The sequence below is a fragment of the Enterobacter ludwigii genome, assembly GCA_023023105.1.
Lineage (GTDB): Bacteria > Pseudomonadota > Gammaproteobacteria > Enterobacterales > Enterobacteriaceae > Enterobacter > Enterobacter adelaidei.
The window spans coordinates 3,337,987-3,799,359 of the sequence record CP083824.1 but is presented as its reverse complement, the minus strand read 5'-3'; the positions used below and the strand labels follow the sequence as shown (position 1 = coordinate 3,799,359).

At 53.4% G+C, this 461,373-nt stretch carries 402 protein-coding genes, 9 tRNA genes, 3 rRNA genes, 1 other RNA gene, 6 pseudogenes and 1 other annotated feature (2 of these 422 cut by a window edge); of the genes and pseudogenes, 249 read left to right on the top strand and 172 right to left on the bottom strand.

The genetic code is table 11. The features are described from left to right. A protein-coding gene (locus tag LCD46_18310; protein UOY72998.1) for a multidrug/biocide efflux PACE transporter crosses the window boundary here: on the bottom strand, positions 1 to 325 show its 5' portion. It extends 137 nt beyond the left edge of the window; 325 of the gene's 462 nt are visible here — the first part of the coding sequence; its start codon is at positions 323 to 325; its stop codon lies beyond the left edge, outside the window. A 105-nt stretch (positions 326 to 430) separates the two neighbouring features. On the opposite strand from LCD46_18310, the gene LCD46_18305 reads away from it, so the two are divergent. The 7 genes from LCD46_18305 (at position 431) to LCD46_18275 (ending at position 8,314) form a co-directional block, all read left to right on the top strand. Then, positions 431 to 1,297, top strand: coding sequence for a LysR family transcriptional regulator (locus LCD46_18305; GenBank protein UOY69988.1), 867 nt, complete (start codon positions 431 to 433; stop codon positions 1,295 to 1,297). A 93-nt stretch (positions 1,298 to 1,390) separates the two neighbouring features. Then, a complete protein-coding gene (locus LCD46_18300; protein ID UOY69987.1) occupies positions 1,391 to 2,569 on the top strand; it encodes an acetyl-CoA C-acetyltransferase in 1,179 nt (392 codons plus the stop codon). Positions 2,570 to 2,805: 236 nt separating this feature from the next. Further along, the gene (gene kduI / locus LCD46_18295; GenBank protein ID UOY69986.1) at positions 2,806 to 3,642 is read left to right on the top strand and encodes a 5-dehydro-4-deoxy-D-glucuronate isomerase; all 837 of its coding nucleotides are present in this window, start codon (positions 2,806 to 2,808) and stop codon (positions 3,640 to 3,642) included. 63 nt (positions 3,643 to 3,705) lie between these two features. Continuing rightward, a complete protein-coding gene (gene kduD / locus LCD46_18290) occupies positions 3,706 to 4,467 on the top strand; it encodes a 2-dehydro-3-deoxy-D-gluconate 5-dehydrogenase KduD (GenBank protein ID UOY69985.1) in 762 nt (253 codons plus the stop codon). 312 nt (positions 4,468 to 4,779) lie between these two features. Beyond that, positions 4,780 to 6,195, top strand: a complete 1,416-nt coding sequence (locus LCD46_18285) for a sugar porter family MFS transporter (protein ID UOY69984.1) — start codon at positions 4,780 to 4,782, stop codon at positions 6,193 to 6,195. A gap of 212 nt (positions 6,196 to 6,407) precedes the next feature. Continuing rightward, on the top strand, positions 6,408 to 7,532 hold the full coding sequence (gene fepE / locus LCD46_18280; GenBank protein UOY69983.1) for an LPS O-antigen length regulator: 1,125 nt from the start codon (positions 6,408 to 6,410) through the stop codon (positions 7,530 to 7,532). Positions 7,533 to 7,621: 89 nt separating this feature from the next. Continuing rightward, positions 7,622 to 8,314 carry an aspartate/glutamate racemase gene (locus LCD46_18275; protein ID UOY69982.1) on the top strand — a complete coding sequence of 231 codons (693 nt, stop codon included), beginning with the start codon at positions 7,622 to 7,624 and terminating at the stop codon, positions 8,312 to 8,314. A gap of 27 nt (positions 8,315 to 8,341) precedes the next feature. Here LCD46_18275 and LCD46_18270 read toward each other — a convergent pair whose 3' ends face one another. Continuing rightward, positions 8,342 to 8,740 (bottom strand): helix-turn-helix transcriptional regulator, encoded by a 399-nt coding sequence (locus LCD46_18270; GenBank protein ID UOY69981.1) that lies wholly within the window; start codon positions 8,738 to 8,740, stop codon positions 8,342 to 8,344. 186 nt (positions 8,741 to 8,926) lie between these two features. Between LCD46_18270 and LCD46_18265 the strand changes: the two genes are divergently transcribed. Then, complete coding sequence (locus tag LCD46_18265) at positions 8,927 to 9,478, top strand: flavodoxin family protein (GenBank protein ID UOY72997.1); 552 nt, start codon at positions 8,927 to 8,929, stop codon at positions 9,476 to 9,478. Between the two features lie 20 nt (positions 9,479 to 9,498). Here LCD46_18265 and LCD46_18260 read toward each other — a convergent pair whose 3' ends face one another. Then, complete coding sequence (locus LCD46_18260) at positions 9,499 to 10,431, bottom strand: LysR family transcriptional regulator (protein UOY69980.1); 933 nt, start codon at positions 10,429 to 10,431, stop codon at positions 9,499 to 9,501. Between the two features lie 123 nt (positions 10,432 to 10,554). Between LCD46_18260 and lysA the strand changes: the two genes are divergently transcribed. After that, a complete protein-coding gene (gene lysA, locus LCD46_18255; protein UOY69979.1) occupies positions 10,555 to 11,817 on the top strand; it encodes a diaminopimelate decarboxylase in 1,263 nt (420 codons plus the stop codon). On the opposite strand, the gene LCD46_18250 is transcribed toward lysA, so the two are convergent. Then, positions 11,787 to 12,824, bottom strand: coding sequence for a LacI family DNA-binding transcriptional regulator (locus LCD46_18250; GenBank protein ID UOY69978.1), 1,038 nt, complete (start codon positions 12,822 to 12,824; stop codon positions 11,787 to 11,789). The genes lysA and LCD46_18250 overlap by 31 nt on opposite strands. Positions 12,825 to 13,056: 232 nt before the next feature. Between LCD46_18250 and LCD46_18245 the strand changes: the two genes are divergently transcribed. After that, a complete protein-coding gene (locus LCD46_18245) occupies positions 13,057 to 13,542 on the top strand; it encodes a GNAT family N-acetyltransferase (GenBank protein UOY69977.1) in 486 nt (161 codons plus the stop codon). Here the strand turns inward: LCD46_18245 and galR are convergent. Beyond that, the gene (gene galR / locus LCD46_18240; GenBank protein ID UOY69976.1) at positions 13,503 to 14,519 is read right to left on the bottom strand and encodes an HTH-type transcriptional regulator GalR; all 1,017 of its coding nucleotides are present in this window, start codon (positions 14,517 to 14,519) and stop codon (positions 13,503 to 13,505) included. The genes LCD46_18245 and galR overlap by 40 nt on opposite strands. A gap of 425 nt (positions 14,520 to 14,944) precedes the next feature. Here galR and aas point away from each other — a divergent pair, with 425 nt between their 5' ends. Beyond that, positions 14,945 to 17,104 carry a bifunctional acyl-ACP--phospholipid O-acyltransferase/long-chain-fatty-acid--ACP ligase gene (gene aas, locus LCD46_18235; GenBank protein UOY69975.1) on the top strand — a complete coding sequence of 720 codons (2,160 nt, stop codon included), beginning with the start codon at positions 14,945 to 14,947 and terminating at the stop codon, positions 17,102 to 17,104. Beyond that, the gene (lplT, locus tag LCD46_18230) at positions 17,097 to 18,290 is read left to right on the top strand and encodes a lysophospholipid transporter LplT (GenBank protein ID UOY69974.1); all 1,194 of its coding nucleotides are present in this window, start codon (positions 17,097 to 17,099) and stop codon (positions 18,288 to 18,290) included. The genes aas and lplT overlap by 8 nt, the downstream gene beginning before the upstream one ends. A gap of 47 nt (positions 18,291 to 18,337) precedes the next feature. On the opposite strand, the gene LCD46_18225 is transcribed toward lplT, so the two are convergent. The 3 genes from LCD46_18225 to mutH all read right to left on the bottom strand — a co-directional run bounded on the left by LCD46_18225 (position 18,338) and on the right by mutH (position 20,550). After that, complete coding sequence (locus tag LCD46_18225) at positions 18,338 to 19,378, bottom strand: NADP(H)-dependent aldo-keto reductase (protein UOY69973.1); 1,041 nt, start codon at positions 19,376 to 19,378, stop codon at positions 18,338 to 18,340. A gap of 132 nt (positions 19,379 to 19,510) precedes the next feature. Continuing rightward, positions 19,511 to 19,729 (bottom strand): YgdI/YgdR family lipoprotein, encoded by a 219-nt coding sequence (locus LCD46_18220; GenBank protein ID UOY69972.1) that lies wholly within the window; start codon positions 19,727 to 19,729, stop codon positions 19,511 to 19,513. A 128-nt stretch (positions 19,730 to 19,857) separates the two neighbouring features. Then, entirely contained in the window at positions 19,858 to 20,550 is a 693-nt protein-coding gene (gene mutH, locus LCD46_18215; protein UOY69971.1) for a DNA mismatch repair endonuclease MutH, read from the bottom strand. Between the two features lie 683 nt (positions 20,551 to 21,233). Between mutH and rppH the strand changes: the two genes are divergently transcribed. The 12 genes from rppH to recD all read left to right on the top strand — a co-directional run bounded on the left by rppH (position 21,234) and on the right by recD (position 39,564). After that, on the top strand, positions 21,234 to 21,764 hold the full coding sequence (rppH, locus tag LCD46_18210; protein ID UOY69970.1) for an RNA pyrophosphohydrolase: 531 nt from the start codon (positions 21,234 to 21,236) through the stop codon (positions 21,762 to 21,764). Between the two features lie 12 nt (positions 21,765 to 21,776). Then, positions 21,777 to 24,023, top strand: a complete 2,247-nt coding sequence (gene ptsP, locus LCD46_18205; GenBank protein ID UOY69969.1) for a phosphoenolpyruvate--protein phosphotransferase — start codon at positions 21,777 to 21,779, stop codon at positions 24,021 to 24,023. A 193-nt stretch (positions 24,024 to 24,216) separates the two neighbouring features. Then, on the top strand, positions 24,217 to 25,092 hold the full coding sequence (gene lgt, locus LCD46_18200; GenBank protein UOY69968.1) for a prolipoprotein diacylglyceryl transferase: 876 nt from the start codon (positions 24,217 to 24,219) through the stop codon (positions 25,090 to 25,092). 6 nt (positions 25,093 to 25,098) lie between these two features. After that, positions 25,099 to 25,893, top strand: coding sequence for a thymidylate synthase (gene thyA / locus LCD46_18195; GenBank protein UOY69967.1), 795 nt, complete (start codon positions 25,099 to 25,101; stop codon positions 25,891 to 25,893). A gap of 184 nt (positions 25,894 to 26,077) precedes the next feature. Continuing rightward, the gene (locus tag LCD46_18190) at positions 26,078 to 26,542 is read left to right on the top strand and encodes a prepilin peptidase-dependent protein (protein ID UOY69966.1); all 465 of its coding nucleotides are present in this window, start codon (positions 26,078 to 26,080) and stop codon (positions 26,540 to 26,542) included. Beyond that, the gene (locus LCD46_18185) at positions 26,533 to 27,093 is read left to right on the top strand and encodes a prepilin peptidase-dependent protein (protein UOY69965.1); all 561 of its coding nucleotides are present in this window, start codon (positions 26,533 to 26,535) and stop codon (positions 27,091 to 27,093) included. Before LCD46_18190 ends, LCD46_18185 begins: the two co-directional genes overlap by 10 nt. After that, on the top strand, positions 27,090 to 27,491 hold the full coding sequence (locus tag LCD46_18180) for a DUF2509 family protein (GenBank protein UOY69964.1): 402 nt from the start codon (positions 27,090 to 27,092) through the stop codon (positions 27,489 to 27,491). The genes LCD46_18185 and LCD46_18180 overlap by 4 nt, the downstream gene beginning before the upstream one ends. Beyond that, the gene (locus tag LCD46_18175; protein ID UOY69963.1) at positions 27,476 to 27,799 is read left to right on the top strand and encodes a prepilin-type N-terminal cleavage/methylation domain-containing protein; all 324 of its coding nucleotides are present in this window, start codon (positions 27,476 to 27,478) and stop codon (positions 27,797 to 27,799) included. Before LCD46_18180 ends, LCD46_18175 begins: the two co-directional genes overlap by 16 nt. A 12-nt stretch (positions 27,800 to 27,811) precedes the next feature. Continuing rightward, positions 27,812 to 31,186: an exodeoxyribonuclease V subunit gamma gene (gene recC, locus LCD46_18170; GenBank protein UOY69962.1), complete on the top strand. Its 3,375-nt coding sequence runs from the start codon at positions 27,812 to 27,814 to the stop codon at positions 31,184 to 31,186. Between the two features lie 139 nt (positions 31,187 to 31,325). Continuing rightward, complete coding sequence (gene ptrA, locus LCD46_18165; protein UOY69961.1) at positions 31,326 to 34,208, top strand: pitrilysin; 2,883 nt, start codon at positions 31,326 to 31,328, stop codon at positions 34,206 to 34,208. Next, a complete protein-coding gene (recB, locus tag LCD46_18160) occupies positions 34,205 to 37,747 on the top strand; it encodes an exodeoxyribonuclease V subunit beta (protein UOY69960.1) in 3,543 nt (1,180 codons plus the stop codon). The genes ptrA and recB overlap by 4 nt, the downstream gene beginning before the upstream one ends. Further along, the gene (gene recD / locus LCD46_18155; GenBank protein UOY69959.1) at positions 37,744 to 39,564 is read left to right on the top strand and encodes an exodeoxyribonuclease V subunit alpha; all 1,821 of its coding nucleotides are present in this window, start codon (positions 37,744 to 37,746) and stop codon (positions 39,562 to 39,564) included. Before recB ends, recD begins: the two co-directional genes overlap by 4 nt. Positions 39,565 to 39,598: 34 nt before the next feature. Here recD and argA read toward each other — a convergent pair whose 3' ends face one another. Beyond that, positions 39,599 to 40,930: an amino-acid N-acetyltransferase gene (argA, locus tag LCD46_18150; GenBank protein UOY69958.1), complete on the bottom strand. Its 1,332-nt coding sequence runs from the start codon at positions 40,928 to 40,930 to the stop codon at positions 39,599 to 39,601. A 227-nt stretch (positions 40,931 to 41,157) separates the two neighbouring features. Between argA and amiC the strand changes: the two genes are divergently transcribed. Continuing rightward, positions 41,158 to 42,411 (top strand): N-acetylmuramoyl-L-alanine amidase AmiC, encoded by a 1,254-nt coding sequence (gene amiC / locus LCD46_18145; protein UOY69957.1) that lies wholly within the window; start codon positions 41,158 to 41,160, stop codon positions 42,409 to 42,411. A gap of 89 nt (positions 42,412 to 42,500) precedes the next feature. Here amiC and LCD46_18140 read toward each other — a convergent pair. The 3 genes from LCD46_18140 to LCD46_18130 form a co-directional block, all read right to left on the bottom strand. Then, positions 42,501 to 42,577: transfer RNA gene (locus tag LCD46_18140), tRNA-Met, on the bottom strand. 44 nt (positions 42,578 to 42,621) lie between these two features. Continuing rightward, positions 42,622 to 42,698, bottom strand: a tRNA-Met gene (locus LCD46_18135). Positions 42,699 to 42,742: 44 nt separating this feature from the next. After that, positions 42,743 to 42,819 (bottom strand) — tRNA-Met (locus LCD46_18130). A gap of 208 nt (positions 42,820 to 43,027) precedes the next feature. Here LCD46_18130 and mltA point away from each other — a divergent pair. Further along, a complete protein-coding gene (gene mltA, locus LCD46_18125; protein ID UOY69956.1) occupies positions 43,028 to 44,125 on the top strand; it encodes a murein transglycosylase A in 1,098 nt (365 codons plus the stop codon). A 76-nt stretch (positions 44,126 to 44,201) separates the two neighbouring features. Then, positions 44,202 to 45,008, top strand: a complete 807-nt coding sequence (tcdA, locus tag LCD46_18120; protein UOY69955.1) for a tRNA cyclic N6-threonylcarbamoyladenosine(37) synthase TcdA — start codon at positions 44,202 to 44,204, stop codon at positions 45,006 to 45,008. Here tcdA and csdE read toward each other — a convergent pair. Both csdE and csdA read right to left on the bottom strand, forming a co-directional pair. Continuing rightward, entirely contained in the window at positions 44,999 to 45,445 is a 447-nt protein-coding gene (csdE, locus tag LCD46_18115; GenBank protein UOY69954.1) for a cysteine desulfurase sulfur acceptor subunit CsdE, read from the bottom strand. The genes tcdA and csdE overlap by 10 nt on opposite strands. Beyond that, entirely contained in the window at positions 45,445 to 46,650 is a 1,206-nt protein-coding gene (csdA, locus tag LCD46_18110; protein ID UOY69953.1) for a cysteine desulfurase CsdA, read from the bottom strand. Before csdA ends, csdE begins: the two co-directional genes overlap by 1 nt. 192 nt (positions 46,651 to 46,842) lie before the next feature. On the opposite strand from csdA, the gene LCD46_18105 reads away from it, so the two are divergent. The 4 genes from LCD46_18105 (at position 46,843) to rlmM (ending at position 49,863) form a co-directional block, all read left to right on the top strand. Continuing rightward, positions 46,843 to 47,070 (top strand): YgdI/YgdR family lipoprotein, encoded by a 228-nt coding sequence (locus LCD46_18105; protein UOY69952.1) that lies wholly within the window; start codon positions 46,843 to 46,845, stop codon positions 47,068 to 47,070. Positions 47,071 to 47,417: 347 nt separating this feature from the next. After that, on the top strand, positions 47,418 to 48,335 hold the full coding sequence (gene gcvA / locus LCD46_18100; protein UOY69951.1) for a glycine cleavage system transcriptional regulator GcvA: 918 nt from the start codon (positions 47,418 to 47,420) through the stop codon (positions 48,333 to 48,335). A 39-nt stretch (positions 48,336 to 48,374) separates the two neighbouring features. After that, positions 48,375 to 48,770: a DUF423 domain-containing protein gene (locus LCD46_18095; GenBank protein ID UOY69950.1), complete on the top strand. Its 396-nt coding sequence runs from the start codon at positions 48,375 to 48,377 to the stop codon at positions 48,768 to 48,770. Further along, the gene (gene rlmM, locus LCD46_18090) at positions 48,763 to 49,863 is read left to right on the top strand and encodes a 23S rRNA (cytidine(2498)-2'-O)-methyltransferase RlmM (protein UOY69949.1); all 1,101 of its coding nucleotides are present in this window, start codon (positions 48,763 to 48,765) and stop codon (positions 49,861 to 49,863) included. The genes LCD46_18095 and rlmM overlap by 8 nt, the downstream gene beginning before the upstream one ends. Positions 49,864 to 49,923: 60 nt before the next feature. Here the strand turns inward: rlmM and xni are convergent, their stop codons facing one another. The 5 genes from xni to queF all read right to left on the bottom strand — a co-directional run bounded on the left by xni (position 49,924) and on the right by queF (position 56,350). After that, the gene (gene xni, locus LCD46_18085; GenBank protein UOY69948.1) at positions 49,924 to 50,679 is read right to left on the bottom strand and encodes a flap endonuclease Xni; all 756 of its coding nucleotides are present in this window, start codon (positions 50,677 to 50,679) and stop codon (positions 49,924 to 49,926) included. 112 nt (positions 50,680 to 50,791) lie between these two features. After that, positions 50,792 to 52,159 carry an L-serine ammonia-lyase gene (locus LCD46_18080; protein ID UOY69947.1) on the bottom strand — a complete coding sequence of 456 codons (1,368 nt, stop codon included), beginning with the start codon at positions 52,157 to 52,159 and terminating at the stop codon, positions 50,792 to 50,794. A gap of 63 nt (positions 52,160 to 52,222) precedes the next feature. Then, positions 52,223 to 53,512: an HAAAP family serine/threonine permease gene (locus LCD46_18075; GenBank protein UOY69946.1), complete on the bottom strand. Its 1,290-nt coding sequence runs from the start codon at positions 53,510 to 53,512 to the stop codon at positions 52,223 to 52,225. Positions 53,513 to 54,026: 514 nt separating this feature from the next. Next, a complete protein-coding gene (gene ppnN / locus LCD46_18070; GenBank protein UOY69945.1) occupies positions 54,027 to 55,391 on the bottom strand; it encodes a nucleotide 5'-monophosphate nucleosidase PpnN in 1,365 nt (454 codons plus the stop codon). A 116-nt stretch (positions 55,392 to 55,507) separates the two neighbouring features. Beyond that, the gene (gene queF, locus LCD46_18065; GenBank protein UOY69944.1) at positions 55,508 to 56,350 is read right to left on the bottom strand and encodes an NADPH-dependent 7-cyano-7-deazaguanine reductase QueF; all 843 of its coding nucleotides are present in this window, start codon (positions 56,348 to 56,350) and stop codon (positions 55,508 to 55,510) included. A 69-nt stretch (positions 56,351 to 56,419) separates the two neighbouring features. On the opposite strand from queF, the gene syd reads away from it, so the two are divergent. The 8 genes from syd (at position 56,420) to LCD46_18025 (ending at position 64,733) form a co-directional block, all read left to right on the top strand. Continuing rightward, positions 56,420 to 56,965, top strand: coding sequence for a SecY-interacting protein (syd, locus tag LCD46_18060; GenBank protein ID UOY69943.1), 546 nt, complete (start codon positions 56,420 to 56,422; stop codon positions 56,963 to 56,965). A 630-nt stretch (positions 56,966 to 57,595) separates the two neighbouring features. Beyond that, positions 57,596 to 57,925, top strand: a complete 330-nt coding sequence (locus LCD46_18055; GenBank protein UOY69942.1) for a YqcC family protein — start codon at positions 57,596 to 57,598, stop codon at positions 57,923 to 57,925. Further along, a complete protein-coding gene (truC, locus tag LCD46_18050) occupies positions 57,922 to 58,698 on the top strand; it encodes a tRNA pseudouridine(65) synthase TruC (GenBank protein ID UOY69941.1) in 777 nt (258 codons plus the stop codon). Before LCD46_18055 ends, truC begins: the two co-directional genes overlap by 4 nt. A gap of 24 nt (positions 58,699 to 58,722) precedes the next feature. Continuing rightward, positions 58,723 to 59,172 carry a flavodoxin gene (locus LCD46_18045; protein ID UOY69940.1) on the top strand — a complete coding sequence of 150 codons (450 nt, stop codon included), beginning with the start codon at positions 58,723 to 58,725 and terminating at the stop codon, positions 59,170 to 59,172. A gap of 295 nt (positions 59,173 to 59,467) precedes the next feature. Beyond that, complete coding sequence (gene gudP / locus LCD46_18040; GenBank protein UOY69939.1) at positions 59,468 to 60,823, top strand: galactarate/glucarate/glycerate transporter GudP; 1,356 nt, start codon at positions 59,468 to 59,470, stop codon at positions 60,821 to 60,823. Next, entirely contained in the window at positions 60,823 to 62,163 is a 1,341-nt protein-coding gene (locus LCD46_18035) for a glucarate dehydratase family protein (GenBank protein ID UOY72996.1), read from the top strand. The genes gudP and LCD46_18035 overlap by 1 nt, the downstream gene beginning before the upstream one ends. 15 nt (positions 62,164 to 62,178) lie before the next feature. Continuing rightward, a complete protein-coding gene (gudD, locus tag LCD46_18030; GenBank protein UOY69938.1) occupies positions 62,179 to 63,516 on the top strand; it encodes a glucarate dehydratase in 1,338 nt (445 codons plus the stop codon). A 77-nt stretch (positions 63,517 to 63,593) separates the two neighbouring features. Continuing rightward, on the top strand, positions 63,594 to 64,733 hold the full coding sequence (locus LCD46_18025) for a glycerate kinase (protein UOY69937.1): 1,140 nt from the start codon (positions 63,594 to 63,596) through the stop codon (positions 64,731 to 64,733). A 43-nt stretch (positions 64,734 to 64,776) separates the two neighbouring features. Here LCD46_18025 and barA read toward each other — a convergent pair whose 3' ends face one another. Beyond that, on the bottom strand, positions 64,777 to 67,536 hold the full coding sequence (gene barA, locus LCD46_18020; protein UOY69936.1) for a two-component sensor histidine kinase BarA: 2,760 nt from the start codon (positions 67,534 to 67,536) through the stop codon (positions 64,777 to 64,779). Between the two features lie 57 nt (positions 67,537 to 67,593). On the opposite strand from barA, the gene rlmD reads away from it, so the two are divergent. The 5 genes from rlmD (at position 67,594) to eno (ending at position 75,273) form a co-directional block, all read left to right on the top strand. Next, the gene (gene rlmD, locus LCD46_18015) at positions 67,594 to 68,892 is read left to right on the top strand and encodes a 23S rRNA (uracil(1939)-C(5))-methyltransferase RlmD (GenBank protein UOY69935.1); all 1,299 of its coding nucleotides are present in this window, start codon (positions 67,594 to 67,596) and stop codon (positions 68,890 to 68,892) included. A gap of 51 nt (positions 68,893 to 68,943) precedes the next feature. Next, the gene (gene relA, locus LCD46_18010) at positions 68,944 to 71,175 is read left to right on the top strand and encodes a GTP diphosphokinase (protein UOY69934.1); all 2,232 of its coding nucleotides are present in this window, start codon (positions 68,944 to 68,946) and stop codon (positions 71,173 to 71,175) included. A 67-nt stretch (positions 71,176 to 71,242) separates the two neighbouring features. After that, entirely contained in the window at positions 71,243 to 72,034 is a 792-nt protein-coding gene (mazG, locus tag LCD46_18005; GenBank protein UOY69933.1) for a nucleoside triphosphate pyrophosphohydrolase, read from the top strand. 223 nt (positions 72,035 to 72,257) lie between these two features. Beyond that, positions 72,258 to 73,895: a CTP synthase (glutamine hydrolyzing) gene (pyrG, locus tag LCD46_18000; protein UOY69932.1), complete on the top strand. Its 1,638-nt coding sequence runs from the start codon at positions 72,258 to 72,260 to the stop codon at positions 73,893 to 73,895. A gap of 82 nt (positions 73,896 to 73,977) precedes the next feature. Then, the gene (gene eno, locus LCD46_17995; protein ID UOY69931.1) at positions 73,978 to 75,273 is read left to right on the top strand and encodes a phosphopyruvate hydratase; all 1,296 of its coding nucleotides are present in this window, start codon (positions 73,978 to 73,980) and stop codon (positions 75,271 to 75,273) included. Positions 75,274 to 75,328: 55 nt separating this feature from the next. Here eno and LCD46_17990 read toward each other — a convergent pair whose 3' ends face one another. Beyond that, the gene (locus LCD46_17990) at positions 75,329 to 76,438 is read right to left on the bottom strand and encodes an SDR family oxidoreductase (protein UOY69930.1); all 1,110 of its coding nucleotides are present in this window, start codon (positions 76,436 to 76,438) and stop codon (positions 75,329 to 75,331) included. A 346-nt stretch (positions 76,439 to 76,784) separates the two neighbouring features. Then, positions 76,785 to 77,609: a MurR/RpiR family transcriptional regulator gene (locus LCD46_17985; protein ID UOY69929.1), complete on the bottom strand. Its 825-nt coding sequence runs from the start codon at positions 77,607 to 77,609 to the stop codon at positions 76,785 to 76,787. A 165-nt stretch (positions 77,610 to 77,774) separates the two neighbouring features. Here LCD46_17985 and LCD46_17980 point away from each other — a divergent pair, with 165 nt between their 5' ends. Genes LCD46_17980 through queE form a run of 3 tightly spaced genes read left to right on the top strand, consistent with a single transcriptional unit; the run spans position 77,775 to position 80,767 of the window. Next, positions 77,775 to 79,334 carry a maltose/glucose-specific PTS transporter subunit IIC gene (locus tag LCD46_17980; GenBank protein UOY69928.1) on the top strand — a complete coding sequence of 520 codons (1,560 nt, stop codon included), beginning with the start codon at positions 77,775 to 77,777 and terminating at the stop codon, positions 79,332 to 79,334. Then, positions 79,334 to 80,041, top strand: coding sequence for an N-acetylmannosamine-6-phosphate 2-epimerase (locus tag LCD46_17975; GenBank protein ID UOY69927.1), 708 nt, complete (start codon positions 79,334 to 79,336; stop codon positions 80,039 to 80,041). Before LCD46_17980 ends, LCD46_17975 begins: the two co-directional genes overlap by 1 nt. 54 nt (positions 80,042 to 80,095) lie before the next feature. After that, positions 80,096 to 80,767: a 7-carboxy-7-deazaguanine synthase QueE gene (queE, locus tag LCD46_17970; GenBank protein UOY69926.1), complete on the top strand. Its 672-nt coding sequence runs from the start codon at positions 80,096 to 80,098 to the stop codon at positions 80,765 to 80,767. A 28-nt stretch (positions 80,768 to 80,795) separates the two neighbouring features. Here the strand turns inward: queE and queD are convergent, their stop codons facing one another. Continuing rightward, complete coding sequence (gene queD, locus LCD46_17965) at positions 80,796 to 81,158, bottom strand: 6-carboxytetrahydropterin synthase QueD (protein ID UOY69925.1); 363 nt, start codon at positions 81,156 to 81,158, stop codon at positions 80,796 to 80,798. Positions 81,159 to 81,464: 306 nt separating this feature from the next. Here queD and cysJ point away from each other — a divergent pair, with 306 nt between their 5' ends. Genes cysJ through cysH form a run of 3 tightly spaced genes read left to right on the top strand, consistent with a single transcriptional unit; the run spans position 81,465 to position 85,732 of the window. Continuing rightward, entirely contained in the window at positions 81,465 to 83,270 is a 1,806-nt protein-coding gene (cysJ, locus tag LCD46_17960; GenBank protein ID UOY69924.1) for an NADPH-dependent assimilatory sulfite reductase flavoprotein subunit, read from the top strand. Beyond that, the gene (gene cysI / locus LCD46_17955; protein UOY69923.1) at positions 83,270 to 84,982 is read left to right on the top strand and encodes an assimilatory sulfite reductase (NADPH) hemoprotein subunit; all 1,713 of its coding nucleotides are present in this window, start codon (positions 83,270 to 83,272) and stop codon (positions 84,980 to 84,982) included. The genes cysJ and cysI overlap by 1 nt, the downstream gene beginning before the upstream one ends. Positions 84,983 to 84,997: 15 nt before the next feature. Next, complete coding sequence (cysH, locus tag LCD46_17950) at positions 84,998 to 85,732, top strand: phosphoadenosine phosphosulfate reductase (GenBank protein ID UOY69922.1); 735 nt, start codon at positions 84,998 to 85,000, stop codon at positions 85,730 to 85,732. A 56-nt stretch (positions 85,733 to 85,788) separates the two neighbouring features. Here the strand turns inward: cysH and LCD46_17945 are convergent, their stop codons facing one another. Continuing rightward, the gene (locus LCD46_17945) at positions 85,789 to 86,832 is read right to left on the bottom strand and encodes an aminopeptidase (protein ID UOY69921.1); all 1,044 of its coding nucleotides are present in this window, start codon (positions 86,830 to 86,832) and stop codon (positions 85,789 to 85,791) included. Positions 86,833 to 87,078: 246 nt separating this feature from the next. Between LCD46_17945 and cysG the strand changes: the two genes are divergently transcribed. The 13 genes from cysG to rpoS all read left to right on the top strand — a co-directional run bounded on the left by cysG (position 87,079) and on the right by rpoS (position 98,157). Beyond that, positions 87,079 to 88,428, top strand: a complete 1,350-nt coding sequence (gene cysG / locus LCD46_17940) for a siroheme synthase CysG (protein ID UOY72995.1) — start codon at positions 87,079 to 87,081, stop codon at positions 88,426 to 88,428. 9 nt (positions 88,429 to 88,437) lie between these two features. Then, entirely contained in the window at positions 88,438 to 89,346 is a 909-nt protein-coding gene (cysD, locus tag LCD46_17935) for a sulfate adenylyltransferase subunit CysD (GenBank protein ID UOY69920.1), read from the top strand. A 9-nt stretch (positions 89,347 to 89,355) separates the two neighbouring features. After that, positions 89,356 to 90,780 carry a sulfate adenylyltransferase subunit CysN gene (gene cysN / locus LCD46_17930; GenBank protein ID UOY69919.1) on the top strand — a complete coding sequence of 475 codons (1,425 nt, stop codon included), beginning with the start codon at positions 89,356 to 89,358 and terminating at the stop codon, positions 90,778 to 90,780. Beyond that, positions 90,780 to 91,385, top strand: coding sequence for an adenylyl-sulfate kinase (cysC, locus tag LCD46_17925; protein ID UOY69918.1), 606 nt, complete (start codon positions 90,780 to 90,782; stop codon positions 91,383 to 91,385). Before cysN ends, cysC begins: the two co-directional genes overlap by 1 nt. A 58-nt stretch (positions 91,386 to 91,443) precedes the next feature. Continuing rightward, positions 91,444 to 91,770, top strand: a complete 327-nt coding sequence (locus LCD46_17920) for a DUF3561 family protein (GenBank protein UOY69917.1) — start codon at positions 91,444 to 91,446, stop codon at positions 91,768 to 91,770. 165 nt (positions 91,771 to 91,935) lie between these two features. Further along, positions 91,936 to 92,247 carry a cell division protein FtsB gene (gene ftsB / locus LCD46_17915; GenBank protein UOY69916.1) on the top strand — a complete coding sequence of 104 codons (312 nt, stop codon included), beginning with the start codon at positions 91,936 to 91,938 and terminating at the stop codon, positions 92,245 to 92,247. A 19-nt stretch (positions 92,248 to 92,266) separates the two neighbouring features. Continuing rightward, complete coding sequence (gene ispD / locus LCD46_17910; GenBank protein ID UOY69915.1) at positions 92,267 to 92,977, top strand: 2-C-methyl-D-erythritol 4-phosphate cytidylyltransferase; 711 nt, start codon at positions 92,267 to 92,269, stop codon at positions 92,975 to 92,977. Next, positions 92,977 to 93,456: a 2-C-methyl-D-erythritol 2,4-cyclodiphosphate synthase gene (gene ispF, locus LCD46_17905; GenBank protein ID UOY69914.1), complete on the top strand. Its 480-nt coding sequence runs from the start codon at positions 92,977 to 92,979 to the stop codon at positions 93,454 to 93,456. Before ispD ends, ispF begins: the two co-directional genes overlap by 1 nt. Then, positions 93,453 to 94,502, top strand: a complete 1,050-nt coding sequence (truD, locus tag LCD46_17900; GenBank protein UOY69913.1) for a tRNA pseudouridine(13) synthase TruD — start codon at positions 93,453 to 93,455, stop codon at positions 94,500 to 94,502. Before ispF ends, truD begins: the two co-directional genes overlap by 4 nt. Further along, complete coding sequence (gene surE, locus LCD46_17895) at positions 94,483 to 95,244, top strand: 5'/3'-nucleotidase SurE (GenBank protein UOY69912.1); 762 nt, start codon at positions 94,483 to 94,485, stop codon at positions 95,242 to 95,244. Before truD ends, surE begins: the two co-directional genes overlap by 20 nt. Then, a complete protein-coding gene (locus LCD46_17890; protein UOY69911.1) occupies positions 95,238 to 95,864 on the top strand; it encodes a protein-L-isoaspartate(D-aspartate) O-methyltransferase in 627 nt (208 codons plus the stop codon). Before surE ends, LCD46_17890 begins: the two co-directional genes overlap by 7 nt. A 116-nt stretch (positions 95,865 to 95,980) precedes the next feature. Beyond that, entirely contained in the window at positions 95,981 to 97,105 is a 1,125-nt protein-coding gene (gene nlpD, locus LCD46_17885) for a murein hydrolase activator NlpD (GenBank protein UOY69910.1), read from the top strand. 59 nt (positions 97,106 to 97,164) lie between these two features. Next, positions 97,165 to 98,157, top strand: a complete 993-nt coding sequence (rpoS, locus tag LCD46_17880; GenBank protein UOY69909.1) for an RNA polymerase sigma factor RpoS — start codon at positions 97,165 to 97,167, stop codon at positions 98,155 to 98,157. Between the two features lie 53 nt (positions 98,158 to 98,210). Here the strand turns inward: rpoS and LCD46_17875 are convergent, their stop codons facing one another. Together LCD46_17875 and LCD46_17870 are read right to left on the bottom strand one after the other, a co-directional pair. Next, positions 98,211 to 98,588, bottom strand: coding sequence for a DUF4440 domain-containing protein (locus LCD46_17875; protein UOY69908.1), 378 nt, complete (start codon positions 98,586 to 98,588; stop codon positions 98,211 to 98,213). Further along, on the bottom strand, positions 98,585 to 99,793 hold the full coding sequence (locus tag LCD46_17870) for an MFS transporter (protein ID UOY69907.1): 1,209 nt from the start codon (positions 99,791 to 99,793) through the stop codon (positions 98,585 to 98,587). The genes LCD46_17875 and LCD46_17870 overlap by 4 nt, the downstream gene beginning before the upstream one ends. Before the next feature lie 108 nt (positions 99,794 to 99,901). On the opposite strand from LCD46_17870, the gene LCD46_17865 reads away from it, so the two are divergent. Next, positions 99,902 to 100,789: a LysR family transcriptional regulator gene (locus tag LCD46_17865; protein ID UOY69906.1), complete on the top strand. Its 888-nt coding sequence runs from the start codon at positions 99,902 to 99,904 to the stop codon at positions 100,787 to 100,789. On the opposite strand, the gene LCD46_17860 is transcribed toward LCD46_17865, so the two are convergent. After that, positions 100,786 to 101,193 carry a MarR family transcriptional regulator gene (locus LCD46_17860; protein ID UOY69905.1) on the bottom strand — a complete coding sequence of 136 codons (408 nt, stop codon included), beginning with the start codon at positions 101,191 to 101,193 and terminating at the stop codon, positions 100,786 to 100,788. The two genes, LCD46_17865 and LCD46_17860, sit on opposite strands and share 4 nt — an antisense overlap. Before the next feature lie 172 nt (positions 101,194 to 101,365). Here LCD46_17860 and LCD46_17855 point away from each other — a divergent pair, with 172 nt between their 5' ends. Genes LCD46_17855 through LCD46_17845 form a run of 3 tightly spaced genes read left to right on the top strand, consistent with a single transcriptional unit; the run spans position 101,366 to position 103,617 of the window. Continuing rightward, positions 101,366 to 101,968 carry a UbiX family flavin prenyltransferase gene (locus LCD46_17855; GenBank protein ID UOY69904.1) on the top strand — a complete coding sequence of 201 codons (603 nt, stop codon included), beginning with the start codon at positions 101,366 to 101,368 and terminating at the stop codon, positions 101,966 to 101,968. Next, positions 101,958 to 103,385, top strand: coding sequence for a UbiD family decarboxylase (locus LCD46_17850; protein UOY69903.1), 1,428 nt, complete (start codon positions 101,958 to 101,960; stop codon positions 103,383 to 103,385). Before LCD46_17855 ends, LCD46_17850 begins: the two co-directional genes overlap by 11 nt. Before the next feature lie 10 nt (positions 103,386 to 103,395). Beyond that, positions 103,396 to 103,617, top strand: a complete 222-nt coding sequence (locus LCD46_17845; protein UOY69902.1) for a hypothetical protein — start codon at positions 103,396 to 103,398, stop codon at positions 103,615 to 103,617. An 81-nt stretch (positions 103,618 to 103,698) separates the two neighbouring features. Here LCD46_17845 and mutS read toward each other — a convergent pair whose 3' ends face one another. Beyond that, entirely contained in the window at positions 103,699 to 106,260 is a 2,562-nt protein-coding gene (gene mutS, locus LCD46_17840) for a DNA mismatch repair protein MutS (protein UOY69901.1), read from the bottom strand. Positions 106,261 to 106,372: 112 nt separating this feature from the next. Further along, entirely contained in the window at positions 106,373 to 106,603 is a 231-nt protein-coding gene (locus tag LCD46_17835; GenBank protein ID UOY69900.1) for a type I toxin-antitoxin system SymE family toxin, read from the bottom strand. 175 nt (positions 106,604 to 106,778) lie between these two features. On the opposite strand from LCD46_17835, the pseudogene LCD46_17830 reads away from it, so the two are divergent. After that, positions 106,779 to 107,122, top strand: a pseudogene (locus LCD46_17830) (nitrous oxide-stimulated promoter family protein). 5 nt (positions 107,123 to 107,127) lie between these two features. Here LCD46_17830 and LCD46_17825 read toward each other — a convergent pair. The 10 genes from LCD46_17825 to hypA form a co-directional block, all read right to left on the bottom strand. Continuing rightward, the gene (locus LCD46_17825; GenBank protein UOY69899.1) at positions 107,128 to 108,348 is read right to left on the bottom strand and encodes an MFS transporter; all 1,221 of its coding nucleotides are present in this window, start codon (positions 108,346 to 108,348) and stop codon (positions 107,128 to 107,130) included. A gap of 16 nt (positions 108,349 to 108,364) precedes the next feature. Beyond that, positions 108,365 to 109,126: an ABC transporter ATP-binding protein gene (locus LCD46_17820; protein ID UOY69898.1), complete on the bottom strand. Its 762-nt coding sequence runs from the start codon at positions 109,124 to 109,126 to the stop codon at positions 108,365 to 108,367. After that, positions 109,126 to 110,163 carry an iron ABC transporter permease gene (locus tag LCD46_17815; GenBank protein UOY69897.1) on the bottom strand — a complete coding sequence of 346 codons (1,038 nt, stop codon included), beginning with the start codon at positions 110,161 to 110,163 and terminating at the stop codon, positions 109,126 to 109,128. Before LCD46_17815 ends, LCD46_17820 begins: the two co-directional genes overlap by 1 nt. Beyond that, positions 110,163 to 111,161, bottom strand: a complete 999-nt coding sequence (locus tag LCD46_17810; protein UOY69896.1) for an ABC transporter substrate-binding protein — start codon at positions 111,159 to 111,161, stop codon at positions 110,163 to 110,165. Before LCD46_17810 ends, LCD46_17815 begins: the two co-directional genes overlap by 1 nt. Positions 111,162 to 111,314: 153 nt before the next feature. Then, positions 111,315 to 113,387 carry a formate hydrogenlyase transcriptional activator FlhA gene (flhA, locus tag LCD46_17805; protein UOY69895.1) on the bottom strand — a complete coding sequence of 691 codons (2,073 nt, stop codon included), beginning with the start codon at positions 113,385 to 113,387 and terminating at the stop codon, positions 111,315 to 111,317. A gap of 55 nt (positions 113,388 to 113,442) precedes the next feature. Then, a complete protein-coding gene (hypE, locus tag LCD46_17800) occupies positions 113,443 to 114,453 on the bottom strand; it encodes a hydrogenase expression/formation protein HypE (GenBank protein UOY69894.1) in 1,011 nt (336 codons plus the stop codon). Beyond that, on the bottom strand, positions 114,450 to 115,571 hold the full coding sequence (hypD, locus tag LCD46_17795; protein UOY69893.1) for a hydrogenase formation protein HypD: 1,122 nt from the start codon (positions 115,569 to 115,571) through the stop codon (positions 114,450 to 114,452). The genes hypE and hypD overlap by 4 nt, the downstream gene beginning before the upstream one ends. A 3-nt stretch (positions 115,572 to 115,574) precedes the next feature. Beyond that, positions 115,575 to 115,847 carry a HypC/HybG/HupF family hydrogenase formation chaperone gene (locus LCD46_17790; protein UOY69892.1) on the bottom strand — a complete coding sequence of 91 codons (273 nt, stop codon included), beginning with the start codon at positions 115,845 to 115,847 and terminating at the stop codon, positions 115,575 to 115,577. Beyond that, entirely contained in the window at positions 115,838 to 116,701 is an 864-nt protein-coding gene (gene hypB / locus LCD46_17785) for a hydrogenase nickel incorporation protein HypB (protein UOY69891.1), read from the bottom strand. The genes LCD46_17790 and hypB overlap by 10 nt, the downstream gene beginning before the upstream one ends. Before the next feature lie 3 nt (positions 116,702 to 116,704). Beyond that, the gene (hypA, locus tag LCD46_17780; protein UOY69890.1) at positions 116,705 to 117,055 is read right to left on the bottom strand and encodes a hydrogenase maturation nickel metallochaperone HypA; all 351 of its coding nucleotides are present in this window, start codon (positions 117,053 to 117,055) and stop codon (positions 116,705 to 116,707) included. Positions 117,056 to 117,265: 210 nt separating this feature from the next. Here hypA and hycA point away from each other — a divergent pair, with 210 nt between their 5' ends. The 9 genes from hycA to hycI all read left to right on the top strand — a co-directional run bounded on the left by hycA (position 117,266) and on the right by hycI (position 125,044). Then, the gene (gene hycA / locus LCD46_17775) at positions 117,266 to 117,730 is read left to right on the top strand and encodes a formate hydrogenlyase regulator HycA (protein ID UOY69889.1); all 465 of its coding nucleotides are present in this window, start codon (positions 117,266 to 117,268) and stop codon (positions 117,728 to 117,730) included. A 70-nt stretch (positions 117,731 to 117,800) separates the two neighbouring features. Then, positions 117,801 to 118,409: a 4Fe-4S dicluster domain-containing protein gene (locus LCD46_17770; GenBank protein UOY69888.1), complete on the top strand. Its 609-nt coding sequence runs from the start codon at positions 117,801 to 117,803 to the stop codon at positions 118,407 to 118,409. Then, on the top strand, positions 118,406 to 120,220 hold the full coding sequence (gene hycC, locus LCD46_17765) for a formate hydrogenlyase subunit 3 (GenBank protein UOY69887.1): 1,815 nt from the start codon (positions 118,406 to 118,408) through the stop codon (positions 120,218 to 120,220). Before LCD46_17770 ends, hycC begins: the two co-directional genes overlap by 4 nt. A 1-nt stretch (position 120,221) precedes the next feature. Further along, complete coding sequence (locus tag LCD46_17760) at positions 120,222 to 121,145, top strand: respiratory chain complex I subunit 1 family protein (protein UOY69886.1); 924 nt, start codon at positions 120,222 to 120,224, stop codon at positions 121,143 to 121,145. A gap of 15 nt (positions 121,146 to 121,160) precedes the next feature. Then, positions 121,161 to 122,870: a formate hydrogenlyase subunit HycE gene (gene hycE / locus LCD46_17755; GenBank protein ID UOY69885.1), complete on the top strand. Its 1,710-nt coding sequence runs from the start codon at positions 121,161 to 121,163 to the stop codon at positions 122,868 to 122,870. 9 nt (positions 122,871 to 122,879) lie between these two features. Continuing rightward, positions 122,880 to 123,422, top strand: coding sequence for a formate hydrogenlyase complex iron-sulfur subunit (locus LCD46_17750; protein ID UOY69884.1), 543 nt, complete (start codon positions 122,880 to 122,882; stop codon positions 123,420 to 123,422). Further along, on the top strand, positions 123,422 to 124,189 hold the full coding sequence (locus LCD46_17745; protein UOY69883.1) for an NADH-quinone oxidoreductase subunit B family protein: 768 nt from the start codon (positions 123,422 to 123,424) through the stop codon (positions 124,187 to 124,189). Before LCD46_17750 ends, LCD46_17745 begins: the two co-directional genes overlap by 1 nt. After that, positions 124,186 to 124,596 (top strand): formate hydrogenlyase maturation HycH family protein, encoded by a 411-nt coding sequence (locus LCD46_17740; GenBank protein UOY69882.1) that lies wholly within the window; start codon positions 124,186 to 124,188, stop codon positions 124,594 to 124,596. The genes LCD46_17745 and LCD46_17740 overlap by 4 nt, the downstream gene beginning before the upstream one ends. After that, a complete protein-coding gene (hycI, locus tag LCD46_17735) occupies positions 124,589 to 125,044 on the top strand; it encodes a hydrogenase maturation peptidase HycI (GenBank protein UOY69881.1) in 456 nt (151 codons plus the stop codon). Before LCD46_17740 ends, hycI begins: the two co-directional genes overlap by 8 nt. A gap of 58 nt (positions 125,045 to 125,102) precedes the next feature. Here the strand turns inward: hycI and LCD46_17730 are convergent, their stop codons facing one another. Both LCD46_17730 and ascF read right to left on the bottom strand, forming a co-directional pair. Then, a complete protein-coding gene (locus LCD46_17730) occupies positions 125,103 to 126,527 on the bottom strand; it encodes a 6-phospho-beta-glucosidase (GenBank protein UOY69880.1) in 1,425 nt (474 codons plus the stop codon). Between the two features lie 18 nt (positions 126,528 to 126,545). Then, positions 126,546 to 127,997 (bottom strand): PTS cellobiose/arbutin/salicin transporter subunit IIBC, encoded by a 1,452-nt coding sequence (gene ascF, locus LCD46_17725; GenBank protein ID UOY69879.1) that lies wholly within the window; start codon positions 127,995 to 127,997, stop codon positions 126,546 to 126,548. Between the two features lie 214 nt (positions 127,998 to 128,211). Here ascF and LCD46_17720 point away from each other — a divergent pair, with 214 nt between their 5' ends. The 4 genes from LCD46_17720 to LCD46_17705 all read left to right on the top strand — a co-directional run bounded on the left by LCD46_17720 (position 128,212) and on the right by LCD46_17705 (position 133,152). After that, positions 128,212 to 129,225, top strand: a complete 1,014-nt coding sequence (locus tag LCD46_17720) for a LacI family DNA-binding transcriptional regulator (GenBank protein UOY69878.1) — start codon at positions 128,212 to 128,214, stop codon at positions 129,223 to 129,225. A 134-nt stretch (positions 129,226 to 129,359) separates the two neighbouring features. Beyond that, entirely contained in the window at positions 129,360 to 129,905 is a 546-nt protein-coding gene (gene hydN, locus LCD46_17715; GenBank protein ID UOY69877.1) for an electron transport protein HydN, read from the top strand. Between the two features lie 6 nt (positions 129,906 to 129,911). Next, on the top strand, positions 129,912 to 132,128 hold the full coding sequence (hypF, locus tag LCD46_17710; GenBank protein ID UOY69876.1) for a carbamoyltransferase HypF: 2,217 nt from the start codon (positions 129,912 to 129,914) through the stop codon (positions 132,126 to 132,128). A 1-nt stretch (position 132,129) separates the two neighbouring features. Then, positions 132,130 to 133,152 carry a HoxN/HupN/NixA family nickel/cobalt transporter gene (locus tag LCD46_17705; GenBank protein ID UOY69875.1) on the top strand — a complete coding sequence of 341 codons (1,023 nt, stop codon included), beginning with the start codon at positions 132,130 to 132,132 and terminating at the stop codon, positions 133,150 to 133,152. Here the strand turns inward: LCD46_17705 and LCD46_17700 are convergent. The 10 genes from LCD46_17700 to srlA form a co-directional block, all read right to left on the bottom strand. Continuing rightward, positions 133,125 to 134,789 carry an SgrR family transcriptional regulator gene (locus LCD46_17700; protein UOY69874.1) on the bottom strand — a complete coding sequence of 555 codons (1,665 nt, stop codon included), beginning with the start codon at positions 134,787 to 134,789 and terminating at the stop codon, positions 133,125 to 133,127. The two genes, LCD46_17705 and LCD46_17700, sit on opposite strands and share 28 nt — an antisense overlap. Positions 134,790 to 134,920: 131 nt before the next feature. Next, on the bottom strand, positions 134,921 to 136,411 hold the full coding sequence (gene nagE, locus LCD46_17695; protein ID UOY69873.1) for an N-acetylglucosamine-specific PTS transporter subunit IIBC: 1,491 nt from the start codon (positions 136,409 to 136,411) through the stop codon (positions 134,921 to 134,923). Positions 136,412 to 136,632: 221 nt separating this feature from the next. Next, on the bottom strand, positions 136,633 to 136,791 hold the full coding sequence (locus LCD46_17690) for a hypothetical protein (GenBank protein ID UOY69872.1): 159 nt from the start codon (positions 136,789 to 136,791) through the stop codon (positions 136,633 to 136,635). Positions 136,792 to 137,029: 238 nt separating this feature from the next. Next, entirely contained in the window at positions 137,030 to 137,995 is a 966-nt protein-coding gene (gene gutQ / locus LCD46_17685) for an arabinose-5-phosphate isomerase GutQ (protein UOY69871.1), read from the bottom strand. Continuing rightward, positions 137,988 to 138,761 carry a DNA-binding transcriptional repressor gene (locus LCD46_17680; protein UOY69870.1) on the bottom strand — a complete coding sequence of 258 codons (774 nt, stop codon included), beginning with the start codon at positions 138,759 to 138,761 and terminating at the stop codon, positions 137,988 to 137,990. Before LCD46_17680 ends, gutQ begins: the two co-directional genes overlap by 8 nt. Before the next feature lie 63 nt (positions 138,762 to 138,824). Beyond that, the gene (gutM, locus tag LCD46_17675; GenBank protein ID UOY69869.1) at positions 138,825 to 139,184 is read right to left on the bottom strand and encodes a transcriptional regulator GutM; all 360 of its coding nucleotides are present in this window, start codon (positions 139,182 to 139,184) and stop codon (positions 138,825 to 138,827) included. Positions 139,185 to 139,251: 67 nt separating this feature from the next. Continuing rightward, a complete protein-coding gene (gene srlD, locus LCD46_17670) occupies positions 139,252 to 140,031 on the bottom strand; it encodes a sorbitol-6-phosphate dehydrogenase (protein UOY69868.1) in 780 nt (259 codons plus the stop codon). 14 nt (positions 140,032 to 140,045) lie between these two features. Beyond that, complete coding sequence (srlB, locus tag LCD46_17665) at positions 140,046 to 140,408, bottom strand: PTS glucitol/sorbitol transporter subunit IIA (GenBank protein ID UOY69867.1); 363 nt, start codon at positions 140,406 to 140,408, stop codon at positions 140,046 to 140,048. 12 nt (positions 140,409 to 140,420) lie between these two features. After that, entirely contained in the window at positions 140,421 to 141,380 is a 960-nt protein-coding gene (locus LCD46_17660) for a PTS glucitol/sorbitol transporter subunit IIB (protein UOY69866.1), read from the bottom strand. Beyond that, a complete protein-coding gene (gene srlA / locus LCD46_17655) occupies positions 141,377 to 141,940 on the bottom strand; it encodes a PTS glucitol/sorbitol transporter subunit IIC (protein UOY69865.1) in 564 nt (187 codons plus the stop codon). Before srlA ends, LCD46_17660 begins: the two co-directional genes overlap by 4 nt. A 252-nt stretch (positions 141,941 to 142,192) precedes the next feature. Here srlA and mltB point away from each other — a divergent pair, with 252 nt between their 5' ends. The 19 genes from mltB (at position 142,193) to LCD46_17560 (ending at position 156,713) form a co-directional block, all read left to right on the top strand. Next, positions 142,193 to 143,293: a lytic murein transglycosylase B gene (gene mltB / locus LCD46_17650; protein ID UOY69864.1), complete on the top strand. Its 1,101-nt coding sequence runs from the start codon at positions 142,193 to 142,195 to the stop codon at positions 143,291 to 143,293. 259 nt (positions 143,294 to 143,552) lie between these two features. Next, the gene (locus LCD46_17645; protein UOY69863.1) at positions 143,553 to 144,206 is read left to right on the top strand and encodes an ATP-binding cassette domain-containing protein; all 654 of its coding nucleotides are present in this window, start codon (positions 143,553 to 143,555) and stop codon (positions 144,204 to 144,206) included. After that, complete coding sequence (locus LCD46_17640) at positions 144,203 to 145,063, top strand: metal ABC transporter permease (protein ID UOY69862.1); 861 nt, start codon at positions 144,203 to 144,205, stop codon at positions 145,061 to 145,063. The genes LCD46_17645 and LCD46_17640 overlap by 4 nt, the downstream gene beginning before the upstream one ends. Before the next feature lie 14 nt (positions 145,064 to 145,077). Further along, positions 145,078 to 145,956 carry a metal ABC transporter substrate-binding protein gene (locus tag LCD46_17635; GenBank protein UOY69861.1) on the top strand — a complete coding sequence of 293 codons (879 nt, stop codon included), beginning with the start codon at positions 145,078 to 145,080 and terminating at the stop codon, positions 145,954 to 145,956. A 131-nt stretch (positions 145,957 to 146,087) separates the two neighbouring features. Next, positions 146,088 to 146,585: a nicotinamide-nucleotide amidase gene (gene pncC / locus LCD46_17630; GenBank protein ID UOY69860.1), complete on the top strand. Its 498-nt coding sequence runs from the start codon at positions 146,088 to 146,090 to the stop codon at positions 146,583 to 146,585. A gap of 89 nt (positions 146,586 to 146,674) precedes the next feature. Next, positions 146,675 to 147,733: a recombinase RecA gene (gene recA / locus LCD46_17625; protein UOY69859.1), complete on the top strand. Its 1,059-nt coding sequence runs from the start codon at positions 146,675 to 146,677 to the stop codon at positions 147,731 to 147,733. Positions 147,734 to 147,799: 66 nt separating this feature from the next. Continuing rightward, positions 147,800 to 148,300 carry a recombination regulator RecX gene (recX, locus tag LCD46_17620; GenBank protein ID UOY69858.1) on the top strand — a complete coding sequence of 167 codons (501 nt, stop codon included), beginning with the start codon at positions 147,800 to 147,802 and terminating at the stop codon, positions 148,298 to 148,300. A 131-nt stretch (positions 148,301 to 148,431) separates the two neighbouring features. Then, the gene (gene alaS, locus LCD46_17615) at positions 148,432 to 151,059 is read left to right on the top strand and encodes an alanine--tRNA ligase (GenBank protein ID UOY69857.1); all 2,628 of its coding nucleotides are present in this window, start codon (positions 148,432 to 148,434) and stop codon (positions 151,057 to 151,059) included. Positions 151,060 to 151,300: 241 nt separating this feature from the next. Further along, the gene (gene csrA, locus LCD46_17610; protein ID UOY69856.1) at positions 151,301 to 151,486 is read left to right on the top strand and encodes a carbon storage regulator CsrA; all 186 of its coding nucleotides are present in this window, start codon (positions 151,301 to 151,303) and stop codon (positions 151,484 to 151,486) included. A gap of 342 nt (positions 151,487 to 151,828) precedes the next feature. After that, positions 151,829 to 151,921 (top strand) — tRNA-Ser (locus tag LCD46_17605). A gap of 4 nt (positions 151,922 to 151,925) precedes the next feature. After that, positions 151,926 to 152,002: transfer RNA gene (locus tag LCD46_17600), tRNA-Arg, on the top strand. A gap of 64 nt (positions 152,003 to 152,066) precedes the next feature. Next, positions 152,067 to 152,143 (top strand) — tRNA-Arg (locus LCD46_17595). A gap of 29 nt (positions 152,144 to 152,172) precedes the next feature. Beyond that, positions 152,173 to 152,249: transfer RNA gene (locus tag LCD46_17590), tRNA-Arg, on the top strand. Between the two features lie 29 nt (positions 152,250 to 152,278). Continuing rightward, positions 152,279 to 152,355: transfer RNA gene (locus LCD46_17585), tRNA-Arg, on the top strand. A gap of 249 nt (positions 152,356 to 152,604) precedes the next feature. After that, positions 152,605 to 153,171 carry a fructose-1-phosphate/6-phosphogluconate phosphatase gene (yqaB, locus tag LCD46_17580; protein UOY69855.1) on the top strand — a complete coding sequence of 189 codons (567 nt, stop codon included), beginning with the start codon at positions 152,605 to 152,607 and terminating at the stop codon, positions 153,169 to 153,171. Then, positions 153,168 to 153,596, top strand: a complete 429-nt coding sequence (locus LCD46_17575; protein UOY69854.1) for a DedA family protein — start codon at positions 153,168 to 153,170, stop codon at positions 153,594 to 153,596. The genes yqaB and LCD46_17575 overlap by 4 nt, the downstream gene beginning before the upstream one ends. Before the next feature lie 83 nt (positions 153,597 to 153,679). Then, positions 153,680 to 155,224, top strand: coding sequence for a glutamate--cysteine ligase (gene gshA / locus LCD46_17570; GenBank protein ID UOY69853.1), 1,545 nt, complete (start codon positions 153,680 to 153,682; stop codon positions 155,222 to 155,224). A gap of 153 nt (positions 155,225 to 155,377) precedes the next feature. Further along, positions 155,378 to 155,893, top strand: a complete 516-nt coding sequence (gene luxS / locus LCD46_17565) for an S-ribosylhomocysteine lyase (GenBank protein ID UOY69852.1) — start codon at positions 155,378 to 155,380, stop codon at positions 155,891 to 155,893. A 55-nt stretch (positions 155,894 to 155,948) separates the two neighbouring features. Then, the gene (locus LCD46_17560; GenBank protein ID UOY69851.1) at positions 155,949 to 156,713 is read left to right on the top strand and encodes a helix-turn-helix transcriptional regulator; all 765 of its coding nucleotides are present in this window, start codon (positions 155,949 to 155,951) and stop codon (positions 156,711 to 156,713) included. Here LCD46_17560 and leuA read toward each other — a convergent pair. The 13 genes from leuA to LCD46_17495 form a co-directional block, all read right to left on the bottom strand. Further along, positions 156,700 to 158,355 carry a 2-isopropylmalate synthase gene (gene leuA / locus LCD46_17555; protein UOY69850.1) on the bottom strand — a complete coding sequence of 552 codons (1,656 nt, stop codon included), beginning with the start codon at positions 158,353 to 158,355 and terminating at the stop codon, positions 156,700 to 156,702. The genes LCD46_17560 and leuA overlap by 14 nt on opposite strands. 96 nt (positions 158,356 to 158,451) lie before the next feature. Next, positions 158,452 to 159,999: a multidrug efflux MFS transporter permease subunit EmrB gene (emrB, locus tag LCD46_17550; GenBank protein UOY69849.1), complete on the bottom strand. Its 1,548-nt coding sequence runs from the start codon at positions 159,997 to 159,999 to the stop codon at positions 158,452 to 158,454. Positions 160,000 to 160,015: 16 nt separating this feature from the next. Further along, complete coding sequence (emrA, locus tag LCD46_17545; GenBank protein ID UOY69848.1) at positions 160,016 to 161,188, bottom strand: multidrug efflux MFS transporter periplasmic adaptor subunit EmrA; 1,173 nt, start codon at positions 161,186 to 161,188, stop codon at positions 160,016 to 160,018. A gap of 128 nt (positions 161,189 to 161,316) precedes the next feature. Continuing rightward, a complete protein-coding gene (gene mprA, locus LCD46_17540; GenBank protein ID UOY69847.1) occupies positions 161,317 to 161,847 on the bottom strand; it encodes a transcriptional repressor MprA in 531 nt (176 codons plus the stop codon). Positions 161,848 to 162,161: 314 nt separating this feature from the next. Then, positions 162,162 to 163,346 carry an MFS transporter gene (locus tag LCD46_17535; protein ID UOY69846.1) on the bottom strand — a complete coding sequence of 395 codons (1,185 nt, stop codon included), beginning with the start codon at positions 163,344 to 163,346 and terminating at the stop codon, positions 162,162 to 162,164. 137 nt (positions 163,347 to 163,483) lie between these two features. Next, positions 163,484 to 164,479: a glycine betaine/L-proline ABC transporter substrate-binding protein ProX gene (gene proX / locus LCD46_17530; GenBank protein UOY69845.1), complete on the bottom strand. Its 996-nt coding sequence runs from the start codon at positions 164,477 to 164,479 to the stop codon at positions 163,484 to 163,486. Between the two features lie 9 nt (positions 164,480 to 164,488). Next, complete coding sequence (gene proW / locus LCD46_17525) at positions 164,489 to 165,553, bottom strand: glycine betaine/L-proline ABC transporter permease ProW (GenBank protein UOY69844.1); 1,065 nt, start codon at positions 165,551 to 165,553, stop codon at positions 164,489 to 164,491. Next, a complete protein-coding gene (gene proV / locus LCD46_17520; GenBank protein UOY69843.1) occupies positions 165,546 to 166,748 on the bottom strand; it encodes a glycine betaine/L-proline ABC transporter ATP-binding protein ProV in 1,203 nt (400 codons plus the stop codon). Before proV ends, proW begins: the two co-directional genes overlap by 8 nt. A 330-nt stretch (positions 166,749 to 167,078) precedes the next feature. Further along, positions 167,079 to 168,038, bottom strand: a complete 960-nt coding sequence (nrdF, locus tag LCD46_17515; protein ID UOY69842.1) for a class 1b ribonucleoside-diphosphate reductase subunit beta — start codon at positions 168,036 to 168,038, stop codon at positions 167,079 to 167,081. Between the two features lie 9 nt (positions 168,039 to 168,047). Continuing rightward, positions 168,048 to 170,192, bottom strand: a complete 2,145-nt coding sequence (nrdE, locus tag LCD46_17510; protein UOY69841.1) for a class 1b ribonucleoside-diphosphate reductase subunit alpha — start codon at positions 170,190 to 170,192, stop codon at positions 168,048 to 168,050. Beyond that, positions 170,165 to 170,575, bottom strand: coding sequence for a class Ib ribonucleoside-diphosphate reductase assembly flavoprotein NrdI (gene nrdI / locus LCD46_17505; protein UOY69840.1), 411 nt, complete (start codon positions 170,573 to 170,575; stop codon positions 170,165 to 170,167). The genes nrdE and nrdI overlap by 28 nt, the downstream gene beginning before the upstream one ends. After that, on the bottom strand, positions 170,572 to 170,811 hold the full coding sequence (gene nrdH / locus LCD46_17500) for a glutaredoxin-like protein NrdH (GenBank protein UOY69839.1): 240 nt from the start codon (positions 170,809 to 170,811) through the stop codon (positions 170,572 to 170,574). The genes nrdI and nrdH overlap by 4 nt, the downstream gene beginning before the upstream one ends. Positions 170,812 to 171,001: 190 nt before the next feature. Next, positions 171,002 to 171,328 (bottom strand): DUF883 domain-containing protein, encoded by a 327-nt coding sequence (locus LCD46_17495; protein ID UOY69838.1) that lies wholly within the window; start codon positions 171,326 to 171,328, stop codon positions 171,002 to 171,004. A 160-nt stretch (positions 171,329 to 171,488) separates the two neighbouring features. Between LCD46_17495 and LCD46_17490 the strand changes: the two genes are divergently transcribed. Further along, the gene (locus tag LCD46_17490) at positions 171,489 to 171,833 is read left to right on the top strand and encodes a DUF2002 family protein (GenBank protein ID UOY69837.1); all 345 of its coding nucleotides are present in this window, start codon (positions 171,489 to 171,491) and stop codon (positions 171,831 to 171,833) included. Between the two features lie 32 nt (positions 171,834 to 171,865). Here the strand turns inward: LCD46_17490 and alaE are convergent, their stop codons facing one another. Next, positions 171,866 to 172,315 (bottom strand): L-alanine exporter AlaE, encoded by a 450-nt coding sequence (gene alaE / locus LCD46_17485; protein ID UOY69836.1) that lies wholly within the window; start codon positions 172,313 to 172,315, stop codon positions 171,866 to 171,868. 471 nt (positions 172,316 to 172,786) lie between these two features. Here alaE and stpA point away from each other — a divergent pair, with 471 nt between their 5' ends. Then, a complete protein-coding gene (gene stpA, locus LCD46_17480) occupies positions 172,787 to 173,191 on the top strand; it encodes a DNA-binding protein StpA (protein ID UOY69835.1) in 405 nt (134 codons plus the stop codon). A gap of 38 nt (positions 173,192 to 173,229) precedes the next feature. On the opposite strand, the gene LCD46_17475 is transcribed toward stpA, so the two are convergent. The 4 genes from LCD46_17475 to LCD46_17460 all read right to left on the bottom strand — a co-directional run bounded on the left by LCD46_17475 (position 173,230) and on the right by LCD46_17460 (position 175,295). After that, entirely contained in the window at positions 173,230 to 173,409 is a 180-nt protein-coding gene (locus LCD46_17475) for a hypothetical protein (protein UOY69834.1), read from the bottom strand. A 79-nt stretch (positions 173,410 to 173,488) separates the two neighbouring features. Beyond that, on the bottom strand, positions 173,489 to 174,010 hold the full coding sequence (locus LCD46_17470) for a rhodanese family protein (GenBank protein ID UOY69833.1): 522 nt from the start codon (positions 174,008 to 174,010) through the stop codon (positions 173,489 to 173,491). A 9-nt stretch (positions 174,011 to 174,019) separates the two neighbouring features. Continuing rightward, positions 174,020 to 174,319 (bottom strand): metalloregulator ArsR/SmtB family transcription factor, encoded by a 300-nt coding sequence (locus LCD46_17465; GenBank protein UOY69832.1) that lies wholly within the window; start codon positions 174,317 to 174,319, stop codon positions 174,020 to 174,022. Between the two features lie 37 nt (positions 174,320 to 174,356). Further along, a complete protein-coding gene (locus LCD46_17460) occupies positions 174,357 to 175,295 on the bottom strand; it encodes a LysR family transcriptional regulator (GenBank protein ID UOY69831.1) in 939 nt (312 codons plus the stop codon). Positions 175,296 to 175,616: 321 nt separating this feature from the next. Between LCD46_17460 and LCD46_17455 the strand changes: the two genes are divergently transcribed. The 7 genes from LCD46_17455 to LCD46_17425 all read left to right on the top strand — a co-directional run bounded on the left by LCD46_17455 (position 175,617) and on the right by LCD46_17425 (position 184,018). Then, on the top strand, positions 175,617 to 176,222 hold the full coding sequence (locus LCD46_17455) for an ankyrin repeat domain-containing protein (GenBank protein UOY69830.1): 606 nt from the start codon (positions 175,617 to 175,619) through the stop codon (positions 176,220 to 176,222). A 106-nt stretch (positions 176,223 to 176,328) separates the two neighbouring features. Continuing rightward, entirely contained in the window at positions 176,329 to 177,870 is a 1,542-nt protein-coding gene (gene fdrA, locus LCD46_17450; protein ID UOY69829.1) for an acyl-CoA synthetase FdrA, read from the top strand. After that, entirely contained in the window at positions 177,870 to 179,285 is a 1,416-nt protein-coding gene (locus LCD46_17445; protein UOY69828.1) for a DUF1116 domain-containing protein, read from the top strand. The genes fdrA and LCD46_17445 overlap by 1 nt, the downstream gene beginning before the upstream one ends. 11 nt (positions 179,286 to 179,296) lie before the next feature. After that, a complete protein-coding gene (locus LCD46_17440) occupies positions 179,297 to 180,847 on the top strand; it encodes a xanthine permease (GenBank protein UOY69827.1) in 1,551 nt (516 codons plus the stop codon). Beyond that, the gene (locus tag LCD46_17435; GenBank protein UOY69826.1) at positions 180,844 to 181,800 is read left to right on the top strand and encodes a carbamate kinase family protein; all 957 of its coding nucleotides are present in this window, start codon (positions 180,844 to 180,846) and stop codon (positions 181,798 to 181,800) included. Before LCD46_17440 ends, LCD46_17435 begins: the two co-directional genes overlap by 4 nt. 1 nt (position 181,801) lies before the next feature. Further along, entirely contained in the window at positions 181,802 to 183,181 is a 1,380-nt protein-coding gene (locus tag LCD46_17430; protein ID UOY69825.1) for an amidohydrolase family protein, read from the top strand. Positions 183,182 to 183,283: 102 nt separating this feature from the next. Further along, positions 183,284 to 184,018: a class I SAM-dependent methyltransferase gene (locus tag LCD46_17425; GenBank protein UOY69824.1), complete on the top strand. Its 735-nt coding sequence runs from the start codon at positions 183,284 to 183,286 to the stop codon at positions 184,016 to 184,018. On the opposite strand, the gene LCD46_17420 is transcribed toward LCD46_17425, so the two are convergent. After that, the gene (locus tag LCD46_17420; GenBank protein UOY69823.1) at positions 184,012 to 184,614 is read right to left on the bottom strand and encodes a short chain dehydrogenase; all 603 of its coding nucleotides are present in this window, start codon (positions 184,612 to 184,614) and stop codon (positions 184,012 to 184,014) included. The genes LCD46_17425 and LCD46_17420 overlap by 7 nt on opposite strands. Before the next feature lie 98 nt (positions 184,615 to 184,712). Here LCD46_17420 and LCD46_17415 point away from each other — a divergent pair, with 98 nt between their 5' ends. From LCD46_17415 to LCD46_17405, 3 genes are all read left to right on the top strand, one after another. Further along, positions 184,713 to 185,600: a LysR family transcriptional regulator gene (locus LCD46_17415; GenBank protein UOY69822.1), complete on the top strand. Its 888-nt coding sequence runs from the start codon at positions 184,713 to 184,715 to the stop codon at positions 185,598 to 185,600. A gap of 20 nt (positions 185,601 to 185,620) precedes the next feature. Continuing rightward, on the top strand, positions 185,621 to 186,802 hold the full coding sequence (locus tag LCD46_17410) for a PLP-dependent aminotransferase family protein (protein ID UOY69821.1): 1,182 nt from the start codon (positions 185,621 to 185,623) through the stop codon (positions 186,800 to 186,802). An 85-nt stretch (positions 186,803 to 186,887) separates the two neighbouring features. Further along, positions 186,888 to 187,397 (top strand): hypothetical protein, encoded by a 510-nt coding sequence (locus tag LCD46_17405; protein UOY69820.1) that lies wholly within the window; start codon positions 186,888 to 186,890, stop codon positions 187,395 to 187,397. Between the two features lie 2 nt (positions 187,398 to 187,399). Here the strand turns inward: LCD46_17405 and nudI are convergent, their stop codons facing one another. The 7 genes from nudI to LCD46_17370 form a co-directional block, all read right to left on the bottom strand. Beyond that, entirely contained in the window at positions 187,400 to 187,825 is a 426-nt protein-coding gene (gene nudI / locus LCD46_17400; GenBank protein ID UOY69819.1) for a nucleoside triphosphatase NudI, read from the bottom strand. A 45-nt stretch (positions 187,826 to 187,870) separates the two neighbouring features. Continuing rightward, entirely contained in the window at positions 187,871 to 188,218 is a 348-nt protein-coding gene (locus LCD46_17395; GenBank protein UOY69818.1) for a HigA family addiction module antidote protein, read from the bottom strand. 10 nt (positions 188,219 to 188,228) lie between these two features. Further along, positions 188,229 to 188,528 (bottom strand): type II toxin-antitoxin system RelE/ParE family toxin, encoded by a 300-nt coding sequence (locus LCD46_17390; protein ID UOY69817.1) that lies wholly within the window; start codon positions 188,526 to 188,528, stop codon positions 188,229 to 188,231. Between the two features lie 194 nt (positions 188,529 to 188,722). After that, positions 188,723 to 189,892, bottom strand: coding sequence for an HlyD family efflux transporter periplasmic adaptor subunit (locus LCD46_17385; GenBank protein UOY72994.1), 1,170 nt, complete (start codon positions 189,890 to 189,892; stop codon positions 188,723 to 188,725). Between the two features lie 10 nt (positions 189,893 to 189,902). After that, a complete protein-coding gene (locus LCD46_17380; GenBank protein UOY69816.1) occupies positions 189,903 to 192,095 on the bottom strand; it encodes a type I secretion system permease/ATPase in 2,193 nt (730 codons plus the stop codon). Continuing rightward, positions 192,092 to 193,495 (bottom strand): TolC family outer membrane protein, encoded by a 1,404-nt coding sequence (locus LCD46_17375; protein UOY69815.1) that lies wholly within the window; start codon positions 193,493 to 193,495, stop codon positions 192,092 to 192,094. Before LCD46_17375 ends, LCD46_17380 begins: the two co-directional genes overlap by 4 nt. An 80-nt stretch (positions 193,496 to 193,575) precedes the next feature. After that, the gene (locus tag LCD46_17370; GenBank protein ID UOY69814.1) at positions 193,576 to 203,697 is read right to left on the bottom strand and encodes an Ig-like domain-containing protein; all 10,122 of its coding nucleotides are present in this window, start codon (positions 203,695 to 203,697) and stop codon (positions 193,576 to 193,578) included. Positions 203,698 to 204,454: 757 nt separating this feature from the next. On the opposite strand from LCD46_17370, the gene LCD46_17365 reads away from it, so the two are divergent. From LCD46_17365 to LCD46_17355, 3 genes are read left to right on the top strand one after another with little or no spacing between them, the layout of a single operon-like run. Further along, positions 204,455 to 204,982 (top strand): tetratricopeptide repeat protein, encoded by a 528-nt coding sequence (locus tag LCD46_17365; protein ID UOY69813.1) that lies wholly within the window; start codon positions 204,455 to 204,457, stop codon positions 204,980 to 204,982. A gap of 7 nt (positions 204,983 to 204,989) precedes the next feature. Then, positions 204,990 to 205,520, top strand: a complete 531-nt coding sequence (locus tag LCD46_17360) for a sigma-70 family RNA polymerase sigma factor (protein ID UOY69812.1) — start codon at positions 204,990 to 204,992, stop codon at positions 205,518 to 205,520. After that, the gene (locus tag LCD46_17355; protein UOY69811.1) at positions 205,517 to 206,308 is read left to right on the top strand and encodes a hypothetical protein; all 792 of its coding nucleotides are present in this window, start codon (positions 205,517 to 205,519) and stop codon (positions 206,306 to 206,308) included. The genes LCD46_17360 and LCD46_17355 overlap by 4 nt, the downstream gene beginning before the upstream one ends. Here LCD46_17355 and LCD46_17350 read toward each other — a convergent pair. The 9 genes and pseudogenes from LCD46_17350 to LCD46_17310 form a co-directional block, all read right to left on the bottom strand. Further along, positions 206,300 to 206,857 (bottom strand): YceI family protein, encoded by a 558-nt coding sequence (locus tag LCD46_17350; protein ID UOY69810.1) that lies wholly within the window; start codon positions 206,855 to 206,857, stop codon positions 206,300 to 206,302. The genes LCD46_17355 and LCD46_17350 overlap by 9 nt on opposite strands. A gap of 60 nt (positions 206,858 to 206,917) precedes the next feature. After that, positions 206,918 to 207,268 (bottom strand): cupin, encoded by a 351-nt coding sequence (locus LCD46_17345; protein UOY69809.1) that lies wholly within the window; start codon positions 207,266 to 207,268, stop codon positions 206,918 to 206,920. Between the two features lie 87 nt (positions 207,269 to 207,355). Continuing rightward, a complete protein-coding gene (locus LCD46_17340) occupies positions 207,356 to 207,712 on the bottom strand; it encodes a hypothetical protein (GenBank protein UOY69808.1) in 357 nt (118 codons plus the stop codon). Positions 207,713 to 208,027: 315 nt separating this feature from the next. Continuing rightward, on the bottom strand, positions 208,028 to 208,486 hold the full coding sequence (locus LCD46_17335) for a hypothetical protein (protein ID UOY69807.1): 459 nt from the start codon (positions 208,484 to 208,486) through the stop codon (positions 208,028 to 208,030). Positions 208,487 to 208,831: 345 nt separating this feature from the next. Next, a complete protein-coding gene (locus LCD46_17330) occupies positions 208,832 to 209,095 on the bottom strand; it encodes a hypothetical protein (protein UOY69806.1) in 264 nt (87 codons plus the stop codon). Between the two features lie 440 nt (positions 209,096 to 209,535). Then, the gene (locus tag LCD46_17325; GenBank protein UOY69805.1) at positions 209,536 to 211,689 is read right to left on the bottom strand and encodes an AAA family ATPase; all 2,154 of its coding nucleotides are present in this window, start codon (positions 211,687 to 211,689) and stop codon (positions 209,536 to 209,538) included. A gap of 459 nt (positions 211,690 to 212,148) precedes the next feature. Next, a pseudogene (locus LCD46_17320) lies at positions 212,149 to 213,373 on the bottom strand (integrase arm-type DNA-binding domain-containing protein). 320 nt (positions 213,374 to 213,693) lie between these two features. After that, on the bottom strand, positions 213,694 to 214,710 hold the full coding sequence (locus LCD46_17315) for a tyrosine-type recombinase/integrase (GenBank protein ID UOY69804.1): 1,017 nt from the start codon (positions 214,708 to 214,710) through the stop codon (positions 213,694 to 213,696). Next, on the bottom strand, positions 214,710 to 215,285 hold the full coding sequence (locus LCD46_17310; GenBank protein ID UOY69803.1) for a helix-turn-helix domain-containing protein: 576 nt from the start codon (positions 215,283 to 215,285) through the stop codon (positions 214,710 to 214,712). The genes LCD46_17315 and LCD46_17310 overlap by 1 nt, the downstream gene beginning before the upstream one ends. Before the next feature lie 396 nt (positions 215,286 to 215,681). Here LCD46_17310 and LCD46_17305 point away from each other — a divergent pair. The 7 genes and pseudogenes from LCD46_17305 (at position 215,682) to LCD46_17275 (ending at position 220,734) form a co-directional block, all read left to right on the top strand. Continuing rightward, positions 215,682 to 215,858: pseudogene (locus LCD46_17305) on the top strand (phage regulatory CII family protein). A gap of 26 nt (positions 215,859 to 215,884) precedes the next feature. After that, the gene (locus tag LCD46_17300; protein ID UOY69802.1) at positions 215,885 to 216,316 is read left to right on the top strand and encodes a tail fiber assembly protein; all 432 of its coding nucleotides are present in this window, start codon (positions 215,885 to 215,887) and stop codon (positions 216,314 to 216,316) included. Further along, positions 216,306 to 217,031: a hypothetical protein gene (locus LCD46_17295; protein UOY69801.1), complete on the top strand. Its 726-nt coding sequence runs from the start codon at positions 216,306 to 216,308 to the stop codon at positions 217,029 to 217,031. The genes LCD46_17300 and LCD46_17295 overlap by 11 nt, the downstream gene beginning before the upstream one ends. Continuing rightward, positions 217,003 to 217,551 carry a hypothetical protein gene (locus tag LCD46_17290; protein UOY69800.1) on the top strand — a complete coding sequence of 183 codons (549 nt, stop codon included), beginning with the start codon at positions 217,003 to 217,005 and terminating at the stop codon, positions 217,549 to 217,551. The genes LCD46_17295 and LCD46_17290 overlap by 29 nt, the downstream gene beginning before the upstream one ends. Before the next feature lie 2 nt (positions 217,552 to 217,553). Then, positions 217,554 to 219,230, top strand: coding sequence for a phage baseplate assembly protein V (locus LCD46_17285; protein ID UOY69799.1), 1,677 nt, complete (start codon positions 217,554 to 217,556; stop codon positions 219,228 to 219,230). Between the two features lie 634 nt (positions 219,231 to 219,864). Next, entirely contained in the window at positions 219,865 to 220,401 is a 537-nt protein-coding gene (locus tag LCD46_17280) for a serine acetyltransferase (GenBank protein UOY69798.1), read from the top strand. 72 nt (positions 220,402 to 220,473) lie between these two features. Next, positions 220,474 to 220,734 (top strand): hypothetical protein, encoded by a 261-nt coding sequence (locus LCD46_17275; protein ID UOY69797.1) that lies wholly within the window; start codon positions 220,474 to 220,476, stop codon positions 220,732 to 220,734. Positions 220,735 to 221,352: 618 nt separating this feature from the next. Here LCD46_17275 and LCD46_17270 read toward each other — a convergent pair. Together LCD46_17270 and LCD46_17265 are read right to left on the bottom strand one after the other, a co-directional pair. Beyond that, positions 221,353 to 222,705 (bottom strand): SIR2 family protein, encoded by a 1,353-nt coding sequence (locus LCD46_17270; GenBank protein UOY69796.1) that lies wholly within the window; start codon positions 222,703 to 222,705, stop codon positions 221,353 to 221,355. 888 nt (positions 222,706 to 223,593) lie between these two features. After that, entirely contained in the window at positions 223,594 to 224,586 is a 993-nt protein-coding gene (locus tag LCD46_17265; protein ID UOY69795.1) for an ankyrin repeat domain-containing protein, read from the bottom strand. A gap of 153 nt (positions 224,587 to 224,739) precedes the next feature. On the opposite strand from LCD46_17265, the pseudogene LCD46_17260 reads away from it, so the two are divergent. Continuing rightward, positions 224,740 to 224,908, top strand: a pseudogene (locus tag LCD46_17260) (ATP-binding protein). Positions 224,909 to 224,974: 66 nt separating this feature from the next. On the opposite strand, the pseudogene LCD46_17255 reads toward LCD46_17260, so the two are convergent. Then, positions 224,975 to 225,103, bottom strand: a pseudogene (locus tag LCD46_17255) (IS3 family transposase). A gap of 259 nt (positions 225,104 to 225,362) precedes the next feature. Further along, positions 225,363 to 226,483, bottom strand: a protein-coding gene (locus LCD46_17250; GenBank protein ID UOY69794.1) for an IS3-like element ISSen4 family transposase whose coding sequence is annotated in 2 segments (ribosomal slippage) — positions 225,363 to 226,225 and positions 226,225 to 226,483 — 1,122 coding nt in all. Because the reading frame shifts where the segments join, the coding sequence is not laid out codon by codon here. A gap of 85 nt (positions 226,484 to 226,568) precedes the next feature. On the opposite strand from LCD46_17250, the gene LCD46_17245 reads away from it, so the two are divergent. The 3 genes from LCD46_17245 (at position 226,569) to LCD46_17235 (ending at position 228,232) form a co-directional block, all read left to right on the top strand. Beyond that, positions 226,569 to 227,423, top strand: a complete 855-nt coding sequence (locus LCD46_17245) for a DUF6387 family protein (protein ID UOY69793.1) — start codon at positions 226,569 to 226,571, stop codon at positions 227,421 to 227,423. Between the two features lie 122 nt (positions 227,424 to 227,545). After that, positions 227,546 to 227,752, top strand: a complete 207-nt coding sequence (locus tag LCD46_17240; GenBank protein UOY69792.1) for an AlpA family transcriptional regulator — start codon at positions 227,546 to 227,548, stop codon at positions 227,750 to 227,752. A gap of 204 nt (positions 227,753 to 227,956) precedes the next feature. Next, on the top strand, positions 227,957 to 228,232 hold the full coding sequence (locus tag LCD46_17235; protein ID UOY69791.1) for a hypothetical protein: 276 nt from the start codon (positions 227,957 to 227,959) through the stop codon (positions 228,230 to 228,232). Positions 228,233 to 228,405: 173 nt separating this feature from the next. Here LCD46_17235 and LCD46_17230 read toward each other — a convergent pair whose 3' ends face one another. Next, positions 228,406 to 228,711 carry a hypothetical protein gene (locus LCD46_17230; protein UOY69790.1) on the bottom strand — a complete coding sequence of 102 codons (306 nt, stop codon included), beginning with the start codon at positions 228,709 to 228,711 and terminating at the stop codon, positions 228,406 to 228,408. 69 nt (positions 228,712 to 228,780) lie between these two features. Next, the gene (locus LCD46_17225) at positions 228,781 to 229,344 is read right to left on the bottom strand and encodes a MarR family transcriptional regulator (protein ID UOY69789.1); all 564 of its coding nucleotides are present in this window, start codon (positions 229,342 to 229,344) and stop codon (positions 228,781 to 228,783) included. Between the two features lie 994 nt (positions 229,345 to 230,338). Between LCD46_17225 and LCD46_17220 the strand changes: the two genes are divergently transcribed. Further along, positions 230,339 to 230,764: a hypothetical protein gene (locus LCD46_17220; GenBank protein UOY69788.1), complete on the top strand. Its 426-nt coding sequence runs from the start codon at positions 230,339 to 230,341 to the stop codon at positions 230,762 to 230,764. 136 nt (positions 230,765 to 230,900) lie between these two features. On the opposite strand, the gene LCD46_17215 is transcribed toward LCD46_17220, so the two are convergent. From LCD46_17215 to LCD46_17185, 7 genes are all read right to left on the bottom strand, one after another. Beyond that, positions 230,901 to 231,221, bottom strand: coding sequence for a cell wall-binding protein (locus tag LCD46_17215; protein ID UOY69787.1), 321 nt, complete (start codon positions 231,219 to 231,221; stop codon positions 230,901 to 230,903). 26 nt (positions 231,222 to 231,247) lie between these two features. Beyond that, positions 231,248 to 231,634 (bottom strand): hypothetical protein, encoded by a 387-nt coding sequence (locus tag LCD46_17210; protein UOY69786.1) that lies wholly within the window; start codon positions 231,632 to 231,634, stop codon positions 231,248 to 231,250. 49 nt (positions 231,635 to 231,683) lie between these two features. Further along, a complete protein-coding gene (locus LCD46_17205) occupies positions 231,684 to 231,956 on the bottom strand; it encodes a hypothetical protein (protein ID UOY72993.1) in 273 nt (90 codons plus the stop codon). A gap of 188 nt (positions 231,957 to 232,144) precedes the next feature. Then, positions 232,145 to 233,281, bottom strand: coding sequence for a relaxase/mobilization nuclease domain-containing protein (locus LCD46_17200; protein ID UOY69785.1), 1,137 nt, complete (start codon positions 233,279 to 233,281; stop codon positions 232,145 to 232,147). Positions 233,282 to 233,364: 83 nt separating this feature from the next. Further along, a complete protein-coding gene (locus LCD46_17195) occupies positions 233,365 to 234,333 on the bottom strand; it encodes an IS5 family transposase (GenBank protein UOY69784.1) in 969 nt (322 codons plus the stop codon). A 94-nt stretch (positions 234,334 to 234,427) separates the two neighbouring features. After that, the gene (locus tag LCD46_17190) at positions 234,428 to 235,420 is read right to left on the bottom strand and encodes a DUF4928 family protein (protein ID UOY69783.1); all 993 of its coding nucleotides are present in this window, start codon (positions 235,418 to 235,420) and stop codon (positions 234,428 to 234,430) included. Then, positions 235,413 to 236,552 (bottom strand): DNA cytosine methyltransferase, encoded by a 1,140-nt coding sequence (locus LCD46_17185; GenBank protein UOY69782.1) that lies wholly within the window; start codon positions 236,550 to 236,552, stop codon positions 235,413 to 235,415. The genes LCD46_17190 and LCD46_17185 overlap by 8 nt, the downstream gene beginning before the upstream one ends. 903 nt (positions 236,553 to 237,455) lie before the next feature. Between LCD46_17185 and LCD46_17180 the strand changes: the two genes are divergently transcribed. Genes LCD46_17180 through LCD46_17170 form a run of 3 tightly spaced genes read left to right on the top strand, consistent with a single transcriptional unit; the run spans position 237,456 to position 241,774 of the window. Continuing rightward, positions 237,456 to 238,580: a ThiF family adenylyltransferase gene (locus LCD46_17180; GenBank protein UOY69781.1), complete on the top strand. Its 1,125-nt coding sequence runs from the start codon at positions 237,456 to 237,458 to the stop codon at positions 238,578 to 238,580. Continuing rightward, positions 238,555 to 239,655 carry a ThiF family adenylyltransferase gene (locus tag LCD46_17175; protein UOY69780.1) on the top strand — a complete coding sequence of 367 codons (1,101 nt, stop codon included), beginning with the start codon at positions 238,555 to 238,557 and terminating at the stop codon, positions 239,653 to 239,655. Before LCD46_17180 ends, LCD46_17175 begins: the two co-directional genes overlap by 26 nt. Then, the gene (locus tag LCD46_17170; GenBank protein ID UOY69779.1) at positions 239,648 to 241,774 is read left to right on the top strand and encodes an ATP-binding cassette domain-containing protein; all 2,127 of its coding nucleotides are present in this window, start codon (positions 239,648 to 239,650) and stop codon (positions 241,772 to 241,774) included. The genes LCD46_17175 and LCD46_17170 overlap by 8 nt, the downstream gene beginning before the upstream one ends. A 1,735-nt stretch (positions 241,775 to 243,509) precedes the next feature. On the opposite strand, the gene LCD46_17165 is transcribed toward LCD46_17170, so the two are convergent. The 6 genes from LCD46_17165 to smpB all read right to left on the bottom strand — a co-directional run bounded on the left by LCD46_17165 (position 243,510) and on the right by smpB (position 249,459). Further along, positions 243,510 to 244,406 (bottom strand): ParB N-terminal domain-containing protein, encoded by an 897-nt coding sequence (locus tag LCD46_17165; protein ID UOY69778.1) that lies wholly within the window; start codon positions 244,404 to 244,406, stop codon positions 243,510 to 243,512. Beyond that, the gene (locus LCD46_17160) at positions 244,403 to 245,299 is read right to left on the bottom strand and encodes a ParB/RepB/Spo0J family partition protein (protein UOY69777.1); all 897 of its coding nucleotides are present in this window, start codon (positions 245,297 to 245,299) and stop codon (positions 244,403 to 244,405) included. Before LCD46_17160 ends, LCD46_17165 begins: the two co-directional genes overlap by 4 nt. Next, complete coding sequence (locus LCD46_17155; GenBank protein UOY69776.1) at positions 245,289 to 246,845, bottom strand: recombinase family protein; 1,557 nt, start codon at positions 246,843 to 246,845, stop codon at positions 245,289 to 245,291. Before LCD46_17155 ends, LCD46_17160 begins: the two co-directional genes overlap by 11 nt. A 282-nt stretch (positions 246,846 to 247,127) precedes the next feature. Beyond that, on the bottom strand, positions 247,128 to 248,357 hold the full coding sequence (locus LCD46_17150; GenBank protein ID UOY69775.1) for a tyrosine-type recombinase/integrase: 1,230 nt from the start codon (positions 248,355 to 248,357) through the stop codon (positions 247,128 to 247,130). A gap of 166 nt (positions 248,358 to 248,523) precedes the next feature. Continuing rightward, positions 248,524 to 248,887: a transfer-messenger RNA gene (ssrA, locus tag LCD46_17145) on the bottom strand. 89 nt (positions 248,888 to 248,976) lie between these two features. Then, positions 248,977 to 249,459, bottom strand: coding sequence for an SsrA-binding protein SmpB (smpB, locus tag LCD46_17140; protein UOY69774.1), 483 nt, complete (start codon positions 249,457 to 249,459; stop codon positions 248,977 to 248,979). Between the two features lie 156 nt (positions 249,460 to 249,615). Here smpB and LCD46_17135 point away from each other — a divergent pair, with 156 nt between their 5' ends. Both LCD46_17135 and LCD46_17130 read left to right on the top strand, forming a co-directional pair. Beyond that, positions 249,616 to 250,053, top strand: coding sequence for a type II toxin-antitoxin system RatA family toxin (locus LCD46_17135; protein ID UOY69773.1), 438 nt, complete (start codon positions 249,616 to 249,618; stop codon positions 250,051 to 250,053). Beyond that, positions 250,043 to 250,330: an RnfH family protein gene (locus tag LCD46_17130; protein ID UOY69772.1), complete on the top strand. Its 288-nt coding sequence runs from the start codon at positions 250,043 to 250,045 to the stop codon at positions 250,328 to 250,330. The genes LCD46_17135 and LCD46_17130 overlap by 11 nt, the downstream gene beginning before the upstream one ends. A gap of 111 nt (positions 250,331 to 250,441) precedes the next feature. Here LCD46_17130 and bamE read toward each other — a convergent pair whose 3' ends face one another. The 3 genes from bamE to nadK form a co-directional block, all read right to left on the bottom strand. Beyond that, positions 250,442 to 250,780 (bottom strand): outer membrane protein assembly factor BamE, encoded by a 339-nt coding sequence (gene bamE, locus LCD46_17125; GenBank protein UOY69771.1) that lies wholly within the window; start codon positions 250,778 to 250,780, stop codon positions 250,442 to 250,444. Positions 250,781 to 250,918: 138 nt separating this feature from the next. Further along, a complete protein-coding gene (gene recN / locus LCD46_17120; protein UOY69770.1) occupies positions 250,919 to 252,580 on the bottom strand; it encodes a DNA repair protein RecN in 1,662 nt (553 codons plus the stop codon). Between the two features lie 85 nt (positions 252,581 to 252,665). Then, positions 252,666 to 253,544, bottom strand: coding sequence for an NAD(+) kinase (gene nadK / locus LCD46_17115; GenBank protein ID UOY69769.1), 879 nt, complete (start codon positions 253,542 to 253,544; stop codon positions 252,666 to 252,668). Positions 253,545 to 253,666: 122 nt separating this feature from the next. Between nadK and grpE the strand changes: the two genes are divergently transcribed. Continuing rightward, positions 253,667 to 254,260, top strand: a complete 594-nt coding sequence (gene grpE, locus LCD46_17110) for a nucleotide exchange factor GrpE (protein ID UOY69768.1) — start codon at positions 253,667 to 253,669, stop codon at positions 254,258 to 254,260. A gap of 53 nt (positions 254,261 to 254,313) precedes the next feature. Here the strand turns inward: grpE and LCD46_17105 are convergent, their stop codons facing one another. Together LCD46_17105 and LCD46_17100 are read right to left on the bottom strand one after the other, a co-directional pair. Further along, on the bottom strand, positions 254,314 to 255,600 hold the full coding sequence (locus tag LCD46_17105) for an HlyC/CorC family transporter (protein UOY72992.1): 1,287 nt from the start codon (positions 255,598 to 255,600) through the stop codon (positions 254,314 to 254,316). 18 nt (positions 255,601 to 255,618) lie between these two features. After that, positions 255,619 to 256,410 carry an inner membrane protein YpjD gene (locus tag LCD46_17100; protein UOY69767.1) on the bottom strand — a complete coding sequence of 264 codons (792 nt, stop codon included), beginning with the start codon at positions 256,408 to 256,410 and terminating at the stop codon, positions 255,619 to 255,621. A gap of 166 nt (positions 256,411 to 256,576) precedes the next feature. On the opposite strand from LCD46_17100, the gene ffh reads away from it, so the two are divergent. From ffh to LCD46_17065, 7 genes are all read left to right on the top strand, one after another. Continuing rightward, positions 256,577 to 257,938: a signal recognition particle protein gene (ffh, locus tag LCD46_17095; GenBank protein UOY69766.1), complete on the top strand. Its 1,362-nt coding sequence runs from the start codon at positions 256,577 to 256,579 to the stop codon at positions 257,936 to 257,938. Between the two features lie 116 nt (positions 257,939 to 258,054). Continuing rightward, a complete protein-coding gene (gene rpsP, locus LCD46_17090) occupies positions 258,055 to 258,303 on the top strand; it encodes a 30S ribosomal protein S16 (GenBank protein ID UOY69765.1) in 249 nt (82 codons plus the stop codon). 15 nt (positions 258,304 to 258,318) lie between these two features. After that, positions 258,319 to 258,858 (top strand): ribosome maturation factor RimM, encoded by a 540-nt coding sequence (gene rimM, locus LCD46_17085; protein ID UOY69764.1) that lies wholly within the window; start codon positions 258,319 to 258,321, stop codon positions 258,856 to 258,858. A gap of 31 nt (positions 258,859 to 258,889) precedes the next feature. Then, complete coding sequence (gene trmD / locus LCD46_17080; GenBank protein ID UOY69763.1) at positions 258,890 to 259,657, top strand: tRNA (guanosine(37)-N1)-methyltransferase TrmD; 768 nt, start codon at positions 258,890 to 258,892, stop codon at positions 259,655 to 259,657. Between the two features lie 43 nt (positions 259,658 to 259,700). Continuing rightward, a complete protein-coding gene (gene rplS / locus LCD46_17075; protein ID UOY69762.1) occupies positions 259,701 to 260,048 on the top strand; it encodes a 50S ribosomal protein L19 in 348 nt (115 codons plus the stop codon). A gap of 132 nt (positions 260,049 to 260,180) precedes the next feature. After that, complete coding sequence (locus tag LCD46_17070) at positions 260,181 to 260,585, top strand: DUF2946 domain-containing protein (GenBank protein ID UOY69761.1); 405 nt, start codon at positions 260,181 to 260,183, stop codon at positions 260,583 to 260,585. Between the two features lie 38 nt (positions 260,586 to 260,623). Then, positions 260,624 to 261,994, top strand: coding sequence for a PepSY domain-containing protein (locus tag LCD46_17065; protein ID UOY69760.1), 1,371 nt, complete (start codon positions 260,624 to 260,626; stop codon positions 261,992 to 261,994). 2 nt (positions 261,995 to 261,996) lie between these two features. On the opposite strand, the gene LCD46_17060 is transcribed toward LCD46_17065, so the two are convergent. The 5 genes from LCD46_17060 to LCD46_17040 all read right to left on the bottom strand — a co-directional run bounded on the left by LCD46_17060 (position 261,997) and on the right by LCD46_17040 (position 265,551). Next, positions 261,997 to 262,482, bottom strand: a complete 486-nt coding sequence (locus LCD46_17060; protein ID UOY69759.1) for an OmpA family protein — start codon at positions 262,480 to 262,482, stop codon at positions 261,997 to 261,999. 12 nt (positions 262,483 to 262,494) lie between these two features. Beyond that, entirely contained in the window at positions 262,495 to 263,715 is a 1,221-nt protein-coding gene (gene dgcN, locus LCD46_17055) for a diguanylate cyclase DgcN (GenBank protein ID UOY69758.1), read from the bottom strand. After that, positions 263,708 to 264,199: a YfiR family protein gene (locus LCD46_17050; protein UOY69757.1), complete on the bottom strand. Its 492-nt coding sequence runs from the start codon at positions 264,197 to 264,199 to the stop codon at positions 263,708 to 263,710. Before LCD46_17050 ends, dgcN begins: the two co-directional genes overlap by 8 nt. Before the next feature lie 49 nt (positions 264,200 to 264,248). Continuing rightward, a protein-coding gene (locus tag LCD46_17045) for an IS1 family transposase (protein UOY69756.1) occupies positions 264,249 to 264,946 on the bottom strand; the annotation gives its coding sequence in 2 pieces (ribosomal slippage) (positions 264,249 to 264,697 and positions 264,697 to 264,946; 699 coding nt in all). Positions 264,947 to 265,176: 230 nt separating this feature from the next. Then, positions 265,177 to 265,551, bottom strand: coding sequence for a DUF2799 domain-containing protein (locus LCD46_17040; GenBank protein ID UOY69755.1), 375 nt, complete (start codon positions 265,549 to 265,551; stop codon positions 265,177 to 265,179). A 214-nt stretch (positions 265,552 to 265,765) separates the two neighbouring features. Here LCD46_17040 and aroF point away from each other — a divergent pair, with 214 nt between their 5' ends. From aroF to LCD46_17025, 3 genes are read left to right on the top strand one after another with little or no spacing between them, the layout of a single operon-like run. Then, entirely contained in the window at positions 265,766 to 266,836 is a 1,071-nt protein-coding gene (aroF, locus tag LCD46_17035; protein UOY69754.1) for a 3-deoxy-7-phosphoheptulonate synthase AroF, read from the top strand. 10 nt (positions 266,837 to 266,846) lie between these two features. Continuing rightward, a complete protein-coding gene (gene tyrA, locus LCD46_17030) occupies positions 266,847 to 267,968 on the top strand; it encodes a bifunctional chorismate mutase/prephenate dehydrogenase (protein ID UOY69753.1) in 1,122 nt (373 codons plus the stop codon). A gap of 60 nt (positions 267,969 to 268,028) precedes the next feature. Then, positions 268,029 to 268,901 carry an SMP-30/gluconolactonase/LRE family protein gene (locus tag LCD46_17025; protein ID UOY69752.1) on the top strand — a complete coding sequence of 291 codons (873 nt, stop codon included), beginning with the start codon at positions 268,029 to 268,031 and terminating at the stop codon, positions 268,899 to 268,901. Here LCD46_17025 and pheA read toward each other — a convergent pair. The 4 genes from pheA to bamD all read right to left on the bottom strand — a co-directional run bounded on the left by pheA (position 268,898) and on the right by bamD (position 271,665). After that, positions 268,898 to 270,058, bottom strand: coding sequence for a bifunctional chorismate mutase/prephenate dehydratase (gene pheA, locus LCD46_17020; protein ID UOY69751.1), 1,161 nt, complete (start codon positions 270,056 to 270,058; stop codon positions 268,898 to 268,900). The two genes, LCD46_17025 and pheA, sit on opposite strands and share 4 nt — an antisense overlap. A gap of 30 nt (positions 270,059 to 270,088) precedes the next feature. Further along, positions 270,089 to 270,214: a sequence feature (Phe leader region), on the bottom strand. Next, positions 270,166 to 270,213 (bottom strand): pheA operon leader peptide PheL, encoded by a 48-nt coding sequence (pheL, locus tag LCD46_17015; GenBank protein UOY72991.1) that lies wholly within the window; start codon positions 270,211 to 270,213, stop codon positions 270,166 to 270,168. Its footprint overlaps the feature before it by 48 nt. A 103-nt stretch (positions 270,215 to 270,317) precedes the next feature. Next, a complete protein-coding gene (raiA, locus tag LCD46_17010) occupies positions 270,318 to 270,659 on the bottom strand; it encodes a ribosome-associated translation inhibitor RaiA (GenBank protein UOY69750.1) in 342 nt (113 codons plus the stop codon). 268 nt (positions 270,660 to 270,927) lie between these two features. Beyond that, positions 270,928 to 271,665, bottom strand: a complete 738-nt coding sequence (gene bamD, locus LCD46_17005) for an outer membrane protein assembly factor BamD (GenBank protein UOY69749.1) — start codon at positions 271,663 to 271,665, stop codon at positions 270,928 to 270,930. A 131-nt stretch (positions 271,666 to 271,796) separates the two neighbouring features. On the opposite strand from bamD, the gene rluD reads away from it, so the two are divergent. The 8 genes from rluD to LCD46_16965 all read left to right on the top strand — a co-directional run bounded on the left by rluD (position 271,797) and on the right by LCD46_16965 (position 283,130). Next, a complete protein-coding gene (gene rluD, locus LCD46_17000) occupies positions 271,797 to 272,777 on the top strand; it encodes a 23S rRNA pseudouridine(1911/1915/1917) synthase RluD (GenBank protein UOY69748.1) in 981 nt (326 codons plus the stop codon). Then, on the top strand, positions 272,774 to 273,505 hold the full coding sequence (gene pgeF, locus LCD46_16995) for a polyphenol oxidase (protein ID UOY69747.1): 732 nt from the start codon (positions 272,774 to 272,776) through the stop codon (positions 273,503 to 273,505). The genes rluD and pgeF overlap by 4 nt, the downstream gene beginning before the upstream one ends. Positions 273,506 to 273,634: 129 nt before the next feature. Continuing rightward, complete coding sequence (gene clpB / locus LCD46_16990) at positions 273,635 to 276,208, top strand: ATP-dependent chaperone ClpB (protein UOY69746.1); 2,574 nt, start codon at positions 273,635 to 273,637, stop codon at positions 276,206 to 276,208. A 429-nt stretch (positions 276,209 to 276,637) separates the two neighbouring features. Next, positions 276,638 to 278,177 (top strand): 16S ribosomal RNA (locus LCD46_16985). 85 nt (positions 278,178 to 278,262) lie between these two features. Further along, positions 278,263 to 278,338, top strand: a tRNA-Glu gene (locus tag LCD46_16980). Positions 278,339 to 278,530: 192 nt separating this feature from the next. Next, positions 278,531 to 281,436: ribosomal RNA gene (locus tag LCD46_16975) — 23S ribosomal RNA — on the top strand. 72 nt (positions 281,437 to 281,508) lie between these two features. Then, positions 281,509 to 281,624, top strand: a 5S ribosomal RNA gene (gene rrf / locus LCD46_16970). Together the 16S, 23S and 5S rRNA genes with 1 tRNA gene alongside form the textbook arrangement of a ribosomal RNA operon. Positions 281,625 to 281,834: 210 nt before the next feature. Continuing rightward, a complete protein-coding gene (locus tag LCD46_16965) occupies positions 281,835 to 283,130 on the top strand; it encodes an MFS transporter (GenBank protein ID UOY69745.1) in 1,296 nt (431 codons plus the stop codon). Here LCD46_16965 and LCD46_16960 read toward each other — a convergent pair. The 6 genes from LCD46_16960 to trxC all read right to left on the bottom strand — a co-directional run bounded on the left by LCD46_16960 (position 283,127) and on the right by trxC (position 288,847). Then, complete coding sequence (locus LCD46_16960; protein ID UOY69744.1) at positions 283,127 to 283,450, bottom strand: YfiM family lipoprotein; 324 nt, start codon at positions 283,448 to 283,450, stop codon at positions 283,127 to 283,129. The genes LCD46_16965 and LCD46_16960 overlap by 4 nt on opposite strands. A 44-nt stretch (positions 283,451 to 283,494) precedes the next feature. Further along, a complete protein-coding gene (pssA, locus tag LCD46_16955; protein ID UOY72990.1) occupies positions 283,495 to 284,850 on the bottom strand; it encodes a CDP-diacylglycerol--serine O-phosphatidyltransferase in 1,356 nt (451 codons plus the stop codon). Then, positions 284,834 to 284,875: a hypothetical protein gene (locus LCD46_16950; protein ID UOY72989.1), complete on the bottom strand. Its 42-nt coding sequence runs from the start codon at positions 284,873 to 284,875 to the stop codon at positions 284,834 to 284,836. The genes pssA and LCD46_16950 overlap by 17 nt, the downstream gene beginning before the upstream one ends. Positions 284,876 to 284,960: 85 nt before the next feature. After that, a complete protein-coding gene (pat, locus tag LCD46_16945; GenBank protein ID UOY69743.1) occupies positions 284,961 to 287,624 on the bottom strand; it encodes a protein lysine acetyltransferase in 2,664 nt (887 codons plus the stop codon). Between the two features lie 35 nt (positions 287,625 to 287,659). Further along, the gene (tapT, locus tag LCD46_16940; GenBank protein ID UOY69742.1) at positions 287,660 to 288,358 is read right to left on the bottom strand and encodes a tRNA-uridine aminocarboxypropyltransferase; all 699 of its coding nucleotides are present in this window, start codon (positions 288,356 to 288,358) and stop codon (positions 287,660 to 287,662) included. A gap of 69 nt (positions 288,359 to 288,427) precedes the next feature. Then, entirely contained in the window at positions 288,428 to 288,847 is a 420-nt protein-coding gene (gene trxC, locus LCD46_16935; protein ID UOY69741.1) for a thioredoxin TrxC, read from the bottom strand. A gap of 203 nt (positions 288,848 to 289,050) precedes the next feature. Here trxC and LCD46_16930 point away from each other — a divergent pair, with 203 nt between their 5' ends. Next, a complete protein-coding gene (locus LCD46_16930; protein ID UOY69740.1) occupies positions 289,051 to 290,166 on the top strand; it encodes a tRNA/rRNA methyltransferase in 1,116 nt (371 codons plus the stop codon). 39 nt (positions 290,167 to 290,205) lie between these two features. Here the strand turns inward: LCD46_16930 and ung are convergent, their stop codons facing one another. Continuing rightward, a complete protein-coding gene (gene ung, locus LCD46_16925) occupies positions 290,206 to 290,895 on the bottom strand; it encodes a uracil-DNA glycosylase (GenBank protein ID UOY69739.1) in 690 nt (229 codons plus the stop codon). A 314-nt stretch (positions 290,896 to 291,209) separates the two neighbouring features. On the opposite strand from ung, the gene grcA reads away from it, so the two are divergent. Then, positions 291,210 to 291,593 (top strand): autonomous glycyl radical cofactor GrcA, encoded by a 384-nt coding sequence (gene grcA, locus LCD46_16920; GenBank protein ID UOY69738.1) that lies wholly within the window; start codon positions 291,210 to 291,212, stop codon positions 291,591 to 291,593. 56 nt (positions 291,594 to 291,649) lie between these two features. On the opposite strand, the gene srmB is transcribed toward grcA, so the two are convergent. Continuing rightward, positions 291,650 to 292,978 (bottom strand): ATP-dependent RNA helicase SrmB, encoded by a 1,329-nt coding sequence (srmB, locus tag LCD46_16915; GenBank protein ID UOY69737.1) that lies wholly within the window; start codon positions 292,976 to 292,978, stop codon positions 291,650 to 291,652. 132 nt (positions 292,979 to 293,110) lie between these two features. Between srmB and LCD46_16910 the strand changes: the two genes are divergently transcribed. Next, positions 293,111 to 293,848: a tRNA1(Val) (adenine(37)-N6)-methyltransferase gene (locus tag LCD46_16910; protein UOY69736.1), complete on the top strand. Its 738-nt coding sequence runs from the start codon at positions 293,111 to 293,113 to the stop codon at positions 293,846 to 293,848. Here LCD46_16910 and nadB read toward each other — a convergent pair. Then, positions 293,833 to 295,452: an L-aspartate oxidase gene (nadB, locus tag LCD46_16905; GenBank protein ID UOY69735.1), complete on the bottom strand. Its 1,620-nt coding sequence runs from the start codon at positions 295,450 to 295,452 to the stop codon at positions 293,833 to 293,835. The genes LCD46_16910 and nadB overlap by 16 nt on opposite strands. A gap of 362 nt (positions 295,453 to 295,814) precedes the next feature. Here nadB and rseD point away from each other — a divergent pair, with 362 nt between their 5' ends. The 12 genes from rseD to acpS all read left to right on the top strand — a co-directional run bounded on the left by rseD (position 295,815) and on the right by acpS (position 305,206). Further along, positions 295,815 to 295,877, top strand: a complete 63-nt coding sequence (gene rseD / locus LCD46_16900) for a rpoE leader peptide RseD (GenBank protein UOY72988.1) — start codon at positions 295,815 to 295,817, stop codon at positions 295,875 to 295,877. Next, positions 295,874 to 296,449, top strand: a complete 576-nt coding sequence (gene rpoE, locus LCD46_16895; GenBank protein UOY69734.1) for an RNA polymerase sigma factor RpoE — start codon at positions 295,874 to 295,876, stop codon at positions 296,447 to 296,449. Before rseD ends, rpoE begins: the two co-directional genes overlap by 4 nt. A gap of 31 nt (positions 296,450 to 296,480) precedes the next feature. Beyond that, positions 296,481 to 297,131 (top strand): anti-sigma-E factor RseA, encoded by a 651-nt coding sequence (gene rseA, locus LCD46_16890; protein ID UOY69733.1) that lies wholly within the window; start codon positions 296,481 to 296,483, stop codon positions 297,129 to 297,131. Next, complete coding sequence (rseB, locus tag LCD46_16885) at positions 297,131 to 298,084, top strand: sigma-E factor regulatory protein RseB (protein ID UOY69732.1); 954 nt, start codon at positions 297,131 to 297,133, stop codon at positions 298,082 to 298,084. Before rseA ends, rseB begins: the two co-directional genes overlap by 1 nt. Continuing rightward, on the top strand, positions 298,081 to 298,557 hold the full coding sequence (rseC, locus tag LCD46_16880) for a SoxR-reducing system protein RseC (GenBank protein UOY69731.1): 477 nt from the start codon (positions 298,081 to 298,083) through the stop codon (positions 298,555 to 298,557). Before rseB ends, rseC begins: the two co-directional genes overlap by 4 nt. 185 nt (positions 298,558 to 298,742) lie before the next feature. Then, a complete protein-coding gene (gene lepA, locus LCD46_16875; protein ID UOY69730.1) occupies positions 298,743 to 300,542 on the top strand; it encodes a translation elongation factor 4 in 1,800 nt (599 codons plus the stop codon). A 15-nt stretch (positions 300,543 to 300,557) separates the two neighbouring features. Continuing rightward, complete coding sequence (gene lepB, locus LCD46_16870; protein ID UOY69729.1) at positions 300,558 to 301,532, top strand: signal peptidase I; 975 nt, start codon at positions 300,558 to 300,560, stop codon at positions 301,530 to 301,532. Positions 301,533 to 301,754: 222 nt separating this feature from the next. Beyond that, positions 301,755 to 302,435: a ribonuclease III gene (gene rnc, locus LCD46_16865; protein ID UOY69728.1), complete on the top strand. Its 681-nt coding sequence runs from the start codon at positions 301,755 to 301,757 to the stop codon at positions 302,433 to 302,435. Continuing rightward, positions 302,432 to 303,337 carry a GTPase Era gene (gene era, locus LCD46_16860; protein ID UOY69727.1) on the top strand — a complete coding sequence of 302 codons (906 nt, stop codon included), beginning with the start codon at positions 302,432 to 302,434 and terminating at the stop codon, positions 303,335 to 303,337. The genes rnc and era overlap by 4 nt, the downstream gene beginning before the upstream one ends. 18 nt (positions 303,338 to 303,355) lie before the next feature. Then, positions 303,356 to 304,063 carry a DNA repair protein RecO gene (gene recO / locus LCD46_16855; GenBank protein ID UOY72987.1) on the top strand — a complete coding sequence of 236 codons (708 nt, stop codon included), beginning with the start codon at positions 303,356 to 303,358 and terminating at the stop codon, positions 304,061 to 304,063. A 31-nt stretch (positions 304,064 to 304,094) separates the two neighbouring features. After that, the gene (pdxJ, locus tag LCD46_16850; GenBank protein UOY69726.1) at positions 304,095 to 304,826 is read left to right on the top strand and encodes a pyridoxine 5'-phosphate synthase; all 732 of its coding nucleotides are present in this window, start codon (positions 304,095 to 304,097) and stop codon (positions 304,824 to 304,826) included. Next, complete coding sequence (acpS, locus tag LCD46_16845; protein ID UOY69725.1) at positions 304,826 to 305,206, top strand: holo-ACP synthase; 381 nt, start codon at positions 304,826 to 304,828, stop codon at positions 305,204 to 305,206. The genes pdxJ and acpS overlap by 1 nt, the downstream gene beginning before the upstream one ends. On the opposite strand, the gene LCD46_16840 is transcribed toward acpS, so the two are convergent. Next, the gene (locus tag LCD46_16840) at positions 305,203 to 305,463 is read right to left on the bottom strand and encodes a YfhL family 4Fe-4S dicluster ferredoxin (GenBank protein ID UOY69724.1); all 261 of its coding nucleotides are present in this window, start codon (positions 305,461 to 305,463) and stop codon (positions 305,203 to 305,205) included. The genes acpS and LCD46_16840 overlap by 4 nt on opposite strands. A gap of 46 nt (positions 305,464 to 305,509) precedes the next feature. Further along, positions 305,510 to 306,358, bottom strand: coding sequence for a MurR/RpiR family transcriptional regulator (locus LCD46_16835; GenBank protein UOY69723.1), 849 nt, complete (start codon positions 306,356 to 306,358; stop codon positions 305,510 to 305,512). 118 nt (positions 306,359 to 306,476) lie between these two features. Between LCD46_16835 and murQ the strand changes: the two genes are divergently transcribed. The 4 genes from murQ to tadA are packed head-to-tail and all read left to right on the top strand — an operon-like array spanning position 306,477 to position 309,946. After that, positions 306,477 to 307,370 carry an N-acetylmuramic acid 6-phosphate etherase gene (gene murQ / locus LCD46_16830; GenBank protein UOY69722.1) on the top strand — a complete coding sequence of 298 codons (894 nt, stop codon included), beginning with the start codon at positions 306,477 to 306,479 and terminating at the stop codon, positions 307,368 to 307,370. Between the two features lie 11 nt (positions 307,371 to 307,381). Continuing rightward, positions 307,382 to 308,743, top strand: coding sequence for a PTS transporter subunit EIIC (locus LCD46_16825; protein ID UOY69721.1), 1,362 nt, complete (start codon positions 307,382 to 307,384; stop codon positions 308,741 to 308,743). Between the two features lie 3 nt (positions 308,744 to 308,746). After that, positions 308,747 to 309,382, top strand: a complete 636-nt coding sequence (gene yfhb, locus LCD46_16820) for a phosphatidylglycerophosphatase C (GenBank protein UOY69720.1) — start codon at positions 308,747 to 308,749, stop codon at positions 309,380 to 309,382. A gap of 24 nt (positions 309,383 to 309,406) precedes the next feature. After that, positions 309,407 to 309,946 (top strand): tRNA adenosine(34) deaminase TadA, encoded by a 540-nt coding sequence (gene tadA / locus LCD46_16815; GenBank protein ID UOY69719.1) that lies wholly within the window; start codon positions 309,407 to 309,409, stop codon positions 309,944 to 309,946. Here the strand turns inward: tadA and mltF are convergent. Beyond that, complete coding sequence (gene mltF / locus LCD46_16810; GenBank protein ID UOY69718.1) at positions 309,834 to 311,384, bottom strand: membrane-bound lytic murein transglycosylase MltF; 1,551 nt, start codon at positions 311,382 to 311,384, stop codon at positions 309,834 to 309,836. The genes tadA and mltF overlap by 113 nt on opposite strands. 267 nt (positions 311,385 to 311,651) lie before the next feature. Between mltF and purL the strand changes: the two genes are divergently transcribed. The 5 genes from purL (at position 311,652) to glnB (ending at position 319,979) form a co-directional block, all read left to right on the top strand. Then, positions 311,652 to 315,539, top strand: a complete 3,888-nt coding sequence (gene purL / locus LCD46_16805; protein UOY69717.1) for a phosphoribosylformylglycinamidine synthase — start codon at positions 311,652 to 311,654, stop codon at positions 315,537 to 315,539. Positions 315,540 to 316,068: 529 nt separating this feature from the next. Next, a complete protein-coding gene (gene qseE / locus LCD46_16800) occupies positions 316,069 to 317,496 on the top strand; it encodes a two component system sensor histidine kinase QseE/GlrK (protein ID UOY69716.1) in 1,428 nt (475 codons plus the stop codon). A 1-nt stretch (position 317,497) separates the two neighbouring features. Continuing rightward, positions 317,498 to 318,226 carry a two-component system QseEF-associated lipoprotein QseG gene (qseG, locus tag LCD46_16795; protein ID UOY69715.1) on the top strand — a complete coding sequence of 243 codons (729 nt, stop codon included), beginning with the start codon at positions 317,498 to 317,500 and terminating at the stop codon, positions 318,224 to 318,226. Further along, a complete protein-coding gene (glrR, locus tag LCD46_16790) occupies positions 318,223 to 319,560 on the top strand; it encodes a two-component system response regulator GlrR (GenBank protein ID UOY69714.1) in 1,338 nt (445 codons plus the stop codon). The genes qseG and glrR overlap by 4 nt, the downstream gene beginning before the upstream one ends. Before the next feature lie 80 nt (positions 319,561 to 319,640). Next, positions 319,641 to 319,979 carry a nitrogen regulatory protein P-II gene (gene glnB / locus LCD46_16785; protein UOY69713.1) on the top strand — a complete coding sequence of 113 codons (339 nt, stop codon included), beginning with the start codon at positions 319,641 to 319,643 and terminating at the stop codon, positions 319,977 to 319,979. 41 nt (positions 319,980 to 320,020) lie between these two features. On the opposite strand, the gene LCD46_16780 is transcribed toward glnB, so the two are convergent. From LCD46_16780 to hmpA, 5 genes are all read right to left on the bottom strand, one after another. Continuing rightward, positions 320,021 to 321,487 carry an oligopeptide:H+ symporter gene (locus tag LCD46_16780; protein UOY69712.1) on the bottom strand — a complete coding sequence of 489 codons (1,467 nt, stop codon included), beginning with the start codon at positions 321,485 to 321,487 and terminating at the stop codon, positions 320,021 to 320,023. Positions 321,488 to 321,541: 54 nt separating this feature from the next. Further along, positions 321,542 to 323,683, bottom strand: a complete 2,142-nt coding sequence (gene cadA, locus LCD46_16775) for a lysine decarboxylase CadA (protein UOY69711.1) — start codon at positions 323,681 to 323,683, stop codon at positions 321,542 to 321,544. Between the two features lie 76 nt (positions 323,684 to 323,759). Beyond that, a complete protein-coding gene (cadB, locus tag LCD46_16770; protein ID UOY69710.1) occupies positions 323,760 to 325,094 on the bottom strand; it encodes a cadaverine/lysine antiporter in 1,335 nt (444 codons plus the stop codon). A gap of 340 nt (positions 325,095 to 325,434) precedes the next feature. Beyond that, positions 325,435 to 326,976: a lysine decarboxylation/transport transcriptional activator CadC gene (gene cadC, locus LCD46_16765; GenBank protein UOY69709.1), complete on the bottom strand. Its 1,542-nt coding sequence runs from the start codon at positions 326,974 to 326,976 to the stop codon at positions 325,435 to 325,437. 147 nt (positions 326,977 to 327,123) lie between these two features. Continuing rightward, on the bottom strand, positions 327,124 to 328,314 hold the full coding sequence (gene hmpA / locus LCD46_16760) for an NO-inducible flavohemoprotein (protein ID UOY69708.1): 1,191 nt from the start codon (positions 328,312 to 328,314) through the stop codon (positions 327,124 to 327,126). Between the two features lie 304 nt (positions 328,315 to 328,618). Between hmpA and LCD46_16755 the strand changes: the two genes are divergently transcribed. Further along, positions 328,619 to 329,872: a serine hydroxymethyltransferase gene (locus tag LCD46_16755; protein UOY69707.1), complete on the top strand. Its 1,254-nt coding sequence runs from the start codon at positions 328,619 to 328,621 to the stop codon at positions 329,870 to 329,872. Between the two features lie 54 nt (positions 329,873 to 329,926). Here LCD46_16755 and LCD46_16750 read toward each other — a convergent pair whose 3' ends face one another. Then, positions 329,927 to 330,349 (bottom strand): DoxX family protein, encoded by a 423-nt coding sequence (locus tag LCD46_16750; GenBank protein UOY69706.1) that lies wholly within the window; start codon positions 330,347 to 330,349, stop codon positions 329,927 to 329,929. Between the two features lie 172 nt (positions 330,350 to 330,521). On the opposite strand from LCD46_16750, the gene LCD46_16745 reads away from it, so the two are divergent. Continuing rightward, a complete protein-coding gene (locus LCD46_16745) occupies positions 330,522 to 331,661 on the top strand; it encodes a 3-phenylpropionate MFS transporter (GenBank protein UOY69705.1) in 1,140 nt (379 codons plus the stop codon). On the opposite strand, the gene csiE is transcribed toward LCD46_16745, so the two are convergent. Further along, a complete protein-coding gene (csiE, locus tag LCD46_16740; protein ID UOY69704.1) occupies positions 331,662 to 332,939 on the bottom strand; it encodes a stationary phase inducible protein CsiE in 1,278 nt (425 codons plus the stop codon). It abuts the gene before it with no gap. Between the two features lie 125 nt (positions 332,940 to 333,064). On the opposite strand from csiE, the gene LCD46_16735 reads away from it, so the two are divergent. Together LCD46_16735 and LCD46_16730 are read left to right on the top strand one after the other, a co-directional pair. Continuing rightward, a complete protein-coding gene (locus LCD46_16735; GenBank protein ID UOY69703.1) occupies positions 333,065 to 333,703 on the top strand; it encodes a DUF1007 family protein in 639 nt (212 codons plus the stop codon). Continuing rightward, complete coding sequence (locus LCD46_16730) at positions 333,694 to 334,674, top strand: nickel/cobalt transporter (GenBank protein ID UOY69702.1); 981 nt, start codon at positions 333,694 to 333,696, stop codon at positions 334,672 to 334,674. Before LCD46_16735 ends, LCD46_16730 begins: the two co-directional genes overlap by 10 nt. Before the next feature lie 40 nt (positions 334,675 to 334,714). Here LCD46_16730 and suhB read toward each other — a convergent pair whose 3' ends face one another. Further along, a complete protein-coding gene (gene suhB / locus LCD46_16725) occupies positions 334,715 to 335,518 on the bottom strand; it encodes an inositol-1-monophosphatase (GenBank protein ID UOY69701.1) in 804 nt (267 codons plus the stop codon). A gap of 131 nt (positions 335,519 to 335,649) precedes the next feature. Here suhB and trmJ point away from each other — a divergent pair, with 131 nt between their 5' ends. The 11 genes from trmJ (at position 335,650) to sseB (ending at position 344,289) form a co-directional block, all read left to right on the top strand. Continuing rightward, the gene (gene trmJ, locus LCD46_16720) at positions 335,650 to 336,378 is read left to right on the top strand and encodes a tRNA (cytosine(32)/uridine(32)-2'-O)-methyltransferase TrmJ (GenBank protein ID UOY69700.1); all 729 of its coding nucleotides are present in this window, start codon (positions 335,650 to 335,652) and stop codon (positions 336,376 to 336,378) included. 215 nt (positions 336,379 to 336,593) lie between these two features. After that, entirely contained in the window at positions 336,594 to 337,085 is a 492-nt protein-coding gene (iscR, locus tag LCD46_16715) for a Fe-S cluster assembly transcriptional regulator IscR (protein UOY69699.1), read from the top strand. A 119-nt stretch (positions 337,086 to 337,204) separates the two neighbouring features. After that, positions 337,205 to 338,419: a cysteine desulfurase gene (gene iscS, locus LCD46_16710; GenBank protein ID UOY69698.1), complete on the top strand. Its 1,215-nt coding sequence runs from the start codon at positions 337,205 to 337,207 to the stop codon at positions 338,417 to 338,419. Positions 338,420 to 338,443: 24 nt separating this feature from the next. After that, entirely contained in the window at positions 338,444 to 338,830 is a 387-nt protein-coding gene (gene iscU, locus LCD46_16705; GenBank protein UOY69697.1) for a Fe-S cluster assembly scaffold IscU, read from the top strand. A gap of 13 nt (positions 338,831 to 338,843) precedes the next feature. Then, positions 338,844 to 339,167, top strand: a complete 324-nt coding sequence (gene iscA / locus LCD46_16700) for an iron-sulfur cluster assembly protein IscA (GenBank protein ID UOY69696.1) — start codon at positions 338,844 to 338,846, stop codon at positions 339,165 to 339,167. An 80-nt stretch (positions 339,168 to 339,247) separates the two neighbouring features. Then, complete coding sequence (gene hscB, locus LCD46_16695; GenBank protein UOY69695.1) at positions 339,248 to 339,763, top strand: co-chaperone HscB; 516 nt, start codon at positions 339,248 to 339,250, stop codon at positions 339,761 to 339,763. Between the two features lie 14 nt (positions 339,764 to 339,777). Beyond that, positions 339,778 to 341,628 (top strand): Fe-S protein assembly chaperone HscA, encoded by a 1,851-nt coding sequence (gene hscA, locus LCD46_16690; protein ID UOY69694.1) that lies wholly within the window; start codon positions 339,778 to 339,780, stop codon positions 341,626 to 341,628. Between the two features lies 1 nt (position 341,629). Further along, positions 341,630 to 341,965, top strand: coding sequence for an ISC system 2Fe-2S type ferredoxin (fdx, locus tag LCD46_16685; GenBank protein UOY69693.1), 336 nt, complete (start codon positions 341,630 to 341,632; stop codon positions 341,963 to 341,965). Position 341,966: 1 nt separating this feature from the next. After that, positions 341,967 to 342,167, top strand: a complete 201-nt coding sequence (gene iscX / locus LCD46_16680) for a Fe-S cluster assembly protein IscX (GenBank protein UOY69692.1) — start codon at positions 341,967 to 341,969, stop codon at positions 342,165 to 342,167. 53 nt (positions 342,168 to 342,220) lie between these two features. Beyond that, the gene (gene pepB / locus LCD46_16675; GenBank protein UOY69691.1) at positions 342,221 to 343,507 is read left to right on the top strand and encodes an aminopeptidase PepB; all 1,287 of its coding nucleotides are present in this window, start codon (positions 342,221 to 342,223) and stop codon (positions 343,505 to 343,507) included. 5 nt (positions 343,508 to 343,512) lie between these two features. Continuing rightward, positions 343,513 to 344,289 carry an enhanced serine sensitivity protein SseB gene (gene sseB / locus LCD46_16670; protein UOY69690.1) on the top strand — a complete coding sequence of 259 codons (777 nt, stop codon included), beginning with the start codon at positions 343,513 to 343,515 and terminating at the stop codon, positions 344,287 to 344,289. A gap of 31 nt (positions 344,290 to 344,320) precedes the next feature. Here the strand turns inward: sseB and sseA are convergent, their stop codons facing one another. Further along, complete coding sequence (sseA, locus tag LCD46_16665; GenBank protein UOY69689.1) at positions 344,321 to 345,169, bottom strand: 3-mercaptopyruvate sulfurtransferase; 849 nt, start codon at positions 345,167 to 345,169, stop codon at positions 344,321 to 344,323. A gap of 193 nt (positions 345,170 to 345,362) precedes the next feature. Between sseA and LCD46_16660 the strand changes: the two genes are divergently transcribed. The 13 genes from LCD46_16660 (at position 345,363) to LCD46_16600 (ending at position 364,997) form a co-directional block, all read left to right on the top strand. Next, positions 345,363 to 350,315: an alpha-2-macroglobulin family protein gene (locus LCD46_16660; GenBank protein ID UOY69688.1), complete on the top strand. Its 4,953-nt coding sequence runs from the start codon at positions 345,363 to 345,365 to the stop codon at positions 350,313 to 350,315. Between the two features lies 1 nt (position 350,316). Next, positions 350,317 to 352,641, top strand: coding sequence for a peptidoglycan glycosyltransferase PbpC (gene pbpC, locus LCD46_16655; GenBank protein UOY69687.1), 2,325 nt, complete (start codon positions 350,317 to 350,319; stop codon positions 352,639 to 352,641). A gap of 156 nt (positions 352,642 to 352,797) precedes the next feature. Next, positions 352,798 to 353,229, top strand: coding sequence for a nucleoside-diphosphate kinase (ndk, locus tag LCD46_16650; protein UOY69686.1), 432 nt, complete (start codon positions 352,798 to 352,800; stop codon positions 353,227 to 353,229). A gap of 169 nt (positions 353,230 to 353,398) precedes the next feature. Further along, positions 353,399 to 354,565 carry a bifunctional tRNA (adenosine(37)-C2)-methyltransferase TrmG/ribosomal RNA large subunit methyltransferase RlmN gene (locus LCD46_16645; protein ID UOY69685.1) on the top strand — a complete coding sequence of 389 codons (1,167 nt, stop codon included), beginning with the start codon at positions 353,399 to 353,401 and terminating at the stop codon, positions 354,563 to 354,565. A 293-nt stretch (positions 354,566 to 354,858) separates the two neighbouring features. After that, positions 354,859 to 355,875 carry a cytoskeleton protein RodZ gene (rodZ, locus tag LCD46_16640; protein UOY69684.1) on the top strand — a complete coding sequence of 339 codons (1,017 nt, stop codon included), beginning with the start codon at positions 354,859 to 354,861 and terminating at the stop codon, positions 355,873 to 355,875. A gap of 26 nt (positions 355,876 to 355,901) precedes the next feature. Continuing rightward, complete coding sequence (gene ispG / locus LCD46_16635; GenBank protein ID UOY69683.1) at positions 355,902 to 357,020, top strand: flavodoxin-dependent (E)-4-hydroxy-3-methylbut-2-enyl-diphosphate synthase; 1,119 nt, start codon at positions 355,902 to 355,904, stop codon at positions 357,018 to 357,020. An 80-nt stretch (positions 357,021 to 357,100) separates the two neighbouring features. Continuing rightward, positions 357,101 to 358,375, top strand: coding sequence for a histidine--tRNA ligase (gene hisS / locus LCD46_16630; GenBank protein ID UOY69682.1), 1,275 nt, complete (start codon positions 357,101 to 357,103; stop codon positions 358,373 to 358,375). 13 nt (positions 358,376 to 358,388) lie between these two features. Further along, the gene (locus tag LCD46_16625; GenBank protein UOY69681.1) at positions 358,389 to 359,009 is read left to right on the top strand and encodes a YfgM family protein; all 621 of its coding nucleotides are present in this window, start codon (positions 358,389 to 358,391) and stop codon (positions 359,007 to 359,009) included. 10 nt (positions 359,010 to 359,019) lie between these two features. Continuing rightward, positions 359,020 to 360,198 carry an outer membrane protein assembly factor BamB gene (gene bamB, locus LCD46_16620; GenBank protein ID UOY69680.1) on the top strand — a complete coding sequence of 393 codons (1,179 nt, stop codon included), beginning with the start codon at positions 359,020 to 359,022 and terminating at the stop codon, positions 360,196 to 360,198. Positions 360,199 to 360,310: 112 nt separating this feature from the next. Then, complete coding sequence (gene der, locus LCD46_16615) at positions 360,311 to 361,786, top strand: ribosome biogenesis GTPase Der (protein UOY69679.1); 1,476 nt, start codon at positions 360,311 to 360,313, stop codon at positions 361,784 to 361,786. Positions 361,787 to 362,087: 301 nt separating this feature from the next. Then, a complete protein-coding gene (locus LCD46_16610; protein UOY69678.1) occupies positions 362,088 to 363,629 on the top strand; it encodes a peptide MFS transporter in 1,542 nt (513 codons plus the stop codon). A gap of 61 nt (positions 363,630 to 363,690) precedes the next feature. Continuing rightward, positions 363,691 to 364,725 carry an oxidoreductase gene (locus LCD46_16605; protein ID UOY69677.1) on the top strand — a complete coding sequence of 345 codons (1,035 nt, stop codon included), beginning with the start codon at positions 363,691 to 363,693 and terminating at the stop codon, positions 364,723 to 364,725. 50 nt (positions 364,726 to 364,775) lie between these two features. Next, positions 364,776 to 364,997: a zinc ribbon domain-containing protein gene (locus tag LCD46_16600; protein UOY69676.1), complete on the top strand. Its 222-nt coding sequence runs from the start codon at positions 364,776 to 364,778 to the stop codon at positions 364,995 to 364,997. Here the strand turns inward: LCD46_16600 and LCD46_16595 are convergent. Genes LCD46_16595 through xseA form a run of 3 tightly spaced genes read right to left on the bottom strand, consistent with a single transcriptional unit; the run spans position 364,994 to position 367,796 of the window. Further along, positions 364,994 to 365,344 carry a hypothetical protein gene (locus tag LCD46_16595; GenBank protein UOY69675.1) on the bottom strand — a complete coding sequence of 117 codons (351 nt, stop codon included), beginning with the start codon at positions 365,342 to 365,344 and terminating at the stop codon, positions 364,994 to 364,996. The two genes, LCD46_16600 and LCD46_16595, sit on opposite strands and share 4 nt — an antisense overlap. After that, on the bottom strand, positions 365,345 to 366,364 hold the full coding sequence (locus LCD46_16590; protein UOY69674.1) for a M4 family metallopeptidase: 1,020 nt from the start codon (positions 366,362 to 366,364) through the stop codon (positions 365,345 to 365,347). A 58-nt stretch (positions 366,365 to 366,422) separates the two neighbouring features. After that, positions 366,423 to 367,796, bottom strand: coding sequence for an exodeoxyribonuclease VII large subunit (gene xseA, locus LCD46_16585; GenBank protein ID UOY69673.1), 1,374 nt, complete (start codon positions 367,794 to 367,796; stop codon positions 366,423 to 366,425). A gap of 159 nt (positions 367,797 to 367,955) precedes the next feature. On the opposite strand from xseA, the gene guaB reads away from it, so the two are divergent. The 13 genes and pseudogenes from guaB to LCD46_16520 all read left to right on the top strand — a co-directional run bounded on the left by guaB (position 367,956) and on the right by LCD46_16520 (position 388,991). Beyond that, positions 367,956 to 369,422 carry an IMP dehydrogenase gene (guaB, locus tag LCD46_16580; protein UOY69672.1) on the top strand — a complete coding sequence of 489 codons (1,467 nt, stop codon included), beginning with the start codon at positions 367,956 to 367,958 and terminating at the stop codon, positions 369,420 to 369,422. A gap of 67 nt (positions 369,423 to 369,489) precedes the next feature. Continuing rightward, a complete protein-coding gene (guaA, locus tag LCD46_16575; protein ID UOY69671.1) occupies positions 369,490 to 371,067 on the top strand; it encodes a glutamine-hydrolyzing GMP synthase in 1,578 nt (525 codons plus the stop codon). A 306-nt stretch (positions 371,068 to 371,373) separates the two neighbouring features. Further along, on the top strand, positions 371,374 to 372,564 hold the full coding sequence (locus LCD46_16570; protein ID UOY69670.1) for a tyrosine-type recombinase/integrase: 1,191 nt from the start codon (positions 371,374 to 371,376) through the stop codon (positions 372,562 to 372,564). Positions 372,565 to 373,834: 1,270 nt separating this feature from the next. Then, complete coding sequence (locus LCD46_16565) at positions 373,835 to 374,803, top strand: IS5-like element IS903B family transposase (GenBank protein UOY69669.1); 969 nt, start codon at positions 373,835 to 373,837, stop codon at positions 374,801 to 374,803. Positions 374,804 to 374,915: 112 nt separating this feature from the next. After that, a pseudogene (locus tag LCD46_16560) lies at positions 374,916 to 375,020 on the top strand (bacteriocin microcin). A gap of 358 nt (positions 375,021 to 375,378) precedes the next feature. Next, positions 375,379 to 375,798 carry a HigA family addiction module antidote protein gene (locus LCD46_16555; protein ID UOY69668.1) on the top strand — a complete coding sequence of 140 codons (420 nt, stop codon included), beginning with the start codon at positions 375,379 to 375,381 and terminating at the stop codon, positions 375,796 to 375,798. A 283-nt stretch (positions 375,799 to 376,081) separates the two neighbouring features. After that, positions 376,082 to 378,847 carry a class I SAM-dependent DNA methyltransferase gene (locus tag LCD46_16550; protein ID UOY69667.1) on the top strand — a complete coding sequence of 922 codons (2,766 nt, stop codon included), beginning with the start codon at positions 376,082 to 376,084 and terminating at the stop codon, positions 378,845 to 378,847. Positions 378,848 to 378,936: 89 nt separating this feature from the next. Continuing rightward, positions 378,937 to 380,889, top strand: coding sequence for a DEAD/DEAH box helicase (locus LCD46_16545; protein ID UOY69666.1), 1,953 nt, complete (start codon positions 378,937 to 378,939; stop codon positions 380,887 to 380,889). Beyond that, on the top strand, positions 380,882 to 382,060 hold the full coding sequence (locus LCD46_16540) for a GIY-YIG nuclease family protein (protein UOY69665.1): 1,179 nt from the start codon (positions 380,882 to 380,884) through the stop codon (positions 382,058 to 382,060). The genes LCD46_16545 and LCD46_16540 overlap by 8 nt, the downstream gene beginning before the upstream one ends. Positions 382,061 to 382,357: 297 nt before the next feature. Further along, a complete protein-coding gene (locus tag LCD46_16535; GenBank protein UOY69664.1) occupies positions 382,358 to 383,920 on the top strand; it encodes an AAA family ATPase in 1,563 nt (520 codons plus the stop codon). Further along, the gene (locus LCD46_16530) at positions 383,905 to 384,936 is read left to right on the top strand and encodes a DNA helicase UvrD (GenBank protein UOY69663.1); all 1,032 of its coding nucleotides are present in this window, start codon (positions 383,905 to 383,907) and stop codon (positions 384,934 to 384,936) included. Before LCD46_16535 ends, LCD46_16530 begins: the two co-directional genes overlap by 16 nt. Positions 384,937 to 385,761: 825 nt before the next feature. Then, positions 385,762 to 387,042, top strand: coding sequence for a DUF262 domain-containing protein (locus tag LCD46_16525; protein UOY69662.1), 1,281 nt, complete (start codon positions 385,762 to 385,764; stop codon positions 387,040 to 387,042). After that, entirely contained in the window at positions 387,039 to 388,991 is a 1,953-nt protein-coding gene (locus LCD46_16520) for a DUF262 domain-containing HNH endonuclease family protein (GenBank protein ID UOY69661.1), read from the top strand. The genes LCD46_16525 and LCD46_16520 overlap by 4 nt, the downstream gene beginning before the upstream one ends. 351 nt (positions 388,992 to 389,342) lie before the next feature. Here the strand turns inward: LCD46_16520 and LCD46_16515 are convergent, their stop codons facing one another. Beyond that, on the bottom strand, positions 389,343 to 389,561 hold the full coding sequence (locus LCD46_16515; protein UOY69660.1) for a hypothetical protein: 219 nt from the start codon (positions 389,559 to 389,561) through the stop codon (positions 389,343 to 389,345). Positions 389,562 to 389,797: 236 nt separating this feature from the next. On the opposite strand from LCD46_16515, the gene LCD46_16510 reads away from it, so the two are divergent. From LCD46_16510 to LCD46_16495, 4 genes are all read left to right on the top strand, one after another. Beyond that, positions 389,798 to 390,283 carry a GNAT family N-acetyltransferase gene (locus tag LCD46_16510; GenBank protein UOY69659.1) on the top strand — a complete coding sequence of 162 codons (486 nt, stop codon included), beginning with the start codon at positions 389,798 to 389,800 and terminating at the stop codon, positions 390,281 to 390,283. A 311-nt stretch (positions 390,284 to 390,594) separates the two neighbouring features. Beyond that, entirely contained in the window at positions 390,595 to 390,903 is a 309-nt protein-coding gene (locus LCD46_16505; GenBank protein ID UOY72986.1) for a YcgJ family protein, read from the top strand. 218 nt (positions 390,904 to 391,121) lie between these two features. Beyond that, complete coding sequence (locus LCD46_16500) at positions 391,122 to 392,318, top strand: NAD(P)/FAD-dependent oxidoreductase (GenBank protein UOY69658.1); 1,197 nt, start codon at positions 391,122 to 391,124, stop codon at positions 392,316 to 392,318. Continuing rightward, positions 392,318 to 392,695, top strand: coding sequence for a DUF1641 domain-containing protein (locus LCD46_16495; GenBank protein ID UOY69657.1), 378 nt, complete (start codon positions 392,318 to 392,320; stop codon positions 392,693 to 392,695). The genes LCD46_16500 and LCD46_16495 overlap by 1 nt, the downstream gene beginning before the upstream one ends. 55 nt (positions 392,696 to 392,750) lie before the next feature. On the opposite strand, the gene LCD46_16490 is transcribed toward LCD46_16495, so the two are convergent. Next, on the bottom strand, positions 392,751 to 393,584 hold the full coding sequence (locus LCD46_16490; protein ID UOY69656.1) for a MurR/RpiR family transcriptional regulator: 834 nt from the start codon (positions 393,582 to 393,584) through the stop codon (positions 392,751 to 392,753). A 292-nt stretch (positions 393,585 to 393,876) separates the two neighbouring features. On the opposite strand from LCD46_16490, the gene LCD46_16485 reads away from it, so the two are divergent. The 10 genes from LCD46_16485 to iolB all read left to right on the top strand — a co-directional run bounded on the left by LCD46_16485 (position 393,877) and on the right by iolB (position 406,897). Beyond that, positions 393,877 to 395,382, top strand: a complete 1,506-nt coding sequence (locus tag LCD46_16485) for a CoA-acylating methylmalonate-semialdehyde dehydrogenase (protein ID UOY69655.1) — start codon at positions 393,877 to 393,879, stop codon at positions 395,380 to 395,382. Positions 395,383 to 395,393: 11 nt separating this feature from the next. Beyond that, positions 395,394 to 397,319 (top strand): 3D-(3,5/4)-trihydroxycyclohexane-1,2-dione acylhydrolase (decyclizing), encoded by a 1,926-nt coding sequence (gene iolD / locus LCD46_16480; protein UOY69654.1) that lies wholly within the window; start codon positions 395,394 to 395,396, stop codon positions 397,317 to 397,319. A gap of 289 nt (positions 397,320 to 397,608) precedes the next feature. Continuing rightward, positions 397,609 to 398,595: an inositol 2-dehydrogenase gene (gene iolG / locus LCD46_16475; protein UOY69653.1), complete on the top strand. Its 987-nt coding sequence runs from the start codon at positions 397,609 to 397,611 to the stop codon at positions 398,593 to 398,595. 31 nt (positions 398,596 to 398,626) lie between these two features. Next, positions 398,627 to 399,556, top strand: coding sequence for a sugar ABC transporter substrate-binding protein (locus LCD46_16470; protein UOY69652.1), 930 nt, complete (start codon positions 398,627 to 398,629; stop codon positions 399,554 to 399,556). A gap of 51 nt (positions 399,557 to 399,607) precedes the next feature. Continuing rightward, complete coding sequence (locus LCD46_16465) at positions 399,608 to 401,155, top strand: sugar ABC transporter ATP-binding protein (GenBank protein ID UOY69651.1); 1,548 nt, start codon at positions 399,608 to 399,610, stop codon at positions 401,153 to 401,155. Positions 401,156 to 401,166: 11 nt separating this feature from the next. Next, positions 401,167 to 402,102, top strand: a complete 936-nt coding sequence (locus LCD46_16460; GenBank protein UOY69650.1) for an ABC transporter permease — start codon at positions 401,167 to 401,169, stop codon at positions 402,100 to 402,102. Positions 402,103 to 402,110: 8 nt separating this feature from the next. After that, positions 402,111 to 403,244: a Gfo/Idh/MocA family oxidoreductase gene (locus LCD46_16455; protein UOY69649.1), complete on the top strand. Its 1,134-nt coding sequence runs from the start codon at positions 402,111 to 402,113 to the stop codon at positions 403,242 to 403,244. A 12-nt stretch (positions 403,245 to 403,256) separates the two neighbouring features. Then, complete coding sequence (gene iolC / locus LCD46_16450; protein UOY69648.1) at positions 403,257 to 405,161, top strand: 5-dehydro-2-deoxygluconokinase; 1,905 nt, start codon at positions 403,257 to 403,259, stop codon at positions 405,159 to 405,161. Between the two features lie 11 nt (positions 405,162 to 405,172). Further along, positions 405,173 to 406,063 (top strand): myo-inosose-2 dehydratase, encoded by an 891-nt coding sequence (gene iolE, locus LCD46_16445; GenBank protein ID UOY69647.1) that lies wholly within the window; start codon positions 405,173 to 405,175, stop codon positions 406,061 to 406,063. A 9-nt stretch (positions 406,064 to 406,072) separates the two neighbouring features. Continuing rightward, positions 406,073 to 406,897 carry a 5-deoxy-glucuronate isomerase gene (gene iolB, locus LCD46_16440; GenBank protein UOY69646.1) on the top strand — a complete coding sequence of 275 codons (825 nt, stop codon included), beginning with the start codon at positions 406,073 to 406,075 and terminating at the stop codon, positions 406,895 to 406,897. 89 nt (positions 406,898 to 406,986) lie between these two features. Here the strand turns inward: iolB and LCD46_16435 are convergent, their stop codons facing one another. The 3 genes from LCD46_16435 to LCD46_16425 all read right to left on the bottom strand — a co-directional run bounded on the left by LCD46_16435 (position 406,987) and on the right by LCD46_16425 (position 408,390). Next, positions 406,987 to 407,730: an alpha/beta hydrolase gene (locus LCD46_16435; protein ID UOY69645.1), complete on the bottom strand. Its 744-nt coding sequence runs from the start codon at positions 407,728 to 407,730 to the stop codon at positions 406,987 to 406,989. Positions 407,731 to 407,741: 11 nt separating this feature from the next. Next, positions 407,742 to 407,993, bottom strand: coding sequence for a DUF6130 family protein (locus LCD46_16430; protein ID UOY69644.1), 252 nt, complete (start codon positions 407,991 to 407,993; stop codon positions 407,742 to 407,744). Positions 407,994 to 408,201: 208 nt separating this feature from the next. Beyond that, positions 408,202 to 408,390, bottom strand: a complete 189-nt coding sequence (locus tag LCD46_16425; protein UOY69643.1) for a YfgG family protein — start codon at positions 408,388 to 408,390, stop codon at positions 408,202 to 408,204. Positions 408,391 to 408,743: 353 nt separating this feature from the next. Here LCD46_16425 and LCD46_16420 point away from each other — a divergent pair, with 353 nt between their 5' ends. Then, positions 408,744 to 410,984 carry a sensor domain-containing phosphodiesterase gene (locus LCD46_16420; protein UOY69642.1) on the top strand — a complete coding sequence of 747 codons (2,241 nt, stop codon included), beginning with the start codon at positions 408,744 to 408,746 and terminating at the stop codon, positions 410,982 to 410,984. A gap of 4 nt (positions 410,985 to 410,988) precedes the next feature. Here the strand turns inward: LCD46_16420 and ppx are convergent, their stop codons facing one another. The 4 genes from ppx to purM all read right to left on the bottom strand — a co-directional run bounded on the left by ppx (position 410,989) and on the right by purM (position 416,471). After that, positions 410,989 to 412,527: an exopolyphosphatase gene (gene ppx / locus LCD46_16415; GenBank protein ID UOY69641.1), complete on the bottom strand. Its 1,539-nt coding sequence runs from the start codon at positions 412,525 to 412,527 to the stop codon at positions 410,989 to 410,991. 3 nt (positions 412,528 to 412,530) lie between these two features. Further along, a complete protein-coding gene (gene ppk1 / locus LCD46_16410; protein UOY69640.1) occupies positions 412,531 to 414,591 on the bottom strand; it encodes a polyphosphate kinase 1 in 2,061 nt (686 codons plus the stop codon). A 204-nt stretch (positions 414,592 to 414,795) separates the two neighbouring features. Then, positions 414,796 to 415,437 carry a phosphoribosylglycinamide formyltransferase gene (gene purN, locus LCD46_16405; GenBank protein ID UOY69639.1) on the bottom strand — a complete coding sequence of 214 codons (642 nt, stop codon included), beginning with the start codon at positions 415,435 to 415,437 and terminating at the stop codon, positions 414,796 to 414,798. Then, positions 415,434 to 416,471, bottom strand: coding sequence for a phosphoribosylformylglycinamidine cyclo-ligase (gene purM, locus LCD46_16400; GenBank protein ID UOY69638.1), 1,038 nt, complete (start codon positions 416,469 to 416,471; stop codon positions 415,434 to 415,436). Before purM ends, purN begins: the two co-directional genes overlap by 4 nt. A gap of 266 nt (positions 416,472 to 416,737) precedes the next feature. Here purM and LCD46_16395 point away from each other — a divergent pair, with 266 nt between their 5' ends. The 4 genes from LCD46_16395 (at position 416,738) to LCD46_16380 (ending at position 421,182) form a co-directional block, all read left to right on the top strand. Next, the gene (locus LCD46_16395) at positions 416,738 to 418,168 is read left to right on the top strand and encodes a 6-phospho-beta-glucosidase (GenBank protein UOY69637.1); all 1,431 of its coding nucleotides are present in this window, start codon (positions 416,738 to 416,740) and stop codon (positions 418,166 to 418,168) included. 217 nt (positions 418,169 to 418,385) lie between these two features. After that, on the top strand, positions 418,386 to 419,012 hold the full coding sequence (gene upp, locus LCD46_16390; GenBank protein ID UOY69636.1) for a uracil phosphoribosyltransferase: 627 nt from the start codon (positions 418,386 to 418,388) through the stop codon (positions 419,010 to 419,012). Positions 419,013 to 419,095: 83 nt separating this feature from the next. Continuing rightward, positions 419,096 to 420,385 carry a uracil permease gene (gene uraA, locus LCD46_16385; protein UOY69635.1) on the top strand — a complete coding sequence of 430 codons (1,290 nt, stop codon included), beginning with the start codon at positions 419,096 to 419,098 and terminating at the stop codon, positions 420,383 to 420,385. A gap of 95 nt (positions 420,386 to 420,480) precedes the next feature. Continuing rightward, positions 420,481 to 421,182 (top strand): DnaA inactivator Hda, encoded by a 702-nt coding sequence (locus tag LCD46_16380; GenBank protein ID UOY72985.1) that lies wholly within the window; start codon positions 420,481 to 420,483, stop codon positions 421,180 to 421,182. A 42-nt stretch (positions 421,183 to 421,224) separates the two neighbouring features. On the opposite strand, the gene LCD46_16375 is transcribed toward LCD46_16380, so the two are convergent. Genes LCD46_16375 through celB form a run of 3 tightly spaced genes read right to left on the bottom strand, consistent with a single transcriptional unit; the run spans position 421,225 to position 424,928 of the window. Continuing rightward, a complete protein-coding gene (locus LCD46_16375; protein ID UOY72984.1) occupies positions 421,225 to 422,649 on the bottom strand; it encodes a leucyl aminopeptidase family protein in 1,425 nt (474 codons plus the stop codon). Then, positions 422,649 to 423,605: a N(4)-(beta-N-acetylglucosaminyl)-L-asparaginase gene (locus LCD46_16370; GenBank protein UOY69634.1), complete on the bottom strand. Its 957-nt coding sequence runs from the start codon at positions 423,603 to 423,605 to the stop codon at positions 422,649 to 422,651. Before LCD46_16370 ends, LCD46_16375 begins: the two co-directional genes overlap by 1 nt. A gap of 3 nt (positions 423,606 to 423,608) precedes the next feature. Beyond that, positions 423,609 to 424,928 (bottom strand): PTS cellobiose transporter subunit IIC, encoded by a 1,320-nt coding sequence (gene celB, locus LCD46_16365; protein ID UOY69633.1) that lies wholly within the window; start codon positions 424,926 to 424,928, stop codon positions 423,609 to 423,611. 147 nt (positions 424,929 to 425,075) lie between these two features. Here celB and LCD46_16360 point away from each other — a divergent pair, with 147 nt between their 5' ends. Continuing rightward, entirely contained in the window at positions 425,076 to 425,900 is an 825-nt protein-coding gene (locus LCD46_16360; GenBank protein ID UOY69632.1) for an XRE family transcriptional regulator, read from the top strand. Here LCD46_16360 and arsC read toward each other — a convergent pair. Together arsC and bepA are read right to left on the bottom strand one after the other, a co-directional pair. Beyond that, positions 425,897 to 426,253 carry an arsenate reductase (glutaredoxin) gene (gene arsC / locus LCD46_16355; GenBank protein UOY69631.1) on the bottom strand — a complete coding sequence of 119 codons (357 nt, stop codon included), beginning with the start codon at positions 426,251 to 426,253 and terminating at the stop codon, positions 425,897 to 425,899. The genes LCD46_16360 and arsC overlap by 4 nt on opposite strands. Positions 426,254 to 426,271: 18 nt before the next feature. Then, positions 426,272 to 427,735 (bottom strand): beta-barrel assembly-enhancing protease, encoded by a 1,464-nt coding sequence (gene bepA / locus LCD46_16350; GenBank protein ID UOY69630.1) that lies wholly within the window; start codon positions 427,733 to 427,735, stop codon positions 426,272 to 426,274. 221 nt (positions 427,736 to 427,956) lie between these two features. Between bepA and LCD46_16345 the strand changes: the two genes are divergently transcribed. Beyond that, entirely contained in the window at positions 427,957 to 429,021 is a 1,065-nt protein-coding gene (locus LCD46_16345; protein ID UOY69629.1) for an AI-2E family transporter, read from the top strand. Between the two features lie 95 nt (positions 429,022 to 429,116). Here LCD46_16345 and bcp read toward each other — a convergent pair whose 3' ends face one another. Beyond that, entirely contained in the window at positions 429,117 to 429,587 is a 471-nt protein-coding gene (bcp, locus tag LCD46_16340) for a thioredoxin-dependent thiol peroxidase (protein ID UOY69628.1), read from the bottom strand. After that, on the bottom strand, positions 429,587 to 430,156 hold the full coding sequence (locus tag LCD46_16335; GenBank protein ID UOY69627.1) for a glycine cleavage system transcriptional repressor: 570 nt from the start codon (positions 430,154 to 430,156) through the stop codon (positions 429,587 to 429,589). Before LCD46_16335 ends, bcp begins: the two co-directional genes overlap by 1 nt. 145 nt (positions 430,157 to 430,301) lie before the next feature. On the opposite strand from LCD46_16335, the gene dapA reads away from it, so the two are divergent. From dapA to ypfH, 6 genes are all read left to right on the top strand, one after another. Next, positions 430,302 to 431,180 (top strand): 4-hydroxy-tetrahydrodipicolinate synthase, encoded by an 879-nt coding sequence (gene dapA, locus LCD46_16330; GenBank protein ID UOY69626.1) that lies wholly within the window; start codon positions 430,302 to 430,304, stop codon positions 431,178 to 431,180. A gap of 16 nt (positions 431,181 to 431,196) precedes the next feature. After that, positions 431,197 to 432,231 (top strand): outer membrane protein assembly factor BamC, encoded by a 1,035-nt coding sequence (bamC, locus tag LCD46_16325; GenBank protein UOY69625.1) that lies wholly within the window; start codon positions 431,197 to 431,199, stop codon positions 432,229 to 432,231. 109 nt (positions 432,232 to 432,340) lie between these two features. Then, a complete protein-coding gene (locus LCD46_16320; protein ID UOY69624.1) occupies positions 432,341 to 433,054 on the top strand; it encodes a phosphoribosylaminoimidazolesuccinocarboxamide synthase in 714 nt (237 codons plus the stop codon). A 120-nt stretch (positions 433,055 to 433,174) separates the two neighbouring features. Then, positions 433,175 to 434,044 (top strand): neutral zinc metallopeptidase, encoded by an 870-nt coding sequence (locus LCD46_16315; protein UOY69623.1) that lies wholly within the window; start codon positions 433,175 to 433,177, stop codon positions 434,042 to 434,044. Then, positions 434,044 to 435,990: a GNAT family N-acetyltransferase gene (locus LCD46_16310; GenBank protein ID UOY69622.1), complete on the top strand. Its 1,947-nt coding sequence runs from the start codon at positions 434,044 to 434,046 to the stop codon at positions 435,988 to 435,990. The genes LCD46_16315 and LCD46_16310 overlap by 1 nt, the downstream gene beginning before the upstream one ends. A 73-nt stretch (positions 435,991 to 436,063) precedes the next feature. After that, positions 436,064 to 436,759, top strand: a complete 696-nt coding sequence (gene ypfH, locus LCD46_16305) for an esterase (protein ID UOY69621.1) — start codon at positions 436,064 to 436,066, stop codon at positions 436,757 to 436,759. Positions 436,760 to 436,797: 38 nt separating this feature from the next. Here the strand turns inward: ypfH and LCD46_16300 are convergent, their stop codons facing one another. From LCD46_16300 to LCD46_16290, 3 genes are read right to left on the bottom strand one after another with little or no spacing between them, the layout of a single operon-like run. After that, a complete protein-coding gene (locus LCD46_16300) occupies positions 436,798 to 436,995 on the bottom strand; it encodes a YpfN family protein (protein ID UOY69620.1) in 198 nt (65 codons plus the stop codon). 24 nt (positions 436,996 to 437,019) lie between these two features. Next, complete coding sequence (gene dapE, locus LCD46_16295) at positions 437,020 to 438,147, bottom strand: succinyl-diaminopimelate desuccinylase (protein UOY69619.1); 1,128 nt, start codon at positions 438,145 to 438,147, stop codon at positions 437,020 to 437,022. Between the two features lie 10 nt (positions 438,148 to 438,157). Further along, positions 438,158 to 438,508 carry an ArsC family reductase gene (locus LCD46_16290; GenBank protein ID UOY69618.1) on the bottom strand — a complete coding sequence of 117 codons (351 nt, stop codon included), beginning with the start codon at positions 438,506 to 438,508 and terminating at the stop codon, positions 438,158 to 438,160. A 387-nt stretch (positions 438,509 to 438,895) separates the two neighbouring features. On the opposite strand from LCD46_16290, the gene ypfM reads away from it, so the two are divergent. Then, positions 438,896 to 438,955, top strand: coding sequence for a protein YpfM (gene ypfM, locus LCD46_16285; GenBank protein UOY72983.1), 60 nt, complete (start codon positions 438,896 to 438,898; stop codon positions 438,953 to 438,955). Positions 438,956 to 439,064: 109 nt separating this feature from the next. Here ypfM and acrD read toward each other — a convergent pair whose 3' ends face one another. Both acrD and narQ read right to left on the bottom strand, forming a co-directional pair. Then, positions 439,065 to 442,178, bottom strand: a complete 3,114-nt coding sequence (gene acrD / locus LCD46_16280; GenBank protein ID UOY69617.1) for a multidrug efflux RND transporter permease AcrD — start codon at positions 442,176 to 442,178, stop codon at positions 439,065 to 439,067. A 142-nt stretch (positions 442,179 to 442,320) separates the two neighbouring features. Further along, on the bottom strand, positions 442,321 to 444,015 hold the full coding sequence (gene narQ, locus LCD46_16275) for a nitrate/nitrite two-component system sensor histidine kinase NarQ (protein ID UOY69616.1): 1,695 nt from the start codon (positions 444,013 to 444,015) through the stop codon (positions 442,321 to 442,323). Positions 444,016 to 444,167: 152 nt separating this feature from the next. Here narQ and aegA point away from each other — a divergent pair, with 152 nt between their 5' ends. From aegA to LCD46_16260, 3 genes are all read left to right on the top strand, one after another. Next, entirely contained in the window at positions 444,168 to 446,144 is a 1,977-nt protein-coding gene (aegA, locus tag LCD46_16270; protein ID UOY69615.1) for a formate-dependent uric acid utilization protein AegA, read from the top strand. Between the two features lie 65 nt (positions 446,145 to 446,209). Continuing rightward, positions 446,210 to 446,803 (top strand): GDP-mannose pyrophosphatase NudK, encoded by a 594-nt coding sequence (nudK, locus tag LCD46_16265; GenBank protein UOY69614.1) that lies wholly within the window; start codon positions 446,210 to 446,212, stop codon positions 446,801 to 446,803. A gap of 101 nt (positions 446,804 to 446,904) precedes the next feature. Next, the gene (locus LCD46_16260) at positions 446,905 to 447,948 is read left to right on the top strand and encodes a DUF1176 domain-containing protein (protein ID UOY69613.1); all 1,044 of its coding nucleotides are present in this window, start codon (positions 446,905 to 446,907) and stop codon (positions 447,946 to 447,948) included. On the opposite strand, the gene ygjK is transcribed toward LCD46_16260, so the two are convergent. The 6 genes from ygjK to ebgR form a co-directional block, all read right to left on the bottom strand. After that, the gene (gene ygjK, locus LCD46_16255) at positions 447,945 to 450,290 is read right to left on the bottom strand and encodes an alpha-glucosidase (protein ID UOY69612.1); all 2,346 of its coding nucleotides are present in this window, start codon (positions 450,288 to 450,290) and stop codon (positions 447,945 to 447,947) included. The genes LCD46_16260 and ygjK overlap by 4 nt on opposite strands. A 13-nt stretch (positions 450,291 to 450,303) precedes the next feature. Next, positions 450,304 to 451,362 (bottom strand): hypothetical protein, encoded by a 1,059-nt coding sequence (locus tag LCD46_16250; GenBank protein ID UOY69611.1) that lies wholly within the window; start codon positions 451,360 to 451,362, stop codon positions 450,304 to 450,306. A gap of 38 nt (positions 451,363 to 451,400) precedes the next feature. Further along, positions 451,401 to 452,837, bottom strand: coding sequence for an amino acid permease (locus LCD46_16245; protein UOY69610.1), 1,437 nt, complete (start codon positions 452,835 to 452,837; stop codon positions 451,401 to 451,403). Between the two features lie 56 nt (positions 452,838 to 452,893). Beyond that, entirely contained in the window at positions 452,894 to 453,343 is a 450-nt protein-coding gene (locus tag LCD46_16240) for a beta-galactosidase subunit beta (protein ID UOY69609.1), read from the bottom strand. Beyond that, positions 453,340 to 456,423 (bottom strand): beta-galactosidase subunit alpha, encoded by a 3,084-nt coding sequence (ebgA, locus tag LCD46_16235; GenBank protein ID UOY69608.1) that lies wholly within the window; start codon positions 456,421 to 456,423, stop codon positions 453,340 to 453,342. Before ebgA ends, LCD46_16240 begins: the two co-directional genes overlap by 4 nt. A gap of 146 nt (positions 456,424 to 456,569) precedes the next feature. Beyond that, a complete protein-coding gene (gene ebgR, locus LCD46_16230; protein UOY69607.1) occupies positions 456,570 to 457,553 on the bottom strand; it encodes a transcriptional regulator EbgR in 984 nt (327 codons plus the stop codon). Between the two features lie 137 nt (positions 457,554 to 457,690). Between ebgR and LCD46_16225 the strand changes: the two genes are divergently transcribed. Beyond that, positions 457,691 to 458,023: a tRNA-binding protein gene (locus tag LCD46_16225; protein ID UOY69606.1), complete on the top strand. Its 333-nt coding sequence runs from the start codon at positions 457,691 to 457,693 to the stop codon at positions 458,021 to 458,023. Between the two features lie 90 nt (positions 458,024 to 458,113). On the opposite strand, the gene tkt is transcribed toward LCD46_16225, so the two are convergent. Together tkt and tal are read right to left on the bottom strand one after the other, a co-directional pair. Further along, positions 458,114 to 460,102 (bottom strand): transketolase, encoded by a 1,989-nt coding sequence (gene tkt / locus LCD46_16220; GenBank protein ID UOY69605.1) that lies wholly within the window; start codon positions 460,100 to 460,102, stop codon positions 458,114 to 458,116. Positions 460,103 to 460,121: 19 nt separating this feature from the next. Further along, a complete protein-coding gene (gene tal, locus LCD46_16215; protein ID UOY69604.1) occupies positions 460,122 to 461,072 on the bottom strand; it encodes a transaldolase in 951 nt (316 codons plus the stop codon). A 289-nt stretch (positions 461,073 to 461,361) separates the two neighbouring features. On the opposite strand from tal, the gene maeB reads away from it, so the two are divergent. Next, on the top strand, positions 461,362 to 461,373 hold the beginning of the coding sequence (gene maeB / locus LCD46_16210; GenBank protein UOY69603.1) for an NADP-dependent oxaloacetate-decarboxylating malate dehydrogenase. Its footprint extends 2,268 nt past the window's final position; 12 of the gene's 2,280 nt are visible here — the first part of the coding sequence; it begins with the start codon at positions 461,362 to 461,364; its stop codon lies beyond the right edge, outside the window.

Below are 461,373 nucleotides of genomic sequence, written 5' to 3'. Positions count from 1 at the left end.
GCGTGACGCCCAGCACGGCGGCGACAATCGACAGGCCGATCACGATGAACCCGCATTCGAACCCCAGGGCATGCAGCGCACGGACTTTTGCCGTACGTTTGACGCGCTGAACTGGCCAGAAACGGTCGAAGCCGAAGTTATAAATAATGTTCCACAGCATGGCGGTGGTGGCCAGAATAATGGTTAACCCGCCCATCTCAACCACGGAACGCTGCATGAGCCACGCCGCCGTAGGGGCGAGGATCGCCGTGGCAATCCCTTCAAAACAGACAGCATGAAAGATCCGCTCCGGCAGTTTACGTTGGAGTGCATCCTGATGTTGCATAGTCATAGACCTCGTTAATTCGCCAGTATGGGCGTTGATGGGGCCTATTTTTATCGCTAAAGCTGATATATTAAAGATGGTATCCATCGTAAAAGTAGATAGACCATGCGCTATTCCCCCGAAGCCCTTACTGCGTTTGTTGAAACCGTCGCGGCGGGTTCTTTTTCTGCTGCCGCACGCCGGTTGCGTAAAAGCCAGTCGACGATCAGCACGTCCATTGCCAATCTTGAAGCCGATCTGGGTTTCGAGCTTTTTGACCGCTCGGCGCGCCAGCCGGTGTTGACGGCTCAAGGGGAGCAGGTGCTGGGCTATGTGCAGGCTATCCTCGCCGCCAGCACGCGGCTTGATGAGCTGGCAGTATCATTAACGGCAAAAACGGAGGCGCGTCTGACATTTGTCCTTTCCGATACCCTTAATCCGGATGTGCTGGAAGATCTCATGAACCAGTTTGACCGGCGCTTTCCTCATACGGAATTCGAATGCCTGATTGGCGAAGAAGAGGACGTCATCGATCTGCTGCAAAAGGAGCGAGCGCAGATTGGCCTGACGGAAGCGCGGGACAGTTACCCTACGGATATCGGCTTCACACGGCTGCCGATGCAGACCCGCATGGCAATATATGTTGCGACCACGCATCCTCTGACCTGTCAACCTGAAATTCAGGCCGACGAACTGCACGGCTGGCGAGAGTTGCGGCTCAGCACCTATCTTGAGCGCGAGGCGGCGCTCGCGCGCGGGCCCGTCTGGTCAGCGCCGAATTACCTGTTACTCTTGAGTATGGCAGTACAGGGATTTGGCTGGTGCGTGTTGCCGTGCGCACTGGTGGATGAATTTGCCGCCGCGAAATCGTTGGTACAGCTCAATGTTCCCGGCTGGCCGCGGGCGACAGGGATCGATCTGCTATGGAATAAACGATCCCCACCAGGTATTGCCGGAAGCTGGCTGCGGCAGTATCTGCAGGATGCGCGCTGATCCTTGTGATTAAACTCACTATTTTTAAACAATTAAGATAATTGCCAGTAACAATCCTCTACTATCGTCATGTCATTTAACACAGAGGTCGTGATGAAAGATGTCGTAATAGTGGGTGCGTTGCGTACAGCTATCGGCTGTTTTCAGGGAGCGCTTGCGCGTCACTCGGCGGTTGACCTGGGTAGCGTGGTGGTAAAAGCGCTGGTGGAACGTAGCGGGATCGCAGCCCATGAAATTGATGAGGTGATCCTGGGACAGGTTCTGACTGCCGGAGCCGGGCAAAACCCTGCGCGCCAGGCGGCGCTGAAAGGTGGGTTGCCCAATACCGTCTCCGCAATCACCATTAACGACGTCTGTGGATCAGGACTAAAAGCGCTACATCTTGCAACGCAAGCCATTCAGTGCGGTGAAGCGGATGTGGTCATTGCGGGCGGACAAGAGAACATGAGCCGCGCGCCGCACGTATTGACCGACAGCCGTACCGGCGCACAGTTAGGCAACAGCCAGTTGCTTGATAGCCTGGTGCATGACGGGCTCTGGGATGCGTTCAATGATTATCATATGGGTGTGACGGCGGAAAACCTGGCGCGCGAGTACGGCATCAGCCGTGAGCTGCAGGATGCTTATGCCTTAAGCTCGCAGCAAAAGGCGCGCGCGGCGATTGATTCCGGCCGTTTTCGCGATGAAATTGTCCCGGTCAGCACGCAGCGTCAGAACGGCGAGGTTGTCGTGGTGGATACCGATGAGCAGCCGCGTACCGACGCCAGCGCTGAAGGTCTGGCGAGGCTTAACCCTGCTTTTGAAATGCAGGGGTCGGTTACGGCGGGAAATGCTTCCTCCATTAATGATGGCGCAGCGGCCGTCATGATGATGAGCGAAAGCAAAGCCCTTGAGCTGGATCTCCCCGTAATGGCCCGCATCAAGGCGTTTGCCAGCGTAGGTGTTGATCCTGCGTTAATGGGGATCGCGCCGGTGTATGCTACCCGTCGCTGCCTGGATCGTGCGGGGTGGCAGCTCTCAGATGTGGATCTGATCGAAGTAAACGAAGCCTTTGCCGCGCAGGCGATCTCGGTCGGCAAAATGCTGGAGTGGGATCCCCTGCGGGTAAACGTCAACGGCGGGGCGATCGCGCTGGGACATCCTATTGGTGCGTCCGGCTGCCGGATCCTGGTATCGCTGGTCCACGAAATGAAAAAGCGGAACGCCCGTAAAGGCATTGCCACACTCTGTATAGGTGGCGGGCAGGGGGTGGCGCTGGCCATCGAACGTTAACCTCTTCTCATTCTAAAAAACCTCCTGCGGGAGGTTTTTTTATGGTGCTGTGTTTCTCAATCCCCATTTATCGTGATCCGAACGTCATTTCCGATACAAACAAAAATAAAAATGAAACGTTGTTTTAAATATAATTGAAAAGCCCACTTTATGCCGATAGTATGTGCTCATCATGAAAACGGAACGCTGTTTCGTTTATTATCTGCCTTCGGGCATGACCACATCTGGAGGTTATCGTGGACATCAGACAAAGCATCCACAGTGCGCACGCCAAAACGCTGGACACTCAAGGGCTGCGCAATGAGTTTTTAGTCGAGCAGGTGTTCGAGGCCGACAAGTACACCCTGGTCTACAGCCATATCGACCGCATTATTGTGGGCGGGATTATGCCCGTCACGAGCAGCGTCTCCGTGGGCGGTGAGGTCGGTAAACAGCTGGGCGTGAGCTATTTCCTCGAGCGTCGCGAGCTGGGTGTGATTAACATCGGCGGGCCGGGTACCATCACCGTAGACGGACAGTGCTATGAGATTGGCCATCGCGAGGCGCTTTACGTGGGTAAAGGGGCGAAAGATGTGATCTTCGCCAGCATCGACGGCAGCAGGCCTGCGAAGTTTTACTACAACTGCGCCCCGGCTCACTCCACTTACCCAACCAGGAAGGTCACTCCGGCAGACGTTGCCCCTGTGACGCTTGGCGACAATCTCACCAGCAACCGCCGCACCATCAATAAATACTTCGTGCCGGATGTGCTGGAGACCTGCCAGCTCAGCATGGGGCTGACCGAACTCGCGCCGGGTAACCTGTGGAACACCATGCCGTGCCACACCCACGAGCGCCGCATGGAAGTCTACTTCTATTTCAACATGGACGAGGACGCCTGCGTGTTCCACATGATGGGACAGCCGCAGGAAACGCGCCATATCGTAATGCATAACGAGCAGGCGGTGATTTCACCGAGCTGGTCCATTCACTCCGGCGTAGGGACGAAAGCCTACACCTTTATCTGGGGAATGGTGGGCGAAAACCAGGTCTTCGATGATATGGACCATATTGCGGTCAGCGATCTGCGCTAGTCGCGGGCAGTGAAGCATAAACCTGCCTGTGAGTGACAGGCGTTGAAAGAGTAAGGAATAAACATGATTCTGGATGCATTCTCTCTTCAGGGGAAAGTGGCTGTGGTTTCGGGGTGTGACACCGGACTGGGTCAGGGGATGGCGTTAGGTCTGGCGGAAGCGGGTTGCGATATTGTGGGGATTAATATTGTTGAACCGACTGAAACCATTGAACGCGTGACGGCACTGGGTCGCCGTTTCCTGAGCCTGACTGCCGATCTGCGTAAAATCGACGCCATTCCTGAACTGCTGGAACGTGCTGTCGCGGAATTCGGGCATATCGACATTCTGGTAAACAATGCCGGACTGATTCGTCGTGAAGATGCGATTAGCTTCACTGAACGCGACTGGGACGATGTGATGGATCTGAACATCAAGAGCGTGTTCTTTATGTCCCAGGCAGCGGCGAAGCACTTCATCGCACAAGGGAAAGGCGGCAAGATCATTAATATTGCCTCGATGCTCTCTTTCCAGGGCGGTATCCGCGTGCCGTCTTACACCGCGTCCAAAAGCGCTGTAATGGGCGTGACCCGCCTGCTTGCAAACGAATGGGCGAAACATAATATCAACGTCAATGCGATTGCACCGGGCTACATGGCGACCAACAACACGCAGCAGCTGCGTGCGGATGAACAGCGTAGCGCGGAAATCCTTGAGCGTATTCCTGCTGGCCGTTGGGGGCTGCCGGGCGATCTTATGGGGCCGATTGTCTTCCTGGCCTCCCCGGCATCAGATTACATCAACGGTTACACCGTGGCTGTAGACGGTGGCTGGCTGGCGCGTTAATTCCATCTGTATTAAGCACCTCTGCCCATGGGCGGAGGTTTTTTTTACGTAAAATTGGCTTAGTCCATATCGGTAAAGATGAAAAATCCATACTGAAAAATCATAAATGACGGAAATCACACTTTTATTTCTTAGATATTAATTGATTAGTAAAAATACGTGATTATTCGCCACGAGTTGAAATTGTAATGTCCATCACAGAACCGTATGCCGTAGCGGAATAATCCATAACTTCGCGATTTCCGGCCTGACACTTTTCCTCGCTTTCTCGTAATTTCAGTTAACGAATTTTGCTGTTGAGGCAGGAAAAATATGACATCTATAAATGACTCTACCCTTATGCCCGCTGCGCTGCGTGATACCCGCCGCATGAATCAGTTTGTTTCCATTGCGGCCGCGGTAGCGGGCTTATTATTTGGACTGGATATCGGCGTGATTGCCGGTGCATTACCGTTTATAACCGATCACTTTACCCTGAGTAGCCGTCTGCAGGAGTGGGTGGTGAGCAGCATGATGCTCGGCGCGGCCATCGGCGCGCTGTTTAATGGCTGGCTCTCGTTCCGCCTGGGGCGTAAGTACAGCCTGATGGTCGGGGCGATTCTGTTTGTTGCCGGCTCCATTGGTTCCGCGTTTGCCACGAACGTTGAAGTGTTGCTGCTTTCCCGTGTGCTGCTCGGTGTGGCGGTCGGGATTGCTTCCTATACGGCACCGCTCTACCTCTCCGAAATGGCGAGTGAAAACGTGCGTGGCAGGATGATCAGCATGTATCAACTGATGGTGACGCTGGGTATTGTTTTGGCGTTCCTGTCCGATACCTACTTCAGCTACAGCGGCAACTGGCGCGCGATGCTCGGCGTGCTGGCTTTACCGGCACTGGTGCTGATTGTACTGGTGGTTTTCCTGCCAAACAGTCCGCGCTGGCTGGCGCAAAAAGGACGTCATGTGGAAGCCGAAGAGGTGCTGCGCATGTTGCGCGATACCTCGGAAAAAGCACGGGAAGAGCTGAACGAGATCCGTGAAAGCCTGAAGCTGAAGCAGGGAGGCTGGGCGTTATTTAAGATCAACCGCAACGTGCGCCGCGCGGTGTTCCTCGGCATGTTGCTGCAGGCAATGCAGCAGTTCACCGGGATGAATATCATCATGTACTACGCGCCGCGCATATTCAAAATGGCGGGATTCACTACCACGGAACAGCAGATGATGGCCACACTGGTGGTGGGGCTTACCTTTATGTTCGCCACTTTTATTGCGGTGTTCACCGTGGATAAAGCCGGACGCAAGCCGGCGCTGAAAATTGGTTTCAGCGTAATGGCGCTCGGTACGCTGATCCTCGGATACTGCCTGATGCAGTTTGATAACGGTACGGCGTCAAGTGGTCTTTCCTGGCTCTCTGTCGGTATGACCATGATGTGTATTGCCGGGTATGCGATGAGCGCCGCGCCTGTGGTGTGGATCTTGTGCTCCGAAATTCAGCCGCTCAAATGTCGTGACTTTGGCATCACCTGTTCCACGACCACCAACTGGGTATCGAATATGATCATCGGCGCGACATTCCTTACGCTGCTGGACGCCATTGGCGCGGCGGGAACGTTCTGGCTCTATACGGTGCTGAACGTGGCGTTTATTGGCGTCACGTTCTGGTTAATTCCAGAAACAAAAGGCGTCACGCTGGAACATATTGAACGCAAGCTGATGGCGGGAGAGAAACTGCGTAATATAGGCGTGTGATCGTATTGCCTGTTTAAGCGCTTACAACGTATGCCGGAAGGGCATAAAGGGGGCGCTTAATCACAATAATCAGGTGGTGAAATTCACTACTAATTTTGGCAGGGGACAGATAAATCAAAAGATTTCATTTTAAGATAATTCTTAAGTTGCGGTATCATCGGACCACCGCTAACGTTTGAGCAAAGATGCACTGCATCCTAAAAATATTTCATATGTCTGAGATGGATATCAAAAAAAGCACCGATCTTGATTTTCCCCATTATGCCCCCCCGGCCGTACACGCTAAAGAAATAGATCTTCTCGGCCTGGTAGCAGTTCTTGTGGCAGCGAAAAAGCGTATTGTCACCATTACCCTTGTTTTTGCACTAGTGGGGTTGGCCGTTTCATTTTTACTGCCGCAGAAGTGGACCAGTAAAGCGGTGATTACCCCGGCAGAACAATCGCAGTGGAACCCGCTGCGCCAGATGATGGTGGCATTACAGGTGCTTGATGTAGACGTGAAGATTACCCGTCCGGAAGTCTTTGACCTGTTCATTAAAAAGTTTCAGTCGCAGTCATTGCTTGAAGAGTATCTGAAATCCTCTCCTTACGTGATGTCGCAGCTTAAAGACGCCGAGGTGGATCCGCTTGAACTGCATCGGGCGATAGTCAATATCTCAGATAGAATGAAAGCGGTGAATGACGCCCAGGGAAAAGACGCGGACAAAGCGCCATTTGTCTCCTGGACATTAAGCTTCACCGCGCCGACAGCGGGTGATGCTCAATCCGTCCTGGAGGGATATATCGACTATATTACGGCTATTGTCGAGAAAGAGACGGTGCAGAATATCCGTAACCAGATCGCCCTCAAAAAGAACGTTGTTGAGCAGCAGCTGGAACTGGATCGCGTCCGCCTGACCAATATTCACAATACTAACCTGCAGCGACTGAATTATTCGCTGGAAGTGGCGAATGCAGCAGGCATCAAGAAGCCGGTCTACAGCAACGGACAGGCGGTAAAAGATGACCCGGACTACTCTGTTTCGCTCGGCGCTGACGGGATCGCACAAAAGCTGCAGATTGAAAAAAATCTGAAGGACGTGACCGAGCTGAATGCGGATTTCCAGAACCGCGAATACCACCTGGCGCAGCTGAAAAAACTCTCCTTTGCCGATGTCAAACTTGAGCCATTCAGATACCAGCTTTCCCCCTCCATGCCGGTGAAAAAAGATGGCCCGGGTAAGGCATTGATTGTCGTTCTGGCGGCGCTTCTGGGGGGGCTGTTTGCCTGCGGTAGCGTTTTATTGCGCGAAGCGATGCTCACCCGTAATCCGCTGCCGGAGCCGGTGACGGAATAAACTCTGCAGGTTAACAAGGCGCTGAATACAGCGCCTTTTTTTATTGGCGTCGGTTGTGTTAAAAGAGAGACCAGAGATAAGGAGGGGTGATGAAAACAATCGGTCTGTTAGGTGGAATGAGCTGGGAATCAACAATCCCGTATTACCGCCTGATTAATGAAGGGGTAAAGCAGCGTCTGGGCGGCCTGCACTCCGCAAGCCTGCTGCTGCACAGCGTTGATTTCCATGAAATCGAGGCCTGCCAGTCGAGCGGTGAATGGGATAAAGCCGGGGAGATCCTGGCACAGGCGGCGCTGGGGCTGGAGCGTGCGGGAGCAGAGGGAATTTTGCTCTGTACGAACACCATGCATAAAGTTGCTTCCCGGATAGAAGAGCGTTGCTCGTTACCCTTCCTGCATATCGCCGATGCGACCGGGCGTAAAATTGCTGCATCCGGAATGTCGCGTGTGGCACTGCTGGGTACGCGCTATACCATGGAGCAGGATTTCTATCGCGGTCGCTTGAGTAGTGAGTTTGGGATTGAAAGCCTGATCCCGGATGAGGCTGACCGGAAACGCATCAATCAGATTATCTTTGATGAGCTTTGCCTGGGGACATTCAGTGAACCTTCCCGCGCGTATTACGTCAGCGTGATCGAGAAGCTTGCACAGAAGGGGGCAGAAGGTGTGATCTTTGGCTGTACTGAGATCGGCTTACTGGTTCCGGTAGCGCGCAGTCCAATCCCGGTGTTTGATACCACAGCGATCCATGCTGCCGATGCCGTGGAGTTTATGCTCTCCTGAGCGGGCTTGCGCCGGGAACGTCCCGGCTCAGGTCTGTGCATTGGCGGCGTCATAAGCGGATTGCGCCGCCACAATCGCATCCATATTACTTTCCACCCAGTGTGCCAGCACGGTCACTGTTTCGGTTAACGCCTGTCCCAGCGGCGTCAGACTGTACTCCACCGTCACCGGAACGGTCGCGAAAACCTCACGTGAAACCAGCCCATCGCGTTCCAGCTTGCGTAATGCCTGGGTCAGTACCTTTTTGGTGATCCGCTGAATATCCCGTTGCAGCTTGTTAAAGCGCATTGGCCCGTTTTCAAGACGCGCGAGGATCAGCAGCGCCCATTTGTCGGCGATACGCGCCAGCACGTCGCGGGTAGGGCAGCGCTCATCGAACACGTTATAAGGAGGCATCTCCTCTTTCAGTACGACAGACTCAGTCATGGTGGTTCCCTCGAGGTAACCAGGTGAGGTAAAAGTGCCTTCTTACGCCCGCGAATATTTGCGTGTATAAAACGACGTAAGGTTTCTATTTGATACCAGGGAACCGAAAATGGCAACTGCTCGCAGAGCAATTTTAAAACCGTCTTAATCTTTTGACTCACAAGGCAATATTGCATCAGGAGATCTATTATGAGCGTTGTAGTTATCTATTATTCAGGCTATGGCCACACCCAACGTGTTGCTGAAACAGTCGCAGAGGGCGCGCAGGCTGAACTGATCGCCATCGACAGCAATGGTGAAATTCAGGAAAGCGACTGGCAAAAATTGAACGAGGCAAAGGCGATTATTTTTGGTGCGCCAACTTACATGGGCGGTGTGCCGTGGCAGTTTAAGAAATTTGCTGATGCCACCTCTAAAGCCTGGTTCGTTCGCAGCTGGCAGGACAAAGTGTTCGCGGGCTTCAGTAACAGTGCGAGCCTGAACGGTGACAAGCAAGTTTCCCTGCAATACCTGCAAACGCTGGCATCGCAGCATGGTGGGATTTGGGTGAGCCTGGGCCTGCCGCCATCGAATACGCAGGCTGCAACGCGTCAGGATATCAACAACCTCGGTGGCTCTGTCGGGCTGCTGGTACAGTCTCCGTCAGATGCGGATGCGGGCGCGATTGCCAGCGGCGATCTGCAAACGGCAGTAAAATTCGGTGAGCGTGTTGCCGCTGTGGCTAAGCGTTTTAACTGAGTCAGAGGACGCCCGCTGACTTAGTCGGGCGTCTTTTCCAGTACCTTCTTCAGTTGTGCGGTTAGCGTGCTTAACCCACTTTGCAGATGTTCGCTGAACGCATCTACCAGCGCAGAGGCCGGACGATGCATCGGGCGGATCAGGCTGACGGTAAAGGGGACTGAAACGCTAAACTGTCGAACCACAATCCCACTTTCCGCATAATCCAGCGCCGTGAGCGGATTAACCACCGCGACGCCCACGCCGGCACGAACCATTGCGCAAATAGATGCGGCACTGTGCGTTTCGACCACCATTCTTCGTTTCACCTGATGCTCGGTAAAGAGCGTATCCAGCAGCTGCCGGTAGCTGTCCGTCTGTGACAGGCTGATGTAGTTCTCGCCGTGGAAATCCGCAGGGGTCAGTACGCTTTTTTTGGCAAGGGGATGGCCAGCAGGCAGGACGCAGACCTCATCTAGCGCCAGTAATTCTGTGCGCTGCGTTCCCGCCGGCGTAGCGAGGGTTTCGGTTAATCCCAGGTCATGACGCTGCGCCGAAAGCCACTCTTCAAGCAGCGGTGACTCCTGCGGGACGATGGTCAGGTTCACCTCGGGATAACGGGCCAGAAAAGGCTGTATCAGCATCGGCAGAAACGACTGCGAAAACACGGGCAGACAGACAATCGACAGCTCGCCCTGGCGAAATTCACGCAGGCTCTCCGCCGCGCTGACAATTCGGTCCAGCCCGTACCAGGAGCGCTGAACTTCCTCGAACAGACGCAACCCTTGCACCGTTGGGTGTAACCTGCCGCGGGTGCGTTCAAACAGCTTCAACCCAAGCACCTGCTCGAAGCGTGCCAGTTCCCGGCTCACCGTCGGCTGTGAGGTATGCAGCATCTGCGCGGCTTCGGTGAGATTGCCGGTGGTCATCACAGCATGAAAAATCTCGATATGGCGTAAGTTGACGGCGGGCATAGGGCACCTGAAAGCAGAGAAGTATCCATATCATTTTTGCATAGACTCGCGATAAAACGATATTTTTTATTCTTTTTCCGCTGTGGCGTAATCATAAAAAAATGAATTTATCCGGAGAAGACCATGCCACGCCCACTCGACCAGACTGATACCGATTTGAACGCTGAAAATCTGCTGCGCTTGCCAGCGGAGTTTGGCTGCCCGGTTTGGGTCTACGACGCACAGATCGTTCGCGAGAAGATCGCCGCTCTGCATCAGTTTGACGTGGTGCGCTTTGCTCAAAAGGCATGCTCCAATATTCACATTCTGCGCCTGATGCGTGAGCAGGGTGTTAAGGTGGATTCCGTTTCACTGGGCGAAATCGAGCGTGCGCTGGTGGCCGGGTTTGATCCGAAAGCCGATCCGGATGCGATCGTCTTTACCGCCGATGTGATCGACGATGCGACGCTTGCGCGCGTCCATGAATTGCAGATCCCGGTAAATGCCGGGTCTGTGGATATGCTTGAGCAGCTAGGCCAGGTTTCACCAGGTCATCGCGTCTGGTTACGCGTGAACCCGGGTTTTGGTCATGGTCATAGCCAAAAAACCAACACCGGCGGCGAAAACAGCAAACACGGTATCTGGTATGCCGATATGCCAGCCGCGCTTGACGTGTTGCAGCGTTATAACCTGAAGCTGGTCGGCATTCATATGCACATTGGCTCTGGCGTGGATTATGCTCATCTTGAGCAGGTCTGCGGGGCGATGGTGCGTCAGGTTGTCGATTTTGGTCAGGATCTGGAGGCCATCTCCGCTGGTGGCGGGCTTTCTATTCCTTACCGTGAAGGTGAAGAGGCGATCGATACCGATCACTATTACGGTCTGTGGAGCGCCGCGCGTGACCAGATCGCTGCGCATCTTGGTCACGCTGTGAAACTGGAAATTGAGCCGGGTCGTTTCCTGGTTGCCGAAGCCGGTGTGCTGGTGGCGCAGGTACGCAGTGTGAAAGAGATGGGATCACGCCATTTCGTGTTGATTGATGCCGGTTTTAACGATCTGATGCGTCCGTCCATGTACGGCAGCTATCACCACATAACGGCACTGGCTGCCGATGGTCGCGATTTAACGCACGCGCCGCGCCGTGAGACGGTCGTTGCGGGGCCGCTGTGTGAATCGGGTGACGTGTTCACTCAGCAGGAAGGTGGCAAAGTGGAAACCCGCGCGCTGCCAGAGGTCAAACCGGGCGATTATCTTGTACTGCACGATACCGGTGCCTACGGGGCTTCTATGTCATCTAACTACAATAGTCGCCCGCTGCTGCCGGAAGTGCTGTTTGATAACGGCAAGGCACGGCTGATCCGCCGTCGCCAGACCATTCAGGAACTGCTGGCGCTGGAACTCATTTGATTAAAGTACGGCCCCGTGGTGACCGAATCGCGAAGTACCAGCGTGCCGGTAAACGGCGGGATCGCATCGACAGGCTGGTTTTTTGCCAGCCTGATGGCCTGATCGATAGCGGTGACAATCATATTGTCGATAGGCAGATAAACCGATGAAAGTGCAGGTTCCAGCCATTTCGCGCTTGGGGCATCGTCAAAACCGAACAGCGAAATATCCTGCGGGATCTTAAGCCCCGCCTGGTGTAACGCTTTGGATGCACCCAGCGCCATATCATCGTTACAGGCAAACAGGGCGCTAAACGACACGCCATCGGCAATGAGCTCTTTACACAGCTCATATCCCCGCGTCATTCCCGCATCGCCATACTTTACCCGGCGTTCGTCCAGACGAATGCCGTGCTTTTCCAGCGCCTTACGGTAGCCCATCAGTCTCGCTTTCCCGGTTGGGGTATGGATCGGGACGGTGATACAGGCGATCTCCCGGTGACCCTGATTGATCAGGTAATCCACTGCCTTAAAGGCAGCATCCTGTTGTTCGAAGAACACGCAGCGATCCGGCGCCTGGCTGACTTCACGGTTGATAACCACCAGCGGGGTTTGCACGGTATTCATCAGTTTGATGATCGCTTTTTCGCTCATATAGCGCGTGTACAGCACAATGGCATCACATTTGCGATCGGCCAGCATCTGCACTGCCTGTTCTTCCTGCTCTGGTGCGTCGTGTCCATCCGTGACGATCAGCTGTTTCCCGTGGGTTTCGGTCTGCCGTGATGCCTGTTGCAGAAGGCGACCAAAGTAAAAACCATCGAAGGTTGAGACGACCAGACCAATGCTGTTGCTGGTCTGGTTAGCCAGTGAACGCGCGAGAAAGTTCGGGCGGTAGCCCAGCTCTTCCATCGCAGCAAACACCTGCTGACGCGTACTCTCTTTAACCTGACCTGTGCCGTTCAGTACGCGCGATACCGTGGCCTTCGACACGCCCGCACGCAGTGAGACATCCAGCATTGTTGCCATTCTACATTCCTGCTTCCACGTAATGGTCTGCAGTTTAACACAGACCTCGCAGCGTATAAGCGATGCGGGGGACGCAAAACTTCTGCCACGATCACGCTTTTTGGTAACGATCCGCCCGCCGACATAACGGCCTGCCCGCAGTCAACGAAAATGGCCGGGTTCTGGTAAAATAGTGTACAAACTGGCCGTGGGCATCAGGCCTGAGCATCGAACTGAAAAACACAGGTAAAACATGGATAAGGCTAACATTCTGCCGCTTTACGCCGCACCGCAGTATGCGGAGCAAGTGACCGACTGGATCTGGCACGCCTTTGGTGAGGGGCTTCCCCGGGCGTTTTTTCATAGCATTGTTGAGCACAGCCAGACGCCGGGTGCTTTGCCATTGACCTTTATTGCTGTGCAAAACGAACAGCTTCTCGGCACTGTGGGGCTCTGGCGTTGCGATCTGATCACCCGGCAGGATCTCTTCCCGTGGCTGGCGGCGTTGTACGTTGACGACGCGGCGCGTGGTAAAGGGTTAGCCGGGCAACTCCAGCAGCATGTTATGACCTATGCTGCTCAGGCCGGGTATCGCGAGCTGCATTTGTGGTCTGCCTGCCGTGACTTCTATGAACGTTACGGCTGGCAATATATTGGCGATGCACTGGAGTACCCGAATAAAACGGTACACCTTTATCGCTATTCCTCTCCTGCTTCTGCTGGCGATGCTACGGAGTGACGGCGCACTAAGGTCGGGCTGAAGAGATGGGTAATGTCCGGTGGCTGGCGTTTCTCAGCCAGGGCTAACGCCAGCTCTGCGGCCTGCGTTGCCATCGTGATGATAGGATAACGTACCGTGGTCAGGCGCGGGCGCACGTAGCGGGAGACCAGCACATCATCGAAACCAATGAGTGAAATTTCTGACGGCACCTCAATCCCGTTGTCATTTAGCACCCCCATTGCCCCGGCGGCCATGGAGTCGTTATAACAGGCAACGGCGGTGAAATTTCGTCCACGGCCAAGCAGCTCAGTCATAGTCTGCTCACCGCCGCTCTCATCCGGCTCACCGTAGGCTACCAGGCGGTCATTACACGGGAGACCGTTTTCGCGCAAGGCATCGTAGTAACCTTGTAGCCGATCTTCCGCATCAGAAATGGGGTGGTTTGAACAGAGATAACCAATTCGTGTGTGTCCCTGTTGAATCAGATGACGGGTCGCGAGCCAGGCACCATAGCGGTCGTCGAGCGCCACGCAGCGTTTTTCAAACCCAGGAATAATACGGTTGATGATCACCATGCCGGGGATCTGCTTCATCAGATGAATAAGTTCGGTATCGGGAAGCATTTTGGCGTGAACAACCAGCGCAGCGCAGCGGTGGCGGATAAGCTGTTCGATGGCCTGGCGTTCTTTTTGTTCATTATGGTAGCCATTACCGATCAGCAAAAAATTGCCTGTCTGATAAGACACTTGCTCCACCGCTTTAACCATCGCGCCGAAAAAGGGATCAGACACGTCACCCACAACCAGCCCAATGGTTTCAGTGGACTGCTGGGCCAGCGCGCGGGCATTGGCATTGGGATGGTAGTTCAGGGATTCCATGGCGTTTTGCACAGCCTGGCGTGATGCGTCACTGGCTTTTGGCGAGTCATTAATCACGCGCGAGACGGTTGCCACCGAAACTCCTGCCAGACGGGCCACATCCTTTATTGTCGCCATTAAATACCTTCTTAGTGGGGGTAAGCGTTTACACACCCGGTAGTGTTGCGGAAAAGTGGTGCGCATTCAAGGGGAGTGGATTTCAGTTCTCCACAAACGTGACGCAGCACAACCCTGACGGTGTAATCGTTACACGACCAGTCATGTCTGAATAATGTCAATCTGAACCTTTAGTTACACTTTGCCTCAGGCTGTTGCGATTGTCCGATAGCGAGGACGTGAAAGAGGTTGGTAGAGTTGAGATCCCAGAGGTATTGATTGGTGAGAATTCTTAGTACGGTTTCGTACTCATCTCTTGCACCAACCTGCGCGGATGCGCAGGTTTTTTTTCGCCTCCACTTTAGCTGTCGCTCCTGTATCACTTCTCGTGTAATCTGCCACCATTTACTATCAACCCTCCACACTGGCTGGCAAAGGGAGTTGAGATGCTATTTGGGTTCTTCCGTACACTATTCCGTATTCTTTTTCGAATCCGCGTCACTGGCGATGCCCAGGCGCTTCGCGGCGAACGCGTTCTTATCACACCAAACCATATTTCCTTTATAGATGGCATTTTACTGGCGCTGTTTTTGCCTGTGCGTCCGGTGTTTGCGGTTTATACCTCCATCAGCCAGCAGTGGTATATGCGTTGGCTCACACCGCTGATTGATTTCGTGCCGCTCGACCCGACTAAACCGATGATGATTAAACATCTGGTACGTCTGGTGGAGCAGGGGCGTCCGGTGGTCATCTTCCCTGAGGGACGCATCTCGGTGACGGGCTCGCTGATGAAAATCTACGACGGCGCGGGGTTTGTGGCGGCGAAGTCAAAAGCCACCGTGGTACCACTGCGTATTGAAGGGGCGGAGTTAACCCGCTTCAGCCGTCTTAAGGGACTGGTAAAGCAGCGCCTGTTCCCCAAAATAACGCTGCATATTCTGCCGCCGACCTCGTTACCGATGCCTGACGCACCGCGTGCCCGCGATCGTCGTAAAATCGCGGGTGAAATGCTGCACCAGATTATGATGGAAGCGCGTATGGCCGTTCGTCCGCGCGAAACGCTCTACGAGTCCCTCCTTTCCGCACAATACCGCTATGGGGCGAAGAAAAACTGTATCGAAGACATCAACTTTACCCCGGATACCTATCGCAAACTGCTGACTAAGACCCTGTTTGTGGGCCGCATTCTGGAAAAATACAGTAAGAAGGGTGAAAAAATTGGTCTGATGCTGCCTAACGCGGGCATCAGCGCTGCAGTGATTTTTGGTGCCGTTTCGCGTGGTCGTATACCGGCGATGATGAACTACACGGCGGGTGTGAAGGGGCTGACCAGCGCCATCACCGCCGCTCAGATTAAAACTGTTTTTACCTCTCGACAGTTCCTGGATAAAGGCAAGCTCTGGCATCTTCCCGAACAGCTCACCCAGGTGCGCTGGGTCTTCCTGGAAGATCTGAAAGCAGACGTGACCACTGGCGATAAGCTGTGGATTTTTGCGCACCTGCTGATGCCGCGTCTGGCGCAGGTCAAACAGCAGCCGGAAGATGATGCGATTATCCTATTTACCTCTGGTTCGGAAGGTAACCCCAAAGGTGTTGTCCACAGTCACAAGAGTATTCTGGCGAACGTCGAGCAGATCAAAAGCATTGCTGACTTTACTGCGAATGACCGTTTTATGTCGGCGCTACCGCTGTTCCACTCCTTTGGGCTGACGGTGGGGCTGTTTACGCCGCTGCTGACCGGTGCTGAAGTGTTCCTCTATCCAAGCCCGCTGCATTACCGCATTGTGCCGGAGCTGGTGTATGACCGTAACTGCACCGTCCTGTTCGGGACATCTACTTTCCTGGGTAACTATGCGCGTTTTGCCAACCCGTATGATTTTTATCGCGTGCGGTATGTGGTAGCTGGCGCAGAAAAGCTGCAGGAGAGCACGCGTCAAATCTGGCAGGACAAGTTTGGTTTGCGCATTCTTGAAGGCTATGGTGTGACCGAGTGCGCACCGGTGGTTTCGATTAACGTGCCGATGGCGGCAAAACCGGGTACGGTTGGCCGAATTCTGCCGGGGATGGATGCGCGCTTGTTGGCCGTGCCGGGCATTGAGGATGGTGGCCGTTTGCAATTGAAAGGGCCAAACGTGATGAACGGTTATCTGCGCGTGGAAAACCCGGGTGTGCTGGAAGCGCCGACGGCGGAAAACGTTAAGGGTGAGGTTGAAACGGGATGGTACGACACCGGCGATATTGTCCGTTTTGATGAACAAGGTTTTGTGCAGATCCAGGGGCGTGCAAAGCGCTTCGCCAAAATCGCCGGTGAAATGGTCTCTCTGGAAATGGTTGAGCAACTGGCGACGGCCGTCTCCGCCGATAAGATTCATGCGACCGTGGTGAAGAGTGATGCCAGCAAAGGTGAGGCGCTGGTGCTGTTTACCACTGACAGTGAGCTTAAGCGCGACAGGCTACTTAGCTATGCGCGTGAACATGGTATCCCTGAACTGGCGGTGCCGCGCGATATTCGCTACCTGAAGCAGCTCCCGGTGCTGGGGAGCGGGAAGCCCGATTTCGTGACCCTGAAACGCATGGTTGAAGAGGCGGAACAGCAAAATGCGTGAGTCAGTACACACTAACACATCGCTCAGATCAAAAGGCATGATGGCGGTCATCGCCGCGCAGTTTCTCTCTGCGTTCGGTGATAACGCGCTGCTGTTTGCCACTCTGGCGCTGCTGAAAGCCGAGTTTTATCCAGACTGGAGCCAGCCGATCCTGCAGATGGTGTTTGTGGGCGCTTACATTATCTTTGCCCCTTTTGTGGGGCAGGTGGCGGACAGTTTCCCGAAAGGCCGGGTGATGATGTTTGCTAACGGCCTGAAATTGCTGGGTGCCGCAAGCATTTGTTTTGGTTTTAATCCGTTCATTGGCTATACGCTGGTGGGCATTGGCGCTGCCGCTTACTCCCCGGCGAAATATGGCATCCTCGGGGAGCTGACAACGGGTGATAAGCTGGTGAAAGCCAATGGTCTGATGGAGTCTTCCACCATTGCGGCCATCCTGCTTGGCTCCGTTGCGGGTGGGGTGCTTGCCGACTGGCATGTGCTGGCCGCTCTGGGGGTCTGTGCGGTGGTGTATGGCGGGGCGGTTGTGGCTAACCTGTTTATCCCGAAGCTGCCAGTTGCACGCCCGGGACAATCCTGGCGCTTTAAGCCGATGACCGGCAGTTTCTTCAACGCCTGTCGCGTGCTGTGGCGTAACGGTGAAACGCGCTTCTCCCTGATGGGAACCAGTATGTTCTGGGGAGCGGGTGTCACGCTGCGCTTCCTGCTGGTGCTATGGGTGCCGGTGGCGCTGGGTATCACCGACAATGCGACTCCAACCTACCTTAATGCGATGGTCGCAATCGGGATTGTTGTTGGTGCGGGGGCGGCAGCGAAACTGGTGACGCTTGAGACGGTGGCGCGCTGTATGCCGGCAGGGATCCTTATTGGCGTAGTCGTGCTTATTTTCTCGCTGCAACACGCGCTATTGCCAGCTTATGCCCTCCTGATCCTGATTGGTATTCTGGGTGGATTCTTCGTGGTGCCGCTGAATGCGCTACTGCAGGAACGTGGCAAGCAAACTGTCGGTGCAGGCAACGCCATTGCGGTACAAAACCTGGGTGAAAACCTGGCGATGCTGTTGATGCTGGGACTTTACTCGCTGGCGGTAAAAGTGGGCGTGCCGGTGGTGGGGATTGGCGTCGGGTTTGGTGGGCTGTTTGCGCTGGCGATTGCTGGCTTGTGGATCTGGCAGCGTCGGCGTTGAGTTCTTTGCCGGGTCAGGCGAAGCCGCCACCCGGCAAAAGCGTCCAGCTATGGTGCCGGGTATGTATATACCTGATTCACCGCTTCAATCTCCGCTAACACCTCTTCACTCAGGTTCAGATGGAAACTCTCAATGTTGGTTTTCAACTGTTCCACAGTGGTCGCGCCCAGTAGGGTGCTCGCAACAAACGGCTGACGCCGTACGAAGGCCAGCGCCATCTGCGCCGGATCAAGACCGTGACGTTTCGCGATATCTACATAGGCTGCAACGGCTTTCTGCGTCTGCTCGCCGCTGTAGCGGGTAAAGCGGCTAAAGAGGGTATTACGCGCGCCAGCCGGTTTCGCGCCGTTCAGGTATTTCCCCGTCAGCGTGCCAAATCCAAGACAGGAATAGGCGAGCAGTTCCACTTCTTCATACTGCGTCACTTCGGCCAGTCCCACTTCATAGCTGCGATTAAGCAGGCTGTACGGATTCTGGATGGTGACGATACGCGGCAGATCGTGTTTATCCGCCAGGTGCAGGTAACGCATCACACCAAAGGCCGTTTCGTTAGATACGCCGATGTAGCGGATTTTACCCGCTCGCTGGCACTCGGTCAGCGCTTCCAGCGTTTCCAGTAGCGTAACGGCAGGGGCGCTCTCATTCCAGCTGTAGCCGAGTTTACCAAAGCAGTTTGTTGGACGCTGAGGCCAGTGAACCTGGTACAGGTCGAGATAATCTGTTTGCAGGCGCTTCAGGCTGGCATCGAGCGCGGCACGGATATTCTTGCGATCGAGGATCTGATTTGGACGGATCCCAGCATCGTTATTACGTGCGGGGCCGCTGACTTTCGACGCAATGACCAGCTTTTCACGGTTGCCACGTTTTGTCAGCCAGTTACCGACGTAGGTTTCGGTAAGCCCCTGTGTTTCCGGACGCGGGGGGACAGGGTACATCTCTGCGACATCAATCAGGTTAATCCCCTGGCTGACGGCATAATCGAGTTGCGCATGGGCATCGGCTTCGCTGTTTTGTTCACCAAATGTCATCGTGCCCAACCCCAATTGGCTTATCTCCAGAGAGCTGTGGGGGATACGGTGATAATGCATAGCCGGCTTCCTTCAATAGACATGTAGACCGCGTCAGGAACTTCCCGACAAAGGAATATAAACATGGCAGAGGGGAAGCAAAAGGGGAAGAAAAAAATCAAAAAGGCCAGCAAGCGACTGACCTCTCTCTGTTTATCGCTCGATAATTTGTGAGACTTCGTCGCGGTTGATCTGCATTTTATTGCCTTGCTGATCGCGATAGCTGACCAGACCGGTATCATCATCCACTTCAGGTTTTCCGTCGGTCAGGATCATCCGACCATCTTTTGTCGCCATGACGTAATCGCTGCTACAGCCCGATACTGCAAACGCTAAGCCGACTGCTGAAATTAACACTGCCCATTTTTTCATCGTTATCGTCCTCACCTGGCTGGTATCAAATCATAGTGTAGTATTAACCCGATATGCCGGCAGGAGGAAGCGGTAAAATCTTAAAAACCAGATGATTATGTTTGGGATCTCTCAAAATGAGTAAAAAACTATGTTTTTAGTAAAAAATGGCGTGCAAGCACTGCGCCGGTGAAATTCTTTTTGAGATAAAAGCCGCGCGGCAACGTCAGTATTGGCTCGCCCTGCGCACCGATCGCTTCGGTAAGCGCTTTACTGTTGGCTGCCTTCGGGCGCAGCTGTAACACTTCCCCGTGTCGGGCTGTGATGCGCTCTACCTGGCCAAGAACGATCATATCCATCAGTTCCTCCCAGTCCAGACGCAATTGATGCTCCTCCTCTTCATTCGGGCTCCAGAGCAGCGGTGCGCCAACGCGACGATCGGCCAGTGGAATGTGGCGTTCACCTTCAACCGGTACCCAAAGCACGCGTTTCAGCTTATGGCGAACGTGGCTGGTCTCCCATGTCACACCGGTATTGCCGGTTAATGGCGCAACGCAGACAAAGGTGGTCTCAAGTGGCTTCCCCTGGCTGTCTATGGGAATGGTTTTTAACTCTACGCCAAGAGCCGCAAAATCTTGCTCTGGTTTACTCCCCGCATTGGCACCCAGCCACAGTTCAAGCAGCATGCCCGTCCAGCCTTTATCCCGTTTCAGATCCTTCGGGATCGGAATCCCGGCCATTGCCGCCAGCTCGCCCAGCGAAAAGCCAGCCAGGCGTTGAGCCTGCTGGAGCAACTGGCCTTCGCTGGATGGAGGTGAAAGCAAGGGTGTAAGCGGATGCATGAAGATAACCTTTTGATTAAAAAATAAACGAAGAAATTGTCCCCTGTGGATAGAGTTTAACTTTTTCTGTACGAATATTCCATGTGTATGATTTATAGGTTTTTTTATTAGTTTGAAATCGTTTCATCTGAGAAGAAAAACCGGTTGTTCAAATCTGGTCACTGACAATGAACAGGATCTTACACCATGTTATCCACAGAAAAATGGGATAACTGGGCATAACCCTGACTACTGTTTCAATTTACAGCCTTGACGTGCGATGAAAATCGAATTTTCAGACAATTTGTGCCTAACTTATTGGCACAATCTGTGGATAAAACCGACGCTGTTCGATCTTTCATCAGCGCGACGATCCCTGATGTGATGATCGTCACGCTATTCTGTGTTTTGTTTGTGATGACACACTTAACTGCATGAAAATAATACCATTATATAATATTGATGAAAGCGGGACGCAGACGGGGATTGAGGTTGTTCATCGGTAATCAGACACTTTTTCACAACTATATCCACAGAAAAGGTGAATAAAAATCCCTTTGCAGACTCTTATCTGTTTATAACTCAGCACTTATTTGTGAGTTATTCAAATGTTATTAGGTTGCAGGCCTGTAAGAGAGTGGTTTACCGCCTCCCTGTAGTGTGAAACAATCATTCATATATAAGGTTTAGTTTGGGGTAGTCCGGTGATTGATGACGATGGCTACCGCCCGAACGTAGGAATAGTAATTTGTAATCGTCAGGGCCAGGTAATGTGGGCCCGGCGATATGGTCAGCACTCCTGGCAGTTCCCGCAAGGCGGGATCAATCCTGGAGAGTCCCCAGAACAAGCGATGTACCGGGAGCTTTTTGAAGAGGTCGGTTTAAGCCGAAAAGATGTTCGCATCCTGGCTTCGACCCGCAACTGGTTGCGTTACAAGTTACCGAAACGTTTGGTGCGTTGGGACACAAAGCCGGTTTGTATCGGCCAGAAACAGAAGTGGTTTCTGTTGCAGTTGGTGGGCAACGATTCAGACATCAATATGCAAACCAGCAGTACGCCGGAGTTTGATGGTTGGCGCTGGGTAAGCTATTGGTATCCTGTTCGTCAGGTCGTGTCATTTAAACGCGATGTTTACCGTAGGGTGATGAAAGAGTTCGCAAGTGTGGTAATGCAGCTTCAGGAGATCCCCCCTAAGCCGCAGAGCGCACCTGCCTGGCGACGTAAAAGAGGTTAAGCTACGCAAATCATGCTCACCCGCTTGCGAGAAATAGTCGAGAAGGTGGCCAGTGCTCCGCGTCTCAATGAGGCGCTGAACATTCTGGTCACTGACATCTGTCTTGCGATGGAGACCGAGGTCTGTTCGGTGTATCTGGCCGACCACGATCGGCGCTGCTATTACCTGATGGCGACCCGTGGTTTGAAAAAACCACGCGGACGCACCGTAACGCTCGCATTTGATGAAGGTATCGTGGGTCTGGTTGGGCGGCTGGCTGAACCTATCAACCTTGCCGACGCGCAAAAACATCCCAGCTTTAAATACATCCCTTCCGTAAAAGAAGAGCGCTTCCGCGCGTTTCTTGGCGTGCCGATTATCCAGCGTCGCCAGCTGCTTGGCGTGCTGGTTGTTCAGCAGCGCGAGCTGCGTCAGTACGATGAAAGCGAAGAGTCTTTCCTCGTCACGCTGGCCACGCAGATGGCTGCGATCCTCTCCCAGTCTCAGCTTGCCGCACTTTTCGGTCAGTATCGCCATACTCGCATTCGCGCCCTTCCTGCGTCGCCAGGTGTGGCGATTGCAGAAGGCTGGATGGACGCCACGCTACCGTTAATGGAGCAGGTTTACGAAGCCTCAACGCTTGATGAAGCGCTTGAGCGTGAGCGTCTTACTGCTGCGCTGGAAGAGGCGGCGAATGAATTTCGTCGTTACAGCAAACGCTTTGCCGCAGGTGCGCAAAAAGAGACGGCGGCCATTTTTGATCTCTATTCACACCTGCTTTCCGATGCGCGTTTGCGTCGCGAGCTTTTTGCGGAAGTGGATAAAGGCTCAGTCGCGGAGTGGGCCGTTAAAAAGGTTATCGAAAAATTTGCCGAGCAATTTGCGGCACTGACTGATGGTTACCTGAAAGAGCGGGCGGGAGATCTCCGAACCCTGGGACAACGACTGCTGTTCCATCTGGATGACACCATTCAGGGGCCAAATGCCTGGCCAAAACGGTTTGTGCTGGTCGCCGATGAACTCTCCGCGACGACGCTGGCTGAGCTGCCTCAGGACAGGCTGGCCGGTGTGGTAGTGCGCGATGGTGCCGCCAACTCACACGCTGCCATTATGGTGCGTGCACTGGGTATTCCTACCGTGATGGGCGCAGATATCCAGCCGTCAGTGCTGCATCGACGCACGCTGGTTGTCGATGGCTATCGCGGTGAGCTGTTGGTTGATCCTGAGCCGGTTCTGCTCCAGGAATACCAGCGTCTTATCAGTGAAGAGAACGAATTAAGCAAGCTGGCAGAAGATGACGTTAACCTGCCCGCACAGCTAAAGAGCGGTGAGCGGATCAAAGTTATGCTCAACGCCGGCTTAAGCCCTGAGCACGAAGAAAAGCTTGGCAGTCGCATTGATGGTATCGGCTTATACCGCACCGAAATCCCGTTCATGCTGCAAAGTGGGTTCCCCTCAGAAGAAGAGCAGGTTGCGCAGTATCAGGGAATGCTGCAGATGTTTAACGACAAACCTGTCACCCTGCGTACTCTGGATGTCGGCGCTGATAAACAGTTGCCCTATATGCCGATCAGCGAAGAGAACCCGTGTCTGGGCTGGCGCGGGATCCGTATTACGCTCGACCAGCCGGAGATCTTTCTGATCCAGGTGCGCGCCATGCTGCGCGCGAATGCCGCGACGGGCAATCTCAGCATTTTATTGCCGATGGTCACCAGCATTGATGAGATCGACGAATCACGGCGCTTGATCGAACGCGCTGGCCGTGAAGTCGAAGAGATGATTGGCTACGCGATCCCGAAACCGCGGATTGGGGTGATGCTCGAAGTGCCGTCTATGGTCTTCATGTTGCCGCAACTGGCCAACCGGGTTGATTTTATCTCTGTCGGCACGAACGACCTGACGCAATATATCCTGGCCGTCGACCGTAACAACACCCGTGTCGCCAGTATCTACGACAGCCTGCACCCGGCGATAATCCGCGCGTTAGCGATGATCGCTCGTGATGCGGAACAGTACGGGATTGATTTACGCCTGTGTGGTGAAATGGCCGGGGATTCAATGTGCGTCGCGATCCTGATTGGTCTGGGATACCGCCATCTGTCTATGAACGGTCGCGCCGTTGCACGTGTGAAGTACCTGTTGCGGCATATTGAAATCGACGATGCCCGAGAGCTGGCTGTACGCAGCCTGGAAGCGCAACTGGCTACTGAAGTCCGTCATCAGGTTGCTGCGTTTATGGAACGACGCGGTATGGGCGGCCTGATCCGCGGCGGCCGCTAATCATCTTTCTCCCTCTCCCTGTGGGAGGGGGCACCAGCGCGCATAAAACCCTATACACATCTTTTACATCTCTGGCGCATCCTCCGCGCCCGCCTTATGCTATGATTCGCAACTTTGGAGCCTCTGCTTACGGCAGAATCGCATTTCTACCGCTGTCCACTTTCAGCGGAATAACAACATCTTGTGGTGACAGATGAACAGTGGTTATCTGCATTTTCCGGAATTTGATCCGGTCATTTTCTCAGTAGGACCTGTTTCGCTTCACTGGTACGGTCTGATGTACCTGGTGGGCTTCATTTTTGCCATGTGGCTCGCTGGCCGCCGCGCCAGCCGTCCTGGCAGCGGCTGGACCAAAAACGAAGTTGAAAACCTGCTTTATGCGGGCTTCCTCGGCGTGTTCCTCGGTGGCCGTATTGGGTATGTGCTGTTCTATAACTTCCCGGTATTCCTGAACGATCCGCTCTATCTGTTCCGCGTGTGGGATGGTGGTATGTCTTTCCACGGCGGCCTGATCGGCGTGATTCTGGTGATGGTGATTTTTGCCAAACGCACCAAACGCAACTTCTTCCAGGTTTCAGATTTTATCGCACCGCTGATCCCGTTTGGTCTCGGTGCTGGCCGTCTGGGCAACTTTATCAACGGTGAACTGTGGGGGCGCGTTGACCCAAGCGTGCCATACACGATGCTCTTCCCGGGCTCCCGCGCAGAAGATATCGCGCTGCTGCCATCACACCCGGAGTGGCAGTCTATTTTCGATACCTATGGTGTGCTGCCGCGCCATATGTCTCAGCTTTACGAACTGGCGCTGGAAGGCGTGGTGCTGTTTATCATCCTGAATCTGTTTATCCGCAAACCGCGTCCGATGGGGGCTGTTTCTGGCCTGTTCCTGATTGGCTACGGTGCGTTCCGTATCATCGTCGAGTTCTTCCGTCAGCCAGATGCACAGTTTACCGGCGAGTGGGTGCAGTACATCAGCATGGGGCAAATTCTCTCCATTCCGATGATTGTCGCGGGTGCCATTATGATGATTTGGGCGTATCGTCGTCGTCCACAGCAACAAATTTCCTGAGGAACCATGAAACAGTATCTTGAATTGATGAAAAAAGTGCTCGATGAGGGCACGCCGAAAAACGACCGTACCGGTACCGGCACGCTCTCCATTTTTGGCCACCAGATGCGCTTCAATCTGCAAGAAGGCTTCCCTCTGGTGACGACAAAGCGCTGCCATCTGCGCTCGATCATTCATGAACTGCTCTGGTTTCTGCAAGGCGATACCAACGTTGCGTATCTGCACGAAAACAACGTCTCAATCTGGGACGAATGGGCAGACGAAAACGGCAATCTGGGCCCGGTTTACGGTAAACAGTGGCGCGCATGGCCAACGCCTGATGGCCGCCATATTGACCAGATCACCACCGTGATGAACCAGCTGAAAAACGATCCGGACTCGCGTCGTATTATCGTTTCCGCCTGGAACGTGGGGGAACTGGATAAAATGGCGCTGGCCCCGTGCCACGCGTTCTTCCAGTTCTACGTGGCAGACGGCAAGCTCTCCTGCCAGCTCTACCAGCGCTCCTGCGACGTGTTCCTCGGCCTGCCGTTTAACATTGCCAGCTATGCGCTGTTAGTCCACATGATGGCGCAGCAGTGCGACCTGGAAGTGGGCGATTTTGTCTGGACCGGTGGGGACACCCATCTTTACAGTAACCATATGGAACAGACGCATCTCCAGCTGACCCGCGAACCGCGTGCGCTGCCGAAGCTGATTATCAAACGCAAACCGGAGTCTATCTTCGACTACCGCTTTGATGATTTTGAGATTGAGGGTTACGACCCGCACCCTGGCATCAAAGCGCCCGTCGCTATCTGATGTAGCAAAGCGTGACACAACCGGTGCTTTTTAGCGCCGGTTTTTTTTCGCCTTCATCCCGTTTCACGAAGCGTTATCCAGAAAGCGTGCAACACGCTGCAACTCGGTCGATTCTCTGGATAACGACTCGGAAAACAGCAATCCGCTGCTCGTCACCTTCACGGCACTTCGCCACACTCCCGGTATGAAAAAAGAGAATGGTTTTACGCTTATCGAAACACTGGTAGCGATTTCGTTGATTGTCATCCTCAGCGCGTCAGGGTTATACGGCTGGGACAGCTGGCAACGACAGCAGCGGCTGTGGCAAACCGCCAGTCAGGTTCGCGATTACCTGGTGTTTCTGCGCAACAATGCCAACCGGCACAACCGCGACCATCAGGTAACCCTTCAGCGGATTGGAGGCAGAGACTGCCTGGTGAGCTCAGTTATGAAGAGTTGCGAGAAGGGGAGTCCCTTTGTGCTGATGCCACTCTGGCCTGAAGTCACGGTGAGTGAACTAACACCGTCATTAGGGTTTTATGGATTAAGAGATACGGCATGGGCAGGGCGGATACGCATACAAAGTCGAGCAGGAGAATGGCTGATTATTGTCTCAAATGGAGGACGCATCAGAATGTGCAAAAGTTCAGGGGACGGTTCATGTCAATGAGACAGCGCGGTTTCTCACTGATTGAAGTGCTGATTGCTACGGCGATCAGCAGCCTTTTGCTGGTAAGCGCATCGCGTTTTTTACCCGGGTTGCAGCGGGTTGTACTACTGCAATCCGGCCAGCGAGAGCTGGAAGAAGAGGTCTGGCAGCGCCTGTTCGCCCTCGGTAAACATCTTCAGCGCGCAGGATATTGTGCCGGAAACTGTCAGGGACAAGGGCTGGTGATTGGCAGGGAAGGGAGCTGTGCCATTGTACGGTGGGATGCTAACAGTAACGGCAATTGGGATAACACCGCATCAGAAAATGACAGCACCGGTTTTCGTCTGGAAGCAGGAGCGCTGGAAATGCTGCGTGGGGCAACTTCGTGTGAAGGAAAGGGATGGGAAAAGCTCACCGAACCGGACAAGCTTGTGATCCTGCACTTTATGGTACGTAAAGTTGAGCATGCCGGTTTTGCACCAGAGTTGAATATCGAACTGACCGCCAGTCGTAAAGGTGAGCATAGGGAGCCATATCAGGCTTTATATGGGGTCACGGGGTATAACTTGTGAACCGTCAACGCGGAATGTCTTCGCTGGCGTTGGTTTTGCTTTTACTGGTGCTCGGTACTCTGATCCTCACCGGTCTCAACCAACAACTCACAACGTTTAGTGCGCTCGTGGGTGATGAGAGCCGTTCACTCCAGCAGCAGGCGTCTGTGCAATCTGCACTTGAGTGGGGACGCGTTCAGGATTGGTCGTCAGAGCCCCAGATTCAGTGCAAAAAGGCATCGTCATGGCGAGTTTGTTTACGGCTATTAAGTGAGAAGGATGTTTTGCTTATTGCTGGAGTCAACGACCTGCAGCTCTGGCGCACAGGAGAGATAATCGACGGCAAGATTCGCTTCTCGCCTCACGGCTGGAGTGATTTTTGTCCGCTAAAGGGGAGTGTGTTATGCCTGTTGCCATGAACAAAGAAAGAGGGTTTAGCTTGGTTGAGGTTCTCCTGGCGATGATGCTGATGGTGATAATCGTGACCGCACTGTCAGGTTACCACCGGGCACTGGCGACGCGGTTCACCTTGTTTAGCCAATATCGTCAGCTCTGGCACCATGCCTGGAACCAGTCCCAGCTCTCAACAAATGCACTACCGGAAGGCTGGCAGGCCAACCGGGGGCAGACAACGCTCGCCGGATGTGTCAGCATCACGGTTACACTTATTTCTCCTCTGGGGCGACGCGGTGAGATAACGCGTCTGCATTGCCCGGTTAGCCAGTAGTCGGGAGCGTCTATGTTAAGGGTTTACCACTCAAATCGTCTGGATGTGCTGGAAGCACTGATGGAATATATCGTTGAGGGCGGGCGGCTTGACGATCCTTTTGAGCCTGAAATGGTGCTGGTGCAGAGCACCGGTATGGCACAGTGGCTGCAAATGTCGCTTTCCCGCAAATTTGGCATTGCCGCGAACATTGAGTTCCCACTACCCGCGAGCTTTATCTGGGAGATGTTTGTCCGCGTGTTGCCGGATATCCCGGAGCAAAGTGCGTTCAACAAGCAAAGCATGAGCTGGAAGCTGATGGCGTTGCTGCCGGAAATGCTTCAGCGCGATGAGTTCGCGATGCTGAACCACTATCTCAATGACGATACCGATAAACGCAAGCTGTTCCAGCTCGCGTCGCGTACCGCCGATCTCTACGATCAATATCTTGTTTATCGTTCTGACTGGTTAATTCGTTGGGAAGCAGGTGAGCTGGTGGAGGGGTTACCGGAGGCGCAAATCTGGCAGGCGCCACTATGGAAAGCGCTGGTGGAGCACACGGAGAAACTTGGCCAGCCTAAGTGGCACCGTGCCAATCTGTACGATCGGTTTATCTCCATACTTGAAAATACGTCGGAGCGACCAGCCCGACTGCCATCACGCGTGTTTATCTGTGGAATATCTGCATTACCCCCAGTCTATCTCAAGGCGTTGAATGCGCTGGGTAAACATATTGATATTCATATTTTGTTTACCAACCCTTGCCGGCAATATTGGGGGGATATCCTCGACCAACGCTGGCTTTCGCGGCTGGTGACTCGCCAACGAAAACGCCTTTTTGAAGAACGAACCATCCCGCTGTTTAAAGACGGCTCGACTGCCGGGCAACTTTTCGATGAAGAAGGTATCCAGAACCTGCCCAATCCGCTGCTTGCTTCGTGGGGGAAGCTGGGGCGTGATTACATTCACATGCTTTCTGATATCACTTCATCAGGTGAAGGCGACGTGGATGCCTTTGTTGAGATCTCCCCGGATAGCCTGCTGCATAATATTCAGTTAGATATTCTGGAGCTGGAGAACCGTGCCGTCATGGGTGTTACGGCGCAAGAGTTTGAACGCAGCGACAGGAAGCGGAGGCTGGATCCTGACGATCGCAGTGTCACCATCCACGTTTGCCACAGCCCGCAGCGCGAAGTTGAAATCCTTCATGACCAGCTGTTGCACATGCTGCAGGATGATCCTGAGCTGACGCCGCGCGATATCGTGGTGATGGTGGCGGATATCGACAATTACAGTCCCTTCATTCAGGCCGTTTTTGGCAGTGCGACGGGTGAACGATACCTGCCTTACGCTATCTCGGACCGCCGTGCCCGTCAGTCTCACCCGGCTTTGCAGGCCTTCATCACCCTGTTGTCACTGCCTGATAGTCGGTTTATCTCCGAAGATGTTCTGGCATTACTGGATGTTCCAGTTCTGGCTGCCCGCTTCAACATCAATGAAGAGGGGTTACGCTACCTTCGCCAGTGGGTGAACGAATCGGGTGTTCGCTGGGGGATCGATGACGATAACGTCCAGTCGTTCGGACTCCCCCCAACTGGGCAGCATACCTGGCGGTTTGGCCTGACACGTATGCTGTTGGGATATGCCATGGAAAGCAGTCAGGGGGAATGGAATGAGGTACTGCCTTACGATGAGACCAGTGGGTTAATTGCTGAACTGGTGGGGCATTTGGCTTCACTATTGATGCAGCTTAACCGCTGGAGAAGTGAGTTAATGCAACCGCGTACTCTGGAAGAATGGCTCCCGGTTTGCAGGGCATTGCTCAATGATTTCTTCCTGCCAGACAGTGACACTGAAGCCGCAATGGCGCTCATTGAAACGCAGTGGCAGGCTATCGTCGACGAGGGCGTGAATTCCCATTATCACGAAGAGATCCCCTTGTCACTGCTGAGGGATGAGTTGACGCAGCGGCTTGACCAGGAGCGAATCAGTCAGCGTTTCCTGGCGGGCCCGGTGAATATCTGCACCCTGATGCCAATGCGTTCTATCCCGTTCAAAGTGGTGTGTCTGCTTGGCATGAATGACGGTATTTATCCACGTGCACTGGCACCACTGGGATTTGATCTGATGAGTGCTAATCCAAAGCGGGGTGACCGTAGTCGTCGTGATGACGATCGCTATCTCTTCCTTGAAGCGCTCATTTCCGCCCAGAGTAAGCTCTATATCAGTTACATCGGCCGTTCAATTCAGGACAACAGTGAGCGTTTCCCTTCTGTTCTGGTGCAGGAGCTGGTGGATTATATCGGACAGAGCCACTACCTGCCGGGGGATGAAGAACGTAACTGCGATGAAAGTGACAAGCGGGTGAAAGCGCATATCACCTGTTGTCATAGCCGCATGCCGTTTGACCCGGTGAACTACGTGGTGAGTGAGCACCAGAGCTATGCTCACGAGTGGCTTCCTGCGGCGAAAAAAGAGGGAACTGCGCATACCGATTTCATTCAGGCGCTTGACCCTCGGCCCATTGACACACTGACATTTGAACAGCTTCAGCGGTTTTGGGCGCACCCGGTGCGGGCCTTTTTCCAGCAGCGATTACAGGTCAATTTCCGCTCTGAAGAGAACGAAATTCCCGATGCGGAGCCCTTTACGCTGGAAGGGCTGGAGCGCTATCAGTTAAACCTGCAGCTGTTGAATGCACTGGTTGATCAGGAAGATGCTGACAAACTTTTTCGCCGTTACCGCGCAGCAGGGCAATTGCCTTATGGGGCGTTTGGTGAAATTGTCTGGGAGGCGCAGTGCCATGAGATGACAGCGCTGGCCGAGCGCGTAAGGGAGTGTCGACAACCCGGTAAAAGCATTGAAATTGATCTCAACTGTAACGGCGTTCAGTTGACGGGTTGGCTAACCCAGGTTCAGCCGGACGGGCTGCTACGCTGGCGACCTTCTATGCTTAGCGTTTCACAAGGGTTGCAACTCTGGCTGGAACATCTTGTCTACAGTGCGATGGGTAATAAAGGCGAAAGCCGGATATTCGTGCGCAAAGAGGGCGAATGGCGCTTCCCGCCGATGGAGTCTGAACAGGCGTTACGTTATCTGTCTTTGTATATTGAGGGCTACCGTCAGGGCATGAACAAACCACTTTTGTTACTGCCTGAGAGTGGCGGTGCCTGGATAAAAGCCTGTTATGACGTACAGAATGATGCAATGTTAACGGATGAGGCGTCACTGCAGAAAGCGCGAAGTAAATTTATACAAGCCTATGAAGGAAACATGATGGTACGTGGCGAAGGTGAAGATGTCTGGTATCAGCGCTTATGGCGTACTCTTGAACCAGAGTACTTCGAGACGATCACGGAAGAGGCACTGCGTTACCTGTTACCGTTGTTCAAATTTAATCAGTCCTGAGTGTTGTATAAAAATTGCACAGGAAAGGGTGTTCATTTATGATGCACCTGTTATCACGGACTGATGTACTCAAAGAAAGAGATGCTGGCGTGCCCAGCACGCAGTTTGTTAATGATGTAGCCGTGATAAAGAGGTCGTAATGCCAGGCAGCACCTTGTTTAAAGCGTTGGTTTTGTTTGTCGCCCTTTGGGCTCCCTTCACTCAAGCAGACTCCGGTTGGCAACCTGTTCAGGAAACTATCCGTAAGAGCGAAAAAGATACCCGCCAGTATCAGGCTATTCGCCTTGATAACGGCATGACCGTGCTGCTGGTTTCCGATCCGCAGGCGGTGAAATCCCTCTCGGCGCTGGTGGTGCCGATTGGGTCACTGGAAGATCCTGATGCCCATCCTGGGCTTGCGCACTATCTGGAACATATGACGCTGATGGGGTCTAAAAAATACCCGCAGCCAGATAGCCTGTCCGAATATCTGAAAATGCACGGCGGTAGTCACAATGCCAGCACAGCACCGTACCGTACGGCTTTTTATCTCGAAGTCGAAAATGATGCACTGGAAGGGGCGGTCGATCGCCTTGCTGATTCCATCGCTGCACCGCTTCTGGATAAAAAATATGCTGAACGTGAACGCAATGCCGTTAATGCTGAGTTAACCCTTGCCCGTACGCGAGACGGTATGCGCATGGCCCAGGTGAGCGCCGAAACCATTAACCCGGCGCATCCGGGTTCGCGTTTCTCCGGTGGTAACCTGGAAACATTAAGCGATAAGCCAAACAGCCCGGTGCTTGATGCGCTGCATGCGTTTCGCGACAAATATTACTCCGCGAACCTGATGAAAGCGGTTATCTACAGCAACAAACCGCTGCCAGAGCTGGCAAACATGGCCGCTCAGACGTTTGGTCGTGTGCCGAATAAAAATATCGACTTGCCTCAGATAACCGTTCCGGTAGTCACGGACGCTCAAAAAGGGATTGTTATCCACTACGTGCCCGCCTTGCCGCGCAAGGTGTTACGTGTTGAATTCCGCATTGATAACAACACGGCACAGTTTCGCAGTAAAACCGACGAGCTGGTGACCTATCTGATTGGCAACCGTAGCCCGGGTACGCTTTCTGACTGGCTGCAAAAACAAGGGCTGGTGGAAGGGATTCGAGCCGACTCCGATCCCGTTGTGAACGGCAATAGCGGTGTGCTGGCGATATCTGCAACCCTGACCGACAAAGGGCAGGCAAACCGTGATGAAGTGGTGGCGGCGATCTTTAGCTACCTTTCTCTGCTGCGTGATAAAGGCGTCGATAAACGCTACTTTGATGAACTGGCTCACGTGCTGGATCTCGATTTCCGTTACCCGTCCATTACCCGCGACATGGACTATGTGGAGTGGTTGGCGGATACCATGATCCGCGTGCCGGTGGAACATACTCTCGATGCGGTCAATATCGCCGATCAGTATGATGCTGACGCCGTAAAAGCCCGCCTTGCGATGATGACCCCGCAGAATGCCCGCATCTGGTACATCAGCCCGAACGAACCCCATAACAAAACGGCCTATTTTGTAGACGCCCCTTATCAGGTGGACAAAATCAGCGCCCAGACCTTCGCCGACTGGCAGAAAAGAGCCGGGGAGATTGCGTTGAAACTGCCGGAGCTGAACCCCTACATTCCGGATGATTTCTCGCTGATCAAAGCCACAAAGGATTATCCGCACCCGGAACTTATTATTGATGAGCCGACGTTGCGCGTGGTGTATACCCCAAGCCGCTATTTTGCGAGCGAGCCAAAAGCCGATGTCAGCGTCGTTCTGCGTAACCCTAAGGCGATGAATAGCGCCAAAAATCAGGTGATGTTCGCCCTGAATGACTATCTTGCTGGCATCGCGCTCGATCAGCTCAGCAATCAGGCGGCCGTGGGGGGAATCAGCTTCTCAACCAATGCCAATAACGGTTTGATGGTCAATGCAAATGGCTACACTCAGCGCCTGCCTCAGCTGTTCCAGGCGCTGCTTGAGGGCTATTTTAGTTACACGCCGACGGAAGAGCAGCTTGAGCAGGCCAAATCCTGGTATGCGCAGATGATGGACTCTGCGGAGAAGGGCAAAGCTTACGATCTTGCGCTTATGCCAGCGCAAATGTTGTCGCAAATTCCTTATTTCCAGCGTGAAGATCGCCGCGCGTTACTGCCTTCTATCTCATTGAAAGATGTCCTCGCTTACCGTGATGCATTGAAAACCAACACGCGTCCCGAGTTCTTGATCGTCGGCAACATGAGTGAAGAGCAGGCCAAAACGCTGGCGGAGAATGTACGCACCCAGCTCGGCTCGAAAGGTGACGAGTGGTGCCGCAACCAGGATGTGCTGGTTGAGAAAAAACAGAATGTGATTTTTGAAAAGGCGGGCACTAGTACGGATTCTGCGCTGGCAGCGGTGTTTGTACCTACGGGTTATGATGAATTCTCCAGTTCAGCGCGGAGTGCCGTTCTGGGACAGATTATTCAGCCGTGGTTCTATAACCAGCTACGTACAGAAGAGCAGCTTGGCTATGCGGTCTTTGCGTTCTCCATGAACGTTGGCCGCCAGTGGGGGCTGGGTTTCCTGCTGCAAAGTAGCGATAAACAACCGGCCTATCTCTGGCAGCGTTATCAGGCTTTCTTCCCAAAAGTGGAAGCAAAACTGCGCGCCATGAAACCGGACGAATTTGCCCAGATCCAGCAGGCCGTCATCGCCCAGGTGATGCAGCCACCGCAGACATTGGGTGAAGAAGCGTCACAGCTCAGCAAAGATTTTGATCGCGGTAATCTGAACTTTGATTCGCGTGATAAAGTAGTGGCCGAGATAAAACAGCTGACGCCTCAGAAGGTTGCCGAGTTCTTCCATCAGGCGGTGATTAAGCCGCAGGGAATGACCATCCTGTCTCAGGTTTCCGGTAGCCAGAACGGGAAAACGGAGTACGTGAACCCGAAAGGCTGGAAAGTCTGGAAGAGCGTCAGCGCGCTGCAGCAAACTATGCCCTGGAGTAAGAAAGAATGACCGATACCGCTGAGCCTCTTGATCCGTTACGTTTACCTCTACAGGGGGAACGATTGATTGAAGCTTCAGCGGGAACGGGAAAAACCTTCACCATTGCCGCGCTCTATCTGCGCCTGCTGTTAGGGCTTGGCGGTAACGCGGCTTTTCCACGTCCTTTAAGCGTGGAAGAGCTGCTGGTCGTCACCTTCACCGAGGCTGCCACCGCGGAGTTGCGCGGCCGTATTCGTTCCAATATCCATGAGCTGCGTATCGCCTGTCTGCGTCAGAGTACGGATAACCCTCTCTACGCGAGCCTTCTGGAAGAGATTGCTGATAAGCAACAGGCCGCCCAGTGGTTGCTTCTCGCTGAACGGCAGATGGACGAAGCGTCCGTCTTCACCATTCACGGTTTTTGTCAGCGAATGCTGAGCCTGAATGCGTTTGAATCCGGCATGCTGTTTGAGCAGCAGCTCATTGAAGATGAATCCGTGCTTCGCTATCAGGCCTGCGCGGATTTCTGGCGTCGCCATTGCTACCCCTTACCGCGAGATATCGCAGAAGCGGTACATGCGTTATGGAAGGGCCCCGAGGAGCTTCTGCGTGCCATCGATCGCTATCTTCAGGGTGAAGCACCGGTAATCAAATCTCCGCCGCCAGCAGATGAAACTCTCGCTTCTCGCCATGAAAAAATTACCGCCAAAATTGCGGCCATCAAGCAAAAGTGGAATACGTCGGTCGGCGAGATTGAGGCGATCATCGAAAATTCCGGGATCGACAGACGTAAATTTAACCGTGCAAATCAGGGGAAATGGATCGATAAGATCAGCGCCTGGGCACAGGAAGAGACGCGAGGGTATCAGCTCCCGGATGCGCTTGAAAAATTCTCTCAGCGTTTTCTGGTTGAACGAACCAAACCCGATGGCATTGTGCCGGAGCATCCGCTGTTTGTGGCTATCGAAGCCCTGCTGGCCGAACCGTTGACGCTCAATGACCTGATGATCACCCGCGCTATGGTGGAGATCCGTGAAACCGTCTCGCGTGAAAAGCGTCGCCGCGGTGAACTTGGGTTTGACGATATGTTGAGCCGCCTGGATGCCGCGTTATGCAGCGAAAATGGTGAAGCGCTTGCCGCGGCTATTCGTAACCGTTTCCCGGTTGCGATGATTGACGAGTTTCAGGATACCGACCCGCAGCAGTACCGCATTTTCCGCCGTATCTGGAGACAACAGCCTGATACCGCGCTGTTGTTAATTGGCGATCCTAAACAGGCTATTTACGCTTTTCGTGGTGCGGACATTTTCACCTATATGAAAGCCCGCAGCGAAGTTGATGCGCATTACACTCTGGATACCAACTGGCGTTCATCTCCCGGGATGGTAGAGAGCGTCAATGCGCTTTTCAGCCGCATGGATACGGCATTTATGTTCCGGGAGATCCCTTTCCAGCCGGTAAAATTTGCGACAAAAAATGCCTCATTGCGCTTCGAATTCAACGGTACGACTCAGCCCGCCATGAACTTCTGGCTGCTGGACGGAGAAGGCTGTGGCGTTGCGGACTATCAAAATGCCATGGCACAGCACTGTGCCGCGCAAATCCGTGACTGGCTCAGTGCGGGGGCATGTGGCGAGGCGGTGCTCTGGAGGGGCGAGGAGTCAACCCCTGTAAAGGCATCGGATATTACGGTGCTGGTGCGTAGCCGTCAGGAGGCCGCGCTTGTCCGCGATGCCCTGACATTGCTGAACATTCCGTCCGTCTACCTCTCAAATCGGGACAGTGTTTTCGAAACGCTGGAAGCGCAGGAGATGTTATGGCTGCTGCAGGCGGTGCTGGCCCCGGAGAGGGAGAGCACGCTTCGCAGCGCGTTAGCCAGCGCGATGCTCGGGCTGAATGCGCGTGATATTGATGCGCTCAACAACGACGAAGACGCGTGGGATGCGGTAGTGGAAGAGTTTGTTTACTACCGGGATAAATGGCACAGACGCGGTGTAATGGCGATGATACGTGAGCTCATGGCGCAGCGTCACATTGCGGAGAATATGCTTGCGACCGCGGGCGGTGAACGTCGTCTGACCGACATTTTGCACATCAGTGAACTCCTGCAGGAAGCGGGCACGCAACTGGAGAGTGAACACGCTCTGGTGCGCTGGCTGGCGCAACAGATTGCCGACCCGAACAGTAATTCGTCCAGTCAGCAGATGCGTCTTGAAAGTGATAAACATCTGGTGCAGATCGTCACCATTCACAAGTCGAAAGGCCTGGAGTATCCGCTGGTCTGGTTGCCGTTTATTGCCAATTACCGCGTGCAGGATCAGGCCTTTTACCACGATCGCGAGTCATTTGAGGCGGTGCTCGATCTCAGTAAAGCTGAGTCCAGCGTTGAGCTGGCAGAGGCCGAACGTCTGGCGGAAGATTTACGCCTGCTCTATGTAGCGTTGACCCGTTCGGTCTGGCACTGCAGTATGGGTGTCGCCCCACTGTTTCGTCGCCGTGGTGAGAAGACCGGGGAGAGCGATTTTCATCTGAGTGCGCTGGGGCGGCTTATTCAGCTCGGTGAACCCAAAGATGCAGCAGGCCTGCGTCAGTGTATCGAATCATTATGTGGGGATCATACTGCTCTGCACATTCCGTCGCAGCCCGATAATAGCCGCTGGCAAATGCCGGAGCTGCGCGAGGTTGAGCTCCATGCCCGTCAGGTTGTGCGCACCATTGCTGACGACTGGCGTGTGACGAGTTATTCCGGTTTACAGCAGCACGGGCAGAGCATTGCCCAGGATCTGATGCCAAAACTGGACGTCGATGCAGCAGGGACCGGTAGCGTACCTGTTGAGCCAGCGCTCACTCCGCATCAATTCCCGCGTGGCGCCTCACCAGGCACATTTTTACATAGCCTGTTTGAAGAGCTGGATTTTACCCAGCCAGTCTCTGAGGAGTGGGTGCTAAAGATGTTGCAGAGTGGAGGCTATGACGCACAGTGGCAGCCGGTTCTCACCGACTGGATCAGCACGGTTCTGCACGCCCCACTGACGGCGCAAGGGATCTCTCTGAGTCAGTTGACTAACAAAGATAAACAGGTGGAGATGGAATTTTATCTCCCTATTGCCAGCCCCCTCAGAGCCGACGCGCTTGATGCGTTGATCCGCGAGCATGATCCGTTATCTGCCGGTTGCCCAGCGCTGAACTTCCGCCAGGTGCAGGGAATGTTAAAAGGGTTTATCGACCTGGTTTTCCGCCACGAAGGGCGTTACTACCTGCTGGACTACAAATCGAACTGGTTGGGTGAAAACAGCGAAGCCTATACCCAGCAGGCGATGGCATCAGCCATGCAAGCACATCGCTACGATCTGCAGTATCAGCTCTATACCCTGGCGCTGCATCGGTACCTGCGGCATCGCATTGCCGATTATCGTTACGAAGACCATTTTGGCGGCGTTATTTACCTGTTCCTGCGCGGAGTGGATGCTAGCGACCCGCGCTCTGGCATCTTTAGTACGCGTCCGGCTGTGGAACTGATTGAAAAAATGGATAACCTGTTTGCCGCAAGCACAGAGGAGGTGGCATGACGATGCAGGCGCTATTGCTGGAAGCGGTAGAACAACGATTACTCCGCCACCTCGATGTACAGTTCGCCATGATGGTGGCAGGCGATGAACCCGCCGTGATGCTCGCCGCCGCAATCCTGAGTAAAGACGCGGGAGAGGGGCATGTCTGCCTGCCGCTGTCGCGTCTGGTTGTTGATGAGAAAATGCCTCCGGCTTTACAGGCGTGTTTCGCGTTGCTGGATGACGCAGTGGACTGGCAGGCGATATTACTCGGCTCGCCCGCCGTGAGCGGAACCGATACCGGGACGCCGATGATCCTGAGCAGCGAACGTTTGTACCTTAACCGGCTGTGGCGCAATGAACTGACGGTGGCGCGTTTCTTCAGCGAGACGAATGCGCCTCTGCCTTGCGATGAAGCGCAACTCCGGCACGTGCTGGATACGCTGTTTACCTCTGATGAGGCGACAGACTGGCAAAAAGTCGCGGCAGCCGTGGCGTTGACGCGGCGGATCTCGGTTATCTCTGGCGGCCCGGGAACCGGGAAAACGACCACCGTGGCAAAACTGCTTGCCGCGTTGATCCAGCTATCGGGCGAGCACAAGTGCCGTATTCGTCTGGTGGCCCCCACTGGCAAAGCGGCGGCTCGTCTGACGGAATCGTTAGGTGGGGCATTGCAAAAGCTGCCGCTCACCGGGGAGCAACTTGCGCTTTTCCCAAATGAAGCCAGTACGCTGCACCGACTGCTTGGTGCTCAGCCAGGCAGCCAGCGTCTGCGATATCATGCGGGTAACCCGCTGCATCTGGACGTACTGGTGGTAGATGAAGCATCGATGATCGACCTGACGATGATGTCGCGGTTGATTGATGCTCTGCCGCCCCATGCGCGCGTCATTTTTCTGGGCGATCGTGACCAGCTTGCTTCAGTGGAAGCTGGGGCGGTGCTGGGGGATATTTGTACTTACGCCAGCTTTGGCTACACAGCCGCGCGTGCTCAGGAGCTGGCGCGTTTGACCGGATGCGTACTTGAACCCGATAACTCGCCGGTGGCGGGAGCGCTACGCGACAGCCTGTGCCTGCTGCAAAAAAGCTATCGTTTCGGCAGCGACTCCGGTATCGGCCAACTGGCTGCCGCGGTAAACCGTGGCGATCGGCACAGTACCCGTGCGGTGTTTGACGGTACGTTTACCGACATCGAGAAAAAATCACTGCAAAGCGGAGAAGAGTATCAGGTGATGCTGGATGACGCCCTGGAGGGGTATCAGCATTTCCTGGCATGTGTCCAACAGCGCAACTCACCAGAGCAGGTCATTGCCGCCTTTGGTGAGTACCAGTTACTGTGCGCACTGAGGGAAGGGCCGTTTGGCGTCAGTGGGCTGAACGACAGGCTGGAGCAGCTTCTTGTTCAGAAGCACAAAATCAACCGCATGCCGCATTCGCGCTGGTTTGAAGGACGACCCGTAATGATCTCCCGCAACGACAGTGCGCTGGGGTTGTTTAACGGGGATATCGGGATTGCGCTCGATCGCGGCCAGGGGCTGCGCGTCTGGTTCCAGTTACCGGACGGTAGCGTGAAGTCTTTCCAGCCCAGCCGTTTGCCTGAGCATGAAACCGCGTGGGCGATGACGGTGCATAAATCCCAGGGCTCCGAGTTTAACCATGCGGCGCTGATCCTGCCGACACAGCTTTCACCTGTTATTACCCGCGAACTGATTTATACCGCGATTACGCGCGCGCGTCAGCGCTTGTCACTCTATACCGATGAACGTGTGCTGGTGCAGGCCATTGCCACCCGTACAGAGCGCCGGAGCGGACTGAGCGCGATATTTGAGTCTCTTTAAGCGAAAGCCCTCACCAGACGGTGAGGGCATCGTATTATCCCAGATCAGCCATCAGCACTTTTGAGCGGCGCTGATAGTTGTACATCTCTTTCTTCGTTTCTGGCAGATAATCTATATCTACCGGCGTGAATCCTCGCTCCTGGAACCAGTGAATGCTGCGTGTCGTCAGGACGAACAGCTTGCTCAGGCCCATCTGGCGGGCTTGCGCTGCCACGCGCTCAAGCAGCATTTCGCCGCGTGAGGAGCTGCGGTAATCAGGATGCACCGCCACGCAGGCCATTTCACCGATCTTCTCTTCCGGGAATGGATAGAGGGCGGCACAGGCAATGGTCAGGTTATCGCGCTGAATAATGGTGAATTTGTCGATCTCCATTTCCAGCTGTTCCCGCGAACGACGCACCAGAATACCCTGTTGCTCCAGCGGCCGGATCAGTTCCAGAATACCGCCGATATCATTGATGGTGGCGCGGCGGATCTGCTCCGCACTCTCCATCACAATCTGTGTACCAATACCGTCGCGGGAGAACAGCTCCTGCAGTAGGGCGCCGTCTTCCTGATAGCTGATCAGGTGGCTGCGGCGCACGCCGCTGCGACAGGCTTTCACCGCACCACGCAGAAAACGCACGGTACCAGAATGGTAGTCACCTTCAGCTTCCAGTGCTTCTACGCGGGCCTGGGCTTCATTAGGGAAGAGTTCGGGCACAATCACCCCTTCATCGTTTACGACACCCTGGGAAGAGCAAAACCCAATCATTTTTTCCGCCTTCAGCTTGATCGCTAGCTGCGTGGCAATCTCCTCAGACGTCAGGTTAAAGCTTTCTCCGGTCACGGAAACGGCGACCGGGCCCATCAGCACGATGGCACCGCTGTCGAGCTGGCGGTGGATTGCCTCTTCATCAATACGACGAATACGTCCGCTGTGGCAATAGTCCACGCCATCGTCCACGCCGAGCGGCTGGGCAATGATGAAGTTACCGCTCACGACGTTGATATGCGCACCCTGCAATGGCGTGTTGTTCAGGCTCATCGACAGGCGAGCCGTAATATCCAGCTGCAGCAGACCTGCAGCTTGCTTCACCAGCTCCAGGGTTTTCGCATCCGTAACGCGGGTATGTTTGTGGTAAATCGGCTCGTGGTGGTGTGCGGCCAGGTTGGCGTCGATCTGCGGGCGCGCGCCATAGACCACCACCAGGCGGATCCCGAGGCTGTGTAGCAGGCCAATGTCATTGACGATGCTGGAAAAATTTTCATGCTCAATGGCTTCGCCGCCAAGCATGATGACAAACGTTTTTCCCCGATGGGCGTTGATATAGGGAACAGAATGGCGGAATCCCTGGACCAGTTCGGTTCTACGCTCCTTCACCATGGCACAACCCTTAATGAATGTTTATTCGTAATTTGTGTATTTTTATTCGATTGTGGATACATGTGCAAGCGCAAATTTTCCGCGACCCACAGAAATTAATAAGTAATCCGTGCGTTAACGTATGATTGTTTACCCTTTTATAGATGACAGTTTATGCGTCATTCGTTAAAGTTTTCGGTCAATTTGGACATTTTGTATATCAGTCAGTTTTCTTGCTCGGGAGAAGCATGTCGGGATCCAACTCAGCAATAAGCCGTCGCCGTTTGTTAAAAGGGGCCGGGGCAATGTGGTTGCTTAGCGTCAGTCAGGTAGGATTAGCCGCCACAAGTCAGGTGGTGGCGGTTCGCGTCTGGCCGTCGTCGACCTATACGCGCGTGACGGTTGAATCCAATCGCGTGTTGAAATATAAGCAATTTGCCTTAAGCAATCCTGAACGCGTGGTCGTGGATCTCGAAGGGGTGAATCTCAATTCCGTGCTGAAGGGGATGGCGGCGCAGATCCGCGGTGACGATCCGTTTATTAAATCGGCGCGCGTCGGGCAGTTTGATCCGCAAACCGTGCGTATGGTGTTTGAGCTGAAGCAGAACGTTAAGCCTCAACTGTTTGCTCTCGCGCCTGTTGCGACCTTCAAAGAGCGTCTGGTAATGGATCTCTACCCGGCGAATGCGACGGACATTCAGGATCCTCTGTTGGCGTTACTGGAAGATTATAACCAGGGCAATCTTGAGAAGCAGGTTCCACCTGCGCAAAGTGGCCCACAGCCGGGTAAAGCAGGGCGCGATCGTCCGATTGTGATCATGCTTGATCCGGGGCACGGTGGGGAAGACTCGGGTGCTGTCGGAAAATATCGCACCCGCGAAAAAGACGTGGTGCTGCAAATCGCCCGCCGTCTGAAGGCGTTGATCGATAAAGAAGGCAATATGCGCGCCTATATGACGCGTAATGAAGATGTCTTTATTCCGCTGAAAGTTCGCGTGGCAAAAGCGCAGAAGCAGCGCGCCGATTTGTTTGTGTCTATCCATGCGGATGCGTTTACCAGCCGCCAGCCAAGCGGTTCTTCGGTGTTTGCGCTCTCAACCAAAGGGGCGACCAGTACTGCCGCGAGATATCTCGCGGATACCCAGAACGCCTCGGATCTCATCGGTGGTGTGGGCAAAAGCGGCGACCGTTATGTCGATCACACCATGTTCGATATGGTGCAATCACTGACCATCAACGACAGCCTGAAATTTGGTAAAGCGGTGTTGGGCAAGCTGGGTAACATCAATAAGCTGCATAAAAACAGCGTAGAACAGGCCGGGTTTGCGGTGCTCAAGGCGCCGGACATTCCGTCCATTCTGGTAGAAACCGCGTTTATCAGTAACGTTGAAGAAGAGCGTAAGCTCAAGACGGCAAAATTCCAGCAGGAGGTAGCGGAGTCGATTCTGGCAGGGATCCGGGCGTATTTCTCTGACGGGGCGACGCTGGCGCGACGCGGGTAAATCTTTCAGCCGGGTGAAATACCCGGCAAATTCACAAACGACAGATACAAAAAAACACCCTTAAGGGTGTTTATTGTTTTAAGAAGTGTTGGTTGCGGGGGCCGGATTTGAACCGACGACCTTCGGGTTATGAGCCCGACGAGCTACCAGGCTGCTCCACCCCGCGTCCGTCTTTCTACTTCTGTAGAAACTTACTTCTTCAAATTTGATTGGTTGCGGGGGCCGGATTTGAACCGACGACCTTCGGGTTATGAGCCCGACGAGCTACCAGGCTGCTCCACCCCGCGTCCGTCTTTCTACTTCTGTAGAAACTTACTTCTTCAAATTTGATTGGTTGCGGGGGCCGGATTTGAACCAACGACCTTCGGGTTATGAGCCCGACGAGCTACCAGGCTGCTCCACCCCGCGTCCGTGGATGCGCACTATACTCGGATAGGTTTGTGATGCAACCCCTTTTTCACATAAATCATGATTTTGTATGCAAATTGAACGACATGGCTCTGTTTGGACTATTTTTTGCGCAAAATTTGCCAAAGGTCATGCGATCGCATTTCATTAGCCCTGGCGGTTTGTTATCTTCATCACGCGGAAATGGGCAACTTAAAGACGAGATATAATGAAAGGACGTTGGGCGAAGTATCTGATGACGGGCGCAATGGTAGCCATTCTTGCGGCCTGCTCTTCCAAACCGACCGATCGCGGTCAACAGTATAAAGACGGGAAATTATCCCAGCCTTTCTCCTTAGTTAACCAGCCTGATGCGGTTGGCGCACCGATTAACGCCGGAGATTTCTCCGAGCAGGTCTATCAGATCCGCAATGCGTCACCACGCCTGTATGGCTCACAAAACAACGTTTACAGTGCAGTACAGGACTGGCTGCGCGCGGGCGGCGATACGCGCAACATGCGCCAGTTTGGTATCGACGCCTGGCAGATGGAAGGGGCAGATAACTACGGGAACGTCCAGTTCACGGGGTATTACACGCCAGTGATTCAGGCGCGGCACTCCCGCCAGGGCGAATTCCAGTATCCAATTTATCGTATGCCGCCAAAACGCGGTCGCCTGCCGTCCCGTGCAGAAATCTACTCTGGTGCGTTGAGCGAAAACTACGTCCTGGCTTACAGCAATTCACTGATGGATAACTTCATCATGGATGTTCAGGGCAGCGGTTATATTGATTTCGGTGATGGTTCGCCCCTTAACTTCTTCAGCTATTCCGGTAAAAACGGCCATGCCTATCGCAGTATTGGTAAGGTGTTGATCGATCGCGGCGAAGTGAAGAAAGAAGATATGTCGATGCAGGCGATCCGCGAGTGGGGCGAAAAACACAGCGAAGCCGAGGTGCGCGAGCTGCTGGAGCAGAACCCGTCGTTTGTCTTCTTTAAACCGCAAAACTTTGCTCCGGTGAAAGGGGCGAGCGCTGTACCGCTGATTGGTCGTGCGTCGGTGGCATCGGATCGTTCAATTATTCCTGCTGGCACTACGCTGCTCGCGGAAGTGCCTCTGCTGGATAATAATGGCAAATTTAACGGCCAGTATGAGCTACGTCTGATGGTGGCGCTGGATGTGGGTGGGGCGATTAAAGGCCAGCACTTCGATATCTATCAGGGGATTGGTCCGGATGCGGGTCACCGTGCCGGCTGGTATAACCACTACGGACGCGTATGGGTGCTCAAAGCAGCGCCGGGCGCAGGAAGCGTATTCAGCGGCTGATTGTGGTATTCTGAGCGCAATACGGATTCATGTTCAGGGTGAGGAGAAACCTCACCCTTTTTACATCTGAGGTTTTATGTCAGTGGTAATCAGTGATGCCTGGCGTCAGCGTTTTGGCGGCACGGCACGTCTCTATGGTGAAAAAGCCCTGCAGCTGTTTGCGGATGCGCATGTTTGCGTCGTGGGTATTGGTGGTGTGGGTTCCTGGGCGGCAGAAGCGCTGGCGAGAACCGGTATTGGCGCAATCACGCTGATTGATATGGACGACGTGTGCGTCACCAACACCAACCGTCAAATCCATGCTCTGCGTGATAACGTCGGTCTGGCAAAATCTGAGGTCATGGCGGAGCGTATTCGTCTGATCAACCCTGAATGCCGGGTGACGGTCATTGACGACTTTGTGACAGCCGATAACGTCGCAGAGTACATGAATAAAGGCTACAGCTATGTGATTGATGCCATTGACAGCGTACGCCCTAAAGCGGCGCTGATCGCTTACTGTCGTCGTTACAAGGTACCTCTGGTCACCACTGGTGGCGCAGGAGGGCAGATCGACCCTACGCAGATCCAGGTGGCCGATCTGGCGAAAACCATTCAGGATCCGCTGGCTGCCAAGCTGCGTGAAAGGCTGAAGAGCGACTTTAACGTGGTGAAGAACAGCAAAGGCAAGCTCGGCGTTGACTGCGTGTTTTCTACAGAAGCGCTGGTCTACCCGCAGGCTGATGGCTCTGTCTGTGCGATGAAAAGTACGGCGGAAGGGCCAAAACGTATGGATTGTGCCTCAGGCTTTGGTGCGGCCACCATGGTGACCGCGTCCTTCGGTTTTATAGCTGTATCTCACGCCCTGAAGAAGATGATGGCGAAAGCAGAACGTCAGGCCTGAGCCTGACGTGCCGCATCCTGTACCGCTTCGCTGAGCGCGATCAGACCCTGGCCGCGTGAGGCGCTAAGCTGCGCCCGCAGTCCAAGCTCATCAAACAGCGCCAGCGGCGAGTGTGCCAGCAACTCCGCCGCGCTTTTCCCCTCGACGGCGGTTAACAGTACCGCCAACAGCCCGCGGACAATACGTCCTTCGCTGTCGCCAAAGAAATGCAGCTTCTCGCCAGCGACGCTGACGCCCAGCCAGACGCGGTTCTCGCAGCCAGCGATCTCTTTTGCCTGGGCTTTTAGGTCGTCAGACAGCGTCGGGAGCTGTTTACCGAGAAGGATTAACTGGCGATATTTATCTTCCCATTGTGAGAGAGGGGCGAAGGTCTGTTTTAAGGTCTCTTCTGTGATGACCGTGCCGAACGGGTGTCCGGCTAAAGCAGCGTGAGTCATTAATCCACCAGTATTTCAAGGGCGCGGTCGACGGCGGCAACCAGCGCATCAACATCGCTTTGGGTATTATATGGCGCAAATGAGGCGCGTAGCGTACCGCTAACGCCGAGCGCCGCCAGGAGCGGCTGGGCACAATGCTGTCCGGCACGCAGGGCAATGCCATACCCGGCAAGTAGCGTCACCATGTCGCTATGATGAACGCCCGCAAAATCAAAGGCGAGCAGGCTGGAATCCTGAACGCGGAACGAGCGGAAACCCGGGCGCTTTTTGAGTTCTTCCTCTGCGAGCGTCGCTAGTCCGCGGCTCCAGTTTTCAGCCTGAGCAGTGTCTGTTTCAGCAAGCCATTCGAGAGCGGCACTCAGACCAATGACGCCGGCCACGTTTGGCGTACCGGCTTCAAGGCGATAGGGAATCTCCTGGGTTTTAAAGCCGTCGAAGGTCACTTCGGTAATCATTTTGCCGCCACCGAGCCACGGTGTCATTTGCGCCAGCAGTTCCGGCTTACCGTACAACGCACCGATGCCGGTTGGGCCGTACAGCTTGTGTGCAGAGAAAGCGTAAAAATCAATATCCAGCTTTTGCACATCAGCAGGGAAATGCACGATCCCTTGTGCGCCATCGACCATCACCACCATGCCGCTGGCATGGGCGATGCGAATGGCCTGACCCAGATCCGGACATCCCCCCGTGACGTTCGACATCTGCCCGAGGGCCAGAATGCGGCTGCGTGAAGTAATCAACTCAGGCAGTTGAGCCACGTCGGGTAGGAGATCTGGTCCCAGCGGGAGTTTCACAATACGTGCCCCCGTTTGCTCAGCTACCATCAACCACGGTACCAGGTTGGCATGGTGCTCTGCCTCACTGACGATGATCTCATCTCCAGGCTGTAGCAACGGGCGTGCATAGCACTGGGCCACCATATTGATGGCTTCGGTCGTACCCCGCGTCCAGACGATATTTTTCCCGCCTTCTGCATTGATCAAACGTGCTACCTGATCGCGTGCGGCTTCATAGCGCGCGGTCAGACGCTGCGCTTCGGCAAACTGGCTGCGATGCACATTCCCGGCGCTCAGGCTGTAGAACTGCTGCGTCGCTTCAATAACCGCCTGTGGCTTCAGGGCGGTGGCAGCGCTATCAAGATAAATACCGGCATCGGCCAGCGCCGGAAACTGTTCGCGAAAATGTGCGGGACTGAAAGCGTTCATGGGATTCCTCATTTCAATAGCAAGATCGTCGCGCAATTTCAGCGGCAGGGCAAGGAGGTTGATATCTATCAGAATTGTCTGCTTATCCTGATGACCCCAAAAAAGCAGGTTATGCTAAATAGTGTTAGGCGGATGTTTTAGCCTGTTATAAATCGAGGTTTGAATAGCATTAATTGCTAAAGGAGAATAATCATGAACAAGACAGCTGCAATCATTTCTGCCTGTGCGTTTACTTTTGCCCTGAGCGCCTGTTCTGGTAACAACTACGTGATGCACACCAACGATGGTCGTTCCATCGTTTCGGAAGGGAAACCGTCAACTGATAATGATACCGGGATGATTTCATACAAAGATGCCAACGGGAACAAGCAGCAGATCAACCGAAGCGATGTTAAAGAGATGGTTGAGATTCAGCACTAAGATCGCAGGCGAAAAAAAAGCACCGCAAATTGGCGGTGCTACATTAATCACTATGGACAGACAGGGTAAATGTACAGGAAGTGAAAAATTGGTAGCGTTGCTACCGTGGTCTGAATCGCAGACCAATTGCAAACACAACAACACAACATCACAACCGTAAGCCAAAAGCCCTTCAGAACACGCATTCCAAAAAAAGCTCTTCGTTCCGGCTCAGGAAGTGCCGCCACTATAGGTATTTGCTGGTAGTTCCTCAACGGACAAATTATAATGTCTCAGATAAAAAAAACTAATAGGTTAAGCGTTGTTTCCTGTTTGTTAAAATCCGTTAACATCTAAGCCAGATAACCATGTCGAAGCGATTGCCACCCCTTAATGCATTACGTGTTTTTGATGCAGCAGCACGTCACCTGAGCTTTACACGTGCAGCAGATGAGCTTTTTGTGACACAGGCCGCAGTAAGTCACCAAATCAAGTCCCTGGAGGATTTTCTGGGCCTTAAGCTGTTTCGTCGACGCAACCGTTCATTGCTGTTGACCGAAGAGGGGCAGAGCTATTTTCAGGATATTAAAGAGATTTTTTCCCAGCTCACGGAGGCCACGCGTAAGCTGCAGGCCCGAAGTGCAAAAGGTGCCCTGACTGTTAGTTTATTGCCCAGTTTTGCCATTCAATGGCTGGTGCCAAGACTCTCAAGCTTTAACTCAGCTTATCCGGGGATCGACGTTCGAATCCAGGCGGTAGATCGTCAGGAAGACAAGCTGGCAGATGACGTCGATGTCGCCATTTTTTACGGTCGCGGTAACTGGCCGGGCTTGCGCGTCGAAAAATTATACGCAGAATATCTCCTGCCGGTCTGTTCGCCTCTGCTATTAACGGGTGAAAAGGCGCTGAAGACACCTGCTGACCTGGCGCAACATACACTTTTACATGATGCGTCTCGCCGTGACTGGCAAACTTATACCCGTCAATTAGGTCTTACTCATATAAACGTGCAGCAGGGGCCCATTTTTAGCCACAGTGCGATGGTGTTACAGGCTGCTATTCACGGGCAGGGCGTGGCGTTGGCGAACAACGTCATGGCGCAGTCCGAAATTGAGGCTGGCCGCTTGGTTTGCCCTTTTAATGATGTTCTGGTCAGCAAGAATGCGTTTTATCTGGTTTGTCATGACAGTCAGGCAGAACTGGGTAAAATAGCCGCTTTCCGGCAGTGGATACTGGCGAAAGCGGCAAGCGAGCAAGAAAAATTCCGCTTCAGGTATGAACAATAACGTTTGTGTGCCGGGCACGCATCAATTCAGGACTTAAACATGACCAGCCGATTCATGCTGATTTTTGCCGCGGTGAGTGGCTTTATTTTTGTTGCACTGGGCGCTTTTGGCGCACATGTATTAAGCAAGTCTTTGGGCGCAGTAGAGATGGGCTGGATCCAGACCGGCCTTGAATATCAGGCATTCCACACGTTGGCTATTTTTGGGCTGGCGGTGGCGATGCAGCGCCGTATCAGTATCTGGTTTTACTGGAGCAGCGTCTTTATGGCGTTGGGCACCGTGCTTTTCAGTGGCAGTCTCTACTGTCTGGCACTTTCGCATTTACGCCTGTGGGCGTTTGTTACACCTGTCGGTGGCGTTAGCTTCCTGGCGGGTTGGGTATTAATGTTTATCGGAGCTATCCGTCTGAAACGCAAGGGCGTTGTTCATGAATAAGGTTGTTTTATATTGTCGCCCGGGGTTTGAGAAAGAGTGCGCCGCGGAAATTACCGATAAAGCGGCAAAGCGCGAGGTCTTCGGCTTTGCGCGCGTTAAAGAGAATGCAGGCTATGTGGTATTTGAATGCTATCAGCCTGAAGACGCGGATAAGCTGGCGCGTGAACTACCTTTCAACTCATTGATCTTTGCCCGCCAGATGTTTGTCGCGGGTGAACTGCTGAAGGATCTTCCGCCGGAAGACCGTATCACCCCAATTGTCGGCATGCTGCAGGGCGTGGTGGAGAAGGGCGGGGATCTGCGCGTTGAAGTGGCGGATACCAATGAAAGCAAAGAGCTGATGAAGTTCTGCCGCAAATTTACCGTACCGCTGCGTGCAGCGCTGCGTGATGCGGGTATCCTGACGAACTACGAAACGCCTAAACGTCCGGTGGTGCATATCTTCTTTATCGCACCAGGCTGCTGCTATACGGGGTATTCATACACCACCAACAACTCTCCCTTCTTTATGGGCATCCCGCGTTTGCGCTTCCCGGCCGATGCGCCGAGCCGTTCAACGCTGAAGCTGGAAGAAGCCTTCCACGTCTTTATCCCGGCAGATGAGTGGGACGAGCGTCTGGCAAACGGCATGTATGCCGTCGATCTCGGTGCGTGCCCGGGCGGCTGGACCTACCAACTGGTGAAACGTAACATGTGGGTTTCATCTGTCGATAACGGCCCGATGGCACAAAGCCTGATGGATACCGGGCAGGTTACCTGGCTGCGTGAAGATGGTTTCCGCTATCGTCCGAACCGGAACAACATCTCCTGGATGGTGTGCGATATGGTTGAGAAACCGGCCAAAGTGGCCGCGCTGATGGCTTCCTGGCTGGTGAACGGCTGGTGTCGTGAGACGATCTTCAACCTCAAGTTGCCAATGAAAAAGCGCTATGAGGAAGTGTCGCAGAATCTGGCTTATATTCAGCAGCAACTGGATGAGCATGGCATTAATGCGGAGATCCAGGCGCGTCAGCTGTATCACGACCGCGAAGAGGTGACGGTGCATATTCGTCGCTGGTGGGCCGCTGTCGGTGGACGTCGCGACGAGCGATAGTGTGTGCTTTATTTTGCCCGGTGGCGCTGCGCTTACCGGGCAGACAAATCGTGAATTGTATTAACGTTCCAGCCTTAACTGCTGCAAGTTTCCGTCCAGCAGTAAACTCGTTTGTAGCGTCGCTACATCCCGGCAGATAAAGGCCATCTCTTTGTGTGCTTCAAGCTTCTTGCGCCATTTTTCCGGCACCTCATCCAGCCTGGCGTAAATTCCCTCCAGACTCTGAAAATCCGTTAGCAACTGAGCGGCACTTTTTGGTCCTATACCCGCGACACCCGGCACCTTCGAGCTGCTGATCCCCGCCAGCCCCCAGTAATCTGGCAGCTGTTCAGGCGAGACGCCAAACTCACTGGCAATGAAAGGGGCATCGAGCCAGCGTTTCTGGAAGTAATCACGGATGCGGATCGTAGGTGAGAGCAGCTGGCAGTAGCCTTTATCGGTTGAAACAATCGTCGCCTGATGCCCAGCGCTGGCAACTTTAACCGCAAGTGTTGCCGCCAGATCGTCAGCTTCATTGCCATGCGCCCCCCAGCAAGGGACGCCGCGCTGTTCAAAGGCGGCGCGAATGGCGGGCATCTCGTCATGCAGATCGTCTGGCATCGGGGCACGTCCGGCCTTGTAATCCGGAAGGCGCTGATGTCGCCAGCCAGTGTTACGCGCTTCGTCGTCAAACACGGCCACAACATGAGTCGGTTCGCTATGGCGGATAAGCTGCTCCAGTGCGTGCAGGCAAGTGTCTTTACAGGGGGTGCCTTGTACCGCATGGATCCGGCGAATCAGGTTGAGTGCGTCGACAATAAGCAAATGAACAGCCACAGAGATTCTCCCTTAAATCTGATGGGTAAAGGGTAACACTGTCGGCAGGATGAAACGAATAGTGTGAGGGGAAACAGGAAGAAGCCTCGCAAAACGAGGCTTCCTGAGAGGCTTAATCGCAGGTAACGATCTTCATCGCCAGACCGCCGCGAGAGGTTTCGCGGTATTTGGCGTTCATATCTTTCCCGGTTTCGTACATGGTTTCGATAACTTTATCGAGACAGACGCGCGGTTCGCTGGTACGACGCAGGGCCATACGTGCAGCGTTCACCGCTTTCACGGAAGCGATCGCGTTACGCTCGATACACGGCACCTGTACCTGTCCGGCAACCGGGTCACAGGTCAGCCCCAGGTTATGTTCCATGCCAATTTCTGCAGCAATGCACACCTGCGTTGGGCTTGCACCCAACAGCTCAGCCAGACCCGCCGCCGCCATAGAGCAAGCCACACCGACTTCACCCTGACAGCCTACTTCCGCACCAGAAATTGACGCGTTCATCTTATACAGGGAACCGATCGCACTGGCGACCAGCAGGTAGCGCGCCAGAGAGTTAGCGTTCACTTCGCGGATAAACTTGTCGTAGTACGCGAGCACGGCCGGAACGATACCGCAGGCACCGTTGGTCGGCGCGGTGACCACGCGGCCACCTGCGGCGTTCTCCTCGTTTACTGCCAGCGCGAACATGTTGATCCAGTCCACAACTGCCATTGGGTCTGTTGTCGTTTTGTCGGTGCTGACCAACATACGGCGCAGCGCTGCTGCACGACGCGGCACGCGAAGCTTGCCAGGCAGAACGCCTTCGGTGGTGATCCCGCGCTCAATACCGCCGCGCATCACTTCCCAGACGTTAGCAAAGTGCTGTTCCAGCTCCGCTTTGCTGTGAAGCGCCAGCTCGTTTTTCATCATCAGGCCGGAGAGGGAAAGTCCTGTCTCCTGGCAGTGACGCTGAAGGTCCGCCGCAGTTTTGTACGGATAAGGCACGTCGACCGAAGAGGTACTGGTTTGACCAAAGTGGTCTTCGTCGACGATGAAACCGCCGCCGATAGAGTAGTAAGTCTGGCTGTATACCGCTTTGTCGCCGGCCAGCGCAGTGATACGCATACCGTTTTCGTGCAGCGACAGGTTGTCAGCATGGAAATTCATGCAGCGATCAACCGGGAATTCCACTTCATGTTCGCCATTTGCCAGCAGCAGGCGACCGTGGGTATTAACGTCCTGGATGAAGCCAGGGATCGCGTCAATATCAACGGTATCCGGCAGGTTTCCCGCCAGGCCCATGATAATGGCGATATCGGTATGGTGGCCTTTCCCGGTCAGGGAAAGAGAACCGTAAACATCAACAACCACGCGGGTTACGTCGTGCAGAATGCCGCGTGCAATCAAGTCATCCGTGAACTGCTTACCGGCTTTCATTGGTCCGACGGTGTGAGAGCTGGAAGGACCAATACCGATTTTGAAAATATCGAATACGCTAATCATGATGCGTCCATTGCTTTCAGTCAGAGAGGAAGAATGCGCCGCCCGAGGACGGCGCAGGAGGTATTAGCTGAACAGTGAGAAGAAAATAGCGGAGATGGCAATCAGACCCATCACAACAACGAAGACGTTGCTGATGTGGCCGCTGTATTTACGCATCGCAGGCACTTTCTGAATCGCGTACATCGGCATCAGGAACAGAATCATCGCGATAACCGGGCCACCCAGAGTTTCAATCATGCCCAGGATGCTTGGGTTCAGAGTCGCAACTGCCCAGGTGGTGATCAGCATGAACAGAGCGGTGATTTTGTTCAGCTTGCTGATTTCAATGCTCTTGCCTTTACCGCGCAGAGATTTGATCACCATACCGTTGAAGCCTTCACGCGCGCCCAGGTAGTGACCGAGGAAGGATTTGGTGATGGCGATAATCGCGATGATAGGTGCCATCCACGCAATGACTGGTGCGTTAAAGTGGTTCGCCAGGTAAGACAGAATAGAGATGTTCTGCTCTTTCGCTGCTGCCAGATCCGCCGGGGAGAGGCTCAGTACGCAGCTGAACACGAAGAACATCACGGTCAGTACCATCATGATGTGTGCACGTGCCAGGATGCTGGAGCATTTCTTCTCTGCACCGTTGCCGTACTCTTCACGCTTCGCCACTGCGAAGGAGGAGATGATTGGGGAGTGGTTGAAGGAGAAGACCATTACCGGAATCGCCAGCCACAGGGTCATCAGCAGGCCGTTACCGGTTGCAGATGCGCTGCTCAGGGACAGGGTTTCCAGTGCTGCACCGTTCCACTGTGGGATCAGGTAGCAAGCCAGTACCATCAGAGCAATCACGAACGGGAAGACCAGTACGCTCATTGCTTTAACAATCATCTGCTCACCGAAGCGCACGATAGTCATCATGCCTACGATCAGAATCAGAGACAGAATTGCACGCGGAGGCGGCGTCATGTGCAGCTGGTGCGTCATGAAGCTTTCAACGGTGTTGGTGATTGCCACGCTGTAAACCAGCAGGATTGGGTAAATCGCGAAGAAGTAGAGCAGGGTAATCAGTTTACCTGCGCCGATACCGAAGTGCTCTTCAACCACTTCAGTGATGTCTTCGCCCGGGTTTTTACCGGACAGCACGAAGCGGGTCAGACCGCGGTGTGCGAAGAAGGTCATCGGGAAAGCAATGATGGCCATGATGATCAGCGGGATCAGACCGCCGACGCCTGCGTTGATAGGAAGGAACAGTACACCAGCGCCGATTGCCGTGCCGTAAAGGCCAAGCATCCACATGGTATCCGTTTTGCGCCAACCACTTCGGGATTCAATCGAAGCAACGGTGCTGGTTTGAGTGGTTTCCATCTGTATCTCCTGGAGGAAGCAAATTGTCAGGTTTTAAGTCAAATCCGATGAAAAAGTGCCTGACGGTAATATGAAATTCGTTCAGTGACGGTTTTTTAATAATTTTCACCCGTAACTATTGGCGGGCGGAAAGATACATTCTCGTTATGAATCTATCAGTGATCGCGATCTCAAATGCAATAATCCACTTATGATGTGGGCATCTTTAGACCATTTATCTGTTAAAAAAACATCAAAGAGAATTTACGGGCGCGAAGGCTACCACTAACGACATGTGAGCTGAAAGTCAGGCCCGTGATATAGGTGTCTTTAGCTGTAAAGAAACGGGTTTTTAGTATTTTCTGGCAGGTAATTTGGATTAAGGCTGATAACTTGCGGTTGTAAAATCGAGGTAATCGTTTGCGTCCTCGCGTGATTTGTAAAAGACATAAGCGATCTCTATGAATTGCTTCGGTAATAAAAAAGCCGGGACGCGTTGTACTGCGACCCGGCTTTAAAGAGAAGACGCTAAGCGTTAAGTGCAGATCTCGTAGCAAGGAATGTAGGCTGAGCCTGGCAGCTTCATGCGGTGCTGAGCGACAAAGCCCTGCAGCATGTCGTCCATGCGACGCATCATCTCGCGGTCACCGTGTATTTTGTACGGACCATATTGTTCAATGGCGCGGATGCCCATCTCTTTCACGTTCCCCGCCACAATCCCGGAGAAGGCACGACGCAGGTCGGCGGCCAGAACTTCCACCGGCTGATCCGGGTAGAGTTTCAGGTTCGCCATATTCTCGTGCGTAGGTTCGAATGGGATCTGCAGGTCCGGCGCAATGCGGATTGACCAGTTAAAGCTGTAGGCATCACCGGTATCACGACGATTCTCTTTCACCAGCGGCATCGCTTTTTTCATCTGACGCGCCACTTCTGCTGCATCATCAATGATGATGCGATAGTGACGACGCGCGGATTCCCCCAGCGTATGCTCGATGAACTCGTCCAGCACGCGGAAGTAGTCGGCGCTCTCTTTTGGTCCGGTCAGGATCAACGGCAGAACCTGATCTTTATTGGCCGGGTTCATCAGAATGCCCAGCAGATAAAGCAACTCTTCCGCTGTCCCCACGCCGCCCGGGAAGATGATTATGCCGTGGGCGATACGGACAAACGCCTCAAGACGTTTCTCGATATCCGGCATGATAATCAGCTCATTAACCAGCGGGTTAGGTGGCTCAGCAGCGATGATTGACGGTTCGGTCATACCGATAAACCGCCCCTCTTTGTAACGCTGCTGCGCATGCCCAACCGCGGCACCTTTCATTGGCGCTTCCATTGCCCCTGGGCCACAGCCCGTACAGATATTCAGTTCACGCAGGCCGAGTTGCGTTCCCACCCGACGGGCATAGAGATATTCGGTTTCGTTAATGGAGTGGCCGCCCCAGCAAACGACCATGTTCGGTGCTTCGCCGACGTGCAGGGCACGAGCGTTTCGCAAAATCGAGAATACCAGGTTGGTGATATGGACAGAGCTTTCCAGATCGAGATGCTGGAAACGGCCCGCGTTGTGGATCTGCCCGTTAACAAACAGGATGTCACGCAGCACGGCAAACAGGTTGGCCTGAAGTGAGCGAATAATGCGCCCGTCGACGAAGGCGTCTTCCGGCGGGTTGATCACTTCCAGTTTCACGCCACGCTCGCGGCGCAGCACGTTGATATCAAAGCTTTCGAAGCGGGACAGCAGTTCTTTACTGTTATCTGTCAGGCTTCCGGAGTTCAGTACGGCAAGTGAACAGTTACGAAACAGTTGATAAAGATCGCTGCTGGCCGTGCGTTTAAGCATGTCCACTTCCAGCTGCGACAACATATCCATTGAGCCAAGCGGGCTAATATGTGTAATCAAGTGAGCTCCTTACGGGACGATTATCGTCTTTCCCTGTTGATTACAATAGCCCTGGCTTATGAGATTTCACAACACTTCGGGCGGAATACCGCCCGCATATTATGAAAATATTTATGTTACTGACGCACCAGACGGCCAGTCGCAGGCACAAAATTGGTATTGGTGCGCCACGGGTTAATATCCAGCCCACCACGTCGGGTATAGCGCGCGTAAACGCTCAGCGTCTCAGGATGGCAGAAACGCTGAATGTCATTAAAGATGCGCTCCACGCACTGCTCGTGGAATTCATTGTGATGACGGAACGACACCAGATAGCGCAGCAGTTTTTCCCGGTCAATTTTCGGGCCACGATACTGGATCTGCACGGAACCCCAGTCCGGCTGATGGGTAATCAGGCAGTTGGACTTCAGCAAATGGCTGACCAGCGTCTCTTCGACCACCTTCCCGCTCGCCGCGTTTTCAAGGTAATCAGTGCTGAATTCGTAGCTGTTCACCTCGATATCCTGATCGTCGATGCATGTACCGTTGAAGTGGGCAATGGGCTGCCCTTCGAGTTCATCCAGACGATACAATGAAACGCTTACGTTGCCCTGAGCGCAGGCACTTAAATCACGTTCCAGGGTGTGCTGAACGTCGTCCCAGCTATTGAATTTTGTCTGGTTAAAACTGTTGAGATAGAGCTTAAAACTTTTGGACTCAACGAGATTAACGCTGGCGTAATCCAGCTCAACATGGCCCACCGCCACCTGCGGCAAACCGCGAGCGTTAAGCCACGAGAGTTCGTACAGCGTCCAGATATCTCCGCCGACAAACGGCAGTGCATCCGCGTGTAAACCCAGAGGATCGCGATTCAGGCTGCGCGGCACACCCTGCAGCAGGCTTGCATCGTAGGTGTCGCGGTAATCGGTCGATTTACCCAGCGTTAAGCCGGTTAACGCCTGATGATTTTCGTAAGACATGTTTCATAGCCACTTTACAGGTACACTTATGGCCTGAGTTTATCCTGTCTTACAAGAAGAGAGAAATCGGTGGACATCGAAACTGCAAATGCCCTCACTACCTTCACGACCCGTTATTGCGATGCATGGCATGAAAAGCATGACACATGGCCACAAAGTACTGATTTATATGGCGTGCCGTCACCGTGCATTATCTCTTCTCAGGATGATTACGTGATCTGGCAGCCAAAGCCCAACACCAGTGAGCAAAATGTAAATGCGGTTGAACGGGCAATGGATATTGTGATACAACCTGCCGTTCATGCGTTTTATACCACGCAATTTGCAGGGGATATGCCTGCACGCTTTGCTGATATTACGTTGACCCTGTTGCAGACGTGGAGTGAAGACGATCTGCAGCGTGTTCAGGAAAACCTGATTGGGCATCTGGTCACGCAAAAGCGCCTTAAGCTTTCTCCGACACTCTTTATTGCCACGCTGGATAGCGAACTGGATGTAATATCCGTCTGTAACCTGTCTGGTGAAGTGGTTAAAGAGACAATCGGTACCCGCAATCGCGAAATCCTCGCCCCCTCTCTTGCGGATTTCCTTACCCGAATTGAGCCACTGCTGTAATACTTGATGCTACAGCGCGTGTGAGAGATCTCTTACAAGGTTTGTGAGAGATCGCTGGAACATTCAGTATTACCTTATTTAATTAAGATTAATATTACTCTGTTTTTCAATGGATTACTTGTTCATTGCATGACTTTTAGCGATTTCTTAAGGCTTACACAACTGACTGGGTGGGTTGTAAGACGAAGCGGAATAGCGGATTCTATCTCCGTCGACAGGACGCCGACACGAGAAACGAACATCAGGATGATGGCGTTTCTTACTCAGGACACGTCAGGATGGCGCTGCAGGAAGGCTTCAGGATGAAGCAAAAGGATAACGCAGGATGCGTAAGGGACACCTCCAGGAAGGAGAATGAGAGCCGGTCAGGATGAGCGGTGGGTCAGGAAGGCCAGGATGTTTCAGGATGAAACAAACATATCAGGACGATATGTGCAGGATGCATCGGTTTACGGATGACCAGGCCTTCGGGCATCAGGAAAAGTTGTCACGGATGAGCAGGGAGCACGAATTGTAGCTGGAATGCTGCGAAACGAACCGGGAGCACTGTTTTTACAGTGCTCCCTTTTTTTATTTCTGTCTTCCGCAATGCTATGCTGCGCGCCGTTCATTTTTTCAGTTGAGGTTACTATGACGCAACACGATCGCGTTCGTGCCCGGTTGCACGCCATCGAAGCCCTTTTGCGCCAACATCAGCTGTGGCAGGAGACTGCACCGCAGCCAGAAGCGTTCGCAAGCACACAGCCATTCTGCCTGGATACGCTGGCACCGTTCGAGTGGCTCCAGTGGGTATTAATTCCGCGTATGCACGCACTGCTGGAAGGCGGTCATCCGCTGCCACAGGCCTTTGCTGTTTCTCCCTATTATGAAATGGCGCTTGAGGCGACGCATCCAGCGCGCGACGTGATGCTGGTCGAACTGGAAAAGCTGGATGCCCTGTTTGCCGGTGAAGATGCATGACGCTTGAGATCCTCTATCAGGATGAGTGGCTGGTGGCGGTGAATAAACCGTCCGGCTGGCTGGTGCACCGAAGCTGGCTGGATCGCGACGAGAAAGTCGTGGTAATGCAAACCGTGCGCGACCAGATTGGCCAGCATGTTTTCACTGCCCATCGTCTCGACAGGCCGACCTCCGGCGTTCTGCTGATGGGGTTGTCCAGCGAGGCAGGCCGCCTGCTGGCGCAGCAGTTCGAACAGCACCAGATCCAGAAACGCTACCACGCGATTGTCCGTGGCTGGCTGACGGAAAGTGCCACGCTGGACTATCCGCTGGTGGAGGAGCTGGACAAAATTGCCGATAAATTTGCCCGTGATGACAAAGGCCCGCAACCTGCGGTGACGGATTATCGTGGCATGGCGACTACCGAAATGCCGGTGGCAACCAGCAAATTTCCGACCACACGCTACAGCCTGGTTGAGCTTCTGCCTAAAACCGGGCGTAAGCACCAGCTGCGACGCCATCTTGCGCACCTGCGCCACCCGATTATTGGCGACAGCAAACACGGCGATCTGCGCCAGAACCGCAGCGCGGCCGAACACTTTGGTTGCCATCGTCTGATGTTGCACGCCAGCGAGCTGAGCCTGACGCACCCGTTTACCGGCGAACCGCTAACTATACGCGCGGGGCTGGACGACGTCTGGATGCAGGCGCTGTCACAGTTTGGCTGGCTGGGACAACTCCCCGAAAATGAAAGGGTTGAGTTTGTATCGGGCAACGTTCAGGATGAACAGTAAACGCATTCAATATGGGAAAATATCATGGCTGAAGTAGGCATTTTTGTCGGCACAATGTACGGCAACTCGCTGCTGGTAGCGGAAGAGGCTGAGGCAATACTCGCCAGCCAGGGCCACAAAGCCACGGTCTATGAAGACCCGGAACTGGCAGACTGGAAAAAGTATCAAGATAAATACATTCTGGTGGTGACCTCCACCACTGGACAAGGCGATCTCCCGGACAGCATCGTGCCGCTTTTCCAGGGAATTAAAGACCAGCTCGGCTATCAACCGGACGTTCACTACGGCATCATTGCGCTGGGCGATAGCTCTTACGCCAACTTCTGCGGCGGCGGTAAGCAGTTCGATGCTCTCCTGCAGGAACAAAGCGCCCAACGCGTCGGCGAGATGCTGCTGATTGATGCGGGCGAACACCCTGAGCCTGAAAGCGAGTCGAACCCATGGGTTGAACACTGGGCGACGCTCCTTAAATAGTTCTGTATGCCGGGTAAGGCGTAGACGCCACCCGGCTGTACATCCCGCACCAAACGCCAATTCCGTGAACCACCTTCAACTCCCCTGGGCTAATGCCATAAACAACCTCTCACACCCCCTTTAATACTGTGTTTTTGCACGGTGAGAGACGGTGTCACTCCTTCATATACTTTTCCGGTCACTATAAAACGGCGTCAGGCCGTACCAAAACGACAAAACACAAATCTCATTCTGATTACCCTACCGGTGCTGTACAGAATGAACCAGGCGAAAGCTATGTTTCAGGAGTGCAACAATGAGTACATTAAGCCACGCAGCGAGCAGCGCTGAGAAGCGCACCAATGCCCGCTACTGGATAGTGGTGATGCTGTTTATCGTCACGTCCTTTAACTATGGTGACCGCGCCACGCTGTCGATTGCCGGCTCGGAAATGGCAAAAGACATCGGCCTTGATCCGGTGGGCATGGGTTACGTTTTCTCTGCATTCTCATGGGCCTACGTTATCGGGCAAATTCCTGGCGGCTGGCTGCTGGACCGTTTTGGATCTAAACGCGTCTATTTCTGGTCCATCTTTATCTGGTCGATGTTCACCCTGCTGCAGGGGTTCGTCGATATCTTCAGCGGCTTCGGCATTATCGTGGCGCTCTTCACGCTGCGCTTCCTGGTAGGCTTAGCGGAAGCGCCTTCCTTCCCGGGCAACAGCCGCATTGTGGCGGCATGGTTCCCGGCGCAGGAGAGGGGAACGGCGGTAGCGATCTTCAACTCCGCACAGTACTTCGCAACGGTGATCTTCGCGCCCATCATGGGCTGGCTGACGCATGAGGTGGGCTGGTCGCACGTATTCTTCTTCATGGGCGGGCTTGGGATCGTCATCAGCTTCATCTGGCTGAAAGTGATCCACGAACCTAACCAGCATCCCGGCGTGAACAAGAAAGAGCTGGAGTACATTGCCGAAGGCGGAGCGCTGATCAACATGGATCAAAAATCCGAAAAAGCAAAAGTCCCGTTCAGTCAGAAATGGGCACAGATCAAACAGCTTGTCGGCTCGCGGATGATGATCGGGATCTATCTTGGCCAGTATTGCATCAACGCCTTAACTTACTTCTTTATCACCTGGTTCCCGGTTTATCTGGTGCAGGCGCGTGGTATGTCGATTCTGAAAGCGGGGTTTGTCGCCTCTGTTCCGGCAATCTGCGGCTTCGTTGGGGGGGTGCTCGGCGGGGTGATTTCCGACTGGCTGATGCGCCGCACCGGTTCCCTGAACATCGCGCGAAAAACGCCGATTGTGCTCGGCATGCTGCTCTCCATGACCATGGTGTTCTGTAACTACGTAAATACCGAGTGGATGATTATCGGCTTCATGGCGATGGCTTTCTTCGGTAAAGGGATCGGTGCGCTGGGCTGGGCGGTGATGGCAGATACTGCGCCAAAAGAGATCAGTGGTCTGAGCGGCGGTCTGTTCAACATGTTCGGCAACATCTCCGGGATTGTCACCCCCATCGCTATCGGCTACATCGTCGGCACGACGGGCTCTTTCAACGGTGCGCTGATCTACGTGGGTGTGCATGCGCTGGTGGCGGTGCTGAGTTACCTGGTGCTGGTGGGGGATATCAAACGCGTCGAACTTAAACCTGTTGCGGAGCGTGGATGATGACAACGCAATCAAGCCCAATCGTCACTGAGATGAAGGTCATCCCGGTGGCCGGGCAGGACAGTATGCTGCTGAATATTGGCGGCGCACATAACGCCTGGTTTACCCGTAATATCGTTGTGCTGACAGACAGTGCAGGGAATACCGGCGTGGGCGAAGCGCCTGGCGGAGAGGTGATTTATCAGACGCTGGTCGATGCCATACCTCGGGTGGTGGGTCAGGAGATCGCCCGGCTGAATAAGGTGGTCCAGCAGGTACATAAGGGAAATCAGTCGGCAGACTTTGATACCTTCGGAAAAGGGGCGTGGACGTTTGAACTGCGCGTCAATGCTGTCGCCGCTCTGGAAGCCGCCCTGCTTGATTTACTGGGCAAGACCTTGCATGTCCCGGTCTGCGAATTACTGGGGCCCGGCAAGCAGCGCGATGCGGTGACGGTGCTCGGCTATCTGTTTTATGTTGGCGATCGCAACAAAACCGATCTGCCTTATCTGGCTCACTCGCCGGGCAGCCACGAGTGGTATCACCTGCGTCATCAGGAAGCGCTCTCCGGTGAAAGCGTTGTCCGGCTGGCTGAGGCGGCGCAGGATCGTTACGGTTTTAAAGATTTCAAGCTTAAAGGCGGCGTACTGCCAGGTGAGCAGGAGATTGAAACGGCCCGGGCGCTGAAAAAACGCTTCCCGGAGGCGCGTATAACGGTTGATCCGAACGGAGCATGGCTGCTGGATGAAGCGATCAGCTTGTGTAAAGGGCTGGGGAATGTCCTGACCTATGCGGAAGATCCCTGCGGCGCCGAACAGGGGTTCTCGGGTCGTGAAGTCATGGCCGAGTTCCGTCGCGCCACCGGGTTGCCAGTCGCCACCAACATGATCGCGACCAACTGGCGCGAAATGGGTCACGCTGTGATGCTGAACGCTGTCGATATTCCGCTGGCTGACCCGCATTTCTGGACGCTTTCAGGTGCAGTACGTGTCGCACAGCTGTGCGATGACTGGGGGCTAACCTGGGGCTGCCACTCCAACAACCACTTTGATATTTCGCTGGCGATGTTTACCCACGTTGGCGCGGCGGTACCGGGTAACCCCACCGCTATCGACACCCACTGGATTTGGCAGGAGGGTGAAGCTCGCCTGACCAAAAATCCGCTTGAGATCAAAAACGGCAAAATTGCTGTGCCGGATGCGCCTGGGCTGGGTGTAGAGCTTGACTGGGATCAGGTTCATAAAGCCCATGAGGCGTATAAAAAACTGCCTGGTGGTGCGCGTAACGACGCAGGACCGATGCAGTACCTTATCCCCGGTTGGACATTTGACCGTAAGCGCCCTGTTTTCGGACGTCACTGATAAAAGGATTGAACGATGAGCACTTTTTCTACCCCCGTAGTCACTACCATGCAGATCATTCCGGTTGCGGGCCATGACAGCATGCTGATGAACCTGAGTGGTGCGCATGCGCCATTCTTTACCCGCAATATCGTGATTATCAAAGACAACTCCGGTCATACCGGTGTAGGCGAAATTCCAGGTGGGGAGAAGATCCGTACTACGCTGGAAGATGCCATTCCATTAGTCGTCGGTAAAACGCTGGGCGAGTACAAAAATGTGCTGAACACCGTGCGCAGTACTTTCGCTGACCGCGATGCGGCTGGACGTGGGCTGCAAACGTTCGATCTGCGTACCACTATCCATGTGGTGACCGGTATCGAAGCGGCAATGCTGGACTTGTTAGGCCAGCACCTGGGCGTTAACGTCGCGTCACTGTTAGGCGATGGCCAGCAGCGCAGCGAAGTGGAAATGCTGGGCTATCTGTTCTTTGTCGGCGACCGCAAACTGACGCCTCTGCCGTATCAGAGTCAGCCAGATGAACAATGCGACTGGTACCGACTTCGCCACGATGAGGCGATGACTCCGGATGCGGTGGTGCGTCTGGCGGAAGCCGCTTATGAGAAATACGGCTTCAACGATTTCAAACTGAAGGGGGGCGTGCTGGCGGGCGAAGAAGAGGCGGAAGCCATCTCTGCGCTGGCGAAACGTTTCCCGCAAGCGCGCGTAACGCTCGATCCGAATGGGGCCTGGTCTCTTGATGAAGCGATCGGAATCGGTAAACAGCTGAAAGGCGTGCTGGCCTATGCGGAAGATCCTTGCGGGGCTGAACAAGGTTTCTCCGGCCGCGAAGTGATGGCGGAATTCCGCCGTGCAACAGGTTTGCCAACGGCAACAAACATGATAGCAACCGACTGGCGCCAGATGGGGCATACGCTTTCTCTGCAATCTGTCGATATTCCGCTGGCTGACCCGCACTTCTGGACGATGCAGGGTTCAGTGCGCGTGGCGCAGATGTGTCATGAGTTTGGCCTGACCTGGGGCTCGCATTCCAACAACCACTTCGATGTGTCGCTGGCAATGTTCACTCACGTTGCCGCTGCCGCACCGGGTACGATCACTGCGATTGACACGCACTGGATCTGGCAGGAAGGCAATCAGCGCCTGACCAAAGAGCCGTTTGAGATCAAAGGGGGCATGGTGCAGGTGCCGTCCACACCGGGGTTAGGTGTTGAGCTGGATATGGATCAGGTTATGAAAGCTCACGAGCTGTATCAGAAACATGGCCTAGGTGCGCGCGATGATGCGATGGCGATGCAGTATCTCATCCCGGGCTGGTCATTTGATAATAAACGTCCGTGCATGGTGCGATAAATGTGCAGGGAACGCTCCCATTGCTGGTCATTTGCGTGGTGTATGCTTAACGTAACAACGATGCGTAAGGATGGCTTATGAAAATTGTTATCGCACCGGACTCATATAAGGAAAGTTTGAGTGCGCTTGAGGTTGCGACAGCGATAGAGCGTGGTTTTCGCGAGATCTTCCCCGAGGCGGTTTACGTCAAACTGCCGGTCGCGGACGGTGGCGAAGGGACGGTTGAGGCGATGATCGCGGCAACGCAGGGAAGCATTATGCATGTTCCGGTGACCGGCCCGCTGGGCGAGCACGTGGACGGGTTTTATGGTTTGTCCGGTGATAAGCAGAGCGCCTTTATTGAAATGGCAGCGGCCAGCGGCCTGGAGCTGGTTGCGCCTTCGCAGCGTAATCCTCTGAGAACCACCTCCTGGGGAACAGGTGAGCTTATCCGTCATGCGCTGGATGCGGGCGTTAAGCATATCATTATTGGCATTGGCGGCAGTGCAACCAATGACGGCGGTGCAGGGATGGTGCAGGCGCTGGGCGCTAAATTGCTCGACGCGAGTGAACAGCCTCTTGGGCAGGGCGGGGGCGAGCTGGGAAAACTCGCGCGTATCGACCTGAGCGGGCTGGATAAACGCCTGGCTGAGTGCCGGATTGAGGTGGCCTGTGATGTCACTAATCCGCTCACCGGAAAGGATGGCGCGTCAGCCGTATTTGGTCCGCAAAAGGGGGCCACTCCCGAGATGATCGTCACCCTGGACAACGCGCTTGCTCAGTATGCGCGGGTCATTGCCCGGGATCTGGATATCGATGTGTTGAACCTTGCCGGCGGCGGCGCAGCGGGCGGTATGGGGGCAGCACTGTATGCCTTTTGCGGTGCGCAGTTGCGCCAGGGGATTGAGATCGTGACCGATGCGCTACACCTGGCCGACCAGGTAGCCGATGCGGATTTGGTGATCACGGGTGAAGGACGCATCGACAGTCAGACGATCCACGGCAAAGTCCCGGTAGGTGTGGCGAAAGTGGCCAAACGCTTTAACAAACCCGTCATCGGTATTGCGGGGAGTTTGACGGCGGATGTTGGCGTGGTACACGAACACGGCATTGATGCGGTGTTTAGCGTGATCTACACCATCTGCTCACTGGAAGACGCGCTGGAAAATGCCAGTGAAAATGTCCAGACGGCCGCAAGGAATATCGCGGCGGCGCTGAAAATAGGGCAGGCATTTTAGCTGTGATTGCCGGGAAAGGCGAAACCGCCACCCGGCTTTTACCTCAGCTTCCCAGCACTTTCATCGCTTCCCGCGTCACATTATCCATCTCATCCAGCAGCTCCAGGAATTCCGGTTCAAGCTCAGATTCCGGCGTACCGGCACGCAGTTGCTGCTCCAGCAACTGGCAGAGATTTTTCAGCCGCGGCACGCCGCTGTATCCACAGCTGCCGTGCAGCTTGTGAATCGCTTCCAGCAGATCGTCCGGGTTTTCACCCACCAGTTGCTCTTCAACCTTATTGCGAATTTCCGGTAGAAACGCGACCAGCATTTGCAGCATTTCGCGCGCTAAGTCGGGTTTTCCTGCTGCCTGACGCAGCGCAAGCTGCCAGTCAAAAGTCGCGTTCTGATTGACGCTAATCTCAACCGGCTCGGCAGATGGCGTGTACGTCCCGCCTGAATGCCCCGGTTTATAGCGTAACAACAGGTTATGAAGTTTCTCTTCGTCGATAGGTTTAGCCAGATAATCATTCATCCCGGCACTCAATAGCTTCTCTTTCTGACCGGCCATCGCATGCGCGGTGACCGCAATCACCGGGGTCTGCTGCTGATGCGGGAGCTGATGGATCAGCTCACAGGCCCGAATGCCATCCATACCCGGCATTTGAATATCCATCAGAATTAAATCGAACTGCATCTGTTTAGCCTGTTCAACCGCCTGCGTGCCACTGGTACACAGTTCAACATGCTGAACCTGGTCTTCAAGCAATACGCCAATGAGCTTCAGGTTGGCCGGATTATCATCCACGGCCATCACGCTCATCGGCAATTTTTGCTCATTGTCAATTGGAGGCAGGGCATTCTGGCTAAGACGGCAATATTCCGTCAACGCTGGCAGCAGTCGGGTCGCGGTGAGCGGTTTTAGCAGACACGCGGCGGCCCCGTCATTCTTCAACTCTTCTGCATTGAGCTGGGCATGGCAGGGTAGCGCCAGCAGCAGATAGTCGGTCATTGACGCGGCTTTCGCCAGCCGTTCCTGTTGCATGGTCAGTTCGCCGGTGAAAGTGACCGGGATCCCCATCAGCAGAATGTCGTAGTGTTCAACGGCAAGGGCTGAGAAGGTTGGGCTGTAGACCACTTCCAGCGGCGTGGTGCTTAAAATATCGAGCGCACACTGCGCCGCCGCTGCGTTAGGCTCGACGTAGGCCAGACGCTTGCCTTTCAGGCAGTCTGTCACCGGACCATCGGTCAGCACGTTCGGGTTGAGGTCCAGATTAATGTGGAACCAGAAGGTTGACCCCCGGTTCGGCTGGCTGTGGAAAGAGATATCTCCTCCCATCTCATTCACCAGTCTCTGCGTGATCACCAGCCCCAGACCAGTACCGCCATGACGGCGGGAGATACTGGCGTCTGCCTGACGAAACGCCTGGAACAGCCGCGACTGATCGCGCTCAGGGATACCGATGCCGGTATCGCGGATCTGCACTTCAATCTGAACCTTGTTATTACTGATAGAACGTTTTTCCACCAGAATGTCGATGTTACCGCTTTCGGTGAACTTAATGGCATTTCCGACAAGGTTAGTAATAACCTGCTGCAGACGTAGCGGGTCGCCAATGACGTTATCCGGCACATCGTTCTTGATGTTAAGTGTCAGCTCCAGCCCTTTATCGTGCGAGGAGTGTGCGAGCAGCGTGACCACTTCATCCAGTGTACTCCGCAACGGGAACGGGATACTTTCCAGAATAAGCTTGCCTGCTTCCAGCTTGGAGAAGTCCAGCACGTCGTTAATGATCGCTAACAGGTTATTAGCGGAGCGCTCGATAGTGTGCAGATGGTCGCGCTGAGTCGGGTTAAGCTCGCTTTTCAGCGTCAGGCGGGTAAAGCCGATCACGCCATTGAGCGGCGTACGCAGCTCGTGTGACATATTGGCAAGGAATTCAGATTTAATACGTGCTGCTTCCTGTGCACGCTTTTTCGCCAGATCCAGCTCAACGTTCTGAATCTCCATCTGTTCCAGCGTTTCGCGCAGGTCAGACGTGGCCTGGTCAACGTTGTGCTGCATCTCTTCGTGATACGCCGCCAGAGACATCGCCATCGAGTTGATGCCATTTTTCAGCATATCCAGCTCGCCCAGCATAAACCCTTCAACGCGGCTGTCGAGCTGACCCCGGCGAATGCGATCAACCGTATTGACCATGTTGCGTATGGGGCCCGTCACGTCTCGCATCAGACGCCAGCCGAAGATCAGTGCAATACCGATGCAGAACAACATCATCACGCCAGAGATGAAAATTTCTTTGTACTGCTGTAGCCGTACCGACTTGAGATCCAGCTCCAGTGCAACATATCCCAGCATATTGTTGCTGGATTTGGCATCGGATTGCGCAGACTCATCGGGGGAATAACTTTCTGAAATGATCGGCGTGCGCAGGATCATGATATCCCCGCGCCGAAGTACGGTGAGCTGGCGCGGGAACGGCGTGCCGTCAGGGATTTTCAGGGACGCCGGATCGAGATGAAAATTCGAGGTAACAAACAGACGGTTATGTTCGTCGTACACGGAAATGGCGCGAACAATGTCCGAGTGACGGCGGTGGAGCACGCTGATTAACTGACCAATGGACTCGCGGTTTTGCAGGTTCATCCCATACTCACTGGACACGGCCAGCGGTTCGATGATGCTGGCACCCGCATCTTCCAGTTGGCGCTGCAAATCGTTATAGCGGTGCACCACAAAGAAGATACTCAGCAGCAAACCGATAAGAACGGTGGGGGCGAGGATCAAAATCATCATGCGCGCGCGCAGGCTGTAGTTGGTCATGGCGTTCCGTTATGGGACAATTAAGATAATTATGTTTATGTGAGAAAAATCTCGGCGATGGCGCAATTCTACTCTGCAAAACGACGCGTGACGACGCGTCAAATCATCACTGTTGAAGCTACGGACCTGGATCCTTTTGGCCAGGGGGTAGCACGACACAATGGTAAGACTCTGTTTATAACAGGTTTACTGCCAACAGAACGAGCAGAAATTACGCTGACAGAAGATAAACGCCAGTACGCCCGCGGACAGGTGAAGCGTCGCCTCAACGATAGCCCGCAGCGTGTGGAACCGCGTTGCCCGCACTTTGGTATCTGCGGAGGCTGTCAGCAACAGCATGCGAGCACAGAATTACAGCAAAAAAGCAAAAGCAGCGCCCTGGCGCGTCTGCTTAAACATGACGTAAGCGAGATTATTGCCGGTGAGGCGTGGGGTTATCGCCGCCGTGCGCGCCTGAGTCTCAGCTTTCAACCAAAAACTGAGCGGCTGGAGATGGGGTTTCGCAAAGCCGGCTCCAGCGATATCGTTGATGTGAAGCATTGCCCTGTTTTGGTGCCCCATCTTGAGGCATTGCTTCCAAAAGTGCGCATTTGTCTCTCCGGGCTGGAGGGGGTTCGCCACCTTGGGCATGTCGAACTGGTCATGGCAAATAATGGCCCGCTGATGGTTTTGCGCCACACCACGCCGTTGTCGAAAAAAGATCGCGAAAAACTGGAACACTTTTCGCATTCCCACGACCTGGCGCTTTTCCTGGCACCACAAAGCGAGATACTTGAGCAGGTTACAGGTGACGCGCCCTGGTATGCGTCAAACGGACTACGCTTAACGTTCAGCCCGCGGGATTTCATTCAGGTAAATGATGGCGTTAATCAGCAGATGGTTGAGAAAGCGCTGGCGTGGCTGGATGTTCAGAAAAGCGATCGGGTGCTCGATCTGTTCTGCGGAATGGGTAACTTCACGCTGCCGTTGGCGCTAAAAGCCGCCAGCGTCGTCGGCGTGGAAGGTGTTGAGGCGCTGGTGGCTAAAGGGCAGGAGAACGCAGAGCAGAACGGCTTGCAAAATGTGACCTTCTTTCATCAAAATCTTGAGGAAGATGTCACCCAACAGCCGTGGGCGAAGCAGGGCTTTGATAAAATTTTACTCGACCCGGCTCGTGCTGGTGCACCGGGTGTCATGGCACATATTATTAAACTCGCGCCGAAGCGTGTGGTCTATGTTTCCTGTAACCCGGCAACGCTTGCCCGTGACAGTGAGGCATTAATCAGTGCGGGTTACCAGATTCGGCGTCTGGCAATGCTGGACATGTTCCCGCACACTGGACATCTGGAATCGATGGTGTTGTTCGAGCACATCTAATTTGTTTGGCTTGTCGACTTCGACAGGCCCTGGTCCCTAAAGGAGAGGACAATGGTTGCGGTAAGAAGTGCACATCTTAATAAAGCTGGGGAATTTGACCCACAAAAATGGATCGCAAGTCTGGGAATTTCCAGCCAGCAGTCGTGTGAACGCTTAACCGAAACCTGGGCCTATTGTTTGCGCACCACGCAGGGGCATCAGGATGCCGATCTTCTCTTATGGCGCGGCGTGGAGATGGTTGAAATCTTATCCATGCTGAACATGGATATCGAAACGCTGCAGGCCGCGCTTCTGTTCCCGCTTGCCGATGCGGACGTCGTCACTGAAGACGTACTGCGCGAAAGCGTTGGAAAATCGGTCGTGGCGCTGATCCACGGCGTACGCGATATGGCTGCCATCCGCCAGCTTAAGGCTGCGCACACTGACTCTGTCTCTTCAGAACAGGTCGATAACGTTCGCCGCATGCTGCTGGCCATGGTGGATGATTTCCGCTGTGTGGTCATCAAACTTGCCGAGCGTATTGCCCATCTGCGTGAAGTGAAGGATGCACCGGAAGACGAGCGCGTGCTGGCTGCCAAAGAGTGTACAAACATCTATGCGCCGCTCGCAAACCGTTTAGGGATTGGTCAACTGAAATGGGAACTGGAAGATTACTGCTTCCGCTACCTGCACCCGGCGGAATATAAACGCATTGCCAAACTCCTGCATGAGCGCCGTATCGACCGCGAGCATTATATCGAGGAGTTTGTCAGCGGGTTGCGTCAGTCAATGAAAGAAGAGAATGTGCGTGCCGAAGTCTACGGTCGACCAAAGCACATCTACAGTATCTGGCGCAAAATGCAGAAGAAACATCTCGCTTTTGACGAGCTGTTTGACGTGCGCGCAGTACGTATCGTGGCGGAGCGTCTGCAGGACTGCTATGCCGCGCTGGGGATAGTGCACACTCACTTCCGACATCTGCCGGATGAGTTCGATGACTACGTCGCGAACCCGAAACCTAACGGCTACCAGTCTATTCATACCGTTGTGCTCGGCCCTGGCGGCAAAACGGTCGAAATTCAGATCCGCACCAAACAGATGCACGAAGACGCCGAACTGGGCGTTGCCGCGCACTGGAAATATAAAGAAGGCACCTCCGGTGGGGCGCGTTCCGGCCATGAAGATCGCATCGCCTGGCTGCGTAAGCTGATTGCGTGGCAGGAAGAGATGGCCGACTCCGGCGAGATGCTTGACGAGGTGCGCAGCCAGGTCTTTGACGACCGGGTGTATGTCTTTACCCCGAAAGGGGATGTCGTTGATCTGCCTGCGGGCTCTACACCGCTCGATTTTGCCTACCATATCCACAGTGATGTGGGGCACCGCTGTATCGGGGCGAAAATCGGCGGGCGCATTGTACCGTTCACCTACCAGCTGCAGATGGGCGACCAGATTGAAATTATCACCCAGAAGCAGCCAAACCCGAGCCGGGACTGGCTGAATCCAAACCTGGGTTACGTGACGACCAGCCGTGGGCGTTCCAAAATTCACGCCTGGTTCCGTAAACAGGATCGTGACAAGAACATCCTTGCGGGTCGTCAGATCCTTGATGATGAGCTGGAGCATATTGGCATCAGCCTGAAAGAGGCGGAGAAGTTCCTGCTGCCGCGCTACAACTTTAACGAGCTTGATGAGCTGTTAGCGGCCATTGGCGGCGGCGATATCCGTCTGAATCAGATGGTGAACTTCCTGCAGGCGCAGTTCAATAAGCCGAGTGCGGCAGAGCAGGATGCAGCCGCGCTGAAGCAGTTGCAGCAGAAAACCTATGCCCCGCAGCAGCGCAGCAAAGACAATGGTCGCGTGGTGGTGGAAGGCGTAGGCAATCTTATGCACCACATTGCGCGCTGCTGCCAGCCTATCCCGGGCGACGATATCGTCGGCTTTATCACCCAGGGGCGCGGAATTTCGATTCACCGCTCCGACTGCGACCAGCTTGCCGAGCTACAATCGCATGCGCCTGAGCGCATCGTGGAAGCGGTCTGGGGCGAGAGCTATTCCGCGGGTTACTCGCTGGTGGTGCGCGTTACTGCCAACGATCGCAGCGGGCTGCTGCGCGACATTACCACCATTCTCGCCAACGAGAAGGTCAACGTGCTGGGCGTCGCCAGCCGCAGCGATACCCGCGAGCAGCTTGCCACCATCGATATGACCATCGAAATCTATAACCTGCAGGTGCTGGGCCGCGTGCTGGGCAAACTGAACCAGGTGCCGGATGTGATTGACGCGCGTCGTCTGCACGGCGGTTAAACACACTCTTCTGTAAGCCGGGTAAGGCTTTGCCGCCACCCGGCTTGTTTTTTTAATGGAAAACACTATGACTCAAATCGACCGCCTGCTCGGCATCATGAAACGTCTTCGGGACCCGGAAAACGGCTGTCCGTGGGACAAAGAGCAGACTTTCGCCACCATCGCCCCGTACACACTTGAAGAGACCTATGAGGTGCTGGACGCCATCTCTCGTGAAGATTTTGACGACCTGCGCGGCGAGTTGGGCGATCTGCTGTTCCAGGTGGTGTTCTATGCACAAATGGCGCAGGAAGAAGGGCGCTTTAACTTTGACGACATCTGTGCCGCCATCAGCGACAAGCTTGAGCGCCGCCACCCCCATATTTTTGGTGATGCCACTGCAGGGAACAGCGCGGAAGTGCTGGTCCGCTGGGAACAAATCAAAAGCGCCGAGCGTGCAGAGAAATCTCAGCACTCCGCGCTGGACGATATTCCTCTGAGTCTGCCTGCGCTGATGCGTGCCCATAAAATTCAGAAACGCTGCTCTGCAGTCGGGTTTGACTGGACGTCCCTCGGCCCGGTACTGGACAAAGTGCATGAAGAGATAGACGAAGTGATGCACGAAGCGCAGCAGGCAGTGGTGGATGAAGCAAAGCTGGAAGAGGAGATGGGCGATCTGCTGTTTGCGACTGTCAACCTTTCACGCCACCTGGGCGTAAAAGCGGAAACCGCGCTGCAAAAAGCCAACATTAAGTTCGAGCGTCGTTTTCGCGAAGTCGAACGAATTGTGGCCTCGCGCGGCCTGGAAATGACCGGGGTAGACCTCGATGTGATGGAAGAAGTCTGGCAGGAAGTAAAACGCCAGGAATCTGATCTCTAACGGATTTTTGCGATCAAGCGCAATTTGTGTGATTTTTTAAATGACAAGCGCTTGATTTGCGTCAAAAACATTTACCCAAAACGGGCTATTTTCTCACTCCTTATGTTTGTCATGGCCTGGAATGGAGACGGAGAATGAAAGTTTGTGGCGCTCGCCGTGTTCGGGTATACTACTTTCCCGTCCTGGTTATTCCATCGTTTCACCCTAACTTCTCAGGTTCAGCATGACAACGAACTATATTTTTGTGACCGGCGGGGTCGTATCCTCTCTGGGTAAAGGCATTGCCGCAGCCTCCCTCGCAGCCATTCTTGAAGCCCGTGGCCTCAATGTGACCATGATGAAACTGGATCCGTACATCAACGTCGATCCGGGCACCATGAGCCCAACCCAACACGGGGAAGTGTTCGTTACTGAAGACGGCGCTGAAACCGATCTGGATCTTGGCCACTACGAGCGTTTCATCCGCACCAAAATGACCCGTCGTAACAACTTCACGACTGGCCGCATCTATTCCGACGTTCTGCGTAAAGAGCGCCGTGGTGACTACCTGGGCGCGACCGTGCAGGTTATCCCACACATCACGAACGCAATTAAAGAACGTGTTCTTGCCGGTGGCGAAGGGCATGACGTAGTGCTGGTTGAAATCGGCGGTACTGTTGGGGATATCGAATCCTTACCATTCCTGGAAGCGATTCGTCAGCTGGCGGTGGATATTGGTCGTGAACACGCGCTGTTCATGCACCTGACGCTGGTGCCTTACATGGCAGCCGCAGGTGAAGTGAAAACCAAACCGACTCAGCACTCGGTGAAAGAGCTGCTCTCCATTGGTATTCAGCCTGACATCCTGGTTTGCCGTTCCGATCGTGCTATCCCGGCGAACGAACGTGCGAAAATTGCATTGTTCTGTAACGTGCCTGAAAAAGCCGTTATTTCAATGAAAGATGTCGATTCCATTTATAAAATCCCGGGCCTGTTGAAATCACAGGGCCTGGACGATTATATTTGTAAACGATTCAGCTTGAACTGCCCGGAAGCAAATCTGTCCGAATGGGAACAGGTTATTTACGAAGAAGCTAATCCGGCTGGTGAAGTGACTATCGGTATGGTCGGCAAGTATATTGAACTGCCGGATGCCTATAAGTCAGTGATCGAAGCGCTGAAACACGGTGGTCTGAAGAACCGTGTCTCCGTGAATATCAAGCTGATTGATTCGCAGGATGTTGAAACGCGTGGCGTTGAAATCCTGAAAGATCTGGATGCAATTCTCATCCCTGGCGGCTTCGGCTACCGTGGTGTAGAAGGCAAGATCGCCACCGCGCGCTATGCGCGTGAAAACAATATTCCATACCTCGGCATCTGTCTGGGTATGCAGGTTGCGCTGATCGAATTTGCGCGCAACGTAGCGGGAATGGAAAACGCGAACTCTACGGAATTTGTGCCAGACTGTAAGTACCCTGTAGTGGCGCTTATCACTGAATGGCGTGACGAAGACGGTAACGTCGAAGTCCGTACCGAGAAGAGCGATCTGGGTGGCACCATGCGTCTTGGCGCACAGGCCTGCCAGCTGTCCGACGATAGCGTGGTTCGCAAGCTGTATGGCGAGTCAACCATCACCGAACGCCATCGTCACCGCTATGAAGTCAACAACATGTTGTTGAAACAAATTGAAGCCGCGGGTCTGCGTGTTGCGGGCCGCTCCGGGGATGATCAGTTAGTCGAGATCATTGAAGTGCCAAACCATCCGTGGTTTGTCGCCTGCCAGTTCCACCCGGAATTTACTTCAACGCCACGTGACGGGCATCCGCTGTTTGCTGGCTTCGTGAAGGCCGCCAGCGACTACCAGAAGCGTCAGGCGAAGTAAAAAAAGTTAGAACGGCAACGCGTACCCCTGGTACGCGTTGTTTGTCTGGAGTTTTAGTTTAACTTGTACTGAGGAAAATCTAATGTCCAAAATCGTTAAAGTCATCGGTCGTGAAATCATCGACTCCCGTGGTAACCCGACCGTTGAAGCCGAAGTTCATCTGGAAGGTGGTTTCGTCGGTATGGCAGCAGCTCCATCAGGTGCTTCTACTGGTTCCCGCGAAGCGCTGGAACTGCGCGATGGCGATAAATCCCGTTTCATGGGCAAAGGCGTACTGAAAGCGGTTGGCGCTGTAAACGGTCCTATTGCTCAGGCAATCCTTGGCAAAGACGCCAAAGACCAGGCTGGCATCGACAAGATCATGATCGATCTGGACGGTACTGAAAACAAATCTAACTTCGGTGCGAACGCAATCCTGGCTGTTTCCCTGGCGAACGCCAAAGCAGCAGCTGCAGCGAAAGGTATGCCACTGTTCGAACACATTGCTGAACTGAACGGCACCCCAGGCAAATACTCCATGCCAGTACCAATGATGAACATCATCAACGGTGGTGAGCACGCGGACAACAACGTTGATATTCAGGAATTCATGATTCAGCCAGTTGGCGCGAAATCCCTGAAAGAAGCGGTACGCATGGGTTCTGAAGTGTTCCACAACCTGGCTAAAGTTCTGAAAGCTAAAGGTATGAACACTGCTGTTGGTGACGAAGGTGGTTATGCGCCAAACCTGGGTTCTAACGCAGAAGCACTGGCAGTAATCGCAGAAGCAGTTAAAGCTGCTGGCTACGAGCTGGGCAAAGACATCACCCTGGCGATGGACTGTGCAGCATCTGAATTCTACAAAGACGGTAAATACGTTCTGGCTGGCGAAGGCAACAAAGCGTTCACCTCTGAAGAGTTCACTCACTTCCTGGAAGACCTGACCAAACAGTACCCAATCGTTTCTATCGAAGACGGTCTGGACGAATCTGACTGGGCTGGTTTCGCATACCAGACCAAAGTACTGGGCGACAAAATCCAGCTGGTTGGTGACGATCTGTTCGTAACCAACACCAAGATCCTGAAAGAAGGCATCGAGAAAGGCATCGTTAACTCCATCCTGATCAAATTCAACCAGATCGGTTCTCTGACCGAAACTCTGGCTGCGATCAAAATGGCGAAAGACGCAGGCTACACCGCTGTTATCTCTCACCGTTCTGGCGAAACTGAAGACGCTACCATCGCTGACCTGGCTGTTGGTACCGCTGCAGGCCAGATCAAAACCGGCTCTATGAGCCGTTCTGACCGTGTTGCTAAATACAACCAGCTGATTCGTATCGAAGAAGCTCTTGGCGAAAAAGCACCATACAACGGTCGTAAAGAGATCAAAGGCCAGTAATAGCCTTTAAGCCTTAGAATGAAAATGCCAGTCGAATGACTGGCATTTTTTTTGGCTATTTAAAATCGACTGCCATCTGTTCGGGGATTGTTAGCCCCTGAGTCGTCTGCACGCAGCGGGCGATATAATCCGTAAAGCGGGGTGGCTTCGGCATCCCCATGCTCAACAGCTTATCGTTGCTGAAGCGCACGTTAAGCGTGGCAAACGCACCGTATAAACGCATTGCTTTTAGCATCAGACGTTCGTTGCATGGACCAAAAATATTTTTCAATTCGCGGCGCATTCTAACCAGCGTTTCGTAGCTGACCTGAGCATACCGATCGCCAACAGGGGCTTTCTCCAGCGCCTGCGCCATGGCCTGATCGATATCCGCAAAGCGAACGCTGTTCTCTTCCCCAGCAGAAATATGTACCACTTCCCCAGGACGAGCGTTGCTGGTGAGCAGCATTAACAACGCATCGGCGCAATAATCCACCGGAACAACGTCGATTCTGTCTTCCATTGAGCACATAAACTTCTGCAGCATCAGGCCCATGCTAAAGACCCAGAAAATGCTGCTCGACGGCGTGCAACCGTGACGAGTATGGCCGACGACGATGGACGGGCGAGCGATGAGCAACGGCAGGTTCGGGCACTCCTGGCGCATCAGCTGTTCGATAGTTGACTTCGAAAACGTGTATTCCACCAGGTGTTCTGCATTTTCTCTGAATTCAGCGCTTTCAGCGACCAGGGAATCCTGTTCCGGCGTGCATGACATTGCCGTGCCTACGTGCAGGAAACGCTGTAAGGCCGTCACCCGTTCCATGCGACGCGCCAGCGCCAGCGTGCCCTCGACATTGACCTTCCAGATCAGCGGATTATTACCAAAAGACGCAACAGCTGCACAGTTAACGACGTGCGTGACCTGGTCCAGGCGAGGATCGTCCAGAAATGCTTCCGGCTGGCTGAGGTCACCAATGAGGATATTATCTACGCTCAGAGAAGCCAGTTTATTCTCAGGCACATTGAATTTGCGCATGTTCTCTTGCACACGCTCCAGCCCACCTTGCGGATCGCTGGCACGCGCGAGCAAAAGGAGTTTTACGGGTTTATCATTGGTCAGTATTTTTTCGAGTACTGCACCGCCCAGAAATCCTGTTACGCCTGTAATCAATAACATCTTCATTAATACCGTCTCATTATGGTTGATGAGGCGGATTGTAGGCGCACAAAAGTAAACGGCATTTAAATAATAAAACGCCGAAAATGAAGGCTTCTTAAGCTTATTTTAAGAAAAGAAAATCAGGTGGATATATTGGACATTGTGGAAAGGAAAAAATTCAATTTATAAAAAAGAATATTTTAAATTAATGATTTTAAAGCTCTTTTATAAGCTCAATCTTACTATTAATAGTTATTCAAAATGTAATAAGCAAAATACTTTGTTACACCATTCATTTGTTCGGTAAATGATTTAAGTGAAACTGAATACCAAAAACCGCAGGCCGTTTTATTTAGCCTGCGAACTATTTTTAGAGTAACAGAGGGAGCGTAGCGCTGGCCGTTTGTTGGCTAACGTCGCCGTAATGCCCGTCCAGCGCAATCATAGAGGTGGTCAGCAGTTCGACCAGCAGCATAACCCCAACCTTAGCATTGAGTGCACCTGCGCTGAGGGGGCCCTCTGGTTTGGCGGCAACCAGTTGAATATCGCTAAGGGAAGCCAGCGGGCTACGGGGGGTATTGCTAAGAGCCAATACCTTAACGCCGCGCTTGTGGGCTAGTTTCACCACGTGCAGTAGATCCCGCGTTGAACCCGAACTGGAGATGGCCACAACCAAAGTCTCTTTCGAAAGGGTCGCCGCATTCATGGCTGCGCGGTGCATATCGCTAAACAGCTGTGCGGGTTTGCCCAGCCGCAACAGTTTGTAATGCAAATACTCCCCGAGGATCGCGCTGGCCGCAACGCCATAAATCTGTACGGATTGCGCCTGGTGCAGCGCCAGCGCCGCCTCTTCAAGCAATGCCCGGTCGAGGAGTCTGGCGGTATCCTGCAAAGCCTGTACCGACTCTTCGACAACGTTATCTATTTCATCTCCGGCCTGTCGCGCGGGCTGGCCCTGCTGAATATCCAGCGCAAGCGCCATTTTAAATTCGTTATATCCCTTGCAGCCCAGCGTGCGGCAAAGACGCGTGACGCTGGCCTCGCTGGTGCGACTTTCGCGCGCCAGTTCAGTGATCGTCAGGTAGAGCACCCGGGCAGGATCGTTGAGGACAAACTCGCCAAGTTTTTGTTGCGTTGGGCTGTACCCGGAAGCCTCCTGGCGTAGCTTCAGCAGCAGGTTTTCATGGTCTGACATGCTAGATCCTTAATGCGTTTCTCTGCGACTAGTGTGGCGGAAAGCAGGGGAAAGATGCCAGTCATTTTGAAAAAGTATGATCATCCTCCTGGTTTTTGATGGTAATTTTCATGTATTGATGTTTTTATGGTAAAAATTTTCATCATTAAATGAGAGGATGAAAAAATGATGCAAATATTCAGCGGGGCTTCTTCTGGGGGATGGTTTGAAAAAGCGCAGCGCTTTGGCAAATCCTTTATGTTACCTATCGCCGTATTGCCAGCAGCAGGTCTGCTGCTGGGGATAGGTGGCGCGTTATCGAATCCAAATACCCTCGCGGCATATCCGTTTTTGGATGTGAGCTGGCTTCAGGCCATCTTCACTATCATGAGCAGTGCGGGTTCAATTGTGTTTGCGAACCTCTCGGTGCTGTTTGCTGTTGGGGTTGCTGTCGGGCTGGCAAAAAGCGATAAGGGCACGGCAGGGCTGGCGGCGTTGCTCGCTTTTCTGGTGATGAATGCCACCATTAACGCGCTGCTGATCCTCACCGGAAAACTGGCGCATGATAATCCTGGCGCTGTGGGGCAGGGCATGACGCTGGGGATCCAGACCCTGGAAACCGGTGTGTTTGGTGGCGTGGTGATCGGTCTCGTGACCTGCGCTCTCCATCACCGGTTTAATAAAATTGCGCTTCCGCAATTTCTGGGCTTCTTTGGCGGTTCACGTTTTGTTCCCATTATCAGCTCGCTGGCAGCAATACTCGTCGGGGCCGTCATGACCGTCGTCTGGCCGCATTTCCAGAAACTGATCTTTGGTCTGGGTGGGCTGGTGGATGCGACGGGTTACCTGGGCACAATGCTCTATGGCTTCATTTTGCGTATGCTCGGCCCATTCGGTTTACATCACATCTTCTATCTTCCTTTCTGGACTACCGCGCTCGGCGGGAGTGAGATCGTCAACGGTCATCTGGTCGAAGGCACACAGCGGATCTTCTTCGCGCAACTGGCCGATCCTACGACGCGTCAGTTTTACGAAGGGACGTCGCGCTTTATGTCCGGGCGCTTCATTACGATGATGTTTGGCCTGCTCGGTGCATGTCTCGCGATGTACCACACGGCAAAACCCGAGAACAAAAAACGCGTCGCCGGGCTGCTGCTCTCTGCGGCATTAACCTCGTTCCTGACCGGGATTACCGAGCCTATCGAGTTCTCCTTCCTGTTTATTGCGCCGGTGCTTTACGTCATTCATGCGCTGTTTGACGGGCTGGCGTTCATGCTCGCACACATGCTGCATATCACCATCGGGCAAACCTTCTCCGGCGGTTTTATCGACTTCGTGCTGTTTGGCATTCTTCAGGGTGAGGCTAAAACCCACTGGATGTTCGTTCCGATGGTCGGCGTGCCGTGGTTCTTCCTCTACTACTTCACCTTCCGCTACCTGATTAACCGCTTTGATTTTGCCACGCCGGGGCGTGAAAAAGAGGCGGTGGCGGATGAGGTCAGTCTGCCGCAAAGCGAGCGCGCTGCAGCGGTAATCGCCGGGCTGGGTGGAAAAGACAATCTGGACGAGGTGGACTGCTGCGCCACGCGCCTTCGCGTCACGGTGAAAGACGGCAGCAAAGTGAATGAAGCAGCATTGAAAGCCACCGGTGCACGCGGCGTCATTGTGCGCGGTAACGGTGTTCAGGTCATTTATGGCCCGCACGTCACGATTATCAAAAACGAAGTTGAAGAGATCTTATCGTAATGAAAACTGTACTGGATAACCTGAAAGGAAAACTGGTCGTCTCTTGTCAGGCGCTGGAAAATGAACCTCTGCATAGCCCGTTTATTATGTCACGGATGGCGCGGGCAGCGTTTCAGGGCGGGGCTGCTGCCATCCGCGCCAACAGCGTGGTGGATATTGCGGCCATTAAACAGGAGGTTTCTTTACCCGTTATCGGCATCATCAAACGGGATTATCCTGGTAGCGCGGTGTTTATCACTGCGACAATGAAAGAAGTGGATGAGCTGATGAGCGTCTCTCCGGAAATCATTGCACTTGATGCGACTGCGCGCGAGCGTCCTGGCGGTGAATCACTGTCAACGCTGGTCAGCCACATCCGTAAACGTTACCCCGGGATAGTGCTGATGGCGGATATATCCAGCGTAGAAGAAGCCGAAACCGCGCAGGAACTGGGCTTTGATTGTGTTGGAACCACGCTTTACGGCTATACGGCGGAAAGTGCGGGTCATGCTTTACCTGTTAATGACTGCGCATTCCTGAAGGATGTGCTGGCTGCCGTCACGGTTCCGGTGGTTGCCGAAGGCAACGTCGATACCCCTGAGCGCGCGGCCAGATGCCTGGCACTGGGAGCGCATATGGTGGTCGTGGGTGGGGCAATCACCCGTCCACAGCAGATCACTGAACGGTTTATGGCAGCGATTGGCGCGCAAAGCACCGATCGAGCATGACCATCTGGCGGGGATCTGCGATAATTATCGTTTATCCCCTTTACTGAGATGACTATGCAGTACCCGATTAACGAGATGTTCCAGACCCTGCAAGGCGAGGGTTACTTTACCGGCGTTCCCGCTATTTTCATTCGTTTACAGGGATGCCCGGTTGGCTGTGCCTGGTGTGATACCAAACATACGTGGGATAAGCTCGCAGATCGGGAAGTGTCGCTGTTTAGCATTCTGGCGAAAACCAAAGAGAGCGATAAGTGGGGGGCGGGCAGTTCAGAGGATCTGCTGGCCATTATTGGTCGTCAGGGCTGGACGGCGCGCCATGTGGTGATCACCGGGGGTGAACCCTGCATCCACGATCTGACGCCGCTAACCGAGCTGCTCGAAAAGAACGGTTACAGCTGCCAGATTGAAACCAGCGGTACACATGAAGTGCGTTGTTCCCACACCACGTGGGTGACGGTATCACCCAAAGTGAATATGCGCGGCGGATACGATGTCCTGTCTCAGGCGCTGGAACGTGCAGATGAGATAAAACACCCGGTAGGTCGCGTGCGTGATATTGAAGCACTGGATGAACTGCTGGCAACCCTCTCGGATGAAAAGCAGCGGGTCATTGCCCTGCAGCCTATCAGCCAGAAAGAGGATGCGACGCGCCTGTGCATTGAAACCTGTATCGCGCGTAACTGGCGTCTGTCGATGCAGACGCACAAGTACCTGAATATAGCCTGAAAAAAAGCCCGGTTTAACCGGGCTTTTTTTACTCGCCGCGATAGACGCAGCCGGCGGTGCAGGTCTCTTTAATCATCACTGCGCTCAGCAGCGGTACCAGCGGTTTCATCTGATCCCAGATCCATTTTGCCAGCACTTCGCTGGTCGGGTTTTCAAGGCCCGGAATATCATTCAGGTAATAGTGATCCAGACGATCGTAAGTTGGCTTAAATGCCGCTTTCAGCTCGGCAAAATCCATGATCCAACCGGTATGCGGATCGACTTCACCGGTGATCTCAAGACGCACCATAAACGAGTGCCCGTGCAGACGGCCACATTTATGTCCTTCAGGAACATGAGGAAGGTGGTGGGCGGCTTCGAAGGTGAAATCTTTAAACAGTGTGGTGGACATGATCGCTCTCAGTAATGCGGAAAAAACCGCCGCATAGTACCGGAAAGCACAATTTTTAGCATTAACTAAAACGGCTCTGAAGCCTGGACTGCAGGAAGTGGCCATTTTTTGTTATCTTTGTTGTGATATTTCAATCAGTTAATTAATCTGTTTTATCGTTAAGCATGATAACTAAAACAGGTTAGTCCATTTGGTTATTTATTATTTCCATCCCTTCTTTAATTGTTAGTATCCTCACCGTTAACCTTATCTTCAGTTTGGATTTATTCGCTTAAAGTCCGCTTGGCTACTGGAACATAACGACGCATGACGACACAGGCCCCACCTTCAAATTTGCTTCCCCTGAACCCGGAGCAGCTGGCGCGCCTTCAGGCTGCCACCTCTGATTTTTCGTCCACTCAGCTTGCCTGGGTCTCCGGTTATTTCTGGGGAATGCTCAATCAGCAACCGGGCGCTGTGGCTGCCGCTCCGGCAACGGCCGTAGAAATTCCGGCCATTACGTTGATTTCCGCCTCGCAGACGGGCAATGCCCGCCGTGTGGCTGAAGCGCTGCGTGACGACCTGCTGGCTGCCAGACTGAACGTGAACCTGGTCAACGCCGGGGATTATAAATTTAAACAGATCGCGTCAGAAAAACTGCTGGTGGTTGTCGCCTCAACGCAGGGGGAAGGTGAGCCTGCTGAAGAAGCGGTGGCGCTGCATAAGTTCCTGTTCTCGAAAAAAGCGCCAAAACTGGACGGCACGGCTTTTGCGGTGTTTGGCCTGGGCGATACCTCTTATGAATTCTTCTGCCAGTCCGGTAAAGATTTCGACAGCAAACTGGCTGAACTGGGCGCAGAGCGTTTGCTGGATCGCGTTGACGCCGACGTGGAATACCAGGCCGCCGCTGCTGAATGGCGTGCCCGCATCGTTGAGGTGCTGAAAGCGCGCGTCCCGAAAGAGACGCAGGCACAGGCCGCGTTTACCGCGACGGGTGCCGTCAACGACATCCATACCAGCCCTTACACTAAAGAGGCTCCGCTGGCCGCGAGCCTGTCGGTTAACCAGAAAATTACCGGCCGTGATTCTGAAAAAGACGTGCGCCATATCGAAATCGATCTCGGTGGCTCTGGCCTGCGTTACCAGCCGGGCGATGCGCTGGGGATCTGGTATCAGAACGATCCTGCTCTGGTAAAAGAGCTGGTCGAACTGCTTTGGCTGAAAGGGGATGAGCCTGTCACTGTGGAAGGCAAAACGCAGCCGCTCTCTGAAGCGCTGCAGTGGCATTTCGAACTGACGGTGAATACCCCGAATATTGTAGAAAATTACGCTACCTTAACCCGCAGCGAATCGCTGCTGCCATTCGTGGGTGATAAGGCGAAGCTGCAGCATTACGCGGCGTCAACGCCAATTGTCGATATGGTGCGTTTCTCTCCGGCTCAGCTGGATGCCGATGCGCTGATCGGCCTGCTGCGTCCGCTGACCCCGCGTCTGTACTCCATCGCCTCTTCGCAGGCCGAAGTGGAGAGTGAAGTGCATGTTACCGTCGGCGTGGTGCGCTACGACATCGAAGGCCGCGCCCGCGCGGGTGGGGCATCAAGTTTCCTGGCGGATCGCGTGGAAGAAGAGGGCGAAGTGCGCGTCTTTATCGAGCACAACGACAACTTCCGCCTGCCTGCGAACCCGGAAACCCCGGTCATCATGATTGGCCCAGGCACCGGCATTGCGCCGTTCCGCGCCTTCATGCAGCAGCGCGCGGCAGATGAAGCGCCGGGTAAAAACTGGCTCTTCTTCGGCAACCCGCACTTTACGGAAGATTTCCTCTACCAGGTTGAGTGGCAGCGCTATGTTAAAGAGGGTGTACTGACCCGCATCGATCTGGCCTGGTCCCGCGACCAGAAAGAAAAAGTATACGTACAAGACAAACTGCGCGAACAGGGCGCAGAGCTGTGGCGCTGGATCAATGACGGTGCCCACATTTATGTCTGCGGCGACGCCAATCGCATGGCGAAAGACGTTGAGCAGGCTTTGCTGGAAGTGATTGCCGAATTCGGTGGTATGGATGCCGAAACGGCAGATGAATATTTAAGTGAGCTGCGCGTTGAGCGCCGTTATCAGCGAGATGTCTACTAATGAGCGAAAAACATCCAGGGCCACTGGTGGTCGAAGGTAAACTGACAGACGCCGAGCGCATGAAGCTGGAAAGCAACTACCTGCGCGGCACCATTGCTGAAGATCTGAATGACGGTCTCACCGGCGGTTTCAAAGGCGACAACTTCCTGCTGATCCGTTTCCACGGTATGTACCAGCAGGACGATCGCGATATCCGCGCCGAGCGTGCTGAACAGAAGCTGGAGCCGCGTCACGCGATGCTGCTGCGCTGCCGCCTGCCGGGTGGGGTGATCACCACCAAACAGTGGCAGGCGATCGACAAGTTTGCCGGTGAAAACACGATTTATGGCAGCATCCGTCTGACTAACCGTCAGACCTTCCAGTTCCACGGCATTCTGAAGAAGAACGTGAAGCCGGTACACCAGATGCTGCACTCGGTTGGGCTGGACGCGCTGGCGACCGCCAACGACATGAACCGTAACGTGCTCTGCACCTCGAACCCGTATGAGTCCGAGCTGCACGCCGAAGCCTATGAGTGGGCGAAGAAGATTTCTGAGCATCTGCTGCCGCGCACGCGCGCTTATGCGGAGATTTGGCTCGATCAGGAAAAAGTCGCCACCACCGACGAAGAACCGATCCTTGGCCAGACCTATCTGCCGCGAAAGTTCAAAACCACGGTAGTGATCCCGCCGCAGAACGATATCGATCTGCACGCCAACGACATGAACTTCGTAGCGATTGCTGAAAACGGCAAGCTGGTGGGCTTTAACCTGCTGGTGGGCGGCGGCCTGTCCATCGAACACGGCAACAAGAAAACCTACGCCCGTACCGCCAGCGAGTTCGGCTTCCTGCCGCTTGAGCATACGCTGGCCGTGGCGGAAGCGGTGGTAACCACTCAGCGCGACTGGGGTAACCGTACCGACCGTAAAAACGCGAAAACCAAATACACCCTGGAGCGCGTGGGCGTTGAGACGTTTAAAGAAGAAGTAGAACGTCGCGCCGGCATTAAATTTGAGCCGATCCGCCCTTACGAATTCACCGGTCGCGGCGATCGCATTGGCTGGGTAAAAGGCATCGACAATAAATGGCACCTGACGCTGTTTATCGAAAACGGCCGTATTCTGGATTATCCGGGGCGTCCGCTGAAAACCGGTTTGCTGGAAATTGCGAAGGTCCACAAGGGTGAGTTCCGCATAACCGCCAACCAGAACCTGATCATTGCTGGTGTGCCTGAAAACCAGAAGGCGAAGATCGAGAAACTGGCGCGCGATCATGGGTTGATGAATGCGGTGAAACCGCAGCGCGAAAACTCGATGGCCTGCGTGTCATTCCCGACCTGTCCGCTGGCAATGGCCGAAGCGGAGCGTTTCCTGCCGTCATTCACTGACAAAGTAGAAGCGATTCTGGAAAAACACGGTATTCCGGACGAGCATATTGTTATGCGTATTACCGGCTGCCCGAACGGCTGCGGCCGCGCAATGCTGGCAGAGATGGGACTGGTCGGTAAAGCGCCAGGCCGTTACAACCTGCATCTCGGCGGCAACCGCATCGGTACGCGTATTCCACGGATGTACCGTGAAAACATTACTGAATCGGAGATCCTCGATTCGGTCGACGAACTGGTTGGGCGCTGGGCGAAAGAGCGTGAAGCGGGTGAAGGCTTCGGCGACTTTACGGTGCGTGCGGGCATCATTCGCCCGGTGCTCGACCCGGCCCGGGATTTCTGGGAGTAACAACGCGAGGTGATTATGTCCGTACTCGATCTAAACGCCCTGAACGATCTGCCAAAAGTCGAACGCATTCTGGCGCTCGCAGAAACCAACGCCCACCTGGAAAAGCTGGACGCCGAAGGGCGTGTGGTATGGGCGCTGGAAAACCTGCCGGGCGACTATGTGCTTTCGTCGAGCTTTGGTATTCAGGCGGCGGTCAGTTTGCATCTGGTGAATCAAATTCGTCCGGACATTCCGGTGATCCTCACCGATACCGGCTACCTGTTCCCGGAAACCTACCAGTTTATTGACGAGCTTACGGACAAGCTCAAGCTGAACCTGAAAGTTTACCGCGCGACGGAAAGCGCGGCCTGGCAGGAGGCGCGCTACGGTAAACTCTGGGAGCAGGGCGTTGAGGGCATTGAGAAATACAATGAGATCAACAAAGTTGAGCCGATGAACCGGGCGCTGAAAGAGCTTAATGCACAGACCTGGTTTGCAGGACTACGCCGCGAGCAGTCCGGCAGTCGCGCCACGCTACCCGTGCTGGCGGTTCAGCGTGGGGTGTTCAAAGTGCTGCCGATCATCGACTGGGATAACCGGACGGTGTATCAGTACCTGCAAAAGCACGGGTTGAAATACCATCCGCTGTGGGATCAGGGTTACCTGTCGGTGGGGGATACCCACACCACGCGTAAATGGGAACCGGGAATGGCAGAAGAAGAGACGCGATTCTTTGGCCTCAAGCGCGAGTGCGGACTGCACGAAGGGTGATCCCATTTCCTCCCTCTCCCTGTGGGAGAGGGTCGGGGTGAGGGCATCAGGCCGCACTAAGCCTTATTAGCTTTCGCCAGCTCCTTCACCAGCGGCAGCATCACCTTCACTACATCACGACTGCGGTGTTCAATCCGCTGCGGCAGTGCGCTATCAATGTGTTGCTGATTATCCAGCATCACGTTATGCCAGCTAATCCCGTCCGGGAAGGCTTTCGATTTAGCCCGCTGCTGATAGCCATCTTTCTTCCCCAGTGCCCAGTTAGTTGCTTCCACATACAGCACCGGAATACCCGCTTTATCGAACACCTCACCATCGTTACAGCAGCCTGTTCCTCGCGGATAATCAGGATTGCCGCCTGGGTTACTGGTGGCATAGACCCCATGGCTGCGGGCAATCGCCAATGCCCGGTCGCGCGTCAATTTTCGCACGGTACCCGGCGTACTTTGTCCGCTGTTGAAATAGAGCTTATCGCCGACGATCAGGTTATCGAGGTTGATCACCAGCAGGGTATTTTTCTTCTCTTTGGCGCTCATGCGCTTCAGGAGATTCTCAGCGCCGAGTTTGCCTTCTTCTTCACCACTGGTGGCAACGAAACGAATCCCGTATTTAGTCGGTATATCCTTCATTCGTTCTGCCAGTTCGAGCATCACGCCCAGACCTGCGGCGTTATCATCCATACCCTGCAGCGTCAGACCACCGAGATTGTTATCGGTATCGGTGTCGCTCATTGGGGCGTAGGTATCGAGGTGCGCCATAATAATGATCTGCTCATCCGCGCTACCTTCGTGAGCCGCAATAACCGTACTACCGGTCACGTTATGCCAGTTTTTGGTTTTATTGCGTGAGGTATAGATATAGCGGCTGTGAAACGTGCGGATATCGCTCTGGTAACCCATGTCGGCAAACTGCTGACGAATATAGTCTGCGGAGAGCATTTCCGCGGGGGAACCGGTCATGCGGCCAGGAAATACGGTGGCAATATGTCGCGCCTGCGTATTCGCGATTTCACCGTACGGTTGATTTTTTGCCTGAGCCGGAAGGATGAAGCAAACGCCGAGCGCCAGGGCAGCAATACGGTGGCGCGTTGCGGAAAACATAGTGAGTCCTTAAAAAACAGAGCAAAATTTTAACCCGCCTAGTATGAAACTGTGATCGTCCATACACAATTTGAATTGCTCTTAAATGCCCGAAATTTCGCGTGTTAAGCACTTTTTGATATTTGCTTTTTCATGGCGTTATTCCATTGAGTAACTACTCATTCCAATTCGTAATTTCATTCGGTCTAAGCCGCCCCCTATAGTCCCTTTATTCCTCGTTGTTAGTGAGTTGCTGCTGTGGACTATCTGCCCTTATTTGCTGCGATTAAAGATAAGCCGGTGCTGGTTGTTGGCACAGGTGAGATTGCCGATCGCAAAATCGTATTTCTGCAGCGCGCAGGGGCGCAAGTGCGGGTCGTTGCAGGGGCGGATTTCGACGAATCACAAATCGACAGCGTGGTGCTGGTGATTGCGGCAACGGAAGACCGCGAGCTGAACCGACGGATCTCAGATGCTGCTCAGGCGCGTTACCGTCTGGTGAACGTGGTGGACGATCAGCCTTTATGCTCCTTTATCTTCCCGTCGATTGTTGATCGCTCCCCGCTGCTGGTCGCTATCTCCTCCGGTGGTACCGCACCGGTGCTGGCGCGCGTATTGCGGGAAAAAATCGAAGCGCTGTTGCCAACCAGTCTCGGACGTATGGCAGAGAAAGCGAGCTACTGGCGCAATCATCTGAAAACCCGACTCACCAGCGTGACGGAACGTCGTCGCTTCTGGGAACGCGTGTTCCGCGGCCGCTTTGCCAGCCTGATGCAGGCCGGAAATGAGACCGCGGCGCAGAAAATTCTTGAAGACGAACTGGATAACCCCGGCAGCACCGGCGGGGAGATCATTCTGGTAGGCGCAGGGCCGGGCGATGCAGGGCTCCTGACGCTGCGCGGCCTGCAGGTGCTGCAGGACGCGGACGTGGTGTTCTACGATCATCTGGTTACTGACGGCATACGCGAACTGATTCGCCGCGATGCGGAGCAAATCTGCGTCGGCAAGCGGGCTGGCGAACACTCGGTACCGCAGCACGACACCAACCAGATGCTGGTTGACGCCGCCAAAGCGGGTAAAACCGTGGTGCGCCTGAAAGGGGGCGATCCGTTCATTTTCGGTCGCGGCGGCGAAGAGCTGCAGGCGGCAGCCGAAGCGGGGGTGCCGTTCCAGGTGGTTCCCGGTATTACGGCGGCTTCAGCCGTGACGGCTTATGCCGGTATCCCGCTGACCCACCGCGATTACGCCCAGAGCGTCACCTTTGTGACCGGCCACTACAAGGCCGACAGCACGCCGTTTGACTGGTCCCACCTCGCTCAGAGCCGACAGACGCTGGCTATCTATATGGGCACGATGAAGGCGGCGGACATCAGCGAACAACTTATTCAGCACGGTCGCGAGGCGAAGACACCTGTTGCCGTTATTTCTCGCGGTACGCGCGTCGATCAGCACGTTGCTATCGGCACCCTTGACGATCTTGCAACCCTGGCGAAAGACGCCCCTATGCCCGCCCTGATCGTGGTGGGGGAAGTGGTGCAGCTGCACAGCACGCTCGCCTGGTTTCAGCACACAACCGACACAGAAGGCTTTGGTTCTTCTGTTATAAATTTGGCTTAAGGAACGGTTATGGACCAAAAACGTCTTACTCACCTGCGGCAGCTCGAAGCGGAAAGTATCCATATTATCCGCGAAGTGGCCGCCGAGTTTTCTAACCCGGTGATGATGTATTCCATCGGCAAAGATTCCAGCGTCATGCTGCATCTGGCGCGTAAAGCGTTTTACCCGGGTACGCTGCCGTTCCCGTTGCTGCATGTGGATACCGGCTGGAAATTCCGCGAAATGTACGAATTCCGCGACCGTACTGCCAAAGCCTATGGCTGCGAACTGCTGGTGCATAAAAACCCGGAAGGTGTGGCGATGGGCATCAACCCGTTCGTGCACGGCAGCGCCAAGCACACTGACATCATGAAAACCGAAGGGCTGAAGCAGGCGCTGAACAAATACGGTTTTGATGCGGCCTTCGGTGGCGCGCGTCGTGATGAGGAAAAATCCCGTGCGAAAGAGCGTATCTACTCTTTCCGTGACCGCTTCCACCGCTGGGACCCCAAAAACCAGCGCCCGGAGCTGTGGCACAACTACAACGGCCAGATCAACAAAGGCGAAAGCATTCGCGTCTTCCCGCTCTCCAACTGGACCGAGCTGGATATCTGGCAGTACATCTATCTGGAAAATATTGAGATCGTTCCGCTGTATCTGGCCGCTGAGCGTCCGGTACTGGAGCGCGACGGGATGCTGATGATGATCGACGACGATCGCATCGACCTGCAGCCAGGTGAAGTGATCAAAAAACAGATGGTGCGTTTCCGTACCCTCGGTTGCTGGCCATTGACCGGTGCGGTGGAATCCAGCGCACAGACGCTGCCGGAGATCATCGAAGAGATGCTGGTGTCGACCACCAGTGAGCGACAGGGGCGCGTGATTGACCGCGACCAGGCAGGCTCCATGGAGCTGAAGAAACGTCAGGGTTATTTCTAAGGAGCCGCCATGAACACGACCATTGCTCAACAAATTGCCAAAGAAGGCGGCGTAGAAGCGTATCTGCACGCGCAACAACATAAGAGCCTGCTGCGCTTCCTGACCTGCGGCAGCGTGGATGACGGGAAAAGTACCCTGATTGGCCGTCTGCTGCACGACACGCGTCAGATTTACGAAGATCAGCTCTCTTCCCTGCATAACGACAGCAAACGTCACGGCACCCAGGGTGAAAAGCTCGACCTGGCTCTGCTGGTGGATGGCCTGCAGGCAGAGCGCGAGCAGGGCATCACCATTGATGTGGCGTATCGTTACTTCTCCACCGAGAAGCGCAAATTTATTATCGCCGATACCCCGGGGCACGAGCAGTACACCCGTAACATGGCGACCGGCGCCTCGACCTGCGATCTGGCGATCCTGCTGATCGACGCACGTAAAGGCGTGCTCGATCAAACCCGTCGTCACAGCTTTATTTCCACGCTGCTGGGGATCAAGCACCTGGTGGTGGCGATCAATAAAATGGATCTGGTGAATTTCAGCGAAGAAAAATTCGACGAGATCCGCCAGAGCTACCTGACCTTTGCCGAACAGCTGCCAGGTAACCTGGACATTCGTTTTGTGCCGCTCTCGGCGCTGGAAGGCGACAACGTCGCGTCCCAGAGCACGAACATGCCGTGGTACAGCGGCCCTACGCTGCTGGAAGTGCTGGAAACCGTTCAAATTCAGCGCGTGGTTGATACCCAACCGATGCGCTTCCCGGTGCAGTACGTTAACCGTCCGAACCTCGATTTCCGCGGTTTCTCCGGCACTATCGCATCTGGTTTCGTGAAAGTGGGTCAGCGCGTCAAAGTGCTGCCATCTGGCGTGGAATCAGCTATTGCCCGTATCGTCACTTTCGATGGTGATCTGCCCGAGGCGGGAGCCGGTGAAGCGGTGACGCTGGTGCTAAAAGATGAGATCGATATCAGCCGGGGCGATCTGCTGGTGGATGCGCACGAAACGCTGGCGGCGGTACAGGGCGCGTCTGTGGATGTGGTGTGGATGGCCGAACAGCCGCTGACCGCTGGGCAAAGCTACGACATTAAAATTGCGGGCAAGAAAACCCGCGCCCGCGTGGACGGTATTCAGTTCCAGGTAGATATCAACAATCTAACCCAGCGTGACGTCACCGAGCTGCCGCTGAACGGCATCGGCCTGGTCGATCTGACCTTCGACGAGCCACTGGTGCTGGATCCTTATCAGCAAAACCCGGTCACGGGCGGGCTGATCTTTATCGACCGTCTGACTAACGTCACCGTCGGTGCAGGGATGGTGCGCGAGCCTAACGAACAGGCCGCCGTGGCGTCTGAGTTCAGCGCCTTCGAGCTGGAACTGAATGCGCTGGTGCGTAAACACTTCCCGCACTGGGGTGCGCGCGATCTGCTGGGAGGGAAGTAATGGCTGCTCATGATGAGAACGTCGTCTGGCATCCTCATCCGGTCACTGTCGCTCAGCGTGAGCAACTCCACGGTCACCGTGGGGTTGTGCTGTGGTTTACCGGGCTGTCGGGTTCCGGTAAATCCACGGTAGCGGGGGCGCTGGAAGAGGCGCTGTATCAGCAAGGCGTGAGCACATACCTGCTGGATGGTGACAACGTGCGCCATGGTCTGTGCAACGATTTGGGCTTTAGCGACGAAGACCGTAAAGAGAATATCCGTCGGGTAGGGGAAGTGGCGAGCCTGATGGCGGATGCCGGGCTGGTGGTCCTTACTGCGTTCATCTCTCCGCACCGGGCAGAGCGCCAGATGGTGCGTGAGCGCGTTGGGCAGGATCGCTTTATCGAAGTGTTTGTCGATACGCCGCTGGAGATTTGTGAAGCGCGCGATCCGAAAGGGCTGTACAAGAAAGCGCGTGCGGGTGAACTGCGAAATTTCACGGGAATAGACGCAGTATACGAAGCGCCTGAATCGCCTGAAATTCACCTGGAAGGTCAACAATTGGTAACAAATTTAGTAAGCCAATTATTAGACCTCCTCAGACAGGACGATATTATCAGATCCTGAGACGGTATCGTTTGGGCGCTATTTACCCGAGCGATGAGTCATGGTCACAGGATTAGCTATGCGCAACAGTGAAAACTACATCATTACCACCGGGTCGGAGCCGATAGCGACCGACGACGAGACGACCTGGTCATTTCCTGGGGCCATCGTCGGCTTCGTCTCGTGGTTACTGGCGCTGGGTATCCCGTTTCTCATTTACGGCGGTAATACGCTGTTCTTCTTTCTCTACACCTGGCCATTCTTCCTGGCGCTGATGCCCGTCGCGGTTGTCGTCGGCATTGCGTTGCATTCGCTACTCAATGGCAAACTCCTTTACAGTGCCGTGGTCACGATTGTGACGGTGGTCCTGATGTTTGGACTGTTATTTTTGTGGCTCATGGGCTAACTTCAGCCATAATTCAAACAGTAACCAACTGTGTGACGATATTGTGCAGGGCGATTCTGCGGAAAAAATGTGGTACATTTGCCCGCGATGTTGCGGCATCTCTGTACCCCCGGCGTAGTGCCCTGGGGCGTTTTGGGATGATGATGCCGTTTTTCAGGGGGCAGGATGGGTAAACTAACGCTGCTGTTGCTGGCTTTGCTGATCTGGCTGCAATATTCGCTGTGGTTCGGTAAAAACGGGCTGCACGACTATAGCCGGGTGAGCGATGACGTTGCGGCTCAGCAGGCAACAAACGCCAAACTTAAGGCGCGAAACGATCAACTCTTTGCTGAAATTGATGACCTCAATGGCGGGCAAGAGGCGATTGAGGAACGCGCACGCAATGAACTCAGTATGACTAAGCCGGGCGAAACTTTTTATCGTCTGGTTCCGGATGCGTCTAAACGCAATCAGGGCTCAGCACAAAACAATCGATAATCAGGCCCAGGATTACGACATGGCAGTAACTTTTTCGGACGTATGCGCCGTGGTGCCGGCCGCAGGTTTTGGCCGGCGCATGCAGACAGAATGTCCCAAGCAATACCTCTCAATTGGCGATAAAACGATCCTCGAACATGCTGTGGCGGCGCTGCTGGCGCATCCACGTGTGAAGCGTGTGATCATCGCTATCAGCCCGGGCGATGCGCGCTTCGCGCAGTTACCGCTGGCAAATCATCCGCAGATTACCGTTGTCGATGGCGGTGCCGAGCGCGCCGATTCCGTGCTGGCGGGCATTCGGGCCGCCGGGGATGCACGATGGGTGCTGGTGCATGATGCCGCGCGTCCATGCCTGCATCAGGACGATCTCGCGCGCCTGCTGGCCCTGAGCGAAACAAGCAAGGTTGGCGGGATTCTCGCCGCGCCGGTGCGTGACACCATGAAACGCGCTGAGCCGGGTAAACGGACTATCGCTCACACCGTTGATCGCGTCGATTTATGGCACGCGTTGACGCCACAATTTTTCCCCCGCGAATTACTCCATGACTGCTTAACGCGTGCGCTTAAAGAAGGTGCGACCATTACGGACGAAGCCTCAGCGCTGGAGTATTGCGGTTTTCACCCTGAGCTTGTTGAAGGACGCGCTGATAATATAAAAGTGACGCGCCCTGAAGATTTACAGCTCGCGGAATTTTATCTTACCCGTTCGACCCATCAGGAGAAGGCATAATGCGAATTGGACACGGTTTTGATGTACACGCCTTTGGCGGAGAAGGCCCAATTATCATTGGCGGCGTACGCATTCCTTATGAAAAAGGGTTGCTGGCGCATTCTGATGGCGACGTGGCATTACATGCTTTAACCGATGCATTACTCGGTGCTGCTGCGCTGGGTGATATTGGCAAGCTATTTCCTGACACGGATCCGGCCTTCAAAGGTGCGGATAGCCGTGCGTTGCTGCGTGAAGCCTGGCGTCGTATTCAGGCCAAAGGTTACACCCTGGGCAACGTCGATGTGACGATCATCGCTCAGGCACCAAAAATGTTGCCGCACATTCCTCAGATGCGCGTGTTTATTGCTGAAGATCTGGGTTGCCATATGGATGACGTCAATGTCAAAGCAACCACCACTGAGAAACTGGGCTTTACCGGCCGCGGCGAAGGGATTGCCTGTGAAGCCGTGGCGTTGCTGATGAAGGCGAACGCATGACAGACTTCGACAATCTGACATACCTCCACGGTAAACCGCAGGGGAACGGGGTGCTGAAAGCCAGCCCCGAAGACTTCCTCGTGGTCGAGGATCTGGGGTTCGCGCCCGATGGCGAAGGCGAACATATCCTGGTGCGCATTCTGAAAAATGGCTGCAATACCCGCTTTGTGGCCGATGCGCTGGCAAAATTCCTCAAAATTCATGCTCGTGAAGTGAGTTTTGCCGGCCAGAAAGATAAACACGCCGTCACTGAACAGTGGCTATGCGCACGCGTTCCCGGCAATACGATGCCTGATTTAAGCAAATTTGAGCTTGAAGGCTGTAAGGTACTGGAGTACGCCCGCCATAAACGCAAATTGCGTCTGGGCGCCTTGAAAGGTAACGATTTTACGCTGGTGCTACGCGAAATCACAAACCGCGATGACGTCGAGAAGCGTTTGGCTGCTATCAACGCCGATGGCGTGCCTAACTACTTTGGCGCTCAGCGCTTTGGTATTGGCGGCAGCAACCTGCAGGGTGCGCTGCGCTGGGCACAAAGTGATGCGCCCGTCCGTGACAGGAATAAACGCAGTTTTTGGTTGTCTGCGGCGCGTAGTGCGTTGTTTAATCAGATTGTGAGCGAAAGGCTGAAAAAACCGGACGCGAATCAAGTTGTTGTTGGCGATGCGCTACAATTAGCGGGACGCGGAAGCTGGTTTGTGGCAACGGCCGAAGAAATGGCCGATGTTCAGTCGCGCGTGGAGGCCAAAACGCTGATGATTACCGCCGCGTTGCCCGGTACGGGCGAGTGGGGGACGCAGGGCGATGCGCTGGCTGCGGAGCAGTCTGCCGTTGCGAATGCACAAGAATTACAATCATTGCTGGTGCGAGAAAAAGTCGAAGCAGCACGCCGCGCGATGCTGCTCTATCCGCAGCAGTTAAGCTGGAACTGGTGGGATGACGTAACCGTCGAGTTACGCTTCTGGCTGCCGGCAGGTAGCTTTGCCACCAGTGTTGTCAGGGAACTTATCAACACATCGGGTGATTATGCGAATATTGCTGAGTAACGATGACGGGATCCACGCGCCGGGCATTCAGACCCTGGCGAAACACCTTCGCGAATTTGCGGATGTGCAGGTCGTGGCCCCCGATCGTAACCGCAGTGGAGCGTCTAACTCACTGACGCTGGAGTCGTCGCTTCGCACTTTTACCTTTGAAAATGGCGATATTGCCGTGCAGATGGGCACGCCGACAGACTGCGTATTTCTGGGCGTGAACGCGTTAATGCGACCGCGCCCGGATATCGTCGTCTCGGGTATTAACGCCGGGCCAAATCTCGGCGATGACGTGATTTACTCCGGTACCGTGGCAGCCGCAATGGAAGGACGACATCTGGGGTTCCCTGCCCTGGCGGTCTCGTTAAACGGTCACACGCATTACGACACCGCAGCCGTGGTGACCTGCTCGATCCTGCGCGCGCTCAGCCGTGAGCCGCTGCGTACCGGGCGCATCCTCAATATCAACGTGCCGGATCTCCCGCTGAATGAAATTAAAGGCATTCGCGTTACGCGATGCGGAAGCCGACATCCGGCCGAACAGGTGATCCCGCAGCAGGATCCACGTGGGAATACGCTTTACTGGATCGGTCCTCCCGGCGATAAGTGCGATGCGGGTCCTGATACCGACTTTGCCGCCGTGGATGAAGGCTATGTTTCGGTTACACCGCTGCACGTAGATTTAACCGCGTATAGCGCGCATGATGTGGTGTCGGGCTGGCTGGATCGCGCAGGAGTGAACGCGCAATGGTAAACAAACGTGTACAAACTCTTCTGGAACAACTACGCGCGCAGGGGATCCGCGACGAGCACGTGCTTGAAGCGCTCGCTCAGGTTCCGCGTGAGAAATTTGTAGACGAGGCGTTTGAACACAAAGCGTGGGAAAACGTGGCGCTGCCTATTGGGCAGGGCCAGACGATTTCGCAGCCCTACATGGTGGCGCGCATGACGGAGCTTTTGGAGCTGACTCCCGACTCCCGTGTACTGGAAATTGGCACCGGATCGGGGTATCAGACCGCCATCCTGGCGCATCTGGTTCATCATGTGTGCTCCGTTGAGCGTATTAAAGGTTTGCAGTGGCAGGCGCGTCGTCGCCTGAAACAACTTGATTTACATAATGTTTCGACACGACACGGTGATGGATGGCAGGGTTGGAAGGCTCGCGCCCCGTTTGACGCTATCATCGTGACGGCGGCCCCGCCTGAAATTCCTGCAGCCCTGTTGTCGCAGCTGGATGAGGGGGGCATTCTTGTTTTGCCTGTCGGGGACGAGCAGCAGCTTTTGAAGCGCGTTCGTCGACGTGGCGGCGAGTTTATTATCGACACCGTGGAAGCCGTGCGCTTTGTGCCTCTGGTAAAGGGGGAGTTGGCCTGAGACTCGGAATTATCCAGGGTTATTAAGGCAAATTCAGCGTATGGTGTGGCGCGAAAGAGTCGTGCCTTCACGGTAAATTTTAAGTCACTGGTAGTTAACACATTCCTGGGGGATAAATGAGCGCGGGAAGCCCTAAATTCACCATCAGCCGTGTTGCGGCATTATCACTGGTTTCGCTTTGGCTGGCAGGCTGTACAAGTTCTAACAACGCGCCTGCGCCCGTCAGTTCCGTCGGCGGAAACAGCGGCTCCGGTAGCACGTCCAGCGGAATGTTGATCACGCCGCCACCTAAAATGGGTACTGCTGCGCCGCAGCAAACACCACAAATTCAGCCTGTGCAACATCCTGTTACACAGCCAATGCAGGTTCAGCCAGTTGAACAACCTGTCCAGACCCAAAATGGCCGCATAGTTTATAACCGTCAGTATGGGAACATTCCTAAAGGCAGCTATACCGGCGGCAGTACCTATACCGTGAAACGCGGGGATACGCTGTTCTACATTGCGTGGATTACCGGGAACGATTTCCGTGACCTCGCCCAGCGTAACAACGTTCAGGCGCCGTATGGACTGGAAGTGGGCCAAACGCTTCAGGTTGGCAACGCCACAGGCAAGCCACTTACGCCAGGTAACACCGTTTCTGCGGCCGATGTGACTGCACAAAATAACAGCGTTAAGCCTGCACAAAAATCCACCACAGTGGTTGCTTCACAACCTGTAATTACGTATTCTGAGGATTCAGGTGATCAGACTGCTAACAAAATGTTGCCGAATAATAAAGGGACTGCGACTGTTGTCACAGCACCCGTGACGGCACCTGTGGTTAGCTCTACTGAACCGACTGCCAGCAGTATGACGTCCAGTTCGCCAATTTCTACATGGCGCTGGCCAACTGACGGCAAGGTTATCGAAAACTTCTCTTCCTCCGAAGGTGGAAATAAAGGGATCGATATCGCAGGGAGTAAGGGACAGGCTATCATCGCGACCGCAGATGGACGTGTTGTATATGCCGGTAACGCTCTGCGCGGTTACGGTAATCTTATTATCATCAAACATAACGATGATTACCTGAGTGCCTACGCCCATAACGACACAATGCTGGTCCGGGAACAACAAGAAGTTAAGGCGGGGCAAAAAATCGCTACTATGGGTAGCACCGGAACCAGTTCTACACGCTTGCATTTTGAAATTCGTTACAAGGGGAAATCCGTAAACCCGCTGCAGTACTTGCCGCAGCGATAATTTGACGGGGCATGCCAGCCAGGGTGTCTCGTTCAGGGATCACGGGTAGGAGCCACCTTATGAGTCAGAATACGCTGAAAGTTCATGATTTAAATGAAGACGCGGAATTTGATGAGAACGGAGTAGAGGCTTTTGACGAAAAAGCCTTAGTAGAAGAGGAACCCAGTGATAACGATTTGGCTGAAGAAGAGCTGTTATCGCAGGGTGCCACACAGCGTGTACTGGACGCGACTCAGCTTTACCTTGGGGAGATTGGTTACTCCCCACTGTTAACGGCCGAAGAAGAAGTCTATTTCGCACGTCGTGCTTTGCGTGGTGATGTTGCCTCGCGCCGTCGCATGATTGAAAGTAACTTGCGCCTGGTCGTGAAAATTGCCCGTCGTTACGGCAATCGTGGTCTGGCTCTGCTGGATCTGATTGAAGAGGGCAACTTAGGCCTCATCCGCGCAGTTGAGAAGTTTGACCCGGAACGCGGGTTCCGTTTCTCAACCTACGCGACCTGGTGGATTCGTCAGACCATCGAACGGGCTATTATGAACCAGACCCGTACGATCCGCCTGCCGATTCACATCGTCAAAGAGTTGAACGTTTATCTGCGCACCGCGCGCGAGTTGTCCCATAAACTGGACCACGAGCCAAGCGCAGAAGAAATTGCCGAACAACTCGACAAACCGGTTGATGACGTAAGCCGTATGCTGCGTCTCAACGAGCGCATTACCTCGGTTGACACCCCGCTGGGTGGCGACTCCGAAAAAGCGCTGCTGGACATCCTGGCCGATGAAAAAGACAACGGTCCGGAAGACACCACGCAGGACGATGACATGAAACAGAGCATCGTCAAATGGCTGTTCGAACTGAACGCCAAACAGCGTGAAGTGCTGGCGCGTCGTTTCGGTTTACTGGGGTATGAAGCTGCAACACTGGAAGACGTCGGCCGCGAAATTGGCCTGACCCGTGAACGTGTTCGTCAGATTCAGGTTGAAGGTCTGCGCCGCCTGCGTGAAATCCTGCAGGGGCAAGGTCTGAATATCGAAGCGCTGTTCCGCGAATAAGCAACCTTTCGTCAAAAAAAGGCCCGTCGTGAGACGGGCCTTTTTCTTTTTTTCTACGGCTGTGCTGTTTCGTGCAGCAAACGCCACGCGATCAAATCACCTTCCAGATTAAGCAGGGCGGTTGACCAGCGCACGTTGACCGGGTGATCGGGACGAGTTTGCGTCTCCCGGTAGTGAAGCACCGCTCCGTGGCTCCATGTCTGTCGAGTTGTTAATTCATCGACGACGATCTTCAGTCCGGGACGGCTTCCGCGCTGTTTTTCCAGAAAGCTGACAAGACCGTCATAGTCGATATGGGTCCCCCCAGGCGGGACCATCAAAAAATCAGGCCGGAAACGGGCGAGCAGTGCGTCAATATCACCTTCGCCATTACCTAACCAGCTTTCGAGCGCAATGTGGAGGTCGATAATCTCTTGTTCGAAAAGCGTCATGAATTCTCCTGTCGCAGTTGTGTTAGCACCTGCTTATTGTTAAGACGAAAAGCATACAGTACAGGCAATAAGGTGATGCCTGCGGCAAAAATAAACATCCCGTGCCACGCGGCGAGAGGTGTCAGATATACCTGGGCCAGGTTCAGCATCTGTGCCAGTAGCAGGGCTCCGGCAAAAAAGCTCAACTGGCGATTAAGATTCCACAGGGCGCTGGCATCCGGCATCTCTTCCCGGCGCGTCGTCAAAAAAGCACTACTCTGAGCCGTGCTGCTGCAAAGACTGCCTCCTGCTCCCATCAATACAAACGCAACGGTCGGTAACAGCGCTGTTGTGGCAGAGTTGACGCTGAGCAACAGCAAAATGCCCAGCGCCTGCAGCAGGCAACCCGTGACAATAAGTGGCCGAGGACCGATGCGGTTAAAGTAGCGGTCCGTCGCTGTGATCGCCATGAATGATGCCAGAGACCATGGCAGCATGAGCATTCCCGTTTCGGCAGGCGTCATGTTCGCTTCGTTCTGAAGATAAAACATACCCGTTACGTTCACCCCAATAAACATGCCGGGTACACATAAATAGACCAGCATGGAAAAACGCAGAAGTGGGTTCATCAGCAAAGGCAGATTTAACAGCCTGGTCGCTTTCATCGGTGGCATTTCGTGTTTCAGCCACAGGGAGGCCAACATAAACGTCACCACCGCAACGGGAAGGGTGGCAAAAAATATCCACCGCCAGCTTAGCATCTGCACCAGAACTCCCCCGATTGCAGGCGAGCAAGCGGGAGCAAGCAACGCCACCAGCATGACCGCTGAAGAAAGTCTGGCACGCTCGTGGGGCTTATACTGTTGCCAGGTCAGTGCTTGTCCGACGGGGATCAATAAGCCTCCTCCCACTCCCTGCAGTACTCGCCAGGCAATCAGGCTTCCCAGTGAGGAAGACAAGCCTGCGGCAACAGAGGTTGCGCTGAACAGTAAAAGCGAGAGCAGGATGACGCGCTTTGGCCCGATGCGGCGTGTCAGCACGGTGCTAAAAGGGATCACCAGCGTCAACCCGGCAATATACCCGTTACTGACCCAGGCTAGCGTTGAAGGCGTAGCGTTAAACGTGTGCGCTATTGCCGGAAAGGCGACACTGGCAATAAACATGTTGATCAAATCAAGAAAAAAGCCCAGTAGATAAACAACGGCGACTTTGCTGCGATACGTCATGGTGGTTCCTCCCGTGAGGTGGCGTATCGTAGCGGCCCGGGAGGTACGGATAAATGCGACAAAGCGAGATATACTGTCAAACACATTTTGACAGTAAAAAGAGTGACGATGATTAATTTACAGCGGACGGCGATGTTTGTAGCGGTAGCTGATACCGGCAGTTTCACTGCGGCAGCCGACGCTATGGGGCTGACAAAAGCCGTGGTTAGCTTCAATATCCGCCAGCTCGAAGCTGAGCTGGGCGTCACCCTGTTGCTGCGTTCCACCCGACGTCTGACCTTAACCGAGGCAGGTGCGCTTTTTCATCAACGCAGCGTCGCGCTTCTGAAGGATGCAGAGCAATTGCAGGACGATGTACGCGCGAATCATGGGGGGCTCACGGGGGAATTGCGGATCACGACCACACCGGAGTATGGCTCAAGGGTCGTGGTTCCTTTGCTGGCCAGGTTTAGCCAGCAGCATCCTGATCTTCGCGTAAGACATGTTTCGTCGTCGCTGCATGCCGACCTAATTTCAGAGCGCTTTGATGTCGCCATCCGGCTGGGGACGCTCGCCGACTCGCGCTATCACGCAGCTGCGATCTCGCACTTCTCCATCCTGCCCGTCGCGACGCCCGAGTGGCTGGCGAAAAATCCAATTGAATCGCTGGAACATCTGGCACAAGCTGACTGGCTCGTTCACGAGCGTCTGGCCTCGCCGTTGCACTGGCAGGTAAAAGATGCCAGCGGTGCATCAGAGACGCTGGAGATTAAAAAAGCACCGCGTTTGTTTGCGGACAGTGCGCAGGCGCTAATGGCCTTTGCTCTTGCAGGAAGTGGTGTGGCGTTACTACCGGAATGGCTGGTGCGTGAGGCACTGGATGCGCGAAATCTGGTGTCGGTTTTACCGGGATACACCTTTGCGAGGCAGGGCATCTACGCGGTTTATCCTGATGCCCGGCATGTACCCGCAAAAGTGCGCAGCTTTATCGATTTTATGCGCACCAGCGTGAATTAATCGTGCATCATCTTTTTGATGAGCGCAGAGAACTGCTCCCGCTCGGCCTTGTTTAGACGTCCTAAAAACGCCTCATCCACCTCATTGCCAACCGGTTTACAGCCTGCAAGCAGGGCTTCTCCTTCTGGCGTCAGGAAGACAAACCGGCGGCGCTTATCCGCAGGATCGAGTTCACGTTTGACCAGCCCGCGCGCCTCCATGCGGCTTAGCATTTCTGCCAGCGTCGCTTTTGTGCTAACCGCGACTTCGGTCAATGCCACCTGTTCAATGCCAGGATGCTCGGCAATTGAGCGCATGACCGCATACTGCGGCTTGGTCAGTTCCGGCAAGGCGTGCTGCCACTGCGCGGTATGCTGTTGAAAAAGCTGACGTAACAGGTGGAACGCCTCTTTTCTTAGTTCCATGAACACTCCGACGGAAAAAATCTCCCACTATGATAGCCGCTATTGCTCCGGATTTTAACGCGGCATTTTTTAGCGATTCGTGTGATCGTGTACGAACGATCTTGTCAGGAAAATGGTTCGGGAGTAGTTTAGTTTTAATGTTCGTGTACGAACAAAACAATTGAGGTGCTGAATGAGATTGATCGTGGGAATGACAGGGGCGACAGGCGCTCCGCTGGGCGTGGCGCTACTCCAGGCCTTGCGGGAGATTCCGGAGGTGGAGACCCACCTGGTTATGTCGAAGTGGGCAAAAACCACCATTGAGCTGGAAACGCCTTACACCGCGCAGGACGTTGCTGCTCTGGCTGACGTTGTCCACAGTCCGGCTGACCAGGCCGCCACCATCTCATCCGGCTCATTTCGCACCGACGGCATGATCGTCATTCCCTGCAGCATGAAAACGCTGGCGGGGATCCGCGCAGGCTACGCCGAAGGGCTGGTGGGACGCGCGGCGGATGTGGTGCTGAAAGAGGGGCGTAAGCTGGTGCTGGTTCCCCGTGAAACGCCGCTCAGCACCGTTCATCTGGAGAATATGCTTGCGCTTTCCCGCATGGGCGTGGCGATGGTGCCGCCCATGCCTGCGTATTACAACCACCCGCAAACCGCCGATGACATTACCCAGCATATTGTGACCCGCGCGCTTGACCAGTTTGGTCTGGAGCATAAAAAGGCACGCCGCTGGAACGGGTTGCAGGAGGCGAAACATTTTTCACAGGAGAATAAAGATGGCATTTGATGATTTGAGAAGCTTCCTGCAGGCGCTCGATGAGCAAGGGCAACTGCTGAAAATTGAGGAAGAGGTAAACGCCGAGCCGGATCTGGCTGCGGCAGCCAACGCAACGGGACGTATTGGCGACGGTGCCCCCGCGCTGTGGTTCGACAAGATTCGCGGGTTTACCGATGCCCGTGTCGTGATGAATACGATTGGCTCCTGGCAGAATCACGCCATTTCGATGGGGCTGCCTGCGAACACCCCGGTCAAAAAACAGATCGACGAGTTTATCCGCCGCTGGGATAAATTCCCCGTCACACCGGAGCGCCGCGCTAACCCGGCCTGGGCGCAGAATACGGTGGACGGTGAAGACATTAACCTGTTCGACATTCTGCCGCTGTTTCGCCTGAACGACGGTGACGGTGGTTTTTATCTTGATAAAGCCTGCGTTGTCTCGCGCGATCCGCTGGACCCCGATCATTTTGGCAAGCAAAACGTCGGTATTTACCGCATGGAAGTGAAGGGCAAGCGCAAGCTGGGCCTGCAGCCGGTACCGATGCACGACATTGCTCTGCATCTGCACAAAGCGGAAGAGCGCGGGGAAGATCTGCCAATTGCGATTACGCTGGGCAACGACCCGATCATCACCCTGATGGGCGCCACGCCGCTGAAATACGATCAGTCCGAGTATGAAATGGCCGGCGCGCTGCGTGAAAGCCCGTATCCCATTGCTACCGCACCGCTGACCGGTTTCGACGTGCCGTGGGGGTCAGAAGTGATCCTCGAAGGGGTGATCGAAGGCCGCAAGCGTGAGATAGAAGGGCCGTTTGGTGAGTTTACCGGACACTATTCCGGTGGCCGTAACATGACAGTGGTGCGTATTGATAAAGTTTCATACCGCACCAAACCGATTTTCGAATCCCTCTACCTCGGCATGCCGTGGACCGAGATTGACTATCTGATGGGGCCAGCCACCTGCGTGCCGCTCTACCAGCAGCTAAAAGCGGAATTCCCGGAAGTGCAGGCGGTGAACGCGATGTACACCCACGGTCTGTTGGCGATTATCTCTACTAAAAAACGCTACGGCGGTTTTGCTCGTGCGGTTGGTTTACGTGCCATGACCACGCCGCACGGTCTGGGCTACGTGAAAATGGTCATTATGGTGGATGAGGATGTCGATCCGTTCAACCTGCCACAGGTGATGTGGGCGCTGTCATCGAAAGTGAACCCGGCCGGTGATCTGGTGCAGTTGCCGAACATGTCAGTGCTTGAACTTGACCCTGGTTCGAGCCCGGCGGGTATTACCGACAAGCTGATTATTGATGCTACGACGCCAGTTGCACCGGACACCCGTGGCCACTACAGCCAGCCGGTACAGGATTTACCTGAAACTAAAGCCTGGGCGGAAAAACTGACCGCGATGCTGGCTGCACGTCAATAAGGAGGAAAAGATGATTTGTCCACGTTGTGCCGATGAACACATTGAAGTAATGGCGACATCTCCCGTGAAAGGGGTCTGGACTGTGTATCAGTGCCAGCATTGCCTGTATACCTGGCGTGATACTGAACCGCTGCGCCGTACCAGTCGGGATCACTATCCAGAAGCATTTCGCATGACGCAGAAGGATATTGACGAGGCACCACAGGTGCCGACCATTCCGCCGTTGCTGTAAAAAAAAGCCCGGTGGCGCTGCGCTTACCGGGCTTACGGGTTGTGTAGGCCGGGTAAGGCGAAGCCGCCACCCGGCAAAAAACTACACTAAACTCTTCAGCCGATAAATCCACTCCAGCGCCTGACGCGGCGTCAGGGAATCCGGGTCGAGGTTTTCCAGGGCTTCTACTGCTGGCGACGTCTCTTCCGCTGGTGCTAACAGCGACATCTGTGTGCCATCAATCTGCGTTGCAGCCGCATTCGGTGAGAGGCTTTCCAGCTCACGCAGTTTCTGACGCGCGCGTTTAATCACCTCTTTAGGAACACCCGCCAGCGCTGCGACGGCCAGGCCATAGCTCTTGCTCGCCGCGCCATCCTGCACCGTGTGCATAAAGGCGATAGTGTCGCCGTGTTCCAGCGCATCAAGGTGGACATTAGCAACCCCTTCCATTTTCTCCGGCAACTGTGTCAGCTCGAAATAGTGGGTTGCGAACAGGGTCATTGCCTTGATCTTATTCGCCAGACTTTCAGCACAGGCCCATGCCAGTGACAGACCATCATAGGTTGATGTTCCGCGTCCGACTTCGTCCATCAGCACCAGGCTGTGTTCCGTCGCGTTATGCAGAATGTTAGCCGTTTCGGTCATTTCAACCATGAAGGTTGAGCGGCCGCTAGCCAGATCGTCCGCTGCGCCCACGCGGGTAAAGATGCGGTCGATGGGGCCAATCTCCACGTTTTGCGCCGGGACGTAGCTGCCGATGTAAGCGAGCAGCGCGATCAGCGCTGTCTGGCGCATGTAGGTACTCTTACCGCCCATGTTCGGGCCGGTAATGATCAGCATCCTTCTCTGCGGTGACAGGTTCAGGGGGTTAGCGATGAACGGTTCGTTCAGCACCTGCTCTACCACCGGGTGACGACCTTCGGTAATGCGAATGCCGGGTTTGTCGGTAAAAGTCGGGCAGGTATAGTTCAGCGTTTCAGCGCGTTCCGCCAGATTCACCAGCACGTCCAGTTCCGCCAGCGCGCTGGCGCTCAGTTGCAGGTCGGCCAGGTGCGGAATCAGCATGTCAAACAGCTCGTCATACAGCTGTTTTTCCAGAGCCAGCGCTTTGCCTTTCGAGGTGAGAACTTTGTCCTCGTACTCTTTCAGCTCAGGAATAATGTAGCGTTCAGCATTTTTCAACGTCTGACGACGCACGTAGTGAATCGGTGCCAGGTGGCTCTGCCCGCGGCTAATCTGAATGTAATAACCATGTACTGCGTTATAGCCCACTTTCAGGGTGTCGAGCCCAAGTCGCTCGCGCTCACGGATTTCCAGCTTATCAAGGTAGTCTGTTGCGCCGTCGGCCAGCGCGCGCCATTCGTCCAGCTCCTCGTTGTAGCCTGGGGCAATCACGCCACCATCACGCACCAGAACCGGAGGCGCATCGATAATAGCGCGCTCCAGCAGTTCGCGAAGCTCGGTAAATTCGCCCATGGTTTCGCGGAGTTTCTGAACGGGGGCGCTGTCTACGTCGCTTAACTGAGTACGCAGTTCCGGCAGCTGCTGAAAAGCATGACGCATCCGCGCAAGATCGCGTGGGCGCGCTGTCCGCAGAGCCAGACGGGCCAGGATACGTTCCAGATCGCCTACTTGGCGCAGGACCGGCTGCAGCTCGGTATAACGATCCTGCAACGCAGCAATCGTCTGCTGACGGCAAACCAGCGTATCGGTATCCCGAATCGGCATATGCAGCCAACGTTTAAGCATACGGCTGCCCATCGGCGTCACCGTACTGTCGAGGACCGAGGCGAGCGTATTCTCGACGCCACCCGCCAGGTTCTGGGTGATCTCCAGGTTACGGCGCGTAGCGGCATCCATGATGATGCTGTCCTGCTGGCGCTCCATCGTGATAGAGCGGATATGCGGCAGGGCGGTGCGCTGGGTGTCTTTCACGTACTGCAGAAGACAACCTGCTGCGCACAGTCCGCGCGGGGCGTTTTCGACGCCAAAGCCAATCAGATCGCGGGTGCCGAACTGGAGATTCAGTTGCTGACGCGCGGTATCAATTTCGAACTCCCAAAGCGGACGGCGGCGCAATCCACGACGGCCTTCGATAAGCGCCATTTCGGCGAAATCCTCGGCATAGAGTAATTCTGCCGGGTTGGTGCGCTGCAATTCGGCAGCCATCGTTTCACGGTCAGCCGGTTCACTCAGACGAAAACGTCCGGAGCTGATGTCGAGCGTCGCGTAGCCAAACCCTTTGCTGTCCTGCCAGAGTGCCGCCAGCAGGTTATCCTGACGCTCCTGCAGCAGGGCTTCATCACTGATGGTACCTGGCGTGACGATGCGTACAACTTTGCGCTCAACCGGACCTTTAGAGGTCGCCGGGTCGCCGATCTGTTCGCAGATAGCGACGGACTCGCCCTGATTCACCAGTTTGGCCAGGTAGTTTTCTACCGCGTGATGCGGGATACCTGCCATTGGGATTGGCTCACCTGCCGAGGCGCCACGTTTGGTCAGAGAGATGTCGAGCAACTGCGATGCACGCTTAGCATCGTCATAAAACAGCTCGTAAAAATCGCCCATGCGGTAAAACAGCAGGATTTCCGGATGCTGTGCCTTCAGCTTCAGATACTGCTGCATCATCGGCGTATGTGCGTCGAAATTGTCGATTGTGCTCATGGAGTTATGATGTCCATTTCTTTGAAAATAAACCGTTTTGATCGGCTGAGTGGCCGTTTGTTCCTTCTATTGTCGCATGAAAAAAAGGTACGGCGCAGAAAAATGTCGCGCTTTACGAGGTGCCTTCCGGCATTAACTCAATGACAATTTTTCCATGCTCTATGCCCACTCTGACCTGGGAATTTGTGGTAAACCCTGCTTGTTCAAGCCAGTCACCTTTTAAGCTCAGCGCCGCATGCACGCTGTAACGCTTTGGTATCTTGGTTTTACGGTCTTCATGACGCTTTCTGAAATATCCCACTTTCAAATGGCGGTAGGGTTTGGTTATCACGATCTCTTGCATAGGGCCTCCTGGCAGCACGGACAATAGTCATTTCTGATGCCTGTATAAAATACCAGTGATTTTCATGAGGTGCAGGCTTAATACTGGAATCAGGCTTCAGAAAAAGGAATGCAACAACTGAAATCTGGATTTTAAAAGTGTATTATTAATGCACTTTATTGCTGGGTAAGTCGTTATGTCTGGTAAACGCATTTCACGAGAAAAAGAGACAATTGCGAAAATGATCGCGTTGTATGAAAAGCAGTGTCCACAGGCTTCTCAGGAAGAGGGTTTTTATCAGCGCTTAAGGCTTATGCCGATAAACGCCTGGATAAGTGTGTATTTGGTGAAGAAAAACCTGCCTGCAAACAGTGTCCGGTGCACTGCTATCAGCCTGCCAGACGTGAAGAGATGAAGCAGGTCATGCGCTGGGCAGGCCCGCGTATGTTGTGGCGTCATCCCATTCTGACTATCCGCCATCTGATTGATGACCGCCGTCCCGTGCCGGAGCTACCGGTGAAGTATCGCCCGAAAAAGTGACTTGTTCAGCTTCTGAGTGGGCGGCAAATCACGTTCAGGGCCAGCGCGCTGCAGAGTGGGAAAAGGGCCAGCAGCAGCCATGGATACATTGCCTGCGTTGAGGGCACCAGCGCGCGATCCAGCATGCTGCCAAACAACAAGTTTCCTGCCAGTACCGCAATGCCTCCGGCGGTGGCGAGTGCGCCGTAGTGCGCGCCAAGCGTTGATTCCACGGCGAACCGCGGAATGAGATCTTTTGCCGATGGCACCAGCAGCATCTGTCCCAGCGTCAACAGCGTCACAAAACAGACTGAGGGCAGTAAGCGAAGCCAGCCTTCCGGCGGCGTCATCGGGGCAAACATCGCCACGCTCGCAAAGGCGGTGGAGAGCAGTAAAAAGCCCAGAGGCAGGATCCTTACCGCGCCCACGCGTCGGGTAAAACGCGCCAGCGGTAACTGTAAGGTAATGATCAGAATGGAGGCCAGCATAAAAAGTGGGCCAAGATCTTTCTCGTTACCGCCAGAACGCTGGATCTCCACTGGCAGCGCCAGATAGAGCTGGTTATAGCTTAACAGCCACGAGCTGTAGGCAATGATAAAGGCGACAAAGCGCGGCTGGCGGAACGTTGTCCACCAGGGCTGTATGTGTAGCGTCTGTGAACGGTGGTGTGAAGCTGGGAGGCAGAAGTAGAGCACCACTAGCGCAATGATAAAGACCCCCGCACCCGCCAGCGCCACCTGGCGGAAACCAAGCCCCGTCAGCAGAGCTCCCGCAACCGGGCCCAGCACTGCACCGAGCTCACCACAGACAGCAAAGAGAGCAAACCATTCCGCCCGGCTACGTTTTCCTTTCGCCTCGCTGTGCGTGCCCGCTTTCGCCAGCAGAGCCTCAATGGAAGGGGAGAATAATGCTCCGCCGATGCCGGTCAGACATGCACCGAGAATAATGGGCCACAGAGATTGCCCGAAGGCCAGCAGCAGATAACCCGCGACGCGGATAACGCACCCGCTCAGGATCACGACTTTCGCGCCAAAGCGATCCGAGAGCGCCCCCCCGACGATAAACATCCCCTGCTGGGAGAACGTGCGTAGCCCCAGGATCAGCCCGATCAGCCCGCCGGAGAGCAGCATATCGTCGCGCAGGAATATCGCCAGGAAGGGGACAACGGCATAAAAACCAATGTTAAAAACAAACTGGCTACCCAGTAAAACGGGCGGCCAGAGTGTGGTGGCAAGGCGAAGGGACATCGTTGTTCACTTGCCCCTAAACGATAAAGTGAATGTGCTTTTTGCCATGGAACGGCGAGATCTCAATTTTGGTTTTTACCCGGAAGACGTCCCAGAGCAGCTCTTCGGATAAGATCTCCTGCGGTGTTCCCGTGGCCACGATTTGCCCTTTTTGCATCACAATCAACGAATCACAGAACATCGAAGCATGATTGAGATCGTGGATAGCGACAATACTGGTCACAGGCAGCTCACTGATCAAATGCATTAACTGCATCTGATGGTGAATGTCCAGGTGGTTGGTCGGTTCATCCAGCAGGATTTCAGTGGGAGTCTGGGCCAGCGCACGGGCAATGTGCACCCGCTGGCGTTCACCGCCAGACAGGCTCAGCCAGCCCTGGTCGCTTTTATCCTGCATGTCCACGCGTTGCAGGGCAGCGGTGACGGTCTCGTCATCGTGCGTGCTCCAGTTTGAAAAAGGGGAGTGGTGCGGAATACGACCGAGCTTTACCACGTCACGTACGCGCATATTCGCATCGGTCATCCCGTGTTGCTCAACGAAGGCGACCCGGCGGGCGAGTTGCTTTTTGGCTATCCGGGAAATATCTTGCCCGTCAAGGGTTACGCTGCCGATGTCCGGGCGACGAAGGCCCGCAAGGATACGCAAAAGCGAGGATTTACCGCAGCCATTTGGTCCTAGCAGCCCGACGGTTTCACCCCGGGAGACCTTCAGAGAGACGTCATTAACGATGACTTTTTTGCCTACCTTCCAGGTAATATTTTCAGCGCAGATGCTCATCACTTATTCCTTGAGCGGTAGATAATCACGGCAAAGAAAGGTACACCCACCAGCGCGGTCACCACGCCTACGGGCAGGCTTTGCGGGGCAATCAGCATGCGTGAGGCGATATCTGCCAGCACCATCAGGATCGCCCCTGCCAGCGCGCTGGCAATCAGCAATGTGCGGTGCAGCGGCCCAAACAGGAAACGCATCACATGCGGCACCACCAGCCCTACAAAGCCGATGGAGCCCGCCATGCTGACGATTGTGGCAGTAATCAGCGCAGTAGTGGTAAAGAGTGCCAGGCGCACCCAGGGGACGGCAATGCCCAGGGACGCGGCGGCATCATCGCCGAAGGTAAAGGCATCCAGCGCCCGGGAATAGTAGAGGCAAACGGCTAACCCAATCAGTACCACCACCAGCACCAGCTGGAATTCAGGCCAGCGAACGCCGCTGAAGCTGCCCAACAGCCAGAACATGACATCACGCGCTTGCTGGGCACTGGCGGAGGTGCTGATGGTGTAGGCGGTAATGGCGTTGAACAACTGAGAGGCGGCTACGCCTGCCAGAATGGTCCGTTCATTACCGCCACGCGCACCGTTCGTCAGGAAGGCGACGAAGGCAAAGGCGGCAAACGCCCCGGCAAACGCGCCCGCAGAGAGCGACACTGCACCGGTGCCTATACCCAATACCACGACGGAAACCGCGCCGGTAGACGCACCTGCAGATACGCCCAGCACGTAAGGTTCCGCCAGCGCGTTCTTCAGCAGGCTCTGTAATACTGCGCCGCAGATGGCCAGCCCCGCGCCACAGCAGGCTGCCACCAGCGCGCGGCTCAGGCGAAAGTCCCAGATAACACTCTCATAGATGCGATTGAGCGGAACCTGGGTAAGCCCCATTTTATTGCTGATAGCATAAAAGACATTTTGCAGTGGGATGGACAGCTCGCCGACGCTGACGCCAAGCGCGATGACCAGAAATAACAGTACAAACGCGAGCAAACATGACGTTGTCAGAACCAGGCCCTGTCGGGCCTGAAGAACAGCGACGGTCATCAGTTCAGCCCCAGCTTTCTGAGCTGTTCGCCGACCTGCTCAGCCCCGTAAATCGTGCGAATCGTCGGGTTCATCGCCTGGCCGTCCATCACTACGATATGACCTTTTTTCACCGCATCCAGCTGGCTGACCGCCGGATCGTTCTTCAGGAATTTGATTTTTTCTTCCGCGTTATCCAGCGCCCAGCGGTTGCGGTCCAGGCTGGACACCACGATGACATCCGGATTTGCGGCAATAATGCTTTCCCAACCTACGGTTGGCCATTCGGTCTCGGACGTAATAGCGTTATGACCACCCATCAGGCTGGCGATAAACCCGGAGGGGCTATTTTTACCACCGACGTAAGCATCTGCAGAAGGGGATGAGCTGGAGAACCAGAAGACAAACGAAAGGTCTTTTTTATTCTTGCCGAATTCCTTACGCAGCTCGGCCTCGCGTTTTTTGAAATCGGCAATCACCGCCTGGCCGCGATCTTCAACGTTAAAGATTTTGGCGAAATCCTCAATCTCTTGATAGAGATACGTCATATCCCACAGCTTCTGGCGGCTGCCATACATATCGCCGGTGGTTTTTTGGGTCGCGCACATGCCCGGTGATACGTAGCTGTTCACGCCGAGGGTCATCAGGTCTTCGCGTTTTGCGACCTTACTTTCCGGCCCCAGCAGCAGCGGCGTCTGGGCGGGGACAAAGTCAGGATTTTGCGCAAGCACGGATTCAAGGGTAGGGATTTCAACTGTCAGGGTTTTGATTTTCGCGTTCTGTTCCGCCAGCTGCGGTAGCACTTTGGTCGGCCAGAAGGCGCTGGCCTTCACCTTATCCTCCAGACCCAGCAGGAGCAAAATTTCGACGGTGTTCTGACCCAGGGCCACGACGCGTTCCGGTGCTTTGGTGAACGTCTCTTTATAGCCACAGTTTTCAATTGTCAGAGGATACGTGGTTGCCAGAGCAGAACTGACCGACGCAACCGCCAGGCCTAACGCGCAGAAGATCTTTTTCATGAAATGCTACCCATCATTAACATTATTTTTTGATGCAAATGAAACTCATTATTAAGGCGGAATTTTATACAGAGGAAAATATTGCGTGTCAATGAGGGACATTACGAGGGGGTACAAAAGGCGGTGCCAGAAAAACACCGCCCGAATGACAGCTTAAACCAGGCTCTCTTTATCAATTCCCAAACGCTTCATACGCGACAACAGGGTGGTCCGTTTTAACCCTAAACGCTGGGCCGCCCCTTTTGGCCCGGCTACCACGCCGTTGGTCTCTTTTAGTACGCGCATAATGAGCTGATATTCATCTTCTCCCTCTTTCGCTATCTCGGCGGTGGGCACGGTCATGTCAGAAAGGGTCACCTCAGGCAGGGACAGTTGCAGCACGCTACCTCGCGTTAGTAACACCGCACGTTCAATAACGTTTTCCAGCTCACGCACATTGCCGGGCCACTCCATAGACGAGAGTGTGCGTAACGTTTCGGCAGGAATACTGTCGATGTTTCGCCCCATCCGGCGCGCGATCTTGGCAGTAAAGGCTTTGACCAGCAGAGGGATATCTTCCGGGCGCTCGCGCAGGGGCGGCAGGAAGATCGGGAAGACGTTCAGACGATAGTAAAGATCGCTGCGAAACTCGCGGTCAGCGACCATTTTTTTCAGGTCGCGGTTGGTGGCGGCAATCAGCCGCACGTCGGTCTGGATCAGCTTGTTGCTGCCAAGACGTTCAAACTCTTGCTCCTGTAATACCCGCAGTAGTTTAGGCTGCAGTTCCAGCGGCATATCGCCGACTTCGTCGAGGAACAGCGAGCTTTTGTCCGCCAGCTCAAAACGACCCAGGCGCTGGCTACTGGCACCGGTAAACGCCCCGCGTTCGTGGCCGAAAAGATCGCTTTCCAGCAGACCCGCAGGCATAGCCGCGCAGTTCATTTTCACCATCCGGCGACCATTGCGGTTGCTCAGGTTATGGATGGCACGGGCAATCAACTCTTTACCCGTGCCAGTTTCGCCCAGGATCAGAACCGTACTGTCGCTTTGAGCCACCATCTCCACCTGCTTGAGCACGCTGTACATCGCGTCGCTGCGCCCGATGATTTCACCAAACTCGCTGTCCACGTTGTTGAGCTGTTCGGTCAGGGCCAGGTTTTCATCCACCAGCCGCTCTTTCAGACGGTGGATCTCCTGATAGGCGAGGGCGTTATCCAGCGCGATGGAGATTCGCTCGGCGATCTGGCGCAGCAGCTTCAGGTTGGCAGTGGTAAACACCCCTTCTTCACATTGCGCCAGCTTCAGAACGCCGAGCATGGTATTGCCAGACATCAGCGGCAGCAGGCACAGGGTCTGAATTTTGTTGCCCCAGGTGTTAAACAGCATCCGCTCATAGGGTGCTACCGGATCCTGCTCGTCAAGGTTAAGCAGCAGGATCTCTTTGCTTTTGAAGACCCGCTCAGAAAGAGTGCCCGCTTCATCCACTTCGCTTTGCTCGTGTGCCGGGTTGGCTTCATCGAGGTAGTGTGTGGAGTAGATATTTAGCTTACCCTTACGATGCCCCCGCAGCGCAATGCTGATGGCATCGATTTTGAAATAGTGGTGGATCTCTTTCGAGACTTCGCTGACCAGTTCATCCATATCAAGCCGGGAAAGCACGGCGTTGGTAATAGCGACCAGAATGCGGAAGTTGTCGCGCTCGCGGCTCAGCAGGTCGTAATCGACGTTATTGGTGACACGGCTTTGGATCTGCTCCGCGACGACGGCCACAATCTGGGTAAAGGTGTGCAGACGCTCGTATTCCGCCTCGCTCCAGGGCTGGTCGGTTGTGCGGATAAACTCGCAGCCGCCAAAAATATGACCTTCCGCGGCCAGCGGCAACATGCAGTAATGACCGAAAGAGTGATAGAGAGGACTTTCCGCCAGCTTCGGCCAGGCCTGCCGGAACTCCTCAAAATTACAGTGCAGGATTTCAGGCCGGGAGAGAATACGGCGCACCGGGCCATGAGCGAGATAGGTTTCATCTTCGTATTCAAACGTTTTGTCATTATCACGCGTGGAGTAATAGCTCGCACGATGCGTTCCGCTATGCCAGAGCACAATCGCGGCGCTATCTGCCAGCGCCGATTGTCTGACCAGACGTGCCAGGGCATCGCTCAGCGCACCGAGATCGGGCTGCTGTAAAAGTGTGCGCGTGATATCAAACAGGCCCTGCTGTCCAAGATCGCTCATTGGTGTATATGGCATAGTGCTTTCCAGTAGAAACGAGCAAAAATTCCACGCTGGCCGCTTATGGCGCGGCCTAGCAAATACGGGGTAAAGGTTCAGCGTGCGGCAGATCCAGCGTACGTTTCACGCCGAAAATCCCGGTCAGGCGCACCCCTTTGCGCTCAACCACTTCACCAATAATGGCGGCTTCTTTCCCTAAAGGATGCGCATGCAGCATGTTCAGTACCACGTCAGCGACGTGGCGTTCAACGCCGATCACCAGCTTGCCTTCGTTGGCAAAATTGAGTGGATCAAGGCCCAATAATTCACACAGGCCGCGAACGGCAGGTTTAACAGGCAGACTTCGCTCGCTAAGTTCAATACCCCACCCGCAGCTTGCCGCGAACTCATGTACCACGGCATTCACGCCGCCACGGGTGGCGTCGCGAAGGGCTTTTACGCCCGGAATGGTACGCAGTGTCTGAATAAGCGGGGTGAGCACCGCGCAGTCGCTGCGCAGTTCGCCATCCAGCCCTAAACCTTCGCGCAGGTTAAGGATAGTCGCTCCATGACAGCCCAGCGTTCCTGTTACGAGAAGCACGTCGCCGACGTTAAGCTGTTGTGCCCCCCAGTGAATATTGGCAGGGATCGCCCCCATGCCGGCGGTGTTGATGAACAGCTTGTCGGCTGCGCCGCGCTGCACCACTTTGGTATCACCTGTGACGATGGCAATCCCCGCCTCGCGAGCGGTCTGCGCCATACTGTTGACCACTGCTGTGAGCGTCTCCATCGGCAATCCCTCTTCGAGGATAAACCCGCAGGAGAGGTAGCGCGGAACGGCACCGCTGACGGCGACGTCGTTTGCCGTGCCGCAGACGGCGAGCTTGCCGATATCGCCGCCCGGGAAGAACAGCGGGTCAATCACATAGCTGTCGGTGGAGAACGCCAGCCTGTCGCCTTGCGCGGTGAGGGTTGCCAGATCAATACGCGCCTGGTCTTCCTGCTCAGCGAGCCAGGGGTTGTTAAAAGCCTCCATAAACAGCCTGCTAATCAGCTGCTGCATTGCCTGTCCACCGCTGCCATGCGCCATTTCCACCGTGCTCATGCTTCACACTCCTGATTGCGATACTGATACCACGCGGCACACGCTCCTTCTGAGGAGACCATCAGCGCGCCAAACGCCGTTTGCGGGTTACAGGTGTTGCCAAATAACGGGCATTGATGAGGTTTGCACTTGCCCGTGAGGACCTCGCCGCAGCGAGACCGGGGATCGTCGCAAACCTGTTGTGGTTGCGGATGGAAATGCGCTTCAGCATCGAATGATTGATACGCAGGCGTCAGACGCACGCCGGATTCGGCAATCAGTCCCAGGCCGCGCCATTCACTGTCGCCTTCGACGCTAAACACCTCCGCAATGGCTTGCTGAGCGCGTGTATTGCCTGCGTCGGGCACGACGCGGCGGTACTGATTTTCCACCGTACTCAGGGCTGCTATTTTCTGCTCAACCAGCATGGTCACGCCTTGCAGTAGATCAAGAGGTTCGAAACCAGCCACCACTAATGGACGGTTGTACTGTTCAGCAATAAAACCGTAGGCGTCTGTACCGATGACCATGCTGACATGGCCCGGTGCCAGAAAAGCGTCAATGCCGTTACCCGGTTCTTCCAGCAGGCTACGCAGCGTGGGGATGAGCGTAATGTGCTGGCAGAAAAAGAAAAAGTTCTTGATGTTGCGGGATCTGGCCTGCTGTAGCGTGATTGCCGTGGCCGGCATGGTGGTTTCAAAACCGAGACCGAAAAACACGATTTTACGGGTGGGATTATCCGCTGCCAGCGTCAGGGCATCCATCGGAGAGTAGACGATCCGGATGTCCGCTCCGCGCGCTTTAGCCTGCAATAGTGAACCATTTTTCCCTGGCACACGCATCGCGTCGCCAAAGGTGCAAAAAATGACGTCGGGCTGGCTGGCGATTTCGATACAGCTGTCGATTCGTCCCATTGGCAGAACACACACCGGACAGCCAGGGCCGTGAATAAACTCGATGTTCTCTGGCAGAAGCTGGTCGAGACCAAATTTGAAGATGGCATGGGTATGCCCACCGCACACTTCCATAATGCGCAGCGGTTTTGCTGCGCTGTAGTCCAGCAGGGCTGCTCGCGTTTTCAGGTGTTCGATAAGCTGCATCACTTGTTCTGGCGCGCGGTATTCATCAACGTAACGCATCTGCTATCGCTCCTCGCCGTACAGCAGAGCGCCCACGTCAGGCTCTACGTCGAACATATTTTGCAGCGCATCGAGCGTGTCGCGCGCTTCCGCTTCGTTAATCACGCTCATGGCAAACCCCACGTGCACCAGCACCCACTGGCCGAGGCGTGAAGCGCCAGTTTCATCAACACTGCCGACCAGCGTCAGGTCTACATCGCGTAATAATCCACACACATCCACTCTGGCCTGATTCCCGTCAATGGCGTGAATTTGTCCCGGTACGCCTATGCACATCGTTCGCTCTCCAGCCAGTTCAACCAGCTTTCCATACCGTCGCCGCGCGTGGCGGACACCAGCAGGATGTTAATGTCCGGGTTGACTTCACGGGCATACGCCAGGCACTTATCCACGTCAAAATTCAGGTATGGCAGCAGGTCAACCTTGTTCAGCAGCATGATGGACGCGGCGGCAAACATATGCGGGTATTTCAGCGGCTTGTCTTCGCCTTCGGTCACCGAAAGCACGGCCACTTTATGCCGTTCACCGAGGTCAAAGCTCGCCGGGCAAACCAGGTTGCCGACGTTTTCAATAAACAGGATGCCGTTATCTGCCAGTGGCAGACGCGGGGTAGCGTCGGCAATCATCTGCGCATCCAGGTGGCAGCCTTTGCCTGTATTGACCTGAATGGCAGGCGTGCCGGTTTCGCGAATACGGGCGGCGTCGTTAACCGTCTGCTGATCGCCTTCGATTACCGCACAGGAGACACGCTCGTTCAGGCGTTTGAGGGTCTCAGTCAACAGCGTGGTTTTGCCGGACCCGGGGCTGGAGACCAGATTCAGCACCAGCTGTTTGCGGGTAGCAAAGCGTGCGCGGTTGCGGGCGGCGATCTGGTTATTTTTGTCCAGCACGTTAATTTCGACTTCCAGCATCTGGCGCTGGCTGATGCCCGGCGCATGCGTCCCCGCTTCGCCGTGGCCGTAATGCAGATCACCCGCGTCAGATTGTTGAGGAGTGAAAATGATACCGGTTAATGCCGATGCAGGGCGTGGGGCGGGTGAAAAGGGCGCGGAGCGAAACGCGGAGTGAGGACGATGTTCATCCCCTTCAATATACAGGTTGCCTTCGCCGCAACCGCAGGTGCTACACATAATTTACTCCTTCTCGATTTCGAGTCGTTGGATCTGCATGCCGTCATCCGCCACGATGCGCAGCCCGGCACTCTGGCATTGCGGACAGCGCTGAACCTTCGATGAAAGCAGGGTGACGTACTGCTGACACTGTTCACACCAGCACTCTGCCTGCTGCTCTTCAATATGGAGTTCGCAGCCTTCCGCCAGCGTGCCGCGGCATACCAGCTCAAAACAGAAGGTCAGGGCGCTGGTCTCGACACAGGAAAATGCCCCGACTTTCAGCCAGACACCGGTGACGCGTTTCGCGTGGTTTTGCACTGCCTGCTGTTCGATAAGTTCCAGAGCCCGCTGGCAGAGGGTGATTTCGTGCATGACGCCTCCTCAATGAATTGCCCCGGTAATGCAATAACAATGCCAGCTTGATTTTTGTTAAGGGGTGACGATGTCAACGCTGTCGAAATGACACGTCGACACCGCGGAGTTGACAGGTGTCTCTTGTTGAAAATCATTTAAAATCAACACAATAAAAACTGGCATGGAATCTGCTTAACAGCCGCTATCTCCATTAACCGGATACCTTTTATGACTATTTGGGAAATCAGCGAAAAAGCGGATTACATCGCGCAGCGCCATCAGCAATTACAGGACCAGTGGCACCTGTACTGCAACTCTCTGGTTCAGGGCATCACCCTGTCGAAAGCACGTCTTCACCACGCAATGAGCTGCGCGGCACAAGGTGATATGCGCTTTGTCCTCTTCGGCCATTTCACCATCAACGTTACCCTGGCGGATAACTTCAACAGCCACACCATCGAGTACTACCTCGAGACAAAAGATGGTGAAAAACAGTGTATTGCGAAGGCACAGCTGATGGCAGACGGCATGGTGGATGGTCACGTCAGTAACCGCGATCGCCAGCAGGTGCTGGAGCACTATCTGGAAAAAATTGCGCCAGTTTATGACGGTTTATACGCCGCCGTTGAACACGATCTCCCGGTCAATCTGGCGCAGTTGATGGATGGGCATGCCTCAGCGAATGTGGCCTGACTCTTACGTGTCGAGAAATGTCGACAAGACAGTTTTTCGTCAAAAATGACTATCACCAGAGGATAACCCGGTGAACCGTTTTGTAATTGCTGACTCGACGGTCTGTATTGGCTGTCGAACCTGTGAGGCGGCGTGTTCGGAAACGCATCGCCTGCATGGGTTGCAGTCCATGCCGCGTCTGCACATCATGCGTAATGAAAAAGAGTCTGCCCCGCAGCTCTGTCATCACTGTGAAGATGCCCCTTGCGCGGGTGTTTGCCCTGTGAATGCCATCACTCGCGTTGATGGCGCTGTCCAGCTGAACGAAAGCCTGTGCGTGAGCTGCAAGCTGTGCGGCATTGCCTGCCCGTTCGGCGCGATTGAATTTTCCGGCAGCCGCCCGCTGCATATTCCGGCTAATGCCAACACGCCGAAAGCCCCTCCTGCGCCCCCGGCCCCCGCGAAGGTAAGTACGCTGCTTGACTGGGTCCCCGGCATTCGTGCCGTCGCGGTGAAATGCGACCTGTGCAGCTTTGATGAGCAAGGTCCAGCGTGCGTACGCACCTGCCCGACCAAAGCGCTGATTCTGGTTAACATCCGCGATATCGCCCGCACCAGCAAGCGTAAACGTGAGCTGACCATCAATAGCGATTTTGGCGATCTTTCGCTTCTGCAGGCGCTTAATGAGGAGGCGAAATGAACGCCATAACCATGATCAACAGCGCCGTGGCGTACTTTACCGCCGCCGCAGTACTGGCGCTGATCTTCTCTTTGCATAAAACCCTGAGCGGCTGGATCGCCGGAATCGGCGGGGCGGTCGGTAGCCTGATGACGCTGGCGGCGGGCGGTGTCGTCCTGCTCGGTGGTCAATCCGTAGAGGCCGTGATGCCGCTGATTCGCCACACCGTGGAGATTACGCCGCTAAATGCCATCTGGCTGGTGACGTTTGGCCTGTGCGGTCTGTTTATCAGTCTGTTCAATATTGACTGGCACCGCCATCAGAATATTAAAGCCAACGGCCTGCTGATTAACCTGCTGCTGGCAACGGCGGTCTGTACCGTTATTGCCAGTAACCTCGGGGCGCTGGTGGTGATGGCGGAAATCATGGCGTTGTGTGGTGTCTTCCTGACGGGCTGCAGCGCCTCCGGCAAACTGTGGTTTGCGCTGGGCCGTCTCGGGACGCTGCTGCTGGCGCTGGCCTGCTGGCTGGTGTGGCAGCGCTTCGGCACGCTGGACTTCTCGGCACTCAACGGCCATCCGCTGGGGAATGACGTCTGGCTGCTGGGCGTGATTGGCTTTGGCCTGCTCGCCGGGATCATCCCGCTGCACGGCTGGGTGCCGCAGGCGCATGCGAATGCCTCCGCACCTGCTGCCGCGCTGTTTTCTGTGGTGGTGATGAAGGTCGGTCTGTTCGGCATTTTGGCAATTACGCTGACCGGCGGCCAGCCGCCGCTGTGGTGGGGCGTCGTGCTGCTGATCGCCGGGATGATCACGGCGTTCGTCGGCGGTCTGTACGCCCTGATGGAGCATAATATCCAGCGTCTTCTGGCGTACCACACGCTGGAAAATATCGGCATCATCCTGCTCGGTATTGGCGCGGGCGTGACCGGGTTAGCGCTCAATCAACCGGCGCTGATTGCCGCCGGTTTTATCGGCGGTCTCTATCACCTGATTAACCATAGCCTGTTTAAAAGCACGCTGTTCCTGGGGGCGGGGAGCGTCTGGTTCCGCACTAGCCATCGCGATATCGAAAAGCTTGGCGGCATTGGCAAAAAGATGCCCGTGATTTCACTGGCGATGCTGGTCGGTCTGATGGCGATGGCGGCGCTGCCGCCGCTCAACGGCTTTGCCGGGGAGTGGGTGATCTATCAGTCCTTCTTCGCGCTCGGCCAGAGCGAAGCGTTTATCGCCCGTCTGCTGGGGCCGCTTCTGGCGGTCGGGCTGGCGATTACCGGGGCGCTGGCGGTGATGTGTATGGCGAAAGTCTACGGCGTCACCTTCCTCGGCGCGCCGCGCACCCGCGAAGCTGAAAACGCCTGCTGTGCACCGGTGTTGATGGGGGGGAGCGTGGTTGCGCTGGCGCTGTGCTGCATCGCGGGCGGCGTGGCCGCACCGTGGCTGCTGCCGCTGCTGGGAAGCGCTATTCCGCTGCCGCTGACCGTCGCGAATACCACCGTCTCTCAGCCGATGATTGCGCTGCTGCTGATTGCCGCGCCGCTGCTGCCATTCATTCTGATGCTGTTCTTCAAACGCGACCGACTTGCCTCCCGCTCGCGCGGTGCGGCGTGGGCCTGCGGTTATGAACATGAACAATCAATGGTGATCACCGCCCACGGCTTTGCCATGCCGGTGAAAGAGAACTTTGCTGCCGTGCTGAAGCTGCGCCACTGGTTGAACCCGGTGGCCTGGATCCCTGGCTGGCAGAGCGCTGCTGTGCCTGCGCTGTTCCGCCGTCTGGCCGTTATCGAGCTGGCGGTGCTGGTAGTGATTGTGATTTCACGAGGAGCCTGACATGAGTTTGTTACTGGCACTACTTCAGGCGCTGGTGTTATTCGCCATTGCGCCGCTGCTTTCCGGGGTGAGCCGCGTGGCGCGCGCCCGGATGCATAACCGTCGCGGGCCTGGCGTGCTGCAGGAGTACCGCGATCTCTTCAAATTGCTCACTCGCCAGAGCGTGGCCCCGGATGCTGCAGGCTGGGTTTTCCGCCTGACACCGTTTGTGATGGTGGGCGTGATGCTCACCATCGCCACCGCGCTGCCGGTGGTGACGGTGGGTTCACCGTTGCCGGTACTGGGTGATTTGATCACGCTTATCTATCTCTTCGCCATCGCCCGTTTCTTCTTTGCGATTGCGGGCCTGGACACGGGGAGTCCGTTTACCGGTCTTGGCGCCAGCCGTGAGGCGATGCTCGGCGTGCTCGTCGAGCCGATCCTGCTGCTGGGGCTCTGGGTGGCGGCGCAGGTTGCAGACTCTACCCACATCAGTTTTATCACTAACACCGTTTATCACTGGCCGTTGGCCCGTTCCATTCCGCTGGTTCTGGCGCTGTGTGCCTGCGCGTTTGCCACCTTTATTGAGATGGGCAAACTGCCATTTGACCTCGCGGAAGCGGAGCAGGAGCTGCAGGAAGGGCCGCTGACGGAGTACAGCGGCTATGGCTTTGCGGTACTGAAGTGGGGCATCAGCCTCAAACAGCTGGTGGTGCTGCAGATGTTTGTCGGTGTCTTCTTCCCGTGGGGGCAGATGACGCATTTCTCGGTGAGTGGTCTGGTGCTGGCCGTGGTCGTTGCGGCGCTCAAACTTCTGGTCGGCGTGTTGGTGATTGCCCTGTTTGAAAACAGCATGGCGCGTCTGCGCTTTGTCGCGACATCGCGCATCACCTGGGCCGGTTTTGGTTTCGCATTTTTAGCGTTCGTCTCCTTGCTGGTGGCGTGATTAAAGAGAGTTTTTATGTCTGAAGAAAAGAAAGGTCAGCAGTATCTCGCCGCGTTACATCAGGCTTTCCCTGGCGTCGTGCTGGAGGAGTCCTGGCAAACCAAAGACCAGATCACCGTCACCGTTAAGGTGAACTATTTGCCGGAAGTGGTGGAGTTTCTCTATTACCAGCAGGGCGGTTGGCTCTCTGTGCTGTTCGGCAACGACGAGCGCCAGCTGTGTGGCAACTATGCGGTGTACTACGTGATGTCGATGGAGCAGTTCGAGAAGTGCTGGCTCACCGTACGCGTTGAAGTGGACCCAAACAAACCGGAGTATCCGTCCGTCACGCCGCGCGTGCCCGCCGCCGTATGGGGCGAACGTGAAGTGCGCGACATGTACGGGCTGGTGCCTGTAGGCCTGCCGGATGAACGTCGCCTGGTGCTGCCGGACGACTGGCCGGACGAACTCTATCCGCTGCGCAAGGACAGCATGGACTACCGCCAGCGTCCGGCCCCGACCACCGACAGCGAAACCTACGAGTTCATCAACGAGCTGGGCAGTAAAAAGAACAACGTGGTGCCGATTGGTCCGCTGCACGTGACTTCCGATGAACCAGGCCACTTCCGCCTGTTTGTCGACGGCGAGAACATTATCGACGCCGACTACCGCCTGTTCTACGTCCACCGCGGCATGGAGAAGCTGGCGGAGACCCGCATGGGCTACAACGAAGTCACGTTCCTCTCTGACCGCGTGTGCGGCATCTGCGGCTTTGCCCACAGCACCGCCTACACCACCTCGGTGGAGAATGGCATGGGAATTGTGGTGCCAGAGCGCGCGCAGATGATCCGCGCCATCCTGCTGGAGGTGGAGCGCCTGCACTCGCATCTGCTGAACCTCGGCCTGGCCTGCCACTTCGTCGGTTTTGACTCCGGGTTTATGCAGTTCTTCCGCGTGCGTGAAGCGTCGATGAAGATGGCGGAGATCCTCACTGGCGCACGTAAAACCTACGGTCTGAACCTGATCGGCGGGATCCGCCGTGACCTGCTGAAAGACGACATGATCCAGACCCGCCAGCTGGCGCAGCAGATGCGTCGCGACGTGCAGGAGCTGGTGGATATGCTGCTCAGCACGCCAAACATCGAGCAGCGTACCGTCGGGATTGGTCGTCTTGACCCTGAAATCGCCCGTGATTTCAGCAACGTGGGTCCGATGGTGCGCGCCAGCGGCCACGCCCGCGACACCCGTGCCGATCACCCGTTCGTCGGTTATGGCCTGCTGCCGATGACCGTGCACAGCGAGCAGGGCTGCGACGTTATCTCTCGCCTCAAAGTGCGCATCAATGAGGTGTTCACCGCCCTGAACATGATCGACTTCGGTCTGGATAACCTGCCGGGCGGCCCGCTGATGGTTGAAGGTTTCACCTACATTCCAAACCGCTTCGCGCTGGGATTCGCCGAAGCGCCACGTGGAGATGACATCCACTGGAGCATGACCGGCGACAACCAGAAGCTCTACCGCTGGCGCTGCCGTGCGGCAACCTACGCCAACTGGCCAACCCTGCGCTATATGCTGCGTGGAAACACGGTTTCCGACGCGCCGCTGATCATCGGCAGCCTTGATCCGTGCTACTCCTGTACCGACCGCATGACGGTGGTGGATGTGCGCAAGAAGAAAAGCCAGGTGGTGCCATATAAAGAGCTTGAGCGCTACAGCATTGAGCGTAAGAACTCGCCGCTGAAATAAGGACTCGTCATGTTTACCTTTATTAAAAAAGTCATCAAAACCGGCGCGGTAACCAGCAGTTATCCGCTGGAGCCGATGCCGGTGAATAAAAACTTTCGCGGTAAGCCGGAACACAATCCGCAGCAGTGCATCGGCTGCGCGGCCTGTGTAAACGCCTGTCCGTCGAATGCCCTGACGGTGGAAACGGACCTCAAAACCGGTGAACTGGCCTGGCAGTTTAACCTCGGGCGCTGCATCTTCTGTGGCCGCTGCGAAGAGGTCTGCCCGACGGTCGCAATCCGCTTGTCACAGGAATACGAGCTGGCGGTATGGAAGAAAGAAGACTTCCTGCAGCAGTCGCGCTTTGAACTGTGTAACTGTCGCGTCTGCAAGCGTCCATTCGCCGTGCAAAAAGAGATCGACTATGCCATCGCGCTGTTGCAGCACAATGGAGACGCTCGTGCAGAGCATCATCGTGAAAGCTTTGAAACCTGCCCGGAGTGTAAGCGTCAGAAGTGCCTGCTGCCGTCCGACCGCATTGATATTACCCGCCATATGAGAGAGGCCAGCTGATGGAAAACCTACTGGGCCCGCGCGACGATAACGGCATTCCGGTGCCGATGACGGTGGATGAGTCCATCGCCAGCATGAAGGCGTCGCTGCTGAAAAAAATCAAACGCTCGGCCTATGTCTACCGCGTGGACTGCGGCGGCTGCAACGGCTGCGAGATTGAGATCTTCGCCACCCTGTCGCCGTTGTTTGACGCCGAGCGTTTCGGCATCAAAGTTGTACCGTCTCCGCGCCATGCCGACATTTTGCTGTTTACCGGCGCCGTCACCCGCGCCATGCGCTCGCCTGCGCTGCGCGCCTGGCAATCTGCGCCTGACCCGAAAATCTGTATCTCGTACGGAGCCTGTGGCAACAGCGGCGGCATTTTCCACGATCTGTATTGCGTCTGGGGTGGCACTGACAAAATCGTGCCGGTGGATGTTTACATTCCGGGCTGCCCACCGACACCTGCCGCAACGCTGTACGGTTTTGCCATGGCGCTTGGCCTGCTGGAGCAGAAAATTCATGCTCGTGAACCTGGGGAGCTTGATAACCAGCCTGCGACCATCCTGCACCCGGACATGGTGCAGCCGCTGCGGGTGAAGGTCGATCGCACGGCGCGCAAACTGGCGGGCTATCGCTATGGTCGCCAGATTGCCGACGATTACCTGCGTCTGCTGAGTCAGGGTGAGCATCAGGTGGCTCGCTGGCTGGAGGCGGAGAACGATCCGCGTTTGAATGAGATTGTGGCAAACCTGAACAACATCGTGGAAGAGGCGCGTATCCGATGAGTGAAACGGTGGTGTTCAGTCAGCTGAGCCGTAAGTTTATTGATGAGAACGATGCCACGCCGGATGCGGCGCAGCAGGTGGTCTATTACAGCCTGGCGATTGGGCATCACCTCGGGGTGATTGACTGCCTGGAAACGGCGTTAAGCTGCCCGTGGCCCGAGTATCTGGCGTGGATCGCCACGCTGGAGGAGGGCAGTACGGCGCGGCGCAAGATGGAAGGCGTGCCGAAGTACGGCGAGATCGTCATCGACGCCAACCACATTGCGATGTTGGCGAACGCGTTTGACGCGGCGCTGAACAGGCAAACCCCTGAGCAGCAGGCGTGGAGCAAAACGCTGCTTAGCATGCTGCACGATATTCATCAGGAGAGCGCCATCTACCTGATGGTGAGGAGATTACGTGACTGACGTTTTACTGTGTGTTGGCAACAGCATGATGGGCGATGACGGCGCAGGCCCATTGTTGGCAGAAATGTGCGCGGCAAATTCTCAGGGTAACTGGGTGGTCATCGACGGTGGCAGCGCGCCGGAAAACGACGTGGTTGCGATTCGTGAGCTGCACCCGGACAGGCTGCTGATCGTTGATGCCACGGATATGGGGCTCAACCCCGGCGAGATCCGCCTGATTGACCCGGATGACATCGCCGAGATGTTTATGATGACCACCCACAATATGCCGCTGAACTACCTGGTCGATCAGATTAAAGACGACGTGGGCGAGGTGCTGTTTTTGGGGATTCAGCCGGACATTGTTGGGTTTTATTACCCGATGACGCCGCCGGTGAAAGCGGCGGTCGAAGTGGTTTATTCCCGGCTTGCGGGATGGTGTGGGGACGGGGGATTTTCCCGGCTCTGAGCTGTGCCAAACCGATCTCCCTCTCCCTGTGGGAGAGGGTCGGGGTGAGGGCAACAGTCTACTCCAGATCCGCCCCGTTACTCGCAATCACCTTCTTATACCACCAGAACGATTTCTTGCGTTTCCTGTCCAGCGTGCCGTTTCCGGCGTCGTCGCGGTCAACGTACACAAACCCGTAGCGCTTGCTCATCTCACCCGTTGAGGCGGCCACCAGGTCGATGCAGCCCCAGGTGGTGTAGCCCATCAGCGGCACGCCGTCCTCAATCGCGTCACCCATCGCGCGAATATGCTCGCGCAGATAGCTGATGCGGTAGTCGTCGTTAATCTCGCCGTTTTCATCAATAACGTCTTTCGCCCCGAGACCGTTTTCCACCAGGAACAGCGGCTTCTGGTAGCGGTCGTACATCATGTTCATGGTGATGCGCAGGCCGAGCGGGTCGATGCCCCAGCCCCATTCGCTCACCTGAATATGCGGGTTGCGCAGGGATTTCACGATGTTCGCGGCGCTGGTGTTGCCCGCGTTCATATCTGCCGACGTGCAGCGCGAAGCGTAATAGCTGAACGAGACAAAATCGACGGTGTTTTTCAGCAGTTCGTCGTCGCCAGGATCTTTCACAATCACCACGCCTTTCTCGCGGAATACGCGGGCGGAGTAGGCTGGATAGCTGCCGCGCGCCTGCACGTCGATAAAGAACAGGTTCTCGCGATCTTTCTCCAGCGCCATCCACACGTCTTCTGGCTTGCAGGAGTACGGGTAGAAATTCCCGCCCGCCAGCATGCAGCCGACCTGATTTCCCGTGTTTACCTCGTGGGCGATTTTGGTCGCCAGCGCGCTCGCCACCAGCTCGTGGTGTGCGGCCTGATATTTCACCTGATCTTCGTTCTCGCCTTCTTCAAATACCAGGCCCGCGCCAGAGAACGGGCTGTGCAACATAATGTTGATTTCATTGAAGGTCAGCCAGTATTTCACCAGACCATTAAATTCCTCGAAGCAGGTGCGGGCGTAACGGGCGAAGAAATCGACCATCTTGCGGTTGCGCCAGGAACCGTACTCCGTCACCAGGTGCATCGGTACGTCGAAGTGGCAGAGGGTCACCAGCGGCTCGATGTTGTACTTTTTGCACTCTTCAAACACCGCGCGGTAGAAGGCAATACCTTCTTTATTGGGCAGCGGCTCATCGCCATTTGGATAGAGGCGGCTCCAGGCAATTGAGGTGCGGAACACCGTAAACCCCATCTCCGCCATCAGGGCGATGTCTTCTTTGTAGCGATGATAAAAATCAATCGCTTCGTGGCTCGGGTAGAACTCGTCGTCACGCAGCGAAAACCGCTTTTCCTTACCGACCTTTACCGCCAGACGATTCGCGCCGTGGGGGATCATATCGACCGTTGTGAGCCCTTTGCCGCCTTCGCGATAAGCGCCTTCACTCTGGTTGGCGGCAAGCGCGCCGCCCCATAAAAATCCTTTTGGAAAAACAGACATTCTTACCTCACTCTCAATTTATGCTTTTGCTGCTTTGCTCTGTACCGGGGCACTCTGTAGGGCGCGCGCTTTTTCAGCATCGTCTTCGACCGGGATATCTTCAAAACCTAATATCAGGGTCAGAACGAACGACAGCACCACCGCCAGCGCCATGACACCGAACACCCAGACGATGGTCATCGGGTTCGCCGGGTCGAAGAACTGCACGCTGGTAAACAACCCAGGTGCGGCCATCGAATGGCTGGCAAGTCCGGCAATGCCGGCCACCGCACCGCAGATAAAACCGCTGATCAGGCTCGCAATCAGTGGACGTTTCAGCCGTACCGCTACACCGTACAGCGCGGGTTCAGAGATCCCCGCCATGATGGCAGAGGCTGCCGCCGCTAACGCCGTCTGGCGCAGCTCCGGGTTTTTGGTTTTCCAGGCTACCGCCAGAGACGAACCGCCAAGGGAGAGGTTGGCGCCGATTTCCGACGGCATGACCATCCCTTCTTTGCCCGTTTCGGCAATGGTCTGGATGATGGTTGGCGTAAAGACGCGGTGCATCCCGGTCATCACCAGCAGCGGCCAGAGTGCTCCCATGATCGCCACGGAGAGCCAGCCCAGATAGCCGTGAATGGTGTAAACCAGCGCGGAGATGGCGCTACCGATCCAGATCCCCAGCGGCCCAATCAGCACAATGGCGAGCGGGGCGGCAATCAGCACGATCAGCATCGGTTTGAGGAAGTTTTTGGTCACTGCCGGGGTAATGCGATCGACCCAGCGTTCGATGTACGACAGGCACCAGGTCATCACCAGCGCCGGGATCACGGTGTAGGTGTATTTCACTGCCGTTACTGGAATGAAGGCGAACTCAACATGCTCGCCCTGCGCGGCTTTCGCCATCAACTCGATAAAGCTCGGATGAACCAAAACCCCTGCAATGGCGATCGCCAGCGACATGTTGGTTTTGAATTTCACCGCTGCCGAGGCCGCCACCATCAGCGGCAGGAAGAAGAAGGCACCGTCGCCAATCACGGTGAGAATGGTGAGCGTCGGCGCGCCTTTAGGCAGCACGCCGGTCATCTCAAGGATCATCGCCAGCAGTTTAACCATCGAGCCACCGATGATCGCCGGGATCAGCGGCGACATGGTGCCGATGAGCGCATCCAGGATCCCGGCGCCAATGCGGCGCAATGTCAACTTCTGTGGACCTTCCGGTGATGCAGGCTGCAGGTCGGCTGGCAGCAGGCTGACTACCTCGCGGTAGGCCTGAGAAACGGTGTTGCCAATGATCACCTGGCACTGGTTGTCGTTGCGCACTACGCCGAGCACGCCGCTAATGCTTTTCAGACGCGCAGCGTCGGTGAGGCTTTCGTCTTTCAGGACGAAGCGCAGACGCGTCATGCAGTGGGTGACGGCGACGATGTTCTCTTTGCCGCCCAGCGCGCTGACGACATCATTCGCCAGCGCAGCGTAATTTTTGGCCATCGGATGAGATCCTGTTATCGTTGTGAGAAATGTAGGAAACCGGTTCCACATAATCATCATGAGTTTATTTGAATGAAACAAGATCACATTTCGACCATTTTTTCATTTCGTGATGATGATCACCAGGCGGTGCAAAAAGCGTGATTTCATCGCTGCGACAATTTTTCTGCAGTGCAGTACACTGCGCTCCATCAGTTTCAGACGGAATAACAAGATGACCACGATGCTTGAAGTGGCGAAGCGGGCAGGCGTTTCGAAAGCAACGGTATCCCGGGTGCTGTCGGGAAATGGCTATGTCAGCCAGGAGACCAAAGACCGGGTGTTTCAGGCCATTGAAGAGAGCGGCTATCGCCCGAATTTACTGGCGCGCAACCTGGCGACCAAACGCACCCAGACGCTGGGGCTGGTAGTGACAAACACCCTGTACCACGGCGTCTACTTTAGCGAACTGCTGTTTAACGCCGCGCGGATGACAGAAGAAAAAGGGCGACAGCTGATCCTTGCTGACGGCAAGCACAGCGCTGATGAAGAGCGTGAGGCGATCCAGTATTTACTCGATATGCGTTGCGATGCGGTGATTATCTACCCGCGTTTCCTGAGTGTGGATGAGATGGATGAGATCGTCGAGAAGTGTGAGCAACCGATTATGGTGCTTAACCGCCGCTTGCGGAAAAACAGCAGCCACAGCGTCTGGTCCGATCATAAAGCTTCCTGTCAGGAGGCGGTGTCGCAGCTGATTGAGAAAGGGCACAGAGAGATCGCATTTATCACGGGTTCGCTGGATTCACCCACCGGGGTTGAACGTCTCTCCGGCTACAAGGACGCACTGGCACAGCACCAGATCCCGCTACGCCCTGAGCTGATTTCGCAGGGAAAGTGGAACCCGGCCAGTGGTGCCGCGGCGGTTTCCGAGCTGTTGGCTCGGGGGGCAACCTTTACGGCGCTGGTGGCGAGTAACGACGATATGGCAATCGGTGCTATGAAGCAGCTGCACGACAGCGGTGTGGCCACCCCGGACGCGGTATCGGTGATCGGTTTTGACGACGTGGCCATCGCACCTTATATCGTGCCGTCGCTTTCCAGCGTTCGCATTCCGGTGACGGAGATGATCAAAGAAACCATCAGCCGACTGATCTTTATGCTCGACGGCGGGGAGTTTAAATATCAGCAAACGTTCTCCGGCGAGCTTGTCCTGCGCGACTCCGTCATTGACGGCCCTCATCGTTGATGTCGACAGCTGTCATCGTCAGAAGTGACGATGACAGTGCCAGCGTCATTTTTAAATTTATTTAAAATCAATGTCTTAATAATTGGCACGGTTTATGAATATCTCCGCGCATAACAGTAATGCTGGAGAAGCAGATGAACCGTTTTATTATGGCCGATGCCAGTAAGTGCATTGGTTGCCGTACCTGTGAAGTAGCGTGCGTGGTTTCCCATCAGGCGGAGCAGGATTGCGCGTCGCTTACCCCTGATACTTTTTTGCCGCGCATCCATGTCATTAAAGGCGTGAATATTTCCACCGCCGCCATCTGTCGTCAGTGCGAAGACGCACCGTGCGCGAATGTCTGCCCGAACGGGGCGATTAAACGCGAAAAAGGGTTTGTGCACGTGATGCAGGAGCGCTGCATCGGCTGTAAAACCTGCGTGGTTGCCTGCCCGTATGGCGCGATGGAAGTGGTTGTCCGTCCGGTTGTGCGTAACAGCGGCATGGGCCTGAATGTGCGCACGGACAAAGCCGAAGCCAACAAGTGTGACCTCTGCTACCACCGTGAAGCGGGCCCGGCCTGCATGGAAGCCTGCCCGACGCACGCCCTGGTGTGTGTTGATCGCGATAAGCTCGAACAGATGAGTGCGGAAAAACGCCGTCGTGCGGTGTTCGATACCTCTTCATCTCTGCTGTTCTGATCCGCCATGTGCAGTAACGGCGTACAGCTGCGCGTGCGCGGCAAAGTGCAGGGCGTCGGATTTCGTCCCTTCGTCTGGCAACTGGCGCAGTCGCTTCAGTTAAACGGCGACGTCTGCAATGACGGAGAGGGCGTGCTGGTGCGGCTCGCGGGTAATGGGGGGGCCTTTACCGCGAGGCTGCGCCAGGACTGCCCACCGCTGGCGCGTATTGACGCGATCGACTTGCAGCCTTTCACCTGGAGGCGTGTGCCGGAGGACTTTACCATCCGTCACAGCGCGGGCGGGGCGATGGACACCCAGATCGTACCGGATGCCGCTACCTGTCCGGCATGCCTGGCTGAGATGCGCGATCCCCGTGAACGCCGTTATCGCTATCCGTTTATCAACTGCACCCACTGTGGTCCGCGTTTTACCATTATCCGCGCCATGCCTTATGACCGCCCGGCCACGTCGATGGCGACATTCCCGCTGTGCGAACCATGTGAAACGGAGTATCGCAACCCCGCAGACCGCCGTTTTCATGCGCAGCCCGTCGCCTGCCCGGACTGCGGGCCGGAGCTGGAATGGCGTGCGGGGGACATCATTACTACCCGCGAGTCTGCGTTAAGCGCTGCGGTAGAGATGCTGAAAAACGGTGGCATTGTTGCCATCAAAGGGTTAGGGGGTTTTCACCTCGCCTGTGATGCGCTCAATCCGCAGGCGGTCGCGTTACTTCGATCACGCAAACAGCGTCCTGCGAAGCCGCTGGCCGTGATGATCCCGCAGGCGGAAGCGCTGCCGACGGCGATTCAGACGCTGTTATGCTCACCCGCAGCCCCCATTGTGCTTACGCCAAAGGTGTGGTTGCCCGCGTTGCCCGACGAGATAGCTCCGGGCCTGGACTTGGTAGGCATCATGCTGCCCGCAAACCCGCTGCAACATTTGCTCATGCTCGACTGCCAGCTTCCGCTGGTGATGACCTCCGGCAATCTCAGCGGCAAACCGCCCGCCATCAGTAATCAGCAGGCGCTGGACGAGCTTGGGGAGATTGCAGACGGTTTTCTGCTTCACAACCGCGACATTGTGCAGAGGATGGATGATTCGGTCCTGCTTCAGGACGGGACAATGCTGCGCCGTGCGCGCGGATTTGTGCCGGATGCCATCACGTTGCCTGCAGGTTTTAGCAATATACCCGCTATGTTGTGTACAGGTAGCGAGATGAAAAATACGTTCTGCCTGGTGCGCGGGAACCAGGCCGTGCTGAGCCAGCATTTTGGCGATCTCAGTGACGAGGGTGTCGAAGCCCAGTGGCGTTCGGCACTGGCGCTGATGCAGCAGATCTACACCTTTCAACCGGAGCGTGTGGTGTGCGATGCCCATCCGGGTTACCACTCCCGACAATGGGCACACGAGCAGGCGTTGCCGGTCGACACCGTGTTGCACCATCACGCACACGCGGCGGCGTGCCTGGCTGAAAACGGCTGGCCGCTCGACGGTGGCGATGTTATCGCGTTGACGATGGACGGGATCGGCATGGGCGAGAACGGTGCGCTGTGGGGTGGGGAATGTCTGCGGGTAAACTACTGCGACTGTGAGCATCTCGGTGGATTACCTGCCGTGGCGTTGCCTGGCGGGGATCTGGCGGCCGTTCAGCCGTGGCGCAATTTACTCGCACATTGCCTGGCGTTTGTGCCTGACTGGCAGCACTACCCGGAAACGCGTGCGGTACAGCGCCAAAACTGGCCGCTGCTGGCGACAGCAATCGGGCGCGGCGTCAATACGCCGCTGGCCTCGTCATGCGGAAGGCTTTTCGATGCAATCGCCTGCGCGCTGGGCATAGAAACGCAACGCTACGAAAGTGAAGCGGCTTGCCGGCTGGAAGCACTGGCTTCACAGTGCGCCGGTGTCGCGCACCCGGTCACGCTTTCGGTGGATAATCTCTCCCTCTTCTGGCAGCAATGGCTGAACTGGCAGGCGGAGCCCTGCGAACGCGCATGGGCGTTTCACGATGCGCTGGCAAAAGGGTTGGCGCAATTAGTCAAATTGCATGCCATGCGTTTATCACTTTCCACGGTGTGCTTCAGCGGTGGGGTGTTACACAACCGCCTGCTGCGTGCGCGTCTGCGTCATTATCTTTCTGACTTTACGCTTCTTTTTCCTTCGCGCCTGCCCGCAGGTGACGGAGCGATCTCCTTCGGGCAGGCGGTGGTCGCCGCCGCCCGGTCATGTTCACAAAGGACTTAAAATGTTACGACTCTTACGCAATGAACCTCGTGCCGCGCTTCTGCTGCTGGCTCTGGTAATGGCAAACCTGCTGGCCTGGGGATGGGCATGGCAAACCTTCAGCGGCAGCACGGCGTTGATGGCGGCAAGCCTGCTTGCCTGGTGTTATGGACTTCGCCATGCGGTGGATGCAGACCACATTGCGGCCATTGATACCGTCACGCGTAAGATGATGCAGCAGGGCAAACGCCCATCCGGCGTAGGGGCCTGGTTCTCGCTGGGTCATTCCACCATCGTGGTGCTGGCCTCCATTGCCATTGCTGCCACCGCTACGGCGTTTCAGAAAAATATGGCATGGTTTCACGAGACAGGGAGTCTGATTGGAACAGCCGTTTCCGCGACTTTCCTGCTGGCGATGGCGCTGGTCAATATGGTGATTTTACGCGGCGTCTGGCGCAGTTTTCAGGCGCTGAAAAAGGGGCGCGCGACAAGCAGTGAAGTAGAGTTACCTGCACAGGGCGGCGTCATGAACTGGTTATTTGGCGCAACCTTCCGGCTGGTCAACAAAAGCTGGCAGATGTACCTGGTCGGATTCCTGTTTGGTCTGGGGTTTGACACTGCCACCGAAATTGGCGTGTTGGGCATTTCTGCCGCCAGCGCCTCTCACGGGATGTCGGTGTGGTCAATCATGATCTTCCCGGCGCTCTTCGCCAGCGGTATGGCGCTGGTCGATACCCTCGACAATTTGTTGATGGTCGGTGCTTACGGATGGGCGTTTAACAAACCGCAACGTAAGCTCTACTACAACATGACCATTACCGGGACATCTGTGGTGGTGGCGCTGTTTATTGGCGGGCTGGAAGCGCTGGGTCTGCTGATGGATAAATTCGCCCTCAGCGGTGGCGTCTGGGATGTGATTGGCGCGGTAAACGACAACCTGGGCAACGCCGGATTTGTGGTGGTCGGGCTGTTTGTCGCCTGCTGGCTGATCTCCATGGTCAACTACCGCTGGCGCGGCTACGATGCGCTGGTCGTGCGCTCCTGAGCCGGCGGTAGCCAGGCGCGGGTGAAATCAAGCCAGCCGCTGGCAGTCAGCACAATGTTCTGCACATTTTCCATCGTGTTGATGCGATAGCGGTAGTGGAAAAGCGGCGTACAGGCGCCGCTTTCAAGCAGGCGATGAAAGAAGGCGGGCAAGTGTGCTCTTAGCGTTTCCTCACTTTCGCAATACGCCATCAGCGTCTGCTTTGCGTTTTGCCACGCGCTCTCACCCAGCGCGGCGATCCACGCGGGTTCTTCAGTAAACCACTCTGCCAGCGCAAAGACCGGTACTTCACCGGCAAGATAATCCCCCAGTAAGATATCCGCTTGCGCCAGCGCGTCAGGCGCATGCCACTCTTCGCGATCTTTCCAGTGAATCGTGACGTCGCAGCCACGCTTTTTCAGGCGAGTTTGCAGCATGCCGGCGAGGTCGCACAGCACCGGCGTGTGATAGCAGACCAGTGAAAGGGCAGGTGGAAGCGTCACGTCAGGCGCTTCAGGATACGCGGGTGTCGTGATCCCGGGCAGTATTTCCGTACGGGTTTCAACATCATCCCGGCGGATGAACTGCTGGTTAAGATGCTGGATTTCCTGGCGCAACCAGGCGGCCAGCGGTTGTGGTAACCGGGCATTCACCATCAGCCAGGAAAACCCACCGCTGGTGGTGGTGATGGACTCCTGGGCATTTTCTCCTTTACCAACGGTTATCCATGCCGGTTTTTCTGTTCCGGCGCGGGTTCGCCAGAACTCAATTGCATGCAGCAGGGGATGTGTCGCAAAGTACCACGGCTGACGCTCAAGGCGCAGATAGTGCGAGTGATGATAAGCAATTGCAAAGGGGCCAGCACCCACATTCGGTTGTTGCGGATGTGGCAAACGGCAAACATGATGCGCGAGACGATGCGCCAGCATGGCGTCTGGCGCGTTAAGCGTGATTTCCAGACACCACGGTGCGATAAGCATCACTTTACTCACGTGAGTTAGCCCTGTATTACGTGCGGGATCGGCCAACAACTGGTGCAGCGCGCCGAGAATATCTTCATCGCTGATCGCTTGTCCGTTATGCCAGTGCGCACCGCTACGCAGGTAAAAGCTCCAGCGAAGTTTGTCGTCACTACTCTCCCAGTGATGGGCTAAATCGGCCACCGGTTGCGGGTGGCCGGGGACGTAACGCGTCAACCCAGCGTGAACCGCGCAGATAATATGCTGCTCGGCACGGCGACGTTGCAGGGCGGGATGCAGCGACGTGAGTGGGCGATACCACGGAATGCGCAGCGTCGGCTGGTGCTTAAGCCATTTTCCGCCTAAAAACGGCGTGATGATGTGATGCAGGCTAGCCGGGTCGCCATCGGCCAACTGCAGCGCGCTCTGGTAGTCCCCTTTTTCCAGGCAGGCATGCATCAGCGGTGCGCTCAGTTCGCTGGTGGTCGTCAGGCAATGCAGGATGGCACGATGTCCGCGTCCTGGTTGCGCCTGCCAGCTTAACCATCCGTTTTGCGTAAGCTGGCGCAGCAATGTGCGTGCATGGCGCTCACTGCATAACGCGACACCGGCCACTTCCGCGATGGTCGTGGGCTTTGGCTCTGTGCCGTAGTGCTGATAAAGCCGTTGATACTGTCGGATTTTCTGAAGCTGGCGCATGACGGCGTACCGGTAACAAAAGGAGAATGGTGAGAGTGTAGGGGGTTTTGCGGAATAAATAAGGGTGGGATATATAAAGTGTTCCGGTTTTATTCCCTCTCCGGTGAGAGAGGGAACAGGATTGTGCAACGTCAGGCTTCGATCTGCGCCCGGATCTTCAGCGCGATGCTTTCGGCCTGTGGGCCCAGAATCACCTGTGCGTTCTGCGTACCCATTTTCAGAATGCCTTTCGCCCCCAGTGATTTCAGCGCCTGTTCATCCAGCACGCTGTTATCTGTAAGCGTTAAGCGCAGGCGAGTTATACAGGCATCGACAATCTTCAGGTTATCTTTGCCACCCAATGCTGAGATGTATTGGGCAATGGCCTCGTTTTGATCGTCAGAATCACCCGTTACCGTGTCGTCGTCTTCGCGACCCGGCGTTTTCAGCTTGAAAAAGCGAATCGCGAACGTGAATACCACAAAGTAGATCGCAAAGAACAGAGCAATCAGAGGGATCAGGAGCCACGGCTTCGTGGCAAGACCCCAGTTCAGGACGAAGTCGATAAGCCCGGCGGAAAAACCAAAGCCATGCAGCACGCCGAGGCTGTTGGCGATTACCATACTCACACCAGCAAGTACCGCATGCAGGGCATACAGGGCTGGAGCGAGGAACAGGAAGGAGAACTCAATTGGCTCGGTAATGCCCGTCAGGAAGGCGGTCAGGGCGACAGAGAGCAGCATCCCGCCGACGGCTGAGCGACGTGCTTTTGGCGCGGCGAAATACATCGCCAGTGCTGCACCCGGAAGACCGCCCATAAAGATCGGATATGCCCAGGCCATGTAGACCCCCGCATGCGGGTCACCGGCGAAGAAGCGGTTAAGATCGCCCCGGGTTAAGTCGGTGGCAATCTGCGTGATGCTGGATCCGTCAATACCTGGCACGGCGCTGCCAACGACCAGACCTTTCACCACGTCCGGCGCGAGACAGATGTTATGTACCGCGCTGGCAGCATCGTAAGTCACTTTCAGACAGTCACCGAGGCTGAACCAGAAGACGGAATGCAGTATGTAGTGCAGGCCGAAAGGAATTAACGCGCGGTTAAGGACACCGTAAATAAACCAGCCGGGCTCACCGCTACGGGACACCAGCAAACTGAAGGTATCAATGCCGTGCTGCACGGAAGGCCAGACGTAGCCGCAAATCCATGCGATGAATAGACAAATTAACCCGGTCATGATGGGCACCAGACGTTTACCAGCAAAGAACGCAAGGAAATCCGGCAGTTTAGTATTGGAGAAGCGGTTATAGCAGTGACCGGCCACCACACCCGCAATAATCCCGGCAAAGAAGGACATGTTAATGGAGGCGTTAATCACCGCTGTGGCTTTGGTGAGGACCAGAAAGCCGACAGCACCCGCGAGAGCTGCAGCACCAGCATTGTCTTTTGCCAGACCAATGGCGATACCCAGAGCAAACAACAGCGGCAGGCTGTCGAAGATCCCGCCACCGGCACTGGCAATAAACGGAATATTAAATACGTCAGGCTGGCCGAGGCGTAATAATATGGCTGCAACTGGTAAGGTGGCGATAGGCAACATCAGGGCTTTACCCAGACGTTGAAGATAACTAAATGCATTCATGAGAGAGGATTCCAAAAAGACTTAATTCACATCGGAAAATAACAGCTTTTATTTTAATGTGTAAGCAGGGGAGATAAAAATGTGATGCGATATAAATTAATTTTTATTATATTCCTCAGGTAAGTCATTCCTGAAATAAACAATGATGCATTCTATTATTTGTTCCGGTTTTTGCTGGTGGCGCTTCACACATTTACTGAAGGAGAAGCGCCGCCAGACCTTCAGTTATCACGTTTGCTTACCGGAATCATCAGCTCCCGCAGGCGCTCGATACGAGCTTCAGGACTCAACCATAGCCAGCGAAATAAAATGTGCTCTGCTTTTCTGACCTGCTTAAAATAGTGAGCGAGATAGTTAAGCTCTTCGGTGAAATGTGCCATGAAATACCCCTTTCGCGTTAATGTGTGATCAGGGTAGATTGTTATTAGGGAATAAAACAGGGCAATGTTTTTCAGGTGTTCCGGTTTTAAGTATTGATGGGAATAATAAATAAAGGATTGATAGCGATGATTTATCTTATTTGTATTTATTTTATGAATAAATTGCGTAAAAAAAAGCGTTTAGACTTTTGAACTTCACCAACCTGCACCGGCTGGCGAAGTGTCCTGGGCTCAAAGATTAGATAATTCCAGCCTGATAGAAATCCTGCAGGTTGATGGCGCCGCACAGCTTGCCGCCGTCATCCACCACCGGCGCGGCGGTGATTTTACGTTTCATCAGAACCTCTTTGGCCTCAATGGCGCGGCTGTCGGCGTTCAACGTCAGCCCGCCCTGGGTCATCGCTTCAGAAACCGGCGATTCCAGCTTGCCGCCGCCGACCAGCCAGCGACGCAGATCGCCGTCGGTAAATACACCTTTAACAAAGCTGTCGCTGTCACACACGGCGACCAATCCCAGCCCGGTACGGCTCAGTTCCAGCATCGCGTCCATCACGCTGGTATCGAGTTTGACCTGCGGAATGGCATCGTCAGTTCGCATCAGGTTGTGAACCTTATTGAGCAGGCGTGCCCCAAGCGCTCCGGCCGGATGCGAACGGGCGAAATCTTCTTCGTTAAAGCCGCGCGCCTGCATCACCGCCATCGCCAGCGCGTCGCCCATCATCAGCGTATTAACGGTGCTGGATGTGGGGGCGAGGTGCATCGGACAGGCTTCACGCTCAACGGAAATATCCAGCGTGGCCTTGGCTGCCAGCGCCAGCGGCGAGCGGGATTTGCCGGTCATTGCCAGCAGAGCGACCGTTTTTTCCTGCAGGCGCGGAATGATGAGATCCAGCTCTTTGGCCGAACCGGAATAGGAGATAAACAGCATCACATCGCGGCTTTCGATCATCCCCAGATCGCCGTGCAGTGCTTCTGCCGGATGAACGAAGAAGGCCGGAGTACCGGTGCTGGCAAGCGTCGCCGCAATTTTCTTACCGATGTGACCTGACTTACCTATTCCGGAGACAATCACCTTACCTTCGCACTGAATAATGGTGTTGGCCGCGCGAACAAAATCCTCGCCCAAGCGTTCGGGCAGGCGGCTGGCTTCCTGTAGCTCCAGCATCAGGGTCTGGCGGCCAGCGTTTAACAGAAAATCACTCATCTTTCTCTCCGGTTACGATCACGTCGATGCCTTTCTCTTCCAGCGCTTTTTTGAACGCCGGGTCGATACCTGCGTCGGTAATCAGTTTGTCGACGCTTTCCAGGCTGCAAACGATATTGGGGCTTTTACGGCCAAACTTCGATGAATCTGCCATCAGAATCACTTCCCGCGCGGCATTGCACATGGCTTTGCTGACGCTGAACACCTCGTTGAAGGTGGTCACGCCCGCGTTCAGGTCGATGCCGTCGGTGCCCATAAAGAGTTTATCAAAGCTGAAGTGGTCGAAGGCGTTCTCTGCCAGCTGGCCGTGGAATGACGCCGATTTCTTACGGAAGGTGCCACCCGGCATCAGAATGGTTTGCTCGCTATCGAATTCAGAGAGGGCGTTGACGATATGCAGGCTGTTGGTCATCACCGTGATGTTGTTAAAGCGACTGAGCAGCGGGATCATTTGCAACACGGTACTGCCTGCGTCAAGAATGATGGAATCGCCATCGTGAATAAATTTCACCGCCGCTTCGGCAATCAGCGCCTTCTGGTGGGTGTTGATCAGCGTTTTGTGATCGATAGGCGGGTCGGCTTCATCCTTATTGAGCACCACACCGCCGTAAGTCCGAATGACGGCGCCAGAGTTTTCGAGCAATACCAGGTCTTTGCGTATTGTCGTGCCGGTGGTGTCAAAGTAGTGGGCCAGATCGTCTACCGAGCATTTCCCCTGCTTCTGCAGATGCTCGAGAATGGCCGCCTGCCGCTGACGAGGTTTCATAGGCGCTTCGTTCCTTAGGTTGCGAAATGATAATTTCGCAAGTCTATAGCTTTCACAACGAAATTATCCATGTTTCAGATTAAGCGCTAATGATAGTGCATTCTGACAGAGTGGATCATGGGGAAAGATCACATCAGGCTGCAATTCCTGCAACGACAGTCCGTTAATCGCCTGGATTTTCGCCGGGCGGGCGAAAACGGTCATGCCGCGCATGATGAGGGAATCGCAGACCTTGTCATCTTCGTCCAGCGCAACGGCAACCACCACGCGTGGTTTGAAACGTCCACCAGAACGCCCGACGCCCACGCGGCCTTTCTGACACAGCGCATCAAAGGCGCGGTTAAACTGATGGATCTGCCAGCCGCCGAAAGCCATCTGGCAGAACCAGGCGAGGGCGGCGACGGTGATGAGTGCTGTGACCATATCGGCTCCTTGTTGTGTTCCCTCTCCCACAGGGAGAGGGTTAGGGTGAGGGCATCAGCCTGCCCGATCAGAACATCACCTGCCCACCGGTGACGTTAATTGACTGCCCGGTGCAGTACGAGGCTTTCGGACTGGCGTAAAACAGCAGCATATTCAGCACGTCCTGATAGTCGCATCCGCGCTTGAGCGGCACTTTATCAATGTAATATTGTTCCACTTCTTCAGCTTTGATGCCGAGCTTGGTGGCATACTGCGGCAGCAGGGACTGGAACATCGGCGATTTCAGCAGGTTGCCCAGCATCAGCGAGTGAACGGTAATGCCATATTCAGCCAGATCCAGCGCCAGAGACTGCGTTAGCCCGACGCCGCCAAATTTCGCCGCGCTATAACCGGAGTTGTGCTTGCTGCCCACTTTGCCGGATTTCGAGTTAATCTGAATAATGCGCCCCTGAATGCCGTCGCGGATCATCAGGCGGGAAAACTCGCGGGCGCAGAGGAAATAACCCACGAGGTTCACCTGCAGCGAGCGGTCAAAATCCCCCAGTTCGAAATCGCTGATAAAGGCCGCTTTTGCAATCCCGGCGCTGTAAACCAGCAGGTCGGTACGGCCAAAAATCTCGTCCACACCGCGGGCAAGCGCCATTACGCTCTGCTCGCTGGTGGCATCGGCGCCAAACCCGTATGCCATTCCTTCGCCAAACTCGGTGTTGATGGTATCCGCCACGCGGGCGGCTTTTTCACTCTGAATATCCACTACCGCCACGCGGTAACCCTCTGCGGCAAGCCCACGGCAGAGGAACTCACCTAACGTTTGTCCCCCACCAATGACAACGGCAACCTGACTCATGTGATTCTCCTTAATTACGCAACAAATTTTAATGTACAGCCTGGGGTGACAGCCTGTGGAACCGGGCCATCGACGTGAACCGTGCCGGGGTATTCCGCCTGCGGCTGGCCGTCAAAACGCAGGGTGATATGGCCCAGCTCGCGCAGGTTTTGTTCGGCTACCTCACCGACGGCGGTCACGGCATAACGCGTTTCACCCAGCTCCAGCTGGCTGCCGGGCTTGAGTTCACCGTTCAGCACGCCATGGCAGTGGATAAAGCAAAACTCTTCGATATCCGCCGGGGCACCTTCGCGGAAGGTGATCAGCATCTGGTCGCTCAGTGCCTCCGCCGCGCTCTGGCCGATGCGGGTAATGGTGGTTTGGTAAATCACGGTCATAACAAGAACCTCTTATTGATAAATAAAGCCAGAGACAAACCAGGCAATCAGCACCGTCGGCGCGCCCGTCAGGAAGCGGCTTACCAGCACTGACGGCACGCCCACGCGCACGGTGTCCTGGCGCGCTTCGGCTAGCGACAACCCAACGGGAATGAAGTCGCATGCCGCCTGGGCGTTAATGGCAAACAGGGCGGGCAGAGCAAGGTGCGGGGGAATATTACCCAGACCAATTTGCACACCAATCAGCACGCCGATGACCTGAGCAATCACCGCCCCAGGGCCGAGAAACGGCGACAGCAGCGGGAAGGAGCAGATCAGCGCCAGTGTGACCAGCCCAAGCGGATGGCTGGCGAGCGGGGCGAGTCCGTGGGCAATCCAGTCACCCAGACCGGAGGCCATGATGATGCCGATCAGCGCCGAGACGAATGCCATAAATGGCAGAATGGTTTTCAGCACGGTATCAATAGTGTCGCGCCCGGACTGGAACAGCACCGCCACGGCGGACCCCATGCCCATGCCGACTTTTGCCAACAGACCATCGCTCTGTTCGGTGATTTTTTTGCTGGTGTCGTAATCACGCGGTGTGGCTTTTTGTGGGGCAGGGGAGCCATTCACCAGAGTGATGTTGTCCTCTTTCACGCCCGACACATAAATGTCTTCCAGGATGTATTGCGCCAGCGGGCCTGACTTGCCGGTGGAGTGAATATTCACCGTCGGAATGCGACGCTTAGGATAGATGCCGCAGCGCAGCGTGCCGCCGCAGTCGATCACCGCCACGCCGATTTCCGCTTCCGGTGGCTCGCCCTCTTTAAAGCCGTCAACCGCTTCCCAGCCGGTCAGCTCGCGTAGTTTGTCAACGATCGCCGGGCGTGTGCCTGCGGTGATGTAGACGATCTTTTTGCCTTCTGTTGCGTCGAACTCCAGCGGGCCGCCCCAGCCGCCCGTGCCTTTCTCAATGCGGATCCGGTTCATGCTGTGGCTCCTGAAAGATGGACTTTCTGTTCAAGCTGGATGCCCATTTTTTTCTCGAAAATGGCGGTGGTGAGGTCCGTCACCCAGCCGCGGAAGAAGTTGGTGACGAGGCCAACCAGCAGATAGCTCACCGCCAGTGGTCCGAGTGGCAGACCAAGGGTGGTAAGGCCGCTGGCTATCCCGAGATAGACAAACAGCTCGCCGGGGTTGATGTGCGGGAACAGACCGTTCATCGAATGGCAGCTGTAGGAGGCCGCTGCGTAGTAACTTGGTTTGTACTTTTCTGGCATAAAACGCCCGAGGCTTAAGGTCATCGGGTTGCAGAAAACGAAGGTACCGATACAGGGTAATACCAGGTAGCGGGACAGTGGGTTACCCGCGCAACGCTGAGCGAAGCGTTCAATGCGCTGCTGGCCGATAAAGTTGATCAGCGCGTTCATGATCACCAGCAGGCTGATCAGCAGGGGCAGGATCCCGGTCACCATGCCGGTGAACACTTCTCCGCCTTTCTGAAACAGCCCGATGAACCACTCGGCGCCGTGGGTGATGGTTTCTATCATTCTTCTCTCCTGTGGGGCTTTTTTGTTTTTGTCTGACCGGGCTAATAATAATCACTTTGAAAGGTTTTAAAGTGTTAGTTAGATCTCACAATGAAAGAAAAATGTATTATTTTGAAAGTTTATTGATGAGGTCAATGATTTTCGGTGGAAAAAAGCGAGGATTTGCGTGGGGGAGGTGCGTACTGCTTCCTTGAGGTGTTGCGGATGCTTTACCATACTGAGCTCTTATCGAACCCGTTAAATGGATGTCTCATGTTCAAGCGTCGTTATGCAGCGTTGTTACCTGCGCTTATTCTGCTGTCTGCCTGTAGTAGCAAACCTAAGACCGAAACCGTTCAGCAAACGGCAGGCGCGCCTTCCGGAGGATTCCTGCTGGAGCCGCAGCACAATATGATGCAGATGGGCGGCGACTTCGCGAATAACCCGGCGGCCGAGCAGTTCATTGATAAAATGGTGAGCAAACACGGCTTTGACAGGCAACAACTGCACGAAATTTTATCTCAGGCGAAGCGTCTTGATTACGTGTTGCGCCTGATGGACAGACAGGCACCGACGGCCCAGGCGCCGAGCGGGCCAAATGGCGCATGGTTGCGCTATCGCAAACAGTTTATTACCCCGGACAACGTGCAGAATGGCGTCGTGTTCTGGAATCAGTATGAGGATGCGCTGAACCGTGCGTGGCAGGTCTACGGCGTGCCGCCGGAAATTATCGTCGGGATTATCGGCGTGGAAACCCGCTGGGGCCGCGTGATGGGCAAAACCCGCATCCTGGATGCACTGGCGACACTGTCCTTTAACTACCCGCGCCGTGCCGAATATTTCTCTTCCGAGCTGGAAACCTTCCTGCTGATGGCGCGTAATGAGCAAGATGATCCGCTCGATCTGAAAGGTTCGTTTGCCGGTGCGATGGGTTATGGCCAGTTTATGCCGTCCTCCTATAAACAATACGCCGTCGACTTTAACGGCGATGGTCACATCAACCTGTGGGATCCGGTGGATGCTATTGGCAGCGTGGCGAACTACTTCAAAGCGCACGGCTGGGTGCCGGGCGGCCAGGTGGCGGTGCAGGCTAACGGCCAGGCGCCGGGGCTGGAAAACGGCTTCAAAACCAACTACAGCATTTCGCAGCTGGCAGCAGCAGGCTTAACGCCAACGCAGCCGCTGGGCAATGCGCAACAGGCAAGCCTGCTGCGTCTGGATATCGGTACCGGTTACCAGTACTGGTACGGTCTGCCAAACTTCTACACCATCACCCGCTATAACCACAGCACCCACTATGCGATGGCCGTGTGGCAGCTGGGGCTGGCGGTATCGCAGGCGCGTGTGCCTGCAGCGTCGCCGTTTAGTCAGTAACTCGCTTGATTCAGCCCTCTCCCTGGTGGAGAGGGCTGAAGATGGTCCCCTATTTTTCGCTGAAACATTTCGCCACACTCCCTTTTCAAACACACCATTTACAACGTCAATACCTTTCATTATTGTTATGTTATAACATTATTGCGGGTGTCGAGATGTCAATTTCCCTTTTTTCGCTCTCTGCGCCAGTTCGCCTTCTGCTGGCGCTGGCCATTATTGTGTTTCTCAGCCTGGCGGTGAGTTGGGCGGTAGCGCTGCCATGATCGTAATGAATGAACTGACCGCAGGTTATGAACGTCAGCCCGTCACGCGGCCGTTATCCGGCGTCATTGAACGCGGGAGTATGACCGCAATCGTGGGCGCCAACGGCTGCGGGAAATCGACGCTCCTGAAAACGCTCGCAGGGTTTATCGCTCCCGTGGGCGGGAGTATGCGCTGGCAGGAAAAGCGCCCGGTGATTGGCTGGCTGGCACAACGCCACGGGCTGGAGGCGCAATTTCCGTTGACCGTGCAGGATGTCGTCAGTATGGGGTGCTGGCCGGGCATTTCGCTTTTATCCGGCTTTCGTCGTGAAACACGCTTGCGGATTGCCGGTGCGATTGAACGTGTAGGGCTGGAATCTATGGCGCTATCTACCATTGATGAGCTCTCCGGCGGCCAGTTTCAGCGCATGCTTTTTGCCCGTGTCCTGGTACAGCAGGCGCCGCTGGTGATGCTTGACGAGCCCTTTACCGGCGTCGATGAAGCCACCTGCAACGTGCTGATGGATTTGATGCTGGAGATGTATATGCAGGGACAAACCTTGTTAGCGGTACTCCACGACAGTGAACGCGTCTCGCGCCATTTCCCGCAGACATTACGGCTGGATGCTGACGTTCCCCAATGGAAAACCGAGCGGGTGAGGGTGGCATGATTTGGCAACTCTTTTTCCAGCCGTTTATCGAGTACGGCTTTATGCGGCGCGCACTGTTGGTTTGCCTGGCGCTGTCGGTCAGCACCACGGCGCTCGGGGTTTTTCTTCAGCTACGCAGGATGAGCCTGATGGGGGATGCCCTTTCTCATGCCATTTTGCCGGGTGTCGCAGTGGGATATTTGCTCAGCGGCATGTCATTGCTGGCGATGAGTATCGGCGGTTTTATCGCCGGGATTGCCGTTGCGCTGGTGGCCGGGTTGGTCAGCCGACGCACGCCGCTTAAAGAAGATGCCAGCTTTGCCGGGTTCTATCTGGGATCGCTGGCATTAGGCGTCACGCTGGTGTCGCTGCGTGGGTCGAATGTCGATCTGCTGCATTTGCTGTTTGGTTCTATTCTCGCCGTGGACAACGATGCCGCACTGTTTGTGGCTGGGGTTTGTATTTTCACGTTAATCGTACTGGCTGTCTTTTATCGCGGGCTGGTGACAGAGGCGTTTGATACGGCGTGGCTGCAGGTGAATGCCCGTTGGTTACCCGGTCTGTTGCATGGCCTGTTTCTGGCGCTGCTGGTGCTTAACCTGGTGGCGGGCTTTCAGGTGCTTGGCACGCTGATGGCCGTCGGGTTGATGATGTTACCCGCCGTGGCCGCGCGATGCTGGGTACGCACCCTACCTGGATTACTTCTGATGGCAGGGATGAGCGGTATTTTCTGTGCATGGTTCGGGTTAAGCCTTTCCTGGGCTGTGAGCCTGCCTGCGGGGCCGTCTATTGTGCTCACCGCCAGCGCACTTTTCTTTATTTCTATTTTATTTGGCACGCGAAGCCAGCTCGCTGGCAGCCTGCGTGCGTTTTTTTAACGCAAGGGGAAACGATGAAACGTACAGGATTAGCAGTGGCGCTCGCGCTGGGGATGTTGTCGCACGGCGTGATGGCGAAAACACTTAATGTGGTCACCAGCTTTTCAATATTGGGGGATATCACCCAGGAGGTCGGCGGCGATCATGTGAAGGTGACGACGCTGGTGGGGCCGGACGGCGATCCGCATACCTTCGAGCCGTCGCCGAAAGACAGCGCGGCGCTGAGCAAGGCCGATGTGGTGGTGGTGAACGGCCTGGGGCTGGAGGGCTGGCTTGACCGTCTGGTGAAAGCCTCCGGATTTAAAGGCCAGCTGGTCGTCGCTTCAACCGGGGTGAAAACCCACACGCTTGAGGAAGATGGAAAGACCGTGACCGATCCTCACGCGTGGAACAGTGCGGCGAACGGGGCGCTTTATGCACAAAATATTCTGAACGGGCTGGTGAAAGCCGATCCGCAAGATAAAGCCGCGCTGGATGCCTCCGGGAAAAAATATATCGCGCAGCTTGAGCAGTTGGATAGCTGGGCTAAAACCCGCTTTAGTCAGATCCCACAGGCGAAGCGTAACGTACTGACCAGTCATGACGCTTTCGGTTATTTCAGCAGGGCCTATGGCGTCACGTTTATGGCGCCACAGGGACTGTCGTCAGAGAGCGAAGCCAGTGCGGCGCAGGTTGCTGAGATTATTAATCAGATTAAAGCGGACGGCGTGAAAACCTGGTTTATGGAAAACCAGCTCGACCCGCGTCTGGTTAAACAGATTGCGTCAGCCACGGGCGCTCAGCCGGGTGGTGAACTTTATCCGGAAGCCCTGTCGGCAAAAGGCGGAGTGGCAGACACCTACGTGAAGGCGTTTCGTCACAATGTGAATACCCTCGCCGACAGCATGAAATAACATTCTCTAATGGCCGGTGCGCCCGCATCGGCTTTTTTCTGAAGCCCCCTCGTAAAACCTGAAGCGCATCCCCATATCTGACGAGAAAGTGCTATCTTGTGCTGCACGTTTTTCTGATGCCTGGAGCGAGAATGACTGACCATGAATTGATGCAGCTTAGTGAGATAGTCGGGCTGGCGCTTAAGCAACGTGGTGCGACAATCACCACTGCAGAGTCCTGTACTGGTGGCTGGGTGGCGAAAGTGATTACTGATATCGCCGGCAGTTCCGCCTGGTTTGAACGTGGCTTTGTGACCTACAGTAACGAAGCTAAAGCCCAGATGATTGGCGTGCGTGAATCCACGCTGGAACAGCATGGCGCGGTCAGCGAACCGGTGGTGATTGAGATGGCAATTGGTGCGCTCAAAGAGGCGCGTGCGGATTACGCCATTTCAATCAGCGGCATTGCAGGCCCGGATGGCGGCAGCGACGTGAAGCCTGTTGGCACAGTCTGGTTTGGTTTTGCCACGTCCAAAGGTGAAGGGATCACCCGCCGGGAGTGTTTTAGCGGCGATCGCGAAAGCGTGCGCCGTCAGGCAACGGAATACGCGTTAAAAACGCTCTGGCAACAATTTCTACAAAACACTTGATACTGTATGACTATACAGTATAATTGCACCAACAGAACAGAAATCCACGGTGAAGCACAGTCGCTTCTCCCGGCATGACAGGAGTAATAATGGCTATCGACGAAAACAAACAGAAAGCGTTGGCGGCAGCACTGGGCCAGATCGAAAAGCAATTCGGTAAAGGCTCCATCATGCGCCTGGGTGAAGACCGTTCCATGGACGTGGAAACCATCTCCACCGGTTCGCTTTCTCTGGATATCGCACTGGGCGCTGGCGGTCTGCCGATGGGCCGTATCGTAGAAATTTACGGACCAGAGTCCTCAGGTAAAACGACGCTGACGCTGCAGGTTATCGCTGCGGCACAGCGTGAAGGTAAAACCTGTGCATTTATCGATGCCGAGCACGCGCTGGACCCTGTTTATGCTCGCAAACTGGGCGTTGATATCGACAACCTGCTCTGTTCTCAGCCGGACACCGGTGAACAGGCGCTGGAAATTTGTGACGCACTGGCTCGTTCGGGTGCTGTTGACGTTATCGTGGTCGACTCCGTTGCCGCACTGACGCCAAAAGCCGAAATCGAAGGCGAAATCGGTGACTCTCACATGGGCCTCGCGGCACGTATGATGAGCCAGGCAATGCGTAAGCTGGCCGGTAACCTGAAACAGTCCAATACGCTGCTGATCTTCATTAACCAGATCCGTATGAAAATTGGTGTAATGTTCGGTAACCCGGAAACCACCACCGGTGGTAACGCGCTGAAATTCTACGCGTCTGTCCGTCTTGATATCCGCCGTATCGGTGCGGTAAAAGAGGGTGAGAACGTCGTTGGAAGCGAAACCCGCGTGAAGGTTGTGAAGAACAAAATTGCCGCGCCGTTTAAACAGGCTGAATTCCAGATCCTCTACGGCGAAGGGATTAACTTCTTCGGTGAGCTGGTTGACCTGGGCGTGAAAGAGAAGCTGATTGAAAAAGCGGGCGCCTGGTATAGCTATAACGGTGACAAAATTGGTCAGGGCAAAGCAAATGCGATCTCCTGGCTGAAAGAGAACCCGGCTGCGGCGAAAGAAATTGAGAAGAAAGTGCGTGAGCTTCTGCTGAACAACCAGGACTCCACACCCGACTTCGCAGTTGATAGCGTGGATGCTGAAGAAACCAACGAAGATTTTTAATGCTTGTATAAAGACGAAGGGCTGCTGATGCGGCCCTTTTTGCATTTCTGAACCAGCAGGTTTTTTATGAGTGAACCTACCCCACGCCGACCCGCGTACGCGCGCTTACTGGACCGGGCAGTACGTATCCTTGCTGTTCGTGATCACAGTGAGCAAGAGTTGCGGCGAAAACTGTCGGCTCCCGTAATGAGCAAAAATGGCCCGGAAGAGATTGATGCCACGGCGGAAGATTACGAACGCGTGATTGCCTGGTGCTACGAGCATCACTATCTGGATGATGAGCGCTTCGCTTCCCGGTTTCTCGCCAGCCGTGGTCGGAAAGGATACGGCCCCGCGCGCATACGTCAGGAGCTGAACCAGAAAGGAGTAGCCCGCGAGTCCATTGAAAAAGCCATGCGAGAATGCGATACCGACTGGTGCGAGCTGGCAAAAGAACAGGCGATTCGGAAATACGGTGAACCCCTGCCGCGTGATTTTTCAGAAAAAGTGAAAATCCAACGCTTTTTGCTCTACCGTGGCTTCCTGATGGAAGATATTCAGGATATCTGGCGTAATTTTGCCGATTGAACGCATGCGGGATTTTACTTCCCACTAAAGAAAACTTATCTTATTCCCACTTTTTCCAGTAGCTGGTCTGTCCAACTGTTTACAGATACAGGCTTGCTACGACATTTCGTTAGCTTGATTTCAGGATAATTATGAGCAAGAGCACCGCTGAGATCCGTCAGGCGTTTCTCGATTTTTTCCATAGTAAGGGACACCAGGTTGTTGCCAGCAGCTCCCTGGTACCAAATAACGACCCGACTTTACTGTTTACCAACGCCGGGATGAACCAGTTCAAGGATGTGTTCCTTGGTCTCGACAAGCGTAATTATTCCCGTGCTACAACGTCACAGCGTTGCGTACGTGCGGGCGGTAAACACAACGACCTGGAAAACGTCGGTTACACCGCGCGTCACCACACCTTCTTCGAAATGCTGGGCAACTTCAGCTTCGGCGACTATTTCAAACACGATGCCATTCAATATGCGTGGGAACTGCTGACCGGTGAAAACTGGTTCAACCTGCCGAAAGAGCGTCTGTGGGTTACCGTCTATGAAACCGATGACGAAGCCTACGAAATCTGGGAAAAAGAAGTCGGTATCCCGCGCGAACGTATTATTCGCATCGGTGATAACAAAGGCGCACCTTACGCGTCTGACAACTTCTGGCAGATGGGTGACACCGGTCCTTGCGGTCCGTGCACCGAGATCTTCTACGATCATGGCGACCACATCTGGGGTGGCCCTCCAGGCAGTCCGGAAGAAGATGGCGATCGCTACATTGAGATCTGGAACATCGTCTTTATGCAGTTCAACCGTCAGGCTGACGGTACAATGGAGCCGCTGCCGAAGCCTTCCGTTGATACCGGTATGGGTCTGGAGCGTATTGCTGCGGTTCTGCAGCACGTTAACTCCAACTACGAGATTGACCTGTTCAGCACCCTGATCAAAGCCGTTGCGGAAGTGACCGGCGCGACCGACCTGAACAACAAATCCCTGCGCGTTATCGCGGACCATATTCGTTCCTGTGCGTTCCTGATTGCCGACGGCGTTATCCCATCGAATGAAAACCGTGGCTACGTGCTGCGTCGTATCATTCGTCGTGCTATCCGTCACGGCAACATGCTGGGCGCGAAGGACACCTTCTTCTATAAGCTCGTTGGGCCACTGATTGGCGTGATGGGTGCTGCCGGTGATGAGCTGAAACGCCAGCAGGCGCAGGTAGAGCAGGTTCTGAAAACCGAAGAAGAGCAGTTTGCCCGTACGCTGGAGCGCGGTCTGGCGCTGCTGGACGAAGAACTGGCAAACCTTAAGGGTGACACGCTGGACGGCGAAACCGCTTTCCGCCTGTACGACACCTACGGTTTCCCGGTTGACCTGACGGCGGACGTTTGTCGCGAGCGCAACATCAAAGTTGACGAAGCGGGCTTCGAAGCCGCGATGGAAGAGCAGCGTCGTCGTGCGCGTGAGTCCAGCGGTTTCGGTGCAGACTACAACGCGATGATCCGCGTTGACAGCGCGTCTGAATTCAAAGGTTATGAAGCGCTGGAACTGACCGGCAAAGTGACCGCCCTGTTTGTTGACGGTAAAGCCGTAGACAACATCAGCGCAGGTCAGGATGCGGTTGTCATTCTGGACAAAACACCGTTCTATGCGGAATCCGGTGGTCAGGTTGGCGATAAAGGCGAACTGAAAGGCAATGGTTTCAGCTTCAGCGTAAGCGACACCCAGAAATACGGCCAGGCGATTGGTCATCAGGGCAAACTGGTTTCCGGTTCTCTGAAAGTGGGTGAGGGCGTACAGGCTAACGTGGATGAAGCTCGCCGCGCGCGCATTCGTCTGAACCACTCTGCAACTCACCTGATGCATGCTGCCCTGCGCGACGTACTCGGTACCCACGTTGCACAGAAAGGTTCTCTGGTTAACGACAAAGTGCTGCGTTTCGACTTCTCGCATTTTGAAGCGATGAAACCGTCTGAAATCCGCGCGGTGGAAGATCTGGTGAACGCGCAGATCCGTCGTAACCTGCCAATCGAGACCCACATCATGGATCTCGAGGACGCGAAGAAAAAAGGTGCGATGGCGCTGTTTGGTGAGAAATATGACGAGCGTGTTCGTGTGCTGAGCATGGGCGACTTCTCGACTGAACTGTGCGGTGGTACTCACGCATCGCGCACTGGTGACATCGGCCTGTTCCGCATTGTTTCCGAGTCGGGTACGGCGGCAGGCGTGCGTCGTATCGAAGCGGTGACCGGTGAAGGTGCGATTGCCAGCCTGCATGCGCAGAGCGATCAGCTGCACGACATCGCACAGCTGCTTAAAGGCGATAGCCAGAACCTGGGCGAGAAAGTGCGCGTTGCGCTGGATCGCACGCGTCAGCTGGAAAAAGAGCTGCAGCAGCTAAAAGAGCAGGCTGCGGCGCAGGAGAGTGCAAACCTCTCCAGCAAAGCTGTAGACATTAAGGGCGTCAAACTGCTGGTCAGCGATCTGGCGGGCGTTGAGCCTAAGATGCTGCGTACTATGGTCGACGATCTCAAGAACCAGCTTGGTTCTACCGTTATCGTGCTGGCGACAGTGGCAGAAGGTAAGGTTTCTCTGATTGCGGGGGTCTCTAAGGATGTGACTGACCGCGTAAAAGCAGGGGAACTGATTGGTATGGTTGCCCAGCAGGTGGGCGGCAAGGGTGGTGGTCGTCCAGACATGGCGCAAGCCGGTGGTACGGATGCGGCGGCACTTCCGCAAGCTTTGGCCAGCGTTGAAAGCTGGGTAAGCGCGAAACTGTAATAATTACAAAGCACAAGCAGACGCCATAGCGGTAACGTTATGGCGTCTTGTTCACTGTGCTATCGATAACGATAAAGTCAGGTTGAGTTTGTGTATATCGGCTAAACTTACGTTTAACAGAATGTGATGCCGTGACTGCTTACACTTTACGTGTTTGTCATCGCTTACTTTTTGGCGTTATATGATGGATAATGCCGGGATACAAGAGACCCGACTCTTTTAATCTTTCAAGGAGCAAAGAATGCTGATTCTGACTCGTCGAGTTGGTGAGACCCTCATGATTGGGGATGAGGTCACCGTGACAGTTTTAGGGGTAAAGGGTAACCAGGTACGTATTGGTGTTAACGCTCCTAAAGAAGTATCTGTCCACCGTGAAGAGATCTACCAGCGTATCCAGGCTGAAAAATCCCAGCAGTCCAGTTACTGATATTGTCGCGTCTCGCTGTCGGGCGAGACGCAACCCTCCTGTCATTTTTCCTGCCCAAAGTTACCGTTTAATTTCAATTGCTCTCTTTTTAACCACTCCGTTACTCTTAACTCGTCCTGACGCCACCATTTCTGCATTGGTTTTCTGTGAAGATGCCTGCAAAATCCGCTTATAAAACACCCTCTTTGCGGCTTTTACATGCGAATTGCGTGTGATTTGTGCAAACGATAAAAGCTTTTGGAAAATTGTTTGACTTATAAGTCCCAGAAAGTAATATATGCGCCACGCAGCGACGAGAAGCTCTTAACGAGTTACTCGAAGCACTCGAAAGAGGCGTTGTGTGGTGAGGTGGCCGAGAGGCTGAAGGCGCTCCCCTGCTAAGGGAGTATGCGGTCAAAAGCTGCATCCGGGGTTCGAATCCCCGCCTCACCGCCATTTTGCATCCGTAGCTCAGCTGGATAGAGTACTCGGCTACGAACCGAGCGGTCGGAGGTTCGAATCCTCCCGGATGCACCATCTATTACTTCATATTGCTTTCGAAGTGATATGAATATCGAGTAGTACAATAGTAAATCCCGATGCATCCGTAGCTCAGCTGGATAGAGTACTCGGCTACGAACCGAGCGGTCGGAGGTTCGAATCCTCCCGGATGCACCATTTACTATTTCTGAAAGCAGTACCCTGATGCATCCGTAGCTCAGCTGGATAGAGTACTCGGCTACGAACCGAGCGGTCGGAGGTTCGAATCCTCCCGGATGCACCATTTTACTGTTTCTGAAAGCATTTCCCGATGCATCCGTAGCTCAGCTGGATAGAGTACTCGGCTACGAACCGAGCGGTCGGAGGTTCGAATCCTCCCGGATGCACCATATTCTCCGAGATAATAGCTAAGCTGTTGTTTCAAGGTTTGCGAGTTAATCGCGAGCACCAGGGAGGATAACGTTGCTTCAGCAACGGCCCGCAGGGCGAGGCGCAGCCGAGTAATCCTCCCGGATGCACCATCTTCTCCTTGTTTGTTTATTCCTTCGACGTTCTGTCAGCAATCACACTCTCAGTCAGCGACAAAAATCACCTTTTACGATAAAGTAATGCTTTGTTAATCGTTTAGCGAGAGCACGATGTACGCACAGTATGACGGTCTGATCTTCGATATGGACGGCACCCTCCTTGATACCGAACCTACGCATCGTCAAGCGTGGACTGACGTCCTGGGCCGCTACGGTATGCGTTTCGACCTTCAGGCGATGATTGCTCTTAACGGATCCCCAACCTGGCGTATTGCACAAGCCGTGATTGAAATGAATCAGGCCGATCTCGACCCGCACCTGCTCGCCCGTGAAAAAACCGATGCAGTAAAAGCCATGCTTTTAGATACCGTACGTCCGCTGCCGCTGATTGATGTCGTGAAAGCGTGGCACGGACGTCGCCCGATGTCGGTGGGGACGGGCAGCGAAAGCGCTATTGCAGAGGCTTTGCTCAATCATCTTGGCCTGCGCCACTATTTTTCTGCCGTGGTTGCCGCCGATCATGTTAAAAATCACAAGCCCGCACCAGATACCTTCCTGCTCTGCGCAGAATTAATGGGTGTACCGGCGGCAAAATGCGTCGTGTTTGAAGATGCTGATTTCGGTATTCAGGCCGCACGTGATGCTGGCATGGCCGTGGTGGATGTGCGCTTACTGTGAGTGACGCGCTGTCGCTTGCTTCATTATTCGCCAGCAGTTTTTTAAGCGCCACGCTCTTACCGGGCAATTCGGAAGTGGTGCTGGTGGCGATGCTGTTGTCCGGCGTGAGTCAGCCCTGGTTGCTTGTGTTAATAGCAACAATGGGTAATAGCCTTGGAGGGCTGACTAACGTTATTCTTGGGCGTTTCTTTCCGCTGCGCGAAAAATCGCGCTGGCAGGAAAAGGCAGTCGGCTGGCTAAAACGCTATGGCGCTGCCACGCTGTTATTAAGCTGGATGCCTGTAATAGGTGATTTACTGTGTCTGCTGGCGGGATGGATGCGCATCTCCTGGGGACCGGTGCTCTTTTTTTTGTGCCTTGGCAAGGCGTTGCGATATGTTCTCGTGGCATGGGCAACTCTGCAGGGTATGACGTGGTGGCACTAATTGGTGGAATGAATACGCGACCTTCAATCGTCAACCATTACAATTATGCTGAGTAACATTACTTTGACAGGCGGGAGGTCAATTTGATCCCGGACGTATCTCAGGCGCTGGCCTGGCTGGAAAACCACCCTCAGGCATTGAAGGGTATTCAGCGTGGTCTTGAGCGTGAAACGCTACGCGTAAACGCGGACGGCAGTTTAGCGACGACGGGTCACCCGAAGGCGTTAGGCTCGGCGCTGACACATAAATGGATCACAACCGATTTCGCTGAAGCGCTGCTGGAGTTCATCACTCCGGTAGAGGGTGATATTGATCATATGCTGACGATCTTGCGCGACATTCATCGCTATACCGCGCGCAATCTGGGCGATGAGCGTATGTGGCCCCTCAGCATGCCGTGTTATATCGAGCAAGGTCAGGAGATCGAGCTGGCTCAATATGGCACATCAAATATTGGCCGGCTCAAAACGCTCTATCGTGAGGGACTGAAAAACCGCTATGGCGCGTTAATGCAGACCATCTCTGGTGTGCATTACAACTTCTCTTTGCCCATGGCGTTCTGGCAGGCGAAATGTGATGAAACGGATAAGGACGCGATCTCTGCGGGCTACTTCCGCCTGATCCGCAACTATTATCGTTTCGGCTGGGTGATTCCGTACCTGTTTGGTGCGTCGCCTGCCATTTGCTCATCGTTCCTGCAGGGGAAACCGACTACGCTGCCGTTCGAGAAAACCGAGTGCGGGATGTACTATCTGCCGTACGCGACTTCCTTGCGCCTGAGCGATCTTGGTTATACCAATAAATCGCAAAGCAATCTCGGTATTACGTTTAACGAATTGCACGAATATGTGGCAGGATTGAAGCGGGCGATCAAAACCCCGTCGGAAGAGTACGAGAAAATCGGCCTCGAGAAAGACGGCAAGCGTCTGCAAATCAACAGCAATGTGCTGCAGATTGAGAATGAACTGTACGCGCCAATTCGTCCTAAGCGCGTGACGCGCAGCGGTGAAACACCGTCGGACGCGCTGCAGCGCGGCGGGATCGAATACATTGAAGTGCGCTCGCTGGATATCAACCCGTTCTCACCGATTGGTGTTGATGAGCAGCAGATTCGCTTCCTGGATCTGTTTATGGTCTGGTGCGTTCTGGCGGATGCGCCTGAAATGAGTTCAGACGAGCTGCTTTGTACCCGTACAAACTGGAACCGCGTAATTCTGGAAGGCCGTAAACCGGGTCTGACGCTGGGCATTGGCTGCGAAACAGCACAGTTCCCGCTGACGAAAGTCGGTAAAGATCTGTTCCGTGATCTTAAACGTGTTGCCCGGACGATGGACAGCATCGACGGTGGCGACGCATATCAACAGATCTGCGACCAGCTGGTGGAATGTTTTGATAATCCGGAACTGACGTTCTCAGCACGCATTCTGCGTTCAATGATTGATCAAGGTATTGGTGGCACGGGGCGTTCACTCGGAGCAGAATACCGTGAGATGCTGATGCAGGAGCCGTTAGAAGTGCTGAGCGAAGCGGATTTTGTAGCAGAACGCGATGCATCTATTGTGCGTCAGAAAGAGGTTGAAGCGGCGGATACCGAGTCGTTTGAGGCGTTTCTGGCGAAGCAGGCTTAAGCAGAAAAGAAAAAGGCCACATCGCTGTGGCCAAAATATACATCTCTGAATTCAGGGATGATGATAACAAATGCGCGTCTTTCATATACTCAGACGCGCATTCTGTAGAAGAGTTCAGTTTATTTTAAAAAAAATCACTATCGGAGGTGACGTATGCCGTTATTAGATAGCTTTACTGTCGACCATACCCGTATGGAAGCACCTGCAGTTCGCGTGGCGAAGACCATGCACACCCTGCACGGCGACACGATCACCGTCTTCGATCTGCGTTTCTGCGTGCCAAATAAAGAAGTGATGCCAGAGAAAGGTATTCACACTCTGGAGCATCTGTTCGCTGGTTTTATGCGTGACCACCTGAACGGCAACGGCGTTGAGATCATTGATATCTCTCCGATGGGCTGCCGTACTGGTTTTTACATGAGCCTGATTGGTCAGCCGGAAGAGAAACGCGTCGCAGATGCCTGGAAAGCAGCCATGGAAGACGTGCTGAAGGTGAAAGAGCAGAACCAAATCCCTGAGCTGAACGTTTACCAGTGTGGTACTTACCAGATGCACTCCCTGGAAGAAGCACAGGAAATTGCGCGTCACATCATTGAGCGTGATGTTCGCGTGAACTGCAATGAAGAGCTGGCTCTGCCGAAAGAAAAACTGCAGGAACTGCACATCTAGTGCACCTTTTCCCTCTCCCGGTCGGGAGAGGGTGGGGTGAGGGTGGTTTAACCCCATGACCACAACCTCAACGTTCACCTTTACCCATCGTCCCCTCGTTCCTTTTGCCCATGATTATGTTCATGGCGACAGCGAACCCTGGCATGAGCATGACTGCGCGCAACTGCTGCATGCTCTGAGTGGGGTGGTGCGGGTTGATACCGCATCCGGTTGTTGGGTGGTTCCTCCTGGCCGCGGCGTCTGGCTGCCAGCGGGGACGCGCCATTCGCTTCGTATCACCGGCAACGTTGCGGCGCGCACGCTGTTTATCGATCCGCTGGCGCGTGCCGATCTCCCCGCAGCGTGCCAGATCGTGCAGATCTCCCCACTGTTGCGCGAACTGATCCTCGCTTCTCTCTCACTGCCTGAATCTTACTCGCCGGGGAGTCGAGATGAGCGCGTGTATGAACTCATTCTGGATGAAATTCGCATCATGCCTGTGCTGCCATTTCATCTGCCTGAGCCGGAGAGTGCCCCGTTACGCCACCTGTGCCAGCAGATCCGTCAGTCACCAGGAGATCGCTGGAACAGCCTTCAGGCCGCGAGTTCGCTTGGAATGAGCGAGCGCACGATGAACCGGCATTTTCAGCAGCAGACAGGATTACGTTACGTTGAGTGGCTGAGAAGGGCTCGCTTGCTGGAGGCGTTAGTGCGGCTGGCACAGGGCCAGCCGGTGCTACGCGTGGCACTGGAACTGGGTTACGGCAGTCACAGTGCCTTTACGGCGATGTTTCGTCGGGTGATGGGTGTCTCTCCCAGCGATTACTTTAAAAACGACTGACGGCGTTAAAGAGCGCCTGAAGAGAGGCGCGCGCGACGTCACTGTCGATACCCACGCCCCAGCGGCTGCAACCGTCCTGGAACAAACAGCGAATATAGGCCACTGAGCGGCTGTCACTGCGTTCACCCAGGGTATGTTCGTGGTAATCCTTAATCACAAACGGCGTGTTGACCCAGCGACTCAGGCCGCTGGCAGCGGCGGACAGCAAACCAATACCCTGACCTTCCAGCTGTCGCGTTCCTCCTTGCGTGGCGACGCTTGCCGTCAAACACAACTGACCGTCCTGCTGGCTGTCGCTGCGGTACGATTGCAGGGCAAATGGTGGCGTTGCCACCAGGCCGTAACGGGTACGGAACAGTTGCCACAGTGCATTTTGCGTCATCTCTTTTCCGTGGCGATCCGTTTCCTGCTGTACGTGCTGGCTGAAATCCTGCTGCAGCGCACGGGGTAATTTCAGACCATGGTTCTGTTCAATAAGCCACGCGCTGCCGCTTTTCCCGGACTGGCTGTTCACGCGGATCACCGCTTCGTAGGTGCAGCCAATATCCTGCGGGTCCACAGGCAGGTAAGGTATCTCCCAGCGTTCGCCAGGCTTGCGGGCATCAAAGCCTTTTTTGATCGCGTCCTGATGTGAGCCAGAGAAGGCGGTATAGGCCAGCCGTCCTGCCCATGGATGGCGCGGATGCACGGGAAGCTGGTTGCAGGTTTCGACCACTTCCACCACCCGATTCATCTCGCTAAAGTCGAGATTCGGGCTAACGCCCTGACTGTAGAGATTCATCGCCAGCGTCACCAGACAGACGTTCCCCGTACGTTCCCCGTTGCCAAACAGACACCCTTCTACCCGGTCGGCGCCGGCCATCACGGCCAGCTCGGCGCTGGCGACGCCCGTACCGCGGTCGTTATGCGGATGGATGCTGATGCAGACATCGTTGCGGCGGCTGAAGTGGCGACAGAAATACTCAATCTGATCGGCATAGACGTTCGGCGTATTGACTTCGACAGTCGCGGGTAAGTTGATCACCATTGGTCGCTCATTGCAGGGCTGCCAGATCTCTGCCACGGCTTCACAAATCTCCAGCGCAAACTCCGGCTCGGTAAAGCAGAAGGTTTCCGGAGAGTATTCGTACTGCCAGCGGGTTTCCGGGTTCTCTTCGCAGAGCTTGCGGATAAGCCGCGTGGAGCGTGTTGCCAGCTCCACGATTTGCGCTTTCTCCATGCCAAACACCAGGCGGCGGAACAGCGGGGCGGTGGCGTTATACAGATGGACGGTGGCCCGTTTCGCGCCGCGTAACGATTCAAAGGTGCGGATGATCAGGTCTTCCCGTGCCTGGGTTAACACCTGAATGGTGACGTCATCCGGGATGCGGTTCTCTTCAATCAACTGGCGAACAAAGTTGAAATCCGTCTGCGAGGCGGAAGGAAAGGCGACTTCAATCTCTTTAAACCCGCAGTTCAGCAGCAATTCCCAGAACTGCAGCTTGCGCGTGCTGTCCATGGGCTCGGCCAGGGCCTGGTTGCCGTCACGTAAATCGGTGGAGAGCCAGCGCGGCGCGTGGGTGATGCGTTGCTCCGGCCAGCGACGATCGGGCAGTGAAAGGGGAGGATAAGGCTGGTATTTGTCGGCGGGTGTGTTCAGCATGATGCGCTCCTGTTGTCTTTTCACTATCGTGAATGGATTTCAGGAGCGCTGCTTTATCGAAACTGACAATGACTGTCGCGTTTTGGACAACGCGCTTTAGTGCGCGCCACCGCCTCCACCACCGGCACCAAACGGTGGACGGGCAAACCACACCAGACCCAGCAGAACGAGGAAGATCCCGGCCGACACCCAGAAAATCTCGTTTGCGGAGATAATCAGCCCCTGGTTGGTGATCTGCTGGGCGATCCAGCCGGAAGCCTGCTGTTCCGTCATTCCCATTCCCTGAAGCTGGGCATACATCTGCTGAGAATTAGGGTTGAACGGATTTACCGCTTCAGTGAGCTGAGCGTGGTGCATCGACTCACGGTTGGTCCACAGCGTCGTGGTGATCGACGTCCCGATGGAGCCTGCCAGCGTACGCGTAAAGTTCGACAGGCTCGATGCCGCCGCCATGCGCTCAGGCGGTAAGCCAGAAAGCGTGATGGTGGTCAGTGGCATAAAGAAGCACGCCACCGCAAAGCCCTGAATAAACTGCGGCCACGCAGAGGCGCCAAAGTCCATTCCCGGTTCGAACGTATACGCGCGCCAGTAGAAGCACACGGCGTACATGATAAAGCTGAATGTCACCAGCCTGCGCATGTCGAGCTTGTGGGCGAAACGGCCGATGATCGGCGACAACAGGACCGGAATCAATCCCACTGGCGCAGAGGCAAGACCCGCCCAGGTTGCGGTATAGCCATATACCTCCTGCAATAGCTGCGGCAGCAGAACAATAGCGCCGAAGTAGAGCATGTAGGCGAGGCTAATACACAGACAGCCTATGGTGAAGTTTCGCGACTTAAACAGCGACAAGTCGACTATCGGGTTATCGTCGGTTAACTCCCAGACAATCAGGAAGCTCAGCGACACCACCGCGACAATCGTCAGGATGATGATCTCCCGGGAGTTGAACCAGTCCAGCTCTTTGCCCTGGTCGAGCATGACCTGCAGGCTACCGATGCCGACAACCAGCAATGCCAGACCAATGGCGTCGATACGGCGCTGTTCCGTCCGGGTTTCTCTGCCGCGTAGCGACTGCAACGTCATCATGACTACCACGGCGCCAATCGGTACGTTGATAAAGAAGATCCAGCCCCAGTGATAGTTATCGCTGATATAGCCGCCTAAGATAGGCCCACAAATCGGCGCGACGATCACCGTCATCGACCACAGCGCCAGCGCGATAGAGCGTTTGGCGGGTGGGTAGTTGTTCAGCAGTAAACTCTGTGACAGGGGAATCAACGGCCCGGCCACAATCCCCTGAATGACGCGGAAGAAAATCAGCATCGTCAGGCTGGTGGACATGCCGCACGCCCAGGAGGCGAGAACAAAGGCAATTGTCGACCACAGGAACAGCTTCACTTCACCGACGCGCTTCGCCAGCCAGCCGGTAATGGGGATTGAGATGGCGTTTGCCACCCCAAACGAGGTAATTACCCAGGTCCCCTGGCTCAGTGACGAGCCAAGGTTACCGGCGATGGTCGGGATCGCCACGTTTGCGATGGTGGAGTCCAGCACCTGCATGAATGTCGCCAGCGACAGCGCGATGGTCATAATGACCAGCTGCGCGCCTTCCAACGGTTTTTGCGGCTTTTGCTGTTGCATAACGCTCACCTTCGGATTAACCAGCGTTTGCCTTCACGATGTCATCGATCAGCTTGTTGACCGGATCGAGGCTAATTTCACGGGCGTTACTTTCATAAGCCGGGCTGCTACGCACCTGGCTTGCCAGGATTTGACCTTCGCGGTTGGCGGTATCCACAGTAACCAGCGTTGAGAGGCCGATACGCAGCGGGTGATCTGCGAGCTGTTTTGGATCCAGCTCAATACGTACAGGCAAGCGCTGAACCACTTTGATCCAGTTACCGGTGGCATTCTGTGCTGGCAGCAGGGAGAAGGCACTGCCGGTCCCCATATCCAGACCCACCACTTTCCCGGTGTACTTGACGTCATCGCCGTAAATATCGCTGATAACTGTCGCCGCCTGGCCGATACGCATATGGGCAAGCTGCGTCTCTTTAAAGTTAGCATCGACCCACAGATTGTCTGCCGGAACGACGGCCATCAGCGGTGTGGTCGGGCTAATCTGCGCTCCAGGCTGTACGGAACGGCGGGAGACATAGCCGGTCATCGGGCTGACGATTTTAGTACGCTGCAGGGCAAGCCATGCGTTACGGACTTCTGTCGCCGCCTGTTGCACGGCAGGCTGGTTTTCCAGGCTGGTACCCAGCACCATCGCCTGGTTGGCGTTGTACTGTTGAATAGCCACATCCAGCTGGGCCTGAGCACTGGCAACGGCATCGCGCGCATGTTGCAGCTCTTCACGGCCAATCAAGTTGGCGGTACCGAGCGGAACACGGCGGTTCAGGTCGCTCTGCGCCTGGGCGAGTGCGGTTTTCTGCACGTCAATGTTGGCCTGCAGCTGTTTGCTGTTGATCATCAGCTGGCGAGTCTGACGGACGCTGGAGGCCAGCGCGGTCTGTGCTTTCTCAAAGGCCTGCTGGGCGTCGGTCGGATCGAGGGTCACCAACACATCGCCTTTTTGCACAAAGTCGGTGTTATCAGCCCAGACTTTCGTCACGCTGCCCGACACCTGCGCCATAATCTGTACCTGGTTCCCTGCCACGTAGGCGTCGTCTGTCTCTTCAGCATGACGCAATACTAAAAACCAATAGATCCCATATGCCACGGCAATAATGATAAAGAGCAAGGTCAACAGAAGAAGGGCACTCTTACGTTTGCCTTTCTTGTTGGCCGGTTGCTGCGGGGTAGTGCTCTCCGCATTTGCGCTCATTGTTGTTCTCCACGATCTTCTTATTTTCACATCGGCTGAGCCGACCTGTTGTCAGAAAGGCCAGCAGTGTGACGTGCTGGCCTGTCAGTTTTCTTTTTTAAATCTGGATGTTCGAGCGTGTCGTCGCGTTAGCGCAGCGCCTCAAGAATAGCGCCGTCTTCATCCATCTGGTCCAGACGGGTAAGCAGCTTGCGAGTGATGTGCTCAAGCTGGTCACGCTCGGTGGTGCTGAGGGCAGACCAGAGTTTATGCAGGCAATTGTGCTGAGGTGGCAGCACCTCTTGCAGGAACTGGTGACCTTTATCGGTCAGTTGCAGATGCAGGCAGCGGCGATCGTTGTCGCTTTCACGGCGCTCAATCCAGCCGCGTTTTTCCAGCTCATCAGCAATACGGGTCGCATTGGTACGGGAGGAGCCCAGTGCGCAGCTCAGTTCGGAAGGCTGAATACTGTGGTTTTCCTGAGACTCCAGCGTAATCAACGCCATAAACAACGTCTCGTTAATCCCTTGAGCTTTCAGCATTTTATTACGGTTTTCCAGTAGCTTACCCTGCATGTGCATGCACAGGCGAGTCAGCAGGATTTCCTGATACGGGAAGTCCTCATGGCGACTGGCGCGGAATTTAAGCATTTGTTCAATGGGCGTAAACGAACTATCCATTTGGGCATAACCTCATTAATTACAGCCGATATAGTAACGATAGTGACAAATAATGTAAATGAATTATTTGTGCGGTTATATCCGCCAAACTTATGTCACCATCAGAAAGCGCCGGGTAAGTCCGTGACCCGGTGAGCACAGAAAGCGTAGGGTGTGAACCCGCTGAAGAGAGGATGTGAGGACGGGGGTCTGAACTATTCATGCCGATTGTAAATATGTCACCCACATTAAAATTTCTGGGATAAATGATTACGTTTACATTAACAGACTGAAGGGTCTCTTTATACCCTAAGAGGCCCAACGCAATGTAAAACTTAGTTAATCGCATCCTGACGATGGTAACCGCGCCACCATACAAGCAGGTTCAGCGCGGCGACGATAGCCCCAATTCCACATACGCCTGACCAACCCGCATGCTGCCACGCAGAGGCGGAAATTAATGAACCCGCTGCGCCGCCAATAAAGTAGCTGGTCATGTATCCGGCCGTCAGGCGGTTACGTGCCTCTGGCTTCACGCGATAGATCACGGTCTGATTGGTGATGTGAACGCCCTGCACGGTGAGGTCGAGCACCAGAATACCGACGATTAGCGCCAGTACCGAGACGTGCCCATACCAAATCGCCGCCCAGGAGAGCAGAAGTAAAATCAGCCCTGCGGAGGTGGTCAGATGGGATTTGCCCTTATCGGCAAGCCCGCCAGCGGGACGCGCACCCAGAGCACCAGCGGCGCCAGCCAGACCGAACAGACCAATCGTCGCTTCAGAATAGTTAAACGGTGGCGCGGCCAGCAGAAAGGCCATCGACGTCCACAAAATACTGAAATTGGCGAAGGTGAAACACCCTAGCAGGGCACGAGTGCGCAGGAGTTTATCCTGCGTAAACAGACTGAAAACGGAGGCCAGAAGCTGCGGATAGTTCAGGTGATTCTCCTGCTTCACCTTCGGCAGGCCGCGCCACAGGGCCAGCGCCATCACGACCATCAATACGCTCGCCACCCAGTAAACGGTGCGCCAGCCACCGAGGCTTGCCAGCAACCCTGCAACGGTACGAGCCAGTAAAATCCCCAGCAGCAAGCCACTCATGATGGTGCCCACCACTTTGCCGCGCTTTTCGGGGGAGGCGAGAGTGGCGGCGAGCGGGACCAGAATTTGCGCCACAACAGAGAACAACCCTGTGAGCGCGGTGCCGATAATCATCATTGTTAATGACTGGCTGCTGGCGGTGATCAGCATCCCGCCGGCGGCCAGCAGGGTCATGGAGACAATTAACATTCGGCGCTCAAACATATCCCCCAGCGGCACCAGGAACAGCAGCCCGGCGGCATATCCGAGCTGTGCAGCGGTGACGATAAAGCCTGCGGAACTGGCGGAGAGATTGAACGCGCGGGCGATGGTATCAAGCAGAGGTTGTGCGTAATAGTTGCTGGCAACCGCCAGACCCGTTGCCACGGACATTAAAAGGATGAGTGCGGGGCTAAGCCCTTGCGTTGTTTTGGTCATTGGTTTCAGGAATCATTAGTTGAGTGATTATTTTTCCGGAAACCATCATACCCAATGATTGTGAAAGTTGGGGGAGTGTTGGGTGTTGTATTGTGCGGTTTAGGTTCCCTCTCCGGGTGGAGAGGGAATTCGGAGTATTACTTCTGCGCCTCAAGCGCCTCTTTCACCCAGCCGTCGAACTGCTGCTGGTGGGCTTTTATCCAGCCATCCACATGACCTTTTATATCAGCCTCGGACGATTTACCTGCATGCATCATGGCATTCTGGGCGTTGATGTCGGCCAGCGGCAGTTTCATCACTGAGAACAGCTTCGCTGCCGCCGGGTTTTTCTCCGCCCAGGCTTTGTTGGCGACGATATGCATGGTGTTTACCGGGAAGCCGTAGTTCATACCGTTCGGCAGTTTAGTGTCGATATCTTTCTGCTCGCCCGGCAGGGAGGAGAACGGTACCTGCAGCCACACCACGTCTCTACCCGGTTTCAGCACGTCGCTGACCCAGTACGGGGTCCAGGTGTAGTAGATAACCGGCTTGCCCTCTTTGAAACGGGCAATGGTGTCGGCCATCATCGCTGAGTAGTTACCGTGGCTCACATCGACCGTTTTTGCCAGATCATAGGCTTTGTTCTGGTGGTTAATGACCGCTTCACAACCCCAGCCCGGTGAGCAGCCCATCATGTCGGCTTTGCCGTCACCGTTGGTGTCGAACAGTTTGGCGATCTTCGGATCTTTCAGCTGTTCAATATTGGTGATGTGGTACTTATCGGCGGTTTTCTTGTCGATCAGATAACCCTGTGCCGCACCGGTCACGAAGGTGCCCTCGCGGTAAAATTTCTTGTCCCCCCCGGCGGCGGCATACATATCGTCATGCAGTGGCTGCCAGTTGACGGCGGTAAAGGTGGCATCGCCGGATGCAATCGAGGTGTAGCCAACGTTGTAATCCACTTCGCTGGCGGTATTCACCGTATAGCCCAGTTTCTCCAGCGCACGGCTGACTATCTGGGTCTGGAAGGACTCTTCCGAAATGGTGCTCTGAACCGGTTGCACGGTAATGCCTTTGCCCGGCAGGTCGGCCGCATAGGTGCCGGTGGAGACAAGGGTGGCAAACGCTGTGGCAAAAAGTACGCTATGTCGCATCGTTGTTCCTTATTTTATGAATGGGCGGGTGAGTAACCCGACAGGGCCGGTGGTATACCAGCGACGGTTGCCGCGACTGCGTGAATCACGACCGACAGCCTGAGTCAGGCGGTCAAGAATAATGGCGAGGATCACAATCCCGACACCGCCGACGGTCGCCAGCCCCATATCGAGACGGCCGATGCCGCGCAGAACCATCTGCCCCAGACCGCCAACGGCGATCATCGAAGCGATCACCACCATTGACAGGGCCAGCATCAGCGTCTGGTTGACGCCTGCCATGATGGTCGGCATCGCCAGCGGAAGCTGCACTTTAAACAGCATCTGGCGCGGGCTGGCGCCGAAAGAGCGTGACGCTTCGATAAGGTCGGCAGGGACCTGGTTAATCCCCAGAATGGTTAGACGAATAATCGGCGGCAGGGCGAAGATAATCGTCACCACCACGCCCGGCACGTTACCGATGCCGAACAGCATCACGATAGGCACCAGGTAGACGAATGCAGGTGTCGTCTGCATCGCATCCAGCAATGGACGAATGATCTTCGCCGCCCGTGGGCTGCGTGCCAGCCAGATCCCCATCGGCAAACCGATGACAATGCAGAAGAGCAGGGCGGTCAGCACCAGTGCCAGGGTGATCATCGCCTGCGACCACGCGCCAATGGCTCCAATCGCAATCAACGAGATCAGCGTGGCGATCCCCATACCAGCACTACCAAACTGCCAGGCGATCAGGGAAAACAGCACAATCGCCACCGGCGCGGGCATGCCCAGCATCAGCTGCTGGAAGCCGTTGAGAATGTAATCTACCGGGACGCGGATCCCCTGGAATACCGGACGGAAATGGGTGACTACCCAGTCGATCCCTTCCGTCACCCAGCTGTCCAGCGGGATTAGCGTCTTGTGGAACGGGTCCATGATGTTGAAGTGCTCTGGCGCCGGTGCCGGTGCGCTATTGAGCCAGTCTGCCGCGCCGCCGCCATCGGCAGGTGCTGGCGTGGAACCCCACGCATCGGCAGATTGTGCCGCGCTGTCTGCGGCCTCAGTGGTGCCCCACGGGTTTGATTGATCAGCCATTGTTTGCCCCCTCGCGATCTAAAGCCTGCAGCAACATGCGTTTTGAGATGATACCGACGTACTGGTGTTCTTCACTGACGACGGGTACGGCGCACGGCGCCTGACCCACGTGAGAGAGCAACTCACTGAGCGGCGTTTCGGCATCGACGGCAAGCGGAGTGTCGATTACCGCCGCATCAATTCCCTGGTTTTCGCTCAGGGCGGTTTTCAGGGAGTCGATGGAAACCACGCCGACAAATTTATTGCCGCGTTCAACCAGATAACCGTATTCCCGGTCTTCATCCTGCAACAGCTTCAGTGCGGAGCGTGGGCCAAATCCAGGCGTTTTACGGATAATGCCGTTCGGTGTACGGCGGGCAATATCTTTGGCGCTAAAGACCTGGCTAATATCCACGCCGCGGAAGAAGGTTCGCACATAATCATTCGCCGGATTATTAAGAATTTCATCCGGCGTGCCGACCTGTACGACTTCGCCATTTTGCATAATGGCAATACGATCGCCAATACGCATCGCTTCATCGAGATCGTGGGAAATAAAGACAATCGTACGCTGATGTTTGGCCTGTAATTTTACCAGCTCATCCTGCATCTCGGTGCGAATTAAAGGATCTAGCGCTGAGAAGGCTTCATCCATTAATAATATGTCTGGATTAATGGCTAATGCACGGGCTAATCCCACACGCTGACGCATACCGCCGGAGAGTTCATCCGGGTAGGCATGAGCATAATTTTCCAGCCCTACCTGACGCAGTGCATCAAGGGCTTTTTCCTGGCGTTCCTGAGCCGGCGTGCCGGCTAATTCCATGCCGAAAGCGGTATTATCCAGCACCGTCATGTGCGGCATCAGCGCGAATGACTGGAACACCATTGCAATCTTCTTTCTGCGCACCTCGCGAAGCTCGGCGTCTGATATTCTGGCGATATCCACGCCGTCAATCAGTACCTGTCCGCGGGTGGGTTCAATCAGGCGATTGAGAAGGCGAACCATAGTGGATTTACCCGAACCGGATAATCCCATGATGACAAAAATCTCGCCTTCTTCAATGGCCAGACTGGCGTCTTTAACGCCAAGCGATAGCCCTGTTTTTTCCAGAATTTGCTCTTTCGAAAGTCCTTTTTCGATATATTTGAAAGCACGCTGCGGATGCTCGCCAAATACTTTATAAAGATTTTTCACTTCTAATTTAATTGCCATGCAATAGAGAGTGTCCTGTTATTTGTTTATGCCGATATGATTACCATGGTAAATTGTTAACGGGCATAACCCTAACATACTGAGAATCTGAGACAACCCTGGGTTTGCTTATGGCATGAATTTTGCCGTAAACGAAATGGCTGAATTTCCCATGAGCAAAGGGCTGAGCGTGATTTGAGTTTTTCTTAAATTTTTGTTGCAGCATCGGGAAATTTCGCCTGAACTGGATCTATTCAGGCGAATATGACGTGGACATTACAGTGTAGTTGCTATGCAAATACAGGGGGAAAAAATGTCTGTTTATATTAAATTAACGAACGTTAGTGGTGATTAAAAATCCCAGTCCTCATCTTCTGTCTCTACTGCTTTACCCATTACATACGAGGAGCCCGATCCGGAAAAGAAATCGTGGTTCTCGTCAGCGTTGGGTGACAGCGCCGCCAGGATCGCCGGGTTCACTTCCGCCATCTCTGGTGGGAATAACGCGTCGTAACCGAGATTCATCAGCGCTTTGTTGGCGTTGTAGCAGAGGAACGCCTTCACGTCTTCCTCCCAGCCGGTTCCGGCATACAGTTCCTCGGTATAGCTCAGCTCGTTATCGTACAAATCCATCAGTAAATCGAGCGCGAAGCCTTTGAGTTCCTCGCGCTTTTGCTCGCTGACTTTCTCCAGTCCTTTCTGATACTTATAGCCAATGTAATACCCATGCACCGCCTCATCGCGAATGATCAGGCGAATCAAATCAGCAGTGTTGGTCAATTTGCCACGGCTGGACCAGTACATCGGCAGCCAGAAGCCGGAATAGAAAAGAAAAGATTCCAGAAACACACTGGCGATTTTCTTCTTCAGCGGCTCATCAGCCTGATAATGCGCCAGCACCAGATTCGCCTTGCGCTGTAATGACTCGCTCTCTTCGCTCCAGGTATACGCCGCATCCACGTCTTTGGTCTGGCACAGTGTGGAGAAAATCGAACTGTAGGAGCGAGCATGCACCGCCTCCATAAAGCTGATGTTCGACATCACCGCCTCTTCATGTGGCGTCAGCGCGTCGGTCATCAGGGCAGGCGCACCCACGGTGTTCTGGATGGTGTCCAGCAACGTGAGTCCGGTAAAGACGCGGATTGTCAGCTGTTGTTCGGCGTGGTTCAGCGTTTGCCAGGCCGGGATATCGTTGGAGAGCGGCACCTTTTCCGGCAGCCAGAAGTTGCTGGTGAGCCGGTTCCACACCTCCAGATCTTTATCGTCCTGAATTTTATTCCAGTTAACGGCACTCACGCGTGATAGTTTCATCCTTTCTCCTTACAGCGCGCAGGATACGCAGCCTTCGATTTCGGTGCCTTCCAGCGCAAGCTGACGCAGGCGAATGTAGTACAGCGTCTTGATGCCTTTCTTCCAGGCATAAATCTGCGCCCTGTTGATATCGCGGGTGGTGGCGGTATCCGGGAAGAAGAGCGTCAGCGACAGTCCCTGGTCCACGTGTTTTGTTGCCTCGGCGTAGGTGTCGATAATCTTTTCCGGCCCGATTTCATAGGCGTCCTGATACAGCGCCAGATTGTCGTTGGTCATAAACGGAGCAGGGTAATAAACGCGCCCGGTTTTGCCTTCCTTGCGGATCTCTATTTTCGACACAATCGGATGAATACTCGACGTGGCATGGTTGATGTAAGAGATCGAGCCGGTCGGTGGCACCGCCTGCAGGTTCTGGTTGTAGATGCCGTGCCGCATTACGTCATCACGCAGCTGTTGCCACATCGCGCGCGTGGGCAGGGTGATACCTGAACGGGCAAATAGCTGGCGTACTTTCCCGGTTTTTGGCTGCCAGTCGCCTTCCAGATACTGGCTAAAATATTCGCCACTGGCGTAGCGCGACTGTTCAAAACCGACGAAGCGCTGGTTGCGCTCGCGCGCCAGCATCATTGAGGTATGCAGCGCATGCCAGGTGATGGTGTAAAAATAGAGGTTGGTGAAATCCAGCCCTTCCGGGCTGCCGTAGGCGATGCCTTCCCGTGCCAGATAACCGTGCAGGTTCATCTGGCCGAGACCGATGGCGTGCGACGCGGTATTTCCCGCTTCAACAGAAGGCACGCTGCGGATGTGGCTCATGTCTGACACCGCCGTCAGCCCGCGAATGGCGGTTTCAACCGTGCGGCCAAAATCCGGGGAATCCATGGTGTGGGCAATATTCAGCGACCCGAGGTTGCAGGAGATATCTTTGCCGATGTCAGCGTAGTCCAGGTTTTCATCATAGGTCGACGCGCTGTTGACCTGCAAAATCTCCGAGCACAGGTTGCTCATGTTAATGCGGCCGGCAATCGGGTTGGCGCGATTCACCGTATCTTCATACATGATGTATGGATAGCCGGACTCAAACTGAATTTCGGCAAGCGTCTGGAAGAAATCGCGGGCGTTGATGTAGGTTTTACGAATGCGCTCGTCGGCTACCAGGTCGTCGTACAGCGCACTGATAGCGACATCCCCGAACGCTTTCCCGTAGATACGCTCGATATCGTAAGGCGAGAACAGCGCCATGTCGGCATTCTCTTTGGCGAGGGCAAAGGTGATATCCGGGATCACCACGCCGAGCGACAGCGTTTTGATGCGGATTTTTTCATCGGCGTTTTCGCGTTTGGTGTCGAGAAAACGCAGAATATCCGGATGGTGCGCGTGCAGATACACCGCGCCTGCGCCCTGGCGTGCGCCAAGCTGATTGGCATAGGAGAAGGCATCTTCCAGCATTTTCATCACCGGGATCACGCCGGAAGACTGGTTTTCGATGCGCTTAATTGGCGCTCCGGCTTCACGCAGGTTAGAGAGCAAAAACGCCACGCCGCCACCGCGTTTGGAAAGTTGCAGCGCTGAATTCACCGCTCGACCAATCGACTCCATATTGTCTTCGATACGCAGCAGGAAGCAGGAAACCAGCTCGCCGCGCTGGGCTTTGCCACAATTAAGGAAGGTCGGTGTGGCGGGCTGGAAGCGGCCGGAGAGGATCTCCGCCATCAGCCGTTCAGCCAGTGCTTCATCACCCTGGGCCAGCGTCAGCGCCACCATCACCACGCGGTCTTCAAAACTTTCGAGGTAGCGTTTACCGTCGAACGTTTTCAGCGTGTAGCTGGTGTAATACTTCCACGCGCCGAGGAAGGTCTGGAAACGAAAACCGCTGGCGTGCGCGCGTTCGAACAACCTCACCACGAAGGCGCGATCATAACGGGTGAGGATGCGTTCTTCGTAATAGCCTTCATTGACCAGATAGTCGAGCCGCGCATTCTGGCTTTCAAACGTTACGCTATTGGGGCGGACATGGGCGGTGAAAAAGGCGTCCACTGCCTCGTGGTCTTTGCCAAACTGGATGTGCCCCTCGCGGTCATAGAGGTTAAGCATCGCGTTTAATGCGTGGTAATCCGGTGTTGCCTGAATTACCCGTTCTGCGGTTGTCGTTGCCAAAATTCCTTCACTCCTTTACGCACGTTCTCTACGTCCTGCTGTGTCCCCATCAGTTCGAAACGATAGAGATACGGCACGCCGCATTTTTGAGAGATAACATCCCCGGCGCGACCAAAGGCGTCACCGAAATTGCGATTACCCGCCGCGATCACGCCGCGAATACGCTGTCGGTTATGGGGATCGTTAAGAAAGCGGATCACCTGGCGGGGAACTGCCCCCGCCGTACCGCCGCCGCCATAGCTGGGCACCACCAGTATGTAAGGTTCCTCTACCTGGATCCGCTCTCGCTCGTTCAGCGGAATGCGGGTCGCAGGCAGCCCGAGGCGCTCGATAAAGCGGAGCGTGTTTTCCGAGCTGCTGGAGAAGAAAACCAGTCCGCTCATGCCCTGGCGGCCTGAGCGGCGAGGCGGTTGATCATATCCGGACGGAAACCTGACCAGCTGGTTTCCCCGGCAACCACTACCGGAAGCTGGCGAAAACCCTGCGCGCGCAGGATATCGGCTGCTTCTGGCTGCTGGTCGATATTCACCATCTCAAATGCCACCCCGCGGCTTTCCATCGCACGTTTAGTCGCATGGCACTGAACGCAATCGTTACGTATGTAAATAATAATGCTCATGATTCGTATTTCCATTTAAAATGAGAGCACGGCGCGTATGTACGCGTCAGATTTGTGTGTCTTGCTAAAGGAGATACTAGATGTAGTTATCCTAAGTTTCAACCATACAAGATATGGGAAATTTAGATTGATTTTGCCCCGATGATGAGCACAGCGGGGCAGGGTGGGCTGTGCGGGTTTTTCAGGCGGGTTACTTACGCAAGTTAAGCAGGGCACCCACAAAGATACCGACGGCGGCTACTGTGCCCAGCGTACAGAGCGGTCTTTCACGAACAAAGGTGCTTGCACAGCTGACGGCATCACAGGCTGCCTGAGTCGTACGTGAACGGCCGTTCATCCGCGCACGGGTTTCACGGAGCAGAGACTGAGCCTTATGTTTTGCGGCATCCGCTTCGTCCTTCGCGTCAGTTCCCCAGGATTTCAATACCTCTTCCAGTGAGTCAGCTAATTGGCTGACATCATTACGAATATCCTGAGCGTCGTCGTTAATATCGTTTCGGTTCGTTCTGTTAAACATACGATCCTCCGTAATTTTGTGTTCCCGCTTAGTTTAGTTCAGAAATGTAATATCTGAAGTGCATCACGCGTTATCCGGCAGTTTATGGAATATTCTGAAAGCCCTGCTAATGCTGAATACTGTAAGGTTGCCGGGCAGGAAAAGATAACGAGGAAAAGATATGTATTTACGACCTGATGAGGTGGCGCGCGTTCTTGAAAAAGAGGGATTCACCATGGATGAGGTGACATCAAAAGCGTATGGATATCGCCGTGGTGAGAATTATGTTTACGTTAATCGTGAAGCCAGAATGGGACGTACCGCGCTCATTATTCACCCGACACTGAAAGACAGAAGTTTGTCATTTGCTGAGCCAGCCTCGGATATTAAAACCTGCGATCATTATCAGCAATTTCCGCTCTATTTAGGCGGCGAGACGCATGAACATTATGGTATTCCGCATGGCTTCAGTTCACGTATGGCACTGGAGCGGTTTTTGAAAGGACTGTTTGGCGACGTACAGTAAATCAGCGACTGGCGTGCGCCAGTCGCCTCACATTACGCTTTGGCCTGATTGTACTGGCTGACCTTGAACAGGCGGCGACAGTAGTCGAGAAAATAGCCGTACACCGCACCCATCAGCATTGAAATCACAATATTCGAACTGACCGCCGCGACGATCTGGTGCCAGTCTGCGCCGACTGTCAGCAGAATAGCCACGTAAACCGGGGACTGGAACGTCACATACGCCAGAACGTCGGCCAGGTTTTTGACCCAGCCTGCGGGGCTGATACGGCGTGCGAGGCGCATGACCGCATCACGGTATAATCCATAAGGCCAGGCAATAATAATGTTGACCGGGATTGCCACCAGACGAGAAGAAAGTGACTGCTCGAAGGTCATTCCGGAGAGGAATATTTCAATCAGCATGTTCACGACAGAACAGTAGACAACCATCGCGAAAGTATCCGCTACCGCATGGCGAAGGCGTGATTGCGGTGAGAACATGTCTGAACTCCTTGAGAAGAACACAATAAAAACGATTTTCCCGCAGCGATTAGTGCTTTAGGTTGGTTTGTTTGACGTGTATAGCGTATATCTCTGAGTTTAAACTAACAACTAGTGAATAATTTTTATTTAGTCGCGTTTTGTCCACAAAATTCTCTAAAATTGATTGTTTTTTGTTTGGTTCGTTATATTGTGTCTTTGCGGGGTATTTTTTTATAAAAATCAGATGGTTGATTCTGTTGGTCTGAAGGGTGGTGCCAGGAGGGGCTTTTTTGGAACAGTATGCTGTAATTTGGCTTAACGTTGACCGTTTCTGTCGGTGCTGATGTTGTGCGCGAATATTATTATTGTCGATATTTAAAGATATTTACACTATTGTCAGGAAAGTCCTGTGGGTAGATATTTAGACAGAAATGAATTATTCTGACTGTGATTTATCTATTTACCCCAAAGAAAAGGTTTCCAAATAATATGTCTTTGACGTTACAGAATCTTAATAATATCCGAACTCTGCGCGCCATGGCGCGTGAATTATCCCTGGACGTTCTTGAGGAAATGCTGGAAAAGGTCAGGGTCGTTGCTGAAGAGAAACGTAGTGAACTGGCGGAATTAGAGCAGCAGCGTACTGAGCAGCAGGAAAAAATTAACGCTCTGCTGGAACGGATGAAAGCCGATGGTATTTCACCGACTGACCTGTTGGGTTCAGATCTGGCGCAGGCAGGAAAGACGGCGAAAAAACGTAAAGCGCGTGAAGCAAAATATCGTTTTATTGACCAGAACGGTGAAGAAAAAACGTGGACTGGCCAGGGACGTACGCCGAAGCCAATTGCCAGTGCGCTGGCAAACGGTAAATCACTGGATGATTTTCTGATCTAATCCGTGAGCCGGACGGATCACTCCGTCCGGTTGTCTGTTCAGCAGACGCCGAAATCACCGTCTTCGGTATACAGAGCCAGATCGCTGGCTTTCAGGGTATATTTCTCGCCTTGTTCATTGCTGGCCTGTACCGCCACAACGCTGTCACCCTCAACTTCAATGACTTTCAGTTTCGGACCGCCTTTACGCGGTTGCACATAATCACCGACAGAAAACATATTACCTCCTCATCGTTTTAGTGAACTTCACCTTAGCCCACGCGCGCTGCCGGGTACAGTGTAATTCACGGATTACTGCTTATGAGGTACGCCGGTTCCATGGCATCACTTTCAGCAGTCGTGCCATACCGCAAAAACCTGTCAGACCTGCGAAGAGCAGCCCGGCCCCCACAAAACCGCTGAGCAGGAAAAAGCTGCTTGAGACGCTATAGCCCAGCACCACACCACAGAGAATCAACAGCCCGGCGGCAATTTGCACCTGACGCATCAGCGGGAGCGGCTGCGATTTGTCCTCGACAGTCAGAAGTCCAGCCTGCTTCCAGCCCTGAATGCCACCTTCGACGACAAATGCCTGAGCGGGGGCAGCAGCCTGTGCAAGGCGGTCAGCATTTCCGGACGTCCGGGCGCCGGACTGACAGTGAAAAATCACGGTTTCACCCGCCCGTGTAGTAAGCCCGCCGGGTAAGGTGTCCAGCGGTATGGACTGTGCAGCCGGAATATGCTCGCGGGCATACTCATCGGCATCACGAATATCAATCAGTTTTGCACCTTCGGCAACGCGCGCTTTGGCCTGCTGCGGTGATAGAAGAGGAAGTGACATGGCGGCTCCTTACGGGCAATAAAGGGTTTTCAGGGTGCTGATAAGCTGATACACGGCATCGTTTTTAATGAAATAGAGAATGCGCTGCGCTTCGCGGCTGCTGTCGATAAGCCCTTCTTCACGCATACGCGCCAGATGCTGCGACGTGGCGGAGGGGCTAAGTCCCGTTGCGCGAGCCAGCTCCCCCGCGCTGGTGCCGGGTGCACCGCACAGCGTGCAGAGGATCAGCAGCCGACGCGGGTTGCTCATCGCTTTTAAGAGTCCTGTGGCCTGCTCAGCGCTGGCCTGAAGTTGTTCGAGTTCAGTCATAATAGTTTAGGGTTTACTTAATTAAGAAAATGCTAAACTAATTTATTGCTTCGCGCCACAAGAGATCGCTATAGATGTGGGTCAGCACCCCCGCAGGGCCAAATTGTTGTTTGATCCAGCGCGTGACCTGGCCGGTCGCCGCATGCTGCGTGGCGAGCAGCATGCGTGAGTCCTTACGTGGATTATTAATGCGCCGGGTGACTAACAAGCCTTCTTCCACCGCCTCGCGGGCCATATACTCGGGCAAGAAACCGATCCCTTCCCCCAGGATCTGACACTGACATTTGGTGTTGAAATCCGGCACCAGAATCGCCTCCTGCCCGTGCAGCAACCAGCCGACCTTTTTGTTAATGGTATGGGCGGTATCTTCCACCATGATGTTGGGATACAGGCGTAGCTGGCTCTCTGCTATTGGTTCCGGGACGAAGGCCAGCGGATGTTCCGGAGCGATGGCGAATACCCAGCGGATAGCGCCAATCTCGGTGTAATCAATGCCACCGCCGTCGAGCAGCGTGTCCGGCGCGCCAATGGCAATATTGGCCTGGTTGTTGATGATGGAGTCCCAGACGCCGTTATACACCTCGGTCGTCACGGTTATCTGGCAGGTGGGAAACTGCTTTTTCAGCACCTGCAGCAGCCGCGCGGTATGGCGTGGGGTGTATAAAAGCTGATTAATACAGATGCGTACTCGCGCTTCAATACCCTGAGAAATGGTGTCTATCCCGCGTTTGATGGCATAAAAATCATTCAACAGATCGGTGGCTTTGCGATAAAAGTAAAAGCCGGACTCGGTCAGCTCAATGCTGCGTGTGTTGCGCACAAACAGCACAACGTCTAAGCCGGTCTCCATCCGCTTGATGGTGTAACTGATGGCCGAGGTGGTGACACCCAGCTCGGTAGCGGCCTTGCTGAAACTGCCGAAGCGTGCGGCGGTGGTAAAGGCCAGCAGGTTCTCTTCGGTAAAGATAGAATTCATATCACTGCTCCTGTGAGCCATCAGTTTTGAACATATTTTAACAGCGTTGTTACAACGCATTTGAAGCCGATCACAGTTCTGACTTTTTGCTGTAAGTCGCGCATAGCAAGGCTTTGTCAGGCATAAGCAGAATGCAGCCTTACGCGTTAAAAAGCGCGAAAACATAAGGAAAAGATTGCACGGCCGCACGTTTTGGCTGAATTGTTGAATTTAACTCAATAATGAATTGACTGTCGATGAATCATTTTTAAGCGGATTCTTTTATGACCAGGCTGTTGCTATTCTCAGGTCAACAGAAATAAAAACATCGGGAGTCTGAATATGTCTGGAACTGAACTCGTTACTGAATTTCTGCTGGCGGCAGAAGAGGGCAATAGCGATGCGCTAAAAGCCTGCCTGGAGAAAGGCGTGGATATTAACGCCACCAACCGTCAGAAAAGAACCGCGGTTATTATTGCCAGCCTGAAAAAGCATTATTCTTGTGTGGAGTTATTAATTGCCGCCGGCGCGGATATTGATAAACAAGACCAGACCTGTTTTAACCCCTTCCTGATTAGCTGCCTGACGAACGATTTAACCCTGCTGCGCATCGTCCTTCCGGCAAATCCGGATCTCGACCGTCTGACGCGTTTCGGTGGCGTGGGTATTACACCCGCCAGTGAAAAAGGGCACGTGGAAATAGTGCGCGAATTACTGGAGAAAACCGATATTAACGTTAACCACACCAACTTTGTTGGCTGGACACCGCTGCTGGAAGCCATCGTTTTAAATGACGGCGGCGCGAAGCAGCAGGAAATTGTAAAGCTGCTGCTGAATCACGGCGCGAACCCGCACATGACCGATAAATACGGAAAAACGCCGCTCGAACTGGCGCGAGAAAAAGGCTTCACCGCAATCGCTGACCTGCTGCTGGCGGCGGGCGCGTAACCTATCCGGCCAGCCTTAGCCGGCTGGCAACCCTGACATTAAGCATTTTACCGGCGTGCATTTTGCACGACGGCGGCCCGCTTTTATCCTCTTTCAGGAGAAAATAATGCCAACGAAAATCGTCATAAAAAAGAATACCTACTTCGATTCGGTTTCATTAATGTCCGTTTCGACCAAAGCCAATAAATTGCCGGGCGTTGAGCAGGCCTTTGTGGCCATGGCGACGGAGATGAACAAAGGCGTCTTAAAAAATCTCGGATTATTAACGCCGGAATTAAATGAGGCCAAAAACGGCGACCTGATGATCGTGATTAAAGGCGATGCGGCAAATGAAGAAACGCTGGCGGCCATTGAAGCGCTGTTCACGCGTAAAGAGAGCGCGGGATCCCATGAAGCGCGCTATGCGACGATTGCCAGCGCCAAAACCCATCGCCCGGACAGCAACCTTGCTGTGATTTCCGTCAATGGCACCTTCGCCGCTCGTGAAGCGCGCCAGGCGCTGGAGAACGATCTCAACGTGATGTTGTTTTCCGATAACGTGTCACTCGACGACGAGCTGGCGCTGAAGCAACTGGCGCACCAGAAAGGGCTGCTGATGATGGGACCGGACTGCGGCACCGCCATTATCAACGGCGCGGGGTTGTGCTTCGCCAACGCGGTGCGCCGCGGACCGATTGGTATTGTCGGCGCCTCCGGTACCGGCAGCCAGGAGCTGAGCGTGCGCATTCACGAATTCGGCGGCGGCGTGTCACAGTTGATTGGCACCGGAGGGCGCGATCTCAGCGAGAAAATCGGCGGCCTGATGATGCTCGACGCCATCGAGATGCTGGAGGCGGACGACGCCACGCAGGTGATTGCACTTATCTCCAAACCGCCTGCACCAGCGGTCGCTGAAAAGGTGTTGGCCCGCGCCCGTGCCTGCCGTAAGCCTGTGGTTGTCTGTTTCCTGGGCCGCAATGAACCACCTGCCGATGAAGACGGGCTGCAGTTTGCCCGTGGCACTAAAGAAGCCGCCCTGAAAGCTGTCCTGCTCACCGGCATCAAAAAAGAGTCACTTGATCTGCACCCGCTCAACTGGCCGCTGATCGAAGAGGTGCGTGCCCGTCTGACTCCACAGCAGAAGTACATTCGCGGGCTGTTCTGCGGCGGCACGCTGTGCGATGAAGCCATGTTTGCCGCGCTGGAGAAATTCGACAACGTCTACAGCAATATTCAGCCGGATCCAACAAAACGCCTGAGCGACATCAACGTCAGTAAAGCCCATACCTTCCTTGACTTTGGTGACGACGACTTCACCAACGGCAAACCGCACCCGATGATCGACCCGACTAACCGCATCAGCCGCCTGTTGCAGGAAGCGCGCGATCCGGAGGTGGGGGTGATCGTTATGGACTTCGTGCTGGGCTTTGGCGCACACGACGATCCGGTAGGGGTGATGCTCGACGCCATTAACGAGGCGCAGGCAATTGCGAAAGCTGACAACCGACCGCTGGAAATTCTGGGCTACGTGCTGGGCACTGACCAGGATCCACAGTCGCTGGTGCAGCAGTGCCAGCTTCTGACCGATGCAGGTGTGATTTGGGCCAGCAGCAGCACCAATACCGGATTACTGGCGCGTGAATTTGTCTGCAAAGGGGAGAAAGCATAATGACGACTTTATTTAACCAGCCGCTGAACGTGATTAACGTTGGTATTGCGATGTTCAGTGACGACCTCAAAAAACAGCACGTGCCCGTCACCCAACTCGACTGGACACCGCCGGGGCAGGGCAATATGCAGGTGGTGGAAGCGCTGGACCAGCTGGCGAGTAAACCACTGGCGGAAAAAATTGCCGCGGCCAACACCCTCGCCCTCGAGCGCATTATTCAGTCTCATCCGGTGCTGGTGGGTTACGGCCAGGCGATCAACGTCGTGCCAGGCATGACCCGCACCACTATTTTGCATGCTGGTCCACCGGTGACGTGGGAAAACATGTGTGGCGCGATGAAAGGCGCTGTTACCGGCGCGCTGGTGTTTGAAGGGTTGGCAAAAGATATCCGCGACGCCGAACGCGTGGCGGCTTCCGGAGAAATCACCTTCTCGCCGTGCCACGAACACGACTGTGTAGGCTCCATGGCGGGCGTCACTTCTGCCTCAATGTTCATGCACATCGTCGAAAACAAAACCTACGGCAACCGCGCGTTCACCAACTTAAGCGAGCAGATGGCGAAAATTCTGCGTATGGGCGCGAATGATCAGAGCGTGATTGACCGCCTGAACTGGATGCGCGACGTGCTCGGCCCGATGCTGCGCGACGCCATGAACATCATCGGTGAAATCGATCTGCGCTTAATGCTGGCGCAGGCACTGCACATGGGCGACGAGTGCCACAACCGCAACAACGCGGGCACCACGCTGCTGATCCAGGCGCTGACGCCGGGGTTGATTCAGGCGGGCTACCCGGTAGAGCAGCAGCGCGAGGTCTTTGAGTTTGTTGCCAGCAGCGACTACTTCTCCGGCCCGACGTGGATGACGATGTGTAAAGCCGCGCTGGACGCCGCTCACGGCATTGAATACAGCACCGTAGTGACCACCATGGCGCGTAACGGCTATGAATTCGGCCTGCGTATTTCCGGCCTGCCCGGACAATGGTTTACCGGCCCGGCGCAGCAGGTCATTGGCCCGATGTTTGCGGGCTACAAACCGGAAGACTCCGGGCTGGATATCGGCGACAGCGCCATCACCGAAACCTACGGCATTGGCGGCTTTGCGATGGCAACCGCCCCGGCGATTGTGGCGCTGGTGGGCGGTACGGTCGAGGAAGCCATCGACTTCTCTCGCCAGATGCGCGAAATCACCCTTGGTGAAAACCCGAATGTCACCATTCCGCTGCTGTCGTTTATGGGCATTCCTACTGCCATCGACATCACCAGAGTGGCGGGCAGCGGCATTCTGCCGGTGATCAACACCGCGATTGCCCACAAGGACGCCGGAATCGGCATGATTGGGGCGGGCATCGTTCACCCGCCGTTTAGCTGTTTTGAAAAGGCGCTGTTGACCTTCCGCGATCGCTACTTTTTATAAGGCATGCATCCATGAAAAACATGAAACTGGAGTGGAAAAGAGGTGACTGGGCGGCCTATTTCGGGCTCATGACCAACAACCTGACCAATTTGCTGACCATGATGGGGTTGCTCATTTTTGTCGTCGGCATCCCGAAGGAGATTGTTTATGGACGCATCGCGCCAGCCTTCGGGCTGGCGGTACTGGTAGCGAGCGTCTGCTATGCGTGGTTTGGCCTGCAGATGGCACGCCAGACCGGGCGTACTGACGTCACTGCGCTGCCGTCCGGCCCGAGCGCGCCGTCGATTTTTACCGTGACCTTCCTGGTATTAATGCCGGTTTATCAGCAGACCGGTGATGCGGAATTTGCCATCCAGATCGGTCTGGTGTGGTGCTTCGTGGAAGCGATGATCCTGGCGGGTGGTTCATTTTTAGGAGAAACCATCCGCAAGATGATCCCGCGTACCGTGCTGCTGTCGTGCCTGTCTGGTTTAGGGTTGCTGCTGCTGGCGATGAACCCGATGTTGCAGGCGTTTGAGGCGCCAACGGTGTCATTCATCGTGCTGCTGCTGATCTTCATCAACTGGTTTGGCAAAAAGCCGATCTTCGCCCGCATCCCGACAGGGCTATTGCTGTTGGTTGCCGGTACGGCCCTGGCGTGGATCTCTGGCCTGCAAAGCCCGGAAGCGATCAAGGCGTCGATGTCATCGTTCGGCTTTAACCCGCCGTCCGTGCATATCGAAGGCTTTATGCAGGGCCTGCCGCACGCGCTGCCTTACCTTGCCTCGGCGGTTCCTCTGGGGCTGGCAAACTACATCTTTGACCTGGAAAACATTGAGAGTGCTCACGCAGCAGGGGATGAATACCCAACCCGCAAAGTGATGCTGGCAAATGGTCTGGCATCAATGCTTGGCTGCCTGATGGGTAACCCGTTCCCCGTGACAGTCTATGTTGGCCATGCGGGCTGGAAAGCGATGGGAGCCAGCATTGGCTATACGCTGGCGTCGGGTGTGACAATGTTCATCGTGCCGCTGTTCGGGCTGGGGGCGTTTATGCTCGCCATCATTCCGATGACCGCCATCGTGCCGATTCTGGTGTTTATCGGCGTGGTGACCGCCAACCAGGTGGTGAGAGAAACCCCCAAAGTGGAAGTGCCCGTGATCTTCATCTGTCTGTTCCCGTGGATCGCCAACTGGGCGCTGACCATGATGAACAGCGTGATGGGGGCGGCGGGCACCAGTGCGGCGAAAATCGGTACCGATGTGCTGCACAGCAAAGGCATCTACTACGAAGGGCTGGTGCATCTGGGGAATGGCGCACCGCTTGCCAGCATGCTGTGGGGTTGTATCGCCATCTTCGCCATCATCAATAAACCGCTGCGCGGTGCCGTTGCGGCGGCTGTTGGTGCGTTGCTGGCGCTGTTTGGGGTGATCCACGCCCCGGTGGTGGGCTTTGCCGAAGGCAGTTCGCTGATGTTTGTCACGGCGTATCTGATGATGGGCGGCATGTTTGTGGTGAAACATTTCCTTGATAGCCGGGAAGCGGCGAGCGCTGAAATTACTGTTGCGAAGGAACACGTATGAAAGAGCTTATGGTCGTCGCCATCGGCGGCAACAGCATTATCAAAGATAACGCCAGCCAGTCGATTGAACACCAGGCGCTGGCGGTCAAAGCGGTGGCAGAGTCGGTGCTGGAGATGCTGGCATCCGACTACGACATTGTGCTCACGCACGGAAACGGCCCCCAGGTGGGGCTGGATCTGCGCCGCGCCGAAATCGCCCACGAGCGGGAAGGGCTGCCGCTGACTCCGCTGGCGAACTGTGTGGCAGATACGCAGGGCGGTATTGGCTACCTGATCCAGCAGGCGTTAAATAACCGCCTTGCCGCACGCGGGGAGCAAAAAGCGGTCACGGTCGTTACTCAGGTGGAGGTGGATAAAAATGATCCGGGCTTCACCCATCCCACTAAACCCATCGGCGCGTTCTTTAGTGAAGTGCAGCGCGATGAGCTGCAACTCGCCCACCCGGACTGGCATTTTGTTGAGGACTCTGGCCGGGGTTATCGCCGCGTAGTGGCGTCTCCACAGCCGTTGCGGATTGTCGAAGCCGATGCCATCAAGACGCTGACGCAGAAAGGTTTTGTGGTGATTGGCGCGGGCGGCGGCGGTATTCCGGTGGTTCGCACACCTGAAGGTGATTACCAGAGCGTCGATGCGGTGATTGATAAGGATCTCTCCACCGCATTGCTGGCACGTGAGATCCGCGCTGATGTGCTGGCGATCACCACCGGCGTGGAAAAAGTGTGTATCAACTTCGGCAAGCCAAATCAGCAGGCGCTGGACACCGTCAACGTGGCGCAAATGTCGCGGTATATGGATGAAGGCCATTTCCCGGCGGGCAGCATGCTGCCCAAAATCATCGCCTCGCTGGAATTTTTACACCACGGCGGCAAGCGGGTGATCATCACCTCGCCGGACAGCCTGCCTGCGGCGCTGCGCGGTGAAACCGGCACCCATATTGTTAATGAGGGAAGATAAGATGAGTGAAAACAAAAGCCGACGCGAGTTTATCAGCCAGAGCGGCAAAATGGTCACCGCCTGCGCACTGTTTGGTGCGACCGGATCTGTCGCGTATGCTGCGGATACTGCGAAGCCAACCTGCGAGACGGGCAAACCGATGAGCATCACCGCAAAACACTATTATCTGGATAACGTCCTGCTGGAAGCCGGGTTCAATTTCGACGGCGGCGTGGCGACCAGCACCCGCACCGAGCTGAAAACGCTGGAGATTAAAGACGGGAAGATCGTCACCCTGCGGGATAACAAAAGCCACGCTGATGCCACGCTGCCGCACTACGATGCGGGCAGTAAACTGATGCTGCCGGCGATGCGCGACATGCACATCCATCTCGATAAAACCTTCTATGGCGGCCCGTGGCGCTCCCTGAACCGCCCGGCGGGCACCACGATTCAGGACATGATCCGCCTTGAGCAGAAGCTGCTGCCGGAATTACAGCCCTACACCCAGGAGCGCGCGGAAAAGCTGATCGACCTGATCCAGTCCAAAGGGTCCACCATCGCCCGCAGCCACTGCAATATTGAGCCGGTTTCCGGCCTGAAAAACCTGGAAAATTTACAGGCGGTACTGGCGCGTCGTAAGCCCGGTTTCGACTGCGAAATCGTCGCCTTCCCGCAGCACGGCCTGCTGCTATCGAACTCTGAAAAACTGATGCGTGAGGCGATGCAGGCCGGCGCGCACTACGTGGGTGGACTCGATCCCACCAACGTGGATGGCGCGATGGAGAAATCCCTCGACACCATGTTCCAGATTGCGCTGGACTACGACAAAGGAGTGGACATTCACCTGCACGAAACCAGCCCGGCGGGTGTGGCAGCGGTGAATTACATGGTGGAAACCGTGGAGAAAACGCCAGAGCTGAAGGGCAAACTGACCATCAGCCATGCTTTCGCGCTGGCCACGCTCAACGAACAGCAGGTGGATGAGATCGCCACCCGCATGGCAGCACAGCAGGTAACCATCGCCTCTACCGTGCCGATTGGCACTCTACATATGCCGCTAAAGCAGTTGCGGGATAAAGGCGTGTTTGTGATGACGGGTACCGACAGCGTAATCGACCACTGGTCTCCGTATGGCCTGGGGGACATGCTGGAAAAAGCCAACCTGTACGCTCAGCTTTATATTCGACCAAACGAGCAGACGCTCTCCCGCGCGCTCGGTATCGCCACCGGCGACGTGCTGCCGCTGAACGACAAAGGCGAGCGCGTGTGGCCGAAAGCGCAGGACGACGCCAGTTTTGTGCTGGTAGACGCTTCCTGCTCCGCCGAAGCCGTGGCGCGTATTTCCCCGCGCACCGCGACGTTCCATAATGGCAACCTCGTTTGGGGCGTTGTGGGTTGACGTGCATTTCGCCCTCTCCCGGTGGGAGAGGGTTGGGGTGAGGGCATCAGGCCGCAGGGAATGCTTTATACTGGGAGGCACATTCTAAAAGAGGGATCTGCCATGGCACAAAACATCTACGACAACCCGGCGTTTTTCGAGGGCTACGCCCAGCTTCCGCGCTCGGTGCAGGGTCTGGACGGCGCGCCGGAGTGGCCCGCGCTGAAAAACATGCTGCCCGACCTAACCGGTAAATCGATTGTCGATCTCGGCTGTGGCTACGGCTGGTTCTGCCGCGCCGCGCGTGAACTGGGCGCGTCTGAAGTGACCGGCGTGGATATCTCGGAAAAGATGCTCGCCCGTGCGGCGGAGTTGACCCACGATGACGGGATTCGCTATCAACGCAGCGATCTGGAATCTCTTAAGCTCAACGAGAACAGCCTCGATCTGATCTACAGCTCGCTGGCGCTACACTACCTGCCGGAGTTGGACACGCTATTCGCCAACGTTCAGCGCGCGCTCAAACCCGGCGGCAGCCTGGTCTTTTCGATGGAACACCCGATTTACACCTGCGCTACGCGTCAGGGCTGGCTGACCGACGATAACGGAGAGCGGTTCTGGGGTGTGAACCATTATCAGGACGAAGGCCAGCGCGTCAGCAACTGGCTGGCAGACGGGGTGATCAAATACCACCGCACGCTGGGCACCACGCTTAACGCGTTGATCAAGGCCGGATTAACTCTGAGCGAAATCAACGAATGGGGGCCAACGCAGGCTCAAATTGACGCCTGGCCTGCACTGGCCGAAGAGGCGGAACGTCCGATGCTGGTACTCATTTCCGCCCGAAAGGGTCAATAACCCACCTTATACACCCGCCCGCTCTGCACGCCTTCTACGCTGCGACGATAGACCTGGGCGACGGTCGCGGCGGGCACGCTTTCAAAGCCCGGGAAGAAACCATCGTAGGCTTCAGCAGATTCGGTGAGTACCGTTGGGCTAATCAGGTTGATGCGGATCCCGCGCGGCAGTTCGCAGGCTGCGGCGCGAACAAACCCTTCCAGCGCGGCATTTACCGTGGTGGCATTCACCCCCTGCGCAATCGGCTCGTGCGCCACAATTCCGCTGATTAGCGTAATTGATCCACCTTCGTTCAGGTAATGCTGGCCGGTCAGCGCCAGGCGCACCTGTCCGAGCAGTTTATCCTGCAGGCCCTGGTTGAAATCACTGTCTTTCATCGTGGCGAGCGGACCGAAGTACAAACCACCGCTGGCAGAGACAATGGCATCCACCGGGCCGATTTTCTCAAACAGCGCCTGCACGCTCGCCTGGGAAGTGATATCCACCTGATAGTCGCCCTGGGTGCGACCTACGCGGATAACCTCGTGACGACGACTCAACTCTTCCGTCACTGCCCGACCGACTGTACCGCTGGCACCAATAATGACAATTTTCATCGCTGACTCCTTAATGTTGTGAGCCTTCATTCTTTAATAAATAAAAATGCAGATAAACTGGGCTAAAGTTAGAAGATTACTAACCAGAGGTTTGGAATATGGATAAGCTTCGCAGCATGGAGACCTTTATTGCCGTGGTAGAAAGCGGCAGTTTCACCGGTGCGGCGGCACGGCTGGAGATGTCGGCGGTGATGGTGGGGAAGTATATTGCGTTGCTGGAGTCTCAACTTGGTACGCGTCTTCTGGAGCGTAATACGCGACGCCAGAGCCTGACCGACGCCGGACGAGTCTATTTCGACGAGGCGAAGCGGGTACTGGAGCAGGTTGCCATCGCCGAAAGCGCGGTCGAGCGACTGCGCGCAACACCTGCTGGCACGCTGCGGGTAACGGCCCCCACGTCCTTTGGCGGCTGCATGATTGCACCGCTCACCGCCACCTTTTTGCAACGCTACCCGGAAGTGCGCGTGGAGCTGGATCTGACCAATCGGATGGTGGATCTGGTGCAGGAGGGCGTCGATCTGGCCATCCGCATTGGCGACATTCGCAACGACGACCTGGTCGCGAAATACCTCTGTCCTTATCGAATGGTGATCTGCGCCGCGCCTGATTATCTGGCGCACTACGGCACGCCACAAACGCCTGCCGATCTGGTGGATCATCTTTGCCTGTCCCACAGCGTGTGGACTGCACGCAATGAATGGCGGCTGCCGGGTGTCGAAGGGGAGGTGCGCTGGAAGCGTGATGCCATCCTAAGATGCAACGACGGCTACGGGCTGCGGATGGCCGCAAGAGCCGGGGCGGGGCTGTTATTACAACCGGAAGTGCTGGTCGCGGAAGAGCTGGAAAGTGGTCGGCTGGTGCGGGTGCTGGAGGATTACATTCCAGAGCCAAGACCGGTGCATTTGTTGTGGCGTCAGGATTTACGACCGCTCCCTAAGCTAACAGAATTTATCGCCCATATTCTGCTAAGATTGGGCACAATATAATAAAAGAAGGTAAGTAAAGAATGTCTGTGAATAAACTCGCCAGCAGCGCGCAGGGCCTGCAATCATCTGCCATCCGTGAATTATTAAAACATAGCAAAATGGCAGGGGTCATTTCGCTGGGCGGCGGTATTCCTAACCCTACATTGTTCGATCATGAAGGCCTAAAAATGGCCGCTGATGCCGTATTATCCCAGCATTTTGGCGAAGCTTTCCAGTACGGTCTGACCGAAGGTGTTCCTGGGCTACGGGAAGAAATTCAGCGCATCTGTGAAGGGCGTGGGATCCGCTGTAAGGCGGATGATGTGGTCGTGACCTCTGGTTCACAGCAATCACTTGACGTGCTGGCGCGTGCATTAATTAACCCTGGCGATACCGTCGTCGTCGAGCGTCCAACCTATCTTGCCGCGCTGCAGGTATTTGGCCTGGCGCAGGCGAATTTTGAATCCGTGGGTACCGATGCTGACGGAATGAAAGTGGATGAGCTCGAAACGCTGGTGGCCAATAAACCCATTAAAGCGGTTTATATTGTGCCGACATTTGGTAACCCGGGTGGGGTAACCCTTTCTGAACCGCGTCGTAAACAGCTGGTGGAATTATCGAAGCGTTATGACTTCGTGATTATTGAAGACGATCCGTACAGCGAAATTAATTACACCGATGAAGTTTTCCGCCCGTTAATTGCCCACGCCAAAGATATCGGTAACGAAGAGAACGTGGTGTATACCTCAACCTTCTCTAAAATTCTTGCGCCAGGCACCCGCGTGGGCTGGGTGCTGGTACCGGAGTGGCTGAAGCGCGCGGTGGTGAATCTCAAGCAAACCACCGATCTGCACACCAGCACGCTGTCGCAGCTGATGACGTACGAATACCTGAAAACCGGTCGTCTGGCCGATCAGATTAAAATGATCCGCGAAGCCTATCGCCAGAAATACCAGACGTTCGCAACAGAACTGGAAGCCGAGCTGGGTGATGTGATGTCATTCCACAAGCCGAAGGGCGGCATGTTCCTGTGGGCGACTATGAAAAATGGGAGTAATACCACTCGCTGGCTGGAAAAAACGTTAAGTAACGGCGTAGTATTTGTTCCGGGCGAATTTTTCTACTGCAATGAGCCAGACCATTCGACGCTGCGTATGTCGTTTGTCACGCCAACGGATGAAGAGCTGAAAGAGGCGGTTCAACGCCTGAAAAAATCGCTGTAAAAGACCTGCGCATAATGGCGTCTCCGCCGTTATGCGTAATATTCTTGCAGCGCGGCCAAAGCCGCTATCTTCCATGGTGATCTCCATGTTTGAATTTCTGATCGGTGTCGTTACGCACACGCCCGTCTGGGTGTGGGTGCTGTTTATCTTCCTTATCTCCCGCGGCATTAAAGCCCGCCAGCCGACTACCGTCACGCTGGAGAGGCTTGCTGTCATTCCGGCGATCTTTCTTATCTGGGATATCTACGATCTGGTGGTCTATCGCACGCTCACTCCCGAGACTGTCATATTGTGGACGGCGGGGATCTTTGCCGGTGCTGCGCTGGGGTATTTCCTGATTAAGCAGGCGGTTATCACCCGCGCAGATGCGCCGCGCAGCCTTTTCCGCCAGGCAGATTACACCGCGCTGCCGTTTATGATGCTGGCGTTTGGGGTGAAGTATGTGCTGGGCGTAATGAGCGCGGTCTCTCCGCAGACAATGCAGCAGCCCGCCATGAGCGCGCTGGCGATCGTCTCTGGCGGTGTGTTCGCTGGTGTGTTTCTCGGGAAATTTGCGCGCTATGTTGGCGTGTATGTCGCCCGTGTTCCGGTCTGAATTTACAGCAGGCCTTTCTGCGCGAAAGTAATGCGCGTGGCTTCATTGAGATCAAGCTCTTTTAACGATTCCGGACTAACCCAGGCGATCTCCTGAAACTCGTCATTAAAAGTGACTGCCCGGTTGGCGCTGAGGCAGTCAAAGATCAGATAGATCATATAAATCTCCTCAGTGGTGCCATCGGGGTAGGTTTTCACCCTGATGTCATCGCGAAAAGCCCATGGCGTGACCGAGACGATGTCCAGTGCGTCGCCCAGCTCTTCACGGATCTCACGACGCAACGCCTGCTCCATGGTTTCGCCTGGCTCCATTCCGCCACCGGAGAGAGCCCACTGACCGGGGAACACGCCGCGATCGTCGGCCATTTTGCACAGCAGATAGGCCCCGTCGTTCTGGATGATGGGGCAGACAATGGTTCGTTGGCGCATAATTTCTTCCTGAAAAAGTATTGAGTAGGTAAATTTTGTGCTGAATCAGGCAACATCCGGCTGGCCAGATTTTCGCTTAGCCATGACTTCCGCAACGGTCTTTATACGGCTTAACTCCTCCTGCGTCCGGGAGTTAGATTGCGCTTCCCAGATATCGACGTTCAGCTGTAGGTTCAGCCAAAATTCAATAGTGGTATCAAAGGTTTTTGCCAGTTTTATCGCCATATCGGCAGTAAGTTTGCGATTGTTATTGACCAGCGCGCTGATGGTATTGCGGTGTACATTAAGCATCTCCGCCAGATCGCTGATTTTCAGATTGAGCGGTTCAAGATACTCGTACTGCAACACGTCGCCCGGCGTGGTAGGTTTGCGGTGTGCCTGTTGAAGTGTCATAGGTGATGCCTCACTTGTGTTGCGTGTACCTGTGTGGAGAGAGGTAGAGATCGTCTGCTTTACCCTTTGTCCAGAGAAATACAAGCCTGTATTGCCTGTTTACCCGGATTGAGGAATATCCCTTCAGAGGAGGATTCAATGCTTCATACATATTGCCCGGTGGCGATCGCAAATCCCGGTGAGAAGTAGCTGCGTTGATGATGTCGAGCTTTCTCGCAAGCGCTGTCTCCAGATTTGAAGGAATAACATTGCTCGATCTACCGTAAAGAAAAAAATCCTCAAGCCATTGATCCCGAAAATGATTAATCATAATGCTGGTGAGCTCCAGTCCATGAAGCTGAGTGAATAGTATTGCACTCTAGCACTGTGCGCAAGTGCATTTTGTCTGCGGGTAATATTACCCTTGTGATGGCTGAAGGGAAGTGGGATGCATGACTAAAGGTAAATTCTTCGAGGTGGATTCCGCTTCTGGCGTGCGGTTTAATGCCCGGCGGCACTCCAGGCTTAACGCTCCCTCAGCGCCTCCTTCGCCCTGTTAAACGGCTTAATCAGATAATCCAGCACCGTTTTCTCTCCGGTCTTAATGTCCACCGTCGCAATCATCCCCGGCACAATCGAAAAGTGCCTGCCCGCTTTATTCACCAGGTAGTCCTGGCTGGTGCGGATAAAGACCCGGTAATAGAACACCTCCGGCTTGGCCTCGTCCTGAATAGTGTCCGGGGAAATCGTCTCCACGACCCCGTGCAGCCCGCCGTAAATGGCGTAATCGTAGGCGGTGATCTTCACCAGTGCCTCCTGGTTCGGGTGGATAAAGGCGATATCGCGCGGCGAGAGGCGGGTTTCAATCAGCAGATGATCGTCCACCGGCACAATCTCCATCAGCTCGCCGTTGGGCGGGATCACGCCGCCGATGGTGGTGACCTTGATGTTTTTGACGATCCCGCGCACCGGGGATTTTACGGTCAGACGGGTGACGGAGTCCTGGCGGCCTTTAAGAATGGCGGAGACCATATCCACCTCGGCGTTGGCCTTGGATAACGCCTCGCGGGCCTGAACGTAATACTGGGAGCGCACATCGGTGAGCTTCAGCTCCAGGTCACTTTTTTGCCGCTGCAACCGTAGCACCTCTACGTGGCTGGCAGCGCCGGTTTTCACCAGACGTTGGGTGATCGCCAGCTCTTTATTCGCCAGGTCTAACGCGGCGCGCAGCTCTCGCTGGGTGTCATCCAGTTGTGCGCGGCGGGAGTTGTAAAGTCGTGTTTCATCGGCAATAAGATCCGGCCATTTTGCCAGCGAAGGGGGAAACTTCAGCGGGAGATCGTTCACTTCGGCGTACAGGCGCGCGCTGGAGGCCAGTGAAGCGCGGTAGCGCGCCGCGCTTTCGCCGACGTTCGATTCGGAACGCGTCGGATCAAGCCGCGCCAGCACCTGCCCGGCCTGCACCTGATCCCCTTCGTGGACGTTCAGTTCGGTGAGGATCCCGCCGTCAAGCGACTGCAATACCTGCTCGCGCGAGCTGGGGATCACTTTACCCGAGCCGGTTGACACCTCATCCAGCACGCCAAACCACGCCCAGACGCCCAGCACCACAAACATCAGCAGCGAGAAGATCACGATCCGTCGCGCACCGGTGTAGCCGCTTTCGGAGTCGAGGGCGTTATCCAGATCGTTCATTGCGGCGACGTCACGCTGACTGATTTTCATTTTTCCACTCCCGTCCGGTTGCTGCCTGCTGCTGCTGCATGCGGCTGTTGCTCAGCGCCTGCGCTTTTGGCGCGTCCATCACCAGCATTCCCTCTTTGAGCACCACCACCCGCTCTACCAGTTCCAGCACCGGTACGCGGTGTGTGGCGACAATCAGGGTGCGGTGCCCGAGCCAGTCCCCCAGACGCTGGATAAATTCCCGCTCGGTGTGCTCGTCCAGCGACGCGGTGGGTTCATCCATCAGCACAATATTCGGATCGCGCAGGAGCATCCGCGCCAGCAGAATCGACTGGCGTTGTCCGCCGGATAATCCCACGCCGTTTTCCATGATCGGGTAGTCCAGCCCCTTGGGCAGCTTCTGCACGAATCCGGCCGCGCCGGTCAGCTCCAGCGCCTCGAAAATCTCTTCGTCGGTGGCGCGCGGCATGCCAAGGGTGATGTTTTCGCGCAGGGTGCCGTAAAACAACCGCGCGTTCTGGGTCATAAAGCCGACGTTGCGCCGGACGTCAGCGACGTCGAGATGCGGCAGGCTGAAGTTATCAAGCCGCAGCTCGCCGGCCGCCAGATCCATCCCTCCCGCCATGGCCTGCAGCAGGGTCGATTTGCCCGCGCCGTTGCGCCCGAGGATCGCCACTTTCTCACCCGGGCGGATCTCCAGCCGGTTAATGCGCAGCGCCATGCGCGGATCGTCCGGCTGATAGCGGAACTGCGCCTGCTCGAAGAGATAGTGACCGCGCAACACGTCCTGGCGGATCGGCGTCTCTTCGCGCTGATTTTCGGTGGGAAGCTGCATGATGCTGTCCAGCCCCTCTTTTGCCGCTTTAACCTGCTGCCAGCGGGCCAGCACGCCGCACAGCGTCGCCATGGGGGCAATCATGCGGGAGGCCAGCATAGACGCCGCAACCACGGAACCGGTGGTCAGGGTGCCGTCGATCACCATCGGCGCGCCGACCACAATCACGCCAGCGTAGACCAGGCTCTGAATCGTCATCCCCCAGCTGATCAGGTTCTGCGTCAGTTCGCGGGTTCGCAGGCCGGATTCCGCGGTGATCTGGATATAGCTGTTCCACTGCTGCAAAAAGCGGTTTTCCGCCTGCATCAGCTTGATGTCCTCCAGCCCCTGCACGCTCTCTACCAGCACGGCATTGCGCAGGGTCGATTCATGGGCCGACTGTTTCGCCAGCTCCGCCAGCTTCTTCTGCAGCAGCAGGCCGGGCAGGACCATGATCACCGCCGCCACCGGCGCGATCCACGCCAGCTGCGGGGCGATGATCGCCAGCACCACTACAAACAATAGGAAAAATGGCAGGTCGACAATCGTGGAAATGGTGGAGGAGGTCACCATCTCGCGGATCTGCTCCAGCTCGCGCAGTTGAGAGATAAAACTGCCGGTGGAGCGGGGGATCGCGCTGTTGCGCAGGCGCAGGGCGTGGCCGAATACGCGATCCGAGACGCGCATATCCGAGCGCTTACCCAGCAGATCCATAATGTGTCCGCGCGCCACGCGCAGCACAAAGCCAAACAGCGTGGCGATCAACACCCCAATCGTCAGGACGTAAAGCGTCGGGTAGGACTGGGCGGGGATCACCCGGTCGTAGACCTGCATGGAAAAGACGATCCCGGAAAGCGACAGCACGTTGATAAAGAGGGCTGCCAGCATCACCCAGCTGTAGGGGCGCAAGTCGCGCATCACCAGCCGGTAGAGCCAGTCCGGACGGTATTTTGAGATATAGGCATCCACGCGGCTGTCCTTCAGCGCCGCAAGGGGACGCAGGGCAATGACGTGGCGGATAGCGGGCAGCATTGCGGTCATCGACAGCCGGTTGGTGTGGGTCTCATCGTCGAAAAAGCTGACCTCCAGGGTATCTTCGCCGTCGTAATGCTCGATCACCCCGATCCTGCCGTCATTCATTGCCACCACCACCGGCAGACGCCAGCTGTTGATCGCCTGCCGATCGTCGGTAAGGAGCTGAAACGACAGCCCTGCCTCACGGGCCAACTGGGTGAGGGCGGGTACCATCGGTTTGCCTTTCAGCCACGGTGCGCCTGCGATCAGCGCGCCGGGAGAGCAGGCGACACGGTAGCGCGTGGCGACAAAACCAAAGGCCTGCGCCCAATGCGCCAGCGCCTCATCCGTCATCGTTTCACCCTGCGGGATTTCGCGTTGCTTCATGGCTGGATCTCCACGGTCTGGATGGTGCGGTTATCAAGATCGAACGCGTGACGCAATTGCCCGGTGTTATACAGGCAGTTGAGCTGCAGCTGGTGCAGCTGACCAAGGGTTTGCTGCTGGGTGAAGCGGGCCTGATAGACCTCCTGCTCGGCGTTGAGTACGTCGAGCAGCGGGCGCGAGCCGAGATCGAGATATTGCTGCTGGTACAGCTCGCGGGTGCGGGCGCTGAGCGCCTCCTGGCGGCCCTGAATTTGCAGCGTGCTTTGCAGGCTCATCACCTGGCTGCGGGCTTCCAGCAGTTTCTGGCGGACGTCAAGACGCGTGCGCTGAATGGTGGATTGCGCCGCTTCAACGGCGTGTCCGGCAGCGTTACGCCGGGCGGTGAGGCCGCCGCCCTGATAGAGCGGCATCTGCACCTTCACCCACGCGGAATACTGGGTACGATCCCGCGTTTCGCTCCCCGCATAGCGATCGTTCATATAATGGCGCACTTCTGGCTCCAGCGAGACAGTCGGCGTCATTTGCGCGTCGGCGTAGTCAAGGTTTGCCTGGGCGACGTTAGCCTGTGCCCATGCGGCAAGTACCGCGGGAACCAGACGGTCGTCCGGCTCGGCGATATCGCAGCTCCGCCCCAGCTTTTGCGGAAAATCATTGCTGATATCGTTCAGGCTGTTCCAGCCGAGAAAACTCATCAGCGTGGCGCGGGCGCTGTCGAGACTGGCCTGATACTGCATCAACTGGGCGCGAGCGCCTTCAATACGCGCATCGGTCTGTACGACGTCAGAGAGCGACGTGGCCCCTTCGTCGTTACGCTGGCGGGTCAGTGTGCCAATGGAGGAGAGAGCCTCAAGCTGCTCTTTCGCGGTCTCAACCATCTGCTGCCAGGTTTGTACCTGCACCATGGCGACAGCGGTATCGTGGGCGATGGTGTCGATGCTGACCAACACGTTGGCCTGCTGCTGGGCCACGCCAGCGCTTTCGGCGCGCACCTGACTTGCTACCTTGCCAAAATCGTAAAGCATTTGTGAGAGGGAGAGCACCATCGACGGCGTAAAGCCGTTCTGGTCGCCGTCATGGGAATAACCGTTGTCCACGCCGGCATTTATCTGCGGATAGTATTTTGATTTAGCAACGTCCACCTCTTCGCTCTGCTGGTAGAGTTTCCCCACGGCCTCGCTGATGGCCGGGTGCCAGGTGACGGCACGGTTGACGGCTTCGCCAAGCTGCAATGAACCGGGCGCGGCTTTACCGGCCACAGGGGCCACGCGACCATTGAGTGAGGGGAGTTCCTGCGTTTCGCGGAGTTGTCCGGTATTGATGGTCGCCGCCGGGTTCGCGCTGAGAGCGGGCACAGATATCAGGCAGCACGAGAGCCACCAGTAAGGCATCTTCATTCCCATGTCATGTCCCTAATAAATATGTACAGCTTTATTATTTATGCCCGGGCGCTGTGCGCCCGGGTCATCTCTTGCAGGTGCTATCAGGTAATGATGTGTTGCTGGTTCACAAGCTCGTCGTAGGTGGTCTGAACGCCATCAAGCGTAATGAGCGTGGTATTAGTGTAGGTGCTCCCTGTACCATCACGGTCGATGGAGATCACGGTATTGCCATTACTATTAGTGACATGGAGATAATTTCCGAGCGTTGAGGCGCTACCGTTCCAGCCCACCAGCAGATCGCCGATGTCGATTTTGTCCCCCTGCGCCAGCGAGAAGCCGGTCCAGTGGTCGCCCACGGTGCTGCTGACGTTCCCACCTGTGGCATTCCCCACCGTATTGTTCAGCACCTGGTAAATCAGCGTGTCGCCGTAGGCGGTACCGGTGATGACGTCGTTATGTTCAGAGCTGATGAACTGCGGTGCCATGTTGATGGTCAGCGTGGCACTGTCCGTTTTCCCGGTCGCATCGGTCAGGGTGTAGTTGAAGGTCTCCTTCGAGGTAATGGATGAGAGCGACACCCCGCTGTTGAGGGTATAGGTGTAATGGCCGTCAGCGCCAATCGCCAGGATGCCGTAATGCCCGGTGATATTTACCGTGGCGCTGCCGGTATACGGATCCAGCGTGGTGGTCACGCCGTTATAACCGGTCACGCTGAGACGGGTATCCACCGAGTGCAGCTGGTCCATCACGCCGCCGGAATCGGTGCCGTCAAAGATATTGCCGTTGACGGTGTGGGTGCCTGTCGCGTCGAACTGTGACAGAGAGTAGCTGGTGCCGGTGACGCTTGGGGTGATAGTGATGGTTCCTATTCCTAGTGCACCCACGCTACCGGTATAACTCAGGGTGTAAGTGCCTGCGTTCAGGTCAAGACCTGTTAAAGGGACATCCGCATTACCGCCCAGCAATATTCCGCCGTTAAATGAACCGGTACGGATCGTTGTTCCGTCCAGAGACAACGTCCAGTTAACCGTCAATCCTCCCAGCGACAGGAGCGAGGCCACGTTGAAATGCAGAACGGCATTGTGCAGGGCGGTGTTCGGATCCACCACAAAGGTGCCGCTGCCACTTCCCGATGAGGGCAGCGCAAGCGTGGTCCAGCTTGCGCTTCCTACGGTCGTATCTGAATAGGCGGTTGTGTGGTGCACTGACGTCACATCCATCGTAGCGCTGACATCGTTGACCGCATCCATCGCCTGAGCGGTTGGGGTGATGTTAAGCGATGCCGTATCCTTCGAGCCGTCAGGCGCGGTCACGGTGTAGACGAAGGTATCAGGCGTGCTGATATGGTCTGCCCCCACGCCGGCTCTCAGGGTATAGGTGTACTGGCCGGACGAATTAATAGTCAGCGTGCCGTATTCACCCTGAATGGTGGTCAGGCCGCTGCTGTTGACCGCCACGCCGTTCACTTCCGTGACCACCGTGCCTGCCGGCACAGGGTCATTCGCCAGCACGTCGCCCGTGGTCGTTTCACTGATACTTGCCACGCTGTAAACGTGATCCTGCAGGACGCTCAGCGTGTAGCCTGTCAGGACGGCGATCCCGGATGCGGTATTCAGTAGGAACAGATACTCCCCGGCGGGCAGGTTCAGCGTCAATTGCTGCGAGGTACCGCCCAACAGCGGGGCGCGCAGCCAGCCTGGCTCAACGCGGACCTGCTCGAAGGTCTGGGTCGCGTTGTTGAACTTATAGACATACAGATCGAACACCGATGCCAGGGCTACGCCACCCACGGAGGCCTGAATGGTCATGGTGCGGGTGGTGCCTTCCTCCACGTTATAGATGATGGGGTTGGTCATATCGTCCAGCAGGTTAAGCCCCAGCGTACTGCCGAGATTCACCCCCACCACCGTAAAACCACCCTGCGACGAAGCACCGTTATTGATTTCACTTACGGTAGTGTCAAAGGTCAGCGAGGCAGTGTCGTCCACCGCCACAATACCGTTGACGACGGTACCGGCACCCAGGGACAGCACCAGGTTCGCCGACGCGCTGGCACCGTTATGGGTGATGGTGTAGGTGAAACTCTCCGTCCGGCCAATGACCGCCGCGCTGGTATCGGTCAGATTGTAGGTGTAACTGCCGTCGCGGTTAACGGTCAGCGTACCGTATTTGCCCTGGATCACGGTGCCGTCGGCGTTAATGCTGGTGGTGACGCCCAGCGCGTTGGTGACTGCGGAGACCGTGGTCCCGGCCGGGGCGTTGTCGCTGCCAGCGGTTGGGTCTGTATCGAGGATCACGTTCCCGTTCAGGCTGGTCTCACCCGTGACCGTACCCGGGCCGGTCTCTTTCACCGCGACATCCAGACTGGTGTAAGAGCCGGTTGCCAGCAGGTTGGTGTTATAGCTGAGGACACGATAGTTGCCGTCAGCCAGCCCGCTCAGGTTCAGTGATACGCCGGTGGCCCCGAGGGTCAACAGATCGGCAAACTGCGGTTGTCCGGTGTCGACGACGGTTGTCCAGGTGCTGCCGTTCCAGTGTTGCACCACCAGCTCAAGAGTGTTGAGCAGAGAGAGTACCGCGCCCGTAGCGTTGGCATTCACCACGATATCTGCGCTGCCGCCGCTGACTACGGTGAAGTTCACCTGGGCGGTGTCATTCCCCAGCAGCGTCAGGACGTTGCCCACGGCGCCAACCAGCAGGAAGCCGTAATCGCTGTACTGAGTATTGGTGACGGTTGCCGTGGTACTGAGGTTCAGCTCTTCGACGTTATTGCTGGCGGAGAGCGGCAGCACCGGCGCAAGAGCCGAACCAGACAGCGAGGTGTTGCCTGCCGCGTCGGCGGCGGTGATCTGCAGCGTCTGGCCTTCGATCTGTTTGTTAATGAAGGTATAGCTGTACGTGCCGTTGCTGCCCGCAATGGTGGTCACCGTCGAACCATCCGCAAGGCGGATACTGACGGTGCTGCCGGCTTCGGCATTCCCGGCCAGGACGCTACCGTCGGCGTTGAAGGTCCCGGTCGGCGCCGTGGGGGCGGTCGTATCGACGATTATCGTCGTCACGGCTGACGCCACGCTGGTGTTGCCCGCCGCATCGGTAGCCGTGGCGGTGAAGTTATGCGTACCCTCCGTCAGCGTGGTGGTGGTTTGCGGCAGGGTCCAGTTGCCGCTGCCATCGGCGGTCACCGTGCCCACCAGCGTGATGCCATCGTAGATCCGGACCGTGGCATTCGCTTCGGCAGTCCCGGTCAGCGTTGGACGCGTGTCGTTGGTCGGATTCGTACCGGTCACCGGACCGGTAACGCTGCCGACATCATCAATCACTGAACTGATGACCGGCGCACCTGGCGCAGCGGTATCGACGTTAATCACATACCCGGCGGTTGGCGCGCTGGCGTTGCCCACCGCATCCGTGGCGGTAAAGGTCAGCGTGTGTGCACCGTTGCTCAGCGCCGGAGATGGCGTATAGCTCCACGCCCCGCCGGTCGCCGTCACGCTGCCGATCTGTACGCCGTTATCAAAGATTTTCACCGTCGATCCGGCTTCCGCCGTGCCGGTGATAGTTGGCTGGGCATCGTTGGTGAACCCGCCGTTGGCAACCGGCGTCGCCGCATTGCCCACGTCATCCAGGATACTGGTCAGCACTGGCAGAGCAGGCGGCGTGGTGTCAATTGTCAGGCTGAAGCTTGTTGAGGACACGCTGGTGTTGCCAGCCGCATCCGTGGCCTGGGCGGTGAAGCTGTGCGGACCGGTTGTCAACGTGGTGGTGAGCAGGATGCTCCAGCTGCCGCTGGCATCCGCGGTGCCTGTTCCGACCAGCGTCGTGCCTTCGTAGATTTTCACGGTGGCAAACGGTTCGCTGGTTCCGACAAGCCGCGGTACGGTATCGTCGGTGGTTTGTCCGGACGTGAGCGGGCCGGTGACAGTGCCCACGTCGTCTATCGCCTGGCTGATAATCGGCGCGTTTGGCGCGAGGGTATCAACAATCAACGTAAAGCCAGGTGAAGGCAGGCTGATGTTGCCCGCCGCATCGGTGACGGTGGCGGTCCAGGTATGGCTTCCGTTGACCAGTGGCGTTGACGGCGTAAAGCTCCACGCGCCGCTTCCGTCCGCCTGCGCGGTGCCAACCGGCTGCCCGTTTTCATAAACGGTCACCGTGGCGTTGGCGGTCGCAGTGCCGTTCAGCGTCGGCGTGGTGTCGTCGGTGCTCTGCCCGGAAGAGAGCGGAGTTTGTATGCTGCCCACGTTGTCTGCCGCGGTCGAAATGACCGGCGCAGACGGCGCGACCGTATCCACGGTCAGGTTAAACGGTGCCGTCGTGCTGCCAGTGTTGCCTGCCGTGTCGGTCGCGTTGAAGGTGATAGCATGTGGCCCATCGCTCAAATCGGTACCCGGGGTAAAGGTCCAGTTGCCCTGAGCATTCACCACTGCGGTGCCAACTTCGTTGCCGTCGACAATGATATGAACCGTGGCACCCACTTCGCCCGTGCCGTTGATGGTCGGGCGTGCGTCGTTGGTGCTGCTGCCCGTCGAGAGCGTACCGGTGACCGGACCGACATCGTCGATGACGCTGGTAAGCACTGGCGCAGCGGGTCCTGTGGTATCCACAGTAAAGGTGAAGACCGAGGAGTTAGCCGAGGCGTTGCCTGCCACATCCGTTGCATAAGCGCGAAGGGCGTAGCTGCCATCGACTAGCGGCGTACTCGGGGTAAAGGACCAGTTCCCGTTTCCATCAACGGTAGCCAGGCCAATCGGCGTACCGTTATTCATGATGTGGATGGTGCTGCCCGTCTGTCCGGTACCGCTAATCGTCGGCGTGTTGTCGTTGGTGATCTGCCCACTGGTAAGGTCGCCCGTGACGCCGCCCGGGACGTTGTCATTCACCGTATCCAGCGTGGGAACCGTCGGTGCTGTCAGGTCAACCACCACGCTCCAGGTGTTTGATACCTGGCTGACGTTGCCCAGCGGATCGGTCGCCCGAACGGTAAAGCTGTGCGAGCCTTCGCCGAGCGCGGTGTCAGGAGTGAAGGTCCAGGCGCCAGCGCTATCAGCCGTAACCACGGCAATCTGCGTGCCACCGTCGAAAATCGTCACCACGCTGTTTGCTTCTGCGGTTCCTGAAAGGGTTGGCGTGGCGTCGTTAGTGGGGTCGCCGCTGATCACGGTAGTGGTATTGCCAACGTTGTCCGTAACATTAGTGATGACCGGCGTGGTGGAAACCGTATCCACCACAACGGTGAAGCCCGCCGAAGGCGCGCTCTGATTCCCGGCCGGATCGGTCTCGCGGATGGTCAGGACGTTATTCCCCTCCGCCAGGGGCGACGTTGTATAGCTCCAGGTTCCTGTATTGCCAACCACTACGCTGCCCAGCAGCGTTCCGTTGCTGTAGATGGAGATGGTGTCGCCCACAGCACCCGTACCGGTCAGCGTCGGCTGATTGTCGTTGGTGGTCTGACCGTTGGTCAGCGGTCCGGTACCAGGGCCCACGTCGTCAATCACCGCGCCGATGGTTGGCGTGCCCGGTGCTGTCAGGTCGACGGTGACGCCAGCGGCCGGAGAACGACCGCTTGTCAGGCCATTGAGGGTCGCGGTTACCTCAAAGGTGTGCAGACCCTCGCCAAGCGCGGCTGGCGTATAGCTCCAGTTTCCGCTGCCGTCGGCGGTTACCGTCGACACGGGCGTTACGCCGCCGTCCAGGTAGATGGTGATCAGGCTTCCCGCCTCGGCCGTGCCGGTAAGCGTTGGCGTGGTGTCGTTGGTAGTTTTGCCTTTCACATCGCCGGTGACCGGATCCGCGTCATCGACAATCGCCGTGATGACGGGCACGTCAGGAAGATTCGGAAGCGTACCGCTGACGTTGTAAGTCGCATCAGGGCTGGTACGTCCGGACGCATCGGTTGCGGTCACGGTCAGGGTCGCGCCATCCTGCGGGGCCGGGCTGACCGCGATGGAGAAGTTGCCCCCGGTCGCAATCCCGGTACCAATGACGTTTCCGCCGCTATCCTTAACGGTAATGAGTGCTCCAGCCTCGGCGGTTCCGGTCAGCGGTGTACCTTCTGGAGCAAGGCTAAGACCGCCCGGGGCGGTTGGATCCTGGGTATCCACCGTCACGCTGAGCGGGGCTGAAGTTCCAGAAGCGTTACCCGCAGCATCGGTAGCGGAGACAGTGAAGGTATGCGGGCCGTCGGGCAGCGTGCTCCCGGCGGTCCAGCTCCAGCTGCCATCCGGTTGTATGATTACTGGCACCCCTGACGGAGTACCGTCGACGGAGACAATAACGGTGGTTCCCGGTTCGCTGGTCCCGGTGAGGGTAGGTATTCCGTCTCGGGTGTAGAGCACATTATTGGTGAGCTGGCTGTCTGAGACGGCAGTAATCTGCGGGATCCCAGGCGCAACGGTATCCACGGTGACGTTAAAGACCGGGCTCACAACGCTAACGTTACCTGCCGCGTCAACGCCTGCAACGGTGATATGCAACGGGCCGTCGGTTTGTGCTGGCAGGGTAAAGGACCATTCGCCGGTACCACTCGCCGTCACGCGTCCAAGCTCGACGCCGTTGTTGTAGACGATCACCGTCCCGCCGATTTCGCCAGTACCGCCGACCGTCGGCGTCGAATCTCCGGTATAGCCACCATCCGGCGCGCCGCCCACGGCACCAATCACCGGCGTAGCCGGCGCCACGGTATCCACCGTGATCGTTATCCCCGGCGAGGAGCCAGAGACGTTGCCCGCTTCGTCGGTGGCGGTTGCGGTGTATTCGTGGTTCCCCTCAGCGATATTACTGCCGGGGCGCCAGCTCCAGTTGCCGTTGCTGTCTATCGTGGCGGTGCCGACGACCGACGCCGCGGCGCCATTTACGCTGTCATAAATGGTGATAACGTCGTTCGCCGTTCCGGTACCGCTCAGAACCGGACGGGGATCGTTGGTCGTTCCGCCATCGGCAACAGGTCCGGTTATCTGGGTGACGCTGTCGGTGACGATCGGTGGCGCAGGCGTAGCCGGCGGGTCGGTATCAATGGTGATGGTGACCGGCTGGGACGGCGCGCTTTCATTACCTGTACCGTCCATGTTGGTGACGGTCAGCGTAATGTCATAGGTTCCATTGGGCAGCGGGGTTGGCGGCGTCCAGCTCCAGTTACCGTTGCCGTCTACCACGGTATCACCAATTTTGTCGCCGCCATTGTAGATGGTCACGGTATCGCCCGCCGTGCCGGTACCGCTCAGGGTTGGCGTGGTATCGCGAGTGATTTCGCCCGGGTTCAGCGGCGTTTGTACTGCGCCGCCGTCAGGGTTGACGGTGATGGCCGGGGTATCCGGCGTGGCAGGTGCCACGGTATCTACCGTCAGTACAAACGGGCTGGAGACGGTGGTATTACCTGCGGCATCCGTGGCGTGAACGGTCAGCGAATGTGGACCATCGGTGAGTGGGGTAATAGGTGTAAAACTCCAGCCGCCATTGCCGTCGAGGATGGCGGTGCCGAGCAGGGTTGTGCCGTCATAGACGGCGATCGTTGCTCCAGAAGGGGCGCTACCCTGCAGCAGCGGCTGGGTGTCATCCGTGGTATCCCCGTTGCTGAGTGGGCCTTTAATACTGCCGACGTCATCGGTCACGCTGGCGATGGTCGCTGCCAGAGGAGGAGTGGTGTCGACAGTAAAGGTGAAGCCGTCTGAGGCGAGACTGGTGTTACCCGCCGCGTCGGTTGCGACGACGGTAAAGGTATGCGCGCCGTTACCGAGCGGTGTGGTTGGGGTAAAGGTCCACGCACCGTTGCTGTCCGCCACTACCGTGTCAACATCTGCACCATCCAGACGGATGGTGACCGTCGAGCCCGGTTCTGCGGTGCCGTTGAGCGTCGGCGTGGTGTCGTTGGTGCTGTCGTTGGGGTTGAGCGCACCGAGATGCTCGGGCACATCATCTATCACCTGGGTAATCACCGGAGCCGCAGGCGCGACGCTGTCAATCGTCAGAGTCCAGGTGCTGGAGACGCCGCTTGAGTTACCTGCCGCGTCGGTCGCGACGGCGGTCAGGGCGTGCTGACCCTCGCTAATAGGGCTTGAAGGGGTAAAGATCCACGCACCGCCACCATCGGCGACGGTCGTACCCACATCGACCCCGTCCACCCTGATAGTTACCGTCGCATTGGGTTCAGCGGTGCCGCTGAGCGTTGGGGTTGCGTCATTGGTGGTGGCATTTTGGCCGAGCGAGCCAACAATTCCCCCGGGCACATCGTCCACGATCTGGGAAATCACCGGGGCTGCAGGTGCCGTCCCATCGACGTTAATTGTCCAGGAGGCAGATATTCCGCTCTGGTTACCGGCGGAATCCGTCGCCTTTGCCGTGAGCACGTAAGTGCCATCGGCCAGCGGTGAGGGCGGCGTAAAGCTCCACAGGCCGGATTGTGGAACAATCACCGTGCCGAGGACATCGCTGCCGTTAGAAATCGTAATGGTCGAGCCCGACTCGCCCGTACCGTTAATGGTTGGGGCCCGGTCGTTGGTCAGTCCATTCGGGCCCACGGGGCCGGTGGTGGCCTGTACGTCATCAATCACCGATACGATGATCGGGATCTGCGGCGGGGTAATGTCCGGTGCCGCCGCGGAAGTGGTTGGACTGGTGTTGCCTGCCGTGTCGGTGGCGTCAGCGGTCAGGATTTCGCCGTTGAGCTTCGGTGGGTTCAGCGTCACGCTAAAGTTACCCTGACTATCGGCAACAACGGGTGTGCCAACGAGTGCGCCGCCTTCACGGATGGTCACCGTGCTGCCCGGCTCTGCGGTACCGCTGATGGTGCCGCCATCATTTGATACCACGAGATTTCCAGGAGCAGACGGCGGGGTGGTATCTACGGTGAAGGTAACAGGCGCGGATGCCGTGCTCTGGTTTCCGGCGGCATCGGTTTCAGTGACGGTGATGGAGTGCGTTCCTTCCGGGAGTGGTCCATTGGGTGTGATGCTCCAGGTACCGTTGGGGAGCACCGTCGTGGTGCCAATGACCACGCCGTTATCGTAAATGGTGATGGTTCCACCGGGCTCCCCTGTTCCTGCCAGGAGCGGCTGCGTCGCATCGGTCAGCGTGCCCGAAGTGATAGCTCCTCTGACAGACCCCGTGTCGTCGGTCAGCAGAATCGCGGTCGGTGTAGTCGGAGGCGTCAGATCGACTGTGAGGGTGAAAACCGGTGAGGCGGGTCCGGTATTGCCCGCGACGTCGGTTGCACGGACGGTAATCTGGTGGGTGCTTTCGCTCAGGTCGACTGACGGGGTGAATGTCCATGTACCGTTGCTGGCGACGACCGCCGTGCCAATGGCGATACCGCCGTCATAAATCGTCACGGTGGAGCCGGGTTCGGCGGTGCCGGTGAGCTGCGGCCGCTGATCGTTAGTGCTGCCGCCGTTGGTTACCGCCCCCGTCTGAGGAGCGATATCGTCGATCACGCTGCCGATCGTTGGCGCATCAGGTGCGGTGAGATCCGGTGCGGTCACATTTGTGCCCTGACTGGTATTCCCGGCGCTGTCCGTTGCGGTGGCTGTTACCTGTTCCCCGTTGGTCAGCGGTGTTCCGAGGGTGACGGTAAACGAGCCGTCACTGCCGGTTTTACCTGTGCCAACCACATTGCCATTAGTATCTTTCAGGGTGATTGTACTGCCGGGTTCTGCGGTACCGGTGACGGTTTTACCGTCTGATGAGAACTGGAGACTGGAAGGCGCATTCGGCGGCGTCGTATCCGGGTCGGCTGGATCGGTCGGGTCCGTCGGGTCAGTGGGCGTGGTGGGGTCAGTACTGCTGTTATGATCACTGCCGCCACCTCCACCACCGCTGCCGCTTGCCGCCGCTGCGATGCCGCCTGCTGCGACAATGCCGCCCAGTGCCCATGGCCAGATGGCGGCACCACCGGCATCACTCCCTGATGCGGCAAGCAACACGTCCGTGGAGGCTATGGATTCATACGAGGCGGCCCCGGTAGGGTCTTCAATCCACCATAGTGCGCCATTGCTGTCCTGCAGAACCAGCTGGCTTGCTCCCTGCGCGTCAGTGACGTAGAAATTTTTAAGGGTGATCACCTCGCCGGAATGCAGCGTCACCAGCAGATCGTTTCCACTGCGCGCGAAGTGGGAGACATCGGCCCGCTCTACATGAAGTTCAACAATAGAGGAATGGCTCAGCGTAACCTGTGTGCCTTCCGTGGTCGTCTCCACGCCAGTAAGTTTCGATATAACAGAGATTTGGCTCATTTAGTTATTACTCCAGCAGGTGTGTCATGAACGGCGAGTAAGACGAGCCATCTCTGCAGAAGGTAAAGGGCGCCCCCGGCGCAGTCGCTGTTATACGCAGCACTGACCGTTGTTTTTAGCGCGCACGATGCCCGCCAGTATTCAGAGTGGCAACATCAGAGCGAATCTAATGACTTATAAAACAGAACCGTTTTTATGGGTGTTTAGTGTCTTGTATAACCCTGTAATTAATAGAGGAATTATTTTTGAGATATAAAAATGATATAGACAGAAAACATGGGTTGTGCAACTTTGGCTTTTGTAAATAAAGGTCGAAACAATAACGTGGCATTTATGTATTGGGGTTGCCAATGATTTAATTTATGTAAATATTTGTTTTTGATGGTTATTTTTTTTGCTGTGCAATGTTATTTTTAATGAGGTTTATACAGTGCGATAATTGGTAGGGAATGTTTTTAATATAATGAAAAACGTGGTTGTTTAAGTGTGCTTAATATTCATTTAAGTTAGGGTAACATTTTTGATGTAAGATATATTATGTCGCTTGAAGGATAAAATATATTTTTGTGCGGAGTTAAAATTCTGCTATCACCCGCAAACAATAACATTAAGTTAAGGGTGAAATAAGCTTATTCATTGTCATGAGTCCGACGACATCAGCATGATTTTGGACAGCAAAAAACTCGCGGGGAGAATGAATAAAAATCGTGAGTCGGGCGTTTACTGACGTCACCCCCTTCTTACCCTGGAGCTTTATATGAACACGACCTCTCTTCGTTTGATCCCGGTACTGATTTTTACCCTGCTGTCCCCACTGGCGCTGGCAATGGGCAATAATAGTACCGAGAGCAAAACGCCTGACTGCCCATCAGGGCAGGTGTATGACAGTGCAACCCAGAAATGTGTACCCGACAAGAGCAGCAGCCTGAGCGATCAGGACAAAACCAACTATGCGTACCATCTTGCTAAGAAAGGGGAGTATCAGGCGGCGCTGAATCTCCTTGATTCGCTGAAAAATGGCAATACGGCTGAAGCGTGGAACTATCGCGGTTATGCCACACGCAAACTGGGACGTACAGATGAGGGTATTGGTTATTACCAGCGTGCGCTGGCGATCGCCCCGGATTATGCCAAAGCCCGTGAATACCTGGGTGAGGCATGGATGGTCAAGGGACGGCCTGACCTCGCGAAAGAACAGTTGAAGGTAATAGCAGGCATATGTGGCCAGTCCTGCGAGGAGTACCGCGATCTGCAGTCAGCCATCAACGGACAGCCGGAATCCTGAGTTTCTCGTGGAGGGAAAACCCATCGCTACCAGTGAGGTTCGTCAACAGTTAGCGGCACACCTGGCGCGTCTCTGGCGCTATGGGCTGGTGTTGTCGCGCAACAGGGATATCGCCGAAGAGCTGGTTCAGTCCACCTGCGTGCGTGCGCTCGAAAAGAGTAGCCAGTATACGCCTGGCACGCGCATCGACAGGTGGCTGTTTGCGATATTGCACTCCATCTGGATCTCCGAGCTTCGGGCACGACACGTCCGCCAGGGGCAGGGATTTGTCGCCAGCGATGAACTTCTGGCACAGGACACCCGTGAGCAGGATGAAACGCGCCTGCATTATCTGAAGGTGATGCAGCGCGTCAATGCGTTACCTGAAGCCCAGCGCAACACGGTTTTTTTGGTTTATGTCGAAGGTTTTACCTATCAGGAGGCAGCGGATACCCTGGCGGTGCCGATTGGTACTGTAATGAGCCGACTGGCAACGGCGCGGGCAACGCTTGCGAAGTCTGCCGAGGCAATGCCTCCGGTAAAGGAGAAGCGCTCTTGAATTCGCACCGTTTTACACCGCCTTATAACGACGATGCTATCGTGGCATGGATAGATGGCGAGATGTGCCGTGCAGACGCACAACACTTTGAAGAACAGCTGAGAAGTGATGAACACCTCTCCGGGCGAACCGCTGAGCTAATGAAAAGCAATCAGGACTACTCCGGGGCTTTTGCTTCCCTGCTGGATGACGCACCCCTTGAGAAGATGCAGGCGCGTCTGGCGGCACTTCCCGAACCACATTCTTCCACGCCGGTGGGCGTAAGCAGACGCGCACTGATTGCTGCGTCGGTCAGTTTTTTGATGGTCGGTTCCGGGCTGGGGTATTTGTTGCGGCCAGCCTCCGCCCCTGATGATGAAAACGCCCATATTCGTGACCTCGAAGCGCAATACATGTCTTTGTATAGCGTTGAAACACTGCTGGATATGGACAGCGCACCGCCTGTTCTGCAACGCGGCCTGGAACGGGCCGCACAGGATATCGGCATGAAATTGCAGATGTCGCAGCTTATTCTGCAGGGTGCAGAACTCAAAATGGTGCGCATGCTGCGCTATGAAACCACCTCTATCGCGCAGATTGCCTGGATCAACGCCGACTACGGCCCAATGGCGCTCTGTATCTCTCCTGTTGATGAGAAGACGACGGCTTCTCTTCAACAGGAGCAGCGGCACAGTATGAACCTGGTGTGGTGGCAGGATGCGGGCTATCAGTTTGTCCTGATAGGCCGAAACCCGTCGTCTCAGTTGCAGAGCAACGCAGAACAGCTGCAACGCCTGATCTCAGGATGAGGGGATAGTGTTTGTCTGAATCGCAATAGCGATGGCAATACGATCGTCAACGACCAGAGCAAATTTATCCATCCCGTAGGACGCGCGCGAAATCGCTGTGGTGGCATTCAGCGTGAGGGCTTGCGCATGCGGGTCTTCCACAACGGCTTCCAGAATCACCGGGCGGGCAATATTTCGCACGGTCAGGGTGCCGAACACTCTGAATCGTCCGGCACCCTGGGCGACCACGCGAGAGCTGACAAACTCAATCGTCGGATAGCGCTCAGATTCAAAAAACATATCGCTTTTTAGCTGCCAGGTGAGCAGGCTGTTTGAGGCCACCAGGGTTGCCACGGGAATAGTGACGTGAATATAGTCATCGACATCGTTATTCGGGTTAAGCGTCACGGCACCCGTCACGCCACTGAATGTCGCCCAGGAGAGGATACCGCCGAAAGCATGCCAGGATAGCCGAATGGCGGTGTTATTGGTGTCGATGATATAGCTCTGCGGGACGGCTAACGCCCACGGGCAGACTAAAACAAGCAATATAAGCAGGCGTCGTAGCATCTCAGGATCTCTTTTGGGGAACTGGGAGTAAACGCGACACTCCAGGGATCTATTCGGTTTTTATGCGTCGGGATTTTTAATGATATCAACCGAGATTTCGACGGCGGTAACCTGGCCACGGTTTTCCAGCCAGTGAACCGTATTGTGATCCTCCGGCCAGCCGACACCGGGACCGTAATCGGTGGCGATCCCATTACGATGGTCGGTGATCGTCCCCTCCAGGATAAACACGGTACCGGGGCGATCGATATGATCATGCACCGGACCAAAGACCGCGCCGGGAGCGAGTGTCACCCTGCGCATGCGAAGTTGTCGCCCGTCCATGCCAGCGATCTCCGGGCCCAGATCGACGATGGAGAGTAGTTCAACGGTGACGCCCTGGGTTTCTGGTGCGATTTCTTTGTGGCTCATGATGATGCCCCCCTGTGACAAGTTTAGTCTTCAGGAAGCAAAGTAGGTGGGAATAAAAAAGGCCGCGTTTGCGGCCTTTCGAAGGGGTTATTCAGTGACTTTCTTTTCCAGCTCGCTGGCACCTTCTTTGGTTTTGTTCCAGCCCTTCTCAGCACCTTCTTTGGTGGCATCCCACCCTTTCTCGGTGCCTTCTTTAGTTTTATGCCAGGCTTTCTGGGAATCTTCGCTGACCTTGCTGCCAAAGCTCTCGCTTTTACCTTCCGCAGCATGCTTTTGTTTCAGCTTCAGCTCTTCACCTTTGTTCTGCTCTTCGTGCAGTTTTTGCTTCGCCTCGTTGGCGTTTGCGTTCGCCGCAGCGACGGTATCGTCAGTTGCATGTGTGGTCGCAGCAAATACTGGGGACGCCAGCAGAACGGCAGATAATGCGATAATTGTTTTTTTCATAATATCCTCATTTAACGTTATCGGTTATGAGCGTGATTCAGCATGGCACAGACGAAGCGGGGTGGCTTTAGGAAAAAACTGTAATGAGATCAACGTGCCCTGACGTGGGGTATTTCGCCTGAGGATTATCCAAAGGATAAAACGCCTATTTCCGCGAGGGCGGCGAGGGTCAGGAGAATGAATATTATGACGGTTATGGGTCTGTACATATCGGGGTTCCTTCCGGGTTGGAGTGGCTAATCCGTAGCGCTGGGTTTGCTTTTTAATTTTTCATAGGGGAAGGGCGGTGTCGTTGATGTTTGTCAATATGAGGGGCTAATTGGCCGGCGAGGTGGATAGCGTCATGTATTTTTTCAGCCCGATGTCTCGTTTCACGTATTTCGGCACTGAATCAAAAGGCGATCTCAAACGAGGCTCGTCAGAGGTTTTTATCATCCACAGACGACCACTGCTGAACCTGAAATGGATGCTATCCGCTGTAAGTAATAAATCTTCAAAAATGCCCCTCGAATACGCATTACCTAAACGAATAATCTCCTTAACGCCATCGCGAATATCGATAAGGGCGATGGTCAGAGATTCCTCGAAAATGACATCATCTGTCAGAAAAAGGATATAGCGCTGGTTATTCACCTGAACTGCTGCTTCCAGTACGTGCCCGGGAACGAGAATACCTGTGCTTTTGCCATTGAGCACAACATCACACTGAGCCTGGGTTAACTCGGCGGCTTCGCGGGTTAATATCAGAGAGATTGAATAAACCTGTTGCTTCATTAATTCCGAGTATGTTTCGTTACCTGGACTGGAAGTGTTTTGTGGTCTGTTTGTTTGGCAAGGAGAAAATATTAGCTTTTGATGGTTATCTGGCAAACAAATTTGCCTGGATGTAGAGTTTCCTGAATTAATCAACGGGGAGCAGGTCATGTTGATATGTAAGGTTTTTTTTGTTATTGATTTTTAAGTTGATTGTTGGGGGCGGGAGTTTACGTGTTGGTCGAGGCTCTGGTGGGAGCTATAGGTTTTTCACTTATAACAGGTCTAACTGCTCTTTCAAACAGGCCGCTCTGTGCTAAAGGTGGACGTTATGAAAAGAGTAATGAGTAATTTTGAGAAAGGGTATTAGTACTCAAATGAAGCTCCAGTCATAGCTTTTAAGAACTTACAAAGGTCATCTCCTGCATCCTCAATCGTATAAAAACTAGCAGAGTCTACACATCCGGATTCACGTTCATTAAGACGCGCAATAAATAGCGGTGTTGGATCTTGTCCTGTTAGGCTTCTGAACCTGACAGCATCAACACGCCACCGATACATTTCTCCATATCGCTGTACTCCCCTGATGCCTGTACTGGTGTTTTTCGTGGCTTTAATAGAAATTGGCATAACGGATTCCCTATGACCTGTCATGGTTGCATGGTTGTCGTAGAATTTTACAGCAAACTACTAAAGCAGGGATACTTACACTATTGGTAGGATACTTGATCACGCAGAAACAGCCAACGCAGCCACGAATAACTTTAGACTCAAAGGCCGTAGCAGTTTCAGTAGCAGAGCAGCTAAGATCGAAGAAGTAAGGGAGAGATTAGGTATCATAAAACCCCTTATTCAGCACAAAAATAAAGAGAAGGTGATTAAAGAAGCTTTAAAGAAAAAAACTGATTGCTTAGTTGAATATGAGAATAAGTTTAAAATGAGATTAAAAGAAATTTTAAAGAAAGCAATAAAAAATAAGTGTTATTTAAAAAGAAAAATATGCATTCAAAAAACATTAATTTAACTATATATGAAGCTGTAGGCACTATTGGAGTGCCTACAGTTAAAAATTATATTTCTTTTAATCTTTTTAGTATCTGTTCCCGTTCTTTGATTAAGGCTTTATCTGTTATATCTATAGCAGGTTGAAAAATATTCATATCCATTTCAAAATGATTAAACTCATTCAAAAGAGTTTTTTTAGACATGAAAAATACGCGATGTTGAATTTTTTCAGGCTCACTACCGTTAAATGAATTAAATATTATACTGGATAACATGTCATGTTTACTTGTATTGATGTTATATTTATCAACTAAATGATGTTCAACGCTGAGTCGTAAATAAAGATATGTTAGAGTATGCCTTAATGTTTTAGATAATAATGGGTAGACTCCATTTTTTAGTGGATTAAAGTTTTTATAATCCCACGAAATCACGTCTTTTGCTGATAATTCATGATCTCTGGTTAATACGTTTTTAGAAAATAATTTTTCATAAATATCTTTTACATTCACTTTTTCGTCGCAATACCCATGCATTAACTGCGTTAATTTGTTCTTTTCTTCGGGTAATCCTATTATTTGGCAAAGTCCACGCATGAATGGGACTAGAGAGATTAGAAATTGTTTTTCATCTTCAATTTCAGTTTTTATATCTTCTCGTAAAACCCTCAAAAACTCATGGATATAAAGTAGAATAGACATTTCATTTTGATTGATAGGTATAAATCCGTTTCGTTCACCAGCAACATTATTAAAGTAATAAAGGTTTAAACATTGTTTTTCTTGGTGTTCGAGCAGTTTAATTAAATCTGTATTGTGTGTAAGAATCAATGTTTTCTTAGATGATAAGAAACTTAATATTGCATATGCTAATTTATTTTTGTAAATTGAATCGAAGCTAGAAATAGGGTCGTCAAGAACTATTAATTTACACGTAGAATTTTTTGCTTTTAACAGTTCAAAGGCTAGTGAAAGAAAATTTTGTTCTCCATTACTTAATTCTAGGTCTTTACGGTTTTTGTTTAAAAAATCTCTTCCCCCCAAAGTGAGTCTAATATTATTGTCTGCATCTCGAACTAATGAAATTTCTCGTTCAAGAGATTCATTTAAAAACTGCTCAATAAACAAAATGTCTTCACTGCCAAATGTTGGTTTGTTTTTTAGTAACTCTTTGTAGGCTGAGAAATCCTCCTTTAGTCCTTTGTTGGTTGAAATATTGAGAAAATCATATTTAAGTAGTTGCCAGTATATTTCTCTATATTTATTGAAATCTGTTATTAATTCCAATATGAACGTCTTGTCGGATTTTTTTATCGCATTTCTTACTTTATCTTTGATAATGAATGGATCGGTTTGTGATAGGCTTTTTACAATCTTTTCTGCAATTTCTTTTTCATGGTCATCCATTCCGTTTGATGTCTTTTCATATTGCTCATTTTTTTCAGCCAATTTATCATTGACATTAATTGGATGATCGCAAACTAAACATTCATCTATGTAATTAAACTTTTTCAATATCGATAATGCTTCACCTTGTTCTTCAAGTTTAACTATGCAATTTTCTTTTCCATTAAATTTAAAGTTATAACTTGATAATGCTCTTATAATAGAATCATCTCTGGCAAAATCGTCAATGAAAAACTTTAACTTACCTTTATCATACTCTGGTTTGTCATTTAAATCGAATTCGTGGATTGTTTTGATAAAATCCTCACGATCAATTTTTTTGCCCCTTGAGCGACTGTTCGCAATATCTGATATATATCCAAGTATCTTTTTGTCTTGAATAAGGCTATCAAAATTAGTCTTAATCTTTGATATTTGATAATCTTTTTTTAATATTTCAACAAGATCTTTCTCGAATATGCTAATGAAGCTATTATTGATTTTTTCTTTAAGCTCATATTCTTTTTTTATGTCCTCGCCAAGAATAAAGTCCTGCGTCTCACCTTGAATAATATTTCTGTCATTTTGATCAGAAATGATATGAGTTATAGCATCATTTTTCTCTGTGAATTGCACACCATCTATATTCACTGAGTATTCGGCATCTTGCTCTCTATTCAATACCTTTGATAAACTTGTCTTACCAGTTCCATTGGGTCCATAAAGTACGCAGGTTTTCCTTTTCCCAAAATCCAATTCATTATTTTGAGTCAGATTTAAGTATTCGTCAGTAAATATTTTCCCTTTCTTAACTTTTGATATGGTAATCTTCATAATAATTTCCTAATCAACTATTATTCTTCAAGTTTATTGAAGTGCCTACAAACACAAATACATTGAAATTTCTAACAGAGATTGAATGTAAAATGATAGAGCTAAGTCATACTTTTTGCTATCTACCAGATTTTGTATAGTTTGAGCGCCGAAGAAAACAGCTTTTATAAGAAATTGGGTTGCCATTGAGGGCACATGACCAAGAAGCTTTACCCTGACAAATACAATTAATGCAGTATAAGGAGAGTTGGCGAAGGCAATGAGGTCATTGAACTGACAATATATCCTTCACAATTAGATTAATAATATAATATATCACAAATCGTTACTGTTATAGTATTTTATATCAGGCTGTAATTTTATATGGTATTATGAAGTGAACTTAGTATTCATACTATAAATTAGATGCGTAATGCATACTAATCCATAATTTGAATCAGAGTTTTTTAGTTAATCCTTCTACGCAGTAATGGCCCTAAGTTTTTGCACCTGAACGTAATCTCCCCACCACTGCATCAGCTCTGTTCTTTCAGCAAGATACTCAGCACGATTGTAAGCGGCTATGATTTCATTGTTCTTAGTGTGAGCTAAGGCCGATTCAAGCACCTGGGTTTTGAATTTACCACTTTCTTCAGTAGCCGGTCTTGCTATAGAACGCATTCCGGGCGACTAATTCGCCACCGAAACCAATGCGGATAATCGCTGCGTTAGCTATTTGCTCATGCATGTGGTTAAGGGGAGCTTTGATACTTGGGAAAACCCACTCTCTATGACCACTGATAGGTCTGACTAACTCAAGGATATGCATAGCCTCTTTGCTCAGTGGAATCTTGTGAGGGTGCTTCATTTTCATAAACTCTCCGGGGATATTCCAGAACCGATTTTCTTCGCCTATATCACTCCAACGAGCACGGACAGCTTCTCGAACCCACGTAATGAGCCGCCATTCAATTAGAAGACGTTTTTCGAGCCGTATGGAAGCGTTAGATATGGCTAGCATGAACCGGGGAAGTTCATTCGGTGGGAAAGCAGGCATGTTTTGCATCTTGGGCTTACTGAATCGCTGACCGAGGTTATCAGCAGGATTAAACTCAATAAGTTCTTCTGTCGCAGCCCAACGGAAAATTTCATTTAGACGTGAAATGATGCGGCGCAGGGTTTCCAATACGCCTCGTTGTTCTATGGGGTCAAGGTGTTGTTTTAAGAGCTTGGGACGGATCTCTTTGATAGGAATGTTGCCTATACCGGGGAAGACATTTCGTTCAAGGCTCCGCCAGATGTCTTCTGCGTGGTCTGGAGAGATACCAGAGGTCTTAACCTTCTCATCTAACCATTTTTCCTAGCAACCGCCTGCAGCGTGTGCTCAGCAGCATCCTTAAGGGCGTTGGCTTTATCGTTGTTGTGAATCTGCGGATCGATATTATTTGCAAGCAAACGACAAGTATTCATCACGTAAAGCCCGAGCATTGGCAAGTGCGAGATGAGGGTAGGTTCCTAAGCTCATCTTTGTTCGCTTCTTACTTACTGGCACTGCATACCTGAAATACCAATTTTTCTTACCGCCCTTTGATAGGGGAGCGATTCGTAGCATCAGGCCATCACCGTCAAAAAGGTTGATTTCCTTTTCTGCTGGCTTGGCATTTTTGATTTCAGTGTCAGTAAGTTTCTTAGCGATCTTTGCCATTTTAGGACCCTCGATTTTGGCACCCTTTTAATTGGGTCCCAAAAAGGGCGCCATAACGAGTAGCTTCTAGCAAATCTCAGTAGACTTCTGTAGACGTAAAAAAGCCCGCAAGGCTGGTTCCAAGCGGGCTTTGTAGACTTCGGTATACGTCATAATACTAAAAAGTGGTGGGCTGGCGGGAGTTGAACCCGCGTCCGAAATTTCTACATTCTTAATGTACTATCGGGAAAACAATAATTTACGTTATTTATCAATTATATATATGACAATGGTTAACAATGATTTGCATTGGTAAAAACTCTGCGTGGACATAATGTGGATCACTTTAGGAGGTTTGCCAACGGATTCTTCGTCACCGCATCCTCTAAATGGGTTGGGGCAAAGTGAGCATAAATCATGGTCATTTTTATATCAGAGTGGCCTAGGATTTCTTTCAAAACGAGTATGTTTCCACCGTTCATCATAAAGTGACTGGCGAAGGAATGGCGTAGTACATGCGTACATTGTCCTTCAGGTAGCTCTATTCCTGCCTTTTCAACAATCCGTTCGAAGGTTTTTCTACACGGTGTAAACAAGCGTCCGCGTTTTTTTGGTATTTCTTCATAGAGTTCTTTAGATATGGGAACTGAGCGAACTTTTCCACTTTTGGTATTTTTATACGTTATGCGGTAGGGCGTAACCTGCGAACCTTCAAGATTTTCGGCTTCACTCCATCTTGCCCCTGTAGCCAGACATATTTTTGAGATAATGAGAACACTTGAGCTATTAGACTCAGCAAGATGATCCAAAAGAATTTTGATTTCTTGGGGATAAAGAAAAGAAACCATTTTTTCATCAACTTTGAATGTAGGGATTCCTGCTACTGGATTGGGTAAAGGCCAGTGTCCCAATTTTTTCAGAGTCCCAAAAACGGCTGATAAGTTTCTCTGTTCATGGTTAACCGTTTGCGGCTGTATTGGCATACAGCGCCCGTTTACATCCGGTATTTCCCCTTTGAGCCTGCCTTCACGGTAAGCGCTGAAATCAGCAGCAGTGATGCTTGAAGCTACGGGGTTGCCCATGCCAGCACAAATTCCCTTCAATTTTGACATCATCCGGTCTGAATCCGACAGGGTTCGGCCATACAACGCATGCCATTGTTCAATGAGATCAGATAATCGCCTATTGTCCTGCTTATCACCTAGCCACGGTTTATCTTCAAGCTCATTTGATATGTACTTTTCATAAGCGAGGGCTTCTCCTTTCGTCGCAAACTTCTTGCGTATGCGCTTTCCTTTCGCACCGTTCGGGCGCAAATCGCAAAGCCAATCCCCCTCTGATGTCTTTCTTACCGTCATTAATCATTAACCAAATAAGTCGCAACCACTTTTCCAAGCAGCACAACATCTGAAATGTCGCAATCCACAGGGTATTTGCCCCAATCAATACGAAGTTTGTTACCAGGAAGCAGAGTCAGTTCTTTGATGCTCTTTGTGCCTGAGTATTCAATCAAATACTTACCGTCAGAAGCCTGATGTGAAAAAATATCTACAAAGTAGGTTACTTTGTCATCTGTGATTATTTGTAGCTCTCCTGAATAGTCTGGGAGAACTGCTTTGTCATAAATATAAGACGATTCTCTGATGAATTCGTTATTGGCAATTTTAAATGCTGGGATTCTAAGCGTGTCGCTGGCCAGATGGTCAAAGGTGGCACCCTCTCCAGTAGTCAGCCAGTAGATAGATGCTCCTGTTTCTAACGCACACCTCAAAACAAGATCCGCAGGAAAGTTATCACGCATAATCCTTGTACCCAAAGCACTTGGAGACATTTCCAAGTATTGAGCCAATTGAAGCCTGGAAGTGAAACCGTACACCTCGCAGATCCTTGCAACAGCCTCTCTAGCGCCTGTTTTGATATTAAATTTTTGCATCTTTGTAGTTCTTAATGGTTGACAAACTACAAACGACTACATAGGATTCGTGGTGTTCGTTTGTAGTTTATATCTGTGAATGATAGTAGTTCATTGTTAACCACTGCCACCATCTGCAAATGGTGGTTACTTCAAAGTGAGATTTTGCCTTATGAAAACTACCTCCGCAACCTATACAGAGAACCGCTGGATACCTATCAAAACTTTCAGTGAGCGTGTTGGTATCAAATTACGTACTGCGCGTTATTGGGTTCATTCGGGAAAAGTAAAAATCAAGCCGAAGGAAAAACCAAAAGAACACGTATATGTAGATTGGTACGCATGGAATGCAGACCGTTAGTAGTTCGTTTTGTCCATTCATCATGATCATTCTGTATATGGAATGGGGTAGGAACAATGTTTGATTACCAAACTTCCAAACATGCACATTTTGATGCAGCTTGCCGAGCGTTTGCGCTGTCGCACAATCTGGAAGATGTCGCCGCTGCCGTTGGTATGCGTCCGCAGATCCTGCGCAATAAGTTAAACCCGATTCAACCGCATCGCCTGACCTGTGACGAGCTACTGGCTATTATGTATGAGGCTACGGGAGTTTAAATATGGGATATGTTTATCGAGCCAGGACTGGCGGCTTTTATTGCGATGAACTGGAAGCGGAATATCGCAAGGCGGGAACGTGGCCGGGCTTTTTTGTGCGTGTATCGGATGACGATTACCGCAACCTGATGGACGGTGTTTCTCAAGGTAAAATCATTGTCCCGAATAAGCAATGTTATCCGGTTTTAAAGGAACGTCCTGCGCCATCCAAAGGTGATTTGATATATGAAGCGGAATATAAACGCCAGGCGTTAATTGACTCAGCAATACAATCCATTGCCGTTATTCAGCTTAAACAAATGAACGGGCGTAGTTTAACGACGAAAGAATTAACCCGGCTTAATGACGTGTTGGATTATATCGAAGCGCTGGAGGCAATAGATACCGGAACTGCGCCAGATATTGCCTGGCCGGAGATGTCTGATGTGGCGTGAAGCGCGGATTGCATTCAGCGATTCAGTTGCGGCTTTGAATTGTTCTGTTATCCCGGCGCACCCGTGGATATATGGGCTGGGGCAGCAGACAGAGAACGGCGCTTATCTTAGCCCGGTAAATGCGATCACTTACCTGGCTGAGAAACTGGCCGGAACGGGAGGGGCGGCGGATATCGTGATCATGATGGTTTCTGGCCAGACGCATGACAGCTTTATGGCCAGCCTGAGTAATCTTGTAGATGTATTCCCCAGCCCTGCATTTACCCAGGTGCGGAGGCTGGCGCAGTCAGCCGCCCAGCTGGCAGCGGAAAAGATGCAAATCCCGGCGAAATACAGCCAGAGTTTGCCAGCGGCGATCCCGCTTTCCGTGCCTACAAGCCGCGCCGCTCTGGCCGCCGCAGCGGTTAAAAAAGCCCAGCAGGAAGCCGCAGCCGTCGCGGATTTGACGGGCGTAAAAAAACTGATGGGGGATTTTAAACAGCAGCGCGAAAGCCTGATTTCTGGCATTGCCAGCGGGTTGACGGAATTACAGGGAAAAAGCGCCAGGGCATGGGTATTTACCGCCAGCGGTGATCTACCGTCAACGCTTCTGGAGCTGGTAAAAGGGATTCCGCTTCAGTCCTCCGTGTACACCGCCGCCATGATGCTGGTTGGCGATAATCTCGACGGCATAAAAGGAATGATACATGACCTCGAACCCGACACTGGCGCTTAACGGTGAAGCCATTCTGCTGAAAAACATGCGCGTTACCGTTTCTCAGCAATTTCAGGATAAAGACCAGTCAGGCCAGACGAGTGCCACCACGAAATCCGAGCAGGGCATCAAAGGCAAAGAGCTGCGCGTATCTGGCGAAATTCCATATAAAAACCCGGAGATCCTGCGGCGTATCTTTGAGCTGGGCAGCGCTACGGATGCCAGCGGCCAGCGCCAGAAATACCGCGTTGCGCATGAGGCGGCGCGGGCTGTGAATTTTCGTGAGGCGACGTTTACCGGAACTCTGGACGCGCCGCCGCAGGATGGGCGCATGTCATGGCTGGTTACGTTCACGCTGACCGAACATATCAGCGTGCAGGAAAAACGTGAGGCCAGGGCAAGCGGAAAAACCAAAGCCGTGAAACAAACGGCGGGAAGTGGCAGCGGTCAGAACGGAAGCCAGGCAGCTGGCGAGGATGAAGAAAAACTGACGTGGTTTGAACGTAAGGTGCTCAAGCCCGTAAATGATGCACTGGGATAAAAATGAAGCCGATTAAACGCCTGTACCTTTCAACGGATGAAATCCACCTGGCTGATACCAGCCTGGTGCTGGAGCTGAACAGCTGCGGCCGGGGGTTTATTACGGCCGGGACAAATCAGGATTATACGGGGAAACTGGTGCGTCTCGATGTGGGTTACACCGATCTGGTTTTGCGCTGGTTCACCGGGTACGTGGAGCGCTCGCAACCCGCTGAAAATGGTTTCCAGCGCCTGTTTGTCCGGGAGCTGGTAGGCGTATTCGAACGCCTCTGGCCATGTTCCTTCCAGCACCCCACGCTGCGCGATGTGGCCAGCTGGCTGACAGAACACAGCGGTTTGACCTTCAGCGTGCCGGATGCTGATTATTCAGACCGTCCGATCCCGCACTTCACCCACAGCGGCACGGGATATCAGTTGCTGGATAATCTGGGCAAGGCTTTTGGCGTTACGGATTACGTCTGGTACCAGCTGCCGGACGGAGGGGTATACGTAGGCGGCGCGGAAAAAGCTCTGTTTGCTGATCGCCCGGTAGAGATCCCCCATGAATTTAACCAGGGGGCGGCTGGCGGGAACTCCATGACGCTTCCCCTGGTGCAGAGTCTGCGCCCCGGTGTTGAACTGAACGGGGAAAGGGTAACAAAAGTCCACCTGCAAGATGACACGATGGCCGTGACCTGGACGCCCCGCAACCGTGCTACGGGTCAGGCTCTTCAGAAAACGCCCGTGCAGCGCCAGATTGAAAGCCATTACCCGGAGCTGGCATCCGGGATGCATTTGCCAAAGTTTGCCCGTGTGATGAATCCCGTTGAAGCGGTGAAAAGCGGCAATTTCTCCGATCCGTTCCGTCCTCGTTATGCGGTTGATGTGCAGCTGCTGGACGCGGACGGCAACCCGGATAAAGACACGCCTGTTTACTCAGCTGTGCCGCTGCCGGTTCCTATGGCGGGTAACGATTCCGGGATGTTCCAGTTTCCCCCTGAAGGGACGCTGGTTGAAATTGCTTTTACTGGCGGAAGGCCGGATAAACCCTTTGTGCGGCAGACCGTGCCGGAGGGAACCAGCTTACCGGATATCCAGCCTGGCGAGCAGCTGCAACAGCAGCGTGCGGAAGTGTCGCAGCGCGTCACCCAGGCGGGTGACTGGGTGAGGCAGACTGACCAGACGATCAGTGAAACATCTATGGCGCGGATGGTTAAGGCTGATACGGAGCAGCGGGAGCTGGTCAGTCGGGAAACTACCATCAACGCCACGGATAAAGTTAAGGTGCTGGGCACGTCCACGCTGATGGCCGGAGCCATTCAGCAGGTATGTACGGGGGATTATAGCCAGGCAGTAAATAACCGCGTGGCGAGTATCGGCGGCAATGATGAAACGGACATAGCCGGGAGCCAGACAGTCACCACGGGTAAAGACCTGATTGAGAAAATTGGGCAGATACGTAAAAGCGTTGCGGCCGTTCAGCAGCAGATTATTGCCCCGGTAGTTTGGATTGGTTCTGGTGCCATCAACGTGGCACAGCTGATGCTGGACACGCTTGACGTGGTGAAAGAGCTGGCAGAGCAAACGGCAAGCCACACGCACAGCAATACAGGAACACCAACCAATGCGGGAGCCATCCGGAGCACCGGAGCGAAAGCGGACACGCTGAACGGCAAATACTCCCCAGTGATTGGCAAATAAGCCATTTAAGACCTGAGCCCGCGCAAGCGGGTTTTTTTATGCCCCTCCATCCTGGCGGGGTGTCTCTTCTCTATCCTCTCAAACAGACTTTACCACGCGCAACCAGTAGCGCTCTGGCGTGTTCCAACCTTTCAGGCAGTCAGCGCCACCCTTAAAGCAGATCGTACCCACAGCAGGGCGCTGGCGCGTCACAGCATGGCAAAAAAAATCTTTCGCAGACAAAAATCGCACTACACCGCACCCGCCTGCGGTTTTTGGATCATAAAAATTTTTCAGTTTTATTTTTCTACAAACCAGCCTGCCAGGCCGCGCCACTGCTGGCGGCTTTGCGGAAAACCGAAACTGAAAAGATTGAAAAGAATTTCAGTGTTTTTCACTTTCATGGATCTGAGGAGGATCTAAGGAAAATCATAACCAACAGATAAATAAGAAAAAAATAATTTTATGTGAGATTTGGAGGATCGTTTTGGGCTGCGTGTTACATCATGGCTTTTACGCGTCATGCCGCTTACGGCATGGGTTAGAAGAGAATTGAATGGTTCTTTAAAACTGAAAAGCAGGGCATCTATTTCGCGTTTAACTTCCTGTAACTGCTGGTTACAATGTCAGTCAAATGAATATGAAAAGGGATTGTATGTACAAGGAACTGACTGAATGTTTAAAGGCTGAAGTGCAAAAGGGTTCTAAGCCATTCTCCTGGTCACGCACTATTAGACGCGCAATTAAATGCACTGACCGACGTTTTTACTTCTGGCTGAGAATCTGGTGTTACCTTTACCAGACTAACAAGTTTGGTATGAAAGGCTTTGCCAAACGCAGAATGCGTAAGCTCAACCGGGCTAACTCAATAGACATTAACCCCCTGGCGAAAATCGGAGCCGGGCTAAAGATTGTCCACTTCACCGGGATAGTGATCCGGGGGAATACCGTGATTGGTAAAAATGCTGTCATACGTCAAAATGTGACAATCGGAGCCAGGAACGATACGGACGAGGGTTATTCTGTTATTGGGGATAATGTTGAGTTCGGGGCTAACTCTTGCCTTATCGGAGATATTAGTATTGGTGATAACGTCATCATCGGTGCAATGAGTTTGATAAACAAAAATGTGCCAGATGACTACATTGTCTACAACTTAAAAGAAATGAGTCTGGTTCGTAAAACTGCCTAATTTGTACCGGAAAAATATCCACTATAATGCTGTATGTATATACAGCATTTTTTTGTGTGTCCGGAGGAAGCTATGGCCAGAAAAGTTTCAATCAATGGGGCAGTTTTTATCTTTATGGCAAGGGGCGAAAAGTTGAAGAGTTCAGACGCGCTACCCTCTAACGGGCTACCTGATCAAAAATATGTTTTATGGCCGCGCGGTGATGGGTGGGATGTGCGCTATCTGGTGTTTGGTTCAACAGGAATAGAGTGGCTGCCGATGGCGGAAACACTTTTTTCTGGTGAGCCTGAAGCATGGCAAGCAGCTTTTGCCCACTGGATGGACAGGTCATAAAGTTGGCTGCAGTAGGTGGGAGTATATTGCTGTGTGGACGTAAAGTGGACATGGACAAAGAAAAAGGGCTACGTTTTCACGTAACCCCTTGTTTTATTTGGTGGGCTGGCGTCCCTGTGCTTTTAATTATAGTGTATTGATATTTAATATTTTTGTTTAAATTAATTTCGTTATGGGTTCCAAAAAGGAACCATAAAGTAGAACCACAGAACCTCGCATGGTTCCAACATGCCTAGCGACTTCAAAATAACACGCTCTATGGCAAACTAAATGTAAGTGTGGCTGGATATTTAGCGTCTGATTACTGAGAGGGTCAATAAAAACTGCTCTATCTCAAATACTGTAGTGGCCCATAAACTTGTCCGCTTGAGTCGATGGTGTACCTCGTCCGTTCAGGCCCGGAGTGGCTAATTAGCAGAGTATTCATGTCTGCTATGAGCGAGGATCGGACGTAAAACAACTGTAAAAAACTATTTAACTCAGGCAGAAATGTCAAGATTCAGTGAAAATGTCTAATCACTGGTTCGTTAGAAATGCCCATATGTTGAAAAGGCTGCTGCAAAAAAGTCTCTCGCAGCGGCCTCTTTAATATAACGTCATTGTGTGCATCATCTTTAATTATGGGTTTAACTCAAACTGTTCCCCGTTTATTAATTTTCGCAATAAGTCAAGTGCCTCAGATGAGTATTTTCCGACACCACTTTTCCCAGATTTAATGAAAACATGATAATTGTTGTCTGATGCTTTAATGTTGAAGTCGGTTAGTTTTCTTAATTTTTCGAATTCTTGATTAACATAGTGCCACGATCCCATGTCGAGAATCCTTGCCAGATCAGACATTGTATATGGGAAACTAGCATTTAGTGCCTGCCCATTATTGAGTTCAGCGATACCATACATTTTTGCTAATGCATCATCATGCTCTGCAATATTGCGGAACATCTCAAAATCGTATGGAAGTTCTTGTTTAACAAGGGATTCTGATGCGAATGTGTACGTTCTGGCTAGAAATGCACGCACAAGTTTTGGATTAACGCTAATTTCCGGTGTATTAGATGATAACGCATCAAAAATCCAACCAAAATTATTTGCGTATATCACCTTGATTCGAACGCTTTTATTCTCACCAACACCGATTAGCAATTCCTTTTGATGAGAACCAGTGGCCTCGCAGTCCTTACTGAAGGAGACAAGATAAATATTTGGAATCAATGCATTATTGGGAGCGATGATTTCATCTATATCAGAGAGAATTGCCTTTATGTTTTCATCATTGATACTGTACCCAAAGAAAAACAAGGGGTGTTCAGCAAAATATGTTAGCAACTTAGCACTGATATATTTCTTACGTTTATAGAAATCAACATAATCTTCATTTGTAATAACAATACTTTCAACTTCATGACTGCTACCATGAATTTTCATGATTTCGCCATAAGATGAATAATTCACTTTAACAACGTTATGACCAACTATTGCCTGATAATTGTCAAATATTTTTTCTAATGTGTCGTCATAATTTGTTGTGATTATTGCATGAGGTTTTACTTTCCTTAATTTCTGAACTTCCTCTGTATATTCCATGTTCGAGAAATCAACGGAGTTTGATAATTCATTCAGAATGGATGCAATTTCATGCTTAATATAAATATCTTTTGGAGTCGTTCCTTCAAAGTATGTCTCTGGATAGCGATCCTTGCCATCATCCCAAGCCCATTCAGCATAGAAGTCACAAAAATCGCTAGCAATCAAAGGTTTGTTATCACCCTTTGTTTGGCTGTAGTAACCATAAGGGCGTTTGATCAAGGGGCATATTTCCGCTAGTTGCTTTAATAGACCTTCCCAGTCAGGCGCTTTTATATATCGTTGTGAAATACCTGCACCCATGAATAAAATGGGTTGGACTTGTAAGTTTTCAAGGCAAGATTTAACATCTTCGATTATTTCTTCTTGATATTCCGTAAAGTCCATATAGTTACCTCAGGGATAGGTGATTGCTATGTGATGCACCGCGAAACGGTTCGGGGCTTTGTGACACCCAAACTTTACCCCGGTTTCCCAGCGTTTCCTTTGTATATAATATCATTGAAGTTAATTGCGTTTCTCAGAAATCTTCTTAGGATGTGATTGCAATAACGGCAACACAGCGCACACATCGCGGCTGATCAGTGAGTATGAAGTGGTTTACTGAATTTGGCCGCCTGAATCGAGAGACAAAATGTCCGCTCCTGGCACTAAGCAGAAGTTCCCGAACAACGTAAGCTGGCATATGCCCTCGTTCCTCCGTGGGGACTATCGATCTATTTGCCGGTTGTGTTTAAGCAATATCGCCAGCGGCGTGAGCTCTCAGTGCATTCAATCAAGCTCACAAATCACACAGTCTTTACTTTTTTTAGATTCCCTAATGGTTTCGCGTCATAGCCTCAGCCAGATAAACCTGAGCTGCTTTAGGGGTATATGCCTTTCCGAGCATAAAGGATACTGTTTCTATGAAAACTGATCGCGAGAGCACGATTAGGAGATCAGAACCTGATTTGACATTGATACTGGCTATCAGCGATGGGCAGTTCTCGAATACATCTGACAATCATTTACCTCATTAAGTTTTATTTCCAGAAGTGCCGTGATCCAGCACGAGTGCTGATAATCAATATCACTTGGGTAATGATTGACAAGTTCACTAAACAACGAGCAGATATTTTAAAATTGCCTGCAGCTTCCACATCACCAGGCAGAGGCGTCAGACCCTTAGCACCATACGATTCATAGAGTAATTCCCAATATAGTTGATGCTGAATTTCTTTGTTCATGTTGAGGCAGTATATTGAAACAATGAGAATGAATCACACATATAAGCTCTCACAATCTTCCGCCGTTTTTGACTGTTGCAGATATACTTTTAGCAGGTTTTAAATGCCTGGAGATTTCTTTCTGTTCTCGACGGATTTTGTATGAATTAATTTCTTCATAATCCTTGTGTTTATTTATTTTTGATAAATCAACCAAGAGATTATTTCTTATCATCCACTTTACAATTCGCTTGTTGATATCTTTATAGAGAGGGCCGCCTTTATATTTATAGAAGTGAATATCATGAATTTCACTGATGAAATCAAGTATGGATAAGATTTCTTTATAATCACCAATGTAACTGTTAATGGTGAAATGGTCTTTATTAAGTTCTATTTTGAATCCATGTTCAGAAAGGTAATACAAGAAAAAGGCTGAGTCGAGATCACAAAAATCTACATGCAGCGTTCTTCTGTCAAATTTATCAATATGCGAGAGAATGATATCATGTAATTCATAATCATATACATTTTCAATAAATCCTTTCCCTGAATGATCAATTTGATTGACATTGCATCCAGCATCTATTGCTACGGATAAAACTTCCGGGGAAAGGGGCATGAAGAGAATATTCATTCCTTTTTTATCGATGTGATTTATATCACAACCAGCATTAATTAATTCTGTCAATCCTTCAGCATTCCTGTAATGTTCAAAAATGCATGTGTAGCCATTAGTATCCGTATGCGAGGTGTCTAAACCCAGTTCAATCAGTTTCTTCAGTATTTCTGGATTTTTTTGATGAAAGAGCGCATTTTGCCCATGTCCGTTGATATGGTGTATATTAATTCCATAACTGAGCAGGCAATCCATGGCTTCCAGGGTTCTGCAGGCAAAAATGGCATTGTTGCCGTTACTGTTAACAGCATTAATGTCATAGCCTATTTTTAAAGCTTTCTTTATATCATCAGGTGATCTTGCATTGAAGAATGATTCAGAAATGGCAAGGTCTAATGCCTTTTCTAATAATCCCTTTTGTAATAAGGATATGACTAATTCCATAAACACCCCCATGAAAAAATGTTTAAGTCATTAGATATCAGAAATTCTGTGAAATGCAACAGCTGGGGAAAGGTGTTCATGATGTGCGGAATAAAAATTTCCACAAACCACCCGTGGATACATCAGAAACACCTGCAGTAAATTTACGCCTGTAACCTGCCGTCCGGACTATAGGACCAAACCTTCGCGGGAGATGCTACCATTACATCGGCAATGTTGAACCGGATTTTACATCACACACGTCGTACAAATAAAAGGAGAAGGCTATCGACTGAAGCAAAAACGGAAAGCCGGGGTTATCGCTGAAGCTAATCCTGAGTAAACAAGGTGGATCAACATTAGACCGTCGGTGGTGGCGGTATGCGGATCACTTTTTACCCGTTGTTGACCCCTGGCGCTCCCAAACCATTTCCAGTGCTCTGATGGTAAGTTTGTTGTCAGGTGAGAATTGAATTTCATTGCCCACCCCTCCGGTTTTTCTGGCGAACAGGTCGAGAACAACGACAAGATACGCCCAGAGTAAAGTAAGAGGCAGGGCGTAGTCGGTCCATGTCCCTGCCTCTCCTTTCCTGACAGGACGTAGACCCTGGCAAGTTGTATCAAAAGATAACAAATTTCTCAGTTCAACTTCCTTCTGGCTAGGTTAACTTGCAAGCAGGAAGTGCTTTTCATCGATTAGTGAATACGGTAGTTTTTTCAAACTAACTGAACTCTATTCGTATGACTTAAATCTTTAAGAAGGCAGGATGACCTGCCCCCACGATTAGATACAACACTCAGTTAGTAACGTCGGAATCTTCATTCTCAGAATGACCCTTTCTCCAGCCCGCTGCAAATTCAGACGGTGTCTGATAATTCAGCGTGGAGTGCGGGCGGCATTCGTTATAATCCTGCCGCCAGTCATTAATAATTTTCCTGGCATGAACGATATCGCTGAACCAGTGCTCATTCAAACATTCATCGCGAAATCGTCCGTTAAAGCTCTCAATAAATCCGTTCTGCGTTGGCTTGCCCGGCTGGATTAAGCGCAACTCAACACCATGCTCAAAGGCCCATTGATCCAGTGCACGGCAAGTGAACTCCGGCCCCTGGTCAGTTCTTATCGTCGCCGGATAGCCTCGAAACAGTGCAATGCTGTCCAGAATACGCGTGACCTGAACGCCTGAAATCCCAAAGGCAACAGTGACCGTCAGGCATTCCTTTGTGAAATCATCGACGCAGGTAAGACACTTGATCCTGCGACCGGTGGAAAGTGCGTCCATGACGAAATCCATCGACCAGGTCAGATTGGGCGCCGCCGGACGGAGCAGCGGCAGACGTTCTGTTGCCAGCCCTTTACGACGTCTTCTGCGTTTTACGCCCAGGCCACTGAGGTGATAAAGCCGGTACACGCGCTTATGATTAACATGAAGCCCTTCACGGCGCAGCAACTGCCAAATACGACGGTAGCCAAAACGCCTGCGCTCCAGTGCCAGCTCAGTGATGCGCCCTGATAAATGCGCATCAGCAGCCGGACGGTGAGCCTCATAGCGGCAGGTCGACAGGGATAAACCTGTAAGCCTGCAGGCACGACGTTGCGACAGACCGGTCGCATCACACATCAACATCACGGCTTCCCGCTTCTGGTCTGTCGTCAGTACTTTCGCCCAAGAGCCACCTGAAGCGCCTCTTTATCCAGCATGGCTTCGGCAAGCAGCTTCTTGAGTCTGGCGTTCTCTTCCTCAAGCGACTTCAGGCGCTTAACTTCAGGCACCGCCATACCGCCATACTTCTTACGCCAGGTGTAAAACGTGGCATCGGAAATGGCATGCTTGCGGCAGAGTTCACGGGCGGGTACCCCAGCTTCGGCTTCGCGGAGAATACTGATGATCTGTTCGTCGGAAAAACGCTTCTTCATGGGGATGTCCTCATGTGGCTTATGAAGACATTACTAACATCGGGGTGTACTAATCAACGGGGAGCAGGTCAAGGAGATTTGAATTTTGAAAAACTGGTCACCAGAGCATACTAAAGAAATCAAAGCTTGGCTTGACATAGATAACTATCGCAAGCTCGAAGACATCAGTTTAAATGCCTTGTATCACGAACTTTGGGCAAGAGCACTTCTGTACAAGCCTGGGCCTACTGACGAAGAAAAGAAAGGGCTATGGGTGTACATGACTGAAATTTTCAGTGGGAACCCCCATCTTTTCAAAGGGAAGCATCTCGATTATCCAACAGTTAACGATACTCTCTACAGTCCTCCACACATTTTTATCACGGATATCACCAGGCTTGCTGAACTTAGTGTGATGGCTCTTAGTGTGAATCTTTTCACCTGGGAGGAAGGAAACGATGAATATTGTGTTAATGCGCCTCATCACGAAGCTTATGTGTCACAACTCTTGTCCCCCTTATGTGAGAAAACGGTGTTGCTTGAAATCGATCTTGGTAGTGGTACTGACGATGAAATAGCCGAATCGATAAAAGCGGCCCTGCCACAATGGAGATCGGTAAAAGGAGTGGAAGTTAATGAAACCGGTATCGTTCGTTTCGGCTATGGAACCATTAAAAAAATTATAAATTACAGGTTGGTTGCGATGCTGGACATCTTACTTTGGGCAAAAAGGAAAGAACTAAGAATCTCAGATGATCGCCTCTCCCGGCTTCTTTATACTGATGAAGATGAAGAAACAACTACCCGTTTAGGGTATCACATTAAAGACTCAGATCGTCCGCTTGCGATGAAAGCTGCAACGATAGACTTCATTAGGCAGTTCAATTTTTTCATGAACCGAAATCCCCACCTGAAAAACATGAGAGTTTCAGATGTGATGAAACTCTCTGATTCTAACTGATCTCGAATTCCCGAAGTCTACTACTGCAGGGCAGACCGTAACCCTGCAGTTAGGAAGCTCGCTCCTTTCTTTTCCCAACTGTTCGTATAGTGATCCCATCACAACGACAAAGGGAAAACAAAATGAACAATCAAAATACCCGCCTAATTCGCTTGCCAGAAGTTATGAACAGAACCGGCTATGGCAAGGCCTGGATTTATCGTCTAATCAACGAAGGTTTATTTCCACAACCAATAAAAATTGGTTCGCGTGCAATTGCATTTGTCGAAAGCGAAGTAGATGAATGGATCGCATCTGCAATTGAACGTTCACGTAAAAATGCAGCCTGATTACGGGGCTAATGATGAGTGTATTAAATTTGGTGTGTAAAAATAAATGGTGCTATTCAACAATGAGCCGAGGGCCGCCTGATATTTTATAAGTAGTATTAGGTTAGGCTTTGGTATTAAGAAGTAATAACAATAGTCATTGGTGGAAATTATGATGGCATTTTTACCGTGACATTATAAATTAATAAGTACAGGAGATTTAAAATGAATAATTCAATCAGAGTACCGGAAGATAAAGATTTTGTATGTGCATTTGTGACTTCACCGGATAGCTTGTATGAGGCTATTGAAACCTATCGTAATTATGTAGATCCAGTCGAAGAGATAGAGTTTGAGCACGTCCTTCTTTATTTGTTGTGTTCTATACTGGTCGAAGGTGCTACAGATGTTACCATTAATGATGAAGTACGAATGTGTATTGAGCACCTTGTCAATGAAAAAAATATTATCAGAAAGAATAACGCAGGTAAAAAGGTGTAAAGTCTGTAATAAATTATCATGGGTACAGACAGCACAAGTCTGTACCTTCTTATTTTAATCCTACTGGTAATGATATATAAAAATTATGTGCTTTTGATAGCGGTCATGTGGTTTTGCTATAGTAAGCATTGCAGGATAGGAATATCCTAAACTTTCATTCTCTGCCCTTTGTTTTATTTAAGATAACTGAAAAATACAGGGTTTAAACGATACTGGTATTTGAACTCAGTAGGTATAATAACATTCGTATCAATCAGTTCATCGATGGCCCGATAAAATCGGGCTGGCGTAATATGTATATCTTCCTGCTGTGCGATGGATGTTGCACGGTGAAAGTTCAGGTAAACAGTGTTTTTATCTGGTGTGTATGAAGCGATTAATGTGAGAAGCCAAAACACATAGTGAGCAGTATTGTTCAGATTGCGTTGTTCATCTGATAATTTATTCTGGTAAAGGTAAGCAGGGAGTCTTTGCTTCATAAAGATATCCTTTGTTTTATTAAGTTTTTCGCTGGTGTGGGGCGTAAAATCACCGCGCTGTTATGTCTTTTAAAAGGGAATGCCGTCAGTTGGATATCTGTTTCTGGATTTTTTTACAGGCTTTGTTTTGCGCCCTGCGCGATAAAAGTTGAATGAAGTGGCAAAATCTTCAGTCTCAAGTCTGGATTTACTGAATTTATCCATCAGATCTTCATTGAAACGATGAGGAATACCTTTTACGCATAAATTAGAATTCAGGTAAACCTGACCGTCTTCAGCGTTACGGATCAGTATTTTCCTCTCAAATAATTCTCTGAATGCACGTGAAACATTCGATTTATTCAGTCCTAACTCTCTGGCAGTACGTGACTGTGAAAAGTCAGGGATAATATTTCCATAATCAATGACTGAGAAAAGATAAAGAACAATTCTGAATGCCGTTGGTGTCAGATCCATTCGGGCGAGTGTGGCCGTATTATCTTTAAAGACCATCGAAAAATCGTCACGAAAGGATGTCTTTTTACAGGCACTTGCTTTAACTTTTATTTCTTCCAGATCTTCGGGCATAACATCTAATGCTTCTGCAATGATTGCTTTTTGTTCTTTAGTTAACATAACACTTGTGTTTGACATAATGGCTCCTTTTTTATTATTGTGAAAACAGATATGGCATATTAAATTTGTTTGTCAATATTATTAGTAATAAAAATTTTAAAATATTATATTTATTGCTCTGTGATTATTTTTTTAGTGAAATATTAAGGGTTGTCAGAGTTATTACGAAGGGTGCTAAATTTCACCATCACCCGTTATGTCATTAATAATTTTTGGTTCTGAAAGATACAACCAATATTCTATCTTAACTTGTTGATGTAATTGATTAATTTTCTTTTTGTATTTGCAAGATAAAAGAGTGATAAAGAAACAAGAAACCGAAATTTAGCTTTAGACTGACACAAAATTCCATTGTACACAGTTTGATAAACACTGCTATTGCTGATTTTCCTTCGTAATATTATTCCTTAAGTGAAGCCTGCGCACCTGTATGTTGCGCCACTGGGCTTCAGAAAATTGCTATAGTGTTTAACTGTCAGTAGAAATACGCTTCGCGCAGGAGTTCAGACAGTTGGGTTTAGCTCTCAGCACAAATACGCTTCGCGCAGAGATTCAGACTGCTGAGTTTAGCGAAAGAGTGGACCCGACTACATGATTTACCCGTTAACTTAATACGGCTCACGCCGGAACCCCTTCGGAAAAATCCTTTCTGCTTCAGCGAGTGAGTGCTGTGGGCACTCAGCGGCGCTGCAAGAGGGATTAAACGTTGGGTTTTCATCTGACGGGTAAAAATAATCTACATATATCTGTCGTCGGGGGCGTGAGCCGGTGCGTAGCACTCTCTCAAAAAAATTCCTGAAGGGGTTTTATCTGAAATCTGGAAACTACCTGGCTTTTGAAAAAAGGAAGTGGTAATGCAATCGATCGGACTCAACATTGCAACAGCGTAAGCTGTTTCCAGTATTAAAAGAATAAATAGTTGTCATTTTAAAATAAAATATTTTCAATTTTGTATTGATTTAAATTTTAAAGCTGATAGTACTTAATTATAAAAACAAAAAAGGAGAGGGTTATGAGTAATATTTGTGTTTCTTCTCAGGAAGAAAAGTTTATATTTGTTGTTGATAAATATATAACACAGCATCGCGACAGTGTTAATAACAATATTTTTTACAGAAAACTTTATGTGCTTTTCGCTGGATACCATCTGAAGTATTTTTATTCACGGGCGCAATATCGCAATTCGTGTTATCACGTTGATAATATCATGCAGATGTTTATGGGTGTCGTTTCTACCCTGAAGGCCCCTCTGCTCAGGCAACTCGCAAACAGTGACACATTACTGCATTGCCTGAATTCGCTCGTGAATTATATTTCAGGCAATCTGGATGAAGCAGAGCACATTTATGCTGATTTACTGGCACAGTATGAAAAGAAACGCATTGCACGTTCTCTGGCTTATACACCACCAGGATCCGTGGTCAGGAAAAGGCTGTGAGGCAGCGGATACGTACTGGACAGGGGATGGCAGAGTGACATAAAAGCAGTCGTTTCCCGCAAGACATTACCGGGCATTAAAAAGGCAGGAGCCACCGGTCTGGTGTCCTGCCTGGCGGGATTGTTTTACTGTGGTCTTACTTATCAATGACCTGCCAGCCATCATCCGTTTTGATCAGCGTGACAGCCGCTGTGCGTTTTTCGTTATCGACAACAGCTGTTACATTGCATTTATAGCTTTTATCCGATAGTTTTTCGCAGTCATGCTTTTTGACAGATTTTAATTCCCGCAGTGCGTCTTTCGGGACATCTTTACCTGCTATGGATTTAACGATGGCATTCGTCTGCTCCATGACCTTATTCATCGCAGTGTAAATATCCTGCTCAGACGGTTCACCGGTACAGCCACTCAGCAAAAAAATGGACGCAATGAGTGTGGTAAATGCATATGTTTTCATAAAATAATCCCAGACTGTAGAGTACGTTATTGAATAAGGCCGGTTTTCATCTTGCTGTTGTTTTCAGAGATCGTCCACTTACTGACCGTTTCGCCTTTAAATTCGATTTCCAGCGTTTTGGCCTGCGTCTGTGAACCGCCTGTCAGCAACCCGACCACTGGAATGAATGTGGTGGCATCAAACTGATTGTTATCCATCGAATAAGTCCATTCTTCATTGCCACTATCAAGTGTAGTTTTGGTTTCGGGCTCACCTAATGCGGTAATGATTTCTGATTTCGTTGTTTTATTTTTTATAATTTTCGACTGCAGACTTTGTGCTGTTTCTTTTTTTAGATGCTGGTTGCCTGATGTTGAACAACCAGAAATAAGGAAAGCAGAAATAAAAAACACAGAAATCATGAATCTGTTCATAAGTTCTCTCATATTAATTTTTTAAGTTTGCGGTGGTATGAAATTAATATCACCGTATAAAAACAACTCTGTCTGCATATTTCTTTTTAATAATGCAGATAAGAATAATGACGCTGGCAAAAAACGTAATGACTGAGACAGGAGTGCTGCCGGTCAATGAAAATACTAACCAGGCGAGAGCTAATGCCACGAATTGAAACAGGAATGCCACACTGAGCGGACTCTCACCGTAGGCGACTTTTGCATGGCAGCCTTTGCAAATCCGCACGCCGTGCGGGCTTTGTGTAAAGCAGAAGGGGCAGCTAATCGTTTTATTATCCATCATGACTCCGTGGCCTGATTTAAGGTGATGTATTTTTGAACATTTTCGATGAATGATCCGCTTTAGTAAAATTGCTTGTACCGATCGATGGATCTCTGTTAATAGGTTATAACTATCATAACAAGATTATCGATCTATATAAACGATCAATATTTTATTGACTATCACTAAAATATGGATTAGTTAACTTATGGTGCAGGATGGGGGTTATTTTTAACTAATTGTTCTTTAATGGGATTTGTTGTCATGGAATGACAGGGTGTCAGAAGATGCAGGTGCAGGATTTGGTGGAAAGGATGTGCAGTGGCATGTAACAGAGACATGCCCCTGCGCCTGAGAAGTGCCACAATATGGCCGAGCAATACAAACCACGAATGCAGACGACGCTGGCGGGGTATCTGACGAGCTGTATTGTGCAGTTTGCTCCTGAGTTGAATGACACCCACTGTTTCCTGTTGTCTTTCCAGACGAATTTTTTCTTCAAGCTGAAGGATTTTCTCCAGAATCGTTTCCCGGTTTGCAACCTGTTCTTCAGGCTCGCATGATGGCACTGGCACTGGCACTGGCACTGGCACTGGCACTGGCACTGGTACAGTCTGTTGTTGCTCTTTTTTCAGTAAGGCCAGGTGCTCTGGTGTAAAATCAATCTGCGTTTGCAGAGAAGACCAGCCATACTTTTTTCCAAGCTGAGACGCTTTAAAGGCAATACCCTGGTACTGAAATGAAAATCCATTCATTTTTCCGGTCGACGCGATATTGGGTTTACAGGTCACACCTTTCTGTTCCAGCATGTCGATAAAAGTCAGTAAATCGGGACGATGCGTTAAGACATTATCAATCAGGGTCTGCAACTGAGACTTAGGGCAGGGAACTGCTGTTCGTTCTGCCATCATCAGCTCATTGCGTGAGGGTTTTCTTTTAGCCTGAGGGCGACTGCTGGTTGCAGGTGTTGTTTCAGTGAGTCCGTGTATTCGCTCCAGTTCGCTGATAATGCGGGTGCTGATGAGATTTTCATTTTTCCCCAGGTACAGCTTTCCACCGGGCATGTTAATGCGACTTGCAATGATATGGATATGCTGCCCGTCGGTATCATCGTGAAGGATATAACAGCGAAGGTGCGTTTCAGTGAACCCCATCCGGGTCATATAATCGTCGGCGAATGCCGCCCACTGTCTGGCTGACAGTGTTTCTCCCTTTGGCAGGCGAAGTGAATTATGCCAGACGGGTTTGGCGACATCGGGACGCAATTGTTTAGAAATTTCAAACTCACTGATAAGCTCAGCCACCGAACTTCCGATCATATTACCACCGATGACATAAGGCATAACGTTGTGGTGTGGACCGGATTTGAGGGGCTTTGTTGAATAAATAAGATTTCGTGCGAACGACCCTGTAGCTGGCTGGATTTTCAGGCAATACGCACGCTTTCTGGCATCCCAGCCTTTGTCATCCTGTTCAACGCACGCACCATGGCCATAGCTTCCGCTACCTGACCATCGTAGTCACGCAGCGTCAGTGAATCTCCCAACAACTGCTTCATTCTGTACATTGCCGTTTCCGCTATCGAGCGACGGTTATATTCCGTTGTCCATTTCCACCGTGCATTGCTTCCGCTCAGCCGCTGATTAGCAACGGCACGGTTGCGGTCTGCGTACTCACCGGGCCAGTAACCTGCTCCTTTTCGGGGAGGAATAAGCGCGCTGATTTTTTTGCGGCGCAGTTCATCGTGACAGAGCCGGGTATCGTAAGCCCCGTCTGCCGCGGCTGCCCTGATTTTTCTGTGAGTCTGCCGGATAAGGCCCGGGAAGGCTTCTGAGTCCGTGACGTTATTCAGCGACAGGTCTGCACAGACAACTTCATGTGTGTTGCTGTCAACAGCAAGATGCAACTTTCGCCAGATACGACGGCGCTCTTTGCCGTGCTTTCTGACTTTCCATTCGCCTTCACCAAAGACCTTCAGCCCGGTGGAATCAATCACCAGGTGTGCGATTTCACCCCGGGTGGACGTTTTGAAACTGACATTAACCGACTTTGCCCGCTTACTGACACTGGTGTAATCCGGGCAGCGCAACGGAACGTTCATCAGGGCAAAAATGGAATCAATAAAACCCTGCGCAGCCCGCAGGGTCAGCCGGAATACGCGTTTAATCACCAGAACGGTGGTGATGGCGAGATCAGAATAGCGCTGGGGCCTTCCTCGTGATGAAGGCGTTGCCGACTCATACCAGGCCTGAATCGCCTCATCATCCAGCCAGAAAGTGAGGGAGCCACGGTTGATGAGAGCTTTGTTGTAGGTGGACCAGTTGGTGATTCTGAACTTTTGCTTTGCCACGGAATGGTCTGTGTTGTCGGGAGGATGCGTGATCTGATCCTTCAACTCAGCAAAAGTTCGATTTATTCAACAAAGCCGTTCTGGGGATTAGGTATGGTGGAAAAAAGCGACTCGTTAAGCTTGCTGATCTCTATGTATTTCAGGAGTCGGTCAGTAAGTTAACGATCCAACGAGGCTCATCAATCATAAGGGATTTATCTATCTCGATAGTATTGATACGGACGTTGTACGTACGTATCAGTCTTGCGAGACCCTCACGGATTTTATCGCCGTCATAGATAGCAATCTCTTCAATATTGTTACCGATGAAAGTTTCGGCTGCCTGGACGGCTATCTGTTCAGACATACCAACGTTATCAGCCATCTGGCGTGCTGCAATGACTTTGCTTTCAAGAGTTAGGATGACCGGCCTGTAGCCTGCACGTTTGTTTTCGACACAGCGCGAAATCAATTTCTCCATAGGTGCGGTGGTCACGTGGAATGCAGTAGTACCCACCTGAAAATCACCCTCACGGTCAGTGTGTAAGTCAGCTGCATTGGCTCTGTCACTGCCGATTTTAACATTGGGAAAGCGCAATTGGAGTTTGGCTCCAATAAGATGCTGTAGCACAGCTCCAGTGGGTTTGTCTGAACGTTCCGCCGACGCTTTAAGAATATCGCTTACCACAGATGCAACTGGCTTGTTGTAATCTAGGTCGACTGTTATTCTCTGTTTGTCAAAATAGTCCAGACGCACGCATTGAGTGAAGAAAGCTTCGAGCTGGTTGGAAACCAGTTTTGTGTCGACAGGCTCATTTCCATTTACTTGAGTATTGTTAAGTACATCCCGAAATGCAGCGGCAAGGAAAATAGTCCCTCTGGACGTACGCCCACCTTCACGGGTAAAAACGCGGGTTTCGCCATGTTGTTCCAGAATCTTTGATATGGTGGCACCACTGAGCCCTCGTACTTGGCTTTTTCCTTCGCTGTACAGACGTTCGTCAGTAATAGGCATACCATCAGCCATCATACGTGAGACGATCAGTCCTGCATTCATTACATTGGTATTTATCGCGCCACTCTTGGCTCGTTCACCTTCGTACCAGGCTTTCGCCGCTGCAAGATACGCTTCGGAGTAATTCAACTTATTCATTCACTTTTATTCCTTGCGCTTTTTTTGCGGCCTCAAGGTGAGGGAGGATCATGTGCCGGGCGACCCAGCCAACAACAGGAACAGCGACGGCATCCCCAAAACCATATTGAATTTGTGAGTCGCGCAAATTTTCCAGCGTGTACCAGCCAGCCCCCATCAGACGTGCATACTCAAGTCCGGTCATCCACCTGATTTTGAGTGCGCCCCTACCCATGATCACCACCGCCTGTTTGGAGGAACCGCCACGTGCTGTGCGTAAACATCCTGAAATGTCTTCTGCTCTCATTTCCCATACGGGAATGCCATTACGAGTTCTACGATAGGCTGTGCGGGCAGTTGTACAGTCTAGATTGACAAAATGTTCTAACCTTTCACGCTGTACCGATGCCATGGACTCTTTAAAAAGAGAAACTTTATCAGCATTCCACCACCGAGGGTCGCTGTCTGGGATAGCCTCAATCTCAAGAGTGAACCCTTGGCTTAGTAGCTCAGGTGCTTTAGGTAAAGGCATCATGAAGGTGCGTACTTCAGCATCTTTATGCAGCCAGGAAAGCCAGTCTGGTCTCAGGCACGAATCCTGTTCGCCTCCATCAATAGGATTTTTTGCTCCTATCAGGAATAACCTTGGTCGAGACTGTGGCACAAAACGTCGGGCGTCCAGAGTGATTGCGTCGACTGCATAACCTAACTCATTAAATTCTTTAACCGCAGCTCTCAAATCTTCTCTGTTATGGGAGGATGCAAGGCCTGTGACATTTTCGAGGACGATCACTTCAGGCTTGCGTTCATTCATCCCTGCAAGCAAATCAGTAAATCCGAAGAAGGCGGACGATTCCCTGCCTCCCCGCAGGCCGACACGCTTACCCGCCAGACTAAGATCAGTGCAGGGAGAAGAGGCCCAAGCAACATCTGCAGTTGGCAGGTCTTCGCTATTCAGGGTATGAATGTCTGCCAGAAAAAGCTTGTGAGTTTTCCAATGGCCTTCATACATCGATTTTTTGTTCAGGTCATAGTCATTAGACCAAACAGTCTTGATTCCCGCCTGCTCCATCCCAGCTCTCGCCAGGCCGATACCAGCAAAGAATTCCAAAGCGGTCCATTCGGCATCGCCCCGAATCGGTATAATATTCACTCAAAGTCTCCCGTTTTCATGTGCCTATCATCCCACAAAATACTCAGCTAGGTACATACTCTCAGTGGAACCCCACCTTGGTTATTTAGCATCTGCAAGATAGCCATTAAACTTCATGGTATGACTACGCGAGTTCGCATTTATGTAAGCCTATATTGTTGAATGAATTTGCTCTAACGACTAGCGACGAGAGTGTCCGGTAGGCAACGATTTCTGGTCTTCAATCCTCGAAACTGTAAACCAGTTTATCCAACGCTCAGTGGATGAACGGGCATAGCTGAGCGTTTTGGCAGTGTCTCTGCCACGGTCACCACGATGCTACATCAGCATGGTGATCAATCTGCGGGTGTGGGTCTTGTCATGGGTTTTATGAAGCGTTTTATGTATCGGGCATCGTTCGCTACGGAGAAGAAGTGCTACGATCTGCTTCGCTCAGTGCGTGCTGAGTTCCCTCAAACTGTTTTACTATTCCGAGCATCTATTTAGGACGATCTGTTGATGAGATTTGGCATTGAATCCGCACAAAAAATTACCATTCCCATGAACAGAAGTTTTGTGATTTAATCATCATGAAGGGTAAGTTTTTTCTTAAAATTAAGCTATATCAAAGAGAATACTTAGCTTGCTAATCAATTGACTTGCAAAGGACCTGATATGCAGTGTTTAGATTTAACATTTGAAGTCATCAGCAATACCAATGCTACCGCCAACTATACGGGTGGTTGCTCTGGAGAACGTAGTGACTGTTGTACTCGTGTATGCACGCGAGCTGGTAACGACGAGCAAAACTCAGCGTCGAATTTAGATGCTTGGGAAAAATACTTGGAGGTTAACGCCGGCGTTCTCCAATATTAATCTAAATTCAAAATCGCCCTTGATGGGCGATTTTATTGGGAATATACAATGGACTCCAAAAAATATAAAATAAAAGAAACTGTGGATATTTTTATATCGAATGAAGATAATACTGATAATGTCAAACTCACATTTCATGTGATGACAACGCGTGATAGATTAGAAATAAAAACTAATAAAAATGTCGCTCGATTTATTGCCAGCCTTGATGGTATAAAAACTATAAATGATATAGTTACTGAGATGGGGTCCCTACGCTCAAAAGATGTCGATAAACTAATTGCTTTTTTACTAAATCAACATTTTATTTATGATGTAAATAACATTTGCGATATTGAACCTCGTTTTTCACGACAAATTACATTTTGGGACGATTTTGTCCTTGAACGACCTGGTGTAGAAACTCAACATATCTTGGAGAGCAAAAAGGTTGTTTTATTTGGGTGTGGAGCTGTAGGAGCCAAAATTATAGAAATACTTGTCCGCGCAGGTGTTAAAAATATAGTTTTGGTTGATTATAAGTCCCTTTCAAAGTCAAATGCAGCAAGGCATTGTTATTATAACTATAAGAAAATCGGAAAACCAAAGGTAGATGTCCTGTCAGAATTTTTGAGTTGGATCGATAGTCGAGTAATAATAACAAAACATTTTGAAAAACTTATACCTACTACTAATCTATCCTCTATCATTTCTGATGATACAGATCTGATTATTAATACTTGTGATGAGCCTTATATAGGTCATACTTCTTTAAAACTTGGTAGATATGCACAAGCAAGAGCTATTCCGCTGTATGTATCAGGTGGATTTGACGCCCACTTAATGAGTTCAGGAGAATTAATATTCCCTCCACATACACCCTGTATAGATTGTGCCCAAAATACGTTTTCAAAGGCATTAAAAGGATGGAAGCCTGTATATAGTATAGTCAATAATCCTCAACTGGACCTTTCAAAATCTGTCTATGATAATTATATTCCAGGAGGGCCTGGTGGATTAGCAATGATGAATGGTTTTTCAGCTAATCTAAGTTGCATGAAATTAATTCACTTCCTGTTGGATGATTCAGCATTTTCATATGTAAATAGTCGGTATGAATACCTTCCAAACGAAGGCAAAATGACTAATTTTGAATTGGTAAAACAAAGTGGATGCAAAATCTGTAATGAATAATTTTAGACTGCGACAAAGTATTGGTATCGTCGTAAATGATGATACTGTAGAGTTTTTTAAATCCAATATTAGAGAAAGTATAAAAATAAAAATCAACTTTCCAAATATAGTTGAACTCTTAAAGATGTTTGATGGGCAAACTTCTCTTCAAGAAATTGTAGCAAATTATTCAGGAATCGATATTCAACAACTTGAAAAATTAGCTTTGTTTTTGAATGAAAACAATATAATTATCGATCAAGATTGCCAATACCCTGCAGAGCTTGTCACTGAACAATATAGAATGATCAATACATTTGAAGACTACTGTCATACCACCAGTGAGGTTTTAGAATGTATAATTAATCTTAAAAAATCAAAAGTAATGATTGTAGGTATTGGAGCAGTCGGTAGTAATGTGGCAACGTATCTTGCTCATTGCAATGTTGGTTCGATAATATTTGTAGATCACGATAATGTAGATATAAGTAATTTACATCGTCAGTTTTATTTCGAGGATGAAATTAACTCTGATAAAAATATAGCGTTACTCAACTCTTTGAAAAAGATATCTCCAGATATTAAGATTGACATTATCAATGACATTATCGATGATGATTTTTTTAAAAGAAATATTCTACCCTCTGATATAGATTTGATAATAAACTGCGCTGATGAACCTAATGTGGATTACACCAGTAAAATAATCGCCCTCTTTAGTATGATTCATAATATCCCACATATAGTTGGCGGGGGATATAATCTTCATCAAACCCTTATCGGTCAGACAATTATTCCATTTAAGTCAGCATGCTTTAATTGTTTTAACCTATTTTTAGGAAAAATAAATAGCAAAGACCTTGTTAATGTGAAGAAATTGCACCGGGTAAAACGAAAATTAGGTTCATTTTCACCACTATCAGGTCTGGCTGCAAGCCTTGCAAGCTTGGACGCTATAAAATTACTTGCCGGGAAAGTAGATCACTTGCAACAAGAAAATAAAAGAGTCGAATTTAGTCTTAGAAGTTTATCTTTTAACGTCCAAGATGTTCCACGTGATCCTGAATGTGATTGGTGTAGAGGAAAGTATGAATAAGATCATTTTTGAGGGAATAGCCACCCATAATTTAAAAAATTTAGATGTTACTATACCATTTAATACAATAACCGCTATTTATGGCCGTTCGGGCGCAGGAAAAAGTTCTTTAGCATTTTCATCAATTTATCAATTATGCAAAGATGAGTTTGATGCTGTAGAAAACGGTTATTTGAATGAAAGTGATTATAAAGTTGCAAATTTCAGTGGGTTAATTCCCGCTGTTGCGATACCACAAAGAAACACAAATAACAACCCTCGTTCAACTATATATTCATATCTGAATATAGCTCAAGCTTTGTCATCTTTAAAAATCAAAAGAAACGTAGCAGTACCTAATTATGATAAATTAAAAATAAACAATTATAGAAATGAATGTCCACACTGCTTAGGCCTTGGCGAGATAGTTAGTGTGGATGAATCTGAATTAATTAATGAAAAATGTAGACTAGATCAAAAACCATTTTTATGTTGGCGGACTGGTGAGTTATCTGATTATTATCACCAATTACTTATGGTCTATTGTGATAAAAATAATATAAAAGTAGATGATACTTTTGATTCACTATCACTTGAAAAGAAAAACCTAATACTATATGGAGAAAGCGCTGAGAAATTATCTTTTAGATTTAAACACAAAGGAAAAACGAAGCAAAGAAGAGCTTTTTATAAAGGCGTAATGTCTTTTGCTAATTCGAATATAGGACGGAGCCAAAACAATTCAAAGTATAAAAAGGAAGAAAATTGCTCATTTTGTAATGGAAGCAGAATTAACCAAGAAACAGCCCAACTTGATGTTTTAGGATTTACATTTGATGAATTTTTACTATCTCCTATATCTGAATTATGTAATACCCTGAAAAAAACTATAGGTGACTCAGTATTAATTAGAGTGTTGTCCTCAATAAATAATATGGGATTGGGATATTTAAATTTGTCTCGTTCAATTCCCAGTCTTTCTGGGGGGGAAATACAAAAACTTATTTTCAGCAGGCTTTTAACATCTAATACAACAGGTATTCTGATTGTTATCGATGAAATATCATCCCAAATTAACCCTGTCGATTTTGAAGTTATCTTTCAAAAGCTAAAAAAATTATCAGAAAAAAACACAGTTATTTTAGTAGAGCACTCGCAGTATTTCATAGATCTTGCTGATCAGCAAATCCATGTTGGTAAATACGCTGGTTCTTCTGGTGGGGAAATTTGTGAAAAAGAAAAAATTCAGCCGCAAAGGAACCTCAATCCCAAAAATAATATATCTGATTACTATTATTTTGAAGGGCTTAATAAAAATAACATTATTAATCAAAATATACGTATCCCTAAAGAGTGTGTTACTGTTTTTTCTGGAATCTCCGGATCGGGGAAATCATCTTTAGCTAAAGCTATTTGTAGTCTTACCGATTCGATTTATATAAGCCAAAAATTGTCATCATATACAGGACGTTCTACTGTCGCAACTATCACGGATTTGAATAAATTAATTGCAGAATTTTTCTCCGATATAACAAAATTAGATATAGAGTATTTCCTTCCAAACAAACTTGGTGGATGTAAAGTTTGTGAAGGTAAGGGCGTGATAAAATATGAAAGGGGTTTTGAAAAGGATATCTACATATCATGTCATAAATGTGAGGGTAAACTGTTTGACCACAATATAGATGAAGTAAAGTCTCAGATTAATGGTATGAATATAATAGATGTATATGATACTGAGTTGAAAGAGTTAAGCTCTTTTTTTAATAACACTAAGATTAATACTATTCTTGAAACTATCCATTATCTTGGAATATCACATTTGAAACTTAATAGAAAAACGCAGTCCCTGTCAGGTGGTGAAATGCGTAGAATAAAATTATGTGAAATACTATCTAAGTCCAGAAAAACAAACAAAATATTGTTTATTGATGAACCTGTCGCTGGACTTGATTCTGAGACGGCTTCGAAGGTGCTGAATTTTATATATCAAAAATCTAAATTATTCAATGCAATTGTTATTATAGAGCATAGGCCTGAGGCAGATGACTATGCCGACTTTAAAGTACTAATTGGTCCTTTGTCTGGAAAGCAAGGTGGGCGAGTTATAGAACAAAAGATCATTGAGTCAGTTAGATGAATTTAATTAACACACTATCTAATTAGTATGTGTAGTTATGATATTAATTTAATGAAATATAAAGGGTGATATTTTGGAAGAGTTAAGAATCGATTTTTAAATTAGTGTTGTTATATATTTTAATCACATGAGATGAAGACATCTTTTTAAACTTATATACCCATGATCATCAAAGACGGTTGATTGTCTGCAATTGAGATCATGGGCTGTCACCTTTTTAAATTTTTACTGAACGTTATAAAATTGAACTGGAATGTCTGCACAGTTCCTGAGATGATAAAAGAGTTAATGATTCGATCAAAGCCGTACTGTCGGCTTATGTAGGCTGCAGTTCGTCATGATAATTCCAGCCTACATCTTCACAACAAGACCATAGATAACCACATTTATAATCACTAAATTTAGGAAATGACGCAAGTTCGATAGGTCGGATCTCCTTATCACTGACAAATTAGACTGAAGAGCATAGTGTGATTCTGGTAATTATCAAACCAGACAAGTCCGTATTGGATAAGATTACCGAAGGTTTTAAATAGCTATCATATGTTTAACTGTTCAGAACGCTGTAAGAAGAACGGAAAATTGAAGTGGACTCATTAACGGATTGCAATAATAATTATCTTTTTCAATTCTTTGATAATATTAATCTGGAACTGTGTTCAATGATATCTTGAAATGAACCTCCCTTTACCTCTAACCGGATGGATAGAGTTAAATTAAAAGAATCTACAATTCAAAGTTCGATTTTGACTATTAGTTTACCTACGTGTAAAAACTAACGGGATGCCTTGGTATATAAACTTAAATTTATCTTATGCAAAATGATTGATAAAAATGAGAGCTGCAATTTAAGCACTAGTTTTCCATATAAAATAAATAGTTGCGATTGTCTAATCTGTTGTAGTAAATGTGCAGACATTGAAAGAGAAAGACCAGGTTTTTCTTTTCTAACCGAAGGGAAGAAAAGCAAGGGGAAACCGGAGAAGCAAGCGCAGCGGCTTCGCAGAGTTAGCCCTTGCTTCTCTTATAATTGGCATTATTCATTCAAGAACAATAGGATCTTCGCTTGTACAAGCGAAGCTATAATAAAAACAATCAATTAATTATTTTAAAAGTATTAAACAAGAACCTATTGACATTCATAAAATACAAGTTATTTATAATGTATGCCATAAATAAAAAGTTTTATGTCATATGTATCCTGCACTATGTGCAGTTAATGTACCACTTGTCCCATAGATGGGAATATTGGAAAGGTTACTTTGTTTTGAAGTAGCCTTTCGTCCTTCAATATTAACGATTACTTATTGCTATTACCAAGTCCAGTCGAATCGAAGAACATCTTTTATCTGAAACGACTCCTAATACCCGGTTAAAGCCACAATAACTCTCGCATACGTAGACCAAAGAAAAATTATGATATTAAATATGTGATTTTTTTTAGTGTTAAGTTGAATAATTAAATACTGGAGAGTTTTCTGTGCACTACCAATTGCTGGTTCATCTGTTCTGCCGCTGATGTTTCTGACGAATCTCCCGGTGACACAGAACTGTCCCTCTCTACCAGCCTTTATTCGACTCAATGTCCGGCTGCTGATACGCAGTTATCCCTTCGTATCAATGACTGACACTTAAACGTAATGCTTTGGTTGCTGGCGTATCTGACAGCTTCTTCGGCGTGAAGGTCGTTGTGTAAGTATACTTCTTGGTTTATTTAGGCTATATAAAACCATGACTATGACTTGCTGTTTTCAGTAAGAGTCTTATCATCCAAAGAATTTATTCTAGAAATTCTTTTTAACTCATTAAGATAATCAACCTCGTTTTCTAAGAACCAATGAAGAACTTTAGAATTGCCAAGTAATTTATTAATATATGACTGGATTATAACGAATTTCAACATATCTGAACCATACTCGGTTTGAAGCTTTTTCGTTTCTTCCGAAGTTGTTGCCATTTCTTGTTCCAGACGAAGTATGGTTTTTTTTATGTCCTTTTTATAGGGAGTGTTTTTCCCTTTATTTACTATCATCGATGCCGGTGTTGCATCCAAGATGCTCATTGCAAATTTTTTACTATAATTATCAAAATTAATCATTGTACCGACTGCTTCAATTTGGCGAATTGGCTTCATTTTCCTCAAAACGTCAAATGTAGCCTTAGGTATAGGTTTATCAGAAAGTTTCGCAATTATACTTGGATCTATGCCGTTCATCACATTCGCTTTATCTTTTATGGCATCAACAGATATGCCCAAAGCAGCACTAAGTTTTTCAATTGATACTTTTGCCAGAGACTTAATTATCATTCTATGTTCTTCAACTACATTTATATGATTCACTTGTTTGTTAGGAGTGAAAGCATCATCTATGCTCGAAAGTATACATGGAGCTTTTTCTATACCTAAGTCTTTTAAAGCCTCAACCCTTAAATGGCCATCAAGTATCTTAGTGACATCTTTATCTTTGTCATAGAATACTATTATTGGTTCAATAATACCTAAGCTTTCGATAGAGGTAACTATTTGATGATATTTATGGCTTCGCTTTACGTTTTCTAATAATTCCTTAGATGGAATTAACTTATTAGTTTCCAGGTAAATAAAATTATCGCCAAAACGTATCTGAATCATTTTAATACCTCTTTGTTTACTGGGGTTAATATCTGAGATGGTAGTTCTGAAAGATTCTCTTGTTCAAGTATATGTTGAAAGCTTTTATTCATCATTATGATGTTAAAAATCTCATTTACTATTAGTAGGTTGGTTTTTATGAATTTTGAGTTGTTATAAACAGATTTATGTTCAGCGATACTATTTTCATAAAGCTCAATCAACTCCTCTGCAGTCATCCTTTTTGATGGTTTGTGATAATAAAATCCGGCTGCTTTTGCACCTTTATTCCCAACTGTTCTTTGATTTAGAATGTGTTTTATCTTTATAATGTCCCGACTTTTTATTAATTTTTTATCATATGCTTCGGTAAGAATATCTTGTGCTTCCTCAGTTTCACATCTTGCAAATTGCACTGCGAGATACAGAGGCAAATTACCCCGTTCGACTGCTGAGAGAAGTTTATGCTCTCCCTTATCAAGTAGCATATTAATACTGCTCACCCAGTTCGATGAATATCCAGTAATCTCACTTATTTCGGAGTCTGAAAGTCCTCTGATTTTCATGTCTTTAATCACCTGTAATAACTCATTAGAACGTGGTCTTCTCCTTGCAATGTTTTCAACTAAACTCATAACGTAAGCATCTTCTTCTGATACATCTCTTATAATTGCTGGAATAATAGTTTCACCTAATGCAACGAGAGCCTCTATTCTCCCTTGACCACAAATTAAAGCATATTTGAAATCGCCTTCATCAATAGCTCTTACGCTTATAGGCTTGCTTAATCCTCTTTTTTTTATGCTTTCCTTTATTTCTTCATGCACTACCTTATTTCTTGTTCGTGGGTTAAGAAATTTTATTTTTGCAATCTCAATTTGAATTATTGGGAATTCATTTTTTTCAGGCAGCATATAGTTCCCTCACTTTCATGCGAGTAATAATTTGTAGAAGTTTATCAAGATTATCAAATCTATAGAGATCTAATCGAATGTTGTTTGTTTCCGTCATGCACATTTTATTATATTCGTTTTCAATCTTTGGTATGATATAAAAATCAAGAGGTGAAATATTTTGTGAATTCATTCGTATAACAATTGTTATGTCTGCTTTCTGTGAGTTATCAAACCGGACTTTCCATCTAAGTTTACCTGATTTCATATGTATGCATTTAGTAACAAGGACGGAAATTAAAAACTCATCATTGATGTAAAGCATTGGGGCATATTTATACTCGTCTATATGACAGTTACTTTTTAAAATTTCACCCTTAAAATCCTCAATTATCTCTGAGTAAAATGATCTTAGTGCTTCATTTATTTTGAGATAGCTGTAATCATGTTCTGGCTTATAACCAATCAAAGTATATGCTCTTAAAAGACCACCAAATCGGGTTCTATAAACAGAAGATGAAGGGCCTGTATCATCTTCATCAATGATAAAGCCTGATAGTTTTCCATTAGATTCTAATTTTTGTTTTAGTTTTTCTAATAGATCTTCATTAGTCAAATGAATGGATCGGAGCTGAATTATTTCTTGAGCTTTATTGTATTTTTTCTTTGAAATAATAGGTTTATATGCCTTGTCACATCTAACCCATTCATGTTTGGGGTTTTTTACAAGCCTACTTTTTAATTTAGATGAGGTTTTGTTATATATGTTGTTTCCAATATATTTTTCATTTGTCAAAATTTGATGTATTTTTGCACGAGTCCATAATGTTCCATTTTCTGCAGGTATGTTCTGTTCATTTAATCTCTCAGCAATAATGAATTCTGGGACGTTATTATCTATAAAGAGATCATATATTCTATTTACAATTTTTATTTCATTTTTTGGTCCCGGAATTAATATTACCCTATCTGTTTGAATACTCTTTCTTTTGCGGAAACTCAATATTTCTTTAGCTATGCCATTTTCGTCTACTAAAAGACGTCTCAGCCCATAACCAGCCATACCGCCTTGATGATAACCAAGCTTTATTAAATTTACTTGCCCTATAAATACCTTTTCAGATAAATTCCTGCTGTGATATGCAGCACTAGATCTTTTTATATTCAGTATAACAGAGGACTCTAAAGGGAAATCTTTAGTGGGTATAGGTTCGGAACAATATATAAGATCTACACCATTTCTCTCAAATAGAAAGGAATAATATGCCGCTTCATCACTATTTTGAAAACGACCAAAACGGCTCACATCATAAAATAATACAGCCTGTATATCTATTTTCTTTTGTTCTACATCGCTAAGTAACTGCTGCAAAGAATGCCTGCCTACGATACTGACTCCGCTCTTACCTGCATCATCGTAGGTATAAGCGATTTCCATATTGTTCTTTTCAGCATAATCTTTGATATATTCGGACTGATTATGTAAAGAATATTGCTGATGGTCGGTAGACATCCTCAAGTACTGCGCGACCCTAACTCTATGATTTTTGTCATTTTCGCTAGCCATGCACGAAACCTCATGGATGATTCAATACAATGTAGAGGATAAAATTGATCAAATTTTAACCGAATTCAACTGTTTTATCATTGATTAGAGCGAATTTGGTAGATCTTCGAGGTGTATGATAATCGAGAAGAGATGTGAATTATTTAGCTGATATGACCGACAGCTTTCGTTATGTGGACTCAATGTCCCCATTTGTAAATGGCTATGCTTAGTCCACATAGGTTAATGGTGTGATTATTAATTCTTTAACTAAATCAAGATAGTTAATCCATCATGGGAGAGTTATGCGGCAATAACTTTGCATTTTTGAGACGAAACATAGTCACTCCACCATTGCATGAGAACCACCCGTTCAGTGAGATACTCTGCACGATTGTAGGCTGCAATTATTTCATCTTTCTTCGAGTGGGCAAGGGCGGCTTCTAAGACATCAGTCCTAAACTTGCCAGACTCCTCAGCAGCCGTTCTAGCAATGGATCGCATACCGTGAGCTACAAGCTCACCTCCGAAACCCATACGGATTATGGCCGCATTAGCTGTTTGTTCATGCATGTGATTGAGTGGAGCTTTGATACTGGGGAACACCCACTCTCTATGCCCGCTGATGACTTTCATTAAATCCAAAACTCGCAAAGCTTCTTTGCTCAGTGGAACTTTGTGAGGCTTCTTCATTTTCATAAACTCCGCCGGGATGTTCCACATGCCAGTTTCAATATCAATATCTGACCATCTTGTGCGAACAGCTTCACCTGGGCGAACCCATGTGAGAAGTTGCCACTCAATCAGTAGCCTTGTTTCCAAACGGATAGAAGCATTGTTTAGAGCAACCAAGAAGCGAGGGAGTTCGGAAGGGGGTAATGCTGGCATATTCTGTTTTTTTGGCTTGCTGAACCGTTGCCCCAGGTTGTCTGCCGGGTTGAATTCTATGAGTTCTTCTGTTGCTGCATAGCGGAAAATTTCATTCAGGCGGGATATGATGCGGCGAAGTGTTTCAAGGACACCTCGTTTTTCTATGGGTTCTAAATGCTGTTTAAGCATTTTAGGGCGAATCTCCTTAATTGGGGTATCACCCAATGTGGAAAAGATATTTCTCTCTAGGCTTCGCCAGATGTCGTTAGCATGATCTTGGGAGATGCCTGACGTTTTGACTTTCTCATCAAGCCACTTCTTGGCTACTGCTTGAAATGTATGTTCCGTGGCATCTTTCAGTGCATTGGCTTTTTGGTTGTTATGAACTTGGGGGTCTATACCATTTGTAAGCAACGACAAGTATTCATCACGTAAAGCTCGTGCCTTCGCAAGTGTAAGGTGAGGATAGGTTCCTAAGCTCACCTTAGTTCGCTTTTTGGTCACAGGCACTGCATATCTGAAATACCAATTTTTCTTCCCTCCCTTCGCCAGGGGAGCGATTCGCAACAGCAAACCATCGCCGTCAAAAAGGTTAACCTCTTTTTCGGCAGGTTTGGTGCTTTTGATTTCAGTGTCAGTGAGCTTCTTAGCGATTTTGGCCATGTTTGGGACCCTCGATTTTAGGACCCATCTTCGTGGGTCCCATTCAGGGTGCCATAACTCGTAGTTCTCAGCAATTCTCACTAGACTACAATAGACGTAAAAAAGCCCGCAGAGCTTGTGCTGTGCGGGCTTAGTAGACTTTACTGAACTTCAGTACATCAATATTTGGTGGAGCTGGCGGGAGTTGAACCCGCGTCCGAAATTTCTACATCCTCGGTACTACATGCTTAGTTTGTCTTTACATTCGCACGCCAGCTGCGGACAGACACGCCACTAACGAACTAGCCTGATTAGTTTTAACGCTTCAACCCCAGGCAGGGCTTCCACGCGATCTCTTTTGGGTTTGACCTCTCTTTGATCCCCGTCTTAAGAGCGGAAGCTAGGGAGAGAGGGCTCAGAGCAGGTTATTAAGCTGCTAAAGCGTAGTTTTCGTCGTTTGCGACTATTTTTTTGCGGCTTTTAACGAGGCAAACCGCCCCTCGGCATGCACCTTGGGTTTCGCAAATCCCGTCGAATCCAGAATCAGCCCCAATAGTGTTGAACTCAGTATACCAGATTTCACTTGCAGGATACCAGCCCGGAACGCTAACTTATTGAATAGTACAATAAGTGTGCAGAATCAACGCCCTGCATTTTTCATGATGCGCGCTTTGTCGAGCTGCCACTCCCGCTCTTTCAGGTCAGTCCGTTTATCGTGTTGTTTTTTACCCTTCGCAACGCCAACTTTCACTTTGCACCAGGCATTTTTCCAGTACAGCGACAGAGCAACGACGGTGAAGCCTTCACGGTTGATGCGACCGTAGAGGGATTCCAGCTCGCGCTTGTTCAGCAGCAGTTTACGTGTGCGTGTTGGGTCACAAACGTAGTGTGAAGAGGCGACGGTCAGCGGCGTAAAGTTCGCCCCGAACAGGAAGGCTTCACCATCTTTCAGGATCACGTAGCTATCGCCGATGTTGGCTTTCCCGGCGCGCAGCGATTTTACTTCCCAGCCCTGCAACGCAAGGCCAGCTTCGAATTCTTCTTCAATGAAATACTCATGGCGAGCACGCTTGTTGAGCGCAATGGTCGCCGAGCCTGGTTTATGTGCTTTTTTCTTCGTCATAAGTGTCGTAAAGCCGTCGGTAATCTGATTTCAAAAAGTCACCTCATTGCGTCCTGTGAGGTCTAACGCGCTATCTTAGCACGAGATGAGGCTTAGCGTTTTTTTAACAGGTGATAAATGTTATTATTTGTCCGTTGTGTGACCATGGGAAATGCTATGCCTCAGATTAGCCGTACTGCGCTTGTGCCTTACAGCGCGGAACAAATGTATCAGTTAGTGAACGATGTTCAGTCTTATCCAGCGTTTATTCCTGGATGTACCGGGAGCCGTGTTCTGGAGTCTGGTCCAACGCAGATGACCGCAGCGGTGGATGTCTCCAAAGCGGGGATCAGCAAGACGTTCACCACGCGTAATACGCTGACGAGTAATCAGAGTATTTTGATGCATCTGGTGGATGGTCCGTTTAAAACGCTGATGGGAGGCTGGAAGTTTACGCCCCTGAGCGCTGACGCCTGTCGCATCGAGTTCCATCTGGACTTTGAGTTTACGAATAAACTTATTGAGCTGGCGTTTGGTCGCATCTTTAAAGAGCTGGCTTCAAATATGGTTCAGGCGTTCACCACCCGCGCCAAAGAGGTTTACAGTGTCGCATAAGATTGCTGTGGAAGTGGTGTACGCGCTGCCGGAGAAGCAATATCTGCAACGTGTAACGCTGGAAGAGGGCGCGACTGTTGAGATGGCTATCCGCGCTTCCGGCATTCTTGAGCTTCGCAGTGATATTGACCTGGCGAAGAATAAAGTCGGGATTTACAGCCGCCCGGTTAAGCTGGGTGATGTGCTGAAAGAAGGTGACCGGGTGGAGATTTATCGTCCGTTGATTGCTGACCCGAAAGAGCTGCGTCGTCAGCGTGCGGAGAAAGCGGCTAAGTAGCGCTTTCTTCCCCGGTGGCGCTGACGCGTACCGGAGCGCTACGTCTCTGTGCAAGAATTCAGAAACAAAAAAGGTGCTCATTGAGCACCTTTTTGCATTTCTGACGCCTGATTATTTGGTCAGGGCAGGCTTGTTGTCGATGTTGGTCAACACACCGGCGCTGCTGAAGGTCAGCGTCAGGGTTTGCTGGGTCACATCTTCGTGGCCCGGTTGCTGACGGAATACATAGAACCAGGTGTTTGTGCCGAACGGATCGGACATCATCGGGGTTCCCAGTGCATAAGCGACCTGCTGTTGTGTCATCCCCACACGGATTTTGGACACATCGTTAGGGGTAAGGTAGTTCCCCTGGTTGATGTCAGGACGGTAAACCACTTTCTCCAGAGTGGAACAGCCTGCGGTCAACATCAGAAGAACCGCTGCGGCAGCGGTCAGCATTTTACAACGCATAGTGATTTGATTCCTTTTCGGGCCCGAGCAGAACGCGGCTCATATGTAATATGCCGATGATAATAGACCTTGCCCCACTTTGAAACCGGTCTGGCGGCGTTTTTGTTGTTCTCTATGACCCTGAGATCCCGAAAAAGTTTATGCCGCTAGCAGTTCTTTCGCGTTTGCGAGCGTATTACGCGTGACTTCACTGCCGCCAAGCAGACGAGCCAGCTCCTGCAGACGCGCACGTTTATCGAGCGGTTTCATGTGCGTTTCTGTCATTTCACCGTCGGTTTCTTTGCTGACGATAAAGTGATGGTGACCACAGCCAGCCACCTGCGGAAGGTGGGTAACACACATGACTTGTGTTGATTCACCTAACTGACGCAGCAGCTTACCGACTACCGCCGCCGTTGGACCGCTGATCCCAACATCCACTTCATCGAAAATCAGCGCCGGGGTTTCCATTTTACGCGCTGTAATCACCTGAATCGCCAGTGCGATACGCGACAACTCACCGCCGGACGCCACTTTGGAGATGGCCTGCAGCGGCTGACCGGGGTTAGTGGTGACGCGGAACTCAATACGATCCGCACCTTCTGCCGTCAGCACATTCTCTTCAAAGCGGACATCGATCGTAAATACGCCGTGCGGCATCGCCAGCGTGTGCATACTGTCGGTGATGTGCTGACTTAACTCCTGGGCATAATGCACTCGAATCTCATGCAGTTTTTTCGCCGTTGCCATCGCCTGTTCATGATGCAGGCTCACCGCCAGAGAGAGGGTTTCCTGCGAGTCAGCCTGATCGTCAAGCTGCTGCTGTTCTTCCAGCAGAGACTGATAGTAATTTGGCAGTTCTTCCGGCGTAACGTGATGCTTACGGGCCAGTGAGATCTGACGGGAGATGCGTTGTTCCAGCTCAAACAGACGGTTCGGGTCGAGATCCAGACGTTCACAGTAGTGGCGCAATTCATCACCGGCTTCTGAGATCTGAATCGCGGCCTCTTCCAGCATATCCAGTACGCCAGAAAGTTTGCTGTCCATGCCTGCCAGTTCGGTGACCAGTTGACGAACGTTATACAGCTGGCTTTGCAGGTTCACGTCTTCGCCATCCGCAAGCATGTTGAGGGCGTTCTGACTGGTTGAAAGCAGGTGACCGCTGTTGGCCAGACGCTTGTACTCTTCGTCGATTTGCTCAAACTCACCCGCCTGCGGGTTGAATTCGTTCAACTCTTTTAACTGGTACTCCAAAAGCTCGGCGCGTGCGGTGCGCTCCTGGCTTTGCTGCTGGTGCTGGGCAAGCTCACGGCAGCTTTGATGCCACTGGCGATAGTGTTCTGCCATAAGCTGAGTAAGCGCGTACTCACCCGCATAGCCATCAAGCAGGGCTTTCTGCTGTTCTGGTTTGACGAGTTGCTGATGTGCGTGCTGGCCGTGGATCTGGATAAGCAACTGGCCGAGCTCGCGGAGCTGGGAGAGCGGAACCGCCGTACCGTTGATAAAGCCACGTGAACGACCGTCGCTGCTGATCACGCGGCGAAGTAAACACTCACGTCCATCTTCAAGCTGGTTCTGTTCCAGCCAGCGCTGGGCGGCAGGGGTGTCTTTCAGGGAGAAGCGGGCACAGAGATCGGCACGGTTTGCGCCCATGCGCACCATGTCTCCCTCGGCACGGCCGCCAAGGCACAAGCCGAGGGCATCAATGGCAATGGATTTACCCGCACCGGTTTCCCCGGTGATCGCCGTCATGCCGCTGTGGAAGTCGATCTCAAGCTCACGAACAATGGCAAAGTTGCTGATGGTCAGTTGTGCCAGCATAATTGTTTTCCTGTATGAAAAACCATAACTGTGTTTTCATACAGTATAAACTGGTTTTATATACAGTAAAGCGCTGGATGCAAAATCAGAACAATTTTTTTGACCAGCCAAGCTTCGAGCTTAATGTGTTGAAATAGCTGTAGTCTTTCGGGTGAATGAGATTCAGGTGGTAATCACACCGACGAATCAGCACGTCTTCCCCTTCCTGAATCGGCAGCGCTATCTGGCTGTCACAGCTGATCTCCAGGTCATTTCGACGGTGGGAGAAGCGCAGACGAATGGTGCTGTCACCGTTGATGACCAGCGGACGGGCGGAAAGCGTGTGCGGAAACATTGGCACCAGCGTAATGGCGTCCAGGGAAGGGGTCAGGATCGGGCCACCGGCAGAAAGCGAGTAGGCGGTTGAGCCGGTCGGGGTGGAGATAATCAAGCCGTCAGAACGTTGGGAGAAGGCAAAGATTTCGTCGATATAGACTTCGAACTCAATCATGTGTGCCACTTTACCGGGATGCAGAACCACTTCGTTTATTGCGGTGCTGATCCGCTTCTGGCAGTCCTGCTGGCATACCTGCGCTTCCAGTAAAAAGCGTTTTTCGCTGATATAGTGGCCTTCCAGAACGTCAGCCAGCTGTTGCTGGGCATTATCCGGGTCGAGGTCAGTTAAAAAACCGAGATTGCCACGGTTGATGCCGATGACCTTGATGTCATAACGCGCCAGCGTGCGGGCCGCGCCGAGCATGTTGCCGTCACCGCCGACCACCACGGCGAGATCCGCCTGTTGGCCTATTTCCGCCAGCGTGCCGGTCTTGACGCTCTTCAGCTGCAGCTCCTGTGCAATCTGCTGCTCAACCATCACTTCATAGCCTTTGCTACACAGCCAGCGATACAACATTTCATGTGTCGTCAATGCGGTAGGGTGACGCGGATGCCCGACGATCCCAATACACCTGAAATGATTATTCATTTTCTGGAGGTCCTTGTGCCTGATGAATGATGACAATCTGTCTTGTTCCCTTGAATCCCGGAAACTGATCCCCATAATAAGCGAAGTTAGCGAGATGAATGCAGAAAAACGCGGAGAAATTCATGAGTAGTAAAGAACAGAAAACGCCTGAGGGGCAAGCCCCTGAAGAAATTATCACGGAACAGCACGATGAAGTTGAGGCTGTAGAGCCAGACGCATCTGCTGAGCAGGTGGACCCGCGCGATGAAAAAATTGCGAATCTGGAAGCCCAGCTGGTAGAAGCACAGAATCGCGAACGCGATGGTGTTCTGCGCATCAAGGCTGAAATGGAAAACCTGCGTCGTCGTACCGAACTGGACGTTGAAAAAGCGCATAAATTTGCGCTGGAGAAATTCGTCAACGAACTGCTGCCGGTGATTGATAGCCTCGATCGCGCGCTGGAAGTAGCGGATAAAGCGAATCCGGACAACGCGGCGATGATCGAAGGTATCGAACTGACGCTGAAATCCATGCTCGACGTGGTGCGTAAGTTTGGCGTGGAAGTGATCGCCGATACCAACGTTCCGCTGGATCCAAACGTTCACCAGGCGATTGCGATGGTGGAGTCCGAAGAGGTGGAAGCCGGTAAAGTGCTGGGCGTGATGCAGAAAGGTTACACCCTGAACGGCCGTACCATTCGCGCAGCGATGGTGACCGTGGCGAAAGCGAAAGCGTAATTTGCCGCCCTGTAGTGCCGGGCGGTGGTTTCGCCTTGCCCGGCACTACAACATTATTCCGCGATACTTTCGCGCAGGGGTTTAACGGGAAGGACTTTCACCTGCTTAATCATGTTGTCCTGCACGTCCAGGATATCAATATCGTACTGTTCAATTCGCACCCGCGTGCCCGCAGCCGGGATTTCTTCCAGTGCTTCCAGAATCATGCCATTCATGGTTCGCGCTTCATCTTCCGGTAAATGCCAGTTAAAGGCTTTGTTGAGTTCGCGAATGTTGGCGCTACCGTCAATCAGCACCGAGCCGTCGTTTTGTGGGGTCACTTCTTCCGCAAGAGAAGGAGACATTGAGGTGGTAAAGTCCCCGACAATCTCTTCCAGAATATCTTCGACCGTCACCAGCCCCTGAATATCGCCGTACTCATCGACCACCAGGCCGACTTTCTTCTTGTTACGCTGGAATTTCACCAGCTGCGTACTGAGCGGTGTTCCTTCCGGTACGTAGTAAATTTCGTCGGCGGCACGCAGCATCACCTCTTTTGTGAACTCTTTTTTCTCGGTCATCAGGCGGTAAGCTTCGCGCACGCGCAGCATGCTGATGGCGTCATCGAGAGAGTCGCGATACAGCACAATACGCCCGTGCGGGGAGTGCGTCAGCTGGCGGACGATGGCTTTCCAGTCGTCATTGATGTCGATACCCACGATTTCGTTACGCGGCACCATGATGTCGTTCACGCTCACCTTCTCCAGATCCAGCACCGACAGGAGCATGTCCTGATTACGTCGGGAAATCTGTGAGCGGGATTCATTCACGATGGTGCGCAGTTCGTCTTTGCTGAGCGCGCTGCTGATGGTGACGTCTGCTTTGATACCCACCATCCGCATCAAGAGGCGCGTCACCATGTTCAGCAGCCAGACCAGCGGCATCATCAGGATCAGCAGCGGTGCCAGCAAGAAGCTGCTCGGGTAGGCGACTTTCTCAGGGTAAAGCGCAGCGATGGTTTTCGGTAGCACTTCGGCAAACACCAGCACCACGAACGTCAACACGCCGGTGGCAATCGCCACCCCGGCATTGCCATACAGTCGCATCCCGACGATGGTGCCCAGCGCAGAGGCAAGAATGTTGACGAGGTTATTGCCGATGAGCACCAGGCTTATCAGGCGATCCGGCTTGCGAAGCAGTTTTTCAACGCGACGGGCAGCCCGGTTACCTTGCTTAGCACGATGACGTAACCGGTAGCGGTTTAAGGTCATCATGCCGGTTTCCGAGCCAGAGAAATAGGCGGAGATGACCACCATGACGATCAGCGTAACGATCAGCGTGGTGGTAGAGATGTGTTCCAGGGGGAACTCCTTTGTTTCTTAGCCAGCAAATTGCTGTATGAAGCGGCTGCCAAAATAGGCAAGGGTGAGAATGCCCGCACCCGCGACGTTGAACCAGACCACGCGACGACCGCGCCAGCCTTCATGGTAATGGCCCCATAGCAGGACAATATAGACAAACCACGCAACGATAGAGAGTACCGCTTTATCGATATTCTCCACGCTGAACAGGTTTTTCATGTAGAACAGGCCAGTGCAGAGCGTGAGCGTCAGCAGAACCACGCCCACCTGGGTGATGTGGAACATTTTACGTTCAATGACCATCAGCGGTGGCATCTCGTGGTTAAACGCCAGCTTTTTGTTTTTGAGCTGGTAGTCAATCCAGGCGAGCTGCATAGCGTAGAGCGCGGCGATAATCAGCGTCGCGTAGGCAAAAAGCGACAGGCCAATATGCACCAGCATACCCGGTGTCGCCTCCAGATGCGTAATGAACTCATTGGGCATAAAGGTGGCTAAAGCCAGATTGATCAGCGCAAAGGTATAGACAATCGGCAGCAGTAACCAGCCGCGATTCTTAGAGGCCACAATGGTCATCACCGTGCAGATCATCAGGCTGACCAGCGAGCCGACGTTGAGGACGCTCAGGTTTTGCACGCTGCCGTCGCCGGGAATGATGCGTGATTCCAGCGCAAAGGCGTGGCTTATCAGTGCGATCACCGCGGAAAGAATAGCCATGCGCCGCCAGCCGCTGTTTTTTTGCAGCAGTCCGGGAACGATCAGCGCGAGACTGACAGAGTAGGCAACAAGGGCGATCAGTGCGAAAACAGGCATATAGGCATCGACAGTTGTCTTAATAAGAAAGAGAAGCAGTATAACGTTACGTGACGCCTGCTCCAACCGTTGCATAACAACAAAGGCGCCTTCATGTTATACTCCGGCAAAATTCTGTGTATGTGTCGCTCATGGCGGCCCAACGTTTCTACTCAGGCGAGAGACAATGTTTGATAATTTAACCGATCGTTTGTCGCGCACGCTGCGCAACATCAGCGGCCGAGGACGCCTTACCGAAGACAACATCAAGGAAACGCTGCGCGAAGTGCGCATGGCGCTGCTGGAAGCAGACGTGGCGTTGCCGGTTGTGCGTGATTTTATCAACCGCGTTAAAGAGAAAGCGGTTGGTCATGAAGTTAACAAGAGCCTGACCCCGGGTCAGGAGTTCGTCAAAATCGTTCGTAACGAACTGGTTTCGGCGATGGGTGAAGAGAACCAGGTGCTTAACCTGGCGGCTCAGCCACCGGCCGTGGTGCTGATGGCGGGTCTGCAGGGTGCGGGTAAAACGACCAGCGTCGGTAAGCTGGGTAAATTTCTGCGCGAGAAGCACAAGAAGAAAGTGCTGGTGGTGTCTGCGGACGTTTATCGCCCGGCGGCGATCAAACAGCTGGAAACGCTGGCAGAGCAGGTTGGCGTGGATTTCTTCCCGTCAGACGTGGCTCAGAAACCTGTCGATATCGTTAATGCCGCTCTGAAAGAAGCGAAGCTGAAATTCTACGACGTGCTGCTGGTGGATACCGCCGGTCGTCTGCACGTTGACGAAGCGATGATGGACGAAATCAAGCAGGTGCATGCCTCTATCAATCCGGTAGAAACCCTGTTTGTTGTCGACGCGATGACCGGTCAGGATGCGGCAAATACCGCGAAAGCGTTTAATGAAGCGCTGCCGTTAACCGGTGTAGTCCTGACCAAAGTGGACGGTGACGCCCGTGGCGGTGCAGCCCTCTCGATTCGTCATATCACCGGTAAGCCGATTAAATTCCTCGGCGTGGGCGAAAAAACTGAAGCGCTGGAGCCGTTCCATCCGGATCGTATTGCCTCCCGTATTCTCGGCATGGGTGACGTGCTGTCGCTGATCGAAGATATCGAGAGCAAGGTTGACCGCGCGCAGGCTGAAAAGCTGGCGAGCAAGCTGAAAAAAGGCGACGGTTTCGATCTGACCGACTTCCTTGAGCAACTGCGTCAGATGAAAAACATGGGCGGCATGGCCAGCCTGATGGGCAAACTGCCGGGCATGGGCCAGATCCCTGACAATGTGAAAGCGCAGATGGATGACAAGGTGCTGGTGCGTATGGAGGCGATCATCAACTCGATGACCCTTAAAGAACGTGCTAACCCGGATATCATCAAAGGTTCCCGTAAACGCCGTATTGCCGCCGGTTGTGGCATGCAGGTACAGGACGTTAACCGCCTTCTGAAACAGTTCGACGACATGCAGCGCATGATGAAGAAAATGAAGAAAGGCGGCATGGCGAAGATGATGCGCGGGATGAAAGGGATGATGCCTCCCGGTTTTCCTGGGCGTTAATCGCTTTTGAGATTGCTTTTTGCCCGAAAATGAGTAAAATTTTCGGGCTTTTAATATGACACCCGGGCTCCGTTCCTCGATGGGGCCCGGTTGTTTTATTCACACAAGAGGATGTTATGGTAACTATTCGTTTAGCACGTCACGGCGCTAAAAAGCGTCCGTTCTACCAGGTTGTTGTGACTGACAGCCGTAATGCACGCAACGGTCGCTTCATCGAGCGCGTTGGTTTCTTCAACCCACTGGCCGCTGGCGCAGAAGAAGAAACTCGTCTGGATCTGGATCGTATCGCTCACTGGGTTGGCCAGGGCGCTACTGTTTCCGATCGCGTTGCTACGCTGATCAAAGCAGCAAACAAAGCAGCTTAATCTGTCACGGTGGTCATGATGAGCAATAAAGCACCTGTTGAACCGATCGTATTGGGAAAAATGGGTTCTTGCTACGGTATCCGTGGTTGGCTCAGAGTGTTTTCCTCCACTGAAGACGCTGATAGCATTTTTAATTACCAGCCCTGGTTTATCCAGAAAGGCGGTAAGTGGGAAGAGGTCGAGCTGGAAAGCTGGCGTCACCACAATCAGGACATCATCATCAAGCTGAAAGGCGTTGACGATCGTGATGCCGCGAATGCGCTGACTAATTGTGAAATTGTCGTGGATTCGTCGCAGTTGCCGGCGCTGGAAGAGGGTGACTACTACTGGAAAGACCTTATGGGTTGCCAGGTAGTCACTACCGAAGGCTACAGCCTGGGGAAAGTCATCGATATGATGGAAACCGGGTCAAATGACGTTCTCGTCATTAAGGCAAACCTGAAAGATGCATTTGGCATCAAGGAGCGGTTGGTCCCGTTCCTCGATGGACAGGTTATCAAGAAAGTCGATCTCACTACTCAAACCATTGAAGTAGATTGGGATCCTGGTTTTTAAATTCTCCGGATAAACGGTAAAAGACGGCGCTATGTGGATTGGCATAATTAGCCTGTTTCCTGAAATGTTCCGCGCGATTACCGATTACGGGGTAACTGGCCGGGCAGTAAAGAATGGCCTGCTGAGCATCCAGAGCTGGAGTCCTCGTGACTTTACTCATGACCGGCACCGTACCGTGGACGATCGTCCTTACGGTGGCGGACCGGGGATGTTAATGATGGTGCAACCCTTACGGGACGCCATTCACACAGCAAAAGCCGCGGCAGGTGAAGGCGCAAAGGTGATTTATCTGTCACCTCAGGGACGCAAGCTTGATCAAGCGGGCGTGAGCGAACTGGCGACGAATCAAAAGCTGATTCTGGTCTGTGGTCGCTACGAAGGGATAGATGAGCGCGTAATTCAAACCGAGATTGACGAAGAATGGTCTATCGGCGATTACGTTCTCAGCGGTGGTGAGTTACCCGCAATGACGCTGATTGACTCCGTCGCCCGGTTCATTCCGGGGGTTCTGGGTCACGAAGCTTCGGCAACGGAAGATTCCTTTGCTGATGGATTGCTGGACTGCCCACACTATACTCGTCCTGAAGTGTTAGAAGGGATGGAAGTACCGGCAGTGTTACTGTCTGGAAACCATGCCGGGATACGTCGCTGGCGTTTGAAGCAGTCGCTGGGCCGAACCTGGCTTAGAAGACCTGAACTTCTGGAAAACCTGGCTCTGACTGAAGAGCAAGCAAAGTTGCTGGCCGAGTTCAAAACTGAACACGCGCAACAGCAGCATGAACATGATGGGAATGCGTAATACGCTCCCGAATATCAGTTTACCCAGGATAAGAGATTAAATTATGAGCAACATTATTAAGCAACTTGAACAAGAGCAGATGAAGCAGGACGTACCTTCCTTCCGTCCAGGTGACACCGTGGAAGTGAAAGTATGGGTTGTTGAAGGTTCCAAAAAACGTCTGCAGGCATTCGAGGGCGTGGTTATCGCTATTCGTAACCGCGGTCTGCACTCTGCATTCACTGTTCGTAAAATTTCCAACGGCGAAGGCGTTGAGCGTGTCTTCCAGACTCACTCTCCGGTAGTTGACAGCATTGCTGTTAAACGTCGTGGTGCTGTACGTAAAGCTAAACTGTACTACCTGCGTGAGCGTACTGGTAAGTCTGCTCGTATTAAAGAGCGTCTGAACTAAGATTCGCTTAAGCGACATCCTGTTAAAAAGGGCTGGCCGAAAGGCTGGCCCTTTTTTTATCTCATCGCATCTCTCGCGTTAACTCTTTTGTCATAAATCATTTACAATGCTTGCCTCTTCCGTGGAGGGTAAGTGGATAACGTACTGCATCAGCATAACCGGAAACGCGCAGCGGCATTGACCGCGTTGTTTGCGATCCTGCTGATCGTGGTGGCGCCGCTTATCTCCGTCTCGCTGCAAAAAGATCCCATGAGTGCCATGCCGGGCATGCATCATGACATGAGCATGATGTCGATGGATGAACATCATGGTGATATGCAGCACACCATGCCAGTCGACCATGCGGAAGCGTGCGGCTACTGCGTACTATTAGCCCATGTTCCGGGCGTGATGCTGGCTCTGATCGTCCTGCTCAGTGTGGTGCTGCAGAGGCTTCGTGTTAAACCACCGCGACAGGCGGTCAGTCACTGGCACTTTTTCCCCTGGCTTTATCCTGATACCCGCGCGCCGCCGCATCAGTCTGCTTTTTCCCTTTAAAAAAATATCGATAACTTTTTACCTTAAAAAGGAAAAGTATGACTACCTGCACCTCGCACGCGGCATGGGGAAACCTGCTGCGTCGCCTTCATTTCTATATCGGTCTGTTTGTCGGCCCGTTTATCTTCTTCGCTGCTCTGACAGGTATGCTGTATGTGGCAACGCCGCAGCTGGAGAATGCGCTCTACCGGCATGCGCTCCACACGAATTCCGTGGGCGAGCCGCAGCCGCTGGCGGAACAAATTGCCGTTGCTGAAAAAACCGTTGGCACCGATCTGCGTCTACACGCCGTTCGTCCTGGCCTGGTGGCGGGTGAAACCACCCGTGTGATGTTTGCTGACCCTGCGCTTGGCCCATCGGAGACCCGCGCTATTTTTATCGATCCAGTCAGCCTTGCGGTGCGTGGCGATATGACGGTGTATGGCACCAGCGGAATTTTACCGCTCCGCCAGACCATTGATTATCTGCATACCTCGCTGATGCTGGGTGATGTCGGGCGGCTCTATAGCGAGCTGGCGGCCTCGTGGATGTGGGTTGCCGCGCTGGGAGGGATTGCCCTGTGGTTTTATACCCGACCAAAACGCCGAATTAACAATCGTTTCCAGAATCGGCGTCGCGTGCATGTGACGTTAGGCTGGACGTTGCTGGGGGGAATGCTGCTGTTCTCAGTGACTGGCCTTACCTGGTCTCAGTGGGCAGGGGGAAACGTTGATAAGCTGCGTGCTGAGATGAACTGGCTAACTCCGCAGGTGAACACGACACTTTCCGGTCAGCAGGAGATCGTGGATGAGCATGCTGAACATCATGGTCATCACGGCGGAATGATGATGCCTGAAATGGCGATGGATTTGACTCTGTTTGACGGTGTGTTAAGCGCTGCACGTAACGCAGGGATTGAGGCCAATAAGCTGGAGATCCGCCCGGCGAAAGCAGAGAGTCAAGCCTGGACTGTGACGGAAATCGATCGCAGCTGGCCGACTCAGGTCGACGCCGTGGCGGTTGATCCCAATACGATGCAGATTCTGGACAGAACCCGCTTCGAGGATTTCCCGTTGATGGCGAAGCTCACCCGCTGGGGGGTGGATTTCCATATGGGGATCTTATTCGGGCTGGTTAATCAGCTGCTTCTTGTGGCGTTTGGCCTGGCGTTGTGTGTGCTAATTCTCTGGGGATACCGGATGTGGTGGATGCGTCGTCCAGCGCAATCGACGGCAAATCCGGTCCAGACGCTTTGTCAGAGTTGGCTTGCGCTTTCGGGATGGGGAAAGGTCGTCACGGCGATAATCAGTATACTGCTGGGGCTGGCGTTGCCAGTAATGGGCGTGAGTCTGGCTCTGTTTGTTCTGGTTGACTGGCTGCGCTGGCGAGCGGCAACTGGCGTGTCGCTCGCCGAATCATCCGCTAAATAACCTTATGGTGTGCTGATAACGACTGCCACCCGGCGGTTTTCAGCACGCCCTTGCGGGGTACTGTTGCTCGCAACCGGATATTTTTTACCTAATCCCTGCGTGGTGAGATTACTGCGCGGGATATTTGCCCCTTTTGCCCACGCGTCTGCCACGACGTTCGCGCGTTTTAATGAAAGCGCCTCGTTATAGCCATCCTCGCCATAGTTATCTGTGTGACCATCCATGCGGGCATGGTTTAAGCCGGTCGCTGCCAGTCGTGAGGCCATCGTCTGGATCTGGGTTTCACTTTCCGGGCGCAGTGTGGCGTCATTTTTATCAAACAGGATTTTGTCCGACAGCCCCAGAGACCAGTCGCCATTTAATTCGTTAAAGCCGTATGACTTCATTGCCGCGATTTGCTCTGGAGTGAATTTCCCTTTTGTCGGAGTCTGACAGCCAGCCAGGACAAGTGATGCCAGTAACAACGGCGCGAAGTATCGCTTTAACATATCGTATTCCTTTCAGGATATTGTTTTCGAACGCTGGTTTTTCACCAGATACATATTGCGGTCGGCATGCTCCAGTAATGCCTCTACTGAGGTATTTTCCCACGCCAGAGCATAACCAATGCTGAGTGACATTGATGCAGTGTGCCCATTATGCAGATCAAACGGACGGATAAACTGCTGCGATAGTGCAGCAGAAATGTGTTGGACCTCGAGTTCAGAATGCACGCCGTATAGCACCATGGCGAATTCGTCACCGCCGAGGCGGTATGATTGATAACGTTTATCGCCAAATTCAACCATCCTGCTGGCGACTTCAATTAGAACGCAATCGCCTGCCGCATGCCCCCAGGTGTCATTAATAAACTTAAAATTATCGCCGTCGAGGAACAGCAGAGCAGAGTTTGTTTTCGCGGAGATGTCGTTCATTAATGCCGCGATGCTGTTACGAAAAGCCGCCCGATTGGCAAGACCGGTCAATGGATCGTGCATGGCGGTACGTAGCAACTGGGCGTTTTTCGCCTGTAGCTTCAGCTGCCACTCCTCCATCTCATCCAGAAGACTGTTGAAGTCTTCACCAAACTGGTGAAATTCTTCGATACGGCCGTCTTTCACCCGGCGGGAGAAGTTGCGGTTAGTGCGTACGTCATGAACAACGTCGGTAATGTTTTGCAAGGCCGTTACCATGCCATGATGTAACGATCGCGTAATGGTGAGCGCGACGACGGTAGCAAAAAGAATGCAGCCGGTGAGAACGGCAAATGACATCCAGATAAAATGGCTGATGAGGCTGTCACGCGCGGTAAGGCGAATTTCGCCGATCATCGAACCATTATGCATGATGGGCTGCGAAACGGGTTCGGGGAAAAGCCAGCGGCTGACCAGCGCGCCCAGCGTGTCGGTATTATCTTCCGGATTCCATGACCAGTAAGCAAACCGCTTTTTATGCACGTTCACGACTTCTGCCACGGCAAACTGACCCTGTTTACCGAGGGTGGCAAGTGTTTCATTGGCCGCCAGTGAATCATTGAAAACCAGGGAGGCTTCAAGGCTGTGGCTCATTGTTGCGCCGGTTAATTCGAGATTTTTTTGTGCGTATTGCTTTAATGTCACGACGGATGCAAAGCAGAGCAATAACCATATTAATGTCATCGTTATGATGACGCTTATCATGCTGATTCGCCTCAATGTTCTTTTAAACGTCGGGCGTGGTGTTGACGTGAAATCTTTATCCATGCTGCTTATTCCGTGCAAGCATTAATACATCCGGACTGACTCTCACGCCACTGCGAGTCAACGCATCAAGATTGACAGAAAACCGTACCTGACCGCGATCGATTATCAGGCAAAAGGCACTGCCAATAGCACATTCCGGATTTTGCTCTGAGATTAATAGCAATGCTCTGCCCTGATATTGACTTATTAATTCAAGTTGTTTTGCAGGCGATTCAGACCCGAAATAAATAGCATCGCACGTTTCGGCCAGGGCTTCCCGATCGTTACGTACAATGACAGGAGTATAAGGTAACCCGCTGTTCTGCCCTTCTTCGTCGCTGAGTGCATGTGTGTAGTGAGAAGAGGCATAAACGCAGAGTTTAGGCTGCCCGGATAGCGACGGCCATCGCGTATAGCTCACAATACCTGAGACAATAGAGCGTACCGATTTATCCGTTTCCGTAAGCGCGCCTGCCGTCGCTGGGCCCACCATAAGGAACAGCATTAGTGCCAGAGTGAGTCGGAAAAAAGAGATCAAGGGTAATGACTCCAACTTACTGATAGTGTTTTATGTTCAGATAATGCCCGATGACTTTGTCATGCAGCTCCACCGATTTTGAGAACGACAGTGACTTCCTGCCCAGCCTTGCCAGATGCTGCCTCAGATTCAGGTTATGCCGCTCAATGCGCTGCGTATATCGCTTGCTGATAACGTGCAGTTCTCCCTTCAGGCGTGATTCATACAGCGGCCAGCCATCCGTCATCCATACCACGACCTCAAAGGCCGACAGCAGGCCCAGAAGACGCTCCAGCGTGGCCAACGTGCGTTCACCGAATACGTGCGCCACAACCGTCCTCCGTATCCTGTCATACGCGTAAAACAACCAGCGCTGGCGTGATTTAGCGCCGACGTAACCCCACTGTTCGTCCATTTCCGCGCAAACAATGACGTCACTGCCCGGTTGTATGCGTGAGTTTACCGACTGCGGCCTGAGTTTTTTAAGTGTCGTAAAATCGTGTTGAGGCCAACGCCCATAATGCGTGCACTGGCGCGACATCCGACGCCATTCATGGCCATATCAATGATTTTCTGATGCGTACCGGGTTGAGAAGCGGTGTAAGTGAACTGTAGCTGCCATGTTTTACGGCAGTGAGAGCAGAGATAGCGCTGATGTCCGGCAGTACTTTTACCGTTACGCACCACGCCTTCAGTAGCTGAACAGGAGGGACAGCTGATAGAAACAGAAGCCACTGGAGCACCTCAAAAACACCATCATACACTAAATCAGTAAGTTGGCACCATTACCAGATCAAGAATGAATTTCTCACCAGAATCCGCCACATCGCTCCGGAAATAGATGTCCTTGAGAGTTGCGGGCAGAATACCATTGTTTATCAAAGCCGTCATTATGTCAGAAATAACCCGAGGCCGACCTAAGCTAAATCCTACTGTTGTTTATTTTCCGATGGATAAAAACAGACTTAATTTAGTCTGCTGGAACGCATACTTTCATCCATCCCTTTTTGCCATGACTCATGCAGTTTTGCTGCGTTTTCGGCAGTATCGCAACTGGCTGGAAAAGATTTGCCTGCTAATCCCCAGGCGTGAATAAAACCTTCTTCACAGACTTTCTTCTGACCATCGGCATAGCCACGGAGATATTCACTACGATCAACGTGTGGGTCGTTAAAACTATCGGCCAGGGTCTGGTTATCTTTAACCGGCAGGCCGTTCATGGCGTCTTCTTTACCTGCATCAAACCAGGATGGACTGGTCCAGTCGGGCTGGAAGGTGTAAGGATTGATCTGGCAGCCCGATAAAAACAGCGACAACAGCGCGAGAGCAATTGAACGCATAGCCATTCTCCTTTTTTCTTCAGCATAGCCTGGCTAAAGAAAGTTGCAGTGTAATTTAAAGTTTACGTTTTTGCACCATGATAATGGCAATAAATTGGCTTGTGTAAATTAAAGTGTACGAATTTTGGATTGAAATGTTTACTTTTTATGGTATGGTGGTCTCACCTCTTAGAGGAAAACAACTATCGCAAACGAGTTTTACAGGATCGCCATCATGCAAAAAGACGCGCTGAACAACGTACATATCACTGACGAACAGGTTTTAATTACGCCGGATCAACTGAAAGCGGAGTTCCCGCTGAGCGTTGCGCAGGAGGCTCAGATTGAGCATTCTCGCCAGACCATTTCTGACATCATCGCTGGCCGCGATCCGCGCCTGCTGGTGGTCTGTGGTCCTTGCTCCATTCACGATCCTGAAACCGCCATTGAGTACGCTCATCGATTTAAAGCATTAGCGGAGGAGGTCAGCGATAGCCTCTATCTGGTGATGCGCGTCTATTTTGAAAAGCCACGTACCACCGTTGGCTGGAAAGGGTTGATTAACGATCCGCACATGGATGGCTCGTTTGATGTGGAAGCGGGGCTGAAGATTGCGCGTCGCCTGCTGGTGGAACTGGTCAGCATGGGGCTGCCGCTGGCGACGGAAGCGCTGGATCCGAATAGCCCGCAATACCTGGGCGATCTGTTCAGCTGGTCCGCAATTGGTGCGCGCACCACGGAATCACAAACTCACCGCGAGATGGCGTCAGGACTGTCGATGCCGGTTGGTTTTAAAAATGGTACTGATGGCAGCCTGGCTACCGCGATCAACGCGATGCGCGCCGCCGCAATGCCGCACCGTTTTGTCGGTATTAACCAGGCAGGACAGGTTTGTCTTCTGCAAACGCAGGGCAACCCGGATGGTCATGTGATCCTGCGCGGGGGTAAAGCACCAAATTACAGCCCGGCGGATGTGGCGCAGTGCGAAAAAGAGATGGAGCAGGCGGGACTGCGTCCTGCACTGATGGTAGATTGCAGTCATGGTAATTCGAACAAAGATTACCGTCGTCAGCCTGCGGTTGCGGAATCGGTGGTCGCGCAGATCAAAGATGGCAATCGTTCTATTATCGGTCTGATGATTGAGAGCAATATTCATGAAGGCAATCAATCATCTGAACAGCCGCGCAGCGCAATGAAGCATGGTGTATCCGTGACGGATGCCTGCATCAGTTGGGAAACCACCGATGCGCTGCTGCGTGAGATCCATAAAGATTTAAACGGCCAGCTGGCGACGCGTCTGGCTTAAGAGGTTAGGTATGGTTGCTGAATTGACCGCATTACGCGATCAAATAGATGAAGTGGATAAGGCGCTGCTGGACTTGCTGGCGCGCCGCATGGCGTTGGTTGCTGAAGTCGGTGAGGTTAAAAGCAAATACGGCCTGCCGATTTATGTGCCGGAGCGTGAAGCCTCAATGTTGGCCTCTCGTCGCAAAGAGGCTCAGGCGCTGGGTGTCTCTCCGGATTTGATTGAAGATGTCTTGCGTCGTGTGATGCGGGAATCTTATTCGAGTGAAAATGACAAGGGCTTCAAAACCCTTTGTCCGTCCCTGCGTCCGGTGGTCATTGTGGGTGGTGCCGGCCAGATGGGACGTCTGTTTGAAAAAATGCTGGCGCTTTCTGGTTACCAGGTGCGCATTCTGGAAAAAGAGGATTGGGCAAAAGCTCCGGAACTCATGAAAGATGCCGGAATGGTGATCGTCAGCGTACCGATCCATGTGACGGAACAGATTATCGGGAAGCTTCCTCCATTACCGAAAGATTGCATCCTGGTCGATCTGGCATCTGTTAAAAATGGTCCGCTTCAGGCGATGCTGGCGGCGCATACCGGCCCGGTGCTGGGTCTGCACCCTATGTTTGGCCCGGACAGCGGTAGTCTGGCGAAGCAGGTAGTTGTTTACTGTGATGGTCGTCAGCCGGAAGCCTATCAATGGTTCCTGGAACAGATTCAGGTGTGGGGTGCACGGTTGCACCGTATCAGCGCGGTTGAGCACGATCAGAACATGGCGTTTATTCAGGCGCTCCGCCACTTTGCGACCTTTGCTTATGGGCTGCATCTGGCGGAAGAGAATGTGCAGCTTGAACAGCTGCTGGCACTCTCTTCACCCATCTATCGTCTGGAACTGGCGATGGTCGGGCGTCTGTTTGCGCAGGATCCCCAGCTTTACGCCGACATTATTATGTCGTCTGAGAACAACCTGGCACTGATTAAGCGCTATTATCAGCGTTTCGGCGAAGCCATTACGCTGCTGGAGCACGGAGATAAGCAGGCGTTTATCGACAGCTTCCGCAAAGTCGAGCATTGGTTTGGCGATTACGCACAGCGTTTCCAGAGTGAGAGCCGTACGTTGTTGCGTCAGGCAAATGACAGTCGCCAGTAATGCGATGATGTATATACTAAAAGCCAGCAATGCTGGCTTTTTTCATTTTGGGGAACTGTCATGGCTGAACCGCAGCTACTGTTGAATTACACCGGACATCTGCCTGAGTGCCCAACGTGGAGTGCAGAAGAGAGTGCGCTCTACTGGGCTGATATTCTGGAAGGGAAGATCCACCGATATCATCTGCTGACGGCTGAACACACCGTGCTTTCATTCCATGAAGAGGTGGGCTGTTTTGCTTTGCGCGAGCAGGGTGGTTTTATCGTTGCGATGCGAACGGGTATCTGGCTGACCGATAAACACGGCCTGCTGCGCCGCAAGGTGTGTGATAACCCCTCTAACCCGCAGCTCGCACGTTTTAACGACGGCGGCACCGATTATCTGGGGCGGTTCTACGCGGGAACGTTTTGGGGGCCAGGAGATTACAACGGTGCCCTGCTGATGCGCATCGACAACGACCTGACACCGAAAGTGATCCAGTGCGATATTCACGGGCACAACGGTTTAGCGTTTAGTCCGGATAAACAATGGATGTTTACCTCTGATACGCCAAACGGCGTTATCTATCGTACGCCGCTGGATGAACAGGGAGAGCCTGGCAAGCGAGACGTTTTCCGACGGTTTCAGGAAGGTGAGGGGATACCTGACGGTGCAGCGATGGACGAGGAAGGCTGTTACTGGACCGCGCTGTTTGATGGCTGGCGTATCGCCAGATTTTCACCTGAGGGCGAACAGCTCGAGGAATACAGACTACCGGTTCGTTGCCCGACGATGGTCTGCTTTGGCGGTGACGATATGAAGACGTTATTTATAACGACCACCCGGGAAAATATGGACGAAGCGGAGATAGCGCAATATCCGCTTTCCGGGGCCATCTTCACCCTGCCAGTCAGCGTGGCAGGGATGAAGAAAAGCCGCTTTATCGAACGTTAGGCCGGGTCGACCGGGACAACGTTTTCGCTTGGATAGCAGCCGAGGACTTTCATTGAGCGGGTGATTTCCCCCAGCTCACGCAGGGCTTTCTGCATTGATGCAGATTCCAGATTGGCCTGAATATCAAGATAGAACATCTCTTCCCACGGGTTGCCGTGAATCGGGCGCGATTCCAGTTTGGTCATGATCAGGTTGTGGTTACGCAGTACCAGCAGAGCTTCAACCAGCGCACCAGCCTGTTGGCCGGTGGCCATCAGCAGCGTGGTTTTCGCGGGTACCTGATCGGACACATTGATTGCCTTGCGGGCCAGCACCACGAAGCGGGTAATGTTTTGCGTCTGGTTTGCCAGGTTTCGTTCCAGTACCTGAAGGCCATACAGCGCGCCACCGGCCTCGCTACCCAGTGCAGCAACGGTTGGGGAATTTGCCTGCGCCACTTTTTCCATCGCCGCAGAGGTGCTTTCGGTGTACTCAATTTTCCAGTTCGGATAGCGGTTCAGGAACTGACTACATTGCTGGAACGGCTGCGGATGGCTGTACACCGTTTCGATTTTGCTCAGGTCAGTGGAGCCAGAGACCAGGACACAATGGTCAATTGGAATGGTCAGCTCACCAACCAGCGACAGACTGGTGTGTTGCAGCAGGTCGTAGACATCATTGATGGCACCGGAGCTGGTATTTTCAATCGGGACCACGGCGTAATCAGCCTGGCCGGTTTCAACCTGATTGAAAATATCGGCAAACTTCGCGCATCCACTTTCAATAAACTCTTCGAAATGGCGGGCTGCATACTGACGTGCCGCCAGGTGTGAATACGAACCTTTCGGACCCAGAAACGCGATACGGGCAGAGTGCGGATTGGTTTTGTTCAGATGCTGCTGCAACAGCGCTTGCTGGGTCAGAACGGAATCTTCGATGATGAGCTGGAACAGGCGGGTGATGTAATGCGCATCCAGGTGATGCGCTTTGCCGAGCTGAATCAGGCGCTCCAGCAGGTCACGCTCGCGGTCGATATCACGTACCGGGCGGTGGGAATCCAGTTTAGCTTTACCCACTTCGACGGCGAGCAATCGGCGTTCTGCCAGCAGCGCCAGTAATTTCTCATCCAGCGCGCTGATTTTAACGCGTAGATCCAGTAACGGGTTTTCCGGTGTCATAGTGTTGCCTGTCTCGTTTTATCGTTATCAATAAAAAAGGCCTCCCGGGGTGGGAGGCCTTGTTGTTCGTCTTCGCATTCTTTATCACACGACGAAACGCCTCCCATTCAGGGGAAGGTAAAAAAGAATGCGAAGAAAAACGGCGTTAGTTTCATGAAATCATCCTGTGCTTGATACCGTTAAAGTACCCGTACTGTTTTCACCCTGTCAATAAAAAACGCGCCCGAAGGCGCGTTGGCGGTACACTCAATTTAAAGGATTACTCTTCTTCAACTTCTTCCGCGAAGCTGGCGTCTTTCACCGATGTTGTGGCGCGACGGGCTTCACCTTTGTGTTGCACTTTATTGAGCTGCCGTTCCAGCTTGTTGATCAAATCGTTAATTGCGGTGTACATATCTTCATGTTTTGCGCTGGCGACCAGATGGCCGTTTGGAGTATTGATAGTTGCGTCAGCGATGAAACCCTGCGGCTCCTTGGACAGGATGATATGTGGGTTAATCAAATGAGTTTGCCATTTATCCAGTTTGGCGAGACGGTCTGCGACGTGCTGGCGAATTGCCGGAGTAATTTCCATTTGTTTACTGGTAATGTTCATTGTCATAAATTTTACCTCTTGTCTTTCCGTCTTGGTGATTCCAGCATACCCGACCTAATGTCAAAATGTGTGATTTAGATCACGTTATTTTGTCGGTTTTTGTCAGGGAATCTTTTTTGTGAGGCAGGGCAGGAAGAGGTGAGATTTACCTTGTGGAAGGTAAAAATTGCGGTCATAGTTGATAGGATGTGTTGAGGCTAAACCGCTTCAGCTTATATCCAGAATGAATAAAAAAACGGCAGCCTTCGGGCTGCCGTTTTACATTGAGGCAATATCAGGTGTTGCTGCTGTTTGCGGCGATGATTTTCGCTACTTTTTCAGCCTGAGCGGTCATCTGCATCTGACGGTAAGCATTTTCCATCAGCTTCAGACCATCACGCGTTGCCTGAGTATCCGGATAATCACGCAACATACCTTCTACGCGGTTAACCACGGCAACCCATGCGCCACGGCGGGTATAGTATTCCGCCACGGAGTATTCATATTTCGCCAGACGATCTTTCAGGAACACCAGACGTTTGGTCGCGTCAGTCACGTACTGACTGTTCGGATAGCCGCGCACCAGTTTGGAGAAGTCATTGAAGGCATCACGTGCGTGCTGTGGGTCGCGGTCGGAACGATCCACGCCGAAGAAGCCCTGCAGCGCACTGTCGTCCAGCGCCATGTTGGTGAGGCCGCGCATGTACATCACATAGTCGATGTTAGGATGAGTCGGGTTCAGACGCATGAAACGATCGATGGTTGCCTGAGCCAGCGGCAGATCGGCATTTTTGTAGTATGCGTAGATGAGATCTAACTGTACCTGCTGCGAATACGGACCAAATGGATAGCGATTATCCAACGCTTCCAGTTGCGTTATCGCCTGTTTCCAGTTACCGTCCTGCAACTTTTGTTGTGCAGTCGCATAGATTTCATTCGGCGGATTGTCAGGGACCTGTTCATTTGAACCGGAGCAGCCCACCAAAGCCAGGCTCAACGTGGCCGCTGCCACCAGATATTTCATGCGCGTCATGACGTTTTGACTTTCCTCAAATGTTTGTCCGGGAGAAACTCTGTTCCTGCTCCCGATTAAGACCAGCTACAATAGCACACTATATTAAACGGCAAAGCCGTAAAACCCAACGTTAAACGAAGAAGCAGTTTATGGCACAACGAGTAGAACTCACCGCAACAGTCTCCGAAAATCAGCTCGGTCAACGCTTAGATCAGGCTTTGGCCGAATTGTTCCCTGATTATTCGCGTTCACGCATAAAAGAATGGATCCTTGACCAGCGCGTGCTGGTAAACGGCAAGATCTGGGACAAACCAAAAGAGAAAGTGTTAGGTGGGGAAGCTGTCGCCATCAATGCTGAAATCGAAGAGGAAATCCGCTTCGAGCCGCAGGATATCCCACTGGACATCGTCTATGAAGATGATGACATTCTGGTGATCAACAAGCCGCGCGACCTGGTTGTTCATCCGGGGGCGGGGAATCCTGACGGTACAGTTCTTAACGCACTTCTCCATTATTATCCGCCGATCGCAGATGTCCCGCGCGCGGGAATCGTTCACCGTCTGGATAAAGACACCACCGGTTTGATGGTGGTGGCGAAGACCGTTCCAGCTCAGACCCGTCTGGTGGAATCGCTGCAGCTGCGCGAAATCACTCGAGAGTATGAAGCGGTAGCCATTGGGCATATGACCTCTGGTGGAACAGTGGAAGAGCCAATCAGCCGTCACCCAACCAAACGTACTCATATGTCGGTGCATCCGATGGGTAAACCCGCGGTGACGCACTATCGCATCATGGAGCACTTCCGTATCCATACGCGTCTGCGTCTGCGTCTGGAAACCGGGCGTACTCACCAGATCCGTGTGCATATGGCCCACATTACCCATCCGCTGGTGGGGGATCAGGTATACGGTGGCCGTCCACGTCCGCCAAAAGGCGCATCGGATGAGTTCATCAGCGTACTACGTAAATTCGATCGTCAGGCGCTACACGCGACCATGCTGCGTCTTTACCATCCTATCACTGGTATTCAGATGGAGTGGCATGCACCTATCCCGCAGGATATGGTGGAACTTATTGACGCCATGCGTGCCGATTTCGAAGAACATAAGGATCAAGTGGACTGGTTATGACCAAACTGATTGTCCCGGAATGGCCATTGCCTGCAGGTGTGGCCGCCTGCAGTTCAACCCGTATTGGCGGTGTGAGCCAGGGGGCGTGGGAGTCACTGAACCTCGGTGCACACTGTGGCGACAACCTGGAGCACGTTGAAGAAAACCGCAAGCGTCTGTTTGCTGCGGGGAACTTGCCGTCAAAACCGGTTTGGCTGGAACAGGTTCATGGAAAAACGGTGCTGAAGCTGACGGGAGAACCCTACGCTTCAAAACGCGCTGATGCCTCTTATAGTAATATTCCGGGAACGGTTTGTGCCGTAATGACTGCTGATTGTCTGCCTGTGCTGTTCTGTAATCGTGCAGGCACCGAGGTCGCAGCAGCGCATGCGGGATGGCGTGGCCTGTGTGAAGGGGTGCTGGAGGAGACCGTCTCCTGCTTTAAAGATGAACCTGCCAATATCATGGCCTGGCTTGGCCCGGCCATTGGTCCTCGCGCTTTTGAGGTGGGGCCTGAGGTCCGTGAAGCATTTATGGATAAAGATCCGCAAGCAGTGGACGCCTTCCTGCCTTCGGGGGATAAATATCTGGCTGATATTTACCAGCTTGCTCGCCAGCGTCTGAATAATGTCGGTGTGACGCAGATCTTCGGTGGCAATCGCTGTACCTTCACCGAAAAGGGTGATTTTTTCTCTTATCGCCGCGACAAGACGACGGGTCGTATGGCAAGTTTTATTTGGCTGATATAACCTAAAGAATCAAGACGATCCGGCACGTGCCGTTTTCTTTTCACATAATTCAGGTCATTAACCTTGAATAATTGAGGGATGACCTCATTTAATCTCCAGTAGCAAATTTGACCTGTTATGGGAGGAGTTATGCGTCTGGATCGTCTTACTAATAAATTCCAGCTTGCTCTCGCCGATGCCCAGTCCCTTGCACTGGGGCACGACAACCAATTTATCGAACCTCTTCATTTAATGAGCGCCTTGCTGAATCAGGAAGGGGGATCGGTACGTCCTTTATTAACGTCCGCTGGCATTAATGCTGGCCAGTTACGCACAGCCATCGATCAGGCGCTGAGCCGCTTACCGCAGGTAGAAGGTACCGGCGGCGACGTTCAACCGTCGCAGGATCTGGTGCGTGTGCTGAACCTTTGCGACAAGCTGGCGCAAAAACGTGGGGACAACTTTATTTCGTCAGAGTTGTTTGTTCTGGCGGCGCTTGAATCACGCGGTACCTTGACCGACCTGCTGAAATCTGCCGGTGCGACCACCGCCAATGTGACTCAGGCGATTGAGAAAATGCGCGGAGGTGAAAGCGTGAACGATCAGGGAGCCGAAGACCAACGTCAGGCTTTGAAGAAATTTACGGTCGATCTGACCGAACGTGCTGAACAGGGCAAACTTGACCCGGTTATCGGCCGTGACGAAGAGATCCGCCGTACTATCCAGGTATTGCAGCGTCGTACCAAGAACAACCCGGTACTGATTGGCGAACCGGGTGTCGGTAAAACCGCCATTGTTGAAGGGCTGGCGCAGCGTATCGTCAACGGTGAAGTGCCGGAGGGGTTAAAAGGCCGTCGTGTACTGGCGCTGGATATGGGCGCGCTGGTGGCCGGGGCGAAATACCGCGGCGAGTTTGAAGAGCGCCTCAAAGGCGTGCTTAACGATCTGGCGAAGCAGGAAGGCAACGTTATCCTGTTTATCGACGAACTGCACACTATGGTCGGTGCGGGTAAAGCGGACGGCGCGATGGATGCCGGGAACATGCTGAAACCTGCGCTGGCGCGTGGTGAACTTCACTGCGTCGGTGCCACTACGCTTGATGAGTATCGTCAGTACATTGAAAAAGATGCTGCACTTGAACGTCGTTTCCAGAAAGTGTTTGTGGCTGAGCCAAGCGTTGAAGATACCATCGCGATTTTGCGTGGTCTGAAAGAGCGTTATGAGCTGCACCACCACGTGCAGATCACTGACCCGGCCATCGTTGCGGCGGCGACGCTTTCGCATCGTTATATTGCCGATCGTCAGTTGCCGGATAAAGCAATCGACCTGATCGATGAAGCGGCTTCGAGCATTCGTATGCAGATTGACTCGAAACCGGAAGAGCTCGACAGGCTCGACCGTCGTATCATCCAGCTCAAGCTGGAACAGCAGGCGCTGAAGAAAGAGTCTGATGAAGCCAGTAAGAAACGCCTGGATATGCTCAATGAAGAACTGGACGATAAAGAACGCCAGTATTCTGAGCTGGAAGAAGAGTGGAAAGCCGAGAAAGCATCCCTTTCCGGCACTCAGACCATAAAGGCGGAACTCGAACAGGCAAAAATTGCCATTGAGCAGGCACGCCGTGTGGGCGATCTGGCGCGAATGTCAGAGCTCCAGTACGGCAAAATACCTGAGCTGGAAAAACAGCTTGAGATTGCTACGCAGTCCGAAGGCAAAACGATGCGTCTGTTGCGTAATAAAGTGACGGATGCGGAAATTGCCGAAGTGCTGGCGCGCTGGACCGGTATCCCAGTGGCGCGCATGCTGGAAGGTGAGCGTGAAAAACTGCTGCGTATGGAGCAGGATTTACATAACCGGGTAATTGGTCAGAACGAGGCGGTTGAAGCGGTTTCCAACGCTATTCGTCGTAGCCGTGCAGGGCTGTCCGATCCGAATCGCCCAATTGGCTCGTTCCTGTTCCTGGGGCCAACCGGTATCGGTAAAACCGAGCTGTGTAAAGCGCTGGCTAACTTTATGTTCGACAGCGATGATGCGATGGTGCGTATCGACATGTCCGAGTTTATGGAGAAGCACTCTGTTTCGCGTCTGGTCGGGGCACCTCCGGGATACGTGGGTTATGAAGAAGGTGGTTATCTGACAGAAGCGGTGCGTCGTCGTCCTTATTCCGTCATTCTGCTGGACGAGGTAGAGAAAGCGCATCCAGATGTCTTCAACATTCTGCTTCAGGTGCTGGATGATGGTCGTCTGACCGATGGGCAGGGGAGAACAGTCGACTTCCGTAATACGGTTGTCATCATGACCTCGAACCTGGGTTCCGATTTGATTCAGGAACGTTTCGGTGAGCTGGACTATAGCCATATGAAGGATCTGGTGCTCGGTGTCGTGAGCCATAACTTCCGTCCTGAGTTCATCAACCGTATTGATGAAGTGGTGGTATTCCATCCTCTGGGTGAGAAACACATTGCGTCGATTGCGCAGATCCAGTTGCAGCGTCTGTACAAACGTCTGGAAGAGCGTGGATATGAAATTCACATCTCCGACGAGGCACTGAAGCTGCTGAGCGAAAATGGTTACGATCCGGTGTACGGTGCGCGTCCATTAAAACGTGCTATCCAACAGCAGATCGAAAATCCGCTGGCGCAGCAGATCCTCTCCGGAGAGTTAATTCCAGGCAAAGTTATCCGTCTGGAAGCCAACGACGATCGCATTGTGGCAGTGCAGTAAGTCACAAAACCAAAAAACGAGCCGCTTGCGGCTCGTTTTTGTTTAAAAACCAGGCGAAAATTGAGGTCTGGAATGTGATTCGCCTGGAAAGTGAGCGGTTGGAAAATAATTTTCACTTTATCCTTGCGGCTTCGGAATAACTCCCTATAATGCGCCTCCACTGACACGGAACAACGGCACACACGCCGCCGGGTCAGCAGAGAAAAGCAAAATAAACGCTTGACTCTGTAGCGGGAAGGCGTAATATGCACACCCCGCGCCGCAGCGAAAGCGAAGCGGCACTGCTCTTTAACAATTTATCAGACAATCTGTGTGGGCACTCAAAGTGACATGGATTCTTAATGTCTTCGGACACTAAATGAATACCAAGTCTCAACGAGTGAACACGTAATTCATTACGAAGTTTAATTCATTGAGCATCAAACTTTTAAATTGAAGAGTTTGATCATGGCTCAGATTGAACGCTGGCGGCAGGCCTAACACATGCAAGTCGAGCGGTAGCACAGAGAGCTTGCTCTCGGGTGACGAGCGGCGGACGGGTGAGTAATGTCTGGGAAACTGCCTGATGGAGGGGGATAACTACTGGAAACGGTAGCTAATACCGCATAACGTCGCAAGACCAAAGAGGGGGACCTTCGGGCCTCTTGCCATCAGATGTGCCCAGATGGGATTAGCTAGTAGGTGGGGTAACGGCTCACCTAGGCGACGATCCCTAGCTGGTCTGAGAGGATGACCAGCCACACTGGAACTGAGACACGGTCCAGACTCCTACGGGAGGCAGCAGTGGGGAATATTGCACAATGGGCGCAAGCCTGATGCAGCCATGCCGCGTGTATGAAGAAGGCCTTCGGGTTGTAAAGTACTTTCAGCGGGGAGGAAGGTGCTGAGGTTAATAACCTCAGCAATTGACGTTACCCGCAGAAGAAGCACCGGCTAACTCCGTGCCAGCAGCCGCGGTAATACGGAGGGTGCAAGCGTTAATCGGAATTACTGGGCGTAAAGCGCACGCAGGCGGTCTGTCAAGTCGGATGTGAAATCCCCGGGCTCAACCTGGGAACTGCATTCGAAACTGGCAGGCTAGAGTCTTGTAGAGGGGGGTAGAATTCCAGGTGTAGCGGTGAAATGCGTAGAGATCTGGAGGAATACCGGTGGCGAAGGCGGCCCCCTGGACAAAGACTGACGCTCAGGTGCGAAAGCGTGGGGAGCAAACAGGATTAGATACCCTGGTAGTCCACGCCGTAAACGATGTCGACTTGGAGGTTGTGCCCTTGAGGCGTGGCTTCCGGAGCTAACGCGTTAAGTCGACCGCCTGGGGAGTACGGCCGCAAGGTTAAAACTCAAATGAATTGACGGGGGCCCGCACAAGCGGTGGAGCATGTGGTTTAATTCGATGCAACGCGAAGAACCTTACCTACTCTTGACATCCAGAGAACTTTCCAGAGATGGATTGGTGCCTTCGGGAACTCTGAGACAGGTGCTGCATGGCTGTCGTCAGCTCGTGTTGTGAAATGTTGGGTTAAGTCCCGCAACGAGCGCAACCCTTATCCTTTGTTGCCAGCGGTCCGGCCGGGAACTCAAAGGAGACTGCCAGTGATAAACTGGAGGAAGGTGGGGATGACGTCAAGTCATCATGGCCCTTACGAGTAGGGCTACACACGTGCTACAATGGCGCATACAAAGAGAAGCGACCTCGCGAGAGCAAGCGGACCTCATAAAGTGCGTCGTAGTCCGGATTGGAGTCTGCAACTCGACTCCATGAAGTCGGAATCGCTAGTAATCGTAGATCAGAATGCTACGGTGAATACGTTCCCGGGCCTTGTACACACCGCCCGTCACACCATGGGAGTGGGTTGCAAAAGAAGTAGGTAGCTTAACCTTCGGGAGGGCGCTTACCACTTTGTGATTCATGACTGGGGTGAAGTCGTAACAAGGTAACCGTAGGGGAACCTGCGGTTGGATCACCTCCTTACCTTAAAGAACCTGCCTTTGCAGTGCTCACACAGATTGTCTGATGAAAAGTAAATAGCAAGGCGTCTTGCGATTGAGACTTATACGTCCCCTTCGTCTAGAGGCCCAGGACACCGCCCTTTCACGGCGGTAACAGGGGTTCGAATCCCCTAGGGGACGCCACTTGCTGGTTCGTGAGTGAAAGTCACCTGCCGTCATATCTCAAAACTGACTTGCGAGTCATGTTTGAGATATTTGCTCTTTAAAAATCTGGATCAAGCTGAAAATTGAAACGACACACAGTTAATGTGTGTTCGAGTCTCTCAAATTTTCGCAAGTCGATGATGAATCGAAAGAAACATCTTCGGGTTGTGAGGTTAAGCGACTAAGCGTACACGGTGGATGCCCTGGCAGTCAGAGGCGATGAAGGACGTGCTAATCTGCGAAAAGCGCCGGCGAGGTGATATGAACCTTTGACCCGGCGATGTCCGAATGGGGAAACCCAGTGTGATTCGTCACACTATCGTTAACTGAATACATAGGTTAACGAGGCGAACCGGGGGAACTGAAACATCTAAGTACCCCGAGGAAAAGAAATCAACCGAGATTCCCCCAGTAGCGGCGAGCGAACGGGGAGCAGCCCAGAGTCTGAATCAGCTTGTGTGTTAGTGGAACGGTCTGGAAAGTCCGACGGTACAGGGTGATAGTCCCGTACACGAAAATGCACAGGCTGTGAACTCGAAGAGTAGGGCGGGACACGTGGTATCCTGTCTGAATATGGGGGGACCATCCTCCAAGGCTAAATACTCCTGACTGACCGATAGTGAACCAGTACCGTGAGGGAAAGGCGAAAAGAACCCCGGCGAGGGGAGTGAAAAAGAACCTGAAACCGTGTACGTACAAGCAGTGGGAGCACCTTCGTGGTGTGACTGCGTACCTTTTGTATAATGGGTCAGCGACTTATATTCTGTAGCAAGGTTAACCGTATAGGGGAGCCGAAGGGAAACCGAGTCTTAACTGGGCGTTAAGTTGCAGGGTATAGACCCGAAACCCGGTGATCTAGCCATGGGCAGGTTGAAGGTTGGGTAACACTAACTGGAGGACCGAACCGACTAATGTTGAAAAATTAGCGGATGACTTGTGGCTGGGGGTGAAAGGCCAATCAAACCGGGAGATAGCTGGTTCTCCCCGAAAGCTATTTAGGTAGCGCCTCGTGAACTCATCTTCGGGGGTAGAGCACTGTTTCGGCTAGGGGGCCATCCCGGCTTACCAACCCGATGCAAACTACGAATACCGAAGAATGTTATCACGGGAGACACACGGCGGGTGCTAACGTCCGTCGTGAAGAGGGAAACAACCCAGACCGCCAGCTAAGGTCCCAAAGTCATGGTTAAGTGGGAAACGATGTGGGAAGGCACAGACAGCCAGGATGTTGGCTTAGAAGCAGCCATCATTTAAAGAAAGCGTAATAGCTCACTGGTCGAGTCGGCCTGCGCGGAAGATGTAACGGGGCTAAACCATGCACCGAAGCTGCGGCAGCGACGCTTATGCGTTGTTGGGTAGGGGAGCGTTCTGTAAGCCGTTGAAGGTGTCCTGTGAGGGATGCTGGAGGTATCAGAAGTGCGAATGCTGACATAAGTAACGATAATGCGGGTGAAAAGCCCGCACGCCGGAAGACCAAGGGTTCCTGTCCAACGTTAATCGGGGCAGGGTGAGTCGACCCCTAAGGCGAGGCCGAAAGGCGTAGTCGATGGGAAACAGGTTAATATTCCTGTACTTGGTGTTACTGCGAAGGGGGGACGGAGAAGGCTATGTTAGCCGGGCGACGGTTGTCCCGGTTTAAGCATGTAGGCGGAGGTTCCAGGTAAATCCGGTACCTTATTAACGCTGAGGTGTGATGACGAGGCACTACGGTGCTGAAGTAACAAATGCCCTGCTTCCAGGAAAAGCCTCTAAGCATCAGGTAACATCAAATCGTACCCCAAACCGACACAGGTGGTCAGGTAGAGAATACCAAGGCGCTTGAGAGAACTCGGGTGAAGGAACTAGGCAAAATGGTGCCGTAACTTCGGGAGAAGGCACGCTGATATGTAGGTGAAGCCCCTGCGGGTGGAGCTGAAATCAGTCGAAGATACCAGCTGGCTGCAACTGTTTATTAAAAACACAGCACTGTGCAAACACGAAAGTGGACGTATACGGTGTGACGCCTGCCCGGTGCCGGAAGGTTAATTGATGGGGTTAGCGGTAACGCGAAGCTCTTGATCGAAGCCCCGGTAAACGGCGGCCGTAACTATAACGGTCCTAAGGTAGCGAAATTCCTTGTCGGGTAAGTTCCGACCTGCACGAATGGCGTAATGATGGCCAGGCTGTCTCCACCCGAGACTCAGTGAAATTGAACTCGCTGTGAAGATGCAGTGTACCCGCGGCAAGACGGAAAGACCCCGTGAACCTTTACTATAGCTTGACACTGAACACTGGTCCTTGATGTGTAGGATAGGTGGGAGGCTTTGAAGCGTGGACGCCAGTCTGCGTGGAGCCGCCCTTGAAATACCACCCTTTAATGGCTGGTGTTCTAACGTAGACCCGTAATCCGGGTTGCGGACAGTGTCTGGTGGGTAGTTTGACTGGGGCGGTCTCCTCCCAAAGAGTAACGGAGGAGCACGAAGGTTAGCTAATCCTGGTCGGACATCAGGAGGTTAGTGCAATGGCATAAGCTAGCTTGACTGCGAGAGTGACGGCTCGAGCAGGTGCGAAAGCAGGTCATAGTGATCCGGTGGTTCTGAATGGAAGGGCCATCGCTCAACGGATAAAAGGTACTCCGGGGATAACAGGCTGATACCGCCCAAGAGTTCATATCGACGGCGGTGTTTGGCACCTCGATGTCGGCTCATCACATCCTGGGGCTGAAGTAGGTCCCAAGGGTATGGCTGTTCGCCATTTAAAGTGGTACGCGAGCTGGGTTTAGAACGTCGTGAGACAGTTCGGTCCCTATCTGCCGTGGGCGCTGGAGAATTGAGGGGGGCTGCTCCTAGTACGAGAGGACCGGAGTGGACGCATCACTGGTGTTCGGGTTGTCATGCCAATGGCACTGCCCGGTAGCTAAATGCGGAAGAGATAAGTGCTGAAAGCATCTAAGCACGAAACTTGCCCCGAGATGAGTTCTCCCTGACTCCTTGAGAGTCCTGAAGGAACGTTGAAGACTACGACGTTGATAGGTCGGGTGTGTAAGCGCAGCGATGCGTTGAGCTAACCGATACTAATGAACCGTGAGGCTTAACCTTACAACGCCGAAGGTGTTTCGGCGAAGAGACAGACAATCAAATTTCAGCCTGATACAGATTTAACAGAATTTGCCTGGCGGCTTTAGCGCGGTGGTCCCACCTGACCCCATGCCGAACTCAGAAGTGAAACGCCGTAGCGCCGATGGTAGTGTGGGGTCTCCCCATGTGAGAGTAGGGAACTGCCAGGCATCAATCAGGAAGAACCCCGTACCGTAAGGTGCGGGGTTTTTTTCTTTGTCTTTTCCCAGCTTGGCCTTTCTCTTAATCCCTTACCCTGCTAATGGAATGTGTGATCGTTGTCTCAATGTTAATTATAACAAAATTATAACATTTCATTTACGAGGTAATTGAGTGTACTGACTCAATACGCCGCAGTTTATGGCAGGAGCATAATCACAATGACAGAAAGCATTACATCAAACGGGACGCTGGCTAACAGTGATACCCGAAGAAGGGTATGGGCAATCGTCAGCGCCTCTTCAGGGAATCTGGTTGAATGGTTCGACTTTTACGTCTACTCATTCTGTTCACTCTACTTCGCACATATTTTCTTTCCCTCCGGCAACACCACAACGCAACTTCTACAAACAGCAGGGGTATTTGCTGCAGGATTCCTGATGCGACCGATCGGGGGCTGGTTGTTCGGCCGTATTGCGGATCGTCGCGGGCGTAAGGCTTCTATGCTGATCTCGGTTTGTATGATGTGCTTTGGCTCTCTGGTGATCGCCTGCCTGCCAGGATATGAATCCATTGGAACCTGGGCTCCCGCGCTACTTTTGCTGGCCCGTTTATTCCAGGGGTTATCGGTGGGGGGCGAATACGGCACGAGTGCGACCTACATGAGTGAGATTGCTCTGGAAGGTCGTAAAGGTTTTTACGCCTCCTTCCAGTATGTCACGCTTATTGGCGGTCAGTTGCTGGCCATTCTTGTGGTGGTTATCCTGCAGCAGATTCTGACGGACGAACAACTCCACGCCTGGGGATGGCGAATTCCTTTCGCAATGGGCGCAGTACTGGCGATCGTCGCACTTTGGCTACGCCGTCAGTTGGATGAAACCTCTCAGAAAGAGGTCAGAACGCTGAAGGAGGCGGGAACCTTCAAAGGGTTATGGCGTAACCGCAAAGCTTTCCTGATGGTGCTGGGCTTCACTGCCGGTGGCTCTCTCAGTTTCTATACTTTCACCACCTATATGCAAAAGTACCTGGTGAACACTACCGGAATGCACGCAAATGTCGCCAGTGTCGTCATGACCGTGGCGCTGTTTGTCTTTATGCTCATACAACCCATTATCGGTGCGCTCTCGGATAAAATTGGCCGACGGACGTCGATGCTGATTTTTGGCGGGCTGTCGGCGTTATGTACCGTACCTATTCTGACTGCTCTTCAGCATGTGACTTCGCCGTATGCAGCATTTGCGCTGGTTATGCTGGCGATGGTGATTGTCAGTTTCTATACCTCGATCAGTGGGATACTGAAAGCCGAAATGTTCCCGGCGCAGGTACGTGCTTTAGGAGTCGGGCTCTCTTATGCGGTAGCCAATGCGTTGTTTGGCGGGTCGGCGGAGTATGTTGCGTTGTCTCTTAAATCATGGGGAAGTGAAACGACATTCTTCTGGTACGTCACTGCAATGGGGGCGCTGGCATTTATCGTATCCCTGATGCTTCATCGCAAAGGGAAAGGCATCCGGCTTTAATAGTGCGCCATTTGCCACACAGCATAGCCAGTCGTTGCGCCGGCGACATCCCAGGCAAAATCTTTCCAGCTCCAGCCGCTCCCTGCGGGGCGGCTATCCCACAATTCTTTAGATGCCCCAAGACCGACAGAGAACATCAACCCTATCGCCGCGCTACGATCCCGGCTGTATCCCTGATGCTGAGCATATTCATTACCGGCTGCGGACAACATCGCGGAAGCGAGAAAATGTTGGGCTTTATCCTGACCGGACCAGCTATCGTTTGCCATATGGCTACAGCCGGTGAGGGCGAGAGTAGTTAGCAGGAGAGGGATGCGCATCAAGAACTCCATAAAAAAGCCCCGTCGAAGACAGGGCTGTGGCATTACAGAATACGGCTGATAAGTCGGTCGATACGGATACGACGTAAACGGCGGATAAGCTTGCGGACCTTCACCGGATAATCGGCAATGCTCTGCAATTCGCGATAATGATTAACCACAGTGGTATGTGTGCGAATCAGCTCCAGCTCACGCTCACGTTTTGCGGCTAACTCATGTTGTGGGTCATGGATCAGGATAGCGTTTTCCAGATCCAGTCGCCACGCGCGCGGGTTCAGGTTGTTACCGGTCAGTAGCATCCACTCATCGTCGACCCACATACCTTTGAGATGGTAAGTGTTGTCATCATCTTTCCACAGACGTACAACCAGCTGGTCAGTGTTTACGTAATACTGTAAACGACTCAGGAAACGGCGCAGGTTAATCTCATAGAGGTAAGGTAGCGCACCGATAATTTTGAACGGCTGATCTTCAGGAATAAAGAAGTCGTTAGCCGTTTTATCCCCAACGATGATTTCCACTTTTTTACCATCGCGCAGCAGCTGAATGATATTACGCACCAGCACGGCAGGAAGGTTGAAGTACGGTGTACAGATGGTGAGTTTCTGCTCTGCACAAGGCATCAGATGGAAGATCGTTTTATTTAGCAGGCTTGATTTGCCGAGCCCTACCAGCGGGGTAACGGATAACTCTTCGTTGTTTGCATCGCCCTGGAAATGATAGACCGCATCGCGCAGTTCCTGGCGGAATGCACGAACATCATTTTTGATTTCCGGGCTTTTAGGGCGCTCTGGATCGTCAAGGCGATTTACACCACGGCCATGAACCAGATTTTTATCAACCCAATTAAACATGATATCGGCCATCTGAGGATTACGAATCAGATGGTAGCGGTCGTAGCGATACTTATCGAGCTGATGGAGGTAAACATCATTCAGGCTAGCACCACTGTAAAGTACGCTGTCATCAATGATGAAACCCTTGAAATGAAGGACGCCGAGCGCTTCACGAGTATTAACAGGTACGCCATAAACAGGAACATCGACGCCAGGATTCTCCTGCGCCATGCGGCAATACCAGTCAGCATTGGTGTTTGAAGCGGCAGCGCCAATACGACCGCGCTGAGCGCGATGCCAGTCAACCAGCACGCGAACATCGAGTTCAGGACGTTGACGTTTGGCTTCATAGAGCGCGTTCAGGATCCCGCGCCCGCCTTCGTCTTGTTCCAGATACAGTGCCACAATGCAAATGCGTCGCGTGGCGCTGGCAATCTTTTCAAGAAGCGTCTCCCGAAAATGAGCGGGAGCGTAAAAGAACTCTACATCATCAACTGACTGAGAAATCTTCGGTAGTTGAGCAAGGTGTTGTTGATGTTTATTACGCTTAAATTTTGACAACATCACAGTGCGTTTCTTCTCTGTTCATTGAAGGGTTGTCTGTACCATGCAAACAACATAAGCGGACAATGATACCACCAGTCCCGTCCAAAGTGGGTAACATTTCCAGTAGCTTACTCGTGTTTATCTGCTGATGTCAGGTTGAGGGACAAGGCAACAATACCTTCGTCCAGTTGAATATCAACATCAAATCCAAGTTTTCGCGCCAGGGTCACCATACCGCGATTGTTAGGCATAGTAATGCCATTCAGGCGTAACAATCCGTGATCTCGCGTATAACTGATGAGTTTTTCCAGCAGTCGTCTCCCCAGACCCAGGCCTTTTAGATCGGAGCGCACCAGCACGGCAAACTCCGCATCAACATTATCCGGGTCAGAAATAGCACGCGTCACGCCAAGGATCTCATCGCCTTTATCGGAACGACGGACGGCGACAAAAGCCATTTCTCGATCGTAGTCGATCTGGGTCATATTGGCTAAATCATCGTGGGTAAATTCGTTGATTTCACTAAAATAGCGATAGTAAAGATCCTCTTTCGTGACCTGAGAGATAAAGGCCCGCAGCTGAGGTTCATCTTCCGGCAGAATAGGGCGGAATAAGGCGCGTTCCCCATTCTTCATCTCTACCCACTCTTCCAGTTGCAGCGGGTAAGGACGGATCGCCAGACGGCTCTCTCTGTCGCCTTCAAAGGGCGCGATATCCAGCGTCACGTCCAGCGCCGTAAATTCATTACCGGAGGCGAGAAGGGGGTGGATATCCAGCCGCTGGATCTCGGCACAATCCACAATCAGGTTAGATACCTGCACCAGGAACTGACTTAGCCCGGCAATATCAAGTGGACGCAGCGCGCTCCGGCCGCGGATCTTTTTGCTTTTAATCGCCTGGATGATCAAATAACGCGCCAGATTCATGTTCAGCGGCGGTAACGCTACAACGGCTTGTTCTTCAGGCCGCCACTCAACGCCGCCTTCTCCCAGCATAATGAGCGGGCCAAACACGGGATCATGTTCAACCACCACCCGCAGCTCCTGAGCACCTGCGCGGTTAGCCATGCTTTGCACCAGCAACCCGTGGATCCTTGCCTGCGGCCAGGCCATTTTGACCCGATCAAAAATGGCATCTGCTGCTTGCTGAACCTCCGTTGCCGTACGCAGGTATAACATCACCCCCTGAATATCAGACTTATGTGGGATATCCGGTGAACGCAACTTAAGGGCAACCGGGTAGCCAATTTGTTCGGCAATATGCACAGCCTCAGCGCTGTCGCTGGCAATCCAGGTGGGTAGGGTTTGCATTCCGTAACTGCCGAGAATGGGCTGAACTTCATGCGTATCAAGTGACATCGCACCCTCTTCGATAGCCTGTTGTAAAAGACGGTGAACGTCGACGGTGTTCGCCGTCAAATTACCGGGCAACGCCGGGGTTTCGCGTAACTGCTTCTGGTTACGGCGATACTCGACCATATGCATAAATGCAGTGATAGTGCCTTCCGGAGTACGGTAGGTTGGCAGCCCGGCTTCACTGAACAAGCGTCGCGCCTCCTGCGAAGAAAACTCACCGCACCAGTTGGTCAGCAAAGTGACATATTTTCCACGTGGATGATTGCGCACGGTATCAATGAGTGCCCGCGCACTTCCACTACCTGGAGCGGCCGCGCTGGGGGAGTGGATAATCATCAGTGCGTCGAAATCCTGGCTATCCAGCAAAATCGAGATGGCCTTGATATAGCGATCGCTGCTGGCGTCATCGCGTAAGTCAAGCGGGTTGTCTGGCGTCACACTTGTCGGGAGAGCTTCTCTCAGACGTTGCAGTGTCTCTTCACCCAGCGTTGCCAGCTTACCGAAGCGCCGCCACAGTTCATCCAGCGCGAGTGCGGCAGGGGCGGCACCGTTACTGACAATCATTAACTTCTCACCGCGCAATGGGCGCATATGGCTTAGCGTCTCGACGGCGGAAAAAAGCTCGTGTGTATCCTGTACCCGCAGCAAACCCGCACGCTGAATGGCGGCGTCCCATGCAGGATCCATACCGGAATGCGACTGCAGAAGTCGCTGGGCTGCAGGGCTACGCCCACTTTTGATCACCAGGATCGGTTTATTGCGCGAGGCGCTTCGTGAAGCCGATACAAAACGACGGGCATCGCTGAGGTGCTCGAGGTAAAGCAGGATTGCGCTGGTTTTACTGTCGCGAGCCAGAAAATCAAGGAGCTCATCAACGTCAATATCCAGGCTGTCACCCAGGGCAATGAAGTAGGAGAATCCCATTTCACGCTGCTGAGCCCAGTCGAGGATGGTGTTCGATACCGCCGCCGATTGCGAAATAAACGCGAGTTTGCCTTTACGGATTGGTACAGGAGAGAAACTGGCATTCAGACCCTGCCAGGGGGCGAGCAGGCCAAGACTGTTCGGCCCAAGGATGCGCATTTGATAACGACTGGCGCATGCCAGCAGCTCGGGCTGTTGTTCCGGTGGAGACGAGAGAATAATGCAGGTTTTACACCCTTTTTTACCGAGTGATTCCAGCAGTTCCGGATTTCGTTTCGCATTGGTACACAGTACGGCAAGATCGGGTACGAAAGGCAGGCTCTGTACATCTGGCCAGGCAAGTACCCCCTGAACGGCCTTGTAGGCAGGCGTAACGGGCATAACAGGGCCATTAAACCCTCCGGCTAGCAGGTTGCGCATCATCAGATAGCCTGCACGATCCGGTTTCATTGAGGCGCCGATAACGGCAATGGATTTAGGACGTAATAGCGCTTCTAACCCTCTCTGGCTCATGCAGGCCTCCTGTGAATGCAAGCGACCTGATGATTTTAAACGCTTTCTGGATCGAGTGCTGTGACACTGCCCTTATGAACGGTTTTTCCCGCCAGATAGCGCTCGCGAAAGCGGGAGAAATGGTTGCCCAGGGCGCCTGCCGCTACGGTATCGCCTGCTAAATCCAGAAGCGCAATGGCCACTTCGGCAGTGCAGTATTGCCCGTCGGCATGCGCTTCACGCAGGCGGTAGGCGGAGACCCGGGAAAGATCGACAGAAATCACCGGCAGTGCGTCAAGATAAGGACTTTTACGAAACATTTTTCGTGCTTCGGTCCAGGTGCCATCCAGCATAATAAACAGGGGCGGTTTACCGGATGGGGGAGCCGAAAGCACCTGACGATCGGCCCCTGCATAAGAGGCCGGGAAAACGACCATGGGCTGATAGTCCGGGTTTGTCACTGCGTCGAGCAGGGCCTGTGGTGGCTCCGTGCGCGACCACTGAAACGCAGTGGTATCAGGCAGAATGTCGGCAATCAGGCGACCCGTATTACTGGGTTTCATCGGCTCGGTATCGAACATCACCAGACAAAAACGACTCTCCGCTGTACTCGGGGCCAGCGTCTCGCACAGGCAAACCTTTAGTGGCAGCAGGCATCGCTGGCAACGACGGATTCGATTGCCACGGGCAAGAAAGGGACGCGTTGAGCGAGCAAGGCGTTCGGCACGTAATTGAAGGACAGCGTTATCAGTCATGGGCGAAATGCAGGAAAAACCCTATTTTCGCAGAGGCGGGAACGGGGCACAAGATGTGCCCCATGAATGTTACAGCGACTCGTTTAACCAGCTTTCAAAAGGTGCTTTTGGAACCGCACCGTTGAGCATATCGATCACTTCACCCTTTTTGAAAATCATAATGGTCGGGATGCTGCGAATACGAAAACGTGCGCTCAGTTCGGGTTCCGCTTCGGTATTGACCTTAACGAACCGCATTTTCCCGTTGCGCTCTTCTGCCACATCTTCGAAGATCGGCGCGAAGCTACGGCATGGGCCGCACCATGGCGCCCAGAAGTCGACCACTACGGGAAGATCATCCTTGAGGAGTTTGTCCAGCGTAGCACCCGTTGCGTTAATGACATCGCCATCAAACAATTCATGACCACAACGCCCGCATTTCGCACCATCTTCAATCCGATCGTCCGGAATGCGATTGAGAGCCTGACAGTTGGCACATACGGTATTCATAACTAACCTCTGATAGAGCCGTGGAACAGCGGCAAACGCCGATAATGTTTCTAATATGTTACATATTATCAATGAGCCTGTTTGAAACAACAATGCGTTTTATTCAATGAGAACAATAGTCACAGGCTTTTGTACGAAATTATGGCTATGCGCTGGCACATCGGGTAATCTGCGCGCTTCGCGCAGCGCTGGTGGAGAAAAGCATGAACGACGAAATGAAAAACAAAAGCGGCAAGGTCAAAGTGATGTATGTCCGCAGTGATGATGACTCTGATAAACGCACCCAAAATCCGCGTACCGGAAAAGGTGGCGGGCGTCCGGCGTCTTCTCGTGCAGACGGTGGCCGTCGCCCCGCCCGCGATGACAGAAATAACCGCGGTGATGACCGCAAACGTGATGACCGTAAGCGTGACGATCGCAAACGCGATGACCGCAAACGCGATGACCGTCCACGCGATGACTTCTCACGTGATAACGCCTCCCCATGGCGTACCGTTTCGCGCGCGCCTGGCGATGAGACGCCGGAAAAAGCCGATCACGGTGGTATCAGCGGTAAAAGCTTTATCGACCCGGAAGTGCTGCGCCGTCAGCGGGCTGAAGAGACTCGCGTGTATGGCGAGAACGCCTGCCAGGCGCTGTTCCAGAGCCGTCCTGAGTGCATCGTCCGCGCCTGGTTTATCCAGAGCGTGACTCCACGTTTTAAAGAAGCGCTGCGCTGGATGGCCGCGAACCGTAAAGCCTATCACGTGGTAGATGATGCCGAGCTGACCAAAGCGTCCGGTACCGAACACCACGGTGGTGTTTGCTTCCTGATCAAAAAACGTAATGGCACCACCGTTCAGCAATGGGTCAGCCAGGCAGAGGCCGATGACTGTGTTCTGGCGCTGGAAGATGTGGGCAACCCGCATAACCTGGGTGCGATGATGCGTAGCTGCGCGCACTTCGGCGTGAAAGGCGTGCTGTTGCAGGATGCTGCACTGCTGGAATCAGGTGCGGCGATCCGTACTGCAGAAGGTGGTGCTGAGCACGTTCAGCCGATCACCGGTGATAGCGTTCTGGATGCTATTGAGCAGTTCCGTAAAGCAGGCTATTCCATCGTGACGACTTCGAGCCATGCTGGTACGCCGCTGTTTAAAGCAACGCTGCCGCGTAAAATGGTGCTGGTGCTGGGTCAGGAGCGCGATGGTCTGTCTGACGCGGCGCTCTCCAGTGCAGATCTGAGCGTCTCTATCGACGGAACAGGTAATGTGGAAAGTCTGAACGTATCCGTTGCGACCGGCGTACTGCTGGCCGAGTGGTGGCGTCAGAATAAGGCATAAGCCTCTTAATGTGCCGGGTTAGACCCGGCACATTAAATACTACTCGCTTTCTGCCGGTAACACAGGCATCCAGTCAATTGGCGTTTCGCCACGTTTTTCCAGCCATTCGTTCGCCAGAACAAAATGATTACTGCCAAAGAAGCCGCGATGTGCAGACAGCGGTGACGGGTGCGGCGCTTTCAACACGTGATGACGCTGACGATCGATAATCGCCCCTTTCTTCTGCGCGTGAGAACCCCAGAGTAAAAATACCACGCCTTCACGATGCTCGTTGATCAGGCTGATGACTTTGTCAGTAAACGTTTCCCAGCCCAGACTTGCGTGTGAGTGCGCCTGACCCGCCCGTACGGTAAGCACCGTATTCAATAACAGCACGCCCTGGCGCGCCCAGCTTTCCAGGTAACCGTGAGTAGGGCGGGTAAACCCAGGCAGCGTTCCCTCAAGCTCTTTATACATGTTGAGCAGAGAAGGGGGGATAGCCACGCCCGGGCGTACAGAGAACGCCAGCCCGTGCGCCTGCCCTGGGCCATGGTAAGGATCCTGTCCGAGGATAACGACTTTGACATCGCTCAATTCGGTATAGCGAAAGGCGTTGAAAACATCTTTCTGTGGCGGATAAATCGTCTGGCCAGACTGCCGCTCCGTCGCGACGGTGCTGAGAGTATTAATAAAATAGGGCTGCTGTTTTTCTTCGGCCAGCACGTCGTGCCAGGTTAAAGGTGTCGTCATCTCGCTCTCCTGCGAATCTCAATCTGCGTCTAGCTTACCTGTTAAATACATGGGCGCAAAATCACAGGCAGAAATTGACCGTAAGTCCCTCAATTTATTTTGAAAGTATGCAGGCGAAATTGAATTGGTAAGGCGATAAAATTGATCTAAAACAATAAATTCAAACCACACTCTTTATATGGTTGGTGTTTTTGTTGATTTAAATCAATAAATCACCAGGGTGCGAATGATATATATACACACAAGAAACATTGGTTTTACCAATTGGCCTGAAGAGGCCGACATCAGTTAATGTAGCCTAAGGGAGGCAACACATGATTACAGGTATCCAGATTACTAAAGCTGCAAATGACGATCTGCTCAACTCTTTCTGGCTGCTGGACAGCGAGAAAAACGAAGCACGTTGTGTCGTCGCGAAAGCCGGTTTTGCTGAAGATGAAATTGTTCCAGTCAGCAAGCTGGGCGAAATTGAATACCGTGAAATCCCAATGGAAGTGAAACCGGAAGTACGTGTGGAAGGTGGTCAGCACCTGAACGTTAACGTGCTGCGTCGCGAAACGCTGATGGATGCGGTTGAGCACCCTGAAAAATACCCACAGCTGACCATTCGCGTGTCTGGCTATGCAGTACGCTTCAACTCTCTGACCCCAGAACAACAGCGCGACGTTATCGCTCGTACCTTTACTGAAAGCCTGTAATAGTTTCAGCCGTGGGGGCAGAATAAAAAAAGCCGGGGATTTTCCCCGGCTTTTTATTACTCTTCAGTCTTCGTTTCCTGCGCGGCAGCGCTTGGCTTACGGCGCTTACCAATGTTTTTGGTATCGCGGTGACGCTGCTTCACGCGTGGCTTCTCTTTTTCTTTCTCTTTTCTCTCAGCACGTTTCGCGAGCGCTTTCTTGGACGGTTTACCCGTCATTTTTTCACTCGGCGCACGTGTGGTCGGGCGCAGGCCATCAATAACGCGCGCTTTCAGCGGCTCGTCAACATAGCGGCCAATTTTCTGCAGCAGCAGGTAGTCATGAGCTTCGACCAGTGAGATAGCAATCCCTTTGCGGCCCGCGCGGCCGGTACGGCCAATACGGTGCAGATAGGTATCGCCGCTGCGTGGCATATCGAAGTTAATGACGTGGCTGACGTCAGGGATGTCGATCCCGCGAGCGGCAACGTCTGTGGCAACCAGCACGTTAACGCGGCCATCGGTCAGGCGCTTAATGCCTTCGGTACGTTTGATCTGTGCCATCTCGCCTTCAAGATAGCAGTTGTTGATCCCGGCGTTACGCAGCATTTCTGCCAGCTCGTGCACGCGCTCGCGCTTACGCACAAACACGATTGTGCGCAGCGCATCTTCCTGCTTCAGCAGGTGTTTGAGCAATTCGACCTTGTGCTCAAGGTTGTCCGCGCGGTAGTACCACTGGTGGATCTTCTTACGCTCACGGGTGGACGGCGTCGCTGACACTTCCACCGGATCTTCCAGCAGACGCTCTGCGAAGTCTTTAATCGCTTCCCCTTCGAGGGTGGCAGAGAACAGCATCGTCTGGTTACGCCAGCGCGTTTCACCCGCAATATGCTCAATATCCTGTGCGAAGCCCATGTCCAGCATACGGTCGGCTTCGTCGAGGATCAGCGTTTCAACCGCGCGGCAGTCGAAGTTCTCTTCTTTAATGTACTGCAGCAGGCGGCCCGTCGTCGCAACGACGATGTCCTGGTTTTCGCTGAACACTTCGGCGTGGTTCATATACGCAACGCCGCCGGTGATGGTGGCGATATCCAGATGAGTATTTGCCGCGAGTTCACGCGCGTGATCGGCCACCTGCATGGCCAGCTCGCGCGTAGGCGTCAGGATTAAAATACGCGGCGGGCCTGATTTTTTACGTGGAAAATCGAGCAGATGCTGCAACACAGGCAGCAAATAGGCTGCTGTCTTCCCCGTGCCGGTTGGCGCAGAACCGAGCACATCGCGGCCCTCAAGCGCAGGCGGAATGGCCGCTGCCTGAATGGCGGTCGGGCGTGTAAAGCCTTTGCTCTCAAGTGCATTGAGCAGGCTTTCATCGAGTTCAAGTTCGGAAAAAGTCGTTACAGTCATGTTCTACCTCTGTGTGGGGCGCTGATTATAGACGTTACGGCTGTAATCTTCATCTGTTTGTATGGATATCGCTTTTCGGTCACTTCGCTTTCCCCTATGCTACTCCAGTTTCACTTAGAAGTTTGCCCTGACATGTCTCAACTCAAAGCGCAGCTGCGCCGCGATGGTTTTACATTTAAACAATTTTTTGTTGCTCACGATCGCTGTGCTATGAAAGTCGGCACTGACGGTATTTTACTGGGAGCCTGGGCACCTGTCGCAGGTGTTAAGCGTATTCTTGATATCGGTACCGGCAGCGGGCTGGTGGCGTTGATGCTGGCGCAACGTACAGAAGAGCATGTCACGATTGATGCGGTTGAACTGGATGCGCAGGCCGCAGAGCAGGCGCGTGAAAATGCGGCCGAATCTCCCTGGGCAGAACGGATGAAAGTGGAATGCGCAGATGTGCTGGCTTGGGCGCCTGAACAAACCGCACGTTACGATCTCATCGTCAGTAACCCTCCCTACTATGAGCCCGGCGTTGAGTGCGGTTCACCGGAGCGCGAACAGGCGCGTTACACCGGCTCCCTCAACCATAAAGCGCTACTCACCAGTGCGGCAGAGCTCATCTCCGAAGAGGGTTTTTTCTGTGTCGTCCTACCTGAGAGTACGGGCAATACATTCATCGGCATCGCCCAGGAGATTGGCTGGACGCTACGTTTGCGTACCGATATTTCGGATACGGAAGGACGGCTGCCGCACCGCGTACTGCTGGCGCTATCACCAAAAGAAGGTGAATGCTTTAATGACAGAATGGTGATCCGTGGGCCAGACCAGCGTTATTCCGAAGATTACACCGCTCTGACCCAGGCATTTTATCTGTTTATGTGAACCTGCGGTGAGAGTATCGACGGGCCGGATTCAGCAAGCTGATCCGGGTAATCCAGGGTATAGTGCAGCCCGCGGCTCTCTTTACGCATCATCGCGCAGCGTACAATCAGTTCAGCGACCTGAACCAGATTGCGCAGCTCCAGCAAATTATTCGATACGCGGAAATTGGCATAATACTCATCAATTTCCTGTTGGAGCATGGTGATGCGGCGCAACGCGCGCTCAAGTCGTTTGGTCGTGCGTACAATCCCCACGTAGTCCCACATAAACAGTCGTAGCTCATGCCAGTTATGTTGGATCACCACCAACTCATCCGGGTTATCCACACGGCTTTCATCCCAGGCAGGCAGGTGCTCTGTCTCGCGGGCGTACGGCATGCGTTTCGTGATGTCTTCCGCTGCAGACCAGCCGTACACCAGGCATTCAAGCAGTGAGTTAGAGGCCATACGGTTCGCGCCGTGAAGTCCGGTATAGCTGACCTCTCCGATAGCATACAGGCCATCTACATCCGTACGTCCATGGTCGTCAACCATTACGCCACCACAGGTATAGTGGGCGGCAGGTACAATGGGCACCGGATCGCGGGTTAAATCAATGCCCAGATTCAGCAGCTTTTCGTAAATCATCGGGAAGTGCTGGCGAATGAACTCTGCGGGCTTATGGCTGATATCGAGATACATGCAGTCCACGCCAAGACGTTTCATTTCATGGTCGATGGCGCGGGCAACGATGTCACGTGGCGCGAGTTCACCTCTGGTATCAAAGTCCGGCATAAAGCGTGAGCCGTCAGGGCGTTTCAGGTAAGCACCTTCTCCGCGCAGCGCTTCCGTGAGCAGGAAGTTGCGTGCCTGAGGGTGGAACAATGCGGTCGGGTGAAACTGGTTAAATTCGAGGTTCGCCACGCGGCAACCGGCGCGCCAGGCCATGGCAATACCGTCTCCGGAGGCTATGTCCGGGTTGGTGGTGTACTGATATACCTTGGAGGCGCCGCCTGTAGCCAGTACGACAGCCTTCGCCTGACAAGTTTCAACCTTCTCTTTATTACGATTCCAGACCCAGGCACCCACGACGCGACGCGTGCCGGGCAGGCCAATTTTGTCGGAAATAATCAGGTCAACGGCATTACTCCGCTCAAGGACCCGAATATTAGGATGACTAAGAGCCTTACTGACCAGCGTAGTTTCAACTTCTTTACCCGTGGCATCCGCGGCGTGAAGGATGCGACGGTGACTATGACCGCCTTCACGAGTAAGGTGATAGCTCTCTTCGCCATTGGGCTGAACCTGGGTATCAAATAATACCCCCTGGTCGATGAGCCATTGAACGCAATGACGGGCATTACTGGCGACAAACTCTGCGGCGTGCGTATCCACGATCCCGGCACCGGCAATCAACGTATCTTCAACATGTGATGCAATGCTGTCTGTTTCGTCAAACACAGCGGCAATACCGCCCTGGGCATAAAATGTGGAACCTTCACTTATCGGCCCTTTACTCAGAACAATAACGTTCTGATGCTCGGCCAGACGCAGCGCCAGAGAGAGACCGGCAGCACCGCTGCCGATGATCAGTACATCACAATGAAGTTCAGGTGTTGTGTTCATGATTTTGTTTAATTTACTAAACAGTGTTTGGTCAGAATAGCACCTGAATGCGAGATATCGCACGTTTTTTTTAAAGTCTGTTGCAATGACTAAACTCGTAAGGTGGCGTAAACAGGAGGTAAATGAATGAAATTATTTTGCGAAGCAGATCGTTAGTGTCAGATTTTGTGGTGAAATAAAGCCAGGGTTGCGTTACTCTTCTGGCGGGAAAAAGATGTTTCTTGTCAGAAAGTGGTGCGTATCGTGAACAGACTTATAATGAGAGAAAATGAACAGTCTGCGGCGCGATGAACAAAAACAAAGGCGTTACGGAACTTATTGAAGATCAGACACTCTAATTCGGTGCTTGCTCAAAGTGCGGTATTTTAGAGTGGCGTTTCGATAACGCGTGGAATTTAGGTTTGGGGAGACATTACCTCGGATGAGCGAGCAGTTAACGGACCAGGTCCTGGTTGAACGGGTCCAGAAGGGAGATCAGAAAGCCTTTAACTTACTGGTGGTGCGCTACCAGCATAAAGTGGCGAGCCTGGTTTCCCGTTATGTACCGTCAGGTGATGTACCTGATGTGGTACAAGAGTCTTTTATCAAGGCCTATCGCGCGCTGGATTCTTTCCGGGGGGATAGTGCTTTTTATACCTGGCTGTACCGTATTGCGGTCAATACGGCAAAGAATTATCTGGTCGCTCAGGGACGTCGTCCACCTTCAAGTGATGTGGACGCAATCGACGCCGAAAACTTCGAAAGTGGCGGCGCATTGAAAGAAATTTCGAACCCTGAGAACTTAATGTTGTCAGAAGAACTGAGACAAATCGTTTTTCGCACGATCGAGTCGCTCCCGGAAGATTTACGCATGGCAATTACGTTACGGGAGCTGGATGGTCTGAGCTATGAAGAGATAGCCGCTATCATGGATTGTCCGGTCGGTACGGTACGTTCACGAATTTTCCGTGCGCGAGAAGCTATTGATAATAAAGTTCAACCGCTTATCAGGCGTTGACGATAGCGGGATACTGGAAAAGGTATTAGGCATGCAGAAAGAAAAACTTTCCGCTTTAATGGATGGTGAAACGCTGGATAGTGAGCTGCTCAACGAGCTGTCTCATTCTCCCGAAATGCAAGAGACCTGGGAGAGTTACCATCTCATCCGTGACACTCTTCGTGGTGACACCGGCGAGGTTCTCCATTTCGATATCTCAGCCCGCGTGATGGCGGCCATTGAGAATGAGCCTGTTCATCAGACCACTCCGCTGATTCCTGAAGCTCAACCAGCACCTCACCAGTGGCAGAAAATGCCGTTCTGGCAAAAGGTGCGTCCGTGGGCTAGCCAGCTCACCCAAATGGGGGTGGCTGCATGCGTATCGCTTGCAGTTATCGTTGGCGTCCAGCACTATAATACTCAGTCTGAAACTAATCAGCAGCCAGAAGCGCCAGTGTTTAACACACTGCCGATGATGGGCAAAGCCAGCCCGGTAAGTCTGGGTGTACCGGCTGATGCCTCCGCCAGCGGCGGTCAGCAACAGCAGGTTCAGGAGCAGCGCCGTCGCATTAATGCGATGTTGCAGGATTATGAGTTGCAGCGTCGTCTGCACTCTGAACAGCTTCAGTTTGAGCAGGCACAAACACAGCAAGCTGCTGTGCAGGTGCCCGGAAACCAAACTTTAGGAACGCAATCGCAGTAATGAAGCAACTTTGGTTCGCCATGTCTCTGATGGCGGGTAGCTTGTTCTTCTCTGCCAACGCCTCGGCTGATGTTTCATCCGGGGCGTTGTTGCAGCAAATGAATCAGGCTAGCCAGTCACTCAATTATGAGTTGGCATTTATCAGCATCAATAAGCAGGGTGTCGAGTCGTTACGCTATCGCCATGCCCGTCTTGATAACCAGCCGCTCGCCCAGCTTTTACAGATGGATGGCCCGCGTCGGGAAGTTGTTCAGCGTGGTAACGAAATCAGTTATTTCGAACCAGGTCTGGAGCCATTCACGCTGAATGGCGACTATATCGTTGATTCTCTGCCGTCACTTATTTACACCGACTTCAAGCGGCTCGCCCCTTACTACGATTTTATTTCGGTAGGGCGTACGCGCATTGCGGACAGGTTGTGTGAGGTGATCCGCGTTGTTGCCCGGGACGGAACACGCTACAGCTATATCGTCTGGATTGACGCAGAAACTAAACTTCCGATGCGTGTAGACCTGCTTGACCGTGACGGTGAAACGCTGGAACAGTTCCGCGTTATCTCCTTCAATGTGAACAATCAGGTTGGAAACAGCATGCAGAATCTGGCTAAAGCCAGTCTGCCGCCACTGCTTTCTGTTCCGGCGGGTGACTCTGTTAATTTCAACTGGGTGCCTTCCTGGATCCCACAAGGGTTTAGCGAAGTTTCAAGCAGCCGTCGTCAGTTGCCAACCATTGAGACTCCCGTTGAATCGCGTCTTTATTCCGATGGATTATTCAGCTTCTCGGTGAATATTAACCGCGCAACGGCAAACAGTTCTGAACAAATGCTTCGTACCGGACGTCGTACGGTCAGCACCACGGTACGCGATAACGCAGAGATCACGATTGTGGGTGAGTTACCTCCGCAGACGGCAAAACGCATTTCTGACAGCATAAAATTCAGGGCCGCACAATGATTAAAGAGTGGGCTACGGTTGTATCGTGGCAGAACGGCATTGCGCTGGTGAGCTGCGATGTCAAAGCATCATGTAATAGCTGCGCGTCCAGAGCCGGCTGCGGCAGTCGCGTGCTGAATAAGCTCGGGCCACAAACGTCGCACACGATTTCTGTGCCAAGCGAACAGCCGTTGATGGCGGGACAGAAGGTCGAGCTGGGTATTGCGGAAGGTAGCCTGCTCAGTTCGGCTATGCTGGTTTATCTCTCCCCGCTGGTAGGGTTGTTTGTGATGGGCGGCATATTCCAGATGCTGTTTGGCACCGATGCAGCCGCCATGTGCGGTGCCGCATTAGGTGGCGTGGGAGGATTCTGGTTGGCCAAAGGTTTCTCTCCGAAGCTCGCTGCCCGCGAAGAGTGGCAACCTGTCATTCTCAGCGTTGGGCTGGCGCCAGACCAGCTTCGTGTTGAAACGCTCTCTTCTGAGGCCCGGTGATCCATCGGGCTTTATCATTATTTACGTCCTAAAACAGAAAACGTCCTTTCTTCACGCTATACCTGTCTCTAAGTGCATTTCCAGGTAGCGAGGATGTAGTGTAGAATGCTGCGTTTTCGCACTGAAAAACGTCAGGCTAAGAACAGCGGCCTCCAGGAATTCGTAAGGCATAATTATTTAACTATATGAAGAACATACGTAACTTTTCGATCATTGCTCACATTGACCACGGTAAGTCGACGCTGTCTGACCGTATTATCCAGATTTGCGGTGGCCTGTCTGATCGTGAAATGGAAGCCCAGGTTCTGGACTCCATGGACCTGGAACGCGAACGCGGTATCACCATTAAAGCGCAGAGCGTCACGCTGGATTACAAAGCGGCTGATGGTGAAACCTATCAGTTAAACTTTATCGACACCCCAGGCCACGTTGACTTCTCCTATGAAGTATCACGCTCGCTGGCAGCCTGTGAAGGCGCGCTGCTGGTGGTGGATGCCGGGCAGGGCGTAGAAGCCCAGACCCTGGCAAACTGCTACACCGCGATGGAAATGGATCTCGAAGTTGTGCCGGTTCTGAATAAGATCGACCTGCCAGCCGCCGATCCTGAGCGCGTAGCGGAAGAGATTGAAGATATTGTCGGCATCGACGCGACCGATGCGGTACGCTGCTCCGCTAAAACGGGCGTGGGCGTGACCGATGTTCTGGAACGTCTGGTTCGTGATATTCCGGCTCCGGAAGGTGACCCGGATGGCCCGCTGCAGGCGCTGATCATCGACTCCTGGTTTGATAACTACCTTGGCGTTGTCTCCCTGGTGCGTATTAAAAACGGCACCATGCGTAAAGGCGACAAAATCAAGGTAATGAGTACCGGGCAAGTCTACAACGCCGATCGTCTGGGCATCTTCACGCCAAAACAGGTTGACCGTACCGAGCTGAAGTGCGGCGAGGTAGGTTGGTTGGTCTGCGCAATCAAAGACATCCTTGGCGCGCCAGTAGGCGATACCCTGACGGGGGCACGTAACCCGGCAGATAAAGCACTGCCAGGTTTTAAAAAGGTGAAACCGCAGGTTTACGCGGGTCTGTTCCCGGTTAGCTCTGACGACTACGAAAACTTCCGCGATGCACTCGGTAAGCTTAGCCTGAACGATGCCTCACTGTTCTACGAGCCAGAGAGCTCCACGGCGCTGGGCTTCGGCTTCCGCTGTGGCTTCCTCGGCCTGCTGCACATGGAGATCATTCAGGAGCGTCTGGAGCGTGAATACGATCTGGATCTGATCACCACTGCACCGACCGTAGTCTATGAAGTTGAAACCACCTCGAAAGAGGTTATCTACGTCGACAGCCCGTCCAAGCTTCCGCCGCTGAACAACATTCACGAGCTGCGCGAGCCAATCGCTGAGTGTCACATGCTGCTGCCGCAGGAGTTCCTGGGTAACGTCATTACGCTGTGTATCGAGAAGCGTGGTGTGCAGACCAACATGGTTTACCACGGTAACCAGGTGGCGCTGACCTATGAAATCCCAATGGCGGAAGTGGTACTCGACTTCTTCGACCGTCTGAAGTCAACCTCTCGTGGCTATGCGTCACTGGATTACAACTTCAAACGCTTCCAGGCCTCCAACATGGTCCGTGTGGACGTGCTGATCAACGGTGAGCGCGTGGACGCGCTGGCGCTGATCACCCACAACGACAACGCGCCATATCGTGGCCGTGAGCTGGTTGAGAAGATGAAAGACCTGATCCCGCGTCAGCAGTTTGATATCGCGATTCAGGCTGCCATCGGCAACCACATTATCGCGCGTTCCACCGTAAAACAGCTGCGTAAAAACGTTCTGGCTAAATGCTATGGCGGTGACGTCAGCCGTAAGAAAAAGCTGCTGCAGAAACAGAAAGAAGGTAAGAAGCGTATGAAGCAGGTCGGTAACGTCGAGCTGCCGCAGGAAGCATTCCTTGCCATCCTTCATGTTGGTAAAGACAGCAAATAACCCTAAGGAGTTGGCATGGCGAACATGTTTGCCCTGATCCTGGTCATTGCTACCCTGGTGACCGGTCTGTTGTGGTGTCTGGATAAGTTTATCTTCGCCCCAAAACGCCGTGAACGTCAGGCTGCCGCTCAGGCAGCCACAGGCGATCAGCTGGATGTGAAAACGCTGAAGAAAGTCGGCCCGAAACCGGGCTGGCTGGAAACAGGAGCCTCGGTATTCCCGGTGCTGGCGATTGTGCTGGTGGTACGTTCGTTTATTTACGAACCGTTCCAGATCCCGTCAGGTTCAATGATGCCAACGCTGCTGATTGGTGATTTTATTCTGGTAGAGAAGTTTGCCTACGGCATCAAAGATCCTATCTACCAGAAAACGCTGATCGAAACGGGTCATCCGAAACGTGGCGACATCGTGGTGTTCAAATATCCGGAAGATCCGCGCCTGGACTACATTAAGCGTGCGGTGGGTCTGCCGGGTGATAAGGTCACTTACGATCCGGTTGCGAAGGAAGTTACCGTTCAGCCGGGCTGCAGTTCCGGTACGGCGTGTGAGAACGCGCTGCCAATCACGTACTCAAACGTTGAGCCAAGTGATTTTGTCCAGACCTTTGCCCGTCGTAACGGCGGGGAGGCGACCAGCGGGTTCTTCCAGGTACCGAAAGGTGAAACCAAAGAGAACGGTATTCGTCTGGTTGAGCGTAAAGAGACGCTGGGTGATGTTACGCACCGTATCCTGACCGTGCCGATTGCGCAGGATCAGCTGGGTATGTATTACAAACAACCGGGTCAGCAGCTGGCAAGCTGGATTGTGCCTCCGGGACACTACTTCATGATGGGTGATAACCGCGATAATTCTGCGGACAGCCGTTACTGGGGCTTTGTACCTGAAGCGAATCTGGTGGGCAAAGCGACCGCAATCTGGATGAGTTTTGAGAAGCAGGAAGGTGAATGGCCGACCGGCGTACGCCTGAATCGTATTGGCGGAATCCATTAATTCTCATTAAATGAACGCGTAGCCGCTTTAATTAGCGGCTGCGTGAATTATTTCAGCGATAAATCTCTTCGAACTAACGACATCCCCTGTCGTTGTGTATAGAATATTCCCCCGAAGTTTAAGGTTGGCCCTGCAAGGGTGCCACGGCACACGAAACCGCGTTGGTTTTCTCAGGTCGGTTTCGTGTGCTGCATTTTTGTCGCATTCATTTATTGGTATCGCATGAACCCCATCGTAATTAATCGGCTTCAACGGAAGCTGGGCTACACTTTTCATCATCAGGAGTTGTTGCAACAGGCATTAACCCATCGCAGTGCCAGCAGCAAACATAATGAGCGCCTCGAATTTTTAGGCGACTCTATTTTAAGTTTCGTGATTGCGAATGCGCTTTATCATCGTTTCCCGCGTGTGGATGAAGGTGATATGAGCCGCATGCGTGCCACGCTGGTTCGGGGCAATACCCTTGCGGAAATCGCGCGCGAATTTGAACTGGGCGAATGTCTGCGTCTTGGGCCGGGTGAACTGAAAAGCGGCGGCTTCCGTCGTGAATCTATTCTTGCCGATACGGTCGAAGCATTAATCGGTGGCGTGTTCCTGGACAGCGATATCCAGACCGTAGAAAAACTGATCCTGAACTGGTATCAGACCCGTCTGGACGAAATCAGTCCGGGCGATAAACAAAAAGATCCGAAAACGCGTTTGCAGGAATATTTGCAGGGTCGTCATCTCCCGCTGCCATCCTATCTGGTGGTGCAGGTGCGTGGCGAAGCGCACGATCAGGAATTTACCATCCATTGCCAGGTCAGTGGCCTGAGTGAACCGGTGGTGGGCACAGGTTCTAGCCGTCGTAAGGCTGAACAGGCTGCCGCCGAACAGGCGTTGAAAATGCTGGAGCTGGAATGAGCGAAGAAAAAACCTATTGCGGATTTATTGCCATCGTCGGACGTCCGAACGTCGGCAAATCTACGCTGCTGAATAATCTGCTCGGGCAGAAGATTTCTATTACCTCACGTAAGGCGCAGACCACGCGTCATCGCATCGTGGGTATCCATACAGAAGGCGCGTATCAGGCGATTTATGTCGATACTCCGGGCCTGCACATGGAAGAGAAGCGCGCCATTAACCGCCTGATGAACAAGGCGGCGAGCAGCTCGATTGGCGACGTTGAGCTGGTCATTTTCGTTGTTGAAGGCACCCGCTGGACGCCGGACGACGAAATGGTGCTGAATAAACTGCGTGACGGTAAAACACCGGTCATCCTCGCGGTCAACAAAGTGGACAACGTACAAGAGAAGGCTGACCTGCTGCCGCATCTGCAGTGGCTCGGTAGTCAGATGAATTTCCTCGATATCGTACCGTTGTCTGCCGAGACCGGTCTGAATGTGGATACCATCGCGGGCATCGTGCGTAAGCATCTGCCGGAAGCGATCCATCACTTCCCGGAAGAGTACGTTACCGATCGCTCCCAGCGCTTTATGGCCTCTGAGATCATCCGTGAAAAGCTGATGCGCTTCCTCGGTGCTGAGCTGCCATACTCCGTGACGGTAGAAATCGAACGTTTCCAGAGCAACGAACGCGGCGGCTACGATATCAATGGCCTGATCCTCGTTGAGCGTGAAGGGCAGAAGAAGATGGTGATTGGCAACAAAGGTGCCAAGATCAAAACCATCGGCATTGAAGCCCGCAAAGACATGCAGGAGATGTTCGAAGCCCCGGTTCACCTGGAACTGTGGGTGAAAGTGAAATCTGGCTGGGCCGATGATGAGCGTGCTCTGCGCAGCCTCGGTTACGGCGAAGACCAATAACTCAAGACGACGAGTATGATGGATGGATGGCAGCGTGCCTTTGTCCTGCATAGTCGTCCCTGGAGCGAAACCAGCCTCATGCTGGACGTCTTCACGGAAGAGTCGGGCCGCGTGCGCCTTGTTGCGAAAGGCGCACGTTCCAAACGTTCTAACCTGAAAGGTGCCTTACAGCCTTTCACTCCCTTGCTGGTTCGTTTTGGTGGGCGAGGGGAGGTCAAAACCCTGCGCAGTGCCGAAGCCGTCTCTCTGGCACTTCCTCTTTCTGGTATCACGCTGTACAGCGGTTTGTATATCAACGAACTCATCTCGCGCGTTCTTGAACATGAGACTCGCTTCTCTGAACTTTTCTTCGATTATCTGCACTGTATTCAGGCGCTGGCGGGTACCACCGGTACCCCCGAACCTGCGCTGCGTCGTTTCGAACTGGCTCTGCTGGGACATCTGGGATATGGCGTCGATTTTCTGCATTGTGCGGGGAGCGGAGACGAGGTCGAGGACACGATGACCTATCGTTATCGGGAAGAAAAAGGTTTTATTGCCAGCGTCGTAATCGATAACAGCACATTTACCGGTCGTCATCTCCGGGCGCTGTATGAGCGCGAGTTTCCCGATCAGGACACACTGCGCGCCGCAAAACGCTTTACCCGCATTGCCCTCAAGCCGTATCTTGGCGGCAAGCCCTTAAAGAGCCGCGAATTATTCAGGCAGTTTATGCCGAAACGTTAGAGACAGAACCAAAAGAAAACCGAGGATTGTCATGGCTGAATTACTGTTAGGCGTCAACATTGATCATATCGCCACGCTGCGTAATGCGCGCGGCACGGCTTATCCTGACCCGGTTCAGGCGGCATTTATCGCCGAACAGGCTGGCGCCGACGGCATTACCGTTCATTTGCGTGAAGACCGTCGCCATATCACCGATCGCGACGTACGTATTCTGCGTCAGACGCTGGATACCCGTATGAATCTGGAGATGGCCGTCACGGAAGAGATGCTGGCGATTGCCTGCGAGACTAAACCCCATTTCTGCTGCCTGGTACCGGAAAAGCGTCAGGAAGTGACGACCGAAGGCGGTCTGGATGTTGCAGGGCAGCTCGACAAAATGCGCGATGCCTGCAAACGTCTGGCTGATGCCGGCATCCTGGTTTCTCTGTTTATCGACGCCGATTTCGCCCAGATCAAAGCGGCAGCCGATGCGGGCGCACCGTATATCGAAATTCATACCGGTTGTTATGCTGATGCTGAAAGCGATGCTGAGCAGGCCAAAGAGCTGGAGCGTATCGCTAAAGCAGCCACTTATGCCGCAAGCCTGGGCCTGAAGGTCAATGCTGGACATGGCCTCACCTACCACAACGTTAAGGCCATCGCCGCCCTGCCGGAAATGCATGAGCTGAATATCGGCCATGCGATTATTGGCCGTGCAGTGATGAGTGGCCTGAAAGAGGCGGTATCAGAGATGAAACGTCTGATGCTGGAAGCGCGCAAGTAATGGCCATTCTGGGCTTAGGCACGGATATCGTTGAAATAGCCCGCATTGAAGCGGTGATCGCCCGTAGCGGCGATCGCCTGGCAAGGCGTGTGCTAAGCGATAACGAATGGGCCATCTGGGAAGCGCATCAGCAGCCGGTGCGTTTTCTGGCCAAGCGTTTTGCTGTGAAAGAAGCGGCCGCCAAAGCCTTTGGTACGGGTATTCGAAATGGTCTGGCATTTAACCAGTTTGAAGTGTTTAACGATGAGCTGGGTAAGCCACGCCTGCGTTTATGGGGCGAGGCGCAAAAGCTGGCTGAGAAGCTGGGCGTGAACCACATGCACGTGACGATCGCGGATGAACGCCACTATGCAAGCGCAACGGTGATCATCGAAAGTTAAAGTTTGTCCGCATGATGCATCAGGACAAACTTATCCCATAGCTGCTCTTCGCTCTCGACGTGTGCCGGATCTTTCAGGATAGTATTGGGGATCGGGCACACTTTCTGACAGGTCGGCGTCTCATAGTGACCGATGCATTCGGTGCAGCGGTCGCTGTTAATTTCATAAATGCTGTCGCCCATCGAAATCGCCTGGTTCGGGCATTCGGGTTCGCACATATCGCAATTGATGCATTTTTTGGTAATTAACAGCGCCATCAGGAAATTCTCAGAAACAACACAAACTGGGCGGGCATTATACGCGTCAAACCAGTTTCTTTACCAGTTCTTCGCTGTGGCGAATGCGCTCGGGTGCGTGTTCCAGATCCTGCTGCACCAGCGCCATAAACAGCAGATCGGTCAGCATCATTTGCGCACTGGTGGACGAGATAGCCGCACTGCGCGTAGCCTGCTCTTCGGCAATGGTATATAAACAGCGCGTTGCCCGCTGTTGCAGGGCATTCGGAGTAAAGCCGGTGATTGCCAGAATTTTACCGCCGACACGCAGGGCTTCGTCGGTCGCCATGTTGATTTCACGACGCTCACCGGAATAGGAGATTGCCAGCAGCAGATCGTCAGGATCCATCGCCTGTACAGTCGCCAGCAGGGCGTGCATATCCTGCTCGACAATGGCGTTATAACCGATTTTGGTTAGCTTCCAGCCAAAATTACGTGCCACCAGGCCGGATGCGCCAATTCCGGTCAAAATGATACGCCGTGCTGCACGTAGCATCGCCACGCTCTCCAGCAGTTTCTCTTCCGTGTTCACATCGAGCGTCGCATGCATGGCCGCGACATTCTCTTTAATCAGCTTTTCCCCAACCAGACGCATCGGGTCATCACCACGGATCTGGTTATGTACGGGCATCGACTGCGGATTGGGGTTACTCACCAGCGCTTCGCTAATCGCCAGTTTGAGGGCGGGAAAGCCCTTAAAGCCAATCTTCTGGGCAAATTTCACCACGCTTGATTGACTCACGCCGGCTTCACTCGCCAGCTGCTGCGAGCTGAGATGGCGGGCGCGATCGGGCTGAGAAAGCAGAAAATCCGCCAGCTTTTTGTCGCTTTGAGCAAAGCCTGCATACCGCTGGCGAATACGAATTAAACAGTTCATAGGTTCTCCTGGCGAAAATGTGATTATCTGCGCAAATACGAATTTTGCTCGCCTGAATGAATTTTATATTCCATTATAGTGTGATTATTATGAATTAAAAATTCCTGAGGTACAAAACATGAATCTTGGCTCACTTGTTTCAGAAACGCGTAACCCGCAAACCATGGATCTGGATGCACTTTCCACCCTTGAGCTGGTTAACCGTTTTAATCAACAGGATACGCTGGTGGCGCAGGCAGTGAAAGAGACATTACCTGAGGTGGCGAAAGCTGTCGATGCCGCGGCGGAAGCACTGAAGGCGGGTGGTCGTATTATTTATATGGGGGCCGGAACCAGCGGGCGTCTTGGCGTACTGGATGCGTCCGAATGCCCACCGACGTTTGGTGTTCCACACGGTCTGGTGGTCGGGTTGATTGCCGGTGGTCCAGGTGCGCTGCTGAAAGCCGTTGAAGGGGCGGAAGATAACAAACAGCTGGGCGAGGATGACCTGAAGGCGCTGAATCTGACAGCGAAGGATCTGGTGGTCGGGCTGGCGGCATCCGGACGCACGCCGTACGTCATTGGCGGGCTGGAATACGCTAACCAGACCGGCTGCACGACGGTCGCCATCTCCTGTAACCCAGGCTCACCGATTGCACAGGTGGCCGCTATAGCTATCTCTCCGGTGGTCGGGCCGGAAGCGCTCACCGGCTCCACGCGCCTGAAATCCGGGACCGCGCAAAAGCTGGTGCTCAATATGATCTCCACCGGTGCAATGGTGAAGTTCGGCAAGGTTTACCAGAACCTGATGGTGGATATGCAGGCGACCAACGTCAAGCTGGTGGACAGAGCCTGCCGCATGGTGATGGAGGCGACGGGCGCAGGGCGTGAAGAGGCAGAAGCGGTGCTCAAACAGACCGATCACGATGTTAAACCGGCCATTCTGATGATCTTAAGCGGGCTGGATGCGGCGGCCGCGAGAGCCAAACTCGATGCGCATAACGGTTTCTTACGGGCGGCATTAGAAAACTAACAGAGGCGTGTATGGATAAAACAGCAGCGCTCGCCAGCAATATCCTGCAAGGAATTGGTGGGGAAGAGAATATTCAGCGTCTGGAAAACTGCATGACGCGCGTGCGGGTCGAAGTGCATAACGATGATCAGCTTGATGTGCCGCGTCTGAAGCAGCTTTCCGGCGTCAGCGGCTACGTGAAACAGGGGCAACAGCACCAGTTGATCGTCGGGCCGGGGAAAGCGGCACAGGTGGTCGACGCCATGCGCGCACTGATGGGCAGCGGAGCAAGCGTGTCGATTGACGATGCTGAACGCACCAAAGCGCAGGCAAAGGCCAAATACAAAGCCCCAATGAGCGATGCGCTGCGCCAACTGGCAAACGTCTTTATTCCGTTGATCCCAGCGTTCATTGCTTCTGGTTTGATCACCGGGATCATTAACATCCTCAAGCGCCCGGATATTGTTGGGGATTTTGCCACTCAGTATCCGAATCTGCTGGGTATTCTCGGGATTTTCGGCAGCGCAGTGTTTGCCATCATGAACATTCTGGTCGGGGTGAACACGGCTAAGGTGTTTGGTGGCTCGCTGGCCATGGGCGGGGTGATGGCAGGGATTTTATCCAGCCCACAACTGGCACAGATAACCCTGTTTGGCGAGGCGCTTCAGCCGGGACGCGGCGGGGTGATTGCTGTACTGCTGGTGGTGATCCTGATGTGCTGGATCGAGAAAAAATTGCGTGCTCTTTTGCCCGGATCAATTGAACTTATCCTCAATCCACTGCTGACGACTCTTATCACCGGCAGTGTGGCGATTGTTGCACTGCAACCCCTGGGCGGCTGGATCTCAGAAGCGATTGCCCATGGCGCGTCTTTGGCTATCGATCGCGGCGGCCTTTTGGTGGGGGCGGTGCTGTCTGGCACTTTCCTGCCATTAGTGCTGACCGGTCTGCATCAGGGTCTGGTACCGATCCATGTCGAGCTGGTGCAGACGCACGGTTACAACGCGCTTCTGCCTATCCTCTCTATGGCAGGCGTGGGACAGGTTGGTGCGGCCATCGCTGTGCTGATGAAAACCCGTAATATGCGCCTGAAAAAAGTGATTAAAGGCGCACTTCCTGTCGGTTTGCTTGGCATTGGTGAACCGCTGATTTTTGGCGTCACGCTGCCGCTGGGCAAACCGTTCCTCGCTGCCTGTCTGGGTGGTGCGGTAGGTGGAGCACTCATCAGCTACTGGAAAGTCGCCACTGTTATCACTTTTGGACTGTCCGGTTTACCGCTGGCGTTGACCATCGTGACCGGAAAAGTGATGCTCTATCTGTTAGGCTATTTAGTAGCGGTGATAGCCGGGTTCCTGTTTACCTGGCTGTTAGGATTCAACGATCCAGAGGAGTAAGGTTTGGCAAATTACGAGCGTCGCGTTGTCTTTTTCGACCTGGATGGAACGCTGCATCAGCAGGATATGTTTGGTACGTTTATGCGCTACCTGTTGCGGCGTCAGCCTCTGAATGCACTGCTCGTATTACCGCTCTTACCCGTGATTGGCATCGCGCTGCTGGTGAAAGGCCGGGCAGCGCGATGGCCGATGAGTCTGCTGCTGTGGGGATGCACGTTTGGCCACAGTGAATCGCGACTCAAACAGCTCGAACAGGATTTTGCACACTGGTTTCGCGGTCATGTCGCCGCGTTTCCTGTCGTTCAGGCGCGTCTCACCAGCTATCTCGATGCGAACGATGCCGATATCTGGCTGATTACCGGTTCACCGCAGACGCTGGTTGAGCAGGTCTATTTTGATACCCCATGGCTCCCCAGGGTGAATCTTATCGCCACACAGATTGCTCGCGGTTATGGCGGTTGGGTGCTCACCCTGCGTTGCCTGGGACATGAAAAAGTGGTGCAACTGGAGAAACGCATCGGTACACCACTGCGTCTTTACAGCGGCTACAGTGACAGTAAACAGGACAATCCGCTGCTCTATTTTTGTCAGCATCGCTGGCGCGTCACGCCGTCAGGGGAACTTCAGCAACTCGAATAGTCTTCTCTCTGGAGGGTGTGTATAATGCCGCCCGCTTTTAGACCGGAGTATCAACCCTTGTCCAATCCTGAACACAATCATGAATACTGGATGCGCCACGCGCTAACGCTGGCTCAACGTGCCTGGGAAGAGGGCGAGGTCCCCGTGGGTGCCGTGCTGGTTTACAACAACCAGGTGATTGGAGAAGGCTGGAATCGCCCGATTGGTCGTCACGATCCCACTGCTCACGCCGAAATCATGGCGCTTCGACAAGGTGGGCTGGTGTTGCAAAACTATCGCCTGCTCGACACCACGCTTTACGTGACGCTTGAACCCTGCGTGATGTGTTCTGGTGCGATGGTACACAGCCGTATTGGCACGCTTGTCTTCGGTGCGCGGGATGAAAAAACCGGCGCTGCCGGCTCACTGATGGATGTTCTGGGACACCCGGGGATGAACCATCAGGTTAAGACTATCGGCGGGGTGCTTGCACCAGAGTGTTCGGGGCTACTAAGTGATTTCTTTCGAATGCGCCGGCAGCAGAAAAAGCAACAAAAGGCAGAATTGAAGTTGTCGGACGATTAAGTTCATCCGGTGTCACAACCGGGTAACTTTGAGCCAGTTGTTTTGCCTCTGCCGCTTCTTTCTCTTTTTCCAGCAGGTATCCTACCAGGCTTATCTGATATTTACGGATATTTTCCACATAGGCGTAAGCCTCATGTCCGCGTGCGTAGCCATATGTCAGCTTGTTGTACCAGGGTTTCTGGCTCAGCAGGGGCAACCGCTGTTTAACGTCTGACCAGCTGTCCGGGTTACCTTTCGTTTTCGCCGTCAGCGCTCGCGCATCAAGCATATGCGCATAACCCATGTTGTAGGCGGCCAGCGCGAACCAGATCCGCTCTTCTTCCGGCACTGTTTCCGGTACCTTGGCCATCATATCCTGCAGGTAGCGTGCACCACCGCTGATGCTCTGTTCGGCATCGGTACGGTCATTCACACCCAGGCTCAGGGCGGTATTTTTGGTTAGCATCATTAAACCGCGTACGCCCGTGGGCGACGTGGCCTGGGTATCCCAGTGAGATTCCTGATAGGAGATAGCCGCCAGCAGTTTCCAGTCAATTTCCTGGGCGTATTTTTCAAACAACGGCTGCAGATCCGGCAAGACACCGTCTATCGCGCGCAGGAAGCTGCGGGTGTCGACATAGTCAAAGTCGTCACCGTGACCGAGATACTTCTCCTCCAGACGCGCCAGGGTACCGTCTTCATTGATGGTATTGAAGAAATCGAGCATCGCCGCAGAGACGGTCTGATCGTCGTCGAGCTGGGTAAACCAGGTAACGGGTTGTTCATCTGTCACGTCCAGCGCTACGGCGATCTCAGGGTGAACGCGCTGGAAAAGACTGATCGCAACCGAATCAGCGATGGTATAGGGCAGTTTCTGATTTTTAACCTGTTCCAGCAGTTCCGTAGTGCCGAGTTTGGGATCGACTGTCCAGCTCAGGTCCGGGTATTTCTTCTCCTTGAGCTCACGCAGATCGTCAATCACCACATGGCCGGGGGCAATCGTCAGTTGTTGATCGTTAATGGTAGCAAGCGTGCGCGGGCGAACGCTTCCGACACGGTAGACCAGTTGCTGCGAAACGGAGTAGTAGGTCGGGCCTGGCTGATAGTTCTTGCTGCGCTCGCTGTTATACACCAGCCCGGCCGCGAGCATATCGGCATCGTCGTTATCGAGGTCATCAAACAACTGGTTGATATTCTGGCGGACGGTAATTTTAAGCTTTACGCCAAGATAATCGGCGAACTGTTGGGCCAGTTCGTAATCCAGACCAATAACTTTGCCGTTGATGTCGCTGTAGATCAGCGGAGAGTTTAGGGTACTGACGCGCAATTCCCCCCGCTCCTTTATGGCGGCGATACGGTTTTCGGCTTTGCCGAACCAGGGGATAGAAGGCCAGAGGGCCACTGCCAGCAGCAACGTCACAATGCCGATGAGCAGATAATTAATCTTTAATTTTTTCAATTAGTTAATTCTCTGCGACGCCGGTTGCCTCAGTCTGCTGTAGCCATGTTAATAATAAGGTTTGCCATTGAATGAGCGGCATTTTGCGTAAACTTGCGCCACTTGGCAACCCATTAGAGAGACAGGTCACATCTATTGTTAAACATCTGCGTAGATTTTATTTCGACGCAAACGGTTTCGTCGGCGCTCAGGATTCTCTATAATGACGCCCGTTTTCCCCCCTTGCGCACACTGTAAGCGCCCCGGCGCTTCGAAGACGAGAGACTTATGATGGAAATTCTGCGTGGTTCGCCTGCACTGTCTGCCTTCCGTATTAACAAACTGCTGGCACGTTTTCAGGCGGCCGACCTTCCGGTAAGCAATATTTACGCTGAGTATGTCCATTTTGCTGACCTGAATGCCCCCCTGAATGCAGAGGAGCGCGTACAGCTGGAACGCCTGCTCAAGTATGGCCCAAGTCTGAGCAGCCATACGCCAACCGGCAAACTGATCCTTGCGACACCGCGTCCGGGCACCATCTCCCCCTGGTCTTCCAAAGCCACCGACATCGCCCACAACTGTGGCCTGAGCCAGATTAACCGTCTGGAACGCGGCGTGGCGTACTATGTGGAAGCTTCCACTCTGAGCGAAGAACAGTGGCAGGCGGTTGCAGCTGAGCTTCATGACCGCATGATGGAGAGTGTTTTTGCCTCTCTCGATGACGCGCAGAAGCTATTCTCCCACCATCAGCCTGCGCCGGTACAGAGCGTGGATTTGCTGGGGCAGGGGCGCCAGGCACTGATTGACGCGAACCTGCGTCTTGGCCTGGCACTGGCAGAAGACGAAATTGATTATCTGCAGGATGCGTTTGTTAAGTTGAACCGCAATCCGAATGACATCGAACTCTATATGTTCGCGCAGGCCAACTCTGAACACTGTCGTCACAAGATTTTCAACGCCGAATGGGTTATCGACGGCGAACAGCAGCCGAAGTCGCTGTTCAAAATGATTAAAAACACCATGGAAAAAACCCCTGACCACGTGCTGTCTGCCTACAAAGACAACGCTGCGGTAATGGAAGGTTCCGAGGTGGGCCGCTTCTTCGCCGATCGCGAAGCAGGGCGCTATGACTTCCATCAGGAGCCCGCGCATATCCTGATGAAGGTCGAAACCCATAACCACCCGACGGCGATCTCCCCGTGGCCGGGTGCGGCGACCGGTTCCGGCGGTGAAATCCGTGATGAAGGCGCAACGGGCCGCGGTGCAAAACCAAAAGCCGGTCTGGTCGGTTTCTCCGTTTCCAACCTGCGCATCCCGGGTTTTGAACAGCCGTGGGAAGAAGATTTCGGCAAGCCAGAGCGCATTGTAACTGCGCTGGATATCATGACTGAAGGCCCGCTGGGCGGCGCGGCGTTTAACAACGAATTTGGTCGTCCGGCGCTGAACGGTTACTTCCGTACCTATGAAGAGAAAGTGGACAGCCACAACGGCGAAGAGCTGCGCGGCTACCACAAACCGATCATGCTGGCGGGCGGGATCGGCAACATTCGCGCCGATCACGTGCAGAAAGGCGAGATCGTCGTGGGCGCGAAGCTGATCGTACTGGGCGGTCCGGCAATGAACATCGGCCTGGGCGGTGGGGCGGCTTCTTCTATGACCTCTGGTCAGTCTGATGCGGATCTCGACTTTGCTTCCGTGCAGCGCGACAACCCGGAAATGGAGCGTCGTTGCCAGGAAGTGATCGACCGCTGCTGGCAGCTGGGTGAAGCTAACCCAATTCTGTTTATTCACGATGTGGGCGCGGGCGGTTTGTCTAACGCCATGCCGGAGTTGGTGAGCGACGGCGGTCGCGGTGGTCGTTTCAACCTGCGCGACATCCTGAGCGATGAGCCGGGTATGAGCCCGCTGGAAATCTGGTGTAACGAATCTCAGGAACGTTATGTTCTGGCCGTTGCAGCGGATCAATTACCGCTGTTTGACGAGCTGTGCCGCCGCGAGCGTGCGCCGTATGCCGTTATTGGTGAAGCGACCGAAGAGAAGCATCTCTCCTTAAGCGACACCCACTTTGACAACCAGCCGATCGATCTACCGCTGGACGTTCTGCTCGGTAAAACGCCGAAGATGACCCGCGACGTTGAAACCCGCAAAGCGGCAGGAAAAGCGCTGGATCGTCAGGGCATTACCGTTGCGGAAGCGGTCAACCGCGTGCTGCACCTGCCGGCCGTGGCAGAGAAAACCTTCCTCGTGACCATCGGCGACCGTACCGTGACCGGTATGGTATCGCGCGATCAGATGGTCGGCCCGTGGCAGATCCCGGTCGCTAACTGCGCCGTGACCACCGCGAGCCTCGACAGCTACTACGGCGAAGCAATGGCGCTGGGTGAACGTACCCCGGTGGCGCTGCTGGACTTCGCGGCCTCTGCTCGTCTGGCCGTCGGTGAAGCGCTGACTAACATCGCTGCAACCCAGATTGGCGATATCAAACGTATCAAACTTTCTGCGAACTGGATGGCCGCTGCTGGTCACCCGGGTGAAGACGCAGGCTTGTATGAAGCGGTAAAAGCGGTGGGTGAAGAGCTGTGCCCTGCGCTGGGCCTGACCATTCCGGTAGGTAAAGACTCCATGTCGATGAAGACCCGCTGGCAGGAAGGCAACGAGCAGCGCGAGATCACCTCTCCGCTGTCGCTGATTATCTCCGCCTTTGCTCGCGTGGAAGACGTTCGTCATACCGTTACGCCGCAGCTCGTGACCGAAGACAACGCCCTGCTGCTGATTGACCTGGGTAAAGGCAACAACGCGCTGGGTGCGACCGCGCTGGCGCAGGTTTACCGTCAGCTGGGCGATAAGCCGGCAGACGTGCGCGATGTGGCGCAGTTAAAAGGCTTCTACGATGCCATCCAGGCGCTGGTTGCGCAGCGTAAGCTGCTGGCCTACCACGACCGTTCCGACGGCGGCCTGCTGGTGACGCTGGCAGAAATGGCTTTCACCGGCCACTGTGGCGTGGAAGCGAATATTGCCTCTCTGGGAGAAGACCGTCTGGCGGCGTTGTTTAACGAAGAGCTGGGCGCCGTGATTCAGGTTCGTGCGGCAGATCGCGACGCGGTTGAAGCGATTCTGGCGAAGCACGGTCTGGCAGATTGTGTGCACTATCTGGGTAAAGCCGTTCAGGGCGACCGATTCGTCATTGAAGCTGACGGTCATGCCGTGTTCAGCGAAAGCCGCTCCACGCTGCGTATGTGGTGGGCAGAAACCACCTGGCAGATGCAGCGTCTGCGCGACAACCCGGAATGTGCCGATCAGGAGCATAACGCGAAGGCAAATGACAACGATCCTGGCCTGAACGTGAAACTCTCCTTCGACATCAACGAAGATGTTGCTGCGCCGTACATTGCGACTGGCGCGCGTCCGAAAGTGGCCGTGCTGCGTGAGCAGGGCGTTAACTCCCACGTTGAGATGGCCGCAGCCTTCCACCGCGCGGGCTTTGATGCCATCGATGTTCACATGAGCGACCTGCTGGCAGGCCGCACCGGTCTGGAAGATTTCCAGGCGCTGGTGGCGTGCGGTGGCTTCTCCTACGGTGACGTGCTGGGCGCGGGTGAAGGTTGGGCGAAGTCCATTCTGTTCAACAATCGCGTGCGTGACGAGTTCGAAACCTTCTTCCACCGTCCGCAAACCCTGGCGCTGGGCGTGTGTAACGGCTGCCAGATGATGTCCAACCTGCGTGAGCTGATCCCGGGCAGTGAAGCCTGGCCGCGCTTTGTGCGCAACCAGTCTGACCGCTTCGAAGCGCGTTTTAGCCTGGTGGAAGTGACTCAGAGTCCTTCTCTGCTGCTGCAGGGCATGGTCGGTTCGCAGATGCCAATCGCGGTGTCTCACGGCGAAGGTCAGGTTGAAGTGCGTGACGCCGCGCATCTGGCTCAGCTGGAGAGCAAAGGCCTGGTGGCGCTGCGCTTTGTCGATAACTTCGGTAAGGTCACTCAAACCTACCCGGCCAACCCGAACGGTTCGGCAAACGGTATCACTGCTGTTACCAGCGAAAGCGGTCGCGCAACCATCATGATGCCGCACCCGGAGCGTGTATTCCGTACCGTGAGCAACTCCTGGCACCCGGAAAACTGGGGCGAGGACAGCCCGTGGATGCGTATCTTCCGCAACGCGCGTAAACAGTTGGGTTAAGCAATAAAATGAATGCAGGCCCGGTGAGCGGAAACGCCACCGGGCTTTTTTATATCTGTCGCAAAACCGCGACAACGCAGTAAAAGGTGTGTCTCCAAATGGAGACATTTAACTTATTGATTTGTATATGACACGACAGTTTCCCGTTAAGGTGTTGCTTAATAGCGACACTTAGCCTGGAAATCATTCAACCGATAATTAACAGGTTAAATGAATAAAAACTATATATATCAATGTGTTAATTTTTAGTTTTGCATTCTGGCACGGCTGTTGCATAATACTAACCAGTGGCTCATTCACCCTCTTATGTCAGCCCCTTCGGGACGTGCTACATAAACTTCGAATGACGCACAAAAAGGTGCCTGCCGTCCAACTACTGATCATAGCGATGCTTTATCAGGCCAGGGCGAAACGTCGAGTTAGGCACCGCCTCATTCCATAACAAAGCCGGGTTTTTACCCGGCTTTGTTGTATCTGAAGGGCAGACTCAGTTACGCTCTGCGTAAACCCCCACTAAGAGAGTAATGCGTTGAAACGCTGGCCCGTTTTTCCCCGCTCCCTGCGACAGCTTGTCATGATGGCCTTCCTGCTGATCCTGCTGCCATTACTGATCCTTGCCTGGCAGGCGTGGCAAAGTCTCAATGCCTTGAGTGCTCAGGCGGCGTTGACTAACCGCACGACGCTCATCGACGCCAGGCGCAGTGAAGCGATGACCAATGCTGCGCTGGAGATGGAGCGTAGCTATCGCCAGTACTGTGTGCTTGACGATCGCACGCTGGAAAAGGTGTATCAGAATCAGCGTAAACGCTATAGCGAGATGCTGGATGCCCACGCAGGGGTGTTGCCGGATGACAACCTGTATAAAGCGTTACGTCAGGATCTGAACGACCTTGCTCAGCTACAGTGTAAAAATAGCGGTCCGGATACGACTGCCGCCGCGCGCCTGGAGGCCTTTGCCAGCGCCAACACCGAGATGGTTCAGTCAACGCGTACCGTGATTTTCTCGCGCGGCCAGCAGCTTCAGCAGGAGATTGCCGAACGTGGACAGTTCTTCGGCTGGCAGGCGCTGGTGCTGTTCCTGGTGAGTCTCGGGCTGGTTCTGCTCTTTACCCGCATGATCATCGGCCCGGTGAAGGGCATTCAGCGTATGATTAACCGTCTGGGAGAGGGAAAATCGCTCGGTGATACGGTTGCCTTTAAAGGTCCGCGTGAGTTGCGGTCCGTTGGCCAGCGTATTATGTGGCTGTCTGAACGTCTGGCATGGCTCGAATCTCAGCGTCATCAGTTTCTGCGCCATATTTCCCATGAGCTTAAAACGCCGCTGGCCAGCATGCGTGAGGGCACGGAACTGCTGGCGGACGAAGTGGCTGGGCCGCTGACCACCGAACAGAAAGAGATTGTCGAGATCCTTGATGCCAGCAGCCGCAATCTGCAAAAGCTGATTGAGCAACTGCTGGATTACAACCGCAAGCTGGCTGATGGCGCGGTTGTACTGGAAAACGTCGAGATTGAGCCGCTGGTGGATATGGTGATCTCCGCTCATAGCTTGCCAGCAAGAGCTAAAATGATGCATACCGGTGTAGAACTGAATGCGCCAGCGTGCCTGGCTGAACCCATGCTGTTAATGAGCGTTCTGGATAATCTTTACTCCAATGCTGTGCACTATGGTACTGAATCCGGTAACATTTATATCCGAAGTTATACGAATGGTTCACGGGTGTTTATTGACGTCGCTAACACCGGCACCCCGATCCCCGATGACGAAAAAGCCATGATATTTGAGCCCTTTTTCCAGGGGAGTCATCAGCGTAAAGGTGCGGTTAAAGGAAGTGGTCTGGGCTTGAGCATCGCCCGAGACTGCATACGACGCATGCAGGGTGAGCTAAACATTGTCACGGACGAACGTTCGGATGTTTGCTTCCGTATCGAATTGCCCCTGAGCCGGAAAAATCAATAACATGAATCTATGTCTGGTGAGTATGTCACACGTCTTTTTCCGCGCCGTACGCGCGGTGTTTTCCCGCAACACGCTTCGCCTGAGCTTGCCTTGTTTATTTCTGGCAGGATGTGTTTCCCATGCGCCGCAAAGTGCAATTAGCGATAAACAAGAAGATAAATGGCCAGATAACCAACTGGCAGACTTTCTTTCAACCCGCTGTGAGGACATCTGGAACCTGTCAGGTCATGACGTTGAAAGCAACCCACTGTTCTGGCTACGCGGAATAGATTGCGCCCAGCGTCAGGCACCGGTAGACGCTCGTTCGAAAGCAGCGATGCTGGATGACGACACCTGGCAGGACGCTTTCAAGCGCGGGATTTTACTGGCAGATGCGAAAATCACACCCGTTGAACGCCGCGCCAACGTGACCCGGCTGGACATGTTTGTGGTCAACCTTCCGGTCCAGATTCGCCCGGTATATCAGCTCTGGCGTGATGGGCAGACATTACAACTTCAACTGTCTGAAGAGCGCTCCCGCTACAGCAAATTGCAGCAGTCCACCGACAGCGAACTTGATACGCTGCGTCAACAGCAGCAACATTTGCGTACGCAACTGGATACCACGACGCGTAAGCTGGAAAACCTGACCGATATCGAAAGACAGCTTTCGTCGCGTAAATATCAGCCGGGGAGTTCATCTGCTGCACCGGACAGCGATACGCCGAAACAAGAGGATGTGAAGCCATGACCAGCCGTAAGCCTGCCCATCTCTTACTGGTGGATGACGATCCCGGGCTGTTAAAGCTGCTGGGCATGCGTCTGGTGAGTGAAGGCTACAGCGTGGTAACCGCTGAGAGCGGGCAGGAGGGGCTGAGAATTCTCAGCCGCGAGAAGATTGATCTGGTGATAAGCGACCTGCGGATGGACGAAATGGACGGCCTGCAGCTGTTCGCGGAGATCCAGAAGCAGCAGCCGGGCATGCCTGTCATTATTCTCACGGCGCACGGGTCGATCCCGGATGCGGTTGCCGCGACACAGCAGGGGGTGTTCAGCTTCCTGACCAAGCCGGTGGACAAAGATGCGCTGTATAAGGCTATCGACAGCGCGCTGGAACATGCTGCCCCGTCGAATGATGAAGCGTGGCGGGAGTCTATCGTCACCCGCAGCCCCATTATGCTGCGTCTGCTCGAACAGGCCCGTATGGTGGCGCAATCTGACGTCAGCGTGCTCATTAACGGCCAGAGCGGTACCGGGAAAGAGATCCTAGCGCAGGCGATTCATAATGCCAGCCCGCGCAGCAAAAACGCTTTTATTGCGATTAACTGCGGCGCACTCCCGGAACAGCTGCTCGAATCTGAACTGTTTGGGCATGCCCGCGGCGCTTTCACTGGCGCGGTAAGCAGCCGGGAAGGGTTATTCCAGGCAGCGGAAGGCGGCACGCTTTTCCTGGATGAGATTGGCGACATGCCTGCGCCGCTGCAGGTTAAATTACTGCGTGTGTTGCAGGAACGAAAAGTTCGCCCGCTGGGCAGCAACCGCGATATTGATATTAATGTGCGTATTATTTCGGCGACACACCGCGATTTACCGAAGGTGATGGCCCGCAACGAGTTTCGCGAAGATCTATACTACCGTTTGAACGTGGTGAACCTGAAGATCCCAGCGCTGGCCGAACGTGCGGAAGACATTCCCCTGCTGGCGAACCATCTTTTACGCCAGGCGGCCGATCGCCATAAACCGTTCGTTCGTGCGTTTTCCACCGATGCGATGAAACGGTTGATGGCCGCAAGCTGGCCGGGCAACGTGCGTCAACTGGTGAACGTAATTGAGCAGTGCGTCGCGCTGACCTCATCACCGGTTATCAGCGACGCGCTGGTGGAGCAGGCACTGGAAGGGGAAAACACGGCATTGCCGACGTTTGCCGAAGCGCGGAATCAGTTCGAGCTGAACTATTTGCGTAAGCTGCTGCAAATTACCAAAGGCAACGTGACCCACGCGGCGCGAATGGCGGGGCGTAACCGCACCGAATTCTACAAGTTACTGTCTCGGCACGAGCTGGAAGCGAACGATTTTAAAGAGTAGTACCGCAAAATTCGCTTGAATATGATACTGTGAGAAACCGATTACGAAGCAGCTTACAGGCAAGAGTTTAAGGACCCACCATGAAAAAGATCGATGCGATTATTAAACCTTTCAAACTGGATGATGTACGTGAAGCGCTGGCGGAAGTTGGCATCACCGGGATGACCGTGACGGAAGTGAAAGGTTTTGGTCGTCAAAAGGGCCACACCGAGCTTTACCGTGGCGCAGAGTACATGGTGGACTTTCTGCCGAAAGTGAAAATTGAAATCGTGGTGAGCGACGACATCGTGGATACCTGTGTGGATACCATCATTCGCACGGCGCAGACGGGCAAAATCGGCGACGGCAAAATCTTCGTCTTTGACGTGGCGCGCGTGATCCGTATCCGTACCGGCGAAGAAGACGACGCGGCGATTTGATGGTATTCCTTCGCTGCCATTCCCTGGCGGCGAAGGGGCTTTTAATCGTGCTCTGTTTCCGGCAACGTGAGTGGAGAAGGGGTAAAACATCTTCTCAAACCAACGAATGTAACGATCAGCACCACGCAGCCTAGCGTCCACCCGCTCATCTGAGAGAAAAAGTGGGCATAGGCAGCAATCGCCGTATCGTTAATCTGTGGCTCTGTCGTTTGTTGCGCCACGCGTCCTGCCAGCCAGTTGGCGACTGCGCCTGTTGCCAGCATATAAATCCCCGTTAACAGACCTGTGATGCCCGGTAGATTCAGACGGGTGATTTGCGCCATCGCTACCGGGTCGATAAACAGTTCGGCGAAACCCATTAGCGCCAGACCGGCGATCATCATCCCCATTGAAACCTGTCCGTTTAACCCGCCATGACGTGCATTCAGCGCCAGTAACATAAAACCAACGCTCATTAACAACAGACCTAATGCGAACTTCAGCCATACGCGTAGCGCTGAGCGTATTTTCCCTTCCGGACGCGCTAGCCAGGAAAGGGCAATACCTGCTGCCATTACTGCAATGGCATTAACTGACTGAAACAGCGCCGTTGGTACCTCAATATTAAGCAGATGTCGGTTAACAAAGCGGTCGATAAACAGGCTTATAGTACTGCCACCCTGCTGTGCCAGCACCCAGAACAGCGTCCCTGTTATCATCAGTATCGCGATTTGCCAAAGTGCGCGGCGATGCTCAGGAAATCTCATCATAATGCGCGCCACCATTATCACAGCAAACGCGCACACGGCGACCAGTAGATAACCAGAGCCATTATTCTCCAGTAACAGGGTAAAAAAGAGGGGCGCGATGCACAGCATTATCAGCAGCCAGCCCCAGACCGGGAGGAGATACTTTTTGCTGCATAATGCCTGTTTATTAACACCGCGCGTATGGTGGAAGTGGTGATGCCCGCTGAGGAAAATCAGCAAACCTGCAAACATGCCGATCCCGGCCAGTGCAAAGCCAATATGCCAGCCGTACCATTGCGCCGCCAGTCCGCAGGCAATCGGCGCAGCAATGGAGCCAATGTTCCCTGCGGCATATAACAGCGAAAATCCGCCATCACGACGTGGATCGTCATGGGCATAAAGTTCTCCCAACAGACAACTGATATTGGATTTAAACAGACCGTAACCACATATGATGATCGCCAGTGCAGCGTACAGACTGCGGGTTGAGTCAGATTCGATACCTAACACCACATGGCCGAACGTCATCAGCAATGCACCGGTAATAATGGCCGTGCGGTTGCCAAGCAGGCGGTCAGCCAGCCAGCCGCCGAGAATAGGGGTGACGTAGACCAAAGATGCGTAAGCGCTAAAGAGTGTGATGGCGTGGCTATCGTCGAAACCAAGCTGATGGGTGAGGTAGAGGATAAGCAGAGCACGCATGCCGTAAAAGCTGAAATATTCCCAGATTTGAATCGCCACGATGTAATAAATCGCGCGCGGTTGTGAGGGTGTTTTCATGTTATCTCCTTGCGGCGTGAAAAAGGGAAGTGGCAAGCCACTTCCCTTTAGTCTTTATTTATCGTTTTTCAGTACCTTAACGGTATAACGACCATCCGCCTGGCGATATGCACCATGGATGTCGGTTTCAAAGCCTGGATAGTGAGCACCTATTTCGCACAGCATTTGCAGGAATTCCAGCACTGGACGGCTCTCTTCAGTGATCATCTCACCAGGCATAACCAGCGGTACTCCTGGAGGATATGGCAGGATCATATTGGCGTTGACGCGGCCCACCATCTCACTGAGATAGACCTCTTCCGTCTCACCATGCAGCTCTTTCTGGAACGCGGCATACGGTGTTATCACCATTTTTGGCAGCACTTCAAATGCACGGAACATCAGATCCGGCAGATTATGATGCTCAACGAGTTTATGAATGTTCTGTGCAAGCTCCTGAATGCGCATGCTTTCGTAGAACTCAGGATTCTCACGATAGAGCGATGGCAGCATGTTTTTCACGCGCAGATTGAGATCGAAAGCGCGTTTGAAATCGGTGAGTGCGCGGAGCAGACTCAGGGCTTTCGTTTTATCAATACCGATGCTGAACAGGAACAGCAGGTTATACGGACCCGTTTTCTCAACCACGATGCCTTGTTCATCAAGGTATTTCGCGATGATACTGGCAGGAATACCGAAGTCGTCCATGGTGCCATCTTTCTTCATCCCCGGTGTCAAAATGGTGACTTTAATCGGGTCGAGATACATATGCTCGTTATCAATGTTCTTGAAACCGTGCCATGCACTATCGGAACGCAGAGGCCAGCATTCAGGCTCATCAATGTGTTCCGGCTGCCACACATCGAAGAACCAGCCTTCAGATTCGCCTTTCAGGCGTTTAATCTCTTTGCGGAATTTCACTGCGCGCTGAATAGAACCGTCGATCAGACGCTTACCGGCATTACCTTTCATCATCGCCGCAGCGGTTTCAGTGGATGCCACAATCCCATAGTGCGGAGAGGTTGTCGTGTGCATCATGTAAGCTTCGTTGAAGGTCTCTTCGTTTACGTCGCCTTTTACATGAATCATCGAAGCCTGAGAAAACGCCGCCAGCAGTTTGTGCGTGGACTGAGTTTCATAAATCACTTTACCTTCCACACGACCGCCGCTCATCCCACTTTTACCCGCGTAAATAGGGGAGAAATTGGTATAAGGTACCCAGGCCGAGTCAAAGTGGATGGATTTTACATCCAGCGTTTTCTTGATGTAGTCAGTGTTGTAGAGCAGACCATCGTAGGTGGAATTGGTTATAACGGCGTGCACTGGCCAGGTCGCGTTTGGCGTCTCTTTTACGCGTTTGGCAATGGTTGCATGCTGAAGTTCGCTCTGCGGGATCCCGCCGAGAATACCGTATGCGTTACGGGTTGGTCGGAAATAGATCGGTGTAATATCGCTCATCATCATCAGATGCGTCAGCGATTTATGGCAGTTTCGATCGATCAGTACAGTGCTGCCTGCAGGTGCTGAGTACATGCCGACAATTTTGTTCGCTGTGGATGTACCGTTGGTCACCATGTAGCTGCGCTCAGCATTGAATACACGAGCGATATACTCTTCTGCCTCTTTGTGCGGGCCGCTATGGTCAAGCAGTGAACCGAGTTCGGATACGGAAATCGAGATGTCAGATTTCATGGTATTAGGGCCGAAGAAGTCGTAGAAAAGACTTCCTACCGGGCTTTTCTGGAAGGCGGTGCCGCCCATATGGCCAGGTGTACAGAACGTATATTTCCCTTCGCGAACATATTTGAACAGCGCTTTGGTCAGCGGCGGCAAAATCGTGTCGATATATTCATCTGTGTTCTGTTTGATTTTGGCGGCGATATCGTCAGCGGCACCGAGTGCATACTCAAAGAAACGTACTTTCATACGCAGATCGTTGAGGCTGACGTCGAGCGTGGAGTATGAATTAGCGAATGCATACAGCGGCATGTATTCGTTCATTTTGCTGATGTCTTCGCACAGCTCGAGATTGTATTTATCCCAGTCGAAAATAACGCCGCACAGACGCGCATTGTTCTCAATGAGTTTCAGTAAGTCTTCGCGGTCATTTGGGTAAACAATACGGAAATCCAGACGCTCAAGTGCGCGGTGGAGCTCACGGATAGGTTCTTCTTTAAAGTAAACGCCCATGTGATTCATGATAGCGATAACATTCATAGTCTTATCTCCAGGTGTAGAAAACCCCTCCCGTCACGGTGTGACAGGTGTCAGGAAGGGCTATAAGAAAGGGGGATTAAAGTGCGTCGGCAGTGGTGCTTTCGGCTTCGTTGTTATGTTGGCGCTGGTACATCTTGCGGCCATAGAACATCAGAATGACGAGGCTGACGATAAAGGTGCCAGACAGTTCGAAGGAGTTGGCCCCCATCAGTGCGATGAAGCAGAACGCGCAGCCAAGAATGGAGCAGACCAGGCTTGCCAGGTTGCGAACGTTAACGCCTTCGAAGCGAATCAGGTCAACGCAGGAGTAGAAATACGGCAGCATGGTCAGCAGTACTGCGATACCCGTCAGTTCGCCGAACAGGTCTGAGGCTTTACCGCCGCTTGAGTTCATCACGGTGATGAGAACCATCAGTACGGTCATTTTCAGCGCTGCCAGCAGCAGGCCTTTTTTCGGGATACCATTGCTATCAACTTCGCCGTAAATTTTCGGGAAGTTACCATCGTTAGCGGCGCGAACCCCGGCCTGGCCTACCAGCATCATCCAGGAGCCCAGTGAGGTCAGGCAGGCGAAGGCGGTGAAGGCAGATACTATCGGTGCAGCCCAGTTACCCATTATGGTTGAGGCACTGATAGCGAATGGTGCGCCAGAAGCGGCCATTTCAGAGGCCGGATACATACCAGAAATCACCTGTGTTGCCGCGATATAAACAATACCGGCCAGAGCGGTACCCAGCATGGTTGCCAGAGGCACTGTGCGTTTAGGGTTTTTCACCATCCCGGTGCTTACCGCAGCGGATTCAACCCCAACGAATGCCCACAGGCAGAGCAGGATACTTTTGATCACCGCATGAGGGTCGGTAGTGGTAGAGGTGTTCCAGTTTGCCTGATAGATGGCAGCATCAAACCAGTGCCATCCCGCAATCGCAGTCACTACGACCGGGATCAGCACCAGTACCAGACCGATAGTCGTCAGGCGGCTCACCCAGGTCCCGCCAAGCATATTCACAAAGGTAAACAGCCAGACAATTGCAATACAGGCAATACCTGCCGGAACAGGATTATTTAATGCCGGGAAGAAGGTGGAAAGATAAGAAACAGCGGTAATACCAATTGCCAGATTACCAATCCAGTTTGCGTGGTAATAAAGCACACCGGTCTGGAAACCGAAAGCGGGAGATAATTCCCCGGCATAAGCAATTGGGCCACCTTGTTGAGGGTTTTTGGTGGCCAGGCGGGCGTAGACATATGCCAGAGACATTGCCCCAATAATGGAAATGACCCATCCCCAAATTGCAATGCCTCCGATGCTGGCAAGGTTGGCGGGTAATAAAGCAATACCGCTTCCCATCATATTACCGGCGACGACACCGGTGCAGGCAAATAGGCCTATCTTTTTGGCTGAACTCATGTTCGTTTCTCCTGAATTTTATTTTGGAGGTGCGGACCGTTGTTTAAGGCTCAAAATGATCCGACCGACTGACCGCAAGGTTACGGATGCGAACAGGAGAAGTCCTAAAGATAAAGTGAAATAAAAGACAACTTCAAAAAAATGATACCCTGAGATTTTTTCGTTAACATATCAGGATAAAAATTTTATATCAGGAAAAGATAAGTAATGATATCTGACAGGGGGTTGATGATATTTTTATTACGGTGGGGATTGTTGCCTGGAGGTAACAATTAACACCTCCTGGCAACATTTTTACTACTTACTGAATAAATTCATTAACGCATTCAGAGGGCGCTTTCTACTCTTGTGCAAGAAAAGTTTTTAAATAAGGGGCTGCTTTTTTAATGGAAGTCTGGAAAACGCCATTCTCAATCCAGTAGAGAGTGTTTTCACCCGGCCTTAAGTTAAATGCTGTAATATAAGCATCAGCCGCCAGACGATTATCACCCTTCATCTCATAGATCTTTCCCAGTAAGACATAATTTAGCCAGGACATTTCGAGTTCAATGCTTTTGTTAATGTTCCTGTATGCATTGTCAATATCACCTTTACTTAATCCATTGATAGTCTGTATTTGATACCACGTTGCTGATTCCTCAATGCCGGGAAGTTGCGCGATTTTACTCAGCTCATTATTCAGCGCGGTAAGTTGAGGTTCATTGAACTGTTGCTGTGAATGTCGTAGTACATCCACCAGTACTTTTTCCAGCAGCGCATTTATAAAGTCAGGTGCGTCTTTTGCGACGACGTTGAGTAACTCGCTGGCTTTATTTAATGACACGACATCACCTTCCATAATCAACTGGTCAGCCTGGTAGTACTGCGCCAACGACAGGCTTTGCGAATTGCGGAACTGGGCAAGTTGTGCCTGCATACGAGGTGGCCAGGGCTGCGTCAACACGGCGGAGAGACTGTGGAGGAGATCTTCCTGTACCGATAACAGTGTGTTGTCGGTAATAAAGTAGCGCTTGTCCAGCATGACAGAGCTGTCTGCATTATCGACCAGCAATACAGACATAAAACATTGCTGTGCCCGGTAATGACGTTGATTAACGAATTTGATGGTGAGTGTTTTCCCGGAGCTACTGGGTTCTGTCACGTTGTAGTTGGTTTTGTCATGCACCATAAAGGTGGAATATGTGTTCAGGGACGAGGTAATCAGGTTTCCCAGGCCGATGGCGTAGGACTGTTGAGAAGACCACTTGTTGCAAGAGATACCGCGCTCAAAGCGTACATCTATATCGCGTGGATTGAGTAGCAGACGTGTTTTGGTCACCGGTGGGTGAGAATTGATAAGCGACATGATAACCAGCGCAATCAACGCACCAAGTGACAACAGAAACAGTAGCCAGGTCCAGAAGGAGGCGACACGATTTCGTCGATCGACTTTTTTTCGCGCCTGTCTGAATGAGGGAGCGGATGCTGTTTCCGGTTCAGGAAGCGTATTGACCTGTCCGGCAGGCGTCGTTTCTGGTGAGGCTATAAGCGTGGATGGCCCACTGTCGGCGCTTTCTTCAGTCATCCAGACCACCGGCGCGGTGAGCTTGTAGCCCCTCTTTGGCACAGTGGTGATGTATTCTGGACTCTGTTCATCACCGTCTTTCAGCCATTTACGGAGTTCTGAAATGCTCTGGGTAACCACATGACTGGTGACAATATTGCGCATCCAGATGTTATCAATGATCTCATCCCGGCTCAGGACTTCATCAGGATGACTGGCGAAATACACCAAAAGATCAATTAAGCGTGGTTCAAGCGTCAGTTGGCGACCTTGCCGACTAATTTGATTTATGGACGGCGTAACTCGCCACTCGCCAACGCGTACAACAGGTTGTTGCATAAAAAAGCGTCCCCAAGCGGAAAAGGGAAAAGAAAAATCATAACATGAATGACAAACTCATTATTGATAAGCCACAAGACTCAATGTTGAAGATGAAAGAATAAAAGGATGCCGCTAAATACAGCATCCTGAGAGGAATTGGTCGGTTTACAGCACTTTATGAGGCCCGAAACACTCGTAATGAATGTTTTCAGATTTGATCCCCAGCGTAACTAACTGTCTGGCGGCAAACTGCATAAATGCGACTGGGCCGCAGAGCCAGAATTGCATCTCTGGATTGCTGAACAGGCTCTCGTGTTTACTCAAATCCATCAAGCCCTCGCTGTCGAATCGTGCATTCTGGCGGTCATCTTCATTAGGCTGGCGATACCAGGTATGTGCGGTAAAGCGTGGCAGGATCGCCCCCAGCGTTTTTACTTCATCCGAAAAGGCATGCACATCTCCGTTCTCGGCGGCGTGGAACCAGTTTACCTGTGCGGTGTGGGTTGCTTTCGCCAGCGTATCGAGCATCGCCAGCATTGGCGTTTGGCCGACACCCGCAGAGATCAGCGTGACAGGGGTATGCGTTTCAACGGCCATAAAGAAATCACCAGCAGGTGCGGCCAGATGTACCACGTCGCCCACGCTGGCTTTGTTGTGCAACCAGTTTGAAACCTGACCTCCTTCTTCACGCTTCACTGCGATACGGTAACGTTTACCGTCATGTTTGCGGGTCAGGGAGTACTGGCGAATTTCCTGATGCGGGAAACCTTCAGGCTTCAGCCAGACGCCCAGATACTGTCCTGGCTGATAATCAGCTACCGGCTGACCGTCAACCGGTTCAAATTCAAAGCTGGTAATAAGCTGGCTGCGCGGCGTTTTCTCAACGATACGAAACGCACGCGTACCTTCCCAGCCACCGTTCTTACTGGCGTTTTCGCTGTAGATTTGCGCTTCACGATTGATGAATACGTTTGCCAGCACGCCATAGGCTTTCCCCCACGCGTCCAGTACCTCCTGACCCGGACTGAACATTTCGTCCAGGGTCGCTAACAGATGGCCGCCAACGATGTTGTACTGCTCCGGTTTGATCTGGAAGCTGGTATGTTTCTGCGCGATTTTTTCCACCGCAGGCAGCAGCGCTGCCAGGTTTTCAATATTACTGGCGTAGGCCGCGATAGCATTGAACAGGGCTTCGCGCTGATCGCCATTACGCTGGTTGCTCATGTTGAAAATCTCTTTGAGCTCCGGGTTGTGCGTGAACATACGATCGTAGAAATGGGCAGTGAGTTTAGGGCCGGTTTCTACCAGCAGGGGAATAGTGGCTTTTACAGTAGCGATGGTTTGAGCGTCGAGCATGAGCGCGTCCTTCTGATGTCATTTTAATGATGTATTTTAAATGCATCTTATAAAAAATACCCCTTCGTTGTAAATGGTTCTTTGCAACATGAAAAATATGCATCACAAACCTGAAAAGAAATCGGTTGAAAATGTCGAGAGCTTTATTCCTCAAACCCTTGCGTGGCGTGAAGGAAAACGTTTGCGTAAAATCGTTTGTCAAGACCTGTTATCACAGAACTATTCAGTTATACTGTTGCCCGTCGTCCAACAGGACTGCCTTTTCAGGCCAAAATTTACTTGTTAGCTGAGTCAGGAGATGCGGATGTTAAAGCGTGAAATGAACATTGCCGATTATGATGCCGAACTGTGGCAGGCTATGGAGCAGGAAAAAGTACGTCAGGAAGAGCACATCGAACTGATCGCCTCCGAAAACTACACCAGCCCGCGCGTAATGCAGGCGCAGGGCTCTCAGCTGACCAACAAATATGCTGAAGGTTATCCGGGTAAGCGTTACTACGGCGGTTGTGAGTACGTTGATATCGTTGAGCAACTGGCTATCGACCGTGCGAAAGAGCTTTTTGGTGCTGACTACGCTAACGTGCAGCCGCACTCTGGCTCTCAGGCTAACTTCGCGGTCTACACCGCGCTGCTGCAACCGGGTGATACCGTTCTGGGTATGAACCTGGCGCAGGGCGGCCACCTGACTCACGGCTCCCCGGTTAACTTCTCCGGCAAACTGTACAACATCATTCCTTACGGTATTGATGAGTCCGGTAAGATTGACTACGAAGACATGGCGAAGCAGGCGCAGACCCATAAGCCGAAAATGATCATCGGCGGTTTCTCTGCTTACTCCGGTATTGTTGACTGGGCAAAAATGCGTGAAATCGCAGACAGCATCGGTGCTTACCTGTTCGTAGACATGGCGCACGTTGCGGGTCTGATTGCCGCAGGCGTTTACCCGAACCCGGTACCACACGCTCACGTTGTGACCACTACCACCCACAAAACCCTGGCGGGTCCTCGCGGTGGCCTGATCCTGGCGAAAGGCGGTGATGAAGAGCTGTACAAAAAACTGAACTCTGCTGTGTTCCCAAGCGCGCAGGGCGGCCCTCTGATGCACGTTATCGCGGCAAAAGCGGTGGCGCTGAAAGAAGCGATGGAGCCAGAGTTCAAGGTTTACCAGCAGCAGGTTGCCAAAAACGCCAAAGCGATGGTGGAAGTGTTCCTGAACCGTGGCTACAAAGTGGTCTCCGGTGGTACTGAAAACCACCTGTTCCTGCTGGATCTGGTTGATAAAAACCTGACCGGTAAAGAAGCTGACGCTGCCCTGGGCCGCGCAAACATCACCGTGAACAAAAACAGCGTACCAAACGATCCGAAGAGCCCGTTTGTGACCTCCGGTATCCGTATTGGTTCACCAGCAGTGACTCGCCGTGGCTTTAAAGAAGCGGAAGTGAAAGAGCTGGCTGGCTGGATGTGTGACGTTCTGGACAATATCAATGACGAAGCGGTTATCGAGCGCGTTAAAGGTAAAGTTCTGGATATCTGCGCACGCTTCCCGGTATACGCATAATTCCTCTGCTTTGCAGAAATAAAAAAGGCCGCGCTTGCGGCCTTTTTTTATGGCTCAACGCCGGTCAAGGGAAATCGCGCCAGGCCCGACGATCGCCAGCAGAATAAAGGCACCAGCAATACTGACATTCTTGTAGAAGTTAATCATATTCGGTACGACCGCATCACCGGTCATATCCCAGTAGTGATGGCCTATTACCGCGGTTCCCAGAGTGTAAAACACAAACAGGACGGCGAGAGGACGGGTGAAAAAACCCAGTACGATCAGAATAGCGGCGGGCACTTCCATTACCACCGCAATAATGGCCGCCAGCATGGGCATTGGTGTACCCAGCGAGGTCATATATTGCACGGTGCCGCTAAACCCTGTGAGTTTCGGATAGCCAAAAATAATAAACAGTACAACAAGTGCGATGCGGCCAATCAACAGCAACAGGTGACGCGACTGACCGAAATCGAAATAACGAAGTGAGTTCATGGCAGAAAACCTCTGCAAGTGGAGTAATTTAAACGTAATACACATTTTCATTCCCTGCCATAAACCAGATGACTGCACATTATGTTAATTTTTCGTTAATTTATAGCAGGCTATCGACTTGCTTAATTTTTATATTCTCGCCAGACTATGGCCTCGATTTCGGGAGGGATTCATGGTCTTGCATTCCACGCGCTGGCTGGCGCTCAGTTATTTCACCTATTTCTTTAGCTACGGCATTTTTCTGCCTTTCTGGAGCGTCTGGCTCAAAGGCATTGGCCTGACCCCCGAGACCATTGGTGTCCTGCTAGGAGCCGGGCTGGTGGCGCGTTTCCTCGGCAGCCTGCTGATTGCCCCGCGCGTTAGCGATCCCTCCTTACTGATCAAGGCGCTGCGCATTCTTGCTCTGTTGACGCTGGTCTTTGTCGCCTGCTTCTGGGTCAGCCACCAGTTTGCCTGGCTGATGGTAGTGATGGTCGGCTTCAACCTGTTCTTTTCACCGCTGGTACCGCTGACGGATGCCCTGGCGAACACCTGGCAAAAGCAGATCACCATGGACTATGGCCGCGTGCGGCTGTGGGGCTCAATTGCCTTTGTGATTGGTTCTGCGTTGGTGGGTAAACTGGTCAGTCTCTATGATTACCGCGCGATCCTGGCTCTGTTGAGTATCGGAATTGCCTCGATGTTGTTGGGCATGCTGCTGCGACCGTCGGTGATGCCGCAAGGGGAGAGCCGCCATCAGGAGAGCGCAGGCTGGCCTGCCTGGCGGAGCCTGGTTGCACAAAGCTGGCGTTTTCTGGCGTGCGTGTGTCTGCTCCAGGGGGCGCATGCGGCGTATTATGGTTTCAGTGCCATCTACTGGCAGGGGGCGGGATATTCTGCATCAGCCGTTGGCTATCTATGGTCGCTGGGGGTAGTGGCCGAAGTCGTTATTTTCGCCCTGAGCAAAAAGCTATTCCGTCGTTTTGGCGCGCGCGACCTGCTGCTGCTTTCCGCCCTGTGCGGTGTGCTGCGGTGGGGCATTATGGGCTGGACGACGGAACTGCCGTGGCTGATTGTGGCGCAAATTCTCCACTGCGGTACCTTCACCGTGTGCCATCTGGCGGCGATGCGCTATATCGCTGCGCGCGAGGGAGGGGACGTGATTCGTCTGCAGGCGGTTTATTCCGCAGTTGCGATGGGCGGCAGTATTGCGATCATGACGGTCTTCGCCGGTTTCCTCTACCAGCATCTGGGGCATGGCGTCTTCTGGGTAATGGCGCTGCTTGCTTTACCCGCGATAATTGTTCGTCCTAAAGTGACCGCTCGCGCCTGACTATGATTCCAGCATGGCGCGAATATGTTCTTGCTGCTGTGTGTTCAGTGCTTCAACAGCATGGATCAACGGCGGCGAGAATAACGGTAGAGCAGTAGGATAGGGGGTGATAACCAGCGCGGCTTCGCGCGGTGCCCCCTCTTTCTGGAAAGTCTGCAACGCCAGATAGCGAATATTGAGCGGCAGCAGCGTCAACTCACGAAGCTGCTCCTCAATCAGATCTTCACAGGCTTTATCTTCCCCCGTCAGCAGAATGACCTGTTTTTCGTGTAGATCGGTCTCCTGCATCAGCCAGGCGCCGAAAATCACCGCGACCAGGCTCATCTCCTCATCGGAAAACCGTAGCCCAAATTCTGCCTCCAGCTCAAACAGCGCCTCTTTGGTGGTGCGTAAAAGTCGGGGGTAGAGACGATGGATCTCCTCTGGCAGGCTGTTGTCGATGCCGATCTCAAACAGCGAGCGGTCCAGCGCCTGAGCAAGATGGATATACAGCTGATCGGTCAGACCTTGCTCATCGCTGAAATTCATTCCGGTTTGAGAACGAAAACGGGCAATCATACGTACAATGGCACGGCGTAAACGTTGATCCTGCTGGTGTTTATCAAGTGCGGGATCGGGCGTGCGGAGCATCATAAACAACAGTGCCAGAAACAGTTGTTCATCCCCGTGAGCGCCTTGTGGGACCCTTCGTTTCCAGTGACGCACGATCTCCTGCGCCGTAAAATACTCCCCTCTCGACTGGGTCCAGCTGCGCTGAACGTGGGAAAACTGCGGCGTGTTCCCCAACTGGTGCTGGATTAGGCAATATTGCAAATAGAGCTGTAAAAACTGGACATCGCGGCATTCAAACTGGCGCTGTAGCTTCCGCGAGCAGAAGTTGATCAGCGCCCGCAGGTTAGCATCGTCATAAAGCGGGCGGGCAATGCCATGCTGTTTAAGTGCGGTTTTTAATGCAGGGGTAAACTGGTGCGAAACAAACTGTGGACACAGCCGCAGAGCCCTGCGCAGCCAGTGCAGCAGGCATAAACGCTTATTCAGGGCTGTACCTTCAATCCGGTAGCTGCCGTCATGGTGCGTGACGATATCAAGCCGGTGATAGCGCTGGATTTCATCGCGCGTCTCGGCTATATCTTGCCGTGCCATAGCGTCGTCCACGCCATTAGCAGCGATTATGCTCTGTGCGGTGACGACAGCATCGGGCAGGTAAAGCATCAAAAGCACCTGGCAGCGGCGCTGCGAACTGGAAAGCACAGATGGAATTTCAAGCGTCGTCATCATCTGTCGGGTATCCAGTGTGAATGTTTGATAAGAATAGCTAAATGATGGACGCTGAAAAGCGCGCCGGCAGCCCTTTCATTCAGGATTGCTGGAGAACATCACAGAATTTTTGACGTGAGGAATTGATGCAAACAGTTAAACAATGCGCGATGGCGCTATTTTTTGCGGTTATCACCTTCACCGCCAGCGCACACCCTCACAGCTTTATCGACCTGAAAACCGAACTGGTCACCGATGGCGCTCAGCTAAGTGGACTGAAAATGCGCTGGACGATGGATGAAATCACCTCGGCTGACCTGCTGTATGATGCAGGAAATGCCAAACCCGGCGATGAGATCTGGAAAAAGCTGGCGGCGGAAGTGATGGCCAACGTGCTGGGTCAGCACTATTTCACCGAATTCTGGCACAACGGGCAAAAGGTCAAATTTCTGAACCGTCCCACGGAGTACGGTATGACGCGCGAGGGGCATCAGGCGGTGCTGACGTTTGTGCTTCCGCTGGCACATCCGCAGCCGCTGGCAGGGCAAAAATACACGTTTTCGACCTTTGACCCGACCTACTATGTCGACATGAGTTATGCCGGGGATAGCGATGTGCAGCTTCCGGCATCATTACAAAAAACCTGCAAGATTTCCGTTCATACCCCAAAGCCCAGCGAAGAAACGCTTAACTTTGCGGTTTCTCTCGATAAGGAAGATGCCCCGCCTGAAGACATGGAGTTGGGTAAACAGTTCGCGCAGGAGGTGACATTGCAATGTCAGTGATCTCTTCACAGGTTCGGAAGCCGCGCCGCTGGTTGCATCTCTGGCCGCTGGCACTCTTTTTGCTGTTAGCGGTTTGCGGCGCGCTGTGGCTATGGCAGGCCTGGCCACAGGTCATGATGAAAAGCATTATCTGGCAGCGTGAAGTCAACCAGCAGATGAGTGGACTGCTGAAGGCGGTGGCGGAGAATCCGACCAAAGCGGGCGGCTCCCTGCTGGCGTTCAGTTTTGTCTATGGCGTATTACATGCGCTGGGGCCAGGGCATGGCAAAATCGTCATCACCACCTGGCTCACCACTCATCCGTCAAAGCTGAAATCGAGCATCGGCCTGACGCTGGCCTCCTCGCTGCTTCAGGGCGGCGTGGCGATTGTGCTGGTCGTGGTGGTACTTTCGCTGTTACAGCTTCCGGCGCGCCAGCTGCATATGAGCAGCTTCTGGCTGGAGAAGGGCAGCTACGCGCTGGTGGGCGTGCTGGGGCTGATTCTTTGCTGGCGTGCGCTGAAAAAATTGCGCGTGTTACTGCGAAAGCCGAAGTTCAAAGCCTTTACTCCCCATCATATTCACGATGCTCACTGCGGCTGTGGGCATCAACACCTGCCGACACAGGCGCAGTTGCAGAGTGGGGATGACTGGCGAGCGCGTCTGATGATCGTCCTCTCTATGGGCATGCGCCCGTGCTCGGGGGCCATCATGGTGCTGCTGTTCAGTAAAGTGATTGGCGTGTTTGGCTGGGGCATGCTGTCCGCGCTGGCGATGGCAGCGGGAACCTCTTTGACCATTTCGTCGCTGGCTCTGCTGGTTCACAGTTTTCGTCAACTGGCGGTAAAACTCAGTGGCAATAATGCGCCGGTGCTATGGCGACAAGTCGGCTGGACAACGCTCGCGCTGGCAGGCGGGGTGATTTTGCTGATGGCTGCGGTGACGATGTGGGTGAGTGCGGTGCCGGTAGGAAGGGGATTGCGGCCATTTTAGTTGTTATTCCCTCTCCCACAGGGAGAGGGAATTTTCGGCGTTAACGCTTCAGCGCGTCACTCAGTTCATCACGCATGTTTGCCAGCATGGCTTTAACAACGCGTGGATTACCCGCAACGATGTTACCGGTAGACATGTAGTTATGGCCGCCGGTGAAATCACACACCAGTGCGCCTGCTTCACGCGCGATCAGCTCGCCCGCAGCAAAGTCCCACGGCTTCAGTGCCAGTTCGAAGTAACCGTCAACACGGCCGGTCGCAACATAAGCCAGATCCAGCGCAGCAGAACCGGTGCGACGGAAGTCCGCGCATTCGGTGAACAGTTTGCCCAGGATGTTCATATAGGTGGTTGCGTGCTGTTTGGCTTTGAACGGGAAGCCGGTCGCCAGAATGGTGCCGTCCAGATCGCGTGCATTGCTGCAGCGCAGACGATAGCCGTTCAGCTGTGCGCCCTGACCGCGGGTCGCGGTGAACAGTTCGTTACGCATTGGATCGTACACAACGGCGACTTCAGTACGGCCTTTAATGCGTACTGCGATAGACACAGAGAAGTGTGGCAGGCGTTTGACGAAGTTGGTGGTGCCATCCAGTGGATCGATAACCCATTGAACATCCTGATCGGTACCTTCATGTTCACCGCTTTCTTCGGTGATGATGGTGTGCTGCGGGTAAGATTTGCGGATCGTTTCGATAATAATCGCTTCTGCGGCTTTATCGACGTTAGTCACGAAATCATTGCTGCCTTTCTGGCTGGTTTCTACGGAGTCTGGCGTTTCGTAGTGTTTGGCAATTACATTACCCGCCTTGCGCGCTGCGCGCACGGCGATGGTCAGCATCGGATGCATCGGTCTCTCTCACTGGATGTTAAAGAACAGGAAAATCGGCGCAGAGTATAGCAGCGGGATCGGAATCTGTCTCCCGTTTATGATAATATGGCGGAATATTCTTCAGACGCTGAATTCAGACATTAAAAACTATGCTGCAAAACATTCGAATCGTGCTGGTTGAAACATCGCATACCGGCAATATGGGCTCGGTTGCCCGCGCTATGAAAACCATGGGCTTAACGAATCTCTGGCTGGTTAACCCGCTGGTGAAACCTGACTCGCAGGCTATTGCCCTGGCGGCCGGTGCCAGCGACGTCATCGGCAATGCCCAGATCGTCGATACCCTTGACGAAGCGCTGGCTGGCTGCAGCCTCGTTGTAGGTACCAGCGCGCGTTCGCGTACGCTGCCGTGGCCAATGCTTGATCCGCGCGAATGCGGTCTGAAAAGCGTGGCTGAAGCTGAGCAGGCGCCCGTTGCGCTGGTCTTTGGCCGCGAGCGCGTTGGCCTGACCAACGACGAACTGCAAAAATGCCATTACCATGTCGCGATTGCCGCGAACCCGGAGTACAGCTCCCTGAACCTGGCGATGGCGGTACAGGTTATCGCCTACGAAGTACGTATGGCCTGGCTGGCAACGCAGGAAAATGAGCGTACTGAGACTCAGGAAGAGGCCGCCTATCCGCTGGTGGACGATCTGGAGCGCTTCTACGGTCATCTGGAGCAGACGCTGCTCTCAACCGGCTTTATCCGCGAGGGCCATCCAGGCCAGGTGATGAACAAGCTGCGCCGTCTGTTCACCCGCGCGCGTCCGGAAAGCCAGGAGCTGAACATCCTGCGCGGAATTCTGGCGTCGATTGAGCAAAAGAATAAAGCGTAGTGTCGGTTTCCCCCTCTCCCCGTGAGAGAGGGCTGGGGTGCTGGCATCAGACCGCACCCCACAAAAAACGGCACAGAAGGTTAAATACCTGACTAAAACAGTCAAGTAAATAGTTGACCATTTTAGTCAGGAATGTCAGACTTGGCCCTGCTATGCAATACCCCATTTTACTATAAAAAACCCCGGGCAGGGGCGAGTTTGAGGTTAAGTAAGACATGAGACTGACATCTAAAGGGCGTTATGCCGTGACCGCGATGCTGGACGTTGCGCTCAACTCCGAAGCGGGCCCGGTTCCGTTGGCTGATATTTCTGAACGACAAGGGATCTCCCTCTCTTATCTGGAACAGCTGTTCTCCAGACTGCGTAAAAATGGACTGGTTTCCAGCGTTCGTGGCCCAGGCGGCGGCTATCTGCTGGGTAAAGACGCGGGCAGTATTGCAGTTGGTGAAGTGATTAGCGCAGTTGACGAATCCGTTGACGCGACCCGTTGCCAGGGTAAAGGCGGCTGCCAGGGCGGCGATAAGTGCCTGACCCACGCGCTGTGGCGCGATCTGAGCGATCGTCTGACCGGCTTCCTGAACAACATCACCCTCGGTGAGCTGGTGAATAACCAGGAAGTTCTGGATGTCTCTGGTCGTCAGCACAGCCATGATTCACAACGCAGCACCCGCGCGCAGGACGCTATCGACGTTAAGTTACGCGCGTAATAAAAAGATAAGTATTTCAGAATCAGGCCGGGGCGAGGACTCGCCCCGTGTACTCGGTCGTACATCCAGCCGGTTGCCTGATTCCTTGCATTGAAGCGATGTACGGAGTTTAAAGAGCAATGAAATTACCGATTTATCTCGATTACTCCGCAACCACGCCGGTGGACCCGCGTGTTGCCGAGAAAATGATGCAGTGTCTGACCCTGGACGGAAACTTTGGTAACCCAGCTTCCCGTTCACACCGTTTTGGCTGGCATGCTGAAGAGGCGGTGGATATCGCCCGTAATCAGATTGCTGACCTGGTGGGTGCCGACCCGCGTGAGATTGTTTTCACCTCCGGTGCGACCGAATCCGACAACCTGGCGATCAAAGGTGCAGCCAACTTTTATCAGAAAAAAGGCAAGCACATCATCACCAGCAAAACCGAACACAAAGCCGTGCTGGATACCTGCCGCCAGCTGGAGCGTGAAGGGTACGAAGTCACTTACCTGGCGCCACAGAGCAACGGTATCATCGACCTGAAAGAGCTCGAAGCGGCCATGCGTGATGACACCATTCTGGTCTCCATCATGCACGTGAACAACGAAATCGGCGTAGTGCAGGATATCGCGACCATCGGCGAAATGTGCCGTGCGCGCGGTATCATCTACCACGTTGATGCGACCCAGAGCGTGGGCAAACTGCCTATCGACCTGAGCCAGCTGAAAGTTGACCTGATGTCCTTCTCCGGCCACAAAATCTACGGCCCGAAAGGTATCGGCGCACTGTACGTTCGTCGTAAACCACGTATCCGCATCGAAGCACAGATGCACGGTGGCGGTCACGAACGCGGTATGCGTTCTGGTACGCTGCCTGTTCACCAGATCGTGGGCATGGGCGAAGCGTACCGCATTGCAAAAGAAGAGATGGAAACCGAGATGGCACGCCTGCGCACGCTGCGTAACCGTCTGTGGGACGGCGTGAAAGATATGGAAGAAGTATATCTGAACGGCGATCTCGAGCAGGGCGCACCTAACATTCTCAACGTCAGCTTCAACTACGTTGAAGGTGAATCGCTGATCATGGCGCTGAAAGACCTGGCGGTTTCTTCCGGTTCTGCCTGTACTTCTGCAAGCCTGGAGCCATCCTACGTGCTGCGCGCGCTGGGGATGACTGACGAGCTGGCACACAGCTCTATCCGTTTCTCTTTAGGTCGTTTCACTACCGAAGAAGAGATTGACTACACCATCAAGCTGGTTCGCAACTCCATCGGCCGTCTGCGCGACCTTTCTCCACTGTGGGAAATGTTCAAGCAGGGCGTGGATCTGAACAGCATTGAATGGTCACATCACTAATCGGTACATAAGGAGAATTCAATCATGGCATACAGCGAAAAAGTTATTGATCATTACGAGAACCCGCGCAACGTTGGCTCTTTTGACAACAGCGACGAAAGCGTTGGTAGCGGTATGGTTGGCGCGCCAGCATGTGGCGACGTGATGAAGTTGCAGATTAAAGTCAACAATGAAGGTATCATTGAAGACGCGCGCTTCAAGACCTACGGCTGCGGTTCTGCTATTGCCTCCAGCTCCCTGGTCACTGAATGGGTGAAGGGTAAGTCTCTGGACGAAGCACAGGCAATTAAGAACACGGATATTGCTGAAGAACTCGAACTGCCACCAGTGAAAATTCACTGTTCTATCCTGGCAGAAGACGCGATCAAAGCCGCCATTGCGGATTACAAAAGCAAACGTGAAGCAAAATAATTGAGGTTTGAGTATGTCGATTACCCTTAGCGACAGCGCTGCCGCGCGAGTAAGCTCTTTTCTGGCGAACCGTGGTAAAGGCTTTGGCCTGCGACTGGGCGTACGTACCTCCGGCTGTTCTGGTATGGCTTACGTACTGGAGTTTGTTGATGAACCGGCGTCCGATGACACCGTGTTTGAAGACAAGGGCGTGAAGGTGGTGGTCGATGGCAAAAGCCTGCAATTCCTCAACGGCACTCAGCTGGACTTTGTAAAAGAAGGCCTGAACGAAGGGTTCAAATTCACGAACCCGAACGTCAAAGACGAGTGTGGTTGCGGCGAAAGCTTCCACGTTTAACCGCGCGTCATCCGAAACCCCACCGTGGCGTTACTCGCTACGCGTGGGGTTTGTTCTAACAGGCTACCCCTGAGATTGTTATGGATTACTTCACTCTCTTCGGACTACCCGCTCAATATCCGATTGATCTCCAGGCGTTGACGATCCGTTTTCAGGATTTGCAGCGGCAGTACCATCCGGACAAATTTGCCAGTGGTACTCAGTCAGAGCAATTAGCTGCGGTATCGCAATCCGCGACCATCAACCAGGCCTGGCAGACGCTGCGCCATCCGCTAACGCGTGCAGAGTATCTGCTCTCGCTCCACGGTTTCGATCTGGCGAGCGAACAGCATACCGTGCGCGACACGGCGTTTTTGATGGAACAGCTGGAGCTGCGTGAAGAGCTGGATGAGATTGAACAGGCCAAAGACGAAGCGCGTCTGGAAAGCTTCATTAAGCGCGTGAAGGGCATGTTCGATACCCGCCATCAGCAGATGGTGGAGCAACTGAACAACGAGACCTGGGACGTGGCGGCAGATACTGTGCGCAAACTCCGTTTTCTAGATAAACTGCGAAGCAGTGCTGAACAACTCGAAGAAAAGCTGCTCGATTTTTAATTTCGGAAGCAATTATGGCCTTATTACAAATTAGTGAGCCTGGCTTAAGTGCCGCACCGCACCAGCGTCGTCTGGCGGTGGGTATTGATCTGGGCACCACCAATTCTCTCGTGGCGACCGTGCGTAGCGGCCAGGCGGAAACGCTGGCTGACGAGCAGGGCCGCCATCTGCTGCCTTCCGTGGTCCACTACCTGCAGCAGGGTCACGTGGTTGGCTATGACGCCCGCGCCAATGCCGCGCGCGATCCGGCCAATACTATCAGCTCTGTAAAGCGCATGATGGGCCGCTCGCTGGCCGATATTCAGACCCGTTACCTGCATCTGCCGTATCAGCTCCAGGCCAGTGAAAACGGCCTGCCGATGATCGCGACCGCGGCCGGTCTGCTGAACCCGATCCGTGTTTCTGCTGATATCCTGAAAGCGCTGGCGGCGCGCGCGACGGCGACGCTCGGCGGCGATTTAGACGGCGTGGTGATCACCGTACCGGCCTACTTTGACGATGCTCAGCGTCAGGGCACCAAAGACGCCGCGCGTCTGGCGGGCCTGCATGTGCTGCGCCTGCTGAACGAACCGACGGCAGCGGCAATTGCCTACGGCCTCGACTCCGGTCAGGAAGGGGTGATTGCGGTTTACGATCTCGGTGGCGGTACCTTTGATATCTCGATCCTGCGCTTAAGCCGTGGCGTGTTCGAAGTGCTGGCAACCGGCGGGGATTCCGCACTGGGCGGCGATGACTTCGACCATCTGCTGGCCGATTTTATTCGCGAGCAGGCAGGCATCAGCGATCGCAGCGATGCTCGCGTACAGCGTGAACTGCTGGATGCGGCCATCGAGGCAAAAATTGCGCTGAGTGATGCACAGTCAGTCACCGTGAATGTAGCAGGCTGGCAGGGTGACATCTCCCGCGACCAGTTCAGCGATCTGATTGCTCTGCTGGTGAAACGTACCCTGCTGGCCTGTCGCCGCGCACTGAAAGATGCCGGTGTTGAGGCTGAAGAAGTGCTGGAAGTGGTCATGGTGGGTGGTTCAACCCGTGTGCCGCTGGTGCGCGAGCGCGTGGGCGAGTTCTTTGGCCGCACGCCGCTGACCTCCATCGACCCGGACAAAGTGGTTGCCGTGGGCGCCGCTATCCAGGCCGATATTCTGGTTGGCAACAAGCCGGACAGCGAAATGCTGCTGCTGGACGTCATCCCTCTGTCGCTGGGTTTAGAAACCATGGGCGGCCTGGTGGAGAAAGTGATCCCGCGTAACACCACCATTCCGGTGGCGCGCGCGCAGGAGTTCACCACCTTTAAAGACGGTCAGACCGCGATGTCCATCCACGTGATGCAGGGCGAACGCGAACTGGTGCAGGACTGCCGTTCTCTGGCACGCTTTGCGCTGCGTGGTATCCCGGCGCTGCCTGCGGGCGGGGCGCATATTCGCGTCACCTTCCAGGTGGATGCGGACGGCCTGCTGAGCGTCACTGCGATGGAAAAATCCACCGGTGTTGAATCATCTATTCAGGTGAAACCATCCTATGGTCTGACCGATGGCGAAATCGCCTCCATGATTCAGGATTCAATGAGTTACGCTGAGCAGGATGTGAAGGCGCGTATGCTGGCTGAACAAAAAGTTGAAGCCGCACGCGTGCTGGAAAGCCTGAACGGCGCGCTCGCTGCCGATGCCGCGCTGTTAAGCGCCGCTGAGCGCCAGGTCATTGACGACGCTGCCGCACACTTAAGTGCCGTAGCGCAAGGCGATGACGCTGATGCAATAGAAGAAGCCATTAACAACGTTGATAAACAAACACAGGACTTTGCTGCTCGCCGCATGGACAAATCTGTCCGCGTCGCGCTGAAAGGCCAGTCCGTGGACGAGGTTTAATATGCCAAAGATTGTTATTTTGCCTCATGCGGACCTCTGTCCGGATGGTGCTGTTCTGGAAGCGAAGACCGGTGAAACCATTCTCGATGTTGCCCTGCGTAACGGTATCGAAGTGGAACACGCCTGTGAAAAATCCTGTGCCTGCACTACCTGCCACTGCGTCGTGCGTGAAGGTTTTGACTCTCTCGCCGAGAGCACCGAAGACGAAGACGACATGCTGGATAAAGCATGGGGTCTGGAGCCAGACAGCCGCTTAAGCTGCCAGGCGCTGGTGACCGATGAAGATCTGGTCGTGGAATTCCCACGCTACACCATCAACCACGCACGCGAGCATTAATATGGGACTGAAGTGGACAGACAGCCGTGAAATCGGCGAAGCGCTCTACGACGCGAACCCGGATCTCGATCCGAAAACCGTACGATTCACCGACATGCACCAGTGGATCTGCGATTTAGAGGATTTTGACGACGATCCAAACGCATCCAATGAAAAAATTCTGGAGGCGATTCTGTTAGTCTGGTTAGATGAAGCAGAATAAATCACCTTACGGGCTGCCTTCAGGCGGCCCGTTTGCTAATAAGGATAAATAAAATGACCGAAGCGATGAAGATTACGCTCTCCACACAGCCTGCAGACGCACGCTGGGGAGAAAAAGCCACGTACAGCATCAACAACGACGGTATTACCCTGCACCTGACGGGCAAAGATGATTTGGGCCTGATCCAGCGCGCGGCGCGCAAAGTGGATGGTCTGGGCATTAAGCATGTCACCCTCGACGGCGAAGGCTGGGACACCGACCGCAGCTGGGCGTTCTGGGCGGGCTACAAAGGGCCGAAAGGCACCCGCAAAATTGAGTGGGCGAACCTTGATGCCGCGGGGCAGAAAGAGCTGGAAAGCCGTCTGACCATTATCGACTGGGTGCGCGACACCATCAATGCCCCGGCAGAAGAGCTGGGCCCGGAACAGCTGGCACAACGTGCTGTTGACCTGCTGTGTGGTGTGGCGGGCGACAAAATGTCTTACCGCATCACCAAAGGTGAAGATCTGCGCGAGCAGAACTACATGGGCATCCATACTGTAGGACGTGGTTCTGAGCGTCCTCCAGTGCTGCTGGCTCTGGATTACAACCCAACCGGCGATAAAGAAGCACCAGTCTTTGCTTGCCTGGTCGGGAAAGGCATCACTTTCGATAGCGGTGGCTACAGCCTGAAGCAGAGCGCGTTCATGGATTCCATGAAGTCCGATATGGGCGGCGCGGCCACCATTACCGGCGCGCTGGCGTTTGCTATCACCCGTGGTCTGAACAAGCGTGTGAAGCTCTACCTGTGCTGTGCTGACAACATGGTGAGCGGCAATGCCTTCAAGCTGGGCGATATTATTCGCTACCGCAACGGCAAAAACGTTGAAGTGATGAACACCGACGCCGAAGGCCGTCTGGTGCTGGCCGATGGCCTGATCGACGCCTCTGCCCAAAAACCAGAACTGATCATCGACATGGCGACCCTGACCGGCGCAGCGAAAACCGCGCTGGGTAACGACTACCATGCGCTGTTCAGCTTCGACGACAAACTGGCCGCGCGCCTGCTGGCAAGTGCTGCCGCTGAGAACGAGCCGTTCTGGCGTCTGCCGCTGGCCGAGTTCCACCGTAACCAGTTGCCGTCCAACTTTGCTGAACTGAACAACACCGCAAGCGCGGCGTACCCGGCGGGTGCGAGCACCGCAGCCGGTTTCCTGTCTCACTTTGTTGAGAACTACCAGGAAGGTTGGCTGCACATCGACTGCTCTGCAACGTACCGTAAAGCGGCGGTTGAGCAGTGGTCTGCGGGCGCAACGGGTCTGGGTGTGCGTACCGTGGCGAACCTGCTTACGGCTGAGTAATTGTTATGTCCGAAACCAAAAACGAATTAGAAACCCTGCTGGAGCAGGCGGCAACCGAGCCTGCCCATCGTCCGGCATTTTTCCGCACGCTGCTGGAATCCACCGTCTGGGTGCCGGGTACCGCCGCGGAAGGTGAGCAGGTCGTAGAAGACAGCGCGCTGGATCTGCTGCACTGGGAGAAAGACGACGGCACTTCGGTGATCCCGTTCTTCACCTCACTGGAAGCGTTGCAGCAAGCCGTTGAAGACGAACAGGCGTTCGTGGTGATGCCGGTACGTACCCTGTTTGAAATGACGCTCGGCCAGACGCTGTTCCTCAACGCGAAGCTGCCGACCGGAAAAGAGTTCACCCCGCGTGAAATCAGCCATCTGATTGGCGAAGAGGGTAACCCGCTCAGCACGCAAGAGGTACTGGAAGGGGGCGAAACGCTGCTGTTGTCTGAAGTGGCGGAACCGCCTGCGCAGATGATCGATTCGCTGACCACGTTGTTCAAAACCCTGAAACCGGTAAGACGCGCGTTCCTCTGTTCAATTAAAGAGCATGCAGACGAACAGCCGGTGTTGCTGATCGGTATTGAAGCTGATGGTGATATCGACGAGATCATTCAGGCGGCGGGCAGCGTGGCCACCGATACGCTGCCGGGTGATGAGCCGATTGATATTTGCCAGGTGAAGAACGGAGAGAAGGGCATCAGCCACTTTATTACTGAGCATATCACCCCGTTCTATGAGCGTCGCTGGGGCGGTTTCCTGCGCGATCTCAAAACCACGCGGATCATATAAACTTTTCGGGGTGAATATTCACCCCGTGAGTTTATCTGGTGGGTTCAACCGGCAGATCGTCTCGGGCTCCCCATTCGCTCCAGGCGCCGTCATAGAGCGTCACGTCGTTTACACCGAGCGTGGCGAGCGCCAGGATCACCACGCAAGCCGTTACGCCGGAGCCGCAGCTGGCAATAATCGGACGGTGTAAATCCACACCCTGACTCTCAAAAATAGCGCGAAGTTCGTCTGTGGTTTTCAGTTCGCCTTCAAATACCAGATCGCCCCACGGTACATTCAGTGCGCCCGGGATGTGACCGCGCTTCAGCCCTGGACGCGGCTCATCCGCTTCGGCATTGAAACGCGGAGCTGGGCGGGCATCGACGATTTGTGCCGTTTTTTCATGGCTAACCACCAGTACATCGGTCAGGCGTTTCACCACGTGTGGGGCAAACGTCGCATCGAAATCGCCTTCCGCCTGCGTGACTTCACCCTGTTGCAGCGGCAGTTCATCGCGCTTCCAGCCAGCCAGACCACCTGCCAGAATCGAGACCTTTTCGACGCCGAAGTTTTTCAGCATCCACCACGCGCGCGGCGCGGAGAAGAGGTTGCCCTCATCGTAGACAACCAGATGCTTGTCCTGGTTGATGCCCAGCTCGCGCATCGCCACAGAAAAGGCTTCCGCACGTGGCAGCATGTGTGGCAGGGGAGTGGTGTGATCGGAGAGGGCTTCAATATCAAAATATACCGCACCAGGCAGGTGGCCTGCGCGGTATTCCGCGACCATATCGCGGAGATGTTCCTGCCCGGCAGGGGCCATTCGCGCATCGATAATCTGGACTTCCGGGTCATCGCTGTGCTCAATGAGCCAGTCGGCGGCGACAAAATATGAGGTAGTCATGGGGTGCCTCCATTCTTTTCCGTAAAAAAGAATTGTCGGTGTTTTTTCTGACGTCGACAAGCAAACTGCGTTCAAGTCGCGAGCCACCCCTTAATTTTACGGATTCTCAAATTGGACTTTTTGAATTAGTGAAACTTGCGGATAATACTTATCCGGACGACGACCAACAGGCTCCATGGGCCAGGGACAAAGGATGAAACCGTTTCGCTTAGCCGCGCTCTCTCTTGCGCTGCTTACCACGTTTACGCTTGTCGGCTGTGATAACAGCGACGATAAATCTCAGGCTGCGGCTCCCGCAGCATCCACAGCCACAACACCAAAAGCGGCGGAAAAGCCCGATGCTGAAAAACTGGCCAAACTTGCGGCACAGAGTCAGGGTAAAGCGCTAACTCTGCTGGATGCTTCTGAAGTGCAGCTCGATGGCGCATCAACACTGGTGCTGACCTTCTCTGTCCCGCTGAATCCCGATCAGGATTTCGCGAAAACAGTGCATGTTGTGGATAAGAAAAGTGGCAAGGTTGACGGGGCGTGGGAACTTGCGCCGAACCTGAAAGAGCTGCGTCTGCGCCATCTGGAGCCCAATCGCAATCTGGTCGTTACCGTTGAACGTGGCCTGCAGGCGCTGAACAAAGCGACATTCGGAATTGATTATGAAAAAGCGCTGACCACCCGGGATGTTGAACCGACGGTCGGTTTCGCCAGCCGGGGCTCACTGCTGCCGGGCAAGGTGGTGGAAGGTCTGCCGGTGATGGCGCTCAACGTCAACAATGTGGACGTTAATTTCTACCGCGTGAAGCCGGAATCGTTGGCCTCGTTTGTCAGTCAGTGGGAATACCGTAATTCGCTGACAAACTGGGAATCTGACAATCTGCTGAAGATGGCGGATCTGGTATACACCGGGCGTTTTGACCTCAACCCGGCGCGCAATACGCGCGAAAAATTACTGTTGCCGCTGAAAGATATTAAGCCGCTTCAGCAGTCTGGGGTTTATATCGCGGTGATGAACCAGGCGGGGCACTATAACTACAGTAACGCCGCGACTCTCTTTACCTTAAGCGACATTGGGCTGTCCGCTCACCGTTATCATAATCGTCTGGATATCTTCACCCAGAGCCTGGAAAACGGTGCGGCGCAGTCCGGTGTGACCGTCACCCTGTTGAACGATAAAGGGCAGACGCTTGCCGAAGCGAACAGCGATGGCGATGGTCATGCAAAGCTTGAGACCGACAAAGAGGCCGCGCTGATCCTTGCCAGTAAAGACGGGCAAACGACGCTGCTTGACCTTAAGTTACCGGCCCTCGATCTGGCGGAGTTTGATATTGCAGGGGCGCCGGGTTACAGCAAGCAGTTCTTTATGTTTGGCCCGCGCGATCTCTACCGCCCTGGCGAAACGGTGATCCTTAACGGTTTGTTACGTGACAGTGATGGTAAACCACTTCCCGATCAGCCCGTGAAACTTGACGTGCTGCGTCCGGACGGGCAGGTAGCACGCACAATCGTCGTCCAGCCAGAGAATGGCCTCTATCGCTTTAACTATCAGCTGGACAGCGGGGCGCAGACCGGCATGTGGCATGTCCGTGCCAACACGGGGGATAACCTGCAGCGTCTGTGGGATTTCCACGTTGAAGATTTTATGCCAGAGCGTATGGCGCTCAATCTGACCGGACAAAAAACACCGGTTTCACCGCAGGATAACGTCGACTTTAACGTGGTCGGCTATTACCTGTACGGTGCGCCAGCCAACGGTAATTCCCTGCAGGGCCAGCTTTTCCTGCGTCCGCTGCGTGAGGCAGTGGCTGCGCTGCCGGGCTTCCAGTTTGGTGATATTGCCGAGGAGAACCTGAGCCGCAGCCTGGATGAAGTTCAGCTGACTCTCGATGATAAGGGGCGTGGGCAGGTTTCCACCGAAAGCCAGTGGAAAGAGGTGCACTCTCCTCTGCAATTGATTCTGCAGGCCAGCCTGCTGGAGTCGGGCGGTCGTCCGGTAACGCGCCGTGCTGAGCAGGCCATCTGGCCGGCGGCTGATCTGCCGGGGATCCGTCCTCAGTTCGCCAGCAAAGCCGTTTATGACTACCGTACCGATACGACAGTTAACCAGCCAATTGTCGATGAAAATGGCAACGCCAGCTTTGACATTGTCTATGCCGATGCCAGCGGGGCGAAAAAGGCCGTTTCCGGATTACAGGTTCGCCTGATCCGCGAGCGCCGGGACTATTACTGGAACTGGTCAGAAAGCGAAGGCTGGCAGTCGCAGTTTGATCAAAAAGATCTGATCGAAGGTGAGCAAGAACTGAGTCTTAAGGCCGATGAAACCGGCAAAGTTACCTTCCCGGTAGAGTGGGGCTCATACCGTCTTGAAGTTAAAGCACCGGATGAGATGGTTAGCAGCGTGCGCTTCTGGGCGGGCTACAGCTGGCAGGATAACAGCGACGGCACGGGCGCTGCGCGTCCTGATCGCGTGACGTTGAAGCTGGATAAGCCGTCTTATCAGCCAGGGGATACGATTCAACTGCATATTGCTGCGCCGGCCGCAGGCAAAGGCTATGCGATGATCGAATCCAGCGAAGGTCCGCTGTGGTGGAAAGAGATCGACGTACCGGCAAACGGGCTGGATCTCTCTATTCCGGTGGATAAGGCCTGGAAACGCCACGATCTCTATCTCAGCACACTGGTGGTACGCCCCGGGGACAAATCCAAATCCGCTACGCCAAAACGTGCGGTGGGTCTGCTGCACCTGCCGATGGGCGACGAAAATCGCCGTCTGAACATTGCCCTGGACAACCCGCAGAAGATGCGTCCGAACCAGACGCTCTCTGTGAAGGTGAAAGCCAGCGTGAAAGAGGGTGCGGCTCCGCAGAAAGTGAACGTGTTGCTTTCGGCGGTGGACAGCGGGGTGCTGAACATTACCGATTACGTCACGCCGGATCCGTGGCAAGCCTTCTTCGGTCAGAAGCGTTATGGCGCAGATATCTATGATATCTACGGCCAGGTCATTGAAGGTCAGGGCCGTATGGCCGCGCTGCGTTTTGGTGGTGACGGAGATGAACTCAAGCGTGGCGGCAAACCGCCGGTGAACCACGTCACCATTATCGCCCAGCAGGCTCAGCCGGTTACGCTTGATGCCAACGGGGAAGGTACCGTTACGCTGCCGATTGGCGATTTCAACGGTGAGCTGCGCCTGATGGCGCAGGCCTGGACGGAAGATGATTTCGGCAGCAGCGAAAGCAAAGTCATTGTCGCCGCGCCGGTCATTACCGAGCTGAATACCCCACGCTTCCTGGCAAGTGGAGACACCTCGCGGCTGACGCTGGATCTCACCAACCTGACTGACAAGCCGCAGACGCTGAACATCGCCCTGACCGCGACCGGTAAACTGTCGCTTGAAGGCGCACAGCCGCAGCCGGTTCAGTTATCTCCTGGCGCACGCAGTACGCTGTTTATTCCCGTACGTGCACTGGACGGTTATGGCGACGGTGAAGTGACCGCGCAGGTTACCGGCCTGCAGCTTCCGGGCGAGACTTTCGCACCGCAGCAGAAGAGCTGGAAAATCGGCGTGCGTCCGGCGTTCCCGGCCCAGACGGTGAATACGGGGGCTATGCTGAACCCTGGTGAGTCCTGGACGGCACCTGCGCAGCACATCAATGGTTTCTCTCCTGCGACCCTGCAGGGGCAACTGTTACTGAGCGGCAAACCGCCGCTCAATCTGGCGCGTTATATTCGCGAGCTGCAGGCTTATCCGTATGGCTGTCTGGAACAAACTGCCAGCGGTCTGTTCCCGTCGCTCTACACCAATGCGGCGCAACTCACCGCGCTTGGCATCAAAGGTGATACGGACGACAAACGCCGTGCGGCCATTGATATCGGTATCTCCCGTCTGCTGCAGATGCAGCGTGAGGACGGCGGTTTCGCTCTTTGGGATAAAAATGGCCCGGAAGAGTACTGGCTGACCGCCTACGTTACTGACTTCCTGGTGCGCGCGGGCGAGCAGGGTTACAGCGTACCTGTCGATGCGGTGAATAACGCCAATAGCCGCCTGCTGCGTTATCTGCAGGATCCGGGCATGATGTCCATTCGCTATAGCGACGATACTCAGGCCAGCAAGTTCGCCGTACAGGCTTACGCTGCACTGGTGCTGGCGCGTCAGCAAAAAGCGCCACTGGGTGCGCTGCGTGAGATCTGGGAGCGCCACGGGCAAGCGGCTTCCGGGCTACCGCTGATGCAACTGGGTATGGCACTTAAACTGATGGGTGATGCTCCGCGCAGCCAGCAGGCGCTGGATCTGGCACTCAAAACACCGCGTAACGACAGTAAAACCTGGATGGCCGATTATGGTAGCGTCCTGCGTGATAACGCACTGATGCTCTCCCTCCTGGAGGAGTACAAGCTGCTGCCGGATGCGCAAAATACGCTGTTGAACGCCTTGTCTGAACAAGCCTTCAGCCAGCGCTGGTTGTCCACTCAGGAGAGTAATGCTCTTTTCCTGGCCGGACGTTCGCTGCAAACCTTGTCAGGGGCATGGCAGGCGAAAACATCGTTGTCTGATACCGCTTCAGGTGGGGATAAATCGCTGATCCAAAATGTGAATGGCGATCAGCTTGGCGCACTGCAGGTGACCAATACCGGTACGACACCGCTGTGGGTGCGCCTGGACAGTACGGGTTATCCGGAATACGCGCCTCAGCCAGCCTCTAACGTATTGCAGGTTGAACGCCATATTCTGGCAACAGACGGCAGCACGAAGTCTCTTTCTGAGCTGAGGAGCGGGGAGCTGGTGCTGGTGTGGCTCGAAGTCAAGGCCAGTCAGAACGTGCCTGACGCGCTGGTTGTCGATCTGCTCCCGGCTGGGCTGGAACTGGAAAACCAGAACCTGGCGAGCAGTAGCGCCAGCCTGCAGGATAGCGGTAGCGAAGTGCAGAACTTGCTCAGTCAGATGCAGCAGGCCGATATTCAGCATATGGAGTTCCGTGACGATCGCTTCGTGGCGGCAGTTCCTGTCAATGAAGGACAGCCGGTGACGCTGGTCTACCTGGCCCGTGCGGTCACGCCGGGAACCTACCAGGTGCCGGTTCCGATGGTTGAATCCATGTATGTTCCGCAGTGGCGGGCAACGGGTGCGGCCAGTGGCCCGCTGATTGTTGTTCCGTAATATGCTGATGGCACCTTTGATACGCTCCCGCTGGCTTTGGCTGGCGGGAGCGCTTCTCGTTTTATGGGGGCTGATCTTCGTTGCTGACCGCCTGTGGCCGTTGCCTCTGAAAGAGGTCAACCCTGCGCGGGTTGTGGTGGATGAAAAGGGGACGCCGCTCTGGCGTTTTGCCGACAGCGACGGGATCTGGCGCTACCCTGTGACGATTGAAGAGGTCTCTCCCCGTTATCTTGAGGCCCTGATCCAGTATGAAGATCGCTGGTTCTGGGATCATCCTGGCGTGAACCCTTTCTCTGTTCTTCGTGCGGCCTGGCAGGATCTCTCTTCCGGAAAGGTTGTCTCTGGCGGCAGCACGCTCACCATGCAGGTGGCGCGCCTGCTGGATCCACATCCGCGTACCTTTGGCGGCAAAATTCGTCAACTCTGGCGGGCGATGCAGCTGGAATGGCATCTTTCCAAACGCGAGATCCTCACGCTCTATCTCAACCGCGCCCCGTTTGGCGGCACGTTGCAGGGGGTGGGAGCCGCAAGCTGGACCTATCTCGGCAAACCGCCGTCGCAGCTCAGCTATTCCGATGCGGCGCTGCTGGCGGTGCTCCCTCAGGCTCCGAGTCGTTTACGCCCGGACCGCTGGCCTGAACGGGCCGAAGCGGCGCGCAATAAAGTGCTCGACAGGATGGCGACGCAAGGTGTCTGGTCTGCAAAACAGGTCAAAGAATCCCGTGAAGAAGCGGTATGGCTGGCACCACGACAGATGCCGCAGCTGGCGCCACTCTTTGCACGGATGATGCTCAGTAAAAGTCGCGACACGAAAATTGTCACCACTCTCGATGGCGGGCTGCAACGGCAGCTCGAAGAGCTGGCGATGAACTGGAAATCCCGCCTGCCTGCACGCAGCTCGCTGGCGATGATCGTGGTCGATCATACCGATATGAAAGTGCGCGGCTGGGTGGGATCGGTGGATATCAACGATGACAGTCGTTTCAGCCATGTGGATATGGTCAATGCGATCCGATCCCCGGGATCGGTATTGAAGCCCTTTATCTACGGTATGGCGCTGGACGATGGCCTGATCCATCCCGCGTCGTTGCTTCAGGACGTTCCAAGAAAAACCGGTGATTATCGCCCGGGGAATTTTGACAGTGGGTTCCACGGACCGGTCAGCATGAGTGAAGCGCTGGTGCGCTCCCTCAACCTGCCTGCGGTACAGGTGCTTGAAGCGTATGGGCCAAAACGGTTTGCCGGGATGCTGAGCAACGCAGGCTTGCCGCTTATACTGCCTGCGGGCGCTCAGCCAAACCTTTCGCTGATACTGGGAGGTGCCGGCGCACGACTGGCGGACATTACGGCAGCCTACAGCGCCTTTGCCCGACACGGTAAAGCGGGGCGATTGCGTTTACAGCCAGGCGATCCGCTGATTGAACGTCCGTTATTGTCACCAGGCTCGGCGTGGATTATCCGCCGTATTCTGGCCAACGAGGCCCAGCCGCTGCCGGATAATGCGCTACCGCAAATCGCGCCGCTGGCGTGGAAAACAGGTACCAGCTACGGCTACCGTGATGCCTGGGCCATTGGTCTGAATGCCCGTTACGTGATAGGTATCTGGACCGGACGGCCGGACGGCACGCCCGTGGCGGGGCAGTTTGGTTTTGCCAGTGCCGTGCCGCTGTTAAATCAGGTGAATAACTTGCTTCAGTCCCGCTCAACGGTAGACGAAGCCCGTCTGCCGCGCGATCCGCGTCCGGCAAGTGTCGGGCGGGGTGTGATCTGCTGGCCTGGTGGTCAGTCGTTGCCGGAGGGCAGTGAAAACTGCCGACGTCGTCTTGCGACGTGGTTACTTGACGGGAGTGACCCCCCCACGCTGCTTTTACCGGAACAGGAAGGTATACGCGGCATTCGTTTCCCGGTTTGGCTGGATAAAACCGGCAAACGCGTTGCGGCAGACTGCCCTGATGCTACTGAGAAAGTGCTGGATGTCTGGCCGTTGCCGCTTGAGCCATGGCTGCCTGCCACAGAGCGTCGTGCGGTCCGGGTTCCTCCCTCTTCAGCAACGTGTCCGCCGTTGTCGCAGGATGCACCTGCTCCGCTTATGTTGACCGGCGTGCGTGAGGGGGCCGTTATCAAACGTCTGCCGGGGGAATCCCGCGTTTCGCTGCCGCTTCAGGTGACCGGCAATAGCGGCGAGCGCTGGTGGTTTTTGAACGGCGAACCGCTGAGTGTGAAAGGAAGAGTTTACACATTACAGCTTGATAAATCGGGTGATTATCAGTTACTCGTTATGGATGAGAGTGGGCAGGTCGCGGCGGTGAATTTTACGCTGCAGTAATCCGAAAACAGCTTTCAGATGTGAGCTGTTGCTAAAACTCGTCTTATTTTAAAAAAATGTTACCTGAATCCATAGGCAATGGCGCTATTGCTCATTATAATCCGCGCCACACCATACTCAGGTATGCAAAACAACAGAACATTGACAGAGGTTATCATGGCTATTGAACGTACTTTTTCCATCATCAAACCAAACGCGGTGGCAAAAAACGTTATTGGCAGCATCTTCGCTCGCTTTGAATCAGCAGGTTTTAAGATTGTTGGCACTAAAATGCTGCACCTGACCGTTGAACAGGCTCGCGGTTTCTACGCTGAGCACGAAGGTCGCCCATTCTTTGACGGCCTGGTTGAGTTCATGACCTCTGGTCCGATCGTTGTATCCGTACTGGAAGGCGAAAACGCAGTACAGCGTCACCGTGACCTGCTGGGTGCAACCAACCCGGATAACGCGCTGGCAGGTACCCTGCGCGCCGACTACGCTGACAGCTTCACCGAGAACGGTACTCACGGTTCTGACTCTGTTGAATCTGCTGCCCGCGAAATCGCTTTCTTCTTCGCAGAAGGCGAAGTGTGTCCACGTACCCGTTAATTTAACGGTTTCGTTTACACATTATTTTCGTAAATGCCGCGTCCAGACGTGGCATCCCTGCGTCAGAGTTTGTACAATGCAACGCCCCGGACGAGCAGACTGCTTTCCGGGGCGTTTCTATTCAACCCTCCATGGGCCATAACGTGTAACAACGAGGCCGGAAAATATTATGTCTGAATTAGTGAATACCTCCGAAGTCGCCACGCCTGCGGTTCCAAATAAAAATGGAAAAATCAACCTGCTGGATCTGAACCGTCAGCAGATGCGCGAGTTCTTTAAAGAGATGGGTGAGAAGCCGTTTCGTGCCGATCAGGTGATGAAATGGATGTACCATTACTGCAGCGACAATTTTGATGACATGACTGACATCAACAAGGTCCTGCGTAATAAGCTCAAAGAAGTTGCAGAGATCCGTGCGCCAGAAGTGGTGGAAGAGCAGCGTTCTTCTGACGGCACCATCAAATGGGCGATTGCCGTAGGCGATCAACGCGTTGAAACCGTCTACATCCCGGAAGAAGACCGCGCCACGCTGTGTGTCTCCTCTCAGGTAGGCTGTGCGCTGGAGTGCAAATTCTGCTCTACCGCGCAGCAAGGTTTTAACCGTAACCTGCGTGTCTCTGAAATTATCGGCCAGGTCTGGCGTGCCGCAAAAATTGTGGGCGCAGCAAAAGTGACAGGTACGCGTCCCATTACCAACGTGGTGATGATGGGCATGGGTGAGCCACTGCTGAACTTGACCAACGTCGTTCCGGCGATGGAAATCATGCTGGATGACTTTGGCTTTGGTCTGTCCAAGCGTCGCGTAACGCTGTCGACCTCGGGCGTTGTGCCTGCCCTGGACAAGCTCGGCGACATGATTGACGTTGCGCTGGCAATCTCCCTGCACGCACCAAACGATGAAATCCGTGACGAAATTGTGCCGATCAACAAAAAGTACAATATCGAAACCTTCCTCGCCGCCGTGCGTCGTTACCTGGAGAAATCTAACGCGAACCAGGGCCGTGTCACTATCGAGTACGTGATGCTTGACCATGTTAACGACGGTACCGAACATGCGCATCAGCTGGCTGAACTGCTGAAAGATACGCCATGCAAAATCAACCTGATTCCATGGAACCCGTTCCCGGGCGCACCTTATGGACGTAGCTCGAACAGCCGTATCGATCGCTTCTCCAAAGTGCTGATGGAGTATGGTTTCACCACCATCGTGCGTAAAACCCGTGGTGATGACATTGATGCCGCATGCGGACAGCTGGCAGGTGATGTCATTGACCGTACCAAACGCACCCTGCGTAAACGCATGCAGGGCGAGACGATCGCGGTCAAAGCTGTTTGATTATTATGCACTCACGGCGCATTATTTGCGCCGTGAAGCATAATCTTACTGAATAATCAGTCAGATTCGTGAAGACTGATTAATAATTACGGTGCGTTTCATTCGACTTTCGGGCAGTATGTAACGACGTAACAACAGTTTAGCCGTACGGGCAGGGCTGTACTGTCATCTCCGGGCTGACAGTCTTATACTGTCTGTTCACGGTTAACTGACCAGAAGTTTCGCGGTGCGGGTGGCATTGTGACTCACCGGCACCTGAACCCTTATTTTTCACGTACCAGTAGTTGTAGCGAATGAATACTGAAGCCACTCACGACCAACATGAAGCACTCTCCACTGGCGTTCGTCTTCGCAACGCCCGTGAACAACTCGGACTCAGCCAGCAAGCCGTAGCAGAACGCTTGTGCCTGAAGGTTTCCACGGTTCGCGATATTGAAGAAGATAAGGCGCCTGCCGATCTGGCTTCAACGTTCTTGCGCGGTTATATCCGCTCTTACGCAAAACTGGTGCACATCCCCGAAAACGAATTACTGCCGATGATGGAGAAGCAGGCACCGGTACGTGCAGCGAAAGTTGCGCCGATGCAGACCTTCTCCCTGGGGAAACGTCGTAAAAAACGTGATGGCTGGCTGATGAGCTTTACCTGGCTGGTGCTGTTTGTGGTGATCGGTCTGACCGGGGCATGGTGGTGGCAAAACCACAAGGCGCAGCAGGAAGAGATCACCACCATGGCCGATCAATCCTCCGCCGAACTCAACCAGGCCGGAAGTGAGAACGGCCAGAGCGTGCCGCTGAATACCGACGGCGCAGCGTCCTCCAGCGAGCCACAGACCGTAGCGCCAGACGCGTCGGCGACCGGTGCAGCGCAGGCCCCGGCAGCAACGGCGAACACCGCTGCGCCTCAGGCTCAGGATCAAAACGCGGTGGTTTCCCCTTCTCAGGCTAATGTTGATACGGCGGCGAACGCGCCAGCGGCCACTCAGCCTGCGGACAATACCGCAGCCTCTCTGCCAACCAATCCGGCAGGCACCGCCACGGCAGCCGCCGATCCGAATGCGCTGGTGATGAACTTTAACGCCGACTGCTGGCTGGAAGTGACTGACGCAACAGGTAAAAAACTGTTCAGCGGCCTGCAGCGTAAAGATGGCACGTTAAACCTAACCGGCCAGGCTCCTTATAAACTTAAAATCGGCGCTCCGGCAGCGGTACAGATCCAGTATCAAGGAAAACCTGTCGACCTGAGCCGCTTTATCAGAACTAACCAGGTTGCACGTCTTACCGTTAATGCCGAACAATCAGCAGCACAGTAACAGACGGGCAACGCGGGAGATTTTTCATGCATAACCAGGCTCCGATTCAACGTAGAAAATCGAAACGGATTTACGTTGGGAATGTGCCAATCGGCGATGGGGCACCTATCGCCGTTCAGTCGATGACCAACACGCGCACCACCGATGTGGAAGCGACGGTCAATCAAATCAAAGCATTAGAACGTGTGGGCGCGGACATTGTTCGCGTCTCCGTCCCGACCATGGATGCCGCTGAGGCGTTCAAACTGATCAAACAGCAGGTCAGCGTTCCGCTGGTGGCTGATATCCACTTCGACTACCGCATTGCCCTGAAAGTGGCCGGATACGGCGTCGATTGCCTGCGTATTAACCCGGGCAATATCGGTAACGAAGAGCGTATCCGCATGGTAGTGGACTGCGCCCGCGATAAAAATATTCCTATCCGTATCGGCGTCAATGCCGGTTCCCTGGAAAAAGATCTGCAGGAAAAGTACGGTGAGCCTACGCCACAGGCGTTGCTCGAATCCGCGATGCGTCACGTCGATCATCTCGATCGTCTTAACTTCGATCAGTTCAAAGTCAGTGTAAAAGCGTCCGATGTATTCCTTGCGGTGGAGTCTTACCGCCTGCTGGCAAAACAGATCGACCAGCCTCTGCACCTCGGGATCACCGAAGCAGGCGGTCTGCGTAGCGGTTCGGTAAAATCCGCGATCGGTCTGGGGCTGCTGCTCTCCGAAGGGATCGGTGACACCTTGCGCGTCTCTCTGGCGGCCGATCCGGTCGAAGAGATCAAGGTCGGATTCGATATCCTGAAGTCGCTGCGTATTCGCGCACGTGGGATCAACTTCATTGCCTGCCCAACCTGTTCACGTCAGGAGTTTGATGTGATCGGTACGGTGAATGCTCTGGAACAGCGTCTGGAAGACATCATTACCCCGATGGACGTCTCTATCATCGGCTGTGTGGTGAACGGTCCGGGTGAAGCGCTGGTGTCAACTCTGGGCGTGACCGGCGGTAACAAGAAAAGTGGTCTCTATGAAGATGGCGTTCGTAAAGATCGTCTGGATAATAGCGACATGATCGACCAGCTTGAAGCCCGCATCCGTGCCAAAGCGGCCATGATGGACGAGACACAGCGTATCAGCGTTCAGCAGGTTGAAAAATAACGTGATGGGAAGCCGCGAGCTTCCCATGTATGATTGAACCCATTCTTTGGGTTTTTTTTGTATATAGAAAGAGAATAAACGTGGCAAAAAACATTCAAGCCATCCGCGGCATGAACGATTATCTGCCTGGCGAAACCGCCATCTGGCAGCGCATTGAAGGCACACTGAAGCAGGTGCTCGGCAGCTACGGTTACAGCGAAATCCGTTTGCCGATTGTAGAGCAGACCCCGTTATTCAAACGCGCGATCGGCGAAGTCACCGACGTGGTTGAAAAAGAGATGTACACCTTTGAGGACCGTAACGGCGACAGCCTGACCTTGCGTCCGGAAGGGACGGCGGGCTGCGTACGCGCCGGCATCGAACATGGTCTTCTGTACAATCAGGAGCAACGCCTGTGGTATATCGGCCCGATGTTCCGCCACGAACGTCCCCAGAAAGGTCGTTATCGCCAGTTCAACCAGCTGGGTGTGGAAGTTTTTGGCCTGCAGGGGCCGGATATTGACGCTGAGCTGATTATGCTGACCGCTCGCTGGTGGCGCGCGCTGGGGATTTCTGAGCACGTTTCGCTGGAGCTGAACTCAATCGGCTCTCTGGAAGCACGCGCAAACTACCGTGACGCGCTGGTGGCGTTCCTGGAACAGCATAAAGAGAAGCTGGACGAAGACTGCAAACGTCGTATGTACAGCAACCCGCTGCGCGTTCTGGATTCCAAAAACGCAGATGTACAGGCGCTGCTGAACGATGCGCCTGCGCTGGGTGACTACCTGGATGAAGAGTCTCGCGAACACTTCGCGGGCCTGTGCAAGCTGCTTGAAGCGGCAGGTATCGCTTACACCGTTAACCAGCGCCTGGTGCGCGGTCTGGACTACTACAACCGCACTGTATTCGAGTGGGTTACCTCAAGCCTCGGTTCGCAGGGCACCGTGTGTGCGGGCGGTCGTTATGACGGTCTGGTAGAGCAGTTAGGTGGCCGTGCAGCCCCTGCGGTTGGCTTCGCGATGGGTCTTGAACGACTTGTTTTGTTGGTTCAGGCAGTTAATCCGGAATTTAAAGCAGATTCCGTTGTCGATATATACCTGGTGGCCTCAGGTGCGGATACGCAGTCTGCGGCGATGCAGCTTGCTGAACGCGTGCGCGATGCACTGCCGGACGTTAAGCTGATGACCAACCACGGCGGCGGCAACTTTAAAAAACAGTTTGCTCGTGCCGATAAGTGGGGCGCAAGTATTGCACTGGTGCTGGGCGAGTCCGAAGTGGCTAACGGCGAAGTAGTAGTGAAAGACCTGCGCTCTGGTGAGCAGACAACGGTAACGCAGGACGGCGTTGCGGCGCACTTGCGCACTCTATTAGGCTAAGGAGAAGGACTGCGTGGAAATTTACGAGAACGAACACGATCAGGTCGACGCGATTAAACGCTTCTTCGCTGAAAACGGCAAAGCGCTGGTTGTTGGGGTTATTTTAGGTGTCGGTGCGCTGATAGGCTGGCGTTACTGGAACAATCATCAGGCGGATTCCGCGCGTGGCGCGTCCCTGTCCTATGAAAATACCGTGAGCGCAATTCGAGCCGATCAGCCACAAACGCTGACGGCAGCCGAAAAGTTTGCGGCTGATAACAAAAACACCTACGGTGCACTGGCTGCACTGGAAGTAGCACAGCAGTACGTTGATAAGAACGAACTGGATAAAGCGGCTGCTCAGCTGTCTCAGGGCCTTGCGGCCGCCAGCGATGAAAACCTGAAAGCGGTTATCAACCTTCGTCTGGCACGTATCCAGGTTCAGCAGAAAAAAGCTGACGACGCGCTGAAAACGCTCGATACCATCAAAGGTGATGGCTTTGCTGCCATCGTTGCCGATCTGCGCGGTGAAGCACTGCTGAGCAAAGGTGACAAAGCGGGCGCGCGTAAAGCGTGGCAAGCTGGCGTGGATAGTCAGGCATCACCTGCGCTGAGCGAAATGATGCAGATGAAAATAAATAATTTGTCCGTCTGAGAGGGACCCGATGCAATTGCGTAAATTACTTCTGCCAGGACTGCTTTCTGTTACGTTATTGAGTGGTTGTTCACTGTTCAGTGGCGAAGAAGACGTTGTGAAAATGTCCCCACTGCCGACGGTTGAAAACCAGTTTACCCCATCCACTGCGTGGAGCACCTCCGTGGGTGATGGGATTGGTGATTTCTATTCCAACCTTCATCCGGCCTTTGCCGACAGCGTAATCTATGCGGCTGACCGCAAAGGTACCGTGAAAGCGGTGAACGCTGATGACGGAAAAGAAGTGTGGTCGATTAACCTGGCGGAAAAAGACGGCTGGTTCTCCCGTAAACCTGCACTGCTGTCTGGTGGCCTGACGGTTGCCGGTGGTCATGTCTACGTGGGCAGCGAAAAAGCACAGGTTTATGCCCTGAACAGCAGCGACGGCTCCATTGCCTGGCAAACGACCGTGGCGGGTGAATCCCTGTCTCGTCCGGTGGTGAGTGACGGCCTGGTGCTGATTCATACCAGCAACGGTCAGCTGCAGGCGCTGAACGAAGCGGACGGACTGGTGAAATGGACCGTTAACCTGGATATGCCAGCGCTTTCTCTGCGCGGCGAATCCGCACCGGCTACCGCGTTTGGTGCTGCCATTGTCGGCGGTGACAACGGTCGCGTGAGCGCAGTGCTGATGCAGCAAGGCCAGATGATCTGGCAGCAGCGTATCTCTCAGGCTACGGGCTCAACGGAAATTGACCGTCTGAGCGACGTCGACACAACGCCGGTTATCGTTAACGGTGTGGTTTACGCGCTGGCCTATAACGGTAACCTGACTGCGCTGGATCTGCGCAGCGGCCAGATCATGTGGAAACGTGAGCTGGGCTCGGTGAATGATTTCATCGTTGAGGGTAACCGCATCTATATGGTTGACCAGAACGACCGTCTGCTGGCGCTGAGCACCGAAGGTGGCGTGACGCTGTGGACGCAAAGCGATCTGCTGCACCGTCTGCTGACAGCGCCAGCGCTGTACAACGGTAGCCTGGTGGTTGGTGACAGCGAAGGGTATATGCACTGGATTGATCCAGAAAATGGTCGCTTTGTTGCACAGCAAAAAGTCGACAGCTCTGGTTTCCTGACCGATCCGGTTGTGGCCGATGGTAAACTGCTGATTCAGGCAAAAGACGGCACGCTGTACGCGATCACGCGTTAATTACCCGGCGGTTGTAGTATACTAAACGGCTCCTGTTCATTCAGGAGCCGTTTTGACATTTTTAAAAACGCCGCGAAAGCGACGTTATTTTGAATTTTATGAGGCTTCAAACATGGTACCTGTGGTCGCGCTTGTCGGGCGCCCTAACGTTGGAAAATCCACTCTTTTTAACCGTTTAACACGCACCCGTGATGCGCTGGTTGCGGATTTCCCGGGGCTGACGCGTGACCGTAAGTACGGTCGTGCAGAAGTAGAAGGACGTGAGTTCATCTGTATTGATACCGGTGGTATTGACGGCACTGAAGATGGTGTTGAAACCCGCATGGCAGAGCAGTCGCTGCTGGCAATTGAAGAGGCCGATGTGGTGCTGTTCATGGTGGATGCCCGTGCTGGCCTGATGCCAGCGGACTCCGCGATCGCCAAACACCTGCGTTCACGCGAAAAGCCGACCTTCCTGGTGGCGAACAAAACTGACGGCATCGATGCCGATCAGGCCATCGCGGATTTCTGGTCTCTGGGCCTGGGTGAAATCTACCCTATCGCGGCATCGCATGGCCGTGGCGTAACCAGCCTGCTGGAAACCGTTCTGCTGCCGTGGGTCGACGAAGTTAACCCGCCAGAAGAGGTGGACGAAGACGCCGAATACTGGGCGCAGTTTGAAGACGGAGAAGAGGGCGAAGAAGAAGAGCCTGAAGACGACTTCAACCCGCAGGATCTGCCGATCAAGCTGGCTATCGTGGGTCGTCCAAACGTAGGTAAGTCTACACTTACTAACCGTATCCTGGGTGAAGAACGCGTGGTCGTTTACGACATGCCGGGCACCACCCGTGACAGTATCTACATCCCTATGCAGCGCGATGAGCGTGAGTATGTCCTCATCGACACCGCAGGCGTACGTAAGCGTGGAAAAATCACCGATGTGGTGGAAAAATTCTCCGTTATCAAAACCCTGCAGGCGATTGAAGATGCCAACGTGGTGCTGCTGGTTATTGATGCTCGCGAAGGTATCTCCGATCAGGATCTCTCTCTGCTCGGCTTCATCCTCAATAGTGGGCGCTCACTGGTTATCGTGGTCAACAAATGGGATGGCCTGAGCAATGAAGTGAGAGAGCAGGTGAAAGAGACCCTCGACTTCCGTCTGGGCTTCATCGACTTTGCTCGCGTGCACTTCATCTCCGCGCTGCACGGCAGCGGCGTGGGCAACCTGTTCGAATCGGTGCGTGAAGCGTATGACAGCTCCACCCGTCGTCAGAGTACCGCCATGCTGACCCGCATCATGAACATGGCTGCAGAAGACCATCAGCCGCCGCTGGTGCGCGGTCGTCGCGTGAAGCTGAAATATGCCCACGCCGGTGGTTATAACCCGCCAATCGTGGTGATTCATGGCAACCAGGTGAAAGACCTGCCGGACTCCTACAAGCGCTATTTGATGAACTACTTCCGTAAATCGCTCGACGTGATGGGTACGCCTATCCGTATCCAGTTTAAGGAAGGGGAAAACCCGTTCGCCAACAAGCGCAACACCCTGACGCCAAACCAGATGCGTAAGCGTAAGCGTTTGATTAAACACATTAAGAAAAGCAAATAATCATTGCAGATCTCACCAAAGCCCGCGTTTATCGCGGGCTTTTTTTTCGCTCAATCATACCGTCGGTTTTCTCTGTGTGAAGTCAATCACTATCCACTTTTAACCAAGTTTAAATCTAAGAAAGTAGACAATAGTCGAATTTTCATCTTAAAGTCCGGGGTCCGGTACTAGACAAAACTAGCGCCTGGTTATCAAATGGTTAACTAACTTTTCGCCGCATGTAAAAAATCGGTCAGATACGTAACTGACCGGCGTACTTGCTGGTGTTTACAAGCACGACGACATACCTTTCGGGAGAATTATGCAATCCTCTGTTAATCAAAAAGAAAGCCGAACGTTCTTCGGCCATCCGTATCCGCTCGGTTCTCTGTTCTTCACCGAGATGTGGGAGCGCTTCTCGTTTTACGGCATTCGCCCGTTACTGATCCTGTTTATGGCCGCCACCGTCTATGACGGCGGGATGGGGCTGGCGCGCGAAAACGCCTCGGCGATTGTCGGTATCTTTGCCGGGACCATGTATCTGGCCGCACTGCCGGGTGGCTGGCTGGCCGATAACTGGCTCGGCCAGCAGAGAGCCGTCTGGTACGGTTCGATTCTGATTGCGCTCGGTCACCTGTCGATCGCGCTGTCGGCCATCATGGGCGATAACCTGTTCTTCATCGGCCTGATGTTCATCGTGCTCGGCTCTGGTCTGTTCAAAACCTGTATCTCGGTGATGGTCGGTACCCTGTACAAAAAAGGTGACGCGCGTCGTGACGGCGGATTCTCGCTGTTCTACATGGGCATCAACATGGGCTCGTTCATCGCGCCACTGATTTCCGGCTGGCTGATCAAAACCCACGGCTGGCACTGGGGCTTTGGTATTGGCGGTATCGGGATGCTGGTCGCGCTGATTATCTTCCGCGTGTTTGCCGTTCCGGCGATGAAACGCTATGACAGCGAAGTCGGTCTCGACTCCACCTGGAACAGCCCGGTCGTGAAGCGTAACGGCGTGGGCGTGTGGCTCCTGGCACTTGCCGCAGGTGTGGCGACGATCGTCACGCTGATCGCCCAGGGCGTGATTGTGATTAACCCGGTCGCGGTAGCCAGCGTGCTGGTTTACGTGATTGCGGCGTCCGTGGCCCTCTACTTTATTTATCTGTTTGTTTTTGCAGGCCTGAACCGTAAAGAGCGCGCCAGACTGCTGGTCTGTTTTATTCTGCTGATCTCTGCGGCCTTCTTCTGGTCTGCGTTTGAGCAGAAGCCAACCTCGTTCAACCTGTTCGCCAACGACTACACTAACCGCACGATCGGTGATTTCGAAATCCCGGCGGTGTGGTTCCAGTCAATTAATGCCCTGTTCATCATCCTGCTGGCACCGGTATTTAGCTGGGCATGGCCGAAGCTTGCGAGCATGAACATTCGTCCGAGCAGTATCACCAAGTTTGTTATCGGTATTCTGTGTGCTGCGGCAGGTTTTGGCCTGATGATGCTGGCGGCAGAAAACGTGCTGAGTAATGGTGGCGCGGGCGTGTCGCCGTTCTGGCTGGTGGGCAGTATCCTGATGCTGACGCTCGGCGAACTGTGCCTGAGCCCGATTGGCCTGGCGACCATGACATTGCTGGCGCCAGAGAGAATGCGTGGTCAGATGATGGGCTTGTGGTTCTGCGCCAGTGCCCTGGGGAACCTGGCTGCGGGCCTGATTGGCGGTCACGTGAAGGCCGACCAGCTGGATATGCTGCCGGATCTCTTTGCTCGCTGTTCCGTCGCGCTGCTGATTTGTGCCGCGGTACTGATCGTCCTCATTGTTCCAGTGCGTCGTATGCTGGAAAATGCGCAGACTAAACCGGCTGCTAACGCCTGATAAACCTCAGCGTGCCGGGGCAGACGTTACGCCCCGGCACTGTATTCCCTGAGGTGAAATTATGCAGTTAGGATTTGTTGGTCTTGGCGCGGTAGTGGAAACCGCGTATATGCCCGCGTTGCGACACCTTTTTGGTCACTCGGTTCGTTGTTTCGGGTTTGATGTTCTTCCCGCAAAGCACCCTGAAGGCGTTACGCGCTGCACTTCCCTTGCGGAACTTCTTGCTATACCGCTGGATACCCTGTTTATCACCACTGCATCGCTGCATCATCTTGAGGTGCTGGAGCAGGCGATTGCCTCGCCCGTTCCACGCATTGTGGTTGAAAAACCGGTAGTCGCCACGCTTCCCCAAATAGAAAAGCTCAATACGCTGCTGGCAAAACCCGGTGTGGCATCTCGCGTGCTGGCGCTCGACCACTGGATGGCGCGCCTTGAAACGGTGAAGCGGTCGCTGGTGGGTAATGTCTCTGACATCGTCAAAATCGACGGTTTTTTGCAGGAGCCGAGTGGCTATAACGTAGCTGGAGAACCCATCGCGCTTAACTTTGCCACGGGCGAGCCGGATACCCGTACGCTTTGCCATCCTGATGGCGTGATTCTGGATATCGGTACGCACGTGCTGGCGATGCTGCGCGAAACGGTGCGTTATCTGGGAGGCCATGACGATATGACGTTGCAGGTCGTCACGGCTAAAGACCGCCTGGGTCGCGAAATCGCAAAAGGCGACCTGACCACGGCGGAAGGCGAGGCGCATCTTCAGGGAAGCATCAGCGGCGTGCCGGTGGATATCTGGCTTAACAAATACGCGGGACCCGCGGGCGGGCAAAAAGGTTTACGGTTCTGCTTGAGGGACGGGGGCACTATCAGCTACGACCGGCACGGCACAGAAGATGTGCTGGAGCTGATAAATGGCGAGACCCGTCAATGCTGGAAAATTCCCGGCACAATCTACGAACACTGTCTTGCAGAGCATATTCTGGGCGTCAGGAGTCTGTATGAACGGGCTTCGCAAGAGGTGAGTCGCACCACGCGCCGCAGGATCGAGGAAGTGACGCTGCTGCTGACCTTGCAGCAACAGTTGCGTGGCCCGCACTGAACGCAACGTGGTAAAATTATCACAGACATGAATGCGCTAAAGGAGTCACCATGACGATTACCTGCCCGGATTGCCAGACACCGCTTGAGCCCCTGAATGGGGTGGCACATTGCGACAGCTGTAATAAAGACATTGCGCTTGAAGCCCGTTGCCCGGAATGCCATCAGCCGCTCCAGGTATTAAAAGCCTGCGGCGCGGTGGACTATTTCTGCCAGAACGGCCACGGTCTTATCTCTAAAAAACGCGTGGAGTTCGTTCAGGCTGAAGGCTAATCGCACACGCTGCCTTCGCCTTTCTGCCACAGCTCGACCAGCGACTCGGGGGCTTCCTGCTCGGGTACCAGCACGATGATATCGGCGTAGTGCGCCTGATTTTGCCCGGTCCAGATAATCTGGATGCGGAAATAGCGCTGGTCACCGCTGCCGGGTGACGAGGCTTGTCCCGGCGGCTGACCGCGCGGAAAGGCCTGCTCCAGGATGCTCACCACGCGCTGGCGCTGAGCCTCATTGAGCGAAGAAAGCGCGATGGTACGCTGGCCGCTCAGCTTAGGAATAAAAGCGACGCCGCCTTCACGGGCCAGCTCAACCACGGCGTCATCCGTCAGTTCCGGAACCTGCATTTACAGCACTCCCACCTGTTCCCAGGCTTGCTTAATGGCCGCTCCAACGTCGCCACCGGAGCGTTTCTCTCCGTGCGCTATCGTCAGTTTTGCGAAGGCATCAAAATCCGCATCCTGCGCCAGTTTGCGATCGCAAACTGTGTCGTACCAGGCATAACCCGCTTTTTCCCAGGCGTAGCCGCCGATAGCCGTCGCGGCCAGATAAAATGCCCGGTTGGGGATGCCGGAGTTCAGGTGTACGCCGCCGTTATCCTCACGCGTTTTAATGAAATCTTTCATGTGCGCGGGCTGCGGATCTTTGCCGAGCAGCGGATCGTCGTAGGCGGTGCCGGGTTCAGACATCGAGCGCAGCCCTTTACCGTTGATTCCTTTTGCAAGCAGCCCTTCACCAATGAGCCAGTCTGCTTTATCGGCGGTTTGCTTCAGATGATACTGTTTGACCAGGGATCCAAACACGTCTGACAGCGACTCGTTCAGCGCGCCAGACTGTTCAAAATAGATAAGCCCGGCTTCGGTCTCAGTCACACCGTGGCTCAGCTCGTGTGCCACCACGTCGATGGCGATGGTAAATCGGTTAAAAATTTCCCTGTCACCGTCGCCGAATACCATCTGCTGACCGTTCCAGAAGGCGTTCTGATATTCCCGACCGTAATGCACGGTGCCGGTCAAAATAAGCCCTTTATTATCGAGTGAGTCACGCTGATATTCTTTCCAGAAGAAATCATGGGTAATACCCAAATAATCGTACGCTTCATCCACTGCCACATCACCGTTCGAAGGCTGGCCTTCGTAACGCACCTGCGAACCCGGCAGTTCCTGGGTCTGCTTCGCGTCGTAAATATCGCGCTCCAGCTGTCCGGCTTTATTCACGTGCGGCGCGGCAGGTTTTCCCGGCATGTGGGCCATCAGCGTCTGGACATGGGTTAAGGTCTGGCGGGCGCAGCGCTGTTGCGGCTCTGAACCGCTTTCGATAATACGACGAAGAATATAAGGGGGAATAACGCTATGACGATGGGACATGCTGCTCTCCTTATTAAAAAAGGGAATAGCAGCAGTATAGTAAGTAACCGGCGAAGAATTATCCGGTTTTACGCTGGCGCGTTTTTTTCACCGGTTTAATTGATTTCACTTCGCTTTCTACCCAACCGTCTGAAAGACGTGTCGTCAGCACATCACCGGTATTCACCTGTTTAGTTTGCTTCAGCACTTTGCCGTCCGTCGCCGTCGTCACGCTATAGCCGCGCGCCAGCGTGGAGAGAGGGCTGACCGCTTCAAGATGGGTCACCGCATTGCCAAAGCGTTCGCGGGTTGAGCTCAGTCGTGTACGGATATTCTCTGCCAGACGATATTCGAGCTGCTGGATCCGCGTTTGCGCGCGATAAATTTTCGGCTGCGGGTTCTGCTGGTTCAGGCGCTGCGTGACGCGCTGCTGACGCGACACCGCGCGCTTGAGCTGGTTATCCAGCGCGAAATTCATGCGCTGACGCAGGCGCTCCAGGACGGTCTGCTGACGCGCCAGTCGCAGTTGTGGGTGCTGCTGCTGCAGTCGATGATGAAGCTGGGTAAAACGACGGGTACGGTTTGCGAGGAAGTAGTCCATCGCCATTTCAAGACGCTGCTGGCCGTTCTGAAGCTGACGCAGCAGTTCCAGCTGGTTGCGACTCACCACTTCCGCTGCTGCGGACGGCGTAGGGGCGCGTAAATCCGCAACAAAATCCGCGATGGTGACGTCCGTTTCGTGCCCGACGGCGCTCACGACAGGGATATGGCTTGCGAAAATCGCTCGTGCCACACGTTCGTCGTTAAAGCTCCACAGGTCTTCCAGCGAGCCGCCGCCACGTCCGACTATCAGCACGTCGCACTCCTGACGCGCATTCGCCAGTTCAATGGCGCGGACAATCTGGCCCGGTGCGTCATCACCCTGTACGGCGGTTGGGTAGATGATCACGGGTAGGGAAGGGTCACGACGCTTAAGCACGTGCAAAATATCGTGCAGGGCCGCACCGGTTTTTGAAGTAATAACCCCAACGCAGTGGGCAGGAGACGGCAGGGGCTTTTTGAACTGCTGGTCGAACAACCCCTCTTCCGAGAGTTTTGCTTTTAGCTGTTCATACTTCTGCTGTAGCAAGCCTTCGCCCGCAGGCTGCATGCTCTCGACGATAATCTGATAGTCGCCGCGCGGCTCATACAACGTGATATTGGCGCGCACCAGAACCTGCTGGCCGTGCTGAGGACGGAACGTCACGCGACGGTTGCTGTTGCGGAACATCGCGCAGCGCACCTGGGCGGTATCGTCTTTTAGCGTAAAGTACCAGTGACCGGATGACGGCTGCGTGAAGTTTGAGATCTCACCGCTGATCCACACTTGCCCCATTTCCTGCTCAAGCAGTAAACGAACCGTTTGATTAAGGCGGCTAACAGTAAAAATTGAAGGGGTTTGAGAGGATAACATGTGAGCGGGATCAAATTCTAAATCAGCAAGTTATTCAGTCGATAGTAACCTGCTGAGAGGGGAGTGCAAGGTTTTTTTATAAAAAAGTGTGGATGCAATCGGTTACGCTCTGTATAATGCCACGGCAATATTTAACCACCCAGGTCAGAGATATTGCCCATGCTACGTATCGCTAAAGAAGCACTGACGTTTGACGACGTCCTCCTTGTTCCCGCTCACTCCACTGTTCTGCCGAATACTGCCGATCTCAGCACGCAGTTGACGAAAACCATTCGCCTGAACATTCCTATGCTCTCTGCGGCAATGGACACCGTGACTGAAGCGCGCCTGGCTATCGCCCTGGCACAGGAAGGTGGCATCGGCTTTATTCACAAAAACATGTCTATCGAGCGTCAGGCAGAAGAAGTTCGCCGCGTGAAGAAACATGAATCCGGTATCGTGTCTGACCCACAGACCGTTCTGCCAACCACCACTCTGCACGAAGTGAAAGCCCTGACCGAACGTAACGGCTTTGCCGGTTACCCGGTTGTGACTGAAGCCAACGAACTGGTCGGTATCATTACCGGTCGTGACGTGCGTTTCGTGACCGACCTGAACCAGCCTGTCAGTGTTTATATGACACCGAAAGAGCGTCTGGTAACCGTTCGTGAAGGCGAAGCCCGTGACGTCGTGTTCGCTAAAATGCACGAAAAACGCGTTGAGAAAGCGCTGGTTGTGGATGCGAACTTCCACCTGCGCGGCATGATCACCGTTAAAGATTTCCAGAAAGCAGAACGTAAACCTAACGCCTGTAAAGACGAGCATGGCCGTCTGCGCGTAGGTGCTGCGGTTGGCGCGGGTGCCGGTAACGAAGAGCGTGTTGATGCGCTGGTTGCTGCGGGCGTTGACGTGCTGCTGATTGACTCCTCTCACGGCCACTCCGAAGGCGTTCTGCAACGTATTCGTGATACCCGTGCTAAATACCCTGATCTGCAGATCATCGGCGGTAACGTGGCAACGGGCGCAGGTGCTCGCGCACTGGCTGACGCTGGTTGCAGCGCGGTGAAAGTGGGTATCGGTCCTGGCTCCATCTGTACTACCCGTATCGTCACCGGCGTGGGCGTTCCACAGATCACTGCAGTTTCTGACGCGGTTGAAGCGCTGGAAGGTACCGGTATTCCGGTTATCGCTGACGGCGGTATCCGCTTCTCTGGTGACATCGCTAAAGCGATCGCCGCAGGTGCTGCTGCGGTGATGGTAGGCTCTATGCTGGCTGGTACCGAAGAATCCCCGGGTGAAATCGAACTCTACCAGGGCCGTTCTTACAAATCTTACCGCGGTATGGGCTCTCTGGGCGCGATGTCCAAAGGTTCCTCTGACCGTTACTTCCAGACCGATAACGCCGCTGACAAACTGGTACCGGAAGGTATCGAAGGTCGCGTTGCTTATAAAGGCCGTCTGAAAGAGATCATTCACCAGCAGATGGGCGGCCTGCGCTCCTGTATGGGTCTGACCGGCTGTGGTACCATTGACCTGCTGCGTACTAAAGCGGAATTCGTACGCATCAGCGGTGCGGGTATCCAGGAGAGCCACGTTCACGACGTGACGATCACCAAAGAGTCCCCGAACTACCGTCTGGGCTCCTGATAAGTTTCCGCGCCCGGCTCCTGCCGGGCGCTCTGTTTTTGTTTCACTTGCCTCGGAATTAGCGTCAATGACGGAAAACATTCATAAACATCGCATTCTCATCCTGGACTTTGGTTCTCAGTATACTCAGCTGGTGGCGCGTCGCGTACGTGAACTGGGCGTTTACTGTGAACTGTGGGCGTGGGATGTCACGGAAGCACAGATTCGCGAATTCAATCCAAGCGGCATCATCCTTTCTGGCGGCCCGGAAAGTACTACCGAAGAGAACAGCCCGCGCGCACCGCAGTACGTGTTCGAAGCTGGCGTGCCGGTATTCGGCGTTTGCTACGGCATGCAGACCATGGCAATGCAGCTTGGCGGCCACGTCGAAGGTTCTAACGAGCGTGAGTTTGGCTACGCGCAGGTAGAAGTTGTCACCGACAGCGCGCTGGTGCGCGGTATCGAAGACTCCCTGACCGCAGACGGCAAACCGCTGCTGGACGTGTGGATGAGCCACGGCGACAAAGTCACCGCCATCCCGTCTGACTTCGTGACCGTTGCCAGCACCGAGAGCTGCCCGTTCGCTATCATGGCAAACGAAGAAAAACGCTTCTACGGCGTGCAGTTCCACCCGGAAGTGACCCACACCCGTCAGGGTATGCGCATGCTGGAGCGCTTCGTGCGTGACATCTGCCAGTGTGAAGCCCTGTGGACCCCGGCAAAAATCATCGACGACGCCGTTGAACGTATCCGCCAGCAGGTTGGCGATGACAAAGTGATCCTCGGCCTCTCGGGCGGCGTGGACTCCTCCGTGACCGCGATGCTGCTGCACCGCGCCATCGGCAAAAACCTGACCTGTGTCTTCGTCGACAACGGTCTGCTGCGTCTGAACGAAGCCCAGCAGGTTATGGACATGTTTGGTGACCATTTCGGTCTGAACATCGTTCACGTGGAAGGCGAGCAGCGCTTCCTGGACGCGCTGAAAGGTGAGAACGATCCGGAAGCGAAACGTAAAATCATCGGCCGTGTGTTCGTGGAAGTGTTCGACGAAGAAGCGCTGAAGCTGGACGACGTGAAATGGCTGGCGCAAGGCACCATCTACCCGGACGTGATCGAGTCTGCGGCATCCGCAACCGGTAAAGCACACGTTATCAAATCTCACCACAACGTGGGCGGCCTGCCGAAAGAGATGAAGATGGGTCTGGTTGAGCCACTGCGTGAGCTGTTCAAAGACGAAGTGCGTAAGATCGGTCTGGAGCTGGGTCTGCCGTACGATATGCTCTACCGTCACCCGTTCCCGGGTCCGGGTCTGGGCGTGCGTGTGCTGGGCGAAGTGAAGAAAGAGTACTGCGACCTGCTGCGTCGCGCGGACGCGATCTTCATCGAAGAGCTGCACAAAGCTGACCTGTACAACAAAGTGAGCCAGGCGTTCACCGTGTTCCTGCCGGTTCGCTCTGTAGGCGTAATGGGCGATGGCCGTAAGTACGACTGGGTTGTCTCCTTGCGTGCGGTAGAAACCATCGACTTCATGACCGCGCACTGGGCGCATCTGCCGTATGACTTCTTAGGCCGCGTGTCTAACCGCATCATCAACGAAGTTAACGGTATTTCCCGCGTGGTGTATGACATCAGCGGTAAACCACCAGCTACGATTGAGTGGGAATGATTTAACGTCTGGCAACAGCCTGCACGTAAAAGCAGTAAAGTACCTCTAAGCCCGCGTAACTGCGGGCTTTTTTGTTTTTGTATCTGGCACTTTCTGGCAGCTGTTAGCAACGGGAAGCACGGTTTTTTCAATGGAATTTTTGATGGTACTCTCTGGTTTCGAATTCAGGTTTGAAAAAGTACCATGTGATAAATTTCGGTTGAGTTATGGTATTTATTTTTTATAACTCAATTAAAAACAGAGAGTTAAACAACTTTTCTGAATTTTTTACAACATGGTATTTTTGATAAAGGAAAACAATAAAACATGTTGACTGACACCAGGCTGCGTCACCTTAAGCCGAAGGAGAAACTCTATAAAGTTAATGACCGTGATGGTCTGTATGTTGCGGTCACTCCGGCTGGAACTATTTCATTTCGTTATAACTATTCAATAAACGGAAGACAGGAGACCGTTACTTTTGGCCGCTATGGTGTTGGAGGGATCACGCTTGCAGAAGCGCGTGAACGGCTCAATGAAGCTAAAAAAATGGTTGCCAGTGGAAGATCGCCAGCGAGGGAAAAAGCTAGAGATAAAGCTCGTATCAAAGATGCGGAGACTTTTGGTGCATGGGCTGAGAAATGGTTACGCGGTTATCAAATGGCTGAATCGACGCGTGATATGCGGCGTTCGGTATATCAAAGGGAGTTGAAGTCAAAATTTGCGCAGCAGAAATTGACCGAGATTACACATGAAGACTTACGCGCATTAACCGATAACATTGTCGAGAGAGGGGCACCGGCGACAGCTGTGCACGCCAGAGAGATTGTATTGCAAGTCTATCGCTGGGCTATTGAGCGCGGTCAGAAGGTTGAGAATCCCGCTGATCTGGTACGGCCTGCAAGCATAGCGAAATTTGAGCCTCGTGACAGGGCATTGACGCCAGTTGAAATTGGTCTGATGTATCGGTACATGGAACGGGTAGGAACGACGCCATCAATCAGAGCAGCGGTTAAACTTTTGCTGTTAACGATGGTACGTAAAAGTGAGCTTACTAACGCAACCTGGAACGAGATCAATTTTAGTGAGGCATTATGGACGATACCAAAGGAGAGGATGAAACGACGTAATCCACATTTGGTTTTTCTTTCCAGACAGGCAATGGATATTATGATTGCTCTCAAAACCTTTGCCGGTAGCTCTGATTTTATCCTTCCTTCGCGGTACGATTCCGATGCGCCAATGAGTAGCGCTACTTTAAACCGGGTTTTGACACTGACGTATCGTCTGGCTCAGAAAGAAGGGGAGTTGTTACCTAAGTTTGGTCCCCATGACTTACGGCGTACTGCCAGCACCTTGCTACATGAGGCCGGGTACAATACTGACTGGATTGAGAAGTGCCTTGCCCATGAACAAAAGGGGGTACGAGCTGTTTATAACAAGGCTGAATATCGTGAGCAGAGGGCCGAGATGCTACAAGATTGGGCGAATATGATTGATGAATGGACTAGTAAGTAGTTAATAATCAGTAATTTAAGTGGGTATACTTCTTTTATCTACGCCAGGAGAGCAATTTTAGTCGCTAAAATTTACTGAATCTTTACTGGTTTTATCTGGATTGCATAAAAAAGAAAAATAAAAGTGCCTGAGTTGTCTGTAATTATACAATGGATGAATCAATACCCTAAGACCGGCTGGCTATTGCTGTGTATCTATATTGCACTCGGTGTAGTTCGTCACAGAGTAATTAATGCTGAATCTGGAAGTGTATTTCGTGGACTACTCAATCTTAGGAAGCGCCGGCTAGAGCAAATGCTGACACAGCCATATTTGAATAAAAATGCGGTCCGTCTGGCAAAGCGTGAGCTTCGTCAGCGCAGCCTTTATCGGCTCACAGGCTTGTATAATTATCGGCTGCAGGATTTGGCTGTAATAATGTGTGATCGTTATGGGTTGCGTGCTGGTTATCTCAAGCCGTGGCGTAACTGGCTCGAAGAACGGGATGGACGGATTGTGTTCAACAGGAAATGGCATTGTTTTCGCTGGCGTCTTTTTCTGGTAGGTCAGATTGTAAACACAGTTCTACTAATATTATTCATTATGTATATAGTTTCTCATTCTTCGGCCGAAATGATCGCACCGCTTATGTTACTCTTCATGCTTGTATGGTGGTTTCCTTGGCTAATGATCACCTCGGTACCTACCCCTAGGTGGACTCGCGAAATGGAAGTCTATCTTGAGAAATTTAACGCTGAACAGACCATGGTTTAAACTGTTCTTTGTTACCATGCATTCAGAGTGAATTGTCAGAGTTTTGGAAGATTCCATCCTACGAGTAATACTCACAAGGTAATTCACATAATCCATAGGTTAAGTCATAAGCTTCTTGACCCTACATCAGAAGACGAATTTTAGCTGCTAAAAGTTTGGGCATATTTGGACTAAAATGCCACCGACATGATTCTAATAATTAAGCCAGTACCTAATGAGCCAAGAGAAGACAACTGTAAACGCCCCTTGGCTTAGACTAGCTTTCAGGAAAGCGAATGCTTTTTATGGTCAGGGACAAGTAAGGGGATGAGCCATTGCATAACCATAAAACCAATTCGTTCTATGTCATTACAGATCGGCTTCAGTGATTTACTGGTGAGGTAGTATCACTGTGATCCGTTTTGTATAACGCTTACAGCTGCGCTACAAACAATAAACTATAATACTGTATTTTCAAAATCATCAATTTGAAGCAGGGTAATCGCGGCTTTGTTGAATAAATCGAACTTTTGCTGAGTTGAAGGATCAGATCACGCATCTTCCCGACAACGCAGACCGTTCCGTGGCAAAGCAAAAGTTCAAAATCACCAACTGGCCCACCTACAATAAAGCCCTCATCAACCGTGGCTCCATAACTTTCTGGCTGGATGATGAAGCTATTCAGGCCTGGTATGAGTCAGCAACACCTTCTTCACGAGGCAGACCTCAGCGCTATTCTGACCTTGCCATCACGACTGTGCTGGTCATTAAACGCGTATTCAGGCTGACCCTGCGCGCTGCGCAGGGCTTTATTGATTCCATTTTTTCTCTGATGAACGTTCCGCTACGCTGCCCGGATTACAGCTGTGTCAGCAGGCGGGCAAAGTCGGTTAATGTCAGTTTCAAAACGCCCACCCGGGGTGAAATCGCACACCTGGTAATTGATTCCACCGGGCTGAAGGTCTTCGGTGAAGGCGAGTGGAAAGTCAAAAAGCATGGCCAGGAACGCCGCCGTATCTGGCGTAAGCTGCATCTCGCCGTTGACAGTAAAACACATGAAATCATCTGCGCTGACCTGTCGCTGAACAACGTTACGGACTCAGAGGCCTTCCCCGGGTTAATCCGGCAAACCCACCGGAAAATCAGGTCAGCCGCCGCCGATGGCGCTTACGATACCCGGCTATGTCACGATGAACTGCGGCGTAAGAAAATCAGCGCGCCTATCCCACCCCGAAAAGGTGCGGGTTACTGGCCCGGTGAATATGCAGACCGTAACCGTGCAGTGGCTAATCAGCGAATGACCGGGAGTAATGCGCGGTGGAAATGGACAACAGATTACAACCGTCGCTCGATAGCGGAAACGGCGATGTACCGGGTAAAACAGCTGTTCGGGGGTTCACTGACGCTGCGTGACTACGATGGTCAGGTTGCGGAGGCTATGGCCCTGGTACGAGCGCTGAACAAAATGACGAAAGCGGGTATGCCTGAAAGCGTGCGTATTGCCTGAAAACACAACCCGCTACGGGGGAGACTTACCCGAAATCTGATTTATTCAACAAAGCCCCTCTGCATTAAAGGCAGCGTTTGAGTCTGCGCAAGCTGCCATGGCCGAGGAATCTGGTTCAGGCGGTGGAGGCGGTTCCGGTGGAGGATTTGGCGGCGGGGAAGATACCGGTTCTGTAGATACTTCTGGAGGCCAACCCTCAGGCAGTTCCGGTGGTTCGTCAGCAGGGAGCAATTCAGTTAGCGCCAGCGGAGGAAGTCAGGGGTTTGCTTCATTCTCACGAGCTGGCCGCATGGCAAGCCATATGGGAAGTAGCATGGCTAACGGAGCTGCTGAATACCAGACAATGAAGCGAAGTAGCGATTCTTCTCGTGTCCAACGGACTATTGGAGGGGAGTTGGCGACTCAGATACGTAAACAAACAACTACTCGTCGGGATAACCGCGAACATTATGATTTTGTCGGAGATAGCTTATCCGGCAATAATAAATCTTGAATCAAGCGCGTCAGTTTACGGGGGAGCGCGAGCTGACGCATTCAGTGAGCGAACTTTTCTTCTGCAACTCAATGGAAAAACTATGTCCAAGACTCCAGATTCACGGTTACGCAATGAGGGCTTTCGCAAAGCAGAGGCTTCCCTGAGACTTGAAGGAATGGACCCCAGTGGTACGCCACTGTACGAGTTCATTAAGGCACGTATTATTTCAGGTGAGCTGACGTATGAGCAGGGTCGTTCGGAGATTCTTGCATATTACACAAAAGTAGATACCGCAGGGCCTGTGACAGTGGGAGAGATGCTGGCAGAGGAATTTTTAAAACCGCTGAACATGTCTCATGATGCTTTAGGGGAAGCTATGGGGATTTCTCGTCAGGATGTTGAAAACATCATCTGCGGTATGCGTCGTCTTAGCGATGATGAAGCTCGCGTTCTTGCTAAGATATTTGGGACAGACGATGACTTCTGGAGCAATCTTGGGGCGTTGCAAGATTTTCAGTAACAACGAAGGAAATTATCAATCCACTGCTACCTAATATGTTATGACACAGCTGCCCCTCAAGTGTCATGAAAGTTAGAACATTTTTTCGAAGTTACAATTCTCACCATAATAGACAACAGTGTTTTGTGAAAAGCTGAGTAGGAGCCTGAATCTGCTATAGCGTCTGGGCCTAATCTGTTAAACTTGCTGCCAAAAATTTCCAAGAAAACCTCGGATATGACATGAGTTTACTGCACACCAGTAGCAGCAGGGCGGTCACATGCCAATGGAGAGCTGTACGCAAATGAACGCTGTAGAAATTGAGCAAGCTATCACGGATCTTGCGGAACAACCCTTTGATCCTATAGAGTTTCCTTATGCTTTTCTTGAAGCCTTTGGTAACAAGGAAACGACTATCAAACGCCTGCGCGCCGGGGCATCGAACAAGTCCGATTTGGGCGGTGTTCTCCAAACCAACAACATCCACATTCTAGCCTGTGAAACAGGGCAGGTAACGCAGATGCTGGCCGCGCTCAAAGCCAGTCCGGCAACAGGTAAGGCCAAGGCAAAGTTCATCCTTGCCACGGATGGCAAATATTTTGAAGCCGAAGATCTCAACAGCGGTCAGACTGTCGCTTGTGCCTTTGAAAACTTTCCCGATCACTTCGGCTTCTTTCTGCCGCTGGCAGGTATTACCACAGTTCGCCAGATTAGTGAAAATGCCTTCGATATTCGAGCTACTAGCCGTCTAAACCGTTTGTACGTCGAACTACTGAAAGATAACCCTGAATGGGGTACTGCGGTGCGTCGTCACGACATGAACAAATTCATGGCGCGACTAATTTTCTGCTTCTTCGCCGAAGACACCGATATTTTTATCGGAAAGGGGACCTTCACCGATACTATTTCACAGATGAGTGAGCGCGACGCTTCCAACACGCACGATGTCATCGCCACTCTGTTTCGCGCTATGAACACCCCGTGTAATGAGCGTGCTGTCGCCGGTATTCCTCGCTGGGCTATAGATTTTCCTTACGTTAACGGTGCGTTGTTCTCGGGTAGTGATGAGGTTCCGCGTTTTAGCCGTATTGCACGTTCCTATCTACTGCATGTTGGCAATCTGGACTGGACCAGAATCAACCCTGACATCTTTGGCTCGATGATTCAGGCCATTTCCGAAGACGAAGAGCGCGGTGAGCTGGGCATGCATTACACCAGCGTTCCCAATATTTTGAAGGTACTTAACCCGCTGTTTCTCTATGATTTGCGTACGAAGCTAGAAGAGGCTGGTGACAACCCGCGTGCCTTGCTTAACCTACGCAAGCGCATTGCCAGAATAAGAATTTTCGACCCAGCTTGCGGTTCTGGCAATTTTCTTGTTATTGCTTACAAAGAAATGCGTGACATTGAGGCGGAGATCAATCGGCGTCGTGGTGAGCCAGATAGAAGGTCGGAAATACCGATCACCAACTTTCGTGGGATCGAGTTGCGTGATTTTCCGGCAGAAATTGCGCGCCTTGCACTAGTTATCGCAGAGTACCAGTGCGATGTGCTGTATCGGGGCTTGAAGCTCGCGTTGGCTGAGTTTCTGCCTCTTCGAAACGATAACTGGATCACCTGCGGTAACGCGTTACGAATTGACTGGTTGAGCGTTTGCCCTGCGACTGGAACCGGAGTGAAGTTGCAGTCAGAAGACCTTTCTGAGACGCCGATCGATCAGGCAGAGATCGACTTCGAGAATGAAGGGGGGGAGACGTACATCTGTGGCAACCCTCCGTATGTTGGGCGTCGCAATCAAACTGCTCAGCAGAAAGAGGAAATCAAGTTTGTACTTGGGAAGAAGGTGAAATCTAGTGCATCGCTAGACTATGTATTTTGCTGGATTGAGAAAGCAGCAGACTATGTGCTTCAGACACGTTGCAATTTCGCATTTGTAACAACAAACTCGGTGTCACAGGGCACTCAAATTCCCATTTACTGGCCGCATTTATTCTCGAAAGGGCTGCAAATCAACTTTGCTCATCGCTCGTTTCGCTGGAGCAACAATGCATCCGACAACGCTGGAGTGACCTGTGTGATCCTTGGAATTGGTCATCCGCAGCAGCCAAAGGTCATCTTCGATGATCTCCAGCGTTATGAGGTAGCCCACATCAATGCATATCTAACAAGCTCTGATGTGCAGGTAGTGGAAACAAGAAGTACACCGATTTCACCGCTTGCTCGGATGAACTATGGAAACCTTCCCGGTGATGGAAATTTCTTGACGTTGAGCATGTCGGATCGAGACCGACTACTACAAGAAAACCCTAAGTTTGAGCGGATCATATTGCCGCTATATGGCGCTAAAGAGTTCATTCGGGGATTGCAACGTTATTGCTTATGGATTGACGAAGATCAACTTGAATTTGCTAGTCAGAGTGAGTTTGTGCGGTGTCGGTTGGAAGGTGTAAGAAGAATACGCGAGGAAAGCTGTGACTCGAGCTACAACGCGCTGGTAGACCGGCCACATCAATTCCGTGACAGAAATTTAGCAACCAAATTGACTATCCTTGCGCCTACAGTGAGCTCTGAAGTACGGGAGTACCTCCCGGTTGCGGTACTTCCTGGTCGGACGGGAACAACTAATCAGGCTTATGCACTCTACGACGCTCCGCTCTGGAACATGGCAATTCTTGCCAGCCGCTTACATTTGGTATGGATCGCAACCGTATGCGGTAAGCTGGAAACGCGTTACCGTTATTCCAATACCCTCGGCTGGAACACCTTTCCTTTGCCTATATTGACCGAGAAAAACAAGGTCGATCTTACCCGCTGCGCTGAAGAAATCCTGCTAGCACGGGAGCATCACTTCCCCGCGACTATTGCGGACTTGTACGACCCCGCAAACATGCCTGCTGATTTGCGAGCTGCGCATGACCGCAACGACGAAGTGCTAGAACGCATCTACATCGGTCGTCGCTTTAAGAATGACACAGAGCGGCTTGATAAGCTGTTCGATCTCTACACCAAGATGGCTGCTTCGGCTGCACCAGCCAAGGGCAAGAAGCGTAAAGTGGGAGCCAACATATGAGCGCCAAGATTAAGTCAGTACCGTCCGTTTCCGTTACCTATGCACGCAATGGATCATCGACTAGGGCTAATATCCTTGGGATGCGGCCTATGCAAGAGCAGGCTTATGAGAAGCGCGGAGAACAATACCTACTTATCAAGTCGCCTCCCGCTTCCGGCAAAAGCCGCGCGCTGATGTTCATCGCGCTCGATAAACTTGAAAACCAGGGACTCAAGCAAGCCATTATCGTTGTGCCGGAGAAATCCATCGGTGCAAGTTTTAATGATGAGCCACTATCGCATTATGGCTTCTGGGCTGATTGGCATGTCGAACCTAAGTGGAACCTGTGCAACGCGCCCGGTAACGACAACGGTGGCAAGGTGAAATCTCTCGGCACATTTCTGGAAGGTAGCGACAAGGTGCTTGTTTGCACACATGCAACCTTTCGCTTCGCGGTCGATGCCTACGGCATAGAAGCGTTTGACGATCGCCTGATCGCGGTCGATGAATTCCACCATGTGTCAGCTAACCCGGATAACAAGCTTGGTCAGCATCTGGGGCAGTTTATCGCGCGGGACAAGACGCACATCGTTGCCATGACCGGATCCTACTTCCGGGGTGATGCGGAGGCCGTGTTGGCTCCCCAGGATGAGTCTAGGTTCGATACCGTCACCTACACCTATTACGAACAACTCAACGGCTACGAATACCTCAAGCAACTCGACATCGGCTACTTCTTCTACAGTGACTCCTACGTCGATGACATCCTCAATGTACTCGATCCTGACAAGAAGACCATTATCCATATTCCCAACGTCAATTCGCGCGAGAGTACGAAGGATAAAATCAAGGAGGTGGAGCACATTCTCGGCGAGCTTGGCGATTGGCAAGGTGCAGATCCTGCGACTGGTTTCCAGCTAGTCAAATGCCTCGATGGCCGAATGTTGCGTATCGCCGACTTAGTGGACCCAACTAGTCAAGGCAAGATTCAGGAAAGCCTTCGTGCTGTAAAAATGAAGACAGATCGTGACTATGTGGACATAATTATTGCACTTGGTATGGCGAAGGAAGGTTTCGACTGGATCTGGTGCGAACATGCGCTGACAGTTGGGTACCGAGCCAGCTTGACTGAGGTCGTGCAGATCATCGGTCGCGCCACTCGCGACGCGCCCGGTAAAACCCGCGCGAGATTTACTAACCTGATCGCCGAGCCGGACGCTTTAGAAGGCGCGGTTACAGAGGCAGTCAATGATACCTTGAAAGCCATCGCGGCAAGCCTGCTGATGGAGCAAGTCTTGGCTCCGCGCTTCGAGTTCAAGCCTAAGAACCCAGAAAGCGGTCCGACCCCAGGTTTTGATTATGGTGAAGGAGGGTATGACCCGGATAACTGCAATTTTGGCGTTAATGAGCAGACAGGGACATATCAAATCGAGATTAAGGGACTTGCCGAGCCCAGGAGCAAAGAGGCGGCACGCATCTGCCAGGAAGATTTAAATGAAGTGATCGCGGCCTTTGTGCAAGATAAGCCCGCCATCGAACGTGGACTGTTCGACGAAGAGCTCATTCCCGAAGAATTAACACAGGTTCGTATGGGGAAGATCATCAAAGAAAAGTATCCTGAACTTGACGCTGAAGATCAGGAGGCTGTACGTCAGCATGCTATCGCCGCCCTTAATCTTACGCAGCAGGCCAAACGTCTTGCCACCGGTGAGAACGATGGAACGCTTAATACTGCCCTTATCGACGGAGTGCGTCGCTTTGCGATGGACGTACGCGATTTAGACATAGATCTTATCGACCGCATCAACCCATTCGGTGAAGCCTATGCCATCCTTGCTAAGACGATGAGCGAAGATAGCTTGAAGCAGGTCGCGGCTGCCATCTCGGCCAAGCGTACCTCGATCACGCCTGAAGATGCCAAAGTGATCGCGAAGCGTGCCGCTGAATTCAAACGTGAACGTGGACGCCTCCCGTCGTTAACTTCGCCGGATGCTTGGGAAAAGCACCTTGCCGAAGGGGCAGCCGCTTTTATGCGTTTCAGGGCGGAGGGGCGTTATGAGTAAATCTGATCTAGACGATTTGGCTAATGAACTTGCCGAGTTTGCACCTCCTGAGAAGAAAAAAGGACGTCCAGCCAGCGAGGAACGCATCATCGCAGGTTTTGAGGAAATCCAGCGCTTCGCTGACCAACATGGGCGTGCGCCGCAACACGGTGAAGAGTGTGAGATCTTCGAGCGCCTCTATGCAGTGCGGCTCGACCGTCTACGCAGTCTCCCAGATTGCCGTGCCTTGCTAGAGCCACTGGATCAACAGGGCTTATTGGCTAGAGGGGACGAGGTAGCGAAGTCAGTGGACGAAATTATCGATATCGATAATCTGGCTGCCGAACTGGCGGATGTTTCCAGTGAGGACGATATAACAGTCTTGCGTCATGTTCGTGCTAGCGCCGAAAAGCGTACTGTACAAGGTATCGCGGATCGCAAACCGTGCGAAGATTTTGATGTGTTTAAACCGCTATTTGAGCAGGTGCGCAGTGATCTAAGTTCAGGCTTAAGAGTGACTCGACCTTTTGGGCAGTATGCAACGATTGAAGTGGGCCATTGGTTCATCCTGGATGGTCAAACGGCTTATGTGGCTGAAGAAGGTGAAGAGTTTGATTCGCCACAGGGGAAGAAAGATGCTCGGCTGCGTGTCATTTACTCGAATGGTACGGAAAGCAACCTACTTCGGCTGTCATTGGTTCGTGCCTTGTATAAAGACGAAACAGCACGCCGAATTACCGATCCAGACATGGGGCCTTTATTCAGCGATGCTCTAGAAGAGAGCGATCTTGAAAGTGGCACCATCTATGTGTTGCGTTCGCTATCTGATAACCCTTATGTGGCTGAACATCGTGATGTCATTCACAAGATTGGTGTGACTGGCGGCAAGGTAGAGACTCGTATTGCCAATGCTGAACACGATTCCACCTATCTATTGGCGAAGGTCGAGGTGGTAGCTTCATACAAGCTCGCTGGCATCAACCGCACCCGGATGGAAAACCTGTTTCACAGGTTGTTCGCACCCGCTCGGCTTAACATCACCATTAATGACCGTTTCGGCCATCCTGTGCAGCCCGAAGAATGGTTTCTCGTTCCGTTATTCGTCATCGATGAGGCTGTTGCACGTATCAAGGATGGTAGCATCATTGGGTATGTCTATGACCCCATGTCTGCGAAGCTGGTGAAGGAATAGAGCAGCGAAAATGTTGACTTGTAGGCCAAGTGTTGCCGGAAAAAGAAAGGCATGACAATGCTCAGGATGACCTGGGCCGAATAGTTTTTCATCAACGTTTAAGCTGCGGCCGAAATGATCGATGAGCGGCTGAGAGTTGGAGGAGTTACCCGTTTCATTGCTTGGATGAAGTTTCTGCGTGATGTGTTAGAGGATATTGGCATAGGGGCTGTCCAGTTTTGAAGCCGGTTGAAAAGGACAGTCAATATCGGACAAAGTACGTGCTTTGGCCGACACCGTGTAGGCTAAGGAGTGAATATGTCGGTAATAAAAAAAATCGTGATCAAGAATTTCAAAAGCATCTCCGACCTGACTCTTGAGTTCGACGCAGGCAAGAACGTATTGATTGGTGACAACGAAACGGGTAAGAGCAGCGTGCTATTGGCATTAGATCTGACACTTAGCGCAAGTCGCAGCCGAGTTGAAAACATAGGCTATGAAGCCCTGCTAAATCAGAGTGCGGTGCAGAATTTCTTGGCAGGGCCAGCGAGACTGGATTTGCTTCCCGAAGTTATCGTGGATGTTTTTCTGGAAGAGGGCGATGACCAAGGTTTTTACGGTACCCAGAACGTTCTAGGAACACAGACAGATGGCCTGCGCATGGCGATTGTCCCCTTGATTGAAGAGTTCGGCCAGACAATTGTCGATCTGCTCAAAGCAAACAAAGATAGCTTTCCTTTCGAGTATTACAGCGTCAAGTTCTCAACGTTCTCCGGGGCACCTCACGTCAGCTACCGGCGCCCGGTCAAACACCTGATGATTGACAGTTCTCGTATCGATAGCGAATACGCTGCTCGTGAATACACCCGAGCGGTGTTCGGATTCCATGCCAATGTGCCGGATCGCTACCGCCTCGAAAATCGCTATCGGCAAGGCAAAGAAGCTTTTGGTCGAGAGAGTCTGAGGGACTTGAACAATGCGCTTGGTGATTATCAGTTTGCCTTGCGAACAAGCTCTCGCGCCAACCTTGAAACCGACTTGGTGATCACCAAAGACGGTATCCCTATAGAGAATCGTGGCAAAGGTGAGCAGTGCTTCATCAAGACCAATTTCGCCCTGCAGAAATACGAGGAAAAAGGGAGCCTGAATGTGCTTCTGCTAGAGGAGCCCGAAAACCATCTGAGCCACACGAATATGAAACGCTTAGTTGAAAGACTGGCGGATACGACGGGTACTCAGTTGTTCATTACGACGCACAGTAGCCATATCTGTGCTCGGCTCGATCTACGCCACGCGTTACTGCTTGGATCAGGCCGTGCGGGACGCTTGAAAGACCTGTCGGAGCCCACTGCAAACTTCTTCATGAAAGCACCCGATAACAACGTCCTTGAGCTTGCTCTCTCCAATCGAGTCATATTGGTCGAGGGAGATGCAGAATTTATCCTTATGGAGCATTTCTACAAGCAACTGGCAGGCCATCCTCCTCAGGCTGATGCCGTGCACATCATCTCGATCGGTGGAACGAGCTTCAAACGCTACTTGGAACTCGGAAAGCTCCTGAGTATCAGGATCGCCGCAATGCGGGATAACGACGGCGATTACCAACAGAACTGTGTAGCGAACTACGAAGGCTACCTGTACGCGTCGGCCAAGATTTTTGCCGATACAAATCCTGATCGAAGCACTTTTGAAATTGGTCTCTACAGCGACAACCAGCAAACCTGCGATGATCTTTTTGCTGCAGGTCGAAAAAAACTGACCGTTCAAGAGTACATGTTGAAAAATAAAGCGGATGTCGCTTTCGAGCTGCTGACCAAGAAGGCCGCTGAGCTGATCGCCCCGAAATACATACAGGATGCGATCGAGTGGATAAGAGCGTAATTTTTTCCGTCGCAGGATCTGGAAAAACCAGCCTGATCATTGAGGGGCTCAGCCTTGATCAGCGGGCATTGATCATCACTTACACGGAGAACAATCACCTGCACCTGCGCAACAGGATCATCCAGAAATTTGGGATGATCCCACCCAACATCACACTCACGACATACTTCTCGTTTCTGCATGGGTTCTGTTATAGGCCCTTGATGCAATTGAAGCTAAGGACCAGAGGCATAAATTTCAGGCGTCCGCCCAATAGACAGTTCCGCTTGGACGATCTCAATCGGTATCGCGATGGCGGCGGTAGGCTCTATCACTGCCGCCTCGCCAAACTGCTACAGGTCATGGGGGCTATACCGGATGTGCGTGCCCGCCTGGAGCGCTTTTACGACTACCTCTACGTTGACGAGGTGCAGGATTTTGCGGGCCACGACTTCAACCTGCTACTGGAGGTTTCACAAGCGAATATTGGCATAAGGTTCGTCGGTGACTTCTACCAACATACCTTTGATACCAGTAGAGACGGCGCGATAAACAAAAACCTTCACGACGATGTCGTCCGTTATGAGAAACGCTTTCGTGATGCCGGCATCACGGTAGACAAGGAAACCCTGAGCCGTAGCTGGCGATGCACAAAAATGGTCTGCGATTTCATTAGTGCAAAGTTACAAATTCCGATGGGTGCTCATGAGGAAAGGGGCAGCCGGATCATTACGGTTGATGATCGAGACCAAGCGAACATGTTGCATGCTGATCCAACCATCGTGAAGCTGTTTTTGAGCGAACACTACCATTACGGATGCTACTCAGAAAATTGGGGGGCGAGTAAGGGCATGGATCACTTTAACGATGTTTGCGTTGTGATGGGCCCGGGTATCTGGAAAGACTATTTGGCAGAAAGGCTACACCAGGCAAACCCGCAAACCCGCAACAAGCTGTACGTTGCCTGCACTAGGGCGCGGGGTGACCTGTATTTCATGCCCGAGAAGCTATTGAGAGCGTTTAAACAGAGGAAATAGCCGGTTGCAACGTTGAATCGGTTCAACATCGGTTGCTAAATGATGAAGGCTTTTGGCCGGTTTCTGTCAATCGTGACATGTGGTGGCGGGCAGAAACGAGCGGTCATGTAGTGGCCTGAGCAGGTTATTTTAGGCATGAGGGCATCTACGGGCTAGGGCGGTTGATGAAGACTGTTGTCACGATGAGGCAATGGAAGAGCTTTTCAAGGCCGATTTTCTTATGCTGTGGAGCTGCTGGCTGAGATTGCTCGTCAGCTTATTTGGGGGAGTTGGTCATCTTGGAAAGGCAGCAATTGGCAGCTTTTGACATGATAGAGGTTAATCCGACATTCTTAAATGTTTTTACTATGCATGGTACTTTTCATGGCTTTTCGGTTATGTCGCATATTAAGTATATGTTACATAAGAACTTAATAAGTTTGTTTATAATCGAGTGGGAGTGAGGCTATTATTTAGCCTATTGTTTTATTTGATTTAGTGAGTGCCATTGATGATATGACTGCATTATCAATGGCATTTTTTATGGTTTAAGGCCGACGCTGAATCGAAGATATAGCAAATACCATGTGACCGTATCAGCAAATGCCATGGTATCGACAACCGGGTGCATTGCAGCGCTGTGCTGATGCCATCGATGCTCGCTTTGATCAGAACCGCTCTCTCGACCCATGCCCCAGATCGTTAAATATGCGCCAGAGGAGCACCTCGTGATAGAAATTGTGAACAAGACAGCCGCCACTCGGAATCGAAGTATCCATATAGGTGAATAAAGTTTGCGGAAAATACGCTGAGAAAATAGAAAAGCGTCAATGAAGGGACATAGGAATGGCGATTAACGGAGAGAACGGTGTTAGTGCAGTCACCGTGGATGAACTACTCAAGCAAGGCCTTCGGATACCGAACTATCAACGCCCATACAGTTGGGATGTATCGACTGCTCTACAACTGGTGGATGATATCAGCGAAGCTCTTCGAGATACCGAACGAAAAGATATTCCCTATGTTTTGGGTGCAATCATTCTTCACGATGATGGTGAGTATCTCAATGTAGTCGACGGGCAGCAGCGCCTGCTGACTTTGCGAATGATTCTTGCGGCCTTAGATCCGATAAATCATCAAATTTCGATGTCTGGTAACAGCGAAACTCCTGTCTCCCTAGTTTGGATAGAGCTTCAAAGGCGCCTGTCGCAGTTGGAAGATAAAAAAGAGTTTTTGGATTTTATCTGTCACAAATGTCAGTTGGTGCGTATTGTGACGGACGATATTGATGAGGCATTTCGTGTCTTTGATTCCCAGAACTATCGCGGCAAACCGCTTGCCCCTCACGACTTGCTCAAAGCACACCACCTGCGCGAAATGCACGATGAGTCCGCTGCTATGAAAGTGGCTGTCGTTGAGGCTTGGGAAGCCGTAAACGATGAGGATCTGGACAGGCTTTTTTCTACTTTTTTATACCGGATATCCAAGTGGTCACGAGGCGAAAGCTCGCTCGAATTTACTATTCGGGACATCGGCATGTTCAAGGGCATTTCATCACGATCCCACAGGTCATTTTCGCCAAATCTGCGATATCACCTTGCAGCACAAGCCGCTATGCCACTTCTAAGTGCATGGTCGGTATCCTCTACACATGATGCACGAAATGCCGGGCGCAGCCGCTTTCAGCTTGATGCCCCGATAATCGCAGGACGCTCATTTTTCGAGATGGTGACATTCATGCTTGACGAATTGAAGATACTGGAACAAGAGGTTATTGACAGAGGTTTCAAAAACTTTGGCCCATCTCAAAGTCGCTACCGCTACGTGTACGAATTGTTCATTGCCGCGCTGCTTTGCTATACAAACAAGTTTGGCGATGAAGATGTAGATGAAGTGCGAAATAGGTTATTCGCATGGGCATATGCCTTGCGGGTCGAGTTACTTCGTGTGCAATTTGTATCTGCTGACAACCGAGCGCGAGGTAAAAACGATGCAAATAAATCGCCTTTTGTTTTGCTACGTAATGCGATGACTGGAAGTGTTGTCCGCAAACTTCCAATAACAAGTAAGCCATACAGCGATAACCACGAAAAGGAACTCGTTGCTTTTATCAAGGGGCTGCAATGAGCAAGAAGGAGTTGAAACCTGAACTGTTAACAGTAGGCAAGTTATTCACTGACAATTATCTGATTCCTATTTATCAACGGAACTATGCGTGGCGGGCCGAACAGATTGAGCAACTTATTAGCGATATTCAAGACTCGGTGGTAGGGGGCCAGGACAACTATTTTCTTGGGAACCTTGTTGTAATCAAGCGGGGTAGAGAGGATGAGTTCGAGGTCATAGATGGACAACAACGACTTACAACCCTCTATCTGCTTCTTACCTTCCTGGAGCAAGACGGTGAGGGTGAGAAGCCGTCGGTTGGCCATGCAGGCCACTTGCAATATGAGTCGCGCGCACGGGCAACTGAGGCCCTGCTGCGAGTAGCACAGGAGGCGGCTAAGGAGCACGTTCGACCGCAGGGCTCCACGAGTAATGCAGATGCTGGCATTCATGAAGGCTACAGCATCATCAATCAGTTCTTCAAACAAAATGAAAACCTTAATCGCTCACGCGAAAAATTCTCCGATTTCTTGCTAACGAAGGTGACTGTCGTCCGTGCCTCGCTGCCACCCAATACCGACCTCAATCGCTACTTCGAGATCATGAACACTCGTGGGCAGCAACTCAAGCAGGTTGATATTGTTAAGGCTCGCCTGATGAGCAAACTGCCCAATCAATATGAACGCGAATGCTTTGCGTGGGTTTGGGATTCCTGTGCTGACATGGATTCTTATGTCCAGATGTCTCTGACCCGTGGTGACACAAGTTTGCGAAACAAAGTATTTGGTCATGAATGGTCCTGGCTGGAGGTGACCAGCTTCTCTTCGCTAATGGAAAGTCGTCCGCAATCCGGCATCAATTCATCAAGGCAATCCTCCGAAGGGGTATCGTTGTCCTTGGATGAGGCGTTGTCAAAATACGCTAAAGAGCTCGAGTCAAATTCCACTGAAGACGAGGGCAACGAGCGGTTTCGTTCAACTATTGAGTTTCCGGCCTTTCTGCTACACGTTCTAAGAATTATGAAAGGCGATGAGGTCGAAGACGAAGGCCTGCTTGACGACAAGCGCCTCATCAAGTCATTTGACGACGCCGTAAATAATGTACCCGATGCTAAAGCCGATTGGGTGCGTAGTTTTGCATTTATGCTTCTCAAGTGCCGCAACCTCTTCGATGGCTTCATCTTGAAGCGTCAATTCACGGCAAACATCGGTGACGATGGCGATTGGTCTCTCCAGCGACTGAAAAAAGGAGGCGGGGACAAGAAGCCAACCCCGACGTACATCCATGTTTTCTCGGCCAGCAATGGAAGCTTAGAGGAGGACGGGAGTGCTGACCCACATACCCGAGATGTATTGCTGCTTCAGTCCATGCTTCGGATTACCTACACTTCTCCGCGAACGATGCACTGGATTACCAAAGTTCTTCGCTGGCTCTCCGTTAAAGCCCCTCGAGACGTGAAACATGCGGATCTTGCCGATTTGTTGAAGGGATATGCCCGCAGCAAGGTTAAAGAGACATTCTCCTTTGAGAAAGATCAGCAACCACAAGGGTTTGGTATCAGCCGTATCGTCTTTTCGTATCTCGACTATCTTCTGTTGAGTGACTCCTCAAAACGAGATTTCAAATTTCAGTTCAGAACTTCCATTGAGCACTTCTATCCACAGCATCCTGACAAAGAACAGTCGGGCGCGGTTGTTTCAGGTTCTAGCCTTAACCTGCTTGGCAACCTCGCGCTCGTAAGCGTCAGCGCGAACTCAAAATTCAGCAATAGCCTCCCCAGAGCAAAGGCCGAAAACTTCAAGGATACAATTGAACTTCAAAGTCCCAAGCTCAAGAGAATGGCGGAAATCACCCGAAATACAAACTGGGATGATCAGCAGATAACAGCACATCATGAAGCGATGGTGACATTGCTTCGTGATGATGTAAGTCTGGTGGAGGCAAGCGGAAGATCCAACCCAGGGCGTTGACTTCTTTGAATAACTGCTTTTGGACGAATATCCTTTGTGGTGTGCAAGTTGTCAGTCTAAAAGCGTTTTGCGTCGGGCGACACGATCAGTACAGTCTCCAAGTTTTCTTACCATGGTATTTTGTATGGTATCGACATGCAGATATAATGCTATTTTATTGATTTTATAGTGTTTTAAGACAGCATTGATCATCGAGTGGGAATGATTTCCCAACCGGATACGTCTGGTACTAACAGACTATAAAATATCTCTAAGCCCGCGGATAGCGGGCTTTTTTTTGGGCCATGGCTGGCAACATCATGCCAGGTTAGTGCCAGGAGCGGGCGTAATGTAAGGCTATCCATTAAATTCTTATTCGATGCGTTCCACATTTGGATGACGATCGGTTGCGGCTTCATGGAAAATGTCACCCAGCCAGCCGGCAATCTCACCTTCAGTCATATCGTCAGGAATAGCGATGTCATAGAGTCGAGAAAACTTTCTCTCCGTCAGGTCAGCACGAAATACCAGCCAGCGTTCATTCTTACGTTGAACGCCAATATGCCGTCCAAAAACGTTATATATCAGCATATGCAATCTCCGATCATGCTAGTGAGTTCCTGTATCTATGATACATACGTCAGATCAGGCCAGAGAGTGAATCGTACAAATATGAAAGGTCAGCGTCCGCTCCTTGCTAAAAATGCTTTAATCAACTATGGAACAACAGGGTTAGTTTAACAATTAGCAATAGAAACTTTTATTGCTATAGCTTTATTGCTTATATATTAATTTAAAATAGATATATTTTTCTTAAGGAGATATGCATGAGCATCACCATCTGCAAACCACACGAATATCCTGATTTGGTTGATATTTTTATCGAGATGGAACACTACTATAATCAGAAGCTTTGCTTGTCCCGTAATGACATGACCGTATATCTGAGGGACAAGGTCCTTGCCTTTGATTCTAATACCGAAGTTCACAAAGTGGTTTGTGATGGAGTAATAGCTGCGTTTTCATGTGTATCAGTGATGTACCCTTCACCACGTTTCAGCGGGCAAATGTTTATCAAAGAGCTTTTTGTTTCTGCACCTTTCAGGAGGAATGGAATTGGTAGAAAGCTGATGAGTTTTATAGCCTGTCGAGCACAAGAACGAGGGTGTTTACAACTCGATTGGTTATCTGTGGCAGCAGACCCATTGGCGCAGAAGTTTTATGAGTCCCTCGGAGCTCAGGTTATCAAGAGTGTTAACTATCACCGGGTTTTTGGCACAAAAATAGATGAGCTGGCCCGTAGTGCAGGCTGAAGTACTCTGGAAAAGAGACGCCCTGTTGATAAAAATAGCATAATGGTAAATCCGCTCCTCGCTCACACTGGACCCACCTGAATAGGGCCCTTACAATTACCCCCAACCTGAACTTTCGACGACCGTTTAGGTCAACAAAAAACTAAACAGGGCATTTCCAGTTGAAACTCAGAACCCTCCAGGGTTTTTCACCCTCATGATGGTTCCACCGCGCCCGGTGTAAAGCCGACACTCATTAACCAACGGAGGTTATCATCTTGAACAAGACAATACTCTCATGCTCTGTGGCCGCGCTGTTGGCTGTGTCCGCCATGTCCGCTCAGGCCAGGACCCCGGCCAAACTCCATTCGCCAGTGTCAGGCGTGCTCTGCGACCGATATGTATGCGCCAATGACAAGGGAATTTCCCGTGAGCTGACCGAGAAGTATCTCGGCAAGAAGGCTGCTGCAAACGAGGTGTTCACATCGAGCGATGTCGATCTGACCGAATTCACCTTTGCTAACGGCATTTTCTGCGATGTGAAGGAACGGCTGTGTCGTGAAGATCGCTATTATGGCGCCAACGGTCAGCGTTCCGGGGCGGTCTCTAAAAAGTACACAAAGCTGCTCTTTGGTGAATAATAATGATGAAAAAGAGATCTCAGGCAGAGGCTACGTTTTAGGGATATAAATTATATTTTGCAGTGTATATTTTAAATAATGATATGATTGCTGAAATTAAATATTTCATTAAGGATTGTATTGCGGAATATTGCTCTGTTACTACGCTTTAGCTGAGCGTAACAGTGAAGCGGTCTGGTTACGTGAATTCCCATTCACTACCATGAGCGAATAACGGAATGAAAAACCGCATAATGATTGTCGGTGGCGGGACGGGAGGGACGATTGTCGCCAACCTGCTGGCCAGGAAATTACGACGCGAAATTGCCGCCGGTCAGGTAGAACTGATGCTGATATCCGAATCACCGGTGCACTACTACAAACCCGCGTTTATGTACGTCGCGTTTAACCTCTTTCATCACCATGAGCTGGCCCGGCCTGAGCGGCAATTATTGAGTCCGGAAATTCAATTTATTACCGATAAAATAGAATCTTTCGATTTTAAACAACGCCGCTTATACAGCGCCAGTAAGAAACACTACGACTGGGACCTGCTGGTTATTGCTACTGGTTGCACACCTTTCCCTCAAAAAATCCCTGGCCTTGCTGAAGTGGGCGATCATTTTTACCAATACGCGGCGGCCAGACAATTAGCCCATAAACTTGCCACCATTAAAAAGGGACGAATCTTTATCACCGTCTCTTTCCCGGAAACCCCTAATGTGCCCCACCAGTGTGGGATCGCCCCCATCGAAACCACGCTGATGGTTGACGACTATCTGCGTCAGCGTGGTGTACGTAATCAGGTTGAGATTGTTTATACCTATCCGACCGTAGCGCAATTACTGCGAAACTGTCTGTTCCTGCAACGTCCGGTTGGGGAGGCGCTGGGGGATATTTTTGCTGCCAAAGGCATACAGCACCAGCGCGGTTTTACCTTAAGTCATGTCGATCCTGACAGCAAAATCGCGTATTCCGCCGAGGGCGATTCGCAGAACTTCGACATCCTGATGGCCACGCCTCCCATCAGGGCGGTAGAGGCGGTGCGTAATACGGGGCTCAGTGAGATTCAGAATGGAGAAGGCTGGTTGCCGACGGATCACCAGACGCTCGGCGTCTACGGGTTAGAAGGCGTTTATGTGATCGGCGATACCGTCGATCTCCCTATCAGTAAAGCTGGCGGGTCGTGCCATAACCAGGCCCCGATCATTGTCGACAATATTGTGGCGGAACTGTATGGCAGACCACCCGGAAGCGGTAATCATTACGATGGCCGGGTTCAGGCCGTCGCGCAGATGGGGCTCTGGGCGGGGATGCCGCTGGTATATGACTATCGCAATGATGTGACGCCGGTGCCTGCGACAAAACTCGGTGGCATGCTGCGAAACGGTTTTAACCGTGGACTGTATTGGGGTGTCGTGAGGGGGATGTTCTGATGAGCGAACAGGAACAATTGCTGAAAAATCTTGCTCCGCTTATGGCCGGCAATCGCCTGAATAATCTTGTTGATTTGCTCGCCCTGGTGGCGGACCTGCTTGAAATGACCGATAACGCGATGGTCGAAAAACTGGCCGGCGTTTTTGAAGATGTTGTGACTGTCGGCTGGGAAGGCGGAACTGCGCTACGCATGGCATGGGGAGAGCAAATTAACCGGGAAGGGGATGTTTCGCTTCGGCAGGTGTTCTCGATGCTGAACGATCCAGATACCCGTCGCGGCATTATGCTTCTACTGCGCGTTCTGCAGATTACGGGGCAACGCCTGAGTGCTCTCTCATCCGTAGACTACCCGGAGTGTACTGAAATAAAGAACTGACCAAAATGCCGGGGGGCGGCTGTGCCGTTCCCGGCCGGCAAAAGGGCAATGCAGACTATTTGTCCCCACTTCCCAACCTGTACGCCAGCGCCACCACCAGCGACTGCACCAGGCACAGCGTTGCTGACTGGGAGCGGAACGCATCCACCTGTGCCTCTTTCACCACAAAACAGAGATCGCTGAACGTCGCCAGCGGGCTGATCTGGCTATCCGTAATCACAATCTGACGTGCGCCAACGCTGGCGGCGGTTTCGCTGACCATCACCGTCTCTTCCGCGTACGGCGAGAAGCTGATCGACACCACAATATCTCGGGCCTTAATGCGGCTGATCTGCTCGCGCAGCATCCCCCCCATCCCGTCGAGCAGGATAGGGCGGCACTCCAGGTGGCTCAGGGCGTAGGTCAGATAGGCCGCGACGCTGAAGGAACGGCGTAAACCGGCGATGTAGATGGTGTCGGCATCGGCCAGCAACTGCACGGCGCGCTCCAGCATTTCTGGTTCGGCGCGGGCGGCCAGCTGCTGTAACGCCTGCGCATTCGAGCGGGCGAATTCCTGCAGGATATCGAGCGGCGTTTCCGGCACGGCCTCGCTCTCCATTTCGCGGAATAGCCGGGCGCGGTCGCTGTAGCTGGCGGTCTCCTCCACCAGGTTCATGCGAAACAGCTGTTTCATCTCGTTGAAGCCGGTGAAGTCGAAGGCGTTGGCGAAGCGGATGAGCGTCGATGGTGGTACGTCGGCGCGCTCGGCAATGACAGCAACCGTATCAAAGGCCACGCTGTTGGTGTTATCAAGCACATAGCGGGAAACCTGCTGCAGCCTCTTGCTCAGGCTATCGTAGCGATCGCGGATTTGCTGCTGCAGTTCGTTCAGGCTGGTTGCTGTCGTCATGTTATCCCCCAAATACAGTCATATGATTCTAAACGCAAAACCGCGTCTTTTAAATGTCGGCCATCCATCTGGCAGCAAAAATGAAACAGAAGCTTCAGTCATTTCCTCGCCCGAAATCCCTTAATAGCTCAGGCTGAGTCAGTGATGTTGGCTGTTAACATAAAAATCCATCCTTGATCACAATAATCATCATTTATTTTATTTCAACTTAAAATGGAATATTTGTTTCATATATAGTGTTCAGTACACAACGTTCAGGTAACAGTCACGTATCAACAGCGAGAGGTTAAGGATGGAGACGGTAGCGAATTTTATTCACGGCGAATGTGTCACCGGTTCAGGCCAGCGCGTTCAGGCGATCTTCAACCCGGCCACTGGTGAACAAATCCGCCAGGTGGTGATGAGCACGGCACAGGAAACCGAACAGGCGATTGCCGCAGCACAGCAAGCGTTTCCCGCGTGGGCGCGTTTTGCTCCACTTAAGCGCGCACGTGTGATGTTCCGCTTCAAAGCGTTGCTTGAAGAGAATATGGAGCGTCTGGCCCGTATCATCAGTGAAGAACACGGTAAGGTCTTCTCAGACGCAGTTGGCGAACTGACCCGTGGCCTGGAAGTGGTGGAATTCGCCTGCGGCATCCCGCATCTGCAAAAAGGTGAACACTCTGCGAACGTCGGCACGGGCGTCGACAGCCACTCGCTGATGCAGCCGCTCGGGGTCTGCGCCGGGATCACGCCGTTTAACTTCCCGGCGATGGTACCCATGTGGATGTTCCCGATTGCGCTGGCGACAGGCAACACCTTCGTGCTGAAACCATCGGAAAAAGACCCTTCACTCGCGCTCGCGCTGGCGCAGCTGCTGAAAGAGGCCGGCCTGCCGGACGGCGTCTTCAACGTGGTGCAGGGCGATAAAGAGTCCGTTGATGTGCTCCTGACCGACCCACGCGTGCAGGCGGTGAGCTTTGTTGGCTCAACGCCGATTGCCGAATACATTTACCAGACCGCGTCCGCCCACGGTAAGCGTTGTCAGGCGCTCGGCGGCGCGAAAAACCACTGCATTTTAATGCCGGATGCCGACATGGATATGGCGACGAACGCCATCATGGGCGCGGCTTTTGGGGCGGCAGGGGAGCGCTGTATGGCGCTTTCCGTGGTGCTGGCCGTGGGCGATAAAACCGCCGATGATCTCTGCGCCCGGCTGGAAAAACAGATCGCCGCGCTGCGCGTCGGGCCGGGGCTGGACCAGAAGCCAGAAAACGAGATGGGGCCGCTGATCTCCGCCGCGCACCGCAGCAAGGTGCTGGGCTACATTGACAGTGGCGAAGCGCAGGGGGCGAACCTGCGCGTGGATGGGCGTGGCTTCAGCGTGAAGGGTCACGAGCAGGGCTATTTCGTTGGGCCGACGCTGTTCGATAACGTCACTCCGGAGATGACCATCTATAAAGAAGAAATTTTCGGTCCGGTGCTTTCTGTGGTGCGCGTAGCAGATTACGCCAGCGCGGTGGATCTGATTAACCGCCACGAATATGGTAATGGCTCGGCTATTTTCACCCGTGACGGTGGCTGCGCGCGCCGCTTCTGTGAAGAGGTGCAGGCGGGCATGGTGGGGGTCAACGTGCCGATCCCGGTACCAATGGCATTCCACAGCTTCGGCGGCTGGAAGCGTTCCATCTTTGGTGCGCTCAATGTTCACGGGAACGATGGCGTGCGTTTCTACACCCGAATGAAAACCATCACCGCGCGCTGGCCGGAAATGCAGCAGGAGACAGGCGCTGCGTTCTCCATGCCGACGCTGGGCTGACAGGGGGTTTTATGCAAACCGAACGTATGACCATGGCCCAGGCGCTGGTCAGATTCCTTAATCAACAATACGTTAGCGTTGATGGTAACGAAACGCCCTTTGTGGAGGGCGTGGCAACGATCTTTGGGCACGGTAACGTGCTCGGTATCGGCCAGGCGCTGGAGCAGGACCCCGGCCATCTGCAGGTGATGCAGGGCTGTAACGAGCAGGGGATTGCCCATATGGCGACGGGATTCGCCAAACAGCATCGCCGCCAGCGTATTTTTGCCGTCACCTCATCCGTTGGGCCTGGTGCTGCCAATATGGTGACGGCGGCCGCGACGGCCACGGCGAACCGTATTCCGCTCCTGCTGTTGCCGGGCGATATCTACGCCAGCCGTCAGCCGGACCCGGTGTTGCAGCAGATCGAGCAGTATCACGATCTCAGCATCAGTACCAACGACTGTTTCCGCCCGGTCTCCCGCTACTGGGACCGCATCAACCGTCCTGAACAGCTCATGAGCGCGATGTTAAGCGCGATGCGAACGCTTACTGACCCCGCAAATACAGGGGCAGTGACCATTTGCTTACCTCAGGATGTGCAGGGGGAAGCCTGGGATTACCCCCTGAGTTTCTTTGCGCGTCGTGTGCATCATATTGAACGCCGTCCACCTGACCCGCAGCGGCTGGCGCAGGCTCAGGCATTGATTGCCCGCAAGTGCCGTCCGCTGGTGGTATGCGGCGGCGGCGTGCGTTACTCCGGTGCGCATGAGGCGTTACGGGAATTTGTTCAAACGCTGCAACTGCCGTTTGCCGAAACTCAGGCCGGAAAGGGGGCGCTGGTAAGCGATCACCCGCTTAATCTGGGGGGCGTCGGTGTGACGGGCGGAATGGCCGCCAACCAGCTTGCGCCGCAGGCTGACTTAGTAATTGGCATCGGCACGCGTCTTACTGATTTTACCACCGGCTCCAAGGCGCTCTTTTCCCATCCGGACGTCGAGTTCCTGCTGCTGAACGTGGCCGAGTTTGACGCCCTGAAGCTGGATGCCACCGCGCTGATTGCCGATGCCCAAACCGGGTTGACGGCCTTGACCCACGCGCTGAAAGATTATCGCAGCGGCTGGGGAGAGGCGATCGCTGAGGCGAAATCCGCCTGGCGCGACGAGTGCCGTCGCCTGTGGGATCGCCAGTGGCGTCCGGACGACGCGCCTGAAGTGGCAGGGCACCTTGATGCGCAGCTCATGGAATACGGTGAAACGCTCAACACCCGCCTGACCCAGACTCGGGTGCTTGGGCTGATCAACCAGCATGTTGAAGATGACGCCATCGTGGTGGGCGCGGCCGGTTCGCTGCCGGGAGATTTACAGCGCCTCTGGCAGATCAAAACGCCGGACAGTTACCACCTGGAGTACGGTTACTCCTGTATGGGGTACGAGGTCGCAGCGGCCATCGGCGCGAAGCTGGCAAAACCTCAGCAGCCGGTGTACGCCATGGTGGGTGATGGTTCGTACATGATGCTGCATTCAGAGCTGCAAACCGCCGTACAGGAGGGCATTAAGGTCACCATTCTGCTGTTTGATAACGCCAGCTTCGGCTGCATTAACAACCTGCAGATGGGGCACGGAATGGGGAGTTTTGGCACGGAAAACCGCTACCGCAACCCGAAAACGGGTCGGCTTGACGGGCCACTGGTGAAGGTCGATTTTGCGCAAAACGCGGAAAGCTACGGCTGTCGAGCATGGCGAGTTCATGACGAGCAAAGCCTGCTGACGGCGCTGGAAGCCTCGCGCGCCCACCCGGGGCCGACGCTCCTCGACATCAAAGTGCTGCCGAAAACGATGACCCATGATTACGCGTCATGGTGGCGAACCGGCGATGCGCAGGTGGCTGAGTCGCCAGCGGTGCGCCAGGCCGCCGAGCAAACGCAGGCTCAGGTGAAAAAAGCCCGTCAGTATTGAGATTTCCTGCCATAACGAAATTTTCATTTCATTTTTCTTTTTCCCCTCACCCTGACCCTCTCCCAACGGGAGAGGGGACGGTACGGTGCGGTTTTCACTCCCTCGCTCCTTTGTAATGGAGGGGCATACCTTCCTCCATGTTGTGAGATTGATAACAAAATTTATCTCATACATCTCAAAAGTGTTAACTCGCACTCAAAAACATAATTTTCACTATTTATAAAAATGAAATAAATGTTTTATTTATAGTGTCGTTAGTTCACAGCATTCACCAACACCGGGAGCCGTTATGTTTAACATTGCTTTACTGGGCGCTGGCCGAATTGGCCAGGTACATGCAGCTAACATCGCCAGCCACAGTGCGACCACGCTCTGGTCCGTGGTTGACCCGAATCAGGAATTCGCCACCCGTCTCGCCACGCAATATCAGGCGCGTCAGCAGAGCTTGGATGAGGCGATGACCGACCCGAACGTTCATGCCGTACTGATCGCCTCCGCGACCGACACCCACGCTGATCTGATTGAAATGGCCGCTCGTCACGGCAAAGCCATCTTCTGTGAAAAACCGGTACACCTTGATCTTGCCCGCGTACGCGACTGCCTGAAGGTGGTCAGGGAGTATGACGTACCGCTGTTCATCGGCTTTAACCGTCGCTTTGACCCGCAGTTCCGTCGCGTGAAAACCGACGCTCAGGCCGGGCGTATCGGCAAACCGGAATCGCTGCTGATCATCTCCCGCGATCCGTCCCCACCGCCTGCGGAGTACGTGCGTGTTTCCGGCGGCATGTTCCGCGATATGACCATTCACGACTTTGACATGGCGCGCTTCATCATGGGTGAAGAGCCGGTGTCGGTGTATGCCCAGGGCAGCAATCTGGTGGATCCGGCGATTGGCGAAGCGGGAGATATCGACACCGCGTTTATCGTTCTGAAGTACGCCTCCGGCGCGATGGCGACCATCGTCAACAGTCGCCGCTCTTCATACGGCTACGACCAGCGCCTGGAGCTGCACGGCTCCGAAGGGCTGCTGTGCGCGGGCAATATCCTTGAAAACCAGGTGCAGCACTACGGCAAACAGGGTTGCACCAGCGCGCTGCCGGAACACTTCTTCCTGCAACGCTACAAATCCGCTTACGCCGCGGAATGGGAACACTTTGTTGCGGTCCTGCGCGGCGAAGCGGTACCTGATTGCAGCGGCGATGATGGTGAACGTGCGCTGTACCTCGCGGATAAAGCGCTGGAATCACTGCGTTGCCAGCGCGAGATCGTCCTCTAAACACAACAACCCTACACAGAGAGACATAATAATGAAAAAACTGATCTTAGCCGCCCTCATCGTCATGACATCCGGGGCCGCCCTCGCCGAAAACGAGCAACTTGTTTTCAGTACACCAAACCTGGCCATGCCGTTTGAAGTTCACATGCAGCGCACGGCGGTGAAAGCCGCAAAAGAGATGGGCGTGAAACTTCAGGTACTGGACGGTCAGGGCAGCTCACCGAAGCAGGTGGCTGACCTGGAAAACGCCATCACCCGTGGTGCGCAGGGCTTTATCGTCTCCCCGAACGATGTGAACGCGGTCTCCAGTGCGGTAGATGAAATTCAGGATGCGAAGCTGCCGGTTGTGACGCTTGATCGCTCCGTCGATAGCCAGAAAAAAGTGCCGCACTTTGGCGCCAATAACTACAAGGGCGGCCAGGCGATTGGCGACTTCGTCAAAACTAAATTCCCCAACGGCGCAGACATCATTCTGTTGACCGGCCAGCCGGGCTCCTCCTCCAACATTGAACGCACCAAAGGGATCCGCGACAGCCTGAAGGCGGGTGGGGATAAGTACAAGATCGTCGCCGATCAGACCGGCAACTGGATGCGTTCGGAAGGGATGCGCATTGTCGAAAGCGTTCTGCCGTCGCTGCCGAAACGTCCGCAGGTGATCCTCTCCGCCAACGATGATATGGCGCTGGGGGCGATTGAAGCGCTGCAGAGCCAGGGTGTGAAGCCGGGCGAAATTCTGGTGACCGGCTTTGATGCGGTACCGGAAGCGCTGGCCCGCGTGCGCGACGGCTGGCTGGCGGTAACGGCGGATCAGCGCCCGGGCTTTGCGGTGACCACGGCGATGAGCCAGCTGGTGGCTAACGTACGTGAGAAAAAAGCCATCACCGGGGCGGACTATCCGCCGACGCTGATCACCAAAGAGAACCTGCAGCAGGCTGAGCGTATTGCTGAGGCCGGTAACTGATTTGTCCGGAGCCGCCGTACGGGCGGCTCCCCATAAATAAGGAGCAGGCTGATGTCGCAACCCTTACTGAAAGTAACCGACCTGGCAAAAAGCTTTTCCGGCGTATGGGCGCTGAGCAGCGCCCAGCTCACCGTCGGCACGGGTGAAATTCACGCTTTGCTGGGCGAAAACGGCGCCGGGAAATCCACGCTGTTGAAGGCACTCGCGGGCGCACAGCCGCAGACGCGCGGAGAGATCTGGTTCAACGGTGAAACGCTGCCGGTGGACGACTCCCCGGTAGAACGGCAGAACAAGGGCATTATCACCATCTATCAGGAATTCAACCTGCTGCCCAACATGACCGTCGCGGAAAACATGTTTCTCGGACGCGAACCGCGCAAACGTAACCTGATCGTCGACGAAAAAGCGGTCAATCAGGAAGCGCAGGTGATTCTCGATTATCTGCAACTGAATGTCGCACCGACCACGCCCGTCGCTCGTCTGAGCGTGGCCCAGCAGCAAATGGTGGAGATTGCCCGGGCGCTGACCCTCAATGCCAGGCTGATCATCATGGATGAACCCTCCGCCGCGCTGAGTGACAGCGAGGTGGAAAGCCTGCACCGCGTGGTGCGGGAGCTTAAAAACCGTGGCGTGAGCATTATTTATGTCACTCACCGCCTGCATGAAGTTTTCCAGCTTTGCGATCGTTTCACCGTTTTCCAGGATGGCCGTTTCACCGGCACCGGCGCGGTAGCGGAGACCAACGTAGAGCAGTTGATCCGCCTGATGGTAGGGCGTGACGTGGCCTTTAACCGCCGCCCTGCCAGCGAAACCCATCATCAAGACAAACCTGTCCGTTTGTCGGTGAAGGGGTTAAGCCGGGAAAAACCGCCGCTGGATCCACACGGTATCGCTCTGCATGACATCAGTTTCCACGTCCACGCCGGGGAAGTCTTAGGGATTGCCGGGCTGGTGGGGGCTGGCCGTACCGAGGTGGCGCGCTGCCTGTTTGGCGCTGACGCCTTTACTTCAGGCAGCTTTGAGCTGGACGGCGTGCCGTACCAGCCGCGCGACCCGCTTTATGCCCTCGATCAGGGGGTGGCACTGGTACCGGAAGACCGTAAGAAAGAGGGGGCGGTGCTGGGGCTGTCGATTCGCGACAACCTGTCGCTCTCCTGCCTCTCCTCGTTGCTGCAGTGGCGCTGGTTCGTGAATACCCGCAAAGAGGACGACCTGATTGAGTCTTACCGCCAGGCTCTGCAGATCAAAATGGTCAACAGCGCGCAGGAGGTGCGCAAGCTCTCTGGCGGCAACCAGCAGAAAGTGATCCTCGCGCGCTGCATGGCGCTCAACCCGCGGGTGCTGATTGTCGATGAGCCGACGCGTGGCATCGACGTCGGGACCAAATCGGAAGTGCACCAGGTGCTGTTTGATATGGCGAAAAAGGGCGTGGCGGTGATTGTGATCTCCTCCGATCTGCCTGAAGTGATGGCGGTGTCTGACCGGATCATCACGCTCAGTGAAGGCCGGGTAACTGGCGAGATCCACGGTGACGACGCTAACGAAGAACGGCTGATGACGATGATGGCCATCAACCACAACGCCCTGAACGCGGCATAACGGAGTTTCTCATGACGCAGATGATTTCTAAAACGCAGGCCCCGGTCAAACGCGCCGGACGCATCGATCCCATCGCCTTCTTCGAGCGCTTCGGGGTGCTGATTTTCATGATCCTGCTGCTGATCTTCTTCCAGTCGCAGAACAGCAACTTTTTCTCTGAACGCAATATTTTCAACATCCTGACCGAAGTCTCCATCTACGGAATTATGGCCGTGGGGATGACCTTCGTTATTCTGACCGCCGGGATCGACCTCTCCGTGGGCTCCATTCTGGCGGTGTGCGCCATGACCGCGGCCTACGTGATCAAAGGCGACAACTTCACCACCGTTGACCCGAACGCCTGGGGCGGCATGAGCTGGCTGATTGGGCTGGGGATCTGTCTGGCCATGGGCACGGCGATTGGTTTTCTGCACGGTCTGGGCGTCACCCGCCTGCGCCTGCCGCCGTTCATCGTCACCCTCGGCGGGATGACCATCTGGCGCGGCCTGACGCTGGTGATTAACGATGGCGCGCCGATCGCCGGTTTCGATCAGGGCTATCGTTGGTGGGGGCGCGGGGAGCTGCTCGGCATCTCCATTCCGATCTGGATCTTTGCCATCGTCGCCATCGGCGGTTATCTGGCGCTGCATAAAACCCGCTGGGGGCGCTTCGTCTACGCCATTGGTGGCAATCCGGAGGCGGCACGTCTGGGGAGCGCCGAGGCGGTGGCCGGGATCTCCTTTGAGCTGCGCGTTATTGCTTCAGTAGTCATTGGCGGCACGTCGTTGATGGGCGGCTACGGACGCATCGGTGGCACGATTATCGGCTCCATCATCATGGGCATTCTGATTAACGGCCTGGTACTGATGAACGTCTCGGCCTACTACCAGCAAATTATCACCGGATTAATTATCGTTCTGGCGGTGGCATTCGACACCTATGCCAAGAGCCGTCGCGGCGCACTGTGAGGATCACGATGAAAGAGGTTCGTATTGGATTGATTGGCACCGGGTATATCGGCAAGGCGCATGCCATTGCCTATGCCCAGGCCCCGACGGTGTTCAACCTGCGCGGCAAACTGGTGCGTGAGATGGTGGCGGAGGTGAACCCGACGCTGGCGGCAGAGCGCGCGCAGGCGTTTGGCTTCAATCGCTCAACCGGTGACTGGCGGGCGCTGGTTGCCGACCCGGCCATTGATGTGGTGGATATTTGCTCCCCCAACCATCTGCATAAAGAGATGGCGCTGGAGGCGATCCGTCACGGCAAGCATGTTTACTCGGAGAAGCCGCTGGCGCTGAATGCCCACGACGCGCGCGAAATGGTCGACGCCGCGAAGCGGGCAGGGGTGAAAACGCTGGTGGGGTTCAACTACATGAAAAACCCGACGGCGCAGCTGGCGAAAGAGATTATTGCGCGCGGCGAAATTGGAGAGGTGATCCACTTCTACGGCACCCACAACGAAGACTATATGGCCGACCCGCTTTCCCCCATTCACTGGCACTGTTTTAAAGAAACCGCCGGACTGGGCGCACTGGGTGACCTGGCGGCGCATATCGTCAATATGGCCCAGTACCTGGTGGGGGAGATTGAGCAGGTTTGCGGCGATCTGAAGATTGTGGTGCCGGCACGTCCGGCGAAGGCCGGATCGTCGGAAATGGTCGCCGTGGAAAATGAAGATCAGGCCCACGCGATGGTGCGCTTCGCGGGTGGGGCGCAGGGCGTCATTGAAACTTCCCGCGTCGCCTGCGGCCGCAAGATGGGGCTTTCGTATGTGATCACCGGGACGAAAGGTGCCATCAGCTTCACCCAGGAGCGGATGGCGGAGCTGAAGCTTTATCTGCATGACGATCCGGTGAACCGTCAGGGGTTCCGCACGCTGCTGGTCGGCCCGGCACACCCGGACTACGGCGCGTTCTGTATGGGTGCAGGCCACGGTATTGGCTTTAACGATCAAAAAACGGTGGAAGTGCGTGACCTGGTAGACGGCATCGCCGCCGACGCGCCGATGTGGCCGGACTTCGAAGAGGGCTGGAAGGTCTCGCGCGTGCTGGACGCCATCGCACTCTCACACCAGCAAGGCCGCTGGCTGAACGTGAATGACATTGTCTGAAGAGGGTTCAACGTGGAAAAGCAGTTTGATGTGATATGCATGGGCCGCGTGGCGGTAGACCTCTACAGCCAGCAGATTGGTGCCCGTCTGGAGGATGTGTCGAGCTTCGCCAAATATCTCGGCGGCTCGTCCGGCAACGTGGCGTACGGCACCGCGCGTCAGGGCCTACGCTCGTCAATGCTGGCGCGTGTCGGCGATGAGCATATGGGACGTTTCCTGCGGGAAGAGTTAAACCAGGTGGGCTGCGATACCAGCCATCTGATCACCGATAAAGACCGCCTCACGGCGCTGGTGCTGCTCGGCATTAAAGACCGGGACACCTTTCCTCTGATTTTTTATCGCGATAACTGCGCGGATATGGCGATTACCGCCAGCGATGTGGACGAAAGCTACATTGCCTCCGCACGGTGTCTTGCCATCACCGGGACTCACCTTTCTCACCCGCAGACCCGCGAGGCGGTGCTGACGGCGCTGAATTACGCCCGCCGTCACGGCGTGCGCACGGTGCTGGACATCGACTACCGTCCGGTGCTGTGGGGGCTAACCTCCTTAGGCGACGGCGAAACGCGTTTTATCGCCGCCGATCAGGTCACCCGCGAGCTGCAGGAAGTGCTGCACCTCTTCGACGTCATTGTCGGCACCGAAGAGGAGTTTCATATTGCCGGGGGCAGCACCGATACGTTGCAGGCGCTGGCGCAGGTGCGCCACGTCAGCAAGGCGACACTGGTGTGCAAGCGCGGCGCGCTTGGATGCTCGGTGTATACCGATGCTATTCCCCCTCGGCTGGACGACGGCCTGACGGTGACCGGCGTGCGCGTGGAGGTGCTGAACGTCCTCGGCGCGGGGGATGCGTTTATGTCCGGCCTGCTGCGCGGTTATCTGAACGACGAGGGCTGGGAGCAGGCGTGCCGCTACGCCAACGCCTGTGGGGCGCTGGTGGTCTCGCGGCACGGCTGTGCGCCGGCGATGCCGAGCAAAATCGAGCTGGATGATTACCTCTCCCGCGCCGCGCTCGTTCCACGCCCGGATCTCGACCCGCGTCTAAACCATCTGCACCGGGTGACCACCCGCCGCCGCGAGTGGCCGGAGCTGTGCGTGATGGCCTTCGATCACCGCAGCCAGCTTGAGGATATGGCGCTGCAATGCGGCGCGTCGCTCAAACGCATTCCGGCCCTGAAGCAGCTGATCCTGCAGGCCAGCCGCGAGGCGGCAAGCTCTGCCGGGCTGGAGGGGAAAGCCGGCCTGCTGTGCGACGGTACCTTTGGTCAGGATGCGCTGAACGCCATCACCGGGGAAGGGTGGTGGATTGGTCGTCCCATTGAACTGCCGGGATCGCGTCCGCTGGAGATGGAGCACGGCAACATTGGTACCCAGCTTATCAGCTGGCCGCAGGAGCACGTGGTGAAGTGCCTGGTCTTTTTCCATCCGGAAGATGCCCACGGCCTGCGTCTGGAGCAGGAGCAGAAAATCGCTGAGGTGTACCACGCCTGCTGTCAGTCCGGACATGAACTGCTGCTGGAGGTGATATTGCCCGCCAGCATGCCGCGCAGCGACGAGCTCTACCTGCGCGCCATTTCCCGTTTCTACAACCTGGGCATCTACCCCGACTGGTGGAAACTGCCGCCGCTCTCTGCCGGGGGCTGGACGGCGCTGAGCGAGATTATCGCGCGCCGGGACCCGCACTGTCGCGGCGTGGTAATCCTGGGTCTGGATGCTCCGGCAGAACAGCTGCGTGCCGACTTCAAAGCCGCATCGGGACAGGCGCTGGTAAAAGGCTTCGCCGTGGGACGCACGCTGTTTGGCGATGCCTCCCGCGCATGGCTGAAACACGATATTGACGATGCGCAGCTGGTGGCGCGCATTCGGGACAACTACCTGCAGCTTATCGCCTGGTGGCGCGAGCGCGGACACGCATAATGGAGACGACAATGAGTGTACAACTGGGCATCAACCCGCTGACGTGGACGAACGACGATCTGCCTTCACTGGGCGCAGAGACATCTCTGGAGACCTGCCTGAGCGAAGGGAAAGAGGCCGGATTCGCGGGGTTCGAACTGGGTAATAAATTCCCACGTGAAGCGCGCCTGCTCGGCCCCATCCTGCAGCGTCACGACCTGCAGCTGATCTCCGGCTGGTATTCCGGCCGCCTGCTGGAACGCAGCGTTGAAGACGAGATTGCTGCCGTGCAGTCCCACCTGACGCTGCTGCGCGAGCTGGGGGCGAAGGTGCTGGTTTTTGCGGAAGTGAGCGGCTGCATTCACGGCGAGCAGCAGACGCCGGTTCACCTGCGCCCGCGTTTCCCGCAGGAACGCTGGAAAGAGTATGGCGAGAAGCTCACCGAATTTGCCCGCTATACGCAGCAGCAGGGAGTACAGATTGCCTACCATCATCATATGGGCACGGTGATTGAGTCCGCTGAAGACGTGGACAACCTGATGATCCACACTGGCGATGCGGTGGGGTTACTGCTGGATACCGGCCACCTGACCTTTGCCGGGGCCGATCCGCTGGCGGTGGCGCAGCGCTGGGTGTCGCGCATCAACCACGTTCACTGCAAAGACGTGCGTGCCGACGTGCTGGCGGACGTCAAAAACCGCAAAACCAGTTTCCTCGATGCGGTGCTGAGCGGCGTGTTTACCGTGCCGGGCGACGGCTGCGTGAACTACCCGCCGATCATGCGACTGCTGAAAGCGCAGGACTATCACGGCTGGCTGGTGGTGGAGGCCGAGCAGGACCCGGCGATTGCCCATCCGCTGACCTACGCCCGTCTGGGGTATAACAACCTGAGCCGCCTGGCGCGCGACGCCGGGCTTATCTGAGGAGGTGCCATGTCACGTCTGTTATCGCGCTGGCAACAGCCGAACGTTGAGGGGCGGACTCAGTCCGTCACGCCGGAAAGCGCCGGTTGGGGGTATGTCGGCTTTGAGACGTATGAGCTGCAGGAGGGGCAGACGCTGACGCTGCCCGCCGTCAGCGAAGAGCGCTGCCTGGTATTGGTGGCCGGGCGCGCTTCCATTAGCACGCCTTCTGCACAGTTTACTGACATCGGCGAGCGGATGAGCCCGTTCGAGCGCATCAAACCCTGGGCGGTGTACGTCACCTCACAGGAGACGGTGCAGGTGAAGGCGCTAACGAAAGTCGAGCTGGCGGTCTGCGCCGCGCCCGGCAAAGGGACGTACCCGACGCGGCTGATAGCCCCGCAGGATATTGACGGCGAAGCGCGTGGTAAGGGCCACAACCAGCGCTACGTGCATAACATCCTGCCGGAAAACAAACCCGCCGACAGCCTGCTGGTGGTGGAGGTCTGGACCAACGAAGGCTGTACCAGCTCGTACCCGAGCCATAAGCACGACACGGACAACCCGCCGCAGGAGACCTATCTGGAGGAGACCTATTACCATCGCCTCAACCCGGGACAGGGATTCTGCATGCAGCGTGTTTACACCGACGACAGAACGCTGGATGAGTGTATGGCGGTCTACAACCGGGATGTGGTCATGGTGCCGAAGGGCTATCACCCGGTGGCGACAATGGCCGGGTATGACAGCTACTACCTCAACGTGATGGCCGGGCCGGTGCGCAAATGGATGTTCACCTGGGAAGAGGACCACGCGTGGATTAATCGGGATTATCCCGCAGAGAGGGGGGACTGAGACGGCCTTTCTTGTCGGGTGGCGCTGCGCTTACCCGACCTACGAAATCGTAGGCCCGTGCAAGCGTAGCGCCGCCGGGCGAATTTTTCTCAGTGCATCCGCCTTGCCTGCTCAATCGTCCGGGCGATAGCCTCCGGCTGGCTCACCATCGACACGTGGCTTGCCGTCACCTCGACGGTTTTCGCATGGATCGTCTTCGCCATCGCGCGCTCAAGAGCGGGGTTGATCATTCGGTCATTCTTGCTGACCACAAACCAGCTCGGTTTCTCGTGCCACGCCGCGTGGGCAACCTTTTCACCAAACGCCTCGACCTTAATTGGCCCCTGCGTGGCTGCAATCGTATCTTGAATGGCTGGCTTCACGTCAGGCGCGAAGTCCTTCCTGACGGCTTCTGTCGGCAGGTATAAATAGCCGTCCGCCGTTTTAGCAATGCCCGCACTGCCCGGCGGGGCAGGATAGCTTCCTGCCAGATCCGCCGTCGACTGACCGGAATCCGGCGCGAACGCCGCCACGTACACCAGCGATTTAACCCGCGCATCGTTGCCTGCTTCGCTAATCACGGTGCCTCCCCAGGAGTGGCCCACCAGCACCACATTCCCGTGTGCACGGGCGATGGCTCGCTGCGTGGCCGCTACGTCATCTTTTAGCGATGTCAGCGGCAACTGGACGGCTATAACCTCGGTGTGTTGTTTTTGCAAAAGAGTAATCACCTTATTCCAGCTGCTGCCGTCGGCAAACGCGCCATGCACCAGCACCACGCTGGTTTTACTCTCCGCCAAAGCACTGGCCGAAATCGCCAGCAAACCCGCTGTCAGTAACGATAATGCTTTCATCTTCAGGCTCCTCAGAAATGGTGGACCGGCGCATGCGCTGGCACGGTGAATTCAAGAGTTTTATGGTCAAGAGGCTTATGCGTTGGGTCGGCCAGAATAATGGTCACCTTGTGTTTTCCAGCGGGCGGTTGTGGGTGTTCCAGCGGCGCAACGGCGGCGGGACCGTTAACGTCAGTGGCGCTGAGGTTGTCCAGAGGGGCGGCCTGGACATATGCGACGGATGCCAGGGCGAGTAGGGGGAAAAGTGTGTATCGACGAATCATCGGTGTCTCTCCTCATCGGTTCTGAATGACGACAGGGAAAGAAAACCATTTTTATGTATCAGAGATATTTGCCGGAGGCGGCGTTTTGTACCCGTTTGTCAGCGTGGCGCTGTGGATACAGTGCGATACAGTTTGCCGGGCTGCAGGATAAGATCCTTAGCAAAGGGATTGCAGGCATTATTCAAAGAGTGCAAAACCCTCCGGCGGCCTAGCGGTCAGCGGTGTCGACGGTCAGACTGGATTGCTGTGACTGGGTCTTATCCTGATGGTGATACCAGGCGCCAATCGAAGAGTAAACGAAGCGGCCAAAGAAAAACAGGAAGCTGATGAGCAGTATGATGCGGGTCATTCGGGTGTTAAATCGATGTCGTTTGCGCATACGCGTGGCCTGACTCACTGTGTTTTTCCTGGACATGCCCTTTTGGGCGATAGGGATATTAAGGCACAGCGGGAAGAGGGGGTCAATTCTGCAATGTGTAAATAACCGTCAATAGTTACATTAATTAATGTTATTAGAGTTAATAATTACATTTACCATATTGATAATGTGAAGAAAATTATTGCAAAAAAATCGGCAGAAAAGGTTGTTTGCGTAAAGTAGTTTGATTTAAGTCAACGGATTCCCTGTCCTGATATTTAAAATCCTCCCTCCACACTGTTCGCCCTCAACGTTGCCGGGCGGCTCGCACGTCAGGTCGGATGCCTGTCTTTATTTTCCCTCTGGAGAGAAAGGGGTTTAACCGGGCATCTATGAACATTATTGCTTTTCTGAAAAACAATGAAGACCGCTGGTGGGCATTGCCGCTTATTTTACCTGTGGTTTTACTCCCCGTGCTGAGCGTCGCGAATACGTTCACGAAACTGGGCGAAGGTATTGTGGCGCTCTATTATTTACCCCTCTCATTTTTGCTTTCGCTGATGATGTTCTTTGGCCTGGAAGCGCTTCCCGGGATCGCGTTGTCGCTGTTTATCCGCTATTACCCATCGGTTGGGCTGTTTGAAACCGTCGCCGGTATGCTTCATTTTATCGTCCCGATAGTGCTCAGTTGGGGGGGATACCGGGTGTTTGCTCCCGGACGCAATATGACGGCGTACGGGGACACCCGGCTGATGGCGCAGCGCATTTTCTGGCAGGTTTTCTGCCCCGCGACGCTATTTCTGGTGCTGTTTCAGTTTGCGGTTTATCTGGGTGTGTACGAGAGTCGCCAGAGCCTTGCGGGATTATCCCCCCTTAATATTCGTACGCTCATTAACTATCAGACACTGCTGGTCAGCGGGCTGACGGGGGTACCGTTGAGCTATCTGCTGATCCGTCTGATTCGCCATCCGCGTTACATCAAAAACCTCATCTCGCAGATCCGTATGCAGATAGAGAAAAAGGTGACGGTCGCTGAGTTTTTGATTTGGGCATTTGCCCTTGGCGGGCTGCTTTTGCTGCTGTTGCTCCCCATGAATGAAAACAGCTCAATTTTTTCCACCAACTACACCCTGTCGTTATTGATGCCGGTGATGCTCTGGGCCGCAATGCGCTTTGGTTATAAGCTGGTGTCACTGATCTGGACGCCAGTCTTGCTGGTGTCCATTCACTATTTTTACCGCTATATCCCGTTGCATCAGGGTTATGACATTCAACTGGCGATCACCTCTTCCAGCTATCTGGTCTTTTCGTTTGTGGTGATTTACATGTCGATGCTGGCGACGCATCAGCGTACCGTGAATCAACGCTCCCGCAGACTGGCGCTACTCGACCCTGTCGTACATATGCCTAACCTGCGGTCGTTATTAAACGATCTGGCTAAAAACCCCTGGTCGGCGCTTTGTTTGCTGCGTATTCCTGAACTGGAAATTTTGGGGCGAAATTACGGCGTGTTGCTGCGCATTTTGTACAAACAGCAGCTGGCGCAATGGATTAATGACAAACTCCAGTCCAATGAGAAGGTCTACCACCTGACCGGGTGCGACCTGGCGATTCGACTCAACGCGGAATCCCACCAGCAGCGGATTGAAACCCTGGATGAGCATATCAAACAGTTCCGCTTTGTCTGGGATGGTATGCCGCTACAGCCTCAGGTGGGTGTGAGCTACTGCTATGTGCGGTCACCGGTGAACCATCTCCATCTGGTCCTGGGGGAGCTGGGGATGGTTGCGGACTTGTCGCTTTCCTCCAACCACCCCGAAAATCTTCAGCAGCGTGGCGCTGTCCATTTGCAGCGTAGCCTGAAGGATAAAGTCGCAATGATGAGCCGTCTGCAGAGGGCTCTCGAGAACAACGCATTTATGCTGTTAGTGCAGCCTGTTTGCGGCCAGCGGGGCGATCGCTACCACGAAGTCTTGCTGCGGATGCAGGATGCAAATGGGGGATTGATCTCCCCCGACCAATTCCTGCCCGTTGCGCAGGAGTTTGGTTTGTCATCGCGGGTGGATTTATGGGTGCTGGACCACACGCTACGCGTTCTGGCAACACATCGCGAAAGGCTGCCCGGCCAGCGGTTTGCCATTAATCTGGCCCCTTCAACCGTTTGCAGAGTGCAGTTCCCGCTTGAGGTAAGTCGTTTGCTGACGAAATACGCCATCGAACCGTGGCAACTGATCTTTGAGGTGACGGAGTGCAGCACGTTCGGCAGTGCTGAGCAGGCACAACAGATCCTCGGTCAGTTGCAGAAGATGGGGGTACGCATTGCCATTGATGATTTTGGTACCGGCTATGCGAGCTATGCCCGGCTGAAAAGCGTGGACGCTGATATTCTCAAAATCGACGGCAGTTTTGTGCAGAACATCGTTAACAACAGTCTGGATTATCAGATAGTGGCGTCAATCTGCCATCTGGCGCGAATGAAGAAAATGCTGGTGGTGGCAGAATATGTCGAAACTGAAGAGATACGTAGCGCGGTTCACGCGCTAGGTATTGATTATGTGCAGGGATACCTGATTGGCAGACCGGTCGCACTGGAATCACTGCTGGAGGCAGAGGCGTCCTGTGCGGACGCCTGAGCCGTTACGCGGCGACGTCGGCACTCTCTTCTTCGATTTTGAGTAGCCAGCCGGTGACCGCTTCCCAGTACTGCTGCTCTTTTTCCAGGTCCAGCAGGACCAGCGCGTTCTGGCTAAACCAGTCGTGCGGGAAGCTCAGCGTCCAGTGGTGGTCGTCGGTTTTCAGCTTCAGTGTTGGCGGTGTGGTGGTGGCCTGACGCTGATTATTAAGCAGCACGCCCAGACGCAGGAGCTGAATAAGCGGCAGGAACTGCTTTTTCTTGAACAGCGTGAAGCGAGGCAGATCGTCGAGCTTGATGGCTTTGCGGTGATAACGCACCAGCGTGGCCATCATGGTCTGCTGCTCCTGGTTGAAGCCTGGTAAATCGCTGTTTTGCAGAATGTACGCTGAGTGGCGATGCATCCCGCTGTGGTTAATGTTCAGTCCCACTTCATGCAGCATTGCTGCCCATTTCAGCAGGGCGGCAAGCTGCGGATGCGCCAGCTTAGGATTTTGTTCCTGCCATTGGTCGTACATCTGAACGGTCGTTTCCAGCACGCGCTTTGCCTGCTCACGATCGATGTTGTACTGGTTTGCCAGGCTTTGTGCAGTGCGGCTGCGAATATCCTGATGGCGGAAACGGCCTTCCATCTCATACAGCACACCTTCACGCAGGGCGCCGTCAGAAAGACGCAGCTCCTTGATGGCCAGCGCATCAAATACGCCGCAGAGGATAGCCAGACCCGGCACAAACACCGCTTTACGCTCGTCGGAAAGACCCGGCAGGCTCAAGGCGTCAAAACTTTTATGCTTTAGCACTTCTTCAGTCAGCAATATCAGGCGTTCAGGCGTGATAAACCCGTCTTTCTCGCCCATCGCCAGCAGCACTTCATGGGCCGCTTTGATGGTACCCGATGCGCCCAGCGCCACATTCCAGCCCTGAATACGGTACTGCCAGGCGAGGTTTTCCAGTTTCTGGATGGCGGCCATACGCGCCCGCTGGAAGTTTTCACGGGTGATGGTGCCACCCGGGAAATACATCTGCGCGAAGCTGACGCAGCCCATACGACGACTTTCCACCAGACGCGGCTCAAAGTCTTCGCCGATTACCAGCTCAGTTGAACCGCCGCCAATGTCGATCACCAGCTTGCGCCCTTTTTCCGGCTGGGTGTGCTCAACCCCCATGAAAATCAGACGCGCTTCCTCGTTACCGGAGATGATCTCAATCGGGTAGGGGATCACTTTTTCGGCCCGCTTGAGAAATTCAGGCGCGTTCAGCGCCTGGCGCAGGGTGTGGGTGCCCACGATGCAGACGCTGGAAGGCGAGAAGCCCTGCAGACGTTCGGCAAACAGCGACAGGCAGTTCAGGCCGCGCTCCATTGCCTCTTCGCTAAGCATGCTGCGTTCATCAAGACCGTCCGCCAGGTGTACACGCTGCTTCAGACGACCGATGATCTGCAGCGCTCCATCCACCTCACGGGCGATGACCATGTGGAAACTGTTAGAGCCAAGATCGACCGCGGCGAATTCCTGCGGGCGTGGGGTCTTATCATTTATCGGCATAGGTTAATCGGGTTGCTCGAGTGATTTGATATAGTCGTAAATCGCCAGTTGCGACCGCACTTTACGGCGGTTGCCGCGCGGTACATAGCGGTTACTGAGTTCTTTGTCGATATAGCGTGCTTTCACCGTATCGCTGAACAGAATCTCGATGATGTCGAGGATCTGCTGCTTCAGTCGCGGATCCAGCAGCGGTGCTGCGACTTCAATTCGATAGTCAATATTGCGTGTCATCCAGTCTGCAGAAGAGAGGTAAACCTGTTTGTCACCCGCATTATCGAAAATATAGACGCGATCGTGTTCCAGGTAACGGTCAACAATGCTGATGACGCGAATATTGTCGCTGATGCCTTCCAGTTCAGGGATCAGGGAGCACATACCGCGGATCAGCAGGTTAACCGGTACGCCGGAACAGGACGCCGCGTACAGGCGGTCCACCAGCCCTTTGTCGACCAGATTGTTGAGCTTCAGCGTAATGCCGGATGACAGCCCTTTCTGGGCATTGGCGATCTCTTTATCGATCATATCGTACAGCAGGCGGCGCGAGTTCTGCGGCGAGACCAGCAGATAGTCGAAGCTTACCGGACGGTACGGGTTCTCAATAAAGTTAAAGACCCGACGCACCTCGTTAGTGATGCGGGCATCGGCGGTCAGCAGCGAGTAGTCGGTATAAATTCGTGCGGTTTTCTCGTTGAAGTTCCCGGTACCGATGTGGGCATAACGCACCACGTCGTCACCCTCTTTACGGGAGATCAGGAACAGCTTGGCGTGAATTTTCAGGCCTGGAGCAGAGAAAATAACGTGAACACCTGCTTCCGTCAGACGACGAGCCCAGTGAATGTTGGCTTCTTCGTCGAAACGGGCCTGCAACTCAACGACCACGGTCACTTTCTTACCGTTGTGCGCGGCATGGATCATGGCATCGATGATGCGTGAATCTTTGGCCACGCGGTAGATGTTGATCTTGATAGCCAGCACGTTCGGGTCGAAAGAGGCCTGGCGCAGCAGTTCCAGCACGTGTTCAAACGTGTGATACGGATAGTAGAGCAGGACATCGCGTTCACGGATGGCATCGAATCCGTTGCGGAATTTATCGAACCAGATATGACGTAACCGCGGTAGCGGTTTGTTGACCAGATTGGCTTTGCCGACGTTCGGGAAGCCAATAAAGTCTTTAAAGTTGTGGTAGCGACCGCCCGGTACAATGGAGTCATAGCGGGAAATCGTCAGTTTTTCGCGCAGCATTTCAACCATGGCGTCTGGCATGTCACGCTGATAAACGAAGCGCACCGGCTCGGCCGTCAAACGCTGTTTCAGGCTGGAAGACATCAGCTCCATCAGGCTGGCTTCCATCTCGTGCACCAGGTCATATTCGGCGTCACGGGTCATCTTCATGGAATAGGCGTTTAATGCATCGTAATCGAAGAAGCCTTTGAAGATATCGTCCAGACAGTAGCGCAGGATGTTATCCAGCAGGATCATCGGTTTGCGTCTGCGCGGGGTTTCCGGCGGCAGGTTCACAAAGCGCGGCACCTTGTCGGACGGGATCTCAAGCAGCGCGTAGCGGATCGAATCACCGCGGATAATTTCCACCGCCAGGTAGGTGTAGTCATCTTTCAGGAACTGCACCAGGTCGGTTTCGCGGTTGATCAGAATCGGGGTGATGTGCTGACGCAGATACTGTTTGAAGTAATGGCGCAGCCAGTTTTGTTGGTTAACGGAAAGCTGTCGTTCGTTAATCAGGAAGATTTGATTGCGCGCCATTTCCAGCAGCAGTTCGTTATACAGGCCATCAAATTCCTGATCGGCTTTCAACACACGGGACTGGATTTTGCCCAGCAGATGCCGCGAGTGAGAGTTTAGGCCCTGTTCTTCGCTGATGATGATTCGCCGTTTCAGCTCGGCAAAACGAACCTTGTAGAACTCATCCAGGTTGTTGGAGTAAATACCCAAAAAACGCATGCGCTCGATAAGCGGGTTACTTTTGTCAGCCGCTTCCTGGAGTACACGTTCGTTGAATGCTAACCAGCTTAGCTCTTTCTCGATATATAACTTTTCCTGACCCATTACAGCTCACACTCCAGTTCAATCACAGGACGTGGTAAATCCGTCTCGTCCTTATTATGGCGAGCATTTCCACGATATGTCCAACAGTGCCAGAAAAGTATGACAGTTATTTTTTTTGTTGGGGATTTTAGAGGGTTGGAGAAGGGAATATCGGGTAATGCAATTTGTAAGTCGGGTAGGCGTAGCGCCACCCGACATAACACACTACTCTTCGGCCGCATAACCCTGCTGGGGTAACTTCACGCCGTCGAGCCAGGCAGCGCCGTCGCGCATCTCCAGACGCCCGTCGACAAACCAGCTTACCACCAGCGGATAAATGGCATGTTCCTGGACCTGTACGCGTTCGGTCACGTCTTCTTCGTTATCGCCTTCAAAGACCGGCACTTTCGCCTGCAGGATCACCGGGCCACCATCCAGTTCGTCGGTAACGAAATGCACGGAGGTACCATGTTCTTCATCGCCGTTTTCCAGAACCTGACGATGGGTGTGCAGACCAGGATACTTCGGTAGCAGAGAAGGGTGGATATTCAGCAGGCGTCCGGCATAATGCTCAACAAAAGCCGGGCTCAGGATACGCATATACCCCGCCAGCACTACGACATCAGGCGCGTAGGCATCAATTTCCTGAACCAGCTCGCGGTCAAAGGCTTCACGCCCGGCGAACTGGCTGGCTTCCAGCGCGTGCGCGGGAATACTCGCTTCCCGGGCTCGCTCAAGGCCGAACGCGTCGGCCTTGTTGCTGAATACTGCCCGAATGGTGCCATTGATCTTCTTCTGTTTGCAGGCGTCAATTATTGCCTGCAAATTGCTTCCGTTACCGGAAATGAGCACCACGATGTTTTTCATTCAATGACCACACGTTGTTCGGAATCGGAAGCTTTAATAGTACCGATTTTCCACGCGTTTTCACCTTTCTCTGTCAGCAGTTTAACCGCTTTATCCGCTTCGCTTGCTGGCAGGGCGATAATCATACCCACGCCGCAGTTAAAGGTGCGGTACATTTCGTGAGAGCTGACGTTGCCTGCGGTCTGCAGCCAGTTAAAGACGGCCGGCCACTGCCAGGAGGATTCGTCGATCACTGCCTGGGTGTTGTCCGGCAGAACGCGCGGGATATTTTCCCAGAAGCCGCCACCGGTCAGGTGGGCAATCGCATGAACGTCGACGTTTTCGATCAGTTCCAGCACGTTTTTCACGTAAATGCGGGTCGGGGCCAGCAGGTGATCGGCAAGCGGTTTGCCATCCAGTTCAGTGGTCTGTGGGTCGCAACCGCTGACTTCGATGATTTTACGTACCAGAGAGTAGCCGTTAGAGTGCGGGCCGCTGGATGCCAGTGCGATCAGGACATCACCATCAGCCACTTTGCTGCCGTCGATAATTTCTGATTTTTCTACCACGCCGACGCAGAAACCAGCGACGTCATAATCTTCGCCGTGATACATGCCTGGCATTTCTGCGGTTTCACCGCCGACCAGCGCGCAGCCTGACTGCAGACACCCTTCGGCAATACCGTTAATCACGCTGGCTGCGGTATCCACGTCCAGTTTACCGGTCGCGTAATAATCGAGGAAGAACAGCGGTTCAGCACCCTGAACGACCAGGTCATTCACACACATCGCGACCAGATCGATACCGATCGTGTCATGACGTTTTAAATCCATCGCCAGGCGCAGTTTTGTACCTACACCATCAGTACCCGAGACCAGAACAGGTTCACGATATTTTTGCGGCAGCGCGCACAGTGCGCCGAATCCACCCAGACCACCCATCACTTCCGGGCGGCGGGTTTTTTTCACCACACCTTTGATTCGGTCAACCAGCGCATTACCTGCGTCAATATCAACACCGGCATCTTTGTAGCTGAGAGAAGTTTTGTTGGTCACGGCTCAAGTCCCCACGCGATTGCATAGCTAGTAAGAAAAATCGGCGCAATTCTAACAGTCCAGGCAAACGTTTGCGAGCCTATTCTCGGTGAGACGATTTTTTTTTCTGTGCGGCCTGCCAATGTGTCCAAACTTGAGTCTGTTCACGAAAATGAAACCGGTTTCGGTTTTCTCCTTGCAACAGGAATCACCTTTGCACATCATTCAGATGAAACCGGTTTCTGTAATTGTTTTTGCAGAAAATAACGCAGAATGAGGGAAAGAGAATGTCAGGATTTAAAGAAGGTTTTCTGTGGGGTGGTGCGGTTGCGGCGCATCAGCTGGAAGGGGGCTGGAAAGAGGGTGGAAAAGGCGTTAGCGTTGCCGATGTCATGACCGCGGGCGCGCATGGCGTGCCGCGTGAAATCACCAACGGCGTGTTGCAGGGGAAAAATTACCCTAACCATGAAGCCATCGACTTCTACCATCGTTATAAAGAAGACATCAAACTCTTTGCCGAGATGGGGTTCAAATGCTTCCGCACTTCGATAGCCTGGACGCGGATCTTCCCGAAAGGGGATGAGCTGGAACCTAACGAGGCTGGCCTGAAATTCTATGACGATCTGTTCGACGAGTGCCTGAAGCACGGCATTGAGCCGGTCATCACACTCTCTCACTTCGAGATGCCTTTCCATCTGGTCACCGAATACGGCGGCTGGCGTAACCGTAAACTGATCGATTTCTTTGTCCGTTTCTCAAAAGTGGTTTTCCAGCGTTATCAGCACAAAGTGAAGTACTGGATGACCTTTAACGAGATCAACAACCAGGCGAACTTCCACGAAGACTTTGCGCCGTTTACCAACTCCGGGTTGAAGTATGAGCCGGGCGAAGACCGTGAGCCGGTAATGTTCCAGGCCGCGCACTATGAGCTTGTAGCCAGTGCACTGGCGGTAAAAGCGGGGCGTGAGATTAACCCGTCGCTGCAAATCGGCTGCATGATTGCCATGTGCCCGATTTATCCGCTGACCTGCGCGCCAGACGACATGATGATGGCGATGAATGCCATGCACCGTCGTTACTGGTTTACCGACGTTCACGTACGCGGCAAGTATCCGCAGCACCTGCTCAACTACTTTGAGCGTCGTGGCTTTGCGTTGGATATTACCGAAGAAGATAAAGCCGCACTTAAGCAGGGATGTGTGGACTACATCGGATTCAGCTATTACATGTCCTTCGCCACCAAAGCGACGGCTGACAACCCGCAGCTGGATTACGACGAGAGCAAGAGCCTGGTCTCCAACCCATATGTGCAGAAATCCGACTGGGGCTGGCAGATTGACCCGGTTGGGCTGCGTTACTCCCTGAACTGGTTCTGGGATCACTACCAGTTGCCGCTGTTCATCGTTGAGAACGGTTTTGGTGCTATTGACGTGCAGGAGAGCGACGGCACGGTGAACGACCAGTACCGCATTGATTATCTTGCGGCGCACATCCGTGAAATGAAAAAAGCGGTGGTTGAAGATGGCGTTGACCTGATGGGGTATACCCCGTGGGGCTGTATTGACCTGGTGTCTGCCGGTACCGGCGAAATGAAAAAACGCTACGGCTTTATCTTTGTCGACAAAGATAACGAAGGCAACGGCACGCTGAACCGCAGCAAGAAGAAGTCGTTCGACTGGTATAAGCAGATGATTGCGAGCAACGGCGATAACCTGTAATTGTCGGGTGGCGCTAACGCTTACCCGACCTACACTTTCCGTAGGCCCGCGTAAGCGTAGCGCCACCGGGCAGAACCTCGCACTCAAGCCGGAGATATACCTCCGGTTTTTTTATCTTTGCTTGATCGCTGTCAAGCAAGATGGGTATGGCCTAATCCGAAAAAAGCGGTATAATCCCGCGATTTTTTTGCGGATGCCACCTCAGAGGAGAAAGAGAATGAAGATTGTGGAAGTGAAACACCCACTCGTTAAACACAAGTTGGGCCTGATGCGTGAGCATGACATCAGCACGAAGCGTTTTCGCGAACTGGCTTCTGAAGTGGGCAGCCTGCTGACCTACGAAGCAACCTCCGATCTGGAAACAGAAAAAGTCACCATCGAAGGCTGGAACGGCCCGGTGCAGGTTGAACAGATCAAAGGTAAGAAAATTACCGTTGTGCCTATTCTGCGTGCCGGTCTTGGCATGATGGAAGGTGTGCTGGAGCACGTGCCAAGCGCGCGTATCAGCGTCGTCGGTATCTACCGTAATGAAGAGACGCTGGAGCCGGTTCCTTACTTCCAGAAGCTGGTGTCTAACATCGACGAGCGTATGGCGCTGGTGGTTGACCCAATGCTGGCAACCGGCGGTTCTATGATTGCCACCATTGACCTGCTGAAAAAAGCGGGCTGCAGCAGCATTAAAGTGCTGGTGCTGGTTGCGGCACCGGAAGGTATCGCGGCGCTGGAAAAAGCGCACCCGGACGTTGAGCTGTATACCGCATCTATCGACCAGGGGCTGAATGAGCACGGGTACATCATCCCGGGGCTTGGCGATGCCGGCGATAAGATTTTTGGTACTAAGTAATCGAATAACGATAAATAAGCCGACTTTGATAGTCGGCTTTTTTTTGAATAAAACACCAACAATACTACTCAGAGGAAAACACTATGACGCGCCGTGCTATCGGGGTGAGTGAAAGACCGCCGCTTTTACAGACTATCCCGCTTAGTTTGCAGCACCTGTTCGCTATGTTTGGCGCAACCGTGCTGGTGCCAATCCTGTTTCACATTAACCCGGCTACCGTACTGCTGTTCAACGGTATCGGGACGCTGTTGTACCTCTTTATCTGTAAAGGCAAAATCCCGGCGTATCTGGGGTCGAGCTTCGCCTTTATTTCTCCGGTCCTGTTGCTGCTACCGCTTGGGTACGAAGTGGCGCTGGGCGGCTTTATCATGTGTGGCGTGCTGTTCTGCGTGGTGTCCTTCATTGTGAAGAAAGCCGGTACTGGCTGGCTGGACGTGATGTTCCCGCCTGCGGCGATGGGCGCAATCGTTGCCGTTATCGGTCTGGAACTGGCCGGTGTGGCGGCGAATATGGCTGGTTTACTGCCTGCTGACGGTCAGTCACCGGATTCCAAAACCATTATCATTTCTCTGGTGACGCTGGGCGTAACGGTGTTTGGCTCCGTGCTGTTCCGTGGTTTCATGGCGATTATCCCGATTCTGATCGGGGTGCTGGCGGGTTATGCGCTCTCCTTTATGATGGGTGTTGTCGATACCACGCCAATTGCCCAGGCGCACTGGTTTGCCCTGCCAACCTTCTATACACCACGCTTTGAATGGTTTGCTATCTTCACTATCCTGCCTGCGGCGCTGGTGGTGATTGCTGAGCACGTTGGTCACCTGGTGGTGACGGCAAATATCGTGAAACGCGATCTGATCCGCGACCCGGGTCTGCACCGTTCTATGTTTGCTAACGGCTTCTCTACCATTATCTCCGGTTTCTTTGGCTCTACGCCAAACACCACTTACGGTGAGAACATCGGGGTGATGGCCATTACCCGTGTCTACAGTACCTGGGTTATCGGCGGTGCGGCCATCATTGCTATCCTGCTGTCTTGTGTGGGCAAACTGGCGGCGGCGATCCAGATCATCCCGGTACCGGTGATGGGCGGTGTTTCTCTGCTGCTTTATGGGGTAATCGGAGCGTCTGGTATTCGTGTGCTGATTGAATCCAAAGTGGATTACAGCAAAGCGCAGAACCTGATCCTGACCTCCGTGATCCTGATCATCGGCGTGAGCGGTGCCAAGGTGCACATCGGTGCGGCCGAGCTGAAAGGCATGGCGCTGGCGACCATCGTTGGCGTGGGCCTGAGCTTGATTTTCAAGCTGATTTCCGTGATCCGCCCGGAAGAGGTGGTGCTGGACGCCGACGAAAGCGAAAAAGCGTCACATTGATCGTAAAACCGGGTGGGCGATCCGCCCGGTTCTCTCCTTGCTGGTTCCGTGTTAAACTCCGTTCCGATTTTATGTAAGATCTGGTTGAGGTACTTCTGAACGGACCGGCACAGCTCTCTCTGCCACTTTATCTCCCTGACGACGAAACTTTCGCGAGTTTCTGGCCGGGTGATAACCCCTCTTTACTGGCTGCACTGCAAAACGTGCTGCGTCAGGAACACAGCGGATACATCTATATCTGGTCACGCGAAGGCGCGGGGCGCAGCCACCTGCTGCATGCCGCCTGTGCGGAGCTTTCTGCGCGTGGTGATGCGGTAGGTTATGTGCCGCTGGATAAACGTACCTGGTTTGTGCCTGAAGTGATGGAGGGAATGGAACATCTCTCACTGGTCTGCATTGATAATATCGAATGCGTGGCGGGGGATGAGCCGTGGGAAATGGCGATTTTTAACCTCTACAACCGCATTCTGGAGTCGGGTAAAACCCGGCTGCTGATCACCGGCGATCGTCCGCCACGCCAGCTCAATCTGGGGCTGCCGGATCTGGCATCTCGTCTGGACTGGGGACAAATCTATAAGCTCCAGCCGCTGTCGGATGAAGACAAGCTCCAGGCGTTACAGCTGCGCGCAAAGCAGCGTGGGTTTGAGCTGCCGGAAGACGTGGGCCGTTTTCTGCTCAAGCGTCTGGATCGTGAAATGCGTACCCTCTTTGATACGCTCGATCAGCTCGATCGCGCCTCCATTACCGCCCAGCGCAAGCTGACGATTCCGTTTGTGAAAGATATTCTCAAGCTTTAAGTTTTTTGCCCGGTGGCGGCAGCGCCTAACCGGGCAAAACAATCAGACGCAATCCCTCAACAAATGCTCCACCAGCAGCGGAACTGGTCTCCCCGACGCCACGCTTCGCCCGTTCTCACGCCACAGCGCCGTGCCGCTGATATCCAGATGCGCCCACGGGATCGTTGGTGGACAAAAGTGATGTAGCAGCCACGCCGCCGAGGCACTGATTGCCGCGTTATTGCCTGGTGTATTGCAGAGATCGGCGATGGCGCTGTCGGTCTGCTTTTTCAGCCGTGCATCCAGCGGTAGCGACCAGACTTCATCGCCGCTCTGTTTACCCGCGCGGGTCAGTGCCTGACGCAGGGGCTCATCCTGCGTCATCAATCCGCTCAGTTCATACCCCAGCGCTTTGACCACCGCGCCAGTGAGTGTGGCCATATCAATAATATAGCGCGCCTGCGGATGCCTCTTACTGGCCCAGGCAATCGCATCTGCCAGTACCAGCCGACCTTCGGCATCGGTGTTGTTGATTTCAACCGTAGTGCCGTTGCAGGCGCGTGCGACCGTACCGGGCTGCATGGCATCGGGACCGATGGCATTTTCCGCCAGCGCCAGCACGCCCATGATGCGTACGGGCAGCGCCAGCTCTGCGACGGTCAGCATCAGCCCCAGCACGTTTGCCGCCCCGCACATGTCATACTTCATGGTATACATGCCCGCGCCTTCTTTCAGCCACAAGCCACCGGTATCAAACGTAATGCCTTTACCCACGTAGCAGCGCACCGGGCCCTCAGTGACTCCGTCATAGTGGATGGCCAGCAGACGTGGCGGACAGGATGCCCCTTTGCCCACGGCGTGCAACAGCCCCAGACCTTGTTCAATGATTTGTGTTTCATCGAGTACTTCACATCGCAGGGCGGGGAAGTCGGCACACCGTTTTTGTGCCTCTTCCACTACATACTCAGGCGTGCAGCGATCGGATGGCATATCCGCCAGACGCCGTGCCGCCACCATGCCATGGGCAATGGCCTGCTGCTGGTGGAAGATAGCCTCGAGTCTGTCCTGCTGCTCCGGCAAACAAAGAGCGGTTATATGCTGTAGACGTACCGCTGATTCGTTGGTTTTCTTTAGCTTTAAGTCGCTGAGCCTGTGTGCCTGATTAAAGAGAAAACGCAGTACTTGCGCCAGCACAACATCGTTGATATCCGTGACGTCCAGTACCACATCAGGACTGGCGGGTGAGGCCAGGAGTGGGCGCAGTGCCGTGAGTAATTCTTCGGTCAGGCTATCGTGCCAGAGCGCATCCGGCAGCAGGGTGATTCGGGAAAAAGGCGCGCAGCCAAAGCGGGTGTCCGTGATGCAATCCGGGTCACGCATCTCGGCGATAAGCGCTGTCTTCGGCAGCAGGTTACAGGTGGTACGGGCGATTAAATGGCTCTGCGGCTTCGCATCTGAAAGCGCAGTAATAAGCTGATATGTAATCATCATTGTTCCTCAATCGGCGCGCGGATCCGCGCGGCGTAAGCCTGCATCCATTCCTCATCCACGGCCTGATAATGTGTCTTCTCATGCAGACGCTCGGTACGAAACACAGTAAGAGGCTGGCGAGCGGTAGCAACCACGAACGAGAACGTTTTGATGTTGGTCGCAGCGCCAAATTCGCCCTTGTTGTTCATGCAAACGACGGAAAGATCGCCCACACGACCGAAGCGCGACATAAGTCTGTCCTCCAGCTCAAAGACGACCGAGTCGGCAGCCTGCTGCGGCGACATTCCCTGCGCCATACGACGAACGATTTCATAGCTGGTACAGCCTTTCATCAGATCTTCACCGACGCCCGTGGCGGTGGCTGCACCGGTTTCACTGTCGCAGTAAAACCCGGAGCCAATTATTGGTGAATCACCAATCCGCCCCCGCTTTTTCATAAATAGCCCGCTGGTGGAGGTCGCGACGCTCATCGAACCTTGTTTATCGAGGCCGATAATGCCGACGGTATCGTGGCCATCATAGGGACTCAGGCCCTTGTCCAGCGTCTCCCGGCAGCGTTTGCGGTAATGCTGCATTGCCCGGTCGGTGAGCATGGTTTTGTTGGCAAAACCCTGGCTTAGCGCCCATTCCCGAGCACCCTGGCCAACCAGAAGGCTGTTATAGCGCTGGCGACTCAGCGCGTGGGCCACGCGTACCGGGTTAGCGATATCCACCAGGTTACCGACTGCGCCAAAGGCCAGCGTGTCGCCATCCATATAAGCAGCATCCAGCTCAACTTCACCGTTCTCCGTTGGCAGCCCGCCGTAACCGACAGATTTATAAAGCGGAAAGTCTTCGACGGTCGCTACGGCATCCACCACCGCCGCAGCGACCGGTTTCCCCGCAGCCAGCGCCGACGCAGACTCTGTTACTCCTTCAAGCGCCATTCGCCAGGTTGCGATAATTCCCCACATGCTTTACTCCTGTTTTGCAAGGGTGGTGTCGGATTGCGTAACGGTGGCAATTTCCGCCGCGCGGTACTGTTTGTCCACGATACGCATGAAAGGTAGATACAGCATGGCGCCAATCAGCAGGTTGATAAGCTGCATGACGCTGCCGCTGAGGTGTCCGGTGACGATAAAACCGCTGATGACGGGAGGCAGCGTCCAGGGGATAAACACCCCGGTAGTGACGGCAACCGCGCCAATTTTCATTGCTGCATACTGCACGGTGACCAGCACCAGTGGGACAAGATTGAAGGGAATGAGCATTATGGGGTTCATGATCACCGGCAGGCCAAACAATATTGGCTCGTTGATATTGAACACCGATGCCCCCGCGCCCAGTCGTGCGACTTCGCGCATATTTTTACTGCGGGCAAAAATGAGCATCGCAATCACCAGCGACAGCGTTGCCCCTGCGCCGCCCATCCAGATCATGTCAAAAAATTGCTCGGTGATGATGTGCGGCGGGGTTGTGCCGGCCTGGATAGCAGCGATGTTGTCGGTCTGGTTCTCCATCCACAACGGGCGAATAATGCCGTTGATCATCGAGCCTGAGTTAATGCCCACTGACCACAGAATAGTGATGCTGAAGACGGTCATCAGCGCGCCAAAGTAAGAGGTGCCGTAGTGACGCACCGGTGTAGCAACGACTTCATAAATGAACTGGTGAATGGTGTTGTAGTGGGTATTTTCAAAGACGATGCGAATAATCAGCACCAGAATCATCACCAGCAGCGCCGGGATCAGCGCGGCGAACGACTCCTGCACCGCTGGCGGTACGCCATCCGGCATTTTGATGACCAGATTTTTGCGCTTCAGCCAGCAGAACAGCTCCGTCCACAGCAGCGAACCTATCATCGCCACAAACAGCCCTTTACTGCCAATCCACTCAACGGGTATCACGGTAATGCCACCGTTTTCAGCCACTTTGATAAAGGGCGTCAGGATCAGGAAGGCGACCAGCGCCAGAATACCGCAGGAGATGCGATCTTCACCGTAGTGCTCGGCCAGGCGAAACGCCACCAGGAAGCTGATGAACAGCGACATGGTCGAGAACACCGCATTAAACGGGATCTCGATAATGGCACTCCAGCTTTCACCAAAGGCCTGAGACATAAACTGCTGGTAGGTTTGATTCGGGAACGACGAGATCACCAGCAGAATAGAGCCGACGATGATAAATGGCATGAATGAAACGTAGGCACCGCGAATCGCACCCAGATGACGCTGCTGAGCCGTTTTGGCCGCCAGCGGCATCAGTTTTGCTTCAAGAAATCCCAGAACATTGTTCATTGTGAACTCCGTACAAGATTGAGTGGTGTTGTTTATGTTATGTGTGTGGATTATCAGTGAAGCGTGGCGAACGAAAGGTGAAATCGGTCACAAAGCATTCGTTGATGTTATATAAGTCTTATGAGATTAGTTTCATGGAGCTTTGCGATGGAAATTAAACTGCACGCCAATGCCACGACGACACCACGTATTCGTCGCTACCTCCAGCAGTCTGATAAAAGCGACAGAGAGCTTGCGGTTGAGCTTGGGATCTCGGTGACAACCGTCAGGCGCTGGCGCAATCGCGAACAGGTTTCTGATAAGCATACGACGCCAAAAGTGATACACAAAGCGATGAGACAAGAGCAGGTGACTCTGGTCAATACGCTGCGTGACATACTGGGCGCACCGCTGGATGAGTTGCTGCTTCTGGTGAATGACGTTCTGGGGATCCCCGTTTCCAGAGCGACCCTGAACCGTTATCTGAAGCCCGCCTCGGCAACACAGAAGGGGGCACCGTTGCAGGGTAAAAAGGCGCTGAAAGCTGGCATCGTGCCGCATCAGCTGGAGTTACATCATCTGCCTTTGTCGCTGCATATGGACGATGGTGGGGAGCAACACCTGCTGTGGGCACGTGAGCCGGTGAGCGGCTGGTGTTTTGCCCGGCTTTACGCAGGCGTATCACCTCAGCTCCTGACCCGCTGGGTTCAGGCGGTACTTGAAGCGTGTCCGGCGCTTATACAATCTATTGAGACTTTTGGTTTTGACATAACGCTGCCGGGACAAGATATCGCCGTAAAAGTGCATGCGCAAAAACACAGCGCTGTACAGGTCGCAGCACCTTTACAGGACATTATCCCGCGCGTGAAAAATGTACCTGCCGGAGAGTTGCTCATTCAGCTGTGCGAATTTTATAACCAGGGTAAAGCGCAGAAAAAGCTGGGAGACAGTACGCCGCAGGCGTTTTTGAACGCGCTGCGGCGGGGGGATTAGAGGATATCGAGTACGTCTTCCGGCGGGCGTCCAATGCGTGCGTGGCCGTTTGCCACGACTATCGGGCGCTCGATCAGCTTAGGATTTTCAACCATAGCCTGCACAAGCTCGGCCTCAGTGAGACGGGTGTCATCCAGATTGAGCGACTTGTACAAGTCTTCTTTCTGGCGCATCAGCTCTCTTGCACTTCCCATACCCAGCATGTGCAACAGTTGGCGGATCGTCTGCGCGTCCGGTGGTGTTTCGAGATAGAGCACCACTTTCGGGTCAATACCGTTAGACTTCAGCAGGCTCAGGGTATCGCGGCTCTTGGAGCAGCGCGGATTGTGGTAAATTTTTACGGCGTCTGTCATGACGTGAATTCTCCTTTATTACATCTTCTCGTACGGCTTGAAGCGCTGTTGCAGGCCGCGAAGCTGATCGATACGCGCGTCGTAACGGGCCTGCTGGAGGCTGCCGAGTTTGACCTGCGCGCTGGCGCTGCTGAGTGCAGAAATAGCCTGGTCGAGGCGTCCCACCAGGGCAAAGCCTTCGGCACGCGCCGCCAGCTCCTGATCGCGGTTGCCCAGTTGGGCTTCCGCCTGAGCGAGCAGATCCCAGCCGTTTTGGTCGTCTTTATTATTAAAGGTATAGCGGTTCAGAATGGTCGCCGCTTCAGCAGGTTGACCACCCTGTAAGTAAGCGTTCGCCAGGTTAAGCTGCAGCACCGGGTTGGTACGGACGTCCTTCGCCCCTTTCAGGCGATTAATGGCATCGGTGGTTTTCTTCTGCCCCAGATCGATATCCGTCGAGAGATCGAGATACCACGGGTTATTCGGGTCGGCGGCCAGAAGGGGTTGCAGCGCTTTACGCGCCTCGTCGTATTTGCTGGCTTCCATCGCCTGTAGTGCCTGACCATACTGCGCGGCATTCTTTTCTCGCACGTTGCCTTTCGCCAGGGAGTCCAGCAGATCGCTGGTGAGCTGGTTGCGCCCGGAATTGTACATCCCCAGCGTTCTCACTTTCGCCATGTAGAAATCCTGCGACGACTGGACCACGACCGGGCGCATCTGGTTGGCACGGTTACGCGCATCTGACAGGCGACTTTCCGGTAAGGGGTGGGTGAGCAGAATTTCTGGTGGACGGGAAGAATAACGCGCCTGATCGAGCAGTTTTTCCAGGAAGCTCGGCATGGCCTGAGGGTCAAAGCCAGAACGTTGCAGCACCTGAATCCCGATGCGGTCCGCTTCCTGTTCGTTTTGTTGTGTAAAGCTAATCATCCCCTGCCGCGTTCCCGCCAGAGTACCGGTTAATGCCGCCATCCCGGCCTGCGGGCTGGCCATTGCCAGCAAAATAGAACCCAGCGCTCCAACCCAGGTCAGCGGGGCGTTACGTTTCTGGTCTTCCATCGCTCGCGCCAGGTGGCGCTGGGTGACGTGCGAAATTTCGTGCGCCATAACGGAAGCCAGCTGACTTTCGTTATCGGAGTAACGGAATAATGCCGAATGCAGCACCACGTTGCCGCCAAAGAAGGCGAAGGCGTTGATTTCGTCATTATTGATTAAGTAGAAGTGAAAGGGCGTTTTTACCGAGTCGGCATGCGCAACAAGACGCATCCCCAGACCGTTGATGTACTGAACAAGTAACGGGTCATTGATGAGGGGGGCGCTACCGCGCAACTGGCGAACGTAGTAATCGCCCATTTGCATCTCTTGCCCAATGGAGAGCGTGCTTCCTGCTGTGGTGCCCATGTCCGGCAATGAATCGGACGAGTCGGCAAAAGCGGGCAACACCTGACCGACCGTCAATGCGGCAATCAGTGTCGCAACCAGTGTTTTTTTCAACTGCCTGAACATAACCACGGTCCTGTATGTTGGTTGTGCTAATTTGACCGATGAACCGGCATATCGTTCATCTCTGTTGCCTTGCGAGTGTAGCCGTGTTGCAGCATGAAGAAAATCCCATTCATCAGGCTTTTGCGATTCGTGACAGAGAGACAAAAAGCGAAAGTCTTTTTTGTGACAGTTAGATACAATTCACATTCTCACTCCCGCCATTCGATTCAGGGAAGGGTTGTATGCTCGAAATGTTAATGCAGTGGTATCGGCGTCGGTTCAGCGACCCGGAAGCCATTGCTTTGTTGGTTATTCTGGTCGCCGGATTTGGCATTCTGTTCTTCTTCAGCGGTCTTCTCGCCCCCCTGCTGGTGGCGATTGTGCTGGCGTATCTGTTGGAATGGCCAACGGCACGGCTGGAACATATCGGCTGTTCCCGTCGCTGGGCGACCAGTATCGTACTGGTGTTGTTTGTCGGCATTCTGCTGCTGATGGCGTTTGTTGTCATGCCGGTTGCCTGGCAGCAGGGAATTAACCTGATCCGCGATATGCCGGGCATGTTGAATAAACTTTCTGATTTTGCCGCCACGCTACCGCGTCGCTATCCAGCCCTGATGGATGCCGGGATTATCGACGCGATGGCCGAAAATATGCGCGCCCGCATCATGACCATGGGCGATTCGGTGGTGAAATACTCTCTGGCCTCCCTGGTCGGCCTGCTGACGCTGGCGGTTTACCTCGTGCTCGTCCCGCTAATGGTGTTCTTCCTGGTCAAAGATAAAGAGCAGATGCTGAACGCCGTCAGGCGCATTTTGCCGCGTAATCGCGGGCTGGCAGGGCAGGTCTGGGAAGAGATGAACCAGCAGATCACCAACTACATTCGCGGCAAAGTGCTGGAGATGATTGTGGTCGGGGTCGCGACGTGGATTGGTTTCCTGATCTTCGGCCTGAACTACTCGCTGCTGCTGGCGGTGCTGGTGGGCCTCTCAGTCCTTATTCCGTATATCGGTGCGTTTGTGGTGACCATTCCGGTTGTGGGCGTCGCGCTGTTCCAGTTTGGCCTCGGAACTGAGTTCTGGAGCTGCTTCGCGGTGTATCTGATTATTCAGGGGCTGGACGGTAATCTGCTGGTGCCGGTACTGTTCTCAGAGGCGGTGAACCTGCATCCGCTGGTGATTATCTTATCCGTGGTGATTTTTGGTGGGTTGTGGGGATTCTGGGGCGTGTTCTTTGCCATTCCGCTGGCAACACTGATTAAGGCCGTGGTTCACGCCTGGCCGGATGTGCCGGCGGTAGAAGACAAGTAGTTTTTGTGCGGCCTGATGGCCTCACCCCGACCCTCTCCCACGGGAGAGGGCGTAAACACTAAAAACGGCAACCTGGGTTGCCGTTTTGCTGTTTATCAGGCACTTTGTTTCAGCCAGTTCAATACCACATCGTGGTGATTGCTGGTTTTGAAGTCATCAAACACATGTTCAACTTTACCGTCAGCGTCAATCAGGAAGCTGATGCGGTGAATGCCGTCGTAGGTTTTACCCATAAATGTCTTCTCGCCCCAGACGCCGAACTGCTCGCACACCTGATGGTCTTCGTCAGAAAGCAGCGTGAAGTTCAGCAGCTCTTTCTCGGCAAATCGTGACAGTTTTTCTGGTTTATCGGTGCTGATGCCCAGCACTTCCACGCCGACTTTTTTCAACTCGTCCATGTTGTCGCGTAAGCCGCAGGCCTGTACGGTGCAGCCGGGGGTCATGGCTTTCGGGTAGAAATAGACCAGAACACGCTGTCCCTGGAAGTCGGTCAAATTTACTTGCTCGCCGTCTTGATCCGGTAAGCTAAATTTCGGTGCGATATCACCGGCTTTCAGTGGATTCATTACTCAACTCCATCCTGTTCGTGCTGCGAATAATTGACGACGCTTATACTGCCCTGCGCGTTTAATTCTGTACAGAGGGCTTTGAACGCTTGCTCGATATTTGACGCATCCTGTGAGGCAGGGCTGTGTGCGGTAATTTGAATAAAGAGCGTGGGAACGGCGCTTTCGTCGCCCGGTTGTGTACGGGAAACGAGCTCAGCGATGTTCATCTGATGGCTGTCAAACAGCGCGGTAAAGCGCTCAATCAGATGGGGGGAATCAGGGACTTCAACCTGCACCCAGACGGTCGCCGGCATGGCCGGACGCGGGCGCGCGGTGGTACGTTTCATCACGATCAGCAAATCCAGCTCCGCACCTTTCAGTGGCAGGGTAGATTCGATAAGCGTAATCGCATTCCATGTTCCGGACAGCAGCATAATAAACGTGAACTCTTCGCCCAGCATCGCCAGGCGGCTGTCTTCGATATTACAGCCGCAACTGCTCACGTGACGGGTGATGGTGTTCACGATACCCGGCCTGTCGGCACCCAGCGCAGTGATAACCAGGTAATGTTGTGATGAGGTTGTCAAACCTGTTCTTCCTTTGCATGGTTAAGTCTTCCTAAGGAAAGCATAAAAAAAACATGCATACAACCGCCTGAGGGCCTCAGGTCGCTTGCTTTTATTACAGTTCCAAACGTACCATTGAGACTCTTGTTCGCACAGAGGATGGCTCATGTTCACGGGAAGTATTGTCGCGCTTGTAACACCGATGGATGAAAAAGGTAATGTCTGCCGGTCAAGCATGAAGAAGCTGATTGATTACCATGTCGCCAATGGAACCTCGGCGATCGTTTCGGTAGGGACTACCGGTGAATCTGCAACGCTGAGCCACGAAGAGCACGGCGATGTGGTCATGCTGACCCTGGAGCTGGCTGACGGACGTATTCCTGTCATCGCGGGGACAGGAGCTAATGCAACCGCAGAAGCTATCAGTCTGACCAAACGTTTTAATGACAGCGGCATTGTGGGCTGTCTGACGGTAACCCCTTACTACAACCGTCCTACTCAGGAAGGTTTGTTCCAGCACTTCAAAGCCATCGCTGAACATACTGACTTGCCACAAATTCTGTATAATGTACCGTCCCGTACTGGCTGCGATATGCTGCCGGAAACCGTCGGTCGTCTCGCGGAAGTAAAAAATATTATCGGTATTAAAGAGGCGACAGGGAACTTAAGCCGCGTTCATCAGATCAAAGAGCTGGTTTCAGACGACTTTATCCTGTTGAGTGGTGATGATGCGACCGCGCTGGACTTTATGCAGCTCGGTGGTCATGGCGTGATCTCCGTAACGGCAAACGTTGCGGCGCGCGATATGGCTGAAATGTGCAAACTGGCAGCAGCGGGTCACTTTGATGAAGCGCGTGTCATTAATCAGCGTCTGATGCCGTTGCACAATAAATTATTTGTCGAACCCAATCCGATCCCTGTGAAATGGGCATGTAAGGAGTTGGGACTTGTAGCAACCGATACGCTGCGTCTGCCAATGACACCGATTACCGACCACGGTCGTGAAATCGTTAAGGCAGCGCTGAAGCATGCCGGTTTGCTGTAAAGTTTAGGGAGATTTGATGGCTTATTCAGTACAGAAGTCGCGCCTGGCGAAGGTTGCGAGTGTTTCGCTTGTTATGCTGCTCGCTGCCTGTAGTTCAGACTCGCGCTACAAGCGCCAGGTGAGCGGTGATGAATCCTATCTGGATGCGACCCCGCTTGCTGAACTTCACGCACCGGCTGGTATGATCCTGCCGATTCAAAACGGCGATTATAATATCCCCGTGACCAACGGCAGCGGCCTGGTCGGTAAAGCGCTTGATATTCGTCCACCAGCACAGCCTCTGGCGCTGGTAAACGGGGCGCGTACTCAGTTCACGGGTGATACGGCGTCTCTGATGGTTGAGAGCGCGCGCGGTAGCACCCTGTGGCCGCAGGTGGTGAGCGTCATTCAGTCGAAGAACTACACCATTGATAAACGTGATGACGCCAGCCAGACGTTAACCACCGACTGGATCGAATGGAACCGTCTGGATGAAGATCAGCAGTACCGTGGTCGCTATCAAGTCTCCGTTAAACCACAAGGTTATCAGCAGGCGGTTAACGTTAAGCTGTTGAACCTGGAACAGGCGGGCAAACCGGTTGCAGATGCATCCTCCCTGCAGCGTTACAGCACCGAAATGCTGAACGTGATTGCTGCGGGTCTGGATAAGACCGCGACTGATGCCGCCAACGCAGCGCAGAGCCGCAACGGCGTGACGTTCGACGTTCAGAGCGGTGCGGATGATACCGGTCTGCCAATGCTGGTCGTTCGTGCACCGTTTAACCAGACCTGGCAGCGCCTGCCAGCGACGCTGGAAAAAGTGGGCATGAAAGTGACCGACAGCACGCGTTCAACCGGCAGCATCACGGCAACGTATAAGCCGCTGTCTGACAGCGCGTGGCAGGAACTGGGCGCTAAAGATCCTCAGCTTGCCTCCGGTGACTACAAGATTCAGGTAGGCGACCTTGATAACCGCAGTAGTCTGCAGTTTATCGATCCGAAAGGTCACACGCTGACCCAGTCGCAGAACGATGCGCTGGTCGCTGTCTTCCAGGCGGCATTCAGCAAATAAATATGAGGGCTGGTTAATCCAGCCCTTTTTATTTTAGTGCTACGCAAACGTGTGCGTGGCATAATATCCCCAGTTTTGAACACAAATCATCACACCAGGAGTAATGAAGATGCAGAAGCAAGCTGAGTTGTATCGTGGCAAAGCGAAGACCGTATACAGCACGGAAAACCCGGATCTGTTGGTGCTCGAGTTCCGCAATGATACGTCAGCAGGGGATGGCGCACGCATTGAGCAGTTCGATCGTAAAGGCATGGTGAACAACAAGTTCAACCACTTCATTATGACTAAGCTGGCCGAAGCGGGTATCCCGACTCAGATGGAAGCGTTGCTGTCCGATACGGAATGTCTGGTGAAAAAGCTGGATATGGTTCCGGTTGAGTGCGTCGTTCGTAACCGTGCCGCGGGCTCCCTGGTGAAGCGTCTGGGCATTGAAGAAGGTATCGAGCTGAATCCACCGCTGTTCGACCTGTTCCTGAAAAATGATGCCATGCACGATCCGATGGTCAATGATTCTTACTGCGAAACCTTCGGCTGGGTGAATAAAGAGAACCTGGCGCGTATGAAAGAGCTGACCTACAAAGCCAACGACGTGCTGAAAAAACTGTTTGATGACGCGGGCCTGATCCTCGTTGACTTCAAGCTGGAGTTTGGCCTGTTCAAAGGTGAAGTTGTCCTGGGCGACGAATTCTCACCAGACGGCAGCCGTCTGTGGGATAAAGAAACTCTGGATAAAATGGACAAAGACCGTTTCCGTCAGAGCCTGGGTGGCCTGATTGAAGCGTACGAAGCCGTTGCTCACCGTTTAGGCGTTAAGCTCGACTAACTCCCTCAGTTGCCAAAGGATGTTCGCATCCTTTGGCGTCTTACCTTTGTTTCCTATGGTAATCTTGCCGTTAACCGCCTACGATCATAGCTATTATTAATGGAATAGTTCGAGGTGGTTATGCGCTGGCAAGGGCGTCGTGAAAGTGACAATGTAGAAGACAGACGCAGTGATGGCGGTGGCGGTCCTTCCATGGGCGGGCCCGGCTTCCGGTTACCCAGCGGGAAGGGTGGGATCATTCTGCTGATTGTGGTGCTGGTCGCGGGGTATTACGGGGTCGATCTCACCGGTTTGATGACTGGTCAGCCGTTGCAACAGCAGCAACATTCTCAGCGCTCCATCAGCCCAAATGAAGATGAAGCGGCCAAATTTACCTCTGTTATCCTCGCCACAACAGAAGACACCTGGGGTCAGTTGTTCGAGAAGATGGGGCGTTCCTACCAGCAACCGAAGCTGGTGATGTACCGCGGTGCAACCCGCACCGGATGCGGTACCGGTCAATCTGTGATGGGGCCGTTCTACTGCCCGGCAGATGGCACAGTTTATATCGATCTCTCTTTTTACGATGACATGAAGCGCAAGCTTGGCGCTGACGGTGATTTTGCCCAGGGCTACGTGATTGCGCATGAGGTCGGCCATCACGTGCAAAAGCTGCTGGGGATTGAGCCAAAAGTGCGTCAGCTTCAGCAAAATGCTTCGCAGGCTGAAGTTAACCGCCTTTCGGTAAAAATGGAGCTTCAGGCGGACTGCTTTGCCGGCGTCTGGGGCCACAGCATGCAGCAGCAGGGTGTTCTGGAGTCCGGCGATCTTGAAGAGGCGCTGAACGCCGCGCAGGCTATCGGCGATGACCGTCTTCAGCAACAGAGCCAGGGGCGCGTGGTGCCGGACAGTTTCACTCACGGTACATCGCAACAACGTTACAGCTGGTTTAAACGCGGTTTCGACAGCGGCGATCCGGCGCAGTGTAATACCTTCGGCAAAGCGATGTAATGGCGTCGTTTGAACAGCTGATCGGCGAGCTTGAGCGCACTGGTCAACGTCGGCTGGTGGTGCTGAGCGGTGATGAGCAATGGACATTATCGCAGGCTGCGGCTCTGCGAGAGACGTTACCTGGAGACTGGGTGTGGCTGGACGAACAGCCATCAAAAGCCATCAGTAGCCTGCTGGGACGCGAGTTCCGGCATGCTGTCTTTGACGCCAGCGCCGGGTTTGATGTCGCCGCTTTTGCCGCCCTGAGCGGAACGCTGAGCGCCGGAAGTCTTCTGGTGCTGCGTGTTCCGCCGCTCGCGCACTGGGCTGAACATCCCGATCAGGATTCCCTGCGCTGGAGCGACAGCGCCGAAGCGATAGCTACTCCGCATTTTGTCCGCCATTTTTGCCGGACCGTTGCCGCCGATCCCGATGCGATTGTGTGGCTTCAGGGGCACCCTTTTTCGCTTCCTCCTTTTCCCGACGCACCCGACTGGCTGCCTGCCAGCGGGGGACCGCAACGCGAGCAGGCTGAGATCCTCAATGTGCTTGAGGGGATGTCGCCTGGCATCGTGGCCGTCACCGCCGCGCGCGGGCGCGGAAAGTCAGCCCTGGCGGGAATGTTGCTGAATCGCATTGCGGGCAGCGCTGTGGTCACCGCCCCAGCGAAGGGGGCGACGGATGTTATTGCCCGTTTTGCAGGAGAGCATTTCAATTTTATGGCCCCGGATGCGCTTCTGGCCTCCTCATTGCAGGCTGACTGGTTAATTGTCGATGAAGCCGCTGCGATCCCCGGCCCGCTACTTGAAAAGTTGGTATTGCGGTTTCCTCGCGTGCTGTTGACCACGACGGTTCAGGGTTATGAGGGGACGGGGAGAGGGTTCTTATTAAAATTCTGTGCCCGGTTTACCGGATTGCAGCGTTTCAGCTTATCGGTACCGATTCGCTGGGCCGCGGGCTGCCCGCTTGAGCGGGTCGTCGCCAGCGCACTGCTTTTTGACGATACGCTTCTCGGTCGCCGCCCGGAAGGCGAGGTGCGTTTGACCTCTCTGGAACCGGAGGCATGGGAACGCCAACCGGCACTTGCGACAGGCGTTTACGAGCTACTCTGTGCGGCTCACTATCGCACCTCACCGCTTGATTTACGCCGCATGATGGACGCTCCCGGGCAGCATTTTGCCGTCGCCCAGACAGACTCTGATATCGCCGGAGCGCTCTGGCTGGTGGATGAAGGCGGGTTATCACCCGAGCTTAGCCGCGCCGTCTGGGCGGGGTATCGGCGTCCTCGTGGGAACCTGGTGGCACAGTCTCTGGCAGCCCATGGCGGATCGCCACTGGCGGCGACGCTCAAAGGCAGACGGGTGACTCGTATTGCTGTACACCCTTATCGTCAGCGGGAGGGCATCGGTCAGGCGCTGATTCGCAACGCCAGCGGTGAGGATTATCTGTCGGTGAGTTTTGGCTATACCGATGAGCTTTGGCATTTCTGGCAGCAATGCGGTTTTGTGCTGGTGCGGATGGGTAGCCATCGTGAAGCCAGCAGTGGCTGTTTTACCGCAATGGCGCTGCTGCCGCTGAGCAAGGTGGGGCATCAGTTGTGTGAGCAGGCGCAACTGCGTCTGAAGCGCGATGCGCGGGTGTTATCGGCCTGGAACGGTGAAAAGATCCCGGTGGACGATGGCTGGGAAGCTACCCTTAATAATGACGACTGGCTTGAGCTGGCCGGGTTTGCCTTTGCGCACCGGGCATTTTCAACCTCCGTCGCTGCGCTAACGCGTCTGCTGCTGAGTGTGGACACGCCTCTCCCGGCACTGCGCGATAAGATGGCAGGGAAAGCGGATGACCTCGGGCGAAAAGCGTTGCTGGCAAAGCTCCGCAGCGAAACAGCGCAAGCGCTTGAAAGTCTGGATAAAGCGCGCTGTCAGCAGCTGAAAAACGCTATTTTGCAATGGCAATTTTTTCAATGACTTCTTCAGTAAAGTGGCATGGTCATTCCCGCCGGGAGGCGTAGAATCCAGGTCATCTATTAAGGAGATCACCATGAAACACGACCATTTTGTTGTTCAAAGCCCTGACAAACCGGCTAAACAGTTACTGCTGCTGTTTCATGGTGTTGGTGATAATGCCGTCAACATGGGCCAGATTGGCAGCTGGTTTGCGCCTGTTTTTCCGGATGCCTTGATTATCAGCATCGGTGGCATAGAGCCATGTGGCCCGAACGGTCGGCAGTGGTTCTCTGTGCAGGGCGTGACGGAAGAGAATCGTCAGGCTCGTATTGACGCCGTCATGCCAGCGTTTATTGATATCGTGCGCTACTGGCAGCAGCAGAGCGGCGTGGGGGCTGACGCCACCGCGTTGATTGGCTTCTCGCAGGGATCAATCATGTCGCTGGAAAGCGTAAAAGTGCAACCGGGTCTGGTGTCACGCGTCATTGCATTTAACGGTCGTTTTGCGACGTTACCGACGATCGCCACCACGCAGACGACGATCCACCTGATCCACGGTGGTGAAGACCGTGTGATTGAGCTCTCGCATGCAGTTGCCGCCCAGGAAGCGCTGATTCGCGAAGGTGGGGATGTGACGCTGGATATCGTTGACGATTTGGGGCATGCCATTGACGATCGCAGTATACAATTTGCGCTCGACCATCTGCGCTATACCGTACCGAAGCACTATTTTGATGAAGCGCTCAGCGGCGGTAAGCCGGATGACAATGATATTGTAGAGTTTATGTGAGGTCATCCCCTCTCCTCAGGAGAGGGGATCCAGACTGATTACTTCTTCTGGTCCTTCTTCGGCCAGTCGTCGTCATCGTCCCACTTGTCGTTAAAATCACGGTGTGGTGGCAGATCCGGCTTGTTAGCGAGAAATTTTTTATGGTCAACGCGCTTAAGATCTTTAATCACGTTAAGCAACACGCCAACCAGAAAAACTAACACCAAAATCCACCAGTATTTTGAAAGCCAATCCATTCGCTATTCCTCTCAGAGCGTTCGTCAGGCGACGAGTTGCTCCATAATGCGTTGATACATACGGGCCAGCAGTTGCAAATCTGCGGCATTCACACACTCATTGATTTTATGAATGGTCGCGTTCACTGGCCCCAGTTCGACAACCTGGGCGCCCATGCGGGCGATAAAGCGTCCGTCAGAGGTGCCACCCGTCGTCAGCAGCTGTGGCTTAATTTCATTATAGTGCTCGATGGCGTTCACTACCGCATCCACCAGTTTGCCACGCTGCGTCAGGAACGGCTGACCGGAAAGCCACCAGTCCACGGTGTAGCGCAGGTTATATTTCTCAAGCAGGGCGACAACACGCGCTTTGATCATCTCATCGGTCAGTTCAGTGCTGAAGCGGAAGTTAAACTGGACGAAGAAATCACCCGGGATCACGTTGTTGCTGCCGGTCCCGGCTTTGACATTTGCAATCTGCATACTGGTCGGTGGGAAGAACTCATTGCCTTTGTCCCACTCAATCGCCACCAGTTCGTTCAGCATCGGCGCAGCGCGATGGACCGGGTTATCGGCCAGATGCGGATATGCAACATGCCCCTGAACCCCGTGAATGGTCAGGTTACAGGTCAGCGAGCCACGGCGACCATTTTTGACGACATCACCCACCACTTCAGTACTGGACGGCTCTCCGACCAGACAGTAGTCGAGACGCTCGTTTCGCGCCATCAGTGCTTCAACAACCTTCACGGTACCGTTATGGGCACTGGCCTCTTCATCTGAGGTGATTAAAAATGCGAGACGGTTTTTATGGTTCGGATGCTGGGCAACAAAACGCTCTGCTGCCACGACCATCGCCGCCAGAGAGCCTTTCATGTCTGCCGCACCGCGACCAAACAGCATGCCATCGCGGATGGTCGGTTCAAACGGCGGGTTAATCCAGCGATCCGCATCACCTGCGGGAACGACATCAGTATGCCCGGCAAAGGCCAGAGTTTCGCCCTGACCACGCCACGCCCAGAAGTTCTGGGTATCGCCAAAATCCATGCGTTCGACGGTAAAACCGATGGCACGCAGGCGCTCAATCATTAATGCCTGACAACCTGCGTCGTCCGGGCTAAGGGAAGGACGGCGAATAAGCTGCTGAGTCAGCTCAATGACCGGGCATGACATAAACTACACCTCAACGAAAAAAGTCGGAATAAAGGGTTTCACTGAAACCCAGCAGCATAGGCTGCCCGGGCGCGCAGAGCAATGGGCGTTTGATAATTGCCGGCATCTCGAGCATCAGTTTTGCCGCGCTGTCGGCGTTATTGATGCTGGCGCGCAGAGATTCATCCAGTTTACGCCAGGTGGTGCCGCGTGTATTCAGCAGGGCTTCCCATCCCAGTTCTTTGATGGCGTTATGCAGAAATTCTGCATCAAGCCCATCGGCGCGGTAATCATGGAAGCGGTACTCCACGTTGTTCGCGTCCAGCCAGCGGCGGGCTTTTTTGATGGTGTCACAGTTTTTAATGCCGTACATCACAACCATGGTGAATCCTTTTGTTCCTGTGGTGATAAAACGTTCAATAAATTCGAAGATATATCCTTAAGCAGAATATAACACATTCAAGAATTGTCTTAATTTACTCATCATCTTAATTCAACTCACACTTGTACGCTGAATATTCTTTCAACATTTAAGCATAGATGTCCATAAGGTTTAAATTGCCAATAAACTCAGTAAGTAAAATAAAACTCACCTGCTCGTATGGTTATTTCTAAATATTGCTTGCCGTCACAAAAAATTTAAAGTTCTCCGTTCATATTTATCATAATTCTCTGACAGTGGCGGGGTATAATCACAGCAATTGGTTAAATAGTCTTCACAATGATGATACGTTTTCGTAGAATGCGCATAATAATAAGAGAGGTTGTTATGATTGAACGTGAACTGGGGAACTGGAAAGATTTTATCGAAGGCATGCTTCGTAAATGACATTCAGTAAGAATTGCAAGAGCACTTAAATAAGTAAAATAATCATAGTGTGAATTAATCACACAATAAAAAGGCGGCCGATAAAGCCGCCTTTTTTTATTTCAATCACTTACTCCTGGCGTTCCTTTAGCGGGAAGCGGCGACGCACCAGCACAAAGAACAGCGGAACGAAATAAATGGCCAGGATAGTGGCTGAAATCATGCCGCCCATAACCCCGGTCCCTACCGCATGCTGGCTGCTGGAGCCTGCGCCGGTGCTGGTTGCCATCGGCAGTACGCCGAAAACAAATGCCAGTGACGTCATCAGGATCGGGCGTAAGCGTTGGCGACAGGCGTGCAGCGTGGCAGCCATCAGTTCGTGGCCTTTAGCATTCATCTCGTTAGCGAACTCAACGATCAGAATGGCGTTTTTCGCCGACAAACCGATAACGGTGAGTAGCCCCACCTGGAAGTAAACATCGTTCTCCAGGCCGCGCATCCAGGTTGCCAGCAGCGCGCCGATGACCCCAAGGGGAACCACCAGCATGACCGAGAACGGGACCGACCAGCTTTCATACAGTGCGGCAAGACAGAGGAAAACCACCAGCAGAGAAAGCGCATAAAGCGCGGGAGCCTGCGCTCCGGAGAGTCGCTCCTGGTATGACATGGCCGTCCATTCCAGACCAAAACCAGCAGGTAGCTGTTGCACCAGTTTTTCCATGGTATCCATGGCGGTACCTGTGCTGACGCCCGGCGCGGCTTCCCCGACGATTTCAACCGCAGAATAGCCGTTATAGCGTTCCAGACGTGGTGAACCACTCTCCCAGTGCGAGGTGGCAAAGGCGGAGAACGGCACCATGCCGCCAGTATTATTTCGCACAAACCAGCGATTAATGTCATCCGGCAACATGCGGAACGGCGCGGCGGACTGGACATACACTTTTTTCACGCGGCCGCGATCCATAAAGTCATTCACATAGCTTGAGCCCCACGCCGTTTGCAGGGTGTCGTTGATGTCGTTGATTGAGACGCCCAGCGCCTGCGCCTTACGCTGGTCGATATCCACCTGGAGCTGCGGGCTGTCATCAAGACCGTTGTGACGAACGCGTGTCAGACCGGCATCCTTCCCCGCCAGCTCTAAGAGCTTATCGCGTGCCGCCATCAGCGCAGTGTGACCCGCTCCGGCGTGATCCTGCAACTCCATATCAAACCCGGCGGAGCTGCCCAGACCGCTAATCGCCGGTGGACTGCTGGCAAAGACGCGCGCTTCTTTGATATGTGCAAAGGCTTTCGTCGCGCGCTCAATAATGGCAAAGGAGGTTCCCGTTTTCGTGTCACGCTCGTCCCAGTCTTTCAGGCGAACAAACATACGGGCGACGTTCTGCCCGTTTCCGCCAGGGCCGGAACCGACGGTGGAGAAGACCGATACAACGTTATCCTTCTCTTTCGTGAAGAAATACTGCTCCACTTTCTGAACCACTTTTAGCGTCTGCTGCTGCGTTGCGCCACTCGGGAGTTGCACCGAGGTGGTGAACATACCCCGGTCTTCCATCGGCAGGAATGAGGTCGGCAGATGGAGGAACAGCCAGACCATGCCGCCCAGCAACACCACATAAATCATCATCCAGCGCAGGCTGCGGTGAAGCACTCGCCCGACGGCAGATTCATATCGCGCGGCATTGCGGTTGAACATCCGGTTAAACCAGCCGAAGAACCCTTTTTGGCCGTGATGCTCCCCTTTGTGCAGCGGCTTCAGGATTGTGGCGCAGAGCGCGGGGGTGAGGATCAATGCGACCAGCACGGAGAGCACCATTGCCGAGACGATGGTTATCGAGAACTGGCGGTAGATCGCCCCGGTGGTGCCGCCAAAGAAGGCCATCGGGATAAAGACCGCCGACAGCACCATCGCAATACCGACTAACGCCCCCTGAATTTGTCCCATGGATTTGCGCGTGGCCTGACGCGGGGAAAGGCCTTCCTCGCTCATAATTCGCTCGACGTTTTCGACCACCACGATGGCATCATCCACCAGAAGGCCAATCGCCAGCACCATTGCAAACATCGTCAGGGTGTTAATGCTGTAGCCAAACGCGTAAAGCACCGCAAAGGTTCCCAGCAGGACAACAGGGACGGCGATGGTTGGGATCAGCGTTGCACGGAAGTTTTGCAGGAACAGGTACATGACCAGGAACACCAGCGCGATCGCTTCCAGCAGGGTCTTCACTACATCTTCAATCGAGGCTTTGACGAAGGAGGTGGTTTCATAGGCAACTTTATATTCCAGCCCGTGCGGGAAATACTGTGAAAGCTCATCCAGCCGATCTAAAACCAGTTTCGCTGTGGCCATTTCATTGGCGCCGGAGGCCAGTTTAATCCCAAGGCCAGAGGCCTGATTGCCGTTAAAGCGGCTCAGGTAGTCGTACTTCTCCGCACCCATTTCCACCGTGGCGACATCACCCAGACGTACCTCCGAACCATCCTGATTCACGCGCAGGGTAATGTCGCGGAACTGCTCCGGGGTCTGAAGCAGTGACTGCGAATTAATGGTGGCATTCAGGGCTTGTTTATCGACGGATGGCGTCCCCCCTAGCTGCCCCACGGCAATCTGCGCGTTCTGGGCTTTGATGGCATTCGTTACGTCGGTTGCGGTCATCTGGTAGCTGTTGAGCTTGTTGGGATCGAGCCAGATGCGCATTGAGTATTGTGAACCGTAAGCGTCGATATCGCCAACGCCGTTAATTCGGCTGATGGGGTCCTGAATATTACTGGCGACGTAGTCTGCAATATCCTGCTTGTCCATGGAACCATCAGTGGAGACAAACGCGATGGTCAAAATGTTGGTATCACCGGTTTTACGCACGGTTACACCCTGGTTCTGCACCGCCTGAGGCAGCTTACGCATGGCCGACTGCAGCTGGTTTTGCACCTGCTGCACGGCTTCATCAGGATTGGTGCCGGCAGTGAAGCTCAGCGTGACCGTCGCCTGACCTGTTGCGCTGCTTTGTGAGGACATGTACATCAGGTTATCCAGACCCGTCATGTTCTGCTCGATAACCTGCGTCACGGTATTTTCCAGCGTTTGTGCGGAGGCGCCTGGATAGTTGGCGGTGACGCGTACGTTAGGTGGCGCCAGATCGGGATATTGCTCAACAGGAAGTGACGTAATCGCCAGGACACCCGTCAGACATAACAGAATGGCCAGTACCCAGGCAAAAATGGGGCGATCGATGAAAAAATTCGCCATGAAAAAGTAACCTCGTTTTGCTGCACGTCATTATTGTTTATTGCCTGCATCACTTTAGCGGCAAGACGAAGACCAAACGTGGAGAAATAAAGGAGATAATGTAAATTATCATGCGCTTTTTCCTGCGCTTCCCCCTTTACCGTTATTTACCTGTTAACGGCGTGGGGACCGGGAACGTCACGCTGACCAGCGTGCCGCCGTTTTGCGGCTGCGAAAAGTGCAGCATTCCTCCGAGCCGTTGCGCGCGTTCACGCATAATATTCAACCCGTAGTGTCCCGCAGGTTCGCTGGCTTCGCCAATCCCGATGCCGTTGTCACGAATGCTGACGCTGTGCGTGCCATCCACGGAGGTCACGCAGCTCACGGTAATTTCGCTGGCTTGCGCATGTTTAATCGCATTCAACACCGCCTCACGCACGATCTGCAACAGATGCACCTGCTTTTGCGCGTCCAGCGCCAGCGAGGAGAGGCGACAGTCAAGATGCAGTTTTGCCTGCGTCTGGCTCTGCAGAACGTCGAGAGACTCCTGGAGTGCTGCGGGTAAATTCGCGTGGTTAAGCGTCAGGCGGAAGGTGGTGAGCAGCTCGCGCAGTTGATGCCAGGCGTTGTTCAGCTCGCGGGAGAAGTCGGTGATGATGGTTTGTGCCGGGGCATTGTCCTGCGGCACCGCATGTTTAAGCAGCGTAAGCTGGATCCGCAGATACGACAGCACCTGCGCCAGCGAATCATGGAGTTCACGGGCGATGGTGGCGCGCTCTTCCATCAGCAGCAGCTGCTGGTAATGTTTTTGCGCCTCGTTAAAGTACAGCCCGCGTCCGAGCATCGTCGCCACACTTCTCATCAGCGGGAGAGGAACGCTGTCCGTCTCACTTTGCCAGCGCAGTTCACCATACAGCGTATCCTGCATCAGCACCGGCAGGTTTTGCAGTGGAATACCGCTCGTTTCTGTTCCTTCACACAGCCGCCAGTCATCGCTGGTGCGTAATTCCAGATAATTCATCTGCGTATAGTCATGGACGATCTGCAGGATATGCCGGAAACACAGGCTGTCAATTTGGCCGGTGTTCAGCGCCTGAGAGCATTTGAACAGCATTTCGAGCTGCTGATGGGCTTCATGCAAATGTCGCGTCTTTTCCGCCACCGAGGCTTCAAGCGAACGATAGAGAGTATGTAACTCGGCCGACATATGGTTGAAGGCGCGGGAGAGTTGGCCCAGTTCATTCGGCAGTGCGGTATCCGGGGCAGGGGTCTCAAATTCCCCTCGCTCAATCCGCTCGCTTGCCGCGACAAGATTGTTAAGCGGCAGCACTACCTGACGACGGATGCGTCGCAGGGTAAACAGCGTCAGTAGCAGGATCCCAAGCGCGCCAGCCAGAGAGAGCAAGGTCACCGTCTGGATTTTATGTTCGGTGTAGTGCTGGAGGGCGAGCACAAAGGCATCAATACGGCCGACAAAATCTTCAATGTGGCTTTGATACCACGCGATGTCGCCGCGCGCGATGCGCGTATCCATCTCCAGCCAGGCGACGTGCAGCTGCTGATAGCGCTGTTTGACGTTGTCCGGTACGTACCAGCGGTTCAACTTTTCTAATGCCGGGGCGCTTAATGTCTTCTGCCAGTTCTCGCGGTGCGCCGCCAGAGACGGGCTGTTTCCCTGCATCTCATAGCCCAGGCGGTAGCTCTGCATGCGCAGTGAACCTGCGATGTTGATGGCTTCGGCATCTCGCTGGCTACTGGCCAGCGTCAGCAGCGCAGCGCTGCTTGTCAGAATAGATAACGCAATAATCGAAACGAAAGCCCAGGCAAGGCTGCCGGAAACAGGTCGTTTAACGGTCACAGAACGGCCCTCTGAATAAAATTGATCTGCCACAGGTTCACTGGAAATAGTTTGGCGTCCTGGGCATTTGAACATTGCCCGATCGCGCCGTAATGCGTAAATACCTTATTCATACAAAGAATAAGGTTATTGAACCAAAAACAGGTGTGGTTATGAATCGTTTTATTATGGCTAACGGCCAGCAATGCATTGGGTGTCGGGCCTGCGAAGTGGCCTGCGTGATGGCGCACAACGGCGAGCAGCATGTCCTGAGCGAGCGCCATTTTCATCCTCGTATCACGGTCCTGAAATCTGGCGAGACGAGAAGCCCCGTTACCTGCCGTCACTGTGAAGCTGCGCCCTGCGCGCAAAGTTGCCCGAACGGCGCCATCAGCAAATGCGATGACAGCGTACAGGTGAATCAACAAAAATGCATTGGTTGTAAAGCCTGCGTGGTAGCGTGCCCGTTTGGCACGATGGAAATTATCGTTACCCCGCTTGAAAACGGCGGTGTGAAGGCATCGGCGAATAAGTGCGATCTCTGCCTGACGCGCTCGCAAGGCCCCGCCTGTATTGAAAATTGCCCGGCAGGTGTCCTTTCACTGGCGACGTCCGCCGTGCTGGATAATCTGGCTAAATCGCGCCGACAGCGCACGGCCAGTCTGGAGGCGCAGCCCTGGCATGCGGAGGCTGCCAGAGAGGTTATTTCGCAAACCAAACTGCAGCGGATGCAAACGACCCCGCCACGCGGTGAACCTGACAAGCTTACTGCCGCAGAACGCGTTAATCATTTTAACGAAATTTACCTGCCGTTCCGGGCTGCACAGGCCAGTCGTGAGGCATCTCGATGCCTGAAGTGCGGAGAGCACAGCATCTGCGAGTGGACCTGTCCGCTGCACAACCATATCCCGCAGTGGATTGAGCGCGTCAATGCGGGGGATATTGCGGGTGCCGTTGAGCTTTCTCATCAGACCAACTGTTTACCCGAAATTACCGGCCGCGTCTGCCCGCAGGACCGATTATGTGAAGGGGCCTGCACGCTGCACGATAGCGCGGGTTCAGTCACCATTGGCAATATTGAGCGCTATATTTCTGACCAGGCGCTGGCGATGGGCTGGAGACCGGATATGAGCGGCGTTACTCCGGTGGACAAGCGGGTTGCGATTATCGGGGCAGGGCCTGCCGGGCTGGCCTGCGCCGATGTGCTGGTGCGTAATGGTGTCAGCGTGACGGTTTATGACAGGCATCCGGAAATCGGTGGTTTGCTGACCTTTGGTATCCCGGCATTCAAGCTCGACAAATCACTGCTCGCGCGGCGCAGAGAGATATTCACCGCGATGGGCATCCGCTTCGAGCTGAACTGCGAGGTGGGTCAGGACGTGTCGATGTCTCAGTTGCAGGACGACTTTGATGCGCTGTTTATTGGCGTGGGAACCTATCGCTCCATGAAAGCGGGGATCCCGCATGAAGACGCGCCAGGCGTCTATGACGCGTTGCCTTTCCTGGTGGGCAACACGCGCCACGTGATGGGGCTGGAGGCGACGGCCAGTGAACCGTTTATTGACACTCACGGGTTAAACGTCGTGGTGCTGGGTGGCGGAGACACGGCGATGGACTGCGTTCGCACCGCGCTACGCCACGGCGCGGCGAAAGTCACCTGCGCCTATCGTCGGGATGAGGCCAATATGCCGGGCTCGAAGAAGGAGGTGAAGAATGCCAAAGAAGAGGGCGCGGCGTTTGAATTTAACGTCCAGCCGGTTGAGTTGACGCGTGATCCAGACGGCAAGGTCAATGGCATCCGGATGCTGCGTACCAAACTCGGCGAACCGGATGCGCAGGGACGGCGTCGACCTGTTCCGGTGGCGGGCAGCGAGTTTGTGATGCCTGCTGATGCAGCGATCATGGCGTTTGGTTTTAATCCACACGCGATGCCGTGGCTGCAGGCGCAGGGTGTCGAAATGGATGACTGGGGGCGAATTGTGGCCTCGGTAGAGAGTCATTATCGTTACCAGACGACCAACCCGAAAATCTTCGCGGGTGGCGATGCGGTGCGTGGGGCGGATCTGGTGGTGACCGCGATGGCGGAAGGGCGTCATGCGGCACAAGGAATACTCGACTGGCTTGGGGTTGGCGCGTTCAAACATCATTAACCGGCGGGCGACAAAGCGGGAGCCACGGCGTAGTATAGGACGACTCATTGCGCCGTGGAGCCCGTATGACCCTGAAAATTGACGTTATCAAAGACAAAATTCTCTCTGAAAACTACTTTGTCCTGCGTAACATCACCTATGATCTTACACGTAACAACGGTGAAGTGATCCGCCACAAACGCGAGGTCTATGACCGCGGTAATGGGGCAACCATTTTGCTCTATAACCGTGAAAAGCAGAGCGTGGTGCTGATCCGTCAGTTCCGGGTTGCAACATGGGTTAATGGCAACCCTGATGGTCGTTTGATTGAAACCTGTGCCGGCCTGCTTGATGATGACGAGCCGGAAGTGTGTATCCGCAAAGAGGCCGTAGAAGAGACCGGCTTTGAAGTGGGAGAGGTCAAAAAGGTCTTCGAGCTGTTTATGTCCCCAGGCGGCGTAACGGAAATTGTGCATTTCTTCATTGCGGAATACAGCGATGCGCAGCGGACTCACCGGGGCGGTGGTGTCGAAGATGAAGATATCGAAGTGCTGGAGCTCCCCTTTTCTCGTGCGCTGGAGATGATGCGTTCAGGCGAAATCAGGGATGGCAAGGCTGTGATATTACTGCAGTATTTACAAACAACCGGGCTGATGGACACTGCTTTCGAACGGATGTAGATGATTTTTCGGGTATATCTGATAAATCCGATTGAGCAACCTCGGTGGTAACCCGAAGATACTGCCCAGTTAAGCGTTTTCGTTCCGGGATTGTGTCATTCATGCGCTACAGTGTTTTTTTATTCTCCCTCTTCTGCGTGCTCTTCGCTCCGCTGGTGCGGGCTGCGCCTGCTCAGCAGGCATTTTCTGACTGGCAGGTGACCTGCAATAACCAGAATTTTTGCCTGGCACGTAACACGGGGGAGCATCGTGGTTTGGTCATGACGCTCACCCGAAGCGCCGGGGCGAAAACGGATGCAACGCTGCGTATCGATCTCGGCGGCCTTGACGCCCCGTCGGTTAATGAGCCGGATATTGCTCCCCGGTTGCTGCTGGATAACGTTCCCCTGAAGCTGGACAAGCCGCACTGGCAGCTCACGCCCTGGCATCTGAAAACGGACGATGCCGCCACCATTACCGCCTTTTTGAAAAACATCCAGGAAGGGAAATCCCTGACCCTGCGCGACGGCAAGCAGGTGATTTCCCTGAGCGGTCTGAAAGCGGCGTTGCTGTTCATTGATGCGCAGCAAAAGCGCGTCGGGAGCGAAACCGCGTGGATCAAGAAAGGTGACGACCCGCCGTTAAGCGTTCCACCCGCTCCAGCTTTAAAAAAGGTGTCGGTCGTCAACCCGACGCCGACGCCGCTCTCCCACGCCGAACTGAACGACCTGCTGGACTATGGTACCGGACGGATGAACAGCAACCAGTGCTCGCTGGATCCTAACCGCCGGGAAGTGCGCGTCACCGCGTTAACCGATGACAAAGCGCTGCTGATCGTCAGCTGCGAGGCGGGAGCTTATAACACCGTCGATCTGGCGTGGCTGGTATCACGTAAAAAGCCGTTCGCCGCCCGCAGCGTCAGGCTGCGTCTGCCGTTTACACCTTCAGACGACAGCAGTGAAATAGAGTTGATGAACGCCAGCTTTGATGAAAAAACGCGCGAGCTGACGACGCTCGCGCTGGGACGTGGTTTGGGCGATTGTGGCGTCCAGACGCGCTGGCGTTTTGACGGCCAGCGTTTTCGCCTGGTACGTTATGCCGGGGAGCCCAGCTGCGATAACTGGAATGGACCCGACGCCTGGCCCACGCTGTGGATCACCCGTTAGTTTCTCCGAAAAAAGTCGTTATACAGCATGTACAGATGTGCCGCGCTCCACGAGAAGTTGGGTGCGCCTTGCTGTGCCCCGGTCAGCGGGTTGTAGTTTTCCTGAATTGGACCATCAGACGTTAACCCCTTCGCGTGCTTAAAGAAGTTATCTGCCAGCGTTCGTGCCTGTTCCCGATAGCCGTAGCGTTCCATCCCTTTGAGTCCAAACCAGAACTGGTCGACCCAGACGCGACCACGCCAGTAGATATCCGCACCGAATGCCGGGTTGGTCAGTGCAGCGGTACCCAGCGGCACATAGGTGTTGAACTCTTTCGGATCCAGCATCACCTTCACCACGGCATCAGCATGTTCCTGGGTTGCTGCACCGTTAAACAGAGGAGACCAGCCTTCCGGCCCTTTACCGCGCTCGGTGATAGGTTTGCCCGCACAGCCATTCTCAAGCGGTTTATCCTCAATGCGAATGTCATAGTAAAAACCGCTGTTCGCATCGAACATACAGGTATTGATGTAGGTCGCGAGTTTATCCGCCAATTGGCGATAGTGGCTGGCATCCTGCTCTTTACCCAGCAGGCTCGCCATTTGTGCCAGATAGTGATTATCGCTGTACATATAACTCGCCTGGTCGACGGACTCCTGGAGTAACGAGTAACCCAGCAGATCGCCTTCTTTACTTCGGTTTTCGGCAAACTTTACTATCCAGTCGCTGCGTTTTCCGCCTTTTGCGACATAGTTATCCAGCTGCGTTTTATCTATAAATCCGAACACGGCGGCGTCATCACGTCCGGACTCCCACGAGGCGGCAACCTGCGCCGGGATCTCCAGACTGTCGTAATGTCCTTTTTCGATTACCCGGGCGTAGTTATTCAGTCCGGAAAGCGGTTCCTCTTTATCGCCTTTTTTCACCGTAAACAGCATGTCACCGCTGGCGGTGTTATGGGCTTTGTCACGCGTCGCACCGTACTCCGGCACACCGTTACCATTATGGTCACGGTTACGGAGCCACCAGTCATGGTAGGCCACCAGTTTAGGGTACATCTCTGCCAGCCAGACCTTGTCATGTGTGGTGTTGTATACCTCCATCACCGACCATGCCGCCAGGCTCGGTTTGGTGTTTCGTTCGTTCCAGTTGCCTCCGTCACCGCCGCGTTCCGGGCTTAGGTTCCAGGCGATAAGATCAGGCACGAATCCTGCATCCTGAGGGCGCACCGGATCGTCGGGTTTAATCTGCCAGGAGAACACCGCGCGAATGTTCTCTTTGGCGATATCCGGGTTGAAATGCGACATGGCAAACGCCTGTTTCCAGGTGTCCCATGGCCAGGTCTGGTTGCCGGAGAACCAGCGTCCGGTCACGTAGGGCGTCACCGTGTTAAAACGTACCGCACCACCCGGTGAACGCCAGTTACCGTTTAGCGTCTCGATGGCCTTCACCGCGACACGAGTTTGTTCTGGTGTCGCATTCGGGTTGGTGAGTCCCTTTTGTAAATATCCCTCCCAGCGTGTTTGCGAGGCGCTCATGAACCAGGCGGGCCGCGCCAGAATATCGCGAATTTTCGGCTGCTCGCGCGCAACGTCGTCAGCACTCAACAGATGGGAGTAGGTGGTGTACAGCGTGGTGCTGCCGGAAATGTGTGCCCGACTGATAAAGCGATGACCGTCGACGGTGGTATCGATCGGGATTGATTTATGCACCTGATATTCGGAACTGCCGGAGGTGAGGAGATCCCAAGTGGATCGCACTTTACCAAAGGTCACCTTCAGGCCGTCACGGGTGGGAACCATTTTGCGCTGATAATCGGGATACGCGCCGTCTATGGTCTTATCCGAAAGCGGTTTGCCCTCTTTGGCCTCAAGTTTTTCCAGCAGCTCGCCATCCCATACCAGGTCCAGTGGCGTCTTGCTCGTAATCTGCGTTTCTAGCAATGAGGTGCGCGCGGTTGCGAAACGTAGCGTCATTTCGATTTGCACATCTTTCGCGCTCAGCTTTTGCACCAACGCGCCGGGAAGACTGAAAGCCTCAAGGGTGAAATCCACTTTTTTACCGTTCTGGTACACGCTCAGGCGATCAAAATTCGCTGCCATAAAATTGATGTACTCTTCGGTGAGCAGCGCTACGCCTGGAAATCCTCCCTGGGTTTGCGGTCCGTCAGGCAGCAGATGCCCATGCCAGGCACCCAAATCGAAAAAGGGGCTAAAACGCTGGTGGTCGTCAGCGTCGAAATCGTGCATATACTGCGGCGCACCGGTGCGGTTAATCACGTTTTTAAAGTCATTTGCCGTGGTGGCGTGGGCTGAAAAACTCAATACCAGCGCGCAGGCCAGCGGCGTAAGACAGAATTTCATGGGGAAGATCCTTTTACCAGTAGAAGTATTGCATCAGGAAGACCCGATCGCTTGGGTCGCCTGAGGCATTTTTCATATAGAAGCGGCTGTCCGCTGCGGTGGCAAAGCGCCCTCCGCCGTACTCGTACCAGATACCGAACTGCATAAAGGACGTCGTTTCGTCCCCGCCATTGTCCGGACGGTGTTTGGCATAGCTGTAGGCGGTAGAAAGGTAGACGCCTTTTAGCGCTTCCACCATGGCGCTGACCATATAGCCCGTTTCTGTCCCTGGTACATCTTTACCCCTGGCGCGTCCCGTGTGGTGCCAGGCGCGTGCGGCCAGGTTCGGCGACAACATCCCGGTTAAAAAGAGTTGTCCGGTACCGTCGGTGATTTCCAGACCGTTCATCCAGGTGACATCTTTCGCGATGTCATACTGGAGATAGCCGTTCACCATCGCCGGATAGGTATACTTGTCGTCGTAGCGATCGTATTTGCCGAAATGCAGCCAGGCCTTGCTCTCATCATGATGCCCGGCAGGCGTTGCGGTGATGCTATAGCGCAGATCGCCGGAGAGATTCTGCACCTTGAGGGCATACATTATGTCGCGGGTGTTGGGGATCACGTAGCCCAGATCCGGGGTGAAATCTCCCCACCACTGCAGGTCATCCAGAGAAGAGTCCTGGCGCAGGCTCAACATAATTTCGGTGCTGTTAGCGGTTTTGTAGCCGCCGTAAACACGGTTAAGCCCCCCTTCGAAACCGCCCCAACTGTGGTCTGGTACCCAGGCGTTACCCTGACTATCGGCCTGAACGGTCCAGCCTTCGCCATAAATCAGGCCGAACCAGTTCCCGTGCTTCATCTCCAGACCGCCCTCAATATAGGTGCCGTCACTGTATTTATGTTTATTCTTACCCTCCAGATCCATATATCCGCCGATACCCAGTTCACCATAAAAGCGAAATGAAGAGGTGGTGAGTTCCGGTGTTTTGGTATCGTCGTGTTCAGCGGGTCGGGCTTCTTCTGCGGCAAATGCGGGGCAGCAGAAAGAGAGGGCAGCGAGTGCCCCAATTGTTTTCTCTTTAATTTTCATGCACTCATCCCAAAGAAAGAATATCCGTGCCTTCGGTGTTAATGAATATTTGAGGCTGGTGAGGCTTCAATTTGTTGTTGTTCTTTTGATAATCCTTTGACGTATTTGCTGTATTTCCACCAGGCAAATCCGAGGAATAAAACGATCCCTCCGACGTTATAGAAAATAATCGTCAGAATATTGCCACCGGTGGGGAAGGTTGAGGCCACAAAGCCGATAGCAAAAATCACAATCAGCATCGACACCACCACCATACCCATGGTGCGTGAGCCCATTTTGAAATCGCGCGGCAGGTGGTCGAGCTTACGACGCAGGTTCAGGTAGGCCAGCATAATGAACAGCGGCGGCAGCATGGAGGCGGCGGCGGTCATATTGATGACGGTGTTCATCAGCTCCTGAGCGGTATTTGAACCCATTGTGGGAATAATCATCAACGGGATCACAATGAGATACTGGATCCACGCCGCACGGGCCGGTACGCCATTTTCGTTCAGCGCCACGGTTTTTGGGCCAAAAATTCCGGTTGGGATCTCAGAGAAGAAGATTTTTACCGGCGTTGCGGTCCACATCAGCAGAGAACCGAACATCGCAGTAAAGGAAACCAGGCCGACAAAGCGGTTCATCAGGACTTCCGGCAGCCCAAACCACACCGCCAGACCGTGGAACACCTGAACCGAACCGCCGGTAAATTTCAGTTCTTTACTGCTGATAAAGACGTTAATCAACACCGAGGAGATGGAGTACAGCACGCCGATGAAAATCCCCGCCAGAATAATCACCTTCACGAAGGATTTAGAGCCACCTTTAACGTCGTTGACATAGACCGCAACGGATTCCGCGCCACCGGCAGCCATAAATATCCAGGTGGTGATGCCGAGGAAGGCCCAGTTGAAGTTCGGGATCATTGCGTCAACGGTGATCGGGTCGGCTGGCTGCACGCCACCCACCAGCGCGGCGCCGGCCAGAAGGATATAGGAGAGAGTGAGCAGCAGCATCAGTGTGGAGGTCACTGAGGTGATCGGCCCCAGCATTTTCGCCCCGTTGGTGGAGACCCAGGTTGAGAACGCGAACAGCACCATACTCAGTACCGTGGTAGCAAACGGCGTAAGAATGTACTCATAGCCTAAAAAAGCATATGAAGCGTAGGCGATGACGCGCGGTAATAACGAGGTGAAGAAGAACAGATTCACGAACCAGTAGGTGTAGGCGGTAATAAAGGCCCAGCGTCCGCCCAGCGAACTTTTCACCCAGGCGTAAACCCCGGCTTCGGAGTTTTTATTCAGTGAGACAAATTCAGCGATAATTAAGCAGAACGGAATGAAATAGAACAGGGTGGCTAAAAAGAACATGGGCGCGGAGGCGAGCCCCAGCTCAATATTGTTATTGATAACGTTGTTAAAACTAAACACGGCGGCAAATGTCAGCGACAGCAGGCCGAATTTGCCGATGGTATTGCGTTTGATGGTTTCAGACATAACGTTTCTCCGGGTACAGGGAGGATAGCGGTGCTTCATTGGCACCGCTCACATTTTTATTTGTTATGGAAATAACCGTCTTCGATGGTGACATAGAGGACGACTTTTTTTGTCGGCATGTCGCTGATGAAGCGATACGCCTCGTGATTCTCACAAATCACAACTTGCCCCTCGTGGACCTGAGCGGTGTGACCCACACCTTTCAGGTATTCGCGGTCGGTTTCATCGCGATAGCACTCCACAACCTGCAGGGATGCTTTCGCGGCGTATTCAATTTTCTGCGTGCCCTGTAGGTAGTAATGCACTTCGAAATAGCGCCGATGACCGACAAATAGCGCGTCGGTACTGGCATCGCAGGAGACGCGGTAGGCCAGCGAATCACCGATCGAGTGGGCTACACCGGGTTGGATGTTGTCGATATTGTTAATCGCTTCTGAACAGCGCTGCCATTTACGCCCCGCACGGTAAAGTTTCTGGAACTGTTCCAGACTGTCGATAACGATCATTGGTTTGCCTCGCTGTGCGAATTCATGGAGAAGAAACCGGTGCCAAACTGATGGTTCGCCAGCGCCTGCGCGGCAGTTTGCCCACCTTCAAGCGGGAGCAGCGTGAAGCCGTAGCGGAACGGTCTGAACCAGACGCGCCAGGCGTCCAGCACTTCGCTTCCCCAGGAGTTAGAGCCTAAACCCAGTACCTGATGGTCAAGGTTGAGGGTGATGTCATCGCAGCGACGCAGTTCGTTGCAGTGTTGTGCTGCGTGGATGTTTTCTGCCGTGTAGTGCCATGCGCTGAAATGGATGGGTTGCTCAGGCACCACCAGCAGGCCGCTGCCGTGACGGTTGGCAAGCGTGGCCCAGCGTACCTGCTGGCGGTTGCCGTTGTTCTGCGGGAACGGATAGTTTTCAAACATCTCATCTACCGTGGTGTGCCACAGATCGATGGTGCTGGCCTGTTGGCTGTCCGGATAGTTTTCCCCCGGTCCGCGTCCGTAATAGCTCACCTGGTCAAATTCGCCGTTGATGCCGAGCGTAAAGCCGATGCACGGAATGATGTGTGGATACTCGCCGTAGCGCTCACCGCTCAGTTCAACGTTGATTTGCCCATCGGCGGCGATGCGCCAGCGGTAGGTGCAGCGCATGCCAAAATCAAACACCGGCGGGGCAATCAGCGTACGGGTTGTGATAATGATCGCGTCGTCACGTTGCTCAACCTCGAAACCGCGCAGGTGCTCCTGCATGATCTGCAGGTGGTTGGGTTGCCACAGCCCTTCATACTCTTGCTTGTGGTTATCAATCATCGGCTTGAAGAAGTTAATCTTCGGCTCACGAGTGATGTTCTCTTCGCCGTTTACCTGCCAGGCGCTGAGTTTTCCCGTCACTTTAGAGAAGCTCGCGCGGAAGTTGTGTCCGGTCACGGTGCAGCTCAGGCGATCCTCTTCCAGATGAAGTGGCGTCGCGTTGGTATTGATAAGCGGTGTGGCGTGGTTTGTGCGTGCTTTTAACGGGAACTGGTACACAGCGATACCGTGCCCGGCTTCGCTGTAGCGCGTACGGCTATTTTTGCTGATGCGCACGGTCAGGAACGCTTCCCGCTCATCCAGTTCAGGTAAATTCAGGCTTATGCTGCTTTCGCTGTTGGGGGCTACTCCTGTCATCGTCAGTAGCTGGCTGTGCAGGGTTTCACCTTCCGCCCGTACCTCGACGTGCAGGGTGTAATCATCCAGGTTTGTGAACCAGAAGCGGTTTTCTACGCAGAGTTTGTCGTCCTGCCAGCGTAGTTTCACCGGAGCAATTACCTGCTTGTACTCACGCAACCCCGGGCCTGGGGTTTGATCGGAGTAAATCAGCCCGTCGAGGCAGAAGTTGTAGTTATTCGGGTAGTCGCCAAAATCACCACCATAGGCGTAATACGTATTGCCTCTGGCATCAACCGCCTGAATACCGTGGTCGCACCATTCCCAGACGTAGTGGCCCTGAATGCAGTCGTGACGATCGAACACGTTCTGGTACTCAGTTAACCCGCCGGGACCGTTGCCCATCGCATGAGCGTATTCACAGATAATCCGTGGTTTGGCGTGCGGGTACTCACCGAACAAATTCATCAGCGGTACGCGGGTATACATGGTGGAGATGATATCCACTACCTCGGCATCGCGATCTTCTTCATAGTGCAGCAGTCGCGTGTCATCCAGCGCTTTTGCGGCACGGGCCATGGCGCGGATGTTGCAGCCGTAGCCTGACTCGTTCCCGAGCGACCAGATGATGATGGACGGGTGGTTTTTCTGGGCGTGAATGTGGCGCTCAATGCGCTCAACGTATACGTGCTCCCATACCGGATCGTCGGTAATTCGACTCAGGTCGCCAACGTTGGCAAAACCGTGGGATTCCACATCCGTTTCCGCCATCACAAACAGGCCGTAGATATCGCACAACTCATAGAAGCGTGGATCGTTGGGGTAGTGGGCGGTGCGAACCGAGTTGATGTTGTGCTGCTTCATCAGGATCAGATCGCGCTCAACGCGATCCATGCCCACCGCACGGCCTTTCAGGTGATCGTTATCGTGACGGTTTACACCGTGGAGTTTCAGGTAGTGGTTGTTAACGTAGAACAGGCCGTCGCGCACTTTAATGTCGCGGAAACCAACCCGCTGCGGGATCACCTCCAGCGTTTGCCCGTGCTTATCTTTAAGCGTTACGACCAGATGATAGAGGTAGGGCGATTCCGCAGACCACTGCTGAGGCTGTTTGACCTCAATGCTAAAGGCGGTTTCAGTGCTGCGGGACACGGTCAGGCTGTCGGTCGTGCCCTGATGAAGTCTGACCTCGCCATCAAACAGGGCGTACTCCAGCGACACGGTAGAGGCGTGAGGGGCCAGGTTTTCCAGTTCCAGCTGACAGAAAAGGGTCGCATCCTTGTATGACTCGTCAAACGTGGTTTTGATCGTGACGTCGCGGACGTGTGTCGGCGTTTTACCGACCAGATAAACGTCGCGGAAAATCCCTGCGGTCCACCACATGTCCTGATCTTCAATGTAGGTGGAGTCTGCCCACTGCATCACACGCACGCACAGCAGGTTTTGTCCGCTATGTACCGCGTCGCTGATATCAAATTCGGCAGTCAGTCGACTTCCCTTACTAAAACCGATGTAGCGGCCATTCACGTAGACTTCGAAGTAGGTTTCGACGCCGTCAAACTTGATGATTGTCTGTTTACCCTGCCAGTTGTCTGACAGAGTGAACCAGCGCTGATATGCCCCGGTGGGGTTATCGGTGGGCACCCACGGCACGTCTACCGGGAAGGGGAAACCCTCATCGGTGTATTGCAGTTGACCGTGACCTTCCATCTGCCACATGCCCGGTACGGTAATCTGGCCCCAGTCAGCCATGTACTGTGTGGTGAAGTTTTCCGGTACCAGCAGCGGGTTCGGGAAAAAATGAAAGTTCCACTGGCCGCTTAGCGACAGAAAATGGCTGCTGACCTCGCGGGCAAAGGTGAGAGCCTGGGCGACAGTGTCATAAGAGAAGAAGTACGCACGCGGCGGAAGCCGGTTTTCATGCGTGAGTTGAATATTTTCCCAGCGATTCATGCGATCTCCCTGTAGGGGTAAAACATCATTGCTGAGGATTTTAGTAAAAATTTTACTAAATAAAATCAGTAAAACTGATTTGCTTTAACTCGATCACGAAATAAAAAAAGCCGGGCATGCCCGGCTGTGTGTTTGAAGAGGGGAAATCAGCGTGTCGTGCCGCGCAGTTTCAGGACGCTTGGCACGAAAACCTGAAGGGGGAGTGCCCGGCCATCACGGGATTTTTCCAGCAGCAGGTTAACGCCCTGACTGCCCATCATTTCGGAATGAATGCGTACGGTGGAAAGCGGCGGAAAGGTGAAGCGGGCGGTTGGGATATCGTTCACGCTAATGAGCGAGATATCCTCAGGGATCGCCAGCCCCTTTTCGTGGATAGCGCGTAATACTCCGATGGCGATGGAGTCTGACGCCACAAACAGCGCGCCAGGCCAGCTCTTCTCAGCCAGCATTTTTTTCGCCAGTTCATATCCTGAGGAGCTGGAAAATCCGCCGCGCCAGATATCCTGCTCTGACACAACGCCTTTCAGGCGCCCATATTCCACAAATGCCGCTTCACGGATATCGGCTTTACCGGGTTCATCTTCTCCGCCGATAAAACCGATGCGTTTAACATCCTGCTTAATAAAGAAGTCTATGATCTGTTTGCTGATGCGGGAGAGGTCGATATCGACGGAGTCAAATTCGCTACCGGGCTCATGGAAATCAATAAAACAGACGTTGTCGGTCAACGCCATCGCAGTGCGGCGTATGGCTGTGGAAGGTTTGCCGACAATCAGTACCCCGGTGAGTTTTTTAATGTCAGGCAGGGTTGTATTGGCGTAACAGTTACTCAGTTCGACACCCAGTTTTTCACACTGTGTCTCAATGCCGTGGCGAATCGCAAGGTAGTAAGGGTCGTTAATCTCCAGCTCTTGCTGATAGCTGTAGAGTGCCAGAATATGTTGTTGACCCACTGCGACAGACTGCATTTTACGGGACGTTGTGCTCTTATATTCCAGCTTTTCAGCAATCTCCAGAATGCGGTGTTTGGTCTCTTCTTTTACGTTCAACGTTGGGTCATCGTTTAAAACCCGGGATACCGTCGCCAGCGAGACGCCAGCCTCCGTCGCGATGTCTTTGAGCGTTGCCATAATTGTCCTTATTCCCCACGTGATAACCCATTGTAAAGGATGCGTTCGGACATGCATCAGTTTTTACTAAATATCCTGCGTGTTGCCTCCCACAAATATCGTGCTAATATTTAGTAAAATTTTACTAAGGAGGGAGCATGGACACGATAACTTACGATGACTTTGCAAAGCTGGAGATCCGCGTGGGGACGATCGTGGACGTTAAACGCCACGCTAACGCAGACAAACTCTATATTGCGCAGATTCATGTGGGCGACAGAACGCTGCAAACCGTCACCAGCCTGGTGCCCTATTACCGGGAAGAGGAGTTGATGGGGAAAGTGGTGGTGGTGCTGTGTAATCTGGCAAAAGCCAAAATGCGCGGCGAGACGTCTGAATGCATGTTGCTCTGTGCGGAGACTGACGATGCCAGCGAAAGCGTGCTGCTAACACCGGAGCGGGCGATGGCAGCAGGGGTAAGAGTGGTGTGAAAAAGCCGGGTGGCGGCTATGCTTTACCCGGCCTATGTTTCGGACCATGTAGGCCCGGTAAGCGTAGCGCCACCGGGCACGCAGGCCGCACTAGATCACGCTCAACGCCTTCTCAACCACGTTCTCAACGGTAAAGCCGAAATACGGGAACAGCTTATCGGCAGGCGCCGATTCACCGTATCCGTGCATCCCGACAATTGCCCCCTTCAGTCCCACGTATTTGTACCAGTAGTCTGCAATACCCGCCTCTACCGCTACGCGAGCCGCAACGTTTGATGGCAGAACCGCTTCCCGGTACGCTTCATCCTGGGCGTCAAAGATATCCGTTGATGGCAATGAAACCACGCGCACCGCATGACCTTCGGCGGTCAGCTTCTCGGCGGCTTTCACCGTGATTTCCACCTCTGAACCGGTCGCAATCAGGATCACGTCCGGTTTACCGCCGCTGTCTTTCAGGATGTAGCCGCCGCGGGCGATGTTTTTCACCTGCTCCGGGGTACGCTCAATTTGCGCCAGGTTCTGGCGTGACAGGATCAGCGCTGTCGGGCCAGTATGACGTTCCACTGCCAGCTTCCAGCCGACCGCCGCTTCCACCTGATCGCACGGACGCCAGGTGCTGAAGTTCGGCGTTAAGCGCAGGCTTGCCAGTTGTTCCACCGCCTGGTGCGTTGGTCCGTCTTCTCCCAGACCAATTGAGTCATGGGTATAGACCATAATCTGTCGCGCCTTCATGAGGGCCGCCATGCGCGCCGCGTTACGGGCATACTCGACAAACATCAGGAAGGTGGCGGTGTAGGGCACGAAGCCGCCGTGATGGGCGATGCCGTTGGCAATGGCGGTCATTCCGAATTCGCGCACGCCGTAGTGAATGTAGTTCCCGGCGATGTCCTCTTTCAGTGATTTCGAGCCAGACCAGATCGTCAGGTTACTGGGTGCCAGGTCCGCTGAACCACCGAGCAGTTCGGGCAGGATAGGCCCAATGGCATTGAGCGTATTTTGAGACGCCTTACGGGTGGCGATTTTCGCCGGGTTAGCCTGCAGGTTTTCAATCAGCGCCTGGGTTTTATCGTCCCAGTCTTCCGGCAGACCGCCGCTCATGCGGCGGGAAAACTCGGCGGCCAGGTCCGGGTGCGCTTTTTTGTAAGCGGAGAACTTCTCGTTCCAGGACTGCTGTGCCTTTTCACCGGTTTCTCGGGCATCCCATGCTTTGTAGATCTCTTTTGGGATTTCGAACGGCGGGTATTTCCAGCCCAGTTTTTGTCGGGTTAACGCCACTTCCTCTTCACCCAGCGCCGCGCCGTGCGCCTCCTCTTTACCTGCTTTGTTTGGCGAGCCGAAGCCGATAACCGTGCGGCAGATAATCAGCGACGGTTTGTCCTTCACGCTCTGCGCTTCCTGAATCGCTTTTTTCACTGCCTCAGGATCGTGCCCGTCGATCTCATGTACCACGTGCCAGTGGTAGGCTTCGAAGCGTTTCGCCGTGTCGTCGGTGAACCAGCCTTTGGTTTCCCCGTCGATGGAGATGCCGTTGTGATCGTAGAAGCCAATCAGCTTGCCGAGCCCCAGCGTGCCCGCCAGGGAGCAGACCTCGTGGGAAATCCCCTCCATCAGGCAGCCGTCACCCATAAACACGTAGGTGTAATGGTCAACGATGTCATGCCCCGGCTGATTAAACTGCGCGCCCAGCGTACGCTCGGCAATCGCCAGCCCGACTGCATTCGCCAGCCCCTGACCGAGCGGTCCGGTGGTGGTCTCCACCCCTGGCGTATAGCCAATCTCCGGGTGCCCCGGCGTTTTGGAGTGCAGTTGGCGGAAGTTTTTCAGCTCCTCAAGCGGCAGATCGTAGCCGGAGAGGTGCAGCAGGCTGTAGAGCAGCATTGAGGCGTGGCCGTTGGAGAGAATAAAACGGTCGCGATCGTACCAGGTGGGGTCGTTGGGGTTGTGCTTCAGGAAGTCGTTCCACAATACTTCGGCAATATCAGCCATGCCCATAGGCGCGCCAGGGTGGCCGGAATTGGCTTTCTGCACGGCATCCATGCTGAGGGCGCGAATGGCATTGGCTAGCTCTTTACGGGACATAGTTCACTCCGTGGCAAGGTTAAAGTTTGGCGGCGAGAAGGTCTTCAAGTTTGCGCTGATCGACGGCGAACAGGCGGATACCTTCCGCCAGTTTTTCTACGGCCATGGCGTCCTGATTATGTTCCCAGCGGAACTCGGCTTCGGTCATGGCTTTCGGTTTTGGCAAGACGGTAGAGGTGGGCACCAGCTTGCGGATCACCGTCTCTTCTTTGTCCTGCAGCTCTTTGAGCAGATTAGGGGAAATGGTCAGGCGGTCGCAGCCTGCCAGGGCGAGGATCTGCTCGGTACGGCGGAAGCTGGCACCCATCACGATAGTGTCGTAGCGGTGCTGTTTAAAGTAATCATAGATATTACGAACCGATTTCACGCCCGGATCCTCATCGACCACGTACGGATCCATCGGCTGTTTTGCCTGATACCAGTCGTAGATGCGTCCGACAAATGGCGAGACGAGGAACACCCCCGCTTCGGCACAGGCGCGTGCCTGAGCAAACGAGAACAGCAGCGTCAGGTTGCAGTGGATACCCTCTTTTTCCAGCACTTCCGCCGCACGAATACCTTCCCACGTCGACGCCAGTTTGATCAGGATGCGAGATTTATCGATCCCCTGTTCCTGGTAGAGTTCAACCAGACGGCGAGCCTTGTGAATACTCTTTTCTTTATCGAAAGAGAGGCGGGCGTCGACTTCGGTCGAGACGCGTCCGGGGATGCTTTTAAGAATTTCTGCACCAAAATTAACGGCCAGCTTGTCGCTGGCTTCGGTGACCTGCTGCTCCTGGGTTTTCCCGCGCTGTTTACCGTAGGCAATGGCGTCATCAATCAGATGACTAAAATGCGCAAGCCCGGCGGCTTTAAGCAGTAGCGAAGGGTTGGTGGTCGCATCCTCCGGCTGATAGTGGCGAATCGACTCGATATCGCCGCTGTCTGCGACCACGGTGGTGAATTGTTTGATGCCGTCTAACTGATTCATAAATAATTACTCCTTGAAAATAAAAGAGTTAGATGAGTGCGTTAGTTCACACTTCTGGAAAAATCATGATGGACTTAACAAAAAAGCATAGCAGACGGGGGCGGCATTGCTTTTGAGACGGGTAACATGGCTGTTATAAATTGATAACAATTTTTAATGTGTGATGGTGAGAGTTTGGCAGCCTTCAAAGTTTATGTGGCGGCCTGCGGCGATACTAGGCGGCACACCAGGGTGTGCAACAGGATCGCTTACGTCACCCTTTTGACCGATACGTGAAAGGAAAAAGAAGATGGATGAGCAG

Excerpts from the sequence above, each read along its gene's own strand:
- nrdF (UOY69842.1), bottom strand. The coding sequence starts at position 168,038 with ATGAAACTATCACGCGTGAGTGCCGTTAACTGGAATAAAATTCAGGAC.
- LCD46_17350 (UOY69810.1), bottom strand. The coding sequence starts at position 206,857 with ATGCTACGACGCCTGCTTATATTGCTTGTTTTAGTCTGCCCGTGGGCG.
- LCD46_16610 (UOY69678.1), top strand. The coding sequence starts at position 362,088 with ATGCAATCCTCTGTTAATCAAAAAGAAAGCCGAACGTTCTTCGGCCAT.
- LCD46_16730 (UOY69702.1), top strand. The coding sequence starts at position 333,694 with ATGTCAGTGATCTCTTCACAGGTTCGGAAGCCGCGCCGCTGGTTGCAT.
- iscU (UOY69697.1), top strand. The coding sequence starts at position 338,444 with ATGGCATACAGCGAAAAAGTTATTGATCATTACGAGAACCCGCGCAAC.
- LCD46_17225 (UOY69789.1), bottom strand. The coding sequence starts at position 229,344 with ATGTCAAACACAAGTGTTATGTTAACTAAAGAACAAAAAGCAATCATT.
- nlpD (UOY69910.1), top strand. The coding sequence starts at position 95,981 with ATGAGCGCGGGAAGCCCTAAATTCACCATCAGCCGTGTTGCGGCATTA.
- alaE (UOY69836.1), bottom strand. The coding sequence starts at position 172,315 with ATGTTCTCACCGCAATCACGCCTTCGCCATGCGGTAGCGGATACTTTC.
- tcdA (UOY69955.1), top strand. The coding sequence starts at position 44,202 with ATGTCAGTGGTAATCAGTGATGCCTGGCGTCAGCGTTTTGGCGGCACG.
- LCD46_17865 (UOY69906.1), top strand. The coding sequence starts at position 99,902 with ATGATTAATTTACAGCGGACGGCGATGTTTGTAGCGGTAGCTGATACC.
- LCD46_17310 (UOY69803.1), bottom strand. The coding sequence starts at position 215,285 with ATGCAAAAATTTAATATCAAAACAGGCGCTAGAGAGGCTGTTGCAAGG.
- csiE (UOY69704.1), bottom strand. The coding sequence starts at position 332,939 with ATGATGACGACGCTTGAAATTCCATCTGTGCTTTCCAGTTCGCAGCGC.
- LCD46_16470 (UOY69652.1), top strand. The coding sequence starts at position 398,627 with ATGAAAAAACTGATCTTAGCCGCCCTCATCGTCATGACATCCGGGGCC.
- LCD46_16370 (UOY69634.1), bottom strand. The coding sequence starts at position 423,605 with ATGTGGGGAATTATCGCAACCTGGCGAATGGCGCTTGAAGGAGTAACA.
- ftsB (UOY69916.1), top strand. The coding sequence starts at position 91,936 with ATGGGTAAACTAACGCTGCTGTTGCTGGCTTTGCTGATCTGGCTGCAA.
- LCD46_16245 (UOY69610.1), bottom strand. The coding sequence starts at position 452,837 with ATGTCTGAAACCATCAAACGCAATACCATCGGCAAATTCGGCCTGCTG.
- guaA (UOY69671.1), top strand. The coding sequence starts at position 369,490 with ATGACGGAAAACATTCATAAACATCGCATTCTCATCCTGGACTTTGGT.
- LCD46_17875 (UOY69908.1), bottom strand. The coding sequence starts at position 98,588 with ATGACGCTTTTCGAACAAGAGATTATCGACCTCCACATTGCGCTCGAA.
- thyA (UOY69967.1), top strand. The coding sequence starts at position 25,099 with ATGAAACAGTATCTTGAATTGATGAAAAAAGTGCTCGATGAGGGCACG.
- eno (UOY69931.1), top strand. The coding sequence starts at position 73,978 with ATGTCCAAAATCGTTAAAGTCATCGGTCGTGAAATCATCGACTCCCGT.
- xseA (UOY69673.1), bottom strand. The coding sequence starts at position 367,796 with ATGTTATCCTCTCAAACCCCTTCAATTTTTACTGTTAGCCGCCTTAAT.
- srlA (UOY69865.1), bottom strand. The coding sequence starts at position 141,940 with ATGATAGAAACCATCACCCACGGCGCCGAGTGGTTCATCGGGCTGTTT.
- rluD (UOY69748.1), top strand. The coding sequence starts at position 271,797 with ATGGCACAACGAGTAGAACTCACCGCAACAGTCTCCGAAAATCAGCTC.
- LCD46_16750 (UOY69706.1), bottom strand. The coding sequence starts at position 330,349 with ATGAACTCACTTCGTTATTTCGATTTCGGTCAGTCGCGTCACCTGTTG.
- LCD46_16910 (UOY69736.1), top strand. The coding sequence starts at position 293,111 with ATGTCTCAACTCAAAGCGCAGCTGCGCCGCGATGGTTTTACATTTAAA.
- tadA (UOY69719.1), top strand. The coding sequence starts at position 309,407 with ATGCCGCCCGCTTTTAGACCGGAGTATCAACCCTTGTCCAATCCTGAA.
- LCD46_16590 (UOY69674.1), bottom strand. The coding sequence starts at position 366,364 with ATGTCCCATCGTCATAGCGTTATTCCCCCTTATATTCTTCGTCGTATT.
- LCD46_17495 (UOY69838.1), bottom strand. The coding sequence starts at position 171,328 with ATGTTTAACAGAACGAACCGAAACGATATTAACGACGACGCTCAGGAT.
- cadC (UOY69709.1), bottom strand. The coding sequence starts at position 326,976 with ATGCAACAACCTGTTGTACGCGTTGGCGAGTGGCGAGTTACGCCGTCC.
- LCD46_17440 (UOY69827.1), top strand. The coding sequence starts at position 179,297 with ATGAAAAACATGAAACTGGAGTGGAAAAGAGGTGACTGGGCGGCCTAT.
- pyrG (UOY69932.1), top strand. The coding sequence starts at position 72,258 with ATGACAACGAACTATATTTTTGTGACCGGCGGGGTCGTATCCTCTCTG.
- LCD46_17170 (UOY69779.1), top strand. The coding sequence starts at position 239,648 with ATGAATAAGATCATTTTTGAGGGAATAGCCACCCATAATTTAAAAAAT.
- LCD46_17455 (UOY69830.1), top strand. The coding sequence starts at position 175,617 with ATGTCTGGAACTGAACTCGTTACTGAATTTCTGCTGGCGGCAGAAGAG.
- LCD46_18300 (UOY69987.1), top strand. The coding sequence starts at position 1,391 with ATGAAAGATGTCGTAATAGTGGGTGCGTTGCGTACAGCTATCGGCTGT.
- der (UOY69679.1), top strand. The coding sequence starts at position 360,311 with ATGGTACCTGTGGTCGCGCTTGTCGGGCGCCCTAACGTTGGAAAATCC.
- srlB (UOY69867.1), bottom strand. The coding sequence starts at position 140,408 with ATGACCGTGATTTACCAAACCACCATTACCCGCATCGGCCAGAGCGCG.
- cysH (UOY69922.1), top strand. The coding sequence starts at position 84,998 with ATGTCCGTACTCGATCTAAACGCCCTGAACGATCTGCCAAAAGTCGAA.
- dgcN (UOY69758.1), bottom strand. The coding sequence starts at position 263,715 with ATGGATAAAGATTTCACGTCAACACCACGCCCGACGTTTAAAAGAACA.
- LCD46_16260 (UOY69613.1), top strand. The coding sequence starts at position 446,905 with ATGCGCTACAGTGTTTTTTTATTCTCCCTCTTCTGCGTGCTCTTCGCT.
- ascF (UOY69879.1), bottom strand. The coding sequence starts at position 127,997 with ATGGCCAAAAATTACGCTGCGCTGGCGAATGATGTCGTCAGCGCGCTG.
- LCD46_17150 (UOY69775.1), bottom strand. The coding sequence starts at position 248,357 with ATGGCCAAAATCGCTAAGAAGCTCACTGACACTGAAATCAAAAGCACC.
- gcvA (UOY69951.1), top strand. The coding sequence starts at position 47,418 with ATGTCGAAGCGATTGCCACCCCTTAATGCATTACGTGTTTTTGATGCA.
- acrD (UOY69617.1), bottom strand. The coding sequence starts at position 442,178 with ATGGCGAATTTTTTCATCGATCGCCCCATTTTTGCCTGGGTACTGGCC.
- cysN (UOY69919.1), top strand. The coding sequence starts at position 89,356 with ATGAACACGACCATTGCTCAACAAATTGCCAAAGAAGGCGGCGTAGAA.
- acpS (UOY69725.1), top strand. The coding sequence starts at position 304,826 with ATGGCCATTCTGGGCTTAGGCACGGATATCGTTGAAATAGCCCGCATT.
- grcA (UOY69738.1), top strand. The coding sequence starts at position 291,210 with ATGATTACAGGTATCCAGATTACTAAAGCTGCAAATGACGATCTGCTC.
- LCD46_16595 (UOY69675.1), bottom strand. The coding sequence starts at position 365,344 with ATGCAGGTTCCGGAACTGACGGATGACGCCGTGGTTGAGCTGGCCCGT.
- ppk1 (UOY69640.1), bottom strand. The coding sequence starts at position 414,591 with ATGGGTCAGGAAAAGTTATATATCGAGAAAGAGCTAAGCTGGTTAGCA.
- rseC (UOY69731.1), top strand. The coding sequence starts at position 298,081 with ATGATTAAAGAGTGGGCTACGGTTGTATCGTGGCAGAACGGCATTGCG.
- csrA (UOY69856.1), top strand. The coding sequence starts at position 151,301 with ATGCTGATTCTGACTCGTCGAGTTGGTGAGACCCTCATGATTGGGGAT.
- srlD (UOY69868.1), bottom strand. The coding sequence starts at position 140,031 with ATGAGTCAGGTTGCCGTTGTCATTGGTGGGGGACAAACGTTAGGTGAG.
- iolD (UOY69654.1), top strand. The coding sequence starts at position 395,394 with ATGCAAACCGAACGTATGACCATGGCCCAGGCGCTGGTCAGATTCCTT.
- bamD (UOY69749.1), bottom strand. The coding sequence starts at position 271,665 with ATGACGCGCATGAAATATCTGGTGGCAGCGGCCACGTTGAGCCTGGCT.
- mprA (UOY69847.1), bottom strand. The coding sequence starts at position 161,847 with ATGGATAGTTCGTTTACGCCCATTGAACAAATGCTTAAATTCCGCGCC.
- pbpC (UOY69687.1), top strand. The coding sequence starts at position 350,317 with ATGCTGATGGCACCTTTGATACGCTCCCGCTGGCTTTGGCTGGCGGGA.
- clpB (UOY69746.1), top strand. The coding sequence starts at position 273,635 with ATGCGTCTGGATCGTCTTACTAATAAATTCCAGCTTGCTCTCGCCGAT.
- cadA (UOY69711.1), bottom strand. The coding sequence starts at position 323,683 with ATGAATGTTATCGCTATCATGAATCACATGGGCGTTTACTTTAAAGAA.
- ispG (UOY69683.1), top strand. The coding sequence starts at position 355,902 with ATGCATAACCAGGCTCCGATTCAACGTAGAAAATCGAAACGGATTTAC.
- arsC (UOY69631.1), bottom strand. The coding sequence starts at position 426,253 with ATGACAGACGCCGTAAAAATTTACCACAATCCGCGCTGCTCCAAGAGC.
- ebgR (UOY69607.1), bottom strand. The coding sequence starts at position 457,553 with ATGGCAACGCTCAAAGACATCGCGACGGAGGCTGGCGTCTCGCTGGCG.
- smpB (UOY69774.1), bottom strand. The coding sequence starts at position 249,459 with ATGACGAAGAAAAAAGCACATAAACCAGGCTCGGCGACCATTGCGCTC.
- nadK (UOY69769.1), bottom strand. The coding sequence starts at position 253,544 with ATGAATAATCATTTCAGGTGTATTGGGATCGTCGGGCATCCGCGTCAC.
- LCD46_18175 (UOY69963.1), top strand. The coding sequence starts at position 27,476 with ATGCCTGTTGCCATGAACAAAGAAAGAGGGTTTAGCTTGGTTGAGGTT.
- LCD46_16375 (UOY72984.1), bottom strand. The coding sequence starts at position 422,649 with ATGATTACATATCAGCTTATTACTGCGCTTTCAGATGCGAAGCCGCAG.
- LCD46_17230 (UOY69790.1), bottom strand. The coding sequence starts at position 228,711 with ATGAAGCAAAGACTCCCTGCTTACCTTTACCAGAATAAATTATCAGAT.
- csdE (UOY69954.1), bottom strand. The coding sequence starts at position 45,445 with ATGACTCACGCTGCTTTAGCCGGACACCCGTTCGGCACGGTCATCACA.
- recC (UOY69962.1), top strand. The coding sequence starts at position 27,812 with ATGTTAAGGGTTTACCACTCAAATCGTCTGGATGTGCTGGAAGCACTG.
- LCD46_16780 (UOY69712.1), bottom strand. The coding sequence starts at position 321,487 with ATGAAAACACCCTCACAACCGCGCGCGATTTATTACATCGTGGCGATT.
- LCD46_16495 (UOY69657.1), top strand. The coding sequence starts at position 392,318 with ATGAGCGAACAGGAACAATTGCTGAAAAATCTTGCTCCGCTTATGGCC.
- gudP (UOY69939.1), top strand. The coding sequence starts at position 59,468 with ATGAGTACATTAAGCCACGCAGCGAGCAGCGCTGAGAAGCGCACCAAT.
- LCD46_16430 (UOY69644.1), bottom strand. The coding sequence starts at position 407,993 with ATGATTCGTCGATACACACTTTTCCCCCTACTCGCCCTGGCATCCGTC.
- LCD46_17760 (UOY69886.1), top strand. The coding sequence starts at position 120,222 with ATGAGTTTGTTACTGGCACTACTTCAGGCGCTGGTGTTATTCGCCATT.
- LCD46_16570 (UOY69670.1), top strand. The coding sequence starts at position 371,374 with ATGTTGACTGACACCAGGCTGCGTCACCTTAAGCCGAAGGAGAAACTC.
- LCD46_17645 (UOY69863.1), top strand. The coding sequence starts at position 143,553 with ATGATCGTAATGAATGAACTGACCGCAGGTTATGAACGTCAGCCCGTC.
- LCD46_16600 (UOY69676.1), top strand. The coding sequence starts at position 364,776 with ATGACGATTACCTGCCCGGATTGCCAGACACCGCTTGAGCCCCTGAAT.
- LCD46_17835 (UOY69900.1), bottom strand. The coding sequence starts at position 106,603 with ATGCAAGAGATCGTGATAACCAAACCCTACCGCCATTTGAAAGTGGGA.
- LCD46_17050 (UOY69757.1), bottom strand. The coding sequence starts at position 264,199 with ATGCTGTTCCTTATGGTGGGCCCAGCGACGGCAGGCGCGCTTACGGAA.
- rlmM (UOY69949.1), top strand. The coding sequence starts at position 48,763 with ATGAATAAGGTTGTTTTATATTGTCGCCCGGGGTTTGAGAAAGAGTGC.
- murQ (UOY69722.1), top strand. The coding sequence starts at position 306,477 with ATGAATCTTGGCTCACTTGTTTCAGAAACGCGTAACCCGCAAACCATG.
- LCD46_16535 (UOY69664.1), top strand. The coding sequence starts at position 382,358 with ATGTCGGTAATAAAAAAAATCGTGATCAAGAATTTCAAAAGCATCTCC.
- rseB (UOY69732.1), top strand. The coding sequence starts at position 297,131 with ATGAAGCAACTTTGGTTCGCCATGTCTCTGATGGCGGGTAGCTTGTTC.
- LCD46_17465 (UOY69832.1), bottom strand. The coding sequence starts at position 174,319 with ATGACTGAACTCGAACAACTTCAGGCCAGCGCTGAGCAGGCCACAGGA.
- LCD46_17280 (UOY69798.1), top strand. The coding sequence starts at position 219,865 with ATGTACAAGGAACTGACTGAATGTTTAAAGGCTGAAGTGCAAAAGGGT.
- LCD46_17980 (UOY69928.1), top strand. The coding sequence starts at position 77,775 with ATGATGCAAATATTCAGCGGGGCTTCTTCTGGGGGATGGTTTGAAAAA.
- celB (UOY69633.1), bottom strand. The coding sequence starts at position 424,928 with ATGAACAATGTTCTGGGATTTCTTGAAGCAAAACTGATGCCGCTGGCG.
- LCD46_16300 (UOY69620.1), bottom strand. The coding sequence starts at position 436,995 with ATGGATTGGCTTTCAAAATACTGGTGGATTTTGGTGTTAGTTTTTCTG.
- bepA (UOY69630.1), bottom strand. The coding sequence starts at position 427,735 with ATGTTCAGGCAGTTGAAAAAAACACTGGTTGCGACACTGATTGCCGCA.
- LCD46_16320 (UOY69624.1), top strand. The coding sequence starts at position 432,341 with ATGCAGAAGCAAGCTGAGTTGTATCGTGGCAAAGCGAAGACCGTATAC.
- lgt (UOY69968.1), top strand. The coding sequence starts at position 24,217 with ATGAACAGTGGTTATCTGCATTTTCCGGAATTTGATCCGGTCATTTTC.
- rnc (UOY69728.1), top strand. The coding sequence starts at position 301,755 with ATGAACCCCATCGTAATTAATCGGCTTCAACGGAAGCTGGGCTACACT.
- ispF (UOY69914.1), top strand. The coding sequence starts at position 92,977 with ATGCGAATTGGACACGGTTTTGATGTACACGCCTTTGGCGGAGAAGGC.
- LCD46_16490 (UOY69656.1), bottom strand. The coding sequence starts at position 393,584 with ATGACGACAGCAACCAGCCTGAACGAACTGCAGCAGCAAATCCGCGAT.
- ppx (UOY69641.1), bottom strand. The coding sequence starts at position 412,527 with ATGCCGATAAATGATAAGACCCCACGCCCGCAGGAATTCGCCGCGGTC.
- LCD46_18225 (UOY69973.1), bottom strand. The coding sequence starts at position 19,378 with ATGCATTATCACCGTATCCCCCACAGCTCTCTGGAGATAAGCCAATTG.
- recN (UOY69770.1), bottom strand. The coding sequence starts at position 252,580 with ATGCTGGCACAACTGACCATCAGCAACTTTGCCATTGTTCGTGAGCTT.
- LCD46_17870 (UOY69907.1), bottom strand. The coding sequence starts at position 99,793 with ATGACGTATCGCAGCAAAGTCGCCGTTGTTTATCTACTGGGCTTTTTT.
- guaB (UOY69672.1), top strand. The coding sequence starts at position 367,956 with ATGCTACGTATCGCTAAAGAAGCACTGACGTTTGACGACGTCCTCCTT.
- mutH (UOY69971.1), bottom strand. The coding sequence starts at position 20,550 with ATGCATCCGCTTACACCCTTGCTTTCACCTCCATCCAGCGAAGGCCAG.
- LCD46_17680 (UOY69870.1), bottom strand. The coding sequence starts at position 138,761 with ATGAAACCTCGTCAGCGGCAGGCGGCCATTCTCGAGCATCTGCAGAAG.
- LCD46_17635 (UOY69861.1), top strand. The coding sequence starts at position 145,078 with ATGAAACGTACAGGATTAGCAGTGGCGCTCGCGCTGGGGATGTTGTCG.
- ptsP (UOY69969.1), top strand. The coding sequence starts at position 21,777 with ATGCTCACCCGCTTGCGAGAAATAGTCGAGAAGGTGGCCAGTGCTCCG.
- LCD46_18190 (UOY69966.1), top strand. The coding sequence starts at position 26,078 with ATGAAAAAAGAGAATGGTTTTACGCTTATCGAAACACTGGTAGCGATT.
- LCD46_16465 (UOY69651.1), top strand. The coding sequence starts at position 399,608 with ATGTCGCAACCCTTACTGAAAGTAACCGACCTGGCAAAAAGCTTTTCC.
- LCD46_18270 (UOY69981.1), bottom strand. The coding sequence starts at position 8,740 with ATGACTGAGTCTGTCGTACTGAAAGAGGAGATGCCTCCTTATAACGTG.
- cysI (UOY69923.1), top strand. The coding sequence starts at position 83,270 with ATGAGCGAAAAACATCCAGGGCCACTGGTGGTCGAAGGTAAACTGACA.
- emrA (UOY69848.1), bottom strand. The coding sequence starts at position 161,188 with ATGAGCGCAAATGCGGAGAGCACTACCCCGCAGCAACCGGCCAACAAG.
- hydN (UOY69877.1), top strand. The coding sequence starts at position 129,360 with ATGAACCGTTTTATTATGGCCGATGCCAGTAAGTGCATTGGTTGCCGT.
- LCD46_17385 (UOY72994.1), bottom strand. The coding sequence starts at position 189,892 with ATGAACGATCTGGATAACGCCCTCGACTCCGAAAGCGGCTACACCGGT.
- upp (UOY69636.1), top strand. The coding sequence starts at position 418,386 with ATGAAGATTGTGGAAGTGAAACACCCACTCGTTAAACACAAGTTGGGC.
- LCD46_17790 (UOY69892.1), bottom strand. The coding sequence starts at position 115,847 with ATGTGCATAGGCGTACCGGGACAAATTCACGCCATTGACGGGAATCAG.
- LCD46_17640 (UOY69862.1), top strand. The coding sequence starts at position 144,203 with ATGATTTGGCAACTCTTTTTCCAGCCGTTTATCGAGTACGGCTTTATG.
- nrdH (UOY69839.1), bottom strand. The coding sequence starts at position 170,811 with ATGAGCATTATTATTTACATACGTAACGATTGCGTTCAGTGCCATGCG.
- rpsP (UOY69765.1), top strand. The coding sequence starts at position 258,055 with ATGGTAACTATTCGTTTAGCACGTCACGGCGCTAAAAAGCGTCCGTTC.
- LCD46_17560 (UOY69851.1), top strand. The coding sequence starts at position 155,949 with ATGACCACAACCTCAACGTTCACCTTTACCCATCGTCCCCTCGTTCCT.
- lysA (UOY69979.1), top strand. The coding sequence starts at position 10,555 with ATGCCACGCCCACTCGACCAGACTGATACCGATTTGAACGCTGAAAAT.
- LCD46_16550 (UOY69667.1), top strand. The coding sequence starts at position 376,082 with ATGAACGCTGTAGAAATTGAGCAAGCTATCACGGATCTTGCGGAACAA.
- LCD46_17235 (UOY69791.1), top strand. The coding sequence starts at position 227,957 with ATGAATAATTCAATCAGAGTACCGGAAGATAAAGATTTTGTATGTGCA.
- LCD46_16240 (UOY69609.1), bottom strand. The coding sequence starts at position 453,343 with ATGATCGTTATCGACAGTCTGGAACAGTTCCAGAAACTTTACCGTGCG.
- fepE (UOY69983.1), top strand. The coding sequence starts at position 6,408 with ATGTCTGAGATGGATATCAAAAAAAGCACCGATCTTGATTTTCCCCAT.
- LCD46_18260 (UOY69980.1), bottom strand. The coding sequence starts at position 10,431 with ATGCCCGCCGTCAACTTACGCCATATCGAGATTTTTCATGCTGTGATG.
- glnB (UOY69713.1), top strand. The coding sequence starts at position 319,641 with ATGAAAAAGATCGATGCGATTATTAAACCTTTCAAACTGGATGATGTA.
- rlmD (UOY69935.1), top strand. The coding sequence starts at position 67,594 with ATGGCGCAATTCTACTCTGCAAAACGACGCGTGACGACGCGTCAAATC.
- proW (UOY69844.1), bottom strand. The coding sequence starts at position 165,553 with ATGGCTGATCAATCAAACCCGTGGGGCACCACTGAGGCCGCAGACAGC.
- LCD46_17215 (UOY69787.1), bottom strand. The coding sequence starts at position 231,221 with ATGAAAACATATGCATTTACCACACTCATTGCGTCCATTTTTTTGCTG.
- LCD46_17270 (UOY69796.1), bottom strand. The coding sequence starts at position 222,705 with ATGGACTTTACGGAATATCAAGAAGAAATAATCGAAGATGTTAAATCT.
- LCD46_17330 (UOY69806.1), bottom strand. The coding sequence starts at position 209,095 with ATGCCAATTTCTATTAAAGCCACGAAAAACACCAGTACAGGCATCAGG.
- LCD46_17920 (UOY69917.1), top strand. The coding sequence starts at position 91,444 with ATGCGCAACAGTGAAAACTACATCATTACCACCGGGTCGGAGCCGATA.
- iscX (UOY69692.1), top strand. The coding sequence starts at position 341,967 with ATGGGACTGAAGTGGACAGACAGCCGTGAAATCGGCGAAGCGCTCTAC.
- LCD46_17220 (UOY69788.1), top strand. The coding sequence starts at position 230,339 with ATGAGTAATATTTGTGTTTCTTCTCAGGAAGAAAAGTTTATATTTGTT.
- tkt (UOY69605.1), bottom strand. The coding sequence starts at position 460,102 with ATGTCCCGTAAAGAGCTAGCCAATGCCATTCGCGCCCTCAGCATGGAT.
- LCD46_18055 (UOY69942.1), top strand. The coding sequence starts at position 57,596 with ATGACGCAACACGATCGCGTTCGTGCCCGGTTGCACGCCATCGAAGCC.
- LCD46_18025 (UOY69937.1), top strand. The coding sequence starts at position 63,594 with ATGAAAATTGTTATCGCACCGGACTCATATAAGGAAAGTTTGAGTGCG.
- LCD46_17690 (UOY69872.1), bottom strand. The coding sequence starts at position 136,791 with ATGGCACATTTCACCGAAGAGCTTAACTATCTCGCTCACTATTTTAAG.
- hypD (UOY69893.1), bottom strand. The coding sequence starts at position 115,571 with ATGCGTTACGTTGATGAATACCGCGCGCCAGAACAAGTGATGCAGCTT.
- iscR (UOY69699.1), top strand. The coding sequence starts at position 336,594 with ATGAGACTGACATCTAAAGGGCGTTATGCCGTGACCGCGATGCTGGAC.
- LCD46_17240 (UOY69792.1), top strand. The coding sequence starts at position 227,546 with ATGAACAATCAAAATACCCGCCTAATTCGCTTGCCAGAAGTTATGAAC.
- barA (UOY69936.1), bottom strand. The coding sequence starts at position 67,536 with ATGACCAACTACAGCCTGCGCGCGCGCATGATGATTTTGATCCTCGCC.
- trxC (UOY69741.1), bottom strand. The coding sequence starts at position 288,847 with ATGAATACCGTATGTGCCAACTGTCAGGCTCTCAATCGCATTCCGGAC.
- galR (UOY69976.1), bottom strand. The coding sequence starts at position 14,519 with ATGGCGACAATAAAGGATGTGGCCCGTCTGGCAGGAGTTTCGGTGGCA.
- LCD46_16660 (UOY69688.1), top strand. The coding sequence starts at position 345,363 with ATGAAACCGTTTCGCTTAGCCGCGCTCTCTCTTGCGCTGCTTACCACG.
- ung (UOY69739.1), bottom strand. The coding sequence starts at position 290,895 with ATGACGACACCTTTAACCTGGCACGACGTGCTGGCCGAAGAAAAACAG.
- ebgA (UOY69608.1), bottom strand. The coding sequence starts at position 456,423 with ATGAATCGCTGGGAAAATATTCAACTCACGCATGAAAACCGGCTTCCG.
- fdx (UOY69693.1), top strand. The coding sequence starts at position 341,630 with ATGCCAAAGATTGTTATTTTGCCTCATGCGGACCTCTGTCCGGATGGT.
- LCD46_16735 (UOY69703.1), top strand. The coding sequence starts at position 333,065 with ATGCAAACAGTTAAACAATGCGCGATGGCGCTATTTTTTGCGGTTATC.
- LCD46_16645 (UOY69685.1), top strand. The coding sequence starts at position 353,399 with ATGTCTGAATTAGTGAATACCTCCGAAGTCGCCACGCCTGCGGTTCCA.
- bamB (UOY69680.1), top strand. The coding sequence starts at position 359,020 with ATGCAATTGCGTAAATTACTTCTGCCAGGACTGCTTTCTGTTACGTTA.
- sseA (UOY69689.1), bottom strand. The coding sequence starts at position 345,169 with ATGACTACCTCATATTTTGTCGCCGCCGACTGGCTCATTGAGCACAGC.
- tyrA (UOY69753.1), top strand. The coding sequence starts at position 266,847 with ATGGTTGCTGAATTGACCGCATTACGCGATCAAATAGATGAAGTGGAT.
- LCD46_18305 (UOY69988.1), top strand. The coding sequence starts at position 431 with ATGCGCTATTCCCCCGAAGCCCTTACTGCGTTTGTTGAAACCGTCGCG.
- rimM (UOY69764.1), top strand. The coding sequence starts at position 258,319 with ATGATGAGCAATAAAGCACCTGTTGAACCGATCGTATTGGGAAAAATG.
- LCD46_16755 (UOY69707.1), top strand. The coding sequence starts at position 328,619 with ATGTTAAAGCGTGAAATGAACATTGCCGATTATGATGCCGAACTGTGG.
- lepB (UOY69729.1), top strand. The coding sequence starts at position 300,558 with ATGGCGAACATGTTTGCCCTGATCCTGGTCATTGCTACCCTGGTGACC.
- pheA (UOY69751.1), bottom strand. The coding sequence starts at position 270,058 with ATGACACCGGAAAACCCGTTACTGGATCTACGCGTTAAAATCAGCGCG.
- flhA (UOY69895.1), bottom strand. The coding sequence starts at position 113,387 with ATGCCATATACACCAATGAGCGATCTTGGACAGCAGGGCCTGTTTGAT.
- LCD46_17395 (UOY69818.1), bottom strand. The coding sequence starts at position 188,218 with ATGACACTTCAACAGGCACACCGCAAACCTACCACGCCGGGCGACGTG.
- LCD46_17945 (UOY69921.1), bottom strand. The coding sequence starts at position 86,832 with ATGTTTTCCGCAACGCGCCACCGTATTGCTGCCCTGGCGCTCGGCGTT.
- LCD46_17660 (UOY69866.1), bottom strand. The coding sequence starts at position 141,380 with ATGAACCGGATCCGCATTGAGAAAGGCACGGGCGGCTGGGGCGGCCCG.
- recX (UOY69858.1), top strand. The coding sequence starts at position 147,800 with ATGAGTGAACCTACCCCACGCCGACCCGCGTACGCGCGCTTACTGGAC.
- tal (UOY69604.1), bottom strand. The coding sequence starts at position 461,072 with ATGAATCAGTTAGACGGCATCAAACAATTCACCACCGTGGTCGCAGAC.
- LCD46_16420 (UOY69642.1), top strand. The coding sequence starts at position 408,744 with ATGAACATTATTGCTTTTCTGAAAAACAATGAAGACCGCTGGTGGGCA.
- LCD46_17405 (UOY69820.1), top strand. The coding sequence starts at position 186,888 with ATGTTTGAATTTCTGATCGGTGTCGTTACGCACACGCCCGTCTGGGTG.
- cysD (UOY69920.1), top strand. The coding sequence starts at position 88,438 with ATGGACCAAAAACGTCTTACTCACCTGCGGCAGCTCGAAGCGGAAAGT.
- LCD46_17435 (UOY69826.1), top strand. The coding sequence starts at position 180,844 with ATGAAAGAGCTTATGGTCGTCGCCATCGGCGGCAACAGCATTATCAAA.
- aas (UOY69975.1), top strand. The coding sequence starts at position 14,945 with ATGCTATTTGGGTTCTTCCGTACACTATTCCGTATTCTTTTTCGAATC.
- aroF (UOY69754.1), top strand. The coding sequence starts at position 265,766 with ATGCAAAAAGACGCGCTGAACAACGTACATATCACTGACGAACAGGTT.
- LCD46_17990 (UOY69930.1), bottom strand. The coding sequence starts at position 76,438 with ATGAAGATGTTATTGATTACAGGCGTAACAGGATTTCTGGGCGGTGCA.
- LCD46_16435 (UOY69645.1), bottom strand. The coding sequence starts at position 407,730 with ATGAAAGCATTATCGTTACTGACAGCGGGTTTGCTGGCGATTTCGGCC.
- mazG (UOY69933.1), top strand. The coding sequence starts at position 71,243 with ATGACTCAAATCGACCGCCTGCTCGGCATCATGAAACGTCTTCGGGAC.
- LCD46_17210 (UOY69786.1), bottom strand. The coding sequence starts at position 231,634 with ATGAACAGATTCATGATTTCTGTGTTTTTTATTTCTGCTTTCCTTATT.
- rodZ (UOY69684.1), top strand. The coding sequence starts at position 354,859 with ATGAATACTGAAGCCACTCACGACCAACATGAAGCACTCTCCACTGGC.
- LCD46_17490 (UOY69837.1), top strand. The coding sequence starts at position 171,489 with ATGTATTTACGACCTGATGAGGTGGCGCGCGTTCTTGAAAAAGAGGGA.
- aegA (UOY69615.1), top strand. The coding sequence starts at position 444,168 with ATGAATCGTTTTATTATGGCTAACGGCCAGCAATGCATTGGGTGTCGG.
- LCD46_17445 (UOY69828.1), top strand. The coding sequence starts at position 177,870 with ATGACGACTTTATTTAACCAGCCGCTGAACGTGATTAACGTTGGTATT.
- LCD46_16930 (UOY69740.1), top strand. The coding sequence starts at position 289,051 with ATGAACGACGAAATGAAAAACAAAAGCGGCAAGGTCAAAGTGATGTAT.
- kduD (UOY69985.1), top strand. The coding sequence starts at position 3,706 with ATGATTCTGGATGCATTCTCTCTTCAGGGGAAAGTGGCTGTGGTTTCG.
- LCD46_17160 (UOY69777.1), bottom strand. The coding sequence starts at position 245,299 with ATGCTGCCTGAAAAAAATGAATTCCCAATAATTCAAATTGAGATTGCA.
- LCD46_17345 (UOY69809.1), bottom strand. The coding sequence starts at position 207,268 with ATGAGCCACAAAGAAATCGCACCAGAAACCCAGGGCGTCACCGTTGAA.
- hycC (UOY69887.1), top strand. The coding sequence starts at position 118,406 with ATGAACGCCATAACCATGATCAACAGCGCCGTGGCGTACTTTACCGCC.
- LCD46_17730 (UOY69880.1), bottom strand. The coding sequence starts at position 126,527 with ATGTCTGTTTTTCCAAAAGGATTTTTATGGGGCGGCGCGCTTGCCGCC.
- LCD46_18105 (UOY69952.1), top strand. The coding sequence starts at position 46,843 with ATGAACAAGACAGCTGCAATCATTTCTGCCTGTGCGTTTACTTTTGCC.
- ptrA (UOY69961.1), top strand. The coding sequence starts at position 31,326 with ATGCCAGGCAGCACCTTGTTTAAAGCGTTGGTTTTGTTTGTCGCCCTT.
- LCD46_17810 (UOY69896.1), bottom strand. The coding sequence starts at position 111,161 with ATGAAAAAGATCTTCTGCGCGTTAGGCCTGGCGGTTGCGTCGGTCAGT.
- LCD46_16605 (UOY69677.1), top strand. The coding sequence starts at position 363,691 with ATGCAGTTAGGATTTGTTGGTCTTGGCGCGGTAGTGGAAACCGCGTAT.
- LCD46_16515 (UOY69660.1), bottom strand. The coding sequence starts at position 389,561 with ATGCTGATATATAACGTTTTTGGACGGCATATTGGCGTTCAACGTAAG.
- ndk (UOY69686.1), top strand. The coding sequence starts at position 352,798 with ATGGCTATTGAACGTACTTTTTCCATCATCAAACCAAACGCGGTGGCA.
- LCD46_16460 (UOY69650.1), top strand. The coding sequence starts at position 401,167 with ATGACGCAGATGATTTCTAAAACGCAGGCCCCGGTCAAACGCGCCGGA.
- purL (UOY69717.1), top strand. The coding sequence starts at position 311,652 with ATGATGGAAATTCTGCGTGGTTCGCCTGCACTGTCTGCCTTCCGTATT.
- lepA (UOY69730.1), top strand. The coding sequence starts at position 298,743 with ATGAAGAACATACGTAACTTTTCGATCATTGCTCACATTGACCACGGT.
- LCD46_16960 (UOY69744.1), bottom strand. The coding sequence starts at position 283,450 with ATGCGCATCCCTCTCCTGCTAACTACTCTCGCCCTCACCGGCTGTAGC.
- LCD46_17750 (UOY69884.1), top strand. The coding sequence starts at position 122,880 with ATGTTTACCTTTATTAAAAAAGTCATCAAAACCGGCGCGGTAACCAGC.
- LCD46_17390 (UOY69817.1), bottom strand. The coding sequence starts at position 188,528 with ATGATTAATCATTTTCGGGATCAATGGCTTGAGGATTTTTTTCTTTAC.
- relA (UOY69934.1), top strand. The coding sequence starts at position 68,944 with ATGGTTGCGGTAAGAAGTGCACATCTTAATAAAGCTGGGGAATTTGAC.
- raiA (UOY69750.1), bottom strand. The coding sequence starts at position 270,659 with ATGACAATGAACATTACCAGTAAACAAATGGAAATTACTCCGGCAATT.
- LCD46_17315 (UOY69804.1), bottom strand. The coding sequence starts at position 214,710 with ATGACGGTAAGAAAGACATCAGAGGGGGATTGGCTTTGCGATTTGCGC.
- LCD46_16555 (UOY69668.1), top strand. The coding sequence starts at position 375,379 with ATGTCCAAGACTCCAGATTCACGGTTACGCAATGAGGGCTTTCGCAAA.
- LCD46_17740 (UOY69882.1), top strand. The coding sequence starts at position 124,186 with ATGAGTGAAACGGTGGTGTTCAGTCAGCTGAGCCGTAAGTTTATTGAT.
- LCD46_17855 (UOY69904.1), top strand. The coding sequence starts at position 101,366 with ATGAGATTGATCGTGGGAATGACAGGGGCGACAGGCGCTCCGCTGGGC.
- nudI (UOY69819.1), bottom strand. The coding sequence starts at position 187,825 with ATGCGCCAACGAACCATTGTCTGCCCCATCATCCAGAACGACGGGGCC.
- LCD46_17820 (UOY69898.1), bottom strand. The coding sequence starts at position 109,126 with ATGAGCATCTGCGCTGAAAATATTACCTGGAAGGTAGGCAAAAAAGTC.
- pdxJ (UOY69726.1), top strand. The coding sequence starts at position 304,095 with ATGGCTGAATTACTGTTAGGCGTCAACATTGATCATATCGCCACGCTG.
- LCD46_16360 (UOY69632.1), top strand. The coding sequence starts at position 425,076 with ATGGAAATTAAACTGCACGCCAATGCCACGACGACACCACGTATTCGT.
- LCD46_16345 (UOY69629.1), top strand. The coding sequence starts at position 427,957 with ATGCTCGAAATGTTAATGCAGTGGTATCGGCGTCGGTTCAGCGACCCG.
- LCD46_18250 (UOY69978.1), bottom strand. The coding sequence starts at position 12,824 with ATGGCAACAATGCTGGATGTCTCACTGCGTGCGGGCGTGTCGAAGGCC.
- LCD46_17275 (UOY69797.1), top strand. The coding sequence starts at position 220,474 with ATGGCCAGAAAAGTTTCAATCAATGGGGCAGTTTTTATCTTTATGGCA.
- LCD46_16840 (UOY69724.1), bottom strand. The coding sequence starts at position 305,463 with ATGGCGCTGTTAATTACCAAAAAATGCATCAATTGCGATATGTGCGAA.
- LCD46_17420 (UOY69823.1), bottom strand. The coding sequence starts at position 184,614 with ATGAAAATTGTCATTATTGGTGCCAGCGGTACAGTCGGTCGGGCAGTG.
- LCD46_17860 (UOY69905.1), bottom strand. The coding sequence starts at position 101,193 with ATGGAACTAAGAAAAGAGGCGTTCCACCTGTTACGTCAGCTTTTTCAA.
- LCD46_18045 (UOY69940.1), top strand. The coding sequence starts at position 58,723 with ATGGCTGAAGTAGGCATTTTTGTCGGCACAATGTACGGCAACTCGCTG.
- lplT (UOY69974.1), top strand. The coding sequence starts at position 17,097 with ATGCGTGAGTCAGTACACACTAACACATCGCTCAGATCAAAAGGCATG.
- LCD46_17535 (UOY69846.1), bottom strand. The coding sequence starts at position 163,346 with ATGACCAAAACAACGCAAGGGCTTAGCCCCGCACTCATCCTTTTAATG.
- LCD46_16455 (UOY69649.1), top strand. The coding sequence starts at position 402,111 with ATGAAAGAGGTTCGTATTGGATTGATTGGCACCGGGTATATCGGCAAG.
- LCD46_16395 (UOY69637.1), top strand. The coding sequence starts at position 416,738 with ATGTCAGGATTTAAAGAAGGTTTTCTGTGGGGTGGTGCGGTTGCGGCG.
- cysC (UOY69918.1), top strand. The coding sequence starts at position 90,780 with ATGGCTGCTCATGATGAGAACGTCGTCTGGCATCCTCATCCGGTCACT.
- bamC (UOY69625.1), top strand. The coding sequence starts at position 431,197 with ATGGCTTATTCAGTACAGAAGTCGCGCCTGGCGAAGGTTGCGAGTGTT.
- pncC (UOY69860.1), top strand. The coding sequence starts at position 146,088 with ATGACTGACCATGAATTGATGCAGCTTAGTGAGATAGTCGGGCTGGCG.
- recB (UOY69960.1), top strand. The coding sequence starts at position 34,205 with ATGACCGATACCGCTGAGCCTCTTGATCCGTTACGTTTACCTCTACAG.
- LCD46_16965 (UOY69745.1), top strand. The coding sequence starts at position 281,835 with ATGACAGAAAGCATTACATCAAACGGGACGCTGGCTAACAGTGATACC.
- hycA (UOY69889.1), top strand. The coding sequence starts at position 117,266 with ATGACTATTTGGGAAATCAGCGAAAAAGCGGATTACATCGCGCAGCGC.
- nudK (UOY69614.1), top strand. The coding sequence starts at position 446,210 with ATGACCCTGAAAATTGACGTTATCAAAGACAAAATTCTCTCTGAAAAC.
- hmpA (UOY69708.1), bottom strand. The coding sequence starts at position 328,314 with ATGCTCGACGCTCAAACCATCGCTACTGTAAAAGCCACTATTCCCCTG.
- gudD (UOY69938.1), top strand. The coding sequence starts at position 62,179 with ATGAGCACTTTTTCTACCCCCGTAGTCACTACCATGCAGATCATTCCG.
- csdA (UOY69953.1), bottom strand. The coding sequence starts at position 46,650 with ATGAACGCTTTCAGTCCCGCACATTTTCGCGAACAGTTTCCGGCGCTG.
- dapA (UOY69626.1), top strand. The coding sequence starts at position 430,302 with ATGTTCACGGGAAGTATTGTCGCGCTTGTAACACCGATGGATGAAAAA.
- LCD46_18095 (UOY69950.1), top strand. The coding sequence starts at position 48,375 with ATGACCAGCCGATTCATGCTGATTTTTGCCGCGGTGAGTGGCTTTATT.
- rseA (UOY69733.1), top strand. The coding sequence starts at position 296,481 with ATGCAGAAAGAAAAACTTTCCGCTTTAATGGATGGTGAAACGCTGGAT.
- LCD46_17295 (UOY69801.1), top strand. The coding sequence starts at position 216,306 with ATGTGGCGTGAAGCGCGGATTGCATTCAGCGATTCAGTTGCGGCTTTG.
- nadB (UOY69735.1), bottom strand. The coding sequence starts at position 295,452 with ATGAACACAACACCTGAACTTCATTGTGATGTACTGATCATCGGCAGC.
- LCD46_17375 (UOY69815.1), bottom strand. The coding sequence starts at position 193,495 with ATGGGAATGAAGATGCCTTACTGGTGGCTCTCGTGCTGCCTGATATCT.
- hscB (UOY69695.1), top strand. The coding sequence starts at position 339,248 with ATGGATTACTTCACTCTCTTCGGACTACCCGCTCAATATCCGATTGAT.
- ispD (UOY69915.1), top strand. The coding sequence starts at position 92,267 with ATGGCAGTAACTTTTTCGGACGTATGCGCCGTGGTGCCGGCCGCAGGT.
- mltB (UOY69864.1), top strand. The coding sequence starts at position 142,193 with ATGTTCAAGCGTCGTTATGCAGCGTTGTTACCTGCGCTTATTCTGCTG.
- glrR (UOY69714.1), top strand. The coding sequence starts at position 318,223 with ATGACCAGCCGTAAGCCTGCCCATCTCTTACTGGTGGATGACGATCCC.
- LCD46_17705 (UOY69875.1), top strand. The coding sequence starts at position 132,130 with ATGTTACGACTCTTACGCAATGAACCTCGTGCCGCGCTTCTGCTGCTG.
- queD (UOY69925.1), bottom strand. The coding sequence starts at position 81,158 with ATGTCCACCACACTGTTTAAAGATTTCACCTTCGAAGCCGCCCACCAC.
- LCD46_17290 (UOY69800.1), top strand. The coding sequence starts at position 217,003 with ATGACCTCGAACCCGACACTGGCGCTTAACGGTGAAGCCATTCTGCTG.
- cysJ (UOY69924.1), top strand. The coding sequence starts at position 81,465 with ATGACGACACAGGCCCCACCTTCAAATTTGCTTCCCCTGAACCCGGAG.
- LCD46_18245 (UOY69977.1), top strand. The coding sequence starts at position 13,057 with ATGGATAAGGCTAACATTCTGCCGCTTTACGCCGCACCGCAGTATGCG.
- LCD46_17190 (UOY69783.1), bottom strand. The coding sequence starts at position 235,420 with ATGAATAAGTTGAATTACTCCGAAGCGTATCTTGCAGCGGCGAAAGCC.
- amiC (UOY69957.1), top strand. The coding sequence starts at position 41,158 with ATGTCGGGATCCAACTCAGCAATAAGCCGTCGCCGTTTGTTAAAAGGG.
- qseG (UOY69715.1), top strand. The coding sequence starts at position 317,498 with ATGAATCTATGTCTGGTGAGTATGTCACACGTCTTTTTCCGCGCCGTA.
- alaS (UOY69857.1), top strand. The coding sequence starts at position 148,432 with ATGAGCAAGAGCACCGCTGAGATCCGTCAGGCGTTTCTCGATTTTTTC.
- cadB (UOY69710.1), bottom strand. The coding sequence starts at position 325,094 with ATGAGTTCAGCCAAAAAGATAGGCCTATTTGCCTGCACCGGTGTCGTC.
- rplS (UOY69762.1), top strand. The coding sequence starts at position 259,701 with ATGAGCAACATTATTAAGCAACTTGAACAAGAGCAGATGAAGCAGGAC.
- suhB (UOY69701.1), bottom strand. The coding sequence starts at position 335,518 with ATGCATCCGATGCTGACCATCGCCGTGCGCGCAGCGCGCAAGGCGGGT.
- queE (UOY69926.1), top strand. The coding sequence starts at position 80,096 with ATGCAGTACCCGATTAACGAGATGTTCCAGACCCTGCAAGGCGAGGGT.
- LCD46_16290 (UOY69618.1), bottom strand. The coding sequence starts at position 438,508 with ATGGTTGTGATGTACGGCATTAAAAACTGTGACACCATCAAAAAAGCC.
- hycE (UOY69885.1), top strand. The coding sequence starts at position 121,161 with ATGTCTGAAGAAAAGAAAGGTCAGCAGTATCTCGCCGCGTTACATCAG.
- LCD46_17135 (UOY69773.1), top strand. The coding sequence starts at position 249,616 with ATGCCTCAGATTAGCCGTACTGCGCTTGTGCCTTACAGCGCGGAACAA.
- trmJ (UOY69700.1), top strand. The coding sequence starts at position 335,650 with ATGCTGCAAAACATTCGAATCGTGCTGGTTGAAACATCGCATACCGGC.
- LCD46_17165 (UOY69778.1), bottom strand. The coding sequence starts at position 244,406 with ATGATTCAGATACGTTTTGGCGATAATTTTATTTACCTGGAAACTAAT.
- LCD46_17470 (UOY69833.1), bottom strand. The coding sequence starts at position 174,010 with ATGTCACTTCCTCTTCTATCACCGCAGCAGGCCAAAGCGCGCGTTGCC.
- LCD46_18075 (UOY69946.1), bottom strand. The coding sequence starts at position 53,512 with ATGGAAACCACTCAAACCAGCACCGTTGCTTCGATTGAATCCCGAAGT.
- tapT (UOY69742.1), bottom strand. The coding sequence starts at position 288,358 with ATGACTGATAACGCTGTCCTTCAATTACGTGCCGAACGCCTTGCTCGC.
- LCD46_16310 (UOY69622.1), top strand. The coding sequence starts at position 434,044 with ATGGCGTCGTTTGAACAGCTGATCGGCGAGCTTGAGCGCACTGGTCAA.
- era (UOY69727.1), top strand. The coding sequence starts at position 302,432 with ATGAGCGAAGAAAAAACCTATTGCGGATTTATTGCCATCGTCGGACGT.
- rpoS (UOY69909.1), top strand. The coding sequence starts at position 97,165 with ATGAGTCAGAATACGCTGAAAGTTCATGATTTAAATGAAGACGCGGAA.
- LCD46_17430 (UOY69825.1), top strand. The coding sequence starts at position 181,802 with ATGAGTGAAAACAAAAGCCGACGCGAGTTTATCAGCCAGAGCGGCAAA.
- grpE (UOY69768.1), top strand. The coding sequence starts at position 253,667 with ATGAGTAGTAAAGAACAGAAAACGCCTGAGGGGCAAGCCCCTGAAGAA.
- LCD46_17745 (UOY69883.1), top strand. The coding sequence starts at position 123,422 with ATGGAAAACCTACTGGGCCCGCGCGACGATAACGGCATTCCGGTGCCG.
- LCD46_17325 (UOY69805.1), bottom strand. The coding sequence starts at position 211,689 with ATGAAGATTACCATATCAAAAGTTAAGAAAGGGAAAATATTTACTGAC.
- LCD46_16540 (UOY69665.1), top strand. The coding sequence starts at position 380,882 with ATGAGTAAATCTGATCTAGACGATTTGGCTAATGAACTTGCCGAGTTT.
- proX (UOY69845.1), bottom strand. The coding sequence starts at position 164,479 with ATGCGACATAGCGTACTTTTTGCCACAGCGTTTGCCACCCTTGTCTCC.
- LCD46_17300 (UOY69802.1), top strand. The coding sequence starts at position 215,885 with ATGGGATATGTTTATCGAGCCAGGACTGGCGGCTTTTATTGCGATGAA.
- LCD46_17265 (UOY69795.1), bottom strand. The coding sequence starts at position 224,586 with ATGGAATTAGTCATATCCTTATTACAAAAGGGATTATTAGAAAAGGCA.
- hypB (UOY69891.1), bottom strand. The coding sequence starts at position 116,701 with ATGTGTAGCACCTGCGGTTGCGGCGAAGGCAACCTGTATATTGAAGGG.
- LCD46_16225 (UOY69606.1), top strand. The coding sequence starts at position 457,691 with ATGGACACGATAACTTACGATGACTTTGCAAAGCTGGAGATCCGCGTG.
- rpoE (UOY69734.1), top strand. The coding sequence starts at position 295,874 with ATGAGCGAGCAGTTAACGGACCAGGTCCTGGTTGAACGGGTCCAGAAG.
- LCD46_17285 (UOY69799.1), top strand. The coding sequence starts at position 217,554 with ATGAAGCCGATTAAACGCCTGTACCTTTCAACGGATGAAATCCACCTG.
- recD (UOY69959.1), top strand. The coding sequence starts at position 37,744 with ATGACGATGCAGGCGCTATTGCTGGAAGCGGTAGAACAACGATTACTC.
- truD (UOY69913.1), top strand. The coding sequence starts at position 93,453 with ATGACAGACTTCGACAATCTGACATACCTCCACGGTAAACCGCAGGGG.
- hypE (UOY69894.1), bottom strand. The coding sequence starts at position 114,453 with ATGAGCACGGTGGAAATGGCGCATGGCAGCGGTGGACAGGCAATGCAG.
- LCD46_17040 (UOY69755.1), bottom strand. The coding sequence starts at position 265,551 with ATGCGTTCAATTGCTCTCGCGCTGTTGTCGCTGTTTTTATCGGGCTGC.
- LCD46_17365 (UOY69813.1), top strand. The coding sequence starts at position 204,455 with ATGAACACGACCTCTCTTCGTTTGATCCCGGTACTGATTTTTACCCTG.
- pssA (UOY72990.1), bottom strand. The coding sequence starts at position 284,850 with ATGTTGTCAAAATTTAAGCGTAATAAACATCAACAACACCTTGCTCAA.
- uraA (UOY69635.1), top strand. The coding sequence starts at position 419,096 with ATGACGCGCCGTGCTATCGGGGTGAGTGAAAGACCGCCGCTTTTACAG.
- LCD46_17975 (UOY69927.1), top strand. The coding sequence starts at position 79,334 with ATGAAAACTGTACTGGATAACCTGAAAGGAAAACTGGTCGTCTCTTGT.
- LCD46_17410 (UOY69821.1), top strand. The coding sequence starts at position 185,621 with ATGTCTGTGAATAAACTCGCCAGCAGCGCGCAGGGCCTGCAATCATCT.
- LCD46_18275 (UOY69982.1), top strand. The coding sequence starts at position 7,622 with ATGAAAACAATCGGTCTGTTAGGTGGAATGAGCTGGGAATCAACAATC.
- LCD46_16510 (UOY69659.1), top strand. The coding sequence starts at position 389,798 with ATGAGCATCACCATCTGCAAACCACACGAATATCCTGATTTGGTTGAT.
- LCD46_16835 (UOY69723.1), bottom strand. The coding sequence starts at position 306,358 with ATGAACTGTTTAATTCGTATTCGCCAGCGGTATGCAGGCTTTGCTCAA.
- LCD46_17985 (UOY69929.1), bottom strand. The coding sequence starts at position 77,609 with ATGTCAGACCATGAAAACCTGCTGCTGAAGCTACGCCAGGAGGCTTCC.
- LCD46_17180 (UOY69781.1), top strand. The coding sequence starts at position 237,456 with ATGGACTCCAAAAAATATAAAATAAAAGAAACTGTGGATATTTTTATA.
- LCD46_17200 (UOY69785.1), bottom strand. The coding sequence starts at position 233,281 with ATGCCTTATGTCATCGGTGGTAATATGATCGGAAGTTCGGTGGCTGAG.
- LCD46_17720 (UOY69878.1), top strand. The coding sequence starts at position 128,212 with ATGACCACGATGCTTGAAGTGGCGAAGCGGGCAGGCGTTTCGAAAGCA.
- hypA (UOY69890.1), bottom strand. The coding sequence starts at position 117,055 with ATGCACGAAATCACCCTCTGCCAGCGGGCTCTGGAACTTATCGAACAG.
- LCD46_16825 (UOY69721.1), top strand. The coding sequence starts at position 307,382 with ATGGATAAAACAGCAGCGCTCGCCAGCAATATCCTGCAAGGAATTGGT.
- stpA (UOY69835.1), top strand. The coding sequence starts at position 172,787 with ATGTCTTTGACGTTACAGAATCTTAATAATATCCGAACTCTGCGCGCC.
- LCD46_17700 (UOY69874.1), bottom strand. The coding sequence starts at position 134,789 with ATGCGCCAGCTTCAGAAAATCCGACAGTATCAACGGCTTTATCAGCAC.
- LCD46_17890 (UOY69911.1), top strand. The coding sequence starts at position 95,238 with ATGGTAAACAAACGTGTACAAACTCTTCTGGAACAACTACGCGCGCAG.
- ypfH (UOY69621.1), top strand. The coding sequence starts at position 436,064 with ATGAAACACGACCATTTTGTTGTTCAAAGCCCTGACAAACCGGCTAAA.
- LCD46_18285 (UOY69984.1), top strand. The coding sequence starts at position 4,780 with ATGACATCTATAAATGACTCTACCCTTATGCCCGCTGCGCTGCGTGAT.
- iscS (UOY69698.1), top strand. The coding sequence starts at position 337,205 with ATGAAATTACCGATTTATCTCGATTACTCCGCAACCACGCCGGTGGAC.
- queF (UOY69944.1), bottom strand. The coding sequence starts at position 56,350 with ATGTCTTACGAAAATCATCAGGCGTTAACCGGCTTAACGCTGGGTAAA.
- ffh (UOY69766.1), top strand. The coding sequence starts at position 256,577 with ATGTTTGATAATTTAACCGATCGTTTGTCGCGCACGCTGCGCAACATC.
- purN (UOY69639.1), bottom strand. The coding sequence starts at position 415,437 with ATGAAAAACATCGTGGTGCTCATTTCCGGTAACGGAAGCAATTTGCAG.
- mltA (UOY69956.1), top strand. The coding sequence starts at position 43,028 with ATGAAAGGACGTTGGGCGAAGTATCTGATGACGGGCGCAATGGTAGCC.
- LCD46_16520 (UOY69661.1), top strand. The coding sequence starts at position 387,039 with ATGAGCAAGAAGGAGTTGAAACCTGAACTGTTAACAGTAGGCAAGTTA.
- iolB (UOY69646.1), top strand. The coding sequence starts at position 406,073 with ATGTCACGTCTGTTATCGCGCTGGCAACAGCCGAACGTTGAGGGGCGG.
- iolE (UOY69647.1), top strand. The coding sequence starts at position 405,173 with ATGAGTGTACAACTGGGCATCAACCCGCTGACGTGGACGAACGACGAT.
- surE (UOY69912.1), top strand. The coding sequence starts at position 94,483 with ATGCGAATATTGCTGAGTAACGATGACGGGATCCACGCGCCGGGCATT.
- LCD46_17415 (UOY69822.1), top strand. The coding sequence starts at position 184,713 with ATGGATAAGCTTCGCAGCATGGAGACCTTTATTGCCGTGGTAGAAAGC.
- LCD46_17380 (UOY69816.1), bottom strand. The coding sequence starts at position 192,095 with ATGAAGCAACGCGAAATCCCGCAGGGTGAAACGATGACGGATGAGGCG.
- LCD46_17205 (UOY72993.1), bottom strand. The coding sequence starts at position 231,956 with ATGGATAATAAAACGATTAGCTGCCCCTTCTGCTTTACACAAAGCCCG.
- recA (UOY69859.1), top strand. The coding sequence starts at position 146,675 with ATGGCTATCGACGAAAACAAACAGAAAGCGTTGGCGGCAGCACTGGGC.
- truC (UOY69941.1), top strand. The coding sequence starts at position 57,922 with ATGACGCTTGAGATCCTCTATCAGGATGAGTGGCTGGTGGCGGTGAAT.
- LCD46_17825 (UOY69899.1), bottom strand. The coding sequence starts at position 108,348 with ATGTCCCTTCGCCTTGCCACCACACTCTGGCCGCCCGTTTTACTGGGT.
- bamE (UOY69771.1), bottom strand. The coding sequence starts at position 250,780 with ATGCGTTGTAAAATGCTGACCGCTGCCGCAGCGGTTCTTCTGATGTTG.
- LCD46_16745 (UOY69705.1), top strand. The coding sequence starts at position 330,522 with ATGGTCTTGCATTCCACGCGCTGGCTGGCGCTCAGTTATTTCACCTAT.
- LCD46_16315 (UOY69623.1), top strand. The coding sequence starts at position 433,175 with ATGCGCTGGCAAGGGCGTCGTGAAAGTGACAATGTAGAAGACAGACGC.
- gutM (UOY69869.1), bottom strand. The coding sequence starts at position 139,184 with ATGGTCACAGCACTCATCACCGTCGCCGCCCTCGCCTGGTTCTGCCAG.
- pat (UOY69743.1), bottom strand. The coding sequence starts at position 287,624 with ATGAGCCAGAGAGGGTTAGAAGCGCTATTACGTCCTAAATCCATTGCC.
- LCD46_17850 (UOY69903.1), top strand. The coding sequence starts at position 101,958 with ATGGCATTTGATGATTTGAGAAGCTTCCTGCAGGCGCTCGATGAGCAA.
- yqaB (UOY69855.1), top strand. The coding sequence starts at position 152,605 with ATGTACGCACAGTATGACGGTCTGATCTTCGATATGGACGGCACCCTC.
- bcp (UOY69628.1), bottom strand. The coding sequence starts at position 429,587 with ATGAATCCACTGAAAGCCGGTGATATCGCACCGAAATTTAGCTTACCG.
- LCD46_17025 (UOY69752.1), top strand. The coding sequence starts at position 268,029 with ATGGCTGAACCGCAGCTACTGTTGAATTACACCGGACATCTGCCTGAG.
- LCD46_16485 (UOY69655.1), top strand. The coding sequence starts at position 393,877 with ATGGAGACGGTAGCGAATTTTATTCACGGCGAATGTGTCACCGGTTCA.
- nagE (UOY69873.1), bottom strand. The coding sequence starts at position 136,411 with ATGAATGCATTTAGTTATCTTCAACGTCTGGGTAAAGCCCTGATGTTG.
- leuA (UOY69850.1), bottom strand. The coding sequence starts at position 158,355 with ATGCTGAACACACCCGCCGACAAATACCAGCCTTATCCTCCCCTTTCA.
- LCD46_17370 (UOY69814.1), bottom strand. The coding sequence starts at position 203,697 with ATGAGCCAAATCTCTGTTATATCGAAACTTACTGGCGTGGAGACGACC.
- trmD (UOY69763.1), top strand. The coding sequence starts at position 258,890 with ATGTGGATTGGCATAATTAGCCTGTTTCCTGAAATGTTCCGCGCGATT.
- LCD46_17460 (UOY69831.1), bottom strand. The coding sequence starts at position 175,295 with ATGAATTCTATCTTTACCGAAGAGAACCTGCTGGCCTTTACCACCGCC.
- hscA (UOY69694.1), top strand. The coding sequence starts at position 339,778 with ATGGCCTTATTACAAATTAGTGAGCCTGGCTTAAGTGCCGCACCGCAC.
- LCD46_17100 (UOY69767.1), bottom strand. The coding sequence starts at position 256,410 with ATGCCTGTTTTCGCACTGATCGCCCTTGTTGCCTACTCTGTCAGTCTC.
- recO (UOY72987.1), top strand. The coding sequence starts at position 303,356 with ATGGATGGATGGCAGCGTGCCTTTGTCCTGCATAGTCGTCCCTGGAGC.
- LCD46_16500 (UOY69658.1), top strand. The coding sequence starts at position 391,122 with ATGAAAAACCGCATAATGATTGTCGGTGGCGGGACGGGAGGGACGATT.
- luxS (UOY69852.1), top strand. The coding sequence starts at position 155,378 with ATGCCGTTATTAGATAGCTTTACTGTCGACCATACCCGTATGGAAGCA.
- LCD46_17155 (UOY69776.1), bottom strand. The coding sequence starts at position 246,845 with ATGGCTAGCGAAAATGACAAAAATCATAGAGTTAGGGTCGCGCAGTAC.
- LCD46_17060 (UOY69759.1), bottom strand. The coding sequence starts at position 262,482 with ATGTTAAAGCGATACTTCGCGCCGTTGTTACTGGCATCACTTGTCCTG.
- iscA (UOY69696.1), top strand. The coding sequence starts at position 338,844 with ATGTCGATTACCCTTAGCGACAGCGCTGCCGCGCGAGTAAGCTCTTTT.
- fdrA (UOY69829.1), top strand. The coding sequence starts at position 176,329 with ATGCCAACGAAAATCGTCATAAAAAAGAATACCTACTTCGATTCGGTT.
- LCD46_18220 (UOY69972.1), bottom strand. The coding sequence starts at position 19,729 with ATGAAAAAATGGGCAGTGTTAATTTCAGCAGTCGGCTTAGCGTTTGCA.
- iolG (UOY69653.1), top strand. The coding sequence starts at position 397,609 with ATGTTTAACATTGCTTTACTGGGCGCTGGCCGAATTGGCCAGGTACAT.
- pepB (UOY69691.1), top strand. The coding sequence starts at position 342,221 with ATGACCGAAGCGATGAAGATTACGCTCTCCACACAGCCTGCAGACGCA.
- LCD46_18035 (UOY72996.1), top strand. The coding sequence starts at position 60,823 with ATGACAACGCAATCAAGCCCAATCGTCACTGAGATGAAGGTCATCCCG.
- LCD46_17065 (UOY69760.1), top strand. The coding sequence starts at position 260,624 with ATGACTACCTGCACCTCGCACGCGGCATGGGGAAACCTGCTGCGTCGC.
- LCD46_16525 (UOY69662.1), top strand. The coding sequence starts at position 385,762 with ATGGCGATTAACGGAGAGAACGGTGTTAGTGCAGTCACCGTGGATGAA.
- LCD46_18080 (UOY69947.1), bottom strand. The coding sequence starts at position 52,159 with ATGATTAGCGTATTCGATATTTTCAAAATCGGTATTGGTCCTTCCAGC.
- gutQ (UOY69871.1), bottom strand. The coding sequence starts at position 137,995 with ATGAGTGATTTTCTGTTAAACGCTGGCCGCCAGACCCTGATGCTGGAG.
- LCD46_17340 (UOY69808.1), bottom strand. The coding sequence starts at position 207,712 with ATGAAAAAAACAATTATCGCATTATCTGCCGTTCTGCTGGCGTCCCCA.
- emrB (UOY69849.1), bottom strand. The coding sequence starts at position 159,999 with ATGCAACAGCAAAAGCCGCAAAAACCGTTGGAAGGCGCGCAGCTGGTC.
- mutS (UOY69901.1), bottom strand. The coding sequence starts at position 106,260 with ATGAGCACAATCGACAATTTCGACGCACATACGCCGATGATGCAGCAG.
- LCD46_17815 (UOY69897.1), bottom strand. The coding sequence starts at position 110,163 with ATGACCGTCGCTGTTCTTCAGGCCCGACAGGGCCTGGTTCTGACAACG.
- LCD46_16250 (UOY69611.1), bottom strand. The coding sequence starts at position 451,362 with ATGAAAATTAAAGAGAAAACAATTGGGGCACTCGCTGCCCTCTCTTTC.
- LCD46_17475 (UOY69834.1), bottom strand. The coding sequence starts at position 173,409 with ATGTTTTCTGTCGGTGATTATGTGCAACCGCGTAAAGGCGGTCCGAAA.
- sseB (UOY69690.1), top strand. The coding sequence starts at position 343,513 with ATGTCCGAAACCAAAAACGAATTAGAAACCCTGCTGGAGCAGGCGGCA.
- LCD46_17335 (UOY69807.1), bottom strand. The coding sequence starts at position 208,486 with ATGAAGCAACAGGTTTATTCAATCTCTCTGATATTAACCCGCGAAGCC.
- dapE (UOY69619.1), bottom strand. The coding sequence starts at position 438,147 with ATGTCATGCCCGGTCATTGAGCTGACTCAGCAGCTTATTCGCCGTCCT.
- LCD46_16505 (UOY72986.1), top strand. The coding sequence starts at position 390,595 with ATGTCCGCTCAGGCCAGGACCCCGGCCAAACTCCATTCGCCAGTGTCA.
- LCD46_17845 (UOY69902.1), top strand. The coding sequence starts at position 103,396 with ATGATTTGTCCACGTTGTGCCGATGAACACATTGAAGTAATGGCGACA.
- ygjK (UOY69612.1), bottom strand. The coding sequence starts at position 450,290 with ATGAAATTCTGTCTTACGCCGCTGGCCTGCGCGCTGGTATTGAGTTTT.
- srmB (UOY69737.1), bottom strand. The coding sequence starts at position 292,978 with ATGACTGTAACGACTTTTTCCGAACTTGAACTCGATGAAAGCCTGCTC.
- proV (UOY69843.1), bottom strand. The coding sequence starts at position 166,748 with ATGGCAATTAAATTAGAAGTGAAAAATCTTTATAAAGTATTTGGCGAG.
- LCD46_18185 (UOY69965.1), top strand. The coding sequence starts at position 26,533 with ATGTCAATGAGACAGCGCGGTTTCTCACTGATTGAAGTGCTGATTGCT.
- hypF (UOY69876.1), top strand. The coding sequence starts at position 129,912 with ATGTGCAGTAACGGCGTACAGCTGCGCGTGCGCGGCAAAGTGCAGGGC.
- pgeF (UOY69747.1), top strand. The coding sequence starts at position 272,774 with ATGACCAAACTGATTGTCCCGGAATGGCCATTGCCTGCAGGTGTGGCC.
- LCD46_16545 (UOY69666.1), top strand. The coding sequence starts at position 378,937 with ATGCAAGAGCAGGCTTATGAGAAGCGCGGAGAACAATACCTACTTATC.
- argA (UOY69958.1), bottom strand. The coding sequence starts at position 40,930 with ATGGTGAAGGAGCGTAGAACCGAACTGGTCCAGGGATTCCGCCATTCT.
- nrdI (UOY69840.1), bottom strand. The coding sequence starts at position 170,575 with ATGAGCGGACTGGTTTTCTTCTCCAGCAGCTCGGAAAACACGCTCCGC.
- LCD46_17425 (UOY69824.1), top strand. The coding sequence starts at position 183,284 with ATGGCACAAAACATCTACGACAACCCGGCGTTTTTCGAGGGCTACGCC.